The sequence below is a fragment of the Paenalcaligenes sp. Me131 genome, assembly GCF_050487225.1.
Classification (GTDB): Bacteria; Pseudomonadota; Gammaproteobacteria; order Burkholderiales; family Burkholderiaceae_B; genus Paenalcaligenes.
In genome coordinates, this window is the sequence record NZ_JBKQGY010000001.1 from 516,809 (window position 1) to 978,181 (window position 461,373).

At 49.1% G+C, this 461,373-nt stretch carries 440 protein-coding genes, 3 tRNA genes, 4 pseudogenes and 4 riboswitches (2 of these 451 only partly in view); of the genes and pseudogenes, 209 read left to right on the forward strand and 238 right to left on the reverse strand.

From position 1 onward, the window contains the following. The 6 genes from ACLPHM_RS02470 to ACLPHM_RS02495 all read left to right on the forward strand — a co-directional run. Positions 1-569, forward strand: partial view of an NAD(P)/FAD-dependent oxidoreductase gene (locus ACLPHM_RS02470; RefSeq protein WP_430219687.1) — the 3' end only. Its footprint begins 832 nt before the window's first position; the window shows 569 of its 1,401 coding nt (coding positions 833-1,401); its start codon lies off the left edge, out of view; the stop codon is at positions 567-569. Positions 570-578: 9 nt separating this feature from the next. Beyond that, positions 579-1,541: an NAD(P)-dependent oxidoreductase gene (locus ACLPHM_RS02475; protein ID WP_430219688.1), complete on the forward strand. Its 963-nt coding sequence runs from the start codon at positions 579-581 to the stop codon at positions 1,539-1,541. A gap of 1 nt (position 1,542) precedes the next feature. Continuing rightward, positions 1,543-2,934: an FAD-binding oxidoreductase gene (locus ACLPHM_RS02480; RefSeq protein ID WP_430219689.1), complete on the forward strand. Its 1,392-nt coding sequence runs from the start codon at positions 1,543-1,545 to the stop codon at positions 2,932-2,934. Positions 2,935-3,062: 128 nt separating this feature from the next. Further along, a complete protein-coding gene (locus ACLPHM_RS02485) occupies positions 3,063-4,394 on the forward strand; it encodes an NAD(P)/FAD-dependent oxidoreductase (RefSeq protein ID WP_430219690.1) in 1,332 nt (443 codons plus the stop codon). A gap of 147 nt (positions 4,395-4,541) precedes the next feature. Next, on the forward strand, positions 4,542-5,882 hold the full coding sequence (locus tag ACLPHM_RS02490) for an MFS transporter (protein ID WP_430219691.1): 1,341 nt from the start codon (positions 4,542-4,544) through the stop codon (positions 5,880-5,882). 38 nt (positions 5,883-5,920) lie between these two features. Then, the gene (locus ACLPHM_RS02495; RefSeq protein ID WP_430219692.1) at positions 5,921-6,271 is read left to right on the forward strand and encodes a cupin domain-containing protein; all 351 of its coding nucleotides are present in this window, start codon (positions 5,921-5,923) and stop codon (positions 6,269-6,271) included. A gap of 47 nt (positions 6,272-6,318) precedes the next feature. On the opposite strand, the gene ACLPHM_RS02500 is transcribed toward ACLPHM_RS02495, so the two are convergent. Together ACLPHM_RS02500 and ACLPHM_RS02505 are read right to left on the reverse strand one after the other, a co-directional pair. Continuing rightward, positions 6,319-7,353, reverse strand: coding sequence for a GlxA family transcriptional regulator (locus ACLPHM_RS02500; RefSeq protein ID WP_430219693.1), 1,035 nt, complete (start codon positions 7,351-7,353; stop codon positions 6,319-6,321). A 257-nt stretch (positions 7,354-7,610) separates the two neighbouring features. Further along, positions 7,611-9,881, reverse strand: coding sequence for a TonB-dependent siderophore receptor (locus tag ACLPHM_RS02505; protein ID WP_430219694.1), 2,271 nt, complete (start codon positions 9,879-9,881; stop codon positions 7,611-7,613). A gap of 117 nt (positions 9,882-9,998) precedes the next feature. Here ACLPHM_RS02505 and ACLPHM_RS02510 point away from each other — a divergent pair, with 117 nt between their 5' ends. The 3 genes from ACLPHM_RS02510 to ACLPHM_RS02520 all read left to right on the forward strand — a co-directional run bounded on the left by ACLPHM_RS02510 (position 9,999) and on the right by ACLPHM_RS02520 (position 13,187). Continuing rightward, complete coding sequence (locus tag ACLPHM_RS02510; RefSeq protein ID WP_430219696.1) at positions 9,999-10,760, forward strand: response regulator transcription factor; 762 nt, start codon at positions 9,999-10,001, stop codon at positions 10,758-10,760. An 8-nt stretch (positions 10,761-10,768) separates the two neighbouring features. Then, entirely contained in the window at positions 10,769-12,202 is a 1,434-nt protein-coding gene (locus ACLPHM_RS02515; protein ID WP_430219697.1) for a sensor histidine kinase, read from the forward strand. 64 nt (positions 12,203-12,266) lie between these two features. Then, positions 12,267-13,187 carry a bestrophin family protein gene (locus ACLPHM_RS02520; protein WP_430219698.1) on the forward strand — a complete coding sequence of 307 codons (921 nt, stop codon included), beginning with the start codon at positions 12,267-12,269 and terminating at the stop codon, positions 13,185-13,187. A gap of 74 nt (positions 13,188-13,261) precedes the next feature. Here ACLPHM_RS02520 and ACLPHM_RS02525 read toward each other — a convergent pair whose 3' ends face one another. Beyond that, complete coding sequence (locus ACLPHM_RS02525) at positions 13,262-14,269, reverse strand: helix-turn-helix transcriptional regulator (protein ID WP_430219699.1); 1,008 nt, start codon at positions 14,267-14,269, stop codon at positions 13,262-13,264. Between the two features lie 200 nt (positions 14,270-14,469). Between ACLPHM_RS02525 and ACLPHM_RS02530 the strand changes: the two genes are divergently transcribed. Genes ACLPHM_RS02530 through ACLPHM_RS02545 form a run of 4 tightly spaced genes read left to right on the forward strand, consistent with a single transcriptional unit; the run spans position 14,470 to position 21,429 of the window. Further along, positions 14,470-15,741: an MFS transporter gene (locus tag ACLPHM_RS02530; protein ID WP_430219700.1), complete on the forward strand. Its 1,272-nt coding sequence runs from the start codon at positions 14,470-14,472 to the stop codon at positions 15,739-15,741. Positions 15,742-15,750: 9 nt separating this feature from the next. Next, positions 15,751-17,520 (forward strand): ABC transporter ATP-binding protein, encoded by a 1,770-nt coding sequence (locus ACLPHM_RS02535; protein ID WP_430219701.1) that lies wholly within the window; start codon positions 15,751-15,753, stop codon positions 17,518-17,520. Beyond that, the gene (locus tag ACLPHM_RS02540) at positions 17,517-19,292 is read left to right on the forward strand and encodes an ABC transporter ATP-binding protein (RefSeq protein WP_430219702.1); all 1,776 of its coding nucleotides are present in this window, start codon (positions 17,517-17,519) and stop codon (positions 19,290-19,292) included. Before ACLPHM_RS02535 ends, ACLPHM_RS02540 begins: the two co-directional genes overlap by 4 nt. A gap of 40 nt (positions 19,293-19,332) precedes the next feature. After that, a complete protein-coding gene (locus tag ACLPHM_RS02545) occupies positions 19,333-21,429 on the forward strand; it encodes a TonB-dependent receptor (protein WP_430219703.1) in 2,097 nt (698 codons plus the stop codon). 115 nt (positions 21,430-21,544) lie between these two features. Here the strand turns inward: ACLPHM_RS02545 and ACLPHM_RS02550 are convergent, their stop codons facing one another. From ACLPHM_RS02550 to ACLPHM_RS02590, 9 genes are all read right to left on the reverse strand, one after another. Further along, entirely contained in the window at positions 21,545-22,276 is a 732-nt protein-coding gene (locus ACLPHM_RS02550) for a YncE family protein (RefSeq protein WP_430219704.1), read from the reverse strand. A 47-nt stretch (positions 22,277-22,323) separates the two neighbouring features. Continuing rightward, a complete protein-coding gene (locus ACLPHM_RS02555; protein WP_430219705.1) occupies positions 22,324-22,962 on the reverse strand; it encodes a glutathione S-transferase family protein in 639 nt (212 codons plus the stop codon). 257 nt (positions 22,963-23,219) lie between these two features. Continuing rightward, positions 23,220-24,725, reverse strand: coding sequence for a tripartite tricarboxylate transporter permease (locus ACLPHM_RS02560; protein WP_430219706.1), 1,506 nt, complete (start codon positions 24,723-24,725; stop codon positions 23,220-23,222). Next, positions 24,725-25,174, reverse strand: a complete 450-nt coding sequence (locus ACLPHM_RS02565) for a tripartite tricarboxylate transporter TctB family protein (protein ID WP_430219707.1) — start codon at positions 25,172-25,174, stop codon at positions 24,725-24,727. Before ACLPHM_RS02565 ends, ACLPHM_RS02560 begins: the two co-directional genes overlap by 1 nt. Before the next feature lie 85 nt (positions 25,175-25,259). Next, on the reverse strand, positions 25,260-26,237 hold the full coding sequence (locus tag ACLPHM_RS02570; RefSeq protein ID WP_430219708.1) for a Bug family tripartite tricarboxylate transporter substrate binding protein: 978 nt from the start codon (positions 26,235-26,237) through the stop codon (positions 25,260-25,262). A gap of 30 nt (positions 26,238-26,267) precedes the next feature. Continuing rightward, positions 26,268-26,981 (reverse strand): RraA family protein, encoded by a 714-nt coding sequence (locus tag ACLPHM_RS02575; RefSeq protein ID WP_430219709.1) that lies wholly within the window; start codon positions 26,979-26,981, stop codon positions 26,268-26,270. Next, positions 26,978-27,952, reverse strand: coding sequence for a hydroxyacid dehydrogenase (locus ACLPHM_RS02580; RefSeq protein ID WP_430219710.1), 975 nt, complete (start codon positions 27,950-27,952; stop codon positions 26,978-26,980). The genes ACLPHM_RS02575 and ACLPHM_RS02580 overlap by 4 nt, the downstream gene beginning before the upstream one ends. A 6-nt stretch (positions 27,953-27,958) precedes the next feature. Continuing rightward, positions 27,959-28,795, reverse strand: coding sequence for a citryl-CoA lyase (locus ACLPHM_RS02585; RefSeq protein WP_430219711.1), 837 nt, complete (start codon positions 28,793-28,795; stop codon positions 27,959-27,961). 11 nt (positions 28,796-28,806) lie between these two features. Beyond that, positions 28,807-30,003, reverse strand: coding sequence for a CaiB/BaiF CoA transferase family protein (locus ACLPHM_RS02590; protein WP_430219712.1), 1,197 nt, complete (start codon positions 30,001-30,003; stop codon positions 28,807-28,809). 165 nt (positions 30,004-30,168) lie between these two features. On the opposite strand from ACLPHM_RS02590, the gene ACLPHM_RS02595 reads away from it, so the two are divergent. Further along, positions 30,169-30,861, forward strand: coding sequence for an IclR family transcriptional regulator (locus ACLPHM_RS02595; RefSeq protein ID WP_430219713.1), 693 nt, complete (start codon positions 30,169-30,171; stop codon positions 30,859-30,861). A 49-nt stretch (positions 30,862-30,910) separates the two neighbouring features. Here the strand turns inward: ACLPHM_RS02595 and ACLPHM_RS02600 are convergent, their stop codons facing one another. The 4 genes from ACLPHM_RS02600 to ACLPHM_RS02615 all read right to left on the reverse strand — a co-directional run bounded on the left by ACLPHM_RS02600 (position 30,911) and on the right by ACLPHM_RS02615 (position 34,904). Then, on the reverse strand, positions 30,911-31,552 hold the full coding sequence (locus ACLPHM_RS02600; protein WP_430219714.1) for a hypothetical protein: 642 nt from the start codon (positions 31,550-31,552) through the stop codon (positions 30,911-30,913). Between the two features lie 164 nt (positions 31,553-31,716). Continuing rightward, positions 31,717-32,208 carry an acyl-CoA thioesterase gene (locus ACLPHM_RS02605; protein WP_430219716.1) on the reverse strand — a complete coding sequence of 164 codons (492 nt, stop codon included), beginning with the start codon at positions 32,206-32,208 and terminating at the stop codon, positions 31,717-31,719. Then, on the reverse strand, positions 32,184-32,321 hold the full coding sequence (locus tag ACLPHM_RS02610) for a hypothetical protein (RefSeq protein ID WP_430219717.1): 138 nt from the start codon (positions 32,319-32,321) through the stop codon (positions 32,184-32,186). Before ACLPHM_RS02610 ends, ACLPHM_RS02605 begins: the two co-directional genes overlap by 25 nt. A 132-nt stretch (positions 32,322-32,453) precedes the next feature. After that, positions 32,454-34,904: a penicillin acylase family protein gene (locus ACLPHM_RS02615; RefSeq protein ID WP_430219718.1), complete on the reverse strand. Its 2,451-nt coding sequence runs from the start codon at positions 34,902-34,904 to the stop codon at positions 32,454-32,456. A 207-nt stretch (positions 34,905-35,111) separates the two neighbouring features. Here ACLPHM_RS02615 and ACLPHM_RS02620 point away from each other — a divergent pair, with 207 nt between their 5' ends. Then, entirely contained in the window at positions 35,112-35,594 is a 483-nt protein-coding gene (locus ACLPHM_RS02620; RefSeq protein WP_430219719.1) for an OsmC family protein, read from the forward strand. A gap of 84 nt (positions 35,595-35,678) precedes the next feature. After that, complete coding sequence (locus ACLPHM_RS02625; protein ID WP_430219720.1) at positions 35,679-36,293, forward strand: tRNA-uridine aminocarboxypropyltransferase; 615 nt, start codon at positions 35,679-35,681, stop codon at positions 36,291-36,293. Between the two features lie 57 nt (positions 36,294-36,350). Here the strand turns inward: ACLPHM_RS02625 and ACLPHM_RS02630 are convergent, their stop codons facing one another. The 3 genes from ACLPHM_RS02630 to ACLPHM_RS02640 form a co-directional block, all read right to left on the reverse strand. Then, the gene (locus ACLPHM_RS02630) at positions 36,351-37,889 is read right to left on the reverse strand and encodes a TerC family protein (RefSeq protein WP_430219721.1); all 1,539 of its coding nucleotides are present in this window, start codon (positions 37,887-37,889) and stop codon (positions 36,351-36,353) included. A 97-nt stretch (positions 37,890-37,986) separates the two neighbouring features. After that, positions 37,987-38,319 (reverse strand): hypothetical protein, encoded by a 333-nt coding sequence (locus tag ACLPHM_RS02635; RefSeq protein WP_430219722.1) that lies wholly within the window; start codon positions 38,317-38,319, stop codon positions 37,987-37,989. 179 nt (positions 38,320-38,498) lie between these two features. Then, the gene (locus ACLPHM_RS02640; RefSeq protein ID WP_430219723.1) at positions 38,499-39,449 is read right to left on the reverse strand and encodes a LysR family transcriptional regulator; all 951 of its coding nucleotides are present in this window, start codon (positions 39,447-39,449) and stop codon (positions 38,499-38,501) included. 238 nt (positions 39,450-39,687) lie between these two features. Between ACLPHM_RS02640 and ACLPHM_RS02645 the strand changes: the two genes are divergently transcribed. The 8 genes from ACLPHM_RS02645 (at position 39,688) to ACLPHM_RS02680 (ending at position 47,273) form a co-directional block, all read left to right on the forward strand. Next, positions 39,688-40,410, forward strand: a complete 723-nt coding sequence (locus ACLPHM_RS02645; RefSeq protein ID WP_430219724.1) for a DsbA family protein — start codon at positions 39,688-39,690, stop codon at positions 40,408-40,410. Positions 40,411-40,444: 34 nt separating this feature from the next. After that, entirely contained in the window at positions 40,445-40,747 is a 303-nt protein-coding gene (locus ACLPHM_RS02650) for a monooxygenase (protein ID WP_430219725.1), read from the forward strand. Between the two features lie 43 nt (positions 40,748-40,790). After that, entirely contained in the window at positions 40,791-41,318 is a 528-nt protein-coding gene (locus ACLPHM_RS02655) for a cytochrome b (protein ID WP_430219726.1), read from the forward strand. A 132-nt stretch (positions 41,319-41,450) separates the two neighbouring features. Then, positions 41,451-42,050: a hypothetical protein gene (locus ACLPHM_RS02660; RefSeq protein ID WP_430219727.1), complete on the forward strand. Its 600-nt coding sequence runs from the start codon at positions 41,451-41,453 to the stop codon at positions 42,048-42,050. A gap of 177 nt (positions 42,051-42,227) precedes the next feature. Further along, positions 42,228-42,857, forward strand: a complete 630-nt coding sequence (locus ACLPHM_RS02665) for a LysE family translocator (protein ID WP_430219728.1) — start codon at positions 42,228-42,230, stop codon at positions 42,855-42,857. Positions 42,858-42,865: 8 nt separating this feature from the next. Beyond that, positions 42,866-43,288, forward strand: coding sequence for a DUF2946 family protein (locus ACLPHM_RS02670; RefSeq protein WP_430219729.1), 423 nt, complete (start codon positions 42,866-42,868; stop codon positions 43,286-43,288). Positions 43,289-43,513: 225 nt separating this feature from the next. Beyond that, the gene (locus ACLPHM_RS02675) at positions 43,514-45,727 is read left to right on the forward strand and encodes a TonB-dependent receptor (RefSeq protein WP_430219730.1); all 2,214 of its coding nucleotides are present in this window, start codon (positions 43,514-43,516) and stop codon (positions 45,725-45,727) included. A 13-nt stretch (positions 45,728-45,740) separates the two neighbouring features. Continuing rightward, positions 45,741-47,273: a PepSY domain-containing protein gene (locus tag ACLPHM_RS02680; protein WP_430219731.1), complete on the forward strand. Its 1,533-nt coding sequence runs from the start codon at positions 45,741-45,743 to the stop codon at positions 47,271-47,273. A 133-nt stretch (positions 47,274-47,406) separates the two neighbouring features. On the opposite strand, the gene ACLPHM_RS02685 is transcribed toward ACLPHM_RS02680, so the two are convergent. Then, positions 47,407-48,396 (reverse strand): glycosyltransferase, encoded by a 990-nt coding sequence (locus tag ACLPHM_RS02685; RefSeq protein WP_430219732.1) that lies wholly within the window; start codon positions 48,394-48,396, stop codon positions 47,407-47,409. A gap of 621 nt (positions 48,397-49,017) precedes the next feature. After that, complete coding sequence (locus tag ACLPHM_RS02690; RefSeq protein WP_430219733.1) at positions 49,018-50,487, reverse strand: hypothetical protein; 1,470 nt, start codon at positions 50,485-50,487, stop codon at positions 49,018-49,020. 131 nt (positions 50,488-50,618) lie between these two features. Here ACLPHM_RS02690 and ACLPHM_RS02695 point away from each other — a divergent pair, with 131 nt between their 5' ends. The 27 genes from ACLPHM_RS02695 (at position 50,619) to ACLPHM_RS02825 (ending at position 74,968) form a co-directional block, all read left to right on the forward strand. Beyond that, positions 50,619-51,773 carry a tyrosine-type recombinase/integrase gene (locus tag ACLPHM_RS02695; protein ID WP_430219734.1) on the forward strand — a complete coding sequence of 385 codons (1,155 nt, stop codon included), beginning with the start codon at positions 50,619-50,621 and terminating at the stop codon, positions 51,771-51,773. A 70-nt stretch (positions 51,774-51,843) separates the two neighbouring features. Next, positions 51,844-52,152, forward strand: a complete 309-nt coding sequence (locus ACLPHM_RS02700) for a plasmid mobilization protein (protein WP_430219735.1) — start codon at positions 51,844-51,846, stop codon at positions 52,150-52,152. Positions 52,153-52,188: 36 nt separating this feature from the next. Further along, entirely contained in the window at positions 52,189-52,512 is a 324-nt protein-coding gene (locus ACLPHM_RS02705; protein WP_430219736.1) for a hypothetical protein, read from the forward strand. Positions 52,513-52,554: 42 nt separating this feature from the next. Further along, the gene (locus tag ACLPHM_RS02710; protein WP_430219737.1) at positions 52,555-52,974 is read left to right on the forward strand and encodes a hypothetical protein; all 420 of its coding nucleotides are present in this window, start codon (positions 52,555-52,557) and stop codon (positions 52,972-52,974) included. Positions 52,975-53,100: 126 nt separating this feature from the next. Beyond that, entirely contained in the window at positions 53,101-53,325 is a 225-nt protein-coding gene (locus ACLPHM_RS02715) for a hypothetical protein (RefSeq protein ID WP_430219738.1), read from the forward strand. 507 nt (positions 53,326-53,832) lie between these two features. Beyond that, positions 53,833-54,489 (forward strand): TrbM/KikA/MpfK family conjugal transfer protein, encoded by a 657-nt coding sequence (locus ACLPHM_RS02720; RefSeq protein WP_430219739.1) that lies wholly within the window; start codon positions 53,833-53,835, stop codon positions 54,487-54,489. A 2-nt stretch (positions 54,490-54,491) separates the two neighbouring features. Further along, on the forward strand, positions 54,492-55,169 hold the full coding sequence (locus ACLPHM_RS02725) for a lytic transglycosylase domain-containing protein (protein WP_430219740.1): 678 nt from the start codon (positions 54,492-54,494) through the stop codon (positions 55,167-55,169). A gap of 56 nt (positions 55,170-55,225) precedes the next feature. Further along, positions 55,226-55,528, forward strand: coding sequence for a TrbC/VirB2 family protein (locus ACLPHM_RS02730; protein WP_430219741.1), 303 nt, complete (start codon positions 55,226-55,228; stop codon positions 55,526-55,528). A 2-nt stretch (positions 55,529-55,530) separates the two neighbouring features. After that, positions 55,531-55,881: a VirB3 family type IV secretion system protein gene (locus ACLPHM_RS02735; protein ID WP_430219743.1), complete on the forward strand. Its 351-nt coding sequence runs from the start codon at positions 55,531-55,533 to the stop codon at positions 55,879-55,881. 4 nt (positions 55,882-55,885) lie between these two features. Further along, positions 55,886-58,324 (forward strand): VirB4 family type IV secretion/conjugal transfer ATPase, encoded by a 2,439-nt coding sequence (locus ACLPHM_RS02740; protein WP_430219744.1) that lies wholly within the window; start codon positions 55,886-55,888, stop codon positions 58,322-58,324. Further along, positions 58,321-58,722, forward strand: a complete 402-nt coding sequence (locus ACLPHM_RS02745) for a hypothetical protein (protein ID WP_430219745.1) — start codon at positions 58,321-58,323, stop codon at positions 58,720-58,722. Before ACLPHM_RS02740 ends, ACLPHM_RS02745 begins: the two co-directional genes overlap by 4 nt. Positions 58,723-58,744: 22 nt before the next feature. Next, positions 58,745-59,098 (forward strand): hypothetical protein, encoded by a 354-nt coding sequence (locus tag ACLPHM_RS02750; RefSeq protein WP_430219746.1) that lies wholly within the window; start codon positions 58,745-58,747, stop codon positions 59,096-59,098. Positions 59,099-59,161: 63 nt separating this feature from the next. Further along, on the forward strand, positions 59,162-59,833 hold the full coding sequence (locus tag ACLPHM_RS02755; RefSeq protein ID WP_430219747.1) for a TrbJ/VirB5 family protein: 672 nt from the start codon (positions 59,162-59,164) through the stop codon (positions 59,831-59,833). A 70-nt stretch (positions 59,834-59,903) separates the two neighbouring features. After that, positions 59,904-60,770: a TrbL/VirB6 family protein gene (locus ACLPHM_RS02760; RefSeq protein WP_430219748.1), complete on the forward strand. Its 867-nt coding sequence runs from the start codon at positions 59,904-59,906 to the stop codon at positions 60,768-60,770. Between the two features lie 186 nt (positions 60,771-60,956). Then, positions 60,957-61,646 carry a VirB8 family type IV secretion system protein gene (locus ACLPHM_RS02765; protein WP_430219749.1) on the forward strand — a complete coding sequence of 230 codons (690 nt, stop codon included), beginning with the start codon at positions 60,957-60,959 and terminating at the stop codon, positions 61,644-61,646. Between the two features lie 20 nt (positions 61,647-61,666). Then, positions 61,667-62,524, forward strand: coding sequence for a TrbG/VirB9 family P-type conjugative transfer protein (locus ACLPHM_RS02770; protein ID WP_430219750.1), 858 nt, complete (start codon positions 61,667-61,669; stop codon positions 62,522-62,524). Then, entirely contained in the window at positions 62,521-63,618 is a 1,098-nt protein-coding gene (gene virB10 / locus ACLPHM_RS02775) for a type IV secretion system protein VirB10 (protein ID WP_430219751.1), read from the forward strand. The genes ACLPHM_RS02770 and virB10 overlap by 4 nt, the downstream gene beginning before the upstream one ends. A gap of 43 nt (positions 63,619-63,661) precedes the next feature. Continuing rightward, positions 63,662-64,669: a P-type DNA transfer ATPase VirB11 gene (gene virB11 / locus ACLPHM_RS02780; RefSeq protein ID WP_430219752.1), complete on the forward strand. Its 1,008-nt coding sequence runs from the start codon at positions 63,662-63,664 to the stop codon at positions 64,667-64,669. 11 nt (positions 64,670-64,680) lie between these two features. Continuing rightward, positions 64,681-64,953, forward strand: a complete 273-nt coding sequence (locus ACLPHM_RS02785; RefSeq protein WP_430219753.1) for a hypothetical protein — start codon at positions 64,681-64,683, stop codon at positions 64,951-64,953. A gap of 81 nt (positions 64,954-65,034) precedes the next feature. Beyond that, complete coding sequence (locus ACLPHM_RS02790) at positions 65,035-65,982, forward strand: hypothetical protein (RefSeq protein WP_430219754.1); 948 nt, start codon at positions 65,035-65,037, stop codon at positions 65,980-65,982. After that, positions 65,982-67,343 (forward strand): replicative DNA helicase, encoded by a 1,362-nt coding sequence (gene dnaB / locus ACLPHM_RS02795; RefSeq protein ID WP_430219755.1) that lies wholly within the window; start codon positions 65,982-65,984, stop codon positions 67,341-67,343. The genes ACLPHM_RS02790 and dnaB overlap by 1 nt, the downstream gene beginning before the upstream one ends. Positions 67,344-67,353: 10 nt before the next feature. Beyond that, positions 67,354-67,773, forward strand: a complete 420-nt coding sequence (locus ACLPHM_RS02800) for a hypothetical protein (protein WP_430219756.1) — start codon at positions 67,354-67,356, stop codon at positions 67,771-67,773. Positions 67,774-67,807: 34 nt separating this feature from the next. Further along, the gene (gene stbB / locus ACLPHM_RS02805; protein WP_430219757.1) at positions 67,808-68,536 is read left to right on the forward strand and encodes a StbB family protein; all 729 of its coding nucleotides are present in this window, start codon (positions 67,808-67,810) and stop codon (positions 68,534-68,536) included. Beyond that, the gene (locus ACLPHM_RS02810) at positions 68,536-68,973 is read left to right on the forward strand and encodes a hypothetical protein (protein ID WP_430219758.1); all 438 of its coding nucleotides are present in this window, start codon (positions 68,536-68,538) and stop codon (positions 68,971-68,973) included. The genes stbB and ACLPHM_RS02810 overlap by 1 nt, the downstream gene beginning before the upstream one ends. A gap of 35 nt (positions 68,974-69,008) precedes the next feature. Then, complete coding sequence (locus ACLPHM_RS02815; protein WP_430219759.1) at positions 69,009-70,589, forward strand: type IV secretion system DNA-binding domain-containing protein; 1,581 nt, start codon at positions 69,009-69,011, stop codon at positions 70,587-70,589. Between the two features lie 40 nt (positions 70,590-70,629). Then, positions 70,630-73,530, forward strand: coding sequence for a MobF family relaxase (gene mobF / locus ACLPHM_RS02820; protein ID WP_430219760.1), 2,901 nt, complete (start codon positions 70,630-70,632; stop codon positions 73,528-73,530). A gap of 436 nt (positions 73,531-73,966) precedes the next feature. Next, the gene (locus ACLPHM_RS02825; RefSeq protein ID WP_430219761.1) at positions 73,967-74,968 is read left to right on the forward strand and encodes an FRG domain-containing protein; all 1,002 of its coding nucleotides are present in this window, start codon (positions 73,967-73,969) and stop codon (positions 74,966-74,968) included. 55 nt (positions 74,969-75,023) lie between these two features. Here ACLPHM_RS02825 and ACLPHM_RS02830 read toward each other — a convergent pair whose 3' ends face one another. The 8 genes and pseudogenes from ACLPHM_RS02830 to ACLPHM_RS02865 all read right to left on the reverse strand — a co-directional run bounded on the left by ACLPHM_RS02830 (position 75,024) and on the right by ACLPHM_RS02865 (position 81,296). Further along, positions 75,024-76,883 carry a ParB/RepB/Spo0J family partition protein gene (locus tag ACLPHM_RS02830; protein WP_430219762.1) on the reverse strand — a complete coding sequence of 620 codons (1,860 nt, stop codon included), beginning with the start codon at positions 76,881-76,883 and terminating at the stop codon, positions 75,024-75,026. 11 nt (positions 76,884-76,894) lie between these two features. Then, the gene (locus tag ACLPHM_RS02835) at positions 76,895-77,035 is read right to left on the reverse strand and encodes a hypothetical protein (protein WP_430219763.1); all 141 of its coding nucleotides are present in this window, start codon (positions 77,033-77,035) and stop codon (positions 76,895-76,897) included. A 15-nt stretch (positions 77,036-77,050) separates the two neighbouring features. Continuing rightward, positions 77,051-77,473 carry a hypothetical protein gene (locus ACLPHM_RS02840; protein ID WP_430219764.1) on the reverse strand — a complete coding sequence of 141 codons (423 nt, stop codon included), beginning with the start codon at positions 77,471-77,473 and terminating at the stop codon, positions 77,051-77,053. 62 nt (positions 77,474-77,535) lie between these two features. Continuing rightward, positions 77,536-77,880 (reverse strand): annotated as a pseudogene (gene ssb, locus ACLPHM_RS02845) (single-stranded DNA-binding protein); the annotation flags it as partial. 466 nt (positions 77,881-78,346) lie between these two features. Then, a complete protein-coding gene (locus ACLPHM_RS02850) occupies positions 78,347-79,255 on the reverse strand; it encodes a Fic/DOC family protein (protein ID WP_430219765.1) in 909 nt (302 codons plus the stop codon). After that, positions 79,236-79,427, reverse strand: a complete 192-nt coding sequence (locus ACLPHM_RS02855; RefSeq protein WP_430219766.1) for an antitoxin VbhA family protein — start codon at positions 79,425-79,427, stop codon at positions 79,236-79,238. The genes ACLPHM_RS02850 and ACLPHM_RS02855 overlap by 20 nt, the downstream gene beginning before the upstream one ends. A gap of 140 nt (positions 79,428-79,567) precedes the next feature. Then, positions 79,568-80,389 carry an N-6 DNA methylase gene (locus ACLPHM_RS02860; protein WP_430219767.1) on the reverse strand — a complete coding sequence of 274 codons (822 nt, stop codon included), beginning with the start codon at positions 80,387-80,389 and terminating at the stop codon, positions 79,568-79,570. A 388-nt stretch (positions 80,390-80,777) separates the two neighbouring features. Then, positions 80,778-81,296: a JAB domain-containing protein gene (locus ACLPHM_RS02865; protein WP_430219768.1), complete on the reverse strand. Its 519-nt coding sequence runs from the start codon at positions 81,294-81,296 to the stop codon at positions 80,778-80,780. Positions 81,297-81,615: 319 nt separating this feature from the next. On the opposite strand from ACLPHM_RS02865, the gene ACLPHM_RS02870 reads away from it, so the two are divergent. Continuing rightward, positions 81,616-81,795, forward strand: a complete 180-nt coding sequence (locus ACLPHM_RS02870) for a hypothetical protein (protein ID WP_430219769.1) — start codon at positions 81,616-81,618, stop codon at positions 81,793-81,795. Positions 81,796-81,808: 13 nt separating this feature from the next. Here the strand turns inward: ACLPHM_RS02870 and ACLPHM_RS02875 are convergent, their stop codons facing one another. The 5 genes from ACLPHM_RS02875 to ACLPHM_RS02895 form a co-directional block, all read right to left on the reverse strand. After that, positions 81,809-82,036: a hypothetical protein gene (locus ACLPHM_RS02875; RefSeq protein WP_430219770.1), complete on the reverse strand. Its 228-nt coding sequence runs from the start codon at positions 82,034-82,036 to the stop codon at positions 81,809-81,811. Further along, the gene (locus tag ACLPHM_RS02880) at positions 82,020-82,616 is read right to left on the reverse strand and encodes a recombinase family protein (protein ID WP_430219771.1); all 597 of its coding nucleotides are present in this window, start codon (positions 82,614-82,616) and stop codon (positions 82,020-82,022) included. The genes ACLPHM_RS02875 and ACLPHM_RS02880 overlap by 17 nt, the downstream gene beginning before the upstream one ends. 880 nt (positions 82,617-83,496) lie before the next feature. Beyond that, positions 83,497-84,357, reverse strand: coding sequence for a class I SAM-dependent methyltransferase (locus tag ACLPHM_RS02885; protein WP_430219772.1), 861 nt, complete (start codon positions 84,355-84,357; stop codon positions 83,497-83,499). Positions 84,358-84,419: 62 nt separating this feature from the next. Next, positions 84,420-85,418 carry a MerR family transcriptional regulator gene (locus tag ACLPHM_RS02890; RefSeq protein ID WP_430219773.1) on the reverse strand — a complete coding sequence of 333 codons (999 nt, stop codon included), beginning with the start codon at positions 85,416-85,418 and terminating at the stop codon, positions 84,420-84,422. 114 nt (positions 85,419-85,532) lie between these two features. Continuing rightward, positions 85,533-85,937 (reverse strand): DUF4279 domain-containing protein, encoded by a 405-nt coding sequence (locus ACLPHM_RS02895; protein ID WP_430219774.1) that lies wholly within the window; start codon positions 85,935-85,937, stop codon positions 85,533-85,535. A gap of 318 nt (positions 85,938-86,255) precedes the next feature. Here ACLPHM_RS02895 and ACLPHM_RS02900 point away from each other — a divergent pair, with 318 nt between their 5' ends. Next, the gene (locus tag ACLPHM_RS02900; RefSeq protein WP_430219775.1) at positions 86,256-86,768 is read left to right on the forward strand and encodes an AAA family ATPase; all 513 of its coding nucleotides are present in this window, start codon (positions 86,256-86,258) and stop codon (positions 86,766-86,768) included. Between the two features lie 105 nt (positions 86,769-86,873). On the opposite strand, the gene ACLPHM_RS02905 is transcribed toward ACLPHM_RS02900, so the two are convergent. The 4 genes from ACLPHM_RS02905 to ACLPHM_RS02920 form a co-directional block, all read right to left on the reverse strand. Next, positions 86,874-87,695 carry a DUF2971 domain-containing protein gene (locus ACLPHM_RS02905; RefSeq protein ID WP_430219776.1) on the reverse strand — a complete coding sequence of 274 codons (822 nt, stop codon included), beginning with the start codon at positions 87,693-87,695 and terminating at the stop codon, positions 86,874-86,876. Positions 87,696-88,028: 333 nt separating this feature from the next. Beyond that, a complete protein-coding gene (locus ACLPHM_RS02910) occupies positions 88,029-88,265 on the reverse strand; it encodes a transcriptional regulator (protein WP_430219777.1) in 237 nt (78 codons plus the stop codon). Positions 88,266-88,901: 636 nt separating this feature from the next. Continuing rightward, positions 88,902-88,978, reverse strand: a tRNA-Pro gene (locus ACLPHM_RS02915). A 68-nt stretch (positions 88,979-89,046) separates the two neighbouring features. Next, the gene (locus ACLPHM_RS02920; RefSeq protein WP_430219778.1) at positions 89,047-89,289 is read right to left on the reverse strand and encodes a hypothetical protein; all 243 of its coding nucleotides are present in this window, start codon (positions 89,287-89,289) and stop codon (positions 89,047-89,049) included. Between the two features lie 211 nt (positions 89,290-89,500). Between ACLPHM_RS02920 and ACLPHM_RS02925 the strand changes: the two genes are divergently transcribed. Next, on the forward strand, positions 89,501-89,695 hold the full coding sequence (locus tag ACLPHM_RS02925; protein ID WP_430219779.1) for a YqaE/Pmp3 family membrane protein: 195 nt from the start codon (positions 89,501-89,503) through the stop codon (positions 89,693-89,695). Then, positions 89,692-89,892 carry a YodC family protein gene (locus ACLPHM_RS02930; RefSeq protein WP_430219780.1) on the forward strand — a complete coding sequence of 67 codons (201 nt, stop codon included), beginning with the start codon at positions 89,692-89,694 and terminating at the stop codon, positions 89,890-89,892. The genes ACLPHM_RS02925 and ACLPHM_RS02930 overlap by 4 nt, the downstream gene beginning before the upstream one ends. A gap of 39 nt (positions 89,893-89,931) precedes the next feature. On the opposite strand, the gene ACLPHM_RS02935 is transcribed toward ACLPHM_RS02930, so the two are convergent. The 3 genes from ACLPHM_RS02935 to ACLPHM_RS02945 form a co-directional block, all read right to left on the reverse strand. Further along, positions 89,932-90,597 carry a 3'-5' exonuclease gene (locus ACLPHM_RS02935; RefSeq protein WP_430219781.1) on the reverse strand — a complete coding sequence of 222 codons (666 nt, stop codon included), beginning with the start codon at positions 90,595-90,597 and terminating at the stop codon, positions 89,932-89,934. Between the two features lie 105 nt (positions 90,598-90,702). After that, positions 90,703-92,067, reverse strand: coding sequence for a TrkH family potassium uptake protein (locus tag ACLPHM_RS02940; protein WP_430219782.1), 1,365 nt, complete (start codon positions 92,065-92,067; stop codon positions 90,703-90,705). Continuing rightward, positions 92,067-92,717 (reverse strand): potassium channel family protein, encoded by a 651-nt coding sequence (locus ACLPHM_RS02945; protein ID WP_430219783.1) that lies wholly within the window; start codon positions 92,715-92,717, stop codon positions 92,067-92,069. Before ACLPHM_RS02945 ends, ACLPHM_RS02940 begins: the two co-directional genes overlap by 1 nt. Before the next feature lie 148 nt (positions 92,718-92,865). Between ACLPHM_RS02945 and ACLPHM_RS02950 the strand changes: the two genes are divergently transcribed. Further along, positions 92,866-93,921 (forward strand): alkene reductase, encoded by a 1,056-nt coding sequence (locus ACLPHM_RS02950; protein WP_430219784.1) that lies wholly within the window; start codon positions 92,866-92,868, stop codon positions 93,919-93,921. Between the two features lie 40 nt (positions 93,922-93,961). Here the strand turns inward: ACLPHM_RS02950 and ACLPHM_RS02955 are convergent, their stop codons facing one another. The 4 genes from ACLPHM_RS02955 to pbpG all read right to left on the reverse strand — a co-directional run bounded on the left by ACLPHM_RS02955 (position 93,962) and on the right by pbpG (position 96,377). Next, on the reverse strand, positions 93,962-94,393 hold the full coding sequence (locus tag ACLPHM_RS02955) for a PaaI family thioesterase (protein WP_430219785.1): 432 nt from the start codon (positions 94,391-94,393) through the stop codon (positions 93,962-93,964). Then, entirely contained in the window at positions 94,390-94,851 is a 462-nt protein-coding gene (locus ACLPHM_RS02960) for a GatB/YqeY domain-containing protein (RefSeq protein WP_430219786.1), read from the reverse strand. The genes ACLPHM_RS02955 and ACLPHM_RS02960 overlap by 4 nt, the downstream gene beginning before the upstream one ends. A gap of 37 nt (positions 94,852-94,888) precedes the next feature. Then, the gene (locus tag ACLPHM_RS02965; RefSeq protein WP_430219787.1) at positions 94,889-95,332 is read right to left on the reverse strand and encodes a carboxypeptidase-like regulatory domain-containing protein; all 444 of its coding nucleotides are present in this window, start codon (positions 95,330-95,332) and stop codon (positions 94,889-94,891) included. Positions 95,333-95,396: 64 nt separating this feature from the next. Further along, entirely contained in the window at positions 95,397-96,377 is a 981-nt protein-coding gene (pbpG, locus tag ACLPHM_RS02970; RefSeq protein ID WP_430219788.1) for a D-alanyl-D-alanine endopeptidase, read from the reverse strand. Positions 96,378-96,600: 223 nt separating this feature from the next. Here pbpG and ACLPHM_RS02975 point away from each other — a divergent pair, with 223 nt between their 5' ends. The 3 genes from ACLPHM_RS02975 to ACLPHM_RS02985 all read left to right on the forward strand — a co-directional run bounded on the left by ACLPHM_RS02975 (position 96,601) and on the right by ACLPHM_RS02985 (position 98,749). Beyond that, the gene (locus tag ACLPHM_RS02975; protein ID WP_430219789.1) at positions 96,601-96,942 is read left to right on the forward strand and encodes a hypothetical protein; all 342 of its coding nucleotides are present in this window, start codon (positions 96,601-96,603) and stop codon (positions 96,940-96,942) included. A 127-nt stretch (positions 96,943-97,069) separates the two neighbouring features. Then, complete coding sequence (locus ACLPHM_RS02980) at positions 97,070-97,867, forward strand: motility protein A (protein ID WP_430219790.1); 798 nt, start codon at positions 97,070-97,072, stop codon at positions 97,865-97,867. A 36-nt stretch (positions 97,868-97,903) separates the two neighbouring features. Then, positions 97,904-98,749 carry an OmpA/MotB family protein gene (locus tag ACLPHM_RS02985; protein ID WP_430219791.1) on the forward strand — a complete coding sequence of 282 codons (846 nt, stop codon included), beginning with the start codon at positions 97,904-97,906 and terminating at the stop codon, positions 98,747-98,749. 121 nt (positions 98,750-98,870) lie between these two features. Here ACLPHM_RS02985 and ACLPHM_RS02990 read toward each other — a convergent pair whose 3' ends face one another. Further along, positions 98,871-100,364, reverse strand: a complete 1,494-nt coding sequence (locus tag ACLPHM_RS02990) for a sodium:solute symporter family transporter (protein ID WP_430219792.1) — start codon at positions 100,362-100,364, stop codon at positions 98,871-98,873. 46 nt (positions 100,365-100,410) lie between these two features. Beyond that, positions 100,411-100,515: riboswitch (TPP riboswitch) on the reverse strand. An 80-nt stretch (positions 100,516-100,595) separates the two neighbouring features. Beyond that, a riboswitch (TPP riboswitch) is annotated at positions 100,596-100,694 on the forward strand. Between the two features lie 42 nt (positions 100,695-100,736). On the opposite strand from ACLPHM_RS02990, the gene ACLPHM_RS02995 reads away from it, so the two are divergent. The 3 genes from ACLPHM_RS02995 (at position 100,737) to ACLPHM_RS03005 (ending at position 104,479) form a co-directional block, all read left to right on the forward strand. Further along, positions 100,737-101,516 (forward strand): 3-oxoacyl-ACP reductase, encoded by a 780-nt coding sequence (locus ACLPHM_RS02995; protein ID WP_430219793.1) that lies wholly within the window; start codon positions 100,737-100,739, stop codon positions 101,514-101,516. Further along, positions 101,516-102,811 carry an LLM class flavin-dependent oxidoreductase gene (locus ACLPHM_RS03000; protein ID WP_430219794.1) on the forward strand — a complete coding sequence of 432 codons (1,296 nt, stop codon included), beginning with the start codon at positions 101,516-101,518 and terminating at the stop codon, positions 102,809-102,811. The genes ACLPHM_RS02995 and ACLPHM_RS03000 overlap by 1 nt, the downstream gene beginning before the upstream one ends. 420 nt (positions 102,812-103,231) lie before the next feature. Continuing rightward, entirely contained in the window at positions 103,232-104,479 is a 1,248-nt protein-coding gene (locus ACLPHM_RS03005) for an aromatic amino acid transport family protein (protein ID WP_430219795.1), read from the forward strand. Positions 104,480-104,545: 66 nt separating this feature from the next. Here ACLPHM_RS03005 and ACLPHM_RS03010 read toward each other — a convergent pair whose 3' ends face one another. Genes ACLPHM_RS03010 through speB form a run of 4 tightly spaced genes read right to left on the reverse strand, consistent with a single transcriptional unit; the run spans position 104,546 to position 110,028 of the window. Next, positions 104,546-105,991, reverse strand: a complete 1,446-nt coding sequence (locus tag ACLPHM_RS03010) for an aldehyde dehydrogenase family protein (protein ID WP_430219796.1) — start codon at positions 105,989-105,991, stop codon at positions 104,546-104,548. 9 nt (positions 105,992-106,000) lie between these two features. Beyond that, complete coding sequence (locus ACLPHM_RS03015) at positions 106,001-107,614, reverse strand: 5-guanidino-2-oxopentanoate decarboxylase (RefSeq protein WP_430219797.1); 1,614 nt, start codon at positions 107,612-107,614, stop codon at positions 106,001-106,003. Continuing rightward, the gene (locus ACLPHM_RS03020; RefSeq protein WP_430219798.1) at positions 107,614-109,032 is read right to left on the reverse strand and encodes a sodium:solute symporter family protein; all 1,419 of its coding nucleotides are present in this window, start codon (positions 109,030-109,032) and stop codon (positions 107,614-107,616) included. Before ACLPHM_RS03020 ends, ACLPHM_RS03015 begins: the two co-directional genes overlap by 1 nt. Before the next feature lie 42 nt (positions 109,033-109,074). Beyond that, positions 109,075-110,028 carry an agmatinase gene (speB, locus tag ACLPHM_RS03025; protein ID WP_430219799.1) on the reverse strand — a complete coding sequence of 318 codons (954 nt, stop codon included), beginning with the start codon at positions 110,026-110,028 and terminating at the stop codon, positions 109,075-109,077. A gap of 137 nt (positions 110,029-110,165) precedes the next feature. On the opposite strand from speB, the gene ACLPHM_RS03030 reads away from it, so the two are divergent. Beyond that, complete coding sequence (locus ACLPHM_RS03030) at positions 110,166-111,092, forward strand: LysR family transcriptional regulator (protein WP_430219800.1); 927 nt, start codon at positions 110,166-110,168, stop codon at positions 111,090-111,092. A gap of 46 nt (positions 111,093-111,138) precedes the next feature. Here the strand turns inward: ACLPHM_RS03030 and cynS are convergent, their stop codons facing one another. The 3 genes from cynS to ACLPHM_RS03045 all read right to left on the reverse strand — a co-directional run bounded on the left by cynS (position 111,139) and on the right by ACLPHM_RS03045 (position 116,640). After that, a complete protein-coding gene (gene cynS / locus ACLPHM_RS03035; RefSeq protein WP_430219801.1) occupies positions 111,139-111,582 on the reverse strand; it encodes a cyanase in 444 nt (147 codons plus the stop codon). 121 nt (positions 111,583-111,703) lie between these two features. Continuing rightward, positions 111,704-115,387, reverse strand: a complete 3,684-nt coding sequence (locus ACLPHM_RS03040; protein ID WP_430219802.1) for an AAA family ATPase — start codon at positions 115,385-115,387, stop codon at positions 111,704-111,706. An 8-nt stretch (positions 115,388-115,395) separates the two neighbouring features. Beyond that, positions 115,396-116,640: an exonuclease SbcCD subunit D C-terminal domain-containing protein gene (locus tag ACLPHM_RS03045; protein WP_430219803.1), complete on the reverse strand. Its 1,245-nt coding sequence runs from the start codon at positions 116,638-116,640 to the stop codon at positions 115,396-115,398. 139 nt (positions 116,641-116,779) lie between these two features. Here ACLPHM_RS03045 and ACLPHM_RS03050 point away from each other — a divergent pair, with 139 nt between their 5' ends. Together ACLPHM_RS03050 and ACLPHM_RS03055 are read left to right on the forward strand one after the other, a co-directional pair. Continuing rightward, on the forward strand, positions 116,780-117,472 hold the full coding sequence (locus ACLPHM_RS03050) for an aspartate/glutamate racemase family protein (RefSeq protein WP_430219804.1): 693 nt from the start codon (positions 116,780-116,782) through the stop codon (positions 117,470-117,472). 71 nt (positions 117,473-117,543) lie between these two features. Next, positions 117,544-117,780 (forward strand): putative signal transducing protein, encoded by a 237-nt coding sequence (locus ACLPHM_RS03055; protein WP_430219805.1) that lies wholly within the window; start codon positions 117,544-117,546, stop codon positions 117,778-117,780. A 439-nt stretch (positions 117,781-118,219) separates the two neighbouring features. Here the strand turns inward: ACLPHM_RS03055 and ACLPHM_RS03060 are convergent, their stop codons facing one another. The 4 genes from ACLPHM_RS03060 to ACLPHM_RS03075 form a co-directional block, all read right to left on the reverse strand. Beyond that, entirely contained in the window at positions 118,220-119,512 is a 1,293-nt protein-coding gene (locus ACLPHM_RS03060; RefSeq protein WP_430219806.1) for a cytochrome c, read from the reverse strand. Between the two features lie 9 nt (positions 119,513-119,521). Next, positions 119,522-120,067, reverse strand: coding sequence for a (2Fe-2S)-binding protein (locus ACLPHM_RS03065; protein ID WP_430219807.1), 546 nt, complete (start codon positions 120,065-120,067; stop codon positions 119,522-119,524). Next, entirely contained in the window at positions 120,064-122,985 is a 2,922-nt protein-coding gene (locus ACLPHM_RS03070; RefSeq protein WP_430219808.1) for a xanthine dehydrogenase family protein molybdopterin-binding subunit, read from the reverse strand. The genes ACLPHM_RS03065 and ACLPHM_RS03070 overlap by 4 nt, the downstream gene beginning before the upstream one ends. Before the next feature lie 76 nt (positions 122,986-123,061). After that, positions 123,062-124,144, reverse strand: coding sequence for a porin (locus tag ACLPHM_RS03075; RefSeq protein WP_430219809.1), 1,083 nt, complete (start codon positions 124,142-124,144; stop codon positions 123,062-123,064). Positions 124,145-124,648: 504 nt separating this feature from the next. Between ACLPHM_RS03075 and ACLPHM_RS03080 the strand changes: the two genes are divergently transcribed. Beyond that, positions 124,649-125,707 carry a DUF1176 domain-containing protein gene (locus tag ACLPHM_RS03080; protein WP_430219810.1) on the forward strand — a complete coding sequence of 353 codons (1,059 nt, stop codon included), beginning with the start codon at positions 124,649-124,651 and terminating at the stop codon, positions 125,705-125,707. An 85-nt stretch (positions 125,708-125,792) separates the two neighbouring features. Here the strand turns inward: ACLPHM_RS03080 and ACLPHM_RS03085 are convergent, their stop codons facing one another. The 4 genes from ACLPHM_RS03085 to ACLPHM_RS03100 all read right to left on the reverse strand — a co-directional run bounded on the left by ACLPHM_RS03085 (position 125,793) and on the right by ACLPHM_RS03100 (position 130,045). Continuing rightward, positions 125,793-126,746 carry an NAD(P)-dependent oxidoreductase gene (locus ACLPHM_RS03085; RefSeq protein WP_430219811.1) on the reverse strand — a complete coding sequence of 318 codons (954 nt, stop codon included), beginning with the start codon at positions 126,744-126,746 and terminating at the stop codon, positions 125,793-125,795. 308 nt (positions 126,747-127,054) lie between these two features. Continuing rightward, complete coding sequence (locus tag ACLPHM_RS03090; protein ID WP_430219812.1) at positions 127,055-127,477, reverse strand: hypothetical protein; 423 nt, start codon at positions 127,475-127,477, stop codon at positions 127,055-127,057. A 297-nt stretch (positions 127,478-127,774) separates the two neighbouring features. After that, positions 127,775-128,662: a YDG/SRA domain-containing protein gene (locus tag ACLPHM_RS03095; RefSeq protein WP_430219813.1), complete on the reverse strand. Its 888-nt coding sequence runs from the start codon at positions 128,660-128,662 to the stop codon at positions 127,775-127,777. Between the two features lie 339 nt (positions 128,663-129,001). After that, positions 129,002-130,045 (reverse strand): hypothetical protein, encoded by a 1,044-nt coding sequence (locus tag ACLPHM_RS03100; RefSeq protein WP_430219814.1) that lies wholly within the window; start codon positions 130,043-130,045, stop codon positions 129,002-129,004. A 367-nt stretch (positions 130,046-130,412) separates the two neighbouring features. Between ACLPHM_RS03100 and ACLPHM_RS03105 the strand changes: the two genes are divergently transcribed. Continuing rightward, positions 130,413-131,408 (forward strand): hypothetical protein, encoded by a 996-nt coding sequence (locus tag ACLPHM_RS03105; protein ID WP_430219815.1) that lies wholly within the window; start codon positions 130,413-130,415, stop codon positions 131,406-131,408. A 757-nt stretch (positions 131,409-132,165) separates the two neighbouring features. Here the strand turns inward: ACLPHM_RS03105 and ACLPHM_RS03110 are convergent. Both ACLPHM_RS03110 and ACLPHM_RS03115 read right to left on the reverse strand, forming a co-directional pair. Further along, positions 132,166-132,870, reverse strand: a complete 705-nt coding sequence (locus ACLPHM_RS03110) for a DUF6602 domain-containing protein (protein ID WP_430219816.1) — start codon at positions 132,868-132,870, stop codon at positions 132,166-132,168. A gap of 123 nt (positions 132,871-132,993) precedes the next feature. Continuing rightward, entirely contained in the window at positions 132,994-133,293 is a 300-nt protein-coding gene (locus ACLPHM_RS03115; protein WP_430219817.1) for a helix-turn-helix domain-containing protein, read from the reverse strand. 174 nt (positions 133,294-133,467) lie between these two features. Here ACLPHM_RS03115 and ACLPHM_RS03120 point away from each other — a divergent pair, with 174 nt between their 5' ends. Together ACLPHM_RS03120 and ACLPHM_RS03125 are read left to right on the forward strand one after the other, a co-directional pair. Further along, entirely contained in the window at positions 133,468-134,325 is an 858-nt protein-coding gene (locus ACLPHM_RS03120) for a factor H binding protein domain-containing protein (RefSeq protein ID WP_430219818.1), read from the forward strand. A 122-nt stretch (positions 134,326-134,447) separates the two neighbouring features. Continuing rightward, positions 134,448-135,872, forward strand: coding sequence for a surface lipoprotein assembly modifier (locus tag ACLPHM_RS03125; protein WP_430219819.1), 1,425 nt, complete (start codon positions 134,448-134,450; stop codon positions 135,870-135,872). A gap of 127 nt (positions 135,873-135,999) precedes the next feature. Here ACLPHM_RS03125 and ACLPHM_RS03130 read toward each other — a convergent pair whose 3' ends face one another. From ACLPHM_RS03130 to ACLPHM_RS03155, 6 genes and pseudogenes are all read right to left on the reverse strand, one after another. Then, entirely contained in the window at positions 136,000-136,770 is a 771-nt protein-coding gene (locus ACLPHM_RS03130; protein WP_430219820.1) for a winged helix-turn-helix domain-containing protein, read from the reverse strand. Between the two features lie 173 nt (positions 136,771-136,943). Beyond that, positions 136,944-137,336 carry a hypothetical protein gene (locus tag ACLPHM_RS03135; protein ID WP_430219821.1) on the reverse strand — a complete coding sequence of 131 codons (393 nt, stop codon included), beginning with the start codon at positions 137,334-137,336 and terminating at the stop codon, positions 136,944-136,946. Positions 137,337-137,533: 197 nt separating this feature from the next. Beyond that, entirely contained in the window at positions 137,534-138,310 is a 777-nt protein-coding gene (locus tag ACLPHM_RS03140) for an OmpA family protein (protein ID WP_430219822.1), read from the reverse strand. 72 nt (positions 138,311-138,382) lie between these two features. Next, complete coding sequence (locus tag ACLPHM_RS03145; protein WP_430220739.1) at positions 138,383-143,767, reverse strand: YadA-like family protein; 5,385 nt, start codon at positions 143,765-143,767, stop codon at positions 138,383-138,385. Between the two features lie 63 nt (positions 143,768-143,830). After that, positions 143,831-144,031: pseudogene (locus tag ACLPHM_RS03150) on the reverse strand (ESPR domain-containing protein); the annotation flags it as partial. Continuing rightward, positions 143,967-145,229 carry an EAL domain-containing protein gene (locus ACLPHM_RS03155; RefSeq protein ID WP_430219823.1) on the reverse strand — a complete coding sequence of 421 codons (1,263 nt, stop codon included), beginning with the start codon at positions 145,227-145,229 and terminating at the stop codon, positions 143,967-143,969. The pseudogene ACLPHM_RS03150 and the gene ACLPHM_RS03155, both read right to left, overlap by 65 nt. 568 nt (positions 145,230-145,797) lie before the next feature. On the opposite strand from ACLPHM_RS03155, the gene ACLPHM_RS03160 reads away from it, so the two are divergent. The 4 genes from ACLPHM_RS03160 (at position 145,798) to radC (ending at position 148,062) form a co-directional block, all read left to right on the forward strand. Then, a complete protein-coding gene (locus ACLPHM_RS03160; RefSeq protein ID WP_430219824.1) occupies positions 145,798-146,400 on the forward strand; it encodes a recombinase family protein in 603 nt (200 codons plus the stop codon). 238 nt (positions 146,401-146,638) lie between these two features. Next, positions 146,639-146,983 carry a hypothetical protein gene (locus ACLPHM_RS03165; protein ID WP_430219825.1) on the forward strand — a complete coding sequence of 115 codons (345 nt, stop codon included), beginning with the start codon at positions 146,639-146,641 and terminating at the stop codon, positions 146,981-146,983. A gap of 60 nt (positions 146,984-147,043) precedes the next feature. After that, the gene (locus ACLPHM_RS03170; protein ID WP_430219826.1) at positions 147,044-147,481 is read left to right on the forward strand and encodes a JAB domain-containing protein; all 438 of its coding nucleotides are present in this window, start codon (positions 147,044-147,046) and stop codon (positions 147,479-147,481) included. Positions 147,482-147,618: 137 nt separating this feature from the next. After that, the gene (radC, locus tag ACLPHM_RS03175) at positions 147,619-148,062 is read left to right on the forward strand and encodes a RadC family protein (protein ID WP_430220740.1); all 444 of its coding nucleotides are present in this window, start codon (positions 147,619-147,621) and stop codon (positions 148,060-148,062) included. Between the two features lie 22 nt (positions 148,063-148,084). On the opposite strand, the gene ACLPHM_RS03180 is transcribed toward radC, so the two are convergent. Both ACLPHM_RS03180 and ACLPHM_RS03185 read right to left on the reverse strand, forming a co-directional pair. After that, entirely contained in the window at positions 148,085-148,351 is a 267-nt protein-coding gene (locus tag ACLPHM_RS03180) for a helix-turn-helix transcriptional regulator (protein WP_430219827.1), read from the reverse strand. 93 nt (positions 148,352-148,444) lie between these two features. After that, positions 148,445-149,044, reverse strand: a complete 600-nt coding sequence (locus ACLPHM_RS03185) for an inovirus Gp2 family protein (protein ID WP_430219828.1) — start codon at positions 149,042-149,044, stop codon at positions 148,445-148,447. A gap of 512 nt (positions 149,045-149,556) precedes the next feature. Between ACLPHM_RS03185 and ACLPHM_RS03190 the strand changes: the two genes are divergently transcribed. From ACLPHM_RS03190 to ACLPHM_RS03215, 6 genes are all read left to right on the forward strand, one after another. After that, positions 149,557-150,579: a hypothetical protein gene (locus ACLPHM_RS03190; RefSeq protein WP_430219829.1), complete on the forward strand. Its 1,023-nt coding sequence runs from the start codon at positions 149,557-149,559 to the stop codon at positions 150,577-150,579. Positions 150,580-150,851: 272 nt separating this feature from the next. After that, on the forward strand, positions 150,852-152,399 hold the full coding sequence (locus ACLPHM_RS03195) for a transcriptional regulator (protein WP_430219830.1): 1,548 nt from the start codon (positions 150,852-150,854) through the stop codon (positions 152,397-152,399). After that, positions 152,399-154,084: a ThiF family adenylyltransferase gene (locus ACLPHM_RS03200; protein ID WP_430219831.1), complete on the forward strand. Its 1,686-nt coding sequence runs from the start codon at positions 152,399-152,401 to the stop codon at positions 154,082-154,084. The genes ACLPHM_RS03195 and ACLPHM_RS03200 overlap by 1 nt, the downstream gene beginning before the upstream one ends. A gap of 2 nt (positions 154,085-154,086) precedes the next feature. Continuing rightward, complete coding sequence (locus tag ACLPHM_RS03205) at positions 154,087-154,611, forward strand: M67 family metallopeptidase (RefSeq protein WP_430219832.1); 525 nt, start codon at positions 154,087-154,089, stop codon at positions 154,609-154,611. Positions 154,612-154,741: 130 nt separating this feature from the next. Then, positions 154,742-155,650, forward strand: coding sequence for a TIR domain-containing protein (locus ACLPHM_RS03210; RefSeq protein WP_430219833.1), 909 nt, complete (start codon positions 154,742-154,744; stop codon positions 155,648-155,650). 16 nt (positions 155,651-155,666) lie between these two features. Next, positions 155,667-156,365 (forward strand): adenylate/guanylate cyclase domain-containing protein, encoded by a 699-nt coding sequence (locus ACLPHM_RS03215; protein ID WP_430219834.1) that lies wholly within the window; start codon positions 155,667-155,669, stop codon positions 156,363-156,365. A gap of 310 nt (positions 156,366-156,675) precedes the next feature. On the opposite strand, the gene ACLPHM_RS03220 is transcribed toward ACLPHM_RS03215, so the two are convergent. From ACLPHM_RS03220 to ACLPHM_RS03230, 3 genes are all read right to left on the reverse strand, one after another. Further along, positions 156,676-158,106, reverse strand: a complete 1,431-nt coding sequence (locus ACLPHM_RS03220) for a hypothetical protein (RefSeq protein ID WP_430219835.1) — start codon at positions 158,104-158,106, stop codon at positions 156,676-156,678. A gap of 582 nt (positions 158,107-158,688) precedes the next feature. Further along, the gene (locus tag ACLPHM_RS03225; RefSeq protein WP_430219836.1) at positions 158,689-159,897 is read right to left on the reverse strand and encodes a tyrosine-type recombinase/integrase; all 1,209 of its coding nucleotides are present in this window, start codon (positions 159,895-159,897) and stop codon (positions 158,689-158,691) included. A 176-nt stretch (positions 159,898-160,073) separates the two neighbouring features. Continuing rightward, on the reverse strand, positions 160,074-160,997 hold the full coding sequence (locus tag ACLPHM_RS03230; protein WP_430219837.1) for a YicC/YloC family endoribonuclease: 924 nt from the start codon (positions 160,995-160,997) through the stop codon (positions 160,074-160,076). Between the two features lie 105 nt (positions 160,998-161,102). On the opposite strand from ACLPHM_RS03230, the gene rph reads away from it, so the two are divergent. The 5 genes from rph to ACLPHM_RS03255 all read left to right on the forward strand — a co-directional run bounded on the left by rph (position 161,103) and on the right by ACLPHM_RS03255 (position 166,177). Next, a complete protein-coding gene (rph, locus tag ACLPHM_RS03235; RefSeq protein WP_430219838.1) occupies positions 161,103-161,819 on the forward strand; it encodes a ribonuclease PH in 717 nt (238 codons plus the stop codon). Positions 161,820-161,834: 15 nt separating this feature from the next. Further along, on the forward strand, positions 161,835-162,449 hold the full coding sequence (gene rdgB, locus ACLPHM_RS03240) for an RdgB/HAM1 family non-canonical purine NTP pyrophosphatase (RefSeq protein WP_430219839.1): 615 nt from the start codon (positions 161,835-161,837) through the stop codon (positions 162,447-162,449). Next, positions 162,449-163,657: a radical SAM family heme chaperone HemW gene (hemW, locus tag ACLPHM_RS03245; protein ID WP_430219840.1), complete on the forward strand. Its 1,209-nt coding sequence runs from the start codon at positions 162,449-162,451 to the stop codon at positions 163,655-163,657. The genes rdgB and hemW overlap by 1 nt, the downstream gene beginning before the upstream one ends. Before the next feature lie 136 nt (positions 163,658-163,793). Next, the gene (gene glnA / locus ACLPHM_RS03250; RefSeq protein WP_430219841.1) at positions 163,794-165,206 is read left to right on the forward strand and encodes a type I glutamate--ammonia ligase; all 1,413 of its coding nucleotides are present in this window, start codon (positions 163,794-163,796) and stop codon (positions 165,204-165,206) included. A 71-nt stretch (positions 165,207-165,277) separates the two neighbouring features. Continuing rightward, the gene (locus ACLPHM_RS03255; RefSeq protein ID WP_430219842.1) at positions 165,278-166,177 is read left to right on the forward strand and encodes a dihydrodipicolinate synthase family protein; all 900 of its coding nucleotides are present in this window, start codon (positions 165,278-165,280) and stop codon (positions 166,175-166,177) included. Between the two features lie 13 nt (positions 166,178-166,190). Here the strand turns inward: ACLPHM_RS03255 and ACLPHM_RS03260 are convergent, their stop codons facing one another. The 3 genes from ACLPHM_RS03260 to ACLPHM_RS03270 form a co-directional block, all read right to left on the reverse strand. Further along, the gene (locus ACLPHM_RS03260) at positions 166,191-166,979 is read right to left on the reverse strand and encodes an ABC transporter ATP-binding protein (RefSeq protein ID WP_430219843.1); all 789 of its coding nucleotides are present in this window, start codon (positions 166,977-166,979) and stop codon (positions 166,191-166,193) included. 6 nt (positions 166,980-166,985) lie between these two features. After that, positions 166,986-168,626, reverse strand: a complete 1,641-nt coding sequence (locus ACLPHM_RS03265; protein ID WP_430219844.1) for an ABC transporter permease — start codon at positions 168,624-168,626, stop codon at positions 166,986-166,988. A 76-nt stretch (positions 168,627-168,702) separates the two neighbouring features. Continuing rightward, on the reverse strand, positions 168,703-169,740 hold the full coding sequence (locus ACLPHM_RS03270) for a Fe(3+) ABC transporter substrate-binding protein (RefSeq protein ID WP_430219845.1): 1,038 nt from the start codon (positions 169,738-169,740) through the stop codon (positions 168,703-168,705). A 344-nt stretch (positions 169,741-170,084) separates the two neighbouring features. Between ACLPHM_RS03270 and ACLPHM_RS03275 the strand changes: the two genes are divergently transcribed. From ACLPHM_RS03275 to ACLPHM_RS03340, 14 genes are all read left to right on the forward strand, one after another. Further along, entirely contained in the window at positions 170,085-170,861 is a 777-nt protein-coding gene (locus tag ACLPHM_RS03275) for a ferredoxin--NADP reductase (RefSeq protein WP_430219846.1), read from the forward strand. Between the two features lie 87 nt (positions 170,862-170,948). Continuing rightward, a complete protein-coding gene (locus tag ACLPHM_RS03280) occupies positions 170,949-171,335 on the forward strand; it encodes a Rid family detoxifying hydrolase (RefSeq protein WP_430219847.1) in 387 nt (128 codons plus the stop codon). A gap of 5 nt (positions 171,336-171,340) precedes the next feature. Then, on the forward strand, positions 171,341-173,419 hold the full coding sequence (recG, locus tag ACLPHM_RS03285) for an ATP-dependent DNA helicase RecG (RefSeq protein ID WP_430219848.1): 2,079 nt from the start codon (positions 171,341-171,343) through the stop codon (positions 173,417-173,419). A 35-nt stretch (positions 173,420-173,454) separates the two neighbouring features. Continuing rightward, on the forward strand, positions 173,455-174,420 hold the full coding sequence (locus ACLPHM_RS03290; RefSeq protein WP_430219849.1) for a LysR substrate-binding domain-containing protein: 966 nt from the start codon (positions 173,455-173,457) through the stop codon (positions 174,418-174,420). A gap of 62 nt (positions 174,421-174,482) precedes the next feature. Continuing rightward, positions 174,483-175,061 carry a Dps family protein gene (locus tag ACLPHM_RS03295; protein WP_430219850.1) on the forward strand — a complete coding sequence of 193 codons (579 nt, stop codon included), beginning with the start codon at positions 174,483-174,485 and terminating at the stop codon, positions 175,059-175,061. A 101-nt stretch (positions 175,062-175,162) separates the two neighbouring features. After that, entirely contained in the window at positions 175,163-176,287 is a 1,125-nt protein-coding gene (locus tag ACLPHM_RS03300; RefSeq protein ID WP_430219851.1) for a high-affinity branched-chain amino acid ABC transporter substrate-binding protein, read from the forward strand. A gap of 132 nt (positions 176,288-176,419) precedes the next feature. Continuing rightward, positions 176,420-177,256, forward strand: coding sequence for a pyrroline-5-carboxylate reductase (gene proC / locus ACLPHM_RS03305; protein WP_430219852.1), 837 nt, complete (start codon positions 176,420-176,422; stop codon positions 177,254-177,256). A 68-nt stretch (positions 177,257-177,324) separates the two neighbouring features. Next, entirely contained in the window at positions 177,325-177,813 is a 489-nt protein-coding gene (locus ACLPHM_RS03310; protein WP_430220741.1) for a VUT family protein, read from the forward strand. A gap of 161 nt (positions 177,814-177,974) precedes the next feature. Continuing rightward, positions 177,975-179,090 carry a high-affinity branched-chain amino acid ABC transporter substrate-binding protein gene (locus ACLPHM_RS03315; protein ID WP_430219853.1) on the forward strand — a complete coding sequence of 372 codons (1,116 nt, stop codon included), beginning with the start codon at positions 177,975-177,977 and terminating at the stop codon, positions 179,088-179,090. Between the two features lie 105 nt (positions 179,091-179,195). After that, on the forward strand, positions 179,196-180,122 hold the full coding sequence (livH, locus tag ACLPHM_RS03320; RefSeq protein WP_135861610.1) for a high-affinity branched-chain amino acid ABC transporter permease LivH: 927 nt from the start codon (positions 179,196-179,198) through the stop codon (positions 180,120-180,122). Beyond that, complete coding sequence (locus ACLPHM_RS03325) at positions 180,122-181,348, forward strand: high-affinity branched-chain amino acid ABC transporter permease LivM (RefSeq protein ID WP_430219854.1); 1,227 nt, start codon at positions 180,122-180,124, stop codon at positions 181,346-181,348. Before livH ends, ACLPHM_RS03325 begins: the two co-directional genes overlap by 1 nt. Continuing rightward, positions 181,345-182,118, forward strand: a complete 774-nt coding sequence (gene livG / locus ACLPHM_RS03330) for a high-affinity branched-chain amino acid ABC transporter ATP-binding protein LivG (protein ID WP_430219855.1) — start codon at positions 181,345-181,347, stop codon at positions 182,116-182,118. Before ACLPHM_RS03325 ends, livG begins: the two co-directional genes overlap by 4 nt. A 1-nt stretch (position 182,119) precedes the next feature. Continuing rightward, positions 182,120-182,821 (forward strand): ABC transporter ATP-binding protein, encoded by a 702-nt coding sequence (locus ACLPHM_RS03335; RefSeq protein WP_430219856.1) that lies wholly within the window; start codon positions 182,120-182,122, stop codon positions 182,819-182,821. Between the two features lie 117 nt (positions 182,822-182,938). After that, positions 182,939-183,997 (forward strand): tyrosine-type recombinase/integrase, encoded by a 1,059-nt coding sequence (locus tag ACLPHM_RS03340; RefSeq protein ID WP_430219857.1) that lies wholly within the window; start codon positions 182,939-182,941, stop codon positions 183,995-183,997. A 1-nt stretch (position 183,998) separates the two neighbouring features. Here ACLPHM_RS03340 and ACLPHM_RS03345 read toward each other — a convergent pair whose 3' ends face one another. Further along, positions 183,999-184,607 carry a glutathione S-transferase family protein gene (locus ACLPHM_RS03345; RefSeq protein ID WP_135861615.1) on the reverse strand — a complete coding sequence of 203 codons (609 nt, stop codon included), beginning with the start codon at positions 184,605-184,607 and terminating at the stop codon, positions 183,999-184,001. 171 nt (positions 184,608-184,778) lie between these two features. Here ACLPHM_RS03345 and ACLPHM_RS03350 point away from each other — a divergent pair, with 171 nt between their 5' ends. From ACLPHM_RS03350 to fumC, 4 genes are read left to right on the forward strand one after another with little or no spacing between them, the layout of a single operon-like run. Next, the gene (locus tag ACLPHM_RS03350) at positions 184,779-185,747 is read left to right on the forward strand and encodes a D-2-hydroxyacid dehydrogenase (protein WP_430219858.1); all 969 of its coding nucleotides are present in this window, start codon (positions 184,779-184,781) and stop codon (positions 185,745-185,747) included. Positions 185,748-185,757: 10 nt separating this feature from the next. Further along, on the forward strand, positions 185,758-186,531 hold the full coding sequence (locus ACLPHM_RS03355; protein WP_430219859.1) for an SDR family oxidoreductase: 774 nt from the start codon (positions 185,758-185,760) through the stop codon (positions 186,529-186,531). A gap of 24 nt (positions 186,532-186,555) precedes the next feature. Continuing rightward, a complete protein-coding gene (locus tag ACLPHM_RS03360; RefSeq protein ID WP_430219860.1) occupies positions 186,556-187,605 on the forward strand; it encodes a type I glyceraldehyde-3-phosphate dehydrogenase in 1,050 nt (349 codons plus the stop codon). Between the two features lie 22 nt (positions 187,606-187,627). After that, complete coding sequence (gene fumC, locus ACLPHM_RS03365; protein WP_430219861.1) at positions 187,628-189,028, forward strand: class II fumarate hydratase; 1,401 nt, start codon at positions 187,628-187,630, stop codon at positions 189,026-189,028. A 47-nt stretch (positions 189,029-189,075) separates the two neighbouring features. On the opposite strand, the gene ACLPHM_RS03370 is transcribed toward fumC, so the two are convergent. Continuing rightward, entirely contained in the window at positions 189,076-189,501 is a 426-nt protein-coding gene (locus ACLPHM_RS03370) for a universal stress protein (RefSeq protein WP_430219862.1), read from the reverse strand. 59 nt (positions 189,502-189,560) lie between these two features. Here ACLPHM_RS03370 and ACLPHM_RS03375 point away from each other — a divergent pair, with 59 nt between their 5' ends. Continuing rightward, positions 189,561-189,899 carry a c-type cytochrome gene (locus tag ACLPHM_RS03375; RefSeq protein ID WP_430219863.1) on the forward strand — a complete coding sequence of 113 codons (339 nt, stop codon included), beginning with the start codon at positions 189,561-189,563 and terminating at the stop codon, positions 189,897-189,899. A 2-nt stretch (positions 189,900-189,901) separates the two neighbouring features. Here ACLPHM_RS03375 and nadA read toward each other — a convergent pair whose 3' ends face one another. Further along, positions 189,902-191,005 (reverse strand): quinolinate synthase NadA, encoded by a 1,104-nt coding sequence (gene nadA, locus ACLPHM_RS03380; protein WP_430219864.1) that lies wholly within the window; start codon positions 191,003-191,005, stop codon positions 189,902-189,904. A 222-nt stretch (positions 191,006-191,227) separates the two neighbouring features. Between nadA and purT the strand changes: the two genes are divergently transcribed. Then, complete coding sequence (purT, locus tag ACLPHM_RS03385; protein ID WP_430219865.1) at positions 191,228-192,433, forward strand: formate-dependent phosphoribosylglycinamide formyltransferase; 1,206 nt, start codon at positions 191,228-191,230, stop codon at positions 192,431-192,433. A gap of 72 nt (positions 192,434-192,505) precedes the next feature. Here the strand turns inward: purT and ACLPHM_RS03390 are convergent, their stop codons facing one another. The 3 genes from ACLPHM_RS03390 to ACLPHM_RS03400 form a co-directional block, all read right to left on the reverse strand. Beyond that, positions 192,506-193,417 carry a c-type cytochrome gene (locus ACLPHM_RS03390; RefSeq protein WP_430219866.1) on the reverse strand — a complete coding sequence of 304 codons (912 nt, stop codon included), beginning with the start codon at positions 193,415-193,417 and terminating at the stop codon, positions 192,506-192,508. Beyond that, positions 193,410-194,768 carry a c-type cytochrome gene (locus ACLPHM_RS03395; RefSeq protein ID WP_430219867.1) on the reverse strand — a complete coding sequence of 453 codons (1,359 nt, stop codon included), beginning with the start codon at positions 194,766-194,768 and terminating at the stop codon, positions 193,410-193,412. The genes ACLPHM_RS03390 and ACLPHM_RS03395 overlap by 8 nt, the downstream gene beginning before the upstream one ends. 500 nt (positions 194,769-195,268) lie before the next feature. Next, a complete protein-coding gene (locus ACLPHM_RS03400) occupies positions 195,269-196,459 on the reverse strand; it encodes a tyrosine-type recombinase/integrase (protein ID WP_430219868.1) in 1,191 nt (396 codons plus the stop codon). Between the two features lie 117 nt (positions 196,460-196,576). Here ACLPHM_RS03400 and ACLPHM_RS03405 point away from each other — a divergent pair, with 117 nt between their 5' ends. The 4 genes from ACLPHM_RS03405 (at position 196,577) to ACLPHM_RS03420 (ending at position 205,736) form a co-directional block, all read left to right on the forward strand. After that, positions 196,577-197,620, forward strand: coding sequence for a DNA-binding protein (locus ACLPHM_RS03405; protein ID WP_430219869.1), 1,044 nt, complete (start codon positions 196,577-196,579; stop codon positions 197,618-197,620). A 74-nt stretch (positions 197,621-197,694) separates the two neighbouring features. Beyond that, positions 197,695-198,291, forward strand: coding sequence for a hypothetical protein (locus tag ACLPHM_RS03410; protein ID WP_430219870.1), 597 nt, complete (start codon positions 197,695-197,697; stop codon positions 198,289-198,291). A 498-nt stretch (positions 198,292-198,789) separates the two neighbouring features. Continuing rightward, on the forward strand, positions 198,790-202,113 hold the full coding sequence (locus ACLPHM_RS03415) for an autotransporter family protein (RefSeq protein ID WP_430219871.1): 3,324 nt from the start codon (positions 198,790-198,792) through the stop codon (positions 202,111-202,113). A 356-nt stretch (positions 202,114-202,469) separates the two neighbouring features. Beyond that, entirely contained in the window at positions 202,470-205,736 is a 3,267-nt protein-coding gene (locus tag ACLPHM_RS03420) for an autotransporter family protein (RefSeq protein ID WP_430219872.1), read from the forward strand. 64 nt (positions 205,737-205,800) lie between these two features. On the opposite strand, the gene ACLPHM_RS03425 is transcribed toward ACLPHM_RS03420, so the two are convergent. From ACLPHM_RS03425 to ACLPHM_RS03435, 3 genes are all read right to left on the reverse strand, one after another. Next, positions 205,801-206,241 (reverse strand): YtoQ family protein, encoded by a 441-nt coding sequence (locus tag ACLPHM_RS03425; RefSeq protein ID WP_430219873.1) that lies wholly within the window; start codon positions 206,239-206,241, stop codon positions 205,801-205,803. Positions 206,242-206,378: 137 nt separating this feature from the next. Next, complete coding sequence (locus tag ACLPHM_RS03430) at positions 206,379-206,885, reverse strand: nucleoside deaminase (RefSeq protein WP_430219874.1); 507 nt, start codon at positions 206,883-206,885, stop codon at positions 206,379-206,381. Further along, positions 206,878-208,245, reverse strand: coding sequence for a nucleobase:cation symporter-2 family protein (locus ACLPHM_RS03435; protein WP_430219875.1), 1,368 nt, complete (start codon positions 208,243-208,245; stop codon positions 206,878-206,880). Before ACLPHM_RS03435 ends, ACLPHM_RS03430 begins: the two co-directional genes overlap by 8 nt. A 124-nt stretch (positions 208,246-208,369) precedes the next feature. Between ACLPHM_RS03435 and ACLPHM_RS03440 the strand changes: the two genes are divergently transcribed. Then, on the forward strand, positions 208,370-209,284 hold the full coding sequence (locus ACLPHM_RS03440) for a LysR family transcriptional regulator (protein WP_430219876.1): 915 nt from the start codon (positions 208,370-208,372) through the stop codon (positions 209,282-209,284). Positions 209,285-209,404: 120 nt separating this feature from the next. Here ACLPHM_RS03440 and dbpA read toward each other — a convergent pair whose 3' ends face one another. The 3 genes from dbpA to ACLPHM_RS03455 all read right to left on the reverse strand — a co-directional run bounded on the left by dbpA (position 209,405) and on the right by ACLPHM_RS03455 (position 213,326). Further along, complete coding sequence (gene dbpA / locus ACLPHM_RS03445; RefSeq protein WP_430219877.1) at positions 209,405-210,793, reverse strand: ATP-dependent RNA helicase DbpA; 1,389 nt, start codon at positions 210,791-210,793, stop codon at positions 209,405-209,407. 85 nt (positions 210,794-210,878) lie between these two features. Then, positions 210,879-212,228: a purine-cytosine permease family protein gene (locus ACLPHM_RS03450; RefSeq protein ID WP_430219878.1), complete on the reverse strand. Its 1,350-nt coding sequence runs from the start codon at positions 212,226-212,228 to the stop codon at positions 210,879-210,881. A 321-nt stretch (positions 212,229-212,549) separates the two neighbouring features. Then, positions 212,550-213,326: an AraC family transcriptional regulator gene (locus ACLPHM_RS03455; protein ID WP_430219879.1), complete on the reverse strand. Its 777-nt coding sequence runs from the start codon at positions 213,324-213,326 to the stop codon at positions 212,550-212,552. Between the two features lie 113 nt (positions 213,327-213,439). Between ACLPHM_RS03455 and ACLPHM_RS03460 the strand changes: the two genes are divergently transcribed. Together ACLPHM_RS03460 and ACLPHM_RS03465 are read left to right on the forward strand one after the other, a co-directional pair. Further along, positions 213,440-214,327, forward strand: coding sequence for an EamA family transporter (locus ACLPHM_RS03460; protein ID WP_430219880.1), 888 nt, complete (start codon positions 213,440-213,442; stop codon positions 214,325-214,327). 204 nt (positions 214,328-214,531) lie between these two features. Then, the gene (locus ACLPHM_RS03465) at positions 214,532-214,888 is read left to right on the forward strand and encodes a tetratricopeptide repeat protein (protein ID WP_430219881.1); all 357 of its coding nucleotides are present in this window, start codon (positions 214,532-214,534) and stop codon (positions 214,886-214,888) included. A gap of 119 nt (positions 214,889-215,007) precedes the next feature. Here ACLPHM_RS03465 and ACLPHM_RS03470 read toward each other — a convergent pair whose 3' ends face one another. From ACLPHM_RS03470 to ACLPHM_RS03490, 5 genes are all read right to left on the reverse strand, one after another. Continuing rightward, positions 215,008-218,160 carry a hybrid sensor histidine kinase/response regulator gene (locus tag ACLPHM_RS03470; RefSeq protein ID WP_430219882.1) on the reverse strand — a complete coding sequence of 1,051 codons (3,153 nt, stop codon included), beginning with the start codon at positions 218,158-218,160 and terminating at the stop codon, positions 215,008-215,010. Between the two features lie 96 nt (positions 218,161-218,256). Beyond that, entirely contained in the window at positions 218,257-221,049 is a 2,793-nt protein-coding gene (locus tag ACLPHM_RS03475; protein WP_430219883.1) for an ATP-binding protein, read from the reverse strand. Continuing rightward, positions 221,046-223,724, reverse strand: a complete 2,679-nt coding sequence (locus ACLPHM_RS03480) for a fimbria/pilus outer membrane usher protein (RefSeq protein ID WP_430219884.1) — start codon at positions 223,722-223,724, stop codon at positions 221,046-221,048. Before ACLPHM_RS03480 ends, ACLPHM_RS03475 begins: the two co-directional genes overlap by 4 nt. A gap of 127 nt (positions 223,725-223,851) precedes the next feature. After that, complete coding sequence (locus ACLPHM_RS03485) at positions 223,852-224,607, reverse strand: fimbrial biogenesis chaperone (RefSeq protein ID WP_430219885.1); 756 nt, start codon at positions 224,605-224,607, stop codon at positions 223,852-223,854. Between the two features lie 66 nt (positions 224,608-224,673). After that, a complete protein-coding gene (locus tag ACLPHM_RS03490; RefSeq protein ID WP_430219886.1) occupies positions 224,674-225,231 on the reverse strand; it encodes a fimbrial protein in 558 nt (185 codons plus the stop codon). A gap of 386 nt (positions 225,232-225,617) precedes the next feature. Here ACLPHM_RS03490 and ACLPHM_RS03495 point away from each other — a divergent pair, with 386 nt between their 5' ends. From ACLPHM_RS03495 to ACLPHM_RS03505, 3 genes are all read left to right on the forward strand, one after another. Continuing rightward, on the forward strand, positions 225,618-226,775 hold the full coding sequence (locus ACLPHM_RS03495) for a fimbrial protein (RefSeq protein ID WP_430219887.1): 1,158 nt from the start codon (positions 225,618-225,620) through the stop codon (positions 226,773-226,775). Positions 226,776-227,462: 687 nt separating this feature from the next. Then, positions 227,463-228,245, forward strand: a complete 783-nt coding sequence (locus tag ACLPHM_RS03500; protein ID WP_430219888.1) for a hypothetical protein — start codon at positions 227,463-227,465, stop codon at positions 228,243-228,245. Between the two features lie 179 nt (positions 228,246-228,424). Then, positions 228,425-228,745 carry a hypothetical protein gene (locus ACLPHM_RS03505; protein ID WP_430219889.1) on the forward strand — a complete coding sequence of 107 codons (321 nt, stop codon included), beginning with the start codon at positions 228,425-228,427 and terminating at the stop codon, positions 228,743-228,745. Positions 228,746-228,773: 28 nt separating this feature from the next. Here the strand turns inward: ACLPHM_RS03505 and ACLPHM_RS03510 are convergent, their stop codons facing one another. Continuing rightward, the gene (locus ACLPHM_RS03510; protein WP_430219890.1) at positions 228,774-229,664 is read right to left on the reverse strand and encodes a LysR family transcriptional regulator; all 891 of its coding nucleotides are present in this window, start codon (positions 229,662-229,664) and stop codon (positions 228,774-228,776) included. A 106-nt stretch (positions 229,665-229,770) separates the two neighbouring features. On the opposite strand from ACLPHM_RS03510, the gene ACLPHM_RS03515 reads away from it, so the two are divergent. From ACLPHM_RS03515 to ACLPHM_RS03525, 3 genes are read left to right on the forward strand one after another with little or no spacing between them, the layout of a single operon-like run. Then, positions 229,771-230,313: a cytochrome b gene (locus ACLPHM_RS03515; protein WP_430219891.1), complete on the forward strand. Its 543-nt coding sequence runs from the start codon at positions 229,771-229,773 to the stop codon at positions 230,311-230,313. A 4-nt stretch (positions 230,314-230,317) separates the two neighbouring features. After that, positions 230,318-230,869 carry a YceI family protein gene (locus ACLPHM_RS03520; RefSeq protein ID WP_430219892.1) on the forward strand — a complete coding sequence of 184 codons (552 nt, stop codon included), beginning with the start codon at positions 230,318-230,320 and terminating at the stop codon, positions 230,867-230,869. A gap of 21 nt (positions 230,870-230,890) precedes the next feature. Beyond that, the gene (locus tag ACLPHM_RS03525; protein WP_430219893.1) at positions 230,891-231,472 is read left to right on the forward strand and encodes a YceI family protein; all 582 of its coding nucleotides are present in this window, start codon (positions 230,891-230,893) and stop codon (positions 231,470-231,472) included. 64 nt (positions 231,473-231,536) lie between these two features. On the opposite strand, the gene arsC is transcribed toward ACLPHM_RS03525, so the two are convergent. After that, positions 231,537-231,875: an arsenate reductase (glutaredoxin) gene (arsC, locus tag ACLPHM_RS03530; RefSeq protein WP_430219894.1), complete on the reverse strand. Its 339-nt coding sequence runs from the start codon at positions 231,873-231,875 to the stop codon at positions 231,537-231,539. 89 nt (positions 231,876-231,964) lie between these two features. On the opposite strand from arsC, the gene ACLPHM_RS03535 reads away from it, so the two are divergent. Together ACLPHM_RS03535 and ACLPHM_RS03540 are read left to right on the forward strand one after the other, a co-directional pair. Further along, positions 231,965-232,666 (forward strand): glutathione binding-like protein, encoded by a 702-nt coding sequence (locus tag ACLPHM_RS03535; protein ID WP_430219895.1) that lies wholly within the window; start codon positions 231,965-231,967, stop codon positions 232,664-232,666. 12 nt (positions 232,667-232,678) lie between these two features. Continuing rightward, positions 232,679-233,458 (forward strand): RsiV family protein, encoded by a 780-nt coding sequence (locus tag ACLPHM_RS03540; protein ID WP_430219896.1) that lies wholly within the window; start codon positions 232,679-232,681, stop codon positions 233,456-233,458. 75 nt (positions 233,459-233,533) lie between these two features. Here ACLPHM_RS03540 and ACLPHM_RS03545 read toward each other — a convergent pair whose 3' ends face one another. The 6 genes from ACLPHM_RS03545 to mltG all read right to left on the reverse strand — a co-directional run bounded on the left by ACLPHM_RS03545 (position 233,534) and on the right by mltG (position 239,239). Next, positions 233,534-234,838 carry a DUF4303 domain-containing protein gene (locus ACLPHM_RS03545; RefSeq protein WP_430219897.1) on the reverse strand — a complete coding sequence of 435 codons (1,305 nt, stop codon included), beginning with the start codon at positions 234,836-234,838 and terminating at the stop codon, positions 233,534-233,536. A gap of 168 nt (positions 234,839-235,006) precedes the next feature. Further along, entirely contained in the window at positions 235,007-235,771 is a 765-nt protein-coding gene (locus ACLPHM_RS03550; protein ID WP_430219898.1) for an ankyrin repeat domain-containing protein, read from the reverse strand. 17 nt (positions 235,772-235,788) lie between these two features. Further along, positions 235,789-236,568, reverse strand: coding sequence for a TatD family hydrolase (locus ACLPHM_RS03555; protein ID WP_430219899.1), 780 nt, complete (start codon positions 236,566-236,568; stop codon positions 235,789-235,791). 10 nt (positions 236,569-236,578) lie between these two features. Next, complete coding sequence (holB, locus tag ACLPHM_RS03560; protein ID WP_430219900.1) at positions 236,579-237,598, reverse strand: DNA polymerase III subunit delta'; 1,020 nt, start codon at positions 237,596-237,598, stop codon at positions 236,579-236,581. A 2-nt stretch (positions 237,599-237,600) separates the two neighbouring features. Then, a complete protein-coding gene (gene tmk, locus ACLPHM_RS03565) occupies positions 237,601-238,227 on the reverse strand; it encodes a dTMP kinase (RefSeq protein WP_430219901.1) in 627 nt (208 codons plus the stop codon). A gap of 1 nt (position 238,228) precedes the next feature. Beyond that, positions 238,229-239,239, reverse strand: coding sequence for an endolytic transglycosylase MltG (gene mltG, locus ACLPHM_RS03570; RefSeq protein ID WP_430220742.1), 1,011 nt, complete (start codon positions 239,237-239,239; stop codon positions 238,229-238,231). A 131-nt stretch (positions 239,240-239,370) separates the two neighbouring features. Here mltG and ygfZ point away from each other — a divergent pair, with 131 nt between their 5' ends. After that, positions 239,371-240,318, forward strand: coding sequence for a CAF17-like 4Fe-4S cluster assembly/insertion protein YgfZ (gene ygfZ, locus ACLPHM_RS03575; RefSeq protein ID WP_430219902.1), 948 nt, complete (start codon positions 239,371-239,373; stop codon positions 240,316-240,318). Positions 240,319-240,374: 56 nt separating this feature from the next. Here ygfZ and ACLPHM_RS03580 read toward each other — a convergent pair whose 3' ends face one another. From ACLPHM_RS03580 to ACLPHM_RS03590, 3 genes are read right to left on the reverse strand one after another with little or no spacing between them, the layout of a single operon-like run. After that, positions 240,375-241,481 carry an enoyl-CoA hydratase/isomerase family protein gene (locus tag ACLPHM_RS03580; RefSeq protein WP_430219903.1) on the reverse strand — a complete coding sequence of 369 codons (1,107 nt, stop codon included), beginning with the start codon at positions 241,479-241,481 and terminating at the stop codon, positions 240,375-240,377. Position 241,482: 1 nt separating this feature from the next. After that, on the reverse strand, positions 241,483-241,854 hold the full coding sequence (locus ACLPHM_RS03585; protein ID WP_430219904.1) for an RnfH family protein: 372 nt from the start codon (positions 241,852-241,854) through the stop codon (positions 241,483-241,485). Next, positions 241,847-242,278 carry a type II toxin-antitoxin system RatA family toxin gene (locus ACLPHM_RS03590; RefSeq protein WP_430219905.1) on the reverse strand — a complete coding sequence of 144 codons (432 nt, stop codon included), beginning with the start codon at positions 242,276-242,278 and terminating at the stop codon, positions 241,847-241,849. The genes ACLPHM_RS03585 and ACLPHM_RS03590 overlap by 8 nt, the downstream gene beginning before the upstream one ends. A 61-nt stretch (positions 242,279-242,339) precedes the next feature. Between ACLPHM_RS03590 and smpB the strand changes: the two genes are divergently transcribed. Further along, complete coding sequence (smpB, locus tag ACLPHM_RS03595) at positions 242,340-242,810, forward strand: SsrA-binding protein SmpB (RefSeq protein ID WP_135862944.1); 471 nt, start codon at positions 242,340-242,342, stop codon at positions 242,808-242,810. A 22-nt stretch (positions 242,811-242,832) separates the two neighbouring features. On the opposite strand, the gene ACLPHM_RS03600 is transcribed toward smpB, so the two are convergent. Next, positions 242,833-244,143 (reverse strand): NAD(P)/FAD-dependent oxidoreductase, encoded by a 1,311-nt coding sequence (locus ACLPHM_RS03600; RefSeq protein WP_430219906.1) that lies wholly within the window; start codon positions 244,141-244,143, stop codon positions 242,833-242,835. Between the two features lie 278 nt (positions 244,144-244,421). Continuing rightward, positions 244,422-246,785, reverse strand: a complete 2,364-nt coding sequence (ppsA, locus tag ACLPHM_RS03605) for a phosphoenolpyruvate synthase (protein WP_430219907.1) — start codon at positions 246,783-246,785, stop codon at positions 244,422-244,424. A gap of 148 nt (positions 246,786-246,933) precedes the next feature. Between ppsA and ppsR the strand changes: the two genes are divergently transcribed. Further along, a complete protein-coding gene (gene ppsR, locus ACLPHM_RS03610; protein WP_135862950.1) occupies positions 246,934-247,770 on the forward strand; it encodes a posphoenolpyruvate synthetase regulatory kinase/phosphorylase PpsR in 837 nt (278 codons plus the stop codon). Positions 247,771-247,776: 6 nt separating this feature from the next. On the opposite strand, the gene ACLPHM_RS03615 is transcribed toward ppsR, so the two are convergent. From ACLPHM_RS03615 to rpsB, 16 genes are all read right to left on the reverse strand, one after another. After that, positions 247,777-248,565 (reverse strand): TrmH family RNA methyltransferase, encoded by a 789-nt coding sequence (locus tag ACLPHM_RS03615; protein ID WP_430219908.1) that lies wholly within the window; start codon positions 248,563-248,565, stop codon positions 247,777-247,779. Further along, entirely contained in the window at positions 248,562-249,176 is a 615-nt protein-coding gene (rnhB, locus tag ACLPHM_RS03620; RefSeq protein ID WP_430219909.1) for a ribonuclease HII, read from the reverse strand. The genes ACLPHM_RS03615 and rnhB overlap by 4 nt, the downstream gene beginning before the upstream one ends. Continuing rightward, positions 249,166-250,368 (reverse strand): lipid-A-disaccharide synthase, encoded by a 1,203-nt coding sequence (lpxB, locus tag ACLPHM_RS03625; protein ID WP_430219910.1) that lies wholly within the window; start codon positions 250,366-250,368, stop codon positions 249,166-249,168. The genes rnhB and lpxB overlap by 11 nt, the downstream gene beginning before the upstream one ends. Then, positions 250,365-251,141: an acyl-ACP--UDP-N-acetylglucosamine O-acyltransferase gene (gene lpxA, locus ACLPHM_RS03630; protein ID WP_430219911.1), complete on the reverse strand. Its 777-nt coding sequence runs from the start codon at positions 251,139-251,141 to the stop codon at positions 250,365-250,367. Before lpxA ends, lpxB begins: the two co-directional genes overlap by 4 nt. Beyond that, on the reverse strand, positions 251,138-251,599 hold the full coding sequence (fabZ, locus tag ACLPHM_RS03635; protein WP_430219912.1) for a 3-hydroxyacyl-ACP dehydratase FabZ: 462 nt from the start codon (positions 251,597-251,599) through the stop codon (positions 251,138-251,140). The genes lpxA and fabZ overlap by 4 nt, the downstream gene beginning before the upstream one ends. Positions 251,600-251,616: 17 nt before the next feature. Continuing rightward, the gene (gene lpxD / locus ACLPHM_RS03640; RefSeq protein WP_430219913.1) at positions 251,617-252,708 is read right to left on the reverse strand and encodes a UDP-3-O-(3-hydroxymyristoyl)glucosamine N-acyltransferase; all 1,092 of its coding nucleotides are present in this window, start codon (positions 252,706-252,708) and stop codon (positions 251,617-251,619) included. A gap of 6 nt (positions 252,709-252,714) precedes the next feature. Beyond that, on the reverse strand, positions 252,715-253,269 hold the full coding sequence (locus tag ACLPHM_RS03645) for an OmpH/Skp family outer membrane protein (RefSeq protein WP_135865576.1): 555 nt from the start codon (positions 253,267-253,269) through the stop codon (positions 252,715-252,717). Between the two features lie 60 nt (positions 253,270-253,329). Next, complete coding sequence (bamA, locus tag ACLPHM_RS03650; RefSeq protein WP_430219914.1) at positions 253,330-255,675, reverse strand: outer membrane protein assembly factor BamA; 2,346 nt, start codon at positions 255,673-255,675, stop codon at positions 253,330-253,332. Between the two features lie 52 nt (positions 255,676-255,727). Beyond that, the gene (gene rseP / locus ACLPHM_RS03655; RefSeq protein ID WP_430219915.1) at positions 255,728-257,059 is read right to left on the reverse strand and encodes an RIP metalloprotease RseP; all 1,332 of its coding nucleotides are present in this window, start codon (positions 257,057-257,059) and stop codon (positions 255,728-255,730) included. A 25-nt stretch (positions 257,060-257,084) separates the two neighbouring features. Continuing rightward, positions 257,085-258,287, reverse strand: a complete 1,203-nt coding sequence (gene ispC / locus ACLPHM_RS03660) for a 1-deoxy-D-xylulose-5-phosphate reductoisomerase (RefSeq protein WP_430219916.1) — start codon at positions 258,285-258,287, stop codon at positions 257,085-257,087. Positions 258,288-258,289: 2 nt separating this feature from the next. Continuing rightward, complete coding sequence (locus ACLPHM_RS03665; RefSeq protein ID WP_430219917.1) at positions 258,290-259,171, reverse strand: phosphatidate cytidylyltransferase; 882 nt, start codon at positions 259,169-259,171, stop codon at positions 258,290-258,292. A gap of 23 nt (positions 259,172-259,194) precedes the next feature. Then, a complete protein-coding gene (gene uppS / locus ACLPHM_RS03670) occupies positions 259,195-259,950 on the reverse strand; it encodes a polyprenyl diphosphate synthase (RefSeq protein WP_430219918.1) in 756 nt (251 codons plus the stop codon). A 21-nt stretch (positions 259,951-259,971) separates the two neighbouring features. Then, entirely contained in the window at positions 259,972-260,532 is a 561-nt protein-coding gene (gene frr / locus ACLPHM_RS03675; protein WP_430219919.1) for a ribosome recycling factor, read from the reverse strand. Positions 260,533-260,547: 15 nt separating this feature from the next. Next, positions 260,548-261,264, reverse strand: coding sequence for a UMP kinase (gene pyrH / locus ACLPHM_RS03680; protein ID WP_430219920.1), 717 nt, complete (start codon positions 261,262-261,264; stop codon positions 260,548-260,550). A gap of 121 nt (positions 261,265-261,385) precedes the next feature. Further along, on the reverse strand, positions 261,386-262,261 hold the full coding sequence (gene tsf, locus ACLPHM_RS03685) for a translation elongation factor Ts (protein WP_430219921.1): 876 nt from the start codon (positions 262,259-262,261) through the stop codon (positions 261,386-261,388). 126 nt (positions 262,262-262,387) lie between these two features. Further along, entirely contained in the window at positions 262,388-263,158 is a 771-nt protein-coding gene (gene rpsB / locus ACLPHM_RS03690) for a 30S ribosomal protein S2 (protein ID WP_430219922.1), read from the reverse strand. Between the two features lie 239 nt (positions 263,159-263,397). Here rpsB and map point away from each other — a divergent pair, with 239 nt between their 5' ends. The 7 genes from map (at position 263,398) to ACLPHM_RS03725 (ending at position 269,902) form a co-directional block, all read left to right on the forward strand. Then, complete coding sequence (gene map, locus ACLPHM_RS03695) at positions 263,398-264,210, forward strand: type I methionyl aminopeptidase (protein WP_430219923.1); 813 nt, start codon at positions 263,398-263,400, stop codon at positions 264,208-264,210. Positions 264,211-264,217: 7 nt separating this feature from the next. After that, positions 264,218-266,776, forward strand: coding sequence for a [protein-PII] uridylyltransferase (locus ACLPHM_RS03700; RefSeq protein ID WP_430219924.1), 2,559 nt, complete (start codon positions 264,218-264,220; stop codon positions 266,774-266,776). A gap of 19 nt (positions 266,777-266,795) precedes the next feature. Then, positions 266,796-267,497, forward strand: a complete 702-nt coding sequence (locus ACLPHM_RS03705) for a MarC family protein (protein ID WP_430219925.1) — start codon at positions 266,796-266,798, stop codon at positions 267,495-267,497. A gap of 26 nt (positions 267,498-267,523) precedes the next feature. Then, positions 267,524-268,021, forward strand: a complete 498-nt coding sequence (locus ACLPHM_RS03710; RefSeq protein WP_430219926.1) for a disulfide bond formation protein B — start codon at positions 267,524-267,526, stop codon at positions 268,019-268,021. 171 nt (positions 268,022-268,192) lie between these two features. Then, complete coding sequence (locus ACLPHM_RS03715; protein ID WP_168246865.1) at positions 268,193-268,330, forward strand: hypothetical protein; 138 nt, start codon at positions 268,193-268,195, stop codon at positions 268,328-268,330. 46 nt (positions 268,331-268,376) lie between these two features. Next, positions 268,377-269,066 (forward strand): MarC family NAAT transporter, encoded by a 690-nt coding sequence (locus ACLPHM_RS03720; protein WP_430219927.1) that lies wholly within the window; start codon positions 268,377-268,379, stop codon positions 269,064-269,066. 266 nt (positions 269,067-269,332) lie between these two features. After that, positions 269,333-269,902 (forward strand): GNAT family N-acetyltransferase, encoded by a 570-nt coding sequence (locus ACLPHM_RS03725; protein WP_430219928.1) that lies wholly within the window; start codon positions 269,333-269,335, stop codon positions 269,900-269,902. Between the two features lie 172 nt (positions 269,903-270,074). Here the strand turns inward: ACLPHM_RS03725 and ACLPHM_RS03730 are convergent, their stop codons facing one another. Then, positions 270,075-270,449: a hypothetical protein gene (locus ACLPHM_RS03730; protein ID WP_430219929.1), complete on the reverse strand. Its 375-nt coding sequence runs from the start codon at positions 270,447-270,449 to the stop codon at positions 270,075-270,077. Between the two features lie 227 nt (positions 270,450-270,676). Continuing rightward, a complete protein-coding gene (locus tag ACLPHM_RS03735; RefSeq protein ID WP_430219930.1) occupies positions 270,677-272,206 on the reverse strand; it encodes an MFS transporter in 1,530 nt (509 codons plus the stop codon). A 157-nt stretch (positions 272,207-272,363) separates the two neighbouring features. On the opposite strand from ACLPHM_RS03735, the gene ACLPHM_RS03740 reads away from it, so the two are divergent. Then, entirely contained in the window at positions 272,364-273,284 is a 921-nt protein-coding gene (locus ACLPHM_RS03740) for a LysR family transcriptional regulator (protein ID WP_430220743.1), read from the forward strand. Positions 273,285-273,292: 8 nt separating this feature from the next. Here the strand turns inward: ACLPHM_RS03740 and ACLPHM_RS03745 are convergent, their stop codons facing one another. Then, the gene (locus ACLPHM_RS03745) at positions 273,293-273,919 is read right to left on the reverse strand and encodes a LysE family translocator (protein WP_430219931.1); all 627 of its coding nucleotides are present in this window, start codon (positions 273,917-273,919) and stop codon (positions 273,293-273,295) included. A gap of 116 nt (positions 273,920-274,035) precedes the next feature. On the opposite strand from ACLPHM_RS03745, the gene ACLPHM_RS03750 reads away from it, so the two are divergent. Then, positions 274,036-274,488 (forward strand): Lrp/AsnC family transcriptional regulator, encoded by a 453-nt coding sequence (locus ACLPHM_RS03750; protein ID WP_135863419.1) that lies wholly within the window; start codon positions 274,036-274,038, stop codon positions 274,486-274,488. Between the two features lie 233 nt (positions 274,489-274,721). Beyond that, complete coding sequence (locus ACLPHM_RS03755) at positions 274,722-275,801, forward strand: acyltransferase family protein (RefSeq protein WP_430219932.1); 1,080 nt, start codon at positions 274,722-274,724, stop codon at positions 275,799-275,801. 52 nt (positions 275,802-275,853) lie between these two features. Here ACLPHM_RS03755 and ACLPHM_RS03760 read toward each other — a convergent pair whose 3' ends face one another. Next, entirely contained in the window at positions 275,854-276,738 is an 885-nt protein-coding gene (locus ACLPHM_RS03760; RefSeq protein ID WP_430219933.1) for a LysR substrate-binding domain-containing protein, read from the reverse strand. A gap of 114 nt (positions 276,739-276,852) precedes the next feature. Here ACLPHM_RS03760 and ACLPHM_RS03765 point away from each other — a divergent pair, with 114 nt between their 5' ends. Continuing rightward, complete coding sequence (locus tag ACLPHM_RS03765; protein WP_430219934.1) at positions 276,853-277,476, forward strand: glutathione S-transferase family protein; 624 nt, start codon at positions 276,853-276,855, stop codon at positions 277,474-277,476. 138 nt (positions 277,477-277,614) lie between these two features. After that, positions 277,615-279,171 (forward strand): phospholipase D family protein, encoded by a 1,557-nt coding sequence (locus tag ACLPHM_RS03770; RefSeq protein WP_430219935.1) that lies wholly within the window; start codon positions 277,615-277,617, stop codon positions 279,169-279,171. A 137-nt stretch (positions 279,172-279,308) separates the two neighbouring features. Here ACLPHM_RS03770 and ACLPHM_RS03775 read toward each other — a convergent pair whose 3' ends face one another. The 5 genes from ACLPHM_RS03775 to ACLPHM_RS03795 all read right to left on the reverse strand — a co-directional run bounded on the left by ACLPHM_RS03775 (position 279,309) and on the right by ACLPHM_RS03795 (position 284,599). Then, complete coding sequence (locus ACLPHM_RS03775; protein ID WP_430219936.1) at positions 279,309-280,832, reverse strand: tripartite tricarboxylate transporter permease; 1,524 nt, start codon at positions 280,830-280,832, stop codon at positions 279,309-279,311. Beyond that, positions 280,829-281,266, reverse strand: coding sequence for a tripartite tricarboxylate transporter TctB family protein (locus ACLPHM_RS03780; RefSeq protein WP_430220745.1), 438 nt, complete (start codon positions 281,264-281,266; stop codon positions 280,829-280,831). Before ACLPHM_RS03780 ends, ACLPHM_RS03775 begins: the two co-directional genes overlap by 4 nt. Positions 281,267-281,360: 94 nt before the next feature. Further along, a complete protein-coding gene (locus ACLPHM_RS03785; protein WP_430220746.1) occupies positions 281,361-282,314 on the reverse strand; it encodes a Bug family tripartite tricarboxylate transporter substrate binding protein in 954 nt (317 codons plus the stop codon). A 155-nt stretch (positions 282,315-282,469) separates the two neighbouring features. After that, entirely contained in the window at positions 282,470-283,882 is a 1,413-nt protein-coding gene (locus tag ACLPHM_RS03790; RefSeq protein ID WP_430219937.1) for a sensor histidine kinase, read from the reverse strand. A 33-nt stretch (positions 283,883-283,915) separates the two neighbouring features. Then, a complete protein-coding gene (locus tag ACLPHM_RS03795) occupies positions 283,916-284,599 on the reverse strand; it encodes a response regulator (protein ID WP_430219938.1) in 684 nt (227 codons plus the stop codon). A 286-nt stretch (positions 284,600-284,885) separates the two neighbouring features. Here ACLPHM_RS03795 and ACLPHM_RS03800 point away from each other — a divergent pair, with 286 nt between their 5' ends. The 7 genes from ACLPHM_RS03800 (at position 284,886) to ACLPHM_RS03830 (ending at position 295,965) form a co-directional block, all read left to right on the forward strand. Continuing rightward, a complete protein-coding gene (locus ACLPHM_RS03800; RefSeq protein ID WP_430219939.1) occupies positions 284,886-286,970 on the forward strand; it encodes a serine hydrolase domain-containing protein in 2,085 nt (694 codons plus the stop codon). Positions 286,971-287,224: 254 nt separating this feature from the next. After that, positions 287,225-288,943, forward strand: a complete 1,719-nt coding sequence (locus ACLPHM_RS03805; RefSeq protein WP_430219940.1) for a thiamine pyrophosphate-dependent enzyme — start codon at positions 287,225-287,227, stop codon at positions 288,941-288,943. Positions 288,944-289,091: 148 nt separating this feature from the next. Further along, the gene (locus tag ACLPHM_RS03810; RefSeq protein ID WP_430219941.1) at positions 289,092-289,520 is read left to right on the forward strand and encodes a hypothetical protein; all 429 of its coding nucleotides are present in this window, start codon (positions 289,092-289,094) and stop codon (positions 289,518-289,520) included. A gap of 42 nt (positions 289,521-289,562) precedes the next feature. After that, positions 289,563-291,599: a TonB-dependent copper receptor gene (locus ACLPHM_RS03815; RefSeq protein WP_430219942.1), complete on the forward strand. Its 2,037-nt coding sequence runs from the start codon at positions 289,563-289,565 to the stop codon at positions 291,597-291,599. 227 nt (positions 291,600-291,826) lie between these two features. Continuing rightward, a complete protein-coding gene (locus tag ACLPHM_RS03820; protein ID WP_430219943.1) occupies positions 291,827-294,322 on the forward strand; it encodes a heavy metal translocating P-type ATPase in 2,496 nt (831 codons plus the stop codon). A 162-nt stretch (positions 294,323-294,484) separates the two neighbouring features. After that, positions 294,485-295,516, forward strand: a complete 1,032-nt coding sequence (locus ACLPHM_RS03825) for a MerR family transcriptional regulator (RefSeq protein WP_430219944.1) — start codon at positions 294,485-294,487, stop codon at positions 295,514-295,516. Then, on the forward strand, positions 295,513-295,965 hold the full coding sequence (locus tag ACLPHM_RS03830; protein WP_430219945.1) for a GNAT family N-acetyltransferase: 453 nt from the start codon (positions 295,513-295,515) through the stop codon (positions 295,963-295,965). Before ACLPHM_RS03825 ends, ACLPHM_RS03830 begins: the two co-directional genes overlap by 4 nt. A gap of 56 nt (positions 295,966-296,021) precedes the next feature. Here ACLPHM_RS03830 and ACLPHM_RS03835 read toward each other — a convergent pair whose 3' ends face one another. The 5 genes from ACLPHM_RS03835 to ACLPHM_RS03855 form a co-directional block, all read right to left on the reverse strand. Continuing rightward, a complete protein-coding gene (locus tag ACLPHM_RS03835; protein ID WP_430219946.1) occupies positions 296,022-296,594 on the reverse strand; it encodes a MepB family protein in 573 nt (190 codons plus the stop codon). Positions 296,595-296,718: 124 nt separating this feature from the next. Continuing rightward, positions 296,719-296,913, reverse strand: a complete 195-nt coding sequence (locus ACLPHM_RS03840) for a heavy-metal-associated domain-containing protein (RefSeq protein WP_430219947.1) — start codon at positions 296,911-296,913, stop codon at positions 296,719-296,721. Positions 296,914-296,992: 79 nt separating this feature from the next. Then, positions 296,993-297,499, reverse strand: a complete 507-nt coding sequence (locus tag ACLPHM_RS03845; RefSeq protein ID WP_430219948.1) for a DUF934 domain-containing protein — start codon at positions 297,497-297,499, stop codon at positions 296,993-296,995. Next, complete coding sequence (locus tag ACLPHM_RS03850) at positions 297,489-299,501, reverse strand: DUF2849 domain-containing protein (protein WP_430219949.1); 2,013 nt, start codon at positions 299,499-299,501, stop codon at positions 297,489-297,491. The genes ACLPHM_RS03845 and ACLPHM_RS03850 overlap by 11 nt, the downstream gene beginning before the upstream one ends. A gap of 251 nt (positions 299,502-299,752) precedes the next feature. Next, on the reverse strand, positions 299,753-300,610 hold the full coding sequence (locus tag ACLPHM_RS03855) for a helix-turn-helix domain-containing protein (RefSeq protein WP_430219950.1): 858 nt from the start codon (positions 300,608-300,610) through the stop codon (positions 299,753-299,755). A gap of 126 nt (positions 300,611-300,736) precedes the next feature. Here ACLPHM_RS03855 and ACLPHM_RS03860 point away from each other — a divergent pair, with 126 nt between their 5' ends. Then, positions 300,737-301,282 (forward strand): GNAT family N-acetyltransferase, encoded by a 546-nt coding sequence (locus tag ACLPHM_RS03860; protein WP_430219951.1) that lies wholly within the window; start codon positions 300,737-300,739, stop codon positions 301,280-301,282. Here the strand turns inward: ACLPHM_RS03860 and ACLPHM_RS03865 are convergent. Then, complete coding sequence (locus ACLPHM_RS03865; protein ID WP_430219952.1) at positions 301,279-302,730, reverse strand: sensor domain-containing diguanylate cyclase; 1,452 nt, start codon at positions 302,728-302,730, stop codon at positions 301,279-301,281. The two genes, ACLPHM_RS03860 and ACLPHM_RS03865, sit on opposite strands and share 4 nt — an antisense overlap. Before the next feature lie 438 nt (positions 302,731-303,168). Here ACLPHM_RS03865 and ACLPHM_RS03870 point away from each other — a divergent pair, with 438 nt between their 5' ends. Together ACLPHM_RS03870 and ACLPHM_RS03875 are read left to right on the forward strand one after the other, a co-directional pair. Next, positions 303,169-304,374 carry an MFS transporter gene (locus ACLPHM_RS03870; RefSeq protein WP_430219953.1) on the forward strand — a complete coding sequence of 402 codons (1,206 nt, stop codon included), beginning with the start codon at positions 303,169-303,171 and terminating at the stop codon, positions 304,372-304,374. After that, the gene (locus ACLPHM_RS03875) at positions 304,371-304,493 is read left to right on the forward strand and encodes a hypothetical protein (protein WP_430219954.1); all 123 of its coding nucleotides are present in this window, start codon (positions 304,371-304,373) and stop codon (positions 304,491-304,493) included. The genes ACLPHM_RS03870 and ACLPHM_RS03875 overlap by 4 nt, the downstream gene beginning before the upstream one ends. A 12-nt stretch (positions 304,494-304,505) precedes the next feature. Here ACLPHM_RS03875 and ACLPHM_RS03880 read toward each other — a convergent pair whose 3' ends face one another. The 3 genes from ACLPHM_RS03880 to ACLPHM_RS03890 all read right to left on the reverse strand — a co-directional run bounded on the left by ACLPHM_RS03880 (position 304,506) and on the right by ACLPHM_RS03890 (position 306,297). Further along, positions 304,506-305,093, reverse strand: coding sequence for a TetR/AcrR family transcriptional regulator (locus ACLPHM_RS03880; RefSeq protein ID WP_430219955.1), 588 nt, complete (start codon positions 305,091-305,093; stop codon positions 304,506-304,508). Between the two features lie 41 nt (positions 305,094-305,134). Then, positions 305,135-305,488, reverse strand: coding sequence for a hypothetical protein (locus tag ACLPHM_RS03885; RefSeq protein WP_430219956.1), 354 nt, complete (start codon positions 305,486-305,488; stop codon positions 305,135-305,137). Between the two features lie 74 nt (positions 305,489-305,562). Further along, positions 305,563-306,297, reverse strand: coding sequence for a siderophore-interacting protein (locus ACLPHM_RS03890; protein ID WP_430219957.1), 735 nt, complete (start codon positions 306,295-306,297; stop codon positions 305,563-305,565). 96 nt (positions 306,298-306,393) lie between these two features. Between ACLPHM_RS03890 and ACLPHM_RS03895 the strand changes: the two genes are divergently transcribed. Continuing rightward, a complete protein-coding gene (locus tag ACLPHM_RS03895; RefSeq protein ID WP_430219958.1) occupies positions 306,394-307,011 on the forward strand; it encodes a TetR/AcrR family transcriptional regulator in 618 nt (205 codons plus the stop codon). 27 nt (positions 307,012-307,038) lie between these two features. On the opposite strand, the gene ACLPHM_RS03900 is transcribed toward ACLPHM_RS03895, so the two are convergent. The 3 genes from ACLPHM_RS03900 to ACLPHM_RS03910 are packed head-to-tail and all read right to left on the reverse strand — an operon-like array spanning position 307,039 to position 310,967. Further along, positions 307,039-307,935: a CobW family GTP-binding protein gene (locus ACLPHM_RS03900; RefSeq protein WP_430219959.1), complete on the reverse strand. Its 897-nt coding sequence runs from the start codon at positions 307,933-307,935 to the stop codon at positions 307,039-307,041. Next, positions 307,916-309,547, reverse strand: a complete 1,632-nt coding sequence (locus tag ACLPHM_RS03905) for an amidohydrolase (RefSeq protein WP_430219960.1) — start codon at positions 309,545-309,547, stop codon at positions 307,916-307,918. Before ACLPHM_RS03905 ends, ACLPHM_RS03900 begins: the two co-directional genes overlap by 20 nt. 7 nt (positions 309,548-309,554) lie before the next feature. After that, complete coding sequence (locus ACLPHM_RS03910; protein ID WP_430219961.1) at positions 309,555-310,967, reverse strand: sodium/glutamate symporter; 1,413 nt, start codon at positions 310,965-310,967, stop codon at positions 309,555-309,557. Positions 310,968-311,390: 423 nt separating this feature from the next. Here ACLPHM_RS03910 and ACLPHM_RS03915 point away from each other — a divergent pair, with 423 nt between their 5' ends. Next, positions 311,391-312,077, forward strand: coding sequence for an O-methyltransferase (locus ACLPHM_RS03915; protein WP_430219962.1), 687 nt, complete (start codon positions 311,391-311,393; stop codon positions 312,075-312,077). A gap of 20 nt (positions 312,078-312,097) precedes the next feature. Here ACLPHM_RS03915 and ACLPHM_RS03920 read toward each other — a convergent pair whose 3' ends face one another. Next, positions 312,098-313,273 carry a benzoate/H(+) symporter BenE family transporter gene (locus ACLPHM_RS03920; RefSeq protein ID WP_430219963.1) on the reverse strand — a complete coding sequence of 392 codons (1,176 nt, stop codon included), beginning with the start codon at positions 313,271-313,273 and terminating at the stop codon, positions 312,098-312,100. 102 nt (positions 313,274-313,375) lie between these two features. On the opposite strand from ACLPHM_RS03920, the gene ACLPHM_RS03925 reads away from it, so the two are divergent. After that, positions 313,376-313,948 carry a helix-turn-helix domain-containing protein gene (locus ACLPHM_RS03925; RefSeq protein ID WP_430219964.1) on the forward strand — a complete coding sequence of 191 codons (573 nt, stop codon included), beginning with the start codon at positions 313,376-313,378 and terminating at the stop codon, positions 313,946-313,948. A gap of 7 nt (positions 313,949-313,955) precedes the next feature. Here the strand turns inward: ACLPHM_RS03925 and ACLPHM_RS03930 are convergent, their stop codons facing one another. Next, complete coding sequence (locus ACLPHM_RS03930) at positions 313,956-314,768, reverse strand: class I SAM-dependent methyltransferase (protein ID WP_430219965.1); 813 nt, start codon at positions 314,766-314,768, stop codon at positions 313,956-313,958. A 206-nt stretch (positions 314,769-314,974) separates the two neighbouring features. Between ACLPHM_RS03930 and ACLPHM_RS03935 the strand changes: the two genes are divergently transcribed. The 3 genes from ACLPHM_RS03935 to ACLPHM_RS03945 all read left to right on the forward strand — a co-directional run bounded on the left by ACLPHM_RS03935 (position 314,975) and on the right by ACLPHM_RS03945 (position 316,789). Then, positions 314,975-315,505: a dihydrofolate reductase family protein gene (locus ACLPHM_RS03935; RefSeq protein WP_430219966.1), complete on the forward strand. Its 531-nt coding sequence runs from the start codon at positions 314,975-314,977 to the stop codon at positions 315,503-315,505. 1 nt (position 315,506) lies between these two features. Further along, positions 315,507-316,067 (forward strand): TetR/AcrR family transcriptional regulator, encoded by a 561-nt coding sequence (locus ACLPHM_RS03940; RefSeq protein ID WP_430219967.1) that lies wholly within the window; start codon positions 315,507-315,509, stop codon positions 316,065-316,067. Between the two features lie 92 nt (positions 316,068-316,159). After that, positions 316,160-316,789 (forward strand): alpha-ketoglutarate-dependent dioxygenase AlkB family protein, encoded by a 630-nt coding sequence (locus tag ACLPHM_RS03945; protein ID WP_430219968.1) that lies wholly within the window; start codon positions 316,160-316,162, stop codon positions 316,787-316,789. Between the two features lie 8 nt (positions 316,790-316,797). On the opposite strand, the gene ACLPHM_RS03950 is transcribed toward ACLPHM_RS03945, so the two are convergent. From ACLPHM_RS03950 to ACLPHM_RS03960, 3 genes are all read right to left on the reverse strand, one after another. Beyond that, positions 316,798-317,982, reverse strand: coding sequence for a multidrug effflux MFS transporter (locus ACLPHM_RS03950; protein ID WP_430219969.1), 1,185 nt, complete (start codon positions 317,980-317,982; stop codon positions 316,798-316,800). A 17-nt stretch (positions 317,983-317,999) separates the two neighbouring features. Next, on the reverse strand, positions 318,000-318,440 hold the full coding sequence (locus ACLPHM_RS03955) for a MarR family winged helix-turn-helix transcriptional regulator (RefSeq protein WP_430219970.1): 441 nt from the start codon (positions 318,438-318,440) through the stop codon (positions 318,000-318,002). A gap of 181 nt (positions 318,441-318,621) precedes the next feature. Further along, positions 318,622-319,086 carry a DMT family transporter gene (locus ACLPHM_RS03960; RefSeq protein WP_430219971.1) on the reverse strand — a complete coding sequence of 155 codons (465 nt, stop codon included), beginning with the start codon at positions 319,084-319,086 and terminating at the stop codon, positions 318,622-318,624. 101 nt (positions 319,087-319,187) lie between these two features. On the opposite strand from ACLPHM_RS03960, the gene ACLPHM_RS03965 reads away from it, so the two are divergent. Beyond that, positions 319,188-320,099, forward strand: a complete 912-nt coding sequence (locus ACLPHM_RS03965; protein WP_430219972.1) for a LysR substrate-binding domain-containing protein — start codon at positions 319,188-319,190, stop codon at positions 320,097-320,099. A gap of 11 nt (positions 320,100-320,110) precedes the next feature. On the opposite strand, the gene ACLPHM_RS03970 is transcribed toward ACLPHM_RS03965, so the two are convergent. Together ACLPHM_RS03970 and ACLPHM_RS03975 are read right to left on the reverse strand one after the other, a co-directional pair. Then, the gene (locus ACLPHM_RS03970; protein ID WP_430219973.1) at positions 320,111-321,040 is read right to left on the reverse strand and encodes a bile acid:sodium symporter family protein; all 930 of its coding nucleotides are present in this window, start codon (positions 321,038-321,040) and stop codon (positions 320,111-320,113) included. 38 nt (positions 321,041-321,078) lie between these two features. Further along, positions 321,079-321,264: a hypothetical protein gene (locus ACLPHM_RS03975; protein ID WP_430219974.1), complete on the reverse strand. Its 186-nt coding sequence runs from the start codon at positions 321,262-321,264 to the stop codon at positions 321,079-321,081. 166 nt (positions 321,265-321,430) lie between these two features. Here ACLPHM_RS03975 and ACLPHM_RS03980 point away from each other — a divergent pair, with 166 nt between their 5' ends. Beyond that, positions 321,431-321,724 carry a hypothetical protein gene (locus ACLPHM_RS03980; protein WP_430219975.1) on the forward strand — a complete coding sequence of 98 codons (294 nt, stop codon included), beginning with the start codon at positions 321,431-321,433 and terminating at the stop codon, positions 321,722-321,724. A 16-nt stretch (positions 321,725-321,740) separates the two neighbouring features. Here the strand turns inward: ACLPHM_RS03980 and ACLPHM_RS03985 are convergent, their stop codons facing one another. Next, positions 321,741-322,307: a GNAT family N-acetyltransferase gene (locus ACLPHM_RS03985; protein WP_430219976.1), complete on the reverse strand. Its 567-nt coding sequence runs from the start codon at positions 322,305-322,307 to the stop codon at positions 321,741-321,743. A 177-nt stretch (positions 322,308-322,484) separates the two neighbouring features. Here ACLPHM_RS03985 and ACLPHM_RS03990 point away from each other — a divergent pair, with 177 nt between their 5' ends. The 3 genes from ACLPHM_RS03990 to ACLPHM_RS04000 all read left to right on the forward strand — a co-directional run bounded on the left by ACLPHM_RS03990 (position 322,485) and on the right by ACLPHM_RS04000 (position 326,112). Continuing rightward, complete coding sequence (locus ACLPHM_RS03990; protein ID WP_430219977.1) at positions 322,485-323,081, forward strand: GNAT family N-acetyltransferase; 597 nt, start codon at positions 322,485-322,487, stop codon at positions 323,079-323,081. A gap of 42 nt (positions 323,082-323,123) precedes the next feature. Beyond that, the gene (locus ACLPHM_RS03995) at positions 323,124-323,912 is read left to right on the forward strand and encodes a bestrophin-like domain (RefSeq protein ID WP_430219978.1); all 789 of its coding nucleotides are present in this window, start codon (positions 323,124-323,126) and stop codon (positions 323,910-323,912) included. A 214-nt stretch (positions 323,913-324,126) separates the two neighbouring features. Then, positions 324,127-326,112, forward strand: a complete 1,986-nt coding sequence (locus ACLPHM_RS04000) for an FUSC family protein (protein ID WP_430219979.1) — start codon at positions 324,127-324,129, stop codon at positions 326,110-326,112. An 18-nt stretch (positions 326,113-326,130) separates the two neighbouring features. On the opposite strand, the gene ACLPHM_RS04005 is transcribed toward ACLPHM_RS04000, so the two are convergent. From ACLPHM_RS04005 to ACLPHM_RS04040, 8 genes are all read right to left on the reverse strand, one after another. Further along, positions 326,131-326,658, reverse strand: coding sequence for a GNAT family N-acetyltransferase (locus ACLPHM_RS04005; RefSeq protein WP_430219980.1), 528 nt, complete (start codon positions 326,656-326,658; stop codon positions 326,131-326,133). A gap of 180 nt (positions 326,659-326,838) precedes the next feature. After that, on the reverse strand, positions 326,839-327,396 hold the full coding sequence (sufT, locus tag ACLPHM_RS04010; protein WP_430219981.1) for a putative Fe-S cluster assembly protein SufT: 558 nt from the start codon (positions 327,394-327,396) through the stop codon (positions 326,839-326,841). 9 nt (positions 327,397-327,405) lie between these two features. Further along, positions 327,406-327,861, reverse strand: a complete 456-nt coding sequence (sufU, locus tag ACLPHM_RS04015; RefSeq protein ID WP_430219982.1) for a Fe-S cluster assembly sulfur transfer protein SufU — start codon at positions 327,859-327,861, stop codon at positions 327,406-327,408. Further along, positions 327,854-329,104, reverse strand: a complete 1,251-nt coding sequence (locus ACLPHM_RS04020) for a cysteine desulfurase (protein WP_430219983.1) — start codon at positions 329,102-329,104, stop codon at positions 327,854-327,856. The genes sufU and ACLPHM_RS04020 overlap by 8 nt, the downstream gene beginning before the upstream one ends. Next, positions 329,105-330,394, reverse strand: coding sequence for a Fe-S cluster assembly protein SufD (sufD, locus tag ACLPHM_RS04025; protein WP_430219984.1), 1,290 nt, complete (start codon positions 330,392-330,394; stop codon positions 329,105-329,107). Continuing rightward, the gene (gene sufC / locus ACLPHM_RS04030) at positions 330,391-331,167 is read right to left on the reverse strand and encodes a Fe-S cluster assembly ATPase SufC (RefSeq protein WP_166408954.1); all 777 of its coding nucleotides are present in this window, start codon (positions 331,165-331,167) and stop codon (positions 330,391-330,393) included. Before sufC ends, sufD begins: the two co-directional genes overlap by 4 nt. A gap of 13 nt (positions 331,168-331,180) precedes the next feature. Then, positions 331,181-332,629, reverse strand: coding sequence for a Fe-S cluster assembly protein SufB (gene sufB, locus ACLPHM_RS04035; protein WP_430219985.1), 1,449 nt, complete (start codon positions 332,627-332,629; stop codon positions 331,181-331,183). Then, on the reverse strand, positions 332,630-333,118 hold the full coding sequence (locus ACLPHM_RS04040) for an SUF system Fe-S cluster assembly regulator (protein ID WP_430219986.1): 489 nt from the start codon (positions 333,116-333,118) through the stop codon (positions 332,630-332,632). It abuts the gene before it with no gap. Between the two features lie 180 nt (positions 333,119-333,298). Between ACLPHM_RS04040 and ACLPHM_RS04045 the strand changes: the two genes are divergently transcribed. After that, complete coding sequence (locus tag ACLPHM_RS04045; protein WP_430219987.1) at positions 333,299-334,900, forward strand: anti-sigma factor domain-containing protein; 1,602 nt, start codon at positions 333,299-333,301, stop codon at positions 334,898-334,900. Positions 334,901-334,912: 12 nt separating this feature from the next. Here the strand turns inward: ACLPHM_RS04045 and ACLPHM_RS04050 are convergent, their stop codons facing one another. The 16 genes from ACLPHM_RS04050 to thrS all read right to left on the reverse strand — a co-directional run bounded on the left by ACLPHM_RS04050 (position 334,913) and on the right by thrS (position 349,558). Continuing rightward, positions 334,913-335,731, reverse strand: coding sequence for a ferritin-like domain-containing protein (locus ACLPHM_RS04050; RefSeq protein WP_430219988.1), 819 nt, complete (start codon positions 335,729-335,731; stop codon positions 334,913-334,915). A 50-nt stretch (positions 335,732-335,781) separates the two neighbouring features. After that, positions 335,782-336,183, reverse strand: coding sequence for a MerR family transcriptional regulator (locus ACLPHM_RS04055; protein ID WP_430219989.1), 402 nt, complete (start codon positions 336,181-336,183; stop codon positions 335,782-335,784). A 47-nt stretch (positions 336,184-336,230) separates the two neighbouring features. Further along, on the reverse strand, positions 336,231-336,545 hold the full coding sequence (locus ACLPHM_RS04060; protein WP_135866268.1) for an integration host factor subunit alpha: 315 nt from the start codon (positions 336,543-336,545) through the stop codon (positions 336,231-336,233). Between the two features lie 18 nt (positions 336,546-336,563). After that, a complete protein-coding gene (gene pheT / locus ACLPHM_RS04065; RefSeq protein ID WP_430219990.1) occupies positions 336,564-338,969 on the reverse strand; it encodes a phenylalanine--tRNA ligase subunit beta in 2,406 nt (801 codons plus the stop codon). A gap of 63 nt (positions 338,970-339,032) precedes the next feature. Further along, positions 339,033-340,052, reverse strand: coding sequence for a phenylalanine--tRNA ligase subunit alpha (gene pheS / locus ACLPHM_RS04070; RefSeq protein ID WP_430219991.1), 1,020 nt, complete (start codon positions 340,050-340,052; stop codon positions 339,033-339,035). Between the two features lie 81 nt (positions 340,053-340,133). Further along, on the reverse strand, positions 340,134-340,493 hold the full coding sequence (gene rplT / locus ACLPHM_RS04075) for a 50S ribosomal protein L20 (RefSeq protein ID WP_135864434.1): 360 nt from the start codon (positions 340,491-340,493) through the stop codon (positions 340,134-340,136). Positions 340,494-340,511: 18 nt separating this feature from the next. Beyond that, complete coding sequence (gene rpmI / locus ACLPHM_RS04080; RefSeq protein ID WP_135864436.1) at positions 340,512-340,709, reverse strand: 50S ribosomal protein L35; 198 nt, start codon at positions 340,707-340,709, stop codon at positions 340,512-340,514. A gap of 177 nt (positions 340,710-340,886) precedes the next feature. Next, positions 340,887-342,398 (reverse strand): YifB family Mg chelatase-like AAA ATPase, encoded by a 1,512-nt coding sequence (locus ACLPHM_RS04085; protein ID WP_430219992.1) that lies wholly within the window; start codon positions 342,396-342,398, stop codon positions 340,887-340,889. A 105-nt stretch (positions 342,399-342,503) separates the two neighbouring features. Continuing rightward, on the reverse strand, positions 342,504-342,749 hold the full coding sequence (locus ACLPHM_RS04090; protein ID WP_135864440.1) for an accessory factor UbiK family protein: 246 nt from the start codon (positions 342,747-342,749) through the stop codon (positions 342,504-342,506). A gap of 92 nt (positions 342,750-342,841) precedes the next feature. Further along, positions 342,842-343,279: a hypothetical protein gene (locus tag ACLPHM_RS04095; RefSeq protein ID WP_430219993.1), complete on the reverse strand. Its 438-nt coding sequence runs from the start codon at positions 343,277-343,279 to the stop codon at positions 342,842-342,844. 234 nt (positions 343,280-343,513) lie between these two features. Continuing rightward, entirely contained in the window at positions 343,514-345,268 is a 1,755-nt protein-coding gene (gene ptsP, locus ACLPHM_RS04100; protein WP_430219994.1) for a phosphoenolpyruvate--protein phosphotransferase, read from the reverse strand. 20 nt (positions 345,269-345,288) lie between these two features. Beyond that, on the reverse strand, positions 345,289-345,558 hold the full coding sequence (locus ACLPHM_RS04105) for an HPr family phosphocarrier protein (RefSeq protein WP_430219995.1): 270 nt from the start codon (positions 345,556-345,558) through the stop codon (positions 345,289-345,291). 18 nt (positions 345,559-345,576) lie between these two features. Then, positions 345,577-345,972, reverse strand: a complete 396-nt coding sequence (locus tag ACLPHM_RS04110; protein WP_430219996.1) for a PTS sugar transporter subunit IIA — start codon at positions 345,970-345,972, stop codon at positions 345,577-345,579. A gap of 25 nt (positions 345,973-345,997) precedes the next feature. Beyond that, positions 345,998-346,957, reverse strand: coding sequence for a glutathione synthase (gene gshB / locus ACLPHM_RS04115; protein ID WP_430219997.1), 960 nt, complete (start codon positions 346,955-346,957; stop codon positions 345,998-346,000). A gap of 110 nt (positions 346,958-347,067) precedes the next feature. Beyond that, positions 347,068-347,607, reverse strand: coding sequence for a translation initiation factor IF-3 (gene infC, locus ACLPHM_RS04120; protein WP_430219998.1), 540 nt, complete (start codon positions 347,605-347,607; stop codon positions 347,068-347,070). 28 nt (positions 347,608-347,635) lie between these two features. Continuing rightward, entirely contained in the window at positions 347,636-349,558 is a 1,923-nt protein-coding gene (thrS, locus tag ACLPHM_RS04125; protein WP_430219999.1) for a threonine--tRNA ligase, read from the reverse strand. Between the two features lie 439 nt (positions 349,559-349,997). Between thrS and ACLPHM_RS04130 the strand changes: the two genes are divergently transcribed. The 6 genes from ACLPHM_RS04130 to ACLPHM_RS04155 all read left to right on the forward strand — a co-directional run bounded on the left by ACLPHM_RS04130 (position 349,998) and on the right by ACLPHM_RS04155 (position 356,561). Next, positions 349,998-352,931, forward strand: coding sequence for a xanthine dehydrogenase family protein molybdopterin-binding subunit (locus ACLPHM_RS04130; RefSeq protein WP_430220000.1), 2,934 nt, complete (start codon positions 349,998-350,000; stop codon positions 352,929-352,931). After that, on the forward strand, positions 352,928-353,473 hold the full coding sequence (locus tag ACLPHM_RS04135; RefSeq protein WP_430220001.1) for a (2Fe-2S)-binding protein: 546 nt from the start codon (positions 352,928-352,930) through the stop codon (positions 353,471-353,473). The genes ACLPHM_RS04130 and ACLPHM_RS04135 overlap by 4 nt, the downstream gene beginning before the upstream one ends. A 9-nt stretch (positions 353,474-353,482) precedes the next feature. Continuing rightward, entirely contained in the window at positions 353,483-354,775 is a 1,293-nt protein-coding gene (locus ACLPHM_RS04140) for a cytochrome c (protein WP_430220002.1), read from the forward strand. A gap of 51 nt (positions 354,776-354,826) precedes the next feature. Further along, entirely contained in the window at positions 354,827-355,450 is a 624-nt protein-coding gene (locus tag ACLPHM_RS04145; RefSeq protein ID WP_430220003.1) for a nucleotidyltransferase family protein, read from the forward strand. Then, positions 355,447-356,412: an XdhC family protein gene (locus ACLPHM_RS04150; RefSeq protein WP_430220004.1), complete on the forward strand. Its 966-nt coding sequence runs from the start codon at positions 355,447-355,449 to the stop codon at positions 356,410-356,412. Before ACLPHM_RS04145 ends, ACLPHM_RS04150 begins: the two co-directional genes overlap by 4 nt. Before the next feature lie 72 nt (positions 356,413-356,484). After that, positions 356,485-356,561, forward strand: a tRNA-Val gene (locus ACLPHM_RS04155). A gap of 296 nt (positions 356,562-356,857) precedes the next feature. Here ACLPHM_RS04155 and ACLPHM_RS04160 read toward each other — a convergent pair. The 4 genes from ACLPHM_RS04160 to ACLPHM_RS04175 all read right to left on the reverse strand — a co-directional run bounded on the left by ACLPHM_RS04160 (position 356,858) and on the right by ACLPHM_RS04175 (position 358,662). Then, entirely contained in the window at positions 356,858-357,400 is a 543-nt protein-coding gene (locus tag ACLPHM_RS04160; protein ID WP_430220005.1) for an HGGxSTG domain-containing protein, read from the reverse strand. A 111-nt stretch (positions 357,401-357,511) separates the two neighbouring features. After that, positions 357,512-357,742, reverse strand: a complete 231-nt coding sequence (locus tag ACLPHM_RS04165) for a hypothetical protein (protein ID WP_430220006.1) — start codon at positions 357,740-357,742, stop codon at positions 357,512-357,514. 115 nt (positions 357,743-357,857) lie between these two features. Further along, positions 357,858-358,559 carry a hypothetical protein gene (locus tag ACLPHM_RS04170; protein ID WP_430220774.1) on the reverse strand — a complete coding sequence of 234 codons (702 nt, stop codon included), beginning with the start codon at positions 358,557-358,559 and terminating at the stop codon, positions 357,858-357,860. Further along, positions 358,507-358,662 (reverse strand): terminase small subunit, encoded by a 156-nt coding sequence (locus ACLPHM_RS04175; protein WP_430220007.1) that lies wholly within the window; start codon positions 358,660-358,662, stop codon positions 358,507-358,509. Before ACLPHM_RS04175 ends, ACLPHM_RS04170 begins: the two co-directional genes overlap by 53 nt. On the opposite strand from ACLPHM_RS04175, the gene ACLPHM_RS04180 reads away from it, so the two are divergent. The 5 genes and pseudogenes from ACLPHM_RS04180 to rdgC all read left to right on the forward strand — a co-directional run bounded on the left by ACLPHM_RS04180 (position 358,661) and on the right by rdgC (position 362,214). Continuing rightward, entirely contained in the window at positions 358,661-359,398 is a 738-nt protein-coding gene (locus ACLPHM_RS04180) for a hypothetical protein (protein ID WP_430220008.1), read from the forward strand. The genes ACLPHM_RS04175 and ACLPHM_RS04180 overlap by 2 nt on opposite strands. Positions 359,399-359,904: 506 nt before the next feature. Next, complete coding sequence (locus tag ACLPHM_RS04185; RefSeq protein ID WP_430220009.1) at positions 359,905-360,456, forward strand: hypothetical protein; 552 nt, start codon at positions 359,905-359,907, stop codon at positions 360,454-360,456. Between the two features lie 266 nt (positions 360,457-360,722). Continuing rightward, positions 360,723-361,061 (forward strand): annotated as a pseudogene (gene ssb / locus ACLPHM_RS04190) (single-stranded DNA-binding protein); the annotation flags it as partial. Then, positions 361,024-361,113: a hypothetical protein gene (locus ACLPHM_RS04195; protein ID WP_430220010.1), complete on the forward strand. Its 90-nt coding sequence runs from the start codon at positions 361,024-361,026 to the stop codon at positions 361,111-361,113. The pseudogene ssb (ACLPHM_RS04190) and the gene ACLPHM_RS04195, both read left to right, overlap by 38 nt. A 651-nt stretch (positions 361,114-361,764) precedes the next feature. Then, a pseudogene (rdgC, locus tag ACLPHM_RS04200) lies at positions 361,765-362,214 on the forward strand (recombination-associated protein RdgC). A 59-nt stretch (positions 362,215-362,273) separates the two neighbouring features. Here rdgC and ACLPHM_RS04205 read toward each other — a convergent pair. Continuing rightward, entirely contained in the window at positions 362,274-362,930 is a 657-nt protein-coding gene (locus ACLPHM_RS04205; protein ID WP_430220011.1) for a hypothetical protein, read from the reverse strand. Positions 362,931-362,982: 52 nt separating this feature from the next. Next, positions 362,983-363,276 (reverse strand): hypothetical protein, encoded by a 294-nt coding sequence (locus ACLPHM_RS04210; RefSeq protein ID WP_430220012.1) that lies wholly within the window; start codon positions 363,274-363,276, stop codon positions 362,983-362,985. A 221-nt stretch (positions 363,277-363,497) separates the two neighbouring features. On the opposite strand from ACLPHM_RS04210, the gene ACLPHM_RS04215 reads away from it, so the two are divergent. Next, the gene (locus ACLPHM_RS04215) at positions 363,498-363,788 is read left to right on the forward strand and encodes a helix-turn-helix transcriptional regulator (RefSeq protein ID WP_430220013.1); all 291 of its coding nucleotides are present in this window, start codon (positions 363,498-363,500) and stop codon (positions 363,786-363,788) included. 219 nt (positions 363,789-364,007) lie between these two features. After that, a complete protein-coding gene (locus ACLPHM_RS04220) occupies positions 364,008-364,220 on the forward strand; it encodes an HNH endonuclease signature motif containing protein (protein ID WP_430220747.1) in 213 nt (70 codons plus the stop codon). Between the two features lie 628 nt (positions 364,221-364,848). Here the strand turns inward: ACLPHM_RS04220 and ACLPHM_RS04225 are convergent. Further along, positions 364,849-365,004 (reverse strand): hypothetical protein, encoded by a 156-nt coding sequence (locus ACLPHM_RS04225; protein WP_430220014.1) that lies wholly within the window; start codon positions 365,002-365,004, stop codon positions 364,849-364,851. Positions 365,005-365,161: 157 nt separating this feature from the next. Then, positions 365,162-365,641, reverse strand: a complete 480-nt coding sequence (locus tag ACLPHM_RS04230; RefSeq protein WP_430220015.1) for a hypothetical protein — start codon at positions 365,639-365,641, stop codon at positions 365,162-365,164. Between the two features lie 504 nt (positions 365,642-366,145). Here ACLPHM_RS04230 and ACLPHM_RS04235 point away from each other — a divergent pair. The 7 genes from ACLPHM_RS04235 to ACLPHM_RS04265 all read left to right on the forward strand — a co-directional run bounded on the left by ACLPHM_RS04235 (position 366,146) and on the right by ACLPHM_RS04265 (position 373,106). Beyond that, complete coding sequence (locus tag ACLPHM_RS04235; protein WP_430220016.1) at positions 366,146-366,664, forward strand: DUF1440 domain-containing protein; 519 nt, start codon at positions 366,146-366,148, stop codon at positions 366,662-366,664. Between the two features lie 312 nt (positions 366,665-366,976). Continuing rightward, positions 366,977-367,474, forward strand: a complete 498-nt coding sequence (locus ACLPHM_RS04240) for a tetratricopeptide repeat protein (protein WP_430220017.1) — start codon at positions 366,977-366,979, stop codon at positions 367,472-367,474. A 218-nt stretch (positions 367,475-367,692) separates the two neighbouring features. Then, positions 367,693-368,502, forward strand: coding sequence for an SEL1-like repeat protein (locus ACLPHM_RS04245; RefSeq protein ID WP_430220018.1), 810 nt, complete (start codon positions 367,693-367,695; stop codon positions 368,500-368,502). Between the two features lie 235 nt (positions 368,503-368,737). Beyond that, complete coding sequence (locus ACLPHM_RS04250) at positions 368,738-369,064, forward strand: hypothetical protein (protein ID WP_430220019.1); 327 nt, start codon at positions 368,738-368,740, stop codon at positions 369,062-369,064. 216 nt (positions 369,065-369,280) lie between these two features. After that, positions 369,281-369,823: an SH3 domain-containing protein gene (locus ACLPHM_RS04255; RefSeq protein ID WP_430220020.1), complete on the forward strand. Its 543-nt coding sequence runs from the start codon at positions 369,281-369,283 to the stop codon at positions 369,821-369,823. A 1,063-nt stretch (positions 369,824-370,886) separates the two neighbouring features. After that, entirely contained in the window at positions 370,887-371,957 is a 1,071-nt protein-coding gene (locus ACLPHM_RS04260; RefSeq protein ID WP_430220021.1) for a YkvI family membrane protein, read from the forward strand. Positions 371,958-371,975: 18 nt separating this feature from the next. Next, positions 371,976-373,106 (forward strand): HPP family protein, encoded by a 1,131-nt coding sequence (locus tag ACLPHM_RS04265; protein WP_430220022.1) that lies wholly within the window; start codon positions 371,976-371,978, stop codon positions 373,104-373,106. A gap of 83 nt (positions 373,107-373,189) precedes the next feature. Here ACLPHM_RS04265 and ACLPHM_RS04270 read toward each other — a convergent pair whose 3' ends face one another. Next, a complete protein-coding gene (locus ACLPHM_RS04270) occupies positions 373,190-373,495 on the reverse strand; it encodes a hypothetical protein (RefSeq protein ID WP_430220023.1) in 306 nt (101 codons plus the stop codon). 37 nt (positions 373,496-373,532) lie between these two features. Beyond that, the gene (locus ACLPHM_RS04275) at positions 373,533-373,931 is read right to left on the reverse strand and encodes a GFA family protein (RefSeq protein ID WP_430220024.1); all 399 of its coding nucleotides are present in this window, start codon (positions 373,929-373,931) and stop codon (positions 373,533-373,535) included. Positions 373,932-374,112: 181 nt separating this feature from the next. Between ACLPHM_RS04275 and ACLPHM_RS04280 the strand changes: the two genes are divergently transcribed. Continuing rightward, the gene (locus ACLPHM_RS04280) at positions 374,113-374,583 is read left to right on the forward strand and encodes a GNAT family N-acetyltransferase (protein ID WP_430220025.1); all 471 of its coding nucleotides are present in this window, start codon (positions 374,113-374,115) and stop codon (positions 374,581-374,583) included. A gap of 201 nt (positions 374,584-374,784) precedes the next feature. Here the strand turns inward: ACLPHM_RS04280 and ACLPHM_RS04285 are convergent, their stop codons facing one another. Next, positions 374,785-374,994 (reverse strand): cold-shock protein, encoded by a 210-nt coding sequence (locus ACLPHM_RS04285; RefSeq protein ID WP_430220026.1) that lies wholly within the window; start codon positions 374,992-374,994, stop codon positions 374,785-374,787. A 406-nt stretch (positions 374,995-375,400) separates the two neighbouring features. Here ACLPHM_RS04285 and ACLPHM_RS04290 point away from each other — a divergent pair, with 406 nt between their 5' ends. After that, positions 375,401-375,565: a hypothetical protein gene (locus ACLPHM_RS04290; protein WP_430220027.1), complete on the forward strand. Its 165-nt coding sequence runs from the start codon at positions 375,401-375,403 to the stop codon at positions 375,563-375,565. An 83-nt stretch (positions 375,566-375,648) separates the two neighbouring features. Next, positions 375,649-375,921, forward strand: a complete 273-nt coding sequence (locus tag ACLPHM_RS04295; RefSeq protein ID WP_430220028.1) for a hypothetical protein — start codon at positions 375,649-375,651, stop codon at positions 375,919-375,921. A gap of 524 nt (positions 375,922-376,445) precedes the next feature. Here the strand turns inward: ACLPHM_RS04295 and ACLPHM_RS04300 are convergent. The 5 genes from ACLPHM_RS04300 to ACLPHM_RS04320 form a co-directional block, all read right to left on the reverse strand. After that, positions 376,446-377,171 (reverse strand): LrgB family protein, encoded by a 726-nt coding sequence (locus ACLPHM_RS04300; RefSeq protein ID WP_430220029.1) that lies wholly within the window; start codon positions 377,169-377,171, stop codon positions 376,446-376,448. Next, a complete protein-coding gene (locus ACLPHM_RS04305) occupies positions 377,164-377,541 on the reverse strand; it encodes a CidA/LrgA family protein (RefSeq protein ID WP_430220030.1) in 378 nt (125 codons plus the stop codon). Before ACLPHM_RS04305 ends, ACLPHM_RS04300 begins: the two co-directional genes overlap by 8 nt. Positions 377,542-377,691: 150 nt before the next feature. Further along, the gene (ycaC, locus tag ACLPHM_RS04310; RefSeq protein ID WP_430220031.1) at positions 377,692-378,312 is read right to left on the reverse strand and encodes an isochorismate family cysteine hydrolase YcaC; all 621 of its coding nucleotides are present in this window, start codon (positions 378,310-378,312) and stop codon (positions 377,692-377,694) included. Between the two features lie 224 nt (positions 378,313-378,536). Further along, positions 378,537-379,094 (reverse strand): cysteine hydrolase family protein, encoded by a 558-nt coding sequence (locus tag ACLPHM_RS04315; protein ID WP_430220032.1) that lies wholly within the window; start codon positions 379,092-379,094, stop codon positions 378,537-378,539. A gap of 140 nt (positions 379,095-379,234) precedes the next feature. Next, entirely contained in the window at positions 379,235-380,218 is a 984-nt protein-coding gene (locus tag ACLPHM_RS04320; protein ID WP_430220033.1) for a GlxA family transcriptional regulator, read from the reverse strand. Between the two features lie 205 nt (positions 380,219-380,423). Here ACLPHM_RS04320 and ACLPHM_RS04325 point away from each other — a divergent pair, with 205 nt between their 5' ends. Next, positions 380,424-380,813, forward strand: coding sequence for a tetratricopeptide repeat protein (locus ACLPHM_RS04325; RefSeq protein ID WP_430220034.1), 390 nt, complete (start codon positions 380,424-380,426; stop codon positions 380,811-380,813). A gap of 97 nt (positions 380,814-380,910) precedes the next feature. On the opposite strand, the gene ACLPHM_RS04330 is transcribed toward ACLPHM_RS04325, so the two are convergent. The 4 genes from ACLPHM_RS04330 to ACLPHM_RS04345 all read right to left on the reverse strand — a co-directional run bounded on the left by ACLPHM_RS04330 (position 380,911) and on the right by ACLPHM_RS04345 (position 383,042). Next, entirely contained in the window at positions 380,911-381,387 is a 477-nt protein-coding gene (locus ACLPHM_RS04330) for a DUF2501 domain-containing protein (RefSeq protein ID WP_430220035.1), read from the reverse strand. Positions 381,388-381,538: 151 nt separating this feature from the next. After that, positions 381,539-381,913 (reverse strand): DUF488 domain-containing protein, encoded by a 375-nt coding sequence (locus ACLPHM_RS04335; RefSeq protein WP_430220036.1) that lies wholly within the window; start codon positions 381,911-381,913, stop codon positions 381,539-381,541. 62 nt (positions 381,914-381,975) lie between these two features. Then, entirely contained in the window at positions 381,976-382,602 is a 627-nt protein-coding gene (locus tag ACLPHM_RS04340) for a CatB-related O-acetyltransferase (RefSeq protein ID WP_430220037.1), read from the reverse strand. An 89-nt stretch (positions 382,603-382,691) separates the two neighbouring features. Then, a complete protein-coding gene (locus ACLPHM_RS04345; RefSeq protein ID WP_430220038.1) occupies positions 382,692-383,042 on the reverse strand; it encodes a hypothetical protein in 351 nt (116 codons plus the stop codon). Positions 383,043-383,445: 403 nt separating this feature from the next. Between ACLPHM_RS04345 and ACLPHM_RS04350 the strand changes: the two genes are divergently transcribed. Next, positions 383,446-383,607, forward strand: a complete 162-nt coding sequence (locus tag ACLPHM_RS04350) for a hypothetical protein (RefSeq protein ID WP_430220039.1) — start codon at positions 383,446-383,448, stop codon at positions 383,605-383,607. 58 nt (positions 383,608-383,665) lie between these two features. On the opposite strand, the gene ACLPHM_RS04355 is transcribed toward ACLPHM_RS04350, so the two are convergent. Next, complete coding sequence (locus tag ACLPHM_RS04355) at positions 383,666-384,316, reverse strand: hypothetical protein (RefSeq protein ID WP_430220040.1); 651 nt, start codon at positions 384,314-384,316, stop codon at positions 383,666-383,668. A gap of 547 nt (positions 384,317-384,863) precedes the next feature. On the opposite strand from ACLPHM_RS04355, the gene ACLPHM_RS04360 reads away from it, so the two are divergent. From ACLPHM_RS04360 to ACLPHM_RS04375, 4 genes are all read left to right on the forward strand, one after another. Then, entirely contained in the window at positions 384,864-386,009 is a 1,146-nt protein-coding gene (locus tag ACLPHM_RS04360) for an MFS transporter (protein WP_430220041.1), read from the forward strand. A gap of 137 nt (positions 386,010-386,146) precedes the next feature. Then, a complete protein-coding gene (locus ACLPHM_RS04365; protein ID WP_430220042.1) occupies positions 386,147-386,404 on the forward strand; it encodes a DUF2164 domain-containing protein in 258 nt (85 codons plus the stop codon). A 296-nt stretch (positions 386,405-386,700) separates the two neighbouring features. Continuing rightward, positions 386,701-387,150, forward strand: a complete 450-nt coding sequence (locus tag ACLPHM_RS04370; protein ID WP_430220043.1) for a YkgJ family cysteine cluster protein — start codon at positions 386,701-386,703, stop codon at positions 387,148-387,150. Between the two features lie 72 nt (positions 387,151-387,222). Further along, positions 387,223-387,308: riboswitch (glycine riboswitch) on the forward strand. 143 nt (positions 387,309-387,451) lie between these two features. Further along, entirely contained in the window at positions 387,452-388,690 is a 1,239-nt protein-coding gene (locus ACLPHM_RS04375; RefSeq protein WP_430220044.1) for a D-amino acid dehydrogenase, read from the forward strand. 138 nt (positions 388,691-388,828) lie between these two features. On the opposite strand, the gene ACLPHM_RS04380 is transcribed toward ACLPHM_RS04375, so the two are convergent. The 5 genes from ACLPHM_RS04380 to ACLPHM_RS04400 all read right to left on the reverse strand — a co-directional run bounded on the left by ACLPHM_RS04380 (position 388,829) and on the right by ACLPHM_RS04400 (position 394,731). Beyond that, on the reverse strand, positions 388,829-389,602 hold the full coding sequence (locus tag ACLPHM_RS04380) for a cache domain-containing protein (RefSeq protein ID WP_430220045.1): 774 nt from the start codon (positions 389,600-389,602) through the stop codon (positions 388,829-388,831). 32 nt (positions 389,603-389,634) lie between these two features. Then, the gene (locus ACLPHM_RS04385) at positions 389,635-390,387 is read right to left on the reverse strand and encodes a FadR/GntR family transcriptional regulator (RefSeq protein ID WP_430220046.1); all 753 of its coding nucleotides are present in this window, start codon (positions 390,385-390,387) and stop codon (positions 389,635-389,637) included. Between the two features lie 50 nt (positions 390,388-390,437). Continuing rightward, positions 390,438-391,208, reverse strand: coding sequence for a nuclear transport factor 2 family protein (locus tag ACLPHM_RS04390; protein WP_430220047.1), 771 nt, complete (start codon positions 391,206-391,208; stop codon positions 390,438-390,440). 10 nt (positions 391,209-391,218) lie between these two features. Continuing rightward, a complete protein-coding gene (locus ACLPHM_RS04395) occupies positions 391,219-392,649 on the reverse strand; it encodes a gamma-aminobutyraldehyde dehydrogenase (RefSeq protein WP_430220048.1) in 1,431 nt (476 codons plus the stop codon). A 147-nt stretch (positions 392,650-392,796) separates the two neighbouring features. Beyond that, entirely contained in the window at positions 392,797-394,731 is a 1,935-nt protein-coding gene (locus tag ACLPHM_RS04400) for a methyl-accepting chemotaxis protein (protein WP_430220049.1), read from the reverse strand. Between the two features lie 142 nt (positions 394,732-394,873). Next, positions 394,874-394,964: riboswitch (glycine riboswitch) on the forward strand. A 386-nt stretch (positions 394,965-395,350) separates the two neighbouring features. Here ACLPHM_RS04400 and ACLPHM_RS04405 point away from each other — a divergent pair. The 6 genes from ACLPHM_RS04405 to ACLPHM_RS04430 all read left to right on the forward strand — a co-directional run bounded on the left by ACLPHM_RS04405 (position 395,351) and on the right by ACLPHM_RS04430 (position 402,894). Then, positions 395,351-396,760 carry an amino acid permease gene (locus ACLPHM_RS04405; protein ID WP_430220050.1) on the forward strand — a complete coding sequence of 470 codons (1,410 nt, stop codon included), beginning with the start codon at positions 395,351-395,353 and terminating at the stop codon, positions 396,758-396,760. Between the two features lie 370 nt (positions 396,761-397,130). Continuing rightward, on the forward strand, positions 397,131-398,552 hold the full coding sequence (locus ACLPHM_RS04410) for a cytochrome ubiquinol oxidase subunit I (protein ID WP_430220051.1): 1,422 nt from the start codon (positions 397,131-397,133) through the stop codon (positions 398,550-398,552). 2 nt (positions 398,553-398,554) lie between these two features. Further along, complete coding sequence (gene cydB, locus ACLPHM_RS04415) at positions 398,555-399,553, forward strand: cytochrome d ubiquinol oxidase subunit II (protein ID WP_430220052.1); 999 nt, start codon at positions 398,555-398,557, stop codon at positions 399,551-399,553. Further along, complete coding sequence (locus ACLPHM_RS04420) at positions 399,550-399,705, forward strand: DUF2474 domain-containing protein (RefSeq protein WP_430220053.1); 156 nt, start codon at positions 399,550-399,552, stop codon at positions 399,703-399,705. Before cydB (ACLPHM_RS04415) ends, ACLPHM_RS04420 begins: the two co-directional genes overlap by 4 nt. A 103-nt stretch (positions 399,706-399,808) precedes the next feature. Then, on the forward strand, positions 399,809-401,227 hold the full coding sequence (locus ACLPHM_RS04425; protein ID WP_430220054.1) for a hypothetical protein: 1,419 nt from the start codon (positions 399,809-399,811) through the stop codon (positions 401,225-401,227). A gap of 275 nt (positions 401,228-401,502) precedes the next feature. Continuing rightward, entirely contained in the window at positions 401,503-402,894 is a 1,392-nt protein-coding gene (locus ACLPHM_RS04430) for a hypothetical protein (RefSeq protein WP_430220055.1), read from the forward strand. Between the two features lie 111 nt (positions 402,895-403,005). On the opposite strand, the gene ACLPHM_RS04435 is transcribed toward ACLPHM_RS04430, so the two are convergent. From ACLPHM_RS04435 to ACLPHM_RS04450, 4 genes are all read right to left on the reverse strand, one after another. Then, positions 403,006-404,214 (reverse strand): cyanate transporter, encoded by a 1,209-nt coding sequence (locus tag ACLPHM_RS04435; protein ID WP_430220056.1) that lies wholly within the window; start codon positions 404,212-404,214, stop codon positions 403,006-403,008. A gap of 9 nt (positions 404,215-404,223) precedes the next feature. After that, positions 404,224-404,697 (reverse strand): nucleoside deaminase, encoded by a 474-nt coding sequence (locus tag ACLPHM_RS04440; RefSeq protein WP_430220057.1) that lies wholly within the window; start codon positions 404,695-404,697, stop codon positions 404,224-404,226. A gap of 12 nt (positions 404,698-404,709) precedes the next feature. Then, positions 404,710-405,378 (reverse strand): ankyrin repeat domain-containing protein, encoded by a 669-nt coding sequence (locus tag ACLPHM_RS04445; RefSeq protein ID WP_430220058.1) that lies wholly within the window; start codon positions 405,376-405,378, stop codon positions 404,710-404,712. A gap of 143 nt (positions 405,379-405,521) precedes the next feature. Next, a complete protein-coding gene (locus ACLPHM_RS04450; protein WP_430220059.1) occupies positions 405,522-406,223 on the reverse strand; it encodes a DUF421 domain-containing protein in 702 nt (233 codons plus the stop codon). A gap of 159 nt (positions 406,224-406,382) precedes the next feature. On the opposite strand from ACLPHM_RS04450, the gene ACLPHM_RS04455 reads away from it, so the two are divergent. After that, complete coding sequence (locus tag ACLPHM_RS04455; RefSeq protein WP_430220060.1) at positions 406,383-406,685, forward strand: antibiotic biosynthesis monooxygenase family protein; 303 nt, start codon at positions 406,383-406,385, stop codon at positions 406,683-406,685. A 5-nt stretch (positions 406,686-406,690) separates the two neighbouring features. On the opposite strand, the gene ACLPHM_RS04460 is transcribed toward ACLPHM_RS04455, so the two are convergent. The 6 genes from ACLPHM_RS04460 to ACLPHM_RS04485 all read right to left on the reverse strand — a co-directional run bounded on the left by ACLPHM_RS04460 (position 406,691) and on the right by ACLPHM_RS04485 (position 413,426). Beyond that, positions 406,691-406,912: a hypothetical protein gene (locus ACLPHM_RS04460; protein WP_430220061.1), complete on the reverse strand. Its 222-nt coding sequence runs from the start codon at positions 406,910-406,912 to the stop codon at positions 406,691-406,693. A gap of 13 nt (positions 406,913-406,925) precedes the next feature. Next, positions 406,926-408,059, reverse strand: coding sequence for a cytochrome d ubiquinol oxidase subunit II (cydB, locus tag ACLPHM_RS04465; protein ID WP_430220062.1), 1,134 nt, complete (start codon positions 408,057-408,059; stop codon positions 406,926-406,928). Between the two features lie 15 nt (positions 408,060-408,074). Next, the gene (locus tag ACLPHM_RS04470; RefSeq protein WP_430220063.1) at positions 408,075-409,649 is read right to left on the reverse strand and encodes a cytochrome ubiquinol oxidase subunit I; all 1,575 of its coding nucleotides are present in this window, start codon (positions 409,647-409,649) and stop codon (positions 408,075-408,077) included. Positions 409,650-409,767: 118 nt separating this feature from the next. After that, entirely contained in the window at positions 409,768-411,501 is a 1,734-nt protein-coding gene (gene poxB / locus ACLPHM_RS04475) for a ubiquinone-dependent pyruvate dehydrogenase (protein WP_430220064.1), read from the reverse strand. Positions 411,502-411,513: 12 nt separating this feature from the next. Beyond that, positions 411,514-413,016 (reverse strand): malate dehydrogenase (quinone), encoded by a 1,503-nt coding sequence (gene mqo / locus ACLPHM_RS04480; RefSeq protein ID WP_430220065.1) that lies wholly within the window; start codon positions 413,014-413,016, stop codon positions 411,514-411,516. A 23-nt stretch (positions 413,017-413,039) separates the two neighbouring features. After that, positions 413,040-413,426 carry a cupin domain-containing protein gene (locus ACLPHM_RS04485; protein ID WP_135866221.1) on the reverse strand — a complete coding sequence of 129 codons (387 nt, stop codon included), beginning with the start codon at positions 413,424-413,426 and terminating at the stop codon, positions 413,040-413,042. Positions 413,427-413,729: 303 nt separating this feature from the next. On the opposite strand from ACLPHM_RS04485, the gene ACLPHM_RS04490 reads away from it, so the two are divergent. Beyond that, positions 413,730-414,656 carry an AEC family transporter gene (locus ACLPHM_RS04490; protein ID WP_430220066.1) on the forward strand — a complete coding sequence of 309 codons (927 nt, stop codon included), beginning with the start codon at positions 413,730-413,732 and terminating at the stop codon, positions 414,654-414,656. An 88-nt stretch (positions 414,657-414,744) separates the two neighbouring features. Here ACLPHM_RS04490 and ACLPHM_RS04495 read toward each other — a convergent pair whose 3' ends face one another. From ACLPHM_RS04495 to ACLPHM_RS04520, 6 genes are all read right to left on the reverse strand, one after another. Beyond that, positions 414,745-415,950: a benzoate/H(+) symporter BenE family transporter gene (locus tag ACLPHM_RS04495; protein ID WP_430220067.1), complete on the reverse strand. Its 1,206-nt coding sequence runs from the start codon at positions 415,948-415,950 to the stop codon at positions 414,745-414,747. Between the two features lie 341 nt (positions 415,951-416,291). Beyond that, positions 416,292-417,107: an N-formylglutamate deformylase gene (gene hutG / locus ACLPHM_RS04500; RefSeq protein WP_430220068.1), complete on the reverse strand. Its 816-nt coding sequence runs from the start codon at positions 417,105-417,107 to the stop codon at positions 416,292-416,294. Between the two features lie 20 nt (positions 417,108-417,127). Beyond that, the gene (locus ACLPHM_RS04505) at positions 417,128-417,952 is read right to left on the reverse strand and encodes a carbon-nitrogen hydrolase family protein (RefSeq protein ID WP_430220069.1); all 825 of its coding nucleotides are present in this window, start codon (positions 417,950-417,952) and stop codon (positions 417,128-417,130) included. Between the two features lie 68 nt (positions 417,953-418,020). After that, positions 418,021-418,866 carry a serine hydrolase gene (locus ACLPHM_RS04510; protein ID WP_430220070.1) on the reverse strand — a complete coding sequence of 282 codons (846 nt, stop codon included), beginning with the start codon at positions 418,864-418,866 and terminating at the stop codon, positions 418,021-418,023. A 16-nt stretch (positions 418,867-418,882) separates the two neighbouring features. Continuing rightward, on the reverse strand, positions 418,883-420,289 hold the full coding sequence (locus ACLPHM_RS04515; protein WP_430220071.1) for a gluconate:proton symporter: 1,407 nt from the start codon (positions 420,287-420,289) through the stop codon (positions 418,883-418,885). Positions 420,290-420,406: 117 nt separating this feature from the next. Continuing rightward, positions 420,407-421,897 carry an N-acyl-D-amino-acid deacylase family protein gene (locus ACLPHM_RS04520; RefSeq protein ID WP_430220072.1) on the reverse strand — a complete coding sequence of 497 codons (1,491 nt, stop codon included), beginning with the start codon at positions 421,895-421,897 and terminating at the stop codon, positions 420,407-420,409. A gap of 105 nt (positions 421,898-422,002) precedes the next feature. Between ACLPHM_RS04520 and ACLPHM_RS04525 the strand changes: the two genes are divergently transcribed. Continuing rightward, the gene (locus ACLPHM_RS04525) at positions 422,003-422,947 is read left to right on the forward strand and encodes a LysR family transcriptional regulator (protein WP_430220073.1); all 945 of its coding nucleotides are present in this window, start codon (positions 422,003-422,005) and stop codon (positions 422,945-422,947) included. 251 nt (positions 422,948-423,198) lie between these two features. Next, a complete protein-coding gene (locus ACLPHM_RS04530; protein ID WP_430220074.1) occupies positions 423,199-424,005 on the forward strand; it encodes an META domain-containing protein in 807 nt (268 codons plus the stop codon). A 160-nt stretch (positions 424,006-424,165) separates the two neighbouring features. On the opposite strand, the gene ACLPHM_RS04535 is transcribed toward ACLPHM_RS04530, so the two are convergent. Together ACLPHM_RS04535 and ACLPHM_RS04540 are read right to left on the reverse strand one after the other, a co-directional pair. Further along, the gene (locus ACLPHM_RS04535; protein ID WP_430220075.1) at positions 424,166-424,495 is read right to left on the reverse strand and encodes a hypothetical protein; all 330 of its coding nucleotides are present in this window, start codon (positions 424,493-424,495) and stop codon (positions 424,166-424,168) included. A gap of 39 nt (positions 424,496-424,534) precedes the next feature. Further along, positions 424,535-425,608, reverse strand: coding sequence for an MFS transporter (locus tag ACLPHM_RS04540; protein ID WP_430220076.1), 1,074 nt, complete (start codon positions 425,606-425,608; stop codon positions 424,535-424,537). A gap of 88 nt (positions 425,609-425,696) precedes the next feature. On the opposite strand from ACLPHM_RS04540, the gene ACLPHM_RS04545 reads away from it, so the two are divergent. Further along, complete coding sequence (locus tag ACLPHM_RS04545; protein WP_430220077.1) at positions 425,697-426,290, forward strand: TetR/AcrR family transcriptional regulator; 594 nt, start codon at positions 425,697-425,699, stop codon at positions 426,288-426,290. Positions 426,291-426,392: 102 nt separating this feature from the next. Beyond that, positions 426,393-426,731: a tRNA-binding protein gene (locus ACLPHM_RS04550; protein ID WP_430220078.1), complete on the forward strand. Its 339-nt coding sequence runs from the start codon at positions 426,393-426,395 to the stop codon at positions 426,729-426,731. 37 nt (positions 426,732-426,768) lie between these two features. Here ACLPHM_RS04550 and lpdA read toward each other — a convergent pair whose 3' ends face one another. The 4 genes from lpdA to ACLPHM_RS04570 are packed head-to-tail and all read right to left on the reverse strand — an operon-like array spanning position 426,769 to position 431,871. Beyond that, positions 426,769-428,169, reverse strand: coding sequence for a dihydrolipoyl dehydrogenase (gene lpdA / locus ACLPHM_RS04555; protein WP_430220079.1), 1,401 nt, complete (start codon positions 428,167-428,169; stop codon positions 426,769-426,771). Then, entirely contained in the window at positions 428,166-429,560 is a 1,395-nt protein-coding gene (locus tag ACLPHM_RS04560) for a dihydrolipoamide acetyltransferase family protein (protein ID WP_430220080.1), read from the reverse strand. The genes lpdA and ACLPHM_RS04560 overlap by 4 nt, the downstream gene beginning before the upstream one ends. Further along, positions 429,560-430,600, reverse strand: coding sequence for an alpha-ketoacid dehydrogenase subunit beta (locus ACLPHM_RS04565; protein WP_430220748.1), 1,041 nt, complete (start codon positions 430,598-430,600; stop codon positions 429,560-429,562). The genes ACLPHM_RS04560 and ACLPHM_RS04565 overlap by 1 nt, the downstream gene beginning before the upstream one ends. 38 nt (positions 430,601-430,638) lie before the next feature. Next, positions 430,639-431,871: a 3-methyl-2-oxobutanoate dehydrogenase (2-methylpropanoyl-transferring) subunit alpha gene (locus tag ACLPHM_RS04570; RefSeq protein WP_430220081.1), complete on the reverse strand. Its 1,233-nt coding sequence runs from the start codon at positions 431,869-431,871 to the stop codon at positions 430,639-430,641. 279 nt (positions 431,872-432,150) lie between these two features. On the opposite strand from ACLPHM_RS04570, the gene ACLPHM_RS04575 reads away from it, so the two are divergent. Next, positions 432,151-433,014: a GNAT family N-acetyltransferase gene (locus ACLPHM_RS04575; protein ID WP_430220082.1), complete on the forward strand. Its 864-nt coding sequence runs from the start codon at positions 432,151-432,153 to the stop codon at positions 433,012-433,014. A 66-nt stretch (positions 433,015-433,080) separates the two neighbouring features. Here ACLPHM_RS04575 and ACLPHM_RS04580 read toward each other — a convergent pair whose 3' ends face one another. The 3 genes from ACLPHM_RS04580 to ACLPHM_RS04590 form a co-directional block, all read right to left on the reverse strand. Next, the gene (locus tag ACLPHM_RS04580) at positions 433,081-433,590 is read right to left on the reverse strand and encodes a GbsR/MarR family transcriptional regulator (RefSeq protein ID WP_430220083.1); all 510 of its coding nucleotides are present in this window, start codon (positions 433,588-433,590) and stop codon (positions 433,081-433,083) included. 228 nt (positions 433,591-433,818) lie between these two features. Next, positions 433,819-434,424: a hypothetical protein gene (locus ACLPHM_RS04585; protein WP_430220084.1), complete on the reverse strand. Its 606-nt coding sequence runs from the start codon at positions 434,422-434,424 to the stop codon at positions 433,819-433,821. Between the two features lie 101 nt (positions 434,425-434,525). After that, a complete protein-coding gene (locus tag ACLPHM_RS04590; protein ID WP_430220085.1) occupies positions 434,526-434,942 on the reverse strand; it encodes an acyl-CoA thioesterase in 417 nt (138 codons plus the stop codon). A 196-nt stretch (positions 434,943-435,138) separates the two neighbouring features. Here ACLPHM_RS04590 and ACLPHM_RS04595 point away from each other — a divergent pair, with 196 nt between their 5' ends. Both ACLPHM_RS04595 and ACLPHM_RS04600 read left to right on the forward strand, forming a co-directional pair. Beyond that, entirely contained in the window at positions 435,139-435,531 is a 393-nt protein-coding gene (locus ACLPHM_RS04595) for a nuclear transport factor 2 family protein (protein WP_430220086.1), read from the forward strand. A gap of 1 nt (position 435,532) precedes the next feature. Continuing rightward, positions 435,533-436,363, forward strand: coding sequence for an ankyrin repeat domain-containing protein (locus tag ACLPHM_RS04600; RefSeq protein WP_430220087.1), 831 nt, complete (start codon positions 435,533-435,535; stop codon positions 436,361-436,363). 11 nt (positions 436,364-436,374) lie between these two features. Here ACLPHM_RS04600 and ACLPHM_RS04605 read toward each other — a convergent pair whose 3' ends face one another. Continuing rightward, positions 436,375-437,610 carry an MFS transporter gene (locus tag ACLPHM_RS04605; protein WP_430220088.1) on the reverse strand — a complete coding sequence of 412 codons (1,236 nt, stop codon included), beginning with the start codon at positions 437,608-437,610 and terminating at the stop codon, positions 436,375-436,377. Between the two features lie 11 nt (positions 437,611-437,621). Then, positions 437,622-438,680, reverse strand: a complete 1,059-nt coding sequence (locus ACLPHM_RS04610) for a methyltransferase domain-containing protein (protein ID WP_430220089.1) — start codon at positions 438,678-438,680, stop codon at positions 437,622-437,624. A gap of 139 nt (positions 438,681-438,819) precedes the next feature. Between ACLPHM_RS04610 and ACLPHM_RS04615 the strand changes: the two genes are divergently transcribed. Further along, the gene (locus ACLPHM_RS04615) at positions 438,820-439,797 is read left to right on the forward strand and encodes a helix-turn-helix domain-containing protein (RefSeq protein ID WP_430220090.1); all 978 of its coding nucleotides are present in this window, start codon (positions 438,820-438,822) and stop codon (positions 439,795-439,797) included. A 293-nt stretch (positions 439,798-440,090) separates the two neighbouring features. After that, a complete protein-coding gene (locus tag ACLPHM_RS04620; RefSeq protein WP_430220091.1) occupies positions 440,091-443,246 on the forward strand; it encodes a TonB-dependent receptor domain-containing protein in 3,156 nt (1,051 codons plus the stop codon). A 54-nt stretch (positions 443,247-443,300) separates the two neighbouring features. On the opposite strand, the gene pdxR is transcribed toward ACLPHM_RS04620, so the two are convergent. Then, positions 443,301-444,791 carry a MocR-like pyridoxine biosynthesis transcription factor PdxR gene (gene pdxR / locus ACLPHM_RS04625; protein WP_430220092.1) on the reverse strand — a complete coding sequence of 497 codons (1,491 nt, stop codon included), beginning with the start codon at positions 444,789-444,791 and terminating at the stop codon, positions 443,301-443,303. A 175-nt stretch (positions 444,792-444,966) separates the two neighbouring features. Here pdxR and ACLPHM_RS04630 point away from each other — a divergent pair, with 175 nt between their 5' ends. From ACLPHM_RS04630 to glyA, 5 genes are all read left to right on the forward strand, one after another. Next, the gene (locus ACLPHM_RS04630; protein ID WP_430220093.1) at positions 444,967-445,800 is read left to right on the forward strand and encodes a YggS family pyridoxal phosphate-dependent enzyme; all 834 of its coding nucleotides are present in this window, start codon (positions 444,967-444,969) and stop codon (positions 445,798-445,800) included. Continuing rightward, a complete protein-coding gene (pdxK, locus tag ACLPHM_RS04635) occupies positions 445,797-446,645 on the forward strand; it encodes a pyridoxine/pyridoxal/pyridoxamine kinase (protein WP_430220094.1) in 849 nt (282 codons plus the stop codon). The genes ACLPHM_RS04630 and pdxK overlap by 4 nt, the downstream gene beginning before the upstream one ends. A gap of 71 nt (positions 446,646-446,716) precedes the next feature. Continuing rightward, positions 446,717-447,955 carry a tryptophan synthase subunit beta gene (gene trpB, locus ACLPHM_RS04640; RefSeq protein WP_430220095.1) on the forward strand — a complete coding sequence of 413 codons (1,239 nt, stop codon included), beginning with the start codon at positions 446,717-446,719 and terminating at the stop codon, positions 447,953-447,955. Next, entirely contained in the window at positions 447,948-448,805 is an 858-nt protein-coding gene (trpA, locus tag ACLPHM_RS04645) for a tryptophan synthase subunit alpha (RefSeq protein ID WP_430220096.1), read from the forward strand. The genes trpB and trpA overlap by 8 nt, the downstream gene beginning before the upstream one ends. Positions 448,806-448,814: 9 nt before the next feature. Further along, positions 448,815-450,080: a serine hydroxymethyltransferase gene (gene glyA, locus ACLPHM_RS04650; RefSeq protein ID WP_430220097.1), complete on the forward strand. Its 1,266-nt coding sequence runs from the start codon at positions 448,815-448,817 to the stop codon at positions 450,078-450,080. Between the two features lie 51 nt (positions 450,081-450,131). Here glyA and ptsJ read toward each other — a convergent pair whose 3' ends face one another. From ptsJ to ACLPHM_RS04670, 4 genes are all read right to left on the reverse strand, one after another. Next, positions 450,132-451,427 (reverse strand): MocR-like B6 salvage transcription factor PtsJ, encoded by a 1,296-nt coding sequence (gene ptsJ / locus ACLPHM_RS04655; protein WP_430220098.1) that lies wholly within the window; start codon positions 451,425-451,427, stop codon positions 450,132-450,134. Positions 451,428-451,630: 203 nt separating this feature from the next. Continuing rightward, positions 451,631-452,419, reverse strand: a complete 789-nt coding sequence (locus ACLPHM_RS04660) for an aldolase (RefSeq protein WP_430220749.1) — start codon at positions 452,417-452,419, stop codon at positions 451,631-451,633. A gap of 67 nt (positions 452,420-452,486) precedes the next feature. Then, positions 452,487-453,971, reverse strand: coding sequence for an L-lactate permease (locus ACLPHM_RS04665; protein WP_430220099.1), 1,485 nt, complete (start codon positions 453,969-453,971; stop codon positions 452,487-452,489). Positions 453,972-454,087: 116 nt separating this feature from the next. Continuing rightward, positions 454,088-454,161: transfer RNA gene (locus tag ACLPHM_RS04670), tRNA-Cys, on the reverse strand. A gap of 126 nt (positions 454,162-454,287) precedes the next feature. On the opposite strand from ACLPHM_RS04670, the gene ACLPHM_RS04675 reads away from it, so the two are divergent. After that, positions 454,288-456,552, forward strand: coding sequence for an Orn/Lys/Arg family decarboxylase (locus tag ACLPHM_RS04675; RefSeq protein WP_430220100.1), 2,265 nt, complete (start codon positions 454,288-454,290; stop codon positions 456,550-456,552). Positions 456,553-456,610: 58 nt separating this feature from the next. Here ACLPHM_RS04675 and ACLPHM_RS04680 read toward each other — a convergent pair whose 3' ends face one another. After that, positions 456,611-457,156 (reverse strand): carboxymuconolactone decarboxylase family protein, encoded by a 546-nt coding sequence (locus tag ACLPHM_RS04680; protein ID WP_430220101.1) that lies wholly within the window; start codon positions 457,154-457,156, stop codon positions 456,611-456,613. Between the two features lie 83 nt (positions 457,157-457,239). Further along, positions 457,240-458,343, reverse strand: a complete 1,104-nt coding sequence (hisC, locus tag ACLPHM_RS04685) for a histidinol-phosphate transaminase (protein WP_430220102.1) — start codon at positions 458,341-458,343, stop codon at positions 457,240-457,242. An 85-nt stretch (positions 458,344-458,428) separates the two neighbouring features. Here hisC and asd point away from each other — a divergent pair, with 85 nt between their 5' ends. Beyond that, entirely contained in the window at positions 458,429-459,343 is a 915-nt protein-coding gene (gene asd, locus ACLPHM_RS04690) for an archaetidylserine decarboxylase (RefSeq protein ID WP_430220103.1), read from the forward strand. On the opposite strand, the gene ACLPHM_RS04695 is transcribed toward asd, so the two are convergent. Together ACLPHM_RS04695 and ACLPHM_RS04700 are read right to left on the reverse strand one after the other, a co-directional pair. Continuing rightward, the gene (locus ACLPHM_RS04695; RefSeq protein WP_430220104.1) at positions 459,240-460,688 is read right to left on the reverse strand and encodes an efflux transporter outer membrane subunit; all 1,449 of its coding nucleotides are present in this window, start codon (positions 460,686-460,688) and stop codon (positions 459,240-459,242) included. The two genes, asd and ACLPHM_RS04695, sit on opposite strands and share 104 nt — an antisense overlap. A gap of 10 nt (positions 460,689-460,698) precedes the next feature. Beyond that, on the reverse strand, positions 460,699-461,373 hold the 3' portion of the coding sequence (locus ACLPHM_RS04700; RefSeq protein ID WP_430220105.1) for an efflux RND transporter periplasmic adaptor subunit. It continues 255 nt past the right edge of the window; the window shows 675 of its 930 coding nt (coding positions 256-930); the start codon falls outside the window, past its right edge — the gene reads right to left on this strand; it ends in the stop codon at positions 460,699-460,701.

Here is a 461,373-nt window from a genome sequence, read left to right on the forward strand (position 1 = left end):
CAGACTCCCGTACGTTGTTGAACTATTGGCGTAACACCACCAAAGGACGCATCGTATTTGGTAAGCCTTTAGGGCAGTTTGGTTTTGCCGGTGATATAGAAACCATTTACGACAAGCCTAGCCCTGCTGCTGACAAAGTAGAGCAGGAGATGCGTAGCTTCTACCCGCAGTTAAATGATGTGCCTGTAGTCAGTAACTGGACTGGCCCCATAGATAGAACGATAAAAGGGCTACCTAATTTTGGCCGTTTGGGTGGTCACCAGAATATCTTTTTTGGGATTGGTTTTTCAGGTAATGGGGTGGGAACGACAGTCTTTGCCAGCCGCATTATTAAGTCGTTGGTAGAGGGTGTTAACGATGAGTGGGCAAATTGCGGCTTAGTTGATCAAGAGATCAAACTGTTTCCCCCCGAGCCTTTTAGCTATCTAGGTGCACATGTGGTGCGTAATGCGCTGGTGAAAAAAGAGCGCTATGAGGACATGAATAAACAAGCAGGTTGGTTGACACAAAAGCTGGCAGCGTTGGCTCCGGCTGGTTATGTGCCGCAACTCAACGACGTTAAAGAATAGAGAGTTGCCATGACACACCATATTGTTTTCTTAGATTACGAAGGTATAGGGCCTGCGGTCAGTATTAATAGACCTGAGTTTCCTCATACATGGACCAACTATGCGTATACCGCCCCAGATCAGGTGGTTGAGCGCTTAAAGGATGCCACGATTGCAGTGACCTGCAGTTTGCCGTTACGCCAAGAACAGTTAGAGCAGCTGCCTAATCTGCAAATGATTTCTATGGCGTTAACCGGGGTGGATATTGTCGATGTGGCGTATTGCCAAGAACGCGGTTTACGCGTAGCAAACGTGCCTGGCTATGCCGAGAACACAGTGGCAGAACATACCTTGTCGCTGATTTTTGCACTATTGCGTCGCACGGGGAATTACCACCAGTTGATGCGCGACATACACGAGGGCAAGGCTGCGCTACAAAACTTATACCTGAATTACAGGGTGAGGGATCTGCGTGGGCTACAGCTGGGCATCATTGGTAATGGGCCTATTGCTCATCGACTGAAGCAGATCGCTGAAGGTGTAGGCATGCAGGTGAAACTGCATGACAGAAACGGTAAGTACCAAGGCAACGAGTATGTTCCGTTAACTCAGTTACTCAAAACCAGCGATGTGCTGGCGATTTGCTGTCCGTTAACGTCGGAAACCTATCATCTGATTGGTGCAACTGAGCTTACCCTGATGAAAAAAGACGCATTGCTGATTAATACAGGGCGTGGTGGGGTGATTAATGAGCCTGCCATGATTAGCGCCTTACAAGAAAACCGTTTGGGGGGAGTCGCTTTGGATGTGGTGGAGCACGAGCCTATACAACTGGATAACCCTATTTTTCAGCTTATTCACCATCCTAATTTTATGCTCACCCCGCATGTGGCATGGAGCAGCGAGAACGCCATGCAAACATTAATGGATAAAGCGATTGCCAACATCGTCGAGTTTGTGGGCAGCGAAAATAACGTTCACATGGAAAACTAGTATGCAAAGCGTAATAGAGCAGTTAGTCGCTATCGTGGGCGAGCATAGGGTAAAGATAGATGTAGATAGTCAGCAGGTGTTTGGTAAAGACCAAACCCGAGTATTTACGCCTAACCCTATGGCTGTTGTGTTCCCGGATAACACCGAAGAGGTGCAAAAAATAGTGCAACTGGCCAATCAGCAGCGCATCGCTATTGTGCCTTCTGGCGGGCGTACAGGGCTTTCGGGTGGGGCGGTAGCCATGAAGGGCGAAATAGTCCTGAGCCTAGAAAAAATGAATCGAGTTTTGGATTATTTGCCTGAGGACAGAGTGATACAGGTACAGGCTGGCATGGTCACAGAACAGTTGCAAACGATTGCCGAAGAAAAGGGGGGGTTTTACCCCGTTGATTTTGGTTCATCCGGCTCTAGCCAGATAGGGGGGAATATTGCAACCAATGCTGGTGGTATCAAGGTCATACGCTATGGCATGACCCGTAATTGGGTGTTGGGGCTAACAGTGGTTACGGGCAGTGGTGAGGTGCTACATATTAATAACGGCATGATGAAAAATGCCACCGGCTATGCGTTGCAGCATTTGTTTATAGGCTCAGAGGGGACATTGGGGGTGATTACCGAAGCACATATGAAGCTAGAGCGTCAGCCGCAGAATTTACAAGTGCTCGTCCTGGGCGTGCCCAACTTTGAGGCGGTGATGCCGGTCATGCGTGAATTCAGAGCACAAATAGATTTAACAGCTTTTGAGTTTTTTGATGCGAATGCGATGCAAAAAGTGGTGGATTGCGGTCATGTGAGCGCACCCTTTACGACGCAAGCGCCTTTCTATGTGTTGATCGAGTTTGAAAGCCCGCATGAGGAAACCCTGAATCAAGCCATGCAGGTATTTGAAGCCTGCATGGAGAAAGGCTGGGTGCTGGATGGCGTATTAAGCCAGTCGCTAGAGCAGTTGAAAAATCTCTGGCGCTTGCGCGAAGACATCACGGAGTCTTTATCGGGGTATACCACCAACAAAAATGATATCTCGGTGCTGATTGGTCATGTCCCAGCATTCATCAACGATATAGAGCAGTTTTTTGCTCAACATTATGCCGCCTTTGAAACCTGCTGGTTTGGACATATTGGTGACGGCAACCTGCATTTGAATGTGGTGAAGCCACAAGACATGCCCATCCCTGAGTTCTATGAGTTATGTAAAAGCATCAACCCTAAGATTTTCGAGCTAGTGGCGAAATATGGAGGATCAATCTCGGCAGAACATGGGGTAGGGCTCACTAAAAAACCATATTTAGCATACAGTCGTAGCCCAGTTGAGGTGGACTATATGAGGGGTATAAAACAGCTTTTTGACCCGCATGGGATTATGAATCCTGGCAAGATTTTCGACATAGCATAACAACCTGAAACCCGCTTGTACCAAGCCGTGGAACACGGGCGACATTTTCTTCTGAAAATAGTCCGTTTTCTTATATGGGCAATCTTGGATGAGGGTAAGAATGGCTATAACAATAGTGGGGAGACAACATGATAAGAATTACATCTACACCCGCAGATGATAATGGTTGTGCGTGGTATCACTTAAGCCAGAAACGCGCTGTAAAACCAATGCTTACCGGTAAAGTGGAAGCGGATTGGGTGGTTGTGGGGGCAGGCTTTGCTGGGTTATCGGCAGCGCGACAGTTAGCGAACAACTTCCCCGATGACAGCATTGTGCTGGTAGAAGCGCAAGAGGTGGGTTTTGGAGCGTCGGGCCGAAACTCTGGTTTCCTAATTGACCTACCACATGACATCGGTGCTCCGGATTATATTGGTGACTTGAACACAGCTGGTATGTACCTGAAGCTAAACCGAGCGGCCCAAGAAATCCTAAAAGGCTTGGTGGCAGAGTTTTCCATTGATTGCAAAATGGATCCTATAGGCAAGTACCAGTCTGCGGTGGAGCAACGCGGTCTTGACGTGTTGGCGGCCTATCAAAAAGGTTTGGATCGCTTAGGCACTGAGTATCACGTGATAGAAGAAAAAGACCTGCCAGAGCGCATTGGTACTTCATTTTATAAACGTGCGCTCTTTACACCAGGGACTATCTTGGTGCAGCCCTCAGCCTTAGTAAAAGGGCTGGCCGAAAATCTACCCAAAAACGTGACGTTGTATGAGCATACGGTCATCACGGAGTTTGATAATGAAACACACCCTCATAAAGTCGTACTGCATACCGCTAATGGGGGCGTTATTGAGGCTAAAAAACTGGTCTTAACCAACAATGCTTTTGCTGCTAAGTTTGGTTTTTATACTGGTAGATTACTGCCTATTTTTACATACTCCAGCATGACGCGAGTGCTGACAGAAGAAGAGGGCGAACGTTTGGGTGGCCAACGCACATGGGGCATTATTCCAGCTGATACCTTTGGGACTACGCTAAGACGCACACCGGATAATCGCCTGTTAGTACGCAATAGTTTTAGCTACAACAGTGATGGCCGCAGCAAACCAGATCTACTTCCGAAAATCCGTCAGCGACACCGTCGATCCTTCGAGAACCGTTTTCCCATGTTGAGTAACACCGAGTTTGAGTACACATGGGGCGGGGCACTATGTATGTCCCGCAATGGCGAAGGCGTGTTTGGTCAGCTAGGCAAGAACGTATATGGTGCACTGTGCTGCAACGGATTAGGCACGACAAAAGGCACGATTACGGGGGCGTTGTTAGCCGATTGGTTGGCCGGCGAGCGCAATGACATGATCGACTTTTTGTTAGCATCGCCAGGGCCTAGCAGCACACCACCGGATCCCTTCTTAACGCTGGGTGTGAACATCAATTTGATGTATTCACAGCGTAGGGCAGGCATAGAGGCATAGCTCATTTTTACTGATTACATTCCCCTTTCATAAAGGGGATAGGAGTCGTATTGCCAAAAATAAAGCATTCAGATGTGTAGCGAAGACTTCTTTTAAAAATAACTCCCATTGATAAATACATAAATTAAATGTGGATGGAGGCAATTCATGAGACAAAAAACACCGATAGAGGATATCCCTTTAAACAGTTTTCACAAGAAATTAACGTTTTACTCATCTGGTGGACCATTTTTAGATGGTTACGTTCTGAGCGTAATAGGCGTCGTGATGATGCAGATTACTCAGGACCTGAGCTTAACCACGTTTTGGCAAGGGTTGATTGCAGCGTCTGCGCTGATAGGTATTTTTATCGGCGGTTTTCTAGGGGGCATCATTACTGACAGATTGGGTAGGAAAGTGCTGTACCTGATTGATTTAATTGCCATTATTGGATTCTCAGTAGCACAGTTCTGGGTGGACTCCGCATGGATGTTATTTGTATGGCGTCTATTGCTGGGTATTGCCGTAGGGGCGGATTACCCCATCGCTACTGCCTTTCTCACAGAGTTTTTACCTAGAAAATATCGAGGCACCATGATTTCTGTAATGGTGGTGCTGTGGTTTATGGGGGCTGCATCGGCATATATCGTAGGTGAAATAGCGTTACGTTATGGCGGTGCAGAGGCATGGCGTTGGGTGTTAGCTAGTGCCTTAGTGCCAGGGGTGATCTTCCTTATGGCTAGATATGGTACCCCCGAGTCACCGCGCTGGTTGCTTAGCAAGGGGCGTGTAGAAGAAGCGGATGCCGTGATCAAAAAAGTTTATGGCCAACAGTATTCGGTAGAAGATCTTAAAGAGGAGGTGGTGAGTAACGCCAAGAAAATTACGGTGTATGACTTATTCCACTCAGGTTATGGCAAACGAATGCTTTTCGTGTGTATGTATTGGACGTGCTCGATTATCCCTATTTTTGCCATTTATGCTTTCGCTCCTCAAGTTCTTAAGGCACTGCGTATAAGTGAAGATATGGCCACTATAGGTTCGGTTTTGATTACGGTGCTGTTTACCGTGGGGTGTATCTTCGCCACGATGCTGATCAATGTTATGGGACGCAAGAAAATGTTGTTCCACAGTTTCTTGTGGTCTGGGCTGATGTTGTTCTTGCTAGGGTTGTACCCGAACTCACCATCATCGATTATTTTGCTGTTGTTCTCTGGCTATGCGATTTTTGTAGGTGGTACGCAAGTCTTGCTCTATGTATACCCGAACGAACTTTTTCCAACCGAGGTCAGAGCGACGGCTGTGGGCATGGTGACGTCTATTTCCAGAATTGGTGCAGCAACAGGAACTTATTTAGTGCCCATGTCGTTAGTGGACTTTGGGATTGAGTTCACGATGTTAGTTGCTGCAGGGTTGTCCCTGATTGGGGTGTGGTCAGCGTGGAAGTTGGCCCCCGATGTGGATGCATTGTCGCTCTCTGATGCTGCAAGCCTGAGTCTTTCCAGATAAGTATCACTGGTTAGTTACGTTTAATAATGAGGAAAAAAATGAGTAATCAAGTCGTAGTGATTCGAGCAGTAGAAGCAACGAAAATGGGCGCGGCAGCCCCTGCTAAATTCCCGCTAGGGGACATCATTGCCATGCAAAGCACGGCGCAAGCGCATGACGTGATAGAAAGTGATGCAATGATAGGCGTATGGGAAAGTACACCAGGGCGATTTGAGCGTTTTTTACCCAATCGAGAGTTCAGCTATATCGTGCAAGGCTGGTGCGTGTTTGAACCCGAAGGTTTGGATCCTGTGGAGCTGCATGCGGGTGACGCCGTGCTGTTTCCAGCTGATTGCAAAGGCATTTGGGATATCAAAGAAAACTTCAAAAAGACCTATTGCTTGTTCTAAGGAGTGAAACATAAAAGAGCGCATGCGCGCTCTTTTATAGGGTTAGCTTACTTGTCTATTTCGTGACGGCGCTTTCTATATGAATAGGGGGTTTCGCCGTACAGTTTTTTGAACCAAGAAATAAAGTGTGACGCATCGGAGAAACCGCACTCCATCGCAATGTTGGTCACGTAGTCGCTGGTGTTAGTCAGTAAAAAACGCGCATGCTCTAACCGTAAACGTCGCCAGTAACTGGCTGGGGATTCATTCGTGTTCACAGCAAATGCACGATGTAGTTGGCGGGTGTTGGTATCAGCATGATTGGCAACATCCGTCATGGTGATTTGACTGCTTAAGTTATCACGCATGTAGGTGATGGCTTTTTTAACTATCTCGTTCTCATAAATATTGGGGTTTTTAAACAAGATAGAGTCAGTGGGGCCACTTACGCTGGGTTTGTGAGGCAGCAGTAAATAATCCAAGCTTTTCTGCGCACGAACATTGCTGCAGTTCTTGCGTATCAGTGCTGTAGCAAGCCCTATGGCAGTACCGCCAGGACACGTGTAAATTCCACCGTCTTCAATAAAGTTGTCATCGATAAGTGCTTTGGCATTCGGGAATTTTTGTTTGAACTCATCAATGATGGCGTAGTGTATAGCGCATTTACGTTGATCCAGAATACCTGCTCTACCCAATACAAACGAAGCCGAGCACAGAGCAATAATTGAAATCTTTGCTTCATTGATTTGTTGTAACGTCAGTAGCAGCTCCTCTGAGGGGGAGCGCGTTTCAGACAACAAACCACCCGCTAGCACTACATAGTCATAGTTATTAAAAGGGTCAAAAGTGGTGGTGGGGTGTATGAGCAACCCGCAACTGGCGGTGACCGGTTGGTTATCAAAGGTCATCCAGTCCCATTGGCAGTAAATCTGCTGGCTTCGGTATTCTTTGTCGGCCGCAAAACGTAAGGATTCCACAAGTCCCGCGACGGGAGCTAAGGTGAACTTATTCATCAAAATAAAGCCGACGCGCATATCGGGCTGGATGTTTTCCAGATCCTCAATGGCGATGAAATCCCCTAGGGAGGAAGCAAGGTCGTGCATCGTTCATACTGTCTCGGTTAATTATGCAGCCACCTAAATCTAGATGGCAGTGTTTTTTTATGGCTGCTGACACAAGAGGTGAGTGATGGCCTGTGTCATTACACACCAGTATACTGCGCGCTTTTCGCTAGTGTGTCAGTGTACGTATCAGCCGTGTAACGACTACCGTAATAAGGCTGCTTACGGTGGGCAATACACAAAAAAACGGCACTTACTTTCAAGTGCCGTTTTAGGGTGCATGAGAACCTAACTACGGTTTAGAACTTCGCCCGTAGGTTCAGCATAAAGCTGCGTGGTTCGCCGTAAATCAACCCGTTGTAAAAACCAAATTGTCGGTAATAGGTTTTATCAAAGAGGTTGTTGATGTGCGCGCTTAGACTGAAGTTTTTATTCAGGTCGTAGCGAGCCATCACGTTGGTAAGCATGTAGCCTGATTGACGTATGGGGCTATTGTCAAACTTGCCATTACCTAGAGGGCGACCGGGCATAGGCGTACTGGTAGTAGAGCTGTTGTAGCTGATGCTAGTACCCAGAGTCAGTTTGTCGGACAGTATGTCAGGTCTGTAGGTGGTGCTTAGCCTTACGCTGTGTCGAGGGTCTTCACGTGGGCTGCCGTTAGCGTTAGGGTCTACAACGTTCATGTAGGTATAGCCAGCGTAGATGTTCCAGCGGCTGCTAATAGCACCGGCTACTTGCAAATCTATACCAGTGGATTTCACGCCAGTGGCATTTGCTACATAGGCTTGATCGCCGGTATCCTGCACGGTGTTGTCGTCATCTGCTTTAGCAACGTTTTTTTGTTGGGCATGGAAGATGGCTACGGTAGTAGACAGCGTGTCATCTAACCAACTGCTTTTGATACCTGCTTCATAGCTAGCACCGCGTATGGGTTTGATGACGTTGCCGCCAACATCGCGCTGGCTTTGCGGTTTAAAGACATCAGTGTAACTGCTGTAAAGCGTGTGGTTAGGGGTGATGTCAAAGGTCAGACCCAGATAGGGTGTCCAGACTTTTTTGTCCAATTCTGCACGACGGTCACTACGTACATCGTCTTTGTCGTAGTCGTGAGCGTAGGTTTTGTAGTGGCTGTAACGTGAGCCCAGAATAACCTTCAGTTGATCAGTCAGCTCTAGTCTAGTTGCCAGATAGGCACCGTAGTTAGTCGTGGTGGTGACACCGCGAGCATTGGTTCTGAAGGTTTGTGGTGCACCGAACTCATCACCATTCCAGGTTTGCCAGTTCGTGGGCAAGTCTAAACGGTATTGGCAGCCTCGGGCGGGGACGATGCCATCAATATGGCAGTTGCCCAAAGCACCGCTAAATTGGTAGGAGGTTTCTTCGGTGCGTTGGCCATTTAACCCGATAATCAGCTCATGCTCTCTGCCTAATAGCTGGAATGGGCCGTTAATGTTCATTGAGAACGCATGTTGGCGGGTCTCGCTCTCGGAGTGCAAGCTATTTAGGTACGCAAGGCCAGAGTCTTTATCAAAGAAGCCCCATGTGGAACCGGCGCTGTTTGCTTTCAGTACCCCAAAACTGTTGACGCTATCCAGATGACTGTAGCTGTAGTTCGCGCCCAGATTCCAACCACCTCCCAAGTTTTGGTCTAGGTTTGCAAACCAGGTAGAGTTTTTACGTTGGGTGTGGCTCCAGTCTGTGACGGGGTGAAAGCGTCTATCAAAGTCGGTCTCACTGCCATCGGCAAACCAAATAGGAACGTTAGTCCCCCATGAGGTGCCTTTGTGTTTTTTGTAATCGTATTCATAGCCCGCCGTGATGCTGGTGTTGGGCGATAGGTCATAGGTCAGCGTGGCCAACACACCTAGCGTTCTAGGGTGCTCATTGTTGCGGAAGGTATTGCTGTTATCACCACTGACAATTAAGCGCGCACGCAAGTCGCCGTCTGTAGACAGCGGGGTGTTGATGTCACCCATCACGCGCTGCTTGCGCCAGCTACCTACCTCTACTTCGCCGATGACTTGGAAGTCTCGTAGCGCTTTTTTACGCGATAAGCTGACGGTGGCTGATGGGTCACCTGTGCCGCCTAACAAGCCATTGGCGCCACGTAGAATGGTGACGTTCTCGTAGAGATCCATGTTGATGGTGCCACCAATGCCAGAGAAGCCTGACTCACCATTGAATTCCAGCCCATCGATTCGGTAATTGGTGATGTTAAAACCACGCGCTCTATAGGTGGTACGCGAGCCAATATCCACTTCGTTAACCGTAATACCAGACACAGAAAGCAGGGCGTCATCCAACGTTTGGATGTTTTCGTCTTCTAGCTGCTGCCTAGTAATGTTGGTAATAGCTTGAGGGGTTTCTTTTTCTTCTAGGTTCAAACCAGTAGCGCTGCGGCTATAGGTTTGCTGATAGCTGTCTTCGGGATCAAGGTTCTCATGCCCTTTAATCGTAATGCTTTTAAGGGTGTGCGGGGACTCTTGAGCCAGAACACTGTGGCCAGACATGGCCAGCATCACCAAGGCGACCAGTGGTTTTAGCGTAACGCTAGATAAGGGTGACGGCAAAGCTTAACTCCTAATATAATAATGAGAATAATTCTTGTTTGCCGTAAGGTTAGCGTGTATGGTTTTAGGCTGTGTTGTGACGTGTATTGAAACGCAGCTGAATTGTATTGGTATGTAATGGACGAACAAAAAAATAAACAACGGCACGTATTAATTATTGAAGATGATCTGGAGTTGGCCGAGTTAGTCGCGCAGGAACTTAGGTTTGGCGGCTTCAAAACGCATATAGCACAAAGTGGCAGAGAAGCCGCTAAGCTATTGAAAGAACAAACGATTGCATTGGTTTTGTTAGATTTGATGCTGCCAGGTGAGGATGGGCTAGAAATATGCAAACAGATTCGTCGCGGCGAGCATTCACCTGCCATCATCATGGTGACGGCGCGTGGTGAGCTTGTAGATAAAGTGACTGGCTTAGAGTTGGGCGCAGACGACTATGTGGTTAAGCCCTTTGAAGCCCGTGAACTGCTTGCACGCTGTAAAGCGGTGATGCGTAGGCAGGGAGGGGGGCGTGCTACGACGCATACGGCGGAGGAGCAGCCAGTGACCGAACCTGTGCGCTATGGCTTTTTAGGGTGGTCTCTGGACATAAAAGCCAGACAGCTTTACTCCCCTGAGGGGGTAATGATCTCGCTGCCTAATTCAGACTTTCATGTGTTAGCGGCATTGGTAGAGTCTCCCGGCAAGGTGTTAAGCAGAGCGCTACTGCTGGAAAGAGCATTTAGTCGCAGCATGAGCTATGAGGATCGTGCGGTCGACGTTTGCATTAGCCGCTTGCGCCAGCATTTGGAAAAAGACCGCTCTAAACCTGAGCTGATCAGAACGGTGCGTAATGAAGGCTATGTGCTGTATGTAGACCCCGCACACATTACAGTGCAGTAATGGTGGGTATGTTGCGTGCTAAAGCGAGGAATCTAGCAGCTACGCTATATAGATGCGCGTATTTCTTTTATCCCGAACGGTTGCGCAGCAAGATTACGCTTGTTGCGGTAGTGGGTTTGTTTCTGGCTCAGGCGCTCACCAGCACGATGTGGTCGCAGATGCGACAGCAAGCGCTGGTAGAAACGCCTGCGCGTATTGCGGCAGTGCGTTTCTCGGATTGGTATTTGCATGCAGAGTCGCAGATAAAGTTAGGGCAACCCATTAGCCACGAGTGGTTAAATGGCATTTATGCCGTACAGCGTAGTCAGTCTTTGCCACCCGATTATGAGTCGAATATACACGACGATCTGGTGTCTTTCTTTGGCAATATCATTCAGGAAAGAACAGGTGCTTGCGATGGTTTTAGGCTGATTTCCGCCAACAAAGTACAGAGCACCAAAGCGGATAGTAATGGTTTTTTTGCCATGTTCTCTGAAGGGTTGGACTTGGTGGATGTGTCTTTCGTAGCAGTGTTTAGGCTATCAAATGGGCAACTGTGGCAACTGCAAGTCACGGAAAACCAAGGGTGGAGCTCTATAGGAACGGTAGAGCTGATTTATGACTATTTCCTACGTATCTACTTTTTTAGATTAGTGCTGGTGGTGCTGGCACTAACGCTATGCCTGAACTTCATCTTTAGGCCGTTAAAAAAGCTAGAAAAAAGCGTGCAAGAAATGGATGTGAATAGGCATCAAGAGACCATTCAATTAGGCGGCTCCAAAGAGTTTAAACACTTGGGCGATGCCTTTAATAGCATGGTAGAACGCTTACACAAGCACATAGAAGAACGTTCTTATTTCTTTAGTGCGGTATCACATGATTTGCGTACCCCTATAACGCGTTTGGGTTTGCGGGTGCAGCAGGTGGATGACGTGGTGCTAAGAAAGAACCTTAGCCGCGATATAGAGCAGTTAAATGAATTGGTGAATTCCACGTTAGAGCTGATGCGTTTTCAAACCTCTACCGAGGACTGTGTGGCGGTGGATGTAGGGGCTTTAGTGACAGCAGTGAGTGTGAACAGACAAGACCTAGGTGAGTCTATTGTGCTGGAGGACGTGGAGCCCGCCACGCTCACAGTACAAATTCAACGGTTGCGGCGGTGTGTTGAAAACCTGATTTCTAATGGTTTACGTTATGGCTCCAATGTGCGCGTGCGTGCCTATAAAAGCGCAGAGGAATACATTATTGCTGTGTCGGATGAGGGGGCAGGTATTCCGCTAGACGAACAAGCTAAGGTGCTGCGTCCTTACTATCGCATAGAAACCTCACGCAATCGTCAGACTGGTGGCTATGGGTTGGGCTTGAGCATTTGTGATGAAGTGATGCGTGCGCATGGTGGAAGCATTCAATTCATTTCCGATAGAGGGCGCTTCTGCGTGTGCTTGCATTTACCCTTGCCCTAGAGCGAGCTGGCCTCGTACACTGAATTGTCACTTGTTTTTCTGCTACCTACCTAACTCCTACATTATGATCGTCCGTCCAGCCTCTCGTTCCCCTTGGTTGATGCTATTCACCTTAAAAGGCTCCATTGTTTCTATTGTGTGGCGACGCGTAGTGGCGATGATGCTGTTGGCGACGGTGGTGGTGTTTTTTGAGTATAAGTACGCCATGGATACGGCCGGACTGGGGGCTGTACCACTGATGCTAGTGGGTTTGACACTGGCGATTTTCTTGGGCTTCAGAAACAGCGTGGCGTACGAGCGTTGGTGGGAAGCGCGCACCTTGTGGGGTGAACTGTTGATCGTGACACGTAATCTCACACGCCAAACCTTAAGTTTTACCGACAACGTGCCAGAGGAACAAAAGCGAGCATTAGCCCATAGGTTGGTGGCGTTTTCCCATGCGTTGCGCCATAAATTGCGCGCTAGTAATCCTACTGCTGATTTGAGTCGTTGGTTGGGCGAAGAAAACGCACAGCGTTGCTTGGCAGCTTCTAATCCTCCCAATGTGGTGTTAGGCGAGCTAGGCCATGCCTACGCACAACTACGACGTGAAGGTCAGATGGATAACATCTTGTTTGCGGATGTAGATAAACAGCTAAATAGGCTGTCCTATATAGCAGGGGGCTGCGAGCGCATCACAAGTACGCCTATGCCTTTTGCCTATATTTTGTTGCTGCACCGTACGGTCTATATCTATTGTTTTTTATTGCCATTTTGCTTGGTGGGCAGCTTAGGGTGGATGACGCCTATTATGGTGGGCGTGTTGTCGTATACCTTTTTTGGGCTGGACGCCTTGGGCGAGCAAATTGAAGAGCCTTTTGGCATGCTGCCAAATAATCTTCCTTTGGATTCGTTATGCCGCACTATAGAAATTAGCGTGGCCGAGCTCTTGGGCGATGATGAGATACCAGCACCTATACGTCCATTTGACGGCGTGCTGATGTGATTGCTTAATTCGTTCGCTGATAGCCTCTACGGCACATCGTTAGACTAGAAGTCTGATTGCATGCAATGAGAGAGCTAGGCAGATGGTGTAGTAGTTTTGTTTAGCAGCCATTCTTTAGCCCAACGTTTGGGTGATACACCTATTTGCTGACTGAAGGTCTTGCTGAAGTGGCTGATGTTAGAAAACCCTACACTTTGGGCAGTGTGGGTGACAGAGAACCCATGGGCCAACATGGCTAAGGCTACATCAATGCGTATACGAGTGAGGCTTTCGTGCACAGAGTAGCCAAATAGTGTCTGAAAACCGGCTTGTAAACGTTTTTCGTTTAGCCCTACGGCCTGTGCCAGTGCTGAGACAGTCCACGCTTCGTTATAGGAGTTTTCGAGCAAGGCTTTGGCGCGTACCAATTTAGGTCTATCTGTAGGCAAGGCGCGTAGGGTGCTGATGTTGCCGTTACTGGTGATCTGGCTATGAATGATGGTGGCTAAGGCTTCGGTCGCTTTGGCACACAAAAACATTTTTTTGAGTGGCGCGTTGTCTGTGTAACGGTGTTGGCAATGGACAATTTCAGCGGCTAGTCGGCGCAAGCTGCTGCTAAGGGGCAGGGTGCTCATGCATGCATCTACATGTGGCATGTCACATTTAGTGGAGCGCATTTGTTGCAGCAGATCAGGCATCGCCATGCCAGTTAAGCCTTCCAATGCTTTGGCTGTGATATGCACATTAACCAGTTTGAAGTCTTTTTCAGCTGAAAATACGTCCCAACCGCCGATGGGCTGATTCGATGCCATCAACAATACTTGCTCATCTTTTAGGCGTAAATCGACGCCGTCTTCAATGGCAGCCTCTATGCGGCCTTCCAGCAAAAAACTCATGGACAGCGCTGGTTCGGTTTCAGATTGGAAAACCCAAGTGTCGCTAGGACGGCCATACATACTGCAAATATTGATCCCATCGTTGGGACGTTCTAACAGCATGGTCTGACGCCAGGAGTCTGGCACGCCATCCAGTTTACTTTCCACCATTTTGGCCGGATTGTGCGAGAGCACGCTTGATGGCCTTTCTAAAGATAGCCCATTCATACAAAAAATTCCGTATTTGACAAATTTTGTCCGTAAAACGTGAGCCTTAAAACCCGTGATGGCGCATGCTTACACTCTTATTGTATCGCTAAATGATAGTGATAATGATTGTCAATTATCGATGATACTGATGTGGTGAGACTGCTCAGATCATACGGCGATAACACAGATGGTTTTTCTCTTACAAGGGTTTAGGTCTGATGGCTACCACCACGGCTGATACAACAGCTCGGCTTAGTTTGCGCCAGTTATTGCCTGCGGTGGCAGGTATATACGTCACACAAGCCATCATTACGGTATTGATTACCCAAGGGTTGCCTACGCTGTTGCGCGAACAAGGGGCATCGCTGGAAATTGCCGGTTTGACTGCATTGTTATGGCTACCCTGGGGGGTACGTTTCTTGTGGGCTCCTTACATAGAACGATGGCGTTTACCGTTGGACACGACGGTAAGACATTCTCGGAAAATTGTGCTGTTAGGTCAGTGGATGATGGCATTCATTTTGTTCGCCATCGGTGTGGTGTGTTGGTTTGAGCAATTATCACTAGTCACCCATATAGGGTGGATATTAGGCACGCTACTACTGGCTGCGTTGGTAGCCTCAACGGCCGATATTGCCTGTGATGGTTTTGTGGTGGATCAGTTATCAGAGGGGCGTCGCGGTTGGGGTAACAGCATACAAGTGGGCGGCGCTTATGTGGGTGCGATGTTAGGTTCTGGCGGTTTTTTGCTGTTGGTGCGTTGGTGGGGCTGGGAGCAGGCATTGATGGTCGCAGGTTTGGTGGTGTTGCTGTTGACCGTTCCTATGCTGATGGTGAAAGAGCCAGCGAGACAGCAAAACATGGCTAAAGATCATCATCCCAGCTTGTGGTATGCCTTTCGCCGACCCGAGGTGCGCTTAGGTTTACTGATGCTTTTGCTATCCAGTGTTGGCATACGTTTGACCTTAGGGATGTTCGGGCCATTTTTGCTGGATAAAGGCATGGACCTAGATCAGGTAGGTTTGTTATTTGGTTCGTTGTACATAGGAGCAGGCTTGGGCGGCGCTATTTTGGGTGGGTTTTTTGTACGCTTTGCGCCTGGCTGGCGTGCCGTATGGATTGCCGTAGCACTGAAAGCCTGCATCTTGGCGTTGTTGGCTGCGGCGGCATCTGTTGCGTCCTTGTTTGTGGTGACTTCGTTGATTGTAATGATGTTCGCTGTGATGGGTGTGCTGTGGGTGGCTTTGTATTCCAAACTAATGAGTTTGGCGTCCCCTCTACAAGCTGGGGTGGACTTCACCTTATTCCAAAGTGGTGATGCGTTATTAGCGGGTGTGGCTGGTGTGTTGGGGGGCTGGTTATCACAGCATTTTGGCTATGCCACATGCTTTGGTTTGGCGGCTGTGTTGACGCTGATCGCAACCGTGTTGGTACGTCATCAAGATCAAACCCACCGTAGCACAACCGCGACGGCATCCAGTCAGGGGTAAAGGGGCAACATGTCTACAAAAACAAACAAGAAGCCTGATAGTGCGTGGGCCATCATGGACCCTGTCCGTGGGCAGATACGTGTATCCATGTTCTTGGCCGGCGTCAGCGCAGCAGCAGCGTTAGGCGTAGCCGTGGCGCTGGCATGGGCCGCGCAGTTCTTGTTGCAGGATACGACGCAGTATCCGTGGTGGCCCTTACTGTTGGCGCTGGTCTTGACGGTGGTCGCGCTAGTGTTGCGGCTAGCCGCTTTCAATCAGTCGCACTTCGCGGCGTTTAGGTTGGAAACGGTATTGCGCACGCAGTTGGCTACTCACTTGGCCAGTGTGTCGTTAGGCTATGTACAAAAAATGGGGGCGGGAGCGTTGTCCAAAGTGATGATGGAAGACGTCAAAGCTTTGCATGTGTTTGTGGCGGACTCGTCGCCGTTGTATGCGCGCGCCTATCTTTCCCCTGTGCTCACGTTTGTACTGTTGTGTGTGTTGGATTGGCAATTAGCGCTGGCGGCCACTGCTGTATTAGTCATAGGAGTTGCAACGGTTGCTTTAGCGTGGCGTGGTGGTGACGAGATGATGCGCCAGTATAACGAGGCTACTGAGAATGTCGGGGCTGCGGTGGTGGAGTATGTACAGGCCATGCCTGTAGTACGTACCTTTGACAGCGGTACAGCCACGTTTGGGCGCTATCAGCGTGCCTTGGAAGCGTATAGGGAGGTAGTCACGCGTTGGTATCAACGTGCAGGAACATCTTCAAGGCTTTCACAAATTATTTTAAGCCCGCTCCCTACCTTAGCTACCTTATTGTGGCTGGGAGCGTGGATGTTTAGTCAGTCGTGGCTAGATGCGGCAACGTGGATTGCTGTGCTGCTGGTGGGTACGGGTATGGCGGAGTCTTTATTGCCATTGATGTCGCTAAAACATTTGGTGGGCAAGACGCAGATTAGTATTCAGCGTATCCAGGAAGTCTTGGCCGAACCTGTATTACCGGTGCTGGACGATGCAGACAGAGCTCCCCCTAACGATGCGAGCATAGCTTTTCATAAGGTGAGCTTTGCTTATGCTAAAGATGACGCGTTGGTATTAAGCAATGTGAGTTTTACCGCTCCGCAAGGCAGTGTGACGGCTTTGGTCGGTGCTAGTGGCGCCGGTAAAACCACAGTGGCACGATTAATCTTACGTTTTTGGGATGTGAGCGAAGGCAGTATTCAAATAGGTGGTGTAGATATACGCGCTATGTCGCCGCATACCTTGATGCAGCAAGTGGCGTTTGTGTTCCAAGACACCTTTTTGTTCTCGGGCAGTATCGCTGACAACATCCGCTTAGGGATGCCCGAAGCCAGTATGGATCAGATCATCGCGGCGGCTAAAGCCGCCCAAGCGCACGATTTCATTCTGGGCTTGGCGCAAGGCTATGACACACCTACTGGTGAGCGAGGTGCATTCTTATCAGGAGGGCAACGCCAACGTATTACCATTGCCCGCGCTATTTTGCAGAACAGACCTATTTTGGTGTTGGACGAAGCCACAGCGTTTGCCGACCCGGAAAACGAAGCCGCCTTGATTGCCGCTTTGTCTAATCTGATGCGCGGCAAGACAGTAGTGATGGTGGCGCATCGCTTAAATACGATCCGGCATGCCGATCAAATATTGGTGTTTGAGCAAGGGCAAATTGTGGAGCACGGTCAGCACGATAGCTTGGTAGCGCAGGGCGGCGTGTATGCGCAGTTATGGCAGCATTACGAACAGGCGCAGCACTGGGCATTTACAGGAGTAGCGTCATGAGTACTCACTCTTCTCGCCCCCAAACTGTGACATCGTTACGCGACACGTGGCGGCAGTTAATGAGCAGTGCGCGCAGTCGGGCACCACGTTTACGTGCCAGCCTTATTGGGCTAGCGTTATCCGCCACGGTACAAGGGCTAGCGCTGGCTTGCGTACTGCCTATATTTCAAGGGTTGATTCCCCATAAGCAATGGGCAATGACGTGGCCGTGGTTAGTAGCACTGTCATTGTTGATGCTGTTGAGTATGCTCATACGTTGGTGGGCGATGGGCTTTGATTACCGTGGCGACATGGTGCAAAACACGCATGAATTACGTTCGGCATTAGGGGAGCAATTACGACGTATCCCTTTAGAAAAGCTGCAAGACAAACGTGCAGGTGAAATTAATGCGACCTTATTGGGCGGTGTAGACGAAAACCTCAGCTATTTACTGACTGTCGCCAACATCATGGCGAATGCTTTGATTACACCGCTAGTTGTTGCATTGGTTGTGCTGTGGGTGCAGTGGCAAATAGGTGTGGTATTGCTGTGCGTATTCCCCTTATTGATCCCTTTATACCGCTGGCGACGTCCGGCGTATGGGCGTGGAATGCGCATGTTGGCCGAGGCTAACGAACGCGTCAGTGCCGATATTTTGGAATATACCCAAGGTTTAGCTGTGTTGCGTGCAGCATGTTGCACTGGTGAAAAAGCGCAGCACTTATGTGACAGCTTTGCCTATATAGAGGCGGTGCAAACCATAGGGCAGAAAAAAGGGGCTAAACCCAATTTGATGTTGTCTGCCGTCATGGAAGTTGCCATTGTTGTAGTGGTGTTCATTGGAGCAGGGTTAGTGACACAGGGCAGCCTAGAGAGCGCCATATTTGCTGCATTAATGGTGTTGGTGGTGCGGTTTGGTGAACCCTTAGGTGTGTTTATTCTAAGTACCAAAATGCTGGATATGGTAGAGGCATCACTACACAAAATTACAGCGTTAATGCAGATACAGCCCTTAGCGCAGCAGCCTTCCGCCCAGCCTACGCACTACGACGTACAGTTTGACAATGTGCACTTTAGCTATTCAGGTAGTCATAAGCCGGTGGTAGAGGGTGTATCGGTACAGTTTCCAGCACGTAGTTTAACGGCATTAGTTGGGCCTTCAGGTAGCGGGAAAAGCACGTTAACGCGCTTGTTGATGCGACATGCCGATCCACAAGTAGGCAGTATTGCTATTGGTGGTGTAGATGTGCGTGCAATTGAGCCTGTAAGGCTTAATGCCTTGGTTTCTATTGTGTTCCAAGACGTGTACTTATTTGACGATACGGTGTTAGCCAATATACGTATGGCCAAACCAGAGGCTACGGATGCCGAGGTAGAGGCTGCTGCGCGTGCCGCTCATTGTCACGATTTTATTAGTCGTTTACCACAAGGCTATCTGACCCGTGTGGGTGACATAGGCAGCCGATTATCAGGCGGCGAACGTCAACGCATCAGCATTGCGCGCGCCATATTAAAAGACGCCCCTATTGTGATTTTGGATGAGCCAACTGCAGCCTTAGATACCCAAAGTGAGGTGGCTGTGCAAGCGGCCATTGATGCCTTGGTCAAAGAACGTACCGTGATTGTGATTGCGCATAGGCTATCTACGATCGTTGGGGCTGATCAAATTGTGGTGATCAACGAGGGAAGGGTGGCAGAGCAGGGCACACATGCCTCGCTGCTTGAGCAGAAAGGAGTATATGCCTGTATGTGGCAGGCCAGCGAAAGCATTAAAGAGTGGCATGGCGCATGAGAGCAGACCATCACAGCTTTTATTAAACAGGGTAGTAATCATGAATCCTACGATTCCAGCATTCAAGTTGTGCTGCTTAAGCGTGGCGTTGATGTCCGTGCAAGCAGTTTACGCCGCAGAAAACGAAAAGAACGACAATGATGTACAGTCACTTTCTGCTATTGTGATTTCGGCCTCTAAACAAGGCGAAAAACTAGAGAAATTCAATGGTGCGGCAAGTGTGGTTGAGCGTTATGAGTTAGATGATGCTCAAGTGAACGATACGGTAGATTTAGGCCGTGTGTTTCCAGATTTGCAGATGTCTTACAGTGGCTCGCCTTTATTTCCACAAGTCACTATTCGTGGTGTCACGTCCGCCCAAGATTTTTATAACCCTGCATTAACAGTGTATGTGGATGGCGTGCCCCAGTTGCCGGTGGCTGCATTGCAGTCGTTGGTGGACATAGAGCGCGTAGAGCTACTTAAAGGCCCGCAAGGTACGTTGTACGGTAAAAGTGCTCAAGGTGGGGTCTTAAATATTGTGACCCGCCAGCCTGACAATGATTTTCAAGCGCAGATTAAAACAGGTATTTCTAACCGTCATGGTTACCAAGTACAAGCCAATGTCTCTGGCCCGTTAGTGGAAGACCTGTTGTATGGCTCAGTGTCGCTCTTGAAAAACCAAACACCGTACTGGTTAGAAAGTGAGGTGTTAGGTAACAAGCTTGCGCGTACGCAAGCCGAGGCAGGTGCTTTTAAACTCAGGTTGGCGCCTACGGGGAGCCCTTGGGAGATGGGTATTACAGGTGGCCGAGATTGTGCTAAAGGGGCGCATGATGTGTACACGCCTTACGATGATATTGATGATAGAACCGCTTTTGCATGGTCGGATTTACCCGAGGCCTATCGTGAGGTATACCAGCGTCGCTGCGTTAACTCCTTAACTGGATCAGGGCAATACCTGTGGGATGACTGGCAATTAAATGTCATTTTGAACACACAGCACTTGCGCTTAGAACGCGAATACCCGTTTGCCATGCAGTATTCTTGGCAGCCCGAGCAGTGGCGCCAGGACGTACAGGAATTGCGCCTTTCATCTCGCCCACAAGAGGCGGGTACGTTACACAGTCGTAATTGGGACGGGGTATTTGGCTTATACAGACAAAAAGTGAAGCAAGCACGCCAGTACAAAATTGACATGGTAGTGCCTACCTACATGCCGTATCTGGAAAGCAACTCCAGAAATGAGAGTGAGTCTATAGCGGCCTACGGTAACGTGACATGGCATGTGACCCCCAAACTGGATGTGACAGGCGGCTTACGGTTGTCACGAGACTCAGCGAAAACAGACTTTGGTGGCCACATGGGCGGGGTGCCGGTGCGTGGCGATAAATCCACCCACGAAAATACGTGGCTGACACAGGTGGGGGCAGGCTATCAATTTACTGATGCGTGGCGTGCGTATGTGAATGTGGCGCAAGGCTATAAACCTGCAGGCTATAACTTAGCACCTACTAGCATGGCGGATGCGGAAGGTTTTGGTAGAGAGCGTTCTACTAGCTACGAAATAGGTGCTCGTTATGCCACTGACGATGTACGTTTTAGTGTGGCAGCCTATAGAGTGAACAGCAAAGATACTCAGTTGTATGGCGATAGCCAGATGGGTTACCAAACACTGAAAAACGTTGGTAAAACGCGTTCTACCGGTTTGGAGTTTAATGCCGAGTGGGATGTGTTGCAGTCGTTAACCTTGGCTGCATCTGGCTTTATTAATGATGCAAAATTTGTGAAGTATGTGGCGAATAGTTGCACAGGATGTGAAAATAACCGTGTGCCGTTTACACCTAGCCATGGGCTGACTATTGCGGCGAAAGGCAATGTGCGTCTGGGTAATACCAGCTTGCGCCCACAGATTGCAGTGCGCCGTACAGGCTCACTGTATTTCGATAGTGCTAATACACTCAAGCAAGAAGGCTATACCTTGATTGATACCTCGGTAGCGTGGAATGTGAGCGATAACGTAGAGTTGGCCGCATACATTCATAACCTAACGGATAGAAAATATCGTACGTACGGATTTTCTTATGGGGCACTCGGCAACTTTGCTCAAGTTGCACCAGGCCGAGTTTTCGGTTTGACCGCGACATGGATGTACTAATCGTTGTGTGAAGCATTGTCTGATTTGTCAGCGACTGTCTTTACGTCAAGCATGAACGCGGTAATGCAAAGGCCATACTATTCTCCTAGTATGGCCTTTTCGCTAGTGGTAGTACTTAGAAGGTTATACGTACAACGCTTTCTTTTGTGCTGTCCGGTGTGTCGCCATCGTTTTTGATGGTGACATACACATCGCCCGTAGTGGGGTTAAGTGCCAAGCTATTGGGGTGTGCAGGCAGTGCGATGGTGTGCAACAGCGTGTTGTCAGCGCTGTTATAAACGGTCAGTGTTCCGGCACCACGATTGGTGACATATAAGCGCTGACGCTGTTCATCTACCAACAGGTCCAAGGGTTCTTGGCCCGTAGTAATGCTTTGTTCTACTTGGCCGTTTTCAGGGTTAATGACTACAAGGCGGTTGCCTGCGCCTCGGGGTGTGTAGTCCACTAATTTTCCAGCATTTTTACGCATGGCATCGGTACGCTCATCACCTACGTCTGTGGCGAGTAGTCGGTGGGTGTGCGCATTAAAAGCTAAGGCTGCGCCCCTTGCTACAAAGCCAAAACCGGGGATGGTTTTTTCTACGGCCAATGTGTTGAGGTTAACCACGTACAGCACACTGTCTTGGAACCATAGGCCGGGTGCAAAAATACGCTGGTTCTTTTTGTCTAGTACTAGCTCTCTAGGGTAATGCGTATAGAACTCGCGCTCTGTACCGTCTGGGGCTTTGCGCGTGATCTTCTCCGCTAACTGAACCGTGGTGAGCACTTTATTGTTGGCTGTATCAACCACAGTGATAGAGCTGTCTACGGCATTACCCACATAGAGGCGATTTGCTTCATCGTCCAAGGTGAGAGCAAAGCCTTTGCGTTCTAGTAGGATTTCCCCTTTAACAGCTAGCGTGCAGGCTCAATCTCTCTACGTGCTGCGTCAATCCACTTTTGTAGTGCTGGTAAGGCGAGGATACGTGCTATCCAAGCTTGACAGGGGGTGCTGACGGGTAGTTGGTAGTGATGAATACGGATAGCCACTGGTGCGAAAAACGCATCCACGGTAGTGAAGCGATTACCAGCCAAAAAAGGCCCAGCAAAGCTTTGTAAACCGTTTTCCCATAGTTCTACAATGCGTGCCAGATCTTTGGACAGTTCAGCATCAATAACTGCTAACGGGGCTTGAGGGCTACAGTTCATGGGGCATTGCGTACGTAGCGCTTGAAATCCGGAGTGCATTTCTGCGGTAGCACTACGTGCCCAGACACGTGCGGATTTGTTTTGTGGCCAAGCAGCGGGGTAAGCCTCAGCAATGTGCTCACAAATAGCGAGAGAATCCCATATGAGTAATTCACCATCTTTCAGGCAAGGGACTAAGCCTGTGGGCGAAAACCGTCTGAACTTTTCGTAGCTATGCCCATTACCGCCATAGCTGCTAAAGGTTTCTACCACTTCGTGGAATGGCACACCTAATATTTTTAGTAATAACCATGGTCGTAGTGACCAGGATGATAAGTTTTTATTCGCAATGTGTAGAGTGAGCATTGTGGACGTTAGTGAAAAAATATAGGAAGTTTCGAGAAATAGTGAAGCGTAAAAAATATAGAGTTCGCTCTAATATGGAAACTAGTTATTGTCTCGATTTTTTGATGCTTAACGAATGAGTAGTTTGTGTCAGAGAGTAATTTAGGCTTCACTGAATAAAAAATGGCTCACTAAAATGAGCCATTTTTATAGAGAAATTACAGTAGGGCCAGTGATTTTTGTTGGGTGGTAATAAGACAGTGAGCCAAGGGTTGACGCTATGCAGTAGATGCGGCTTTTCTATGTTCTTTAATACTGGACCAGAAGCCTAGGAGTGCTATTACAGCGGTGATAAGCAAAATTGTTAGGCTAATAGGGCGGTCAATAAAGGTAGAGAAATGACCATCTGATAGCAGCATGGAACGACGGAAATGCTGTTCAATTAGTGGTCCAAGTACAAAGCCTAAGATTAGCGGTGCCATAGGGTATTGAAAACAACGTAACACATAGCCGATGATGCCAAAGCCCGCGACAAATAGAATGTCTACCACGCTGTAGTTAACACTGTATGTACCTATAGCGATAAACATAAGCACTGCGGGGAACAAGAAATGGTAAGGGATAGTGAGTACACGTACCCATACGCCAATCAGTGGCACGTTAAGTATCACTAACAGAATATTCCCTATCCAGAAACTCATGATTAAGCCCCAGAATAAATCGGGTTGTTCAGTCATAAGCTGTGGGCCCGGTGCTATGCCGTGTATCATCAGTGCGCCTAGCATCAGCGCCATAGTAGGGCTACCCGGAATACCTAAGGAAAGGGTTGGGATAAATGAGGTTTGATCCGCTGCACTATTTGCTGTTTCGGGTGCCATGATGCCTTCAATTGCACCGTTACCAAAACGTTCGGGTGTCTTGGAGCAGCGTTTCTCGATGGCGTAGGACACAAAGGCTGCGAGAGATGGGCCTGTCCCGGGTAACGTACCGAAAAAAGAACCAATGGTGGAGCCACGGAACATTGCACCCCACGAGCGTTTCATATCATCCTTAGTGGGTTTCATTGCACCGAAGCTAAGAGTTTTCTTGTCTACATCTTTGGCATTGACCTTCCCGACGCTAGCCACTACTTCGGCGATACCAAATACACCCATAGCCAAAGCAATTAAGCTGATACCATCACCTAGATCCAACAGGCCAAACACAAAGCGGGGCGTACCCGTATAGATATCTGTACCTACCATGCCAACGGTAATACCAAGTACTACCATTAGTAGCCCTTTAACAAATGACCCGTTAGATACACTGCTGGCGGCTACTAAACCAAGTAACATCAAAGAAAAGTACTCTGGTGCAGAAAATGAAATGGCGTAGGAAGCAATGATGGGGGAAAACATCATTAGCAATAAAATACCCACCGAACCACCCACAAGTGAGGCCACCGTGGTCATGAGCAAGGCTACGCCACCTCGACCTTGTTTGGTCATCGGGTAGCCGTCAAGGCATGTAATAGCATTGGTGGGTGAGCCAGGTACGTTCAGTAAGACCGATGCTGTACTGCCGCCATAGGTGGTTCCATACCAGATACCTGCGAGCATAATCAGTGCTGCAGTGGGTTCCATATGAAAGGTGATAGGAAATAGCATGGAAATGGCTGCTAGCACCCCAACACCCGGAATTACACCTAGGAATGTGCCAATAAGCACGCCAAGAAAGCAATACAACAAGTTATCGAAGGTCAGGGCGACGCTTAAGCCTAGAATGGCATTGGAAAATAAATCCATTAGAACACCCCGTTTATGAGGCTAAAGTTCATGCTTAGCATGAGCTTGAAAACAATATAAGCAATACCGAATAAAGCCAAAGCAAGTACTAGCTTGCTCAGCCAGGTGCCACGGTTTTCAGACATAGAGGATAAAAAGACCAGCGCAACAATGGCTGGTAAGGCTCCAAGACTCTCAATCAATACGGCAAATGCAATAATAGAAAGCGTCACAAAAAAAGCGGGTCGTAGACTGAACTCACGTTTTTGAGCTTTAACGCCTAAGCTGGCAAGCATGACTAACAGGCCTAGGATGGACATGGTGGCCCCTAAGATGGCTGGAAAAAAACCAGGCCCCATGTTGGTTAGTTCTCCCATGTCATAATGGCTGCGTGCATAGAAGAAGGTCGCTAACCCTAGTAAAACAAACAGGCCTCCTAAGGTCATGTCCGCATAGTCATTTTTCTTCATTATGTAGTGTCTCCAGTGCCTGATGATGTCAACGAATCAGGTAGGTAGACAGCGAAGCTGGTTAAGGACTTCGCTGTGCATGTGGTTATTTTTTAGTGATATTTGCCTCTTGCAGAACACGTTGCCAACGAGGATATTCTTCATTCAGCATTTCAGCGAAGGCCTCAGGGCTATTGCCTACTACAGTACTGCCCTCGCGCTCAAAGGCTTCGATAAGTTCAGGGTCTTGTAAGGCGCTTCGTACGGCCTCGTTGAGCATGGCAATAGTGTCGGTGTCCATGTTGGAGGGGCCAATGACAGCTTTCCATTCATTTACGTCAAAGTTTTCGTAGCCGAGTTCTGCAATGGTGGGTACATCGGGTAACGCATGGCTACGCTCTTTCGATGTCACAGCTAGGGGGCGAACTGAGCCTGCGCGTATATGTGAAAGAGCGCTAGGCAAGCTGGTGGCCACAAAACCCAGGTGACCACCCATAGCTTCAGTAATGGCTTGTGTCGCACCAGGGTAAGGAATATGGCGGATTTTGGCCCCACTTAACTGGCCTAAGTACTCCATAGCCAAGTGACTAACCGTACCAATTCCGGGGGTGCCCATCGTGACGCTCTTGCCAGACTGTGCGTCTTGAATCAAATCAGTAAACTGCGTGTAGGGTGAGTTTTCTGCCACCACAATCACTACGGGTTGAGAAGCGACTACCGAAATTAAACTGAAGTCTTTTAGCGTGTCATAGCTAATGTCTTTGTTCATGTTGGGGTTGATGGTCATGTTAGACGTTTGACCCATTGCTAGCGCATGCCCATCAGATTTTTGACGCAGCAGGTAAGCCAAGCCAATACTACCGGCAGCTCCTGGTTTGTTTTCTACAATGAAATTCCAACCGCTGGATTTGGCAAGTTTATCTGTGAGTAAACGGGCAGAGATGTCTGTGCCACCACCAGGTGGGTAAGGCACAATGAAACTAATGGCTCGGCTTGGGTATGTATCTGCTAATACAAGGCTAGGGGTAGCCATAGACAATAAACTAGTACCCGCCAATAGTGCTGCAGCAAATTTATTTTTCATGATTTCCTCCGATTCTCTATTTTTGTGGCATTACAAAGGGCAGTTTTTCTTGCGTAGTAGGGTGAGAAAACGATCTACGTCTGGCGTGCCGGCCATGTTTTGAGTTCGTACTTTTTCTTCATGACGCCCTAACTCTTGGCAGCGTGTAAGCAGAGCTTGGGCATCACTAGCTGGGACGCAAACTACGCCATCAGCATCGGCGACAATCAAATCACCAGGGTTTACAACCATGCCCGCGCAGGCAATAGGTGTGTTGAGCTCACCTGGGCCTTCTTTTTTAGGGCCCTTATGTGTATGTCCTTTGGCATAGATAGGCATGTCTCCTTCTGCCCATTCCTCTATGTCGCGAATTGCTCCATCAATAACAAAGCCGCCAATTTTTTTGGCAATCGCCGTGGTACGCATCAAGCCACCAATCACGGCAGTAGACAAATCTTCGCTAGCATCAACAACAATAATGTCACCGGGTTGGGCGCTAAGAATAGCAGCATGGATCATCAGGTTATCGCCGGGGCGTGTTTTAACCGTAACAGCGTTACCGCATAAGCCTCCGCGCTGGATGGCGCCGTGATAATCGTGTAGGCCATTGCTACCGTGAAAGCGTCCCAAACTATCACTAATATGTGCTGTAGGTACGCTTTGGTACGCTTCTAGCAGCTCAGCTGACAGTGTTTGCACACGAGGCTTCATTACAAAACCTGCTGGCCATTCGGCATTTTGTGCTTGTATTAAGTAGTTGTTCATGTTGTTGTGGCTCCTTGTCTGTATTGGGGGTTTACTAGTGTGGCCTCATCGATGGTTTTGTTTTTGAGGTAATCCAGTAAGTTCTGCGCGGCCATCATGGCGGTACGTTCTAATGACTGATCTGTGCTGCCGCCTAAGTGTGGGCTGAGCACAATACGATCCAGTGCAAAGAAAGGGTGATTGCTGGCAGGCGGTTCTGTGGCTAAGGTGTCTAAACCAGCAGCGTAAAGCTGACCACTGGTTATGGCTTTTGCAAGCGCGGCTTCATCAATTAATTGGCCTCTAGCAGTATTAATTAAGATGCTGCCAGGCTTCATGCGCGCGAAAGTGCTGCTTGTGAACAGGGGGTGGCCGTTCTCTTGAGCAGGACAATGCAGGGACACCACATCAGACTGAGCAAGCAGTTCGTCTAATGTGGCAGTTAACGTGTAAGGAGAGTCTGTAATAAAGGGGTCGTATGCCAGCACGCGCATTCCTAGTGCGTTGGCTAGTAGGGCTACGTGTTGAGCAATACGTCCTAAGCCGACTAGCCCTAGAGTTTTACCGTACAGTTCTTTACCTTGGCCTGCACGAGGCCATAAGCCTTGTCGAACAGCTGCATGGCTTTGCGGGATCTGACGTGCGCAGGCTAACAACAAGCCAAGGCATAGCTCAGCAACACCTTGAGCATTTGTACCTGGGGTGACTAATACGGGAATACCACGCTCACTGGCGGCAGAAATGTCTACGTTGTCGTAGCCTATTCCGTGCCTAGCAATCACTTTTAAACTCGGGCAATGCGTAATGAGGTCGTGGGTGATTTTGTATGTTCTAGACAAAATGGCGTCTATGGATTGTGTACGGGCAAGCTGCTCTACCTCAGCTTGTTTATCCTCAGAATGCAAAAATAACAGTTTGCAGCCGGCTTGTTGAAGATAATCAATAGCGGCTTGGCTGATGGTTGCAGCAGTAATCAGTACTGTAGGTGTCATTGCTTTTTATACTTCGTGCGTATTCAGGTTTCGTTCCGGCGTGCCGGTGTATGACCATAGCCATCCTTTGGGCATAGGACCTTTATTACGTGTGTTGGATTGGTTTTGCTCCCATGCGTGCGTCAATATCCCAACGGATCGTGACAATACGAACAGGCCTCTACACAAGGCAGCAGGAAAACCCAATGCACCGTAAATAGCGGCAGTCGCTCCATCTATATTCATAGGCACTGGACGAGACTTTAGCTTGGCGATGTGCTGTTCTACTCCTAGGGCAATTTCTCTATAGTTGCCTGTGGTAGCTTGTGCTTGCTCCGCTTTTTCTAGTAGTTGCATCAATGGACGGCTTCTAGGGTCAACAGGGTGGAAGCGGTGTCCAAAACCCGGCACGTACTTTTTGCCTGAGGCGAAGAAGGCTTGCAATTCGTTCTGTATGGCGCTGTCTAGGTCTAGCCCGCTTTCTATGGCTTGTTGTATGCGTTGGAAAAATTCTAAGCATTGTTCTCCTGCACCACCATGCACATCACCCAGCACATTGGCGGCGGATGCCATGGCGTTGTTAATGCCTACACCGCAACTCATCGCCATACGAGCAATAGCGATACTAGGGGCTTGAGGGCCGTGATCTACGCCTGCCATCAGTGCTGCATTAAACAAAGCCTCTTGTTCAGGGTTGGGAACATCGCCTTTCAGCATGAGCCAAATCATGGACGTGAAACTTAGTTGGCCAATCAAGTCTTGAATGGGGTAACCGTGAAACTGAATTACGCCAGGGCTCATCTTGATGATGTCGGTGGCCCACCATTGGGCAGCTTGTGCTTTAGGGTCAATTGTGGAGGTCATGTGCTGATTCCTTAAATGATGGAGTCCTGTGCGAGTTGTTCAATCGCGTCCGAGCTATAGCCCAGCTCACCCAGTAGGGCGTGAGTATGTTCACCTAGCAGTGGAGGGTAGCAATCGGGGGCTGGATCGCCTGAATGCAAACGGAATCCAGCACGCACAACCTTGATTTTTTTACCTTCTTGATTTTTCAAGGTTTTGATGAATTCACGTTCTTGCATTTGCGGATGCGCCAATGCGGTAGGGATGTCTTGCACGACTCCTGCTGGTACATCGTGTTGGTTTAGCAGTTCAGCCCAGTATTCTGCTGTTTGTGTACTTAAAGCGGCCTCCAGCTCTTCATTCAACAACAAGCGATTTTGTTTACGGGTTTCACGTGCTTTAAAGCGGGGGTCAGTAAGCCAGTCTTCGCGACCTACCAGTTGTGCTAAACGTTCAAATTGCGCTTGTTGGTTGGCGGCGATATTGAGCAAGCTGGTTTGTGTACGGAAGGCACCAGAGGGTACGGCTGTCATGTTTTGGTTACCAAGCCGTGTGGGCTGTACACCAGAAATCAGCCAATTAGATACCACCCAACCCATAGTACCTAGCGTAGATTCCAGCATAGACACATCGATGAAATCGCCACGTCCAGTACTACTGCGTTTCACTAAAGCCGAGCTAATGGCAAAAGCTGCATTCAGCCCGCCTATGGTGTCACACACAGGGTAACCCACGCGGAGTGGACCAGTTTCTTGATCACCTGTAACGCTCATGACTCCCGACAGACCTTGCACAATCTGGTCATAGGCTTGTAGCGGAGCCATAGGGCCATCCTGGCCAAAACCAGAGATGGAGCAGTACACAAGTTTTGGGTTGACCTCACTTAAGGCTGCATACGATAGTCCAAGCCGATCCATCACGCCTGCACGGAAGTTTTCTACTAATACATCTGCGCTAGCCACAAGCTTTAAAAAGATTTCTTTGCCCTGCGGGTGTTTAAGATCAAGCGTTAGCGATTGCTTACCTGCATTTTGAGCCAGAAAGGATGTGCCCATTTGTTGTTGATTCAATGTGGCATCTGCACCGAGCTGACGTGCAAGGTCCCCCACTTTTGGGCGTTCTACTTTGATTACTTCGGCACCAAGCTGCGCAAGCAAATAACAAGCGTATGGTCCAGCTAGTACATTGGTTAAGTCTAAAACGCGTATCCCTGATAAAACTTCTGACACCTCAAGGGCTCCCTATAAATATTTCGTTCCGCAGAATAGAACATACGTTCTGTTTGACGTAATGAGAAAGTAGTTTACAATTCGCTTCATCGTCAACATAATTTGGTAGAGAAAAACCCTTAGTTCATTTTTCTCCCCAGTCTTTTATGAGTGTGTAAGCAGTCCATGACGCAAAAAAACAATCGGGTTGAATCGGTGGAAAGGGCGTTGTCTATCTTGAATGCTTTTAAGGAAGGCAATGCGGAACTAAGCTTGGCCGAGCTAGCAACTAAAACAGACCTGTACAAAAGTACGATCCTGCGTTTAATAGGATCGTTAGAACTCTTTGGCTATATACAGAAGACTGCAGGCGGTACTTATAGACTGGGGCCCGCTTTGTTTCAGCTAGGTGTGTTGTACAAGCAGGCCTTTGATATCGAGGCTTTCGTCAGGCCGATCTTGGCTGAGTTGGTAGAACACACTGGTGAGACAGCGGCCTACTACATACGGCAAGGCGAACGTAGACAGTGTTTGTATAGGCAGAACTCGCCACGCTCTGCGAGGCACCATCTGGAAGAGGGGATTTTGCTGCCCTTAGACGTGGGGGCGACAGGGCGAATATTATTGGCGTATGAGCCAGGTGCCGAACACGATGCTGAGATTAAAAAACAAGGTTTTTATGTCTCTTTAGGCGAGCGTGATCCTGATGTGGCGGCGGTGGCTGTGCCTGTGTTAAGCCAGACTGGTAAGATTTATGGCTCATTAATGGTGTCAGGTTTACGCTCGCGGTATAACGAGGCAGAACGTCAGCAAGCTTTAGAAGCTCTTTTGGTTCAGGCTAAAAAAATAAGTGCGAAATTTGATAGTCTAGGTATTTAAAAAGCCGCTACGTTAAGCGGCTCTCTAATGTTAGAACTGTGTAAATGGCTTAGGGGAGGCGTTTCCCTTGATGCACTTCTAGCTGTTGTGCGCGTTCGCGTTCCGCTAATACTTGGTTGTCTGGGTTGCTAGCGTACTCTAACCATTCAATGATGATGGGATCGTCATCAATAGCCCGTGCTTCGCGGGCGAGTTGCAAGGCTTTAGTAACATTGATAGGCATGCAAATACCACTGAAATAGTGCTGCGATAGCAGGACTTTAGGATGGGGTAATTGCATGTCACTGCCGAGTTTGAGCCAGTTCTGCCCAGTTTTCACCACGCTACAGGTGGTGTAGTGATGGCCTATCTCATAGTACAACCTGCCCAAGGCCATAATAGAGCCCTCATCCCCCTGTTCTGCGGCTTTGGCGACGGCTACCAATTGTTCGACGCTGATAGGGGCATCAGGGTAAAAGCTTTGCATAGCGGTTAAGTAGCGTATGTCAGGGTTGCCGCCGGTGGTGTCTTGGCTCAATACCAATTCGCCTGTAGGGCCGTTATAGTTCACGCCGCATGACGCTGGATAGGGGCCTTGGGGTTTTAAGCATTCGGCTTGTTCGGCATAGTAGTCCGACATAGAGCAGCCGGTTAAACCAGAGAAGGCTAAGGCAATGCACAGTGTGGCTTTTGAGAATAGAGAACGGGACACGTAGAAGCTGCAATAAAAAGAAGGTCAGAGACAGTACAAGTGTAAATATACGGGAGTTTTGTGTTTTGTTTTTTGGAAACTAGACGCAACAAGCGGATTGTATAGAGTTAAGGCAAAAAAATGCCCACCTACATTTTTGGTAGGTGGGCATCTGCGTTGTCTACTTATAGAGCGGGGGAGGTTTTGGCCTGCACCTCACGCTGACGCTGTTCGAACTCACGGCGTAACTCGCGTCGTACTTGCGCTGCTAAGAAGCGGCGTTTTTCGTCATCTGTTTGAGGCTGTAGAGAAGGTACGGCAATAGGTTTGCCATTTTCAACCGCAACCATTGTGAAGAAACAGCTATTCACGTGACGTACAATGCCGCTGCGTATGTCTTCGGCAATCACCTTGATGCCTATCTCCATAGAGGACGTACCGGTGTGGTTAACACTGGCCAAGAAGGTCACCAATTCGCCCACATGAATGGGCTGTTTAAAGGTCACTTGATCCACGCTAAGTGTGACCACATAGCTCTTGGCGTAACGGCTAGCACAGGCGTAGGCCACTTGGTCCAGCAGTTTGAGAATGGTGCCACCATGCACGTTTCCGGAAAAGTTCGCTGTATCGGGTGTCATTAATACAGTCATGCTTAATTGGTGGGCGGGCAAATCCATTGTTCAGGTCCTTGTTTGGATACAAATAACGATGCCAATACATGCGTAAAGGCATCGTCTAAAGAAATCAGTAATAGGGTAAAACACGGCAAACTGGCTATTGCGTAGGCCATCGCTCGCTGCCCATTATATGCCACGGCCTGCGTGGACTGGCTTGAAATGGTCTTTATAGTCGATGAGTGATGTGAAAAATCCTCAGCTGAGCTGAGGGTTTTCATATACCGATGTTAAGTCGTGCTGAGGTGTTAGTGCTTGATGGTCAATACCGTGCTTTCTACCGTGGTGGCTTTGATGTCATCCACGGTTGAACTCACCGGTTTGCAACCAAAGTTCTGATATAAGGCGAGTTGATCCTCATAATGTGGGCTTTTTTTGCCATGCCTATCGATGAAACCGCTTTGGCCCGGAGGCATCGCATCACAAAACTCGACTTTGTCATCATAGAACACAATGCGGTTGTTCTCTGTGCCTCGGTTTTGGTAACCCGTGAAGCTGAACGTATTACCCGCTGTGGTTTGTGGGGTGCCGGTAAAGTTGCGATCGCTAAACTTATGAACTGAACTGCTCATTTTCCAGTTAGCCATATCGTCACCTTGCTCCGCTTTTAAGCGTTGATAGGTATTCTCTAGGGCTTGCTGCATGACCTCGATGGAAGGTTTTTGTTCAAAGAAGTTATGGCGTTGTGGATCGGGGTGCTGCTCTAGTTCCAGTGCGCGCAACAGTACCTTGGTCCCCATGCTGAGGTTAATAGAACCAGGGTTGGGGCCATTGGTGGTAGCAAACCCTGTATTGGTGTAGCTGGCTTGATGCGCCTCAGGCAAGACAGGTACGAGTACCAGCTTGTACATTTCCTCTAGCCAGGTTTTAAAAATCAACCGTTCAGGGCCGGCGTTAACACCGTGACCATCGTCGGTTTCCATGCCATCCCACTGCAGCAATAGCGTTGTCATGTCACGAGTGGGTGAGCTGGCTGTTTGCTTGGCAGCAACCGCCTGTAAGTGCGGCTGAAAGTAACGCCAGTTCACGTCGTGGTACGACGCTTGACGGTTAAAGTCCCAAATCTCTTGCAGTGTGAATGTGTCTTTTTGTGCGAATTGCACGTTTAACTCATTCACCCTATCACCGTAAGTCCAGTAGTACGCATCGGTGTTGGTTTTGTCGGGTGCAGGGCGGTTATTCCAGTTGCTTAGGTAGCCTTGCTGAGGGTTGTAAGCCTTAGGCGTGGCGCTAAAGTCATGTATGCCTTCCCATTCCATGCTGCCATCGCCCAAGGCTGGGATGCGCATATCTTGGTTTGCGGGGCGTTTAGGCAGAAAGCCGGGCGATACGTAGCCTATGTTGCCGTTCTTATCGGCGTAATACCAGTTGATAGAAATGGCCATCTTTTCAGCTTGGGCTAAGAAATCTTCCCAGTTTTGGGCTTTGGCAATATTGAGCCATGCCAATAAAGACTGCACCTCGTAGCCGTCCCAACTGCGTTTTTTACTGTAGGCCACATTATTTTGATTATCGACGGCCATCACAGGGCCGTGTACCGTGCGCTGCAAGGTAACGACGGTATCAGGCTGGCCCTTAACCTTAATGGTTTCTTGGCGCTCCTCTATGTCTAGGTATTCGTTGTTGTAGCGATATTGCGCTGGATTATCGGGGTTTAGTTGCTCTTGATAAATATCGACCACATCTTGTGGGCCAGCGGTTGCGCCCCAGGCGATTTGGTTGTTGGTACCAAATAGCACAATCGGGTATGCAAATGGTGTGTTACCCGAGACGTTGAAGCCCGCGCCGTGCAAGCCTATGCCATAGGTGTAGCTGGGGTTATACCAGCCGAATTGTGGGCCGTTAATCAAAACAGTGGCGTTTTCTGATACGCGGTGTGGTTGGGTAGACCAGAGGTTACTGGCTTTGGGCACAAAGTCTGGGCCGTTACCACCCCAACGTGTTGCTGTGTCTTGCAAAATGGATTGTGCTGTATCCGTGGATAGGGCTACCAATTGCTGTGGTGCGGGCTGTTGGTAGGACACGGATTTTTCAGTGTCTGATGCAGGTACGGTGGTGGGGGAGTTGGGGTCATTCACCCATAACAGCTCATTAAAAATGCGCTCAGCCTCTGTTTTACCGTGTTTGGCTTTTAGATCGTTGAGTAGACTTAACGACCCCATTTCCAGATTCACATCAGAAAAACGATTCGCCATTGAGCCTACCCAAATCATGGCTACATCAAAGGCAGAGATAGACGTGGGTGAAAAATCGAAATCCACATACTCTTTAGGCAGTAACTCGGGGTTGTTGAGCACTAAGGCTAGATACGCGTTATAACCGTCAGCATAGCCTTTGAAAATGTTGGCATCCTCTTCTGGTAAGGCGGCGAGCTGTTTATTGATAGATGCGGGGTTGAAGTTGCGGCGTACATTGATGTCGTAGTTCAGGTAGACATTGTTGTCACCAGGCCCTAATACTTCTGCCGTCGTCCCTACAAAGGATCGGCGTGCCATGTCCAATTGAAAGAGGCGATCTTGTGCGACCGCATAGCCATAGCCGTAAAACAGGCCGTAGTTACTGTCGGCAAAAACGTGAGGTACGCCGTAAGCATCCCGGTTGATTTCTACTGTTATGGGGGCCGCATGGGCGACTGAAAGTAGGGCGCTGGCCAATAAACTCAAACTAAAAGCTGTTTTTTTCAAAGCAGAGGATCGCACTGGTTGTCTCCAAGCGCTATACGGGGATAGCGGTTAATACATTACTCATTTTTGATTTATTAGAGTAGTTCTGTAATGTTTAAACTTGAAATAAGGGCTTCTCCTAGTTGTTCAACGATTGTGTGTCGCGTGGTGCTTTGTGTTTGCTGCCTTTTGGAAGCTGGATTAAGCTAGTGAATCAATCCATTACCGTGTTACGAGCACTCTATGAGCCATGCCTATTTCGCCCGCGTCCACTGGCAACGCCAGCCTGATGAAGCCTTTTCTGATAACAAGTACAGCAGATTGCATCACTGGAGCTTTGATGAGGGGGTAAGTATTCCTGCCTCGTCGTCTGTACATTCAGTACCGTTGCCGTATTCAACCCTAGCGGCAGTAGACCCCGAAGAGGCTCTGGTGGCAGCAGTCTCCAGTTGCCATATGTTGTGGTTCTTGGGCTTGGCGGCAAAGAAAAGGTGGGTAGTAGAGAGTTACGATGACAATCCGCAGGGCACGATGGGAAAGAACAGCCACGGTAAAATGGCTATCACCGAGATCGTTTTAAAACCTAAGATTGTGTTTTCGGGCAATTATCAACCTAGCGAAGATGAAATTGCTAAAAACCATGAGCAGGCCCACGAGAACTGCTATATTGCGCACTCTATTTTAGCGACCGTCACCGTGGACGGAGAGAATCATTACGCAGGCTGATAGCACCACATGCGATGTTGAGTAGGGCGTCCTAGTAGGGGCTGCGTTTCTACATTGGCTAGTAGGTCTAGTAGTAGCAAGATTATGTCTGAATCAAAAAAAGCGGCTCGCCCCATGTGTGAGCGTTGCACGCGACCCGTAACCCATTGTTTGTGTGCACATATTAGCGTGGTGCCTAATCGCATTCGCGTGCTGGTGTTGCAGCACCCTGATGAGCAAAAGCACCCATTAAATACCGCGCGTCTGGCGGTGTTGGGCTTAGAGCAGGCCGAGTTGCTAGTAGGAGAGCATTTTCCTCAGTTGGAAGAAAAACTTGCCGCCGTTGGCAGCGCATTTCTATTGTTCCCCGCCAAGGAGCACAGTAGAGAGCAGCCATTAGCCGCTATAGATAAAGGGCAGTCTGCATTGTTAGTTGTGCCGGATGGTACGTGGCGTAATGCACGGAAAATTATTCAGTCCAACCCGTTGCTCAGTCGTTTGCCGCATCTTAGCTTGCCTGTTGGCGAGCCGTCTTCGTATAGAGTACGTAAGGCCACAGAGACGGCTGCGGTAGCGACCATAGAGGCCATCGTTCGCACCTTGACGGTGTTAGAGCCAGAACATGATTTTCAGCCCTTACTAACCCCCTTCAACGTTTTGGTAGAGCAGCAGATTGAGGCGATGGGGGCTGAGGTGTATGCGCGCAACTATGGGCGTTAAGACCAGGCCTCGGCATTGTGATGCAGAAGCCTGATTGGTCTGTATAGCGCTAGCTGATTAGCTTGAGCGTGTCACGACTAACGTTGCAATACGTCGGTTGACGATGCTTGTAATCTCAACGTGCAAATCATCTAGCTTGGTCGTCGCGCCAACCTCGGGTAACGTGCCAAATACATCTAACAAGAGTCCGGCTATGGAGCTAAAGCCATTGGCACTAGAGAGTAACGTGTCACTTTCTAGCGTTTGAGCGAGGTAATGTAAGTCGGTGGTACCGTCTACACGCCATGTGTTTGGTGCTATACGTTCAATAGTGGGGTGTTCGTCCTCATCAGGGAACTCACCGGCAATGGCTTCCAATATATCGATAGGGGTCAGTAGGCCTTGAATGGTGCCGTACTCGTCGGTGACCAGAACTAGCTGACCACGTGACTTTTTGAGTACATCCATGGCTTGCAAGACGCCTGTAGAGTCGTGAACAACAATAGGTTCACGCAAAGAAGGCAACTTCTGCAAGTCGGCTCCATCAAGCATGTCGGCCATGAGGTCTTTGGCTCGCGCCACGCCCAAGGTGTTATCCAATTGCTCTCTACATACCGGGAAGAAGCTATGCGGCGTTTCACGTAAGTGTTGCTGTATCACGGAGGGCGGGTCATCCAAGTTGACCCACGATATCTCGGCACGTGGGGTCATGATGGAGCGAATAGAACGAGCACCTAAGGTGAGAACGCCGCTCACCATGTTGCGTTCTTCTGGGCCAAAAGCTGCTTGCTCAGTGCTTTGCTCGTCGTGGGCCTCATTGTCTGTGTTTTCAGCCTGTTTGCGGTCACCCAACAAGCGTAAAACGGCGTCAGCAGTACGATCGCGCAACGGCAAACGCGCATCGTTTTTAAGGGAACTACGACGGGCCCATTGGTTGAAGAACTCAATCACAATAGAGAAGCCGATGGCGGCGTATAAATAGCCTTTAGGGATTTTGAAGCCTAAGCCTTCCGCTGTTAGCGTTAAGCCTATCATCAAGAGGAAGCTTAAACACAGCACCACAACAGTAGGGTGCGCGCTAACAAAACGCGTTAGAGGTTTAGACGCCCACATCATCATGGCCATAGAGATCACCACGGCAGCCATCATGACAGGCAGTTCATCCACCATACCAATGGCAGTGATAACCGCGTCTAACGAGAATACGGCATCCAACACAATGATTTGTGCCACAACCACGGCAAAGCTGGCGTAGGTTTTAGAGCGACTTTCTTGATGTGGTGTGCCTTCTAAGCGTTCGTGCAGCTCAGACGTGGCTTTAAGTAATAGGAAAAGACCACCTAAGAGCAGAATTAAGTCGCGTCCTGAGAATGAATAGGATGCAATAGAGAAGAGGGGTGTTGTGAGTGTTACTAACCATGAGACGATGGTGAGTAAGCCCAAGCGCATCACCAAGGCGAGCGATAAGCCTATTAAGCGTGCTCTATCACGTTGGTGCGGGGGGAGTTTATCAGCCAAGATGGCGATAAAAATAAGGTTATCAATACCAAGTACGATTTCCAGTACAACCAGAGTCAGCAGACCCACCCATATATTGGGGTCTAAAAGCCATTCCATATGACGCCTACAGAATTAAGTAAAACGTGATGCAGTACCATCGCCTGAAAAGGGATGGGCAAAACCTACAACGCATGTGGTGTGCGTGTTGATCAGGTTAAATGCGGGGCGGTTTTCGTCGTGGTGGGTACGCTAACGGAGAGGTTTGAGCACTATAGCTAGGCCATTGCTCAAACAATAATGGAGAGTGTACGTACAGCTCTGCACTGTTCACTGAGTCACTAAGGTCGGCATGCACAGCTTGTTGTCCCTGAGGTTTGTCTGGGAAAAACGAGGTGCTTTTGAAGATGCTTTTGTCAGTGCTGGTTGCCGTTTCAGCGACCTCCGTGGTCGCGGCGGTATGGGGTACCGTAGGTAAGTCTGCTAAAGACTCAGCTAATACTTGAATGGGCAGGACGAACAGTAAAAAGAGGACGATAAATCGTCGCATATGGGCAGAGAAAAGTTTTTAGACGCTCAGTATAACGTACGAAATAACGGTTTTTATTTTTTATGCTGTAGGGAAGATTCTGTGTAGAAGGGGGCATATCATAAAACCCCAACTGTAGACCGAGAGTTAGTAAGGACGTAGGCCTATAGCTAAAGGTGGCGTAGGGTAGCAGAAACTGCTTACGTTGAAGCGTGCTTGGATAGCGCCTTGGTTAATTCGGATGGCGACATGGGAATGGTAGGGTTGCCTTGAATAAGCTCCCGTGCCCACTCCACAAAGCAGCGCACACGTTTGGAAAGGTGCTTGTTGGTGGGGTACAGGATATGTATAGGGCGGGCTTTGAAACTCCAGAGTGGCAATACCGGTATTAGAGCCCCTGTTTGTATAAAAGTTCTGACGGCAAAGGGCGACCCCGGACAGATGCCCGCACCGGAGATACACGATGTCATCGCAATGTCGGGATCATCAAACTGTAGCCCCTCATTGTGGGGGACATTACACACGTCTGTGTTCGAATAGAGCTCCCAGGCCAAAGGGTGGCGTTGGCCCGCAAACCAAGATAGTCGCTGATGTGCGTACAGTTCTCGTGGGTGTTTGGGTATGCCTGCTTTGTTAAGGTATTCAGGCGCGGCGTACAGCCCAAACTGTACATCGGCAAGGTGTAGAGCGATTTGGCTGGAGTCCTCTAACGGGCCACCTCTGAAAGCGCAATCTATACCGTCTTCTAGTAAATGGCTGACACGGTCGCTGGCACCTAGCTGTATGGCAATGTCTGGGTAGCGTGTTTGAAACTCGTGCAAGTGCGGGGCGATAATCCAGCGAGCAACAGACACTAAAGCCTCTACACGCAGTTTCCCTTTAGGCTCGGTGTTGGCGCCGGTAAGTGTGCTTTCTAACGCCTCAATATCGTGCAGTATTTCTTGGCATTTGGTGTAGTAGGCTTTACCATCCTCGGTGAGTTTTAAGGATCGTGTGGTGCGATGCAGTAGCCGTACATGCAAATGGCGCTCTAAGTCAGATACCCGCTGTGATACGCGTGCTTTAGGCAGGGCGAGTAGTTCGGCTGCTCTAGTGAAGCTGCCCGTTTCTACAACCAGAGCAAAGGCCTCCATGGCGGCAAGTTTATCCATATATCATTGGTAATGAATAGTGAACAATATATGTATTTAAGCACATTCTCGTGCTTGTTTAGTGAACGACTATGCGCAAGATATTGTTCTGTAAGTCATGGTTTATATAAGTAATAAGAGGATGCCGAGTATTTTCATTGTTCAGCATTATTGAACAATGAAATCATAATAAACCCCTTACTGAGTGTGTGCTGGCTGCGTAAACTGTACAGAGCTAACCCAGAAGGAGTCTGTACAAATGATGAATTGTGATCCCGTTACCGGTGCGTGTATATTGCCTGAGTCAGATACGGCCACTCGCACAACGCCTGCATTACGTCAGGGGCCATCTGTGCATTATGTGGGCGATCCTATGTGTTCCTGGTGCTGGGGTATTTCACCCACCGTTAATGCATTAGCCGACTTTTGTGCAGGGGAAGGCATAGCGTTTACGCTCACTATGGGTGGCTTGCGGGCAGGCGGTGGAGATCCCTGGAGCCCACAATTTAAAGATTTCCTGCGTAATGAGTGGCAGCACATTGCTCAAGTCACTGGCCAGCCTTTTGGTTTTACGCTCTTAGAGACACCACACTTTAACTACGATACCGAGCCCGCATGCCGCGCCGTATCGACCGTAAAGTTACTTCAAGCTAAACATAGCTTGCCTGAGGTGGTAGTACAACAGTTCTTCTCCGCTGTGCAGCAGAAATTTTATGTAGAAGGGCAAGACACCACAAAGGTGGATTTCTACGCTGAACTTTGCACGCGTTTAGGGTTGGATGTGACCGAGTTCAATGCGTTATTTGACTCACCCGAAGCCAAGCAGGCCGTACATCAGGAGTTTGTACGTTGCCGACAATGGGGGGTACGTTCTTTTCCTACGATTTTGTTGGAGCGTAATGGTGAGGTGTCAGCGCTAGCAGTAGGCATGGTAACAACAGAGCAGCTTCTTACGGCTCTTAAAGAAGCCATCGCTGCCTAAGTATAGCGATCGTTACTACCACAAGGAGCACACAATGCATTATGTACTTCAAGTTGATTTTCCTTACGCCGGTCCATGGGGAGCAGAGATGGTTCCTGCGATGGAAAGCTTAGCGCAATCTATCGCCAAAGAGTCTGGCCTGATTTGGAAAATATGGACAGAGAACGCCGCTGAGAATGAAGCCGGGGGGATCTACCTGTTTGCCGATAAAGCCAATGCAGAGCGTTACCTAGCATTGCATTCGGATCGCTTAAAGCAAGCTGGTATCCCTTATGTGAATGCCAAGATTTTTGCGGTGAACGAAGCGCTTTCTCATATAGATGGTTGGAGCGCCTAAGCGTAGCAAACTACGTCACAACACAATCACGATGGAGTATAAGATGCAGGACAATCACGAGCGTTATGGTTTGGTTTCTAGGGTATTGCATTGGGGGATGGGTGCCATCTTCCTATGGCAGTTCGTAGGGATGGGGCTATTAATTATCCTAGGAGAAACGCCGCTCACGTATTTTTTTCTGGGTACACACGGGCCGTTAGGCGCGGTGCTGTTTGTCTTGATAATGCTGCGTTTGGGATGGTTGGGGCGTAATGCGCGTAGTCGCCCCCAACCCGCTGACACCTGTAATGGCAAGTTGGCCAGTCTAGGGCACAAGTTGTTGTATGCGTTGATGCTCATTGTGCCGCTACTGGCATTATTACGTAGCTATGGTTCTGGTCGTGCATTCGCACCATTTGGGATTTCACTCTGGGAAGCCAGTGAGCCGAAAATTAGCTGGATGATTTCAGTGGGTAATGCCGCACATGGTGTCTTGGCTTGGTTGTTGCTGGCCTTGATTGTCGGTCATGTAGGCGCTGCCATCTCGCATAAAGCCATCAAGCGTGATCAGGTATGGAGCCGTATGGTGTAAGCACCTACGCAGTGGGGGAGTATAGAACGCTAGTCATCATTTGATTGCAGAGGTGTTTGCTGAAGATTTACACTTGCATGCGTTACGAAACTAAATAGTTTGACGATGATTGGTCAACAGAGTGGGAATGGCATGAAAGTAAAAGCAGTAAACAGTTCTGTAATCGCATTATCCGCCGCCGTATGTTTGTCGATGGCGGGGGCTACGGCTCATGCCAATGGGCATTCGCTTCTGCTAGACGGTGGAGAAGAGGCATTAATCAGTACTATAGATAGCTTCCACGTTAAAGTGTCGGAGCAAGTTGCAGATGGGTGTTTGTCTAATACTGCTGCCTTGAAAGACACCATGGAAGCCGAGCTTAAACAAAATGGTTTCCAAATTGCTGACAGAGTAGGCTCAAGAGCAAAAGGGCTGCTTGTTAGCGCAATTGGGTATCAACTGACACCAGCTTCTCTGTGTGCAGTAAGTGTGACGGTAGCCATTGAGCTTCCACTGGTAGTGCCTGTACCGTATGCTGACAGCACTCCTTCTGGGGATACTACTCTGATTGTATATAAATACGATGTGCGACAAGAGCTGTTAACAGGCCCTAAGAGCGATATGCAAAAACGCGTTGAAGGTGCGATGCAAGCAGCAGCAAACACGGTAGTCGCCGATATATCACACGCTAGAAGCAGTATTTTCACGAAATTCCCCGAGATTAAGCAGGAATTTGAGAACCAATCCCGATAACACGGTTTGTTCTCAGCTCGTTAGTAAACCGCCTTAGGGCGGTTTTTTGTTGAACGCGGTAAGCCTCAACCGCTTCAACGCATGAGCAGTCGGTGAAAGGTGCATCGTTACAGTGCTATTTTGGTGATATGCTCGGAATCCAACGACTCTGCCTAGCGATAACCAAAGGTTCATATTATGGAACACCTACAGCAGCTTTTGATGGTTTACATGGCCTATGTGATTGCAACAGCAAGTCCAGGGCCCAGTAATATGGCCATCATGGGAATGGCGATGAGCCAAGGCCGAGGCTCTGCCTTGCTGTTGGCGTTCGGTGTAATCACTGGTAGTTTGTTTTGGGCTGTGATGGCGGCTACAGGGATTTCAGCAATACTTGCTACCTATGCTAATGCACTATTCGTCATCAAAATAGCGGGTGGTCTGTACCTGCTGTATTTGGCTTACAAAGCAGCCAAGTCTGCACTCAGCGCCAAAATACCTTCCTCAGTAGTGGCCCGCTTACCTGCCCATAAGTGGCAAATTTATAGGCGTGGTCTTTTGCTGCATCTGACCAATCCCAAAGCGGTCTTGGCATGGATAGCAATTATGTCTCTAGGACTTAGACCGGACTCTTCCACTACTACGTTGCTGGCAATAGTCTTTGGTTGCGTGATGTTAAGTGTTGTGGTGTTTGGAGGGTATGCCATTGTGTTTTCTACAGCACCTATGATCCGTTCGTATTTAAAAGCACGCCGCTGGATTGAGGGTGTGCTGGCGATAGCATTTGGTTATGCTGGTATACGGCTGTTGTTATCTAAAGCTATATAATTGCCAGCATGTTTTTCCTTCCACGTATCTCGCAAAACCTAAGTTGGGCCATACAACGCTCGTTGCTGTGGCTGCTTTTGCTTGCGATAGTGATACGGGGGTTGGTGCCTGCAGGCTATATGCCCGATGCGGCGGCTGCCCAGAATGGGCAGTTGGCGCTGACGTTTTGTACGGCTGATGGCGCAGTAAGTACACTGCGTTTTGCCCCAGAGTCGGGTCATGATGACTCGTCTTCGGCTAGTGGCGATATGGACTGTGTCTTTGGTGTGTTGTCGCTGCAAGCGACGATGACGCCACCAGAAGGCATAGAACAGCCTAGGCCAGTACTACGACAATCACCGTTATTGATACGTACCGATCAGGTACATGTCCCCAGTTTTGTTACTCAGGGCCCACCGCTAGGCCCTAGAGCCCCGCCTGTTGTGAGCTAACGCTGCGCATTTCGCCCAGCCTACGTTTTCATGCATGCAGGCGCTGTTGATCAGCGTTGATGCACTACTAATACGAATGAAAGCGTAGCGTTTAGTCGTGATGTATCCATGTTTATGCTTGGGTTGCTGCATCTTGTAGGGCAGGCAGCCTGCGTAGACGTGGTTATGTCTTGTGTTTCACATTGGAGAACACCCGCAGCGGTGTATCCAGTCGTTGGCTACAACATGCAAAAATATATTCATCAGATTGGCACGGCAGCGGTGCTGGCTTCGTGCCCTGTAGCAGTTGCTTATGCGACTACTTCAGACCCTATCCCTCGCGTTGATGAACGCGTACAAACATCCACATTAACCCCCATTCAGGTGCGTGGCTTACAGACAAGTGTCGTCAATGGGCCGGTGAACTTTGAAGCGGTAACGTCTACGGCTAGCCGTTTAGGGCTCAAAATTAGCGAAACGCCTGCCACGGTAACGGTCATTGATCGAGCAACCATTGAACAGCGTGCCGCAGACAATACACAGGAAATGCTAAGGGGCGTGCCAGGCATGAGTGCCTCGTCTCCTCCCGGTGCGATCAATGTTAGCTATAGAGGCTTTACCTCGGGCCAAGTGGCCGTTTTGTATAACGGCATTAATCTTCAAGACACGGGCCAAGCAACGCGCCCCGTAGACAGTTGGATCTATGACAGAGTAGAGGTCATAGGTGGGCCATCAGGCTTTCTATCTGGGGCAGGTGCGGTAGGCGGCACGATTAATTACATCAGTAAGTTGGCGCAGCGGGACGAGTTTTACGATGCTCAAGTACGTATAGGGTCTAACGATTTACGTAGTGTAGGCATAGGGCTTAATAGACAACTTAGTGGGCAGGATGGTGGCCCCGCGCATTATGTGCGTATTGATGCATTGCATAGAGATGGTGATGGTTGGGTGGAGCGTAACTCGTCACGTACCAATCAAATGGCACTATCGCTACTGTCTGACTTCACACCTAGCTTGTCGCATACCTTGGCTTACGAGTATCAGACAGAAGTAGAGCGCAGCCCCTATTTTGGTACCCCGGTGTTGAACCCCAAAGAAGGCGAGCTCAAAATTGACTCAAAGACGCTTAAGAAAAACTACAACAGTAGAGATGCTCGTTATGAGCAGCGCGTGCAGTGGCTGCGATCTATTGTGGACTACAAGATTGCTGACAGTTGGCAATTTAAAAATACGGCGTACTGGTATGACACACGGCGTGATTTCCGTAACGTAGAAAACTATAACTACACGGCTGATAACAGCGCAGTGATGCGTAGTGGCCCCTATCTACAGCGCCACGATCATAGACTGTACGGCAATAGAATGGAACTGACTCATCAGGGGAATATTGCAGGTCTGAGCAGTGATTGGGCATTTGCACTAGATACCAACGTGAGTTATCGCACTAACTCGCCTTATGGTGGAACGTATCTGAGTGTGGTGGACCCGTACGATTTCGAGGTAGAGGATTTTTTCGACATCCCCGGGATGGTTGATAACCTCCAAAAAGACAGGCGTACCCGATTGCGTACCTTGGCCGTGTCTGCAGAAAACCGCACCGAACTCTCTAGCACGTTGCAGCTCATCACAGCCTTACGTTATGAACGTTTAAAGCTGGATTTGACGAATTACCGTACCCCTAGTGCCACAAACCCAGCCCACTTTGGGCGCAATTACTCGGCTACGACGGGAAGGCTAGGTCTGGTGTGGGATCCTGCTCCAGGGGTGAATCTGTACGCGCAGTATGCAACATCGGCCGATGCACCGGCAGGCAGCTTAGTTAGCAGCAGCTATGCCAACCTGAACAATAACGACAAACTCAGTACGGGTAGGCAGTTTGAAGTAGGTGGACGATTTAACTTTTGGGACGATAAATTAACGGTTGGTGTAGCGGCGTATGACATACAACGCAAAAACGTGGCAACGCCTGATCCCCAAGATCCTCGTACTACCGTACAAGCGGGTAAACAGTCGGCGCGAGGTGTAGAGCTATCTGTGGGCCTACAGCCCATCCATACCGTGAGACTGCATGCGAATCTGGCTTATGTGGATGCCGAGTACAAAAGCTTTTCTCAAAAGATAGGCAATGACACAGTTTCTATGGCGGGCAAGAGACCTGTCAACGTGCCTAATCTAGTGGCCAATCTATGGGTGGATTATGATTTCCTCCCGCAATGGACAGCCAGTGCAGCGGTGCGACATGTTAGTAGGATGTACGGCGATGTCGCAAACACTTATTACGTACCTGCTTACACCTTATTAGACCTAGGCGTGTCGTATAAGTTGAGCTCTAACCTGACATTATCAGGGCGCGTGCGTAATGTAACTAATGAGACTTATGCGGTAGGCACCAACAGTATTTCCTACTATTACGCTGGTGCTCCTCGTACGTACGAGTTGACACTACGTGCGGCATTCTAGGTAGGGGGCGAGAATGCTACTGCTACGTAATCCCAAAAGTTTTGTGTATTGGTTACATCGGTGGAGCGGGGTGGCAGTGGCCATCCTCATGGTGCTTTGGTTTTTTAGCGGCATTGTGATGCTGTTTGTGGGGTATCCCAAGCTCTACCCGTGGGAGCATATAGCGCGGGTAGGGCCTTTGCAGCAAGCATCCTGTTGTGTGCCCTTGCAAACAGCGTTAGAGGCCGTGCCGTCTGCCGATGGCGTGGTGAACAGTGTACGTGTGGTGGCGGTAGGAGGAAAGCCGCAATACCACATCGTACAAGGGCGCAACGTTCACGCCGTAGATGCTCAAACAGGTGTGCTCTTAGCCCCTATCACTGCGCAAAACGCTGTAGATTCAGTCACGCATTATTTACAGGGTAGTGCAACCTACGAGGGCTTGGTTGAGGCTGATATGTGGACACGCTCAGGTGTGCTGCAACCACACAGGCCGTTACATAAAGTGCGAGCAAACGACGAGGCGGATACGATTGTCTACGTCTCATCACGCACAGGGGAAGTGGTGTTGCTTGCAGACGCACACACGCGTAACTGGAACTACGTAGGGGCATGGCTACATTGGTTATATATGTTTAGAGGGCCCACACCAGACCCCATATGGCATTGGTTAATCGTAGTGCTGTCAGCGGTGGCTGTAGTTAGCACTATAGCGGGTACAGTAGTAGGGATATGGCGCTGGCGTTTTCGTAAACCTTACCGTTCAGGGGCGAGAACGCCGTACCCATCCAGAGCCATGCGGTGGCACCATATTTCGGGTTTGTTGTTTTGCGCTATAACGTTAGCGTGGATACTTAGTGGGTTGCTCTCTATGAACCCGTTTGGTGTGTTTTCACCTAACCAAATAGCCAATAAAGCCGCCTATCAAGGTAAAGCCTTGAGTGCAACCTGGTTTGATAAATCCGCCAATGATTTCATAGCTGCCATGCCGGCAGGTAGTCTGCGAGAAATACAGTGGACACTGATAGATGGCTATCCGTATCTGGTTGGGCGCAACGCAGATAACCAAACCGCAGTGATGCCTGCCGTAGGAGATGGGCCAACTACTATCCTGCAGCACATGGACGAGCATCAATTGGTGGCGGCGGCTAAACATTTATTTGATTTCCCCATCGAGTCTGTTCAGCGCCTAGAGCAGTACGACACCTACTACTACACCAGAGCGCCACAAGCCATGCGTGGCGCACGAGAAAAACCACTCCCCATTTTGCGTATTCAGTTTGCGGATCCAGATAACAACTGGGTGCACATAGACCCTCGCACAGGCGAGATAGAAAGCATTATGGACAACCACCAGCGATCAGAAAGGTGGTGGTTTGAGCTGTTGCATAGCTGGGATCTACCGGCAATGCTGCGGGCGGAAACACTGCGTAATGTGGTGCTGATTCTGCTGAGTGTGGGTGGGCTATTAGGTAGTGCAACGGGTGTGGTGATTGGGTACAGGCGTATACGTACTACGGTGATAGCGAAAAGGACTGCGAGGGCTAGGAGGAGGAAGCAGCTGTAAAGTGCGTGCAGATCTTGGTTACTGTGCTATCAGACATAGAAAAGGACGTAATGCAGCAAAAGCTATAAGTCCTTTGCTATGATGCGCAGTGACACAGGTAGGCAGTAGTGAGCAGTTCTACAAATAGGGGCTATCAATACCGACGTAGCGCGTAAAAATAGCAGACCAAGAAGCAGCGAAAAGTTAACCAAAAGGCACTGATTTCTGAACGTTCTTTCAAGATTATCGAGGGTAGGCCTAAAGCTATAAATTTTTTTGCCAGTTCTTTTCTTATCTTGTGAGCTGTTAATTTTTTTCTTATCAGAGCAAAGAAATGGCCACACTCACGGTTGGCCTGCAAAAGTAGTGATTTACGAAGTTTTATATCATCGGTCTCTAGAGATTTTTTGGCCAATGCCCGAATTATTTCTATATAACTATTTGCTCTTCTATAGATTGATTGTACTGATGTGGAACCAGTAATAGAGCTTTGGTTTTGTCTATATCCGTAAAAAGGCTCTTGAACAAAACCTATTTTTGAGACTTGTAATGCCAAGTTTGTAGTCCATAGAATGTCTTCATGAACCATTCCTTCAATAAATTGAAGATTTTTGCTTAGAATAACATCTCGTTTAATGAGCTGTAGCCAGGCAAAGTGAGGCCATTCTTTTAGCTCTACTGAGCGGATAATCCATTGCTTCCCGTCAAGGGTATCTCCCCAAGGTTGTTTTGTGAGCAGTGGGTTTCTTACACTCTCTTCTGGATTGTTGGTGAATCTAAACCCGTTGCCGATAATTACATCCACCTCCTGTTCTTTTGCTTGGGCTAGCAGTCTCTGTAGTGAGTCTGGTGTTATCCAGTCGTCAGAGTCTATAAAGCAAATCCATGTGCCTACTGCATGTTTGATGCCTGTGTTGCGGGCGCTAGATAGGCCACCATTTTCTTTATTAATTATTCTGAATCTAGAATCAGCATGGCAGGCTTCTACTACTATGGCCTCGCTTGAGTCCGTAGAGCCATCATTCACAAAAATAAACTCAAAATTTGGATTGGTTTGCTTAGTTAATGAGTTGATTAAGTCCGGAAGGTATTTTTCTACATTGTAGACGGGTATAACTACACTAATTTCAACGTTTTTGATCATGGCTTTTCCTAGAGTGCAGGGATAGTAACACATGCAATCCAGATGCTTCCTAGGGGGGCTTTTTCTGAAAAAACTCTTGCTCAAAATGAGGGAGTTTGAGGCAACTATCCATTGTCTCCATGCAAAGAGACTTGCTGCGCATAGTAGTAACGTGGTCGTATGTGCAGCATCAGAAATCAACAACAAGTGTTGGAGTTGGTTCCTCGTGAGTATAGAACTCAGGCGGTCTATTCACGTGATCGATAACGGCACAGCAATGCGTAGGAGGAGGAAGGATTCTGCGTGTCGCAAGGCTAGGGCAGCAGATGTGCCAGAGGAAGATCGTAGGGTTTTGCTTGGTCATACTAATGGCAGCGTGACATCGCATTACTCAGGTGCCGAGCTTGGAAAACTCGTTGAGTATGCAAATAGGATCATTGCTAACTATCAACAGACCCCCGTGTGGACCCTTTTGAAAAGAAGAGCATGATGTTAGTTGTCACGCAAAAGTCACGCACGGTAAATATAAAAGGAAAAGGGTTTATAGTCCGGTGAACTGTAAACCCTTGATTTTCCTAGAGTATTCTTGGTCGGAACGGAAGGATTTGAACCTTCGACCCCTTGCACCCCATCAAAGTGATGCTATTTATTGTCTTTCTTTGCCTCTAAAAACTCCCATAACTCTTTAATACTAAAATTCTTAGGTAAGTTAATCGTAGGGGGGCTTTCCGTGTGATTAGCGTCAAGTGTTGTTGATGCGTTATACGCTATAGCATCTATGGCTTTTTCGATGAGTGCTTTCTGTAAATCCTCAGCACCATCCTGAAGACCACGGAGTTGTTGTTTATAGCTTTCGTACGATGAGGATAGTGCTTCCTTATGTGCATACTCTTGCTGGAGCCTTTCATATTGGCTACGTCTGGTCGCCGAGAAAATGGCTAACCAAATGGCAGGTAGGATGAAAGGGGCACGAGTTAAAAGTGAGCGAAGCATTTCTTCCCACGATCGCGGCTGTATGAACTCAATGCTGGGAGGCCAAGCACTGGCGCTATCTGTTACTAGGGCAAGGCCAGTAAGAAGTACAAAACCTAAGGAGTAATAGAAGGCTCTGGTGTATTTTCTAATTGGTTCGTTAAATGTCTCTTTAAGTGTTTTGTATGCCGAGGCAAGTCCAGCACTTGTTGCACCAGGCAGAAGAGCTTCAATAGTGTCGAACATTGTCTCATGACGTGCCTTCTGATCTTTTTCGTACTCTTCAAGTTGCACAAGTCGAGTGTCTAATTCATGTTTGAGACCTTCCTGGCCAGCTGTACTGTCTGGTGAACCATAGATGCTTAGATAAAACTCTCGAAGCTTGTCGTGAACAGTAGCAGATGTTGCTGACATTGCGCTCATAGACTCATGTAGGCTTTTGATTTTCTCTTGGAAGTCTGATATTTCCTTAGCAGTGGAATCAGGAGCAGTCAATAAAGATTTATGTAGTTCTAGTACTTGAGTATGCGATTCTTTTACTTCAGAAATCATATCCTCAAAGTATTTCTTAGCGGGGTCATTGCCACCTATCCCAGAAAATACGTAAGCATCAAACTCTTTAACGCGAACTTCGATTTGCTCAATGTTCTGCTGTTGTTCCTGTGCTTTTGTGGCAGCTAACTGAAGACTTTCTTGCGTTTCTAGAGCTTTTTTCTGGAAAGATTCTATGTTGCTGGAAACTTGTGTAGAGAAAGCTTGTATAGCTTTTCCATAGGCATCGAGTGCTTGCTCAGGAACAACCATATAGGGGCGAACATAGGTTAATAAATTATCAGCATGAGTATTGGCCTGCGTTAAGTGCGAGATTTTTTTATTCGTAATATATGCCTTAGCTTGAGCCAAACAGTTGGCTGCTTGCTCTTTACTTTGATCTAGGACGGATGGAGGAGTGAGCTCTGGATCACAATTTCTCAATACTTCATCGATAAAAGCTAGCACTTTTTTTAGCCTTGCTAGCTCTTCTACCGTAGTCGTGACGGTTTTATCATCAGCTTCTAACACTACTAGTTGTTCCATAAGCTCTTTCCATACCGGCTGGAATGGGTGCTCATTGAATTTATTAATCCATCTGCTGCTCATTTACCTCCCCCTTTTTTTCCTGATTAAAGATGGCCTAATCTTAGCAGAGAGAGCTTATATCATCATAGTCAAGGATAGGTCTGGTTTTAGGAGCTACCGAAGCATAGGGTGTCTTATTAATATGGTGTTTAATGAGTAATCAGAATTTTGATATGGGATTTTTTCGAGAAACCACTGATTCAATAAAAATAGATAATTCAAAGAAAATTTACTTTTCAGATTTTTTTTATGCCTGGATAGAAAATGGTGTTTTTCGAGCAGACAATAATAATGAACTAGAGCGATTGTTCAGTAAGGATGTGTTGCCTCTTATTGGACAAGTGCGATTGCGCGAGGTTGCTTCTGAGCATTTGTTAGGTTTATTGCGAGTACAAAGAGAGCGTGGTGTAACAAGGATGTCCATAGTCACACTGAATAGTCTTCGTCAGTTGTTCAGATGGGGGATGCAACGAGAGCCTTGGTGTGCAGAGATAGGAGCAATCAATCCTGCATCACAAATAGTTCTTAAACAGTTCGTTCCTAGAAGTTATGAAAGTGTTCGTGACAGAGTTCTGTCTAACGCTGAAATTTGGGAGTTGGGTAGGATTTTCTCTAGCATTTCGGGAGACTATCACAACAGTATCTTGGATAAGAAATCACAAATTGCAGTGTGGCTTTGCTTAAGTTCTCTATGCAGAATAGGTGAGTTATTACAGGCGAGATGGGAGAATGTGAACCTCGAATCGGGTATCTGGTATTTGCCAAAGGTGACTACTAAAGGTCGTATTCAAGACCATGTGATATTCATGTCGGAATTCATTCACAGTAAATTCGTTGAACTCTTCAAACTGACGGGGAATAGCCAGTGGTGTTTTCCGTCAAGAAACAATCAAGGCCATGTGGATTTGAAAAGTATTACAAAACAAATATCAGATCGTCAGATACGTTTCAAAAATCGTACAGTACCTCGCAAGGGCAGAGTCAATAGTAATGCCCTGGTGTTAGCGGACGGGTTGCGCGGCGATTGGACTCCCCATGATTTGAGAAGGACGGGAGCGACAATGATGCAGGCTCTAGGGGTTCCACTGGAGGTTATTGACCGGTGCCAGAATCATGTCCTAGCCGGCTCTAAAGTTCGGCGGCATTATATGCATCATGATTATGCTAAAGAAAGAGCTGAGGCCTGGCAAAAGTTAGGACAGAAGATTGAGGAAATTTTGTCCATGCATGAACATCAGTTTCATGATGAGTTTTTAGGAATTAAGCATCCTCTACATAAACCGCACTGGCTACAGTGGAGGGTTTAGTATGCTTTCTTGATTTTCGAACTTAACTTACAGGAATCGAACCTGTATCGAGAGCGCCAAAGGAGGCTTCTTGTCAGAACCTTTATCAGAGCTTTTACGCCTTAGAATCACAGCATCCCAGTACCAAAACATTAACGAAGCGGCGGCATTGGCAGGACTTTCTATTTCAGAGTATGCCCGCAGAACATTGACTGCTAATAACGACATGTTAAATGAGTTACGCGCTTTGCGAATATGCGTTTCAGACTTAACTCGGACTATGCAAAGTGAAGTGGCTATCATTGAAATTCTACATTTAATGCGAGCTTCAGCATCACCAAGCAACATAAACGCAGCACATTCAAAAATGCTAGAGGAGGGGATAAAGCCTTTGGGTTGAGGCTAGAATAGAGAAAATCTATAAATCGGGGCGAATATGAAAAAAACCATACTCATTGTTTTTTTAGCAGGCATGTTTTTCATGTGGTTAGTGTTAGGAGGGTTGGAGCACGCTGCATACCATGATAATTTCATCCTGAAAATGGTTGGTCTGCTGAGCTATGTCATATTCGGCCTGTTGTTTGTTTGGCTTATCTACTTAATAGGTAAATTTGTTTTTGGTGGGCATTCAAAAAACTCTTTTGAGGAAATGCTCATGAAAAACATAATGGAAGGGAAAATAGACCCCGAGCAAGCTGAGCGCCTAAGAGATGAGAGAAAGAAAAAACGATTAAAAGATTTAGCTCTCTGGGACGATTAAATACGTTAGCCGTTCTGGCACGTTAATTTCACGGAGTAATACATGAACAAGCTCACCGCTATCGGTGCGCTGGCATTCGCCTGCGCGTCGTTTCCGGCACACGCCGATAACGCTAAAGATTTCTTGAGAGGGATTGATGTACAGGAGCTATGGTTTACAGCAGCTACAGTACTAGTTGTCTCGATGCTCATTTTTCACATAACCAGACAATTAAAGGAGAGCAACAAGCAAGAGGCACTAACTGTAAAGGCTACAGAAAAGGATATTCGTCGAAGCATTGAGAAATATCCTGAACTGAGACTCAAAATCCAAAAGCATCTAGAGGAGCGAGGTGCATTAACCAAAAATGATCTAACAGTTATGGTCGAGGAAATAGAAAATCGGAAGGCCAGTCTTGCTCAAAACCAAGAGGATGAGGATGAGAGACAAAAACAGTTGGATTTCCTCAATAAAGACCTTTAGGTCTGGCATCACCGTAGTTTTCTAGCCGTTCTGGCACGTTAATTTCACAGGGCAACACATGAACAAGTTCACCTCTATTGGTGCGCTGGCGCTTGCCTGCTCGTTGCTTTAAACAAGGAGGTGTTTATGCCTATTGCTATCATTATTGGCCTAACTTGTATGGCCGTGGTAACAGCAATCCGAGTGATCATATTCCAAACAAGTCTAGAGAGAGCCTTGTTTGCCTGTTTGCTTACAGTGTTCTTTGGGTTCTTTGCTTATCTGCTATTCACCATGTATGGCACCGCCACCGAGAATTTAATGCTGAAAGGGGCGTTAGTAGGTGACGTTGCAAACAGCCCGAAAGAATAAACTCCAACTTCATCTAGCCGTTCTGGCACGTTAATTTCACGGAATAATGGATGAACATTCTCATCACTAGCAGGACTGAAAGAGCTAAAGAGATAATCTCACTACAGGAAATTTGGAACTACGTCGAGTATTGGGTTTCAGTGCTCGCAATCCCTGCAATTATCATCTTCATTGTTTGTATAAGTTATGCAGTACTTAGCGTGTACCTTAGTGAGCACTTCAGCCGAAACTCGCGAGCACAAAAATATCTCATCCGCCGAAGCATCAGAAAATACCCTGAGCTGAGAGTCAAAATTAAGAAACATCTAGAAGAGAAAGGTGTGCTAACCAGAGGCAATATATTGAATATGGTTGACGAAATCGTAGATCGGAAGAGCCACCTCGCTCTTCAAAGGGCGAATGAGGAAAATAGGCAGAAGCAGTTAAATCTTCTCGATAAAGACCTGTAGTTCTAGCATCACCGTAGTTTTCTAGCCGTTCTGGCGCATTAATTTCACGGAGTAATACATGAACAAGCTCACCGCTATCGGTGCGCTGGCGTTCGCCTGCGCGTCGTTACCGTCGTACGCTCAATCATCAGATGTAATGACAGGCATTGATGCTCTGTCATGCAAAGCGCTTTTATGCCTCTCTAGTTCACTACGACCAGGGGAGTGTAATGAGGCTTTGAGCCACTATTTCGATATCAAGAAATACACGAAGGGTATTTTTGATCTTGAAAAGACCATTAATGCTCGGTTCAACTTCCTAGCCATTTGTCCTATGGCTGTGACACCTGAAATCACAGAGCGCAGACGTGCTATCGCTCGTGGAGCAGGCCGTTGCGATCCGGAGTTTTTGAACGCGACTTATGGCAAGACGATATATCGCTATAAAAGTAGGAACTGGGGCTTTGGCTCTAGCTACTACGACATATCGGCAATTAAAACAGTCACTATGAGTGCTTTGCCATCGTATTGCGTGGCGTATAACGATCATGCATGGACATATGACTTGTCTACCAAATATGTTGGTAATCCTCAGACAGGAGGGTACTGGGTCAAAGCAAGTGAATATGACGCTGCGCAAGCTAAGTGGAATGCAGAGCATTCCGGCATCGTAGGGTCTAGCTGGCTGTACTCGGAGGAGTACCCTCGTAGCTCATCCTCTGGCCACGAGTATTAATCATGCTGGCAGAACTTACTTTACTAGCCGCATCATGCGCACCAAACATAGCGCCCACAACGTTGGAGGCATTGGTTAAACATGAATCGACGGGCAATACGTATGCCATCGGCATCAACAAAGGCAAACGTTTAGCAGAACAACCCACTGACCTTGAGAGCGCTGTAGCGATCGTCGATCAGCTCATTAAAGATGGTACTGACTTTGATGCAGGACTAGGTCAGATCAACGTTCGGAACTGGGCGTGGTTAGGGCTGACCTCGGAAACTGTTTTTGAACCGTGTACGAACTTGCAGGCGGCACAAACAGTGCTAGCTGAATGTTATGAGCGTGCTAGTCGTAAGTTCGGAGACGAACAACAGGCGCTACGCGCTGCTTTGTCTTGCTACAACACCGGCAATTTCGATCGTGGCTTTGAAAATGGTTATGTCAATAAAGTGCTAGCACAGGCAGGTATCAAAGTGCCAGCCTTAAAACCATCTGCAACGCAAACACGTCAAACCGCGACTGAAACTACTGCCCCCAAAGGAAATGATGGTTTCACTCGTAATCGCGCAATAGATGGTTTTACCAGAAACCGCACAGACGGTTCCTTGCCACAACCTGAGTTACCAGAAGCCACAACTGAAAACTCAGATTCTTCCGCTTACGTTGTGTCGGCTGTAACGCCTACACGCTGAGCAATTTTCCTTTTCTTTCTATATTTTGCCTGTCTACGGATGGGCAGGGAGTTCTTATGTCTATCGCAATCACATCTTTCAAAACACACGCCATTAAGTTGTTCAACGCATTAGTGTTGATGCTGTTCTCTGCTGCTGTATCTGCTCAAACAGGAGGGCTTGCAAAAGGTAAGACTGCTTTAGAGTCTCTACGCGACAACTTATACATTATCTTGCCCATTGCAGCGGTGATCATCGGGATCATTATCGCCGTGCTGTATTCCGCTGAGATCATGCGTAAAGATGATGCTGTTCGTTGGGGCACTGGAGTTCTGTTAGCAGGTTCGATTGCTGAAATCGTTGTGTTGCTTTGGAAGTAAATATGGCGGAAACACACCAAGAGGAGGTGAAACAAACACCTCATCATTACCCAGTCTTCAAAGGGTTAGGCCGTAAGCCTACTTACTTTGGGATACCTACAGTCTGGTTCTTGGGCACGTTCATGGTCGTTGCTGTTTCGGCCATGCTCTTTGGTTTGATCCTGTGGGGCAGTCTTATCGTAATACTGCCCATCTTAGCGATCATTACCAAGACAGATGACCGCGCTCTTGAAGTCTGGCTGCTAGAAATCAAAACTCGCTGGCGCAACCGAAATAAGAAATTTTGGGGAGGTTCCAGCTACACACCACTCAATCATCCCAAGCGCCGGCCTTGGCGCAAATTCTTGGAGTAAGCACATGAGCACTCTGGCTTTGAAGGAAAGGTCAGTCTCTCGTTACGTGCCATATAAATATCATGTCACTGATCAGATCATTGCTTGCAATGACAATGAGTACATGGCCGTAATAAAAGTTGGTGGCCGTTCAGCCGACGCCGCTGATTTAGCAGAGCAGGACAAATGGATTAAAGCGGTACATAACATTTTGCGCGGCTTGCCTTTGGGCAAGCTCGGGCTGTATTCCCATACCGTGCATCGAGAGGTTAGCGAGTATCCAGAAAGCGAATTTCCTCAGAAGTTTGCTACGAAGTTTGATCAACAGTATCGAGCGACGTTTCAACGTGACTCGCTCATGATTAACGAACTCTATCTAACCTTATTAATACACCCAGTCGAAGATCCAATATTGGGCGCGGTTGCCTCACTTGAGAAAGCGGATGCAAAGCGCATAGAGGCATGGCAGAAAGAGTCGATCGAAGATTTAGAGTCTGCCTTGCGAGCAATTACAGCGGGCCTTACGCGTTATGACGTAGAAGTGCTCGGTATAGCAGACAGGAAAGGCTACGCTTTTAGTGAACCTGCCGAATTTTTGGCCTTCTTGTTGACGGGGCAGCGAATGCAGATACCGGTTACACGTGGTTATCTGAATGAGTCTATTGCTTTGGCTCGCCCTGTGTTTGCTAAATATGGGCCATTGGGTGAGTTACGCAGCATGGAGGGTAATAGGCTCTTTGGGATGCTTGAGTTTACGGATTTGCCTAAAGAGGTGAAACCTGGGCATTTAGATGCGCTTATGTCTGTAAAGGCCGAGTTTGTGTTATCCCAATCATGGGGTTCATTTACTAGTGGCAATGCAAAAGTTTTGACGAAGCGGCATGGTCGGCTTTTGCGTGACTCAAACGACGACTCACCAGGGCAGCTCAAGCAACTGGCGCAATTAGTCGAAGAGCTAAATGCCGGTGAAATTGGCCTTGGTGATCACCACGCAACACTGTTGGTTTATGGTGAGGATCAAGAAAAACTGGTGCGTTCGATGTCCAATATTCGCGCTCTTTTGGCAGAGCAGGGGATTATTGCCAAAGACTTGGAGAAAGGGCTGGAGGCTGGTTTTTGGGCGCAGTTACCGGCGAACTGGAGCTGGCGTACAAGGCCAATTCCAATCACCAGTTATAACTTTTTGTGCCTCAGTAGCTTTCACAACCAGCTAACCGGCAAAGCGACTGGGAACCCTTGGGGGCCTGCTGTCAGCATGTTTAAAACAAAAACAGGCAGTCCATATTTCTTCAACTATCACGTTTCCTTGGATGAGGTCGATGAAACGGGTAAGCGGCGAGCAGGGAACACAATGATTATCGGGCAAACCGGTACGGGTAAAACGGTTTTGCAAGGTGTACTGCTTACGCAGGCTCAGAAGTTCGGAGCAACCGCAATCGTCTACGATAAAGATGAGGGGATGCATGTTCTGATTCTCGCGTTAGGTGGTCGTTACTTCACGCTACGTTACGGCGAATCAACGGGGTGGCAGCCTCTCCAAATGGAGCCGACTGAGCGAAATGTAGCGTTCATGAAGCGATGGGTTGCTTCTCTCGCAGAACACCGAGGGGAGAAGCTAAACACAACACAAAGCAGAGAGATCTCAACGGCAATTGATCAGCTTACACAGCATATTGATCTACATAATCGCAATTTATCTACGTTGAATACCTTGCTGCCTAATCCTATGGGCGCTTCAACCATTTCAGTACACGAGCGCTTGATTCCGTGGTGCCGTGGGGGGGAATATGGTTGGGTTTTCGATAATGACGAAGATCGTCTAAATCTAAATGCATCCCAAGACCATAACCCCATTTTTGGTTTTGACCTGACTGAGCTACTAGACGATGACACAGTGCGATCGGCTGCAACGCTATACCTGAAACACCGCATTGATGAGTTACATGATGGTAGGCGAATCATTAACTTAACTGATGAGTGTCAACATCCCTTGAAAGATGAGCATTTCCAAAAGTCTATGCAGGATGATGCTCGGACTATTCGTAAAAAGAATGGAGTGATGGCGTTGTCTACGCAGGAACCGGAAGCGATTGCCGATAACCCTGTAGGTCCATCTCTAATTCAGCAGTCTGCAACGTTGATATTTTTACCGAATCCGAAAGCGGTAAAGGAAACGTATATCAATAAATTTCACCTAACCGAAGCTGAGTTTAAGTTAGTAGAAGAACTAGGTGAGTTCTCTCGTCAGTTCGTCATAAAACAAGGTGCAAACGTCGCTGTAGCCGAAATGAATCTGAGCGATTGCCAAGATGCATTGCTAGTGTTTTCTGGAAGTTCAGACATGGCCCAGCTAGCTAAGCAAGCGATTGCCGAGGTGGGGGATAATCCCGACGACTGGCTGCCCATCTATTTAAGTAAAGCCCGTTCAGCAATACAACCTGAGTTACAAGAGGAGTTGCTATGAGTGATTCAACGCAAGCAATCGAGCGCGCCAAGAAAGCAGTTTTAGAGCTGCAAGCAACATCACGCGAGCGCGATCAACAAACTCTGGAACACTTAAATGGAGACGATGTTTCGGAAATTAGGGAGGCTGCTCGTCAGGCTAAAGACCTGCCTAAAAATTATGAGTCAAATCGCGAAGCCCTTACGCTCTATCGCGATGCTTTGCGGGATGCACAAAAAGACGCAGCACATCAGCGTTTGGCAGGCAACCACGAAGCAGCAGGGCCGACAGTGCAAGCCTTTGACTCACAGATCGCAAAGGCATCTGTGGCAATTCAAGCAGCGAACCTATCCCTACATCACCAGAAAGCCGCATTGCAGAAATCTGCAGGACGTACTGAAATAGGGGTGGGCAAGTAAAACACTTTTCATAGGAAATCTAATGATTAAAAAGCTGTTTCTTTCGCTGGCCATGCTAGCAAGTCTGGTTCTTGCTGGATGCTCAGACAAGAATGAGCCATTTCTAGGGTATTGGCATCAAGACACTGATAAACGACCCATAACGCTGCATATCAAACCCGACGGGGATAACGTCATGGTGCGTATTAACCAACTGATTTTTGGTAATTACGTCAAACATAATGAATTGGGTAGGGTTGCAGATAAAGACGTTTTGTCGATTGCAGATCGTATTCAAGTCCGTTTTGAAGATGGGCAGCTTGTCGATGTTGATAATAGCTCTACCCGTTTCAAACGAATTACAGAGGCACAGTACGAAGAAATTACAAACCAGTAGTACTCATTTTTACTTGCCCAAGCAATGGCGCTTTATGCGCCATTTCTTTTGCCCGGAGAAAACATGAAAAAACTCTTTATGGTGTTATTGCTCTCATTGGGAGTGTCCTCTGCTTCAGTCGCATCAGGCATTCCCACTTTAGATATCAATTCGGTCAGTCAACTAAATGCATTACTAGACCAATTGGAAACTGCCAAGATGCAGCTACGCAATGCCGAAACACAACTCAAAGCTCTTACTGAGTCATCGGGGTTTGGCTACGTCGTAAACAATCCCAATGTGCGCGACGCTATGCGTAGAACATTGCCTAGCGAGGCTCGCAACTTGCTAGATCGCTTAGGCACTCAGAACGCAGCAGTAGCAGAGTCTGTGCAATCCAGTACTAATGAAGTGAATGCCCCAGTTCTCAATTTCCAAGAGGAAACCAAGAAACTGAGAGAGCGTTCACTTCAGATTGCAGCGACTAAGAAAGCATTTGCCGAGGAGTCGTATCAAGCGATTTCTGATCAGCTCGATGTGTTGGATGACCTACAAGGGAAAATCAATGCGACAAACAACCCAAAGGAAATAGCGGAGCTACAAGCACAGATTGCAGTGGAGCAAGCCAACCTTACTGCCACTCAAACACGTATGGAGCTAGCTGCAAAACAGTTTGAGGCTGAGGAACAGCTCCTAGAGGCCCGAAGCGAGCGCGTCTATAGCGGGTGGTTTGGTGGTAGCCGCTTAACTGAGTGAGACTGTTATGGCTTTTAATCAAAGTAGAGTCACATCTCCTACCGATACTAATCGAATAGGGGAGTGGTTGATGACTCAAGTTGACACTGTGCTTGAGTCAGCCATTGCAGCACCAATCCAACAGCTAGCCACAGCTTTGGCTCCAATTATCGTCGTGGCGCTTTCACTTCAGTTCCTTGCGTATGCCTTTGCACTTATGCGTGGGCAAGGAAATATGAGTTTGACAGAGTTTTTCTGGAAAGCGGGACGCGTAGCAATCATTGCATCAATCGCTACTGCTGGAGGTATGTATCAAACGGATATCTCAAGCGTGATGCTTTCTTTACCCGACGATCTAGCTGGAGTTATAGCCGGTGGCCAAACGCTTACAGCACAAATAGACACGCTTAGGATTGACACAGAAGTCGCGACAATGGTGCTAGAGAAAACAGAGGGCAACTGGTATCCAAGTAGTAAAAATATTTTAGTTTCTATCTACGCAGGTTATCTGAGCCTAATGACTGCTTTAGTCGGTGCTGGCGTTGCGGTTCTGATGGTTGTGGTCAAAGTGGGTATGGCTTTAATCGTAGCTGTTGGGCCAATTTTTATTGCGGCACTGGTGTTTGATCGCACTGAGCGGATGTTTGATGCGTGGGTTTCTCAGGCATTGAATTTTGTCTTTTTAGCACTCCTGGTTGGCTTGGTGTTTGCCGTATTCGTGCAGCTCAATATCGCCTATATGCGGATGTTAATTGATCTTCTAACAGAGGGATCAGTGCAGCTTTTGACCTTGCTTGGCGGCTACTTCTTAGTGGCAGTAGCAACGCTAGTCATCATGGTCTTTATTCCTGGCATAGCACATGGTCTATCAGGCGGTTTTGGTGCTCAGCTTGGAGTCGGAGCAACTGGCCGTGGTGCTTTCAACGCTATACGTTTTCAACGTTTCTTGAAAATGTAATTCCTTTTTTTTCTTTTTGCCCGCTAAGCATTAGCGTCAGCGGGTAGGAGGTCTTATGCGAAAAATTCTGTCTTTAATCATGTTGGTGGCTGTAACAGGTTGCGCTTTTACTCCACCAGCTCCACCACAACCCGCTGAGTCACCGCGTGTGCCTGTGAATGCCTCAGCCCCTCTAGGGAGTCCCGTATGAGCACAGAAAAATTAGAAACTGTTGATGTAGCCGCCGAGCTAGAGAAAAATCGCGGCTTAGAGCGTGATTACACTGCTGAACTGATTGCAAGCCGCAAAACTGCATGGCGAGTGACAGGTACGATGGCTGTGATTGCTGTGGCGGCTGTTGCTGCCGTTATGGGGCTTACTCCCCTTAAACAACCCCCTGAAATGTATGCTGTACGTGTTGATAACACCACTGGTGCAATTGAACACGTAAGTACCTTGGGTGAACCGCTAGATAGCTATGGCGAAAGAGTAGATAAGTATTTTCTCAATAGCTATATCCGAAATTGTGAAAGCTATAACTGGTACACCATTCAAGAGCAGTTTGATACATGCGCTCTGCTTTCATCACCACCAATCCAGACGCGATATGGTAAGCGCTATGAGGGAGCAAATGCTCCCACTCAGCGACTAGGTACGTTGGGTAATATTGAGGTCAAGGTGCACTCAATTTCGTTAGGTGAAAATAACACTGCTGCCATCCGGTTCACTACTACCGAAACTGAAGCTACAACAGGGCGCGTTGATCAAGAACGCCACCGCATCGCTACGCTCGCTTACCAATACGCCAACGTGCCTTTAACTGAAGAAGTCTTACGGCGCAATCCTCTAGGGTTTCAGGTCATTCATTACGAGCTGGCCGAAGATCTCTCCCGCTAATCAAATCTGAAGGAATTTCCATGAATCGCATTGTCCGTGGGGCAGTGGCGATGGCATTCGCGTGCGCGTTTGCCTCACCAGCCCTCGCATTAGACCTCCCGAAAGCGTCGCGAGCAGACCACCGCGTACGTTACGTGAATTACGAACCATCCAACGTTATTCAGCTTGATGCTGTTATTGGCGTGGCAACTTTGATTGTGTTGGAGCCAGACGAAATATACGAATTTCATGTGTTTGGGGATAGCGAAGCCTACGACTTCACGCACTATGAAAACAATTTGTTTTTCAAACCAATGGTTGAATTAGCAGACACGAACCTGATCGTTATTACAAACAAGCGCAACTACACGTTCCGCTTGACCTATCACAGCGATCGAAGTGCTAAAGCACTCTACAAACTGCAAATGCGTTATCCAGATAGCGAAATTCTGCAAGCTAGGGAGCAGCAGCGAGAAGTAGCACTTCAAACGGCGTTCAACAGCGTTGGCCTGCCTGTGAATTGGCAGAGCTATAGCATGTCAGGAAACATGGAGTTAGCGCCTGTACACGCTTGGGATGACGGCTCACAAACGTGGTTTCAATTCCCTAGAGGCGCTGAAATTCCAGTGATCTACCGTGTTTCACCAGATGGGCAAGAGGTTCTGACCAATTACCACATGGCAGATAGTCGCACTATGGTGCTTCACCGCACAGCAGCACGCTGGCATATCCGTTTGGGTGGGCTGGTATTAGCCATCTATAACGATGGTTTTGGTAGTACACCTGTAGCCCCAAGTACAGGTACGGCATCGCCATCAGTCCAGCGAGTAGTAACGGGAGCAGAGCAGCAGCGCCTGCCGGTCGTCCCATCAACGGTCGTGCGTGAGGTAATCCAATGAGTGAGCAACAAACACTAAATAACGAATTAAATGGGCCGGCTAATTTCGGAAACACAAAACGTCCAATGCCTAGAGGCGCTAGAGGTTTTTTGCTTTTGTCGGCGTTAATTGCCGTAGTTGTAATCTTCGTGGTGCTTTGGCGATCCTTTGGCGCGAGTGAAGCTCCAATAATTGACGATGAAGAACCCACCAAAAGCGGCATTTTCCATACACTGAAATTGCCTGAAATTAACCGAGCGATGCCGCAGCAGCAGCCAGCGCCAGAGCCTGTTAGTTTCCGCGAGCCTGAAGAAGTAATGTTGCCTGTCGTGCTCGGGTTAGATCAGCAAGGAGCATTGCCTTTGAACGATGTGGCCCAGCGTCGTTTACGAAGCCCATTAAACCCGACAGAGAGCAATAATGCGGCAAGCGGCTCCAATCAAACGCCTGCACAGCAACCCCAGTACGGCGATGCTGGCCCACTGGCAGATAAGCTCAGACCCCTAGAGCTGCAACCATCCGTAGCAGGTCAGCTCGGTGATCGGAATTTCTTGATCACGCAGGGAACGATGATTGATTGTGTGATGCAAACCAAACTGGTTACAGCTCAAGCGGGCATGTTGACGTGCTCAGCAACACAAGACGTTATGAGTGCTAATGGCAAGGTGGTATTAATTGATGCTGGCACGAAGTTCACAGGCTACCAAAGTGGCGGGATTACGCAAGGACAAGTTCGTGCGTTCATCACATGGAATCGACTGGAAACGCCACAGGGTGTCATCTTAAATCTTGGTTCACCAGGCACAGGTGCGCTCGGCGAGGCAGGGGTAGATGGCGCGATTGATCATCACTTTTGGGATCGTTTTGGCAATGCCATTTTGCTGAGTCTCGTTGGCGATTTGGGCGACTGGGCGGCAAACCAAGGCAATCGTGGTGATAACAATATTCGGTTCTCCAATACGAGTGATGGTGCTCAAGAGATCATCGCTAAAGTGCTGGAGCACTCACTGGATATTCCTCCAACACTCTATAAAAACCAAGGCGAGCGAGTAGGTATTATGGTTGCTCGCGATTTGGATTTTAGTAAGGTGTACTCCCTAAAAACTGCTTACTAAGCGAAGCGGCCTACGTGAGTGGGCCGCTGCCGTTGAGGTTTTTATGACTAAAGTCGCTACACCAGTACCCTTTGATCGAGGGGTTGCTGTTCGCACTTTCTCAAGGCCGTTAGAGCCTTTTCTCGCGAACCCTGATGTGACAGAGATCGCGATTGTTAGACCCTACTACTTGTATACAAAAGAGTTGGGAAACTGGATCGAGCATGAATGCCCAGCGCTTTCTTTGCACTTCCTAAACTCCCTAGCCAATGCTCTAACCGTTTTCAATGGCTTAGGCACAAGTCCTATTTCATCAGTGATTTTCCCTGATGGTGAGCGCGGACAGATCGTTCAGGCACCAGCGATTTTAGATGGCAGCATTGCTATGAATATTCGCAAACACGCACAGGTCGTGAAAACACTAGAAGAGCTGACACAAGAAAATGCGTTCTGCGAAGTCGTGGACAGTCATTCACTGGTCAATGCAGAGGGTTTGACTGAGATTGATTCCAAACTGCTCAAATTGAAAAACGAAAAACGCTATGCCGAATTTCTTCACGAGGCAGTGTTAGCGCGGCGCAATATTGTCGTCAGTGGCCCGACCGGATCAGGAAAAACGACCTTTGCACGTGCGCTTATAGAACGTGTACCAACGCATGAGCGCTTAATCACTATTGAAGACGTGCACGAGTTAAAGCTGCCTCAGCATCGCAATGTGGTGCATATGCTCTATGGCAGGTCAGAGGGGAGGGTAAAGCCCGCTGATTGTATTGAGGCGTGTATGCGCCTATCGCCTGATCGAATATTTCTAGCTGAACTGCGCGATAGCGCTGCTTGGGATTACCTAGTCGCGCTAAATACTGGGCATCCTGGCTCAATTACGACTGCACACTCAAATGGTGGTTTTGAAACCTATGACCGCCTTGCTGTGCTGGTGAAACAGTCGGAGAGCGGGGGACAGCTAGACCTCGATACGATCAACCGTTTTCTACGTCAAACGGTTGATATTGTTTTGTATTTTGAACGCTACAAGCTGCGGGAAGTTTTCTTTGATCCCATTCGCAAGCGGTAAAGGAAAAGGGTATGGCAGAACTACACAACGGCATCGGGTATGCGATTCAATCGTATCTAGTGATGCAAAAAATCTATGACAACGAACTCGCCAAAGGAGCCGCACCAGCAGAAATTGTCGCTGCTATTGATGCAGGCTACCCGTGGGAACGCCGTGGCACGAGTCACCGCTATAGGCGTTGGCTAGATGCTCGTCGGGAGTTTTTCGAGGATTACCACTTGCCTGGTTTACGGCCTATAGAGCGCCTATCAGAAACGATAAAAAGATTGAATCTCAGCAGCTAAACACAAGATTCTTTCTCCATAGATACAGCAAGCCGTCTGCACCCCAACGAGGTGTAGGCGGCTTTTTTTGAGGTTTTCAACATGACGTCCATTGCCAGAAACACAAACACGTTGCTCATTGATGAGCACCCATTACAAGTTCAACCATCTTTAGCGGTTGCAGTAGGACTCAATGAGGCTATTTTTTTGCAGCAGTTGCATTTCTGGTTGGGTATTGCCCTGAAAAGTAAAACAGGTCGTGAGCGTGGCGGCAGACTCTGGTGCTACAAAAAGTTTGAAGAATGGCAAGCAGAAAACTTTCCTTTTTGGAGTGTTTCAACCATCAAGAGACTGGTTAACAAGTTAGAGAAAGACGGGTTGATATTGGTAGAGAAGTTCGATAGCGGTCGGCACATCCAAACTAATTTCTACACGATCAGTTATGAGAAATTGGAAGAAATAACAGCCGGAAACCCGCATGAATCCTCAGAGGGTCAAGATGATACTATCGAGGATGGCAATTTGAACCCATCGAAAGAGTCAGATTGCGACGATGGAAAGGATCAGAATGAGCCACTGTATGAAGGTGTCAAATTGACACCCTCCAGTGGGCCAGAATGCGACGATGTACTAAGAGAACATAGACTACTTACAGAGACTACTACAGAGACTACTACAGAGACTACAGGGGCAAGTGTTAGCAGCAGTAGTTGTCCTGTTCAAGAAATCGTCAATCTCTATCACAAACATATGCCTGAGAATCCCGTAGTCCAAATTTTGGATGAAGAACGGATTGATGCGATCACGAGACGTTGGCAGGAAGCATCGCAGCTGAGCATGCAACCGTTTGCAAACTATTCAACGGTAGATTCAGGACTAGATGCTTGGGCAGAGTTTTTCAAAATTTGTGCAGCGTCCGATTTTCTTACTGGCAAAGTAACTCCTCCATTTGGGCGCACAGCTCCATTCTTAGCCGATTTTGATTTCCTCATGTCACAGAAAGGATTCAAAGGCTGCATTGAAAATAAATATCACAGGAGGGCTGCGTAATGTTGTCTCCGCAAGGTATGGATGCCGAGCAAGCAGTGCTAGGCGCTGTACTTCTCGACAGTCGAGTGTGGCCAGAAGTAGAAACCAGTGTGCAAGCAACGGATTTTCATTTACCGCTGCACCGAGAAATATTCACGGCGATAAGCGGTTTGTTTCTGGATGACCAGGCGGTTGATGTGGTCACACTATGGGATGTTCTACGTAGAAAAGGTCACTCTCAAAAAACGTTGCAGTATCTGAACAGCATATGCCAAAACACACCAAGCGCTGCCAACGTGTTGAGTTATGCAAAAACGGTAGGCAATAACCGTCTTCGTAGGGATGTTGAGCAACTGGGGCAAGCATTCATCACACAAGCAGGGCAAAGCAAAGACACCACAGAATTGCTTGAGTACGTGACAAAAGAGGCGATGGCCCTAGCTGCCAGTAGTCCTGATCAGCATGAAGTCAGAAGCATTGGTGCTTTACTCCCCAGTTTGATGGATATGTTGGATCAGCGTTTAGATGCTGGTGGCATTCTTGGTGTGGCTACTGGTTACTCAGAGCTTGATGAATTGCTGTCTGGTTTACATGACGGTGATCTAGTAATTATTGCTGGTCGCCCCAGTATGGGAAAAACCACTCTGGCAGTGAATATTGCTGAAAACGTCACAAGCGACTTAGAGAAAGTCGCGCTTGTCGTCAATTTGGAAATGACGGCAATACAGCTAACAGAACGATCGCTATCACGTTATGCAGAGGTCAATACCAATGCTTTGCGTACAGGCCAGCTCAGTTCAAGTGACTTCACAAAAATGGCGCAAGCCTTAAAAACACTGCAAGACCAAAAACTCATCATTGCTGACGACCCCGCTTTGGCTTCACCTAACCGTCTCCGGTTAGAAGCCAGAAAGGTTAAGCAAACGCATGGCCGTTTGGATTTGATCGTCATTGACTATCTTCAGCTCATGTCTGGAGTAGGTAATACGCGCAATGATGAATTAGGGGGGATCACCCGCCTCTTAAAACTCTTAGCAAAAGAGTTGGGTTGCCCAATAGTCTTGCTGTCGCAGCTTTCTAGAGAGGTGGAAAAGCGCAACGACAAGCGGCCTGTCTTAAGCGATTTGAGAGAGTCCGGTGCGATTGAGCAAGATGCAGATGTGGTCATGATGGTTTACAGGGATGAGTATTACAACCCTGATTCGCTATGGCGTGGCTATGCAGAGGTTCTGGTACGCAAACAGCGTATGGGGGCTTTGGGCGTAGCGTATTTAGGCTTCGAGGGGCATTACTCCAGATTTGTACCTGTAAGCGCGGCAGAGGTGGCGAGAGTTAAAGCAGACATGGGGTCTACCAATCGTTCACATGGGTTTGTTCGCTAGAGGAACGTGTATGAGTAATAACGCTATTAATCCATTTCAAGACTTTTTATCCACTGCTGAACCATCAGCATCAACAGCAGCAAAGCTGCGCATGCTACTTCCGATTATTGAAAACCGTCTTTTAGCAGGCGCTACCTACGCCGCTGTGGTGACTGATTTAAATAGCGCAGGGCTAGAGATTTCTATTGGTGTGTTCCGTTCGACATTGAGTCGTATACGAATAAAAAATGGTGCTCGTCATCAGACTGCGGCACCAGCACCAGCAAGCACAAATTCAACACAGGCTGCTTCACATAGGCAGCCAGCGGCTTTGCCACCGCCTAAGCGCATTGAGACTCCCGCAGATTTACGTCAATTACGTGATGAGGAAATTGATCTCGATGCCTTGAGGCAACAGCGACGTGAGTCGCAACGTTCTCAACGTAAGTAGTAATCACCACTTTTTTATCTGAAGGAATTTCACTATGAAAATCGCAGTTCTTAACTACACCGGTTCAGTTGGCAAAACAGTTATCGCCTCCCACTTGCTTGCTCCTCGCATGAATAATGCTCAGATTTTTGCTATTGAATCGACTAATGAAACGGCAGGGGATTTGGGCCTTGATATTGACTTGATGCGCGGTGAGCAGTTTGGTTCGCTGTTTCGTGACTTGCTTATTCTTGATGACGCCATCATTGATGTTGGGGCATCAAACATTGAGGACTTCTTAGGCCATATGTCTAAGTACGAAGACTCTCATGAAGAAATTGACTTGTTTGTTTTGCCAGTCATCGAGTCAGGCAAAGCACAACGCGAAACCATCAAAACAATTCAAGCCTTGGCTGGCCTTGGTGTTGAGCCAAAGCGTATTCAGGTGGTGTTTAACCGAGTAGAGAGTTCGGTTGAAGATGAGTTTGCTGCCATTCTGGGCTATGCCGATCAGTCAGGTCTTTTCGTTGCAAATCAAGATGTGGCTGTATATGAAAATGAGGTTTTTGAAATGCTGGCAGAGCAGCGTACAACCATCGGTGCAGTGCTTTCTGACACAACAGATTACCGTCAGCAGCTACGAGAAGCTGACCGCAAAAACAAAAAACTCATCCAGCGGCTGAGCAGTATGCACACACTGCAAAGTTTGGCTCGTCCGGTGAATCGACAATTGGATCGTGCTTTCGCCGCACTGGTGGGAGTGGCCGCGACCGAGGAGGCGTAATGTCTGACACACAAAGCACACCGCGCTCCAAGCTGGATTTGATTTATCAGGAAGTCTTGGGTGAAACGGCAACATTAATTCAAAAACTGGAAACGGTGAATAGCGCACAAGGTGATGCAGCAGTCGCTCTTGTGAAAGGAATAGATGCTTTAGCGGAAACGGCGAAGCAGCTAGATCAACTACCGTCTGATACTGCAACGGTCTTATCCCTAGCGATGGTGGACACAGGGAGAAAGCTCAATGCTGATCTGGTAGATGCTTTCAAGGTGATTCTTTCTGAACATCGGGTGGTACTCGATCAGATAGGGCGAAACATGGCTATGCAATCCGCAGCATCAGCTCGTGCGAGCAAGATCAATGCACTCACAGCACTGTTAGCTGGTTTTGCCAGTTCGTCGGTGTCTTGGGGCATTTTTTACTACCTCACTCTACGTTAATAGAAAGCCCCTAGAGGGCTTTTTGGAGATTACCTATGTCACCAATTACGATGCGCCGAATTGCGGCGCTTTTGGTACTGGTGTTGCCTGTTACGTTCTGGTTGCTGGTTGCCAGTTACGCCAGCGGTATCTGGTTCACCAATTGGGATTGGCGCATTTTTGTACAGTTGGCGTATGCCACGGCAAGTTTCCCGCCACTGTACCTTTCCTTGCTCGTCGGGCTGGTGCTTGCGTTAGTAGCCGCTGTTTGGATTGGTAAACGAGCTAAGACAGAGGGCTTTGAGGGCGCTGCATATAAACAATTTATTCGCGGTACCAAGGTAGCGCCTGCCGCCCAATTGAGAAAACTATGCAAAGAATCCGAGCCTCAGATTGAAGTGGCCACCATTCCGATGCCGGTAAAGGTTGAAAACCTGCACTTAATGATTGGCGGTGCTACGGGTTCTGGTAAGTCTGTACTGCTGCGAAAAATGGTGCATTCAATCACGAAACGTAGAGAGCGGATGTTTGTGATTGATCCGAACGGCGATCTGATGAGCAAGTTCTACAAACCAGGCGATATTGTTCTGAACCCATACGATATTAGGAGCGTAGGATGGGTGTTCTACAACGAGGTGTTTGCTGATTATGACTGGAAACGGTTGGCCAATTCGCTTGTACCAATGAGCCAAGATAAAGCATCAGAGGAGTGGAATGACTTTGGGCGCTTGATCTTACGAGAAACGGCAAAAAAACTTCATTCACAGGGAAATACCGACATTATGGAGTTGTTCAGGCTATGTACGATTGAGACACCTGAAACACTTAAAGAATTTTTAACGGGGACTCTAGCTGAGTCCCTTTTTAGTGGTTCTTCAGAAGCAAGCAAAGCGCTTTCTAGCGCACGGTTTGTACTTTCCAACAAATTATCTGAACACACCAGCATGAAAAAAGGGACGTTTTCTATACGTAAATGGATAGACAATCCTAACGGTGGAAATCTGTTTATCAATTGGCGTGAGGATATGGCGAGTGCGATGAAACCGTTGGTTTCTGCATGGGCTGATGTGTTTATTACAGCGATCTTATCGCTTCCCGAGGACAAGCATAGACGCTGGTGGATGTCTATTGACGAGCTGGCCAGTCTTGATGCGTTGCCGTCGTTAGAGGCAGGGTTAACCAAAGGTCGCAAGAATGGTTTGCGCATTATTGCGGGTCTACAGAGTACATCGCAGCTTGAACATATATACGGGGTCAAGGTCGCTACAACTATTCGTGCATCGTTTAGAAATCTGGCTGTTTTAGGTGGTTCTAAAACAGACCCCCAGACTGCAGAAGATATGAGCAAAAGTCTTGGTGAGCATGAGGTGATGCGGTACGACTACAGCGTTTCAAGGTCAGTAGATACACGTAATACCTCAGATCAGGCTAAGCGTGAAACGGAGCGGGTGGTAACTGCTAGTCAAATTCAATCATTTCCAGAAATGGCTGGATACGTTGCCTTTGCTGGCGATTATCCCATCGCCAAAGTTCAAATGAAGTATGAGAGTTTCCGTACCGTGGTCGAACCATTTATGGAGTCAGAGCAACTTAAACGACTTCCAGCGACCGATACATCAACACACATTGCAGCATAAGAAAAGGAGCTAAGGCTCCTTTTTTTTGAGGTCAAAAACCATGATTACTAAAAAAGTGCTTTTCCGTGGAGAGGCTGCAAAAGACACCCATTATTACGAAGACCAGGCAGACGATTATTACAGTAAAGATGGTGGTGCTGCTGTATGGCAAGGTGAGGGCGCTAGGCGGCTTGGCCTGTCTGGTGAGGTGGATACTAAGCGCTTTCAAGCGATGTTAGCGGGTAACTTTGGGAGAGGCATTACAGCAAGCAGCAGAATACGAAAAGACTCCAATGCTCGTTCTGGCATAGACCTTACTATTTCAGCACCTAAAAGCGTAACGATTCAAGCATTGGTGGGCGGCGATGAGCGTGTTATCGCCGCCCACGATGCGGCTGTTACGGAAACACTCGCCTTTATTGAGAAACATCTAGCTGAGTCTAGGCAAACCATCAAAGGGCAGAACCAAGTAGAGAAAACAGGCAATCTCATTATTGCCAAGTTTCGTCATGAAACGGCGCGTTTTGTAGAGGGGGCTACGCCTGATCCTCAACTGCATACGCACGCCATTGTTATGAACCTGACACAACGAGAAGATGGTTCATGGGCTTCTGTTCACAATGATAATTTGGTGCAACTACGACCGCTGCAGGATGCGGTGTATATGGCTGCTCTTTCTAGGGAGCTAAAAGAGTTGGGTTATGAGGTGCGCCATGAGTCGAACCACATAGAGCTTGCACACATCACGCGGGATGAGATTAACGCGTTTAGCAAGCGCACTGCTCAAATAGAGAAACGCTTAGCAGAACAAGGGTTAAGCAAAGGCAAGGCTACGCATGGCGCACGACAAGTAGCGACACTCGCTACGCGTAGCGCTAAAGATCAATCCATCACGCGAGAGGAGTTGTACCGCGACTGGACAGCACAAGCAGCGGCTATTGGGATGACGCTAAATACAGAGATGGCCGTTTCTAAAGAGAAAGCGACAAAGCAAAAAGGGGAGGTGGGAATTGATGTGGAAAGCACGCAGCGTATAGCGGACGCTGCGGTACTATGGGCCGTTAAGCACATGACAGAAAGAGAAACTGTGATGGAGCATAGCAAACTGCTTTCGACCGCGCTTTTACATGCAGAGGGGGTTGTTTCAGTAGAGCAGGTAGAAACTTCTGTGGTTCGGATGTTAAACCGACAAGAGCTTGTTTCAAGAGCTGATTACTACAAAAGCAATACAGCCCTAGATGAACCTGCTAAAACACGTGAGGCATGGGCGAGGGAGCTGTCAGTGGCGCAAGCACTGTCGTTGGCAGATGCTTATGAAGCGGTTGATCAGGCTATTCGTAATGGGAGGTTCAGTAAAGACGACCACCGGTATGCAACGCAGACAGCATTTCAACGAGAGCAGCGTATTCTTGCTATGGAAAAAGCAGGACGTGGAGCGCTAAACACTGTTATCAGTGCAGATGCCTTGCATGAAAAACTAGCAGATACAACGCTAACGCCTGGTCAAAAGAGTGCAGTAGAGTTGATGCTCTCGGACAAAGATCAGATTGTGGGTATTCAAGGTTTAGCAGGTACGGGTAAGTCTTTTGCTTTACAAAGCACTCAGAAGCTACTTAACGAGCAAGGCTACACCATGTTGGCACTAGCTCCTTATGGTACGCAGGTGGCCAGTCTACGTAGTGACGGGATAGAGGCCAAAACGGTTGCATCACAATTAACAGCCACAGATACTGACCGCTTAACTTCAAAGCTAGGTGAGAAAACAGTTGTTGTTGTGGATGAGGCCGGTGTTATTCCAGTACGCCAAATGGAGCAGCTTCTAGCGCAGTTGCAGAGCAGCGGTGCGCGTATCGTGCTTTTGGGAGATACAGGCCAAACACAAGCGATTGAGGCAGGCCGTGCTTTTTCTATGCTGCAAGAGCGTGGAATGAAGACCGCAGTAATGGGTGACATTCAACGCCAGAAAAGCGAGCGTCTAAAACGTGCGGTGGAGCTTGCAGCAACGGGCAAAGCTAAAGAGTCACTAAGCCTTATTGATAGGGTTGCTGTTGTTCCTGATAGGTTCTCAGAGGGGGTAGAGGGACGTGTTAGGGATAGCTCAGAGCGTTATGAAACGATTGCCAGAGAGTACACCAGTCTTTCGCTGGCTGACCAGGCTGAGACATTGATTGTGACAGGTACGAATGCCTCACGCACTGCAATAAATGCACTGGTGCATGAGTACCGCGGCCTAAGCGGTAAAGGCCATGTACACACAATGCTGACGCGTCACGACACTACTCGTATGCAACGTAGACATGCCAAGTATTACGGTGTGGGAGACATAGTCCAGCCTGAGCGTGACTATAAGAATGGCATGGTGCGCGGTGAATTGTATGAGGTAGTTAGGTGCGATCAAACACGGGATCGCATTTATGTACGTTCGCTTAGTAATACAGAGCAAGAGATCGAAATAGTGCCTAAAACCATGAGTGCTCTTTCTGTGTATCACCAGCATAAAGCTGAGTTATCAGCAGGCGACGTAGTTCGTGTCACAAGACACGATGCAGCCCGAGACTTAGCGAACGGGCAGCGCTACGAGGTGCTAAACGTGACAGATAGGAGCGTAACGCTTAGTGGCAACGGTCGGGTGGTGACCCTGCCAACTGATAAGCCTTTACACCTAGATCATGCCTATGCAACGACAGCACATAGTGCGCAAGGCTTAACCTGCGACACTGTTTTCTATAACGCTGAGAGCTTTTCTAGGACTACTGGCCAAGACACTTATTACGTCAGTATTTCACGAGAACGTCATAACGTAGTGGTGTTTACGGATGATGAAAAAACGCTCCCTAAAGCCATTAGTCGGGTTCCATACAAAGGCTTGGCTCATGACTTAGTAAGTCAAAAGCATAGCGCTAGTCATGGTTTTACAAGACCTGAGCACCATAAACAGGCAACAGGCATGGAAATCGCTTGATTTGTTGACTAAATGTTGACTAAGTGTTGATCAGATGCTGATTAAGTGTTGATCAGGTGTTGACCGTTTGTTGATTAGATGTTGATAAAGCGTTGACGATCGGTTTTTAGTTGAGTGTCTACGCAGGACTAGGCTACATCTGTTCCACATGAAAATGACTATTTTCAATGCTTTGAGGCTAGGCTGTGGCACTTTATGTTCCACAGCCTATTTTTTTGGGTTTTTACGAAAGCCGCGCCAGCATTGGCTTTCGGCACATTTTATATGTGCGTCCTGTGTGAGCCTTTAAGGGCCACAAAAAGCGACTAGCGGCTTGTGGTAATTAAGGGCTCTGGTAGGCATTTTTTGCCTACCAATGTCTCAGGGATGGGGCCCCATCAACGATGGGGTTATTATGAGCGCACAGCTAAAACAGATTTGAGTTCACGGAGTAGCCATGGCCTTTCTTGAAGTAATAAACCTAACAACAGCCGAGAGCTTAATGGAGGAGTTAAAGCCTTGGGGGAAGTCTTTCGCAGTCAATGAATATATTTTTAGAGGCCATTCTGATGCCTCATATCCACTAGTACCGAGCGCTCTTAGAGTAGGGACTCAGTTATGGCATGACTTTACGGAGAATAAGGCGGAATTAAATAAGCGCGAAAATAGTGAGGTTTTTCAGGTTTTAGGAGAGTTCTCTATATTGGCTGAGTTTTATAAACTAGCAGATCGTAGGGGGTTGCCTGTTCCTGTGGCTGATAGTATCAGGAGGTGGATGGTCTCTGACAGTATGCTTCATGCTGCGCTCTGGCTAAAAATACGGCAGTGGATTCCTGACGATTTATTAGAGGTCGCTGCATTGGCTCAGCACTACGGGGTACCAACTAGTTTGCTGGACTGGTCATATGACCCGTTTACGGCAGCTTATTTTGCAGCACAAATATCAAAAAGAGATAAAAAAAAACCGGAGAATTTTTGTGTTTGGGCGCTGAACCGTAGTGTTCTATCAACAATGAGCATGCTGGACTTACCCTTACGGTTTGTGACACCGCATATGGCAGGAAACCAAAATATTTGTGCACAGTCAGGACTTTTCACATTATGGCGAAGAAAAGATTTACTTAAAGAAACAGAGAGTATTTCTGAGCTTTTCACTCAGGAGTTGGCTGGTAGATCACCATTTAAACAGGTAGATAGACGTGGACTAGATGAGCACTTGAAAGAGGCCATGGAGGCGTTAATGAAACAACAGGGCGACGACACAGGCTTTGATGGAATGTTTAATGTTTTTAAGAAGTTTGTCGTTCCATCATCAGAGAAAAATAACCTCATTCAACTGCTCAATAGTGCAGGTTTAGGTGCTTCAAAAATTTTCCCTGGATACGGTGGGTGTGCAACAGAGGTTAATGACAATAGAATACCGAAGATTAGATTAAAGCCCATTGACGATCAGACCTAACGTTTATGTCAGCAGGTTATACAAAAATCCCATCGTTGCGATGGGATTTTTTGCGTTATGGCTCGGTGATCATAAGAGGTCTAGGTAGCCATTTAGTACCTGCAAGCAAGGTTTCAGCTTGTTTTGCTGCATCCTTCTTTTTCATAGGCAGAAGTGGTGCAGCTTGTTCCGCACCTAAGACTTCGGTTACTACCTCAACAATACGCGCTTTAGATACCCGTGACAGATAGCTTGCTTCGGTTGGCTGCCACCATTCAGATGGGTCACATCCTAGAGGTTGAGCTATAGCATTTAATACAGATACGTCTTCATGAAACTGTACGCCATCCAAACTGCTTGCGGTGCAAAATGCTAGAAACTCTAACAATGTTGCTGTGTCTTGGTTGAGTGTCCACGGCAGGAGCGATGTGACGTTTCCGTTATCATCTTTCGGTAGTTGCTCAAACCAATGGGCTTTGTGGCGCTCTATCTCTGTAGCAGCTTTGCTTTCCGCAAAGTCTGGTGCTGCGCTGTGCAAGATTTCTGTCTGATTGCTTAGGGAAATTTTTACGCTGTATGTGTCCCTGCTAAAGCCGTGACCAAACAGATCGTCCCCTAGTTTAGCTGCCAACACAGCTAAAGCGCTGCGTGGTGACTGCATAAGTTCGGCAGAAATAATGCCAGTCATGTTGGCGCTAAGCTGCCGTGTCAGCGCTTCCGAATGAATGCGTTGCACTTTATTAGAGGCTGATTGGTCTCGTCCTCTCATTTGGTTTAGTTGTTTTTTAGCTTGCGGGGTAGCAAGGCCACGAGTTACCTCTACATGCCCATCACGATTAACACTAATAGCAACGCCTGTTAACTCTTTAACTTGTTCAGTCCAAGTGTCGAGTTGCTTGTATATAGTGTCTATCTCATTCTTTACCTGCGAGAGCTGTTGAAATATTTCTGGTCGTAAAGGGGAGTTCATGGGAAGCTCGTCGACTTGGTGAGCTAGTTCATTTTGCTCGGTACGTAATTTTTCCAGCGCGAGTTCTTGCTCATCGGTTAATTCTTTACGGGTTGGGCAGACCTGTTCAAAATCTCCGGCTTCATCAGAATTGTCTAAGATCACTTTTGCCCATGACCAATTTTCATCAGCTTGTATTCGCTCGCTAATCTCCGTGAGGTGGTCTAGGGTCAGAGTCCTAACTAATGCGGTGTTCTCCAAATATAGGCCATCACTATTTTCACCAGCGAACAAGTCCTGACGTATCGTTCCACCAGCATTCTTGTATGCATCCAAGCCGATTAGCTTTACGAAACGATGGTCTGTTTCAAAAGTTTCTTTGGTCAATAAACTTCTTATATGGTGTGGGTGGTGTTGCCAAGAACTGAGCGACTTCCATACAGCCTCTTGTCTTTCATGGTTATCATCAATCGTGAATGCCATTAGGCATTCAAGAGACATATCACCTTGGCGATATGTTTCGAGCAGCGATGGTGCAACCCTAGCGAGTTTAAGCCTGCGCGAGACGACCACCGGAGCTACACCAAAGTGCGCGGCAATGTCTTCTACGGATTTCCCTTGCTCTGCTAGATGCTGAAAAGCAAGAAATTCATCAGCAGGGTGCATGTTGGTTCTGACAGCGTTTTCAGTTAGAGAGGCAAGGAAAGCCACTGCATCATCAACCAGGCGCACAGACAAGGTTTGCAGGTGCTCAGGTAATCTTCCTGTTTCCAAAAGCATATTAAGAGCGCGCAAGCGTCCACCGCCAGCAACCACCTCATAAAAACCTTTTTTCTTCGATTTTGTGACTACTAGGTTTTGCAAGATTCCAAGAGAGTAGATTGACTCTGCGAGTTCAGCGATGAATGCCTCAGTATGTTTTTTCTTTCGTGCTTGGTTCGTTTCCGACAGAGTTAGTTTTGAGAGTTGGACGTCAATAATTGTCATGATCGTATTCCTTAGTTCACTAGATGCAAGTCAGTAAGCAGTGCAGAAAGTTGGCCTAATTGCTTGAAAGTCAAAGCTGGCAAACGAATAGCTTTGGCTGCTTGGTGAGCTACACGAATCTCGTGAGCTAGTTTTTTCAGATCGTGGTTCATGTTTTTCCTTTGCTTTTACTCTGACTGGTGGCTGCCAGCATCGAGAGCAAGAGTGATTAAACGGGCGGTGTCTTTTAACGTCATTGCGACTTCGCCCACTTCTTCCGACATTGCTGTCAGATCCATTTCCGCATAGCGTTTGGCGTAGAACTGCACACCGCGCCATGCTAAAGCTGCGACCTCTGCGTCATTAGCGATGAGAGCGTGTAACCAAGCCTCGGAGTACTCCACGTGCTGTACTCGGCGTAAAGCATCCTCAGCGGCTACAGGTGAAATAATTGGGCGCAGTCCGTATTTAGCTAGTTTCGCTGGTGACGAGTGCATGACACGTTTGAAATACACGCTAATTGCATTGCCAATGAACATTGTCATTTCATCGTTCATGGCCATGTTTGCCAGAGCAACTGCTGTTAACTGAGGGTTCTGGTTGTGGTTCATGGAAAGCTCCATAGCGGGGAGTTATCCCCGCATAGGTGGAATTACAGCGGCATATCATCGGATTCGTGGTTAGATGCATTACCTAGCATTTGCATTTGGTCAGCGATGATTTCAGTGGTGTAGTTGTCTTTACCGTCTTGGCCTTGCCATTTGCGTGTGCGCAGGCGGCCTTCTACGTAAACCGAACGACCTTTTTTCAGGTACTCGCCAGCGATTTCAGCCAGACGGTTGTAGAACACCACACGATGCCATTCGGTTTCCTCACGACGTTCGCCGCTGTTGCGATCTTTCCAGTTGGAAGTGGTAGCAATAGAGATGTTGCAAATAGCATTGCCTTCTGCGCAGTAGCGTATTTCGGGGTCTTGTCCTAAATTACCTACGAGGATTACTTTGTTTACTGATGCCATGACTGTTACTCCTTAGTGTTATGTGAGATTTTCCTGCTGACCTGGACTGAAGATTCTGAGCCTGTCCTAAAAAATCTGTGTTCTGTGTAGGTTTGAGCTGTTCGGTTCTTGCCGCCTGTCCTGTTAGTTCGTCGCCTTACCGCGCTGTACTACGCAGGGAGTAAACGGAAAGGGGAGCGTGGAATAAATAGGGAGCACAGCGACTGGTTTATGCCGCGAAAGCCCCTTGCAGAGAGCGAGTGAAGTGGTACAGTCGGTGCTTTAGGGGGCGGGCTAACCGGATAGGCTACAGAGGCAGAGCCACAAACCTGCACGGTACACAGGCCGCGCGGCGAGCGCCTATTGGCCACTCGTGGCCACAAAAAGACTCGAACGCAGTGAGCAGAGCGCAGCGTATTAGTTAAAAGGCCGCATTGCGCGGCCTTTATTTATGACGGGTGTGAGTGAAGCGATTTCTCTAGGCTATTTAGCGCTCGCGATCACCGAAGTCACGACTCTGCTCAAGTGTATGGTTGTGAGTATGTTCAGTGTTTGGCAGGTTCCGTATGAAACCTGTGTCGCGTGTTAGATAGGTAATTTCGACGGTGCTATTTTCCTGAACGTGAGGAAGTGCCTGCCGTTGATGTAAAACGAGTTCGTGAGTTTTGTCGTTTATTTGTGCGGCGTACCGCTTGGTAACGGCCAACACTTTGCCTGCGTAAATTTTGCCTTGTTGTGGTTCGATAATAGAGGTTGGGGGCTTACCAAGTTTATCGTCGGCTAATTGCAAGGCTAATTCGCGGTCGCTATCTACTAGGTTTTCGCGGATGAGTTTAGCCATCAAATCTGATGATCCTTGGTAAGCATCAATAGATGCTTGGGTCATCGATTGGCGGTCAATTCCTTCCCACGTTATTTCATAACCCGCTTGCTTAGCTAGTTGTCCGACATACTCTCTCAATGTTCGGCCATTGCCCTCACGGAATGGGTGAACAACATTTAGCTCACCTAGATAGTGGCCAGCTCGTTGACTGAAATTTTCAGCAGATAATCCACGCAAGCACTGTTCATGTTTGAGTTGGTCTGTGATTTTTTTAGTTTCTGACTCAATAAAGGCATGATGGGCAAAACGAGTAGCGCCTTTCATGATATCTACTCTGCGGATTTCTCCTGCCCATTCATAAACATCGCTAAAGAGTTTTTTATGTATTTCTTGTAGATGAGATAGGTCGAAATTGCCAGCGATTGGTTTGAGGCCTATCTCATGTGAGCGCATTGCTACGCTATGCGCTTCGGCGTGTTCTAAACTTTCTTGTGTTGTATAGCCTAGTTTGTTTTTTAGAACACCTGTTTGCGGGTCTGTGTAGAGATCGCTGTTATTGCTGTATTTCCTCACGTTTGATCCTTGCTAGACCGTTCTTAATGGCTTGTTCTGTTGTTAGCTCACCTTGATTGACGCGGTGCATATCAGCAATGGTTTGTTCGGTGATCTCCAGTCCTTCGAGACGGAAGGAGCCAACAATATTGTTGATGATTTTTTGCTGTTCTTTTTCTGAAACGATAGGCAATTTAGTCTCTCCTAGTAGCGTTTTTTGAGCGTGAAAAGCACTCAGTCAGTATGTCATTTTACTTGATATGATGAATTTTAGGTGTGTTTTTAAGCACTTACGAAAGTGCTTTGGCCGCATTGCGCGGCCTGACATATAGTTCAAAATAGCTGAATCTGACCCAATTCCCTTGCTTGATTTAGTAGTGGTAGGGTAGGAGTTCGGGCATTGCTCGCCGGCATTACCATTGTTTGTTGGGTGTGCTTGCTCTGACGCAACTTGCGACTCCAGCCGCCAATGATGTGCGCTGGTGTGAACCAATGCCCCCATTCTTCAAGGGAAAGTGCATTTCCATGAATCACGATGCCAGGAATGTGTAAGAGCGCCATTTGTACAAATGTCATGTGAACGCAGCGGCTATCTATGTCTGTAGCTGTTACGTGCAATGTTTGCTGGTAGTTATGACCATCGTCTTTCATGGTACGTGCATAGGCAATAATCATGCCACCTGCGCCAGAGGTTGGTTCAGCAAGGGTGACATAACCGTTTGCCTCGATGAGATTTTTGATATGGTTTTCTGGTGCAGTGATCTTGGCCATCAGATAAGAAACCTCGAACGGCGTGAAGAATTGACCTGAGCGAGAGTTACCCATGTTAAGTGCCATGAAGATGCTGCCAAGTACATCTGTTATTTCGCCATTCTTTACTCGGTAATCGAAAGCCATCACTAGATGACTAAATGCTTGTACAAGCTGCTCTAGTTCTGCTTTGCTATAGGACTTTACGATTTGCAGGTAACGTTCTTCTCGGCGGTCAAATTGCGCTTTGTCGAGTCGAGCTAGTGCGATGGCGCTTATTTCTACCCAGTCAGACCAAACGCGATCTAAACCATGTGTACGAGACAGTCCTTCGATGGTTTTAACAACGGCTTGCTGATGTTCATCAGCAGAGCGAAAGAAATTGTTTTTCTGAGCTTTACTCATAGCGTTCTCCAAAGATGGTTAGGGAGGTATTGCCCGTTCTTTGGGGACACGTCGCAGCGCAGCTATCAAGGGTCAAAGATGACCATTGGACACAAGCACAACGTGCGCAGCCTTTGAAAGCGAGAACGATGTGACACAATGACGGAAAGCAAGACAGCCCACGGTGGTGGGCTTGAGGTGGAATTGGTTGACGAGGAAACGCTACTCTAGCGGTGCTGCATTAGAACGCCCTTACAACCTTACACTCGCAGGAAACGATGGTTTTTGGTAAGATTTTAAGCGTCATCCTCATTCCTTCAGATCGTGGGTGATTAGTGGTGTACGTTCCTAGTGAGTGGCTGCTCACTAGGAACAATTAAATAATGGCTCTTAGCGAGCCATTTATTATTTAGATTTCACCAATCTCGGCAAGCGAAATTGCTTGTGAACCGGCTACGATCAGGTGATCGATTAGTCGCATATCTATCATTTCCAAACACTCCCTGACAGTTTTAGTGATCCGTATGTCGGCATCGCTTGGACTCGCTGCCCCGCTTGGGTGGTTATGAGCCATGATGACCGCGGATGCATTCAGCCTCAGTGCTGCTTTAACTATCTCGCGAGGGTAAATAGCCGACTGGTTTACAGTGCCATTAAATATTTCCTGGTACTGGATGAGTCGGAGCTGGTTGTTTAGGAAAATGCAGCTCACAATTTCATGCTCCATACCTGCCAATTTAGCTACTAGAAATTGCTTAACTATGTTCGGGCGTTGTAGCAACGGGCCGCGATCTAACAACTGGTCGGCTTTGTGTCGGGCTGCGGCTAATACTTGAGCTGGTGTGGCCAACACGTATTGACCGTGTTCATCACGAACATACAAGGTTTCCGCTTCATTCATATTGTCATGTGAAAGGCCGTGATACATAGCTATCTCCAAAGGGTACAGGCTGGATTGCCTGTCCATTGAAGTTACGTCGCAGCGCAGCTATCAAGGGTCGTAGATGGCCCAATTGGGCCACTGCACGAAGTGCTAGCCCTTGAAAGCGAGAACGATGTGACACAATGACAGATAGCAAGACAGCCCACGGTGGTGGGCTTGAGGGGTGGCTAATTAGTGAGGCGCTGTCACTCTAGCGGTGCAGCAGAAGAATGGCTTTAACCCTTGAAATGGTTAGCGGTCTAAGCGTTGTGAGACACTGCGAGGTCATATCTATATTAAAATATAAGCCTATCAAGGAGATACTATGAAAATTAGCTACCAAACAATTTTAGCTAGTAAGCTGCACCCACAAAGAAAACTCAGAGAACACGTAGTAGCAATGCTAAATGATGGCAACATAGTGCAGGTTGAAGTTGGTCACGGCTACCGAGCATTTCAAAATGCTGATGAGTTCGCGCAGTGGTATGACTCTATGCCAGGGTAAGTATTTCGCTTGTCTACGAGTGTTCTGTTTTACTGGCTAAATCGGCTGTGATCTTGGTACGTACTAAAGCAGCGTCATCGTAGGCCAGTTCGTACAGACGTAGTAAGTTTTGTGCTTCGTGTTGAAGCCTACCCTGTAATTCCACCTTTGACTCAATATCACCAGCGTTGATGAACTCAACTAATTGGTCGAGGTTTGCGCTTTTTCTACTGTAAAAGTCAGGTTCAATTTTGATGCTCATGGTTAAGTTCCTGCAAAATAAGTGGTGGACGTGGAGCAACTTTATAAATTGTTGCGCGTGAAACTCCGTATCTTTCAGCAATCTGGTTTACTGGTATAGATGGGTCTGCCATTAGCCGTTGAATTTCGCGAATCTTCTTATCGTCTAGCTTTGGTGGCCTGCCTCCCTTACGGCCTCTGGCTCGGGCAGCGATGAGGCCAGACTGTGTGCGTTCACGGATCAAGTTGCGCTCAAACTCAGCTAAAGCAGCGAACAGATGAAAAACCAACTTGCCAGTACTACTGCCGGTTTCAATCTTCTCTGTAATGCTTTCAAAGAGAACGCCGCGTTGTTCAAGTTCGGTAACTATCGAGATGAGGTCTGGTAGGCTTCGCCCTAAACGATCTAATCGCCAAACAACCAATGTGTCCCCAGGGCGCAAGGCTTTTAAGCATTGTTGAAGTTCTGGACGATCAGTGTTTTTCCCGCTGAGAGCTTCTTCGTATATCAGTGAGCATTGAGCTGCTTGTAGCGCATCGCATTGCAGATCAAGATTTTGGTCATCTGTAGAAACTCTTGCGTATCCTATTTTTTGATTCATAGACTGTTTGTGGACGTTGATTGTTAGACGAGTTTACGACACAAAAAGGTAAAAAAACAGCCCCTTTTTCGGGGCTGAAAAGAGTGTCTTAAAAACTAACGTTTGTTAGACACAGTTATCGGCTGCAATCGACCCAAACCGGAAATTCGTCTTGCACCAAAGCAGTCATTCAGCCCGTACCCGGCTCCCACAAAAAAGCACCAAAGACATGACTCCCTAGTGCTCTAAAAAGCTAGCGGCCATCAATTACCGCCAGCTATAGGCGCAGCTTTCGCTGCATTGCAATCGTCACGCCATCACTAGCGGCGCATGTACAGGCCGAGCGCAGCAAAGCCCAGCACCATCACCGACAACAGCAGCCGCTGTCACGTTAATGCTTTAAGTCTGTACCACTGTGGGCACTCATGTGAACTAAGCCGCCTCCGGCATGAAGACTGCCTACGTCCAAATTATTGTTCTGGCCTTGTTATGGACAAACGCATTGTCAATCGCCATGAACAGAAAGCTCCCAAATGTGGAGCTCATGATTCAAAACTTCGGCATTCAAAAATCCGACCAGGTTGTCCTGCGATGTCTCAGCGACCCAAACGGTTCTGTTGAGAATGAGCCGCTCATGTTAAGCCCGCGCGATGACTGGCCATCTGCCAGCCAATCCAAATGGGGGATAGCTCGATAGAACTCGCTGGCGGACTTTTCGATTCGCGGCAAATATGCCGCGTCCTCAAGAGTGGCAACACGAATGAACATGTGGGCGGAAATAACCGGTCAATTGGAAGGCTGCACCCGCGCCAGTGAACCAGGCACTTTAGTGAGGTGTGGTCCTCCACAACGATTGTGGGGTAGCATCTGCACGCAAACTGTACAGATGCTCTTGGTCAGTCTATCGCTTGACCGCACTCAGATAACGGAAGCCGCCGCCTGCAATCTGCAAGCCATCTCTGCGGCCCGCGAAATAGCGGGCGTTGAGTTCTGCCGGCCCCAAGTCTTCATCGACTTCAAAGCCCGCAAATGACAGCAGTTCACGCATGCGCTCCGGCGTGCAAGATGATTGCCACGGCTCGCCTCCCGCAGCCATCATGCTGGCCGTGAACTGCATCATGACCCGCTCTACAGGATGCAGTTGGGCCTCATCCAGACGGTAGTCCAGCGTAACGGTGGAGCCTGGAGCAAGTTGCTGTAACGCAGCAATCTCGCGCTCAACCACATCGTTGCAAAGGTAGACGAGCACCCCCAGCACAGACAGGCTGACAGGCTTGGCAAGGTCTGCTCCACCTGCGAGAAGACCATCAACACTGGTCATCTCCCGCAAATCGGTGGCTACATAGCGCAGGCTTGCGGGCTGAGCCCATCCGTTGTCTGCATATAGGTCTGTCTTCCATTTCTGCATTGAAGGCTGGTCCAGTTCAAACGTGGTGACGGCAGGAAGCGTGGACGCACTGCGCAGTGCCCATGTATCCAGACCTGCCCCGACTACGCCGTATTGCACAGTCCCGTTAGCAATGGCTTTCAGCAAATGGTCTTCCGCGAATCGTGAGCGAGCTACGATGCCCGCCCGCATGGAGCGTGACGGGACATCGTTTTGCATCATTGGTTCGCGCATCAGTGATGCTGCATTGGCACTTCCCAAAGACGCTATGGCGAAGGGGTCCTTGAATACCAGGTCGCCTTCGAGAATCTGGTGCGCTGCTCGTGAAGTGGCGACACGCATGGCCGAGGGGCTTGGACAGTCGGTGAATTTCATTGGAAGACTCCTGTTGTTGGTTCAACGAAAGGAGTACTTTCAGGCCTGACGTAACGTCAGGGTCAAGAGGCAGCAACTTCGAGGTATGCCCTCAGCTGTGGACCAACAAAGTGACCGAGCGCCAATATAGGCTCCGAGGAATAGGCCTGCTTCAGCTTGACCGCAAGCGACATATCCTGCGCTACGGTTCTAAGCGAGAGTTCGCGATATCGCGCCACCAACTCGCGCGCAGCCTTTGTCTTTGGAGAGACTCTATTGGCGAGCAGCCTCTCTCCTTGAGCCGCAAATGTCTCCCACTCAGGCCCTGTAGAGCCATCCAGTCTGTTAAGCTCGTCTGGCGAGAGATGCCGGCGCAATGCTTCCAGGCGCAACTCGATGGCTTGTTCAAGGTATTGCATGAGCTCTGGCTCAAGTCCAGCATGCCGCGCCGTCTCAGGCGCTTCCCGATGCATTCGCGCCCAATCAAGAATGGCGCCCAGCCGTCCTCCGAAAACAGACATTGCGATGTTCATCCACCGCTGTGCAAGCAACTGCGTTTGCGCTGCATCGACCGGAACAGCGCCGCTTCGGCATGCAAGCAATTCCCTGGCAACTGGCTGCCATCGGGCCTTGGCGCGACGCCAGCGCGCAAGCAGCCGCCGTACGTCCTCTGAAGGAAGGTACAACTGGTGAGTCTCAAGGAGGCGAATGCCGTCGAGCAAATCACCGGCCGATGCATTTTGGCTAGAGACAGCGTGCTCCAGAAACAGCAGCTTTTCTTTGAGCTCCTGTATTTCCACCAGCTTGCGCGTAGCATCTTCTACCTGGCGACGCAGTAACACTTGAGGCGTGACTTCACCTCCAGTCAATGTTGCCGCAATCGCTTCGAGGCTGAGTCCTAGTTGTTTGAGGGACTGAACGGCATGCAATCGCTCGATGTCGTTGGCACTGTAGAGGCGATACCCCGACTCGCTTCGGGCACTGGGGCATACCAATCCGATATAGTCGTAATGATGCAGAGTACGTACGGTGATACCCGCACGCTTGGCGACTGCTCCTATGGTGAGATGAATGGTATCCATGGTTTACACGGTTTGTCAGATTAACCACAATTGTCTGGTAAAGGTCGAGCCTGTAGGGGTAACCGCCCTAAAGCGGGCTTAGCATTCTTTCAATTGCCGGCATGGCTGGTTAACCTAAGTCTGCGACACAAGCTCAAGGCCATCCGAAGCTTCCGGCTCGTAGGTATCAAGCAACAACTTGATGCCGCGCTGCGCTGGCGCAAGCATGGTTTCGGGTGAAAGCTCCACGCCCTTGCTATTACTGTCCATGAACCATCCGCAGAACAGGTCAACACGAAACCGAGTCACGATGTCACCCCAAACCGCTAGGTCCGACGTGACTTGACCAAGCAACTCCGAGACCTGACCATCCAAGTATTCTGGCTCGGTCTCCTTCGCCCTTAAACGCCACATGCTAGATTTCTTCGTGCCAATGCGGCCCGATGGGCTCGAAGGAAGCTGCGGCCCTTTCACATGAGCTGACGTCGGCATTGCACTGAGTAGCCTCAAAATTCCCTCAGGCACTAGTTCGTCACCCATGATACACAACATTGCCACAGACCGTTCGAGATGAACCATTAGTGAAGCCTATTCAGATTGACGAAGGACCTCTGTTGGCTCCATTGTGCCCATGGAGCGAATGTCGGGTCATGGCTGATTACAGACATTATAAGGTCTACCCAGAAATAGATCAGCCTACAAAAAAACGTGTATAGAGGCCGCCTTTGTTTGTGTGGCGGAACTGTTTAGTTAGTCTGATTAACGTTTAGCTTGTTGTTCGTCTCTGCCGTTAATCCAATGTGGTTTATCACTTTTCTTCGTGGTAACGTTCTACCCCACACATATCAAGGTTCCACCATGTTGATTATCTTCAGCGGGCTACCGGGCTCCGGAAAAAGTACTATTGCACAGCTTTTAGTGCAAAAGCGACTCGCAGCATATTTGCGTATTGATGCAATTGAGCACTCTATTCTCCAGTCAGGAGAGCATACAAATATTGGCCCAACAGGGTATATGGTGGCCTATGAACTCGCCGCATCAAATTTGGCGCTAGGCATACCAGTAGTGGCTGATAGCGTGAATCCATTGGAAATTACTCGACGCGCTTGGCGTGAAGTGGCAACCAAAATGACTTCACCGTTTATCGAAGTAGAAGTTGTGTGCTCGGACAGGACAGAGCATGAGCGGCGGGTAACAAGCAGGAAATCCGACATCTCAGGATTCAAGCTACCGACATGGGATAACGTCGTCTTGCATTATTACGAGCCATGGCACTCGACGCGTCTGGAAATAGATACTGCGTTAATCACCGCTAATGAAGCTGCGGAGCTAATTTTAGAGCGATGGAAAGCATTATCCGCTCCTGATTGATCGCAGGTCTTATAAGTTTACCTATCGACTGTCACGCTGATCAGCCTTTAGTTCGTTGGGTATGTCAGCTTGCAACACAAAGCCGTCCTGCTATTTAATGTTGACTTAGTCGTCTGAATCTACGAAACCAAACTCAAATGTTCCAGGCACCTGCCTAACGCTTCGGACTTTTACATGCGCGTAGTCTGGATGGCGTAAGATGTTGGCTAGTGTCTCGCGATCTGATTCATGCGTCCTAGTACCGAATATCACTTCACGTAAAGCTTTCGGAGAGAACGCATGGTGCCCTGGCCGCGAAGTAATCATTCGATACTCTTCCTCGTACTTCCATTTATCCGACTTGACCAACAAGTTTGCTCGCATAAGGCGGGATAGCTGGGATGTGTAGAACTGCTCACCCCGCTCATCTGGGGACTTGTGCTGTTCCCATGGTCGGACGAACTCACCAAGCTCTTCCGTCATTTTCAAAAAAAGGTCTACGTAAGGAGGCCTAGCTGAGTATTCAACGTCGCCTTTGATTAAAGTATCGAACTCAAGAAGCTCAGGGTCGAATCCTAGGCACATTCCACAATGCCCTTCAGCGTAGTGCGACCACAGTAGCGCGTCGGTTGGGGTACGTGAAAGAGACAAAATGCCCAGCGATTGAATGAAGAGCTGGAGAACCTTGTTTAAACCTATCGACTCACCTGATGTAGGGTCCTTGAATCGGTGGCTTTGATTCAGCAAGAAGATTAAGAAAGATTTTCGACGCTCAGGATGATCGTCAGATTCGTGCACTAATTCTTTTGCTCGCTCGTACTCGGCATGAATGTCTATGGAGGAATCTAAAGGATCGTTTAGCTGCGCTGGGGGGGCAAAGAAGAGCTTTCGATTGAGGAGAAGCTCCCAGGTACGTTGTGCACAGTTTCGGTATTTGTAGACGAGCATGTTTTTCCGGGCGCTACCTAATTTAAGTTAACTAGTGTTTGTGTATCTAACATGGCACTAAATGTCTGCTGTTCGTTGTAATTCGCATGGGGAGTATCGCGAAATACCGTCTCTGTTATGGCCTCAATGAGCGCAAAGTCTTCCAGGGCTTCGGAGCGGATGATTTGTGTCGTTTTAGGGTCGGTATAGAGGCAATGGCCTGTATTGGTTGGGAGAGGGCTTTGACGCATTGCTAGTCAATTTTTGTCGGGGCCATCATCCAAAGGGAGCTACGACTGCAGCGATCAAGGTTTAGAAAAGGGCGTTTCAAACCAATATTTCTATAAATAAAAATCATATAGAGACTTTAAGTTCAGGCCACATCTCATGAAAATCATCAGGCCTGAGCATTTGGCGTGTAACTTCACCTTTGGTAATTTGTTCTATTTGCACGCATCGCAAATGTGGAACTAGGCGTTCTTTAGTGGCCCACTTGTGAACGATTGGGGGCGCAACGCCCACTAGTTTCGCTAGTGCAGATAGGCCTCCCACAATTTCACAGGCTCTTCGTACGGGAAGAAAATCGCTCATATGATTCGACTATAGTTGTTAGTTATAAAGGTAGGGGTTGCTGATTTTTATCATATAGATAATAATAGCATCGAACACTGACTACCAGTGGATGCTCATTAACAACCTGGTCGATAAATACCGGCTCATGCATAGAGTTATTGATTTGTGCAGAGTAGGCCGGCTGCCCGATTACATAGGGGCAGAAGTAAATCCTATGAAAAACCGGTCAATCTTCAGGCATGTAGAGTATGCGCAAAGAGAAGATGTGGCTGGCGACCCTACGAAGGGCTGTCTCATTTCGATGTGACACCTAGAGGGCGCCCATTGTCGTGAGACAACCATCGCGGGGATGGCGGGTAATTCCCGACAAACAGTAGTAACTTGATCAGTGTTTTATGAGCCTCATTGTTGACGCAATGAATCTCTTACTAAATCAAGGTTGATACAGCAATCTTAAGCAGTACGCTGTATCTCAAAGCGGGATGTTTTTGCATCCTGCTTTGGTTAGTCATCTCTAGGGTAGAGTAGGCTAACCAAAGCATTTCATTTTCTTTCGTCCAAAACGGAAAAAGCCATAGTATTGCTACCATAGCTTTTTGCCTTAAAGGCGTGTTCTGAATCGTTAAAGAACCAGTACTACCTTGGGGAATTCTTTGGTCGGAACGGAAGGATTTGAACCTTCGACCCCTTGCACCCCATGCAAGTGCGCTACCAGGCTGCGCTACGCCCCGAGAGAATTAAACTATAGCCTATGTAACAGACTTTTGTCAACTAATCAGGGAGTGATATACGCTGTTTGCTAGAGGCGATTTTCGTGTGATGCCTCAATGGTGAGATCTTTAATTAGGACCGCAAAACGGTCAGACGCGGGCAGGTTACAACTGCCTATACGCACATTAACGGTCTCACCGTAAAGTTCAGATAGCGCTTGGGCGATAACTTGTTCGGTTTCAGCGATGGATTTGGATTTAAATAGTTTGCCTACGGCGGGCAATTCAACCAACTGATCCAGGATGTTCTGATTGGGTCTGCTTTCATACATAGTTTGTCTCCTGATAGCACAATAGGTTATGTAGCCTCATGGTAGGGGCTTATATAACGCGGTGATTTGTGTCACATCAACAAATGCGTATATTTCACGGACAACCTGTAGGGTTTTATAAAAATTCTGTACACGTTGTTAGCGTAGAGCTACTGCGATAGCGATTCGCACAGTAGAATAGCGGCTGAGCTATTACAGGAGGTGGATTGCTATGAGGTTGGTGATTGCGCTGTTGTTGCCTTGGTTGGTGTTCTTTACAATCAAGCGCCCTGTTTCTGGCATTATTTGCCTGATTTTACAGATCACGATTATTGGTTGGGTTCCGGCTGCAATTTGGGCGGTATACGCGTTAAGCCAATATGATACGGATAAGAAAATTGCTGAGGCGTTCGGACGTAAGTTATGAGTACAAAGGTTATGACAGAAGTGAAGTGGAATATTGGTGATGTGGTGCAGCTTAGAAGTGGCGGCCCACGCATGACGGTGACTCAACTAGGGCTAACGCACGGTAGAGTAGAGTGCTCGTGGTTTGTGGCGGATACAGAATTGCGTTCTGCATTTATCCATTCGCAAGCAGTCGTACGAGTGAGCGACGCTCAGTAGTAATAAAAATAGCCAGCAAATTGCTGGCTATTTTTTTGTCTAGAAGTTGGCTTGCACAGCCATTTTGACATAAGGGTCTAGGCCGTCTTGGCGCAGCAACCAGGCTTTGTAGTCTGGTGGTAGATCAGCGATGGGCATACCTCGGTGTTTACCAAAAGGCATGATGCTGGGTACGCGTGCTTGGTCTGAGTAATGCCAGAGTTCTTCCCAACTGTTGACGGGGTTAGGCATTGCTTTTAGCAAGGCGCGCAGCAGGTCTAAACAGTTGCGTACATCAGCCAATGCGGAGTGTGCATTTTTTAAGCGTTCACGAGCGTTGGCTCTGTCTATGTAATAGATCAATGCGGATTGGCTATGGCTGTCTAGCTGTGGGAACAACTGTTTGCTCAATGCTAGCGTGCATATGCGTTTAACGTCAGGTTTGCCAGCGACCTCCCAGTCGTAGTCCACGTTGTGCCCAATGATGTACTGGGTATCAGCAGGTAATTGGAACGTGGTGTGTGGCGGGCAAGAGGCCAGTTCTTCATCGTAGATGTGGTGCACAGCGAGTGCGCCCAATGTGATGGCTTCGCTGGGTTTGTAGCGCTGTTCAAACTCTTCCAAGATGGTGAGGTTTGCAGGCGTATCCAGCTTGAGCCAGGCGGCTTCAATGACTTGCGGGGCGCGTGTGCCCGTGGTTTCTGTATCAAATAATAGCGCGCTCATCAGCCTTTTCCTGTGTGGTAATTCATTCAAAAGCACCGCCCCCGTGAGAGGGCGGTCTGATCAGGAATTGTAGACTGCTTATAGGTGCTTTTGCTAGGGTAGCCCTTAACCAACTTGGAAGGGGGTTTCTGGGTAGCGGATACGGCTACGTGTACGTCTGGCAATGGTATAGACCAGTGTGAGCGGGCCTAACCTACCAACGAACATCAGCACGGCCAGCATGGCTTGGCTAGGTCTGGTGAGTTCAGGGGTAATGCCGTGGCCCATCCCCGTGGTGGTAATGGCGGACATGACCTCAAATAACACGCTGCGGAAAGGTTGATGGCCATCAAAAATGGTGACAAACATCACCCCAAACACAAACCAAACGCTGGTAATGAAGGCTAGTGCCAAGGCTTTTTGTGTGATGGCGGGTGAAATAGTGCGTCCACCAATGACTACTTCTTCGCGGTGGCGTATGTACGAGAATACGGCTGCCACTAAGACGATAAAGGTCCCTAGCTTAATACCGCTTGCGGTGCTTAACGAGCCGCCGCCAATAAACATGTACATCATCATCAGCATGGTAGAGCTGTCATGCATGTCTACGACGCTCATGGTACTAAAGCCGGCTGTACGAGTGGCAATGGCTTGGAACCAGGCGGCAGTAGCTTGCTCGCCCAAAGGCAGGGGTTCGAGGGTGGCGGGGTTATTAGCCTCAAACGCCCAGATAGCTAAGAAGCCAACGATATTCAGCGCTAATGTGCCCAGCAGAATCAAGCGAGTGTAGAGCTGCAGTTTGGACCAGCGGCGTTTTTGTAGGATATTCATCAGCACTGGGAAGCCTAAACCGCCCAGAATGATCATGAGCGATAGCGTCAAAATGCTAAAGGTGTCGGGCACCATGCTGCGCAAGCTTTGATCGTATAGAGAAATCCCCGCATTATTAAATGCCATACTGACGTGGAAGTAGGCTTGGTAAAAAGCGTCCTTCCAGGGATCATGGCGTGTCCACCAAAGACCTAAAATCAAAATGGTGATGATCTGTATGGTGGCCGATATTTTGATTACGGCCAGCGCGGTTTGGTGAATTTTCCCCACGTTGGTTTGGTTGAAGGCCTCTAAGGCCAGAGCTTGCTGATTTAGGCTTATGCGTTTTTGTATGCTTTGTGCGGCAAGCACCGCAAAGGTGATAATCCCCAAGCCGCCCAACTGCACCAATATGGTTAGGATCACCTGGCCAGTAGTGGTGAAGGTGGTGGCAGGCTCTACCACGGCTAGGCCACTCACCGTCACGGCTGATGTTGCCATAAATAGGGCATCAAACCAGCCTATAGGGCGTTGAGTGGAAACTGGCAGAGAAAGTAGTACTGAGCCCAGTACGATCAACAAGAAAAAACCTAATGCTAGTACCGCTGGAGGGCTAGCATTCAGGGTGGTGCGACGATCTACCGGGAAGGGAAATCGTTCGCGGGTTTGGCGTATTTTCATCAGATCAGTTTAGGCGCAATAGTACGTAAGGCCGTGAGCGGGCCAAACAATACAATGACATCTTTAGCTTGAAGCAGAAAATCATGGGCGGGTCGTATGGTGACTTGGCCGCGCCGTTTAATCAATAATACTTCTACATTTGGCTTGTTTTGTAGAATAGAGCGAATGGCTAAATCTTCCAGATTATCGCTGGCAATAATTTCAACGATAAATTCTCCATTTCCTAGAGAGATATAATCGTTTACCATTGGGTAGCTGAGCATTTGTGCTACACGTATACCCATCTCTTCTTCTGGGTGAACAATACGCTGTACACCAAGCTTGCCCAAGATAAGGTGCTGGGCGTGAGATACAGCTTTCACCCAGATGTTTTGCAGCCCCATGGACTTTAAGTGCACAACGCATACCAGACAGGCTTGCACATCATCGCCAATGGCAATGAGTACGGCATCGTAGTTTTCTAAGCCTAACTCTTCTAACGCTGCTTTGTCGGTAACGTCTACGATAACAGCGCGTGAAATGTCGTCGGCATAGCGCTCTACAAGTTTGGGATCATTATCTACGCCAAGGACGGCGTGCCCCATTTTTGTCAGCTCCAGCGATGCAGCGGAGCCGAAACGTCCCAGGCCGATGACGGCGAACTGTGCCATTTTTAGTCCTGAATGTTGCGGTTCTATAAAAGTTTTGGAATAAGAGATTGGTAGTCTACTCCAATTTCTGGTAAAAAAACCTTATACGGGAAACTACGGATATCATGTCTGCAGCTGATATTTTTACTCTGTGAGTGGCAGTGTTGTAATGGTAAGTTTGTTTGATGCTTGTAAAGCAGGGGATCTAACGATGTCAAATCGCATCGTTATGGCCCCCATGACGCGTACGCGTGCTACCGATGCTCGCGTACCTAGCGATCTAATGCGCAATTATTATTGCCAACGATCCAGCGCGGGTTTGATTATTTCAGAAGCGACTTCTGTGTCACCTCAAGGTGTGGGCTATTTGCGCACGCCAGGTATCTGGAGCTCCGCTCAAGTAGAGGCGTGGAAGAACATTGTGCAGGCTGTGCATGCACGCGAGGGGAAAATCTTCTTGCAGTTGTGGCATGTAGGGCGCGTGTCTGACCCAGAGCTACTTAACGGACAAATGCCTGTGGCACCTAGTGCTATAGCGTGCCAAGGTAATGTCAGCTTGCTACGCCCACCTCGTGAATACGTGGTACCGCGTGCACTGAGCGTAGAAGAGATTGCTGGTATCGTTAAGGATTTCAAAAATGCAGCGCAAAACGCCATGGTGGCAGGTTTTGATGGTGTAGAAATCCATGCTGCAAATGGTTATCTGATTGACCAATTCCTTAACGATAGCAGTAATCACAGACAAGACGACTACGGCGGCAGTATCGCAAACCGTAGTCGTTTTCTTTTTGAGGTTGTAGACGCGTGTGCCGAAGTATGGGGGCACGGTAGAGTAGGTGTACACTTATCGCCGCGCGGTACCGTGCATTCCATGCACGACTCTGCACCGGCAAGTTTGTACACGCACGTGGCCGCAGAACTAGAGCGTCGTAAAGTAGCGTTTGTGTTTTGCCGTGAAGCGAACGGTAGCCAAGACATTACGGCTGTGGTGCGACAAGCATACAGTGGCTTGTTGATCGTGAACGAAAGCTACGATCTAGAGCGAGCCGAACGTACGGTGAGTTCAGGACGGGCTGATGCGGTTTCTTTTGGTCGCTTGTTTATCGCTAACCCAGATTTGGTCGAGCGTTTTAAACAACGTGCTACCTTGTCCGAGGCAGACAGCAGCTCGTTTTATTCAGATGGCCCCAGAGGCTATACCGATTATTCTAGTTTAGAGCAGTAGTAAGTACACCGCAGCCCTGATATCTCAGGGCTGCAGCGTTTTAGACGCGGGTGTTACGGTCTCGCTTGCGTACTACTTTAAAGCTAGCAGAGGCAGTGGCTACCAAGCGCTGCTTGGGATCACGGGCTTCTGCGGTGCAATACGCAATCTCATCAATGATCTGCAAACAGGTAGCTGTGAACTCTATGTCGCCCCTGGCGGGGTTCAGAAACTGCGTAGACATTTCAATGGTCGCCATGCCTGACTCAGGAATATGGGCACGAGCGGCAGCGCTTAAGGTGTAGTCCAACGCACTCATTAAGGCACCGCCATGCACGTCGCCACGACTATTGGTATTGTCTTCACGCCAAGGCAGTCGAGTGACAGCACTTTGGTGATCAGAGGTCAGCGAGAGCAAGCCAATGGCTTCCATAAAAGGAATATGCAAGCCAAAATGCTCACCCGTTAGTGGGGCTGTTACTGCTTGGCTCATACTTGCAAAGACTGTTTTACCTGTGCGGCAACGGCAGCCATATCAGCACGACCAGCCAGTTTAGTGCGTACACCTGTCATGACAGCACCCATCAGTGCGGGGCCTTGAATGCCTTTGGCGGTGGCTTCGTCCAGTACCGCTTTGATAACGGCTTGAATTTCTTGCTCGTCTGCTTGAGCAGGCAGGTATTCTTGCAGAATCAGCAGTTCAGCGTGCTCTTTCTCGGCATGCTCCGTGCGGCCCGCTTGTTCAAACGCAACGATGGATTCGCGGCGTTGTTTTACTTGCTTTTCGATAATGCTTTGCACTTCGCTGTCATTCAATTCGCTTTGACTATCAATTTCACGACTTTTGATCGCGGCCTGCAAAAAGCGCAGGGTGCTTAGGCGCACTTGTTCGCGGGCGCGCATAGCGGATTTGATGTCATCGTTGATTCGTGTTTTAAGCGTTTGGCTCATGATAGTTTTGCTATAGAGGTGTGAAATCGGGATGGCGTTAGGGTTTGGCCGGCCAGTTCAGATCCAGTGCCGTGTTTTTGTTTTCTTGAATCGTGATCTTGCGGGTTTGGGTAACGCCTTCGTAAGTGCTGTGCAGTGTGTAGCTGCCAGCAGGAAGTTGGATCAGGCAGAAAGGGCCTTCACTGGTGATATTCAGCACGGTGTTGCTGTCATGTTGATCACGCACGACGACTTGCACATCGCTGACAAAAGCTGCGCGGCCATCACTGGTATGGGCAGAAAAATTCAAACTTAATGAGTACTTAGAGCGTACGCGTCGAAATGCCGCTGTTTCATCACTACCAATACCGCCAGTCACATACACGATAGAGCCGTGATATTGAGGTGGGGGTAGGGCTGTAGGTGTTTCTTGAGCCTGAATAGCTGTGCTGGACAGTGCTGCAGAAAAGAACCAAGCAAATAACAGGGAGAATTTTTTCATGGTCGCAATAACACAGGAATACAGGCAGGGGATCTGCCTGTCATGCGACTATTGTAGCGTCATCTTAGAGCATCGCTAGTTGTGAACTGCCTTCGACCAAATTGCGTAGCCGTACAGCATCACCAATACGCGAGTAGCGGCCTTGGGCATTCAGCAAGACGATGGCGACATCGCGGCCATCAATTTTGGTGAGCATGACCAAGCATTCACCTGCTTCATTGATAAAACCGGTTTTAGAGATTTGGATGTCCCATTTCTCGTTTTGCACCAATCTATTGGTGTTATTGAACTGCAGTTCACGACCACGGCTAGGTTGCACAGAATAGTGCTCGCTGGTGGTGTAACGATGAATAATAGGGTGTTGGGATGTAGCTTGTAGCAGCTTGACCAAGTCTTGCGGGCTGGATACGTTTTGGCTATTTAAGCCAGTAGGCTCAACAAAATGCGTTTGACGCATACCCAGTGCGCGAGCTTTGTCGTTCATGGCGCGCGTGAACGCAGGCAAACCACCGGGGTAGTGACGGCCTAATGAGTTAGCAGCACGGTTCTCGGATGACATAAGAGCCAAGTGCAGCATATCAGTGCGGCTAAGTTTGCTACCAATAGCCAAACGAGAGCTAGAGTTCTTGAGGGTATCTACGTCTTCGCGAGCAATTTCCAGCATTTCATCCATATCTTGACCAGACTCAGCCACGATCAATGCTGTCATCAGTTTTGTAATGGAAGCGATGGGGCGAATTTCCTCACTATTTTTCTCGTACAGAATCGTAGAGCTTTCTAGATCTTGTACTAAGGCAATCTCAGAATGCAATGCTGCTGATTTGCTTTGGCTCAAGGGTAAAATAGTAGGGCGCTCAGCAGGAGCCATGCCTACTGGGCGTAAATTTTTCTGAAAGCTCAGGTAGGGCTGGTTATAAACCAAGCTGTTCGCTGGGTTCATTGCTGTTTCCGCCAAGACCGCAACAGAGCTTAGGCTTAAACCAATGCATGTAACCAGAGAAGCTGGAAATTTGGTGAGGAAGCGGGCAGATGTTTTTAGTGTCATGGCCAGTCTGTGCGTAGAGCGTATGGTGCAGCAATAATAGCAGAGTTTTTTGATTTAAATTAGGGGCTTACGAGCTAAACTTGAAAAAAACTTCAAGTGACGTAACAAGGTGTTTTATATAATGAAAAAAGCTGATTTTTCATACAGTGGTTTTGCGATAAAAAAGGCTGTGATAAGAAAAATCCTAACGATTAGTGTTGCAGCGCTGTTGGTTCAGCCTGCAATGAGCTGGGCAAAAAATACACGCGCATACTCAGCCGTCAGCCCTGGCATCGAACGATTGGATTCCGTAATGGCATACCCCGTTGCGAATGACAACGAGGCAGGCCACATTGCTAAGGTATATATAGACGTGTCGTATGCGGGTAATGCGACGGTGTACAGCGAGCTATGCCACGCCAGTGGTAGCCCATGTATACAGGTAGGCAGCGTAGGCAGGCAAAGTACTGCATTTGCAGGGTTAGATGCCGCTGTGGGTTTTGTCTTAAAGCACAACGTACAAAGCTGGGGCAGCAGCCCACGCCCGTTATTCATCCAAAGTAACCTTGGCGTGTGGACGCAGTAAGGTGTTGTTTTTTTAGGGTTCATTGATACAAGTCAGACGGCACACCTAAACTAAACGCCGCAAATGCCGATACCAGAGGGTTGTCTTGTTGCCTGAATATTCTGTTTGGGCTGCTTTGGTGAGTATTATGAATCCCTCCACACTGATAGGAATTGTGGCCAGCGTGTTGCTGCTGGCCGTTGTGTTGTTCTTTTCGGCAGAAGATGCATCACTGTTTCTGGATTGGCCCAGCTTGGGCATTGTGCTGATAGGTACGCTGGCAGCAACCTTTATTAGCTATCCGTTGAGTGAAGTGGTACGAATATTTGGGTTGATTGGCACCGTTTTGCGTAACGAAAAGCTCTACACCCAACACGATATTGATGAGTTGGTGAATATTTCCCGCCTTTGGATAGCGGGCGATATACGTGCGGTAGAAAATGCGTTGGATAACGTCTCTAACCCATTTCTAAAAACTGGCGTGCAATTGGTCATCGACATGACCCCTGAGGAAGAAATCATCGAGTTATTGCAGTGGCGCATTTCTCGTATGCGGGCGCGTGAGCATGCTGAGGCGCAGTTGTTTAGAGTGATGTCTAGCTATGCACCGGCCTTCGGTATGGTGGGTACGTTAATCGGCTTAGTGAATTTGATGTTTTTGTTGGGCGATGGCGATATGACGGCCATTGGCCAGCAGATGGCATTGGCATTAATGACAACGTTCTATGGTGTGTTGTTTGCCAACCTGTTGTTTAAGCCTGTGGCAGTGAAACTAGAGCGACGCACCGAGCAACGTGTGGTGCTGATGAATATGGTGCTGCAAGGTATTTCGTTGATGAGCCAGAAGCGTGGCCCTGCTGTGATGCGTGAAACGTTGAATTCCTTTATGGCGCAATACCAAGATGAAATTAATGATTCCGATATACGTCATGAGTACGCAGAGTAACGATGAACCGCATAACGAATACTCAGGAGCACACACATGAGTCAAGTTGATTCGCTGGGCGTTAATCAGTTGGCGGCAAGAGCTAAGGCGCTGGAAGCTGAACTGCAACAAGCTAGACGCTTGCAAGGCCGTCATAAAGGGCCGCGTAGTACTAAAGACTGGTTGAATGAAACCGCTAACCCCATCAAAGAGGATGAAGATGCGTGGTTTGTGACGTATCTGGACATGATGACCCTGCTGTTAGTGCTGATGCTAGTCATGTTGGCGTTTGCAGGCAATTACAGCGGTTCTGATGGCAAAGGATCCGGTGCGGGAGGCAATGCCTCGGCACAGACTACAGGCTCGGCTACTGGCGGCGGTGCAGCAGGTGATGGGGGGAGTGGCACAGGCGCTGCAGGAAGTGGTGGTTTACTGGCAGCGGATGGCTCGCATTCTGGTAAGTCTGGCCGCAGCTTGGCCGATTTGGGTTTGGATGGATTGGGCGACGACATCGATGTGTTGCTGAATGATCAGTCTGTAAGCTTTAGGATCAACAGCGAAATACTCTTTCCATCAGGGCAGGCGGATTTGAGCTTGGCGGGTATGGGGGTGTTACGCAAGCTGAGTCACGTGCTTAATCAGACTATCTACCCCATTGCTGTTGAAGGGCATACAGATTCTATTCCGATGCGTAGTCCGCGCTACCCCTCTAACTGGGAGCTATCAGGGGCTCGAGCGGGTAGTGTTGTGCGTTATTTTGAGGCCAATGGCGTGGCGAAGGACCGCTTGCGTGCGGTGGGCTATGCCGATACCAGACCCATCGCTGATAACGCGACGGCAACAGGCCGTGCAAACAATAGAAGGGTGGAGTTAGTGATGGATATACCAGCGGCTAACCCCTAGGGCGCAGAGTGAAAAAAAGACGTAGGGCGGAGAAGCCCTACGTCTAAAAAGGTGGTGTACTAAAATTCGCATTCGCGCTCTTGAGCAACCACCTTGCCACAACTGGTCAGGTGCAGATCGGTTATGGTAGATCCGCACTGCGATCAATACCTCTGATTTTAAACTTTAAACTGTCTAGATCAAATTGATGGTTGCTACTTATAGACTTTAGTATAAGCCACGTTACTCCAACGGGGACCATAGCAGCAAGCAAAAATGATTCCAAAAGATAGTCCATGGCAGCGCCTGGAGCCGGAAAAACAGCTAGGCCAGCAACCAGTCCACATAGGGTACTGATGGTCGCTGTCTTGCCTGATATTTTTCGGCTATAAAGCCCGTAAAACACTGGGAAAGCAGCCGCAGAGCATAACAGATCAGCCAAAAGGAAAAGGTATAAAACGCTATATCCTTGCGCTGACGCAATAAAAACGGGAACCATCAACACGATGACCAACCAACGTGATAGTTGTCTCAAAGTTTGAGCTTGCGTGTTGGGACGTAACCGTTGCAAATCTACAGCAATGATGCTCGCGATGGCACTAATTGCGGTGTCCGCACTGCTCATTACCAACGATAAACCTAAGGGTATAAGCACAATAACGAACCACGTAGGCAACACGGGCGTAATCACATTGAACAGAGCAACTGAACTGTCGCCTGTAGGAGTGAAGGCCATGAAAGCCAAGCCAAATAAGCCCATGACGAAAATAAAAGGGGCTACAAGCAAGCCACCCAGTAGAAAACCACGGCGCATGGAGGGGGTATCTTTGGCGGAATAAACGCGTTGCCAGTTGCCTTGGTGGAAGAGCCCGGTCAGCAAAATAGCCACAAAAAAGGTTAAACCAGCTTTAATCCCCATGGGGTCAGTGAATGACAGTAATTGTGGGGCACTTTGTTGCAATGCATTGACGGTAGGCGTGATGCCGCCAATAGCTTGCCAACCAAAGGCCACCAAAATGACTAACGCTGGAACAATGATCAGCATTTGCACCTTGTCGGTGAAGATGCTGGCGCGTAAGCCGCCGTATGAGGTGTAGATCAGCGTAGAGATCAGCACGATCCCTGCAGTGGCCCATAACGGTATAGGGGCGATGAGTTGTACTAGCTTTGCCATCGCGGTGAGTTCCGCTGTTAGGGCAATGAAAATGTAGAACAACATAATAAGTAAGGTCAGTGCATACATGGGCTTGCCATAGCGGCTCAGTACGAACTCGCTGAGTGTATGACCTTCGGGAATCAGCTCACGCATACGTTGACCCAGCGGGATCATCGCTAAACGTGGTGACATAGAGCCAATGGCATAGCCAGTGACGGCTGCTAAACCGCCCCAGGTGGCGGCTTGGGCGGGTGAGAATAGAATCCACGCACCTAAGGACGATGCCAGCAAAGTAAGAATGGTGGCCGTTGAGCTTTGGCTATTTCGTGCGACCACGAAATCTTCCAAGCTTTCACGGGCATGGCGTGCGTAGAGCACACCAGCTAATGCAAAGACGGCAGCAAAAGCGATAAGCCACAAGAGGGTGGCAGTAGAGGGCAACAACACGAAAACAGCTTCCTGTAACAGTGACTCCAGCATCTGGAGGGACCGGCAGGCAAGCGAATAGGAGAGGGCACAGAGAGAGTGCGAGATGATTATCCTTCCCTTCGCCGGCATTACCCGGATCAGGTTCAAAGGGTTACGGCATAACCGAATCTCAGCCTACAAAAAGGCCCCCCTAGGAACAGCAGCTAGCTTAGTAGATGGTGCTTTATTCGTCAAATAATGCGGGTGTGTATTGTGTAAATACTAGAGTGTGCTAATCTTTCTAGTCTTGACGCGGGGTGCTTCGCCAACAGCGATGCTGAGATCATACCCGTATAACCTGAACCAGATAATGCTGGCGTAGGGATGTCTCTAGCTTTAGTCATAAAGCCTATAGCCTCCTCGCGCCGTTGTGGAGGCTTTTTCATGTCTGCAGTTGTTTCTTTTCCCTTGAATCAACAAGTGGTGCTGGTCACTGGCGGTGCTCGAGGTTTGGGCGCTGAGTTATCTAGAGCCTTCTTGGAGCAAGGGGCCAAAGTGGTGGTGAACTACTTCCAAAGCGCAGAGGCAGCGCGTGCATTGGTGCAGGAGTACCCCGATAGCGCGTTGGCATGGCAAGCAGACGTGTGTGATCCTAAACAAGTGAAAGCCATGGTGGCGGCTGCCGCGCTGCATTTTGGCCAGCCTGTTACCACCATTGTGAATAACGCGTTGCCGCAGTTCTCGTTTAATGGGGATGCTCGCCCCCATGCAGACACCATTAGCTGGGCGCATATGCAGCAACAGTTGGAAGGCATCGTAGCTGGTGCGTTACATACGGTACAAGCCTGCTTGCCTGGCATGGAAAAACTGCGTTTTGGTCGTGTGGTGAATATTGGCACTAACTTGTTCCAAAATCCTGTGGTGCCTTATCACGATTACACCGCAGCGAAAGCGGCATTGCTGTCGTTAACGCGTACGTTAGCAAATGATCTAGGCCCTAAAGGTGTCACGGTGAATATGATTTCTGGTGGTCTACTGCGCACGACCGATGCCTCAGCAGCAACGCCTGAAGCCGTCTTTGATTTGATTGCGGCCAACACACCATTGCGACGTGTCACCACACCGCGAGAATTTGCCGAAACAGCGTTGTTCTTTGCATCACCGTGGTCTAGCGCAGTGAGCGGGCAGAATTTGATTGTGGATGGCGGGATGGTGAAAAACTAATGAAACGTCAATTGCATTTAAACCTGTTTATTTATGGTTGCGGTCATCACCGCGCCGCATGGCGTCATCCTAATTCTAGCGTCGACCAATTAGGCGACATACGCTATTACCAGTCGTTGGCGCAATTAGCAGAGCGCGGAAAGTTTGACGCAATCTTTTTTGCGGATGGCCAATATACCGATAGTGTGTCTGATGGCCCGCGTTGGTTTGTAGAGCCGTTGACCACCTTGTCGGCGTTGGCGGTAGCGACGGAGCGTGTAGGCTTGATTACGACTGTGTCCAGCACCTTTTACACGCCATTTCACGCTGCACGTATGCTGTCGTCGTTGGATCATATTTCCAATGGGCGCATAGGTTGGAACGTGGTGACCTCTATGTACGATGCCGAGGCACGTAATCATGGTCATGAATCCATGCCAGACCACGCATGGCGTTACGCACGAGCAGCAGAGTTCATCGAGGTTACCAAACGGTTATGGGACTCCTGGCCTGATGCGGCGTTGAAAATAGACAAAGCAGGCGTTTATGCCGATGAGAGCTTGGTGCACCAGATTAACCATCATGGTGATCACTTCTTAGTCGATGGCCCGTTAACGTTGCCGCGTTCCCCGCAAGGGCATCCCGTGCTATTTCAAGCGGGAGCATCCGAGCAAGGGCGTAATTTGGCGGCGTTAGAGGCAGAAGCTATCTATGCTGTGGCGTACGACTTAGCCGCTTCACAGGCCTACTATCGCGATATTAAAAAGCGTGTGAAAGCAGCAGGTAGAAGTGTGGATGTGCCTATCATGCCGGGTTTGGTGACGTACGTAGCTTCTACCCAAGCGGAAGTGTTGGCCAAGCAGCGAGAGTTGGATGTGCTGCTACCCGCTGATGCGTCACTGCGCCAATTAAGCATGTTCGTAGGGCAAGACTGCATGGACTGGGAGCTGGATGCCCCAGTGCCTGATTTACCTCCGCTAGAAAGCTTCACTGGCCCCAAAGGTCGGTATGGCACCATCCTGCGTATTATTGAGAAAGAGCAGCCTACCGTGCGTCAATTGCTAGGTCGTTTAGCCGCTGGAGGCGGACACTGCACGATGGTGGGTACACCGGATGTGATTGCTGACCAAATGGAGCAATGGTTCTTAAATGAAGGGGCGGATGGTTTTAACTTGATGCCGCCAGCTTTGCCTAGCAGCATTGAAGACTTCATTGAGCATGTGGTGCCAATCCTGCAGCAGCGCGGGTTATTTCGCAAAGAGTATTCTGGTTTCACATTACGGGATCATTTAGGCTTAAATAGGCCCTCAGCCTAGCCCGTTACCAAATCTAGGGAAAACCCCTAGCTATTGCTTATGAGATAAACCCGGACTTCTTGAATGCTATTTATTTTCAATGGGTTGGGTTGCTTTTTATATGCTGTACAAAGCCTAGAAATAGATGATGTATAGGCTGTTAATGCAAGCGTTGACGTTGATTTGAAGCCTAAACGCGGCAATAATTTGCCGTTGCAAAATGTTAGCACTGCTTTTGCGCAAGCGATCGCTTACTTTTTTGCTCATAGTGTGGGACACATTGCGCGTGCCTACCCACCTATTTTTTGTGTGTTTACCGTCACCAGATTGGCGTCTGGAACGCGTAAACCTTTCTCGTGATGAGTGATGCGTGTAAGTACAACTTCACGCTTAAATAACGACTGTGATTAATTGGGCTTAATCTGGTCGTGAGGATATGTTATGCAGTCTACAAATGTAGCAACTGCTGCCGAGTCGTCGGCGGTAGGGGCAGCTCCTACACGTAAATCCCTGACCTTCTTAGAAGGGGTGGCAATGATCGTGGGTACCAATATTGGTGCTGGCGTCTTGTCTATCGCGTATGCATCGCGAAAATCTGGTTTTATGCCTTTGTTGTTTTGGCTGATTTTGGCCGGGTGTTTAACCACTATTACGATGCTGTATGTGGCTGAAACCACCTTGCGCACTAAAGCGCATTTGCAGTTAAGTGGTTTGGCTAAACGTTACGTAGGTAACTTTGGCTCGTGGCTGATTTTTGCTTCCGTGTGTGTGAACTCGGTAGGTGCGTTGATTGCCTACATGGATGGTAGCGGTAAATTGCTGGCATCGTTGTTGGGCATTTCCCCTATGCTGGGTAGTGTGCTGTTTTTTGTACCTGCAGCAGGTGTACTGTATTTGGGCCTGAAAGCCATTGGTAGAGGCGAGAAGTACATCAGTATCGGTATGGTCACTATGCTAACAGTGCTGATTATTGCTACGGCTTTGCATGAGTACACCGACATTGCTCGTGCCATGCATGGTGAGTGGAAATACATGATTCCCGTGTTTAACGTGGCGGTATTCTGCTTCTCAGCGCAGTACATCGTGCCTGAAATGGCTCGTGGTTTCACGGATAAGCCCGAGAAACTGCCTAAAGCCGTCATGACAGGTATGTTGATTACCTTCATTTTGCTGTCCTTGGTGCCGTTTTCTGTAATCACCCTCAATGGCTTGGAGAACATTTCTGATGTAGCCACCATTAACTGGGGTCAAGCGTTGGGTGAATGGGCATTTTTCTCTGCCAATATTTTCGCATTGTGCGCCATGTTGACCTCGTACTGGGGGTTGGGCGGTAGCTTCTTTACGAACATTTTTGACAAGTTCAATCTGGGCGAAGAAGACAAAGCACCAGCGAAACGCCGCTTTGTGGTGTTGATGGTCGTGACATTGCCGCCGTTCATCATGGCGTACAGTGGCTTAGTATCTTTTGTGAATGCGCTGTATATCGCAGGTACGTTCAGTGGCGTGGTGCTGTCCATTATGCCTATTCTGATGTTGCGTGGTGCTCGTAAGAAAGGGGATATCACGCCCGCATGGCAATGTGGTTGGATCACTCACCCTGTTTTGCAAATCAGTATTGTCGTGCTGTACCTATGCAGTGCGGCCTACGCGATTGCATCGTTGTTTGGTTACTTGCCAGCAGGTTGGTAAGTAGATTGCTTGCGCAGAAGTAAAAGCCGCCCCAGTAAGGGGCGGTTTTTTATGGGACTAAGCCTATTATACCGGGCTGTAAATATGGCTAATGCTTTGGTAAGAAGCTAACCCCCATGGTCCTAGCTCTCTACCTATGCCGCTACGCTTATAGCCGCCCCAAGAGCCTGCTGCAGGTACAAACTGATGGCTATTAATCCATGTCACACCACTCACCAATTGTTGGGCAATGTTGTGTGCGTTTTCTTGATCAGCAGAAATTACCGTTGCAGCCAAACCGAAGTGCTGTTGGTTTGCCAGATCAATAGCTTGATCAATTTCATCAAACTCTTGTACGCATAGAACCGGCCCAAACACCTCTTTTTGCCATAGATCGTGTTCACTAGGCACGTTCAGGAAAATGCTAGGGCGTACATAGAAGCCTTCTTCAGGCACGGTAATAGGTACAGAAGCTAACAAGTCTACGAGGCCATCTTGTAAGCCTTGGGTCTGAAATGCTTGTACCTGTTTTTGCTGAGTAGCGCTGATGAGTGGGGCTAAGGTGCTAGTAGGCAATGTAGGATCACCCAGCACAATGTTATGAGCACGCTGTTTCAGTGCGGCATACAGAGCCGGTGCAATGCTGCTATGTACCAGCAGGCGCGAGGTGGCAGAACACATTTGCCCGCTATTGCTGAAAATACCGCTACATACCCAGTCGCAAGCGTGTTCAATATCGCTGTCTGCCATCACAATAATAGGGGACTTGCCGCCCAGTTCTAACGAGACGGGGCGCGTTCCTTGCGCCGCGGCACGCATGACATCTTCACCCACTTTGTTGCTGCCTGTGAACGAGATCTTATTGACCAGAGGGTGCGCGCAGAGTGGAGCACCTACGTGTAGGCCATCGCCATGCACAAGATTCAGGACACCAGCTGGCAAACCGCTAGCCAAGGCGCAGGAAGCAACATGTTGTTCAGGTAAGGGAATCAGCTCTGAAGGCTTCCAAACAACCGTACAACCGGCTGCTAGGGCAGGGGCAAGTTTCCAGGCTGCCGTCACCAGGGGGAAATTCCATGGCGTAATCAGGGCAACCACACCCAAGGGCTGGTGATAACAGTGAGCTTGAAAACCAGGCGTCTGAATGTCACGCAATTGGCCTTGTTGAGCATCCAATTGCGTAGCTAATTCGGCGTAGTACCTAAAGCAGGCTACAGCGTCTTCTACGTCCAACTGGGCTTCGGTCAGCAGCTTGCCAGAGAAACGTACGCTATCGGCCGCAAGAATGTCAGCTCGTTCTTCCAATTGGTTGGCGATTGCCAGTAAATGGTGAGCACGTTTGCTGCCGCTTAAGGCCTTCCACGAATTAAAGGCAGTAGCGGCAGCTTGCACGGCCTTATCTACATCGCTGGCATCACCTCGAGTGAGTACTGCGTGCAGTTGTCCTGTTGCCGGGTGGTAGAGGTTTAGCGTTTCCGAGGATGCGCTATCCACCCATTGGTTTTGAATAAAGTGCTTTTGTAGTGTCAGCATAGCTAAGGTTTACAACGTTGCGATCCACGCGTGAGCGTCGATTTCTATGATGAGCGGAGCAGTCTGCTGCCAGAGTTGTAGTTGCTCAGACAACTGGGCAGGGGTTTGTACATGTTCGTAGGCAGCGCCAATGCTTTGGCTAAGCACCTTGAAGTCCGGTGGTGGAATGTTCACGCCTATTCTGGCAACGGATGCTCTATCCATCGCACGACGGATCTCGTCGTACCCGGTGTTGTTCCAGATCAGCACCACAATGTTCAGTTGCTCATCCACCATGGTGGCCAGTTCAGCAACAGTGAACATAATGCCGCCATCGCCCATCAAAGCAACCACAGGGCTGTGAGGATGCCCAAGCTTAGCTCCTAGCGCTGCAGGCAACGCGTAGCCCAATGTGCCGTATCCGGTGGAGGCATTGAAGTAATGACGTGCTGCAGGCTGGTTGCAGATGTGGTTGCCCGCATAAACGGTAGCTGTTGAGTCACCTACTAGCGTAGCGTTAGGTAAGTGCTGTTCTAACGTTTTATACAGCGGGTAGAAAGGAGTGAAAGCAGGATCTGATTCTAGTGCTAGGGCCGCCCGTACTTCAGCCACGACACTAGCGCCTGTGTTGGGTAATGGCTGAGGGAAATGCGTGAGCAGAGCGCGAGCAAACTCCCCAGCGTCGGACACCAAAGCAATATGAGGACGTTGGTTACCCACTAATTGTGACGCATCTATATCAACGCGTATCAGCTTGCCTTGCAGGATAAAGCCGTCATCAAACACCACGTCATAGTCGGTTTCGCCCAACTCTGTGCCCAATGCCAGAATGACATCGGCTTGTGCTGCCAGTTTGCGCACGGCAGGGAAGGCAGCATTGGCACCTAAATCTAACGGATGAGGCTGATGCAGGTTACCTGGCAATACACCTTTAGCATTGATGGTCGTGACGGTAGGGACGTTTAGCGTTTCTGCCAAACGCTGAATAGTGTCAGCACTGTCCACGCAACCACCACCCACTAACAGTAAAGGCTGTTTGGCCGCTTGCAGCAGTTGCGCGCAGTGGGCTACAGCGTCGGGGTGCGGGCTAGCTTTATAGAAAGTAGGCAAGGCTTGTACCGGCGTGTTGAGTGGCGCGGTGAGCAAGTCTATGGGAATCTCTAGGTGCACTGGGCCAGGTTTGCCCGAGTTAAAGATGGCCATCGCGCGTTCTAACGCATGGGGCAGTTGCTGTGGGTCCAGAATGGTTTGGCTAAAGCGTGCTACTTGGCTGACTAAGGCCTGCTGCGAACTGAGTTCGTGCAGTCGGCCTTGTTGGCTGCCCAAGGTATCGCGTCGCCCCACGCTGGAAATTACTAGCATGGGGATGGAGTCTGCCAAGGCTTGCCCCATGGCTGTCAAAATATTGCTCATGCCGGGGCCAGTGATAATAAAACATACCCCCGGTTTGCCTGTGGCTCGGGCGTAGCCGTCTGCCATGAACCCAGCGCCTTGCTCATGACGCGGGGTGACGTGGCGAACACGACTATTTTCCAACCCTCTATACAACTCAATGGTATGCACGCCGGGGATGCCAAATACCTGTTCAACTCCCCAATGCTCCAATTGTCGAACCAGATATTCACTACAGCTTTGCATAATCATTATTCTCCAGAAACAGGGCTAGGGGTTGGCACGACGCTAGTGCGGCGTGGATTAGGGTCTGTAAGGCTGAACACAATAAAGGTAATTAGCCCAATGCTCAAACTGAAATAGATAGGGGTATTGGCAAGCAGACCATCTTTAAGCATAAACACCGAAGCTGTAATTGCTCCTGTTGCCATGCTTACAATGGCACCACGTGTTGTGGCACGCTTCCAGAATATCCCGCCAATTAGTGGAATCAACATACCGCCAACCAGTAGGTTGTAGGCCATGGTCAGAGCACTAATCACATCACCAATGGTAGGAGCGATTGCCAGCATCAGCAAACCGAAGAGTAGGGTGAATACACGGTTTAAGGTTACAGAGTCGCTGTCACGGTGATGTTTACCGCGTAGCAGTGGCCATAAGTCTTGGGCGACGGTAGTAGAGGCGGCAAGCAAACCGGCACTCGCGGTGGACATCAACGCAGCCAAGCTGGCAGCAATCACTAAACCACGCAAACCTACAGGCAACACTTCGTTGATCATGGCGGCAAAAGCGGTGTCTGGGGCATCTAGCTCAGGCAATACCAGTCTGGCTGCCATACCAATCACAGCCATGGCGATACCGTACAAAATGCAGTACAAGCCGCTTAGCATGCCAGCACGTTTGGCGACCTTTTCGCTGCGGGCAGTAAATACACGCTGCCAAATATCTTGACCAATGAACACACCTAAAAAGTAGATGAGGAAATAGGTCAGAATAGTGTCGTAGCCTATGTTGCTGAACGAAAAGAACGCGTCTGGCAATTGTTGTGTCATGGCAGACCAGCCACCAGCGTTGTACACCGAAGCCGGTAGCAAAATAAATACCAAGCCTACCGTCATGATGATGAACTGAATCATGTCAGTCAGCGTGAGTGACCACATACCGCCGATGGTGGCGTACAGCACGACCAAACCACCGCCCAGAATAATGCCGGTGATAAAAGGTAGATCAAAAATCACTGCCAAAATGGTGCCAGTCGCAATGGTGGAGGTCACACCAATCATCAAGGCATAGACCAGCATGATCACGGCGCTGGCATTGCGGGTAGCAGGGCTGTAGTAGCGTTCTAGCACTTGGGTCACGGTGTACACGCGCAAACGCAGCAACGGTTTGGCCAACAACCAGCTCAAGCCCATGATGCCTAGACCTAGTGTGGCACAGAGCCAAAGCCCTGAAATACCATACAGGTAGCCTAAGCGCACCGAGCCTATGGTGGCGGCTCCACCTAAGACGGTGGCCGCCATGGTGCCGGTATAGAAGCCTGAGCCCAAGTTTCTACCCGCCACTAAAAAGTCGTCTTTATTTTTTATGCGACGCATGCCTATCCAACCGAACGAGAGGATAAGCAGCGCATAAAGAATCACGACACCCAGATCTATACTAACTTCCATAGTTGTCTCCTTGTTATAGCTCTATTGATGCAGGAGTAAAGATTATTTGGTGGCGTAATGCACACCGGGGAATACGCACAGCATTTCGTAGGCCAAGTTGGCGCCTAGCAAGGCTGTAGTACCGCTTTGGTCGTAAGGTGGGCTAACTTCTACTACGTCAGCACCGATTAAGTTAACGCCACGCAGACCACGTACGATTTCCAATGCTTGAGGAACCGTCAAGCCACCAATTTCTGGTGTGCCGGTGCCTGGAGCATAAGCAGGGTCAATGCCGTCAATATCAAAGGAGAAGTACACGGGGCCATCACCTAAGCGGGCGCGTACTTCGGCCATGATGGGTTCCATGGTGCGATGCCAGCATTCGTGCGCTTGGTAAATGGTGAAGCCTTGTTTGGTACACCAGTCAAAGTCTTCTGCAGCGTAACCTGTACCGCGCAAACCGATTTGTACGACGCGATCGCAATCCAACAGGTCTTCTTCAGCAGCACGTCTAAATGGTGTGCCGTGAGCAATTTTTTCACCGTTCATTGTGTCGTTTACATCGGCGTGTGCATCGATGTGTACCAAGCCTACTTTGCCGTATTTCTTTTTAATGGCGCGCAAGATAGGCAATGTCATAGTGTGATCGCCACCCAAGGCGATCAGCTTACAGCCCGATTCAATAAGTTTGCTGTAGCCTTCCTCAATCAAACGTACTGAGTCTTTGAGGTCGTAAGGGTTGATCGCGATATCGCCTACGTCAGCCACTTGCAGGCTATCAAAGGGGGCAGCACGTGTCGCCATGTTATAGGGGCGCAGCAACGATGACTCAAAGCGAATAGCTTTGGCACCAAAGCGTGTGCCAGAACGGTTGGACGTACCAATATCCAGCGGAATGCCAGTGAAAGCTACATCTAGACCTTCAGTGCTCTGGGCGTAGGGCAGACGCATCATGGTGGCGATGCCGCCAGAACGTGGCATATCGTTACCGCTAAGAGGTTGATTGAAGGTAGTCATAATCGGGTACTCCTAGAAATTAAAACAAATGTGATGGCTACCAGAGTAAATCGTAGGGCAGGGGGCTACCATGAGAAGCTGTGAATTGATACATTGATGTTTATCAATGTAATGATTTCAATATTAGGGTTTCTACTATGTTGGTCAATGTAAGAGATTTGGATTTACGACTGATACGGGTGTTCTTGGCTATTGTGGATGCCAATGGTATTTCAGCGGCGCAGGAGCGTTTGGGTATTAGTCAGTCCACCATCAGTACGCAGTTAGCGACCTTAGAGGTGCGATTGGGCTTTAAGCTCTGTGAGCGGGGGCGTACCGGCTTTAGGCTTACCGCCAAAGGTGAGCGCTTTACCAATTTGGCGCGTCGGTTGCTGTCTAACCTGAGTGAATTTGCGGTAGAAACCCAGCACCTAGAGAAAAAGCTCATTGGCCAATTAAACGTAGGATTGATCGGCCATCTGTCTCGTAGTGATAGTTGGCGTTTAAGCCAAGTTGTGGCACGATTTAGAAAACGCGACGAAGCCGTACGTTTAAATTTCTACATACATTCGCCAGACCAACAAGAAGAAATGCTGCTGTATGGCAGACTGCATTTGGCGATTGGGTATTTTCTGCGCCGTACACAAAACTTGCGTTACAGCACCTTGCTAAGCGAAAAACAGGTGGCTTACTGCGGTCGTGGTCATGCCCTGTTTGAGCAAGCCGGAAAGGTGGATGTGAACGAAGCGATTAACTATTCCTGGGTGAGTCGAGGCTACACACCACCTAAGGCACACTTACAAGTGCCACAGCAAAACATCAGGGCGACTGCTAACAATATGGAAGCAGTTGCCATTTTGGTGATGTCTGGCGAGCATTTGGGCTATTTGCCGCAAGAGGTAGGGGAAGAATATGTGCAGCAGGGGCTAATGCGGGCGTTGAATCCGGCGCAAATGCATTACGACGTGACCTTACACACGGTAGTCAATAGAGTGACCGAGCATGATGATGAGGCGTTGCAGGCGTTTCAACAAGATCTCAAAGCGGTGTTTAGTCAGCCGCAGTCTGAACCCTACGTGCTCTAAAGCAGAAAGAAAAAGCGCCACGAGTGTGGCGCTTAGCATGGTGGTCTTAGTAGGTTTTATAGGGCAAAAACTTGCCGCTCATGGTGATTTTCACGCGGTCGCCATTCGGGTCGGGCTGACGAGATAAATCCATGTTGAAGTCGATGGCGCTCATGATGCCATCGCCAAACTCTTCGTGAATCAGTTCTTTGAAGGTGGTGCCGTACACGTTGATTAGCTCGTAAAAGCGGTAAATCAGCGGGTCTGTAGGGACAGAGGTAGGTAAGGAGCCTTTGTAAGGCACCACTTGCAGTAGTTCTACGGCTTCATCGGGAAGCTCCAGTGCTGCTACCACTGCCTGAGCTTGTTTCTCGGTTAAGGTCATTTGCCCTAGTAAAGCGGCTGTAGACCATTCTTTGCTGTGACCAATAATGTCAGCCAGCTGTTGCCAACTGAGCTTATGGCGACGTTTGGCGAGCAAGATTTCTTGGGTTAGCTCTTGGCGATTCATGGTGAAGCTCCTCCAGTAAAAGCAGTTCAGACAGTACTGTTGAGTATAGGCAAAAAGCCCTAGAGAAAGAAGCCGCCATCCTAACTAGACCAAAGGAACTAGGGCGGCAGCTTTTTTACTTTTATCGGCTAACCGCTTGGCAGCCTGGGCCTACCAAACGACTGCGGCCACCTGACTGTGGAACGACCTGAATTTGCGTACTGATGCGTTCTTTCAGCACAGACACGTGGGAAATAATACCGATAAGTTTGCCGTGTTGTTGCAGCTCAGACAGGGTTTCTAAGGCAACATCAAGCGCCTCTTCGTCCAAGGTACCAAAGCCTTCGTCTAAGAATAGCGAATCTACGCGTATACGGTGGCTAGCCATATTCGACAGGCCCAGTGCTAAGGCCAAGCTCACAATAAAACTTTCACCACCCGACAGGTTTTTGGTGGAACGCACTTCACCTGCTTGGTCGTTATCAATCACATTGAGTTCTAAAGGCTGCTGTAGATCACGTATCAATACATAGCGGCTACTCATCTTTTGTAGCTGTTCGTTGGCATGCGCCACCATGATTTCAAACGTCAGGCCTTGAGCAAAGTTGCGGTACTTTTTACCGTCAGCAGAGCCGATTAGGTCGTGCAGCATAGACCAATGCTCGCAACGCTGTTGTTGTGCGCGTATGTGCTGCAACTGTGTGGCTTGTTGTTGCACGTTTTGATGGTGTATATCCAATCTGCTGCGTAGTGCGCCCAGTGTTTGCTGTAGCTGTTGTAAGTGCTCTTGGTGATGCTCTTGCTGTGTCTGTAGCGCAGCGGTGCTCTCATTACTGAGTGCGCGTTGGCTTTCGTGTTCTAGAAGTTGCTGTTTATCGTGCAGCAGGCTGTGCAGGGATGTAGTGTCGCGGTCTAGGGTGTGAGCCTCTTGTTCCAGTTCTAGCCGTTGTGCTTCGGGTAGCAGGGCTTCTAAAAAATGGGCCTCATCGCGTAGCCCTTGGCTCTGGCAGCGCTGTGCAAACTCATTGCTTTGCTGCTGAATTAACGGGGCTAACGCTTGGCTGCGTTCGTTCAGTTCGGTGATGCGTTGTTGTTGGTTTTTTTCGTTTTGCGTGGCTTGTTGCCACTGTTGCTGGCGTGTTTCTTGCTCGGCCTGTGCGGCTAATAACTGTTGGGCTAGTGTGTTTTCTACGTCGTCAGGCTGTTGCTCACCAAATAACGTATGACGTTGCTCTGCCAGTGTTTGTAATGCCGTATGTTGAGTGTCTAGATTAGCTTTCAACTGCTGTAGGCTCAGCGTTTGTGCGTCGATGTGTTTGGCATTTTCAGCGTGCTGTACTGCTATGCTATGCAGTGATTGGGTTAGCTCTTGCAGTTGTTTGGCACGAGTTAGACGTTGGTCACGGCGCTGTCGTAGGTGCTCATAGCACTGCATCAAATTTTCTGCATCAGTGTGCAACGTCGTGATGCCATAAGGCGCGAGTTCGCTGAGTAAATGGTGATGTAGATGCTGTTGCTCTGTAGCAAGTGCCGCTACCTGCGTAGTGGCTTCTTCTACGCGCGTTGTGGCGTGTTGCAGCTCTTGTAGCGCGAGGGCATGTGCATGGCTGTGGCTGCGATGTTCGTTTGCGGCCTGCTCGTGCTGACTTTGTAGTTCAAGGATATGCGTCTGCATTTGTTCTAGTGTAGTCAGCTTTTCGGTTAGCGCTGCCAGTTCTTGAGTATGGATATGCTGCAGGGCTTGAAAGCTTTCTATATTTAGTTCTGGTGTGTTTTCTAAGCCCAAGCTCTCTACCAGAGTTTTCAGTTGCTCTATACCTTCTTGTTGCAGGCTTATCGTGTCGCGTAATTGTTGTGAGGTATAACGAACCTTTTCCTGTAGCTCGGTGGTGCGTATACGTTGTTCTGTGTGTTGCTGGCGCAATTCGCGTACGCGCTGCTCGGTGTTATGGGTGGCAGCGCTTAGCGCATCATCCGTTTCTGGTTGTTGTTCAGCATAGGGGTGAGTTAGAGCACCACATAAGGGGCAGGGCTCACCATCCTGTAAATGAGCTCTAGCTGCCTCAAGTGACAGTACTTGTTGCTGTAATTGCTGCTGTTTCAGTTGCAGCGCGTGGTGTTGCTCTTGTTCGCCTAGCTGTTGCTCTAGCTGTGTCTGGCGCGTAATGGACTGCTCTAGTGCCTGTTGGTGTTGAGCACTTTCTTGCTGCAACTGCGTGACGCGTTGTTCTACGCTTTGCTGCTTGGTTAAGCCTTGCAGGATACTGAGGTAGCTATGTTGATGCGTTTTGCTGGTGGCTAAGCTTTGCTGCCAGTGGGATAACGTGTGTCCTGCTAAGTGATTTTGCAGTGTTTCTTGTTGGGATTGCAGTTGTTTGTCGGTATGTTCAGCCCGCGCTTGTGAGCGTACACAGGCCTCTTGGTGTGTGTGTACCGTAGATTGGCGATATTCACGCTGTGTTAGTGCCGTTTCATGGTGTTTCTGAGCTTCTAAGTGGGCTGTTTGTTTAGCGGCTAAGGTCTCAAATCGACTTTTAAGCCCAGCTAACTCACTTATCAACTGTTCGTCGTGTAGGGTTTTTTCTTGTTCACTATGCAGGTGCTCAAGCTTTTGTTGGTGTTCGGCTTTGGCAGTAGAGAGCGCGCTCTGGGTGACGAGCAATGCCAGATGTTGACGTTCTTGCTCAGCCAGAGCCGCGCGGTCACGTTGTAGGGTTTGCTGGCGTTCACGTAACTGTGTATCGACTTCGCGTACACGTCGTAGCACAGGTAGCGATTCTTGTTGCGCTGAATGTGCTTGGGTGTACTGCTGCTTTGCTGTTTGCAAGGCTTTGGCGGCATGTTCTACATGGGCATGCAAGGTAGGCAATTGCGCTTGGCGTTGGTGCAGGTCTTGCGTTAGGTGGTGGTGTTGTTCGCGTTGTGTCGCTAAGGCCGTATAAGCAGCATGCAACGAGAGGGCGCGTTGTGCCAAGTGCAGGCGCTGCAGCTGTGGGGCAAAAGCGGTACGACGTTGCTCTAACTGCTGTTTGCGCTCGTTTAGGGTAACGATCTCGGCCTGTAGGCTTTCTACACGTAGACGCCATTGTAGGTGTTGCTGAATCGTAGACAGTTGGCGTTGTGCGGCGCTGGTTTGTTCCTGAATGAGTGTCTGCTGTTGCTTAAGCGCAGTTTCCTCTTCTTCGCTTAAGAGTTGTAAGCCAGATAGATTGCTTTGTAATTGCTCTAGCTCTCGCTGTGCTTGGCTACGTGCCTCATGTACGCGCATCGAAATCTGACTGTAGATTTCGGTGCCTGTGATCTGTTCCAGAATGGGGGCGCGTTCATCGGCGGGGGCTTGCAAAAAGGCGGCAAACTGGCCTTGGGCTAACATCATCGAGCGCGTGAAACGCTCAAAATCCATACCGGATAGTTTTTCTACCTGTTCAGCGACATCACGCAGTTTAGACGCCAGAATGGCACCCGTTTGTGCATTGGCTATTTCATGCTTGGGGGGTTGCAACTCGCCATCTGCCTGACGGCGTGAGCGGTGTTGGCTCCAGTGGCATCTAAACACACCCTGAGTGCATTCAAAGGTGACTTCAGCAAAACACTCACCTGTTTGGCGTGACAGTATTTCATTACTGCTTTTGCTGAGCCTGCCTAGGCGGGGAGTTTGGCCATAGAGTGCTAAACAAATAGCATCAAGTAGGGTGGTTTTGCCTGCGCCGGTAGGCCCAGTAATGGCAAAAATACCGCTGTTTTCAAAGGCTGGGTCGGTGAGGTCTACACGCCATTCCCCCACCAGTGAGTTCAAGTTCTGGAAATGTATAGTAAGAATTCGCATGACTGGCCTTAAACGCTGCGGTTATCGCTGTCTTCCAGCGACTGCACAATATGCTGATAGTGCTCGCGCAGCACAGGGCGTTGTTCTTCGGGGATGTCATGCGCGCTTAAACAGCGCTCAAACACCTCAGTGACACTCATTTCTTCTAGGGTTTCAGTTTGGTGAGTACGTTGCAGCAGACGCTCAATGACACGCTGATTTTGAACGCGCAGCACATCAATAGTGGTGTTATGAATGCAGTCATCAATACGTTCACGCAAATTACCAATCAGGTCTTCGCCGTCATAAATAATTTCTACCCATACTGCGTCTGTTGCAGTTGAAAGCTGCTGTAGCGTGGACTGTATATGTGGCCAGTCACCCCGTATGGACACGAGTTTTTGAAAGACAGGAATGGGCAGTAAAGTTAGTTCTACTTGTTGATCTTGTAAGCGCACGAGGCACAACGATTTTTGTTGAGTAGCCTCGCCAAAGCCCATGGGTAAGGGCGAGCCGCTATAACGAATTCGAGGATCTTGTGCCACCATCTGCGGCACATGTAAGTGCCCCAGCGCCACATACGAAAACACCGGTGAGAAGGCCGAGGCCGGAACGCGGTTTAATGAGCCTACATACAGCTCGCGCACACCATCACCGTCTATGGTTTGCCCGCCCGTCGCAAACAGGTGTCCAGTCGCGATAATGGGGGGGTGTGAGGCATGCTGGGCTTGTATTTGCTCGGCCTGTGCCGCAATAGCATGGTAATGCGCATGAATGTTTTGTAATAGCTGCTGATTTTTCTCGTCCGGGCTTTCCCCAGCCTGTGTGGTACGTATGTCTTTGTCTCGCAAATACGGTACGGCGCACACAATTAGTTCGGCCTGCTGATGCTCATCAAACAACACCAGCACGTCATCCTCTATCGCGCTGCTTGGGCTACCTACAACATGAATGCGCAACGCTTTTAGCAGCGACTTAGGCGCTTCTAGAAAAGAGGGTGAGTCGTGGTTGCCCGCAATAATCACCACATGTCGGCAAGGGGATTGGGCTACCTGTTGCAGAAAGTGGTAGTACAGTTCTTGCGCTTTATTACTGGGAGTGGTGGTATCAAAAATGTCCCCGGCAATCAGCAATACATCTACATGGTGCTCATGCAATTGCGTTAATAACCAGTGTAAAAAATCCTCAAATTCTTGATAACGCCTCTTGCCATACAGTGAGCGCCCCAAATGCCAATCTGAGGTATGCAGGATGTTAAGAGGGGTAGCGGACATAAACGAAGTACCAGCAAGGTGAGGCAAGGAAAGTAGCTATGGTAACAAGCGACAGGAAAAAGTGAAGTCCTGCTAAAAGTACTTTATTATTTCAACTCTACGGCATGGCGCGTTGCGCAAGAATTTCAAAGGGAATGTGATGAAAACTATAGGGTTGATTGGTGGAATGAGCTGGGAATCAACCATTCCCTACTATAGACAGATTAACGAAACCATCAAGCAGCGTTTGGGTGGTTTGCACTCTGCAAAAATTGTGCTCTACAGCGTGGACTTTCAGGAAATTGAAGCCTTGCAGCATACAGGACAGTGGGAGCAAGCGGGTTTGTTATTAGCGGATGTCGCCAAACGGCTAGAGGCGGCAGGGGCTGAAGGGGTGGTGCTTTGTACAAACACGATGCATAAGGTGGCGACGGCGATTGAGAGCGCCACCCGTATTCCGTTACTGCATATCGCGGACCCCACGGCAGAAGCAATTCAGCACGCAGGTATTTCAACTGTTGGCTTGCTAGGAACCCGCTTCACCATGGAGCAAGATTTTTATCGCGCTAGGTTAGAAGATAAATATGGTTTGACTGTGCTGACACCGAATGCCGAAGACAGAGACACCGTACACCGTATTATTTATGATGAGTTGTGCTTAGGGCATATCAACGATGGCTCACGAAACGCCTATAGTGAGGTCATCAATAGACTAGTTGAAAATGGGGCTGAAGCAGTGATTCTTGGATGCACGGAGATATCGTTATTGATTGAACCGCAACACGTGGACATTCCTTTGTTTGATACGACGCGACTACACGCAGAGCATGCAGCGGAGTGGATGCTGCGTTAGGAATAGGGCACTACTTAAACGTTGGTTTGGTATAGTCGTAGCCTAAGGCGTGCCTATTCTCAGGAGGTGTTATGTTAGTGACGATTAGCAGATACAGCTTTCCCCACGAAGCGTATGTGGCACGTGCGCTGTTGGAGTCTGAGGGGATTCCGGTTTTCTTGGCCGATGAACACACCATCACCATGCAATGGCTGTACTCCAACGCGTTAGGAGGCGTGCGTTTGCAAGTGCCTGAGACTTTTGCTGCTAGAGCGGTAGAGCTACTGGCTGAGTGCACCGATAATGCAGCGCAAGATGAAGAGCTTTAATGTCGTGATAGCACCGAGGCTTGGCCCAGTACTGCCAATTAACGGTGTTCAGAATAGGGAATGGGCCACGTTTTAGCTATATGCTAATTTTCAAACCAGTTATATAGCCATCAACTTTAAATGGTTTGGTTGTAGGTGCTCTTTACCTAGAATGCATTCAACGATGTTTGTTTTCTGGCTGTGAAGTACGTCATCTATTGACTGATATCGTAGTCATTGCGCGTGACGCGTAGCGGTCTGGTTGCCGTAGAAAACAACGCCAAGTAATCACAAGCGTGGTGTGTTGAATGCGACTATTTCTACAAAGCAAAGCGGTGTGGCGCCGTAAGTTGATTGCCTTTCTTAAATGGGCAAAAAGCGTGAACCTACCGCATTATTAAAAAGAAAGGCCACCCAAACTGGGCGGCCTTATCTCTAGTCTTGCTCGTTGCTGAGGACGTTAACGAACTGAACCGGCAATACTGTTCACTTGGCTGGGCGTGACAGCGGTAGCTTGACCTCCCCATTGTGCACGCATCCACGTAGACAAATCAGCGATTTCTTCATCGCTAAGTTCATGCGCAAAGGGTGGCATGGCATACATACGCTGATTTCCCGTAAAGGTCTGGGTAGGAATACCGTTTAGCACCACACGTACCAAGTTCTGAGCACTGTCCATCGCCAATGTGGCATTGCCGTACATGGCAGGCGCTACATTAGGGATACCTTCCCCTTTACTGCCGTGACAACCCGCACAAGCGGCTAAGTACGTACGTCTGCCGATAGCCATGTTGCTGTCAGCAGCGGGGTTCTTTGCTTCAGGTAAGGGCGTTGGCGCCGACGCTGCAGGAGGAATTGAACCGTTAGCATCCGTGAGCAAGTAGGTAGCAACCGCTTCTACGTCGTCTACTTTCATCGCGCTAGTAGAGAAGTGCGTGACGGTATGCATGTCCGCAAATGACGTGCCTTGTGGTGCAATGCCAGTGCTGAGGTATTGGGTTAACGTGGCTACATCAAAACCATGCTTGGCTAAAGAGTTTGCCGTGATGTTAGGAATAGCCCACCCATTGATCTCACCACCTTGGAAGTCACGAGAGAAATCCACGCCCATCATAAAGTTCTGTGGTGTGTGGCAGCTTGCACAATGGCCTACACCCTGCACCAAGTACGCACCACGCAACCATTGTGCTGAACGCTCTGGGTTCTCGGGAGCGACGCGATTAGGGAAATTCAGCAGATTCCAGAAGTTCATGAACGGCCGCACAGGTAACGAGAATGCACCGCTATTGCTCTTATTGGCTACCGCAATAGGAGGAATGCTCATTAGGTAGGCATACAGCGCATCTATATCTTCAGGTGTGGTGATGTGCGTGAAGATGTACGGCATGGCCGGGTACAAGTTACCTTTAGGGGCCACGCCATCTTTCAACGCACGGTGGAAATCCGCACGCGTGTACTTGCCTATCCCGTAGGTGGGGTCAGGCGTGATGTTGGTGGAGTAGAGCGTGCCAAAGGGCGTGCCAATGGCCACACCGCCTGCGGCCTTAGGGCCTTGGGGTTGAGAGTGACAGCCAAAACAGTCGCCCGCCATGGCTAATTCACGCCCACGGGGGATTAATTGCTGCATCTCGTCGGCGCTTAACGGCTTATCGACACCGGGGGCAACGCTGGTACTGCGAAACGCACCTAGCAAGATGGCAATACAGACCGCCACAGCCACCAGAATCACGGTAATGATTACTTTACGTAGCATGTCGCCTCCTTAGTCGATCACACAGCCGGGCGTTGCCAGAGCAACTTCCTTCACGGCTTCGTAATAACGTACATAGCCCGTGCAACGACAGATGTGGTCGTTTAAGGCTTCTTCGATAGCACTTTCTAGATTGGCACGTTGTACAGGTTGGCGTTTTAGACCATCCAGAAATACTGTGGCACCGGCCACAAAACCGGGCGTACAGTAGCCGCACTGGAACGAGAAGTGGTCGATAAAGGCTTGCTGTACCGGTGTTAAGGCTTCTACCTTGCCCAGCTTGTCGTACTTGGCTTGGCCTTCAATAGTCGTGATGGACTTGTTGTTGAAGTAGTGGGCGCTAAACACACAGGTACGGCTTTCAGTGGTAGAACCATCAGGGTGATTTTCTACGATGGTACAGGCATGGCAAATGCCTTGGCCGCAACCAAAACGAGTGCCAGTGAGGTTGAGGTGCTCATGCAGAAAGTCGATCATGGGCATGTCGACAGGAACGTCTACAGGACCAATGGTTTTGCCGTTGATCGTGAGCGTCAGGGGTTGTTTTTCTAAGCTCATGCCAGCGCCGCCTTGATTTTTTTAGGGGTAATAGGAAATTCGTAAAAGCGTTTGTCTACCGCATGGGTAATGGCATTACTGATGGCAGCGACCACGGGGATCATGCCTAATTCAGCCATACCTTTAGGCGGTGACGTTTCGGATAACGGAGGCAAGTAGTCTGCTGTTTGCGTCCACACGGCCACATCTTTAGCGCGCGGAAGTGTGTAGCGGTTGAAGTTCCAGGTACCGTTACCAGGGCCATCCTCATAAAGCGGTAGTTCTTCCATCAGGGCATGACCTATACCCATGGCAGCACCACCTTGCAGTTGACCTGAAACCAGTTCTGGAACAATCATCGTGCCGGGGTCCATCAGCGAGTGGTGATTCATGACTTCAACCTGTCCGGTGAAGGTATTCACATTCAGCTCTACGATGTAAGCGGCAGGTGTGTAGGTGGTTGGGCCAGCGCTACTGCGTTGGGTAGGAGGGTAGGTGGCACTGTTACGCTTAATGAAGTCGTAGCCAGCCGTTGTCATCCGCTGTTTCAATGCATCCGGGGCACCGTCACCATAACGAATTGCCAACGCATCTATAGGCAGGGTGCGTACACCGATGCCAGGAATGTCGAACTCTGCGCTTGCCCATTCCCAACGGCTGAAGGTATGCAGAGCTACGCCCGTGATCAACCCCATTTCGTGCGCTTTTTTAGCAAGCTGCTCGAAAGCAATAGGTTTCATCCCTGCACCGCCCAAGCCATCTGGCCCAATGCGTAAGTCAGAAAACTGCACATTGAAGCTGGAAATAGGGCCGCCGCCTGCACCTTGACTCCAGATGGCACGTGCCGCAGGCCAGAGGGTGAACTCCAGTAAAAAGCGTGCAGCTTGTCGAGTCGCAAAACCAATGTAGTAGACACTGGATGACGAGCTCATGTCAGGAATGATAGACGGTACCCAGTAAGGATCCTTCTTGGAGTATTCGTCTTGCAGTTTCTGGTCTGCCCATGCGCTGGTCAAGGGGAGTTCTGGGAACTCAGTGACACCAAAGTCCACGTGGTCGGGTGCTTTACCCAAAGCCTGCCACACCATAACTTGCTGTGCCGTGGTTGCGCCTGTACCAATTTCTTGGGCGCAATGACGCATGCTTAATTTGCCATCGCTGTCGAACTCTAGCACTAAAAGGCTAGGGTCTCCGCTAGAGCCATACACTTGCTGAACTTGAGCAAAGCCTACGCCATAACGTTTGCCGGGGTTGGCTGCATCGTAGTCGGCTTTGGCCTTGTCTCTATTGGCCCATAACGGGTGTTTAGCGGCTAGATCCAGCATTTCTTCAATGCGAGGGTCACCGGCTTGTACACCACCTTGCGTATTTTGTGCGCCTTCACGTAGGGCGTTACGACGTCGTAGCTCGATGGGATCTATGCCCAACTCGTTGGCAAGCTCATCAACCATAACCTCGGTGATAGACATGGACTGAAGCGAGCCAAAGCCTCGCATGGAACCAGCTTCTACTGCCTGTGTCGCCATGGCTACCGTTGCCAAGTCGGACTTAGGGAAATAGTAAACAGATTGTGCGCCACGAGCCGCCACGTGCGACACAGCAACTGACAAGTTTTCTCTACCACCGCCGTTGCAGTTATAAAAGCCTTTTAGAATCTCAAACTGCCCCGTTTTGCGATCCGCCGTAATGGTGACATCCATGGCAATAGAATGGCGTTTCATGCCTAACTGGAATTGCTCGTAGCGGTCATTGGCCACCCGAACCGGGACACCGCCGCTGTATAAACAGGCGGCAATGGCGTAGTAGGGGAATACCGAGTAATCCTTGGAGCCATAACCTACAGTAGAACCAGTCAGCAAAATGATGCGCTCTACTGGAGCTTGTGTATTGTCTTTCACCATGGCTGCCGCTGCGCTGGCCACACCCGCGGGTGACTGTGTAGCCGTCATAATATGCAGGCTACGGGTCTCGGCGTCGTACCAAGCCGTACAGTTATCAGGCTCCATCGCACAGGGGTCTATAGACTGTGAAAAGCCATGACGCTCTAGCACGATTTTGTCAGGGTTATGACGTGCTTGTTCTATATCCTCGGCAATGATCATGGCCGCATCCATTGCTTGCTCGGGCACCGTAGGATCTAGGCTGGACGCATGCAAGGAGTCTTCAAAGCCACTGCCACGTTTGCGTTTAATGACTTCGGGAATGAACAGCTCATTATCCGGCTTGAATGGCGGCCAGACTACCTCATTGCCATGGAAACCGCCCTTCAGGGAGCCATTCTGGAATGGGGCAAATTTTGGTGGATCATAGGGGGTTTCACCGCCTATACGCACAAAGCGGCCAGCACCGTAATTAGCGGGTGGTTTAGGGCCGGTAAATTCACCGTACTTAACAACGTTAGTATCAAAACGCAGCTTACGCTTGGCGGCTTGGAAACGGTCATAGTCTTTATAGAATAGGATCGCAACCGGGTGCCCTAGTAGCGGAGCTGTTTCGCCTTGAGGCAGCAAGATATGCTCGCCGTAAAAGCGTTTACCCATACTTTTAGGGGCTTCTAGGCCGTGCTCAGCCAAGTCTTTTTGTAGCAACAGCTTGTCTGGCTGCAAGTCATCACCCAGTATGGAGATGTCTACGCCCTCAAAGCGATGCTCGGCATCACTGGCTTTAAGCATGAAGGCATAACCTTGCTGTTGGGGCCAGCCGGGAAGATCGCTAGAGCGGAAGTCAAACGAAAAGTTCTTTTGACCGGTAACTTTACGTATGGCGTCCCAGCGAAATTTGGCTTTACCGTCGCGACCAATCCAGTCGGTTGAACTAGCGCCGGAGTTAACCTCTAGCGCATGTGCCGTCGGTAAACGGCCAAGCAGTAGGGTGATGCCGCCTACCGTGCCTAGTTTGATGAAATCCCTACGGGAAAATCCAGTTTGATGTGTACTCATTACAGCCAACTCCTGAACGTGAGGTGGGGGCTAATCGGTATGTGTGTCAGACCCGAAAGTCATGAAGCAATGACGGTCAGAAACTGTGATCCAACCCAACGATGGCTTGCTGGCCTCTAACGTTTTGGAAGGCAAAGCCTGTGGCATAGCCCGCTAGCGCATAAAGTGTCGTGCGCTTGGACAGGTTGTAGGAATAGCCTGCGCTATAAATATTTTGCTGTCGCTTGTCTAGGTTGTGCGTGTTGTTAAACGCGTTGCTGGCACGCGAAACACTCCAACCCACCATGGCGCTAGAAACAGGAGTAATAGGCACAGTGGCGTTGATGGTGAAGCTGGTGGTTTTGAAGTCTTTGGTGTAGCCAGAATTCCAATAGGTGAACGCGGACGAGGGGGCATACGAGCCAAAACCAGATTGTCGGCCATTAATATCCTGACCCACTGCGATGCCAAGCTGTAGCGCACTGAAATCGTAACCACCGATCAGTACCCATGAATGTACTTTTTTAGCCCAGTCTTTGGATTGCAAGCGGTCGTAACCTAAGGACAGACTTAATGGGCCATTGGAATAGGCGATAGCGGACGTAATGAGTTTTGTGTTGTCGCTGCTGTTCCAGCTTTGCTGGCCTTTAGTATTAAAGGAATAACCAATAGAGAAATCTAAACCGTTGAACGTTGGCGATTTATAAACAACGGTGTTGTCCGCTTTATTAGAACCGGCAGCACTAAAAGTATTGGTAATATCGGACAAGTTTTCTTCATCGTCTGGGCCGGCGATGTAGCTGGCGTAGTCTTGAATAGCATTGCCTACACGGCCGAAATTTATGCTACCCCAGTCATCGCTGCTTAGGCCCAGTGTGGTGGTTTTAAATAAGCGGTCACTAGAAGATTTACCTGTTAATACGTTAAAGCCGCTTTCCAATTTAAAGATGGCACGTAAGCCATCGCCTAGGTCTTCACTGCCTTTCAGGCCCCAGGCACTACTAGACCATACGCCGTTAAACAGGCCGGTCTGCGAGGCTTTGACACCGCTATCGCGGTTTTTGAAGGATTGAAACCCAATACCAGTATCTATGGTGCCGTATAGGGTTACGGAGGTTTCTGCGTGTGCAATAGAAGAACTACCTATGACCAAGGTCATGGCAAATAAGGATTTCTTCATGAGGCTGTCCCCTTGTGCTTGTGCTGAGTTTTATTTGTGGTTGTTTACTAAGTGCCGCGATATAAACATAGGTGCTCTGTAATCTATGTAAGCAGGGTCCTTAGTGACTAATAGTGCTATTGGTTTTATCGCTATGCTTCATTTGCTGGCGTATACAGTGACTTGTGCTGTCCTTAATCTTCTGGTGCATACGACAATAAGATGCTCATGAAAATCGCGAATAAGACATAAAAATTTTGTTTTACGTAATTCAGGCGTTATGGCAAAAATAAACATCTTTTGGGAAAAATGAGGAATTATATGAGTCTGCCATTAGTGAAATACTTTAGGATTTATTTTTACATATTTTAAGTATTGTGTTGATATTTGGCGACGAGTAATACAGACAGTGAGCGGGTGTGCTTCCAAAGAGTTCAACGATGCCACTAGGCAGCACTAATTTGCGAATCTGGATAAAATGTTGCGGCATAGTTTGAGTTATGAGTAACCGTAGGAGCAAGGGAAATGAACTCACGGAAACAACGTCACAAGGCGTTTAATGTCATCCCAGCAGCTTTGATGATGTTGGCGACTTATTGTGGCAGTGCGACAGCGGCTAGTGTCGCTGGGGGCTTTTCCCACAAAGACTGGGATCTCACTTGTGACAACACGTTGACCTGTAGAGCAGTAGGTTATGGTGCGATCGCTGAAGAAGAAGGGGCATCCGTATTACTCACTCGTAAGGCGGGTAGAAATGAACCTGTGATAAATAGGGTCATGCTGGCTCATTACGGTGATGATGAATGGCAAGAGGGTTCAGCACCTGAACTCATCATTGCTGGCCGTACAGCAGGGGCGTTAAGCTTTGCCGGAGACGAATCTTGGCAGATGAGTGAGGCCCAGCTAGCTCAGTTCCTTACCGCGTTAAAACAAGATAAGTCCATTTCTTTTAGAAAAAATGACGACGACTATTCGTTGTCGGGTGCAGGATCTAGCGCTGTGCTACTCAAGATGGACGATGTACAAGGGAGAGTAAATACCCCCGGAGCCATTCTTCGCAAAGGTAAGAATAGCGAGTCCTCTGTTAAAGCGCCCATAGCGATTCCTGTGATTCTCAAAGCACCGGTAATAGATAAATATCTACGCCGCATGACCGCACAGGAAGAGGCCGTTTTCAGACCAGTAATTTTGCAGGCACTTGGTGCCGATGCAGATACGTTTTGTAGTGAAGAGAGATTGGCAGAGCCTTTGGAAATAGCGAGGTTGAATGAGCAGCGTTCTTTAGTGAGTGCTCCATGTTGGCTCGCTGCTTACAACAGTGGGGATGCCTATTTTGAAATCAATAATGATATGCAGTCAGCCCCAGTCTTAGTAAGCGATAGTGCAAACGGTTACGACAACGGTGTCATCTCATCCGGTATGAGAGGACGTGGGGTGGGCGACTGCTGGAGTTATGATGCATGGGTGTGGAATGGGACAGAGTTTGTGCAGAGCCAGAGGGGTGACACAGGTCGCTGCATGATGATGCGTGTTGGAGGGGCTTGGGATCTCCCCTTGCTTGTTACTGAGGTGGTAGAGCAGTAACTTGAAAAAGCACAGGCCATCTACGATGGCCTGTATTCATCTGGGTGCCGTATGTCACGCTAGCACCACTTGGTTTTGGCGTTCTTTAAAGAACGATATTTTCTTGCTCGCCTAGTTCCCACTTACAAATATTATTAACCGTAATTTGGGCTCTTCTTGTCATAGCCTCTTCGGTTGCAAAGCCAATGTGGGGTACAAGAACCGTATTTGGGGCAGAGAGAATAGGGTAGTCGGCGGGAACAGGAGGTTCCATATCTACTCTATCTAAACCAGCTCCTGCAATGGTGCCGTTGTGCAGCGCTTCAGCCAATGCGGCATTATCAACAATAGGGCCTACAGCGGTGTTGATTAAAAAAGCGCTGCTCTTCATCAAGGCCAGCTTGCTTTTATCAATTAAGCCTTTGGTATCAGCAGTTAACGGCATGTGGATGGTAACAATATCGCTAGCCTGCAGAACCTCATCTAAGGATTGATACGCTACGCCTTTGCTGATCAGTGCTGGTTTTTCACTTCGGTTGTACGCAATGACTTTACAGCCAAAAGCTAAGGCTAACTCAGCTACGGCACTACCAATATCGCCAGTGCCTAGGATCCCTACTGTTTTGCCTTTTAAGTCGATTTGTCTGTAGCCCTGCTTTGTGCCGCCTTCTCTGAGTTTTTTCTCCAGAGGCACAACATTACGCAGTAGGGCGATGATTAAACCAAACGTTAGTTCGGCAACAGAGTTAGTGCTGTAACCGGCAGCATTAGAGACTTGAATGCCTTTTTCTTTACATTTATCTAGATCAATATGATCGTAGCCAGTAAAGGCGACAGAAATGTATTTTAATTTCTCTGCTGCATCAATGACATCAGCGCTAAGCGGCATATTAGCAAGCACTAGAATTTCTGCATCTTTCACTCTTGATTTCAGAGTTGCAATATCAGAATTTCCGTCTTTATAGACAGTTAAATCGTGACCGCTATCTTTTAAAGGCTGAGATATCGCACTAAATTCGCTGTCATTAATTCCTAGAGATTCTAAGATTACAATTTTCATTTTTCCTCCATGTTTATGACTGCATTCATTGGCCTCTTTAATTAGAGACACGAACCGTCAATAATTGGAGTGCCAAGATGAGCTAAGCTAAAGGTAGCTGCAAGCTGTAAGTTAGGATACTAGGGTAGGATTGTACACTACGGCTGAAAAGGCTCGGCTTGCAGGGTTGTGTACTAAAAGTACTTGCTGTGGGTATCGTCAGGACTGGAGTCTAGGGGTAAATATACTCTGGTCGATTGAGCTCAACAGGGTTTTTTAATGTTTAGCCTCATGCCGATCATAGGTTAAATTTTCCTATGAAAGACCGCTTAAATTATTTTTGCTGTTTGTATGTAGAGAAGAAATGCTGTCTCGATCAAATAAAAAAACAGAATACATACAAGGGATAAGCATGAAGCGTAGAGTGCGGTTTTTTTTCCAGAGTATTTGCCTTCCATACGTATGCTGAAAATTATTATGCCAACAATAAAAAAGCAAAAATAATAGGGTGGCACTACATTGATAGAGGTTGAGACTACGGATGAAACGGCTATTTGTGGTACAGCAAAAAATAGCTGAACAACAAACGCCAGCCCTGCGATTAGGTACACACTAAAGAATGGACGGCGTATCTTGATGCTAGAATAGTGCTTGCCCAGCCACGACAGGCCAAGGCCTGTAATAAAAGCAATAGCAATAAATGCGATAACAAAGATCACGCCAACTAAGAGGAATGCAGGGGCTGCTGTCATCAATACACCTCAAACATCATCTGCTCGACTGAGTGCTCAAAAAAACACCCACCAAAAATTATAGTGGTGGGTGTTCGTTGAGTTGATTGTTCTTTGGTCGATATTACTCAATATGCTGCGCCTGAATGACTGATGTGTTGGTTATGTTGTTATAAATCAAACGGTTATGTTTTAATTGGTGTGTGATTTATAACTGTACCCACCAATATACCCACCGTTTGGTTGTGTTGCTGCTTTTTGCCATCAGGCGCAGTTTTTGCAGTCGATAACTTCTCAGTATGCTTCTAGTGTGCTGCGTTAAGGCGCTTTGATACGATCTAGATAGTGATCTCGATGATATTTTAAATGCGTTATGGCTATCTCGTGCCCCTTTTTAACGAGGAGCTCCCCATCAATGCCAATCAGCTTTAAGTCATCCTGGATAGAGAAGGCACCAAGATCGAACATCACATGGTGATTTGGGCACAAGCACAGAATATTGTCCGAAGTGTCAGGGCCATTGTGTGGTGCTCCAAGCGGTCTAATATGCGCGGCTTCTGCATAAGGGCCCGATGCTGTCGTGATTCTAATATTGCAGACTTGGCATTGGTAGTCGTAGTGCTTCTTGAGCTCTTTTGAGCATTTTGTATCACGAACGATTCTTTGTGTTGTGATCGACTTGCGCTCTGGGTGTGGATTCCCCTCTGATGGAGATATGGTCGAGAAATTATTCTCTAGAAGCACAGAGCTATCTTCGATTTTCTCCAGACGATAACGCCATACCCTAAACCCACTTTTACCAATCTCGTGCCAGTGACTTTCGACGCGATACAAGCCGTCGTATCTGTAGCCCTGAGCCGGAGCAAACTTGTTTTTTGGATCTTTTCCCCGGATAACTCGAAGAGGCAGGCCTTCTTTTTGGCTAATTGCTAAAGCTAAGTTACCACGGGTTAACTCTTGGTCACGTACATGCTTGCCTGAGTCATTGCGTCCACCTTGACCTGTATAAATAATCACATTTCCCATGTCTTTATCGTCCTCGTAGCCACCGGAGATAACGATTGAGTCAGCCCCGGTCCTGCCGGAACCAGAGATTCCACCCATTGTTGAGCGATGAAGGCCAACCTCGTTCATTTCTTTGTAGAGATTAAAGGTGGTACCAATTGGAACACTTGAAATGTGGCCGAAAATCAATTTAGATGGCATGTTTTGTTTGTGGTGTTTATGAGTAGAACCTAAATATGTAACTTCAAAGACTTGGTTTGAGCTAACGAAAGAGAAACCGTTGGACTTTTTCTTAGCTGAATGTGATGCGGCTATTTTTGCTTGTGGTTGCTAATGAGCAAAGCAGGTCATAAGTTACCTCACGTCGTTTGTTTTGGAGAATGAGTTAGTGCCCTACTTGCAAACTGTCACAAATCGACCCATAGCAGCCATCTAGCGCACCGAATTAGAGGCTTGCAAGTTAGTTTGGGCCTGTTAGACAACCGAAAAATTCTTGCAAAAGTACCAACAGGTTAGCTTTTAGCCTTATCGCTCCGCGACTCACAGTGGCAAGATCGCCATTCCGTGACCCGGCAGCCACCATTCGGAGAACATCTCATCTAGCGCATCGCGCTCACGTTGATCATTAGTCCACGCCTTTGCGAGCTTGAACACTGTCTTCATTCTTGCAAGTTGCTCATCAAGAGAAGCCCTGGTTCGAGTCTGTAAGCTTAGGGCAACCTCACTGACGTGAGCATAAGTCTTTTGAGAGAGTTCATTGGGCGCCACACTAAAAGTGGTCGCTCCAGTGTGTGTCATGACTGGGGGAATCGCCCGGAAGATGAGCCGATGGAGGGCCTTGTCACCGGTAGCCAGCGCGGAATGGCTACCAATCGATAATCCCAGTTGGCGCAAAATTGGTAGTCCCAGCCATGTATTCAGATCCCCAGCGCGATTGCGTAGGTATGAGACGTTCATGTGGTCGCTCTCGTCTTTACCTGCTGGTTGGAAATCCAAGAAAGACGAGAGGTAAGAGTAGGCAGGTTTTGGGTCACTTACCAACTTGAATGCCTGCTCCTTCTTTAGCGAAACACCTAGTGCTGTCAGCGCAATCACCCCCGTGAAACGCGGAATGTCGGACTGTCCCATTTCTTTCAAGCGTGCCAGAGACTCATCGACTGGCATCTTTTGCGACAGCAGGCACTTCATTATTGCTACGAACGGAACTATCGAGCTGAACTGCCTGCGAAGCGCAATTTCGTTCTTAATCAATAACTCAACTTGATCGCTTGCGTATCCTGGGCGGAACTTGACGCCGTACTGCTCAAGATTTTTGATCCAGCCATTGATACGGTTTTCTGGCTCATTGCGAAAGCTGGGGTTAGAGAGCCACTGTTCTTGGATCGCCATCCAAGGATTTACCACACAATATCGACGCTGATCTTCAGATAGTTCGGACAGCCACTTAGACCTAGTAAGGGCATTGGTGTCCAAGAAGAGTTCAAGTTCTCCTCGGCTACGCTGAACATTTAGGAACGGCCAAATAACGGCAACTCCTGACTCGGTGCGTTGACAACGCTGGTCGTAGGGGATGGCTTTATTCATGTGTACTTGAAACTTGAAGATGGAGTATATGTCTTACTGATATTAGCCACACACGAATGACGACTCATGGCCGATAGCTGACATTATAAGGTCTATCCAGAAATAGGTCAGTCCACAAAAAAAGCCGCCTAGAAAGATGACTTTTATCTTATGTGGCAGGGGAGGTTAGTCCGGCTGATCAGCCTTTAGCTTGTTGTGTATGTCGGCTATCGACCCAAAGCTGCCGCTGGCGAACAACAGCAATTAGTCAAAAGCGGCTGATTGATCCGAAAAATAAATGCTTCCCCTTTTTTCGATGATCATTGCGACATAATGGGTTATGGATTGTTGGTTATGCTCGAGTACATTGTGGGAGCAAGGAGAAATTGTGAAAAATCTAACAAGGAATCAACATTTTATCTCTCAGGCCGAACAGCGCAGAAACTGCATAGACGAGAGCAGGCCAAAGGATATACAGCGAATTTACAAATTTGAAATTGCCGATCGAGAAAATGGCATTGTCCGCCTGATTAATCCTCAAGGTGTCAAGATCAAGAGGAATCTCTCTTTTGATGATCTATTTAGCTTTGATCTAACAAGCTTACCCCTAAGAAAAAACCTAGAGGGTTTCTTTCAGAAATTTGAAGCGGATCTGGCTCGAGCAGTAGACCGTCTTATTTCCGAGTCAAAGGTCGATTCTGGAGGCGATGTTTTGAAGGATGCCGCTGAACGAGTATTTAAAGCAAAGTTCATGGGGGGAATAAGAAACCCATATTCTATTGCTCGAACAATTGATATATTTAAGGGACTGGTGGGTTTTTATCCAACGGATCCTCTTCTGCAAGCCCATTTTTCCGACATTCGCGCGGGAAAAAAGCCTCACCTAGCTGATGTGTGCTCAGAGTTCGGGGTGACGAGTGATCAGTACTGTCAATGGCTGGAGATTCTTTTTCTGGCGTTAATGTGCCCTCCTGACGGCACAAAAAGTATTTTGGAATTGTCCGTTGAGAGGATGATTGAGTCAGAGGGCCACATGTGCCATGTGATAGTGGCAACCTTTGACGATGTTGCGGGCTGTCGAGTCTCTATACCTGATACAGGTTACCTTCAAGGAACTAAGGCTCCTAATCACAATATGTTTCTTTTTAATTTGAGCCGGAGTGCGTTTGCTTCATTCAATGTCTTGAACTTGTCAAAGCAGACCCTTGTAACGGTCCCATCGCGTATGAAAGAGCAAGTAAAGTCGTTCAATATTAAATTCTCGGCAAAGCATCATCACAACGATATGAGGCTACTTAAGAATTTTAACGTGCTTGCTGCGTATCAAGCCCATTCTCATGTTTTTTGTGCCGACCCCCAGGTTTTCGGAGTTACCACCACTTAATGAGTGCTATTGCTTTACGCTGAGAGTCACCCGCTCTGCCGCAATGGGCAAGGAAATGTCAGGTTGGGTTGAGCCGGTTAGAGGTTTATTCGGCCCAGTGCTGGGTAGCTACTCTTTACCTTTGCCGCTTGAGGGCAAGATCTCAACCAGACGGCCTCGGCAGCATAATGCTTGCTGACAGCTCCAAGAAAATGGGTCAGACTTATTGATTGGATTGACTGCCCCTTCTGGCCGATAGCAGACAATTATAAGGTTACCCGCAGAAATAAGGTAGCCCACAAAAAAAAGCCGCCTAGAGAGGAGGCTTTTCGAGTATTGAGTTAATTCCAATGGCTGATTCAATAGGAAAATTCATGAAGCCACATGTGGAGCCTCTTAGAAAGTATTGGAATAAAATTTTTCATCTTCGCGAAGATCTTGAGGATATAAGGTTGTTTTTTACGAGCGAGGTTGATTGAGTTCAATGGGTAAGAACGTTACATACAGAGATCGCTGGTTTTTTTCTCTCAATATCGTGTGCTGTGTGAACTCCATTATTGTTTAAATGGTCGTAAAATTGAGATAGCTTCATTTAGAAAACCAAAGTACTGAAGTTTACGTGCTGAATGAGGGGGTAATGAAGAGGATAGTCAGTCTCAAATCTTGCCGCAGGCAATCTGCCTTTGTTGTGGTGGAGGTGCTGGCTCAATGCCGACCAGTTGTGCTCCGTGTGGTTAGCTCCAGCTTAGCAGGCCCGTAGCATCAACCCAAAATTTGGCTATTCAATATACGCGTCCCACTTGATGGATCTCGTCACCATTCGCCCAGTTACTTTCGATAGTAATGCAAGAAAACGAGCTAGGCCTATGGCTGGGTCCTTATAGCAAAGATATTCTTCAGTTCCGTTTTTCAAAAAAAGAAAACCTTCATTTTTTATTAAAATTCCTTTGGTCAAATCTAAGTAAACATCTGGCTTGCTCACGTCGGGCAAAGAGTTAAGCTTTTCATTAATGACGCTCAACTCCGAGCCTTCGTAGGTCAGCACGACGTGAAGAACTCTGCTATATGGCCAGTCTAGATCACCCAGTTGTGCACCAGCAAGGTTCGACGGTACTAAGCTCTTTACACTTTCAATATTGTTTGCAATATCGTTTAGTACAGATGGTGTAATTTGGGTTTTGATCTCAAAAGTCGCGACGGCTCCCTCTTGAAAAATTAAATCGTGGCCGCTTGCGAAGGTCAGTCTTGGCATTGATTTCAGCATTAATACTATGTCTTGCTGTTTTGATCGTTGCCCAGTTGAATCAATGATTACACCACTGACTACGCTAGTCATTTCAGGAAGGTGACTAGTCAGAAAATTACGAATCAGGTGTTCCCTCGCTGTGCCAGCTGTTGCAGCGTGTCCCAGAACCTCTGTCATCTTGTATTGTGCGTTGAGAGCTTCAACAGCTCCTCGACAATATTTCACTAACGGTTTCATAGTTCGTTTTTCTGCCTTGAGGTTCTTTTTAAAGTTGGCATAGATGACAAGAGTTAGTCGCAGGGGGAAGCTTTATTGCCATTAGTGAGATTGCCACTAACTTATAAACTAGGTTATGGTTTTTTAAGATGTCGTATCTTGTTGTTTTCTTTGAACGACTGGCTTAGAAACCACCACATCAAGCACCATCATTAGTTCAGACGGCAAAACACCTAAAGCCTTACTGATGGCGATGATGTTCATCAGCGAGATATTCTTCTCGCCTCTTTCAACTGTCCCTAAATAGCCCGGATGCAGCTCTGCTGCAGCGGCGAGCTCTTCTTGTGTCATGCCTGCGGCAATGCGGTAGGCCTTAACTGCCTGGCCAAAAGAGGCGAGTGATCTGTCAGTGTGTTTAGGGCGCATGATTTCTTGTGTATGCAAAATCCCATCCCACCAAAACCACATCCATAGGTAAAGAACTTATAAGTTAGGTTATTATTGTTTTTGGGAATCGAATAACTAAGCTAAACCAAAGGGAAGCCAACGTTTTCGATGGCAGTGAAGAGAGAGCTTCACTGCTCTAAAAGCGATAAAACTACTTTATAGAGGTGGTAAGTGGGTTACTCAATTAACAAGATTGCGATTTATACAGGTCTGGCGCTATTGGCAGGGTGTAGTAGCAGCGGTGGGGGGGGTAAGGGGTCTGAGCCCATACCGCCCGTGACAGACTCTTCACTGAGCAGTGTTCCTGCTGAATACCGTGATGCTGTTAGAAAGGCCAAGACCTTTGATCCGTTGGCTATTCTTAGAGAGGATCTGGCTGATGAGGGGGCAACGGTAAAGAGCGTTACCCTGAACGGACAAACATTGAGCGGGACAGGCTATAACTTTTCAGAGCTCAAGAATGGTCTTCAAGATTTGTCTTTCACGCTTGAGGTGGAAGACAGTCAGCAGGCTAAGCATCAAGTGGAAGGTAAGGCCTTTCTCTATCAGCAGCCGTATTCGCTTGCTATGGGAAGTTTGATCAGCAAAATGCAAGGCGCACAGGCATCTGATCTCAATGTGTTTTACGTAGACAGCATTAAAGGTTTGCAGACAACAAGTGCCGCCATAGCAGGGCTAGATGGGCAGTTTACCTATCAAGGGGTTGCTTTTAGTGGTAGTGACGAGGGCAAGCTAAGCTATGTTGTAGACTTCGGTTCACGTGAGGGCTCGGGGCAGATTAGCGGCTTAACTGAAACAGGCAACATTGATCTCTTGAAAGCGAGCATTGCTAACCTCAATCAGGAAATGATCCAGGGGATGGGGATTGTTGGTAAGGCGACGTTTGAAAAAGATCCTACAGCGGACATTAGTTATGAGTTAGGTTTTTTTGGTCCAAATGCTGAAGAGATAGCAGGGCGTGTGAACTACGTACGAGATGGCGATAACGTTCACAACATCAGTGAAGTAGGTTTTGGCGGTAAACGCTAGTTTCATAGACCTTGTTACTGCCTAGTCTCACACACTAGGCAGTATTTTTTTGATCGTTACTTGCGCTTTCTCTAGTGAAATACTCTTTAGTCCACTGCTTTGCGATGGTCGGTTTTCTGTGTATGAGCACAGCGATACAGGCGCAGACGCTTGATGTGCACCGTTTTGAGCCAGCCACAGTACCAGCTGTGTTACCGCAGGTCTTGCAAAATGAATCCGACATTCAGTCTTCCTCTGAGCAGCAAAATCAGAGTATTCAGAATGAGGCCCTTACGCAGATTTCAGGCACTGAGTTGAGTCAGCATCCTGCTGTGATGGCTCAGCTTATTAGCCAGGCAATACAGCAACAACAATGGCCGTTAGTGGAGTTGCTTATACCGGCGTATGAGGAGCATGCAGATGCAGATCCTTATTTGGTGTTGTATGCGAAGGGGGCGTTGTACCGGCATAAGCAAAACTACTACATGGCTATAGGTGCGTTTAAAGCATTGTTGTATCTTGATCCAGCGTTGAGCTATGTACAGTTAGACCTGGCTGTAATGCAGATAGAAGATAAACGCTATGCAGAGGCTATGAGTACATTAGAGGCATTGTTGAAACAGCCAGAAACGCCTACTGCTGTTCGAGAAATAGCCTCACGCTACATCGATAGCCTGCAAAAACTCTATAGCCCTAATGTTGAGTTTTCTCTTAGTTATACGCGAAACGATAACGTTAATCAGGCTTCTGCTGAGCGTACATTAGAGCTATGGGGAGCCACTTTTGAAAAGAACCCAGATAGCCTCCCCAAATCTGGCCACGGTGTGAGCTATGGAGTCAATGTGACGAAGCTAACTGCTCTCCACGGTAACCATTCTTTGTGGTTGGGGTTGCAGTATAGGGGTATGTACTACTGGGACCAGAAAGACTATAACGAACGTGTTTTGCGTTTAGCGCCAGCGTATCTATATCAGAGTCATCATCAGTGGCTACGTATTGGCCCTGTGTATGAGAAAACTTGGTTAGGTAGTCAGCAATATGGTGATAGGTTCGGTGTGCAGGCAGAGTACGGCCTACAGGTCATTCCACAGCACTATGTGATTCCTACCCTAGAGTATGCCTATAAAAACTACGATGACAGTAGGTTACGTCCCTATGAGGGTAATGCGTATAGTGCTGGCTTGAGTTGGGTTTACCAGCCTAGAGCGGGCGTTTCATTGTCAGCAGGTGCGTACTATCAACAAGACCATCTACGCGATAAGGCCGAGTCATCACGAACTATCTCCGCTAGGTTGGGCGGTAGTTATCGCTGGGTCAATGGTTTGAATGTCCAGGCAAACCTACAAGTGGGCAGGCGGCATTTTGATGCGCCTCATTTTCTGTTTAATGACGTACGTAAAGATAGAGAGGCGGGTGTTAGCTTTGGCTTATGGCATAGCAAATTTAGCGTCATGGGGATTACTCCAAAATTGGTATATCGCTACAACCGGGTTAATAGCAATATGCCGGCCTTATACAGTAGAACCAGCAAAGGGTTTATGTTGGAGATTGTAGATATGGCGTTTTAATAGATAGCCATATGGACTGCATTCGATCAAAACCAGTATCTCCAGCTTGTAGGAGTCTCTGGTTTTTTTTTGTGCAAGAGGGAGGGGCGTTCACAAGCTGTAGATTCACAATCAGAAGACGTGGTGCTTAGTCAGCTGAAAAAACATAACCAACTCCCCATACGGAATGTATAGGAATATGTTCTCCCGATTCCGATATTTTCCGCTTAAGACGACTGATAACCACGTCTATGTATCGTTGTGGAGGGGGCTTGTCTGCATGCTCACTATATAGTTGCTCTCTAGGAACAGGGTCCGGGCTATGTTTAAATAGTGTTCGTAGCACATGTCTTTCGGCGCCAGTTAAAACAATAGACTGACGTTGCGGTGTTAATAGCCGCCATCCCCCCTCGCTTAGCGCCCAAGTTTGAGAGCTCTCTACCTCAACTGCTGCATCGTGCCTTTCATCAGTCGTGTTAATGCTTGTTTTGGTATCTTGTTCACTTACAAGCGAACAGTATTTGGATTTTAAAGCCAAGCCACGGCGGCGTAATGCTTGGATACTTGCTAGCACTTCGAAACCACGCACGTTTTCGTCAAAACAAATATCAGCACCAGCTAAAAGTAAAAGACTACTTTGCTCTGTTGTAACGATACGATCAACATATTGCACCACGATGCCTGCTGTCGGGTACTCAACTCGTAATCGACTGATGTCGGTTAATAGCGTATCGGTATGCAGTCGCATCATGATTATTTCGTCGTTGTTATTATGAGCAATAGCTTTTAGTGCTGATACAGTTTCAATTTGTGCAGCACGTATAGGTAGCCCCCACAAGGCAAAATCATCAACGAGATTTCTCATCATCTCATCGTCGTCAGATAACAGAAAAATTCTCTCTGTAGTGAGTGGTTCCAAACCGAGTCCTCCTTGAACCAAAGAAATATCTCAGGCTAATCGTTAAACCTGTCTTTAATGAGCTTCATAGCGATGATGGCTAATGCCGTATTTCGGGCATTAGCGAGACCTCGGAGTTTGAGGAGATCTATGTGAAACCCACGTAAGGAATGCATAAACGGTAGTCGAGTACTTTATTGTTTGCCTTGCATCAGCTTAATGATGGCTTGGGAGTGTTGAGCATTTTGTGTTCCCACTAGTAAACGACCGTCAGAGATGGTTTCTCCAATTTGGGTTATGTTTACCAACTGCCCTTGAACGCTTAATAGGAGATAGTGTCCTTGCGCTTGACTTGTAATACTGCGTAGCTTGGATGTTCCACTTTGGTTCATTTCTAATAGAAGAAACGTTAGCTGATCTGGGGTTGTAACAGGCGTAATGCGGAGCATGTCAGCTTGTGTTAAAACCGGCTGGTGCAGTGCGTAAAGAGCGGTGCCGCCTATGTCTACAGCAACTAAGGGGGGCTCTGGTTGTTCCTGTGCTAAGTGTAAGGTGATGATAATTTCTGCTTGGGGCTGAGATGCCATAGTGGCTGATGGGGGAGAGTGCCGAGTTGAAGGCTGTTTGTTGGCTAGCTCTGAGTCAAAGAGAGGGGGCGTATGTTGGCAAGCCGCTAAGCCCGTTACTAGCATTAATAAAAGTGATTTATGTAAAGCTGTCATTTTTGTTAGCCTTCAAAACCACCCAGATTGGTCTGGGTGGTTAATTTGTTACCACAACCAATTTAGCGTTGGCCTTGAACGTCAATATCTACACGGCGATTCGGAGCTAAGCAGGCAATCAAGTCGTTACGTAGCTGTTGGTCGCACTGCACGATAGGGCGTTGAGAACCAAATCCCTGAGATTGAATTACAGCGGAGGGAATCCCCTCAGCTGCTAGTGCACGTTGTACCGTTTCAGCGCGTTGTTGAGATAAACGCTGATTGGCAGAAGTATTGCCGATTCGGTCGGTATGGCCTGAAACGGTAATTTTCTGGATTGCAGACATCTGCTTGAGACTCTTTGCGATATCTCGAATTGTGTTTTGCCCAGCAGTAGTGAGAGCTGAGCTGCCGAAAGAGAATGCTACGTCTCCTGAAAGAGAAAATGGTTCTATAGCGGTTTTTTCTTCTACAGGGTGTAGAAGAGAGGCGCAATCACTAGGTTTCCAATAAAAGCTGCGGCCAAGCTTATCCTCATCAAACAACACCTTAAATTGACATGTTTTCAGTCCTTGCGGTGTATTGAAATGGAATAGGTAGTCCCATTCGCGTACTTTAAAACCCTCAGAGAAGTGTGGGCGACCTAAAAGCTCGTAGAGCTGGTCGCGTGTTACACCGTCTTGAACCTGACGAAGATTCTGAATGTTGGGATATGAGCCGGTATGAAATGTGACGTTGTCGACCTCAGGGAATACAGGGTTATCCGTCTGACCATGAGAGTCCACTTGGCTTAACGTTCCGCAGCCGACTAATGCCAGACTACTTAGCAAGGCAGTCACAAGCCATTTTTTTTTCATCATTTGGTTTCCTATCAAAAATAGATGCTGCGCACCGGTGGAACTCCACCGATGCATTGTGTGATTAGCTAAGCCTTACCATTGATAACCGATGCCTACTGCGCCACCGTAGTCACCACGAGATGTGGCATTCCCGGATAGCTTGTAAACCCATTTACCGTTGTCTGTGATGCCTGAGAAACCGATAGCCATACCAGTTTCGCCACGCCAGGTACCTCCAGCCATCGACATCATATGTTTGCCAGGTAAGTAGGCTTGGGGCAGGGAGGCGGTTGCCATTGCGGCAGCAACACCTGCGCTGAGCCTATTATCTAAACGATGCATGTCATTGCGAATGTGATTGACTTGACCTTGGAGGTTGCCAGCCACTTCTTGTAACTGTCCGACGTTCACGGCATCTGTTTCGTTTATACCTGCTGCGACGTTAGTGATACGTTTGCCTGACATATCAATGCCGTTCTCATTAATAATGGGGCCTCCATTATTAATTTGGATTTCATCTGCTTTGATGTTTACAGCCGTAATAGAGTTAACTTTCAAGTCTTGAGCTACTGCTACCTTGATGTCAGCGCCAACCACCTGTCCAGCATCATTTACCTTATCTGTCTTGGAAATCACAATGTTGTCGCCTTCGACAAAGCCCACAGTATTGCCGTTATGAATAGGTGTACTGTCTCCTGAGCTGTTATTGCCACCACCTGGCGAGCCTGGGCCAGTAGAACCGCCCGTATTACCATCTTCCTTGCCGGGTGCTGGAGCTTCGACATTCCAATGCAGACTGTCTAGTACATCTTTTAGCGAGGTATGTTGACCACCGTTGTAGGTAAAAGAACCTTTTCCATCTAGGTCTATGAAGGACTCAATGGGTTGGAGTTGCCCATAATTAACGGCATCTGTAGGGTTCACCCCTGCAGCAACATGGGTGATGCGCATGCCACCTGCATTGATCCCGTCTACAGTCATGCTAGGCCCATTGTTGATGACTAGGCCGGTACTGCCTAGGTGAACATCTTTGCCTACGTTAACCCCAGAGTTATCGATTAAGGTATCACCCGTTTGCAGACTGCCATCTGCTCCGAGGTCAATATCCTTGTTCAACTTGACTTCAACCTGTCCGGCATCATCAGTTCCGGTCTGTTCGACCGTCACGTTATTGTCACCAACAAATGCGACCTTTCCGTTCGGGCCAATATTGGCGCTATTACCATCCTCGTCAGTTACATTCCAACCTGCGCTGGCAACATCACTAACTCGTTTGAGCTGGTCTTCGGTAGCTGCTTGGCCGCTGGTGTAGTTGTCTGGATCCCAAGTGGTGTTGGTCAGGCCACTAATTCGGCCGGTATCGCCATTGATCGTGACTTGGTTCGCTCCACCCACCACCACTTGTGTGCTGCCGATAGCAGTGCTATTACCGTCTGCATCTGTCACTGTAATCGAACCCGCTGCCACTGTGGTTTTCTCACCGGCGGTATTACTAACAGTGGTGCCTGTCGCTGTCGTGGAGGTCTTGTTACCTGCTCCATCAGCCACAATCAGACCATCATTATTGACCACCGTGTTACCAGTCGTCAGGCTGCCATCCGCCCCCAGATCAATGTCCTTGTTTAGGTTGAAGGCCAGATCAGTACCGGTGCGAGTGACGGTAATGTTGCCATCGTCATTGCTGAAGTCCACTGAACCACCGGGTTTGACGTTCTCAGCAGGATCACCATTAGCACTGATGTTCCAGCCAGCATTGGCTACCTCTGAAACATCCTTCAACTGGGATACATTCACAGCATCGGTATCTTCTGTCCCAGCAGCCAGATTGGTGATCTTTTTGCTGTTCATATTGATGCCGTCGCCATTGATCACCGGACCACCATTATTGATGGTGATGCTCTTGCCAACCGTCAGGTCATCAGCCAGGTTGAAGGCTAGATCAGTATCTGTGCGAGTGACGGTAATGTTGCCATCGTCATTGCTGAAGTCCACTGAAGCGCCGGGCTTAACGTTTTCGGCTGCTTGACCATTGGCGCTGACGTTCCAGCCAGCGTTGGCCACATCTGAAACCTCTTTCAACTGCGATACATTCACGGCATCAGTGTCATCCGTGCCGGCATCCAGATTAGTGATCTTCTTGCCACCCATATTGATGCCGTCGACATTGATCACCGGACCACCATTATTGATGGTGATGCTGTTCAGATCCGTCAGGTTTTGAGCCATGACCAGACTCAACTTGTTGCCGTCGCTATCGACACGCAGGTTTGCACCGGTGGAGGCTTCACCACCGGCCAATTCACCAGAAATGGTTAGAGGTGTGTCATCACCCAGCGTCTTGGCAATGGTGTTGCCGGTATTGCCTGCGAAGCTCAAGCCATCGGCCTGGGTAGCAACCTCGTTACCCTTGTAAATAACGTCCCCTGTGTTGTTGACCACAAAGTTATCGCCCAAGCGAGTTTCACCCTGAACGGTTAAGCTATTGGTAGTGATGCTATCGCCCTTGACTACCGTATCGCCTACAGTGATACTTTTGCCAACAGTTAGATCATCCGCCAGGTTGAAGGCCAGATCGGTGCCAGTACGCGTAACGATGATGTTCTCATCGTCATTGCTGAAGTCCACTGAACCACCGGGTTTGACGTTCGCAGTAGCGGCGCCATTGGCACTCACATGCCAACCTTGAGCTGCGTATTTGATTGCATCGTGCACCGTGTTTTCTCCGGTATCACCGATATTGCTCATGCTTAGATTGCCGTTGGGGGCCAGAGAGGCATTACCACCCAAGATATTTTTCGTGGTGTTGGCCACATTGCCCAGCACCGAATTCGTGGCATACAACTGGCTGCCATTGATCGCATCTGTGCTGCTCGCGCTGATCCGGCCTGCGGCCACATTTGTCACAGTGCGTTTTTCCTGCTCCGTGCCCACGCTGACCGTCGCAATAGGACGATCACCGGCAAAGTTACCGTAGGTCAGTCCGTTCAAAGAGGCATTCGAAGTGCCAACCGCACCTGCTGTCTCCGCGCCATCTCCCAGAGCTACCGAGCGCGCATTGCCTGCACGTGCGCCCTGGCCAATAGCGACAGCACGATTAGCCGTGCTGCGGGAACCGTCACCCAGCGCGATCGCCTGCCGTTCAAGAGCCAAAGCGTCACGACCTTGTGCAATCGATGCCTCACCAAAGGCATGAGCACCCTTGCCCTGTGCCTGTGCATAGTCGGCTGTGGCCTGGGCTTCGCGACCTACCGCAATGCTGCTATTGAACTCGGCAACGGAGTCCGTACCCAGCGCAATGGAGTCACGGTTCTTGTCCTGATTTTCTACATCAGGATTAGCCTGGCCTGAGCGAGCATTAGTACCTATTGCAATACTGCGTGCCGCAAAGGCTTTGGCATCCGTACCGCTGGCTTGTGAATTACCGGCGGTTGCCTGCGACCGGGTACCAAAGGCCATGGCGTCATTGGCCGTTGCCTCCGCATGGCTACCCTGTGCGATACCGCGTGCCGCATTCACCACTGAGTTTTTACCAATCACAATCCCTTCCACTGCTGTGGAGCTGGATTCTGTACCAATCACAATCGAGTTCTCGACAGAAGGACCATTGGCCTGGCGATCAGTGTAGGAATCCCTACCAATCACGATGGAGTTCTTGTCACGGCTAACGACGTGCGTGCCGATAGCCACACCGCTTTCGTCGCGTGCTTCTGATTGGGAGTTACCGATAGTTGTGGAGTTTAGCCCCAAGCCCTTGATGTTGTGACCCATCACAACAGCGGAGGCTCCTTCTGCTCCAGCCATATGCCCAATGGCAACGGAGTCTTTCTCTTTGGCTGTCGCATCTGGGCCAATAGCAACAGAGTCGACGGCCGTGGCAGCAGCTCCGTTATTGTCCTTATTACCTTTATCTACACCGCCGTCGTTGACACTGAAGTAACGCGCCTTGCTGTCTTCAATTTGCTGCCCCCAGTCCTCACCAACCTTCTCGGCCAGCTTCTCATAGTCTACTGTTGCACCCAGCGTCACCTGATCCACTGCTGATTGCAGTTGGCGCACGTTCACAGCATCAGTATCATTGGCACCATCTTCTACGTTCACGATACGACGAGTGAATTCACTGCCAGCTTGGCTGCTGCCAACAGAAACAGCACTTCCGGTGAAGCCTTTATTGGTAAATCGGCCCAAGCCAGACACATCACTTTGTGTAGCATGAGAGTTCAAACCCAGGGCCACAAAATTACTGTCCGCATGGGCATTAGGACCAATGGCTGTCCCAGTTCCCAATGCTGTTGTCTGACGGCCCACCGCGACCCCGGTATTCCCGGCAATGGCCTTGTAGCCAATCGCCACGCCTTCTGTGTCAGCGCCTGAACTCTCACCAATACCGATGGCACGGTTTGATTCACGTCCTTGATTGGCATTCTTGCCTAGGCTGACGTTGGCATCCCCAACAAGATTCAGGCCGGCACTGTGGCCCAACGCTACGTTATCGCTACCATTTACACCATTGCCAGTGCCATCACCCAACGCCACATTAAACTGACCTTTGACGTTCTGACCACTGGCCTGACCGATGGCAATATTGTGTGAACGGTCACCTGGCAGATGATTGCCAGTCGCCCGGCCAGCACCATTACCGATAGAGATATTGTTTTCAGCATCGGCCTGGGCACCTAAACCTAAGGCGATACCATTAGCACCGCTGGCCTGTGCTTGTGTGCCCAGAGCGAGTGCATTATTTCCACCCGCCGCTGCTTCGCGACCTACCGCAACGCTGGCTAAGCCGCTGCTCTGGCTATCCTTACCAATGGCAATGGCCGCTTCCGGTTTAGGGCGGCTGTCTGCGCTGGCGACACGGGCACCATCACCCAATGCAATTGCGCTTTCGGCATCCGCCAAAGCACCTTGGCCTGCGGCAATACTGCGATCACCCTCTGCCTTGGAATCAGGGCCAATTGCAATGGATTCTTCGCCGTTCGCTTCGGCGTCAGGCAGCTCTGAATTGGCACGGAAATACTTCACTCCAGGATTCGTTTCATCCACTCCCAAAGCGGTCAGACGATTGTTGATCGTGTCCAACTCTTCTTCGGCCGTTTCAATGCGAGTGCCTTGCGCGGTAATGGCCGTTGCATTATTCGTGATCCGAGTGTCATGAGTGGTAATTTTTGTCTGGTTGTCAGCTATTTTGACTGCATGGTCGTCAAGATCGTCTTTATTACCCGCGACTAGGCCTTCCAGTACACCAATCTTGCCTGCATTGGTCTGCACATCCGCAGAGGTGGAATTTAACTGTGCCAGGGTCGCCACAGACTCACCACCCACCGTAATCTGATCAGCATTTAAGGCACCAGAAATTGTCAGGTTGCTCAACCCTACAATACTTCCACCGTCTACAAACTTAATAGTGCCGTCCGGGGCTGTGAAATTAATCACATTTTCCCCTTGAGGGATATCAACGGCAGCCCAAGCAGTGCTCATGCTTAAACTACCTACAGCTGCCAGTGTGGCGCATGCGATATGTATAGAAAGTGACGAGGTTTTTCTTCCATTCGTACAAGAAGAGCTTCGCTTTCCTTTAGCTTTTTGATTTTCTGAAACGGCAACAAATGTTCCTGTTTGCTCATTCCAAATGGCTTTATAAACATGATTCATCGGTTTCTTTTCCTCGGAGGAAATGTCAAAGAGATACGGGGTTGTGAGTAGGGGTAAAGCTGTCTCGCACGCACAAAGGGACAGCTCCATTCCATGGAGGCTGTACAGTGGGTGGCGTTATGAAGTGGCCTTGCACGGCATGTACGCCGGCATCGACGCTTAGCTGAAGGTCTAGGTCTGTTTCAATACCTTCTGCTACAACTTGTTGACTCATGCTTTTGGGGAGTTGCAACCACGAATGGAAACCAGGGCCGCTCCCTTGGTTACGAGCTTGATGCAGTAAGGTTTTATGAATTTTTATAACGTGGGGGCCAAGCTTTTTGGCTAGTCTGAAGGCATTAAGACCAGCTCCGGTAGTAGCAATGGCGAGTTTGCAGCCTAGAACTCGTAACGAGTTCAATTGCTTCGCTGCCGCGTGAAGATCAAAAACGGCAGTTGTCTCAGAAATCTCTAAAGTCAGACGGGCAGCAAGTTTTGGGGCTTTTCTTAACGTTGAAGCTATGAGTCGCCAACAAGTCCTATCATGTAGCGACAAGGGGGAAATATTGCATGCTAGGTGAAGGCTCGGGTCTTGTTTCAATAGCTGTAGAACTGTCCAGAGCACACTGGCATCTAGTCGCTCAGTGCTGTGTAGTCGTTCTAATGCTTGAATAACAGGAGCGCAGGAGGTTGCTGCGTTGGCCGCATCAGCAGACTCATTTCTGCGTAATAGGACTTCGTAATACAGTATTTGCTGGCGATTCTTGATAGATACAACCGGCTGGAAAGACAGCACGACCTTATCGCTCTGCATATCCGTATAAAAGCGGATCGCTAAAGCCATGTCATCTCGAGTCTGTTCGCGAGGTTGCGGGATGACCTCTGAGAACGCTATTGCGTTTGCTAACGATCGTAATTGAGAAGAGTTGGGTGCCTCATAAGGCGATAGCGTTAGCCAAGAGGAAAAGACATTTATTTGAATTCGAGCAGAACCACACTGAACAGGCTCATAGCAAAGCGCTGCTTTGATACGTTCTAGGTATAAGTCTTTATTAGGTTGTAGCGGTAAACCGGTGTTGCTCCATCCGACTAGCAACAACACTTGATTCACTACAGTAATATCTTGATCGGTAACGCCATACGGGCGTAAACGCTCTTGTACCGCTGATAAAAAGGCGTGCTGAAAAGGTTCTAAGCCATACGCGTCACATAGCGCTTTGCCATTGCTCAGGCCTAGAAGAAGGTATTCGTTGGAGGCAGTGATCTGCTGCAGTACATCAGACAAAGAGAGCATTGATGGGACATTCATTGCATGCCCCGTTGTTTCTTTTGGTTGCTGGTGTGCTGGTCTTCTGTCAATGACTGGCTTTTTGGCCAGGAAAGGACAAAATGCCTCCTTTATGTCAACATCAAACTTGTAATAAAAAGATAGATTGTTTGTATAGAATTTGCGCTGAAAAGGATAATTCTAATGTGCGACTCAATAGGGACTAAAAGGAGCCTTATTGTCAAAATCTGAACCCTGTACAGACCTCTATTCTTGACGTTTATTGACGTTCTTTGAACAAAACGCAACGAGCACTGATCCGTATTATGGTTTGTGCCTGCCTTGCATTTGTTGACACCCGGGTAGCATTAACTAACATTAAATTACTGTATGTAATTATTGGTGTAATGCTAATAACGTGTCTATGTAACGGTTTTTATAGCAGTACGAGCGAGCTTGGCCTTTCTTTAAGAGGCTTCAAGCTGGCGTGTGTTTAGTAAAACCTGAGATCGTATGGCAGCAAATCCGCTAGACCTTAAAATTTATTAGCGTCGATTTCGCAAAGAGAGGTCGGGGAGGGCGCGCGCCTTGCGCTAGGAAGATGGGGATTATGAGTAAAAGATATGGGTATGCGCGAGTCTCGACGCAAGATCAAAATCTAGATCTGCAGATAGCTGCCCTAAAGAGAGCAAATTGTGATTCTATTTATACGGATAAGGGGATATCCGGAGCAAAAGCAGCACGTCCAGGTTTAAGCGACCTTAAGGGAAAGTTGAAGTCGGGTGATACGCTAGTAGTTTGGCGTTTAGATCGATTGGGAAGATCCTTGCGTTATTTAGTGGAGACTATAGATAGGTTAGGCAAGGAAAATATTCACTTCATTTCACTGACTGAAAGCATTGATACAACAACATCAGGCGGCAGGTTGTTATTTCATATGATGGCTGCACTTGCGGAGTTCGAGCGATCGCTCATCAGTGAGCGCACGCGGGCAGGGATGGCAGCTGCCCGTGCAAACGGAAGGCAACTTGGTAGGCGGCCAGCATTATCACCGGCTCAACATAAGGAAGCAATTTTGGCATTAACCAATCAAGTGCCTTTGGAGAAAGTTGCTCAAAAATACTCTGTACATCCCAGAACTATACGCAGAATTAAAGCAATGATGCATGGCGATGATTATGAGCCACCAGTGCGAGATGTCGGCTTTACGTAGTTTTTGAGTGTTTGGCTCGATGATAAAGACTCTACGGCTATATGGACTGAGTTGCGCTATTTTAAAAAATTCTCTTAATAGAGATGCTCTCAATATTTACTAGAGCTAGGCCGTATACGTTTGTATAAGAACAGCTAAGTTTTAGGAATGTATCCTAGGCTTTTTCAGACCTATATCACCTTGATGAGGGCAAGCAACCGCTTGCTCATTTATGCCGTTTTTCCATCAAGGAGTTTTTATGTCTGAGCCATTAGGTTCGTCCCATCTACAAACTAAAAATCACGCTCAAAAACTTGCTGGCATCTTAGGTGCCAGCGTTGGCGTTTTGCGTGCACTCTCGGGAGGTGTTCAAGGCGTTGGAGGAGGAGCTCTCCAATTGGTTGTATCGACCTCATCCCTTACTCGTATTTCGACAGCAGTGCTGGGCGCCTTTGTGGAAGGTGCTTTGGGTTGTGCAGCCGGTGCAGCGTTTGGGAAAGCGCTAGATGAGGCTGTTTTGAGCAACTACCAATGTCTGCGTTGCCATCATTCGTTTCAAGTCAGTTCTCGCTTGCAGGAGGGAAATGATGCTGCATCACGCTGATATGGATTGGAGGGCTAACGAGGTGCCGTTGATAGGTTTTTTGATCAAGGCGCCTTACCCATGAGCTCTAAAGTAACAGAGGGCAAGCGACACAGAAGAGGCTGGCGTAATGCTCTTGGGCAGCAGCTCGAGGATCACACAACGATTCAAGCGTTTCTTTTTGAGCAGCTCCACAATGCTACGCAGGAGGTGTTAGCAGTTCTGTTGCTGGATAAGGCGTATCGAGTGCTTCATTTTTATCAAATACGCAAAGCAGATCTAAGAACTATAACGGCATATCCTCGAGAGGCTATTAAACGTGCCTTGGATTACAAGGCTTATGCTGTCGTGCTAGCACGTAGTTGTTCCTTTCAAAATCCTCGGTTTGACCAAATGGAGATCAAACTAACCCAGGCTCTTAAAAACCTCCTAGCGCTTGTTGATGTACATGTGATTGATCATGTCTTGGTTACCCAAGATGCTTGCGTGTCGTTAGCGGAAGGAGGGAGGCTTAAATAGTAGCCAACGATGTACAGCACCTAGTCATACAGCAAAACGCCACCCTAACCGGTGGCGTTTTTTTATGTGTTGAGGAAATTATGAAGTACCACAAAATGAAATCGTGCCCAGAGACTGGACTCTACCTGATGGAGTCTATGTGCTTGTCAGAAGCTGATATTTTAACCATGGCCAATCAGCTCTCACGTAAACGACTGAGTAAAGGCAAAGTCATTGATAGCCCTAGTACCGTCAAAACGTATATTCAAACGTTATTGCAAGGTTATGAGCATGAGGTTTTTGCAGTGTTGCTTTTGGATACCAAACACAAAATCATTGGTTTCGAGGAAGTGTTTAGGGGCACTTTATCTCAAGCGGCTGTGTACCCAAGAGAGATTGTGAAGCTTGCTTTAGCACATAATGCTGCTGCGATGATTTTTACTCATAACCACCCATCAGGTGATCCAATCCCTAGCAGTACGGATATCTCACTTACTAAGCAATTGCAGGACGCGTTAGCGCTAGTCGATGTAAGAGTGTTAGACCATATCGTCGTAGGAGCAAAGGGGTGCGTTTCTCTGGCTGATTTGGGCCATCTTTAAGAGGCTAAGGCTACTAAAGGATCTAGTAGCCATCCTCCGTTTTTCTTGAGTCATAAATTTTTTGTCTTATCCAGGACTCCACTTCACTTTTAAGCCATCTAGAACTTCGTCCAAACTTTATAGGTTGGGGGAATTTGCCATCTTGTATGAGTTTGTAGAACCATTTGTCTGTCAGTCCTGTGAGCTGAGTAATAAAGGCCATGCTAAGGAACTGATCTTCCAGCACAGGTACGAGTGTGCTGGGAGCAAGTGGGATTGAGTTTGAGTGGCTGGTTTGTGTTGCATCCATGTAGATCTCCTGTCTCGTTAAGGGCAGAAGAGGGCGTCAAGTTAACGATTTGAGCGTTTCTTCTACTGGATGGAGCAACACAATAAAAACGTATCAAGAACGGCTACAGCCAAAGGAGCGTTCACCGTCTCCATATTGTTTTGTGGCCTTCTTTGCCAAGTAGTTGGCCCTAGCTAACACCAGACGACGTTGTTGCTCAAAGGTAGGGTGATTGGCATCTACATACATAAGACCGCCAAAGGGGAAGTGTGTGAGTGTCTTGTGCTCAGGGTAGGGGACTGAAAGTGCACTACACCAAGCTTGAGCGATCATTGATGCCAAGGTATTCCTGTCCTGACGAAAATCTCCTAGAGCGTGATAAACGTCTTTGTTAAGTAACAGCAGAACGTGGAAGTGTTTTTTCTTGTTGATGGGGCCAACCTCACGTACCCATGCATATTTCAGCTGGCAGGCTAGTTGCCTGTTCCATTGAGTGCTTTTTCTTTCGAGATCAACAGCCAGTTTTGCTTTTAATGACTCGATAAACCGAGTCATTAGGGCAGAGGGGTATGGTTGGTTTGAGTGGTCACTGCTGGTTCTTAGATCAACGCGAACAGCAGTGATTCGCTTGTGCGCTTTTAGTGCTGACCAAAGAGTGCGAATGATTTGTTTTTGGTAGCTCTTATTGTAGGAATGGGCAGGGTGAGTGTTCATGTGTTACCTCGTATGGTTAAAGTCATACGAGGTACTACCTCTATATTTTTTGTCTCTTGAGTGTGTCTAGTTGCTGATGAGTCTGTGACTCATGACTAGTGTTTATAGTTGTCTACTTCAGTCTCTTAGCTAGTTAAGAGTACAGGCAATACAGATGGCTACTTACCTCTCTTATTTATATTACTAAACCGACAAGTTGGCCGCGCTGAGGCAGTTGTGCTCTTGGGGTTTAGCCTGTAGGAATTGCCTTAATAGGGATGTTTGGTGTGAGCACTGTGCTCTGATATTAAGAGTGCTTGGTTACAGACGATCTAGATTCTCTAGCTAATTGTTGGGTTGTTTTTTGTTAAGAATGTAAGCATTGCAGTCATTCTGACTAGCAAATACGTTTCTATATGATTCTTTTAGCCTATGATTAAGCATCAATTACCTTCAGGGTTGCTAGTGATTGTCTACGGAAGTGTAATGGTTTAGGCTCTGATTGACACGCAGTGTTTTGTATGGGGATGGCTATGTATGACCTTATTCATGGGAATAATCATTTAGTGAGGGATGAGCTGTTAAGAGCTGACTTGAGAGCGCTTAGGCTTTTTAGTCGTCATGTAAACAAATATAGGGACCCTCGGAATGGCCAAGAGTCTCGATTACAACATGTTAATTTTTATTCTGAGAGGCCACATGATGAGTTATCAGTAGATGGCACTGAAGCAGAAATAAGGCATGACCTGCTTAGTTATTCATTAGGCTGCCCGCAAGATGAAAAGTCACAGGTAAACGCTAGTAGATTTTTGATAGCTCTGAAGCAGGGGCTCGTGCCACTGAGTCTGGTTGAGTGGCTATTGGAAAATGAAAGAGCCTGTTTGTTCTTTTTTTTATGCATGGCGACAAGACTTCCGAAACCTAACCTACAAAAGAGCTTGTCTGTTGCTCGTGAGGAGTTTAAAGGTTCTATTCCTCAGGGGCATAAAGCGCGCTACAAGTTCTTCCTAGAAGCGCTTGAAGATTCCGATATGAGTCAAGATAAGACAGAGTTTGTTGCTTATTTGGAAAGAGGCTATGCTGCTGCGCAACAAAGGGTAAAACCTTTGCCATGGTTAAAGCCCGACAACGATGGCGCATGTCAGTGGGCTTGGGATTACTTGCTACACGCTCATGAAAGCAAGGTCGAGGCCTTTAATAAAGCGCAGCATGACGTTGTTGGGTTTAATTGTGATGTAGCACCTCTTCCATTATTGTTTTGGTTGGTACCGCATGGTGAGCAAGAACAGGAAATGGCTTTTTATGCAGCTTTACAAACTTGGAAATGTAGCGATGCAGAGCTAACGCTTTTTAGGACGAATATCTCTAAAGCATGGAGGCAGAGGCAGTTACGTAGGTCGGATAAGTTTAGGGCGATTAACACTCATATTAGAGCGGAGTCTAAAGAGCAGTTAGATGCTCTATCTAGAAGGGCTGGGCTTAGCCTGCAAAAGACACTTGAGTCAATAATTGAGACAGCATACCGAGAGATGAGTAGCGGGTCATCTCATCGTTAACAGCCACTAACTTGTTTAAAACAGTGCAAGTTGTAGGGTTTATGCTGTTCTCTTGTTGTCTGTCGAGAGGCTGTGTTTCGAATTCCATTAGTTGATTGATTCGATGTACAGATGACAAGCTATAGATCGAAAGAGCTTCGTGAATGAGGCCTCCTCAATGTAATAGGTATGTTTCTCTCTGAATAACTATATATGGTGTATTGACTTAAATAAAAGCACTATATATAGTGCTTTTATTATTTCCATAAGAGTGTCAAACTAGGGAGGGATGTATGTCTAAGCGCACGTGGAAAGAGGATAAGGCGAAGTCGCGGATCGCAACTCGTTTGGCTGAAGTCAGTAATGTAGAGATCAAGGACTATGTACGCGACACCGAGTTGATTAGTCTTGGGACAAACGTTGCTTATCGGGTTGATGGCGTACATCTTTATGTCGACATCAGCAACATCAAAGAGTTGCTGGAAACTACTGTGATCGATGGCGAGCGCTCACATAAGCGTGCTCTTCGATTTCTCAATAACCATTACCGAGCGGTCAGAAACATTCTACAGAGCGTTGAAGCCATTCAGGTTGACTTCCATAACCAGCGACTACACGCTGTATTCGCCAAGCCATACAGTGATGAGGCTGCGCGCGTACATAAAGCGGTTGCAACTGCCCAACTCATCAGAGATACCCTCGCCCGGATTGGCGAGAACGAGGATGACCCACTTCCGGCTGCTAAAACCCGGATAGGAATCGACACCGGAAAGGCCCTTGCTGTTAACAACGGTCGCCGGCGCGGCCGTGAACCCCTGTTTTTGGGTAATCCTGCAAACCAAGCTGCAAAACGGGCTGGTTACGACTTAAATGTTGAGGGTATATTTATTACCAATGCCGCTCGTGCTGCGGTCGGGTGGGGTAAGGCGATAAACGATTACACGAGTGCTCTCAACGAGACGCAAATCGCGGAATCACAGAGGGAGGCCGACCTCAGTATCACTGTGGATAGAGTCGTTAAGGATTGGGAAAAAGACCTGCAAGACAACCCAATAGGGAAGTTCGAATTCACACGGCACACACCTCCGTATAGCGACCTTGACCTAGAAGTGTTGACACCGAAGAACTCTCGTCGGCAGGAAGCAACTTCCATTTATGCCGACATCGATAACTTCACCAAGTATGTGGAGGAGCGGATTGATGATGACGATGATGCGATTGATGTCATCAAGACCCTCCATGTGCTGCGTAGCGAGCTCGATGCTGTGCTCTATGAGGATTTTGCAGGCAAGAAAATCCGATTTATTGGTGACTGTATTCATGGCATCTTAATCGAAGGTACCTCAGCAACAACTGATAATGCGGAGACTGCGAAAAACGCAATGCTGTGTGCGGCGGCAATGCGCAGCAGCTTTGAAGTTGCTCTGAGTGAGCTGAAAGCCGAAGGTGTCGATGTTGGGAGCTTGGGTTTGGCAATCGGCTTGGAACACGCATTCATTGCTGTGACCCGGCTGGGGGTTAAGTCCGAAATGATCCGATGTTGCATCAGTCGCTCAGTGCTTGATTCTGAAGCAGAACAAAAGCGTTGTAGTGGTCACCAAACGGCTATTGGGCCGGGGCTGTATGCCCATGCCCCCAAAGCTTTTCGAGATCTATTTGAGACCGACCGACGACGCTCCAACTTTGATTACGCTGCAGCTATCGAGGCTTTGGAGCCTAAGGAGGAGAGCAAAGGGTCAACTAATTCAAGCTCTCTCCTGAAACCGGCGACGGCTGCAGCCGCGGGATTCTCTTTCAAGGCCGCAGCCGAGCCGTCCAGGACCCTTGCAGGCTTTTCATAATGGTCTGGTTTGAGTTGCGCCCATGGCGTTTAGCACATGAGAAGAGAGCTCTTGCTGCACTGGAAGATGAGGGGTGGGTGACGAGAATTGACTGGACTCTCAATGCCGAAGCACAGACCGCGCACGTCAACATTGATTTCACTGCAGGCGGTCAGTTGCGGCAAGCGCGATTGGAGTATCCCTTCATCTATCCTGGCGCGCCTCCGCGGCTAGTTCCACGACAGTCAGAGCAGCGTTGGTCGACTCATCAATGGGGCTATGGAGAACTTTGCTTGCAGCTGCGCGCCGATACTTGGCGCAAGGTATATGATGGTGCAGATATCCTTAGAAGCGCACGGCACTTGTTGGATACAGAAGGTGCCGCGGACACCTCCGGTCAAATGGGAGTGGTTCCATCTGAGCATCGCTTCACCTATGGTCAAGCACTTAGCTGGAGTAATACACGACTTGTACTGAGTGATGAGCTCATTAACAGGGTCAAAAGTAGAGCAACTGCACCTTCCATATTGGACGTAAGGACTAATTTTGTTGGAGATACGTGCATCTTCATCGCTACCGGCATTGTAGGTTCAGCACAGCACGCATCGTGGGTAGACCAATCTATCTCACCATCTATCGGTCACACACAGCGGGAAGGCGGTCGGATTGCGGTCATTACGGAGGGCGACCCAAGGCATATAGCATTAACAGCTCAGGAGATGTCTTGTGCTGAGCGTTGGGCCGCGTTCTCATCTATTCCATTCCACGTTCCTAGCCTCATTGTCGGGTTGATAGATAATAGAGCTATTGCTCTGTTTCTCAGCCTGGAGGGCCATGTTTTTAACGTCACGAGTATCCATATGGATCAGCAACAACGCACTCCCGTACAAAACGAAATACTCAAAGACATGAAAGTAGCCATCCTCGGCTGCGGCTCGATGGGAAGCAAAGTCGCAACGTCCTTGGTCAGAATGGGCGTAGAAAAGTTTTTTCTCGTCGATTCTGATATTCTGCACGTAGGAAATCTGGTCCGTAATGAGCTCGACTGGCAAGGGGTTGGCGCTCATAAGGTTGATGGACTGATTGACCTCCTCCAACGAATCAACAGTCGCGTGGTTGTTGACAAGTGGATAAATCACTTGGGTGGTCAGACATCTGTGGACACCCTAATGTGTTGCCTTGCTCAATTGCAAACGTGTGATTTAATTGTCGAAACCACGGGCAGCGGGCAAGGGTTCATATATGCTGCCTCGGTGTCTGAAGACAAGCGCATACCAATGGTCTGGGGGCGTGTATTCGGTGGTGGTTTTGGCGGTTACATCGCCAGAAGCCGGCCAGGGATTGAGGCAGCCCCCAACCTTGTGCGAGATAGTATCTATTCTTGGTTCCGCAACCCAGAACATCCTGAGCCGCCACCGTCAGCAGGTATTGACTACGCCACCGCTGGGCCAGATGACCAAGCGCCGTTGATTGCTGACGACGCAGATGTCTCGGTGATCTCTGCGCACCTCACGCACTTTGCTGCTGACTTGCTGCGCAGTGGACAAGACAGTGAGTACCCTCACTCAGCTTATGCGATTGGTTTGCGTAGGGAGTGGGTCTTCGATCAGCCTTTTGATACACGTCCCATAGGCGTGGCCGATGCATCCATCGTGGATGACCCATGCCCTGAGTCAAACGACTCCTCATCCGAGGTTAAGGCATAGCCGTGATCGAGATAGTACTCAACAGCCGCTGTATCCGAAAGCTCCGTAGGGAGTTGGAAGCAGCGGGCCCGAATGAAATTGGCGGCGTACTTGCTGCTGAGCAGGTGGCTGATGGGAGGTTTCTCGTTCTCGATTTATCAGTCCAACGCAATGGTACTACTAGTCGTTTTAATCGGGATCCCGTCCAGCATACTGAGTTCATCCAGCGTTTTCATAAGCGAATGGGAAATCGCCCTGAGCAGTTCAACTACTTGGGTGAATGGCATTCGCACCCCTTGTATCCAGCAACCCCAAGTTTGGGAGATTTCAGACAGATGCAGCGACTGGTTGAGGATAAAGATCAGGCATCAACTTTTTTGGCGCTCTTAGTGGTCAAGCTCGATTCGAGAGGAAAACTCCGAGGCTCAACGCATGCTTTTCGGCCTGGGAAGATGCCTGTTCGTAGCACTTTGAAAAGTACTGACATTGATGGGATTGCTGAGGAGTGGTTATCGGTTTTTTTTTCTAAAACAAGTATTATAAATTAGGCGATCATTCGCATTATTTAGGGTCTTGTTTTTGGGGAATTGTTATATCTGTCTAGCATCTCAATATCCTTTAAAATGTTTTTCTTTCTGGTCGGAGTGGTTTAAAAAACCATGTTAACTTGGAGTGAGTATGATGAACCGTTTTTTGGGCGAACCGGGACGCCGATTACGCTTTGAGGCATTTAAAAATCAGCAGCTTGTAGCAGGGAATACTGATTTAGCAGAGAGGCTAGCCGAAATATCAGAGCTAATTGAGGTTGCTGCAGAAGAGTCAATTATTAATCAAGGGGACTACTCAAACGAAATTTATTTTATTCTTATCGGTTCATTTAAAATTATCGTAAATGGCCGAGAGATTGCGAGACGAGGAGCAGGAAGTCATATTGGAGAAATGGGAGTAATTGAGCCCACTCAGGAACGCTCAGCTACAGTGACAGCAATACAGCAGAGTCTCATCGCCAAAATAGATGAGGCACAGTTCGACGAATTGGGAAAACAGTATCCAGAATTGTATAAACTGATCGCAAAAGAACTTGCTCGCCGATTATTGGAGAGAAACCGACTGGTCAAACCTCTGCGTGAGCGTATTCGTTTGTTCATCATCTGCTCTGTTGAGGCGTTACCTGTTGCACGTCTAATTCACAGCGGGTTGCAGCATGATCCTTTCGAGGTAATCCTATGGAGCGAAGGCGTTTTTAAGGTGACTAACTATACCCTGGAGACTTTAGAGGATGAGGTGAATCAGGCAGATTTCGCTATTGCTATTGCTCATGGTGATGATATTGCTGAGATTCGTGAGCAGCAATGGCCTGTTCCGCGCGACAATGTCATATTTGAGCTGGGACTTTTTATGGGTCGCCTAGGTCGAAATCGAGCTATTTTAATGGAGCCGCGTGAGGATAAAGTCAAACTACCAAGTGATATAGCTGGTGTAACAAGCATCGGATATCGGTATGTACCCGGAAAGGATGCTGCCTCGCATATCGCACCTGCAGTAAATGATCTGCGCAGCCATATTCAAGCGCTCGGACCACAATAATTACAAGGAGGGTACGATGGCACTTAAGGATGATTTGACCAATGAGGTTGGATTGGTTTTTAGGAGTGGATGGACAGAGACGACCGGACGAGTCGTGCCAACACCAAGTGACGTTGGGCTTGGGAATAAGGCAACGTTGTTGGAGCAAGCTGTTGTGTTCTATGCAGACCTCGACGGATCAACTAATATGGTGGACAAAAAAAAATGGGAATTTAGCGCCGAAATATACAAAGCGTTTTTACACTGTGCTGCGAAGATCATAAAGGCTGAAAGCGGTGATATTACGGCTTACGATGGTGATCGCATTATGGCGATCTTCATTGGTAATAACAAGCATGATCGGGCGGTACGTGCTGCACTAAGGCTTCGGTGGGCGATAACAAATATTATAGAACCTTGCATGAAAGAAATTTACACAACAACCGATCTCTCCATAAAGCACACTGTAGGCATCGACAGCAGCGATTTACGTGCCGTTCGAACTGGTGTGCGAGGTGATAATGATCTTGTGTGGGTCGGCAGTGCAGCAAACTATGCAGCGAAACTTAATACACTAAGCAGTGATTTTCCAACCTGGATAACCAAAGCTGTATATGACGGCTTATCTTCAAATCTGAAAATCTCAAACACACAGTCGGTTTGGGAACCCAGGCTTTGGACTGCTATGAATAACATGCCCATATATTGTTCCACTTGGCATATGGGTATTTCATAATACGAAGCATGCAAATACTCCACTGAAGGCTCTGATGTCGAAAGCGGCCATCTACTAATGTGTAATAGTTTCTAGATGAGATGTATAAGTATGCAGCCAGGCGCAACTTCTGCCAAATACGAATGCCCAGTGTTTTAATATCAAATATTGTTGTGTATTACATACAGCCAATAATCATGTCGCTAAGGCTTATTAAAATGAGTGGTGCCACAATCACGGCCTGAATCGACAGTAGGTGCCAGCCGAAAAGCTTGCGCTTAACGAAAACGTACTATGCTGCGAGCCTAGGGTTATGTCAGATTGACACCAATTAATCTGCTAACTTAACCTCAACTCCAGTGGTATCACTACTCGTAGATACAGCCGGAAACGTCACCCGTCCATTAGAGAGCAAAATGGCTTTCCTGCAAGCAGTCGCGTATCTAGCATCTTGGGTAGATACTAGATACTGCACTGGCGGGAATAAATCAGGTGTAAAGACTAAAGCAGTAGAAGCAGTATCTGCGGCGTTATGGCACTTTTCGGTAAAAGGATCCCCTCGATCGACCAACTGTTGGAGTCTGAAGCCATTACCAAACAACACCGGCTTGGCAGGTGAGGTTACTTCTTCTCGCTGTAAGTCTTCGTGAATATTCATAGAAAGTTGTCGTAACTTATCAATATTCACAGCCTTACTGTCCTTACCTTCAGCTTCTCCAATCAACCGTCCCTCCTCACATTCAAACACGACATCAAATTCTGATTCAGAATTCTTAAAAGGTTCAGCTTCAAAGCCAAGGATTCGCAGTGCATCAATAATTGCTGCTTCCAAAGCCTTGCCTTTTTCATACAGTAGGGATCTCAACGCTCCTGCAGACTTAAGAGATTCAGCTATCACTTCCTTTCTTTTTTGTGCTTTTTCCACCTGTTTTTCTGCGGCAAGCAATTGAATTTTTAAATTTTCTTCAGAGGCAAGCATAAACTTTTTTTCGCTTGCCCATGCAGGCTCTGGTGTTATTTCAAGGGCACTCCGCAGTGCCTTATCTAACCTGACAATTGAAGTGATAAAGCTTTTAGAAAACTGTTGGCCGGATTTAGACCAAGCCAACTCATCTCCTTCATCGTCCCAGAAGTCATCCTCAAAGAAGTCTATATCAGGTAGGCATAAAAGAGTTCCCCCCGATGTCTTATTTCGATAAAGAGCACCGACACACTTTCCGCCAGATCGGGTTACAAGACAACCTGGGACTTTGTCATGAGTAAGAAGGACCTGATATGTTGAGAGCTCTTCAAAATCATGCCAATAACTAGCCAAAACTTCGGAGCCACGATCTACCAGCTTCATAGCGTTTCCTGATGTATGTACAGGGGTCAAAGAAGCAGGTATAGCCTCGTAGTTACTATAAAGCTCAACGTGTGTAGTCGTCTTTTGATTACGACCTGTTCCAGAGTAGCTCCGCTTACCAGTATCAACATATACTTCCGTCACAGGAGGAAGATAAATAATTACTGTCTTACCAGTGTCGTAAGCTTGTTTTAATTCTCGTCGCCAATGTTCACAGCACTCCTTAAGGCGGAAAGAACGGCTATCATTCAGGCTGGGCTTTCCTTGAAAAAAATCATTATGAGAAATTAGTTCAAAAATATCTGGTCTAAATAATATAATATCCCAATCCAATAAAGACACTTTTGATTGAAAATTCGCAGACTCTACTTCTGACGAAGCAAGTTCAAATCCAATAGTAAGAATTTTCTTTCCCATTTTTTTCCTCTTTCTGATTGCTGCAATACGTTGGTCAGTAGCAAGTTCGTCCTTTCCTTCATTGAGCGCTGTAGTTCATGGGTTGGAGGGGGGGCTGCTCTTAAGGCATCAATCACAAACTGGTGTCCAGACGTGTTTTATTCTTGGCTTTTATCGCAAGCGCTTCTTTTTTAAAGTCAGTCAGCATGATTTTAAAGTCTTTTTCGCCTTGTGTTGAATCTTTCCCATTAGTTTAAAAATAGTCCGTGTCTTACTGGCCTGTAGCGCTGTAAGTTGTTTCTCAGTCGCTTCACACAAAAAAGCAGCCCCCAGTTTTTTGCTAACGGATGTGCAGTGCTCAACCCAAGGGGGGCTAAGGTCGCTCAAGTAAGTGTCCATATGGAAGGGATAGCCCTTTTCTTTTTGTTCACTCATAGCCTTACATAACCCTCAAAATGATCTAAATTTCCTGGTTTCACAAACTATACGTATAGTTTACCGGCGGTTAGCCTATCCTGCAGTAGTCCTTAACCATTGATGCGCCATGGGTGACTTACGACTTTTGAGTGGTGCCTGGGACTGGCATTGGTTGAAAAAAAGCTATCATGTTAGGTGTTTAAGCGCCCCTGCAAGTTGTTCCAAAGCTTCGCATCGCTCATCAAAATAATCATGCCGGTTATAAATGCCCTCCACACCTTTAAGCTTATGGTTCAGACATCGCTCTGCTACATGACTGGGTACACCTATAGCAGCTAATAAGCTTCTGCACGTACGGCGTAAGTCGTGCACGGTAAAGTACTCAAGATCTCCCATCTTGTTCTCAGGCTGTACCGCTTTACCTGACTCTTTGCCAAACAATTTGGCTATTGCTCGGTTTAGAGTGTCTTTACCCATATGGGGTGCTTTGCTGAGCCTTCTGTTAGGAAAGACATAAGGAGAGCCAAAGGCACGAATTTTGAGTTCATGTAGCCACTCAAGAGCCAGATCGGGTAAGGGGATATCAATGGCTACACCTGATTTGCTACGTTCGCTAGGCAAGTACCAAACTTTTGCAGCTAGATCGAATTCACTCCATGGTGCTTCGGTTAACTCGCCTTTGCGTACACCCAGCAGCACCAAAAGAGCACAAGCTAAGTAGTTGTCACGAGTGAAGCTATCTATCTCTTCTCTGAACTTTTTAAATACAAAAGAGAGCTCTTCAAGTGTTAAGGCTCTGTCTCTGCTGTTTTCTACGCCACCGGCATCCGCTATATCAAAAGCACTGGCAGGGTTGTGGGTGAGGATATCCAACTTAATAGCATGGTTAAACAGTTGCTTGCAATAGAGTAGGGCATCGTTAGCAATAGTGGGTCTATTGCTTTCTGCTATGTTCCGCAGAATTTGTCTAATGTCTCGTCCTGTGACGGCTGTCGGTTGCATTTGACCTATCACGGGGGCGATGTCTTTGGTGTAAACCCGAAAGGGGATCTGATGGTGTTTAAGGCGTTTTATGTTGCCTTCATGCCAGTCAGTAAATAGATCATCTACGGTATCCATAGGGCCGTATATGGCTCTTTTTTTCTCTATAAGTGGATCAAGGCCTTCACGGTGCTGCTTCATTTTTAGTGCAGCTTCTGTTCTGGCATCGGCAAGGGATAGGTCATCCACTTTGCCTAGCGTCATTTCTTTACGCTTTCCGTTGGATGTGAAGCGCAGCATCCAGTATGAGCGTCCTGCTTTAGGGACTACGAGATAAAGGCCTCCACCATCGGCATAGCGGCCAGGCGCCCCCTTGATTTTTGCACTAACAGTTTTGCTGGTAAGGCTGGCCATAAAACACTCCAAAAGTACCCACCACTACTACATGGAAAAACCCTAGTATACCCACCAATGTACCCACCAGTGTAGTGTTGATAGTGGTGGGTAACTGTTGAGTTCTGTGGAGTGGGTGGAATCTTGAAGTGCTTGTATTTATTGGGTTTGTTGAACTTTATGGATGCCGATTGAGGTCATTCAATATTCTGCGCCTGTTCACGCATCTGCTCAATCAGCAGCTTCAAATCAATCGCTGCTTCAGTCACATTCAACGAACCAGCCTTAGAACCCAGCGTATTAGCTTCGCGATTCATTTCTTGGAACAGAAAATCCAAACGTTTACCGCTGCTACCTTTACGCTGGCGTTTGTTGCCTGTGTCTTTGCCCTGCAGAATATGTTGCAGTTCTTTCAGGTGCGAGCGTAGACGAGTCAATTCCTCAGCAACGTCTGAGCGCAAGGAAAACAACGAGGCTTCTTGTGCAATCCGAGCCGATAACTCTTCACCAGAGATATGGCTAAAGCCATCTGGATTAGCAAGGCTTAAGCTTTCACGTAGGCGATCGCTGATCTTGTTTTGCTGGTCTTGCAGCATTTGTGGAATGTGCTGTTCAACGTCGTCGACAATGCGCTGTATGTCTGCAGCAATGCTCAGCATCTCTTTGGCTAAGCGTTCACCTTCACGCAAACGCGCTGCTTGGAAGTCTTGCAGGGCTTGCCCTAAAGCTTCTAAACACGTTGCTTGCCATTGTTCGGCTTTTTCTTGAGTTTGTTCTTGCTGCTGCGACTGCATCAACTCTTGCAGTTTTGGGGCAGGGGTGTCGGGAATAAAACGGCGCGCCAACTCCAGTTCAGCGGCTAGTTTTTCTAGGTAAGCTGGGTCTAGGCGGCTTTTCTGAACTAGCAGGTTTTTATGGAAAGACAGGCGTAGTTCAATTTTTCCGCGCTGTAGGGATTCGTTAAGGCGCTCACGTACCTGTGACTCCACAAAGCGTAACTCTTCGGGAATACGTAGATTCAGGTCTAGGTAGCGGTTGTTGACGCTGCGCAGATCAATGGTGATACTGCCTAGTTCTGACTCGGCGCGTGCGCTGCCAAAAGCGGTCATACTGCTGATCATAGGATAAGGTACCGTGTGTGAGCTTGAATTAGAGTATTGTAGCCTGTTCTAATAGCGACTTCGGGCGAAGTCGTCCAAATCAGTAGGAGAATCAAGTTGCCAGGTTTGCAGAATTATGAACGTCATGCCGCGCGCGCGCATGATGCATTGCGCAGCATAGAGTTTGAAGTGAATTTCAGCAAACACGCTGAGGGTTCAGTACTGATTAAAGCGGGCGATACCCATGTGTTGTGTACAGCCAGCGTCGCGGACAAAGTGCCTGGTTTTCTGAAAGGGAAAGAACAGGGTTGGGTGACGGCTGAATACGGCATGTTGCCACGTTCTACGCACACACGTATGGACAGGGAGGCCGCTCGAGGTAAACAAAGCGGTCGTACACAGGAAATTCAACGTTTGATTGGCCGCAGCTTGCGTGCCGTGGTGGATCTTAAGGCGTTGGGCGAGCGTTCCGTGAATTTGGATTGCGACGTACTGCAAGCGGATGGCGGCACACGTTGTGCGAGCATCACTGGCGCTTGGGTGGCGTTGGCGATTGCATTAAAGCGTGTGGGCCTAGAGCAAGCGTTAACAGGCCAAGTGGCTGCTGTCTCGGTAGGCAAGTTGGGCGATAGCTTACTGCTGGATTTAGATTATGTGGAAGACTCTGGTTGTGATGCCGACGTGAACGTCGTGATGACCGATGCTGACCAACTGGTAGAGATTCAAGGTACAGCCGAAGGCAATACTTTTAGCCGTCAAGAATTAAATGCGTTGTTAGACAGCGCACAAGCAGGTATTCAACAATTACACCGTGCACAACGTGCAGCGGTAGAGCGTGCATAAGCGGGTAGGGTAAACATGGCACTACAGAAAGTCGTACTAGCATCCAACAATGCGGGTAAGTTGCGTGAATTTTCTGCGATGCTGGAGCCTGTTGGGCTGCAGATGATTGCGCAGGGCGAGTTAGGTGTTCCCGAAGCCGCTGAGCCGTTTCATACCTTTGTAGAAAATGCCTTGGCTAAAGCTAGGCACGCCAGTGCCATCACAGGCTTGCCTGCGCTGGCGGATGATTCAGGCTTGTCCGTACGTGCTTTGGATGGCGCGCCGGGCGTGTATTCGGCGCGTTTTGCCAGTATGGCTGGTGGTGAAAAATCCGATGCGGCTAACAATGCGCATTTGGTTTCGAAACTGCAGGGTGTGAGTCAACGCGATGCACGCTATGTGGCCTTGCTAGTGTTTGTACGCCATGCGGAAGACCCCTGTCCCATTATTTGTGAAGGGTTTTGGGAAGGCAAAATCGTGGATCAGCCTCAAGGCGAAAACGGCTTTGGTTACGACCCGCATTTTTTCCTGCCTGACCTGGGCAAAACTGCGGCGCAATTAAGCTCAGCAGAAAAGAATAGTGTGAGCCACCGTGCTATTGCTTTGAAGCAGTTGCTACAGCGCTTACAGCATGAAGGATGGACCTGTTAATGATCTCCATTCAGCCTTTGCAGCGCGTACAACCACGCAAAGCGGATGAGTTCAGATTTAGCACACTGCCACCACTTGCCTTGTATATACATGTGCCATGGTGCGTACGTAAGTGCCCGTACTGTGATTTCAACTCTCACAAAGCGCCGCAAACGTTGCCAGAAGAGCAGTATTTGTCGGCGCTGCGTGCGGATCTTGAGCAGTCGTTGCCCTTAATCTGGGGGCGTCAGCTGATTTCTGTATTTATTGGTGGTGGTACACCTAGTTTGCTGTCAGAGCAGACGGTAGACGCTATGTTGTCGATGATCCGGGCCTATTTACCTCTGTTGCCGGATGCGGAAATTACGCTTGAAGCTAACCCTGGTACGGCTGAGGCCTCACGTTTTAAGTCGTATGCGCAAAGCGGTGTAAACCGTATCTCGTTAGGCATTCAAAGTTTTGATGACAATGCATTGAAAGCCTTGGGCCGTATTCACGATGGCCATCAGGCTAGGCTCGCTATTGAGATGGCACAGCAAGCGGTAGAGCGCGTGAACTTAGATGTGATGTTTGCTTTACCGGGCCAGACACCAGAGCTTGCTATTCACGATGTACAGCAAGCGTTGAGTTTTGGTACGGAGCATTTGTCGCTCTATCACCTAACGCTAGAGCCTAATACGGTGTTTGCTAAGTATCCGCCTGCGCTGCCTGATGAAGACCAAAGTGCTGTGATGCAGGATGCGATGATTCAAACGGTGCAAGAGCACGGTTTTGAACAATACGAGATCTCCGCCTACAGCAAACCGGGTCGACGCAGTAGACACAACATGAACTATTGGGAGTTCGGTGACTATTTGGGTATAGGTCCAGGTGCACACAGTAAATTATCGTTTCCCGATAGAATCGTACGCCGCGCGGTATTGCGAAACCCGCAATCGTGGATGGAGGCTGCTGAAAAACGCGATGGTAGTCACTTGGCCGAGGATGTGAGCGTAGCCTTTCATGATGTGCCGTTTGAGTTCATGTTAAACGCGTTACGGTTGAAGCAGGGCGTGCCTGTGGGGCTCTACGAAGAGCATACCGGGCAGCCTTTAAGCTATGTGCTGTCAACGTTGCGCCGTTGCCGTGATAAGGGCTTATTGGCTGACGATCCACTGCGTATTCGTGCATCAGAAATGGGCTGGCGTTTCCTAAATGATCTGCAAGCGGAATTTTTACACGATCAGTAGTTGTTTTCCTGTTGTTGTTGCAGGTTTTTTTAGCGGCTGTCTAGCCCTTGAATTACAATAAACCAGGCCCTTTGCAGCACGGGCGTGCTGTAAGGTGGCCTTTATCTCTGCTTTTTAGCCTTATTCTGGAGTCATAATGTCTACCCCCGAAGAGCTGGTCAAACTCATTGCGGAACGTAATGTTGCCTTCGTCGACTGCCGTTTCACGGATACGCTGGGCCGTGAACACCACCTGACTGTGCCAGCGCACAGCTTTGATGAAGAGCGCATAGAAGGGGGGGTAGCGTTCGATGCATCGTCTTTGCCTGGATGGAAAGGAGTGGAATGCTCCGACATGCTGTTGCTGCCAGACGCAAGTTCTGCCCGCCTAGATCCATTCCGCGAAGAAAGCACGCTTATTGTGACGTGCGATGTAGCAGAACCTACCGATTTGAATGGTTACGATCGTGACCCTCGTTCGTTGGCCAAACGTGCCGAAATTTACTTGAAAGCCAGTGGCTTGGGCGATACCGCTTACTTTGGTCCTGAGCCAGAGTTTTTCGTTTTCGACAATATTCGTTGGGACGACCGCATGTACGGCTGTATGGTTGAAATTGGCGCGGAACACGCACCATGGTCAACCTCGGCGGCTCTGAATGGCCATAACTTAGGTCATCGTCTGCGTGTTAAAGGCGGCTACGCACCCGTACCACCCGTTGATAGCTTCCAAGATCTGCGTTCAGAGATGTGCGTACTGATGGAGCAGCAAGGCGTTCCTGTTGAAGTGCACCACCACGAAGTGGGTGGCGGCGGTCAGTTGGAAATTGGTACACGTTTCTCCACGCTGGTGCAGCGCGCCGACTGGAACCAGATCATGAAGTACACCATCATGAACGTGGCTCACGTGTACGGTAAAACTGCTACCTTTATGCCTAAGCCTATTTTGGGCGATAACGGTTCGGGTATGCACGTACACCAATCTATCTGGAAAGATGGCCAGAACTTGTTTGCAGGGAATGGTTACGGGGGTTTGTCCGATATGGCCTTGTTCTACATTGGCGGTATTATCAAACACGCTCGTGCACTGAATGCGATTACTAACCCTACTACCAACTCCTACAAACGCTTGGTACCTCATTACGAAGCGCCTGTGAAGTTGGCCTACTCGGCACGTAACCGTTCAGCGTCTATCCGTATTCCTTACGTGAGCAGCCCTAAAGCACGCCGTGTAGAGGTACGTTTCCCTGATCCTATGGCCAACCCATACTTGGCATTCTCTGCCATGTTGATGGCTGGTCTAGACGGTATTCAGAACCGCATTCATCCTGGTGATGCAGCGGATAAAAACTTGTACGATTTGCCACCGGAAGAGGATGCAAAAATCCCAACCGTGTGCAGCTCGTTGGAACAAGCGTTGGAAGCACTGGATAACGATAGAGAGTTCTTGACGCGTGGCGGTGTATTCAGCAACGACATGCTGGATGCCTACATTGAGTTGAAACAAGCCGAAGTGAATAGGCTGCGTATGACGCCACACCCGGTTGAGTTCGACATGTACTACAGCCTATAAAGCGTAGTTAAGACTGCACAGCCCCTGTCTGTATGGCAGGGGCTTTTTTCTTTACAGCAGGAGTGAGGCCGATGTTTACTGGGCTAATTTCATTTCCCTTAACCCCGTTGATGAATGACAGTGCTATTGATGTGCCTAGCTTTGAGCGCCTAATGCAGCGCCAAGTGCAGGCTCAAGTCAGCATGATTACGGTATTAGGCTCTACGGGCAGTTATGCCTATCTGAACCGGGACGAGCGAGCAATGGTGATCAAGCACGCTGTGGCTCATGCTTCCTCTATACCTGTTATGGCTGGTATTGGTTCGGTACGCACTCGTGATGTGTTAACGCTTGCGGAAGATGCCCAGCGCGCTGGGGCAAAAGCTGTATTGATGGCACCAGTGTCGTATCAGAAACTGCAGCCTGATGAGGTGTATGGTTTGTTTGAAATGGTCACGCGTGAGTTGTCGGTGCCATTGTGTGTGTACGATAACCCGGCCACCACGCAGTTTCATTTTAGTGATGAGCTGTTGGTGGCGTTAGCAGCGTTGCCGCAGGTAGCCTCTATCAAAATTCCTGCGCTGACTGGCAGCTTGGATGAGGCTCGCGCACGTGTGCGTGCGCTGAAGGCGCATTTGCCTGCAACGTGTAGTTTGGGTGTGAGTGGTGACCATGCGGCAAGCTTAGGGCTGCAAGCAGGCTGTGATGGCTGGTATTCAGTATTAGGTGGTTTGCTACCGCAATTGTGCATGCGTTTGCTAGCAGAAGCTAAGCAGCCTAGCGCTGATGGCGAGGCATTATCCGCTGCGATGCAACCATTGTGGGCGTTATTTAAGCAGCACGGTAGTGTGCGTGTGGTGGCGGCTGTTGCAGAGTTACTCGGACTCGTGCAAACACCGTGCTTACCATTACCGTTGCATAGCTTGCAAGGCGAGGAGCGTGCCAAAGTGGCAGCATGGTTAGCGTCGCTACCAGAAGGCTTTACCCACTGATAGCGATGCAGGTTTACTCGTCTGACGGGCTACCACGTAAAAAGGCTTGAGCGCGTTGGTGTAGCAGTGCTTCGCGACGAATGAATTCCGACACAAAGCTATTGGCAGGGTTGTGATGCAGGTTATAGGCCGTATCCCATTGGGCAATGCGGCCTTCGTGCATAACGCCTATGCGATCAGCAATGGCAAACGCTTCGGCTTGGTTGTGAGTGACCAATAGTGCAGTTAAGCCTGCTGTTTTTAGAATGTCACGCACCTCAAAGGCCAAGCGTTCACGCGTATCTATATCCAGATTAGAGAAGGGTTCATCCAGTAGGAGTAGGGCTGGTTCAGGCGCTAGTGCGCGTGCTAGCGCGATGCGTTGTTGTTGCCCACCAGAGAGTTCGTGTGGATACCGCTTGGCATGACTGGCTAAATCCACTAATTCCAACATTTCCTCTACACGTTGACGTCGGTACGTTTTCTCAGATTTGCGCAGCCCAAATGCAATATTCTGAGCGACTGTTAGGTGAGGAAATAGGGCGTAGTCCTGAAACATCATGCCTACATTGCGGTGCTCAGGTAGCACCACCTGTTCGGGTGTGGACAGTGTGATTGCCCCCAAGTGTATGCTGCCCTGTTGCAAAGGTTCAAAGCCAGCGATGCTACGTAACACGGTGGTCTTACCGCAGCCTGAAGAACCTAGCAAACAGCCTATATGACCCTGGTTTAGCGACAAACCTAAATCATCAACTACTGTTTTTCTACCCTCGGGTGCAGGGTAACTAATAGACAAATGTTCTAAACGCAGAAAAGCAGTCATAGTGATTTAGTGATTTTTGAATTGTGTACGAGCAAGCAAAATAACAGGCAGCAACCCTGCTACTACAATGGCCAGTGCGGCAATTGCACCTTCTTCATAGGTGCCGCGAGCCGCTTCGGCATAGAGCCATGTGGCCAGCGTGTCAAAATTCATGGGGCGTAGCAAGAGGGTTGCGGGTAGCTCTTTCATGGCATCCACGAACACAAGCAACGCGGCAGCGCCTACGGCTGGTCGCAATAATGGTAAATGCACGCGTCGTAAGGTGCCGCTTGCGCTTTCGCCTAATAGTCTAGAGGCTTGTTCTAAGGATGGTGGGATGCGAGATAAACCGGCCTGTAAACTACCCGCTGAAATCGCTAAAAAACGTATGCTGTATGCAATGATGAGAGCCCCCATGGAGCCCATCAAAATCAGTTGTTGGGGTGCATCCCATAACTGACCAATACGATTCAGCACACCATCTACAAAGACCAACGGGCCAAGTAAGCCAATGGCTAATACTGTACCTGGAATGGCATACCCTATAGATGCTATACCCGCCAGCATAGTAGGCAATGCGCGTCCCCCTTGTTGGTGATGGTTTCCTCGTGCAGACCATGCCAAGACTAGCCCAGCCACTAAAGTGACGATGGTGGCAATCAGCGCCAAGCTCAAGGTATTCCATGCGCTGCTGAGTAATTGGGCGGATACTGTGCCATTCAAATTCAAATATTTAACGCTGGCATTGATAAGGTATAACGCTGGCGCTACAAAGCCAATCACAATAGGTGTCCAGGTTAAGGAGCATGCAATGAGTGCAGATACACCTTTAAGGGCTTGGGGGCGTACTGGATGTGAGCGTTGATTGCTGCTATAGCGCTGATGGCGACGACCTAAGCGTTCAATCCAAATCAGGCTTACCACCATGACCAACATCGTCAGGGCAATTTGTGCGGCACCAGCCAAGTTAGAGCGTGTGACCCATGTAGAGTAAATGGAAACCGTCAGCGTTTGTATGCCTAGGAACTCAGATGCGCCTATGTCGTTTAAGGTTTCCAACAACGTTAGGCTTAGGCCTACGGCAATGGCTGGTCTCGCCATAGGCAGTGCGACACGGAAAAATACAGATCTACGGCTTTCACCCAAAATGCGGGCGGCTTCAATCAAACTAGCGGCCTGGGTGGCAAACATGGCACGAGTGCTCAAATACACATACGGGTAGAGCACAAAGCCTAGCAAGAAGATGGCACCGGGCAGTGAACGCAAATCGGGTAAACGGAATTGCCTAGGGCTGGTGTAGCCGAGGATGTCGCGAATAAAGCCTTGAACAGGGCCTATAGGGTGCAGTAAGTCTAAGTAAGCAAAGGCGACTATATAGGTAGGAACGGCCAGTGGCAGTAAGAGCGCCCACGACACAATGCGTCGGCCAGGAAACTCGTAGGCGGTAATCAGCCATGCGGCTCCTACACCTAAGCAACCTGCTAGCACGGCAACGCCCGCTAACAGCAATACAGTATTAAGAAAGGCGCCGGGTAGCACGTAGTCAATCAAGTGTACCCAGTGATCAACGGCACCAAAGGATTCCCAGAACAGCATGCCCACGGGAGCAATCACAATCAGGGCAATTAGAAGGGAAACCAGCAGCCAACTGTTCTTTTGGAAAAACATAGGTAGTGAGGAGCGAGCCTCAACAGGCCGCTGGCCAGCAGCGATAGCCTGTTGAGTGTACTTAAGCTTTGTTGTTTTAGTTGTTGAAGCCAACTTTATCTACCAGTTCACTAGCCTCTTTGCGGTGTTTCGCAATTTCGGTCAGTGGCAGTGGGTCTATCACTAGTTCACCAAAACTCGCCACCACGGGGTCAAGCTCTACGCCAGCTTTCACAGGGTATTCGTAGTTTGCTTTGGCATACAAGCTTTGGGCAGAGTCAGAAACCAGATATTCCAATAACTTTACTGCATTGTCTTTGTTGGGAGAGTGCTTGGCAACGGCAGCGCCAGAGATATTAACGTGTGTACCGCTACTGTCAGAGTTGGCGAAGGTAGGACGAATGACCTTAATGGCTTCACCCCAAGCGTAGTCATCAGTGCCAGGTGCGGCATTTTTCATGCGGCCTACGTAGTACGCGTTCGCAATCCCTACGTCGCAAATACCACCCAAAATGTCGCGCGCGACATCGCGGTCACCACCAGCAGCTTTACGTGCGAGGTTCTGTTTTACGCCTTGTAGCCATGTTTCAGTAGCTTCTACACCGTCGTGTGCGATTTTGGCCGCGATTAATGCGGTGTTGTAGGGGTGTTGACCAGAGCGAATGCAGACTTTGCCTTTGAACTCTGGGTTGGCGAAATCCTCGTAAGTCAACGAGGTGATGTCTTCCATGTCTTTAGCAACGTAAGCGACACGATCACGTAAAGACAAGGTGAACCATTGGTTGTCTGTACCACGTAGGTTCTCAGGAATAGCGGTTTGCAATGTAGAGGACTCTACGGGTTGAGTCACGCCAGCCTCTACCAGATCAAGTAGGTTGCCAATATCGACGGTCATGAGCAGGTCAGCAGGGGATTTGTCGCCCTCAGTGCGTACGCGTTCAATTAGGCCATCTTTCACAAACACGGTGTTGACCTTGATATTGCTTTCGTTAGTGAAAGCTTCAAGTATAGGCAGTATTAATTGTGGTTCACGTGTGGTGTAAAGATTCACTTCTTCAGCGGCATACGCGTTGACAGCCATGCTGCTAAAAACTAGACCAGCCAAAATGGAGAGACGATTACGTGCAAAACGCATAGTGGGGCTCCTACCTGAGTGAGGAATTTTCATCGAAATAACAATCATTATTGATTGCTGCGATTGCACCTTAACAGACTGCGCTAAGACTCACAACAAATGACGTATATATATGAATTAATTGATGAAAACTTCACGAACCATACAGTAGGTAGAGCAGGGAAGTGTGTGGCTTTTGATGCAGATCAGTAGGCCGTACGCACATATCTGCGATCATGGGTAAACCCAGTTTTGCATAAGGATATCAGGATTTACACTATAAAACGCGCTAAACTGATGCGGTAAATCACTTTATCCTGTCCTGCTGAGGCTGGCAGATTCCTTACATACTCTGAAACTGATACATGGCTGCTTTTAATACTGAAAAAGTCCTGAGCGTGCATCACTGGAATGACACGCTTTTTTCATTCACTACAACGCGCGATCAGGCCCTACGTTTTACCAACGGACACTTTGTCATGATTGGTTTGGAAGTAGAAGGTAAGCCACTGATGCGTGCTTACAGTATCGCTAGTGCGAACTATGAAGAAAACCTCGAGTTTCTGAGCATTAAAGTACAAAATGGTCCGTTGACCTCTAGGTTGCAGCACTTGCAAGTGGGTGACTCCATTCTGGTTAGCCGCAAACCCGTTGGTACCTTGGTTGTAGATGACCTGCGAGATGGCCGCAATTTGTATTTGTTGGGCACAGGCACCGGTTTGGCTCCGTTCATGAGCATCATCAAAGATCCCGATACATACGAACGTTTCGAGAAAGTGATCTTGGTGCATGGTGTACGTTTTGTCAGTGAGTTGGCGTATGCTGATTTCATTGAAAAAGAATTGCCAAACAATGAGTTCTTCGGTGAGTTGATTCGCGAAAAACTGTTGTACTACCCAACAGTTACGCGTGAACCGTACCGCAACGAAGGCCGTATTACCTCGGTCATTGAATCTGGCAAAATCTTCACTGATTTAGGTATAGACGCCTTGGATCCTGAGAAAGATCGCGTCATGTTGTGCGGTAGCCCAGCCATGCTGGAAGACCTAAGCAATATGCTGGATGCACGTGGGTTCAAAGTTTCTCCAGGGGTAGGTCAGCCTGGCGATTACGTAATTGAACGTGCGTTTGTAGAGAAATAACAGACTACGTTTGTGCGCAAAGGGCTTGTGTAGCCTTTTGCGGCACGATTAGAATGGTGCGGTTTTCAGCATTTATATAACGTACCCATGATTAAAGATATTATCCAGACAAGTGCTGCACCTGCAGCAGTAGGCCCTTATTCTCAAGCCGTAGCGGTACAAGGCAGCAAAACAGTTTATCTGTCAGGCCAGATTGGTCTGAGCCCAACGACTGGCGAATTGGTTTCTGACAACTTTGAAGCGCAAGCACGTCAGTGTTTTGACAACATGGAAGCTGTCATTAAAGAGGCGGGCGGTACGCTGGAAAATATTGCCAAATTAACGCTATATCTAACAGACCTGAGCAAGTTCGCTACTGTGAACGCCATCATGGCTGATGTGATTCCTCAGCCTTTTCCAGCACGTTCTACGCTGGGTGTGGCAAGCCTGCCTAAAGGTGCTCAGGTTGAAGTAGAGGCCATTCTGGTTCTCTAATCGCTATGGCATCTGCATCATCCTCACGGCCCAGCAAGGGCCGCGCAGATGCCGCGGCAACCACACTGGCACGAAAATTCAGCCAACTGGGCTTGGAAACCGATGCCGATTTCGTCGTGCATCTACCGTTGCGCTACGAAGATGAAACCGCTGTTCACGCCATTGCAGACGCCAGATCTGGCCTAGCTCAGCAATTCGAAGGCGAGGTGGTTGAACAAATTATTACCCAGCGCCCACGTAAACAGCTGCAAGTGATTTTGCAAGACGAGAGCGGCAGAATTACATTACGCTGGCTGCATTTTTATCCCTCACAACTTAAACAATTGGCAGAAGGCCAACGTGTACGTGTGCGTGGCGAAGTGCGCCGTGGCTTTCATGGGTTAGAGCTAGTACACCCTAAGGTGACGCGTCCTGATCAGGGTTTGTCTGATACCTTGACGCCGGTGTATCCCGCCAGTGACGGATTACGTCAACAGCAAATACTGAATCGTATTAACCAAGCCTTAGAGCGCTTACCGTTAAAAGACACGTTGCCAGAGGTGCTGCGCGAGCAATTTGAGCTGCCTGATTTCGCCCAGTCTTTGCGTTTGCTGCATCACCCTCCGCGTGATGTGGATGCTTATGCGTTGATGCAGAAAACGCACCCAGCCTGGCAACGTATTAAGTTTGATGAGCTGTTGGCTCAGCAATTGAGCTTGGCTGCGGCCAGGGCAGCGCGACGTAAACAGAAATCGTGGCCGTTAAAAAAGAAAAAGGGTCAATTGGAGAAACGCTTACGTGAGCGATTGGGGTTTCATTTAACCAATGCGCAAGAGCGTGTGGTGGCTGAAATAGCCGAGGACTTAAGCTTCTCACACCCTATGCATCGTCTCTTACAAGGGGATGTGGGGAGTGGCAAAACCGTGGTGGCCGCCATGGCGGCGGCGCAAGCCATTGAAAGTGGTTACCAAGTGGCGTTGATGGCGCCTACCGAATTATTAGCTGAACAGCACTACCAGAAAATGCAGCAGTGGTTTGAACCACTAGGTATAGAGGTAGGCTGGTTAAGTGGCAGCCAAACGGCTAAGCAACGTGCGCCTGTATTAGCGGGCGTATTGAGTGGTAGTTGTGCCTTGGTGGTGGGTACACAGGCGTTAATCCAAGAAGGCGTAGAATTTCATAAGCTAGGGCTGGTGATCTTGGATGAACAGCATAGGTTTGGCGTGGGTCAACGGTTGAGCTTAAGTCGCAAAGGTGAGCAAGGTGAACAACAGGCTCGTACCATTCCTCATCAACTGAATATGAGTGCCACCCCCATACCACGCACCTTGGCCATGAGTTTTCTTGCTGATCTAGATGTCTCAGTGATTGATGAACTACCGGCAGGGCGTACACCCGTAATCACTAAGCTCTTATCTGAGCATAGACGCGAAGAGGTGATCGCGCATATTTATGCGCAAATCCAAGAGGGTAGGCAGGTGTACTGGGTATGCCCTTTGGTAGAAGAAAGTGAAGCTCTGCAACTGCAAACTGCTGTAGACACCTACCAGCATCTGGCTGAACAGTTACCTGGCGTAAAAGTAGGGTTGTTGCACGGCAAGTTGCCCACCCAAGAGAAAGCCCACATTATGGAAGCGTTCCGTGCGGGTGAGGTGCAGGTGTTGGTGGCTACCACGGTTATTGAAGTAGGCGTGGATGTGCCTAACGCTAATTTGATGGTGATAGAGCATGCCGAACGATTTGGGTTGGCGCAGCTACACCAGTTGCGTGGGCGAGTAGGGCGAGGCTCACACCAAGCGGTATGCGTGTTGCTGTATCAACAGCCGCTGTCGGCCATTGCTCGTGAGCGTTTGAAGGCAATGTACGAGAGCACCGACGGTTTTGAAATTGCGCGTCGTGATTTGTCATTGCGAGGCCCTGGCGAGTTTCTAGGGGTGCGCCAGTCTGGGCAGGCATTATTGCGTTTTGCCAGTTTAGATAGTGATGAGTATATGATTGAGCAAGCGCAGGAATGTGCTGTTTTGTTGCGAGAACACTATCCTGAGCATGCTCATGCGCATGTACAGCGCTGGCTCAAAGGACGTGAAGAATTTTTGCGTACCTGATATAACTGTTGGGATACGCTATCTAAGGGCTGAACATGACACTGACTGAGTTGAAATACATTGTGGCGGTTGCGCGAGAACGCCACTTTGGCCGGGCGGCAGAAGCTTGTTTTGTAAGCCAGCCTACCTTATCGGTAGCCATTAAAAAGCTAGAGGAAGAGCTGGGCATCGTGATCTTCGAGCGAGGTGGGCCTGAAATAGGTATCACTCCCATAGGGTTGCGTATTATTGAGCAGGCTCAGCGCGTATTGGAAGAGGGCGCCAAGGTGCAAGAAATTGCACGTCAAGGTAATGATCCGTTAGCAGGGCCATTGCGCGTGGGTATTATTTATACGGTAGCGCCGTATCTATTACCCAAACTTGTGCCGGAACAAATACGCCAAACACCACAAATGCCGTTGTTGCTGCAAGAAAATTTCACCGTGAAATTAATTGAGCTGCTTAAGCAGGGCGAAGTGGACTGCGCTATTGTGGCTTTGCCTATTCCTGACACAGGCTTCATGGTGCGTGATCTGTACGACGAGCCCTTTGTGGTGGCTGTACCCAGCACCCATGCTTGGGCGGATAAAGAAGCGATTGACCCTGAGGCGTTAAAAAGCGAAACCATGCTGCTTTTGGGGGCGGGGCATTGTTTTAGAGATCAGGTCTTGGGCGTATGCCCCGAGCTATCACGCTTTTCAGCAAGTAGCGAAGGCATACAGCGCACCTTTGAAGGCTCATCGTTAGAGACTATCCGCCATATGGTGGCTACAGGTATAGGCGTAACGGTAATGCCATCTAGTGCGCTAGCAGCGCCTGGCCAAGAAGGTGCTTTGCTGCGCTACATTCCTTTCACCAACCCCGCTCCAGATAGACGTATTGCCTTAATCTGGCGTAAAAGCTTTCCCCGTACCGAAGCGATTAACGCATTAACTAAAGCCATCATGAATTGCGGCTTGGAAAATGTTAATTTTTTGTTAGATAAAAGCGTTATTTACAGTAATCTTGACGGATTACAGTAAACTGTTTGACTTGAAATACAAGGTTCGTAGGTTCTATTTAGTCCAACCTCAAGGAGCGATGTATGGCTAAAGCGGTAAAAGCTGTGAAAAAAGTGGCAAGTAAAAAAGTTGCAACTAAAAAGGCTGCACCTAAAACGGTAGCCCCAAAAACAGTCAAGGCGGCGCCAGGTATTCTGGCTGTTAACATCGGCATTAGTGATGCTGACCGTGCCCGTATCGCCGAGGAGCTATCTAAGGTATTGGCTGATTCCTACACGGTGTACCTGATGACGCACAATTTTCATTGGAACGTCACAGGCCCTATGTTCAACACATTGCATGAAATGTTCATGGGTCAATACACCGAAACATGGCAGGCGCTGGATGCGATTGCTGAACGTATGCGCGCATTGGGGCACTATGCTCCAGGTACGTACGCTCAGTTTGCAGCACTCAGTTCTATTGCAGAACCTAAAGGCGTGCCAGATGCACAGCAAATGATTGCTATGCTATTGTCTGCTAACGAGGCGTTATCACGTACAGCCAGACAAGCATTTGATTGTGCCGATGCCGCAGACGATCAGCCTACCGCTGATTTGTTAACGCAGCGTTTGGATGTGCACGAGAAAAATGCGTGGATGCTGCGCAGCCTCTTACAATAAGTACTATGAGGTAAGGGCTTGAGTCATCAGGCTCTTATAGTGGGTGACTGCCTGCGCCGGTTAGGGCAGGCAGTCATGTCATTTATCAGGAGATCACATTTATGAAAATCCGTTTTACCCCTGTTGCCAGTGCTCTGGCATTGGCTACCGGCATGATGCTGGCTACAACCGCTCATGCAGATAGCATCAAAATTGCCGTAGCAGGTCCAACCACAGGCCCCGTAACTCAGTATGGCGATATGGTTCGTGAAGGGGTGAATACCGCTATCGAACAAATCAATGCTGGCGGTGGCGTATTGGGTAAGCAACTGGAACTGGTCGTCATCGATGATGGCTGTGAACCTAAACAAGGTCCAGTGGTAGCGAACCGTGTGATCAATGATGGTATTAACTACGTTGTTGGCCACGTATGTTCCGGTGCAACGATTGCTGCTACCGACATCTACAACAGCGAAGGCATCGTGATGGTTAGCCCATCTGCTACAGCGCCTGCTGTGACTGATGGCAAAGGCTACGACAGTATTTTCCGTACTATCGGTCGCGATGACCAGCAAGGCCCTGCCGCTGCTGCCTTTATCGCTGCGAACATCAAGCCAACTAAAGTGGCTGTGCTGCACGACAAACAATCCTACGGCCAAGGTATTGCGACAGCCGTACGTGATGGTTTGAAAGATGCTGGCTACGAAATCGTGATGTTCGAAGGTATTAACGCCGGTGACACCGACTACTCCGCTGTAATCACTAAGCTGAAATCTACAGGTGCTGACTTCATTTACTACGGTGGCTACCACCCAGAAATGGGCTTGTTGCTGCGTCAAGGTGCAGAGCAAGGTCTGAAAGTGACTGTGATGGGCCCTGAGGGTTCTGGTAACCCAGACATCAACGCCATTGCTGGTGAAGCCGTTGAAGGCATGCTGCTGACATTGCCGGCTGACTTTACTCAAGATGCCGAAAACGCCGAAATCGTTAAAGCCTTTGAAGCCAAAGGTCGCGATGCAGCCGGTGCGTTCCAAATGACATCGTATGCAGCGACTAAAGCCATTGCTGACGGTATTGCTGGTGCAGGTGTAGACGATCCAGTCAAAGTAGCCGAGTTCTTGCATGCTAACGAAATCAAAACGCCAATTGGCATGATTTCCTGGAACGAGCAAGGCGATTTGAACGAGTTCAAATTTGATGTGTACGTATGGCACAAAGACGGTTCCAAAACACTGTACGGTAAATAATTAACGTATAGGTAGTTCCTAAAAGAGGGCGGCGATAAGCCGCCTTCTTTTATGTGGGCAAGGCCTCTGCTACAGTGTTGAGTGCGCGTCTTGGAGCGCAGTAATAAGAAAGATATTCTAGGAGTTACATAGATGGTGAATGAGGCTTACCAAATGACGTTGGCATTTATTGGCGGGGGCAACATGGCTTCTGCATTGTCAGCAGGATTAATCGGTAAACGATGTGCCGCATCGGATGTGTTGGTGGTAGAACCCCATGCAGAATTACGCGATAAATGGGCTGAGCAAGGCGTCTTGACGCAACCACATGCTCAAGAGCAACTGCGCCATCATCGTGTGTGGGTGTTTGCCGTGAAGCCTCAAGTGATGAAAGAGGTCGTACTGCAGTGCAAGCCTTTCTTGCAGCCTGACACCTTGATCATTAGTGTGGCAGCCGGCATTGCGGCCACAGATATTGCGCGTTGGTTAGGGGATGACACGCCTTACGACCGCGTAATTCGCTGTATGCCCAATACGCCTGCCTTCATTGGTTGTGGTGCAACTGGCTTGTTAGCATTACCAGCTGTCCCTGAGCGTGATAAAAACATCGCTAATCAGTTGTTGGGCACAGTAGGTGAAGTGGTGTGGGTAGATAATGATGATCAGATAGATGCGGTCACCGCATTGTCTGGTAGTGGCCCTGCTTACGTGTTCTTGTTCTTAGAGGCATTAATTGCTGGTGGCACAGAGCTGGGGTTATCGCCTGAGCAAGCCAGAAAACTCGCTCTGGCTACATTGAACGGTGCGACACAGTTAGCGAGTTTGTCTCCAGAAACGCCCGAAACCCTGCGTAAACGTGTGACGTCGCAAGGGGGTACAACCGCTGCAGCGTTAGATGTGTTGTTTGCTGAGAATTTTGAGACTACCGTTAAAACGGCGATGGCAGCCGCCAAACGTCGAGCGGCAGAGTTGTCTGTGGAATTTGCATGAAAGCAGTAGGTGAAACGGGTCGTCTTGAGGCGGTCCGACCTATACATTATGGGGTGGCCATTATTGCGATGATCATCATCGTGGTGGCCTCTAATGTATTGGTGCAGTACCCCATCAACCCCTGGCTGACATGGGGAGCGTTAACCTATCCAGTGTCTTTTCTGGTCTCGGACCTACTAAATAGACGTTTTGGCCCTATCACAGCACGTAAAGTGGCGCTGTGGGGCTTTATTGCAGCCTTATTGGTGTCAGCGTGGTTGGCAACACCTCGCATTGCAATAGCTTCGGGTTTGGCGTTTCTGATTGCACAGTTGGCCGATATACATGTGTTTGATAGGTTGCGTGATGGCAAGTGGTGGCAAGCGCCTTTTGTTGGTGGGATTGCCGGTGCAGCAGTCGATACTTTTGTTTTCTTTGGTATCGCTTTTGCTGGGACCGATATGCCTTGGCACACATTAATGCTAGGTGATTTCGCAATAAAAATTCTATTAAACACCTTCATGCTTGCTCCATTTAGAGCATTAATGTGGAACCTTGCTAGACCAAAGGATAAGTAAAAAAGCGTTAAATCTGCTCTGTCGCTAGGGCTTTTACGTAGTGACACTCCCTAGTGGGATGTAGAAAATACATGAACTTTGTTCACTTTGTTTCTACAAATCATGTCCGTGGCAATTAAGCGTATTTTCTGAAAGCAGCGGCTCACTCGGGAGTGGTAGCAATGAAATTAACAGCTTTAGGTTTTAGTCTGGCAGTGGCGATGGGGGCAGGATGGAGTGTGGCGTACGCCGCCGACGACACCATCAAAATTGGTATTGTGCAGCCCATGACAGGGCCCTCTACTCAATACGGAGATCAAATTCAGGCAGGGGCGTTAACCGCTATTGATGCTATTAATGCCAAGGGCGGTGTAAATAACCGCCAATTAGAAGCTGTACTGATTGATGATGCTTGCGAACCCAAGCAGGCCGTTGCCTCTGCAAACCGAGTGATGACGGCTGGTGCAAACTTCGCTGTTGCGCATGCTTGCTCTGGTACGGCTGTCCCCGCAGTGAATATTTATGAGCAAGAAGGGATTGTCGCCATCACGCCAGGGGCAACTTCACCTGCTGTGACCGATACCATCAAACCGCATTATTTCTTCCGTACTATTGGTAGAGACGATCAGCAAGGCCCATTTGCTGCGGCCTATATCCTGGAACAACTCAAGCCAGCCAGCATCGCTATTTTGCACGATAAACAGACCTACGGTTCTGGTGTGGCCAATCAAGTGCGAGATGCGCTAACCAAGGGCGGTGCAAACATTGTTTTTTACGAAGGTATTAACGTAGGGGATACAGACTACTCAGCGGTCATCACCAAATTGCGTAGCATGAACCCCGATTTAATCTATTTTGGTGGGTATCACGCTGAGTTAGGGTTATTACTACGTCAAGCACGTGAACAGGGCGTAACCACTCAGTTTATGGGCCCAGAGGGTGTGGCAAACCAAGATTTGGTAGCCATTGCGGGTGACGCGGTGGATGGTTTACTGGTAACCTTGCCGGCTGACTTCGCCAAAATGGACAGTAACAAGCAGGTCATGGAAGAGTTTAAGACCTATGGACGCAGTCCAGATGGTGCATTTACCTTCCCAGCTTATGCCGCTGTACAGATCATTGCAGATACCTTAACAGCAGTAGGAGACGATGCTGCTAAAGGTGCTGATCACATGCACGAGAACAACTTCGAAACCGCCATTGGCAACGTAGCTTATGACGATAAGGGGGATCTCAAACATTTTGAGTTTTCAGTTTACAAATGGGACAAAGAGAGCGGTTTCTCTGAGGTCAATTAAAGGTTAATTAGGTCTGGCGTCGCAAATTTACTGACGCCAGACAGAATAAGCATCTAGCTACGGGTTACAATCCCTGCCAAAGCTTTATTCGGAATCCCAAATTCAATGTCTGATTTATTACCACAATTAATTCAGCAGCTGTTTAACGGGCTGTCGCTGGGTGCTATTTACGCGTTGATTGCCATCGGCTATACCATGGTTTACGGCATCATCGGAATGATCAACTTTGCTCATGGTGAGATCTATATGATCGGTGCCTATGCAGGGTTGGTGACGTTATCTATTATCGGTATGAACTCTGGCTTACCTGTGCTCCTGATCGTGCTGATCATGATCTTGGTAGCGGTAGCCATTACGGCCGCTTATGGTTTTGCGGTAGAGAAAGTCGCTTACGCGCCATTACGGGGCAGTCCACGTTTAGTGCCTTTGATTTCTGCAATTGGTATGTCTATTTTCTTGCAGAACTGGGTGGCTTTGGGCCAAGGCGCGCGTGATATGGCTGTGCCTGCACTGGTAACCGGTGCCGTACAGATTCCCATGGGGGACGACTTCACGGTGACGGCGGCGTACTCACGTATCTTGATCATTGTAGTGACGGTGGTTTTGATGGTTGCGCTGAGTTTTTACATCAAATATTCCCGTATGGGCCGTGCATCGCGAGCTTGTTCTCAAGATTTACGCATGGCCAATCTGCTGGGTATTGATACCAACAAGGTGATCTCTTTCACGTTTGTGATTGGGGCCATGCTTGCCGCCGTAGGTGGGGTATTGATTGCATTGGCCATTGGTAAGTTGAATCCCTATATTGGGTTTATCGCCGGTATCAAGGCGTTTACCGCTGCTGTGTTGGGTGGTATTGGTAGCATTCCTGGCGCTATGCTGGGTGGCGTTCTGCTAGGGCTAGCAGAGACATTTGCCGCTGCTTATATCTCATCGCAGTACAAGGACATTGTGGCGTTCAGCTTGCTTGTGCTGATTCTGCTGTTCCGTCCTACAGGCCTGCTTGGTAAACCAGAAGTGGAAAAAGTTTAATGGCAAGTCGAATTAAACACGCATTGTTCGCCGCATTTATTGCAGGCGTGATTGTCGCCCCAATCTTTGGTTTTCAAATTCTACGCTCAGGAATGAACACAACGGTTCAGCCTGAGTGGCCATTGATTTTCTATGGCATGGCGGCTGTGTTCATCGTGCAATTGTTGCGTCCCATGCTGGCAGGCAAACTGTCCAAAAGCGGGGCGTCGTTCAAGATCCCCGCTATGGGAGACCGGACACGACAAGTATTGATTGGTGCCTTAATTATTCTGGCTGTAGTATGGCCTTTCTTTTCAGGGCGATCGCAGATTGATATTGCTACTTTGGTGCTGATCTATGTGATGTTGGCATTGGGGTTGAATATCGTGGTGGGCTACGCTGGCCTGCTGGATCTGGGCTTTGTGGGTTTTTATGCTGTGGGGGCTTATACCTACGCATTGATGTACCACTGGCTGGGTCTAGGCTTCTGGTGGGCGCTACCATTTTCAGGTGTGATGGCAGGTATCTTTGGTTATTTACTAGGTTTCCCTGTCTTGCGTTTGCGCGGCGATTACCTGGCGATTGTGACCTTAGGGTTTGGTGAGATCATCCGCCTGCTATTGATCAACCTATATGATTTCACTGGCGGGCCTGACGGTATTTCTGGTATTCCTAAGCCTACTGTGTTTGGTTACCCTATGGTGCGTCGTGCGCCTGAAGGTGAAACCAGCTTCCACGAACTGGTGGGCTGGGCCTTCAATAACCAAGACATGACTACCTACTTGTATATTCTGGCTTTGGTGTTGGCGTTGATTACTTTCTTCGTCTCTAACCGCCTGTTGCGTATGCCTATAGGTAGGGCATGGGAAGCATTACGCGAAGATGAAATCGCCTGCCGTTCCTTGGGCTTAAACCCTACAGGCATCAAGTTGTCCGCTTTTACTATTGGTGCGACGTTTGCTGGCTTTGGCGGGGCATTCTTTGCGGCACGCCAAGGGATTGTGAATCCAGAGTCCTTTACCTTTATTGAGTCAGCGCTGATTCTAGCTATTGTGGTATTGGGTGGTATGGGTTCGCAAATAGGGGTAATTTTGGCAGCCATACTGTTAACGGTATTGCCTGAGTTTGCTCGCCAGTTTGCAGAGTATCGAATGCTGGTATTTGGTTTGGTGATGGTGTTGATGATGATTTGGCGTCCACAAGGATTGTTGCCAGCTAAACGTCCACATGTGGAGCTAAAACCATGACACAAACTAAAAAGATTTTAGAAGTAGACGGTTTGCGCATGCGTTTTGGTGGCTTGTTGGCCGTAGACGGTGTGAAGTTCGACCTAGAACCTCAAGAAGTATTTGCGATTATTGGGCCTAATGGTGCAGGTAAAACGACGGTTTTTAACTGCATTAGTGGTTTCTATAAGCCTAGCGAAGGCAATATTCGTCTCGATGGTGAGTCCATTCAAGGTTTGCCTAGTCATATGGTGGCGCGCAAAGGTATTGTGCGCACGTTCCAAAACGTACGTCTGTTTAAGAACCTGACCGTATTGGAAAACTTGATGGTGGCGCAGCATACTCGTATTTACACGGGTTTACTGGGCGGTTTGCTGAAGCTACCTAAGCATAGACACTCCGAGGAACAAGCCCTAGAGCGTGCGGCGCACTGGTTGGATTACTTAGATCTGCGTGAGTTCGCGAACCGTGAGGCGGGAAATTTGGCGTATGGTTTGCAACGACGCTTAGAAATTGCGCGTTGCATGATCACGGATCCACGTATTTTGTTGTTGGATGAGCCCGCAGCCGGCCTTAACCCGCAAGAAAAACGTGATCTACAAGTGTTGATCAATGATTTGCGCAGTAAGTACAACGTGGCTGTACTGCTTATTGAGCACGATATGAGTCTAGTAATGGGTATTTCAGATCGTGTGATGGTGATGGAGTACGGTAGACCTATTGCTTCAGGCCTGCCTGCAGAAGTACAGAATGATCCGCGAGTGATTAAAGCGTATCTAGGAGAAGAGTAGCGTGCTTAAGCTTGAGAATGTCAGTACATATTACGGTGCTATTCAGGCCCTAGATGGCGTAACACTGGACGTAAATAAAGGTGAAATTGTCACCTTAATTGGTGCAAACGGCGCGGGTAAAACCACCATGCTAATGACCGTGTGTGGTTCACCACGGGCGAAGAGCGGCCGTGTTACCTTTGAGGGCGACGACATCACAAATCTGCCTACGCATGAAATTATGCAGCGTGGTATAGCGATTTCGCCTGAAGGACGTCGAGTATTCCCCGATTTGACGGTATCTGAAAACCTGAAAATGGGTGGTTTCTTTTTGAGTAAGGGCCAAATCGCAGAAGGGGAGGAGCACGTGTACGAGTTGTTCCCTAGATTGCGTGAGCGGGCATCACAACGCGCAGGAACGATGTCAGGTGGCGAGCAGCAGATGTTAGCCATCGGTAGGGCATTAATGAGTAAGCCTAGGCTATTACTATTAGATGAGCCTACCTTAGGCTTGGCACCGCTGATCATTGCGCAGATATTTGATATCATCCGCACAATCCGAGACGAGGGTGTGACCGTGTTTCTGGTTGAGCAGAATGCAAACAAAGCACTACAAGTCGCTGATCGAGGCTATGTAATCGAGACTGGTAAAGTAGTTATGCAGGATACTGGCGCTAATCTATTGGCTAACCCGGACGTGCGTAAAGCCTATCTAGGTGCGTAAAAGAAAACAAAATAAAGATGGCCGGTGCAATACCGGCTTCTTTAGGTATAATTAATGCAACTAACGGAAGATTAAAGTTTTACTTAAAGAAAAAGTTAACAATAAAGCAGGTGGGAAGTGGATAAATCTAAGGCTTTACGTCGCAAAGAAGCTATCAACCTGTTTGAGCGTTGGATGGATACTCAGCATCCGCCTTTTAGGTTATCCAGCAAGCGTATCTACCTAGTATTGTGGCGACGCTTTCTAGATTGGCTGCCTACACAACGACTACATATCAATACGGTTAATGAAACCCATATCAGCAACTTCTTAAGCAGTTTAGAAGATACTAATAGACAACAGCGCGAGCGCTATCAATTGGTGATTTTGCGTGCCTATGAAGCCTTGCAAACCCAAATTCCAGAACTCATTAATCCTACTGCATCGCAAAATCTGCAGGATATGCACGCAACATCCTGGCGTGACTCTAGTAGTAATCAAAGCAAGCAGTTCTTAACGCCAGAGCAATGTGTAGAAATTGTAGAGAGCTTAGAGGCCGAACAACAGCGATTAGCGTTAGAGCATCATAGTCTAACGGCTGCTGCACTTTGGAAAGCGCATAGAAATTCGGCGGTTGTCGCATTGCTGCTAGGTTGCGGACTTAAAGCGTTAGAAGTTCTATCACTACGAATAGAGGCTATACATCCTAATGAGGATGGTGAGTATTGCCTAGATACTGGCTGCTATATTAGTTTTTCACTGCAAGAACAGTTAGCTTTAAATCGCAGCAATCCTGAAGATTCTACTATCCATGCCTATATACAAGATCATGGTGGCAAACACAGGGTATTGGCAATGCCCGAGTGGGCGGTAAAAATTGTACTGAACTGGAAGCAACGGTTAGAACACACTACAGGGCATCAGTTGCTCTTTCCATCCAACCGAGTGCCATCTGAATTTAGATCCAAAGAAACCATGAACCCGGCTACATTAGCCAGAATTGTGTCAGGATGGGGAAATGAGCACGGTTTTGCAGGTTTAACCGCGCAGAAACTACGTAATAGTTATGGCGGACTGCTGCTAGAAGAGGGGGCAAGTTTGTCGGACTTAGATAGCTCTATGGGCTTTGTGGCGGCGGCCGCCGGAAGCTCCAGACTGGCCGCCGAATGGCGTCATTTCAAAAGCTATAACTGCTGAATTACGCCAAACCTTCTGCTTTCAGTGCGGCTTGAACACCGGCATCAGCTTCCATATTTTTGAAGAAACGCTGCAGATTAGGCAAGTCGCTCAAATCAATTTTCTGAATAGGTGCCCAACGCATGACCACGTACAAGTATGGATCAGCGATAGAGCGTGTGCCTGTCAGCCAGTCTTTACCTTCTAGCTGTTTGTCTAACAGCTCAAAGTAGCCACGCAAACGCTTCGCCGTGTTTTCTTTAACTTCTTTCTGGGCTTCTTCGTTTTGTGTGTAGCCCTGAATACCAAACATCACACCAAAATTTTTGTGTACGTCGGAATTCAAGAAAGCCAAAGAACGACGTGTCTCTGCTCGTTGCTGTGGTGTAGTGCCTAGCAAGTTTTGTTCTGGGGCGCTTTCCGCCAAGTATTCCAAAATAGCCATGCTTTGTGTCAGCAACATATCGCCATCTACAAAGGCTGGCACAGAACCCAATGGGTTTAGGGCCAGAAAAGCAGGTTCTTTAAGTTCTTTGCGACTAACGGCTTGAGCTTGGTACGGCTTACCAATCCACTCCAGCACAATATGTGATACCAAAGCACAAGAACCAGCCATGTAATACAGTTTCATAAGAGCCCCTTCACGGAAAAAAACAAAAAACCTAGATGTTTATAGCATGCAATAACCCCGTTTTTCACACAGGGAGCTGCAGTCTCATACATTACTACGGTAGACTAGATGGCTATGATACGCGTACTCATACGCGTCATGTGTCATGTTTGATCCTACTATGAGTGTCATATGTTAAATCAGCCTCTACGCATTGTTTTTCTCGATAGCGAGACACTAGGCCCGCATACGCAATTGCAGGCATTTTCTTTCCCGCATGAATTGGTTTGCTACGAAAAAAGCACCGAAGCACAAGCCATAGAGCGCTGTAAAACAGCCCACATCATTATTAGCAATAAAGCGCCTGTCAGCCCAGCGGTGATAGAGGCCGCTACATCGCTAAAATTAGTGGCCGTAGCCGCGACGGGCTATAACAATGTGGCCTTGGATGCCTGTAAAAGCCGCAACATTGTCGTGTGTAATGTGCGTAATTATGCAGAGCACACCGTGCCAGAACACACATTGGCTCTAATTTTCGCACTACGCCGCAGCTTGTTCGCTTATCACCAGTCTGTTGCTCGTGGGCGTTGGCAAGAATCACAGCAATTTTGCTATTTTGACTACCCAATACGTGACTTAGCAGGTAGCACACTGGGCATTATTGGCTCAGGAGCGTTGGGGCAGTCAGTCGCAAAGTTAGCCCAAGGTCTAGGCATGACCGTGCAGTTTGCTGCTCGCAAAGGCAGTAATGATGTCAGCGATGGCAAAGTATCGTTTGAACACATGCTGCGTACCTCGGACATCATCAGTTTGCATTGCCCGTTAACGCCCGAAACCGCCAATTTGCTTACTGCCAAAGAATTTGCCATGATGGATAAGCGTCCTTTGGTGATTAATACCGCCAGAGGCGGGCTTATTTGTGAAGAAGATTTGGCTGTTGCCTTACGTAGCGGGCAAATCAGCGGTGCTGGCATAGATGTGACCACGCCTGAACCGCCGCGCGATGATAATGTGCTCTTTAGTTTGATGGATTTACCTAATTTTATCTTCACGCCACATGTCGCCTGGGCAAGCCAGGAAGCTGTTCAAGCACTAGCTGATCAGTTGGTGGGCAATATCGAAGCTTTTATAGCAGGTGCTCCGCGTAACGTGGTGATGTGAGCTAGGTGGTATGCAAACTATAGAGTCGTTTATTCCTTCGTTTGACCTGCACGGTCAGACAGCGTTAATTACAGGTTCGGCGCAAGGTCTAGGCTGGGCAATAGCTGCCGCATACGCTGGCTTAGGCGCACATGTGATCGTAAATGGTAGGAGCCCAGCGCCATTGCAGGCGGCTCAGCAGCGCCTACAAGACGCTGGCTATAAGGCATCTGTCTGGTGTCAGGATATTTCCGACCTCTCGACGTTAGAAGCATCCTATGCAACGTTACCTGTACAGCCTGATATTTTGGTGAATACCGTAGGTAGTCGTTTGCGCCGCCCATTTAGTGAGTTGAGCGCGCTCGAAATTGCGCAACATATACAAGATAATCTGACGGCTACTGTTGTGTTATCCAAGCTTGCGGCAATGGGAATGGCGGCTAAAGGTTATGGCCGTATTATCACCTTTAGCTCTATTGCTGGCCGCATAGCCAGAGCAGGGGATGCGGTGTATCCTGTTGCTAAACAAGGCTTGGAAGCACTGGTGCGCTCCTTGGCGGTTGAGTTTGGCTCACAGGGTATTACTAGCAATGGGATTGCCCCTGGTACGTTTGCTACCGAGTCTAATCACGCTTTGGCAAGTGACCCTATTAAAGGTGCACATGTGATTGGCAGAAATCCGCTGGCGAGATGGGCTCAGCCAGCTGAAATCACACCTGCAGCCGTATTTCTGGCCTCAAAATCAGCCAGTTACGTCAACGGCCATATCGTGGTGGTAGACGGTGGTTTTTCTATTACTTTTTAAACAAGGATGGGCATGGGAACGCCTGTGACACGCATAGCAATCAATGGATATGGTCGCATAGGGCGATGTGTTTTACGTGCTATCTATGAACGCAAATTGCAGGATACGCTGCAAGTGGTTGCCATTAATGAGCCTGCGGACATGGAAAGCATGGCTTACTTAACACGTTTTGACTCTACGCACGGACCGTTCCCGGCTGCCCAAATCAATCACAATGCGCAGTCGTTGGTGATTGATGGTCATACTATTGCGATCACTCATGCCCAAAATCCAGAAGATGTAGACTGGAGAAGTCTTAATCTGGACTTGGTGATTGAATGTTCAGGTGTCTATGGCAAACGCGAACAGTTACAGCGCTTTATAGACAGCGGCTGCCCGCGTGTGCTGGTGTCTCATCCAGCTGATGGTGCTGCCGATGTAGATTACACAGCCGTGTTGGATATTAATGATGCTGGTTTAGCGGCACATCACCGTATTGTGTCTAATGCATCCTGCACCACAAACGCCATTATTCCCGTGCTGGCGGTGTTAGATAAAGCCTTTGGTATAGAGCATTGCTTTCTGACCACCTTGCACTCGGTGATGAATGACCAGCCTATGATTGACGGTTATCACCATAAAGATTTACGCCGTACTCGCTCAGCTATGCAATCTATAGTGCCAGTGGCTACTGGATTAGCCCAAGGGGTAGAGCGCTTATTGCCTCAACTGCAGGGGAAGGTTCAAGCCAAAGCGATTCGTGTGCCAATCTTAAACGTCTCGGCTATAGATTTGATGGTGAATTTGCGTACTGAGACCACCCCTGACGCCATTAACCAGCTCTTTAAAGACGCTGCAGAAAAGTCCTGTACTACCATCGCGTTTACGAATCAGCCTCATGCATCCGTAGACTTTAATCATGATCCGCATTCTGTGATTGTGGATGGCAGTCAAACACGTACCAATCACGATGGTTTTGCCAACCTTTTTGTCTGGTTTGACAACGAGTGGGGCTTTGCCAATAGGTTAGTAGATATCGCACAAGTATGGGTGCAACGCTTGGCAGAAGCCAATGCACTAGCCTGTACTAAATAATTTTTCTCTGTAGGAGCAAAGCATGTCTGATACACGTATAGAACAAGATTCGATGGGTGACATTGCTGTCCCAGCAAATCATTACTGGGGTGCGCAAACACAGCGCTCTATCATTAACTTCCCCATTGGAAGAGAGCGCTTTGTATGGCAAGCCCCCATGATTCAGGCATTGGGTTATCTGAAAAAAGCAGCCGCCATGGCCAACAAAGAGTTGGGCGAATTACCAGCGGAGATCGCAGACCCTATCGTGGCAGCCGCACAGTTAGTGGTTGAAAACAAGCTGGATGCAGAATTCCCGCTGGTGGTGTTCCAGACTGGTTCTGGCACACAAAGCAACATGAACACCAATGAGGTCATCTCCAACAAAGCCATTGAGTTGGTGGGTGGCGTAATCGGTAGCAAAAGCCCCATTCACCCCAATGATCATGTGAACCGTGGCCAGTCCTCAAACGACACCTTCCCAACAGCCATGCACATTGCCGTGGCATTGCAAGTGAAAGAGCGCTTGTTGCCTAGCGTGGCACAACTGCGTGACACCTTTAAAACACTGGCAGCTCGTTACGAAACACTGGTGAAAACAGGTCGTACTCACTTGCAAGATGCAACGCCTATCACCTTAGGCCAAGAGATTGGTAGCTGGGCTGCCCAGCTAGACTTCGCTCTGGAACACGTAGAAGCACAATTGCCAGGTATTTATGATTTGGCCATTGGCGGTACAGCCGTTGGTACAGGTTTGAATGCTCACCCTAAATTTGGTGATACTGTTGCACGTCATTTGAAAGAATTGACTGGCTTGCCATTCCGCAGTGCTGAGAACAAATTCTTTGCCTTGTCTGCCCACGACGCCTTGGTCAATATGTCGGCATCATTGCGTACGCTAGCCGGTGCATTGATGAAAATCGCAAACGACGTGCGTTGGTTGGCCAGCGGCCCTCGTTGCGGTATTGGCGAGATCCAAATCCCAGAAAACGAGCCAGGTTCTTCCATCATGCCAGGCAAAGTAAACCCTACACAATGCGAAGCCATGACAATGGTATGCGTGCAGGTGTTTGGTAACGATGCAGCGGTAGCGTTTGCCGGCTCACAAGGTAACTTCCAGTTGAACGTTTACAAGCCAGTGATGGTGCACAACGTGATGGAAAGTATCGCGTTGATCAGCGACGCATGTTTGTCTTTTGACGAACACTGCGCAGTCGGTATCTTGCCTCACGAAGAGCGTATTCGTGAGAATCTAGAGAAAAACCTGATGTTGGTGACAGCCCTGAACAAGCATATTGGCTACGACAAAGCAGCCAAAATTGCTAAAACAGCTCACCTGAAAGGGCAAAGCCTGAAAGAAGCAGCGCTTGAGTCAGGCTTTTTAACCGAAGCAGAATACGATAGCTGGATCAACCCATTGGCAATGACACAGCCATCGGTATAAGGCAATAAAAAACGGTAGGTGCGCATATATAGACACCTACCGTTTTTTTATTTGATCAGCGTTACCGGTACGCTCACCAAACTCAGAACTTTGGTCGTCACAGAGCCCAATACCAAACCAGGGATAGCACCCAAGCCTCGGCTACCCATAATGATATGGTCGCAGTGGTGTAGTTGTACGTACTCTTCAATGGTTTCAGCAACTGAACCCGTCAGCACGCTTTTCTGAAACTTCATTCCCGCTTGCGTAGCAAGTTCTACTGCTGGTGCTAGTGCAGCATTACCTTCGTCCTGATAATATTCATTCAGTACTTCAGGAGCAAAAAAGCGTGATACGTTGCGCGACACGATAGGGGCCTGCACAGTCACGATGTGCAATTCACCGTCTGGAATGGATTTCAGCATCGTAATTGCCATTTGTACCGCACGGGTAGAAGCGTCGGAACCATCAACGGGTACTAAAATTTTGCGCATGATATATCCTCAGAGTAGGGGGAACATAATGACTATTGTAATGTGAGAGCATCTACATAATGATAAGACGATACAGCTTTATTGCTCTTTGTTTGATACTTGCCCCGCAGCATGCTGTAATAGCACAAACCTCAGCACATGATGTACTAGAACTACTCAAAAAAAATACCTGCTTAGCCTGCCACCGCGTCGACAAAAAACTACTTGGACCTTCTTTTCAAAGTATTTTTGAGGCTGCACCTGCGAGCGTAGAACGCGCCGAATTACTGAAAACACACATACGACGCGGTAGCCAAGGGGTATGGGGGCCTGTTGCCATGCCACCCAATACCAAAATCAGTGATGCCGATCTAGAGATTATTGTTGAATGGATAGTGTCTGGCGCTTCAGAACACTAATATCAAGCCACTTGCAGTACCTGCTGTAATTGTTGACGTAATGCCGTATCAGCAGAGAAATCCAGCATGCGTTTTAAACTTTTCTCTGCAGCGACACGAATCGTTTCATCGACATGAATCTCGGTTTGATTCCTTGTCAGACTGCCTAGCAAGGCGGGTAAATTATTTAAGCTCATCCACGGACAAAACGCGCAGCTTTTACAGGTTGCTCCTACACCGCCAGTAGGTGCAGGCATAAACTTCTTGTTTGGCAATAACTGCTTTAACTTATGTTGTAGCCGCTGATCCGTGGCCACAATAAATAAAGTATGTGGAAACCGTGCTGCAGCGGCCAAAATCTGTGATGTAGAACCAATAAAATCTGCATGCTCCAGCACATTCGCAGGGGCTTCTGGGTGTGCCAACACACAGGCATCTGGGTAACGCTTTTTCATTACCAAAAGCTCATCAGCTTGGAATTCATCGTGTACCAAGCACGAACCTTGCCATAGCACCATATCAGCGCCGGTTGTGTGCTGTATGTAGGAACCTAAGTGTCTGTCAGGCGCCCACAGTATCTTTTTACCTTGTTGGTGCAAGTGTAGGACTATCTCTTGGCCGACGGCTGACGTAACCACCCAATCTGCACGTGCTTTGACGGCTGCACTGGTATTGGCATAGACCACCACTTCACGGTCTGGGTGCTGATCGCAAAAGGCTTCAAAAGCGGAGATCTCACACCCTAAATCTAGTGAGCACGTGGCCTGCATATCTGCCATCAATACGCGTTTTTGCGGGCTGAGTATTTTGGCGCTTTCCCCCATAAATCGCACGCCAGCCACCAGAAGGGTAGAGCTTTCGCAATCACGGCCAAATCTAGCCATCTCTAATGAGTCAGCCACGCAGCCGCCTGTTTCTTCTGCCAGATCTTGAATAACAGGGTCTACATAGTAATGGGCTACTAACGTAGCGTCTTGCGCCTTTAACTGTTCACGTATTTTGTTTTTGTAGGTTTCTACGTCGGTATCTGCAATAGGCTCTGGTACATTGGCCCACGCCGTGGCTAAACGCACTGCACCTGACGTAGCGTCGGGTAGGTCAAAATAGATTTCTTTTAGGCTCTCCACCTGCTGTTCTCCTTATATGCTCAAATTGAGCTTAATTAATGTAGAACATAGCAGCAGAAAAAACAAGCCATAGCGTTGCCATCGTTGTATTCCCTGTTTCTGCAGGCGGTAATGCGACGAAAACCATCGTGAAACTGAATATTGCCTACAGCGAACGAGGTTACGTTTACAATGCTGCTTTATGAATTTATCGTATTTGAGCCAGTTATACCGGAGTCACTCATGAAGCCATTAGGTACACCGCTAAGTCCTGCTGCAACTCGTGTCATGCTTTTGGGCGCAGGAGAGTTGGGTAAGGAAGTCATTATTGCCTTGCAACGTTTAGGCGTAGAAACCATTGCGGTTGATCGCTATGAGAATGCTCCTGGTCACCAGGTCGCACACCACGCTTTTGTGACTGATATGCGTGATGCCAACGCGCTAACAGCACTCATTGAGCAAGTTAAGCCACACATTATCGTGCCTGAAATCGAAGCGATTGCTACCGATGCGTTAGCAGCTGTAGAGGCTGCTGGTAAAGCGCGTGTCGTGCCTATGGCTCGCGCCACGCAACTGACAATGGATCGCGAGGGTATTCGTCGCTTAGCAGCTGAAACACTAGGCTTGCCAACCAGCCCCTACAAGTTCTGCAATACCTTGGATGAGCTCAAAGCAGCGATTCAAGACCACATTGGCTACCCGTGTGTGATCAAGCCGTTAATGAGTAGCTCAGGTAAAGGCCAAAGCAAGATCAGTGGCCCTGAAGACATAGAAAAAGCGTGGAATTACGCCATGGAAGGCGGCCGCGTTAGCCAACAGCGCGTGATCGTAGAAGGCTTTATTGATTTCGATTATGAAATCACTCTATTGACTGTACGTAGCCTAGACGCTCAAGGCGCTGTGCAAACCAGTTTCTGCGCACCAATCGGCCACAAACAAGTGGATGGTGACTATGTAGAAAGCTGGCAACCACACCCTATGAGCAAGACAGCGCTTGAGTCTGCACAACATATTGCAGCGTCTATTACGCAAGATTTGGGTGGCCAAGGTATTTTTGGCGTTGAGTTGTTTGTCAAAGGTGACCAAGTGTGGTTTAGCGAAGTAAGCCCACGACCACACGATACTGGCATGGTCACTATGGTGACACAGCGTCAAAACGAATTTGAACTGCATGCACGTGCAATTTTGGGGCTTCCTGTTTCTACAGGCTTGTTGGCCCCTGGCGCTAGCGCTGTGATTTATGGTGGCGTAGACAGTAAGAACGTAACGTTTGATGGCGTAGCCGAAGCCTTGAGTATTCCTCAATCCGATCTACGCTTGTTTGGTAAACCTGAAAGCTTCACTAAGCGTCGTATGGGCGTTGCCTTGGCGTATGACGAAACGGTAGAAGCAGCACGTGAACGTGCGAAGAAAATTGCAGCAACAGTACGCGTAAGCGCTGCTGAATAAGCCAGACGAAAAAAAAGGCTGCCAAGGGAGGGCAGCCTTAAATCTGGCTTGAAGGGAGATTAATTTCTTATATTAGTAACGTGCATCCTTTGGTTTTTTACCATTAGGCCAATCGTTCACTTTAGCGGCAAAGTCAGGTCTAGGCATGTGAGTGAAGTACTCGGCGATATCTACTGCATCTTGATCGTCCAACACACCACCTTGGCCCCACGCACCATGATCTTCAACACTCATAGGCATGTTGTACTTAATGAAAGCAGCGGCTTTGTAAGTACGCGCCATACCTGCCCCAATATTGAACGACTCATCGCCCCATAGCGGTGGGAAGACAATATTGCCGCGCTCATCTTTTAGACCTTCACCGTCAGCACCGTGACAGGTTGCACATTGCGCAGCGTACAACGTACGACCGCGTTCAGTGTTAGGTACTAAGCTTTCATCCAAAGAGCCAGCGATAGGAATCTGTACTTTTTGACCTGGTTCAACGCCTTGTGCCAACCATTTCATGTAGTCCAGCATACCTACCATTTCAGCAGAGTCTACTGGCAAGGGTTTACCGTTCATGGAGCGCATGAAACACCCGTTGATACGGCCTGCTAAGTCCACCATTTTGCCGGAACGCGGCATAACTTTAGGGTAGCTCACAAAACTGTTGATGTAGTGCGCACCCAGTGGAGCTTTACCTTCGGCAATGTGACAACTATTACAGTTCATCATTGCACCCACGTTGTCAGGCAATAAGCGGCGTGTTTCATTCAACAAGCGTTTGCCGTATAAAATGGATTCTGCGTTAGGCTCGTTTTCAATAAGCAGATCGGACGGTACTTGATACTGACCAATAACCTGCTTAGTTTCTACGTCAATAATAGGGTAGCTAACTTCTGTTGGGCCAGTCAGGGTAGGGCTGGCAAGGCTATACCAAGAAGCACCTGCAATACCAGCGATCGCCAAGGCTACTACGGAAAGGGTTTTGGCTTTACTCATGGCTGGCTCCTTCAGGAAGGATGTTAGGCGATTTTTTAGCAACGAACTGGCGGATATGCGCAACGTCTTCGGCTTGAACCTCAGGCGCTTGGTTAGTCCAGCTAGTTCGAATGAAATTCACTACATCAGCCACTTCCTGATCGCCCAAGTGACGGAAAGCAGGCATGGTGAATGTCATTGCATCTACTTCGTTTTCTGGCATGCGGCCACCTTCCAAGGTCACTTGGATGACAGACTGCGCATTGTTGGCAAATACTGCAGAGTTACCGGCCAGCGCAGGGAATATACGCGGCACACCTTTACCATCAGCACGGTGGCAGGTTACGCAGTGTTCAGCGTACAACCAAGCGCCTGGAGTCGTGTATTGACCATCCAATTGTGCTTGGGTGGTGGTATCAGTCTGATGTGGGATCTCTGGGTTACGGCCTTTTACTGGAGGCAACGCTTTCAAGTATTGCGCCATAGCACGTTGATCTTCGGGGGTCATGTACTGAGTACTGTGCTCCACTACATCAGCCATCGCGCCAAACGCGGCTACTTTGTCTGTTCTACCAGTTGCGAAGAAGTCCACCAACTCATCTTCTGTCCAACTTGCTAAACCACGACCTTCACCACGCAAGCTTTTTGCACGCCAACCGTCAATTACTGCACCAGACAAGAAGTCATCACCATCATTCAGGCTTAATGCCAACTCTTGGTAAGCCAAGCCACGTGGGGTATGACAGGCGCCACAGTGGCCAGGACCTTGTACCAAGTATGCACCACGGTTTCTGATGCTATCTACGGCATCATCCGCGATAAACTTTTGATCTGTAGGCGCAAACATCCATTGCCACCAAGCAACAGTCCAGCGCATTTGGAACATCTTAGGCAATGTAGGCTCTGCATTTTCTTGTTTGACTGCAGGTACACCACGCATGAAGTACGCATACAGCGCGTTCATGTCGTCATCACTCATGATGGCGTAAGAGGGGTAGGGCATAGCTGGGTACAAAGCTGCGCCATCTTTACGCACACCGTGTTGTACAGCAGTTTTGAATTCGTCTAGGGTGTAGCTACCAATACCGGTTTCTACATCGGGAGTGATGTTAGTTGAGTAAATCGCCCCCAGCGGTGTTTGCATTGCCAGACCACCGGCATACTCTTTACCACCAGGAACGGTATGACAGGCCACACAGTCGCCGGTACGGGATACATAGGCTCCTTGCTTGATGAGTTTTTCATCATCCAAGTTCAAGTTGCTCGCAGATGAGGACGTTATGCTACGTTGCGAAAGAATAAGCTGTGATCCGCCATAACCGACCCCCAGCGCAACCAGTGCAACAATCAGGGTTTTAGACAAGGCTTTCATAAACACTACCCATAATTAATAAAGAAATGTGTCAATTAACTTCAATGTCACACTCAATACTCATGGTATAGAGAGGCCATATGGGTAGAAACCCTTATCGAATTCATGTTTGATCTAGCGCAAGACCTATATAGATAAGGCTATAACGACTCAAAAATCGTACGCTCAGGGCAACAAATACACTAAATAATCTATTGCTTTAGCACTTTGCTAGACTAAATCGTGTAATGACAATTTCGTGCTGAAAATCACTATAGGCTATTGATAATAAACTAATTTATTTGATTTAAGCTTATAATATTTCTTAAGAATACAGTTAAAACTCAAGCGAAGAAGCACCCAGAAATAGCCATTTTCCTGAACCAAAAGCACACGTAGAAATAGCACTAGATAACAACCGGTAAAAATAGCCTGAGCTGAAACAAAAAATGCTGATGTCTATCACGTCACTATGCGTCTGTGCGTTACCTCAAAGCACTCTGATCACGCGCTAACACCCACTACCACTGAATTTTATGGTGTTGCTCTGTCTCTTGGTGTCTAGCGTCATCGGCTGAGTGCAAATAAATATTTGTAGTGCTCAATGACTCATGCCCCAAGTTATCGCGTACATAGCGTAAATCGACCTGCTTATTCGCCATATGCGAACCTGCCGTGTGACGTAGCCAGTGGGCCGATGCTTGTTCTAGCTGTTGAGCTTGCCATTCATTATTTGGATTAGCAGCGCGGATTCTTTCCGCTGTTGCCTTAAATACCGATTTCACAATCCCATGTACGCCTGCCCGCGTTAACGGCCGCTGCTGATGACCTATAGGCAATAACAAGGGCGTAGTTTCCGTAGCAGTGGGGTGGGGCGGTAAGGATTTTTCACGCCTATAGCGCAATAGCTCTGCCATGAGTTCGGATGTGGCCGGCACAATACGTGTTTTATTGCCCTTACCAGTCACCTCTAGCCACCAACTGTCTACGCCATCATTGCCACGCCTACAAAAAAAGCCCGACATTTGGTTCTCAATCACTTCAGAAATCCGTAATCCGCACACATAGAGCAACGAGAACAACCAACGCAAACGGGCATAGTGTTCACGTTCCCTATCGCTTTCTTGGGGCAATGCGGTAATCGTACGTTTTACCTCTAGCCAAATATCATCGTCTAAATAACGGCTAACACGAGGAGCGGCGTTACGAGCCCGCTGTTTGGTTAACGACAACGGGTTTCCGGCCAAGTAACCCGCAGCAACCAGCCAAGAAAACATGGAATTTAAGATGATGACCGCTTGCCGTTGGCTGGCTTGAGAGAGCGGTCCAGCAAACGGGCACCAGTCGGGATGTGATCTAGCGACTTTACGGCCGGCCGGCATTACCCAGTGTGCCGCAGGCTGCGGGTCAGTTAAAAAATACTGATAGAGCACAAGATCTTCGTGCGTGAGCGACGAAATAGGCTTGCGCAGGGTAATGGTGGCCCATAACAGCAAACGCTCAGCTTCTTTACGGTAATTACTGAAGGTGTGCGGGGAGTTAACGAAACGTGCCAGCCATGCCTTGATGGCATCGATGTCTGTGGTTGCACTAATCTGCGAACGGCCACCTACAGCTCTATTTGTACCGTTGCTGCCATCCATTTGCGCAGATCGCGGGAAATGCTCAAGGGGAGGGAAGCGCATAAGCGCTGTTGAGTGGCTGTCAGACATGATTTTCCGTATACCTATCTAGTAATTTGACATTATAAGAGTAATGTCAAATTTCAATCAACAATAATTGTGTTCTTAACGTATTACGTTGTATTATCAATTATCGAATAAGGAATAATGATGAATACAGCAAATACCAGCGAAATAAGCCTAAATACCGAGGTTGAGGCACTTAAAGAGCGTTTTTCAAACACGCAAGAGCTATATAGGGAAGTCTGTGCGTTGTTATTCTTCCGATACGGCACTACACCCACGGCTAACAAGCTGTATCAGCTAGTGCGTAGGGGCAGCATGAGCGCACCATCACAGGCATTGGTCACGTTCTGGGAAGAGTTACGCGAAAAAAGCCGTACACGCATCGAACATCCTGATCTCCCCGAAACACTCACCTCTGCTGCCGGTGAGCTTATTGCCACCTTGTGGCGTCACGCTCAGGAAGCTGCGCAAGCGTCTTTAGAAACATTTAAGGCTGAGGCACAGGTCATGGTTGATAACGCCAGAATGGATGTGGCGGCGTTTGAGCTAGAGCGCGATAGAGCCTTACAAAGAGAGCAAACTACGCAACAATCCCTTGCCGCCGCAGAACAAGAAATCATTAGCTATAGAGAAGAATTAGCTGCTGCTAATGAAGCCAGACTGGCGCTAACCAAGGCTATAGAGCAAGCTCAGCACGATAACCAGACCTTGCAGCAGCAGTTGCACGACGTCAGAAAAGAGTTCAGTACAGAATTGGAAAAACTGCATCACGCAGCACAGCTGTCCGAAACACGTTCCAGGGAGACAGAAAAACGCCTTATGCTGGATTTGGACAGAGAAAGACTCGCTGCCGTTAAAGCTCAACGTGAAACCGATGCTGTACGTGCAGCAGCCAAAGCTTCTGAAGCGCAACAACAAACAGCGTTAAAAGAAGTAGAACAACAACTACAAAGCAGCCAACATGAGTGCGGCAAGCTTGAAGGCGCCTTACAAGCCCTACACCTTAGCCTTGAGCGCTCTGATACTGAGCTCAAATCCTTATATCAACAAGCCGCACAGGCAAAAGCCGAAATAGCCACACTGAGAGAGCAACAGAAGCCAAGCCATCAGCAGAAACCAGCCAAACGCAAAGGCATGAAAGTGCTAGAGGGCAGGGGACGACGCTCGCCTACCGCTAAGCCTTAAACCATCCATGCCATCTCAAAAGCATTTACCTACTAAGTAGTCCATACCCTTACAACGCTTTATAGAGCGGACTTATGTTTACTGTTGATACGCTACGTAGCCTATTAGAACCTTTCGGACAATTACGATCACAATCACCATCAGAATGGACTGGTCAAAGCGATTTACCTGCGCCCATAGCTGATTTTTATCAGCAAGTAGGGCCTTTGGGGCATACCTACTACGAGAATGTAGGCCCAGTAGGTTGCACACTAACCGTAGGAGGCAACCCAGTATGCATCCCTCCACTCAGCAAACTTGCCGCTTTACAAGCAGGCTACGCTTGGTCAGAAACCCCCGCTCAGCCATTGGATGATTGGAATCCCAATTGGCTAGTGATTGCTGAACAAGGTGGTGATCCATTCATTTATGACAAGACAACAGGGCATGTATTATTTGCTTTTCATGGCGCAGGCTCATGGAAGCCAACCTTCTTTACTAAAAACCTCACTACTGCAATAGGAGCATTGGCGACGGTTGCTACAAGTTATTGCTGCTTGGATGAAGATCAGTTTTTCGACGAGGCACTCTTAGATAGCGGTTTGCAATGCATTACGGATGACTTGGCTAACGTCGTGGGAGGGTTAGCTGAGGCACAACGAATGTTGGATGCATGGGAGTACGAACAATAAAAACTAGCTCTACTATTTTCTGCACAAAGCTGTCTATAGCCGCATGAAATTTCGTTGTTTCACTACTAAATTTGTTATGAAAATAACATTTTGAAAACAATTATTGTCGTGTTTATTTTTAGTGTTATGAGTGGTAATTAGGGTCGATCTTTAACAGTTTTTTTCAATAAACTCATGTAGTTCTATCGCTTTTGAAGAAATCACCTCATCGTTGGAGAGAGCACTAAAGAGCATATCTTTATTGAACAATGTTAGCCATCGCACCACTATAGAATCATGAGTTGTATTCATTCCTGTGCAAACCTAAGTTGGCACATGGTGGTGTAAACAAAGGCCCCATATATCTCACAGGCAGACAGATAGCTAAATAGATATGAGATTACGCATGCGCGCTAGCTCGCCATGCTGTAGCCAAGAAGGCGGCCAGACAAATGTCGCATCACATGTGGTTGTATCTGTCTCTGGGATAAAAATACATGCATAGTAGATGGAGAAGTCATGCAGCAACCCAGGTTTCAGAAGACGCTGATCTATTCAGTACTCATTCAAGCTTTGTCCGTAGGATTAGTCGCCAGTAGCCTTACGTCAGCAGCACAGGCCACCGCTTTAACTGCCTCAGGCGACTGGTCTGGACAGCCAGCCGTTGACCTCACAGGCTCGGGGCATACCAAAATAGACTTGGCCACCGACACCGTAGGCGTACGGATCTATACCAGTAAAGCCTATACGCTCAAACAAGCCGCAAACGATAGCTCTCCCATTGTCTTGGTGCGTGCAGGCAGTAACCTCGAACTCAACACCAGTGCTATACCTGAAAAAAACAACTCGACAGTCTTAAAAATCACAGGCTCAGGATCAGACACCGCAGCAATCTGGGTAGGCCGTGAACCCCCACCCAATGATGGGGATATAGAAACTTCGCAGACTACCGTTTTCCGGGGACAGTATTTAGACATTACCCAGAAAAAAGGCGTAGCGATTGATGGTAATGGTAGTGCTGATGCGGCAGGCAATAGTGCCCTCACTACGTTAGACCTGAGCAACAGCAAACTTTCAGCTCAAGAGGGCATACTCTGGGAGGACTACGACACCAATAGTCAGCTTAACCTTAGTGATGTCACCATTACTGCTGATAACACGGGCGCCTATATCACCTCGTCTCGCGGCTCATCAACAAAGCTCAACACAAATAATCTGAAGATCACGACCAAAGGTACAGCAATAGGTGCTGACCTTGGTACAGGGCTCTACCTTTCCGGTGCTGGCATAGATGCCACACTGCATGACACTACGGTTTCTAGCCAAGCCTCAGCAATAAGAGTGAACAGCAATGCAGCGGCTCATTTCACCGGCACAACCAAAATTTCAGTATCAGACAGCAGTAAGAGTGGCGGTCAAAATGGGGTGCATGCCGGTCGTGGAGCTGTAGTCACGATTGATCATTTAGACATGGCCTTCCAATCACAAAAAAATAGTGATTATAGTGGTGCACTAACAGCCTCCGATGATGCACAGCTTGTTGTAGGCCAATTAGGTCAATCGGCAAGAAGTAAAATAGAGCTTTTTAACCTGCGCAACTCTAACCGCCCCGGTGATGTGGAAGGGGTGAATGCCTTCTTGGGCGGGGAGGTCACGTTAAATAGCCTAGATATAGTGAACTTCCGCAAGAAAACTTTGGGGGAGGATATCAGCGACAAAGTTATTGGCTTGTCGGCACGCTATAACAGCCATCTCACGCTGAATGACAGCACAGTCACCTTCAAAGACTTTAAAGATGAGCCTTTAATGCGTATAGGCTCAAGCATAGAGAACTCATCGTCCTTAACCCTAACGCAAGGCTCGCGTATACAAGCAGGCCAGTTTGCGGTGCGTATTTCAGATAAATCCACTCTGAATATGACTGACTCTAGTCTAGAGGCGGGTAGAGCAGCTATTTATGTCATGCCTGGTGCAGGTGGAAAAAGTAATGAGGTTCAAGCCACATTAAATAACAGCAAGATTACTGCTTTACAAGAAAAAAGTAAGGATCCCTTAGCTACTGCCATGCGTATAGGGCCTGTAGGGACAACGCCTGGCGATGCTTACCTCGATATGCGTGTCAATAACGGCTCTGTCATTAATGCAGATTATCTCTACCAAGTGCATCGTGGTGGACTAACGCTGGTAGCGGATCAGTCCACACTTTCCGGTGCAGCACAATTATCAGCAAACTCCCCTGATAATTATGCCAATGTTACGCTAGCCAATGGTTCCGTCTGGCATCTGAAGCATGACCCGAATAAGCCTACTGCAGCGGACTATGTACATGTGAATACACTGACCTTGGATCGTAGTGAGCTGCAGTTTGAGCGTCCAAAAAATAGGCAAGGATTCCAGCAACTGGCCGTCGATACCTTAGATGGTAAGGGCGGGGTAGTGCAGTTATGGACGGAGTTGCAAGATGACAGCTCTGCAACAGATCAGTTAGTGATTAGAGAAAAGGCTACGGGTACCACGTATTTGCGTATCAAGCGTTTCGACGATGAACTAGACGATGGTGCGCAAACCAACGTGGGCATTAAGGTGGTTTCCGCAGATAGCGGCACGGCAATCAATACCGCAACGACGTCAGCAACAGCTTTTGTTTTAGATAGTGGCTCAACAGGCTACAGGTCTAGCGCTACCCCTTCACTGGTAGCTGGTTTGTACGATTACTACCTAGTAAAGGGCGGTAAAGGCGGGGAGGCTGAAGGTTGGTACTTAAACTCTAAAGCGGTTCCGATTATTGACCCCGTGGATCCTGTAGATCCTGTAGACCCTGTGGACCCGGTTGATCCCGTTGACCCCGTTGACCCCGTAGATCCTGTGGACCCAGATCCAGGCAAACCGGAGCCATTGGATCCCGATCCAATAAAACCCACCACCTATAGGCCTGAAATTGATGCCTATTTTGCCAACCGTCAAATGGCTGTAGCTACACAACGCCATCGCTGGCAAGAGCGCATTAGCTCTCAAGCGCCTGGCAGTAGAGCATGGGGCAGAGTCGTGCACCAAGAAGACCGCTTTACTAACCAATTTGGCTATAAGCGGAAAATGGAAAGCACAACGCTGCATTTTGGTGCAGATGTATGGCAAACCACCTTCTCTGATTTGAGCAAACTCAGCGTTGGTGCCATGATGCTCTTTTCTGACGGTAAGTCTAAAACACGCAACGAGGACTTAAAAGCCGAAGGCAAAGTAAAGGGGTATAACCTAGGCGTCTATGCCACATGGCAGCAGAATCCTGATAGCGATGCCGGTGTTTATGTAGATAGCTGGTTGATGCAAGGTTGGTTCAGAAACAAAGTGAAAGGCGACGGCCTGGACACAGAGAAATATAACTCTCGAAGCTTCTCTGCTTCATTAGAGGGTGGCTATGGTTTTGTCTTATCCGAGACAGAAAGCACTCGCTACTACTTACAGCCTCAAGCTCAAGTCATTTGGAGTCGTTTCAGCGCCAATGATGTCTATGAACAAACACATACGCGTGTACATGATCAAGACAAAAACTTTACCTCGTATCGTTTAGGTCTACGCTTCAAAGCGGATATAGCACAAGAGAACGGCACACAACTCGCGCCTTTTGCTGAGATCAACTACTGGCGTCATCCTAGCAGCTCGCGCATGTCCTTTAACGAACGCTCCGCAAAGGACATTACACCTAAAAATGTGTTTGCAACAACAGTAGGTATGCAAGCCCAACTTTCTAAAAGCACCTCTATTTCTGGGCGTTTCTCATACATGATGGGGAATGAAAAGTACCGAGATAGCAATGTGCAACTGGGTGTTAATTATGCTTGGTAACTTGCCCAGCTAAATTGTTTATCCTCACGAAAAAGCCGCCAAATACTGGCGGCTTTTTTACTTCTTAGGCCTTTAAGCTAGAACGCAGGCCTTCTCTAAGATGACAAAAAAACAATGTCCAAAGTGCCATTCAGTTGCTTGTATAGGCCAAATTTTTTCTGACCAAGAGGCTACACCTCTCATGTTACAAGTTGGTAATTAATTATATCTTTATCGCTCTTTTGTCTTTAACTCCTTTCATTTGTTAGCATTATTAGGAAAATAAGCCATTGAACTTTTCCTAAAAATAACGATGGCACAGCGTAGTAAACCTACTCTGCAACATAGAAAACCAGAGCCACAGAAACGGAGAAGATATGCATAAAGCCACATTCAAAAAAAAGATCTACGTATTATCACTACAAACACTAGCGATCACCGTTCTCGCCAGCACCAATATGACTCTAGCCTATGCAACACTACTACATGCGAATGGCGACTGGACGAGCAACATTCCCATTGATCTCTCTAACGAGGGGATCACAAGAATAGAAACGGATAAAGAAACTACTGGCCTACAGGTCTATACCAACACAGCCTACACACTCGCCAAACCCAATGGAGCTACTGAGCCCAGTATATTTGTACGAGCAGGCAGTACATTCAAACTGAATACCTCTGACATCTCTGGAAAAACGGGTTCTGACATTTTGACAGTGGTAGGCCATACCCCCGAAACTGCTGCTATCTGGATAGGGAGTGAGTTGCCACCCTATGAAAAAGATATAGAAACATCCAAAGAAACAGTATTTCAAGGCCAATACTTAAACATTATTCAGAAAGAGGGCACTGCTATACATGGCAACGGCAGCCCAGATAGTAACGGCGGTAGTGCTCTCACTACCTTTGAACTCAAGAACAGTAGTATCTCTGCACTAGAGGGCATAGTCTGGATAGATTATGGAACAACCAGCAAACTCAACCTAGATGATGTCAGCCTCAATACAGGTAACTCAGGCATTTATATTGCCTCCTCAGCAGAGGGTAATACAACGCTTACGGCCCGTAACCTCGACATTACTACTGGCGAGGAAGTATCTGGCGGCAATATCGCTGTAGGCCTAACACTGAACGGTGAAGGTCTAACTGCCACACTGGACAATACAACGATTTCAGGAAAAACCTCCGCACTCAGCATTCGTGGTGCTCAGGCTCATTTCACAGGTGATACGAAAATTTCCTCTCAAGACAGTACCCGAGGAGGACAATTTGGTATCCGTACATCGGATGCTAGTACCGTCCTTACCATCGACCACTTAGAGCTGGACTACCTCTCCAAATACAATGGAGCTTATGGTGGAGGGATTGTTGCGTCGAATAACAGTAAAGTGTTCATCGGAACCTTAGGTCAAAATCGACGTAGCAAAATTAAAGTCTTTACGATTGAGAACGCCAACCCCTACTATGAAACCTTAGGTATAAATGCGATCTCAGGAGAAATTACACTCAACAGTGTAGATTTGGTTAATTTTCGCCCAGGAGTTAACGGGGAAGAGATTAGCAAGAGTGTTATCGGAATTCAGACTAGCTACCGTGGAAACGTCACGCTTAACGACAGCACTGTAATTATCAAAGACACTGATGACGATCCTTTCTTTAGCAATACCGTAGGTGCAAATCTTAATGCCAACACACAGCTTACGTTGACACAGGGCTCGCATATAGAAGCAGGGCGATTTGCCGTTAAGATGGCCAAAAAATCCGCCTTGACAATGCGGGACTCAAGTCTTGCTGCGACAATCTCAGCCATCTATGCGTCCCCAAGCGTAGGGACTCAACAAGAAATCGGTGTACACGCCTCTATAGATAACAGTCGCATTACTGCTTTACAGAAAAACCTTACAGATCCATTCGGTACCGCTCTAACGGTAGGTTCAGAGCGCCTTACCGATGCAGCCCATTTAGATATAGAAGCCAAAAATGGATCTGTCATTAATGCTAACTACCTCTATAAAGTTCAACGAGGTACTCTGACCTTAAACGCCGATAACTCAACGCTCTATGGTGCTGCCCGTATTGCGGCCCCCTACACGGTAGGTGGCTTGAAAAACTCTGCTGACGTGACCCTTACTAACGGTTCGGTTTGGCACCTTAATAAAGATCCTGATACTTTTCAGCCTACTGAGCCTGACTATGTTCATGTAAATAATTTGGTGCTAGATCATAGCGAAATACGTTTTTCTAAACCCAAGAGCTTACAAGACTTCCAACAGTTTGCCGTAGGGACCTTACATGGCACGAATGGAGTCATTGAGCTATGGACAGAATTAAACAATGATCAATCTGGATCTGACCAACTACTCATACGAGATCAAGCCACCGGAACTACTTTTCTGCGTATTAAGCGTTTTGATGATAAATCAAACGATGGTGCACAAACCAATGTAGGTATCAAGGTGGTTTCGGCCGATAGTGGTACAGCAACCAATACCGCAACAACGGCTGATAATGCCTTTATTTTGGACAGCGGCTCTACTGGTTATAGAGCAGGTACTACTCCTTCACTGGCCGCGGGCTTATATGACTATTACTTAGTGAAAGGCGGTAAAGGTGGGGAATCCGAAAGCTGGTATTTAAACTCTAAAGCGACTCCAATAATTGACCCTGATCCTATTGATCCAGACCCGGTGGATCCCGATCCTGTAGACCCCATAAAACCTACCACCTATAGGCCTGAAATTGATGCCTATTTTGCCAACCGTCAAATGGCCGTCGCTACGCAACGCCATCGCTGGCAAGAGCGCATTAGTTCTCAAGCATCTGGTAGTAGAGCATGGGGAAGGACCGCGCACCAAGAAGACCGCTTTACCAACCAATTTGGCTATAAGCGCAAAATGGAAAGCACAACGCTGCATTTTGGTGCAGATGTGTGGCAAACCACTTTTTCTGATTTGAGCAAACTAAGCGTTGGTGCCATGGTGCTCTTTTCTGATGGCAAGTCTAAAACACGCAATGAACATTTAACAGCCGAAGGCAAAGTAAAGGGGTACAACCTAGGCGTCTATGCCACATGGCAGCAGAATCCTGATAGCGATGTCGGCGTTTATGTAGATAGTTGGTTGATGCAGGGCTGGTTCAGAAACAAAGTAAAAGGCGAGGGTCTTAATGCTGAAAAGTACAACTCTCGAAACATCTCTGCTTCGTTAGAGGGAGGCTATGGTTTTGTCTTATCTGAAACAGAGAGCACTCGTTACTACTTACAGCCCCAGGCTCAAGTGATTTGGAGTCACTTCAACGCAAATGATGTCTATGAACAAACACGCACTCGTATACACGAGCAAGGTAAAAGTTTTACTTCGTATCGTTTAGGTCTGCGCTTCAAAGCGGATATAGCACAAGAGAACGGCACACAACTTGCTCCTTTTGCTGAACTCAACTACTGGCGCCATCCTAGCAGCTCGCGCATGTCCTTTAACGAACGTTCCGCAAAGGACATTACGCCTAAAAATGTGTTCGCAACAACGGTAGGTATGCAAGCTCAACTTTCTAAAAGCACCTCAATTTCTGGGCGTTTTTCATACATGATGGGGAATGAAAAGTACCGAGATAGCAATGTGCAGTTGGGGGTTAATTATGCTTGGTAACTTGCCCAGCTAAATTGTTTATCTTCACGAAAAAGCCGCCAAACACTGACGGCTTTTTTACTTCTTAGGCCTTCAACGTATAACGCAGAATTTCTACTACCTGTTCAGGCGTAGTCGCCCATGCTTGGGCGTTGGCATCCACCTCTTTAAGAGGGTGAATAATATCTTCTGCATGTAGGGTAATGTATGGCTTACCCAAGGCCGCACAGAAACCCGCATCAAAAGCGGCGTTCCACTGCTTATACTTGTCACCAAAACGCACTACCACCAGATCTGCTTTCTCAATCAGTGTACGTGTGCGAATCGCGTTCACTTTAGATGATTTGTGATCACGCCAAAATGATTCGCTTTCAGGCCCCAAATGGTCGCCTGCTGCATCACTGGCATCATGATCAGTTACGGGTGCAGTGAAATGAATGTCCAATCCGGCCGCGCGGGCACCGTTGGCGATCTGTTCACGCCAATCCGTGTGAATCTCGCCAGACAAATAGACGGTAAAGCTCATGTAAGTCTCCATAATAAAAAGTCGGGTTAGCTCCAAGGGAAGCACCCGACTCATTCAAGCAGACTACACCATAGCATGTTGCGCTAGATAGAGAACCTACACAGCATGATGCGCAGTATTCAAGACAGCAATATCATTTAGGTCCAGAAACCGTGATGAGGCACAGCAGCTTCATCCTCAATTAAAGGGCCTATGACAGTAACTGGTCTTTGGCCACGAGCAAAAACCTCTCTACATGGCAACGAAAATGTAGGATTTTCAGGATGATCGCCTGTTAACTCCAATAGTTTTTCTTCTGCTAATGCATAGACCACACGTCCTATACCGCACCAATAAATTGCTCCAGAACACATGCAGCAAGGCTCTGCACTGGTATATAAGGTGCATTTAGCGAGCTCCTCAGGAGACAGCAACTTAGCTGCTTCTGCGGCAGCGCGTAATTCTGCGTGTTGCGTTGGATCACCCTCAGGAGGCATGGAGTTATTTCCAGCCATGCAGACTATTGTTCCATTACCATCTGCCACCAATGCTGCAAAAGGGTGTCTACCGCTGTTCTTAGACTGCTCAGATAGCACAATGGTTTGACGTAGCAGTTTCATATCTCTGGGACTGAGTTCTGTATTGTCAACGTAAGTATTAGTCATGATTCACTCCTTTCTGGTGTGCAAGAATTGGGGCAGCAGAGTCCTCTTTGCCGGCCGCCAGCGTTTCTTTGGTATTAAGTAAGAGATTCAACAAAATGGCAGTTATCGCTGCTAAAAAGATGCCGCTTTCTACAAACAGTTTCAGTGGGCCATCTACGCGTTGAAATAGGGCGGGGAATGACATGGGCAATACCCCCACACTGATGGAAACAGCCACAATCAAGCCGTTTCGTGTGCCTTCGAACTTCACTCTGCTCAACTCTTGAATACCAGCAACCGTTGTCATGCCAAACATCACAATGGCGCAGCCACCTAACACCGGACGAGGGATGGTCGCAATTAAGGCGCCGAGTTTCGGGAAAAGCCCCATCAAAATCATAATGACACCAGCTGCTGCCACGACAAAACGACTACGTACATTAGACATGGCGATTAAGCCAGTATTCTGAGTGAAAGCGTTATAGGGAAAACTGTTAAATACACCGCCAAGCATGGTAGATAAGCCATCAGCGCGGAAGGCATCGCCTAGTGTTGTTTGATTGGCTGGTTTGCCGGTTATTTTCCCTATAGCCAGTACATTGCCAGTAGTTTCAGCCATAATGACTAGCATCGCCATCATCATGACCAACGTGGGAGCTAATGCGAATTGCGGCATACCAAAAGCAAAAGGTGGGCTTAGTTCAAACCATGCCGCCTCACCAACACGCGTGAAATCGGTGTATCCCATTGCCATGGCGAGCGCAGTACCAAACAACAAGCCAATTAACACAGAGAGGTTGCCTACAAAGCCTGAGAACTTCGCATGGATGAACAAAATAATGGCGATGGTGGCCAAGCCCAACAGTAAGTTCTCTGGCGCGCCAAAATCCGCAGCATCAGGGTTGCCTCCTCCTAGCCATATCGCTGCAGCCGGCATTAGCGAGATACCAATAACACTAATCAGGCTTCCTATGACTACTGGCGGGAAGAACTTCAGTAAACGACTAAATAAGGGGGCAATCACTATAGTTAATGCGCCAGCTGCAATCACAGCTCCGAACACTGTCGTTAGACCATATTGCTGGCCAATCATGATCATAGGAGCAATAGCAATAAACGAGCAGCCTTGGATTAATGGCAGACGAGCACCAAAGCGCCAAAACCCTAAGGTTTGAATTAGCGTGGCAACGCCAGAGGTCAGTAAGTTGGCATTGATCAACGTAATCATTTGCTCGGTAGTAAGCCCTAAGGCGCTACCCAAAATAAGCGGTACGGCTACGGCGCCGGCGTACATAACAAGCACGTGTTGCAAGCCAAAGCTAGCCAACTGCCGTAAGGGTAGAACCTCATCTACTGGATGAACTGAAACGCTGTTTTTCATACTTGTCTCCTTTGTGGTGGATGCCACGTAGTACTCTTTTTGTTAGAGCTTGCTGCTATCATCAATCAGCTTTGTAATTGAACATAATTAATATTCATCGAAAAATTCGATAGATGAGAGAGACATGCGTTTTTCAATCGAGCAGCTAGAAATGTTTAGTGCCGTCGCTAGACATGGATCTTTTTCAGCAGCCGCACGCGCTATTAGTAAAAGCCAATCAACAGTTAGCACCGCTGTCGCCAATTTAGAGGTAGATCTAGGTGTAGAGCTTTTTGATAGACAAGCAAAATTGCCTGTTTTAACCCCAGCTGGGGTGCAGTTGTTGCGTCAAGCAGAACTGGTTTTAGATAGATGCAGCAATCTGGAAATGCATGCGCATCAGCTATTGGATATTCCGCAATCTGAGCTTTTGTTAGCGATAGAGATTCCGTACCCAGTACTTGCTCAACCTTTACAAGCTCTGTCTACGCAGTTTCCTTATTTAGATGTGACGATTCGCCATCCTATGGACGGCGATGTAGCCGTGCTAGTACAAAAAGGTGAGGTTGACCTTGGGATCACTTTTTCTCAACCCGCCTATGCGCGTGGTATAGCATTCAGACAAATGGGGAAGTTGATATTGACCCACGTCGTGCATAAAGATCACCCATTAGCGCACTATGCGTCCATTAGCTTTGCTGAGCTACGAGCCCATCGCCGATTAGCGTTTTCTGCCTACGGGCATAGGTTGCCTTCTACTGAGTATTTGACCGCAGGGAACAGTTGGCAGGCTGAAAGCTACTCCGCACTACTAGAAATGACTAGAGCGGGCTTAGGCTGGACTACGCTGCCACGACAATCGATTCTGCGAGAAATTGGGTCTGGAGAATTAGTGGAGTTACCGCTAGAGGCCTACCCACATACAGACTGGGTAGTAGGTGTAGATTTACTCTGGTCACAACAAGCGCAACTAGGTCAAGCCTCTACGTGGTTAAAGCATTACCTACAGGAATTTAAGGTGTTTGAGCTGGATAGAAATGGAAATAAAACCATTTTGTAGCGCCTAAGACGCTGAACTATTCAACGAGTGTTTGAGCTTGTTTATGGTATTTTGATCTGCCATAACGAAACTTGCCCCAACAGGGGCAAGTAGTCATGTGGCAATAGCGTGATTAACCGCTTACCTATCTTCCAAAAAGCGCATACGGAAGCGGCGCCCTTTGATGTTGCTGTTGGCAATGCGATCAAAGTACTTTCTAGCAATTTTTCTATCTAGAGCTACGTAGCTGCTGTATTCAGTAATGGCTATTTTGCCTACTTGATCACCACTCAAACCTACGTCGCGGGTGAGCGCACCCAATAAGTCGCCAGGGCGTAGTTTGTCTTTCTTGCCGCCTTGTATTTGCAAGGTCATCATCGGTGCTAACAAAGGCTCTTGAGACTTAGCCCGCAAGCCTTTGGCCTGACCCCATCTCACAGGGCTGCCTTGATACTCTTCAATCTGTTTTACCCAGCGCATTTCGCTACCAGATACCAAGCTCAATGCTAGGCCTTTTTGATCGCCTCGGCCGCTACGGCCCACACGGTGTACGTGTACTTCCGCATCTTTGGTTACGTCTACGTTGATCACTGCCTCAAGGTTCTGAATGTCCAAACCTCGTGATGCCACATCCGTAGCCACCAACACGGCACAACTTTTGTTCGCAAACTGAATGAGGATTTCGTCTCTATCACGCTGATCTAAATCACCCGTTAGTGTTTCAGCGCTAATGCCTTCGGACCGTAGTTCCTCTACCACTTCTTGGCAACGCATTTTGGTATTACAGAACACCAAGGTAGAAGCAGGGCGGAAGTGCTTCAGTAGGGTCACAACTGTGCTGAGTCGGTTGTCAAAACTGACTTCGTAGAAAATCTGTTCGATCTGGCTAGCGCTGTGTAGAGCTTCAACTTTGATCTCTACCGGGTTCTTCAAGAACCTAGCACTGATTTTGCGAATGTTGTCAGGATACGTAGCCGAAAACAGCAGCGTTTGACGGCGAGTAGGGCAGTGTGACGCAATAGCGATCATGTCGTCTTTAAAGCCCATGTCTACCATGCGATCAGCCTCATCCAGCACCAGCGTTTTTAAGGCGGTTAGGTCTAAGTTGCCTCTGTCCAAATGGTCTTGAATACGGCCTGGTGTACCCACAACGACGTGAGCACCATTACGTAGGGCTTCAGTTTGCGGTCTAGAAGGTACGCCACCACATAACGTCAGCATACGAACGTTAGGAATTTGGCGGGCTAGCCGACGCAGCTCGGTCGTAACTTGATCAGCCAATTCGCGAGTAGGGCAGACCACAAGAGCTTGAGGCTCTAGTTTGCTAGGATCCAGCGTTTGCAGCAGTCCTAAGCCAAATGCAGCCGTTTTCCCGCTACCGGTTTTGGCTTGAGCTATCAGGTCTTTACCGTCCAGAATCAAAGGCAAACTTTGCTCCTGAATAGCAGTCATGTTTTCAAAACCCAAACCTTGCAGGGTTTCAAGCAAAACAGGCAACAGGGGGAGCGTATTAAAAGATGTAGTGGACATAAAAGCCAGATAAAAAGAACTGCAAAATAAAAATATACCTACAGTTTACCTTTAGCTGGCCCATCGCTGTGAAATATGAGGATAGCTAGCGCACTAATAGCTTCACTCTGCTGCCACGGTTGGCACTGTGACAGGCGCGCGCGAAAGCCGCATACACCACTGAAGCGATCACAATCGTTACGGGTGCAGAAAAGCTGCTGTACGCACCGCCTACATGCATAATCGTGATTCCTGTTAAGGCTGCCAACAACCACGCCATTACAGCCCCAACTCGTAGAAAGGTCACGTGCTCAAGTTGCTGTTGTATGTAGGTTGCCGAGGTCTGTTTATGCGTTAGCGCAATGTGCGTTAAGGCCATAGCTACCCAAGCCACAACGAAAATACCTTGATAGGCTAAGGCTTGCAGCAAGTAGCTAAAGACGTCGGCCAACATCAAGACATACACAAGGCCAGCTACCACGAGCGCCCACAACAGATAGTGTCCTCTGACGCCGATGAGCTGGGTCATACAGGCTTGCATATTTGTAGCGGCCAAATAAAAGTTCGCGGTATTGATACGGGTTTGTGTGGCCCAGATAAACAGCAATCCCAACACACCCATCATTTTTAACAGCGCCAACAAGACCGAAACTTCGCTTAGCCCGCCATCCAAAGGCACGCTCGCCACTAAGAAAATACCAGCTAGGCCACTGAGGAAAAACGCCACAAAATAAAAAGGCATCCCAAAGTTAACGCGTGCATGAAAGCGGCTATCTTCTTTTTTGCCATAACGTGCATAGTCAAAGGTGTACATCATCAGTACCCAAATGCCCATGTAATACACAAAAGTATGCCACCACCCGTATGGGCTGGGTTCTGCAGGGCCTAAGGCCAGCCACTGATCGTTATAGCCATATAAACTGATGGCTAAGACAATGGCAGTCACTAAACCAATAATGTAGACGGGCAACAAGATAGCGTTGAGTCGGTCTAACCAGCGCATTGCATTACCAAACATTAATGGCACACTCAGCAGTACAACAACTAATGCCGCTAACGGGTAGCTCACACTCGGGAAGACGGTAGTAATGCCTACTGCGATGACTGAGCCTTCAAAAATAGCGTAGTACATAGCCGTAGCAAAGAAGATTAAGGTAGCGATGACAGACCCTGTTCTGCCCAAGAGAATTTGTGAAAATAAAGCTACTGATAGCCCCGTTTTAATGGCATAGCGTGCAATGACCGCATTAATCAAGCCGTATACCACTACAGACATGGCCATACCGATAAAGGCGTTGATAGCGCCAAAATTTAAAGCCAGACTTGCCGCGACCACTAAATAAAACATAGCACTACAGACTCCCCACCATGCCATCATCAAGTTGTTTTTTGATAAGCGGGCGCTAGGGGGAACAAGCATTTCAGCGATGGTTGTTGATCCAGTTTGTTGCGTCATAATTGTCTCCTTGGTCTTTTTGTAAACACGTTACGCCACTGAATTACGGATGCGTAAAGTAAGCCTTTTCACGAGATTGTCGACTGAGTGAATCCTCCTGTGTATGCAGTGCCATTTACTGCTAGCACTAGCATTGAGATAAATTTTCCTCATTCTAGTGAGCAGAAAGAATGGCCTACAAGCGAGCGCTTTTTGCTGAGCGCACAAAAGCTTCCCTGTATGCGCAATACTAGGGAAATCAAGTAGTTAAATACTGGTTTGGGGCGTAAACCTAGGCGTTATTTCTAGTCGTTTTACGGCCTGAATAGCGGCACGTTATGATCAACGCCTCTGAAAATAGCGGCTTGGTACTTCGCCTAGCACGGACTTAAAAGCAGAGGTAAAAGCGCTAGAGCTGCTATAGCCAAGCTCAATGGCAACACTAGTAATGGATTGCCCATTCCCCAACCGAACCACGGCCGCTAATAAACACGCTTGTTGTCGCCACTCTATAAAGCTAACGCCTGTATGCATACGGAATAGTCGCGTGAAAGTTCGTCTGCTCATGGCAGCGAGTTTCGCCATATCATCAATACTCATTTCTAATGATGGCGCAGCAAGAAATGCATTACACGCGTAGGCCAACCTAGGCTCAGAAGGCAAGGGAGCGTTAAGCGATAAGGCGGGCATCACAGCAATTTCATGCAATAACAGCCCCATTAAAAAGCTCTCACGCCCATCCTGCTCATAGCGTAAGGGAACGTCTACGGCTTTTTCTAGTAGCTGTTGCAACAGTGCAGAAACACCAAACACCTGACAATGGGTGGGTAATCCTACGCGCTGTGCGGCAGTAGGGCTGATATAGCTATTAAGCATCGTGACAGGCCCACGCATTTGCATCGCATGCCCCATATCAGCAGGTACCCAGATAGCTCGCAAAGGGGGAACTGCCCAGTTCCCCGCTTCTGTTTCTACCGTAATAACACCGCACGCCGCATACGCAAATTGGCCACGACCATGCGTATGCCAAGGAAATAGCTCCCCATCCACATAGTCTCGCCGTGTCACCGTGACATCGTGCGGCGTGTGCTCATAAGGTAGGTCGTGTATGTCTTTCATGGCCCAATTTTATTTCTATTTGACCTTAAATTGAAAGCGGGCCAAAGAACCTACGCGCATAGTGGCAGGGTCATCAAGGCATTCTGCCGCGATTCAGCACAGAGATGAAGATCATGCTCACAAAACACCTAGTTTTAGCCATTCTTGTAACCGCTGTATGGGGGTTTAATTTTCCCATTACGAAGCTGGGTTTAGCGCATATAGACCCCATACTACTTACTGCCATACGCTTTACCTTCGCGGCATTACCGTGGGTGTTCTTTATTAAACGTCCCGCTGTGGCAACTCGCTGGTTAGTGGCCTACGGTTTGATCTTTGGTGTAGCGATGTGGGCACTGATTAATATGGGGATCGCGCTAGGTGTGCCACCGGGTAACGCTGCATTATTAATTCAATTCAGTGCATTTTTTACAGTAGGGTGGGGCGTTTTACTGTTTCGTGAACGCCTTACGTGGCCACAAGTGATAGGGGTAGTGCTTGCAGCAATCGGGCTGCTGGGCATTTTGCTTAGTAGCCCGAGCAAGACAACAACGATAGGTTTAGTTCTGGTATTGATTAGTGCCGTTGCATGGAGCATAGGCAACATCATCATCAAGCTATCCAAAGTAAAAGAAATTTTCGCTTTCGTTGTATGGTCTAGTCTTTTCCCGCCATTACCCTTATTGCTGATCACATGGTGGTTACACGGCACAACACCATTTACTACCTTAGCCTTGCACATCGATGCCGTAGCAATTTTTTCCCTTGCCTTTCAAACCTATGCGGCTACCCATTTCTGCTATTGGGGATGGAATCTGCTGTTGCGTGAATACCCTGCATCCAAAGTAGCCCCTTTATCGCTATTAATCCCGGTCTTTGCCACGATTAGCTCTGTTTTTATTGTTAATCAAACTCCTAGCCTTACAGATTGGCTATGTCTTGCTATGATTTTGTCAGCATTAGGGGTTGGCATGAAAAAAGGCTCATCTGTGATGAAAACCACACATTCTCCAGCCTCATAAACCAACACTATTTTTGTAATCGATACACTACGGCGACAAATATTTGCGTAGTTTCGCATCCATCACACATTAGAGATTGATATGAAAGTTGCTTCGTTTCTACTCCTACTGGTTTTACCAGCGAGCGTACTTGCCAATAATGAGTGTACGAGTCCCCGTGCACCATTAGCAATCTGTAAAGCAGAAGCGGAAGCAGGGCACGCCATGGCCCAAGTGGCCTTGGGCACAAAATATATGTATGGCGAGGAACTACCGCGAGATGAAGAGCAAGCCTTTAGTTGGTATTTAAAAGCAGCCGAACAAGGTGTGGCGCCTGGCTCTGTAGCGTATATGTATGCCACAGGCACAGGCGTCGCACAAAACGATCAAGAAGCCGCCGTATGGTATGCAAAAGGTGCGGAACAAGGCGATGCCGTATCTCAAGTCAACCTAGGCAGATATTACGAACATGGCACGGGCGTTGAAGAAAATATGGATAAAGCTAAGGCCTTATATCAAGCATCATGTGATGGCGGTAATTACTCAGGCTGTGACGAGCTCAAACGACTACAAACACCCTAAAGAAAGTGGCTGTCTTTGTCAGCATATCAACAATATATGCACCCAAAAACAGCCATGCACTTGATTCGCTCGTCACCCTCAACACCATACAAGAATTGCCTGGTAGGCTACATCCAGTGTCACGCTGTAGCGTCCATCAGGCTACGCAACGCATCACAAATTTCTAACGCTGCTCGGCACTGTGCTTCGGTTTGTTGAGTCTGGTTCTTGAAACTTTGCTCTAGCTCTTTAGCTTTATCAGCGACCTCATGTAAACCCATGACCACCAGCGCACCCGACATGCGATGCAAAACAGCCTGACACTGTGCAGCATCTTGTTCTGCTAGGGCTTGTTCTAACGTATGCAAATCACTATCCATAGTGCTGCGGAAAATCGCTCTATAACGTTGGGGAATAGGCGAGCTAACCAATGATTCGAACAGGTTTTTCAACGTGGCCAAATCCATGGGTTTTACCAAGCAAGCACTCATACCGCTTTGGGTACAACGCTGTGCCTCGTCGCGCATCGCATTAGCAGTAATACCAATAATAGGGGCACTCACGCCCTGTGCTCGCAACTGTTGGGCCAACTTATCACCCGTAATTTTGGGCATATTGACATCCGTCAGCAGCAAATCGTGGTTATTGCTATCCCACAAACTCAGCGCTTCTTCACCGTCTTGAGCCACGGTAACCAAACAGCCTAAGCTCTCTAGCTGTTCGCGTAAGGTCGCCTGATTCAGGGGGTTATCTTCTGCTACAAGCACATGCAGACCGGGACGACTTGGTGGCTTGATTGCTGTTTTAGCCGGTGGTGCTGGCACTACTGCCTGAGCAGAACTTGTATGCTGTTTCGTCTGCCAGACTTCAAGGGCACGTGCAATGCTTTCTGGGCTAGTGCTATCGGCCTCAAGCAACGTCGAGCTACCATCTCGTGCAGATACACTGAGATAAGGACCTGGCCAGTGCTGGATCGGACTGCTGCTGGGCATCATGACATCCAGCAAAACTTCCTCTTCGGAATAACCAATCATAGGTGAGCTGGGCAACATGGCGTGCGCCTTAGCATTCCAACTGTTGAGCCAAGAACAAAGAGACTCAGACAGTTCAGCGTGGGGTGTTCGCACATATAGCTTCATACCCTGTAAATTAGGGGCTGACGCCGTGCTGCCTGTTGCAGGCTCTATGCTCAGATCCAATGCAAAAGAAAAACTGCTACCTAAACCAGGCTCGCTGGTAAGTTGAATCTGGCTACCCATCAGTTCTGCGAGTCGAGCACAGATAGACAAGCCTAAACCTGCGCCTCGTATAGTGTGTTCACCCGAATGAGCCACGTAAAAGGGCGTAAACAGGTTTTCTTGTCGCTCTTGTTCAATGCCCACGCCACTGTCTGCGACTTGAAACAACAACTGTGTACGTTCCTTATCGACATGTTCTTGACGCAGTCGAACAATTACATGGCCCGCTTGCGTAAATTTGACTGCATTACTGATTAAATTGTTTAAAACCTGACGTATATGCAGCGGATCACCTAAAACACTGCGTGGTACGTCAGGATCTACATGACAAAATAACAGCAGGTTTTTCTGCTGTGCCATCGCCGTGTAGGTAGCAGTGCAATCTTGTACTAAGACAACAGGGTCTAGCCAGACAGACTGCACATTTGTTTGACCCGCTTCAATGCGACTGATATCCAGAATGTCACTGATAATTTGCAGTAATTGGTGAGAAGCCCCCTGAATTCGACCCACTTGTTGCTGTTGCTGCACATTTAGCTCAGTCATAGACAGCAACTCTAGTGACCCCAAAACACCATACAACGGTGTACGGATTTCATGGCTCATCGTTGCCAAAAAGGCTGATTTCGCTGTGCTCGCTTCATCAGCAGCTGTTCGAGCACGCTCTAGTTCGCGCTGGATTTCTTCTTGTGCGGTGAGATCCATCAACACACACAACAAGACGTCTTGTTCGTGATAGCGGCTAGGTGCACAGGCCAAATGCAGGCTACGACCATCGGCTAAATCCACCTTACCCTCTGTACTACTCAGCTCTTGCGATTGTTGCAATGCATTCAACGACAGAGACAGGGGTGAGCCTTCTGGCAGTACATCGCCGGCATCTACTTCTAGCCATGCTAACGCTTGCGCATTGCCAAAGATCACCTTCCTTTGATCATTACTGATAACGCACAACGCCACTGGGGATGTATCAATAATGCTTTGATTAAAGTCCTGACTTTCCAGTAACGCGCGCTGTGCTTGGCGAGCCGGTTCTAGCACGCGGCGTCCATACCAACGGACGTAAGCCACACCACCAAACAGGCTGAGTATGAGGAAAAGCACTCCGCCCAAAGGTAACCACGTGTTATTCAGCAATTGGCTGGGACTGATGAGATAGCGTCCTACCCATGTTCCCGATGGGTCACTCATTTGAAAGGCCAGACCATCTAGACTGACGGTAAAACCGTCATGCGTTAAATCGGGAGAGTCATTTTTGCCTATCAATAAACCTTGTTCGGCGTGATGCAGCCAAAACCTATAACCAACCGGCGCTTCTGATTGATTAAAAAACTCACGCAATCTCCCTTTATCAAACAAGCTCATCGCCTGAAAGAGGGTAGGGTCTACACCAGACACCGGAAAACCAGGCAAAGTAATGGGCATAATGCCTAGCATATGCAATGGATGCTTAGGCAAAGAAACCCATTTCACAGGTTGTGCACCAGGCTTGGGTTTTTGAGCAAGGAGAATATGTTGCCTAGCCTCTTTGTGTGAGGCTATAGGTTGTACCGTATCGGTACGAGAGGACTCTAGCTCAGGAATACTAAGGCTGTCCTCTATATCAGGATGAAAGAGGAACAGGTAGCCGGAAGGAAAGTAGGATAGGGCCCAAAAAGAGGCAAAGCTATCGGCCAGTTCAGCCCCCAATGTACCGAAATCATCTTGGGGGACACGGCAGTTAAGCCCGCACAGCATAGAAAAAGATACACTGGCTGTTGGTCGCCAGATGCTGACAGAACGGCCACTTTCTACAGGTGGAGGCTCTGGCTCAGAGCCCGCCTCAAGCTTGGCAGCATCGTCCCTTAATTGGGCCAAGAACCGTTCCTGCTCATTAATATAAGCTAGGGTCAAGGTGAAATCTGCTCCCAGTCGATGGCGCTCTTTACTGAGAAACTGTTTACCGCCAACCACTAACGCACCGAGCAGAATTAACAAGACAGGAATCACGCTTAACAACAGCCACGTGTGCCTACGTGAGTGTTGCGTCATGCGATTAAAAGGTGAGGTGGCCATGGTTCTCCGTCAAGTCGCCGTGCAGGACAAGTCCTGTCGCATCATACCATCCTGCGCCGTTATACCGGCGCAAGAATTGTCAATAGCGGGGCGAACTTAGTGTATCGGAGTCTGCAAACTATCGCGTAATGCCGACATGTGCAAAGGCTTAATCAATAGGGCATCCATGCCTGCCGTAGACCAGGTTTTATCTTTATCCAAAATAGCATTAGCTGTGATACCTATAATACGATGTTGGTAACCTTCGGCACGTAATGCACGGGCCAGAGAATACCCATCCATACCTGGCATGAACAAGTCCGTAAAGACAATATCAAAGCTATTTTTATTCGCTAGAGCAAGCGCAGCCTCTCCGTTTTCTTCCAGATGAATACTGCAACCTAACAAGCTCAACTGCTCCTGCAAAATCTGCCGATTGACAGGATTATCATCCACTACCAAGACCTTTTGTGCTCTGCCAGTAGGACTCAGACTTTCTGCGGCCAGAAGAGTGGGACCATCTAGTGTTTGTGCCTGCTGTACCGTTTCCATCACATCATTCATCGCAATGGAATCGGTATAAAAGCAGTTAGGCTGTTGTGCAGCGGTATCCGTACTTGGTCTATTAGGCTGAACAATAACCTGACTACCAGACCACTCAGGCGTACTCGTCGCCACAGAAGGCCAACTGTGAACCAGCACAGCCCCCGGTTTAGCTGCCTGTCCTGTATAAGGCAAGACATAGGCTCCCCAATGGCGCAACCATTTACTGACGTTAGAAACAATTTCTGGAATATCCCCTGTGACATAAATTGGCCGGAATGCTAGCGGTGATTTAGGGGCAGGAGGCGTGCCTGGGGGGGTAGCTACAGGCAAACTCACTTCAAAGGTGATGCTTGTGCCTAAGCCTGGCTCACTGACCACAGACAGACCTCCACCCATCAAACTCGCCAGACGCTGACAAATGGGTAAGCCTAGACCCGTACCTACTTGTTTAGTCGTCCCGCCTTCATTCGAACTGAAATAGGGCAAGAATAGTTTAGGAAGGACGTCAGCACTAATACCTTGACCTGAATCGGTGATTTGAAAGCGCAGCGCGAGCCTATTGCCTGACTGAGGCTCTATATACAGACGCAACACAACATGACCAGAGATCGTAAATTTGATGGCATTACTCACCAAATTGCTCAGAATCTGCCGGATTTTCAAGGGATCACCTATCAGGGGAACCAACGCCTTGATAGGGGTGACGGAGTACAACAACAAGCCTTTATTCTGTGCTGTTGCAGAAAAAGCGGCAATCACATCATCCACTTGTTCTTGCACAGAAAACTCACGAGGCTCCAGTGTCACATGACCGGCTTCAATTCGTGACAGGTCCAACGAGTCACCCACCACTCGAAACAGAGTTTCCGCCGAGCGACGCAAGGTGTCCAGATAAGGGGAGGGCGACAGCTGTTTTTCAGATACAGACAGCAATTCCAGCGTCCCTAGAATGCCATACAGGGGAGTACGAATTTCATGACTCATCGTGGTCAAGAACTGTGTCTTAGCAATATTGGCATTCTCGGCAATTTCACGTGAATGTCGCAGAGCGGCTTCTTCTGCTTTTTCAGTAGTAATGTCGATAATAGAACAAAGCGCTGCTTGATTTCCTCGGTAATTCAAACTGATCGCATGCACACGCACACTACAGCCATCACTTAACGTAACATCGGTGCGGGCGCTTTGTTCGTGCTCGCTAGGTAAGCGCGAGCGCCATTGCTCATCGCCTTGCATCCACGCACGTGCCTGTTGATTCTCTTGGAAAATCACCTCGCCTTTGGCATCAACCAACGCTAGGCCTACGGGAGCCATCGCAACTAGTTTGCGGTTCAAGGTCACACTATCAACTAGGCTTTGCTGTTGCTGACGAGCTGGTATCAGTAAACGTCGGCGTATCAAAGACGCACCCACCAAAACAACCGTGCTAAACACGATCAATATTAAAAAAGCCGTAATCAGTGCGTTGCGTCCATCATGTAGCAACTGCGTGGTTGGTAATGCATAGAGCACTCGCAGGCCACCAGTACCAATGGACTTGCTCAAGAGAATATTCTGTGGCCAACCTTTTTTATCAAAACCAAAATAATCCTGCTGTATCCAACGTAATTCCGACGGATCTGGCGGGGCACTACTGAACAGCACAGCTTGGCCACGTATATCAAACAAGATGTATTCTGTACCCGGCGGCGGTGACGTTAAAGTTAGCGCACGATCTATATCTCTTAGCTCTAGGCCCAACCAAGCACCTTGACGGTTTTCTCTATCTATAGGAGTGTAGGCCACCAGACGTGACGGAGAATCATCATCTTGGTGTAACCAAACCACGGGGATTTGGCGAGCATGAGGCTCACTATTAATGCTACTTAGACGTGATGCCAACTCGTTTACTTGTGGTTCCCAAGTCAGAGTCTGGCCGTTTTGTTCTAGGCGAAAGTCTTGTGCAGGGTTGAGTTCGCTGTAACGCAGATTACCGGTGCGATGAATGGCATTCCAGTGGCGTGTTGTCAGCAATAACGTATAGTGTTCTGCAGATTTGTATTCTGGTGTATTGATGGCTTCCAGATTATGGTTGTTGGGTGACACAACTAACGAGTCTGGCGATACAGCACTGGCCGCAACAGCGCGTAACAACACTTCGCGCTGGTCAAAAAACAATTGAGCATGATCGGCCGCACCATTAAGCTGGCGACGGTACTCAGAAATGAGGTGAATAGCTGAAGCATACAGATATGCACCAGTGCCCAGCGCTGCGCACAGAATCAAGATCAGAGATAAAGCGCCTAACAAAACGCTGGGAAAGCGTGGAATCTGCATGGAAGGTAAGTTCTCACGCATAGGACCGTCCACTAACTGAGATATTTTCATACGGTACCGTCTTGAGCTTTGCCCAGCTTTGCCAGATTGCCTGGCAGTATTGGATCAGGGTTGCGTTTAATGCAGTTAACGCGAATTAATTGGTAATTCTGGCCTGCAGTTTCTTCGGCCAGCTCATAGCGAGCTCGGCACAGTTGACCATCTCGGTCTATATCCAGATAACCGCTGGTGTTCGCTGGAGAGATCATGGTCAAAATACGGCCTCGTGGGTCAGTCATGCCCAGTTGTCTACCTGCAGAATCACGCACCATAGCACCAAAGGGCAAAGCCATGCCTTGTTCATCACGCAACTCAAACTGCACACGGTGACCCACTTCGGCCTTGAATGTAGTCACCACTATCGCGCCGCGAGTAGGAACAACATCCTGCACGGCGTTCTCAAACTCCGCATTACGGGGAGCATTCCGCGTATCTAGACTAACGTTATTACTACGGTACGGCGTGGCACTTGGAATAATGGCGTAACCATTCGAGCCTGTTGTAACACCTGCATGACTAGAAATTCCCACACCTGCTACAGGGGGCTCTACTTTTGCCAGCATAATCGTCTCACCCATGGGCTGGCCCATATTCACACCACCACCATGCACCACCACCGAGCCATTAGCAGAGAAATTGGCTGATCTGTGCTGACTACCATAGGAATAACCTGCACCCATGTTTGCAAAAGAGGTGTTCATACCCACGTTAACCGAAGCACTGCGTTCGCCGTTGGCAGTACGGCCGCCAGAAACTGCATAGCTAATTTCGTGTTCAGTAGGTAAAAACCCACTCACACCCGCTTGTACAGCACTACCGCTCTTATCATGGTTAATAGTGGTGAAACTTTGTGGCGCATAGGAATCGCTGCCCAGAGGAATACTCAAGGTCAACATGATAGCGTTATCGTACGAGCGGGAAGACCCCACTGAAGACTGCAGATTACGAGTTCGGGTGTAAGAGATGTTGTAACTCACTCTACCAATACTGTTACTGTAGCCCACCGACAGGCTATTAGAAGAGTTGTTTTCCCAATTTTTATTGTAGGATGCGCTCAGATACAAACTGCCGCTACCGACTGGTTGGCTAATGTTCGCATCAATACGTTGACGTGAGTCACGCTGATTAAATACACGAAAGTGTGCAGGGACATCGGCTGCCTGAACATGATCAGACAAAGTACGATAACCTTGGCTTAAATCACGACGCAAGTTGACCGACACATTTGAACCAGTCGCCTCAATGAACTTGTTGTAACGCAAGTTCATGCTAGTCCCCTTGGATTCTTGATCTTGAATACGGCTAGTAGAACGTGTTGCATCCAGTGACACGGCGCCCAGCGTTGTGTTCATACCTACGCCTAAAGAATAGGCGCTAAAATCTTTGGACACTTGCACACCAGCGGCCACAGTAGTGTTAGTGCCAACACCATACAACATGGAACCGCCAATAAAATTAGGACGCTCGTCTATCTCATCATTTAAGCGTACCTGACCAACAGCAATGTCATAGGTGAAGCGTCCTTCACGCACCATCAACGGCGGTGCAGAAAAGGCTTGGCGTAACGTACGACGTGAACCATCGGCTTCAATAATAGTGATCTCTAGATCGCCATTTGACCCTGAAGGCGATAAGTCGCGAATCGCAAAGGGGCCTGGTGCGACGTTGGTGGTGTAAATCACGTAGCCATTCTGACGCACTTCAACCGTGGCGTTACTCTCGGCTGTACCACGAATCACTGGCGCATAACCTTGCTCGCTATCTGGGCGCATCGCTTCATCAGAAAGCATTTGCACACCCATAAAGCGCACACTGTCAAAAAGAGGAGAGCGAGTGTAGGTTTCACCAGCCAGCAACTGGCTTTTTGCGCTGATAATATCGCGCTGCACATAGGTATTCTGGCTAGTCAACTTACTAGGGCGGTTAGTAGCCGAAGTGAAGTAGGAGTTATTACGTACACGCCAGGGACCAATGTTCATCCCCAAGCGAAGGTCTGCACCCACATAATTGCTCGCCGATATCCCCTTACTTTGATCTCGGCGTACATTGACGCTGTAATTCAAAAAGGCGGCAGTTTGGCCTTCGTCCCACAGGGAAGGGTCTACGTAACCACGCACACTGGGGCTTAGATAAATTTGAGGAATACTCAACAACAGGCGCAACTGTGAGCTTTCATAAACCACAGTGGCCTCTGGCACCACCTCAGATAAGCGCAAGCAATTCGACTCAGCGGATACAGGAGCCGGCAATTTACTCAGATCAACACCCAGTTGAGTGAGCATTTCTGCATTAAAACAAGGCTCGTTTTCATCCGTGCGAGGGTTACGCTTAAAGGTAATATCACGTCGCCCAGTACGCTGCTGGTTCACATACAAATCCACACGTTGCACGCCCTCTGGCACGTTGCTATTAGAAAGTAGGCTACGCAAGTCTGCTGTAGAGGCATTACCGTGCAGAAATGCTGTGTTAAAGCCTAGTGAGTCGGTATCGCTTAATGCTGCAACTTGAACAGGCTCAGTCGGGCTATTTTTGTCGGTATCATCAGGAGCTGTAGCAGATGCTGTCTGGGCCTGTGCTGCACAAGCCGCCATTACCATACAGGGTAACAACGCAAGTTTCAACGCGACCAGAGGCTGGCGGCTGATGATGCGTATACGATCGCAGAACAGATAGTTTTTTGTGAACATGATTCTGCACCCTGTGGGCGAAATTGGCGAATTAAAGACGTACAAGGGCTCCTGCTACTGGCCTAGTACCAGTAGCCGAAAAATTCAGACGTGTGCTAGTTAGGGAAGGGCGGCTGAAGGTGCCGCCTTACGGCGCGTCGGAGTCTATGGCGCGAGCCTGAACTTTGGTTTGCCCGTTCAGGCGGACTTCATAGGAGTCTGCGCTACCGTAATCGCTGATAGCGAGAAATTTCAATGTCTCTTGTGAACTACTGCGACCTAGCGGAAAGAAACGAGTCTGACCAGGAGCAATCATGCTGACACCTTCCATTTCCTGACCATTAGCGTTATACAGGGCGGACATAGATACATGGTAAGCACTGGGGTTATAGACTTCTAGCATAGAAGCCCCCTGATTATTGACGACAGACCACTGCAGGTCAGTAGGGGCCTCGGCAGCGGAGCCAGGCAGTCCCTCTGGACGGAAAAACAATTTAATACGTTGGCGAATGGCAATCTGCAACTGATTATCACCAGGACTCTGTTGAGGTATTTCCTGAACATTTAACCAGAGCACGGTTTCCTTGTCGCGAGGCAACCCTTGATCACCACCGGCATACAGCACACGCATCACCTGTTGACCGTTGGGTGCAACTTTGACGAGTGCTGGAGTAATAGCAAAGGGTAATTCAGCTTGATCGTGATCGGTATTTGTTTCTAGCCAAGACTGAACCAGAATAGGCGAATTCTCGTTGCGAACCACGATAGAAGCTTCTTGATGTTGCTCAAGCAAGATTAAACGAGTACCACTCAAGGAGATCGATGCTTGTACCTGGCTGCCCAACAGCGCAGTACCAAGGGCTAAACACCCTAAAGCCAGTTTCTTGAAAGTTAAGATAGACATGCTTCATTCTCCTTGAGGGGTGGGGCAGGCGAAGGGCAAAACCCTTCGCCCCTAGCGTAGATCGTCTTATTCGTAAGACAACTCGTAAGCAACAGTAGCGTTAGCTTGGCCGCCAACTACGTCTGCATTAGTCTTACCTGCTTTGGTCGTGTAGTAAGCAACCAGAGGAATGTTGATACCACCTTCCACATAAGGTGCTTCCAGAACTACGTCACCAGTTGAAAAGTCCAGAACAGTGTCGTTGTTCACCAGCATGATTTGTACGTTTTGTGCACCGCCAGTTACAGCAATACCTTTACCGGATTTAGCTGTAGGGGCCAGTTTCAGTTCAACTTTGGTACCTTCTGCACATTCGACTTGCAGGTCAATGTTTTTAGCAAAAGTAGCCAAGCCACCTGCGGATGTAGCTGGTGTAGCTTCAGTACCCAGCGTTTTGGCCGCTACAGGACCCATATCAACCAGCATGTTGGCGCCAGAGCTAGATGCACCAGGAGAACGCACTGTGCAACTGTCTGCATTGATGCTGCCGACAAAGTTAATGTTACCGGTAGCACCGATTTCGGCTTGAGCACCAGTAGCAGCGAAAGCGGAAAGAATAGTGAGGCCTAAAAGGATTTTTTTCATGATTGATTTAACTTCCGATTGTTTGACAAACGAAGCAACCTTGTTTTACGCCTTGGGGCGCTCTAAGGTTCCCATATGTGTGCACTGTTTGAGCACAATTAAAGTTTATTAAATCAATTAAAAAAATATGTAGGACTATTCTTAAAACATAACCCCTACAATTCAAATCTATTTGTTTTTTTATTTAAAATAATGTCAATAGATTTTAATCTTGAATTCACAATTGTTAACGTTTTGGCGCGTTACATCTCTATTGTTTATTAAATAGTGTTACGGCATTCTCGGAATAGTCTTAAATAATTAAAGGTCTCGTACTTTTACACTTTCATCATCAATCACCCTATCTATAGGGATGACAGTTAAGCCTGATGAACGAGGAGTGTTAAATGCGCAGTATTCTACTCAATAAACCGAAGCTGTACAGCGTGAAAGCCCTGTGCCTTCAAGCTCTGATGCTGCTCTTTATATTTTTCATCGGAGCGGAGCAAGTACAGGCACAGGCTGTCACGTGCTTTCGATCCAGAGACTTAACCCCCAACGGCAACTGGAGCATGGTTCCTGGTGGTAGATTTTTTAAAAATGGGGAAATAATAGGGACCACATCAGCTTACGCTCAGTACACCATGCCTATTGCACATGGTGACGTTATCCGAGTAGAGGCCATGGGCCAACCAGTGAGTAACTCATATCGTGCTGTTCCCTTACCCGGTATGCCTGGTCTGGGCTTGATTGTACGTTGGATGGGCTACGACACAAATGGCGTCGCTTTAACACCAGTAGCACCTACAGTCCCATCAACCACCATTATTTCTGATAGTAGCTGGGTCCAAGTAGTCAGAGCGCGAACTACAAGAGATTACATCATGACCCAGAAATACAGGTTTGAACTGATAATTATTGATGAGAACCAATACAAAGGCGGACTGTTAACCTTTGTTGAGGAGTACAAAGTTACAGTACATACCAGTACACAACAGGGTACTAACGTATATCAACAGTGCCGTGATGGCGTTATCGACCCCATGGCAGCACTAATAGGTACCGTACAAGTACCTGAGTTACCCAGGCCAGTCGTGACCACCTGCAGATTTTCTGCAGACACCTTAAATCAAAAGGTGACATTAGGCGCTGTTGACCCTAGCCAGATTACAGACACAACAACGCTACGTCCTGAAGGAACGGCAGGGCAGAATAGCTTTCTTATTACGGGGACCAACTGTAACAAAGGGGCCAAAATAGATTTTTATTTAACGGATGCTCGCGATCAGTCAACCAACAAAGACTATTTACGTACTACGAATCCCGCTGTAGGCATACGTCTATTTTACCGTGGTGAGTATGAACCTATGCCTTTTGGTCCACCTCCTTCAGGCTCTTGGGTACCATCGCGTTATGCCGGTTCGTTAGGGCCTGCACCAACAGAGGGCGCAACGTTAACGTCAGGTTTTACAGCTCAATATGTACGCCTTCCCAATTACAGCCAAGGTGATATTAAGCCTGGACCTCTAACCGCAGAGGCAATAGTTGTCATTGTGTATCCCTAAAGAAGATAAATAAAAAGGAGCCTCTTAGGCTCCTTTTTATTTCGTAGCTACACACTATAGGTGAAAATAAATAGTGTTAATCGGGGAGGGCAGACAGAGTGTTAAGTGCGTTACTTTATTAACGTTGTAGTAGCGCATAAACATACAGTGTAGATATGTCGCATTAATCACTACGCACATCCTTTATCGATACAGTCCCACAACGCATAATCGATATCATTAGCATTGCCATGCAGTAGTTGCCTTTAAGCCATAAGGCTACATGCGTGGTGTAATCCACATACTGGTTTACTTTCTGTCTACACGTTTGATCTTTATCAAAAGTATCCGGATGATCATTGATGACTTATAGCGATCACCATCTCATACTAAGCGCTTTTCAAGCCGTGTTTCATTACGCTCTTTACGCCATGTTTAATAAGCGAGCATTCATAACGGACACTGCAATCCTGTAGATTCAGCTTGCACAGCCAGTGGGGAATAATGTGGCCGTGCTAACTACGTGCTCTAAGGGCACAGAAAACGCTAAAAAACCACATGCTAAACTTGCCTAGCCAATAACAACAATAATCGCATAATGTATATTATGTAAAGTCAATAAAATACGAACCTGTACAGGCAGATCCCTCTTCATATATATCAGACCGTACACTACCACCTACAAGCTGCATCCTTGGGTTTATAGCAATGATTTCATACGTAGCAACCGGCAGTATCTATTCCATCCAACAGCTAGGTCTCAGCGCCGCTGCAGGCGGTATGTTTGCCGTTGTCTACCTAATGGCCTTGTTAGCCATTCTGCTTGCCGTCGTATTATCACTCTGGGGCTTATGGCGCTACATCAAAGCCAAACAAGGTAAACCACGTCCTCCATTATCGCTGCCTGTGCGGCTGTTGGTCATTGTCGTGGCTATCTATCCTATATGGTTTGGATTGATGTATGCCCAAGTTTGGTATTCAGGTTATCAAACGGATCAAGCACGAAAGGCCGAAAACATACGCCGTTTTGGCCCTCTGGAAAAGAACACGAGATTTGGTGAAATGGAGCTTGTGGCCGGCACGCTTATCAACCGTGGTGACCCCTGGCGTTTTAAAGACCTGCCGCAACAGGATCCGTTGCTAGATTTGAAGGCAGTACGCTTCAAGGAGCCCACGCTTGTCGCTGGTGTATTAGCCTATGCAATGTCGGTAGAGGGATCCAGCCTAACCGTTGAATTAGCTCAAGAATATCAATTAGATACGCCTGAACTATCTAGGCATTGCCCAGTAGGTTTTGTGCTGCTGTATAACTTCCCGAATCGCCGAATTACGGAAAAACAACGCCTAGAGCCACCCTATACCTGGTTCACACCTAGTCAATGGCAGCCTAACAGCTGTTTTCAGACCACAGGAAGCGTGATGGTGATGGACATGAACCAGCACGGCATTTATTTCCCTAAAGCTGGTGCACCTTATACACCTAAAAAATAATGATCACAGGGATTAGAAAGGGCTACCCCGCCCTGTCTGATCTGTAAACTATCTGTATTGATGAAACTCTATCTTCCGTTAGTTGCATTATTTAGACTGGTCATGTGTGGTTAACGGCTTGTACTCTTGTTGTCCTATTATTATTGATGCTACCTACGGTCACTCTGTGACAAAATACCATGTCACAATCGCCTAAGACTCCATCTGTCGCTGTATGGGTACATTGGATTCCGTATGCGCAAGGCGGTAAGAAAACGCTGCCTCAAGATCATTTGTACTACGTCGTCACTGAAGCTCTGCCTTGCACACTACCTGATCCATGTGCATGGTCATTAGTACTAGCAATTACTGAGAATGACGACGCTGCTGACGAGCATAGATATGGCGTAGGCTACGCGCATTTTCTGATGGATAACGCACCCAGTGCATTGCTCATATCAGGCTTCACCGTAGCTATTTACGAAGGACCTCACAAGGTGGGTTTGGTAGAGGTTATCTAAATCCAGACGCCTCTACCCTACTTCGCTGCTACAACATGCTTTTACGTTGAAAGGCTGCAGGTAGGTTTTCCAGTAAATACTCAAGCAAAATGCGTACACGCTGAGGTATATAGTGGTTACTAGGCAATACCGCATAAATACCTAGTTTGTTATGACAGTATTCATCCAGCACAGACACTAACGATCCGTTCTCTAGGTATTCCCACGCTATAAAATCAGGTAGCAGCGTTAGCCCAAGACCATGCACTGCCGCTTGTGCTAAGGCATCACCATTATTCGCCTGCACACGCCCTGAAGTGTTGATGCCAATGGTTTTACCCTCCACCTCAAACATCCACCGGTTGTCCTGCCGGTACTGCAAACAGATATGTTCCGTTAAATCGCTAGGGTGTTTGGGTGTGCCATGGCGTTTTAAGTAGTCTCTCGAAGCCACCATCATTAATCTGCACTCGCCCAGTCTACGCACGATATCGTTTGGGGCTGGTTCTTTGGTGACGCGTATGGCCACATCTAAACCTTGTTCACTGGTATTCACCAGATTATCGTCATATTCCAACTGCAGATTGACTTCAGGGTACTCAGCAACAAAACGAGCCAATACCGGCGCTAAGTGACGCACACCAAAGCTTAATGGCAAGCTAATGCGAATCATCCCTTTGGGTAATAAACGCTCTTCTTGTATTTCACTTTCTGCACTTTCTACCAAATCCACAATGGCTTTGGCACGCTCTAGATACAGCCTACCTGCTGATGTGAGTGCCTGTTTGCGGGTACTACGAATGATGAGCTGTACACCGAGCTGCTTTTCCAAGGCCGCAATTTGACGCGTCACTACTGATCTATCTACCCCCATTTGCTCAGCAACTGCAGCAAAACTACCCTGCTCAGCAACCTGGATGAAGAGAGTTATGAAGTCCAATCTGCTCATTGTTGTAATAAATGCAATTGATAATTGTGGAACTAAACTGTTTTACATCAATCAAACAGGCTAAAGTAGATATCTCACCAAATTTTACGAGGTTTACATGGTTCACCGCTATGCGTGGTCATTGCGACTATTGCATTGGCTCATGGCTGCTCTGCTCATAGGCATGCTGGCATTGGGCTTATACATGAAGGCACTACCGTTTTCCCCAGCTAAATTACAGCTTTATTCGTGGCATAAGTGGATTGGTATCACACTCATGGCATTGGTAGTGCTTCGTCTTATAGTCCGTTTCTTGACTGCAAAACCTCGTTACCCTTCTCACATGGGGCCTACTACTAAAATGTTGGCTCACCTGGGACACTGGCTATTGTACGTGCTTATGCTTTGTATCCCATTATCTGGCTGGTTGATGAGTTCGGCTAAAGGCTTTCAAACTGTCTGGTTTGGTGTGTTACCGTTGCCTGACCTCATCCAAAAAGATCTTCCTTTGGGTGAGCAATTAGTCGTCGTTCACGGCTGGCTTAACTGGTTGTTTATTGCGGTACTCGCTGGGCATATTGTGGCCGCACTGAAACACCAGTTCATGGATCGCGACGCGATCTTTCACAGAATCTCTCTGTCCCCTACTAAAAAGGACTAAGACCATGAACAAAAAAATACTTGGTGCCTGCTTACTAGCAGTTAGCCCACTATGGGCTCATGCTGCCACCTTTGATAAATTCGTTCCGGCAGATAGCAAAATTGGCTTCACCTACTCACAAATGGGCGTAAGCCTTGATGGTGAATTTAAAAAATTTGACGGTACGTTATCCTTTGATCCAGCCAATGCTGAGGCAGCTAAAGTCACGCTGTCTGTGCCACTGTCTGATATAGACACCGGCAGCGCTGAAGGCAACGATGAGGTTGCTAATAAAGACTGGTTCAATACCGCAGCACACCCAGCTGCTAGCTTTGAGAGCACAGCCATCACCGTGGATGGCGATGGCTACAAAGTCGAGGGCAACCTCACCATTAAAGGCGTGAGCAAAACCATTAGCTTCCCCGCCACCTTCGTTGAAAACGGTGACACTGGTACGTTTGAAGGTAAGTTTGTTGTACAACGAGGCGACTTCAATGTAGGTGAAGGCGCTTGGTCTACTTTTGATATCGTCGCAAACGATGTCAACGTTAACTTTTCTATTGTGGCAGCACAGTAATTTCTCTTAGGAGCTCATTTCATGTTGAAAAAAACACTGCGTACTACCGCCCTGACAACATTGGCTGCCCTGCTGAGCAGCGCTGCAATCGCTGCCCCAGTAACTTTTGGCATTGATGATTCCCATACTTTCTCTCGTATTTCTTACGATCACATGGGCTTCAGCACACAGCTAAACCGTTTTGACAAAACCAGCGGTACCGTTGTGCTGGATCAAGAAGCTAAAGATGGCCAAGTGGATATCGAAATCGATACACGCAGTATCAGCACTGGCCACGACGGGTTTAACCAGCACATCCAAGGCGCAGACTTCTTGGATACAGCGAATTTCCCTACTGCTACATTCAAATCCAGCAAAATCAACTTTGATGGCGACAAACCCGTCTCTGTTGAAGGTGATTTGACCATCAAAGGCGTGACCAAACCTGTCACACTGGAAATTACTCGCTTCGTTCGTAAAGAGCACCCAATGATGAAAAAAGATACCATTGGCGCTGATGCTCAAGTTGTAATCAAGCGTTCTGATTTCAACGCTGGCAAATTTGCACCAGGCGTTGGTGACGAAGTCACTATCGGTATTGCGCTGGAAGCCATGGCTAAGTAAGCCTACGTTTCTCGCATAAAAATGGGCCCTTAGGGGCCCATTTTCGTACTAGCTAAAGCAGTAACTAGAGAATTTCTTCTACGACTTCTTTAGGTCGGCATAACCGTGTGCCTTTTTCGGTGACCACAAACGGCCTATTCATCAAGATAGGATGTGCTGCCATTGCTTCCAACAACTGTTCATCGGTTGCCGACTCAAGCCCTAACTCGGTGTACAAGCTTTCTTTAGTGCGAACTGCGTCTTTTACCGACAAATTAGCATCAGCAATCAGTTTTCGCAGGCCCTCTTTATCCAGAGGAGTTTTCAGGTATTCGATAACGGTTACCTTGTGTCCTGCTTCCTCTAAACGCGCCAAGGTGTTGCGCGACGTACCGCAACGCGGGTTATGGTAAATTGTGCTCATATTCCGGTTATGTGTAGTGATCTATAGGTTAGCCATTGTAGCCAAATCACCCGCCTCTGACCTCAGCATCTTATTTTGAAGGTATATCCATGATTGATTTGTATTACTGGACAACACCCAACGGCCACAAAATCACGCTTTTTCTCGAAGAATGTGGTTTGGAATATAAGATCAACCCCATTAATATAGGCAAGGGTGACCAATTCGAACCGGCCTTCCTACGCATTGCCCCCAACAACCGCATCCCTGCTATTGTGGATCACACCCCTACGGATGGCGGCGAGGCCATTTCAGTCTTTGAGTCTGGGGCGATCTTACAGTATTTGGCTGAGAAAACCGGTAAGTTCTTGCCTACTGATCTACGTACACGCACTCAAGTCATGGAATGGCTATTCTGGCAGATGGCAGGTTTAGGCCCTATGGCTGGTCAAAACCATCATTTCAACGTCTACGCCCCCGTTAAACTTGAGTACGCTATAGACCGATACGTGCGTGAAACCGCTAGACTGTATAAAGTGCTTAATACACGTTTAGAAGGCCGTGACTACATCGTAGACGAGTACTCAATTGCTGACATGGCGTGCTACCCGTGGGTTAAACCGCACGTTCAACAGCAGCAAGATTTGAATGACTTCCCGCATCTCAAAGCGTGGTTTGAGCGTATAAGCCAACGCCCTGCTACACAGCGTGCTTATGCACTGGTAGACAGCATCAACCCTGCTGCAGGTACTCATGATGATGCCGCTAAAAAAATCCTCTTTGGCCAAGACGGCAAATCCACACAACCCTAACGGATCTCTTGCATGACACGTTCTTCCAAATCCCTGTTTTGTGTTCTCGCATTAAGCGCTGCGTTGGCAGGGTGTGCCAGCACTGACCAACAAAGCCGCATTCCCCCCTTGACCGATGATGTCACAAGTGCCGATGGTGTATTTAGTCAGCCCGTAAAATGGTCTAAAAAACAACCAGACTGTAAAGGCCAATGCGCGACCTTAAGCGTAGACAGCTTAGTGTTCCCTGGTAACAGAGAACTCACTGAGCTGGTGGACACCGCTCTGGCCACAATGACAGGGATGGGGGAAACCACGCTACAAACCTCTATTGAGGACTTCGAGCAGCATTATTGGAAAACAGCTGGCCCACGTGACGAAGTCTTATTGGCAGCCAAAACTCGCTACCGTAACAAAGACATCACCACGTTAGAGCTGGGGTCCTGGCAATATTTCACCGGTGCCGCACACGGTATGTCGGCCACGCAGTTCATCAATTGGGATAACCAACGAAAAACCCCTATTGCGTTAGACCAAATGCTGCAACGAGGTGAGAAAGATGCGTTTATCAGCGCACTACGCCAGGCCCATACACAATGGCTAGCCACTCAAGAAGACGCCATTGAAAACCTCGAGCGTTACCGCCGTTTATGGCCGTTTCAGCCTAGCGATAACGCAGGCATTACCGACAAAGGCATTGTGGTGAAATACGACGCTTATGCTATTGCCCCCTACTCGTCGGGCCAGCCTGAGTTACTCATCCCTTATTCAGCATTACGCGGTATCTTAAAACCTGCCTATTTACCTGAATAAACAAAAAACCGCTTGGGGATTCTCAAGCGGTTTTTTTATAGCGGACGCAGTACACCCACGTAGTCACACCCCACGTTACTGCTTTCTGAAGCGCCACTTTTTCATGGATGTCACGGTTAACCCCGCCAAATACCGTACCGACTCATCCGTATCCATCTGAGCTAATGTTGCCAGCAGTGCCTGTATAGGCTCTACGCCTTGCGCCCCTAGCGACTCGCCTACGGTTCTTTCATCCAAAACGCAGGCTGCATGACGCCTAACCACAGCAAAAGGCGATGAGAGGCCTCTACACGCCTCTGGCACATCGCTTACGCCAATGGTGCAGTAACTAGAGCCCGGCTCTAACACCTCTTCTGCTTTTCCTTGCATCTCTGGACATGCGGTAAGCAGCTTTTCCAGCGGTTTATAATCCAATCGCACAGGTTTAGCTCCTCTATTTCTAAAGGCGCGTAGCGGTGCACAGTACGCCGTGACAACAGCGTCACTATGCTTAGCTGACTGTACCAACGACATCATCCAGTCAAAATCCCCAAGATAGCCTAAAGCCGAGGCGCTCCAGTTCACTGTGCTAGGCTCTTTCGCTGTTATCACCAACTGACGCAGTGCCTCTATCGCCTTGGCATCCGCCTCACCAATCAGCCCCAAGATCATCGCCACTTTCCAAACATGATTACGCTGCGCTAAGGCATCGAGTAATGCCGGTATGGCTGCCGCACCACACGCAATTACCCACTTCTCTGCCTCTTCTCCGTCTATGCCCTCATAACTGCCCAAACGCTGTGTGTAGCAAGCCGCCTGCTCGGCCACGGGTAAGGTTGCAATACGCTGACGCTCTTGCTCTGTTGCATCTAACTCTGGAAAGTGATGAAAAAACAGCTGTTTAGGTATACTTTGCTGTGCTAAATCTGCACCGCCATATTCATCTTGAAAATACACCACAAAGTCTTTTGCAACCCGTTGGTCTTTGGCAAAGTGTTTACGTAACGCAGAGGCTACTTGCGCAACTGCGGTCATAAAGCGTTTCTCGGCCGCATCCCACATAGCAACACTACCGCGATTCGCATAGGCTTCAAGTTCAGCCTCGTAGGCGGCTAGCGGCTCGCCCCCATATTCATCAGCATCCCAGTTCCAGTGCCAATCTACAGGGCTCCATTTCACCCCATCAAAGCACTCATCGCTCGCACGTCGATTAGGATGTTCTGCATCTAACATAGCCCTATTATTAGCCGCCAACGACGGCATGCCTATCACGCTTTCTTGCTCTCTATAACTAGCAAAGAAAGCAGCCGCATACAGTGGCTCTACACCCTCAGATAACAGCGCTTCTAATTTGCACTTTGCCGCCTCAAACAAGCATGCCTTAAATGCTTTCCAATCCATCACATCCCTTAATCCTAAAACACAGCCACTGCGTACGGTACGCCGTTTTATGTCTTTGCTACTGGCCTAAAACACAAAGCCGCTTAACGCGAGGGTAAGCGGCTTTGTGATCAGCGTGTAAGCAAGCAGCACCTTAGAGGGCTGCCTCACAGTCATCATGACACAGTATTAATCGTCAAAACGCCCTAAGTCAAAATACTGGCTGCCACCACTGCCACCTGAACTTTGCGTCGTAGACGGCGCAGAAGGTGTGCTAGGCGCTTGGCTGTCAACGGCGGCTGCCGGTGTTGCTGCGGGGTTACCCACTTGTTCTAAATAACTAGCTAGGCTGGTATGGCCGTTTTCACGCGCCCAATCTGCTGCTGTTAAATGCTGCAAGTTCACCGCTTTAGGGTCAGCACCGGCGGCAATCAGTAGATCCACCACATCACGTCTACCCGACCTTGCGGCCATCATTAATGGGCTTGTACCATCGGCTGAGGGTGAGTTAGGCAACGCCCCTTCGGCCAGCAGCATTCTAGCCATGTCAGTTTGCCCTGTAGACGCAGCATAATGCAGTGGTGTCCAGCCCAATCTACGTACCTTAGCACCACGTTTTATTAGCTCTTCGGCACGCTTGGTTTCACCCAACAACGCCAAATACATTAGGGGTGTTTCATCGTGAGCATTAGTGATATTCACATCAATGGCACGGTGTGCACTAAGCACGTCGTACACATCCCACGACTTATTCTGTATGGACAGCATAATCGTAGGCTGGCCTTGCTCTGTTTTTTGATTAGGATCTGCCCCCGTGGCCAGCTCTTGCAGCACATCGCTCTTACGGTTGTTGATCACATCATTCCACCACCCTTCACCTGCCCACACAGGTGATACCAGAGCAGAGCTCAATGCTATTCCAGCCAGTAAAGCAGACCACAACGGTTTTTTCATCCTGATTTCCTTTTTATTTACGCCAGCACCTTGGGCGCTTTTTTAAACAAAGCATAAAAGTTTTCACGTGTTGCTTGCGCTATTTCTGCACTGCTACAATCTCGCAACTCAGCAATTTTCTCAGCAACATGCACCACAAGTGAAGGGTCATTCTGTTTCCCTCTGTAAGGCACAGGTGCCAAATACGGGGAATCGGTTTCTATCAGCAGTCGGTCCAGTGGCACTTTAGCGGCCACCTCTTGTATGTCTTTAGCGCTTTTGAAGGTCACAATACCGGAAATGGAAATATAGAATCCCATCTCCATAGCGGCTTCGGCCATTTCCCAAGACTCTGTAAAACAGTGCATCACCCCGCCTACTTCGGCAGCACCCTCTTCCTGCATAATACGAATGGTGTCGGCCGACGCATTACGAGTATGAATAATCAAGGGCAAACCACTTTCTTTGGCAGCTCGTATATGAATGCGAAAACGCTCACGTTGCCAGTCTAATGGCTCGGACTGATAGTAGTAATCTAGGCCCGTTTCACCAATCGCTATCACTTTAGGATGCGCGGCACGCTCACACAAATCAGCTACCGTAGGTTGCACGATATTGTCGTAACCTGGGTGCACTCCTACTGACGCCTGCAAATGCGGATGCTGCTCGACTAACGCCATCAGTCTAGGCCAGTCGTCTAGTGTGACGCTAACCACCAACGCTTGCCCCACCTGGTTCTGCTTCATGCGCGCTAAGATGCTCTCGATATTGACGGAGAGATCAGGGAAATCAAGGTGACAATGGGAATCTATAAACATGATAGCGATATCAACTAAAACACTGCATTAAACGATCCAGCAAATGCTGCACAAACAACTTGGCATTCAAAGGGTGCTGAGCCCATCTAGACTGCTCATTCAACCATTTTAACAACTGCGCCAACATCACAGGTTGAGCACGTGGCACCAGTTGTTCGTACACCCCCTGCAACCCCGGATAATAACAAACTGGCTGCCCATGCTGCACTAACTGCATATCCAAGCCGCTACGTTGCAAAATGGGGATCCACTGGGCTGCACCCAGTTTTTCTAGCTCATCCATCACCACCATGGCATCTTCAGCATTGCGTGCCGCAAGCGCCTTCCATAATGTTCCCAGCCATTCAGGATACGGCGTACGTTGTTGCTGTGATAATGCTAACGCCGCAACGGGCCCTCCCCCTGCCGCTGACAACCAGTCTTGCGCATCGCCATCGACTTGCCCTTTTAACCAATCTAATGCAACCGCCGTATCAGGCCTAGGCAGCACCAGGCGCCTACAACGCGACACAATCGTCGGCAACAAACGGTCTGGGGCATCGGCAACCAGTAGGAAAATCGTGGAAGCAGGAGGTTCTTCTAGCACTTTCAGCAACGCATTTGCTGAAATCTGATTCAGACTTTCGGCAGGATACAGTACAGCTACTCTATAACCACCACGGTGTGTGGCCGTATTGAACCACGTATGCAACTGACGTAGTTGCTCTACCCGAATTTCTTTGGATGGCGCCTGTTTGCTTTCAGATGCAGTACCGTCTTCCTCTTGAGCAACACTCTCAGGGCGTATCACGCGCAAATCAGGGTGATTACCATGCTGGCACCACAAACAGGCATCACAGTGGCCACATGCACGCGACTGTACGGGTTGGGTACATAACAACGACGCGGCAGCAGCCCGGGCAAATTGTGTTTTCCCTATACCCGGCACACCATGCAACAACCATGCATGCGCAAAACGCTCACGCTGACTTAACCACTCGCTGGCGCGCTCTTCTTGCCAAGGGTAGAAAGTCGTTATGGGTAAGCTCATGACTATTTCCTAGATGCCTGATGCAAATGCTGTAGATCTGCCTCTAGTTCCAAACGGATCTGCTCAATGGTTTGGCTGCTATCGATCACACAAAATCGCTGACTATCGTGCTCGGCTCTGTGCAAGTACGCTGCTCGTGTGCGCTCAAAGAAATCACTTTGCTCTTGCTCGAACCTGTCTAAGTCGCGTGTGCGCTCTAAGCGCTCGCGGGCGATCTCTAAAGGCAGGTCAAACAACCACGTTCTGTCAGGTTGCACATCAGGATGCACCCACTGCTCTAGCTGCTCTATCGCCACACCGCCCAACTGACGACCACCGCCTTGATACGCGTAGGAAGCATCACTGAACCTGTCGCATAACACCCATTTACCCGCTGACAATGCTGGCAAAATAACTTGCTGTAAATGCTCATTACGTGCCGCAAACATCAACAGAGCTTCGGTTTTCAAATGCATAGGTTCATGTAGCAAAAGCTCACGCAGTTTTTCGCCCAGCACCGTACCACCTGGCTCACGCGTCACAACCACGTCGTAACCTAATTGCTGTATAGCTTGTTGTAACCACGCGATGTGACTACTTTTGCCTGCGCCATCTACACCCTCTACCGTTAAAAACAGTCCTTTTTGCATGTTAATTCCTGCGCAAAATATACGTTGATACGGCTCTATTATGTTCAGCCAAATTGCGGGAGAACTCACTGGTTCCATCACCGCGCGATACAAAATAGTAGAAATTATGTTGTTCTGGATGCAATACGGCTTCTAATGCCGCTTTGCCGGCATTAGCAATAGGTGTAGGTGGCAACCCCTTGCGGGTATACGTATTCCACGGTGTGTCGGTTTGCAGATCACGTTTGCGAATTCTGCCATCGTACTTATCGCCCATACCGTAAATCACCGTTGGATCGGTTTGTAGCGGCATACCCACTTTGAGTCTATTGATAAACACACCCGCCACTCTGAATCTATCTGGCCCGTGCCCTGTTTCTTTTTCTACGATGGAAGCCAGAATCAACGCTTCATACGGGGTGTTAAGCGGCAAGTTAGGATCACGGCTATCCCACATCTCTTGCAACAGCGTTTGCTGTGCTTGATAAGCACGACGCAAAATATCCATATCGCTGGTACCTCGCGTGAACACGTAGGTATCAGGGTAGAACAAACCTTCCGGATGACTCAGATCGCTGCCCAATTGTGTGAGTAATTCGGCATCGGTCATATCACCTAAGGTTTGTTTAACGTTGGGATCCGTTTTTAAGGTATCGCGCAAACGCTTATAAGCCCACCCCTCTACAAAGGTCAGCCTAGTTTGTGTCATATCGCCATTGGCCATACGCTGGATCATGCGCCATAAGGTGTCACCCTCATGGGCCTCATATGCACCAGCTTGCAGCAGCTTATCTTGTTTGCTCAGTCGGCTCACCGCCACAAACACGTCTGGCTGCACATCTATCCCCGCCTCTCGCATGGCTAACGCGATCTGTCTAGGGCCACTACCCTGTTCGATGATGTAATCCACCGTTGGAGCGCTAAGCTCTACTGGGCGCTTCATCACCCACCACCATGCTCCGCCTGCCGCTGCTCCCCCTACGAGGATAAGCAACAACAGCAGCCAAAGAAGAAGAGAAAAGATTTTTTTCATAGACTCAGAGTGTAAACCGGAAGCAGTACCCACTGCTACGACAAGGTTGAGCAGTGCGAGATTCATCAAGGCTCGTTATCATAGTGTCATTCACTCTTATTTTGCAGAAATTCGTTGTTTTGTTTAGCGCTATGAGTCTTCCCACGTTTAACTCCCTAGTTACGCTTCCTCACTATGTAGTGCTGGATGCCACCGGCCCCGATGCACTGTCGTTTCTACAAGGGCAGTTCAGCAATGATCTGCAAACTTTAGGGAACACACAAGCCAGTTTCGGCGTGTACTGCGCGGCGAATGGCCGTATGCTGGCCTCAGCACTGTTGTGGCAAAACGATGCACAAACTATCAGCCTATTAGTGCACCAAAGCCTGGCAGAGCCCCTGCTGAAGCGTCTGCGCATGTTTGTACTACGCGCCAAGGTGACGTTGAGCCAACGCGATGCAACCGTATACGGCGCTTATGCGGATACCCCTACCGCCGTTACCGATACATTAGCGGTTCTGCATCCCGATGAAGCTAGTGTCTTGGTTCAAGCACCATCCAGCGCTGATACACCACGCTGGTGGATGATCACAAGCGCCTCCCCCTCTGTCGCACCTGACACGAGTATAGAAGCTCAACAACGCTGGGATGCCCAAACACTACAGCAAGGTGTTGCTCACATTGAGCTTGCCACCCAAGACCTGTTTATCCCTCAAACCCTCAATATGGAGCTGATTAACGCGATCAGCTTTAGTAAAGGCTGCTTTCCCGGGCAAGAGGTAGTGGCTCGTAGCCATTACCGTGGCACTATTCGCCGCCGTAGTGCATTGTTTAGTATTGCTGCGACAGAGGTTGATGCTGAGGCGCTACTACCTGCTCAAGATATTTTTGGTACAGATGTCGATAACCAACCTATAGGCCGTATCGTTAACAGCGCGCTGATGAGTGATCGTTACTATCTGCTCGCTGAAGTATTGTTAGATGAGTGGGGCAGCGAACAGAGCTACCACCTACAACGCAGTAATGGACCACAACTGCAGCGAGAGTCATTACCTTATGACATTACCCAACAGCGGGATAACAAACGCCCTAAGCTATAAGGTGATTCACTGGTAAAAATAGGCCACCTCGTAAAGGTGGCCTGTTTTTTGGCTTGTTAGTCTGGCAAGCTAAGCGCCAATGCTGGAGACTCCCAGGCAGGTTGCCAGTACTGACGTACGTCGTGTTCCAACGGTTGCCATTGCGGGTTTTTATCTTTATCAATCAACAAAGCACGCACACCTTCTTTGAAGTCGCCATGCGCACAACACTGTATGGCCACCCACAAGTCACGACCCAAGGTTTGCGCAATATTCTTGCTGCGATTTTGTTGTACCAACGCCAAGCTAATGGTTCGTGACAGCATTGAACCTTTACTACCCAAAACCAGCCCTTGTTCAAACCACGGCGTTTTTTGCTGTGCGATAAGGTCTTCTGCTTGTTGGAAGAAGCTTTCTACCGACACAGGGTTCGCCAACTTACGCAGTACATCGTAGTTTTGCCATACCGCAGATTCCTCAAACTGGTAAGGCGTGCTTAAACTACGCAAGGCCGCATTCAAGGCCAAGGTAGGATTACCCAAATCATTAGGTAACAAGCTTGGCAACATCTCGACGATTTTTTTGGCATCCAAATCTTGGATATACCAATCTGCCAAACCCAAGAAACCGCAATCCTGCGCCGTAATACTGCTGCCAGTCAGTGTGAGGAACTCACCCACGCCACCCGCCAAGCGGCCAAGCAAATAGGTACCCGCCACATCCGGGAACAGGCCAATCCCCACCTCAGGCATAGCGTAACGTGTAGAGGGGAACACCACACGGTGGCTGGCCCCCATAAAAAGCCCCACACCACCGCCCATCACCACGCCCTGTCCCAACGCCACGACCGGCTTGGTGTAGTAATGCAGTAAGTGATTCACACTGTATTCAGCGCGGAAAAACTGGTAAGCATAGTGATCCCCATTTTGCACCACATCGGGGTGCTCAGTTAATGAGCGATAGATGGACACAATATCGCCACCTGCACAAAATGCTCGCTCACCTTCGCCTCGCATGACGACAAAAGCAATTCGGTCATCGTGTTGCCAAGCCAATAACTGCTTGCTTAACAACTCTGCCATTTCTAGGTTGGTACTGTTTAAGGCCTGCGGTCTGTTTAAAACCAGCTCACCAAAAGCATGCTTGCCATCACCCAAGTCATGCGTAAATGTTAATAACGGCATATCAATTCTTTTTTGAACTGTGCAGCAACATGCTTGCTGCCGCACTCAATGATTTTTTACCTTGTTTCTCGGCAAGACTACGCGCTTTGTGTTCAGCACGTCGTCGTCTGGAGTCTGTAGGGTCGAAGCTAAGCTCTCTGTAGAACTCTAGCCTATCGCCATCGTGTAGCACGTATGTGCCGCTGACTAGCTCACCAAAAATGCCATATGGCAGGCCCTGCAGCTCAGGGCATTCGTCTTGCCATGGAACACTGCCCAGTACATCAGCCACCGTAGCGCCCTCTGCTACCTGTACTTGTTTTTTCCATTGACGCTCAGGCGCCAAATACAACAGTTCTACCGTAATCATCGTTGCAGCATGTGTTTCAGTCATACAGGTCGTGCGCTCTACGCGTAAACGAATCAATAAAACTATTCGCCACCCGATTAAAAATGGGGCCCACCACCATTTCTAGCGTACGGCTTGAAAACGCGTAGTCCATGACGTAGTTCACCTTACAGCCCTCGTCACCCAACGCAATAAACTCCCATACGCCGGTCAGCTCTGAAAATGGGCCATCCACTAAACTGAGCTGAATACGATTAGGATAATCGTGCTCGTTACGCGTGCTGAAAGTATGCTTAAGGCCAGCAATGCTGATGGTTACCGAGGCTTCCATCCCATGCTCATCTTGCTGTTTAACCTCTGTACCACCACACCAGGGCATGAACTCTGGATAGCGCGCAACATCGGCAACCAGATCAAACATTTGAGAGCAAGTGAAGGGAACCAAGACAGAACGTTTTACTGTATGCATCGAACAAGGGATAATAAGAGAATAATACTGATTAAATCATTCAAGGTTGGACCATAACTACATGAGCATCGTCGACAATCGTAAAGCAAGACACGATTACTTCATCGAAGAAACCTATGAAGCCGGACTGGTACTGCAGGGCTGGGAGGTTAAAGCCATTCGCGCCGGCCATATTCAGCTTGCAGAAAGCTACATTATCATCCGCAATGCAGAACTTTGGGTAATCGGCATGCATATCAGCCCCTTACCTACAGTGTCGACCCATATTGTCCCCGACGCTACCCGTACACGCAAACTTTTATTAAAAGAGGAAGAAATCAGCAAGCTAATTGGTCGCGTAGAGCAGCGAGGCTACGCCCTGATTCCGCTGAATTTACACTTCACGCGTGGACGCATCAAGATGGATGTGGGCTTGGGTAAAGGTAAAAAGCATCACGATAAACGTGATGCTTCGCGTGATCGTGACTGGGCGCGTGAACAAGAGCGTTTAATGAAGCACGACACCCGTCGTCGCCGTACAGAGCAGGACTGATTCACGCAGTCCTGCCTCTGGTTTAATGCAGTTTGACGCGCGGCGCAGAGCGTTTTAACAACAATCTACCTAACGCCATCGATGCCGTGCGTAACACGCCCAAAATGGCCATGTGATGCATTAAGTGCAAGCTCATGTACATGGTTCTTGCCACCAAACCCTCTACAAACCAACTGCGGCCCTGTAGCACCCCCATGAGGCTACCCACGCCTTTGCTGTGCCCCACCGAGACCAACGACCCGTAGTCCTTGTACTCAAACGCTGCCGTGTGCACTGGGAGCCCTTTCAAGTGCTTGGCTAACACCTTAATCAAGTAGGCGGCTTGCTGGTGAGCAACCTGTGCCCTAGCAGGCAAATACTGACCTGCTTCGTCCCCCCAGGGGGCTTGAGCGCAATCACCCAATGCATAAATATGCGGATCTGCCGTTTGCAGATGATCGTTCACCACCAACTGATTAATGCGGTTTACTTCCAAGCCTAGCTCTGTCAGGAAGGCGGGGGCTTTAATCCCTGCGGCCCACACACATAGATCAGCCGGATACTCTGTACCATTGGTGTCCTGCAAAAAGCCTTTACGCACCTCGCTTACACGTACGCCTGCGTGCACGGTGACACCACGCTTTTGCAGTAATTGTGTGGCGCGTAATGACACTTTGGGCGGCAATGCCGCTAAAACTCGATCAGCTCCTTCAATCAGCGTGATATGCAATGATCTAGCTTGGTCTAAGGTATGCGTACCATAGGCCTGCAAACTGGCATTGGCCTCCATCAACTCTGCCGCCAGCTCTACCCCTGTAGCGCCACCACCAACAATGGCAATTTCGAGCGGCCCTACTTCCCCATCAGCACTTTGTACACGTGAGGATTTGGTCAACTCATACAGCAATCGCATGCGAAAACGCTCGGCTTGATGCGTAGAGTCCAGTGCAATCGCAAATTCTTCCGCACCTGGTGTATTAAAGAAATTCGACTTGCTGCCCACGGCCATCACTAAAACACCGTACTCAACCGTACGCGCTGGCAACAGCTCTTCACCTTCCGCATTACGTACCGCTTGCAGCGAAATGGTTTTGTTCTCTTTATCTAGCGCATGCATGCGCCCTGGTACAAACGTAAACCCGTTATCACGCGCCAGCATGAAATACGACAAGCCTTCACGGTGAATATCCAGCGTACCAGCAGCCACTTCGTGCAAGGAGGGCTTCCAAATATGCTCATCCATCTTGTCTATTAAATACACCTTTTCTGGACCAAAGCGACGCCCTAACTTGGCCGCTAACTCAAGCCCACCTGCCCCACCACCTACTACAACCACTGGCGCGATCTTGTTCATCGTTCACCCTTTAAAAGTACACCATCACTCACTCATCTAGCTGTGTCACCACTAGCATAATCTATCTTTTCTACGCAACGGTGACATCGTATCTGCATAATGCTCATATGCTTTTTACCGTTGCACAGACAAACATTCTTGTCACTGATCCCACTACTCTACACCATACTGCATCCTGATTATGATCGTCGCCGCCATATGCAGGAGGCATAAAAAAAGAGCCTCATAAAGAGGCTCTTTTTAACGGGATAGATACACCCTAGAAACGCTGTCGCTAATTACTTAGCCAGACGCTGCCATGTATCAACCACGGTATCAGGGTTCAGCGACAAGGATTGGATACCTTCGTCACGCAACCACTCAGCCAAATCTGGGTGATCGCTAGGACCTTGACCACAAATACCTACGTATTTGCCTGCTTTGTTACACGCTTGAATCGCACGGCTCAGCATGAATTTCACGGCAGCATCGCGCTCGTCGAAGTCAGCCGCCAACAGTTCCATACCGGAGTCACGGTCCAGACCCAGTGTTAGCTGAGTCATGTCGTTAGAACCGATGGAGAAACCATCAAAATACTGCAGGAACTCGTCAGCCAAGATTGCGTTGGACGGTACTTCGCACATCATGATGACGCGCAAACCGTTCTTACCACGCTCAAGGCCATTAGCGGCCAACATGCTTACTACACGCTCAGCTTGAGAGAGCGTACGCACGAATGGCACCATGATTTCCACGTTGGTCAGGCCCATTTCATCACGTACTTTCTTCAGTGCTTCACATTCCATACGGAAACACTCTTCGAAGTCGTCAGAGATGTAACGTGCAGCACCACGGAAGCCCAGCATTGGGTTCTCTTCCTCTGGCTCGTAACGGGAACCACCAACCAATTTGCGGTATTCGTTGGATTTGAAATCGGACAAACGTACGATCACTGGTTTTGGATAGAAAGCAGCGCCCAACGTCGCTACGCCTTCAGCCAATTTTTCAACGAAGAAAGCACGTGGGCTAGCGTAACCGCGCGCAGCAGATTCAACGGCTTTTTTCAGTTCGCTATCTACATTGGGGTAATCCAACACAGCTTTAGGGTGAATCGCAATGTTGTTATTGATGATGAACTCTAGACGAGCCAGACCAATACCAGCATTAGGGATCTGAGCAAAGTCAAAAGCCAATTGTGGGTTACCCACGTTCATCATGACTTTCAAGCCCACTTCAGGCATTTCGCCCCAGCGTACTTCTTCGATGTGTGTTTCCAGCAAACCATCGTAAATACGGCCTTCGTCGCCTTCCGCACACGATACAGTCACTTCTTGACCAGCTTTCAGTACGTCAGTCGCGTTACCACAACCTACCACCGCAGGAATACCTAACTCACGCGCGATAATCGCAGCGTGACAAGTACGGCCACCACGGTTAGTCACGATAGCAGAGGCCAATTTCATCACAGGTTCCCAGTTAGGGTCTGTCATGTCAGTCACCAAGATATCGCCGGCTTTAACTTGATCCATTTCGCTGGCATCGCCAACCAAACGCACAGTACCTGAACCAATTTTCTGACCAATCGCACGGCCAGTTACCAGTACATCGCCAGTGGCTTTCAAGCTGTAGCGCTCTTGTACATCGTTTGCGCTTTGCTGAGACTTAACGGTTTCTGGACGAGCTTGCAGAATGTAGATTTTGCCATCGATACCATCACGGCCCCACTCAACGTCCATTGGGCGTTGGTAGTGTTTTTCGATGATGGTGGCGTATTTTGCCAACTCGATTACTTCGTCGTCGCTCAGGGAGTAACGGTTACGTTCGTTCACTGGCACATCAACGGTACGTACGGACTCGCCGCTTTCACGCAGTGGATCGAATTCCATTTTCAACAGTTTGGAACCGATACGACGGCTAATGATTGGGTAATGACCCGCAGCCAAGGATGGCTTGAACACGTAGAACTCGTCGGGGTTCACAGCACCCTGCACAACGGTTTCGCCCAAGCCGTAAGAAGAAGTGATAAACACCACATCTTGGAAACCAGACTCGGTGTCGATAGTGAACATCACACCAGCACTGCCCTTGTCAGAGCGAACCATGCGTTGAATACCTGCAGACAAAGCCACTTCAGCGTGAGCAAAGCCTTTGTGTACACGGTAGGAAATCGCGCGGTCGTTGTACAAGGAAGCAAATACCAAGTGGATTTTTTCCAGTACGTCGTCCATGCCTACCACGTTCAGGTAGCTTTCTTGCTGCCCCGCGAAAGACGCGTCTGGCAAGTCTTCAGCGGTAGCAGAAGAACGCACAGCAAAAGAACCTTTACCGTCTGCATCCAGCTTTGCGAATGCATCGCGGATTTGCTGTTCCAACTCTGCTGGGAAAGGTGTTTCGATGATCCATTTACGGATTTCCGCACCAGCGACTGCCAGTTCACGTACATCGTCAGCATCCAATTTGCTCAGACGGTCAGCAATACGCTGATCCAAGCCATCGGCTTTCAAGAACACACGGAAGGCTTCCGCTGTGGTCGCGAAACCGCCAGGTACGCGCACGCCCGCACCTGCCAACTGGCTAATCATTTCCCCTAGGGAAGCGTTTTTGCCCCCTACGGTGTCCACGTCCGTCATACGGAGCGTTTCAAATGGCAAAACATAAGACATAAAAGTCACCTTAATAGTAAAAAAGCGTGTTTGCTTAATGTGCTGCACTGCAGCGGCGCACTAAGCAAACTTGCCTTGCTCGGATTTGAGGTCACTGTTAATCTCTGGAATTGTACCTTTTAATAGGCTTTTGTGTGCCCTTTTAGTTATGACATCGTCACTGATCAAACGTACCGTTTTTATAGTTTCGGATAGCACTGGTATCACTGCAGAAACCTTCGGGCATTCCGTCCTCTCCCAGTTCGACCAGTTCAATTTCGAGGCAGTACGTATGCCTTTCATTGACACCATCGAAAAGGCTCAGGACGTCGCTGAACGCATTAATCGCTGTGCCGAAGAGAAGAATGTGAAACCCTTGGTGTTCAGCACCTTGGTAGACCCCAAAATGGCCAAAATTGTGGGGGCATCCAACTGCACTTTCTTAGATTTATTCGGCTCATTTTTGCGCCATATCGAACGCGCTCTAGGTGTAAAATCCAGCCGTTCCGTAGGCCGTTCTCATAGCAATGGACTGTCTAAACAATACAACAACCGTATCGAAGCCATTAACTTCACATTGGCCCACGATGACGGTCAATATGTACAAGGTTTAGAACAAGCTGATGTGATCTTGGTTGGTGTATCCCGTTGCGGTAAAACACCCACCAGTTTGTACTTGGCCATGCAGTACGCCGTTAAGGCCGCCAACTACCCTCTGATCCCCGAGGACTTCGAGCGCGATACATTGCCTGCCACGCTGGCACCTTACCGAAACAAGCTATTTGGGCTGTCTATTCAACCTGAACGCTTGGCCGAAGTACGTAACGAACGCCGTCCCAACAGCAAATACGCGTCCATACAACAATGTATTGATGAAGTGGCTGATGCTGAACGCATGATGCGCATGGAAGCCATTCCTTGGCTATCCACCACCAGCCGTTCTATTGAAGAAATTTCCAGCAAGATTCTGGAAGAAATCGGCCTAAACCGCCGTATGCTGTACTAAGGCTGTTTAGCCTTGCAGATGCTGGCGGCGTTGTTCAAACAAACAAATAGCCGCCGCAACTGCCACATTCAATGACTCTACCGCCGCTTCTTGCGGTATGAACACCTGATGGCGTGATTGCGCTACTAAATCAGGATGCACGCCCCGCCCCTCATTGCCAAACAGCCACGCACCTTCTTTGGCGATGTCCAAGGCAAACAACGACTGCGCCTTATCACTCAGCATGGTTGTGTAAACCGGCACTTGGGCATTCTGCAACAACGCCTGCAAATTCTGGTTCTCATGGATGGCTAACGCAAAATGTGCACCTTGCCCACTACGTAAGCTTTTTTGTGACCATGCATCGGCACACCCCACCGACAAAAACACATCACGTATCCCTGCCGCTGCCGCCGTGCGTAACAATGTACCCAAATTACCTGGGTCTTGAACCCTATCCAACAACAACGCCGCTTTCTTCAGCACGGGCTGCGCTGGCACAACAGGACGTTGCACCACAAAAGCTACACCCTGCCCTTGCTCTACGCTAGAGAGGCCCTTCATGAGGCTAGAACTCAGCATCAGTTGCTGACGTACAGGCACCGCATCCACCAAATTTTGTACCGCGTCTGACAACGGTTCGCGTCCAGCATCCACCACCACCATTTCTGGTGTGCCGTAATGCTGTAACCAACTCTGGCACAGATTGGGGCCTTCCAACCACAAGACGGCTAGATCACCGTCTGCAAGGCGCTTACCTTCCACCACACGTTGTAGGCGTTTATAGGTGGGGTTCTGGCGCGACTCAATAATCATGATGAAGCTTTATCGTTTAATGCCCGTTGTACAGGCGCAAAACTACGGCGGTGCTCTGGGCACGGTCCATGCTCACGCAGCAGTTCACTATGCAGTGCTGTACCGTAGCCTTTGTGTTGATCAAAAGCATACTGAGGATAGCGCTCATGCATCTGCAAACACGCTGCGTCACGTGCCGTTTTGGCCAAAATAGACGCTGCCGAAATCGCTTGCACTTGGCTATCGCCCTTGATCACCGCACGCGCCGGGGCATTTAGGCCTTCAGGTACACGATTACCATCAATCAAGATCAGCTCAGGTTGTGCCGGCAGCGCTTCGCATGCACGACGCATAGCCAGCATAGTGGCCTGCAAGATATTGATCTCGTCAATTTCTTCACGGCTAGCGCTACTAATGCTCCATGCCAAGGCTTGCTCTCGAATCAGCTCAGCCAAGCGATCGCGTTTTTTAGGAGTGAGTTTTTTAGAATCTGTTAGCCCATCTATAGGGCGATTCGGATCGAGGATAACAGCGGCAGCAAAAACTGGGCCAGCCAATGGTCCACGCCCTGCTTCATCTACCCCTGCTACCCATGACCCTGACTGCAATAGCTGCGATAAATCAGCGTTCACGTGCCACCTGCATAATGACTTCTGCCGCCAATTTTGGCGTATCTAAGCGCAACACTTCATGTAAGTGCTGGAATTTTTGCTCTACCCCTTGGCGCCACGAGCTGTCATTTAAGGCCTTCTCGCATGCTTTCGCCAATTTCTCGGGTTCAGCATCGTCTTGCAACAATTCGGGCACTACGAAATCTTGGCTTAAGATATTGGGTAAACCAATCCAATCTAGCAACGGTTTTTCTTGGCCTGACTGCCACGCCATCAGTTTTTTCATCATGGGCGTCAACACATAAGAAATCACCATAGGCTTCTTGTAGAGCGCAGCTTCTAGTGTTGCTGTACCACTGGCTACCAATAACGCATCACTGGCTTCCATAACGTCCCATGCCACCGGCTTGCTACCACCGTCTTCCAATAACGTAGGTGCCTGTGTTTCTGCTGTGACGATGCGTAAATTCTCTACTGGGTTATCACGCAGAATCTCTAGAAACTGCTGATGTCTGGCCCCATTTACCACGGGCACAACCACATGCAAGTTAGGATCATCTTTTTGCAGCCGTTGCACCGTTCGCAAAAAGCGGGGAGCTAATTGCATGATTTCTGACTTTCTACTGCCAGGCAACACCCCAAGAATTTTCACGTCCTCCGGAAGATTCAAGCGTTGGCGTGCAGCCTTTTGATCAGGAACCAAAGGAATATTTTGCGCCAGTGGGTGCCCTACATAGGTTACCGGTATCCCCTCTTTCTGGTAGATTTCAACCTCAAAGGGAAACAGTACCAGCATATGGGATACGGCTTTACGTATAGTATGAATACGTTCGTAGCGCCATGCCCAAATAGACGGACTCACGAACTGTACGGTTGCAATACCTGCTTTACGTAGGTCAGATTCCATACGTAAGTTGAAATCAGGCGCATCAATACCCACGAACACGTCCGGCTGTTGTTTTAGCCAGCGGCGTCGCACACCGTAATAGGTATTGAGTAATCTAGGCAGGCTTTTTAAGGCATCCACATAACCGAATACCGACAAGGCATCCATAGGATACCAGGCATTAAAGCCAGCCGAGGTCATTTCAGGACCACCAATACCGTTAAATACGGCATTGGGATCCTCATGTTGCAAGCCTCGCTGAATACGCGAAGCCAGCAGGTCACCCGAAGGCTCCCCTGCCACCATCCCTATATTCAGGCCGCTCATGGGCGCACGATACCTCGTTGTGACTGCTCCAGGAAATCAACCATAATGGTGGTTTCTGGTGTCTGCTCTAAGGCTTTCATTTGCTCTAACGCTTCTTCTACTTTGAGCTCACGGCGGTACAGCAATTTGTAGAGGTTTTTAACATTGGACACGGCCGCTGCATCAAACCCTCGACGATTCAAGCCTTCGGAATTCACACCCACAGGGCGGAATGGATCACCCGCACCAATCACGTAAGGCGGCACGTCCTGACGGATGGAGCTAGTGCCACCAATCATGCAGTGTGCACCAATACGTACGAATTGGTGTATAGCGGTCAAGCCACCAATAATGGCCCAGTCGCCCACATGAATATGACCTGCAAACTGAACGCTGTTGGCAATCACGGTATGACTGGCGATCTGGCAGTCATGTGCAATGTGCACATACGCCATGATCCAGTTATCGTCACCTACACGCGTTACACCTACGTCTTGGGTAGTGCCGGTGTTGATAGTCACATACTCACGTATGGTATTGCCATCACCGATTTCCAAGCGCGTAGGTTCACCCGCATATTTTTTGTCTTGAGGCATCCCACCAATAGAGCAAAAACGGTAAAAATTATTGTTTTTACCTATAGTGGTATGACCGTCGATGACACAGTGTGATCCCACCACTGTGCCGGCGCCGATTTCTACGTTTTCACCAATAATGCTGTATGCACCTACTTGAACGTCATCAGCAAGACGCGCTCCCGGTGCAATGATTGCGGTAGGATGTATTAGACTCATTGATCGTCTGCTTCCAAAATACGGATGGCACACATCAACTTGGCTTCGGCCACAACTTGACCGTCAACCAGCGTTTTTGCAGTGTATTTACACATAGTACGGCTGATGCGGTCTGCGGTCACTTCCAAGCGCAGTTGGTCGCCTGGAACAACCGGTTTACGGAAACGCGCCCCATCCACACCTACCAAGTAGTAAGCAATTTTTTGGCTGGCCGGGTTAATTTCGGGGTGGCCCTCAAACGAGAACAAGGCCGCTGCTTGTGCCATTGCTTCGATAATCAACACGCCAGGCATCACTGGATGATGTGGGAAATGGCCGGTAAAGAAAGGCTCGTTCAGTGTGACGTTTTTGATGGCCACAATGCTCTTGCCTGGCACCATTTCCAAGACACGGTCTACCAGCAGCATCGGGTAGCGATGCGGTAGACGTTCCATAATTTGTTTAATATCCAGTTCCATGACTTATCCTATATTTGCTATTCGTTATTGTTTTCACGTTCCAACGCACGTAGACGACGTCGTAAAGTCGCGAGTTGCGTCAATACGGCTGCGTTGCGTTGCCAGTGTTGGTGGTCCGCAAACGGGAACACACCTGTGTAATGACCACTTTCTTTGATATCAGCCGTGATAGCTGTACCGCCTGAGACTTGTACTTCGTCAGTGATGTGCAGGTGACCTGAGAACATTGCCGCACCACCAATAATGCAACGCTCACCAATATGTGTAGAGCCCGCAATACCCGTACATGCTGCGATAGCCGTATGCTCACCAATGTGAACGTTATGGCCCACCATAATCTGGTTATCCAGCTTCACGCCGTTAGCAATCACGGTGTTATCTAGCGCACCACGATCAACGGTGGTATTGGCGCCTATTTCCACATCATTGCCCAGTTCCACTGCACCAATCTGCGAGATCTTTGCCCAAGCACCGGCTTGTCGTGGGTCTGGCGCAAAGCCAAAACCATCAGCACCAAGCACCGCACCAGAGTGCAGAATGCAGCGATCGCCCATGCGCACTTGATGATATAAGACTACGCGTGCATGCAATAAACAATGCTCACCGATGACGCTATCCGCACCAATGCTGCAACCTGCGCCAATTCGTGTTCCTTTGCCTATTTGCACACCAGCTTCAATCACGGTGTAAGCACCAATAGTGACGTTTTCACCCACGACTGCTGACGGATCAACCACTGCAGTAGGATGAATGCCTTTGGGCAGATTATTCAGTCTATGCTCGTCAAACCACTGCGCCAGCAAGGCGTACATCGCGTACGGCAATTCACACAACACCACTGCAAAGCTTGGCTCACCATCTAAGGATTGGTAGTCAGCAGTAGTCAGAATGACCGCAGCGGCCTCTGTAGTGGCTAGTTGCCCTTTTAGCTTCTGGTTCGACAAGAAGCTTAACTCGCTAGGCCCGGCATGAAGCAAAGAGCCCAGTCCCTGTATACGTGGAACGGGCTCTTTGCGGGGAGCCAGACTACAAGGTAGTCCGGCTTTTTGTACGATGCCGAGTAGCTGTTCTAATGAAGGCGCCCTATCGGACGCTAACAATACTGGCATTATGTATTAATTACCCAATGCGGTCAGCACTTCTTCCGTGATGTCTACACGTGGGTTTACTGTCACTGCATCTTGGATGATCAGATCGTAACCTTGGGTCTCAGCAATACGCTGGATAGCGGCATCCGCTTTTTCCACGATCGCAGAAAACTCTTCGTTACGGCGACGGTTGAAATCCTCTTGGAATTCACGACGTTTGCGCTGCAGATCTGCATCCATGTCTGTAAGCTGACGTTCACGACGAATACGGTCTGTTTCGGACATTACTGGCGCATCTTTGTCGAATTTCACTGCATCATCACGCAGTTGGTTCGCCAAACGCTGCAACTCTTCGTCACGACGCTTGAATTCAGATTCGATTTTTTGCTGTGCAGCCAATGCTGGTTTGGAGTCACGCAGAATGCGCTCTGTACTCACAAAACCAATTTTGGTTTGCGCTTGCACTACAGGTGTAGCCACGATGGCCGACACACCCAAGACAGCAGCCATAAGCGCAGTACGATTGCGGCGAACCAATTGGCTGCCAACTGCTGAAAGTTTAAACGCGAATTTAGACGACATGTAAATCTACCTTGCTAATAACGCTGCTAAAAAGTTAATTGTGCCATTAATTACAGGAATTTAAAACGCGGTACCAATCTGGAACTGGAACGCTTGTTTATCATCACCTGGTTTGGAATTCAGTGCTCTACCGTATGACAGTTGCAATGGCCCCATTGGAGACTGCCACGACAGACCTATACCTGCTGAGTATTTCCAACCGCATGGATCCTCTGCCGTATGGCCCTTAGAACCTTTCATGCATGAACCATCGGAGTTATCTACTCTACCCACATCACCGAAGATGAACCAACGCAGCGTACGGTCACGTGATGCGCCTGGGAATGGCAAGTACAACTGTACGTTACCGACAATACGACGTGAACCACCCAGATAGTCGTTAGTCAGGCTATCACGCGGCCCCAAGGATGCCCCCTCGTAACCACGTACCGAACCAATACCACCACCATACATGGTTTTAATGATTGGGAACGCTTTGCTACCGTAGGATCTACCGTAGTCCACAAAACCATTAAAGGCCAGTGTAGTAGATCGGCTAAGCGGCAGGTAGTACTGCTGCTGTGCACTTAACAAATAATAACGCAAGTCCATTGTAGAGAAATCAGCGGACAAGCGCGTGAAACTGCCTCGAGTAGGTGCCAACGCGCTATCACGCGTATCTTTGGACCAACCCAAGTTAAAGATCAATGCATTCGTACCTTTGCCATACTCTTTTACAAAGTCTTGGTAGGCCTGTGGCATGTATTTCTCGTCATACCTACCAATCTTGTTGTGCTCAAAGTTAGCACCCACAAAAATGCGGTCGTATTCGGAAATAGGTACACCAAAGTTCATACCCAAACCGTAAGCGGTCACTTGGTAGTCACCATCACTATAACCACGTGTATCGTACGGTGTAGTACGACGGTAGTACAACGATGTGGTTTTACTAATACCGTCTTGTGTCCAGTATGGATCAGTGTGCGAAATAATGGCAGAGCGGTTGGTCTTGCTGGTGTTCATCTGCAATGACAAGCTATTACCGCTACCAAAAATATTGTCTTGGCTAATACCCGCAGACAGCATCACTTTGTCAGTAGAGCCGTAACCCACACCCAGGTTAATCATACCGGTGGGTTTTTCTTTCACGTTAACGTTTACGTCTACCTGGTCAGGCGAACCTGGCACTGGCGATGTAGTCACGTCCACTTCATTGAAGTAGCCCAAGCGGTCAATACGGTCACGCGATGCACTAATGCTATCGGAATCGTACCAAGCGGCTTCGTTTTGACGCATTTCACGACGCACCACTTCATCACGAGTGCGGACGTTACCACCCACCTGAATACGGCGCACATATACACGGCGGCCTGGATCCACGTAGAAGGTCAAATCGGTAGTGTTATTTTCGCGATCCAATACTGGATGCGGGTTCACGTTAGCAAACGCATAACCCAGTGTTCCCAAGTAGTCGCTAATTGCTTTAGCGGTTTCGTTGGTTTTCTCTGCCGAGAAACGCTCATCGGCTTTTACTTTCACCAATTGCTGGATTTCGTCTTCCATGCCCAGCAAATCACCAGCCAATTTCACATCCGTCACGGTGTAGGGCTTACCTTCGTTCACGGTCAACGTAACGAAAATGCCTTCACGGTCTGGGGAAATGGATACCTGCGGTGGCTCGGACGAGAACTCCAAATAGCCTTCATCCAGGTAATAGGAACGGATACGCTCCATATCGCCTTCCAGTTTCTCTCTGGAGTATTTATCGCTACCGGTATACCAGGTCATCATGCCTGGGGTGGTCAAATCCATCAAGTCCAGCAATGTGCCGGTACTGACTTCCTTGTTACCGACAATGTTGATCTCTTGAATCTTCGCCAGATCGCCTTCGAACACGTCAAAGCTAATCCCTACACGGTTACGCGGCAAAGGAGTAATGATTGGCGTAATTTCAACGCTGTACTTACCTTTACTCAGGTACTGCTGCTTCAACTCAAACTCGGCGCGCTCAAGCATAGAGCGGTCAAAAATACGACCTTCACCAAAACCAACCTGTGACAGCGACTGTGTGATGCCTTTAGCATCAAACTCACGCATACCGTTGAAGGTCACTGACGCAATGGTAGGACGCTCGGCAACGGTAATCACCAGCACGTCGCCGGCAGTATCCACTTTCACATCGCTAAAGAAACCAGAAGCATACAAACGCTGAATCGCTTCGCTTGCTTTAGTCTCATCAAACTCTTCACCCACCTTCACTGGCAAGTAGCTAAACACCGCACCGGGATCTACCCGTTGAATACCTTCCACCTGAATGTCGCGCACAACAAAAGGGGTAAAAGCATTTGCCAAAGCGGGAGCCAGCAGCGAGGCCACCAAAAAAGGCAAAGTACGCAAAGTAAATGTAGGTTTACGGCGTAACGACATCCTGTGAATCCTTGGTTGATCTTAATGGGGTTGAATTTTAAGCTATGGAGGGCTAACTGAAAAGGCGCGTAAAGTCATTTGTAAACGCCAGCACCATAAAGAATGCAAGTATACCCAATCCTATGGCTCTTCCGCGAGCTTGCCATGCCTCTGATAGAGGACGGCCTCGCACAGCTTCGATCGCATAATACAGCAAATGCCCCCCATCCAGCATGGGTATGGGCAAAAGATTTAACAATCCTATACTAATACTGATCAATGCTAGGAAGTTTAAGTAGGCAATTGCGCCGATACTTGCACTCTGACCAGCATAATCTGCAATAGAAACGGGACCACTGAGGTTTTTCACTGAAACCTCACCCACCAGCATACGGCCTATCATCTTGATAGACATCCACAACGTATCCACGGTACGGCTAAAACCACGCTGTATGCTGTCTAACACACCATAACGCACCGTTACCATTGGCAATGCATTACCTACCCGTAAACCAACACGGCCTATTGTCGTACCATTAGTCTCGTAAGCATCTACAACGACGGGAATATGGATGGTGTCATCAGCACGTTGAATCGTGAATATTACGGTTTGGCCGGGTGCTTTCTGTATCGCAGCAACGAACTCATCAGCCGTTTGATAACGCTGATCATCGACGGCCAAGATCAAATCCTCAGCGCGTACACCCGCATCACCTGCGCTACTGCCCTCTTTCACCACCGTTTTGACAATGGGGGTTCCGGGCATTAAGACAAAGCCTGCCTCACCCAACACATCCGGTTTGTCGGGATCAATGTGTACTTTAGGTAAATCAATATCGTAGGTAGCAGCTGTGCCTAATGGATCGGTAGCCTCTAGGCTTATACGTCGCCCAGAAGATAAGGCATCCATCATTTGCCAGCGAAATTGCGTCCAAGAAGCGACCTCGTGGCCATCTACCGCAGTAATCACACTACCTTCTGGAATATGCGCTGACGCGGCTATGCTATGCTCTGGCGCTTTGCCCATAATGGGCGCAGGCTCTTCACTACCTACTGCACCAATAATCGCATAAAGCATGATTGCCAGCAGCAAGTTAGCGACTGGCCCTGCTACGGTAATCGCTGAACGTTGCCACAAGCTTTTATTGTTATAGGCAGACGCCTCTTCTGCTGGCGTCGCATGCTCAAGTGGCTCATTGCGCATCATCACATAGCCGCCTAACGGCAAGGCTGAAAATGCCCATTCGCAGCCGTGCTTATCTGTGCGCTTAAACAGTACCTTGCCAAAGCCAAATGAAAAACGCTCTACATGTACGCCACACCAGCGTGCTACCCAATAATGGCCCAGCTCATGAATAGTAACCAATAAGCCAATGGCGACAATAAAAGCAATAACAGTGACCACTCAGCGCAATCCTAGTTCGAACCTACTAGACTGTTACAGCGCACAAACTGCGTGCCTGTTCACGTGCTCGTTGGTCTATATGCAAAATAGCTTCCAACGAGTCCAATACCACATTTGGCAATGCGGTAATTTTTTCTATACTTTCAGCAATCACTTTCACAATATCGGTGTAAGCGATTTTGCGATTCAAGAAATGCTCAACGGCCACTTCATTGGCCGCATTCAATGTAATACAGGCCACCTGCGAGCTACGCAGCGCATCAAAGGCCAATTTCAAACAAGGAAAGCGTTGAAAGTCTGGCTCTTCGAAATCTAAACGCCCAAGCGTAGACAGCTCTAGCAAGCCTACACCGCTCTGTATACGCTCTGCACACCCCAACCCATAGGCAATGGGTGTACGCATATCAGGCAGGCCTAATTGAGCCAATACAGAGCCATCCACATACTCCACCATAGAGTGAATCATGCTTTGCGGATGCACCAACACTTGAATTTGATCAGCAGGCATACCAAATAGCCAATGTGCCTCGATGACTTCCAAGCCCTTATTAACCATTGTCGCGGAGTCTACCGAGATCTTTCTGCCCATACTCCAGTTAGGATGGGCACACGCTTGCTCTGGCGTAACAGAAGAAAGCAACTCAGGCGCCCATGTTCTGAAGGGGCCACCCGACGCCGTCACTAATAACCTACGAATGGTTTGATCGGCAGGAGCCGGCACATCTTTACGTATGCGCTCCGGTAAGCACTGGTAAATAGCGCTGTGTTCGCTATCAATAGGGATCAGCTCGGCTTTCCCTGCTTTCACAGCATCAATAAATAACTGCCCCGCCGTGATCAGCGCCTCTTTGTTCGCGAGCAGTATGCGTTTACCCGCATAGGCTGCGGCCAACACTGGCTCCAAACACGCTGCCCCAACAATCGCTGCCATTACGGTTGTCACATCAGTATCAGAAGCCGTTTGCACCAATGCGTGACTACCTACGCGCACCTCTGGCTTGTTTACACCTTGTCCTAAGTGCTGCAAAAACTCTGCGGCCGCATCATCTGTAGGCACGACCACCACCGCAGGCTGATACTGGCTAGCCTGCTCGGCCAGTTGCCGCATACTGCGATGCGCTGTTAATGCGTAAACCGCCATTTTTTCTGGGTGACGGGCAATGACGTCCAAAGTGCTACAACCTATGGAGCCTGTAGAGCCCAACACACAAACACGTTGAAATTCCATAATCAATGCACCAGCTTCGCAACTTCCAAGAATGGGCCACCTAGCAGCAAGGCTACAGGCGCCACCGGAATCAACGCGTCAATACGATCAAATACACCGCCATGGCCTGGCAACAGATTGCTAGAATCCTTCACGCCGGCACGACGTTTTAACAATGACTCGAACAAATCGCCCATTACAGACAATGCAGCCAAACCAGCCGCAATCAGAATAACCAGCGGCCATGACCACCGTACAGTCAGCGCATGCGCGTAGCTACCATCGAATTGCGCTGTCAGCACAATGTAGAGCACCACACCAATCACGCCACCCACAAAACCAGCCCAGGTTTTCCCGGGGCTAATACGTGCTGCCAATTTCGCTTTACCAAAAGCGCGTCCACAAAAGTACGCAGCAATATCAGCCACCCACACAATGGCCATCATGGACAACAAGTACCAGGCATTACGGTATTGCAACATTTCGTTCAGTGACGCCCACGCCACCAATACAGCCACCACGCCAAACACGCTCAGCGCAGGTTTAGCGGATGGATGACCCACTTGAGCAAAGCCCAGCATTAGGCTTACGCCCAACACCCAGTAAAGCACCACCAAAGGCAGCAAGATCATAAAGAACTGCGCTCGTATGGCATCCGCCCACGGCTGTAGCTCAGCAGGTTGCCAGCCCACCAAGAGGGCCAACATAGCAAGAAAAGATAAAAAGCCTACGCCAGGTGCTAACCAACCCGCGCTTTCAGGCCAAGATAGGCGCAGCCATTCCCACACTGCCGCTGCAGCAATAATGGTCAACAGCAAGGCTAGTGGCCACTTGGACGGTAAGATCATGGCCACCAACAGTACAGCAATCAGCACGACAGCTGTTATTACCCGCTGCTTCAACATAATCTCTACACCTTTAAAAGATTTTAGCGCCCTGCCAACTGGGCACTTGTGCGGCCAAAGCGACGCTCTCTACCAGCGTACCATTCAAAGGCACGGGCTAGCGCATCGGCATCAAAATCTGGCCAATAACTATCTGTGAAGTACAGCTCGGTATAAGCTAACTGCCAGATTAGAAAATTAGAAATACGTTGCTCACCACCTGTACGGACGAACAAGTCCGGTTCGGGAGCAAAAGACATGGAAAGATAAGGGGATAGCATATTCTCATCCAGAGCGTCAGGCGATTGCGCCAGCTCGGGATGCTCAGCCAGTAAACGGCGAGTCGCTTGAAGAATATCCCAACGGCCACCGTAATTGGCCGCGATAGTCAGTTGTAACGCTGTATTGTGCTGTGTGCTTGCTTCGGCTTGGCGAATCAACTCTTGTAAACGCGGCTCAAAGGCAGACAAATCACCAATGACGCGTAAGCGCACGCCCTGCTTACTGAGCTTGCCTACTTCTTTTTCCAGGGTTTGTACAAAAAGACGCATCAGCAATGACACTTCTTCTTGTGGTCGACGCCAGTTTTCAGAGCTGAAAGCAAACAGCGTTAGATATTCCACACCAGCTTTACCACAAGCTTCTACCGCACGGCGTACAGCCTGCATGCCACGTATGTGACCTGCTGTGCGGGGAAGCATGCGGCGGGTGGCCCACCTACCATTGCCGTCCATAATAACCGCCAAATGGCGTGGGACAGCACTGTAGTCCGGTATGGATTGCGTAGAGCTTTTAGACATGGGCCACACCTGTATAACGGTTTAAACCGTCATGACTTCTTGTTCTTTTGCTGCAATCAGTTTATCGATTTCAGCAATGAACTTATCCGTCAACTTCTGGATTTCATCTTGGAAACGACGATCATCATCCTCAGAAATTTCTTTGTCTTTCAGAAGACGTTTAGCCGCATCGTTAGCTTCACGACGCAGGTTGCGTACTGCAACTTTAGAGTCCTCGCCATCGCCTCGCACCACTTTGGTCAAGTCACGACGACGCTCTTCGGTCAATGCTGGTAGGGGTACACGAATAGTTTCACCCAACAGAATTGGGTTCAGGCCTAAATCAGATTCACGTATGGCCTTATCCACTGCGGCAGCCATATGTTTTTCCCACACCTGCAGGTTCAATGTGCGGGCATCTGCAACGCTAACGTTAGCAACTTGCCCGACTGGTACATCCGAACCATAGTATTCAACCATCACGTGATCCAACAAACCGGCGTGAGCACGGCCTGTACGAATCTTACCCAAACTAACTTGCAGCGCCTCCAAAGAGCGCTTCATGCGGCTCTCGGCTGAACTACGAATTTCAGACAAACTCATTGTTGAATTCCTGTATCAAACGTGTACCAAAGTACCCTCGTCTTCACCACACACTGCGCGGCTCAACGCGCCAAGCTTGTTGATGGAGAACACTTTGATAGGAAGTTTTCGATCACGGCACAACGCAAAAGCTGTAGCATCCATGACTTCAAGACGACGCACAATAGCTTCATCAAAGCTAATACGCGCATAACGCGTAGCACCGGGGTCTTTGTTCGGGTCTGCGCTGTAAATACCGTCTACTTTGGTTGCTTTCAGCACAATTTCCGCACCCACTTCTGCGCCACGCAACGCTGCAGCAGTATCCGTTGTAAAAAACGGGTTACCGGTACCAGCAGCAAATACCACCACCTTGCCTTCTTCTAGATAGCGCAAGGCTTTGGGACGGATGTAAGGCTCTACAACCTGCTCGATATTCAGAGCGGACTGTACGCGCGCATCCAGACCACGATTTTTCAACGCATCTTGCAACGCTAGTGCGTTCATCACGGTGGCCATCATTCCCATGTAATCAGCAGTGGCACGGTCCATACCTTGCGCACCCGCAGCAATACCTCGGAAGATATTACCGCCACCGATTACGATACCAACCTGAACACCCATCGCAACAACTTCGGAGATTTCCTCTGTCATGCGCATGATGGTGGCGCGGTTAATGCCAAAGGCATCTTCCCCCATTAGCGCTTCACCAGATAATTTAAGCAGAATACGTTTATAGAGAGGGGTATTCATGGCAGGGCTTCCAGACATAGGTACTGATGAAATTTAATGCAGTAAAACACAATGGCAGGCGCCAGTCTATGGCGCCTGCCGAAAAAAACGAAACAGAATTAAAATCTGTCACTGTTTCGTATTAGTTGCCAGCTTGAGCAGCAGCTACTTCAGCAGCGAAGTCTTCGTTACGACGTTCGATACCTTCACCTACTACAAACAAAGCGTAGCCACTGATTTGAGCGCCCTGCTCTTTCAGCATTTGCTCTACAGTCAGTTTGTCGTTTTTCACGAAAGGCTGAGACAACAGAGTCACTTCCTTCAAGAATTTGGCAACGGAACCTTCTACCATTTTCTTAACGATTTCTTCTGGCTTGCCGGATTCAGCAGCTTTCTGAGAAGCTACGGAACGCTCTGTTTCGATGTCAGCAGCGTCAACACCGGATGCATCCAGTGCTTTAGGACGTGTTGCAGCGATGTGCATAGCCAAGTCTTTACCAACTTCGTCGTCACCGGCGAATTCAACCAATGTAGCGATACGGCCACCGTGCACGTATTGAGCCAGCTTGTTAGCTGTTTCAAAACGTTTGAAGCGACGGATAGTCATGTTTTCGCCAATACGGCCGATCAATTCTGCACGTACGCTTTCTACTGTGCTGCCATTCAAAGGCAATGCAGCCAAAGCATCTACGTCTGCTGGGTTGTTTTCTGCAACCAGTTTAGCCACTTCGTTCACGAAGTTGATGAAATCATCGTTTTTGGCAACAAAGTCGGTTTCGCAGTTAACTTCAACTACGGCACCTGTTTTGGCGTCTTCAGCAATGAATACAGTCACCAAGCCTTCGGCTGTTACGCGCGATGCGGCTTTGCTTGCTTTGCTGCCCAGTTTTACACGTAGCAGCTCTTCAGCTTTGGCCATATCGCCATCAGTTTCAACCAGCGCTTTTTTGCACTCCATCATTGGCGCGTCAGTTTTTTCGCGCAGTTCTTTAACCATCGATGCTGAGATTTGAGCCACGATATTCTCCAATTCGGTAAACACGGGCCCTGGCGAACCAGGGCCGAGAAATTCTACGCGGCGACTGTTCAGGGATCATGAAACGAACAGTCGCCACCTGCACGAGGCAGGGTTTAGGTGAAGAGATTACTCTTCGCTGCCGCTTTCTTCGACAACTTCAACTTCTTCCACTTCAACGAATTCTTCGTTTTCGCGGATGCCTTCAACCAAACCGCTCAGTGCTTGGTTACGGCCTTCCAGAACGGCATCAGCCATGCCACGTGCGTACAACGCAATAGCTTTGGCGGAGTCATCGTTACCTGGAATAACTTTAGTCAAACCATCTGGGGAGTGGTTGGTATCAACAACTGCCACAACTGGGATACCCAGTGTGCGAGCTTCTGCCACAGCAATTTTGTGGTAGCCAACGTCGATCACGAACAGTGCGTCTGGCAACTTGTTCATGTCTTTGATACCGCCGATGGATTTGTGCAGTTTTTCCAACTCACGTTCAAACAGCAGGCCTTCTTTCTTAGTCATGCGCTCTAGTGCACCTTCGGCCACTTGAGCTTCCATGTCTTTCAGACGTTTGATAGAAGTTTTAACTGTTTTGAAGTTGGTCATCATACCGCCCAGCCAACGGCTGTCTACGTATGGCATACCGCAACGTTCAGCTTCAGCAGCTACCAATTCACGCGCAGCGCGTTTAGTACCTACGAACAGAACGTTACCACCACGAGCCACTAGCTGAGTGATGAACTTCTGGGAGTCGATGAAGTTGACAACCGTTTTTTCCAGGTTGATGATGTGGATACGGTTACGTTGACCAAAAATGTACTGAGCCATTTTTGGGTTCCAGAAACGGGTTTGGTGGCCGAAGTGTACGCCGGCTTCCAACATTTCACGCATTAAAGACATGCTGTTCTCACAAGGGTTAGGTCTTGTACCCATTCAGTATCCGGTAGGGATCTTGCACTAAAGCTTAGGCAATCTTCCAGACACCCCGAGACAAATGGGCACGCGATTTACATAAATAAAAGTCTTACCTGTTGCCGCCGCAAGACTCTCTCAAAAGCTATACAATAAGTAAAGACTAGTGGCGAAATACGGGTAAGTCCGTAATTTTACTATTTTTAAACGCTTTAATTCAAGTCATCATGAGTATTATTGTTTCCGATCCCGCTGATTTAGATAAAATGCGCGCTGCCTGCCAGGCCGCAGCAGCCACCTTGGACTTCCTAGGTACACACGTACGTGCTGGCATTACTACGGCTGAATTGGACGCGCTCTGCAAGGACTTCATCACCAATACCCTGCATGTAGAGTCAGCTACCGTGGGTTACGCCCCTCCGGGCTATCCGCCCTTCCCTGGCGCGATTTGCACCTCTGTTAACCACGTTATTTGTCACGGCATCCCCGGCGATAAAGCGTTGAAAAACGGCGACATACTGAATATTGACGTCACGGTTATCAAAGACGGTTGGTTTGGTGACACAAGCCGTATGTATTACATTGGCGAGCCTTCCATTTTGGCAAAACGCCTCGTAGAAACCACGTATGAGTGTATGTGGTTAGGGATTGACATGGTCAAACCCGGCATCCGTTTGGGCGATATTGGCCATGTGATTCAACAGCACGCTGAGTCTAAAAACTACTCTGTAGTGCGTGAATATTGTGGTCACGGTATTGGTCAAAAATTCCACCAAGACCCACAAGTGTTGCATTACGGCAAACCTGGTACGGGTGTAGAACTGAAACCCGGCATGATTTTCACCATTGAGCCCATGATTAACGCTGGTCGTCGCGATATTCGCACACTGCCTGACCAATGGACAGTCGTGACGCGTGACCGCAGCCTATCAGCACAATGGGAACACAGCATTCTGGTGACTGACACCGGTTACGAAGTGTTGACCATTTCACCTGACATGCCGGCTCCACCAGCCTTTGTAAAAGGCCACCAAGCCTAAGTAGATTATGGCTATTGCTGCCATACGCTTGCGTCATCAACAACGACGACGTAAAGCCATAGAACGGTTTCAGCGCAATCATCGCGCTGAGCCGTTGCTGCGCCGATTAAGCCAAATCGCCGATCAAACTCTTAAAAAACTTTTTGCACGAGCAGCTCTTCCTGAAGAGTGCGCGGTCTGTGCAGTGGGCGGTTACGGCCGTAAAGAGCTGTACCCCGAATCCGATCTCGATATTCTTATACTACTGCCCAGCACGCCCACCCCCAGCATGGCCGCTGGCGTTGAGCAATTGATTGCCTCGCTATGGGACACCGGCCTTAAAGCGGCCCATGCCGTGCGCACAATCGCACAATGCGTCAGCGAAGCACGCACAGATATCACCACCCAAACATCACTCTTAGATGCACGCTGGGTTTGTGGCTCGACACCTCTGGTCAACGAACTACGGCAACAACTGCATGATGCACTCAACCCCCAAGCCTTCTTTTTGGCTAAACGGGCTGAAATGCGTCAACGTCACCTACGCTATCAGGGCACGGCTTACGCGTTAGAGCCCAACTGCAAAGAATCGCCTGGCGCCTTACGTGACTTACAAGTGCTGTTTTGGGTAGCTAAAGCAGCAGGCTTAGGTGACACCTGGTCAGACATTGCGCACTCCGGTTTGCTTGATGACTCCGAACTGCGTGCTATTAAACGAGTCAGTACGGCCTTTATGCGGCTGCGTGTAGAGCTGCATCTGCTTTGCGAGCGCCGCGAAGACAGACTGCTCTTTGATTTACAACCCCGCTTAGCCACGCTGTATGGTTTTCAAGATACGGATGGGCGTTTAGCCAGCGAAGTGCTGATGCAGCGCTATTACTGGGCTGCTCGCGTGGTTTCGCAGTTGAACCTTATCTTCATGCAAGAGCTGGAAGAACATCTACTTCCCGCTCCCAACGCACTGCCTCAGTTTTTGGATAATGATTTCGAGATACTGAACCACCGTTTGCACTTACGTGAACCAGAGTTGCTACCACAGCAGCCTGCTTTGCTGTTTCGCAGCTTCTTGCATCTACAACAGCAACCTCAGTTGCAGGGCATGACGGCCTCTACGCTGCGAGCAATTTGGCACCACCGTCGGCTAATAGACGAGCGCTTCCGCAGCCAGCCCAAACACCGCCAGCTATTTATACAGATTTTGCAGCAACCTCGTGGGGTGCTACATGCCCTGCGATTGATGACGATGCTGAATATTCTGCCACGCTATCTGCCACCTTTTAGGCGTATCGTCGGGCAAATGCAGCATGACCTGTTCCACACCTATACGGTGGATCAGCATACGCTGATGGTGGTACGCAATCTGCGTCGCTTTACTATGGCTGACCATGCCAACGAACACCCCTTGGCTGCCGAACTCGCTACCGATTTTCAAGACTATTGGGTGCTCTACATTGCAGCGCTTTTTCATGACATTGCCAAAGGGCGTGGCGGCAATCACTCTGAACTAGGTGCTGAAGACGCACTGCTGTTTTGTCATGAGCATGGGCTAACCGAAGAGCAAACCACCTTGGTCGTATTTTTGGTGCGAGAGCACCTACAAATGTCGCTGGTGGCACAAAAACGCGATATTTACGATCCCGCTGTAGTCCAAGAATTTGCTAGCCACTTACCCAACATGCACACGCTGGATGCGCTGTATATGTTGACCATTGCAGATATTAAAGGCACTAACCCTAATATCTGGAATACGTGGAAGGCCAAGCTGTTAGATGATCTGTATCACCTCACGCATAAAGCCTTACGCCACCAAAATACGTTACCTGCTGGCAGTTTCCTTGCCCAACGCAAACAAGCCGCGCAGAATCAATTACTGGAACGCGGTATAGCGCTAGAAGCCGTGCAACGTTTTTGGAGTGTCTTGGATACGGATTATTTTCTACGGCACGACAGCGAAGATATTATTTGGCACAGTCATGAACTATGCCCCATTTGGGAACAAGCCAATTTTGCTTACGCATCGGTACACGCATTGGGCAATGACCACCTACATCAAGTCATGGTCTACGCTCCCGACCGCTCAGATTTATTCATGCAGTTGTGTCAGTTTTTCGACCAAAACGGCTTAGGTATTCAAGACGCTCGTATCTACACCACACAGCATCACTGGGCCTTAGATACCTTTGTGATTGAAGTGCCTGCCGAAACCGCGCAGCAAGCGAGTTTTGCGCAACGCCTCAAACACAGCTTAGAGCATTGGTTGCAGCAAACCCCTACTACTGAAGAACCAGAGCCTACCGATTACATTGCGCCCTACGAAGCGCAGGCCAGAGCCTTCCCCATTACCCCAACTTTCGAGCTGAGCTTGCACGGTAATCACCTCTGGAAACTAACAATAGTCACAAGCGATCGCAAAGGGCTGTTGTATAGTCTCGCTAAAGTTTTTGTCAGCAATGGTATCAATTTAAAATCTGCCAAAATCATGACGCTAGGCTTACGGGTAGAAGACAGCTTTTTGCTCTACAGCGAACACTTGCAACACCAAACACACTTCAAGAATTTCGAGCGACAACTCGCCGAAACGCTTTAATCATCAGGGTTTTACGTAAATGACCGATTCAGTCTTATGGTTGGATTTTGGCAGAAGCTTTCTGTTTACCATTGCTACCCTGCTACCCATGCTTAACCCACCGGCGGCGGCTCCTATCTTCTTAACATTGACTGAAGGGGCCTCAACACCTGCACGTAACGAATTAGCCAAACGCGTATGCGTCAACATCTTTATTATGCTTGCCATCGCTCTGGTCGCTGGTAACTTGGTGCTGGACTTGTTTGGTATTTCATTGCCCATCATCCGTATAGGCGGCGGGCTGCTGGTTATTGTCACCGCCTGGAATCTAGTGGTTGCGACTGACCCAGATACTAGCCACGCACAAGATATGGTAGAGCAATACTCTTTTGAGAAAGTGCGCTCCAAAGCCTTTTACCCCCTGACCTTCCCCATGCTGTGTGGACCAGGCTCAATTTCTGCCGCCTTGACCGTGGGGGTGACACTGCACGACTCCACCACCGTACTAACCGCCAGTAAGTTAACCGGCTCAATCACAGCCATCGCTGCTGCGGCCATAATCGTATACATGTGCTTACGTTTTGCTTCGCAGTTTCTTTATAAGCTAGGCACCACCGGCACTGCGGTACTCATGCGTCTATCTGCATTCATCCTACTTTGCTTGGGTGTGCAAATTGTGTGGGACGGCGTGCATGATCTGGTGTTAAATCTGCTTATTGAAGCTGCCAAAGCTACCCAGTAACCCTTCCGCCTTTTCTTGATTCAATCATGAACAATACCTCTACTAAACTCCTGTTCCTACTTTCTGGGCTGTGTTTCTTGGCACTGGCTGTAGCGCTGGTTTCTCAACATATGTTTGGCATGCGCCCTTGCGCGTGGTGCGTGCTACAACGACTCATGCTCATTGCCGTAGGCGTAGGCTGCTTAGTTGCTGGCATCGCCGCAAAACTCCGTATTAACGTTATCGCTAAACTGCTGACGCTGCTGAGTGCCTTGCTGGCAGCAAGCGGCATTTGGGCAGCCTGGCACCAGTACAGCGTGGCGTCGTTGAGTTTTTCTTGTGATCAAACCTTGGCAGACCGCATCATGACGCAATCTGGTTTGGAAAGCCAATTCCCATCACTGTTCGGTATTTACGCCACCTGCATGGATGCTCGTGTAGAACTGCTGGGCATAGAGTACGCACTCTGGGGAATGGGGCTATTTGCCGTTTGCGTGCTTGCTTTGCTCTATGTCTTGTTCAAAAAACCAGCACGCACTTTCTAAGCTGCACGTCTAGCTACACTGCTCACACTCAGCCCTCACTCCGCAGAATGAGGGCTTTTTCATACCCAACCGATCCCGCACACAGGTTACCTGCAGTCACGCACATGCATGACCCATCACCTACAAATCACCTATACTGGAGCCAGAACTCAACTCTGCTTAGGTGAAAAAATGGATATTGATAACTTTGACTTTGAACTAGACGAAGAGACCGAAAAAAAGCTCAATCAGAAACACCAAGAGTTCATTGAAAACCAGGAAGAAATAGAGCCTAGCAATGATTGTGAGGGTGGTGCTTGCATCATCTAAGCACGCTGCGACACCTTTTCTTTGACTATTTTCTACCTGCTTACTTATGGATCAACTGATAGAGCTATTCACCGTCGTCGGGCTTGGCCTCACCCTCATGCTTCCCCTGGCCAACCCGTTAACCTCCATGACATTGCTGCTATCGCTAGGCCGTCATATACCCCTTCAAGAACGTAACAAGCAAATCAATCAAGCTGCTATTTATGTAGTTATGATTATGCTGGTGACGTATTTTGCAGGGCAATGGGTGATGCATTCATTTGGGATTTCCATCCCCGGCTTGCGTATTGCGGGTGGCTTGATTGTGGCCTTTATTGGCTTCACCATGCTGTTCCCCACGCAAGGTACCAATGACATGCCTGAAGCCGAGGCGAATGCCGATGCCTTAGCGCAACGTAAAACCGTCAATATTGCCTTTGTACCCTTAGCACTACCCGGTACGGCAGGCCCTGGCACTATTGCATTTATTATCAGTGCCACCGCTACAGTGCAGTCTGATGCTGTGCACTACAGCACGCTGACATTAACGCTAGCCCCTATCATCGTGTCTATACTCTTAGGGGTATTGTTCTGGGTATGTTTACGCAGCGCCAACAGCATCAATAAGTTCTTGGGTGAAGGCGGTGTGCAAGCGGTTGCCCGTGTGATGGGCTTTTTACTAGTCTGCATGGGCGTCCAGTTTGTGATCAACGGCATACTGGAAATTATTACGCAACATGGTGCACCAGTAATCTAAGCGTTTAATACGCTAGCTACTAGCTGTTATCAACTAAAAACGGGGTCAGATAATATCATCTGACCCCGTTTTGTATGATGTCATCAGGATCAAAACCCCTTGGTAACCAATGCCTATATCGTCCGTTTGAATTCTTCTAAATGTATAGTGAGATACCCTGAGCTCGGGAACTGGCACAGCTATTTCGACATACAGTTTCTAAAAAGATCTGCCGTACGATGACGGTATAGTTGACCAAATTTCACCAAACTTCTTTCTATTGCTACATGGACACTTTCCAAGACGTGCCTCAACACCCACCACTCTCTTTTCTTTCTGTTTTACCCTGCTCTGATGGCTCTATTTGCATTCGTACTATGCAAGACAGCGATGCTGAGGCTTATGCTGCGGGCACTGAAGATATATCAGTCAAACGTTTTGCCCACTTACCCTTAGACCACTACACACCAGAGATTGTGCGCGACATGATTCAAGGCGTGATTACAGAAGGTTTACAAGCTGGTTTTTTGGCCGTGCTGAGTATTGCTGACGCCAACAATGATGAGTTTCTGGGCAGCATGGTGTTCTTTGATATCACCGCCACAGATGCCGAAATAGGTTACTGGGTGTCCCCCAATCATCGTGGTCGTAAAGTATCTAAACATGCCCTACTATTGGCGATGGAAATTTCCCGGCAGTTGGGCTTAACGCATTTACGTGCACGCACCGTCGTAGATAACCCTGCATCAGCCTATGCGCTAACAACAGTAGGCTTCGCTCAGCAAGGTGAGCCTATTGCTGAAACCGCGCCCTCCGGTAAGACAGAAATGAGCGTCAAATACCAAATAGCGCTATAGCTTTTGTTGGCCATTTGTAGGGAAGTACTGCGTGCCAAGGTGGAATACACCGAACACATACTCCATCAAGCACGGCGCTGTGCAATAACAGGCTTTTTTATTCTTAATTAAAACAAATAAAAAAGCGCATAAATTGAAAATAATTTATGCGCTTCTAATTATTTTCAATTATTTATTTTTTCAAACCTTTCACACCGTTCAGCAGCAAGCCCAAACCCAGTGCCAACGACAAACCCATCAAGAACATGTAGATCAAGTGGCTGCCTGTATCACTTTGGTTCGCAGCGCTAATAGCTTGAGCCATTTCGCCTGCCGAGCTAGCACCGCCAGAACGTGCATTCATCATGGCGATAAAACCCACACTGGTTTTGCACTGACCTATCAAAGCATCTGCGCTGTTACCGTAGTTAGCTAATACTTGTTTTTCACAATTTGCTTGTTCAGCAGCACTGATACCGGAATCTTGGCTTTTCCAGTAAATCAATGCGCTCAACACCAACAGAATAACCCCTAGTATCAGCGAGGTTTTTGGACTTAGTTTTTTCATTCTAGCTTCCCACTCTATATTCTATTTTTAATTAATTGCTATTAACTAAAACTTTGTTTGATAAATTTTGAGCAGGGATTATAAACCAGCCATATTGGAAAAATTACCGATAAAAGGTTCAAATTTGAAACACCTATTTCAAATTGAAACAAAACATAAACAAGCTCATCATACAGAGCCAAAGTAGGCTGTCACGAGCCTTCGCACTTCTTCACAGCAACTTACGACTACACTCGCTCTGCTGCTACCGTTGACTCACTACCTTGACCTCGTAATAACAAAAACACGGTGATGGCAACACACACAGCCAGCCCAGCCAACGCATACAATACATGCACAAAGGACTCTGCATAGCTATGCGCCAAAGCGGCCTCAGCACCGGGCAATAACTCAGCTGCCGCGCGTAGCTCTCCCAGTGCGGCAAGGCCTGCCCCTTTAATCACTGCCTCTGCTGGCAACGCACCTACGTCCAAGACCAAACTCTGCTGTATCAACGTGGCCAACAACACGCTGACCACTGCAATGGCTACGCCATCCGCCGACACACGCACGGTATTAAAGATACCTGTCGCCATACCGACCCTATCGGCGTTCACTACACTGACGGCCATCGCATCCATTAAGCCCCACGGCAAACCAATGCCTATGCCGATTAGCAATAAAGGCAGTTGCACCTGATGCGCCCCCTCTGCAGCAAACGCTTGTGCTAACCACAACAAGCCCATCGCCACGATAATCAACCCGGCTCCGGATAGGGCCCCCGGCGTAAACCAACGGGTCAACATTGCTGCAATGACGGGAACCACCAGCAAAGGGGCCGCCAACCACACCATCATCTGACCAGCTTGCAAGGCACTGTAGCCATCAATACCAATGAACCTGCCTGGTAACACCACAATCAAGGCTATAAACAAAAATGCAGGGGATGCTGCCAAAGCTTGCACGCCCACAAAAGACGGCTGTTTGAAAAAGCTCAGATCCAACATGGGCTTGGTGACTTTTTTCTCTATGACAACAAAGACAGAGAACACGACCACCGAGGCCACCAAGGCGCTGATGACCGTCGTATCCCACCAGCCTTTTTCGGGAATCAACAGCATGCCGTACGTGAACAAACCCAACGCCAAGGTAAAGCTGATCGCCCCCGGCCAGTCTAATGCACCACTGGTGTTTTCATGCGTGGTAGAGGTGCTCACCATCACCATCACCATCGCTATACTCACCAGCCCTACTGCGCCGGTCACATAAAACACGCCCTGCCAATTGCTGATCTCTACAATCCAGCCTGCTACCCACGGGCCGAATGCCAACCCCAAGCCAAAGGTGGTGCCTAATAAGCTAAAAGCTCTGGCACGTGCCTGCCCTTCAAACAGCGGTGCTAAAGACGTCATGGCCGCAGCAAAAGCAGCCGCACCACCTAACCCCTGCAACAAACGCAGAATATCAATCCAAAACACTGATGGCATGAAAGGGATGGCAAAGGTTACGGCGCAAAACCAGCCTAAGCCCAACAACCAAATACGTCGACGCCCATAAATATCCGTCAAACTACCTGAGACCATCACCGCGCCACCATAACTCAGGATGTACGCGTTCATAATCCAACTAAGCTGGGTCGCAGTTCCGCCTAGGTCTGCACTAATTGACGGCAGTACAACTGCTGGCCCGGTGAAACATAAAGGAATAAGCAGCCCAGTCAAACAGGCTGCTGCCAATTGAAGCCAACGCATGGACGATGGCTGTGAAAAATGAGACATGGTTTCTCTACTGTAAAAATCACGTAGCACGGAACACAACTGCCGTTACACGCACTACTAAAGCAAGATCAGTAGCTTACGATCAAAAATAGCCAAGAAAAATATGCTAGAGTAATCAACACTTCGGACCAATTTATCTTAAATAGAATCGCATATGATCGATAACTTGGGCGGTATGGGGGTATTTGTACGTGTCGCAGAACGACTAGGGTTTTCTGCGGTTGCCCGTGAACTGGGGTTATCGCCCTCGGCCGTAGGCAAAGCGATTGCCCGACTAGAAGAACGATTAGGCGTACGTTTATTTCACCGCAGCACGCGTACCTTAGCCTTAACCGCCGATGGCGAGCGGTTTCTTGAACGCTGCTTGCGAATTTTGGCTGAAGTAGAAGCTGCTGAGTTAGAAATGTCCAATGCCAGCGAAACCCCGCATGGCAAATTACGTGTCAGCCTGCCCAAATACAGCGGCTTATTCCAACCCGCTATTGCCAGTTTTATGCAGCGCTACCCAGCCGTAGAACTGGACTTGGATTTTTCGGACCACATCGTTGATGTGATTGGTGATGGGTTTGATGCGGCGGTACGCACAGGCAAACTCACCGACTCTAGTTTAAAACGCCGCAAAATTGGCGCACTACAGCGTGTGTTAGTGGGGGCACCGGCCTACTTTGAAACACATGGCCACCCACAACAACCGGCAGATTTACTGACTCATACCTGCTTGCATTACCGCTTTCCTACCAATGGCAGGCTAGAACCTTGGCCCTTACCAACGAATGACGAAGAGGAAGCCATAGAACTGCCGCGCTCATTCGTGTGCAATAGCATAGAAATGCGCATCCATTTGACCTTAAATGGCCAAGGCATAGCTTGCTTGCCAGACTTTAGTGTGGCGGAGTATGTGCAGCAAGGGCTGCTACAAACCATCTTAGAAGACTGCACCCAAAACGCTATTCCTATCTGGATAGTATGGCCATCTAGCCGAGATTTATCCCCTAAGTTACGCGCTTTTATTGATTGTTTAGGGGAAACCAGTCTAGGTATCAACAAGGGTGCAATGGGGCACAGCAGTGCCCGTTAACTCGCTGATTAGCTGTGCTGCACCACCAACTCAACCAACAACGCCCCCGCAATCGCCATCATACAAAAGCCCGACAATTGGCTAACCCGTTGGGCCATTTCAGGTCGCGTTTGCAATACCGCTTGTGAGCTATAGCCCACCAGTAAATACACAGCACCACAACTCACTAGGTGAATCCCACCTAAGGTCAGCATTTGTACCGATAACGGCCACGAGCTGGCTGGGTCTGCAAACTGCGGAAACAACGCTAAAAACAGTAGGAACACCTTGGGATTCAAACCGCTTACCCCTATGCCTTTGACAATCCACTGCATGCTGCGGTCTGGCGCATTACTGAACTCCGCCAGTGGTGACACCGGGTGGCGAATCATCCCTACCCCCAACCACAGCAAATACCCTGCTCCCACCAGCGTAACCGCATCTAGCGCATAAGGGATATCGGCCACAACCGCCCCCACCCCTGCCGCCACCAAACCCGTCACCGCCAAGTGGCCTAACAACATCCCACTCACTGCAGGAGCGACCACCGTCTTACCCCGTATACCCGCCGAAATAGCATAAGCCCAGTCCATACCAGGCACAATCACCAACAAAAACGACACCAGCCAAAACGACGCCAAAATGCTGAACGACACGCTAACCTCTATTGATTAAACATACTCAAAAATCAATAGGAAGAATATCCCCAATCCATTAGAATATGCTTTCAAATAAAGACCATATGAGGTCTATTTTTGGAAGAAAATTGCAAATGGATGACTTTGACAAGAAGATTCTTGCTGAACTTCAATCTGATGGTCGTTTAACCATCACCGAACTGGCTGAACGGGTAGGTTTAAGCCTGTCTCCCTGCCACCGTCGCTTGAAGGCATTAGAGCAATCTGGCGCTATACGAGACTACCGCGCACAGTTGAATCCTCTTGCCTTAGGGTTAGGATTTTCAGCTGTCGTATTTGTGACCATGCGCGATGGTAACCAAGAAAACATCAACCGTTTTGAAGCCGCCGTTATCGACATTCCGCAGATCATTGAAGCCAAGCGCTTGTTTGGTGACCCCGACTATATGCTGCAGATTGTCGTGAAAGATCTAGAGGCCTACCAAGTACTGTATGACCGCCAACTTTCTGCCATGCCGGGAGTGCAACGGTTAACGTCTACGTTGGTGATGAAGAATCTAGTGCAGAATCGGGAATTGCCGCTGTAAGCGGCATAAGAAATGGCCCACAGATGTGGGCCATTTTTCCTATAGTAAATACGATTTACTGCTCTCTGAGACTCTAGCGCGATGCTGCGTTCCATCGCCTGCTCTCATCGCAACTACCCACTACGCAGTGTGTGTGCCAAGAAATTGTCACAAGACCTTAGATAATTTTACTTAGTAGCCTCATACCTTTCTTGTTACCGTGTAATGAAGAACGCAGCAAAAAGGTGTACCCGTTGTCCTCCCCTACGATCAGCAACACAGACTCGCTAGTACTGGATTATGTGAAGGCATTAGGCATTATTGCGGTGGTAATAGGTCACTACCCCGGTGACCCATTTACCTTTCTAAAGCCCTATGTCTACCATATGCCGCTGTTTTTCTTCTTAGGCGGCTTGTTACTTAATACCCGCCGAAGCGTAGCGTCGCACGCGCTGGGCATTGTAAGAAAGCACTTGTTTTACATTGCCGCCGTCTATGTATTGATCGCGCTAGTCTTTGCCATCCTGCACCAGCTTTACCCCATCGCCTATACCAGCATGTGGCGTGGGAATTTGCTGGATTCGGTGCTGTACCCTATAGAGCAAAGCTTTCACGGCGGCAGCTATTTTTTCGTGGGGTGGTTTTTATTTACCTACGCGATTGTGTCACTACTGTGTTTTATCGTCGTAAGTGCCGTAGCGAAAGTGATCACCGCCCCCATCCCCTTATACGCAACCATCTTACTTATCGCGTTGTTCAGCGGCTATGCAGGGATGGATTATGTGGCCGATGTTTATCAAAGCTCGAAGGTGTTTTACTTCAATTTGCTTGCGCAAATCTTGGTAGGTTCTTCATTTTTCTTACTGGGCTATGTAGGCAAAAACCTGATAATGAAACACAGCGGTGTATACGCATTTGTAGCCGCTTTTGTGCTGCTTTACCTGATGTCTCAATACGATGTACTAGAGCCTTTAGTGATTGCCTGGAGTAAGTACAACGTGGGCTTTGTGTACCAAACGCTAACGGCTTTAGCGGGTATTGTGGCCGTGTTTTCTGTGGCAAAAGTCATTGCACACTACGAACACATTCCCCTACTAAAACGCATAGGGCAGCACTCTAAACCCATCATGTCGTATCACATACTGGCCTTTGTGTTACTCGACATTGTGTTTTCATGGTTTGGTCTATGGGATCTGCACAAAACCAAAGCCCTGAACCATTACTACAGCGAATTTACTTGGCCACTCTACATAGGCTTGGGCATCGCTATCCCTATGGTATTGCATACCCTGTTTGCGCATGCCAAACGCAAGGTGCCGACTCTGGCTATGTAGCCGGTAAACGTATTATCGGCCGTATAGCAGCCTGTTGCCCGGCAAGCAGGGATCATATCGTTGCCGCTTCGGCAGAAACCCACTCAATAAAGGCTTGTACCTCTGCGCGTTTTGCTGCACCTGGACGCGTCACAATGTAATAAGCAAATCGTGCAGGCCACGGTTTATCTAGCACCTGCAGCAATCTACCCACTTTGATTTCTTCGCGGGCGTAAGCTTCTGGAATCAAGGCTATACCTTGCCCTGCTTCGGCTGCTCGTATGAGCAAATAGTCATCCTCAAACACACCGCCAGATCGCGTATGCTCATCAACATCCACGCCATGTGCACGCAGCCACAATGACCAATCGGCACGATCCACATCGTGCAGCAGCGGATAATCCAAACAGTCTGCAGGCTCTTGTATGCTTCGCCCTTGTAGCAAGCTAGCTGCTGCCACAGGCACTAACACCGGAGCCATTAAAGGCAGCACATCCAACTCTGGATAGTCGCCCAACCCATGTCGCAGCGCGATGTCTACGCGATCTTTGCGCATATCAACGAGATCTGAGCCAGTTTCTACCCGCACTTCAATATGCGGATACTGTTGCGTAAAGCGCCCCAGTCGCGGCACTAGCCACGATGCCGCAAACGCAGCCACCGTACTAATGGTGAGTGTTTTGGTGCTGGCGTGCGCCGCTACCATATCCATTGCCCTATCAACTTGTGAGAACGCGTCATTCAGCATGGGGTACAGCTTTTCACCCATATAGGTAAGCCGCATGCCTAAACGCTCACGTTGCAATAGCTCGGTATTCAAGCGCTCTTCCAGTAAGCGCATTTGCTGGCTCACCGCACCCGGTGTCACATGTAGTGCCTCGGCTGCACCTTTGATGCTGCCCTGTTTGGCGACTTCCACAAACGTACGTAGCGCCTGCAAAGGTGGCATCACACTCATTTTAGTTTTCCTAAACTCTAAAGTTAGTATAAATCGCTTTATTTACGAGCTAATAACGGCCGAAAATTGCCTAACTTAAGCCCTATTCTACCTTTAGAAAATTCAAAGACTGTTATGTTACATCTTTACACCGATAGCTCGCCTAATGGCTTCAAAATCACCATTGTTTTAGAAGAGTTAGGCATGCCCTACAGCTTGCACCACATTCGTATCGAAGAAGGCGAGCACCGTCAGCCCGCGTTTTTAGCGCTGAACCCACATGGCCGTATTCCTGTGCTCAAAGACGACGACACCGGCGTGGTGCTGTTTGAGTCTGCTGCGATTTTGCTCTATCTTGCGGAGCGAACAGGCAAACTGTTGCCCAGCGATCTACAACAACGCTGGGAAGCCATTAAATGGCTGCAATTTCATGCCTCCAGTGTAGGGCCCATTATTGGCCAACGTGTGTATTTCGAGTTATTTGATAGCACACCCAACCCCGCCGCCATTGAGCGCTATCAACGCCTGACAAACCAGCTTTTTGGAGTACTGGATCAACAACTGGCACAACACCCTTATTTAGCCGGTGAGCACTACTCTATTGCCGATATTGCTCATTTTGGCTGGTCGCATATCGCACGCATTATTAATATGGATTTCAGCCACCACACACACCTCACTGCATGGCATGAACGTATTGCCGCGCGGCCTGCCGTACAAAAAGGGGTGACTGTGCCAGAGCCAGCCACCGGCGCGTAACTATTTTTCTCTATCTTCGCGACTTGAGCCATTTTTTAGTAGACTGAGACGGCGCCACCGTTCGGTAGGCGTCGTCTACGGCTTGTACGCTGATGCGCGAGCTCACACGTCACGCTACTCTCATATTGCTGAATCATTATGGCCAGACCGGGATACTTCTCACCGCGCAATGCGTTGTTGCTGCTTTCTGCGGGGATTTTGTCTGCCTGCCATTTACCCGCCACACCAGATAAAACGGTATCAGAAGCCTGCCTACAACACGATACCCACGACACGCTGCTGGGAAAAAGTGTGCAGCCACAAGTAGCACAACATCCGCTACTGTCCGGTGTGGTGCCGCTGCCTGATGCGCTAGACGCTTTTGCAGCACGCATATTAATGATCTCGACGGCGCAACGTAGCGTGGATGTGCAGTATTACATTTGGCGGGATGACATTACGGGCAACTTGCTTTTGCATGCGTTGCATGAAGCGGCCAAACGCAATGTGCGCGTACGCCTGCTCATTGATGACAACGGCACCAGTGGTTTAGACGAAAAGCTGGCGTTGCTAAATGCTGAAGCCAATGTGGAAGTCCGGCTGTTTAATCCCTTCCCATTCCGTACCTTTAAACAGTTAGGTTTCTTAACCGATTTCAGTCGTCTCAATAGACGCATGCATAACAAGTCGCTCACCGTGGATGGTCAAGCTACCATCGTAGGTGGGCGCAATATTGGGGATGAATATTTTGGCGCGACGCAAGACGTAGCCTTTGCCGATTTAGATGTCATGGTGGTAGGCCCCGTTGTCGATGAGGTCGCTACGGATTTTGACCGTTACTGGAACCATCAAGCAGCCTACCCGATTGAGTTATTGGTAGACACACCCGACCAGAAAACGGCTGAGGCGCTGCTTTCAGAAGAGCGCAATGCTTCACGCATACCCCAAGCCCAAGCATATGTAGAAAACATTGCTACCTCTACCTTTGTCGAAAACCTCTTGGCCGGCCAGTTAGCGTTTCAGTGGGTGCCTGTCACCATGGTTAGCGATGACCCAGACAAGGTACTGGGCAAAGCACAACCTACCTCTTTGTTGATGCCCAGACTATTAGAAATTCTGGGGGAACCCACGCAATCCATCGATTTAGTATCGCCCTACTTTGTTCCGACTCAACAAGGGGTTGAGGCATTTTCCGCCCTCACCAAACAAGGTGTGCGCTTACGTATTCTCACCAATGCAATGGAGGCCACCGACGTACTAGCGGTACACGCAGGCTATGCCAAATATCGGCTGCCCTTGCTGCAGCAAGGCGTAGAGCTGTTTGAAATGCGTAGAGAGGGTGACCCGGAACGGGCCAAAGAAAAGGCGGGGCCCTTTGGTAGTTCGGGTTCTAGCCTGCACGCCAAAACCTTTGCCGTAGATGGTAAGCGTGCATTTGTGGGGTCTTTTAATTTCGACCCTCGTTCTGCTGTGCTAAATACCGAGCTAGGTTTTGTGATTGAAAGCGAGGACATCGCTCAATCCATCACCAGTGCCTTCGACCATGTTGTTCCTTACTACGCGTATAAGTTAGCGCTGGCAGAAAACAATGATGTGGTGTGGATTAGCCAAAGCTCTCAAGGTACACATACCCAAACCACGGAACCGTCTTCGTCGTTTTGGAAGCGTTTATACGTGGGCTTTCTGTCTTGGCTACCCATAGAATCTCTGCTCTAAGTAGCTGCACAGCACATCACTGCTATTGCCTCATGCACAACGGCCTAGACAATCACGCTGTCTAGGCCGTTTACGCTTGTAGCAAGATGATTAACGTTCGTGCGTTTATCGTGTCTGTACTACCTTAGGCACGTTTATTACGCCTCACTTTTTTTAGCTTTACGATGCGCAAAGTATCGCAACACCATAGGCCCTACACTCACCAAGATAGCAGCTACCCACAAACCTATAGAAACAGGGCTACTAAACAAGATACCCACATCACCATCTGTGATGGACAAGGCGCGACGTAAGTTTTGTTCCATCATGTTGCCTAACACTACTCCTAGCACCATAGGTGCCATAGGTACGTCCAGCTTACGTAGGAAGTAACCAATCACGCCTATACCAACCACCATGCCCAAGTCAAAGACTGTGCCATTTAGCGCATACACACCTATGTAGCTAATGGCTAAGACACCTGGTACTAACAAACGAGGAGGAATGGAAAGCATTGCTGCAAACACACGCACCATGGGTACGTTCATCATAAATAACATGACGTTAGCCACCATCAAAGAAGCAATCAGCCCCCAAACAATTTGAGGTTGTGCTTCAAACAGAATGGGACCTGGGGTAATGTTGTAGAGGGTAAGCGCCCCCATCATCACCGCAGTCGTTCCTGAGCCTGGCACGCCTAACGTCAACATAGGAATAAAGGAGCCTGTCGCCGCACTGTTGTTAGCAGACTCTGGCGCAGCCAAGCCTCGCATATCCCCTTTGCCAAAACACGCATTCGGGTCTTTGCCTTCGATGTACTTTTTCTCGTTAGCATACGCGACGGCAGATGCCACACTCGCCCCTGCACCGGGTAAAATCCCAATAAAGAACCCCATCAAGCCACCACGTATGGTGCTCCACCATGTAAAGGCCAACTCTTTCAAGTTAAAGAGTTTACGTTTGCTCTTAGGCACTTCTATAGACAACCCACCAAGCAGGTTTTCCAGCATTTGCATCATCTCAGCGACGGCAAACAAACCAATCACGACCACCACAAAGTCGATGCCATCCGCAAGGTTAGGAATATCAAAGCTATAGCGGTACACACCCGAGTTAGCATCCACCCCTACCGTAGAAATGAACAACCCTAACATGGCTGCCAAAATCCCTTTCACCGGCTCATCACCCAACAAACTGGTCAACGCGCAAAAGGCAAACACCATCAGTACAAAGTACTCGGCAGGCCCAAACGCCACCGCCCAATTCGCCAACAACGGCGCCAATAATACAATGCCAAAAATCGCAATTGCCGACCCAATAAAAGATGCAAACGCCGACAACGATAACGCTACGCTCGCCATCCCTTTACGTGCCAACGGGTAACCATCTAACGTAGTCATCACCGCAGCGGCTTCACCTGGTACGTTAATCAGAATAGAGGTAATACGGCCACCATACTCAGCCCCTACGTACACCGCAGCCAGCAAAATCAACGCGGACTCTGGCGGTAGTTTCATGGCGAAAGCAATGGGCACCAACATGGCTACACCATTAATAGGCCCTAAACCGGGCAACACGCCAACAATCGTGCCAATGAACGAACCTATGGCTGCCACCAGCAGATTCAGGCCTGAAAATGCCACCCCAAACCCTATGCCCAGATAGGTCAAAGTATCACTCATAGCCACTCTCCTAAGATGCCATGCGGCAGGACCACATCCAAGGCCAAGTCAAACAATAAAAACAGCCCTATACCCATGCCCACGCCACCCATAACAGCTTGCTTCCATGAGGCACCAAACAATCGCCCCACACAGATCGCCATCAGTGCGGTTGCAACGATAAAACCCAACCATTGAAACAACCAGGCATAACCAGCCAGCACACCTACCATCACCACAATACGGGCAGTCGCGCCAGATGGGTTAGGAGCAACCTCACCGCCGCCTTTGAGTATGAGCCTCAACCCGCACAGCGCAATAATGAACGCCAGCAACAAGGGAAAAGCTTTGGGGCCTACCGGCTCATAGGAAAACGGTGGTTCCAAGTCATAGCCAAAAGCCGTAATCAGGGCGGCAAAAACCAGCGCGCTCACACCTAGCACGCGATTATTCAGCGTCATCATGAAGTCTCCTGAATCTCCTGCATCAAAACAGGCAGGAAAAAGATACCCGGTAACCAATTACCGGGCTAAAGAGGGGATCAAAGCCTTATTTTTTGATCAGGCCAAAGGAGTCAGCGAGTTCTCGATACTCTACGACTCTGTCTTTCACATACGAATCCAACTCAGCACCGGTCATGTTGAACGGAAACAACCCTTGCTGTTGCTGCAACTGAGCGAATTCCGGTGTTTGCATTAATTTATCAAATGCCGCCACCCACCATTGATACTGCTCGTCTGACACTTTAGGCCCTACGTAGAAGCCACGAATAATAGGCCATTCAATATCAAAACCTTGCTCTTGAGCCGTAGGAACTTCGGCCAACGCACCATCTAAGCGTTTGTCGTTGAAGACAGCTAACACGCGTATAGGCGCACCACCCTCCAACATGGTGTAGGCCTCTGCCGCATCACCCATATAGGCTTGAATATGACCGCCGCGCAAAGCAGTCATGGCTTCGCCACCCCCTTCAAACGCCACAAAACGCATTCTGCGGAAGTCCACATCAGCTGCTCGCGCCGTTAAGGCTGCTTTCATCCAATCTTGACCACCTACAGAACCACCTGCCCCTAATACTATTTTGGTGGGATCGGCTTTAAACGCCGCCATCAGCGAGCCCAAATCCTGGAAAGGAGAGTCGTCACGCACGATGGCCACACCATAATCACTACCGATGGACGCTACCCAGCGCACATCGTTTTCGGAATACTTACCAAACTTGCCTTGGGCTAGGTTCAACAATGAGCCACCCGAAAACGCAGTGATGGCATTCGCATCACTGGCACGCTGCGCCACTATATGGTTATATGCCACCGCCCCTACGCCACCAGGCATGTAGATGGTGCGCATAGGCTGATCCAAACCGCCTGTTTCTAGAAAACCATTTACCGCTACTCGGCAGGTCAGATCAAAACCACCCCCGGGTTGTGCGGGAGCAATACATTCAGGCTTAGTAGGTTGTTGAGCCTGTACAGTCATTGCCACACTGCTCAAGCCAATCATGCTGCTCACCAACAGCGTACGAAGCGTAGTGCGTGTCATCATGTCACCTCTCTAAAAAGTCTATCCTTGTTGTAGTACACGCACCTTAACGTAGCGAAGCTTTCACTCACCTTTCAGTTTATGCAGTTTTTGCACACATCAAGGGTATTCCCCAGTTATTTCAGTAATAACGCTGCACCACCAAACCGCAACTCCACCACCAACCCTCTGTTGTTCTCGCCTGTTGTTAAATGCATGGTGGCACGATGAATTTGTGCCGTTGCTTGCACAATCGCCAAACCCAGCCCTGAACCTTGCTGCGCCTTCCCTGCTTCACCACGTCTAAATCTATGCCCTGCTTTGGCCCTATCCGCATCACTCATACCCGGCCCATCGTCTTCTACACGTAAGACGCAATCTTGACCTGTCGTCACCACTGAAACCGTGATCGTTGCCCCCTTGGGGCAATACTTGATGGCATTACTGACCACATTGCTCACCGCTTGTAGCAATAACCACTGCACACCAGCTATGTGTACTGGTGTCTCGGGAAGCTCTAAGCCTAAGTCTTGTTTTTTGGCACGCGCTAGATGCCAAAGCTCATCTACAACCTCTGCTGCGACCTGACATATATCTACCGATTCAAACTGAGCTTTGCTACGTAACTGATCAGCAGCATCATGCACTCTGGACAAGGCCACCAACTGATGCGTCATTTGTACCGTGTTATTTAAACGCGTTTGAATCGCCGCTAGCACCTCTTTCATTTCATCCGTTTTAGCAATAGAGCGAGCAAAGTCCACCTGCGTTAGCAATACCGCCAACGGGGTTTTTAACTGGTGTGAGGCATCATCCAAAAACTGTTGTTGCTCTCTGGATTTCAGGGCGTAACGTTCCATATGCAGATTAATGGTCTGCACCAGTGGACGTACCTCACGAGGCAAACGGGTTTCATCTATAGGCTGCAAGTTATCGGATGATCGCAGCCGTACCGCCTCACTGGTTTTGCGCAACGGCCGCAGCGCCAACAACGTACCACCCAAAATGAGCAGGATAAACAAGATAAGGGTGATGACGTCTTGCACCAGATTTTGCAGCACCACTTTGCTGATAAAGGCATTACGATCACTCACGTTTTCGCCTGCCTGAATAATGATGCGACTGTCTTGAAAAGTATTTAACCGTCCACCTGATTGGGTCACCACGGCCGCGATACGTAAGGGCTCACCCAAATACTCTGCGTTGTAAAACACCGGCTTATTGTTTGCTAATTTTTCAGTGGGCAATGGCATGCCAGCAAAACCAATTTCTGACAAACCATCTTCAGTGACTGCACGAAAATACACCTGGCTACTAATGGTGTATTCCATGAACTCCATCATGTAATAGGACTGCTCCATCGCGAGCCCACCACTGATGGTACGCACATTCGCCTCCATGGATTTCAGCGCGCCCGCTAAAGCCCTATCAAACGCGGCATTCACTTGCTCGGTCAGTTCCACACTGGAAATTACCAAAGAGATGCCCGATATCACCACCGCCGTGGGAATCAAAATAGATAGCAGCGTAGAACGTAAGCTGTTTAACATGCGTCACACTCCCTATGCCTCGCTACCTCACGACTACACCGCCTCATCATCCACCGGCTCCAAGCAATAGCCCACGCCCCGTAAGGTGCTGATCTGCACATCAGAGTGCTGTAGCTTCTTGCGTAGTCTATGAATAAGCACCTCGATGGCTTCGATGTTGATTTCCTCTACATCCTGAGTATTCAAGCGCTCCAGAATGTATTTTTTATTTACGGGCTCACCGCTACGACTGACCAACAACCGCAGCACCTCTGCCTCTCTGGGGGACACAGAAAGCACCACCCCATCCACACTGAATCGCTGCAATGACAAGTCGTACACCAAACTGGCACAGGCCATGCGCGGTTTATCTTTGCCACGGCTGCGCCTAATCAGCGCATTAATACGCGCCACCAGTTCCTCTATTTGAAAAGGCTTAGGTAAAAAGTCGTCAGCCCCACACTCCAAAGTCTCCACACGATCTTGTAAGGAATCTCGGGCAGTGAGAATCAGCACGGGGGTACGATTATCGTTAGCGCGTAAGCGTTGCAACAAGGCTCTGCCATCCAGACTAGGTAAGCCCAAATCCAGCACTAGCGCATCGAACTCTTCTACTTGTAAGCGATGATGGGCCACCAAACCATCATTTGCCCACTCCACCGCGAACCCTTTTTTTTCTAAGCTACGCGTCAGCCATAGCGCCAGATCTGGCTCATCCTCAATCAGTAAAATACGCATGATGCAGATTCAAAAGTCTCTCTTAGGATTTCATTATTAGTTAGCGCTATCATAGCCAACTCACCAAAAACGATATGCACCTTATTGCTTCATTTCTTGACAGAGCCTTGAGCACGATACGGTTTTCACACCGCCTGAAGGCTGCTGTTCTGTGCCCGTTATCTAGTCTTTTCTCGCCTACACACAACGGCAACAATTAGCCCACAGAAGGCCAACAATAGGCACGCATAATGCAGGCTACCTTGGCATTATCCTGCCATGATCTGATCTACACCGAGGATGTTCCATGCTGCAGACCCAGCAACTCAAAACAAAAAAAACCATTCTTCTTGTGGCTCTTTGTGCGGCCTTATCCGGCGCTGCACACGCTCAACCTGTGGCTCACACTGCCACCTTGCAAGACAGTCGCACTACGTTGGCATTCGATCGCTTTGCCAAAACCTTGGCCGAAAACTTGGTACAAAGCTCGGATTACATCAGTGTGCAGTATGCACTCATTGATCTGGATACCATCGTGGTTTCTGGGCAGGTAGGTGAGAACGTAAAACCACTGAATCATGAAACTGTCTATGGCATAGGGTCAGTCAGCAAAATGTTCGCCGCAGCCAGTGTGATGAAACTGGCTGAAACAAATGCGTTGAATCTAGACACACCTATTTATCGTTATTTGCCCGACTTCACCATGGCAGACCCACGGTATAAGCGCATCACAGCCCGTATGTTATTGAACCATTCGGCAGGCTTACGTGGTGACGATTACGTCAACGACGCCTTGATTAGTGGTGATAACTCTACTGACGGCTACGACAACTTTTTAGCCATTCTGTCTACGCAAGAACTGAATGCCGACCCTGGTGCGTACTCGGTGTACTGCAACAGCTGTTTCACCCTGTCCGAAAAGTTGGTGGAACGTGTGAGTGGCAAAAGCTTCACGCAGTACATCACCGACACTTTCCTACGCCCCTTAGGGATGACACACAGTAGCACGCCCGAAAATGCATCGGCCACGGCTGACTATGCCTACTTCAAACCTGAAGACCAGTCCACCTACTGGCCTTGGATACACTACAACGTCATCGCTTCTGGTGGTATCAACTCTACCGCGGAAGACATGGCTTCGTTTGCTCGTGTATTCATGCAAAATGGCGCAGGCATATTGTCTGAAAATTCCTTAGCCCAAATGCAAGCCGCTGAGTATCGTCGCGGCTTATGGCCTGCTGAAGCAGATGATAGCGGCAACTACGGTTTGGGATGGGATAGCGTCAAGCTGTACCCTTTTAACGACCTACGCATGCAAGCACTGGCCAAAGGCGGTGACATCACCTCGCACCATGCCTCACTCGTCGTACTACCACAGCACAACATGGCTGCCGTGGTACTCAGCACAGGTGGCAGCAGCAGCCTCAATCAACAACTGGCCACCAAACTGCTATTGCAAGCGCTGGCGACCAAAGGCATCGCCACGACTACGTTAGTAGAGAAAAACTTTCCCGTATTAGCTGGCGTCATCATGCCTCAACAACTGGCCTCTTACGCGGGGGAATACGCCCATAGCGATGGTCGCTTAACCATCACCATTAGCCAATCTGGCGAACTGAATGTTTATGTGCCTGACACTGATGTACAAAGCTTTCAATACGCCGGCAACCAAGGATTTGTTAGCCCTGACCGCCGCACACGCATAGAGTTTGTAGACGTCGCCAATGGCCGCACCTATTTATGGGTACGCCGCTACAGTACACACCCATTTTTAGGGCAAACAGCCACCTCTGAGTTTCAAGCCCAGAAGCTACAACCCAGCCCATTAAACGCTACCACTAAGGAAGCATGGGCGGCCCGCAATGGTGTGCGCTACTACCCCGTAAAATTGGTTTATAACTCAGAACGTTTTTTGACTGGCTTACCACCTGAAGAAGTACACGTCACTAAAGACTTCGAGGGCTATTGGGGAGCCAAACGCATACGTAATGCCAATAGTGCCATCAGCGAAGTACAAATTCCCGGCCAAGCAGGACGAGAAACACAGCTAGCCACATTTGAAACACGCGACAGTAAAGAGTATCTGCACCTAAACGATGATGTGTTGATCAGCCAGCAATCCATCACCGCCTTAACGCCTGATATACAGCACGTAGAAATTGCCTCCGATGGCTTAGCAACATGGTTTGGCTTGACACCCGCAACCGCTGGCTATGCGCTTCAGATCACTGTGCCAGATAAGGGCGCATACGCTATTTACGATGGTGAGGCCAACAACCTGCACTACAGCGTGGTAGATGGCTCTGCCCCTATCACTCTGCCAGCACAAGGCGCCTTGGTATTGGCTGGGCTACCCGGCACCACATTCCAAATTCGTATGGTCAAAAACTAAGCAAAATCATGCTCTTGCTATACAACGAGGTAAACACATCACTACTTCGTTAGCTTATTAACCACTCCCTGTTTACAGCGCCTGCTGTGTCAGCTCTCTGATCTTCCCTGATGGATTAGAGAGCTGTTTTTTTATTACGTCTAAAGGATAGTAAAGGCCAAGATTGTTTTGCAAATAATCTGACTACAATACAAAGAGTAACTCTGCAGGAAAATTACTTTAGCCGTTTTTAACTGATCAAACAGGAGTCACGCATGTCCCAATCCGTAGCACAAGTTATTGTCGACACTCTGGAACAGGCTGGCGTAAAACGCTGGTACGGCGTTCCAGGTGACACCTTAAATTACATTACTGACGCAATTCGTACCAACAAGAATATGCGTTGGATTCATGTACGGCACGAAGAAGTTGGCGGCTTTGCTGCTGGTGCAGATTCTATGCTCACCGGCGAACTCACTGCCTGCGCTGGCTCATGTGGCCCCGGCAGTTTGCACTTCATCAATGGTTTGATGGAAAGCCATCGTAACCGCGCCCCCGTAGTCTTAATTGCCAGCCAGATTGTTCGCGACGAGCTGGGTTTTGATTTCCCCCAAGAAGTAGATTTCAAATCGGTATACGAAAGCTGCTCGGTATTTTGTGAAGAAATCCGTACACCCGAGCAGGCCCAGCGCTTGACTGTTATGGCAGCTCAGGCCGCCTTGGCGAAACGCGGTGTGGCAGTATTGATTGTGCCAGCCGATGTATCGATGGCTCCGGCTCCTAAAACCCCCTATCACTACACCGTTCATCACGCACAACCCCGTGTATTGCCTTCAGAATCTGAAGTGCAACGTATTGCTGATCTGTTGAATGCCGGTAAGAAAATTGCTATTTACGGCGGTTCTGGCTGCGAACTAGCCCACGATCACGTCATTGCACTGGCTGAAAAACTGCGCGCGCCCGTAGTGCACACCTCGCGCGCTACCGACTTCTTGGCTCACGACAACCCCTTTGATGTAGGGATGGCCGGTATGTTGGGCTACTACGCAGGGGTACATACGCTAGCCAGTTGCGACACGTTGCTACTACTGGGTTGTGACTTTGCATGGCGCCAGTTCTACCCCGAAAACGCCAAAATCATCCAAGTGGATATTGATAACACCCACATTGGTAGACGCCACCCAGTAGACGTGGGTGTAGTGGGAAATATTCCAGATACCCTGCAAGCGTTGCTACCACTGGTCAATGCACGCCAAGACGACACTTTCCTTAAAGCGGCTTTGGATCTCTACACCAAAGACAAAGCTAAAGAAGAAAAACACAACATCGACCAACCCGGCCACCCTATTCACCCACAGTACCTGGTAGAAACCATTGCCAAACATGCGGCCGACGATGCCATCTATACGGCTGATGGTGGTACAGCTATGTTGTGGTGCTTGCGTCATGTACCTTCTACCGGTAAAAACCGCCGCGTGATTTCCTTAACGCATGGCACGATGGCTGGGGCCATGCCGCAAGCATTGGGCGCTAAAGCCGCGTTCCCCGATAGACAGGTCATCTCGCTATCCGGTGACGGTGGCTTGGCCATGCTCATGGGTGATTTGCTCACGGCTATACAAGAGCGCTTGCCCATTAAGGTTTGCATCATTAACAACGGCGCACTGGGCTTTGTTGATCTGGAGCAGAAAGTAGAAGGTCTAATCAGTGCCTTTACTGATCTGCATAACCCCGATTTTGCTAAAGTCGCCGAAGCGATTGGTTTCTGGTCACGCCGCGTAGAAAAAAGTGCTGATGTGGATCAGGCAGTTCGTGACTGGATCAATGAACCCGGCCCCGCGCTGCTGGATGTGGTCACCGATAGATTTGAACTGATCATGCCGCCTCAAGTCGGTGCAGAACAAGTTTTTGGTACCGCTCTGTACTCAGCTAAAGCCATTTTGGCCGGTGAAGGTAAAGACGTCTTAGCGATGGCACGTAATCTGCTGACGTAATTCCTCAGTAGCGCTGTAGCCACAAACGCCGCCTTAAAAAGCGGCGTTTGTGTTTAGTGGTTCAGCCGTCACAGAGATAGCCGTATAAAGTTGTAACGTTCTATACTTGGCACTATATCGTCTCGTCATAAACAAAAACAATAGTGCTTTGACGCTCCCACGCTTCACCCATCTGCTACGTAGCCGCTACTTGTGGCTGCCATTTTTGTTCTGCGCTCTGCTGTTGCGTAGCGCTCTTCCTATGGGTTATATGCCCAGTGCAGAAGCATGGCGAGACGGCACCTTTGAGCTTACCTTCTGTACCGCAGACGGCAGCTACAGTTCGCAACGTTTAGAACAACTATTTGCGGATGAGTTTCCCAGCGACGACACACACCAAGCCCCCGGACATGCTACCTGTCCGGCTTTTCTCGTTCACATAGAATTACTACCCGATGCACTAGACAGTGTTCTAGAGGTCGTCGCAAAAAGTTGGTACAGCTATCCGTGGTTAGCGCGTGCTACCCAAACCGAATACTGTGCGCAGGGCATCTGTGGCCCACCCTTAGGAGCACGAGCCCCACCTGAGTGGACTTGACCGCACTTTTTTGTACGTTCAACGTTTATTTCAGGATTTTTCATGTCATACATTCACTATCTGCGGCCTTGTTCCGCAGCGATGGCGCTATGCTGCGTCTACCCTTACGCCTACGCGGCTGACACTCACACAGCACCTACCAAACTCTTTGATCCTTTGGTGGTCACCAGTGTGAAACCAGACCAAACGCCACTGCGTTTCGTGACTGACCCTAAACAGCCTAGACAGCCCTTGCCAGCCAGCGACGGCTCTGATTATTTGTCTACCATTGCCGGCTTTAGCGCCATCCGCAATGGCGGCAGTAATGGTGACCCTATATTCCGTGGCATGTTTGGCTCACGTTTAGCGATTTTGGCAAACAATAGCTATATGCCAGGTGCTTGCCCTAGCCGTATGGATAACCCCACATCCTATATCTCACCGCAAAACTTTGATGAGCTAGAGGTGATCAAAGGGCCGCAAACGGTATTGTGGGGTCCAGGCGCCTCTGCTGGCACGATTCGATTTGATAGGAAAGCCCCCGTATTTGCAGAAGGCCAACCGGTGCAATTTGATGGCAGTTTTACGGGAGGCTCATGGGGGCGAAACGATCAATCCGCCGACTTGGCCGTTGGTAACTCGCAGTACTATGCCCGCATTACGGCCAACAACTCCCACTCCCAAGACTACGAGGATGGCAATGGCGACAAAGTGCCATCCAAATGGAAAAAGTGGAATACCGACGTTGCCGTAGGGGTAACGCCAAACGAGGACACGCGCATCGAATTATCGGCTGGTGCTGGCGATGGTGAAGCCCGTTACGCCGGGCGCGGTATGGATGGTGTGAAGTTCAAACGCCAAAGCGTTGCCTTACGCTTCGAGCAAGAGAACATCAACGACAACTGGCACAAGATTGAAGCCCAACTGTACTACAACTACGCCGATCACGACATGGACAACTTCAGTTTGCGTGAGTTCAACCCTTCGGGTGGCATGATGATGCCGATGACCTCTAACGTAGACAGAGCCACATGGGGCGGCAGATTGGCCACCCAATTCAGTTTGTCTAGCGAAGTAAAACTGGATGTGGGCTTAGACACCCAGCACAGCCGACATCGTGCACGGCGTGGCATGCTGAACACCCACCGCGACAAACCTCGCGTCAAAGATGCACAGTTTGAAAACACCGGCGTATTCTCGGAGTTGCGTTGGCAAGCTACGGACACCCAAGAGATCATTGCTGGCATGCGTGTTGATTTCGCAAGCGTCAAAGACTACCGCGATACCAGCCCTACCCATAACCAACGTCGTACAGATACCTTGTATAGTGGCTTCTTACGCTTAGAACAAAAACTCAGTGACGCCACTAGCTTCTACGCTGGCTTGGGCCATGTACAGCGTATGCCGGATTACTGGGAACTGTTCTCACCAAACATGGGTACACCTGGCAGCAAAAATGCCTTTGATAGCATTAAGCCTGAGAAAACCACACAGGTAGATATTGGACTGCAGCACAAAGCGGATGCTGTCGATATATGGGCATCTGCTTACGTAGGGCACGTGCAAGACTTTATCCTGTTTAATTATCGCCCCGGCGGCATGATGGGCAGTATGAGCCAAGTATCCAATGTCAACGCGCGCATTTTCGGTGGCGAGTTAGGCGTGGAATATGCCTTGTCCTCAGCATGGAAACTGGGTACAACGGTGGCATATTCATGGGGCAAAAACACTACTGACCACCAAGCACTGCCACAAATCCCGCCGTTGGAAACTCGTTTAAGTTTAGGCTACGAGTCGGGTAAATGGTCTGCCGGTGCGTTGTGGCGCATTGTGTCTAAACAAAGTCGTTATGCCTTAAACCAAGGTAACGTAGTCGGTAAAGACTTTGGCCCTAGTGGCGGATTTAGCACCTTAGCTCTACATACTGCTTACCAAGCCAACAAAAACCTAAGCTTCAGCGTAGGGGTAGACAACGTGTTTAACCGCACCTACAGCGAACACCTGAACTTAGCAGGTAATGCAGGCTTCGGTTATGCCTCTAACACGTCCATCAATAACCCTGGCCGCACGCTTTGGGCCACGATGCGAGTCACCTTCTAAACACACCGCCCTTTAGGCTATCAGCACTGGATAGCCTAAAGGGCCGCTACAGCACTGGGCTACGCGCACCGCACACAACACAACCACAATCTATAAATCTGCGTAAAATTCACCTCTATCACTGGCTACCAGACTGATGTATTTTCGCTGCGGCCCTTGCTTGACCTTCACCTTATGGCAATGTTTATGCTTCAGGGTATGCCATATTCAATCATTGGGAGCCACGTATGAGTGAGTCCAAAAACAATTCAGGTTCTACCCCTGCCACAACCATCAGTCTACCTATTGAAGGTATGAGCTGCGCCAGTTGTGTGGGGCGTGTAGAGGCTGCCTTATCCAAAGTAGAAGGTGTGAGCCGCGTATCCGTTAATCTGGCCACTGAACGTGCAGACATACAGGCTGACCCACATACTGATAGGCAAGCGCTCATACAAGCCGTTGAAAAATCGGGCTACAACGTACCAGCGGGCAAGGTAGAACTGTCCGTAGAAGGGATGACCTGCGCTTCCTGCGTAGGCCGCGTAGAGCGCGCGCTGAAAGCTGTACCCGGCGTCAATGAAGCCGCAGTGAACCTCGCCACAGAGCGTGCCACGATTAGCGGTGTAGCCAGTACTGAGCAGCTTATCGCCGCCGTCGCCAAAGCGGGTTACGATGCCAAGCTTATCGACAATGCACTGCAAAATGACGATGAAGCTGCTGAAAAGAAAGATGCAGAACGCGTCGCACTAAAGCGTGACCTAATTTTGGCTGCTGTGCTGGCCTTGCCAGTGTTTGCTCTGGAAATGGGGTCTCACTTAATCCCTGGCGTACACGAACTCATAGCCCATACCATCGGTATACAAGAAAGCTGGTACCTGCAATTTGTACTTACTGCCTTAGTGCTGCTGATCCCTGGTCGCCGTTTTTACACCAAAGGTTTTCCGGCACTGTTCCGCTTGGCTCCAGACATGAACTCACTGGTTGCCGTCGGTACAGTTGCCGCTTTTGCTTACTCCGTCGTTGCCACCTTTATGCCGTCGGTATTGCCCGCCGGTACTGTTAATGTGTATTACGAAGCTGCTGCGGTCATCGTCGCTCTGATTTTATTAGGTCGTTACCTAGAAGCCCGCGCTAAAGGCCGAACCTCTGAAGCTATCAAGCGCTTAGTAGGCTTACAAGCCAAAGTCGCTCACGTCTTACGTGACGGCAACATGGTGGATATTCCTATCGCCGAAGTGGTTACTGGAGACCTAGTAGAAGTACGCCCTGGTGAACGTATTCCTGTAGATGGTGAAGTCACACAAGGCAACAGTTATGTAGACGAGTCCATGATTACGGGCGAGCCTATTCCCGTAGAAAAAACAGCGGGGAGCACAGTAGTAGGCGGTACGGTCAACCAAACAGGTGCCTTCTCTCTGCGTGCGACTGCCGTAGGTGGTCAAACCATGCTGGCGCAAATCATTAGGCTAGTGGAACAAGCGCAGGGCTCTAAGCTGCCTATACAAGCCGTGGTAGACAAAGTCACGCTGTGGTTTGTACCCGCTGTGATGGTGGCTGCGCTGTTAACCTTCTTAATCTGGCTGATTTTTGGTCCATCACCAGCCCTCACCTTTGCATTGGTGAATGCCGTAGCCGTGCTGATCATTGCTTGCCCTTGCGCTATGGGCTTGGCCACACCAACCTCTATTATGGTGGGTACAGGTCGTGGTGCTGAAATGGGCGTATTGTTCCGTAAAGGCGAAGCTCTACAACTGCTTAAAGATGCTAGCGTTGTAGCAGTAGATAAAACCGGTACTTTAACGGAAGGCCACCCATCCCTCACCGATCTAGAAGTTGCTGAAGGCTTTGATCGCCAACACGTACTGGCTCAAGTTGCTGCCGTAGAAGCGCGTTCTGAGCACCCTATTGCCCGCGCCATTGTTGACGCCGCTAATGCAGAAGGGCTGACACTTCCTGCCTTGGATGACTTCAACTCGGTCACTGGCATGGGAGTGCGCGCCATGGTGGGTGAAAACACCCGTGTGGAAATCGGTGCCGACCGCTATATGCGTGAATTAGGTTTAGACGTAAGCAACTTTAGCCAGACAGCACAACGTCTAGGTAGTGAGGGTAAATCACCTCTGTATACAGCGATTAACGGTCGCTTGGCAGCCATTATCGCCGTCGCCGATCCCATTAAGGCCTCCACGCCTGCTGCTATAGAGGCCTTGCACCAGTTAGGCTTAAAAGTAGCGATGATTACGGGCGATAACGAACATACTGCCCGCGCTATTGCTAAACAACTAGGTATAGACGAAGTCGTGGCAGAGGTGTTGCCTGAAGGCAAAGTAGATGCAGTACGTAAACTCAAAGCCAATTACGGCAAGGTGGCCTTCGTGGGTGACGGCATTAACGACGCCCCAGCCTTAGCAGAAGCCGATGTAGGTTTGGCCATTGGTACCGGTACAGACGTAGCGGTAGAGTCTGCAGACGTAGTGCTGATGTCAGGTAGTCTGCAAGGTGTGCCTAACGCTATTGCCCTGTCTAAAGCCACCATTGGCAATATTCGTCAGAACTTGTTCTGGGCATTTGCCTACAACACAGCGCTGATTCCAATCGCCGCAGGCGCACTGTATCCTGCCTGGGGGGTGCTACTGTCGCCGATTTTTGCGGCCGGTGCCATGGCATTATCTAGCGTGTTTGTCTTGGGTAATGCACTGCGCTTGCGTAGCTTCCAACCCCCACTGCGAGACAGCAACCACTAAACCAAATAATGTGAGCACAGCAATGGCTCACCAATTCCCATAAAAACATCACGCCCTGCACGCTAAAACGTGTGGGGCGTGATGTTTTTTGCAACACAATTCGCACTACCTATTGACCCTAACGTAACGTAAGGCTTTAGAGTAAGCCCCATGTAGTCGTGAATGAGCGGAGCGAAGATGTACTGGAAAGTCGGCGAACTGGCAAAAATGGCTGACGTCAGTGTACGCACACTGCATCACTATGAACACATAGGGTTATTGACGCCATCCGGCCGTAGTGAGGGTGGTTATAGACTGTACGATCAGCAAGACGTATATAGGCTGATGCAGATTTTGTGCTTAAGCCAAGTCGGTATGCCGCTAGCTGATGTGCAGCAAGTACTGGCACAGTATCCAGATGGCATTTTGGGACACTTGAAACAGCACCTCAAGACATTGTCTGAACGCATTGAGCAGATGCAAGTAATAAGAGACAGGTTGCAAGTAGTTATGCACAAAATTGCGGATAACCAGCAGCCCACATGGTTAGATTGGGCTGTTAATCCCGAATTGATTACCTTGTATCAAAAATGGTGTGAAACGGATGATTTCGACACACTGGCTTTATACGAATCGTATTTACGACAATCTGCTGTGTGGCAAAAGCAAACAGCCTCGTTTGCACAGTTACAGAGCGCAGGCGCCTCTGATGAGCTCTTGCAAGCACAGGCGTGGGATATACGAGCAAATTTTGAAGAGCTAACTGATTTCAATCTCTATTGCTATGCGCAAGTATGGGGTGAGGGAGTACAGACTTCATTTGCTACGGTGAGTACTAAGACCCTGAATGACATTGCTTGGTGCTGGGAGCAACTGCATTTGCAGCAATGGTGCTCAATGTTGCCCGATGAGGCTGGTACTGTCCTTCAACACACTCATCATCAGGCCATCGTGGCGTGGCCCTCTATAGTTGCCCTCTTGGATGCCCTAGATAAGCAGAGCGTCGAACCATTACAGGCATATACAAACATGGAGCAGTGGTTGTCTGCACTGAGCCTGGCAAACGTACAACATGAAAAACAACTCATGATTTGTTTTTTAACAGAGCCCGCCTTAAACAAAGGCTTGTGCCTGAATGACGCAAGGCGAAAACAATGGCAGGCATGGCTGTGCCATGTGTTGACCCGTAGTGAAGTAGCAAAAGGAAGAAAATGACTATACGCATAGATACTGCATCTACAACAGATTACCCATGTTTGTTAGAAATATGGTCCACCTCAGTGTTGGCGACTCATGACTTCTTAAAATCAGAGGACTATGAAGAAATTAAACAGCAATTGATTCCGGCATATTTTCCGGCAGTCAGCTTATATAAGGCTACGCATAACCAGAGCCAGAAAACCCTAGGCTTTCTAGGCGTGTTAGAGAGCTGCGTAGAAATGCTATTTATTGATGCCTGTGCGCGGGGGCATGGTGTGGGTACTACGTTGCTGAACTACGCAGTGCATGAGTTAGGAGCGACTAAGCTGGATGTAAATGAGCAAAATACCCAAGCCGTAGGTTTTTATTTGCATTACGGTTTCGTACAAACGGGCCGCAGCGACTTGGATGCGGCAGGCAAACCGTATCCTACGCTGCACTTCAATTTACCTAAGCATATCTAGTGTAGAGGCTCAGGCAGACTACGTCTTTCACCACATAGCAGCGGTTCCACCCAGCCTTAGGTGTTAAACAGACGACGTAGCAATTCCACGTTCACCGTGCCATCCTGGTCTAGCGAAATAAAGTATCTACACTGCCATCGTTGCGTGACTATTGCGGCCTTCGCTGTTAGCTGTACCCACGGCGGGTAGACACGCATAGCACGCTTACCACCCTCGCCAGCACTAGAGAAAACACCTTTAGCGACCAATACAGCTTGATCGAACACAAACAGCCCTTTATGCATTGCATCGCTCACGCCTACCAGCACAAACGCTATACCATCGCGGCTATCTAACGGAGCAATATCGCCGTCAGGTGTAGGACGTTTCCATATTGTCACAAACTGCCCTAGCTTGGTAGGCGTTGTTTTGGCTGTACGAAAGACAACTTTATGACCATTCAATGCAAAGCGCGCAGCGCCGTACTCCGCGCTTTCAGGCTCGCATACAACCATCTCGGTCAAATGCAGACCTGCTGGCTCAAATACCTGCCCTATAGCCACCATCACATCGCCAGGAAGAGATTCAGCAGTATCTAGCTTCCTCGGTGCTATGCCAGCAGTATCTATCTTCGTGTTATCGCGTTTCAAAAAAACCTGCTTATATTTTTCATCAGGCTGTATTTGATCACGAAGACGCTTTCTACTGCCAAAAAACATCACGCCCCGCACGTTTTACCGTGCGGGGCGTGATGATGAGTGGGTTTAAAACAGCTTATAGCGCTTTAGGCGGATAACCTGCGGCTGTTAAGGCCGACACAATTTGCTCTTGCGATGCGGAGCTTTGAATCGCCACTACTTTAGCAGCCACGTCAGCCTCTACTGTGGCAGCAGGATCCAATGCCTGTACTGTTTTAGTCACTCGCGTTGCGCAGCCACCGCACGTCATATCTTGAATCTGGAATTTCATCGTTTTACTCCTTAGAAGAACCTATCACTATCCTAAGGATTCCCACTGTTGTAAGGTCAATCGTTTTCTCACTACTACGTTAGCTAGTTGATGAAACCGCCTCTTTAACCGGTGCTGAGCGCAACCTATGCAGCAACGTTAAAGGACTACTCTGTTGATGCGTATAAGTTTTTGCTGCCTCTTCCCATCTGGTTGCAGGAAACGTCGTGCTAGACGCCACACTACTAATCCCACACTGCAGAAGCATCACAAACTGATCGGGCAACAACGGCCCTACTGCACGAATATCACCCGTAAAACCATGGCGCTCACGCAGGAGCTTTGCCAAGGTAAAGCCACGCCCATCACGCGTTTGCGCAAAGCCTATGGCTACCAGCTGCACCTTATCCAACACCGGCAAAAGCTCTGTAATGTTGTGATAACTGTTCACCCATACACCAGCCGCATACTCCCCTGTTTCTGCGTGGTAAGCCTCCCAGTTTTCTAACGCAATGATGCGTTGTGATGCGGGCTGCTCTGCTGCCCCCTCTTGCTCTGGGTACCACCAGGTTTCGGCTTTCACACGGCCTTCAGCATCAAACAGCATGAGTAAGTGCCTCCTTAAATACAGTAATGCCTACACGGTTATAGGTATCAATAAAACGTTCGGACCCCTGACGTTCTTTTAAGTAAATGTCGACTAAGGCTTCGATCACTTCCGGCACCTCATCGTATGACACGGATGGGCCTAAAATTTTTCCTAATGCCGCGTCTTGGTCAGAGCGACCTCCTAAGGTGATCTGGTAGCTTTCCTGTCCACCTTTATCCAAGCCTAAAATCCCTATATGCGCGACGTGGTGGTGAGCACAGGCATTAATACAACCCGATACGTTAATGCTCAATGGCCCTACTTCTCGCTGTTTCTCCTCTGAAAAACGTAAAGCGATACGCTGCGCCACAGGGACTGATCTGGCGGTCGCCAAGCTGCAATAGTCCATGCCAGGGCACGCAATAGAATCTGAGACCAAACCAATGTTCGACGTTGCTAAACCTGCGTCACACAACGCTTGCCACACGGCATACACATCATCTTGCTTCACATGCGGAAGCACCAAGTTCTGACGGTGAGTCACGCGCACTTCATTTAATGAGTAGCGCTCTGCTAATGACGCAACCAGCTCCATTTGCTCGGCACTCGCGTCGCCTGGAATGCCCCCATTAGGTTTCAGCGAAATCACTACGCTAAGGTAACCAGACTGTTTATGTGGATGCGAGTTATGGTCTACCCAATGGGCGAATGCCGGATTTTGTGCACGAGCAACGGTAAACGATGCCGAATGCGGCGCTAGATTTTGCTCTAACGCAGGTGCCACAAAGCGAGCTTGTACGGCCTCTACAATAGTGCTATCCAACGCAGGTCGGTCTGCCAGCAACGCCGCAAACTCGGTATCAATCATCTGGATGAAGGTTTCTGGCTTAAGCTCGCGCACCAGAATTTTGATACGTGCTTTGTAGATATTGTCGCGTCGCCCTAAGGCATTGTAGACACGCAAAATGGCTTCTATGTAACGTAGCAAATCGCGCTCAGGCAACCATTCGCGGACCAATGTACCAACTACTGGCGTACGGCCTAATCCGCCCCCAGCATAGATATGGAAAGCAATCTCACCTGCTTCATTTTTGTCAGCAATAATGCCTATATCGTGAAAACGTATAGCGGCTCTATCGTCTGCACTACCGGTAATCGCAATTTTGAATTTACGCGGTAAGTAGGTGAACTCAGGATGTTCGGTAGACCACTGACGCATAATCTCGGCGTACACCCGAGGGTCTACACGCTCATCGGCGGCCGCACCGGCGAACTCGTCTGTTGTGACGTTACGAATACAGTTCCCGCTGGTTTGAATGCAATGCAAGTCGGCATCGGCCAGTACCGATAGAATCTCGGCCGCATCCGATAATTTGGGCCAGTTATATTGCAAGTTTTGGCGTGTCGTAAAGTGACCATAGCCCTTATCAAAACGTCTGGCCACATACGCTAGCTGAGAAAGCTGCACCGCACTTAAAGTGCCATAAGGAATCGCCACCCGCAGCATGTAACCGTGCAATTGCAGGTATAGACCATTCATGAGCCTATACACTTTGAACTGTTCTTCAGTCAGCTCACCCGACAACCGGCGTTGCACCTGCTGCGAGAATGCTTGCGCACGTTCTTTCAGAAAAGTCCGTTCGCTATCGTCGTATTGGTAAATACCAGCATGGGGGGCAAACTCGCCCGCGGCAGGGGCTAACGAATTACTGTACTGATCCTGTTCTGCGCCTGCCTGTTTCCCTAAATCAGCCCGCACCGAAGGGCCACGAGCACGCAGTTGTTCTCTGAACGTCACCGGCACAATGCCCTTAGGCGTACGCTCGGCTTCCTGCGGCACTGGGTCCACAATTTCGTTATTGGTCACGCCCTCTTGCGCGGCCTGCTGTGCAGCTACCAGCGCTTCCTCATCAAAGGCGTGGGCGTGCTCTAAAGCCTCCACCCATTGATAGCGGCTATCTAGCCATACCACTGCCCCATCATGCAGCCTATTGGCAGAAATCAAATGGTAGTCACTCATCGTATACCTGTAGGATTGGAGGCAACGTACACCTAACCGTAGCCGTATCCTTGCTACCGTTACCTAGTCAAAAAACAGACCCTGCGCATGGCAGGGCCATAGCCATCATGCTGTTTATTGTGACCAGACAACCCATAGCTGACAAAGTATAAAAAGGCATATGCAAATGCTTGATGCGTTACTGAGCTTGTCCTAGCAACTCTAACGGGTGTCCCGCAACGCACACGCATCTATGCCATCATGCAAGGACCTTACATGCGTATAGCTCTATACTCGGTAGGCCCCATCCCTGTGTGACGACTAAAGTATTTGCTTAAATAGGACGGGTCTACAAAGTTCAGCGCATCGGCAATCTGTTGAATGCTATGTTGCGACTGCCTAAGCTCTTTTTTAATTTCCAGCACCACTTGCCTATCGATTAAGGTTTTGGGCGAATCATTAAAGAAGCGTTTAGTCAGTTGCGACAAATAGTAGGGTGTGATGTGTAAAGCATCCGCATAAAACGCTACCTCCCGATGCTGCCTGCACTGCACAGCCAACATCTCCCAGAACTTCCAGCAAATCATTTCCTGTCGGCTGTAATCATTACGTAACTGCTGTTTATGGCTATCTGCTTGTTCGCTGAGAAACAAAAACAAGTTCTGAAACGCATTAATCAGCATTTGCCGTCTATACCCAGAGGGGCGTGCAAACACCTGCTTTATATGCTGCTCCCACACGGATACAAAAGCTTTGCTATCTGGCGTAGCGGCAAAATAAGGGTGCTTGTTCAAATAGGCAAACAAGTGATTGGGTAATAGGTACGCGACGTCTGCCGCACTGGAGCGTTTTAATAAATAATACGAGCACAGAAAGTCTTGGCTGCGCTGTTTTAGCAGTGCAATAGAATCCTCCGCCAAGACCAGAAAATCATGCTTTTTTAGGTGGTATGACTGAAAGTTCACCTCGAACTCGGCCTCACCTTGCTGACAAATCACTACCACCACGTACGCCAACGGTAAAGGATGCTCTGGCATGGCTTGCAAAGTGGCCAAGCCATGCGTGATGTCCTGATCCTCTATCCCTAACAAAATAGACTCAGTTTCTATTACCTCCTTAGCAATAGCCATAAAACCTTATTTTTATCCTATTTTGTTTTCAAAATTACCTTTTTCACCCAAGTCTGTACCTTAGCACAGTCTGCTATTCTTTCTACACTTCTCTCTGTTCAGTCATTACCTACACAGGAGAAAAACATGTTGAATACAGAACGCCTGATTCTCAGACCGTGGCGAGACAGCGATGCCGCCAGCCTTTATCACTACGCTAAAGACGAACGCGTAGGCCCTATCGCTGGTTGGCCTACCCACCGCAGCGAGGCAGAAAGTTTGGAAATCATTCAAACCATTTTTTCGGGCGAAGAAATATACGCCGTTGCCTTAAATACCGACGACGTCGCTATTGGCATGATTGGTTTACTAAAAGGGAAAAACAGCAACTTCCCGCTGCCAGAGACTGAGGCTGAAGTTGCTTATTGGATAGGCGTGCCATTCTGGGGACAAGGCTTAATCCCTGAAGCGCTGCGCACAATCATGCAGCACTCGTTTCAGACACTACAACTAGACGCGTTGTGGTGCGGCTACTTTGCCGACAATGAGCAGTCGTTCAAAGCACAGGCCAAATGCGGCTTTCTTCATCACCATACCGAAGAAAACCAGTTTAACCCGTTCATGAACGACTACCGTACAGAGCACATCAGTCGTATCACCAAGGAAGAATGGCTGCAGCAGCAACAGGCTTAAGCTTCTACCCTATTTCTGCCGTTGCGTTTGGCTTGGTACAGTTTTTCATCCGCCTGCTTCAACACAGTGGCAGAGTCGCTACCGTCGGTAGCCGATACGGCCACACCCAATGAGATCGTGATGTGCCCAACCTCTGGCATCTCTGTCGTTTCCACTTGAACGCGCAGTCGCTCTGCAATCTCTATGGCGGCATCCACACCTGTGCCTGGCAGCAAAATCAAAAACTCCTCACCACCAATACGGCACGCCACATCACCAGAACGTATGCTATTACGCATCTGCACTGCTAATTCTTGCAGCACTATATCGCCCGTATCATGGCCATAGGTGTCATTCACTTTCTTGAAGAAATCAATATCCACGGAAATCACCGAGAACATGCGCTGCATATGGCCGTATACACGTAGTTCTTGATCTAAACCACGGCGATTCAACAAGCCTGTTAAAGGATCGGTGCGGTTGTCTTTGTCGAGTTTTTCAATATTGCGCTTTAAAAAGCCCATGCCCATCAAGAGTGCTTTTTTCAACTCATGCGCTTCAAAGTACCAAGAACGCACATGGCTGATTTCACTTTCTGTGCCCGATGAATGCATCATACGAGCATTTTCGGCCAGCAATCGCAACGGTTTGGCAATCTTACGCGCGCCCCACCACACTAGCAGCAATGAAATCACCGCCACTGGCAAGGTTTTATTAATGACTTGTCGCATCAGCCCTTCTAACGGTTCTAAGGTGGCTGACTCTGGACGCTGCGCCACAATACCCCAACCACTGAGGGGCACGGGAGCATAACCTGCCAACATCGTAATGCCTTGGCTATTGACTAACACCATACTGCCAGCCTGCCCTTGCACAACGCTATTTACCACATCATTATCTTCTACTACATCGCCTACTCGCGACGTATCGGGGTGATAAATCACTTGTTTTTCGGCAGACACCACATACAAATAAGAGCCATCCTTATAAGGGTGATGACCTAACAACCTATTTAAAATGCTTTCTTTTTTTAGGTACAAACTGCCACCCACTAACCCACGGTATTTACCGCTTTTATCAAAGATGGGGTGGGAAATAAACACAATGAAATTACCTACCGTAGATAAGTACGGCGCACTGATCACCGGTGCTTGTCGTTCTAAGGCCTCTTGTATGCCAGGGCTGTCTAAACTGAGCCCCGTCAACTGTAAGCTCTCTGGTGACGTGGCTTGCACCGCACCGTTCTGATCGATAATCAGCACAGAGTTAAAACTATCGGTTTGTAAGCGCAGCCGCTCAGCCTCGACGTGTAAACGCTGTTCATCGCCCAGCATGTCTTCCAACAACTGGGCACTAATTTTCAGTTGTTGTAGCGCGGAATGTAAGAAATCATCCGTACTATTAGCAAGCTTTTGCGCGTAGTTCGAGTTGCTTTCCAGCGTATTTTGCACAAGCTGCTGACGTTGCACCTTGTAGCCTGCGTAAAAAGTATTTACAAGCGTGACCAAGCAACTGAGAATAGTCACCAGCAGGATTAGCCGCAACAAATCTATTTTTTTAAACAATTTTGCAAACCATCAATCAGAAATACTGCACCAGTCTGGCGTCATTGTATTCTGCCATTGATGACGCAAATATCATAGAAAACAGCTAAAACACCGCTTAATTTCTCATAACAGCGTTGCTTTCTGTGCTGATCGTTTGCCGACCTGCTGCGAGCCTCTAGATAGGTAGTAGGACAAAACCTACGCTTTATACCTGCTTCTTTTATTGCCGTTGACCCCAAAATAGAGTTCACTTATCATCTATTTTTCTGTAACAGTTGCCCTGCCCACAAGTCATGGCCAACACTGTATCGTTCACCTTATACGCCTATAGCAACGACAACGGCGACAAAAGGATAGGTCATGACATCTGTATGGCGTAAAAGCACCTGGATCATGCTGGGCGCATCCCTAGTTTTATTTTTATCCCTAGGGATACGACATGGTTTTGGCCTGTTCTTAACCCCGATGAGTAGCGAGTTTGACTGGGGGCGAGAAGTCTTTGCTTTTGCTATGGCATTACAAAACTTGATCTGGGGGCTAACGCAACCGTTTACAGGGGCATTAGCCGACAAGTTTGGTGCCAGAATCACGGTGGTCGTAGGCGGCCTGCTCTATACCGTGGGCTTAATACTCATGGGTTTCGCTGACTCCTCACTATCGCTCTCACTTAGCGCTGGGATTTTGGTTGGCATAGGGTTATCAGGCACCTCGTTTTCTGTGATCTTAGGCGTGGTGGGCCGAGCTGTACCGCCTGAAAAACGCAGTATGGCGATGGGTATAGCCGCCGCCGCAGGGTCGTTTGGCCAGTTTGCGATGCTTCCTGGCTCATTGGGCTTGATTCAATGGCTGGGCTGGTCATCAGCCTTGATTACACTGGGCCTCATGGTAGCGTTGATTATGCCTTTGGCTGCCATGATTAAAGACACGCCTCCTGTCGATCTGGGGCCGCAGCAAACCATGATGGAAGCCTTGCGCGAGGCCTGTAGCCATTCCGACTTCAGGCTCTTAGCCCTAGGTTTTTTTGTATGCGGCTTCCAAGTGCTGTTTATTGGCGTGCACTTACCCAGCTACTTAGTCGATAAAGGCTTGCCTGTTGTTGTCGGTACAACCGTACTGGCCTTGGTGGGATTATTTAATGTGTTCGGTACGTACGTTGCAGGCTGGTTAGGTACGACACGCTCTAAACCACACTTACTGTGCATTCTGTATCTGGTACGGGCAGTGATTATTGCCTTATTTATTTGGCTGCCCCTTTCTACATGGACGGCATACGCCTTTGGTATTTTGATGGGCTTGTTGTGGCTGTCAACCGTGCCACTCACCAACGGCACTATCGCCACCATGTTCGGCGTACGTAATCTGTCTATGCTAGGCGGTGTAGTCTTTTTGTTGCACCAATTGGGGTCCTTCCTTGGTGGCTGGTTGGGTGGCTACATGTTTGATAAAACCGGTAGCTACGATATGGTCTGGTATATTTCTATCGTGCTTAGTCTAGTTGCCGCCGCACTGAATTTACCTATCAAAGAAAAACCCGTAGTACGACTCTCTAAGGTTGCACACGCATGAAACGTAGACTTTGGCTGATGTTGGCAATAGTTGCTGCTGCAGCCATTGCCCTTCTCCTGCTATACAGTTGGCGTCAGGCCGCATTTGCCCTGATGCCTATTCAACTGCCTATGTGCTAAATACAGCGATAGTTATTTAGACTGCAACAATTGCGTGCGCGCCGCTGCTAACAACTCATCAGACAGCGCAGTGCCTTCTGTGGCTCGCGCCAACAACATCGCCCCCACCAACGTCGATAACTGCTCTAGCGCCTGCTGGCGTGCCACATCAGACGTACCAGCCTCAGGCTGTAAGGTACTCAGCACATCCACTAGCTGCTCCAAACCTTGATGAAAGGCATCGCGTACAGGTTTGCTGCTGTCCTCGCGGGACACATCCACGACCAACGATGCTAAGGGGCACCCGGTGCTAGGCTCAGTGCGGTGTTTATCATCCAAATAGCCGTTTATCAGCGCATTGCGGGCAGCCACCGCATTCTCCATGGCAGCGACACGCTGTTTCCATTTCGCGGCAGAACCCTCAAACGCTTTAGCGCAAGCAATGGCGGCTAACTCGTCTTTAGATTTGAAATGCCCATAAAAACCGCCGTGCGTTAGCCCCGCTGCTCGCATAACATCGGCAACGCTCACACTTAACCCTCGCTCTCTGAAAAGCTTAGAAGAGGCTTCTTCGATAGCAAGACGGTTTTTCTCGGTTTCGGCTCTGGAGACTCGTGGCATAGCGCAAATCTATAAAAGACAATAACGGGTAGCGATGATGCTTACTGAGGCAACACACGCAAAAGTATAAACACCAACACAATAAGGATGCCTAACCCTATATGTGCAAACCATACGGCGCACCCTAGGCATCTTAACTGCTTATAGTTAGGAAAGGCTTGCGCGACCTCAAGAGGTGGCTGTGTGGTTTTATACAGTGCGCGGGCTGGCGCATAACGGCAGCGCGATAAGGCAAATACGAAGTACCAATCTGGCACGGCAGACGTTAAGCCAAACTGTTGTCGATGCTGATTCATGGCATCCAATAAATCACCAACTTTTGTCTGCACAAACACAGAAAATAGCAACAGCAACACGGCGTAGCCAAGTACAAAATAGCCCAGATACTCTCTCATTTTTTACCCAGAGTCAGTTAGCACCGCCAGTGTGAGCCATGCTTGCCTGTAGTGTAGCAGGCTCACACTGTTGCTTAACCTTCTCTGTGGTCGGCTTTGCCTACTTTCCAATAGCCTTCAGTACGTACACGATGACGTTCTAAATAACGTTCGCGCAAATAGTGAGCACGCAGCTCTTTAGCAATGCGAGACTCACCGGCTACCCATACATATCCAGCCCCCAAAGGAAAGGGCCTGTACAACACTCGTTGCTCTAGCGCTAAGCCTGGGCGTTGACGTGGCTCTAGCCACACCACACTCAAGGCCGCAGGGCTTTGAATTACCTGCTGGTCTTCGGGTGTGGGCACTTCTACATATACTCTTGCTCGCACATTAGCTGGCAAGTTAACCGCAATATTTTGTATGGCCGGTAATGCGGTGACATCTCCTGCCAAAATCACCCACGCTGCATCGTCTGGCAGCGCAAAGCCACCCGCACGCGGGCCTGCTAACGTAACACGTTCGCCCTTTTGCGCGTGAAATGCCCAGCTGGATGCCGGGCTGTAGGAGTCTTCTTTGTGGTGCAACACAAAGTCCAGATCCAATGTTTGGCTTTCTCGGTTAATTTGCCTAATCGTGTAGGCTCGTCCTTCCCCGCCAGGCAAAAACACTTTCACCCATGCAGCGGGAGTTTCCACGCCCTCGGTACGTAAGAAGCTCTCCAATGCCGCACCACCTACCGTAATGCGCTGCATATGGGGCGTCAGGTGGTTGACCGCTACCACCTCAGCTTCAACGCGAGGAATGATGGGTCTAACCATGTCATCCATCGCTCACTCCTTCATAAAAACAAATATGAGTAATTGCTCAGTCCCTCTATAATATAAGCCTTTACTCGCATTTGATACTCGCATTCTCCCAAGCGTATGAAACCCCTATTACAGCCTAGAAAATCCCCGCTACAAGCACGCTCCAAAGCGCTAGTTACCGCTATTTTGGACGCTACCGCTCAGGTTTTAGTAGAGCGCGGCTACGCTGGCACAAGTACCAATGTCATTGCCGCACGCGCAGGCGTAAGCATTGGTTCTATCTACCAATACTTTCCAAACAAAGATTCGTTGATTGCCGCCTTACGAGAAAGGCATGCGACAGACTTATATGAGACGCTAGAGTCAGTACTTTCTAGTCGTAACCCACAAACGCTAGACGAAAAACTGGCCGCTATTGTGCACGGCTGGATGATCGCCCACCAGCTAGAGCCTGATCTACACCGCGTCGTAGAACAAGAGTTTCCTTTTTTCGAACGCGCTAACCACGATGAGCTCCCCATCTATCGCAGTATTGTTGAGCGTGTTCGGCAACTACTTGAAGAGCATCGCGAGCACTTGCTACCCGATGATCTAGACCTTGCCACATGGATGGTGCTGCAAACTATAGAGTCTTTGATTCATGCTGCTACCACCACCACGCCCTTGCCACCCCATGCACCCACTGCCATCGAACAACAGATTGTCACCTTACTGGTTCGCTACTTACAGGCCTAACCGCATACCACGAGCAGGTCTCTAGCACTACTGCATCGTGGACGCCTTTTTCATTTGCTGCTGGATAATCTGCAACGCGCGCTCTGAGGATGCAATCAGCACCAGTTGCGTCATGGCTGGCGGCGGATCACAAGGTGTTAGCCTACATTGCCCACCGGTATAGTGCAACACATAGGCTTTACCATCTTGCTCGTCAATCAATCGCCCTTTTACCCTATACAGCACCGTCGCCCACTCTTCTAAGCACTCCAACAAGGCTGACAACACAATGGGGTGGCGACTTTCTAAGGTGCAACTATGCCACCCACCGGCTTGCAGTGGCGTCGGTGTGATAGGCGCGGAAAACGCTATCTCGTCAGCGGCTGTATGCGTGTCGTAATGCAGTACGGCCTCACTGGTTTTTAAGACCGTTTCCAATGCCGTTGGCAAACATTCGCGATCCGCATACCTATTCAACACCAACTGCGTGGCGCTTTGTATTTGCTGACGCCACACTGTATTGACCTGTGAATCTTCGCTGTAACGCTGCGCTTGTGACACATCCACAAAACACCAGATATCTTGCAAACGCAAACGCGCTGACACGCGCACCATATCAGCCACACGCCCCGCATTCGCCACGCCACTGACTTCCATATAGAGTGCGCCAGGCGCTGGCTGCATCCGACTAATTTCTGCGAGCTTTTCTGCCATGCTGCCGCCTAGAGTGCAGCACACACAGCCATTATTGAGGCGCACGATCTTATCGTCTTGATAAGCAATCAGCGAGGCGTCAATATTGATTTTCCCAAAATCATTGACCACCACCAAACTGTTATCCGGCACACCCTCTTGCAGCAGACGATTTAACCACGTGGTTTTACCGGCTCCTAAAAAGCCGGTCAGGATGATGGTAGGTATAGTGTCACGCAACGGTGCTTTCATGAACTCGCCCTCCTACTAGCGTCGCTCGCACCTGCATATCTGGTAAGGCATCGGCATCACACGCAAACAGGTCATGATCCAAGACCACCATATCGGCATATTTACCCACCTCTAAACTGCCCACTTTGTCGTCCATACGTAAGGTGTAAGCGGCGCCTAACGTGGCCGCATACAAGGCTTGCTCCATGGTTAAGCCTTCATGCTCCCCCAACTGGTGACCGCATGCTGTCTGCCGGCGCATCGCACACCACATGGAAAACAATGGCCCTAAAGGTGTAACGGGTGCATCTGAATGCATAGCAACGGGAATACCCATATCCAAGGCCGAGCGCAATGGCTGCATACGGCGGCTACGGCTATAACCCAAAGTCTTATTACGGTGAACGTCACCCCAGTAATAAATGTGATTCACAAACATGTTTAAACACACACCCAGTTTGGCGGCTCTACGCATTTGCGCTTGGCTAATAAACTGGCAATGTTGCAAGGTATGGCGATGATCGGCTCGGTACCACAGCGTTTGAGCCTCTTCAATCGCATCCAAAATCAGTTCTACTGCTTCGTCACCATTGGTGTGTATATGCAGTTGCAAACCAGATTGATGGTAATCCAGCACCATCTGCTTCAAACTTTCTGGTGGTGCATTCCAAATGCCATTTTCATGGCCATTGTGATAGCCAGGCCATAGCATACGGGCTGAGAAGCCTTGTATGGAACCATCCGTCATGATTTTGACTAAACCAAAATGCAGCTTGTCGTTATTGTCACGCTGACACGCTTGCACTCGGGCAATCCCGTCTTGGTTTTCCCATTCCAACGCTGCCATGGCGGGTACTAAACGCACCGCGTAATCCGCTTGCGCGGAGGCATCGCGCAGCACTTGTACGCCAGCATCACTTAACGGGTTATATAAATCGGTGATGGTGGTTATCCCTGTACGTTGCGCTGCACGCGCATAACGCTCTAGGGTTTGAGGGCTATCCACCTCTGAAAACAAACTGCTACCCAGCGCCTCGAACACCGCAAACATGGCTGCCATTTCGCGCAACTCACCATTAGGTTTGCCATCTTTACCCAGCATCACCCCTTCAATCGTCGCGTTTTGCGCGAGCGTAGTTTGGGCCAGCATCGCGCTATTGACCGTCATTAAATGTAGATTGGCATGCATGATGACTACAGGCCTATCACCCACTACGGCATCGATCACCTGTTTATCTAAGCGGTCACCGTCAAAGTACACGGGGTCAAAGCCCCATGCCACCAGCGGCTCACCAGCAGGTAATTGCTTGGCATACTCTGCCAAGGTCTGCTGTATTTGCGTCAAACTTTGGCATCCCGGCCAACGCTTGCCCTCAGGGTCGTGGCGCGGGAAATACCCCAAATACAGGTATTTCCACATCGCCCCCTCTAGTGCATGGCTATGACCCTCTACAAAACCGGGGTAAATGTACTGATTCGCGAACCGCGTATCTACTGTTGCCTCACCCAGATCTTTCAATTCGTCCAACGGCCCTACACCTAGTACTTTGCCGTCTTTCACCGCGATATGCGTCGCTGTAGGTAAAGAAGGATCCATCGTGATAATACGTTTTGCGGCAAAAATAGTTAGCATGGTTTTCTTACTCTCCTACAACAACATTGGATTTAGCAAAGCCTACTGAAGACGATTTCTTTTTCAGCATTAATAATGGCATCAGCGCCAGCGGAATAAAGGTAGTGGCAGCAAACACCAACAAATAGGTATTTGGGCTCAGGCTTGGTGCAATAGGCGTCACGATATACAGCACGGGTAAATTGATGAGCACAATGGCCAAGTTGAAAAAAGCCAGCTCTTTCCCCACTGAGGTGCTGAAATCCGCATCCACTAAACGCAGCAGCAATAACCCTGTACCCGTAGAACCTGTGCAGCAACCGAATGAAGTAATCGCGCGCTCTGGCCCCAGCTTGCCGCTGAGTTTTCCGCAATACCAACACAAAATAAATGTGGCAATGGTCACTGCTACTGACACCAACAAAATCGGTACTAACAGGGAGTACAACACCGCAAACGCGATACTCATGATGGTGCCAACCACCATGAAATCCACCGACGCCCCCGTAATGCGTTTCATAGTTTCATCGTCTACAAAGTGCGACCAACCCATTTTGTCTATCACCATGCGCATCACCACGCATACGATCATGCCGTGCACAAAAAACATGTTGTGACTGAACAGAACTTCTAGACTTAGCCCCCACGGCGCTTTGCCCGCTACTACCCCTTGCATGAAATGCAGCCATACATAGGTAATGCCATAGGCAACACCCAACAACCCTAAGTGCCAAGCAAAGCTATCCATATTGGCGCTATGACTGACTTCACGCGTAGTAGTGTGGCCATTTTCTTTTTGATAAAAACCCTGCAAGAAAGTCTGATCTATAGAGGATTTCTTGTTTAAATTCATTCCCTTGCGGATGATGCGCTGAGCAGCTGGCACGCCCACCACAAACGCCGCTAAAAAGCCCAAAGAAGCATAAATCAGCCCCACTTGCGCGGCATTGGTGATCCCGTATTCTTGCTCCCAAATGGTGCCGTATGTCAGCGCTTGACCTGGGCCTTGAGTAAAGCCATGGGTAATCAGTGCGCCCAACATAGGGCCTACTTGGCTACCTGTGAACTGGTCATAGAGCACAATCATGCCGTAGCCTATCAAGACTTGCAGACCTAAACTGGAGGTCCAAATCAAGCTCAACCACATCCCGCCTTTGGCAATACTGCCACCCGATAGCGATTTGTCTTTGCTGCTTCCTGTCAAACATAAGGACATGAAGCTTAAAGTGAAAAAGTGAAAGGTCAGACTATTGAAATCTGCAGGTTTATAGCCGGGTATCCAGTCTGCAGAAAGCAAGATAAAGCCTATCAAACCACCCAGAATACTGGCCGGAATCAAGGTTTTTTGCAGGATGGGAATATGTCTGCGCAATATTCCCCCTAAGGCCAGCATTCCCGCTATCAGCGCAAATGCAATAATGCCGTGAAATGAGTTTCCCATCACTGCCTCCTATTACTTATCGAGATATTTTGTTTTGTTATTTTGTTTACAGCACCATTATGGGTACTAAACATCTCGAGTTACACACGTAATAACCCCAATATTTCTCATAAAACAAAACAGAACGTTTCTATATATAAGAATATCATCAGAAAACAGGAGGTTATTCGGCCACCAACTTTTCGTTACCCATTGAAATTATTATTCTTTTTAGATTCTCCCCAAAATGGCTCTATTTTTATCACTGACGTTTTCTACAAAAAAATCACGTCATTTCTGAACGCACAATAGTTTGTGGGGCGCTATATCTAATTCTTACTGGTGTTGTGGGACTTCATTGAAAGCCTGACTCATACGCTTGTATAGTGAATAAACCACCCTGTTTTTTTGGCGACCGCCATCCCTTAACTAAAGGCCTCTGTTATGCGTGCACACGACTACCCCACTCCTAGCATTGACGAATGTATCGCCGTAGATCATTACTTTGCCAACCGGTTAGCGCCGTCAGACCCAGTACTGCAACAGGTATTGGCCGCCAATGCCGCAGCAGGCATGCCACCCCATGATGTAGCAGCCGTACAAGGCCAATTTCTTGCTGTGATGGTGCAGATTTGCCAAGCCAAACGCGTGTTAGAGATAGGTACGTTGGGCGGCTACAGCACCATCTGTATGGCGCGAGCCTTACCCGCAGGTGGGCGTATCACTACCATTGATAACAATGCTGCCTTTGCTGCTGTCGCCAAAAACAACTTCGCCCTTGCCGAAATGAGCGAACGCATCGATCAGAAGGTAGGCACAGCACTGGATGTGCTTGCCACCTTAGAAGGCCCCTTTGATCTCATCTTTATTGATGCCGATAAACCTAATAACCCCGCCTATCTCGATGCCGTTCTGAAACTAAGCCGTGTAGGTACGACGATTATTGGTGACAACGTGGTGCGTGGCGGCGCAGTATCTAACCCCAACAGTGCGGACCCTAACGTGCTGGGCGTACAGCATTTTTTGCAGAAACTCGCCAGCAATCCCAACCTCAACAGCACTGCTCTACAAACAGTAGGTGAAAAAGGCTGGGACGGCTTTTCACTGACCGTAGTAAACGCCTTACCCTAATCACCGCACATACACCCTATTTAGGCGGATCGCCTACGCATAATGAAGTAGGTCAATCCGCCCCCCACCATACCCCAAAAGGCAGAGCTAATTCCCCATAAACTCAACCCTGATGCGGTCACTAAAAACGTTATAGCGGCTGCATCACGGCGCTCTTCATCTTTCATGGCCAACGTCACACTACTGGTGAATGTGCCCAACAATGCCAAACCTGCAATGCTTTTAATGAAGGCTTCGGGCAAGTTACTAAATAGCACGCCAATAGACGCGCCAAATATCCCCGCTAACAAGTAGAAAATACCTGCACACGCTGCTGCCATATAACGACGCGATTGGTCTGCATGCGCTTCAGGGCCTAAACAAAATGCGGCTGAAATTGCAGCAATACACACACTGAATCCACCCAATGGCGACAGCACCAAGGACAGCAATGCGGTAATGGAAATTAAGGGTGAAATACGGGGTGTATAGCCAAAGGCTTGTAGCGTTGCAATGCCGGGGGCATTTTGCGACCCCATGCTCACAATAAAAAACGGAATGCCCACACCGACTAACGATGCCCATTCAAACTTTGGTGTCACCCAACTAGGCCAGCTGATGACGTCTTGATGACTGAAATCCATGCCCTGCATTTTGCCAGCCGCTAACGCCACCCCTACCAATAATGTCAGCACAATGGCGTATCGTGGTGCATAGCGTCTGGACACCAAAAACACCAAACACATCAAGCCACTCATGAGCAAATCTAGCTCGAATGCCAAAAAGGCTTCCAAGCAGAAGCGCAACAAAATACCCGCCAACATGGCGGCAGCTAGCGATTGCGGAATACGCTGCATGATGCGTGCAAATATCCCTGTCACACCACACAGCAACATCAAGCCTGCTGCAAAAATAAAGATCCCCACCACCTCATTCAGTGGCACACCTACCGCACTAGTCGCTAACACCGCCATACCGGGCGTAGACCAAGCCGTCAAAATGGGAATACGGTAGTACAACGATAAACCCAATGAACTTACGCCCATCGCCAGCCCCAACATAGTCAGCCAGCCACCTATTTCAGACGCCGGAACGCTAGAAGCCTGTAAAGCCTGCACCACAATGGCAATAGAGCCGGTATAGCCCACCAGTACGGATACAAAGCCTGCCACGATGGCAGAGAATGACAAATGACGCAAAGAAAGATGTGGCTGCATGGTTAACCTTGATTGGACGTTATAACGCACGAACAAAGTATATAACACTGTACGTTATAACGTACAATGCTTTTTACTTTCTACCGAACAGGAGCTTAAGTCATGCAAAACATGGCGCTGTATTTAGCTCAAACCTTAAAAGACTTACGACACGAAAAGCAGTGGAGCCTTAGTCAAGCTGCCGAACACACTGGTGTCAGCAAAGCGATGCTAGGCCAAATAGAACGTGGTGAATCCAGCCCCACGGTAGCGACGCTTTGGAAAATCGCTACAGGCTTTAATGTGCCTTTTTCTACTTTTTTGGAAGAGGAACAGTCTAGATCGCCTTTGCTATTGCATAGACAAGGTGCCTTGCCCGTTTACGATCAAGCCAATAACCACATGCGCGTCACACCGCTGTTTCCCTTTGATCCGCAGTTAGGCTTTGATATTTTCCGAATAGAACTGGCCGCTGGCGCCTACAGTGAGTCCACCGCACACGAAGCTGGTGTGATTGAACACGTCATTGTGTTGGAGGGAGAGTTAGAGCTGCTTGCTGAAGGCATATGGCACAACCTAAAAACCGGGGAAGCTGTGCGCTTTCAAGCCGATCAACCTCATGCCTATCGCAATAGCAGCGCACAAACAGTGGTGCTACATGACCTGATTCACTATCCATCACGCGGCACCACCTGATAAGGTATTACGCCAGTTTCTGCGAGCAGGTCGCCATGAAGGTAGGCAAGAAGTGATCCACGACAAAGCGCGGATTGGGCTGTTTGTCTTCGTAAAAACCCGTGAGCACCAAGCCTGCTTGTAGCTGACCACCAATTTGGTCCGTCAAGCTATGACCAAATACCAGCGCCTGCCCTTGATCCATTTTCTGCTGCAAGCTGGCTGCATCTAAGTCTTTGACGTCAGCATACGGCACGCTATAACGAGGACGAATTAAGCCCTCTTCCATCAGTTTCGGGTCTCGGTCACCAATAAATACAACCGGGTTATAAAAACTGGACAACAACTTGCCGCCCGTTTTTAGCACGCGATAGCACTCTTTCCATACCGGCAACACGCTAGGCACATACAGGTTAGAAATGGGGTGCACGATGAGGTCAAAACTGTTGTCAGCGAAAACCGATAAATCCGCCATATCGCTACGTACCAACTCTAGTGTTAAACCGTCACGCTCGGCCACCATACGATCTTGATCCAGTTGGCCTTCAGAAATATCGACAACCGTCACGTTGGCCCCAGCAGCGGCTAGCACCGGAGCCTGCTGCCCACCACCAGACGCCAAGCACAAAATTTTGAGCCCTGCTACAGAAGCTGGTAACCAGCCCTCAGGCATAGGCTGCGGTGTGATGTATACGGTCCACTGCCCTTTTTTGGCCTGCTCAATCACCTCTGACGATACGGGTTGTGACCAGGGGCACTGTTGTTGTACCAGCTTGTTCCATGCACCACGATTATGTTGCCCCAACTCGTGTTGATCCATGGGTGTATTAGCTTCTGACATATGTTTAGTTCCTACTTAATAAACGGTTACGGATCTACGCCGTGCAGTTTGTGCTGTGCAGAGCAAGCACGACTGTGATTTTTCCGTTGACCATCATACGCTTGTCAGCGCGTCGCATGAAAACCACCTTAGTCAAAATATGGGTTTAACCTTAGCTATTTTCCAATTAACATACACCGTATGATAAATAATGAAAGATGACGATTATGGGTTTTGGAAAAGTCTTTATTGCCACCTCTGTAGATGGCTTTATTGCGCGTGACAACGGCTCGTTAGACTGGCTACCTGCACCACTAGACGGCGAAGATTACGGCTACGCAGCACTCATGGATTCGGTAGATGGCATCATCATGGGGCGCTCCACTTACGAAACTGTACTAGGATTTGGTGAATGGCCCTTTAGTAAACCGGTAGTGGTGCTCAGCCGTACCCTGACGGCAGCAGATGTACCCGAAGCCTTACGCAAATCGGTGCAAGTATCCAACGTAGCACCATCTACCTTGGTTGCCACACTACGCGAACAGGGCTGGAAACACGCCTACATCGATGGCGGTCAAACCATACGCAGCTTTATAGAAGCGGGCGAAGTATCTGAGCTTACCCTTACCCGTATTCCAATCTTGCTAGGTAGCGGCATACCTTTATTTGGCCCTTTACCTGAAAGCATCGTGTTGCGCTGTGAGTATTCCAAACACTACCCCAACGGGGTCATCAGCACGCGTTATCATGCCCTCTAACATGACAACTTCCATCACTAAACGCGGCCGCCCCTCAAGCGCGCAAAGCTTATCTCGTGAACACGTAATAAACAGCGCATTAACATTGCTGCAAACCGGCGGGATGCACGCGTTTAGCATTCGCGCACTGGCTAGGCATTTGGGGATCACCCCCATGTCGGTTCTCTATCACGTCACCGACCTCACCACATTACAACAGTTGCTGGTAGAGCGCGTGCATGGCGCACCCCTTGAGATCACCGACACTGCCACCCCGCAACAACGCGTCATTGCCTTGCTACACGCTTATATGCAACGTGTACGCACGCACCCAGCGCTGACCTTATGCATTTTTAGCTCCCCCGATTTATTTACGCACTCATTGGCTAGCTTTACCCAACAGCTAGAACATGAAATACGTCAGTTCGATGCAGAACCAATCTTGTTGCGCGATATGCTGGTGGACTACACCAATGGCTATGCTCTATCGGTAGCACTATCACCTGCCGATACACACATCAGCGAACATCACTTTCATGCCGCACTAAAACGCTTGTTGGCCACTGCCCATACGCCCACCTAGCAAGAAACCGAGTGTGGACGTACACGTTTATGCGCTATAAGCTCTACACACTAACGCACTGATTGTGCTTCCACCCTGCCCCAACTCTGTCTATGTCCAATCTGGATCTTTTTGCGACCCCACTGCAGCACACTAACTTACTGCCCTATGACGGTGAGGTGTATTACTACGGCCCAATACTGGATACCGTACGTGCTCAGGCGTATTTCCAGACGTTGCTAGATGCCTTGGACTGGAAACCAGATGAAGCCCTCATCATGGGCCAGACCGTAGTTACCAAACGCAAAGTGGCTTGGTACGCTGACCACCCTTTTCAGTACACCTATTCTAAAAAAACCAAAACAGCATTGCCGTGGCTACCGGTTCTAGAAGAGCTTAAAGCGCTGGTAGAAACACAGAGCGGTGAGCGCTACAACGCCTGCTTAGCCAACTTGTACCACTCAGGTGAGGAAGACATGGCGTGGCACAGTGATGCTGAACGTGATTTAAAGAAAAATGGCGCTATTGCTTCGCTGAGTTTGGGCGCGCAGCGTAAGTTCAGTTTTAAGCACAAAGTAACCGGCCAAACACAGTCTATTGTGTTGGAGCATGGCAGTTTATTGATCATGACGGGTATCACCCAAACGTATTGGCTGCACCGCCTTCCACCTACACGCACGGTGCATCAGCCACGCATCAACCTCACCTTTAGAACCATAGAAACCGCCTCGCAACCACGCTAATCAGCGTGTTATGCCAAGGCACGTCTAAACGCGAACTGCCCAACCACACTGGAAATCAATAATGTTAGTGCGGCCAACAGTGCATGGTCTGCACCTAAACCCGTCACCACAGTACAAACGGCCCCTATCATCATTTGCCCAAAACCATACAAGCCTGAGGCTGCTCCAGATAACTCTGGCTGCACACTAATTACTTGTGTCGCAGCGGCTGGGCTGGTTAAGCCTGCCGCAATGGAAAACACGATAGCAGGCCCAATGAACAAGCCCACATTCAGTTCTACAGTCACGCACACCACGAACAAAAATACGGCACTCACAATGCTCAGCGCATTCGCCCCTAATAACACCTTCCGCAAGGGTAAACGACGCAATAAAAACCGAGCCAATAAGTTACCCAAGGCCATTGCCCCTATCACTAATGACAAATAGCCCCCTACTTCCGAGGCAGGCCTATGCAATTGCTCCATAAACACAAATGGGGCCGCAGCGACTACCGCGTAAATAGAGGTGGTCGCTAAACCGCCCCCTACGGCATAACCCAAAAACACAGGCGAACGCAGCAAACTCCAGTATTCACGTACTACAGAGCGTTTGCGCACGGAAGGCTGACGTGTTTCAGGCAGTAGGAAAATGGTGTAGGCCATATTGGCAATGCCCAGCAAACACAAGAATATGAATACCGAACGCCAACCCAAATGGTGCACCAGCACCCCACCCAGTAGCGGTGCTAAACCAGGGCCTATCACCACCATCACATTCATCAGGGCCAACCGACTGGCTACGTCTTGCGCTACACGAGTGGTGTCACGCACGATGACACGCCCCAACACCATACCTGCACAACCACCCAATGCCGCCAGCAATCGCAACGCAATCAAGCTGTGTACGCCCTCTACAAACAACGCCACAAAGCTCGCCAAGATATACAGCGCTAACCCCACTAATAACGGCTTGCGTCGCCCATATCTGTCTGACAGCGGACCATAGATAAGTTGGCCTACCGCCAAACCCACGATGTAAAAACTGATGGTCATTTGCATTTGTGCTGGTGTAGCCGCAAGGCTTACGCCCGCATCAGGCAACGCCGGAACAAAGATATGCATGGCCAACGTACCACTGAACGTCAACATAGCCAGCCCCCACAAGGGTGGCATGTGCGCATCAGGGATGAACCACTGTTTTAGTGAGCGCATGGCAAGTCTCCGCAAGCTTAACGAGGTTGACTAAGTAGCTGCAAAATCTGCTGCAACCCCGACTGCGTGCTGGAGAGCAGATCATCAGGAATGGCATCAAAGACTTGCTGTAACACCTGCTGCGAAGCCTGTTTGACTTGTAATGCCACGTCAGTGCCCGCCTGCGTCAACTGCACACGCTTGATACGCCTGTCTTGGGTATCTTCCTGTCGCGTGACATACCCCGCACGCTGTAATACATCGAGCAAGCGCACTACGGATGATCGATCTAAGCCCATGAGTTCAGCCAAGTCGTTTTGGGATAACGGCTCAACGGCTCTGAACAAATAAATCAGTGGGCGCCATGTACCTTCCGTTAACCCAAACTCAGCCAAGCTTTCATTCATGGCTTTGCGCCATACACGGGTCACCTGCCCTAATAGTGAACCAAAAGCCTCGTATTCCTGAATCATACTCATGATGCATACCAACAGTTGTTATACAAACAGTTTATATTACAACAAATAGAATGCCGAAATGCAATGTGCTCTATCGCTGTTATGACATCCCCGCCACAACATAAGCAGCACGAAAGTACAGGCTTAGAAATACAAAAAGCGGGCTATAAAGCCCGCCCATCACACTCAAAACCCATACCCACTATGGTGTAAAGCGTTGCACCACCATGACCCCAGCAAAAATCATCACTACACCTAACACCCTGCCCAGGTTCACTTCTTTAATGGGCAACCCCATCAGCCCAAAGTGATCAATCAGCATCGCAACCAGTATTTGCCCCGCAATGGCACTGATCATAAAGCCGGTAGCCCCTAGTCTAGGTGTGATCAACAATGCCGCTGTAATGAACACCACCCCAGATAAGCCACCCGTCCATACCCAGATCGGCGCTTGAAACGCCTGCTCTATCTTGGGTAATGGCGCGCGAAACAACAGCAGTAACGGTATCACTGCCAATAAGCTCACACACAAAGACGTCACGGTCGCCCACAATGGGTGCCCTAACATGCGCCCCAACATAGCATTACTGCCGGACTGAAACGGCACCACCGCACCGGCGATTAATGCAGCACCTAACAACAACGCATGATAGAGAGAAGCATTCATTTTGCTCTAGACCCTTACAAAATGTTCATGGATTGAATACAGTCTAAGGTATATATAATATGAATTGAAATTCTAATTATCTAGTAACCATTATTCTTATAATGAATAACTTACGCCGCATAGACCTAAACCTCCTGCTATGCCTGCACGCCTTACTGGAAGAAAAGCACGTATCCCGTGCGGCCAGTAGGTTGCATAAAAGCCAACCTGCCATGAGCCATGCGTTGGCCCACCTACGTCGTATTTTTAATGATCCATTATTGGTACGCCGTGAGGGTAAGCTCACATTGACCAGCAAAGCAACGGATCTGCTGCCGTTACTACACCAGTCTCTGAATCAGTTGGAGACTCTGTTTCAAGCACCCACCTTTGACCCCACACACGAAGCACGCAGTTTCAGGCTCGCCATGTCAGACTATGGCGCACGTCTTATCCTACCCAAACTGGTACGTACCCTACGGCAGCAAGCCCCCCATATTGAGTTGCTGATTAGCCAAGGTAGCCGTGAAGCCATGTTGGCGCAGGTGATGGATGCTGAAGTCGATATAGCCTTAGGCGTGTTCCCCACCGGGGTTACGCCAGCCTTAAAACAGCAGATATTGTTTAATGAGGCATTTACCTGCGTCGCTGATGCTAGCACCCTCAACCATACAGGCACACTAGCACTGGATGAGTGGCTTGCCCGCCCCCATGTGAGCGTTGCCATGCAGCCGCATTTAAACAATGAAATTGATGTAGCCTTACAAGCCATGGGCGCCAAACGCCACGTGATGGTGTCTTTGCCTCACTGGGGCGTTGCCAACACCTTAATTGCAGGCACCGACTTAATCTTAACGATTGCTACAAGAAACTTAAGCCCCGAAGGGCTACACGCACCACTGTGTAGTTTTGCGCCACCCTTGGACATTGCCTTGTTTGAGTTTGTGCAGGTGTGGCACACACGTAGAGATGCCGATCCCGCTCATCATTGGTTACGCCAACAAATAGCGCAGATTGCGCAGCAACAATCGTGACACGGTATACATCATCTCTGTACACGACGCGTCAACAGTCGCGCTACCAGTGGGGACGTCACCATCTGCACAATGGCAAAAAACACAGCAGGAATAGCGATTTCAGACGGTAAGCCCGACGCTGCCACAAAGGCCGCCGCAATACTGAATTCTTTTTTACTCACGGTAAACAAATAGGCAATCAGCTCTTGCCTATCACTAATCCAGATTTTGGCGCACATTCCTACCGCATACCCGGTCAGATTCAAGCACAGCGCAGCTGCCGCAATCACCCATGCATACCAACCATAGTCCAAAATCGTTTGTGCATTAGGCCCGATCACCGCCAACAAAATCAGCAAATACAGCAGCGAACCCGCTCCGGCATACACCGAATCGTAGCGTGCTACGGCCGTCGTGAATCGTGTCCGTAACCCTACTCCCACTAATGTAGGCACTAAGACGATTAAAACGAGTTCAGCGACAATATTCCCTAGCGGAACATCCAGCTCTACGCCGGTGAGTCCTAAGAATAAAAATGGAATAATAAAGGGCGCTAAGGCTGTATTCACAGCATTCAAGACTGCCGCTAAGGCAACGTTTCCCTGTGCCATCAACACCAGTAACGGCGCAGAAACATCGGTAGGCAACATACCCAATAAGGTTTGGCCGTCGGCTAATGGCCCTTGCCCAAAAAACCAGCGACCAGTCAGCCAACCCAATAACGACATGGGCACATAGACCAAGAACAACGCTAGAAACTGCTTAGCGGGGTGGCGCAATACGACGCTAACGGCTCGCGCATCAAAAGTTAAGCTGATGACCAGCATCAGCAACGCCAGCAACGCACTAACACCTGGCGCTAACCACTGCCCCGGCGTAGGCCACAGTAAACCCACTACGGCCACCAACAGCACCCACACTACCAAGTGTGACTCTATGCTTTGAAAGAGCTTACGCATACTGCAAGTGACCAGCGACTGCTACGACCTGATTGACATCAAGCGCCAGTATTAGACAGCGGTATGCTATCTGGGCGGCAATCGTCTAAGCCGTCTGTCGCGTTTACATCGCACGTAACGCCAGGCATGTCTTCTAATTCTTTGATGATTTTCTTTTCTTGTGCCGTGCAGCCAGCCAACACGATGCCACACACTAACGACATACCCAAAAACAGGTTTTTCATGATGCAGTTCAGGAAAGGATTGTGATGGCGCATTATACATGCATTGCCAGTACTCTCTGTCCGCCCTAAGCGTGGCTACACATCAAAAACACCGCATGCTTCACAAAAATTGCTTGATTATCTTTGTAAATATACTGTATAAATACACAGCATTAAGGAGATTGCCATGCTATATATTATCCGCTTAGAAGATGCCCCAAAAGACTTAGCTGAACGCAATAAGCGCGATGCTGAATCACGCTTTCAACGCACTCTGGAACGCAAACTAGGCGGGCCAGATGCGGTAATCCAAGCCTATCAAGCCTGGCGCAATGCCGAAGAAACCTCAGAGTACGAGCTAAACGACTCACAAATCAGCTTAGTGAAGCAATGGTTATCTGCCGCATCACAAGCGCAAACAGATGGCTTCCGAGAACTAGGCGAAAGCGAAGCCTATTTCGATATACGCTTGCAATGCTAACACAGCACGCCACCAACTACTGTTGTTTTAACCAGTCTCTATGTCGTAGTCGGTATAACACATGATGACGCAGCGGGTGATCAGCTGGCAATGCCGGATGCGTGAACTCTTCGCCTTCGGCATAGCGCATCCCTATACGCTGCATCACCGCTTGTGATCGCTGATTGGTCAATGTCGTGAATGCCACTACTTCTGATAGTTTTAGCGTGGTGAATGCATGCGCTAGCACCACGCGCGCGGCTTCACTCGCATACCCTTTTCCCCATGCTTGCTGGCATAAGCGCCAACCTATCTCTACAGCAGGCATAAAAGGTAGCGCTGCCGTGCCAGGTACTGATAAACCCACAAATCCCGCAAACGGCAACACGTCAGGTATTTCTAGCGCCCAAAAACCAAAGCCGTTGTTCTCAAAACCTGCTTGTATACGCTTCGCTAAATCATCGCTCTGCTCGGTATCCAATACCGATGGAAAGTATTCCATCACGGCAGGATCGGCATTTAACTGAGCAAATGCCGCCACATCATCGGCACGCCACGGGCGTAGTAACACGCGCGTCCCACGCAGGGTCATAGCGCTTTCCATACTGCTTTCCTTAAAACTGTGGCTTTCTAGTATAGAACGAGGCGACCCTCCGCTACTGTCTGGCGAGTAGTTTTATACTACGACACATTAACCTAAACGCTGTCATGCATCGCCAATTGTTGCGCACTAGGCGTGTAAAACAGTGCACTCTACCTGCCCATTTACACGGAGACATTTATGGCTGCAACACCCCCTTGGCTAACCCCGGTCACGCTGCAAGGAACCACCGTTACTCTGCGCCCCCTTCAGCCCGCCGACCGTGACGCACTGCTATTGGCTGCCAGCGATGGGGAGCTCTGGAAGTTATGGTTCACTAGCGTACCCAGCGCAGACACTATTGATGCCTATTTATCCAAAGCATTTGCCGACCGCGATGCTGGTGTGTCGCTGCCGTTTACTGTCGTTGATAACGCCACTGGTGAGGTAGTAGGTAGCACCCGCCTCTGCAATGCCGATGTGGTGAATCACCGCGTAGAAATCGGCTATACCTGGTATGCCAAGCGCTGCCAACGCACAGCCACCAATACCGAATGCAAACTCTTACTGCTAACACACGCCTTTGAAAACCGTGATGCCATTGCCGTAGAGTTCAGAACCAACTGGCATAACCATGCGTCAAGACAAGCCATTGCTCGCCTAGGTGCCAAACAAGATGGCGTGCTGCGCAATCATCAAAAAATGCCTAATGGTGGCTATCGCGATACGGTGGTGTTCTCCATCTTGAATCACGAATGGCCTTCAGTGAAGCAAGCATTGTCCAGCCGTTTGTTGTAATTATTTTTTCTCAACCCTCTTACCACACTCACACCTACATACATGGAATTTCTATTGGCTGGCAACTATGCCCACTACGTGCTGATGCTGTCTACCCTTGTTTTACTGATGGGTGCAGCTTTTTTGGGCAAGCGCATTGGTAAACGACGTCAAGCACAAGATCTACCAGTAGACGACGAGTTAAAAATCGTACTGGGCGCGATTTTGTCGCTGTTTGGCTTACTGGTAGGTTTTACCTTTTCGTTTGCCATCAACGGCTATCAAGCCCGTATACAAGCAGAGGAAAACGAAGCCATTGCTATTGGCAATGCTTTTCAACGCATTTCTGTCTTGGAAGAAAAATACCAGCCTCGTGCCGAAACCATGCTGCAAGAGTACTTGTCACTGCGCATACAGTTCTTTGAAACCACCAACGAGGACAACCGCGCCGACATCCGCCTAGAAGCTATTCAATTGCAAACCCATATGTGGAAATTGATTAGCCAGTTGGCACAACAAAACCCTAACGCCGTGATGGTAACCGCGTTAAATGCCAGCAATGAGCTGTATACCGCCCAACAAAAAACCATGTCCAGTTGGCAACGACAAGTGCCAGGTGCGGCGTGGATATTGTTACTTTTCTTCGCGGTGTGCTCCAACTACTTGCTCGGCCACAACATACGCGGTATTCATGGCAACAACACCATTATCATGTTGCTACCAGCTCTGATTTCACTGGCGTTGCTGATGATTTCTGAAATAGATTCTCCGGGTGCTGGCATTATTTATGTCACCCCAGAAAACCTCAATGCATTGCGCCATACGCTGGAGCTAGGCGGCCTTGCCCCCTAGCGGCACACCATAGATGGCTACGGTTTTACACAGTTATGCTTAGTTGTTACTAAAACCTACAAACCGTGCATAGCCAAAAAACTGGATTACCCTGTTGCTATAGCAAACGACTGTGATCGCCGCAGCGTTTGCCATGACATGGTTACTACCTTCGCCGCATTCTAACTATGACAGAGGCTGCTGCCTCTGTTTTCATCCTTCTGGTTTTGTGTAGATGGCAAAAACCTTACAGTCCAACCAGCCTCGCCCTGCTTCCTTTGCCCACCCCGTCGCCTGGATGCGGCAGCTAACACGCCTACAACCGGCTAAGTGGAATTGGTCACGCTCAACCCGAGCCGCCTTAGGTATGGGTTTACCGTTGGCTATAGGCACGCTTTCAGGCAACCTAGGCGTTTACCTTTGGGTAGCCATGGGCTTCCTGCTACAAATGGGTGGTGAACGCGACAACCCCTACCATATTCAGTTTCAGCGCATGCTGATCACCACGCCACTCAGTTTACTCGGCCTCTTGCTAGGCTATTTAAGCTACCTACCGTGGGAACTGGTCATACTGTGCTTTACTGTCTTGGCGTTTATTTCTGCCATCTTGAGTAGCTATAACTCGGCACTGTCTATTGGCACCATGCAGATGCTCATGATGGGGACGGTCGCCGTCGGCAACCCTGCCATCAATCATTACTGGCATGTAGCCTTGCTCGCCTTTATTGGCATTGTGTTTTATGCGGCCTTATTAGGTATAGAGGCCTTACTACTCAGGCATAGGCCTGAAGACCAAGCCTCAGAAAACCTATTACGCGCACTGGCATCGTTAGCGCTACATCGTGCCCAAAAGCAGCCCATCGAACAAGACGAACAGCAAATTACCAATAACTTAAATACGCTGTACACGCTGATGTTTCATACCCGTTCGTTGTCACAAGGTCGAAACTTAGGTTCTGAACACACTGCCGCAGTACTGCAACGCTTTGACAGTGTATTTGCTTCTATTGTGGGCTGCGCGGATAGCGCCCAGTTAACGGCGATAGCCGCCACCTTACAGCAAGCGGCCACGGCCTACGCCTCAAAATCTAAGCACATCCCCACTGTTGATGACACACCGGGTTGTAGCACTAGCCTCAACAAAGACGCCAACGAGCTATTTCAAACTTTATGGAAACGCTCAAGCACCCTGCCCGATAACAGCATTACCGCACCGCAACCCGCCGCCAAACGCAAACAACTGGCCGCCATTTTGGGTGAGCTTAGCCCCGGTAGAGAAGTACTGCTGGCTGCTGCTGCACTGGCCGTCTGTACCTTTATTGCTTACGCGTTGCGCTGGAAAGACGACTACAGTCATTGGTATTGGATTCCCATGACGGTGATTCTCGTTATGAAACCGGATATGGGCTCCGTATTTTCGCGCAGCATGCTACGTAGTATAGGCACGAGTTTTGGCGTTATTATCGGCGGGTTCATTCTGTATTTTGTGAGCCCAGGCCCGTTGTTTGTGCTCATTATGGCGGCGCTGGCCTTTGTCTTACCGTGGGCATCACAACGCTCGTACGCCATGATGTCACTGATCATCACCCCATTGGTGCTTGTGCTCATAGACTACGTAAGCCCCGAAAGAAATGGTGTGAATTACGCACTGCTGCGCTTTGAGGATACCCTGCTAGGTGGCGCTATTGCCTTGGTATTTGGGTATTTATTGTGGCCCAAAACCAATCATCGTCAGTTATACCAAAACTTCCAGCAGATACGCTTGGCCTTGGCCAACTACTTACACGCCACCTTACCGCAGGCCGATACCCCTGCACCGCAAAGCCAGTTGCATAGCGCACGCCATGCTGCTTATGGGCAAATAGCGAACATACGTACTAACCTGCAAAAACAATTATCAGACCCGCCACCGGCTAGCCAAGAAGCCCTATCGTGGTTTCCGCTCATTTCCAGTGCCGCACGCATGGCAAATAGCATCACCACCTACTCCATCAACAGCACCGGCAAGCTTAGCGCGCACGATTTGCAGTATCTACAGAAACTGGGGGAACTCATCGCACATGGCACGCCTGCCGACTTTCCAAAAGAAGCCTGGCAAAGCGATACGCCAGGCTCTGCCGAGGATCAGTTGCTACGTGCCGCCATGAATGAGCTACAGCACGTGAACGGTATGGTGGATGTACGCCCTGCTCCCACCCCTAACGACACAGTTAGTGCCTAAGCCCCTAGTCACCACGTATTAATAAAACCAATGTGCTAAATGAATATCGTCGGGCTCTTTTTCATAGAGCTCGCGATCGGGAGGCAGGCTTAGCTCTGCACCACGACTCAGGTAAAACTCAACGGTACGCTGCGTAGAGGTTGCCGAAATATAAAAGCCAGCAATGCCCATTGCTTGCGCTTCCGCTCTAGTACGCGCATACAACTCCGACGCTAAACCTTGACCACGCCAACCATGGCTCACATGCAAAAAAGCCAACTGATGCAGCTTAGGGTAATCGGTGACGGGACGACTATCCATCACACTCACTGCGGCCAACTCGTCACCCTCAAAAGCCCCAAGAAAAAGACCACCACGCTCAAAGCAGGCGCGCAATACTGGGCCATATTCTTGTTCTTCGCCTTCTGGCCAGCCACGTGTATCGTAAAACTGCTCACGTAGCTGCAAACGGTCATTCACCATCACGTAGACATGCTGAACGATTTCGCGCCGTTCTATTTCCCATACCTTATCTACTTCTTGCTCTGTTAACCGTCTGTACTGCATTCAAACCCCTTCATCACCTACGTAATTAATCCCACAAACACGGTCTGTCGCTGCTATCTGCTCTGATTTGCGCAACGCTACTGATCTACAGCGCGCGCCATCCCTATGCGTCTTGTAGGGATGAGCAATAGTGTTTGCCTCTGACAATAAAAAACCGAGTCTAGGACTCGGTTTTTAGTATTACAACATACCTAGCTGTAATCGGGCGGATTCGCTCATCATGTCGCGACTCCATGGTGGATCCCACACCAGATCCACATCTACCTGCTCAACGCCTTGTATGGATTGCAACTTGAAGCGTGCTTCGTCGGCAATCATAGTGCCCATGCCGCAGCCAGGAGCCGTCAAGGTCATTTCCATACGAATGGCATAATTGCCTGACTCTAATTTGCTCACTGCGCAGGTATACACCAACCCCAAATTCACGATATCAACGGGAATTTCTGGGTCAAACACCTGTGTTAATACAATCCACGCAGCGTCTTCTACAGTTTTTTCGCTTAACGGCTGCTCGGGCACAAACACTTCACGCTCTACGACATCTTGACCCAATGCATCAGCATCCGAGCCTTCAACACGGTACAGGTTGCCCTCTACCAAGACGGTAAAACTACCGCCCAAGCGCTGCGTGATGGTTGCCATGCAACCCGCTTCAATCGTGACCGGTGAGCCATAAGGAATGGTTACAGCCGGACAATCACGACTAACTACTACATCTTCACGGTCGAAGTAACTCAACGTCTGCCCCTATTCTGTCTTTGCGGTTTCTTGGGCTTGGGAAATGGCATTATGCAAAGTGTGCCAAGCCAAAGACGCACACTTCACACGTGCAGGGAACTCTTTCACGCCAGACAATACTTCCAGTTTGCCCAAGTCACGATCAGGGTGCTCTTGGGTCAACATAGCGTGCACATCTTCAAACAACTGCTCTACGTCTGCCTTGCTTTTGCCTTTGCAGGCTTCCGTCATCAACGAGGCCGAGGCCTTAGAGATCGCACAGCCGTGGCCAATGAAGCTCACTTCTTCTACAACACCGTCATCGCTCAGACGTGCATAGACCGTCAATTGATCACCACACAACGGGTTATGCCCATCAGCCTGATGTGTGGCAGGATCCAACGCCTTAAAATTTCGTGGATTGCGGTTATGGTCAAAAATTACTTCTTGATAGAGTTCGCGCAGACCATCAAATGCATTACTCATCACTTACCCCAAAGAGTTTCTGTGCTTTTTTCAAACTAGCTACCAATGCATCTACATCGGCAAATGTGTTGTACACGCCAAAAGACGCACGAGCAGTACCGGGAATGCCCAGTTCAGTCATCAATGGCATCGCGCAATGATGCCCAGCACGAATGGCTACACCATCCATATCCAAGATCGTGCCCAAGTCATGGGGGTGTATGCCATCAACCATGAATGACACCACACCGGCTTTATGCGGTGCTGTGCCAATGATCTTGATGCCTGACAACGCTTGCAATTGCTCAGTCGCATAGGCCAACAGCGCTTGCTCGTGCTCGGTAATGGCATCAAAACCAATACGTTGTACGTACTTTAGGGCTTCCGCCAATACCACCACACCCGCGATATTGGGCGTACCTGCTTCAAATCGTTGTGGTGCAGGCGCAAAGGTGCTGCCAGAAAAGCTCACGGTATGAATCATGTCGCCGCCGCCTTTCCAAGGTGGCATGGCATCCAAAATCGCGTATTTACCGTACAGCACGCCTACGCCTGTAGGACCGTAGATTTTGTGGCCTGAGAAGGCATAAAAATCACAATCCAAATCTTGTACATCTACCACTTGGTGCGCCACAGCCTGAGCACCATCTAACAGCACTACCGCACCCACGGCATGCGCTTGTGCAATCATCTCTTTTACGGGGTTCACGGTACCCAACGCATTAGACACATGCACAAGGCCCACAAATTTTGTACGTGGGTTGAGCAAACGACTGTACTCAGCCTGATCCAAGGTGCCGTCTTCTAGCATAGGCACGACTTTGATCACGGCACCTTTCTCATCCGCCAACAACTGCCACGGCACGATATTGGAGTGGTGCTCTAACATAGTGAGCAAAATCTCATCGCCCGCCTTAATGTTGGCACGCCCCCACGTCGCCGCTACCAAGTTGATGCTATCGGTAGTACCACTGGTGAAAACGATTTCTTCTGTACGTGCCGCATTCAAAAATGCACGTGTGCACTCACGACTGCGATCGTACAAATCGGTCGCATGCTGCGAGAGCCAATGCACACCGCGGTGTATATTGGCGTTCTCGCGTTCGTAGAATTCGCGCTCAGCCTGAATGACACACTGAGGTTTCTGCGTGGTGGCTCCGTTATCCAGATACACCAGTCGCTTGTCACGGATGGGGTGCTGCAAAATGGGGAAATCCCCTTGCACATCCAGTTTGATTTCAGTAACGGCAGAAGCGCTCATCATTTATTCCTCAACCAACGCCAAGCCGCCGGGCAGCAAGGCAGAAATACTAGCGGTTGCTCGAGCTCGCAGAGCATCATTGCGAATACGCTCCAGACTGGAGGCAGCAAACGCATAAATCAACAGGTTGCGAGCTTCTTCTTCACTCAGACCACGAGAGCGCAGGTAGAACAGGCTTTCTTCATCTAGCTGCCCCACCGTCGCACCGTGCGCACATTTCACGTCATCAGCGTAGATTTCCAACTCTGGACGAGCATCGCTACGTGCCAGTTTGGATAACAACAAGCTGTCTGAACGTTGGATAGCATCAGTGCCATCAGCGCCCTTGCCCACCACAATACGGCCACTAAACACACCTCGTGCCATATCAGCCAAAATACCGCGGTAGTACTCGTGGCTAATACAATTAGGCACGGCGTGGTCGATAACGGTGTTGTGGTCAACGTGGCGTTTGCCATCCACGTAGTACAAACCGTTAAACAGTGTCTCGCAGCGTTCGCCCAAGAAGGTGGTACGAATATTGTGACGCGCCAACTTAGCACCAAAGGACAACGAGTGCGACTCAAAGCGCGAGGCTTTTTCCTGCGTCACACTGATATCAGCCAAGTGCAAGGCTTGCGTGTTTTCATGCTGGAACTTCAGGTGTGTCAGGTTCGCATCTGCTGCTACAAACGCTTGTGTGACTACGTTATTCAGTGAAGCGACAGCGTCGTTCACGCTGACGTGATGCTCAACTACCGTCGCTACGGCACCTGCGTCCACACGCACTACGTTACGAGGGAAACTAGCGCCCTGTGCCGCCGTATTCATGAATACCAGGTGCACAGGTTGCTCTAGCATGACGCCTTTAGCGACGTGCACATAAGCACCGTCTTCTGCCAATGCCAAGTTCAATGCGCTAACGCTGGTACCAGCATCGGCAGCACCATAGTACTGTTCCAGATCGGCATTATTTAGCTGAGCGGCCAATGCGCCCAGTGTTACGCCTGCCGGTACGTTATCCAGTTGCGACAACTGGCTTGCGTACTTGCCATCTACAAACACCAACCAGTAGCCAGCTTCAGCGTGTTGCAACGCCTTAACTTGTGCCGTCGCATCAGCACTCACAGGACGCTGGTACTCAGCTTGTTCCAGGAATACCAATGAGGTGTGATGCCAGTTTTCTTGTTTGGTAGTGGGCCAACCTTCTGCTGCAAAACGCTCCAAGGCCTGCTGTCGCTGGCTACTTAGCCATGCGGGTGCTTCTGCCAGTGTCTGCGCATACTCCGTGACCCATGCAGGGAGCTTGCTCATACAGCGGCTCCTTTAGCAGCCTGTTCCGCAGCCAATTCTTTTACCCAGCCGTAACCGCGTTTTTCCAGTTCCAGCGCCAAGCTAGCATCGCCAGACTTGATGATCTGACCATTAGCCAAAACGTGTACGTGATCAGGAACGATGTAATCCAACAGACGTTGATAGTGCGTAATCACGATCATGGCGCGATCAGGGGCACGCAGACGGTTCACACCATCAGCCACCACACGCAAGGCATCGATATCCAAACCGGAGTCAGTTTCGTCCAGAATGGCCAACTTAGGTTCTAACAGACTCATCTGCAGAACTTCATTACGTTTTTTCTCGCCGCCAGAGAAACCTTCGTTCACAGAGCGGTACAAGAATTCTTCACGCATACCCACGGTTTTCATTTCAGCTTTAACCAGCTTCAAGAAATCCATGGCATCCAGCTCGGGCTCACCGCGTTGACGGCGAATAGCGTTCAAGGATGCTCGCAGGAAGTAAGCGTTAGACACGCCAGGAATTTCGATGGGGTATTGGAACGCCAAGAACACGCCATTACGGGCACGCTCTTCAATAGCCATGTCCAACAAATCTTGACCATCAAACTCTACTGAACCACCGTTAATGGTGTAGTCATCACGACCCGCCAACACTTGCGACAAGGTACTTTTACCAGAGCCGTTAGGGCCCATGATGGCGTGTACTTCACCCGCTTTAACTTCCAGATTCAGACCGCGCAAAATTTGTTTGTCTTCAATAGAAGCACGTAAATCTTTAATACTCAACATGATGAAGCTCTCCTTAACCTACACTGCCTTCCAAACTTACGCCGAGCAGGTTTTGGGCCTCGACTGCAAATTCCATTGGCAACTCTTTAATAACATCCTTGCAAAAACCGTTCACGATCATGGAAACGGCATCTTCAGCTGAAATCCCACGCTGCATGGCATAGAACAACTGATCCTCGCCAATGCGGGATGCGGTTGCTTCGTGCTCGACGTTAGCCGTAGGATTTTGCACTTCCATGGTTGGGAAGGTATGAGCTGAACAGCGCTTGCCAATCAGCAAGGAGTCACACTGGGTAAAATTCCGGGCATTTTCTGCTTTAGGGGTAATACGCACCAAACCACGGTACGTGTTCATGCCCTCACCAGCCGAAATACCTTTAGAAATGATAGTGCTACGGGTATTTTTACCCATATGTATCATTTTGGTGCCGGTATCTGCCTGCTGACGGTGATTACTCAACGCTACCGAGTAGAACTCGCCTACGGAGTCATCGCCACGCAAGATCACACTTGGGTATTTCCAAGTGATTGCAGAACCCGTTTCTACCTGAGTCCAAGAGATACGTGAACGAGCGCCACGGCATTCGCCACGCTTTGTCACGAAGTTATAAATACCGCCCACCCCGTCTTTATCGCCGGGATACCAGTTTTGCACGGTGGAATATTTAATGTTTGCATCATCCAACGCGACCAGTTCAACCACTGCCGCATGCAACTGGTTTTCATCTCGCATGGGCGCCGTACAGCCTTCTAGGTAGCTTACCGAAGCACCTTCTTCTGCAATGATCAACGTACGCTCAAACTGCCCTGTATTGGCCGCATTAATACGGAAGTAGGTAGAGAGTTCCATGGGGCAACGTACGCCTTTAGGAACAAACACAAACGAACCGTCGGAGAACACAGCGGAGTTCAGCGCTGCATAGAAGTTATCCGTAGTAGGAACTACCGTACCCAAGTACTTGCGAATAAGCTCTGGGTATTTATGCACGGCTTCAGAGAAGGCACAGAAAATCACGCCTACGTCTTCTAGCTGCTTTTTAAAGGTAGTCGCCACCGACACGGAGTCAAATACCGCATCTACTGCCACACCAGCCAAACGTGCGCGCTCATGCAGAGGTACGCCTAGTTTTTCGTAAGTACGCAGCAATTCTGGATCGACTTCGTCCAGACTTTTAGGGCCATCATCCTTACTTTTGGGGGCCGCGTAATAACTGATGTCTTGGAAATCTATAGGAGGATAATTCACCACCGACCACGTCGGCGACTTCATTTTCAACCATTGGCGATAAGCAGCCAAACGCCATTCGAGCATAAACTCGGGCTCCTGCTTTTTAGCAGAAATCAGGCGGATGGTATCTTCATTTAGCCCCTTAGGGATGATGACAGATTCAATATCCGTCACAAAACCTGCTTCGTATTCTCTATCGAGAAACGTATCGAGGTGTTCGTTGACAGTACTCATTCAAGAAAGCTCCACTTTGGAAGTGCGTGCTGTGAAGGGTGTTTGGTCTTGCAAGACCGTACGTTTAAGAGGAAATTCTGAGGGCGAAGGCCGAATCATGTCTGCAACACTGACATCTTCCAGCGTTCGACGTACAATATCGTTGATTCGTTGCCAGTTGCTACGAATGTGGCAATCTGATTCCACAGTACAGGCGCCTGGAGTCGCTACACATTCGGTAATACCGAAAGGCTGATCGTCCAGAGCATCAATAATCTGCGCAACGCTAATTTCATTAGCTGGCCGCGCGAGCGTATAACCACCACGCGCACCACGAGTACTGATGACCAGCTCATCCTGACTTAGCAGCTTCAACACTTTGCTGACTGTGGGTTGCCCCAACCCCAGTAGTGTAGCGAGCTCCGATGCACTGAACACACGGCTGGGGTCTCCCGCCATATGGGTCAGAACAAGGGTTCCATAGTCTATAATTTTGCTGATTCGCAGCATATCGCGATCTCTTGCAAGCCTCAAATAAGGATATGGTACTGCTTTGGTACTATATGCGTCAAATCACCTAGGTAAGCAGATCACTGTTACCCCCACCCTGCGCAAGATTTAGCACTTTTAAACAACAGTTTCCCCTACAATAGATGTTTCGTTTACATTTTCTGGCACGCAGCATCTCTCATGGTTTCCCGTCACGTCGATCTCAACACCGCCTTGCAGCTTTGTGCCAAAGGCGACCAACGCGCTTTTGCTGACCTTTACACCCAAGAAATGCCCCGCATTATGGCGTATTCCTTGTCTATGCTAGGCAGCCCCTCTGCAGCAGAAAACCTGGCTTGCGAAACATTTGTACTGGCGTGGAAAAACTCGTTGGGCTTTGACGCATCACTAGGAAGTGCCCAAGCGTGGGTATACAGCATCTTGCGTTACCGCGCGCGTGCACATCAACAGCGAGGAGCTAGCGCGGGAGACCTGCCTAGCAGCACCCCTAGCCACCGTTACAGCAGTGGGTTACTGGCTTACTTCCCGCGCTTGGACCAAACCTCCAAACAAGTATTGCTGATGGCCTACCTGCAGGGCAAAAACTATGCAGATATCGCTCAGCGAGAAAACACCCCAGTCAGTCAATTACGTAGACGCACCCGTTTGGGTATAGCCTTGCTACGCAAGCTACTGCACGGTCAAAGCACCTCATTAGATGAGCAGCAGCTACAAATTGCCGAGTACACCTTAGGTTTGCTGTCTGATACTGAGCAACACGCGATACAGTCATTGTTACAACATGATGACCAAGCGGCGCACGACGCACTGAGCTGGGAGCAAGATCTGATTGCGTTGTGTGACTTGTTGCCGCAGCAGCAACCTCCCTCTGAAGCACTATTTGTGCGCATACAGGAAATGCTGGGGCTAAACCCCATTGCCTTGACCGCTGCCCAAACATCCGACCACCAGAACTTTCAGCCCAAGCTGTACCGTGCCGACGCCGCCTCTACGTTTGCGATCCCTGCCAAAGAACAAGACTCTATCGCCGTTGCGGAGCCTGAACCAGAGCCCGAAGATGTAGAGGACCTACATCACATCAGCTTCTCTGCCCGTGACGACCAACCCGTCCACGACGAGCAGCGTTATGCCGCAGCGGCTGCGCCTGCTGCCACCACCAGCGCACACAACGACTTCTCCCCTGCCCCCACCGAAAGCTTCACCGCTCAACGTGACGAGCCACGTTCTCAAGCTCGTGCCAAACAGCAAAAACCAGCCAAACCCAAAAAGCCGTTAACGTTGAAGCTCTCAAAGCCATGGCGTATTGCTGCCATCGCCTTGGCGGTAGTTGCTGTAGCGCTGATTGTGATCAGCCTATTGCCCACTAAACCACCCATTACGGTGATTGAAATGGCACCACGCTATGGCGCTATTTTGATGGCCCCTGGCCAATCCTCCACACCCGGCTGGGTCATGACCTCTGACCCCGAAGGCAACCTGCTACTAGAACCTAAAGTACACACACAGTTGGACGCCAACCAAAGCGCTCAACTGTGGACGCAACGCCCTTTTGACCCTAAGCCAACTTCACTAGGGCTCATTGACCCCAACCAGCCTGTAGCCCTGCCGGTCTCCCTTATAGGTACTATTGAGAACGATCAAGTTTTTGAGATCACACTAGAAAGCGCCCAAGGGGCCGCCGCCGGACAACCTCAAGGGCCAGTGCTGTTTATTGGGCGTATTGTGCGCTTTGGTGAAGTTCCCGCTATGCAAGCCCCTGGCGCTGCCAGTGAAGCCTCCTAAACGGAATAGACATTAGCGATTGCGCTTACGGGCGGCGTCCTGCTGCTCTAACCACTCTAACTCTGCCTGCTCAAAACCCGCCTCAAGGCGCGCCGGAATATTAAACGGCCCTTTTAAGGTGGGCGCACGAAACTTCTCTGCCATGATGGGATACATCGCTATAGGGTCTACCCCTTGCTGCGAACACTGCCAGCGATACCAGTAATTGCCTAACGCTACGTGCCCCACCTCATCACGCAAGATGATATCCAAAACAGCAGCGCCTTTTTCATCCCCCACTTGAGCCAGCCTATTACGCACAATAGGGCAGGCATCCAAGCCCCTGGCTTCTAAGGTTCTAGGTACTAGGGCTAACCGCGCTAACAAATCATCTTCAGTGCGCTCAGCCATATCCCATAGGCCATCATGCGCAGGGAAATAACCATAATCAAAACCCAGCTCACGCAGGTAATCGCGTAGCAAGTTAAAGTGATACACCTCTTCGGCAGCAACGTTAAGCCATCCACCATAAAAGGCTTCGGGCATGCCGGCGAACCGCCACATGATATCCAGCGCCAGATTGATGGCGTTGAATTCAATATGCGCTAAGGCATGCAATAACCCTGCCCTGCCCTCTACCGCCCCCAACCCACGATGCGGCACGTTCTGTGGCGCTACAATAGGTGGCGCATCAGGTCGGCCAGGCACACCCATAGGGGCGACATAAGATGCCGCCGTATCCACCAAAGGCGTTTGAATACCTTGTATGTGGCGCACCAGTTCCGATTTTTTTTGTGGATCAGGCTCTAACAGTGCGGCTAGCGCTAGCTGTCGTATACACGTTTTTTGCATAGAAAAAGTCCGGCTAGAAGCCGGACCCTTTTGTATTCAGAAAAACCATCTTAGTGCGCGGCGGCTGTTTTAGTCAGCACATGATCCAACGCATTCGCGACGTTTTCCAACTCTTGGCGCAGACCTTGTAGCTCTACACCGCTTAAACGAACTGCCGCTTCGCTATCGTAAGGAACTTCCACACCATCACCCAGACGATTACGCGCACCGCTGATGGTGAAACCCTCTTCGTACAGCAGCTTACGAATACGACGAATCAGCAATACCTCGTGGTGCTGGTAGTAACGTCGATTACCTCTACGTTTTACCGGCTTTAATTGCATGAACTCCTGTTCCCAGTACCGCAGCACGTGCGGCTTCACACAACACAGCTCGCTTACCTCACCAATAGTGAAATAGCGTTTGGCAGGAATAGGAGGCAGATTTGCCGTAGTATTTTCTACATTCGTCATGATGAGTTCTTAATCAATGCGAGAGACAAAAAAGCATGGACCTGCGATCAGGCTTCAACCACCTGTTCTACATCTTCCACTACCGCTTTCAATTTCTGACTGGCATGGAATGTCACTACACGACGAGCTGAAATAGGTATCACCTCGCCGGTTTTTGGGTTACGACCAGGGCGCGGCGGTTTATTGCGCACCTGGAAATTACCAAACCCAGACAGTTTCACTTCATCACCTTGTTCCAGCGTATTGCGGATCTCGGCAAAAAACGTATCAACAATGTCTTTTGCTTCCCGCTTATTCAACCCCACGTGGTCGAACAACAATTCGGTCAGTTCTGCTTTAGTAAGCGTGCTGCTGACATTCATGAATACCTCTCCCCTTCCTTATGCGCGCTGACGTACTTGGTGATTATCAACCAGCGCTTTTAACAACTGTTGCATTGCTTGTTCTACTGTGGCGTCGTCCAGAGTGCTGTCAGGCGATTGCAGCCAGAAACGCATTGCCAAACTCTGCTCAGCAGGGTCTGCTGGATCGCGCCAAATATCAAACAAGCGAATATCCTTAACGATAGCAAGATTTTCATGCTGGCGCACGGTTTCTTGCAAGGTATCCACCAAGCTTTGGTAAGTCACTTGACTGTTTACCCAGAATGCCAAGTCACGCTGCACCACCGGCTGTCTGGACAAGGCTTTAGCTTCTGGCAAATCTTTGTGCGACAAGGCTTCTACATCCACCTCAAAAACCACTGGTGCTGTAGAGATATCCATGTTTTGCAACCATGCTGGATGCAGTTCGCCAATGAAACCTACCGCTTTACCGTCTAGCTCAATGCGTGCGCTGCGACCTGGGTGCAGTGCAGGATGCTCTGCTGCCACGAAGCGCAAATCTTGTGCTTTGCCAGCAAACAGTGTTTCTACATCTTTTTTGACGTCAAAGAAATCAACGTTACGCTTCGCCATGCCCCACTGCTCTGGGAACGCTTGCCCCCATGCTGCACCAGCCAAGTGTGTGGGTTGAGCGATACCAGCCACTTCCAAATCACTGCTTTGCACGCTGGCATCACGACGGAACACACGCCCCAACTCAAACACACGCACACGCGGCTGACGATGTTTAGCGTTGTACTCAATGTTGGCCAGCAAACCGCCCAACAGCGAAGAACGCATTACGGCCAAATGGCTAGCAATAGGGTTCAACAACCGCACAGGATCTTGATTGCCGTGGTAATTCTTCTCCCACTCTTCTTCTACGAAAGAGTAGTTAATGACTTCCTGGAAATCCAACGCTGCCATGCTGGCACGCAATGCGTGTGGGCCGCGCAAGGATTCAGGTTCCTCGTACATGGCGGCTCGCGCTACAGGCGGCACATCAGGTAAGTTTTCAAAACCGTAGATACGTGCCACTTCTTCGATAAGATCTTCTTCGATCTGCATATCGAAACGGTAGCTAGGCGGCACAACCGTAAACACCTGATCCTTACATTGGAACTCAAAGCCCAAGCGTTGGAAAATGCGTGTCACCTGTTCTTCGGATACCGGCACACCCAACACTTTATGGCAGCGCGCCAAACGCATAGAGACAGGCTCACGTGCTGGCAGCTTACGCTGGATGTCATCAACCGGGCCTGCTTGGCCACCGCAAATATCCAGAATCAACGCCGTAATGCGTTCAACGTGTTCAGTAATGTGATCGAAATCCACACCACGCTCAAAACGGTGGCTGGCATCAGACGAGAATTTGTACTCACGAGCGCGGCCCATGATGGCCTCTGGCCACCAGAAAGCAGACTCCAAGAACACATCGGTAGTGTCTAGTGTCACAGCGGTGTCTTCACCACCCATGATACCTGCCAAGCTTTCAATCTTGCCGTTGCAAGCGATCACGCCTACTTTGTCGTTCAGATCAATTACTTTGCCGCTCAGCAGTTCTAATTTCTCGCCTTCTTTGGCCCAACGCACTTCCAAACCGCCTTGCAGCTTGGACAAATCAAATACGTGGGAAGGACGGCCCATTTCTAGCATGACGTAGTTGGAGATATCTACCAACGCCGACACTGGACGCTGGCCTGAGCGCTCCAAACGGCGCTTCATCCAATCTGGTGTTTCAGCGCGTGCGTTCACACCTTTAATCACACGACCTACAAAACGGCCACACAAGTCAGGCGCTTGTACATCTACCGCAACCTGATCGTTAATGCTAACCGCTACAGGCGCGCAGCTAGGTACGTTTAGGGGCAGCTCATTCAGTGCTGCTACTTCACGTGCCACACCCAACACAGACAAACAATCTGCACGATTAGGCGTCATTTTTAGTTCGAACACGGTGTCGTCTAGATCTAGATATTCACGAATATCTGTGCCTACTGGTGCGCTAGCGGGTAGCTCCATTAGGCCTTCGTGATCTGTAGACAACCCCAACTCACGAGCAGAGCACAACATACCTGCAGAAGGCACGCCACGCATTTTTACTGCACCAATTGTCATGCCACCAGGCAGTTCTGCACCAATACGAGCGACTGGTACGCGCAAACCTTCTGCCGCATTCGGTGCGCCGCACACAATTTGCAGCAACTCACCTGAGCCGTCGTCCACTTTGCACACGCGCAAACGGTCTGCATCGGGGTGAGGAGCCACATTAACAATGTGGCCTACCACTACGCCAGTAAAAGCGGGTGCAGCGGTAAAGACATCCTCTACCTCTAGCCCTGCCATGGTCAACTGGTGAGCCAGTGCATCGGCATCCAAAGTGGTATTAACAAAAGAACGAAGCCAGGATTCTGAAATTAACATGATGAATACGTAAGCGTAAAAAGTTGCCGTAGCGTTTGGAGGTGAAGGGCCTTCAGAGTCTTATCAGGCGAATTGGCGCAAGAAACGCAAATCGCCTTCGTAAAACAGACGCAAGTCGTTAACACCATAACGCAACATCGTCAGGCGTTCCAAGCCAGAGCCAAAAGCAAAACCAATGTATTGCTCAGGGTCTAATCCAAAATTACGCACTACGTTGGGGTGTACCTGTCCGCAACCAGAAATCTCCAGCCATTTACCTTGGTTAGGACCACTGGTAAACATCATATCAATTTCAGCAGAGGGCTCCGTGAAGGGAAAGAAAGATGGGCGGAAACGCACCACCAAATCGTCGCTTTCAAAGAAGGTACGCAAGAAATCGGTATACACGCCTTTGAGGTCTGCAAAAGAAATATCTTCAGCAATCCACAAACCTTCCACTTGGTGGAACATAGGCGAGTGTGTTGCATCGCTGTCTACACGGTAGGTGCGGCCAGGAGCAATCACTTTAATAGGGGGTTTATGCATACGTGCGTAGCGCACTTGCATAGGACTGGTGTGTGTGCGCAGCAGCAATGGCAAGCCGCTCTCATCGTTCATGTCGATGTAGAACGTATCGTGCATAGAGCGCGCGGGGTGATTTTCCGGGCTGTTCAGCGCGGTAAAGTTAGTCCAGTCATTTTCGATTTCGGGGCCATTTGCCACACCAAAACCAATAGAGCCAAAAATCTGCTCTACACGTTGCCAAGTCTGAATCACCGGGTGAATACCACCCATGGCACGACCTCGGCCTGGCAGCGTGACATCAATCGCTTCTGCAGTCAGCTTTTTGTTCAGCTCAGCTTGTGCCATTTCAGCACGGCGAGCATTTAATAAATCTTCAACCTGACGTTTTAACTGATTAATTCTTGCCCCTTCTTCTTTTTTTTCTTCGGGAGACAAGGTTGCTAGCCCTTTCAGCAATGCTGTAATTTCGCCCTGCTTGCCCAGAAAACGGGCTTTGGCATTTTCCAGCGATGCAGCATCCTGAGCCTCAGCAAATTGAGACTGAGCACGCGCAATAAAATCTTCTACAGAGAACGTCATGGTGTGTTTTGCCTTTACCAAAAACAAACGGAGCCCATGCAGAGCCCCGTTTGCCATCTATACTAAACGACGATAAGCCGATTAAGCTGCCAGAGCGGTTTTAGCCTGAGCTACCACAGCGGCGAAGCCTGCTTTGTCATTTACAGCCATATCAGCCAGAACTTTACGATCCAACTCGATATTAGCTTTATTCATGCCTGCGATAAACTGGCTGTATGTTACACCCAACTCACGGCATGCAGCGTTGATACGAGCAATCCACAGTGCGCGGAATACACGTTTGCGATTACGACGGTCGCGGTATGCATATTGACCGGCCTTCATCACAGCCTGTTTGGCTACGCGATAAGACGTACCGCGGCGACCACGGAAACCCTTGGCTTCAGCCAAAACTTTTTTATGACGAGCGTGGGCTGTTACACCACCTTTAACACGTGACATAGTAGTAGTTCTCCGTTATCAGGCGAAAGGAAGCATCGCTTTTACAGCGGACACATCAGATTTATGAACTTCAACTGCACCACGCAATTGACGTTTGTTTTTAGTAGTTTTCTTGGTAAGGATGTGACGCTTGAACGCCTGACCCCGTTTAATGGAGCCACTACCACGAACAATAAAGCGCTTGGAAGCACTTTTCTTCGTTTTCATTTTAGGCATGATGACACTCTAGTAAAGTTGTGACTGGCGGTGACAGGCCAAACTGATAGCGCTGCACTTGATAACCGACATGACACTTATTGTTTTTTCTAGGGGAACCACATTGGCCAAAGCCAAACCCTTGAAAAGCTAATAATTATAGAAAGATACCGAAAAAATGTCTAGCCAATTCAAACTTTAGCCACGATATTGTATGGCCATCGCCAGATGCTCGGTCTGTATGTGCTCAGACTCAGCTAGATCAGCAAGGGTACGAGCAACTTTTTTAGCCCGCTGCACGCTGCGCCCAGACCACCCCCACCGCCTAATGCACTGGCGCAACAAATGCTCTGCCTCATCACCCAAGCCTGCATAAAGCGCCACGCCCTCTTCGTCTAGCCTACTATTTAAACAGCCTTGCCGCTGCTGTTGTATGGCCTGCGCACTCGCTACCCGTTTGCGTATTTGCACAGAGCTTTCCATTACGGCAGAGGAATCTAGCACCTCAATTTCTACCTTTAGGTTGATGCATAAATCCAACCTATCCATGAAAGGCCCTGATAATTTAGCCCTATAACGCTCTATACGTTCAGGCGTACACAGACACTGCTGCACCGCGTGCCCCAACCATCCACATGGACACGGATTCATCGCCGCTACCAGTTGAAAGTCCGCCGGGAACCACACACTACGCCCAGCTCGGGCTATTGTGATCCCACCCGTTTCTAGCGGTTCACGCAAAGCCTCTAATGCGCGCCCACCGAACTCTGCCACCTCATCCAAAAACAACACGCCGTGGTGCGCCAGCGATATCTCGCCTGGCTTAGGCTGTGAGCCGCCACCCACTAAGGCCACCGTCGATGCAGAATGATGAGGCGATCGAAACGGTGGCAACGCATTCACAGGCTCAGACCTGCCAGCCCCCCCTGCCAGCACAGCCACATCCAAACGCTGCGTTTCTGATAATTCTGGCAGCACTGTGATCAAGCGCTGTGCCAGCATGCTTTTACCTACACCAGGCGTTCCACGTAGCAACACATTGTGCCTACCCGCTGCCGCCACCTCTATCGCATGCCTGGCTTGTTGCTGCCCTTTCACCTCTGACATACATAACCCCGCAGACAGCGAATCTGCTATAACCGCCGGCTCGGGTAAGGCACAGGTTAGCTCATGCGTAAGCAAAGCCTCCACAAGCTGACGCACGCTACTTGCCCCATAGACCTGCACTTCACTAACTTGTGCAGCCATAGCCGCACACACTTGCGGCACAATCAGTTGCCTAAAGCCTAGTTTTGCGGCACTCCATGCGACTGCTACCGGCGCAGCCAAACGCAACAACGCCCCAGTGAGCGATAACTCGCCTGCAAGCATATAGTGATCTATGCATAACGGCACCGAAGGCGAGTGCTCACTTTCCACTGCCAATTGGCCTGATGCCAACAAAATTCCTATCGCAATAGGCAAATCAAAATGCGCAGCGTCTTTAGGTAAATCGGCAGGCGCCAAATTCACTGTAATACGTGCTACAGGAAAATTGAATCCACTACTTTGCAGGGCTGAACGCACCCGCTCACGACTCTCTCGAACACCAGTATCAGGTAAGCCCACCACACTAAAAGCAGGTAACCCTGCCCCTATATGTACTTCTACCTGTACTGCGTGAGGTTGCATGCCCATGAGGACACAACTATTCACTACTGCTAACGACATAGCGCACACTCAAAAACCAAAGTTAGAGTGTGCCGCTATATCGCCCCATCACATGCCGATACGCCTACCTTTAGCCATCCGCCATGTTACCTACTGACGACTGACTTATTTACCCGCTGCAGCGTCTTCCAACGCCTGCACACGAGCTTCCAGTGCAGCAATACGTTGTAGCGCACGATCCAACAGCGCGCTTTGTGTATCGAACTCTTCACGAGTCAGTAAATCCATGCGTGAAAAAGCCTGAGTCATCATCGCACGCACATTTTTTTCTATATCGGCAGCCGGACTTTTGGCAATAAGGTCGGAGACGTTTTTCTGTAGATCATTCAACCAATCGGTACGAGGATTCATGCTTATTCCTTTGATTCATAGTGCAATGGCATCAGTGTATAAAAAAATGGCTGCCTAGGGCAGCCATTTTCTACTCCTGTGAGAATACAGGATTATTTTTTGTCGCCGTTACCTACAGCATTTTGAATAGCTTCGTCAGCTTTAGCGGTGCCACTTTCAATGGCTTCACCTACGTCTTTAGCTGCTTCAGCTGTAGCATCTTTCAGCTCGTCGGCTTTTTTACCAACTGCGTCCATTGCTTCGTCTACTTTGCTTTTAGTAGCATCAGCTTCGCTTTCGGCTGCTTGAGTAGTTTCGTCAGCCTTTTCTTCGGCTTTATCAGCCTCTTGTTTCACTGTTTCTGCTGCGTTATCAGCAGACTCTTTTACCACTTCAACGGATTCTTCAACTACGACCTCTGCCTGTTGCGCAGTAGGAGCAGCTGCAGGCGTTGGAGCAGCTTTTTTATCCTCACCTTCCGAGCACGCGGCCAGCAGGCTCAGTGAAGCAACAGCGGCAAATACGGCAAGATGCGAACGAGTCTTTTTCATAACTATCCTTACATGATCCACGTAGTGTAACAACATACTTCAAACCAGACGCGACAAACAGGCTTGAAGCGAAAACAATTCTCATTCTACTGGTGAGCTACGTTATAAACCAGTCTTATGTTCGAAACAAAATTTAAAAATGGTAAAAAGTTACGTGAAATTTTTTACCATTCATATAAAGCCTAAGGGATAGAGAAAGTTGCGCCATAACAGCCAACCTCTGCCTACGTTTTCCTAGTGCAGAATTGCCAAATCCAAACGCTCAGCCCTATTCAATGCCCCCGCCACTTTCGTACGCAAAGCATTGGAATGCGCCGTAACAATTTCACGCTTCACATCCAACAACTGCGCAGCATGCATAGAGAAACGTGTTAGCCCTAAGCCCAATAGCAAACGCGTTAACATAGGGTCGCCTGCCATTTCGCCACACACCGACACTGGCGTATTAAAGCGTTCACCCGCGTTAATAGTCTGTGCAATCACACGCAAAACAGCTGGGTGCTGCGGGTCGTACAAATCAGCCACCTCAGAGTCACCCCTATCAACGGCCATAATGTACTGGATTAGGTCATTCGTACCTATAGACAAAAAATCTAAGGTTTCAGCAAATGGCTCTATCGCAATAGCAATAGCCGGGACTTCTACCATCGCGCCCAACTGAATAGTATCGGCAACAGTAATACCCTGCGCAAATAAAGACTGTTTCGCTTCATTGATAGCCTGGCGCACCGCAATCACTTCTTTAATGCTAGAAATCATGGGCACCAAAATGCGCAACGTACCATGCACGGACGCACGCAACAACGCACGCAGCTGTGTTTGGAATAAATCAGGATTCGCCAAACAATACCGCACTGCACGCAAACCCAAAGCGGGATTAGTCGCTACAGTTTGCTCGCCATCGAGCACCTTATCCGCGCCAATATCCAAGGTACGGATGGTCACAGGCTTACCCTGCATAGCTTCTAGCACAGCCTTATAAGCTTGGTACTGTTCTTCTTCATCAGGCAAGGTGCTACGCCCCATGAACAAGAACTCACTGCGAAACAAACCTATGCCTTGCGCCCCTGCCGCTAACGCCTGCTCAGCCTCTTCAGGCATTTCAATATTGGCTTCCAAATGCACAGCAATACCATCCAAGGTAACAGATGGCGCATCACGCAATGAGGCCAGACTGGCTCTGGCCAGCGCAAACTCGGCTTGTTTCTGACGGTACTCTTCCAACACGAGTTCTGATGGGTTTACCATCACCGCACCCGTAAAGCCATCAGCGATCAGCATATCGCCATCGCGTACCAAAGAGCGGAAATTACCCAATCCCACCACGGCCGGCACCGCCATACTTCGCGCCACAATCGCGGTATGCGAGGTAGGGCCACCTAAGTCTGTCAAAAAGGCCGCAAACTTCGCTTCACGCAAGCCCATCATGTCAGCAGGAGCGATGTCGCGCGCCACAACAATCAACGGCTCATCATCGGCTTGCGTTAAGGCATGTAGCGTCAACGGCTTAGCGCCAGACAACAGCAGCAATACTCGCTCTATGACTTGGCGTATATCCGCACCACGCTCACGCAAGTACTCGTCTTCCATCGCGGAAAACTGCTCTTGCAATAACTGCCCTTGTGTGGTCAACGCCCACTCAGCGTTATAAAAACGCTCACGTATCAGCGCCATTGTCTGCAAGCGCAACTGCGGATCGTCTAGTAGCAGTACATGCACCCCCAATAGCGATGCCATTTCCTTGGGTGCATCAGCAGGCAAACCCGATGCTAAGGCGTTGACTTCGTCCCGCGCCTTATCCATGGCCGCACACAGTCGCACACACTCCTGCTCTACTTCCTCTGCCGCCACTCGGTAATGCGGCACTTCCAGCGCCGCCGCTCCCATTACTACTGCTCTACCTATGGCATAGCCACGTACCACGCCCTGCCCTTGCGCACAGAACATGGCCGATGGTGTAGTACAGATGCTCTGTGTTGCCTCTTGCATCCCCTTTGCTCCTCTTTTGGCTACTGCTCTTCGCCAAACTTCTGTTCAAACAACTGCTTGATTTCAGCCAGCGCTTGCTCGGCATCGTCGCCTTCAGCATCAATAGTGACTGCCACACCCAAACCGGCTGCTAGCATCATGACACCCATGATACTTTTGGCATTCACACGATGGGTTTGACGAGAAATAAAGATTTCGCTTTTAAAGCGTGACGCCATTTGCGTCAATTTTGCTGCTGCTCGGGCATGCAACCCTAGTTTGTTGCTAATCACTATTTCTATAGATGGCATGACTATCTACCTTTCTCTTTATATTTTGTCTTTATCTAGGTCTGCGTTAAACACAGCAATGGCTTTGCCAGCGCTTTGCTTTACGGCATCAACAAACTGCTCTGGAGCCGTCTGACGGTCACAAACCGACTTCAACACCATCCCCAAATTGGCACCTACGATCACATCCGCCTGCCCACCCTCTTGCGCCATGGCAGCCTGTGCCAATCTGGCAATATTGAACGGTGTAGCACCTACTACATCGCACAATATTAATACTGGGGCATCGGGCTTTTCTCGATAAAACGCCACAAGTTTCTGCACCCAAGCGGATACATCATCGTCAGCGTGTATATCAAAAACCCTAAAGGAAGCACCCGCTGATAGCACGTGCTCCACACAAGCCTGAAATGCCTGGCCCAATGGCGCATGCATAACCAGCGCCAAACGGGGGTACTGCTTAGCCACTGACAGCCTCTTCTAAGGCCTCAGCAAAACGCTCAGCAACGTTATAGCCCGTTTGCTCGGTGATTTCCACAAAGCAAGTGGGGCTAGTGACGTTAATTTCTGTTAGGTAGCTCCCTATCACATCTAAGCCTACCAACATCAGCCCACGCTTTACTAACTCAGGCCCAATTGCTTCGGCAATACGTCTATCGTTTTCGGTTAACGGCTGAGCCACACCACGGCCACCCGCTGCCAAATTACCGCGCGTTTCGCCGGCCAACGGGATACGGGCCAAGCAATACGGCACAGGCTCACCATTAATCAGCAAAATGCGTTTATCGCCATCCACAATTTCAGGAATATAACGCTGCGCCATGATGGTTTGCGTGCCCATCTGCGTTAGCGCTTCCAGAATAGAGCCTACGTTTGGATCGTCTGCTTTAATACGGAAAATGCCGCTTCCGCCCATACCATCTAAGGGCTTCACAATCACATCACTGTATTGCGCATGAAAAGCGCGTAACTGCACCATATTACGGCTCACCAATGTGGGTACCGTAAATTGCGAAAACTCGGTGATAGCCAGTTTTTCAGGGTGATTACGCAGCGCACTACCGCTATTAAATACCTTAGCCCCTTGTTGCTCGGCGTAGCTAAGCAGGTGCGTGGTGTAGTTGAACTCCATATCAAAAGGAGGATCTTTACGCATAACAACCGCATCAAAGTGGTTGAGCTCTACGTCAAAAGACTCCCCTTCTTGTTGCCACCAATTGGCCGCACGCAAATTAGCATCTTGTGCAATAACGATAGATTGCGCCTTACAGCGAACGCGGCCCTCGATGATGTACAAGTCGGGTTGCAAGGCCACACTCACCTTGTGACCACGCGCCATTAGGGCACGCATCATGGCAACAGAAGTGTCCTTGTACGCCGACAAGGCAGGCAATGGATCAATGATAAATAAGCTATGCATAATCAACTCTGAAACAAAGCCCCTCATGAAGCAACGTCATGAAGGGCTTATTGCCGCGACTCAGGCCGCAAAAATCAGCATTAGGCTGATAGACAGTTAAGCGTAAAAGCTTACACTGCCTTCTTTTTAGGTGCCAAGACCATAATCATCTGACGACCTTCCAGCTTAGGCATGGCTTCGACTTGGCAGATTTCCTCTACTTCGTCACGCACGCGTTCCAACACGCGCATACCCAGCTCTTGGTGAGCCATCTCACGACCACGGAATCGCAAAGAAACCTTGACCTTGTCCCCATCTTCGATAAAGCGTCGAACGTTACGCAGCTTGACGTTAAAGTCGCCATCATCCGTACCGGGACGGAATTTTACTTCCTTGATCTGGATTATCTTTTGTTTAGAACGCGCCTCTTGTTGGCGCTTCTGTTCCTGATAACGGAACTTACCATAATCCATCAACCGGCATACGGGCGGCTCAGCCTGCGGAGCGATCTCGACCAAATCAACATCGTGTTCCTCGGCCATATCCAGCGCGTCGGCTACTTTAACAACCCCTAATTGTTCACCCTCAATTCCAATGAGTCGCACCTCAGGGATACGGATTTCTCCGTTGATGCGATGTTTTCTTTCGGTTGCGATATCTAGAACTCCCAAAAAATTAAATATAAATAGCCGCAGTCACTTACTGACGGCTTTCGATTTCGTTTTGTAAGCGTTGGGCAAAATCATCCAAGGACATTACGCCCAGATCCACACCACCACGACCACGCACGGCGACGGAACCTGCTTCCGCTTCTTTGTCCCCAACTACAAGTATATAAGGGACTTTCTGCATACTGTGTTCTCGGATTTTACGAGTGATTTTTTCACCACGCAAATCGGCCGTTACACGCATGCCCAGTTTAACCAGCTTTTGCGCAACAGCTTGCGCATAATCAGCTGACGATTCGGCAATACAACACACCACGGCTTGCTGTGGCGACAACCATGCTGGCAATGCCCCTGCATAGTTTTCGATCAACATTCCGATAAAACGTTCAAAAGAACCCAAAATTGCTCGGTGCAACATGACAGGTGTACGACGTTGATCTTGCGCATCCACGTATTCAGCACCCAAGCGCTGAGGCATGGAGAAGTCCACCTGAATGGTACCGCACTGCCAATGACGACCAATAGCGTCTTTCAGTGTGTATTCAATTTTAGGGCCATAAAATGCACCATCGCCTTCAGCAACGATGAACTCACACCCTGTGCGACGCAGACTTTCCATCAGCGCTGCTTCAGATTTATCCCACACTTCATCGCTACCGATACGTTTCTCGGGGCGAGTCGCTACTTTGTACAAAATCTCAGTAAAACCGAATTCTTTGTATACCTGCTGCAGCAACGCAGTGAAGTTCGCACATTCTTCTTGCAACTGATCTTCAGTACAGAAAATGTGACCATCATCTTGCGTAAAGCCACGCACACGCATCATGCCATGCAACGCGCCAGACGGCTCGTTACGGTGACACTGACCGAACTCACCGTAACGAATAGGCAATTCACGATACGAGTGCAAGTTAGCGTTGAAAATCTGTACGTGACCAGGACAGTTCATAGGCTTCAAACCGTACATGCGGTTCTCAGACTCTGTGGTGAACATGTTGTCGCTGTAGTTATCCCAGTGGCCTGTTTTCTTCCACATGGACAAGTCTAGAATTTGTGGCGCTTTAACTTCTTGGTAACCGTTATCTAGGTATACCTTGCGCATAAACTGTTCAACTTGCTGCCAAACCACCCAACCTTTAGGGTGCCAGAAAATCAAACCTGGGGCTTCGTCTTGGAAGTGGAACAGATCAAGTTCACGACCCAAGCGACGGTGATCACGTTTCTCGGCCTCTTCCAGCATATGCAGGTAAGCCGCTTGTTCGTCTTTAGTCGCCCACGCGGTACCGTAAATACGCTGCAGCATTTCGTTTTTGCTGTCGCCACGCCAGTACGCACCTGCCACCTTCATTAGCTTGAATACTTTCAGCTTGCCTGTAGACGGCACGTGAGGACCACGACACAGGTCTACAAACTTGCCTTCGCGGTACAGCGAAATTTTTTGCTCCGCAGGAATAGAAGCGATGATCTCAGCTTTGTATTCTTCACCAATACCACGGAAGAATTTCACCGCCTCATCACGATCCCATTCTTCGCGTACAACCTGCTCATCCTGTTTTGCTAACTCGGCCATTTTCTTTTCAATGGCTTGCAAGTCTTCTGGCGTGAAGGGGCGCTTGTACGAAAAGTCGTAGTAAAAGCCGTTATCAATGACTGGCCCAATCGTTACCTGTGCATCCGGGAACAATTCTTTTACCGCATACGCCAACAAGTGGGCGGTAGAGTGACGCAGCACATCTAGGCCATCGGCATCTTTAGCGGTCACAATCGCCAATTTGGCATCGCGATCAATCACGAAACTGGTATCAACCAGCTCTGGTTCTGTACCTTCAAACGTCACCTTGCCGGCCAGTGCCGCGCGCCCCAGTCCAGTGCCAATAGAGTAGGCAATATCGTTAATAGAAACCGGATTTTCGAACTCGCGTTGCGAACCATCGGGTAAGGTGATTTGAATCATAAATGCTTCCTAAAACAAAAAACGCGGCATACAAGCCGCGTTTCGGTATTTGGTCTGATGTTATCAGCGTTTGAACACAATGCGGCTACGGCTAGTTGGGCCAGGTAGTAGTTCGCGTTGTGGTCATAATGTCTTTCCAATAACTAATCATCAATAAGAATACGGTTTGATTTTAGCATCAAGTTTAACAAGCATGAAAACTATTGCTCTCCCTGCCGTGATTTAGGGGTCGCAATTCACAAAGCTTGGATTCTATGCTGCATAAACACAACAGGCTCTGACACCATTAAAAATTTTTAGTAAAGCTTTGCAAGCAAACGGGGAATTGACATGGCTTTTGCATACTATAGAAACAGATGAAAGGGCACTGAGCCCGCCCTTTCCTAACTACAAAAACGCAAGCAGCAAATCAAAACTCTACACTCACAGGGAGATACCTATGGCATCAGGATTTACCCGCCGTGACTTCATCAAACTAGGTACGTTTGCTGGCATCACGGTTACGTTGGCACGCCTGCCCTTTGCCCATGCAATAGAAGTTCATTCCGGCCTGGGCGCATCTGGCTGGATGAGCAACGATGGACAAGCCCGCTATCGCTGGGATGCTATACGCAAAGTCACGGGGCAGAAAGTCTTTGCACGCGACTTCCGCGCCATGAACCTACCCGGCTGGCCTAAGCAACAAGCACATGCATTTTTTGTGAAGGCCACCCAAGCCGATAAAACCTTTGAAGGGTTAGCACTAGACAGATTAGGTGATGACTTACAACCCGATAGGTTGCTTTTCCATGAGGACCTAGAGCGCGATGGCATACAAGTGCCTAAGCCTGCCGACCTGGGCCCAGACTTTTATGGTCAAAGCTTTCTAACACCCAAAGGTACCACCCCCACCATGCTGGGCCACCCCGTAGCCCTCTTGGTGTATCACGATTTTGACAAGTTCGAGGCCGCCAAACGCCAACTGCGTTTTGATACCGAATTTGTGCTGTATGGCAAAACCACTGGCCCCAACCCGCCGCCTAACTTTGGTGCGGCACGCTACGTGCGTATTGGTGGTGAATCGCCCACTGGCGAGCCAGAGTTCTCCCCCATTCAAGACGCCGTAATTTGGGGCAGCTTTGATGGTGCTACCGCTGTTTGGCCACCTGCTGACCAAGATGGGATTTTTGTACCTCAATCGGTCATGCATAAACATCGTGGCGGTGGTGCAGGCAATCGCGACCCTCAACAAGTCGCACAAGAAACCTACAAACCCATGCAGCGCGGCATGGAAGCCGCAGCCATCATTGCTGCTGATATAGAGGCCGCACGCCAAGACCCCGACAAAATTGTGATTGAGCGCCATGGTTACTCACAATCCATAGACCCCTGTGCGATGGAGCCCGACAACGGCAATGCGTGGTACGACGCTGATACCCGCACTCTGCATATTCTGGCGGCAGCACAATCCCCCTATGAAGTCGCGCGTGTTGCTGCCTTCATGGTGAAAGACAACAAACGCTTCCCCGTAGAGCATATTGAAATTCTAACGGGTACCACCGTTGGTTATGGCTCTAAAGACCACTCTATCTTCCCCTTCTACGTAATTGCTGCCTGTTTTTACGGCGATGGCCTGCCTGTACGCTTGGCAAACGACCGTTACGAACAGTTCCAGATGGGTATTAAACGCCATGCGTTTGATATGAACGTGAGCATCACTGCTGACAGAAAAACAGGGCAATTCGAGATACTAAAAGGCGACTATGCCTGTGACGGCGGCGGACGCGCCAACTTCTCGTTCTCAGTAGCCCAAGTAGGCGCTACTGCTGCCCAGTCTATTTATTACTTCCCTAAATCAGACTTAGCCAGCACAGCCTTGTCCAGCCGCGCGGTAGAAGCTGGCTCCATGCGTGGGTATGGCACCATCCAAACCATGACCATGACTGAGATGCTGGTAGACGAGCTGGCATCTGAGTTAAAGATGGATGCCATTGAGTTACGCCGTCGTAATGCTCTGCTGCCCAACTACCCCAACACACAAGGCGCCGTTCAGCTAGGTGAGCCCCGTTTGGTAGAAATGCTGGATATCGCCAGCAAACACCCTCTCTGGCTGAATAAAGACAACGCCAAAGCCGAGTTCGACGCAGCCAACCCAGGCAAAAGCTACGGCGTAGGTTTTGCACAAGTCCAAAAGGACTACGGTACTGGTGCGGATACTAGCGCCTTGGTGCTGGAATTTGATGCGGATGGCAACATCACCATGCGTCACTGTTTGCAAGAGATTGGCACGGGTGCTACCACAGCCCAGCAAGTCATGATTCAACAAATGCTGGGACAAGCCCCTGAAACGGTAGAATTTGGTGTAACTGAATTCGCACAACTGCCCTTAGTCAGCAACTGGTCGCCCTACACCACCACACAGGAAGAACAAGATAAGCTCGCAGCCAACCCATTTTGGGTACCTTTCATGCTGCCTGCCATGAGTGCTTCTAATAGTGTGTACTTCATTGGTTTCGGTACACGCCAAGCGGCTAACTTCTTGTTAGAACACAGCCTCTGGCCTGCTGCCAAAGCCATTTGGAGTGATGGCCCTGCCGGCGGTGAAATCGCTCCAGGCGATGTGGCATTGTCTGATCTGCGCGCCTACCCCGGCGGTATTGGTGGCGCAGGCATGACGCCTATTCCTTTTGCGCAACTCGCTAAAAAAGCTCACGAAATGGGGCTCATTACTGGTGTTGCTTTGCACTGTTTCAGCCGCTGGGAATGGGCCAGAGGCAGCTTTGACATCCCCGGTTCTGGTGAACGCACCCTACCGGTAGATGCACTAGCGGTACGCTACGGTGATGGTGCCTCTGAAGCCTTGAAAAAACGCATGACCACTGGCGGCTACGACTACCTCAAACGCAGCAAAATCGACTACCCACCCGTACAACGTAACAATGCAGGCGTCACCACCTACACACCTGCCGCCTGTTTGGTGGAGCTTAACGTCAACACCTTTACTGGTGATGTAGAAATCATGCGCCTGCATAATCTACTAGACCCCGGCAAAGTTGTTGTGCAAGCGCTGGTTTCAGGCCAACAGCAAGGCGGTCTTGCTATGGGTATAGGCCACGCATTGATGGAAGAATTGCCGCTCTATGAAGATGGCCCCGGTAACGGTACGTGGAACTTCAACCGCTACACCTTGCCGCGCGCTAAAAACGTCGCTGTCTGGAACCAGACCGTGGATTATCTCCCCCCACTTTCAGAAACCTCGCCCCCTAAAGGCATGGCAGAAGTGGTCATGATCCCTGTGGTTTCGGCCATTAGTAATGCCGTAGCACATGCTACCGGCAAACGTTTTTACGAACTCCCCATCACCGCAGAGAAAATCAAGGAAGCCTTAGCATGAGCTTAGAAAAACAACCCCTGACGCTCACGATCAACGGCAAAACCATTGGTCCTGTAGACGTTCCTGTCGACATGCCCATGATCGACTTTCTGCATGAGCACCTCAACCTCACGGGCACGCGCTTTGGTTGCGGCCAAGGCATTTGTCACGCCTGTACCATCGTAGAGAACCATCCTGATGGTACGACCACCGAAAGCCGTACCTGTGTGTTTAGCGCCCACTACTTCAACAACAAGTCCATCACGACTATTGAAGGCCAAGCCAAGTACGACAAACTGGGCAAGGTTGAAGCCTTAACACCGGTACAGCAAGCCTTTATCGACCACTTCTCGTTCCAGTGCGGCTACTGCACACCCGGTTTTGTGGCCGGGGCCACAGTGTTTCTGGATGGCCTCAAGCGCAAGCCTGTACAACGTGCCAATCTAGAAAGTGCTATCGAAGAAGCCTTAAACGACCATATCTGTCGTTGCACGGGCTATGTACGTTATTACGAAGCCGTGAAGGAAGTTGCTCTGGCAACGCCCGGCTGTGTGATCGACTAAGGAGGCAACATGCTACGTAAAGTAATCATTACCGTGATTCTGGTGGCTGTGGTGGTCTGTATTGCCATCTTGCTGGGTGCATTTCGCAGCACCAGCGTTGCCCCCGGTGTCGATAAGCCGCTAAGCGCTGATGAAATGCAGCAGTTGATCCCCCGTGGGCGTGAGTTAGCCATGGCGGGTGACTGTTTTGGCTGTCACTCTCAACCCCAAGGCCCTAAAGCGGCGGGCGGTGTGGCCATTGGCACACCCTTTGGCACGCTGTACTCCACCAACATCACGCCAGATCCTACCTACGGTATAGGCAAGTACACCCGTGCGGATTTCCACCGTGCGTTGAAAGATGGTGTGGCCCCTAAAGGCAACTTGTACCCGGCCATGCCGTACATCTTCACGCACATCACCACACCTGAAGATATAGATGCGCTGTATGCCTACCTGATGAGTATCCCCCCTATTGCGGTAGCTAATAAGAGCAATAGTGGTGCATTCTCGTTACCCGTGCGTCCGTTCATGAACTTCTGGAATTTGCTGAACTTCCCTAATCGCGGCGTTCCCGAGAACCCAGAGCGTTCAGCACAATGGTTACGTGGTGCGTACTTGGTGCAGGGTGTAGGCCATTGTGCAAGCTGCCACACACCACAGAACTTTATGATGGGCGTGGATTTCTCTCGTGACTTCCAAGGTGGTGAGATCAATGGGTGGGCTATTCCTAACATCACATCCAGCGCTCTCATCAAACATGGGTTTGACGTAGAGACACTCACACAGTACTTGAGTACAGGTATGGCACCACAAGGCACCTCGTTTGCAGATATGCATACGGTCACACACTTCTCTACCAGTGCCATGGAAAAAGATGATGTTACGGCCGTTGCAACCTACCTGCTAACCGCTCCAGATGGTAGCCTGCCACCTGCCGCCGCACCTCCAATGCCACTACCTGAGGCAGAAGACCCTGCCCCAGACAGTGACATGGCCATAGGTCGACGTACCTACTTAGCCGCTTGCGCGGGTTGCCATGGCAGCAAAGGGGAAGGTATCCCTAACGTGGCCCCTGCGATGTATGGCAACGCCACATTGGCGATGGACAGTGCCCAAGACCTCATTCGCGTCGTGTTAAACGGCATCCCCACACAAACATTCACAGGCAACCAGCGCATGTATGCCATGCCACCCTTTGCGCATGATCTCAGCGACGAAGAAATCGCCGATTTGTCTACGTGGATGCGTGCAGAATGGGGAGGCCAAGCCACTGCTGTAACCTCTGATCAAGTACAGCAAATCTCTCGCGCTTTTCATTAACCCTTCACTCCTGCTGCACTGGTATACAAAGCCAGTGCAGCACTCTTTTCTATGCATCAGTTAGGTATATTGTTAGCTGCTGGATATGGTCGTCGCTTTCAAGCTCTGCAAGCTCAGGGTAATAAACTGCTCGCCCCTTTAGAAAACAACCGGAGCGTTGCTGCAACTAGCTTGCACAACTTACGACAGGCCGTAGACCACGTCATCGTCGTCATCCGCCCAGACAGCCCCGAGTTGTATGAACAGCTAGCACAACCCAACTGCACCATCGTAGAAAGCGAGCTAGCTCATACCGGTATGGGAGCCAGCCTCGCTGATGCTGCACGCGCTGCCTTACAGCACTACACCCCCTCCCCTAAGGCAACCGTATTAGTCGCCTTGGCGGATATGCCCTGTATTCCTACTCAGTGTTTTCAGCAAGTGCAACACGCATTACAAACCCGCCCCATCGCCGCCCCGCTTTACCAAGGCGAACGTGGCCACCCAGTAGGCTTTCAATGGCATTTACTTCCGGAACTGGCCACCCTATCCGGGGACGAAGGTGCACGCAGCCTACTACAACGCCACGGCATTCAATTACTGCCTTGTGATGATGCTGGCGTATGTTTTGACATTGATGAACCCGACGACTTGCAACACCCCACTCTTCACTCTTTTTTGCGGAGCCACACATGAACGCCATGGACCTAGACGTACTACAACACGCCCACGATTGGGTCATGGCCGGCCATACCGTGCACCTAGTCACCGTCGTACAAACCTGGGGGTCTGCACCACGCCAAGCCGGGGCCATGCTAGTCGTACGTGAAGATGGCAGGCTGATGGGGTCTGTTTCGGGGGGCTGCATAGAAGACGACCTAATCCGCAAAGCCAAAAACAACGAGCTGGGCACCAAGCCCGCCCCCTTGCTATACGGCGTATCCCAAGCCGAAGCCGCACGCTTTGGCCTACCCTGCGGCGGCACATTAAAACTCATGGTAGAGCCCATCGCTGACACACAATGGTTAGATAAGGTCTTAGAGGCGATACGACAACACCGTTTATTGCTGCGCACCGTAAGCTTAAGTGATGGCTCCTACCAGCTAGCACCCGCCACCCCAGACATGCAGACCGCATTGAGCGACACCCACTTTCAAAGCGTCTACGGACCGCATTGGCATTTGCTGATCATTGGCGCCAACCAGACCGCTCGCACCCTTTGCGCCATCGCCAACGCCCTAGACTTTCATGTCACCGTGTGCGATCCCCGCAAAGAATTCTTCGAAGATTGGGACGTGCCTTACGCTACGCTAGTGACCACCATGCCTGACGACACCATCGTAGAAATGGGCGTCAACCATCGCACCGCCATCGTTGCCCTCACCCACGACCCTAAACTGGACGACATGGCCTTGTTAGAAGCCCTAATCTCGCCCGCCTTTTACGTAGGTGCACTGGGCTCTAAAGCCAACCAAGTCAAACGCCGAGAGAGGCTAAAACTCTTTGATCTAACCGATACCGATATAGACCGCTTACACGGCCCGGTGGGACTACCTATCTCGAGTCGCACACCCGCAGAAATAGCCGTGGCAATCGCGGCAGAACTTATACAAGTACGAAATAGATTGCCGGTAGAGTCACAGAAATCCGCTGCTTAGCATCAAGGATAAATGATTAACCCCACCACCACTTGACGCCGTTACAAAAACCATCGTATTATTACGTTCTTTAGGCGGTTAGCTCAGTTGGTTAGAGCGCTACGTTGACATCGTAGAGGTCGCTGGTTCGACTCCAGTACCGCCTACCAAAGCACTTCCAAACGGTGCCTAGGACTGCCAAGCAAAGCCGCATATCACAACGATCTGCGGCTTTTTTGTTGCTCAGAGTTACTAGCCTTGCCAAGCCCGGCCCAGAACTTTTGGGGGCATCGTATTTTGACGTTTTTCCGAAAACGATCAAAAATAGCCCCCCCCCCCTTGTAGGCATATTCAGTAATAGCAAAGTCGATTTGAGCCATACAGAGCACAGTTAGCCAGAGTCTCTGTCTTTCCAGACCCGAAACCGCCAATAAACGCAGGGTACTTCGCATCGCACTGGAAAAACCTAGCCTGTGGCTCCGTCATCTGTAGGCGAAGCGTTCGACTTTACATTTACTATCTCGATTTGAATCTTGCCGACAGGCGGTTCTTCAGGAGGCGAACTCTTAGCCAGTTCTGCCCGTGTGCGCTCAAGGCTTTCAATCCGAGCAGTTAGCTTATCGATCAGTGCTGAGTAATCTCGCACCTTGCTATTGGTCGTCACCTGCTCAATGCCTGCGATTGCCGCACCATCCACAATGACTGGTTCACTCTTCTCGCTATCTAGCTCTAAGGTGCTTCCGAACTCAGCCTCTCCAGCAAGCGCACGCATCAAGCGTATACGCGTTAGGCGCAGCTCTTCATCAACCTTGCCCAGTTCCACCTGGGAGGCCAGCTCGGTTTCTTCTTCTGTGTAGTATCGGGAGTAAATGCTCCCTGGTGTCGCTGCGTGCTTGTTGCCCTTATGGGTTACCGCAGCTTTGCCGCCATGCATCCTACAGCGGCCATTCTCCATCACCCTGTTTTTGCATGGCTGGCCACTGCAGGTTTTGGCTCCGCAATGCTCCATAAATAATCTCCTTACAGGGTTTGCATGGGGTGTTTTGGATATTTGGGGAGGAAGGCAATAAAAAAGCCACTCAATGGTGGCCGCAAACTCAAACTAACTTTAGGATCTAACCTACCTCAGCTCATCAAAAAAAGAGGTATGGTCATCCTCATCTACCCATCTCCCAGACTCGAGATAAGCTAATCTACCGTCTGAAAGTTCAAGAGTATCTACAGCAAGATAATCTTTACCGTTATCATCTGATGCATCGACCAGTTTACGATACACATTGCCTGAGATAATTTTTCCTGCTGAATCCCGAACATCCACAGTTCGAAGAAGTGATTTGCTGATCAAATTCATCCCCTTAACATTAGAAAGACCTACTTCACTATTTATTGCTTATCTGGAGTTCTCCCAGCCGCACACTAAAAACACCAAAAAGAAAGGCTGCGATGCTAGCAGTTATCAGAATAGCTTAACAAACATCTAGAACCTCCCTATAGTCGTTAGCCAGTTCATTCAAAAGTTGCTCCCCATCTTTGCTAACCTCATTCCACACGGCTTGCCATGCTGCTATTTTTGGGATATCAGCAGAAGTATCCACTGTCACTCTGAACTTCCCCGCATTCCTATTCATCAATGATAAGAACGATTTCGTGTTTTCAGCGCTCTTTTCTGGCAAGTAGATAAGCCTCGGCAAAAGATAATCCTCAGCAGCCTCCAGAGCTTGTAAAACAGCAATTCTTAAATGCTCTCTTGCATTGCCTTCAATTTCACCCGCTGGTGATGTATATGATCGTGTTGCATCGTATAAATGGCGGAGCACCATATATCCTTGCGCAACCACCTCGGCTCGTTGAGTATGTAAGTGGGAAAATTTGACTTGATGCTCTACTGCAAACCTAGCCAGCTTAGACTTTGATTCCTCAAGCTGACTTTGCAAATCAGCTTCCAGCCTCATGTGCCGTTCCCGTACCCCTGCTTCTATTCTAGTTTTTATATACCAACCGACCGCGGTTGTCCCCATGCCCGCACCAACAAATGAACTAATGGCCTGCTGCAACCACTCTGGCATAAAGCTAGCTCCCTTAATGATTAAGGGGACATAGTATGCCGCAACACCGTCAGACAAACCAACTATGCTTTGGTTTATAGACCTCTCCAGCTTGCGTGGCATTGAGGTCTACTAGATACTCTTCCACGAAGCGGCGCTGTTTTGCGGTAAGCGCCATAGTTTCCTTCTCCATATCAAACACGCCACCGCAGAATGAGGGCAACATGGCCGACAACAAATTAATGTCTTTTTTGAGGACCGCCGTTCAATCCTTAAACCAACACGCGTCTCACCATCAATTCCAAGATCTAATGGAGATAGCCTCTCAAAATATAGACATCGCTGATATCTACACCTCCTCGCATGCTAAAGAGCTCCACACCCCTGTAATTCTTTTGGCTCTATCGAGTCATTCAATATGTATGGCCGCATACATCACCGCATTAACTGGGCACCCAAGTGCCACCACACCAATAAGCAGAACAGCACTGGAAGCTGCGCTCTATGCCTACGGGATATCTAAAGACCCCGAACTATTGGAGAAATGGAGAAATCCACCAGAAAACCGAAGGAATAAAATCAATGCCGCAGTATGTTTGCGCTTACTAAAAGCCAATCATCCTGGGAGGTTTGATCAAGCAGCTCTTTTATACGAAGACTGCATATCAGCCGGCGCACACCCAACACTGTCATCCCTCTTCCGTACATCCAATGTGCGCGATCATCTGCATGACGATAATCATATTTACACGTCAGGAGCAAAGTTCGAGGTTGATGTGATCTCAGAGCCATCCGGCCGATCAATAACGCAGCTTGTTTTTGCAACCTCTATTCATGCATACTGCCTTGTCATTATCGCTTTAGCTGATAGTCACCACCCAAGATCCTTGGAAATAGCCACTAAAGCCGAAGGCGTTCTTTCCACTCTTATGGGCTATTTGAGATCTAACAGCCAACAATAAGAAAACCCGCCGATCTCACGATGGGCGGGCATAATTTACCTTTGTTGAGTGATAGAATCGCATGCTTTCCCCATTGGAAAAGCCAACTCATGCCAATTACTATCCTTATCCCGATCATTACATTGCTTTCGCTTGTACTAGCTTGGCGAACTCGCGGAGTTGATCGGGCACTCAGCCTTGCGATTACAGTATTAAGCGCCGGCTTCTCTGCGGTGTATTTCTATATATTCTCTGCGCTCTGATACAGCCATCCGAAAGAGCAAAACGGCCCTTCACACAAATAAAAACCCGCGCAATCTTTCGACTGGCGGGCTGCTTACTCAATACCTGAAATGACTCTGTTCGCTAGTGTTCAAAACCTCTAGTTTCACTAATACGATCTAAGCCGTTCATTTATACTCAACACTAACACTAACCAATAGGCTCTCATCCATAGCCAAAAGCATATGAAACCCTACGTAATTGAGCTCAAGCCTCTAATCCACCATGCAATTAATGTATTGGGTATGGATGCTCTTATTGGAAAATCTACGGCTGGTAGAAAATACGGGAAAAAAGTCAAAGAAATAACAGCATCACTCCCCTCAGATGCTGGCTTTTATCTATGGGGCTTCTATACTTCAGTTGGCCTTTGGAGAAGTGTTTATCTAGGTAAAGCGGGATACGGAGTAAGCACAAGCCTTCGCTCAAGGATTGATGAAGAGCTACGCGACGAACGCCCATTCGCTTGGTGTGAGCATCAAATGAATACTGATCATATTTGGCAGAAATGGAAGAATCCAGACAACATACCTGGTCACGAACCAAGCCCAAAGGCTAGACAACACTTTGACAGATCTATTCGTAAAGCGGGGAGTACTCACGTCATAGCAGTTAGCCTACCTGTTTCAGAGATAGACAATAAGTCCATCTCCTCCATTGAGGCAGACCTTATTGAAACGCTCAACCCTATAGCAAACGTACAGCGACCGCGACCACACTCCTCACTTCAAGATAAAACAATTGAGGTAATTCGTGTTTTTAAGGACTCTATACACTCACATCGACCAGCAAGGTAGAATCAATCTTCCCAACGACAAGCTCAGCCAGAAAATCAGCTGACAACTCGACAGGAAATACATCATGAGCATGCTTGCTAGCCTGTTCCTGTGGAGGCTCGCCTTTGCTGTTGGCGGTACCGGCACATGGTTTGGCAACACCACATTCGCCCCCCCATCGCCCCCAGCGAAGTAATACCTACCCAAGCCTACTTTTGGAGCTGGCTGGTCTGCATCACTATTTATGTAATCTTGGCCTTCACTGGCCCTACCCCGGACACTAATCCATGACTTCAGTTAACAAAGTAATTCTGGTGGACAACTTAGGCCGCGATCCTGAAGTACGCTACGGCGCAGAAGGCAACGCCATCTGCAATATCTCAATCGCCACTATGTCTACACACAAAGACAGAAACTCCGGTGAGCGAGTCTAAACAACCGAATGGCACCGCGTGGTGTTCTACAACCGTCTAGCAGAAATCGCTGGCGAATACCTGAAAAAAGGTAGCTCAGTCTACGTTGAAGGCCGACTACGCACACGCAAATGGCAGGGCCAAGACGGTAAGGACTACTACACCACCGAGATCATTGCTGACCAAATGCAAATACTTCCAGCGAAGAGGTCAAACTAATGGGGAGCTGACAAATACGCTTGAATCTCATCCAGCAATGAATTAACCAGTTGTTCAGTCTGAGCGTGATGGCTCTCAACCATCCTATAGTTATTTTGAATACCTTGTTGTGCATGAGGGCTACGCCATAAATTTTGCTGAGCCACTTTATTTAGTTCGTCTTTCATCGTCCTAATTGAATAGAGCAGCCCCTCCATTTCAGCATAAGTCTTAATAACTAAAGCCCGCAGCCCATCATCCTTTACCAACCCCAAATCTTTGCACATAGCGGTATAGACATGGAAAGGATTTTCCGGTGCTGCCCACTCGAACGGGCCTACCTCTCTTATAGAGCCATCAGCAATAGCATTCCCAATCTTTTCCATGTACTGGCCTTGGCGAATAACAATTTCTGTCCTTAGAGCCATTAACAAACGCAACTCAGCCGTCTTGATCGTATTGCTCTCCATTTCGACCATGTCCTTCCTTTGTTTATGCAAGACATAGATCGCCGCGACCACAGCTCCAATTGAACCAAACGCCTGGACCCAGACCGCTGCTCCGTCTTCTAGCGCTACAGTGACTGGTGAACCCCAAAAGACCCAGGCCATTATTGCCAAAGGAATGGCTATAACTAAAGCCATACGCCACCAGCACTCCTTTACGCACCTAATAATCTGACCGGCTTGTTTCTCGGTCATTTTTCTTAATACCTATCATGCAAATTAAAAACCTACGGATCTACCGTTTAGATCCCGCGTGGGCGCTCGATGCTGCCCAACTCTCTGAACTGCTTGAACACCACCACTTTCAACCAGGCACTAGCCAAGACCCTATATCACTTGGTTGGATCTAACCACGCGCCGGGCACGGCCTAGTCTACCAAAATGACGGGCAATTGTTACTGTGCATGCGTAGTGAAAGAAAGCTGCTGCCTAACTCCGTCATCAACCAAGTAGTACGCGCTGAGACACTGCGATTAGCCGCTGAAGCCCAAGGCTACAAGCCCGGGCGTAAGCAAATGCAGGAAATCAAAGAGCAAGAAACGTCCATTTCTGGCGATGATGAAGAAATTTTCAACTCGGAAATGGCACTCATCACGCGAGAGCTTAGCCGTCTGCTTGATGACCTACTCGATGCGCTCGGAGGTGAACAAAGTCGGAGTTAGTTAGAGCCGAAAATGCCAACTTCAATAATCTATCAATACAATAAATACAAAATGCTCTACTATTTCTCAGATGCTAGGGCTTCAAAGTAATTTATTTCCCGTTCGTGCTCTCCTGGTCCTGGATGAGAATTACCCAGCCAGTAATACCCCATATCTTTCCAGCACTGTTTCGCTATCTTATTTGCGTCCCTAAGATAGGTTACGGCACAGTCAAGCCTCTCGCCCCCTACTTCTATACCATCATCATAGTCTTGCAAGCAATAACCTAGCTTATCAGCGCAAGCTATAAGTTTCCGATTGAACTCTTTATTCACCAAGTCATTAGTTGGCCTCAATAAATTTGCTATACGCCTTTGTGATGTCCTGAGAAATCTCTGCATGTCATTTTCGTCACGTTGCTGACGTATAAGGTCTCCGATAAGCTTAGCAACCTCCGCTTGTCGGCCAGCCAAAGACCTCCTTGCTGATTTAACTTGCTCTTCTCTTTCTTTCCTAGCCTGTATGCCCGCAAGTCGGAGAGACATAACCACGGCACCGACAGTACCCAAAGCCGTGAGCACTTCAACCCACGTAGCGCCAAAGATGAGCGGCCAATCCAACATGTAGCTCGTAATACCACCTGCAACTGCGGCGCTTGCAATCGCTACCGCGATATGAAACCAAAACTCAGACTTCCAGTCTGACCATACCTCTTTCCACCACTTTTCTTTTCGCATACTCCCTCCCATCCCATAGACCCACCAAGTGCGTCTGGGTTGAGTAAGAACCTCATCGATACTTATTCAAATAGCCTAGAACACGAGCAACTGTTTCTGAGTCTTCGGGATCATCAACCTCTATCATCAATACAGCACCCCAGCTCCTCGCCTCAACAACCCCTCCTCTGCGGCGAACCAGACTTGTCCGCCATAGCGGAGGTGTTTTTATATCAGGAACTTGGTCTTGTTTAACCAGATACACACCTTGCATAAAAATACGTGGATTCAAGCTCCCTTTTATGAGATCTCCTTCAGTCACGCGTTGAGACTTTGGATTGGGCTCATCAGTATTAAAAAAAACCATAAAACCCTCTAAATATTAATTACCTATCAAACACCAAGACTCTTCCCCAAAGAATTATCCCATCAGGAGGGGGGGTTAGAGAATTTTCTTAAACCGGAAGATAGCATGACACAGATACAAACACTCGAGAACATGGGACAGCACAGCCACATACCAGTCGCTAGGCCAGTACCGGACAGCTCTACTCAAAATGCTCAGCGGTAACATAACGGAGGTATAACGTGAATAGCATTCCCAACACCCAGAGCAAAGTGTTTTCCCGCATGAGTGCAGATCTCACTGAAGCCTCTCCTGTACAGGAAAAGCTTACTCTTGATGACATCGAACCTAAGGCTCTGTACAGATGGGGACAGATTAAAGACGTACTGCCAATCTCTGAATCTACCTGGCATAGACGTATAGCAGAACGAAAAGCCCCCTCGCCTATTACGCTCAGTAGACGTTGCACTTTATGGCGTGGGGCTGATGTATTAGAATGGTTAAAACACCCAGACAAGTACAGCGCCAAATAATGGGGGCATACTTGGGGGCATGGAATAGCGCAGTAAAAGTGAAACATACACGCATCAATGCTTATAGACTGAATTGCCGTTTCAGTACCGCCTACCAAAACACTTCCAAACAGTGCCTAGGACTGCCAAGCAAAGCCGCACATCACAACGATCTGCGGCTTTTTGTTGCCCAGAGTTACTAGTCTTGCCAAGCTCTGCCCAGAACAGTGCCTATTAAAATTGCTCTATGACAACAAATGGACATGTTGCATTTGCCGCTCACGAACGGACTCCGTCATAGTCCATCACATTGACCCATGGGTAGCCAGCCGCTCACACAATGCAAACAACTTAGCCGTACTTTGCCCTAATGACCACAGCAAAGGTGATCTTACTCAGAATTTAACGCCAGAAAGACTTCGAAAAATAAAAAAACTCTGGAGAGCGAAGTAAAAGCAGACGGTTCAATCGTAATAAGACAGGCAGCTCAACCTGTAGATGAGTATTGGTATTTCTTCAATCTTCTGCGCTTATATGAGCTAACTGTGCATCAGAAGTTAACTTAAAACAAACCACCTCACTACTCACAGGCAATAAGAGCGAGTATCCTTGATGCCGATGGGCACTTAGTGCCAGAGGGTCGCTCTAGCCTATATGCGTATTCAGGTATTCATTCATCGTTAAGGACGGTATGCCCGAATCCTCTGGTGAGTTTGTGTTATGTATTAACCAATTCGGCCATCTACGTCTAGGCAGTCGAGTCCTGAATTCCGATACGTTGCGCTACCAGTGGCAGGTCGACTGCGAGATTTGCAAAACAGTGACGCATTATCTTCCTATACCGTCAATCAACTAGGAGCCTAGCAATGAACAATAAGACTGTTTTGAGTGACGAGCAGATAGCCGAAATAGCTATACAAAACTGTACTCTTCTAAATGGCTGGTGGTCTCACGCAAACGGCGCCCGAATACTAATTCCCGGCCCGTCCAGCCAAACCATAGGCCACCAGCGCCCCTTCCTCGACATGCGCTGGCTTATCAGCAAGCAAGTCGGCAGAAAGATACTGGTGGCGAACTGCTCCTATCGGTGACGCTTTCCAGGATTTTTCTTGTGGTGGGTATGCGGGCCACGCTCCCTGCTCACATTTGCACCTTTTCTGGAAATGGACATGCCCTTGGGTAGGGCGGGACGCGGAGTGCGCTTGCGGTCAGCTTCAGTAACGATTTTAGTACTCATGGAAATCTCCCTAGTTTGTAGGTTGCTTAAGCCTTCCATTGTTACACATCCGCTTGAGCGCTGGTAGCCCATCAAGAAAGAGCGCGGTCCCTTCAAAACCACATCAACCCTACTGGCGAGCAAACGAGAGGCCCTTCGTAAGAGGGGCATCACACAATTACTCAAACCTGAACATTAATGGCTCGTACTGTACGGTAAGCGTATCAGTAAAAAACTCAGTCTTGTAACGATCGAACTTTGACCGAGCCCAATAAAAGGCAGCATCATAAAATGCGTCGTAAGTATCTATAGACTCTGGCTGCAACGCCCGCATCGTTGCTACCAGCAGGCACGACAAATCATCTAGCGCGTCGTAACCCTGGTCTGCGCTCACTGCCTCTAACGATGTAATGAAATCCCCACTGCGCTGCATCTGCACTTCTAGCGTTGTTTCATTCTTGATAGAAAAACGCCATCCGTCATCACCCATTGGCTCATCAACTTCAAAGGTCAACAAATCACACTGGTGCACTTCCTTTAGATGCATGATTAGGCGCTCTTTCAAGCCCTCTAACTTCAATTGCATAGCTGATGCCGGAGATGCCGCCGAGATGCTTATCAGCAGTACCGCCATAGCAATTGATCTGGAAATCAACACAAGCTCACCTCATCAATGGGCGATGATGAAAAGCAGAGTAAACACTGCCGTTATTAAAGAGGTGTAATTCTACTTGAGCGCTATTGGCTACTGAGCCAACTGCAGATCAACACCTTGCTACATGCCCCCTTCATCCATGATGGGTACCAAGATTAGCATAAGTCTACCTACACTCTCTCATGGGCACACCGACCAATATATGATTGCGGCTATCTAATACATGGATTTATATTTTTTTCATTATTTATTTTATCCAGTACAGAAAGACCATATAGAGTCTGTAAGCATTCTTTTATAAGTAGCTCGTCGAAGTATTAGACAATAACCCTCACATCATTTCACCGCATGACTATTAGCAATCCTCCTACTCACGTCAATCAAAACGTTGCGAAAAACATATTGAAACAAAACATGTCGCTCCTCTATCGCGCCATACGGATACATTAGTCACGACCATCCTACATATACCTTCAACTTAAACTTCAGTTTAATAAGGACTCAGTGATGAACTTACTTGAAACCACACAAAAACAGTACCGGCATGTTTGTTTAGCTATTTATATAGGTGTAGTTGCAGGTATTTTTTCAGCCCTAGTTAAATCTGGCTTTGAAACACTAATCCCACCTAGAACACCAGAAACCACGCCACCGCCAATTGTCTTGCTCGAAAAGCTTGGCTTCCATGTTGACTCTATGACATACGAATGGCTTGGCTCCTCAATTAATTGGGGTGGGAACGGGGTCCATATACTATTTTCAATCGCCATGGCTATTGTCTACTGCGTTCTTGCCGAATACTTGCCAAAAGTAAAACTACTTCACGGTATTGTTTTTGGGTTCTTCGTCTCTGTATTTGCACACGGCTTAGTAGTCCCTTTGCTGGGCTTATCCGGCTGGTTATGGATTGCAGGCACTGAAGCTTTAATCTCTGAATTCATCGGAACAGCGTTTTGGATATGGTCCATCGAGGCTGTGCGCAGCAACCTCAGATACAACTTCACAAAAGAGCTAGAGATTCAATAATTAAACTGGCTCTATGGATACGATACTGCCCAAAAATTAGGTGCAGTATCGTAGGATGCTCTCGCATACTCACCGCATACACACTCAGTAATTTTTGCTCTCTTAGAAGGCTCTAAAATCCTGTTTTTTAATCAGCACTTAGAGCCAGGCTACGCCCCCTAGCATCCAGTAAGCTGCCCCCACTGATCCATACCAATCTGAACGCGGCAACACTACTCTATCGTCCTGACACTAAGCCTCACTTTACTCCGTCATGTAAATTGCTATGATCGAGCTTTGTCGAATATCCGTTCAGTTCCTCTGGCATCAATAATGAAAAAAACATGGACGCAACTTCTCTCTTGTTTGCTACTCTCTCTTAGTATCAGCTCTTTTTCTAAAGCGGAGTCTAGAGCTGTAGATCAAGACCTTTTTAAAACCATTCAACGAGAAGCAGAACAAAGTAATCCTCATGCACAATACTATCTAGGCCTGCTTTATTACTGGATGAACTACTACGGCAAGGCTCATGAGTGGTTCGAGAAAGCCGCCGAACAAGGACTTGCTCAAGCACAATTTAGTCTAGGGGTTATGTACGACCAAGGTAGAGGAGTTCCTCAGAACGATGTAAAAGCGTTTGAGTGGTACGAAAAATCTGCTCAACAAGGCGATGTTGATGCTCAGTTGAGTCTAGGCGTTATGTACATGATCGGTCAGGGAACTCCTCAGAACCAAGCCACAGCAAAAGAACTTTTCAAACAAGCTTGTGATAACGGTGACAAAACCGGTTGTAATAACTATCGTCTCCTGATGAGTGAACTTGCTGAGTAAACCTTTGAGACAATACGCTTTTAAAATAGCTTGTCGTCTTAGTAGCACATCAAAGCCCCTTATCGGGGCTTTTCCTTTACCACTCTCCAGTAACTTCGCTAAGCCTGCCGAACATGTAGCCAGACATTGAGTTTAAAAACGGCCAGATGCTAACCGTTTAAGCCTCTCTGAGTAGTGCTTATAATTTAAGATAAGCAAAAGCCCTCCTGAAACACACCATGAAAAGCCTCTTAGTATCCATCACATTAATTTTTAGTATTCACTCACTCTCTTTCGCTGAACCTGAACGTAGCCAAGAGGAAATGTTCATGGAGCTTAAGGTAAGTGCAGAACAAGGAAACTCAGATAGCCAAACACATTTAGGCAGTTTTTATTTGTTTGGCCTAGGAACAGAGCAAAACCCTATAAAAGCATTGGAGTGGTACGAAAGAGCAGCTGCACAGGGCAATCCTTATGCTCAACTCAATCTAGCTCTTATGTATGACAACGGACAAGGCATCCAGCAAGACTACGAGAAAGCTCGTCAGTGGTATGAAAAAGCGGCTGAACAAGGAGACGCTACAGCCCAGTTCAATCTAGGATTCATGTACGCAAAAGGACAAGGTGGTCTACAAGATTATGCAAAGTCTCGTGACTGGTACGAAAAAGCAGGTGACCTAGGACATACTCAGGCTCTATTCAATCTAGCACTCGTGTATGCAAACGGCGAAGGCGTCCAGCAAGACTACAGAAAAGCTCGTGAATTGTATGAAAAAGCCGCCATTCTAGGAGAGGTTAGAGCTCAACTAAATCTAGCTCTCCTGTACCACAGCGGGCAAGGCATTCCGCAAGACTATGCGAAAGCTCGTGAGTGGTACGAAAAAGCCGCAGCACAAGGAGTTGCTATAGCACAATTCAATCTAGGGTCCATGTACGTAAAGGGGCAAGGTGTTCAACAGGATACTGCTACTGCGAAAGAGATGTTTGGAAGTGCCTGCAAAAATGGGCTTCAAGAAGGATGCAATGCATACCGTATCTTAAACGACTGATACTTTAACAATAGAATCAAATCAAATCAGATCAGTGCTTTGCCGCTAATTTATTAGCTTAAGACCCCGCCTTGCTATGCCATCATGCACTGCCTCGCAGGTTAATTAATAATTCTGGCAGCATCGCCACAAACATCTTAATCACACTTGTACACCCCTGCAACCTATTTACCATGTCTGCCCACTTTGCAGTGTCTGCATAGTCCAAACCAAATCAACAATCGCTGGAGTAAAAATGGAAAACCTAAATAAAATGACGTCTCCACCACCATCCAACTCAAGAGACATAAAAGCTTATTGGCATGCCATTTTAGAGATATCTGGTTTGTTGGTCGGTGAAGATTTTGATGTAACACTTTTCATGGGAAATTACCGCACACATATTGAATCAGGAAGGCTTCTTAAAACTGAAAACGGTTTCAAGCTATCTGAAAATGGGCATCGTTATTTCTGCCAAAGACTCCATGATAAAAAAGTGTCACGGCAAGAGGTAATAGCCATGATGCGAAAGATTCTCTCACCAACTCCACCTCTTGGTTGGGAGCAGATCACAATACCTTAAGTTTACTTTGGGAGTGGTAGGTATGAAAAAGCGGCAATAATCTTCTATTTAACACCACCTTTCTCATTCTCATACCTCTCCGAAAGACACTGGAACGATAGCAATATATTTCCTACTTTTCTTCTTGCTACTTTAGTCTGGCTGTTTTTTCATCCAGTTTAATAACCATGAGCTAAATGCTAGATTACGACATCACTCTATAATGATAAGAATTCAATGAAGTTTTCTGGCCGTGGCTTAATTGCCGTTATTTTCCTAGTTGTTATTGCAAAAGCTTGCGGCTCCGACAGTCCATCCAGCAAGGTTCGGTCAACAGTTCCAGTTGCAGTGGCTCCATCCCAGAGCTCTTTTGTAGCTCCCTCAACTACTACTCTACCAACGATCGTACAAAGGCCCACACGCTACATTGGACCGAAATCACTTAACGTCCGCTCCTCTGCAAATGGCAGGGTGCTAAGCAGCCTTCCTCACGGTCAAGCTGTGACTATTTATGAGGAGCTCAACGGGTGGAGCAGAATCAGCACTGACACCGAGACTGCAAAATGGATTTCTAGTGAGCATCTTTGTGTAGAAAAAGACTGTAGTGATATAAAAAAGTGGATGACACCGCCTGCTTCACCGCCTAGACCTGTCGTTTCTCGAAGCTACAGCCCTTCATCAACCCGATCAAGCTGCCCATGCTCTTCAAACAGTAACTGCTACGGCCCCAGAGGGGGCAGGTACTGCATTACATCAGGTGGGAACAAAAGGTATAGATAACTACAATACAGCACAAACAACCACCCCGAAGGGTGTGTAGGACCTAGGGATATATATCAGCTTCGTATTGATACATAGCTTTAGGCATTGGCGATCCAAACAGATCATAAGCCAAAATGCATAGACGCAAAAAAGCCCACCGAAGTGGACTCTATATAGGTACTTTTGAAAACCAATCTTTCGATCCATCAAAAATGCCATGACCGTATACGAATAGCTTTTCTGACATTTTCCGCTGCTTGTTTTCCCTCATCAACCACTTTCTCATCGTCGCCCTGATTTGTGGCAGAGTAGGATATAAACGAACCAGCCAAAACTAAAATAATACCCGTCGCAATTATCAACCTACGGCCAAATACTGTCTTCTTAGTGCTAGCGAACACCAGGGGCCATAGCAGCACCGCCCCCACTATTGCGATCACCTCACCAACCACAGGCCGTCTCCTGATAATCTCAAAAATTTCCGACATAGAAAAGATACTTATGTCGTACAGCACTCTTCTAAAAAGAACACAACGATAATAACAGCACAATCAGGTAGCGAGTGACAGATCTTTATTGCCATTTTCCCTCAATTTCTTCCATGCAATGAGTTCAGCAATAACAGCTTTTGCAGCCTTCACACTCTTCATGAGCAAAAAAAAAACGCCACCAAGCTCAGGCAAGCTATGGTGGCGTAAAGCTTTTCCATTACCTTAACGTATGAAAAAACATGCACCCTAAAGATAGCCTGCCAAGCGTCCTCATAAAATAAGAAACTTCTGATTATTCCTACCCCCAGCGCACTTCCCCCCAATCTGTAGTGTCACCCCCTCCCTCCATACCACCCTAATCTGTGAATTTTTGGTTTCAGGTCCAGCATCTGATCGTCAATCCCCTATAGATGGCAGTGGCATTCAGACCATAGCGTTGGTATGCTTACCAGCTACGTATTTTTGACAAAACCATCCCTATTTCGGAACGCTGAAGCACTGAAATACTAAGAACTCTAGCGTCACAGTGCTATCTACCCGCTATTTCCGTATACACAAACAATAATTTTTAGCTCCTCGGAGAAAAATGCATGTCGAATATTAAAAACATCCTGGGCATAGCAATGGCTTTTGTAGGAGTCGTTGTGGGTGCTGGTTTTGCTTCAGGACAAGAGGTATTGCAATTTTTTAGTAGTTTTGGCTACTGGGGGCTTCTGGGGGGAGTAATCAGTGGCTTGTGTTTTGCTGTGCTGGGGATGGCGGTTGGTGAGTTAAGCCAAGTATCGGTATCGCATTCGTTTAAAGAAGGGTTGTATTTGATTTGTGGGCCACGACTAGGGATTGTGGCTGACATCATGATCACCTTCTTTATGTATGCCATTGCTGTGGTGATGTTTGCGGGTGGTGGCTCGTTGATGGAGCAACAATGGGGCATACCTGCAGAGTACGGCAGTATTGCTGTGATGTTGGTCACGGTGTTAATCGTATTTTTGCGCGTCAACCGAGTTTTGGCCTTTATTGCTAGCATCACGCCTTTATTGGTGTTGATGGTGATTGTTCTGTGTATTTACAGCTTGGATACACGCAGTCTGCCTTTAGATGAACTGGATATTATCGCCAACACAAAACCCCAAGGAGCAGGTAATTGGCTAGTAGCCGCCCTACTCTATGTGTCTTACAACATGGTGGTAGGTGCGCCGTTTCTGATGATTGCGTGTTCGCAAGCCACATCTAAACGTAATGCGCTGTTAGGCGGTCTGGTGGGTGGTTTGCTGCTAGGTGGGTTGATTGTTTTGATTAGCGTCAGCGTGTTTGGCCGTATCGATACTATTGGCTCAGCAGCTTTGCCTATGTTGATGTTGGCTACCGAGCAGTCTAGACTTTTTGGGACGCTGATCTCAGTCGTTATTTTCGCAATGATTCTGACCACATCAGTGGGCGTTTTGTATTCTTTCTCGGCGCGTATTTTTACCCCTAATACGCTGAAGTTCAATATTGGTACGGCTGTTGCTGCTGGCCTAGGGCTAATAGGCACAAAGGTCGGTTTCATTAACTTGGTGGGCACGGTCTATCCATTTTTCGGCTACTTTGGCTTTGTGCTAATGGCCTGGATTCTGATTGCCTGGATACGTTTACGTTACGTGGGCAATCGTCCTGCTTGATCGCCCACAGTCAACTCTATGCTCTTCATTCAAACACTGTGGCAGCGGTTGGGGCCTGTGGCCTCGCGTCCTTCTTGGAAGGAGCTGGCACGCTCCAGTATTGGCGTTGGATTAGGCGTTGCGCTCGCCTGCTTGCTGGTAGTGCTGGCCGATTATGTGCACCCCCACCTTCTGTTCTTATTTGCTCCACTAGGCGCCAGCGCAGTGCTGGTGTTTGCCGTGCCCAGCAGTCCGCTGGCACAGCCGTGGAACTGCATCATTGGCAACAGCGTATCCGCGTTTTATACCCTACTGCTACTCTGGGCGCTTCCCTTTCTGCCTCATACCGTTCTGGCGACTCTGGCTGTAGCAGGTGCGGTGGCGTTGATGCTTCTGCTGCGCGCCCTGCATCCGCCCGGTGGTGCTGTGGCCTTGATGATGGTGTTAGCGGCAGAACGGCTTTTGCCCGTAGATTGGCTGCTGCTACTCCCCGTGACAATGCTTTCAGCTACTGTCGTTGCCGTAGGTGTACTCTATCATCGCGCTTGCGGTCGTAGCTATCTGCAGCACTCCCCCGCTGCCACCAAGACCCAACGCCCCAGCACTCGTCTAGCGCTCAGTGAGGATGATCTTCAACAACTGCTACAACGCTTTGAACAGAGCTATAACCTAACACCTGAGGATTTGGGTGATCTGCTTGCTGCCGCCGAAGAAGACGCGATCAAACGCCGCATGTCCAGTGTGAACTGTGGCACGGTGATGTCCTCTACCCTACTTACCATTGGCGTAGAGACCCCTCTTGAAGAAGTAGCGGAGCTCTTTCATCGTCATCTGATTAAAAGCTTGCCTGTGGTGGATGATAGAGGAGAATTGATTGGGCGTGTACTGCGTGCCGACCTGTTCGACTGGCTCTGGGAAGACCACCACGCGCGTCAACAACAAACACTATGGAAACGTCTGCGCAATAAATCACCTAAAGAGCAATCAACCGCCAAGGAACTAATGCGCATGCCTGAGATGAGTGTGCAAGAAGATACACCTATGGGTGATCTTTTGCAGGAGCTGGCATCGCATGATGTGCAGTTCATTGCTGTATTACGCGAGAAAGTTCTGGTTGGTGTGATCACACGCTCTGATGTGATTCGTACGCTGCTGGCTCTTAACCAATAGATTGATCGCATGGCGAGTAAGCTACAACGACGACCTAGACGCCGTTAGAAATCAGCAGTCCAATGCGAGCAACCTACTAGCGTTCACTTGGCAGGCGTAAACACCACCTTCCTAAACAGAGCCCAAAAAACTCCAATAGCGACTACGGCCGCACCAACTACGGCTATGGCCATCACATAAGCATCAGACGTGGCCAGCATCAACGCTGTAATCGTACTCACCCAATACGTAAGCACTGCGGCAGCTACGATAAATGCCATCTGCATCGCCACTCGTGCCTTGCCGACTTTCCAAAGGACTATTGCTAGCAGCGCTACCGCTACAGAAAGCAAAATAGGCGCGACGAGTGCAGCACCACATACCACAACTAGAAAAATAGCTATCTGCACCCTAAAGCCTCACTGGTTTTATTGCTGTTCATCATGATTATCTGCCCGCTTGCCACTCTGGGTAGGACTGAACCGCAGCATCGTCTTGCAGCCAAGCCACGTCGTGTGAGCGCCAAATGTGCGCTGACGGCCTACCACCTTGATCCTCATCTAAGGTCGCGACACGAAGAATAACGTGCGGTTGATGAGTACGCTCTGCCACCAGATGCGAGCCACACACAGAACAGAAACGCCTGAGCTTGCCGGGCGACGACTCAAAACTGGTTAGCAGATCTTCCCCGCGTATCCAACGAAAATGCTCTCGCATTACACCCGCTGTTGAAGCATAAGCCGCTGCATGCGCTTTACGACAAGTATGGCAATGACAGTGCCCTATAGGCATATCGAGCTGATCTATTTCATACGCGACGGCACCGCATAAACAGCTTCCCTGCATGTAATCCCCTTGAGAGTTATTTCTACTTATTCATTCCCTAAAACACGCTCAGTGTAGCGCTTCGGTTGCTTTTATGGCTCGTTGTTTTGCATCCGCGAACCTTGCCAAAGCTAACACTACCAGTACACTGATAGAGCACCTCCAAGATATCCTATTCTCTAGCACAGTGACACGCCCAACCATGACTGACATCACTCTCCGAACAGCACGTTTCCCTAGCGATCAACCCGCAGTACTTGAGATTTTTAGAGAGTATGTCAAAAGCCCTCAGCAAGACCTGTCCTACCAAAATTTTGAAGCTGAATTTGCCTTACTGCCAGGCGACTATGCAGAACCTACTGGCTGTATTCTATTAGCGTGGCACAAGGATAATGTCGTTGGGTGTGCGGCTATCCGCAAAGTTGATCATTCAACATGCGAGCTAAAACGGGTGTATGTTCGCCCTGTTGCGAGGGGCTTAAATATCGGCAAATTATTGGTTGAGCAGTTAATCGCGAAAGCTACGCTGATTGGCTATTCGCGTATGTGCTTAGATGTGTTGCCTGAGTTTCTTACCGCGCAAAAACTCTACGAATCCTTAGGTTTTCTGCCTGCTAATCCCGTTAGTTACAACCCCGTTCCTGGTACTAAGTTTTTGGCTTTAGCACTGTAAGCACAACACCTATACTCTATTAAGAACAGGCCATTTACTGAACTAGCAGAACCTAATGTTCACGCTACAGCACTGCGATTTTCTGTTTTTCAAACGGCAAGTACTAGCATCACATTTAGCAGACACAAAAAAACCGGCAGTGTTTATACATGCCGGTTTTTTAGAGCTATCTTTTCTTACATGGCGATGTAAGAAATGAGCTTACACAACTTGGATGTTCGTCGCGCAAGGGCCTTTTTGACCCATGCCAGCAACAAAAGATACACGTTGGTTCTCTTCAAGAGACTTAAAACCTGTCCCTTGGATTTCGCTATGGTGCACGAAAAGGTCTTGGCCTCCATTCTCCGGAGCAATAAAACCGAAGCCTTTTTCGTTATTAAACCATTTAACAATGCCGATTTCTGTATTCAATGTAAATCCTAAATTATCAAGGGAAACATATCCCTCAGCGCACTATCGCAGTTATCGTGAGTAATAGATAGCTCTGTTACAAAGTAAACGTCTGCCACACGCTCGCACCACCCCTCTTTTTGCGTGCAACCCCGCTTGTTTGGCGGATACGCGCTAAATACATTGCTATAACTTGTACAGCTATTCTCAAAACCACTGTTACAAGTATAGGTGTACTTTGATGTCTTAAAGCCCCATAGTAAATAAGCGCGTCAACACACAACTACAACAATCATAAAAAAGGCCAGCACCCTCGCTCGCCTCTAACTTTTTACTACGCGTTCACTTTTTTCTACGCTACGCTTTTGGCAGCACCTGCTCCCAACCGCTCTCACTGATCAAGATGAAGAAGCGTTGGAGATCTTAAATGATTTACCACAAACTGAATCAGGGCGGCCTGAGCCCCCTGCACGTCTCCCCGTTGCTTGAACCTCAAAAAACAGCTAAACAGCAAGAAGAACAGGCGCAGGAAAGACGACTTTCTGAAATACGTCGCAATTTTTCTAGAACCTTGAAAAGCAGGTTTGCTTGACTGTTCTACAAACAAGTAAAAACATAGGAGTCCTAGGCTATTTCACAGAGACGACTACAATGTAGATTCATTTAAGGAGTCTTATGTTGAAATTTGAGCCCAATGAACGGGCGTATCTATCAGAAATCCGTGCCCTGTCTACCGATCAGGACGACAATGAAGTCTTTGTAGGCATGACGGTCAGTGAGTCCGTCTGGTATGCCAACTACGTACAAGAGTCATTCAACGGCACGGTTACTCGAGATGATGCAGCGCAAGATCGCTATATCTCACTACACACTCAACATGAAGAAATGCGTAGAACTATCTTGGCAGCAGAGTCTTTGGCATGGCCATCAAACACTGCTTCGTCATAAGTTCTGTGACGTGTAGGCATTTATGCCTAACCTACAAAAACGCCACCATACATAATTATGGTGGCGTTTTTTTTACCCTATCTTTACTATTTATACGCACTACTTCGATGTTTGCATGCACTTATCGTTCCAGTAACTCTGAAAGCTTGCACTCAGCGCGTAACGACTGAAACTCTTGCCCTCTTGGTCTACGTACTCGTAGGCTTGTCTCGCTATGTTGGTATGCAACGCTTTCTGGGATTCATCAGCCGCTTGTTCTGCCACCCTTTTCATATAGTCATTGAAGGGGACGTTATCCAAACTAGCTAGGATAGACTCCCTAGCAAACACGGTAATGTAAGCACAGTTAGCTTCAACTTCCAGTTGCTGTAATGATTGATCCCCATCATTCGTGGCTGAAACAGTAAAAGCAGTACAGCACGCAGCTACAAGCACAGCGCAAACACATTTATTCACGTTATCTTCCCTGTTTTACACCGCGTAGATTTCAAACCAATCTTGCTAGATACATCGCCAACATCCCACTAGAACCACCGCGCAACCAATGGCATCAACAATGCCGCCAGCAACACTTGCAGGCTTAATGCCAGCCCAGCAAACGCCCCAGCATCCGCATTGACCTGCAAAGCACGAGCAGCACCAATACCATGTGACGCGGTACCTAGACTAAAGCCACGCGCCACCCAGTCTGCATCCCTAGTACCTATACCCAAGAGTCGGAACAAGAAACTACCCGACAATGCGCCCACCAAGCCTGTTAACACCGCAAAAACAGCCGCCAATGCTGGCACACCACCTATTTTTTCAGCAATACCCATAGCCACAGGTGCTGTCACTGATTTCGGCGCTAAGGAACGCAACACATCATCCGGTAAACCCAATGCCCAGCCCAACACTACGGCGACTATCGCTGCGGTTGCCCCACCGGCTAAAGCGGCTATGACATAGCGCCCCCAGCCTCGGCGTAACTCTTCACGACGTTCCCATAAAGGGAATCCCATCGCGACAACAGCTGGCCCTAACAGAAAGTGTATAAATTGCGCGCCAGCAAAATAGGTGGGATATGGCACTTGTGTAATCATCAGACCAGAACCCAGCACAATCACAGACCACAGAACCGGATTTGCTAAGGGCGCCTGACCTAAATAGACATACACACTATGGGCCAGCACATACACTGTGATCGTGGCACTTAAACCAAACAGCGGTTCCGATGAGAGATAAACCCAAAGCTCAACAAAATTAGGCATCGCGGTTCATCTCCTCTGTAGTGGGTTCGTATTGGTTTTTAATCAGACCTCGCACCAAAAGTACGGTAACAATCATTCCTGCCCATGTTGACACCAGAATCACAACACCTAGTTTGATGCCATGATCTCGAATCAAGCCTAAATGCGTGATGACCCCTACCCCTACCGGTACGAATAACAGCGACAGGTGAGACAACAAAAAACTTGCCGCCACTTTGACCGGTTCACGTATACGTGGGAAGTACAGTGCGAACACCAACAACAACATCCCCACCACTGGCCCTGGAAATGGCAACTGCAACACATGCGCCAAAGCTTCGCCCGCCAGTTGCAGCAACATCAACCACATGATTCCTTTTAACGCTTGCATAAAATCAGGCCTTTACTTGTTTTAAGAAATTGGGAATGCAGTGCTAAGGCATTGAGCATCTGATATCCACCACAGTACACCCACTACGCCAGATAGGGCGACACCGCCAAGACAATGCCGCCCTACTCTTCGCCACTTATGCTTTTACCATTATTTCGCAAAAGTACTGTAGCTAGTCATCAAATTACGGTAATCAGGAATATGGTTGGAGAATAGCTGCCCCAAACCTTCTACGTCATTACGCCAGTCGCGGTGCAGTTCACACGCCACACCAAACCATGTCATCAACTGAGCCCCTGCTTGAGACATACGGTCCAAAGCGGAATCACGTGTTAGCGCATTAAAAGTACCGGAAGCGTCGGTCACCACAAACACATCAAAACCTGCCTCCAGTGCGGACAACGCCGGGAAAGCCACGCACACTTCCGTCACCACACCCGCGATGATCAATTGCTTTTTACCTGTGGCTTTTACGGCATCCACAAACTCTTGGTTGTCCCATGCATTGATTTGACCTGGACGTGCAATGTACGGCGCATCAGGAAACTGAGCTTTGAGTTCTGGCACCAGTGGGCCATTAGGGCCTTGTTCAAAACTGGTGGTCAAAATGGTCGGTAAATTAAAGTACTTCGCCAAATCACCCAACGCCAATACGTTGTTTTTGAACTTGTCTGGGTCTATATCGCGTACCAAGGACAATAAACCAGCTTGGTGGTCTACCAACAATACAGCAGCGTTGTCTTTATCTAAACGTACATAAGGTTTGCTCATGAGAAACTCCTCAAATTAACGGGGAAGTAGAACCTTTACGCAATGTCTTGCACATTCATGTTGATGTGCGGGTTTTGAATAAAAGTGCCATGTACTCATAGTAAAAGCCGCTACACTGCTGCACTAGTCGTTCATTTTGAGCATCATTGTCCTATTTCTGGAACGATAAACACCGACGCATCGCCCACCAAGCTGTTTTTACATCTATGTATAGGTCTGAAGAACTAGCCTTCGGCAGCAGCCAAATACGCTTGTGTGGATGTCACCTTACCGTATCCGAACACAAATGCTGCCATCAGCGCGGCATGCACATGTTCTGCTGGCACAGTAACCTCACCAAAACTCAGCTCTAGCGTAGCGCATGCATCATGCAACACGGTGACAGGGTATCCCATATCGACAGCAGCACGTACCACGGCATCCACACACATGTGGCTCATCGCCCCCACCACAATCAACTCGTCCACGCCCTGCGCATCCAGCTGCTGCTTAAGATCGGTTTCTCTAAACGCATTAATGTAGTGCTTCACAATCACTGGCTCGCCAGCCATAGGCGCTACAGCCGTTTGAATATCAGCACCATCAGAGCCAGGCACAAAAATAGGGGCAGATGCACTCGTTGCTTCATGACGTATATGAAAAATAGGCATCGCTTTTTGCCTCGCATCAGCGATCACACGAGCGGCATTCGCTGCAGCCGCCTCAATACCTGATAAAGGGAGTTTGCCAGTTGGTAGATATTCGTTTTGCAGGTCAACGACAATTAGGCCGCGTTTTGTCATGGTTTCACTCTCCGTAAGAAATAACGTCTGAAACACTATGATCGTCAAAAACGCCCTATGTGCGAAGCGGCGGAACTGACAACATCAAGGCCAATAACGACATACCTATCTTGGGGCGATGGCCATGAGCACCACATCAGCTACGCATCAGTTGCTGATGTGGTAGTGGCGCTAAAACGGCGTCTATAGTCACTGGGGGCTAGGCCCACAATACGAGAAAAGACTTTTCGAAAAGCACTAGGATCGCTATAGCCTACCTCCCACGCAATGCTATCTATGGATGCATTACTAAACTGCAATCGCTCTCGCGCCCTACCTACCCGTAATCGCTGACAATATTCGGTAGTGGTCATCCCCGTTGCTTTCTGAAAGCGGCGTAAAAAGGTGCGTTCTTCTAAGCCAGCTTCACGCGCTAACGTGGCCAGAGCCGTATCATGGGCTTGGGTCGCTTGCAGCCAATGCTGCACCTTTAACACGGCGGCATCACCATGCGTCAGCCTAGGTGAAAACACACTATAAAAACGCTGCTCACGCCCTGCTGGGTCTACCAATAAAATACGAGCAGTAGCAATCATCACAGACGGCCCCAGCAACCTATCGACTAATCGCAGCCCCAGATCCGTCCATGCCATTAAGCCGCCTGCGGTGATGATGTCCCCATCATCAATGATGAGTTGATCGGCATCCACCACCACATTGCTAAATCGTTGGCGCAGCAATTCAGCATGAGACCAATGTGTGGTCATACGCCTATTAGCCATTAAGCCAGTCGCGGCCAACGGGAACGCCCCCGCACACACCGATGCCAACACGACACCTTCTGCATGCCGTTCACGTAACCATGTCAGCAATGCAGGCATGTCTTGAGATGACAAGGGATCGCCCAAGGCGGGCGGCAAGATCAATGTAGCTAACGTATCAGAGGCAATGGCAGCATAACTATCAAACGCCTTCTGGGGTGCTGCCGCTGCTGCCTCGTAATGCCAGTGCGTGACCTTAATGGCGGGAACGTCTGTTTCAGCATGTGCAGCAGCGACTCGGTTTGCTACTGCAAACAAGTCAGTAAGCCCCAAGATGGCTGCTTGTTGTGAGCCTGGATACACCACAATCCCAATTTCTTGCACGCTGTAGCTCCTACTGCTCCGCACGTTATAGAACCTACAGTATAAATTAGGCTACCTCTCAACCTATGGCATCACACTTGCTGCCCCAGTTAGAAAGGCCAGCGACTGCCTCAATATAGACAATATACGCTTGATCATGCCTTGTATAACCAGCCACTACGCTAGTTATAATCCTGACTACAGCGAATTAAAAAGGGAATCATCCATGCGTAAAACACTGGCTCAGTTGGGGCTGCTACTTGCCCTCTTTATAGGTGGATTTGCGACGTCACACGCACAAACTCATCGTTATTCCCCAGAACAACTAGAAGAAATGAAGCAACTAGCCAAAGACGGTGTAGCCGTAGCGCAAGCCTCATTAGGCATGGTTTATTCAGACGGCAAAGACCTACCCCAAAATTATGAACAAGCCCGTTATTGGTTAACCTTGGCTTCGGATCAAGACTACGCCTTAGCGCATGTGCAATTGGGCTTTATCTACTTACAAGGCTTAGGCGTCGACGCCGATCAAGCCAAAGCGCTAGAGTGGTTCAACAAAGCCTGCACAGCGGGTCTTGATGGTGGTTGCAAGCTGTATGAGCGCTACTCCAACTAACGCTAACGAGCGCTTCACCCTCTGTAATACATCAGCAAACCCAATTAAAAAAGCCGCAACCAGTAGGTATGCGGCTTTTCTATTAACTATATAGAAATTACAGCAAGGACGATGCGTTATCCAACACGTAATCGCATGCTTTTTCTTTAAGATCGTCTTTGACTTTGCTGATATCGAAAGAAGAACCATCGCTGCCCGACAACATACCGGTCAAACCTTGCTGGTAACCGGCGTCTTGCTGTTGCTTGGCAGGGCTATCCATACCCAACTTACCCATTAACTGATCTTTAATATTGTCAGCGTTAGCTGCTTTCAAGTACTTGTTTTTCAGGCAGTATTCCAAAATACCTGCCACGTTGCTGGCTGCACCACTACCAATGCTGGGCAGTCCTAATGAGGACCCCAAATTACCTAATCCAGCTGCACCGCCAACACTACCGCCACCCAGACTAGCGCCTAAGCTTTCTGTAGCCTGGCTTTTCAAACCGCCCATAATGTCTGCAGATGCTGGTGCCGACAATGCCATGCCTAGTGCAGCGGCTGCCAACAGTTTTGCCCCTAAAAACTGACGCATTATTTTCTCCTGAGTTTATGGTTTTCTACCGGCCTACCCGGTATGTAAAATCGTACCCCAAGCTTTATGGCTACAGGAAAAAGTATGCGACTATTTGTTAATTCTTAGCATTCTGCTGAGTTGCAGCCTTCTTTACTCTAGCGCACCCACCTTATTTAGGATGGGCTATACGTTCTACTAAAACCGTTTTTAATACCTGCAAATACGAGGTGTTAGCGTCTTTAGTCGCCGTTAACAGTGTCACGTCGCCACGCTTTAACAACGCCAACAGAGGATCTAAACAGGCAAGGTTCTCTAACAACTGCTTTTTATATGCCACTTGGAATGTAGACACATTCAATTCACCAGAATGAAAGGCTTTGCGCAACTCTGTGCTGGGGCTAGCCTCTTTGTACCACTGTATGTCGCCCAGAGCGTCTTTACGTAAGCCTCTAGGCCAGAGCCTATCCGTCAACACACGAGGATGCTCTGCGGTAGGATGATGTACAGCATTTTGAATGCGATCTAAAAAGATTTCCCCAGTCATATGGTCTCCTTCTCCTGATAGCAACTTAACGTGATGCTCCCTCTAGCAACCCATAAGCCGCTTCATTTCGTTAGCTCCGACTCTAGAGCATCTATATCTGCATCGCATAATAAGTGTTTAATGCGCTCAAAGGTTTCTACAGGTAAGGCATAGACGTTTAAGGCCAATAACCTACTAATGGTTTCATCACTAAAACGTTTTTTCACGACTTTAGCGGGGTTACCAGCAACAACGGTATAGGCTTCTACATCTTTGGTCACAATAGCACCTGACGCAATAATGGCTCCTTCACCTATGCGAATTCCGGGCATAATCATGGCGCGCATGCCTATCCATGCACCATCACCAATGATCGTGTCACCTTTTGCTTGATAAGAACGCTCAATATTTTCTACAAATGGGTATAACGAGAACCAATCTGTACGATGCGTATGATTGCCGCCCAGTAAGATGACGGCCTCTGCCCCTATACACACATAATCGCCCACATAGAGCTGATCAATCTCCCACGCTGGTTCCCACGCTTGCAAACTATAGGCATCGCCATACAAATACCGCACCACACTGTGCTCAAAGCCTTCTGACCACGCATTGCTGTAATAGCTATGCGTGCCCTTGTGATGAATATTGGGATTACTATGAGTTTGGTGCAAAAGCTCTACTTTTGACCAGTGTTTGATATCTGACATTATGATTTCTTATGCCTTTGGCACTGCTTCATCAAAATGCCAGTGTACTGGGCTAGTGAATTACTACGCAATCAACGCCGCTTTGCGGCCTAGCCCCTAATTCCCGTAATGCGTGCGGTCTGGTTAATCTGAAATACTGGTTTTTGATTTTTCCACGGAGTTTCTGACACCATCAAATCACTCACAGCACCATACTGATGTCTTGTTCCTGCAGGGAAAACAGCTGGATTAAGCAAATCGCTAGCATATCTGGTATAATTATCTTCTTTTTTATGCACAAACAGCATATAAAGATCTGGGCCACTACTCACACCCAGTAGCAAAACTACTAAAACAATGTGATTCGAAGATATCGTGCACTTCCTACGCCGGAAGCTCTTGCTCACGATATGCCACAGTTGACGTTTTGTATAAACCAAAACGCTGTGCAAATTATTCATGGATAATTTTCAGACCCACAGAAAGAACAGGGATATTACGTACATCACTATGATACGTAAGCAAATACCCTCTTGCTATCACTGAAAACTGGTAGTGCCCTATAAGCTTGATCGCTGATTAGTAATTCTTTTTGCTTTATCTCAATGATTTATCGCGTTTAATACGATAAAGTATATTGCGTTCATCTTCTACTAAATAGTTACAAACTTACTGTATACAATAAAGCTAGTAAGCCTCATAGTAGTCGAGTCAGATCATATCCTTACAACAATCATAAAACAGGCTAGTTATTTACTTGCCTATAACTTTAAAAACGCATTCATTTTTTCTATGCCATATAGTAGGTAATCCATACTGCCCATTACGCTAGATGATCAAATGGTAAAAGCGTTGGAGATCATCATGATTTATCAAAAACCTCATCAAGGTATTAATCCTTCCTTATCTGCAGTTGCATTTTTAAATACTGAAAAACGTTCACCAGAACAAAAACAGATACAAGAGCAACAACTGTCAGAAATACGCAGAAATTTTGTACGTAATATAAAAAGAACGTCAAGATAAAACAAAACCGCCTTTATGGCGGTTTTTTTATTTTCATGCGTGCTTAAAACACCGCTACTTAAAATCTGTATGTCAGCCCCAGCACAGGCCCTTTCATACGTACGTCATACTCATGACCATGGTGTTTGTAATTCACATCCAGTACTTTGTACCCCGCAGAAACTGATAAGTTATCTGAAAACACATAATTCACTGTCCCCAACGCCGACCAAGTGTGTTTAGCCCCCATACCAAAGCCGCCTATATCCGCTTGCATTTGCAGCGACCATTGATCAGCAATGGGCACAAATGCCCGTACTCCTAGCAACGGATCTACCCAATTGAAGTTTTCTTTTTGTCTGGCCGCTCTCGTACCTATAGCGGGATGACCAGCGGTTACCCTCACGTCGGTAGAAATATGCCAAAAACGCACGCCACCTAATGCATCCAAGGTAAACGCTGGCGTATCCACTACCCTATAGCCTGCTTGTAGAGTGGCCATAAACTGTTTACTTTTTACTTTGGCCTTCGTGTCAGCGCCAGCAGGAATGGTCACACCAAAACCCGGTAACTGAAAGGCCGATAACGGGCCACTAGCTTCTGCACTTCTGGTGCTGATGTACATCATGTCACCCGAGAACACAAAACGATCTCGTCGCCCCCATGCGTTAATAAAGCCCCCCATGCTGAAATCACTCATCACGTCAGAGAACGACTTTTCGACGCTCATCGTAGGCCCATGCTTAAACGGCGACATATGCCCTTTCAGACCTGCGGCCCAGACATAAGGGGTAATTTGCCATGTCCATGCACTATTATTGTCACTTAGCCATGTTGATGGCTCAGCACTATTCGCAGCCAGACTCGGCGCAGAAACACCCGCACTGCATAACGCTATAAGCAAAGAATTGAGGTATCTATTCACCGTGCGGCATCCCTGAAAGATATGGAGTTCTTTTATACCTTGATAGACTTTATCAGATCAAACATCAGCCTCTGAATTCATACCACTACCAGCCTTTAGCTGTAGTGCCTGATCCACAGACACACATCACAACTCTTGTGAACCCCACTACCCTCAATGGCATTCTTGTTTAGCAACGTAAACGAATGCTATTATCACTTCATAGTTCTATGGAAGACACCTGTTTGTGTCTTACTACATTACATGCCGTAGAACCGTAAGCGTTTACGTTAACCAACGCGCACTGCTTTTTAGTTAGCAGGGCGTCCGTATACGTAATCGATTCGGTGCCCTGCACTTATTTGGGTACCACATGCAATCTTCTCGCTCCACCTTACTAGACCTCATTCGCATACAAGGCGCTATTGTTTGCTGCTTTTTTGTGGTGGGTTTATCGTTGGGCGCTCTACCGCTCTACATCTCTAAAGACCTTGCAGCCAGCGATACCATCGTGGGTATTGTCATAGGCTCTCAATTTGTCGCCTCATTAATCAGCCGTGTTTTTGTAGGGCAGCTATTAAGCACTGCAGGTGTACGACGCTGCGTGATTACCAGTTTGATTGGACTAGGCCTGTATGGCTTAATCCTCGGCACCACTAGTTTTACGTCCAGTGGCACCATCGCCATTCTTTTGGTCGCTCGATTAATGCAAGGCTTGGCCGTAGGTGTACTGACAACGGGCGCCATTATGTGGGCCATACATAAACTGGGTGAATCCAGCACTGCACGCGTGCTGTCCATGACCGGTATATCCATCTATGGTGCAGTAGCGTGCGGAGCGCCTATTGGCATCTTACTCTTCACCTACGTAGGCTTGGGAGGGGTAGCGCTGTGTATTGTCATACTGGCTATCGCATCAGCCTTATCCCTATTGAGCGTAGAAAACAGTCACGCCTCTACCACTAAAAAAGCGGCAGGAAAAACCGTATTTGCGAAGGTCGCGCTACCAGGCAGCATCTTGTTTTTGCATGGTGTAGGTTTTGTGTCTATTGAGGCGTTTATCTCTCTGTATTTTTCGGTATCGGGATGGTCTGCCGTCACGCTCGCCTTATCGCTATTCGGTATTTCCTTTGTGGTGGTGCGATTAGCCGTAGGTCACTTACTACAAGGTCAACGCTTAGCCAGACTAGTGGCGGTGTCGTTAAGTGTGCAAGCCATCGGTCTACTCGCTCTGGCCTTTGCACCCACCCAATATTTGGCATTGTTATGTGTCGCGGTGATTGGTGGTAGTTGCTCACTCACCTTCCCCGCTTTGGGTGCTATTGCCGCTGGGCGCTGTGCTGTACACGAACGCGGTACGGCGATGGGCTTTTACTCGGGCTTCCAAGATGCCTCGTATGCGGTGACGGCACCTGTGATCGGAATGGCTATTCATCAGTTTGGTTACAGTACTGGGTTCATACTTTCTGGCGTATGCGCAGTGATTGGTCTGCTACTGTTAAGCAAAATGAATCGTTAAACGATGCTATAGCCTGCTGCTCAACACCACACGCGTGTTAGATGCAGCCATCGCACAGTAGTGCTGTCTACTTACAGCACTACTGTCTTGTATGGTGTAGTGCCATGCCCCTTCTGTATTTTCTTTACACTGTTGTTATGACTATTGAACTTGATCGCGACACAAAAACCAGAGCCATCGAATCCATTCAGCGATATTTCGATGAAAACATGGAAGAGTCCATCGGCAACATTACCGCGAATGCGTTGCTTAACTTTTTCCTGCAAGATATAGCGCCCAGCGTTTACAACCAAGCCGTACAAGACGTGCAAGCCAAAATGCAGCAACACGTGGCAGACGTAGACATTGAAGTGCATACAGAAGAGTTCCAATATTGGCCTAGCCAAAAACGCTAATCAGTGCACCGCCGTTTTGGTTAACGTTTGCCTTACCGTCTTAGCTATTCGTTGCTGATCAGCGCTCAACACAACAGCCCCGCCGTTATATAGCCGTGTGTTCAGCCGCCCTACGCTGTTGCAAATTTCACAGCAGTCGCCCCTATTTCTCTCTACTTCATACAAAAAAATATTTTCGTGAATTTCGCTTTTCTATAAAATTAATTGTGCTATTTTTTGACACTCACAGACCTGTCCCTGACTTTCAAAAAGTAGAGTAATTACTCTTTTTTATTTATAAAGTGCGGACCTCATTCATGAGTACTCTCTCTACCTCCTTACTTGATTTTCAAGAAGAGCGTCAGAAACTACAGAGCGACACATCGCAGTCCAAACCCGAACGCCAAAACCCCTGTTACGCCTGTGGTGTGTGTTGTCAGCACTTCCGCATTTCGTTTTACAGCGGCGAGTTGATGGGCGAAACCGGCGGTTGGGTTCCAGTTGAACTGACCACCCAAATTGGGCCACTGCGCGCCTGTATGAAAGGAACCGAAAAAGGTTCAGGCCGCTGCATTGGTTTACGAGGGGAAATCGGTGATCCCTCTATACGGTGTGGTGTATACGAGCAACGCCCTTCTGTATGCCGAGAGTTTCATGCCTACGATGCTCACGGTACCCCAAACCCTGATTGCCAACGCTTACGTTTGGCGGCTGGCTTGCCTCCGCTGGACGATATTCCCCCTAACGATAACGATTTAGCCGCGTAATAATTAATCGTTATTCGGGTTTGCTAGAGTTGTAATTTTTTTTAAAGCCCGTAAACTTAGGGCGGTCATTCTAAATGGTTCAGGAAAGAGACTTCTTACGAAGCGCCGACGGAGCAACCGCCCCGGAATCTCTCAGGCAAAAGGATCTTGAAACCATGACAATCTGGAGAGAGGCAAACAACGCTTTGCCCACCGAAGGGGACCACGATCTCAGTGGAACAAGCTCTCAGGTAACCGGACAGATGGGGTGTAGCCGCTATGTAGCGGGCTACCCCTATTTCTATATCTGGAGCATTACCCCATGACTACCATTGCTGTTATTGGTGCCGGTATTACTGGCGTGACCACAGCCTACGCCCTGAGAGAACAAGGCTATGACGTTATTGTCATGGACCGCCAACGTTACCCTGCCATGGAAACCTCGTTTGCTAACGGTGGCCAATTATCCGCATGTAACGCTGAAGTTTGGAACAACACTGGCACTGTACTGAAAGGCCTTAAGTGGATGTTCAAGCGTGATGCTCCTCTGCTGCTGAACCCAGCACCTACCTGGCACAAATACTCGTGGATGGGTGAGTTTCTCTACAACATCCGCAACTACGAGAAAAACACCGTAGACACCGTCAAACTGGCTATTGCTGCGCGTGAGCCTTTCCACCGTTGGGCTAAACAAGAAAACATCGAATACGATTTGGAAGAGCGTGGCATCTTGCACGTGTACCAAAGTAAAAAAGGCTTTGAGGCAGGCATTCAAGTGAGCGAGCTGCTGGCCAAAGGCGGCCTAGAGCGCAGTACCGTCACACCTGAAGAAATCCGCACCATTGAGCCTACATTGCAAGGTAAGTACTACGGTGGTTTCTTTACACCTAGCGACTCTACTGGCGATATTCATAAGTACACCCGTGGCTTAGCTGAAGCATGCGAACGCAAAGGCGTGACGTTCATGATGGACGTAGAGGTAAGCAGCATTGCTCAAGCTGGCTCCAAACACCGCATTCAGTACATCTCTAAATTGACAGGCGCGCCACAACACCCTGAGTCTGTTGAGGTCGATGCATTGGTGATTTGCGCTGGCGTAGGTAGCCGCAAACTGGCCGCCATGGTAGGCGACCGCATCAACATTTACCCTGTTAAAGGCTACTCCATCACTATTCCTTTGGAAGATGAGATCAGCCAAACATCTGCCCCTTGGGTCAGTTTGCTGGATGAAGAAGCCAAGATTGTGACCAGCCGTTTGGGTAACTCCCGTTTCCGTATTGCGGGTACTGCCGAATACAACGGTGAGAACCGTAATATCCGTGCTGACCGCGTCAACCCGCTGACCGAATGGGTACGCTACAACTTCTCGGGTGTTAGCACAGAAAACGCTATTCCTTGGGCTGGTTTGCGCCCCATGATGCCAGACATGATGCCTCGCATCCAAACAGGTAAACAGCCTGGCGTGTTCTACAACACTGGCCACGGCCACTTGGGTTGGACCTTGTCTGCCGCTACCGCCGAAGCCGTAACAGCGTTGGTACACAGCAGCATCAAACCCTAAGCCTGCCGCTCAATACAACAAAGCCCTGCTTCAATCACGATGCAGGGCTTTTTTGATGCCGCTACTACTTTCACCACTCAGCACTTCGTAGAAAACCACCTACCAAAATGCTAAGCGGAAAATACGATGCGATAGATTTTACGAGGCGGATAACGCTGAATAGCGATCAAAGCGCAGCGTATGTGACGAGGCTTGCGTCGCCACGGCTGCGGACGCTGGCTGCACCTCTAGCAATTGCAAGATACGCCCGCGCTCTAAGGGCTGACCATCACGCTGCAGTGTGCCTACACGCACGCCTGGCGCTGTTGATAGCACTACCCTACGATCGGCATTCACGACGACTACTGGATTGTTAATCGCTGCCAATAGCGGCGCTAACAAGCGATCCAAGGTGGACACCAACATATCAACCGCCGCTACACCCACAAAAACACCGTCTACCAGTACTGGATGTGCCGTGGTAATGGTGTAGTCGCCATTACATACGTAGTCCACATAGGGGCCGTCTACGTAGGCTTGATGATCATTGGCTGGCTGGCCAAACCAATCAAACACACGAAAATCTAAACGTTTACGTATTTCTTGGTTGCGATCGAGTTGCGCGTGCTCAATAGCACCCGCTTCTTGGTACCACCACTCTAACGACCAAACTTCTTCGCCAGCCTGAGCATTACTGTAACTGGCAAACCCTGCCCCATTGCACCACGGGTTATTCTGCAATATCGCTTGTATGGGCGCTTGCAACTGCTGTCGTTGCTCGGCCCCCAACTGTATGCCTTCTTTGTGTGCAGAAACGGTATGCGCCAAAATGCGCTGCGTTTGTTCTGCCAAACTAGCCGCTGCACTACACGCTGAAAGTGTGATGTCGTGCAACATGGCCTTTGCTTTTTCTACTGGAGTATCGCTATACATGGTTATCTCCTGCAGGCTGCGCCCACCTTGGATCAAGCCAGATGGGACTGTTGTAATGATGTGTCTGCATCTAGCTTTACTTTACAGGCCAGCAGTTGATCTGTCAGCTGATAAATCATGTGTTGGGCCTGCGTACAGGCTTGATCTGCATCGTTTTGGCGCAATGCCTGTACCAATTGCCTATACACCGCCACCACGTGCTCGTGCGCATTCGTGTATTGATATAGGGCAGCCACCAACGGTGCCCACTCCGCTTGTATCATCAACACTTGATTCGCCAACCTAGCCGATTGTGCATTGGCAGCCAATGCCAACAAACAGCGCATATCGGCGTGCGCACGCTCTTCGGCTTGCTCGGTCGCCGCAAACGCATCGACAGCTTTTTCGAAACGCAGTATTTCCTGATTGGTAGAGCGCTGTGCAGCCAATCTTGCGCTGTGGCTAATCACCGCACAATGCCACTCGCCTAAGTCGGCCAAATACGCCGAACTGGCCAGCTTTAAGGGGTGCTGCGCCAGCAGCACACCCGTAGACATTTTGCAGACAAAACTACCACCATTACGGCCTCGACGCGTATCAATCAAGTTACGCATGCGCAAGGTGTTTAATGCCTCGCGCACCGTCACCGGAGAGACTCCCAACATGCGCGATAAATCGGCCTCGTTAGGCAATTGCTCATCGGCCTCAAGCAAACCAGCCAGAATGGCGTTACTTAACCGTTCCACTACCAGCTCAGACCGGCTTGCCTGACCTATGGGCGCGTAAACAATGGCATGCGCCGTCATGCTGCTACTCCCCAATTCTGTAGATAAATCGGGAATCGTAGCACTTCTGATCAGAAAATCCCATGCTTATGCAAAGCTTGATCATCTTCTGGCACTGGGGCGATGGCATCCCACAGTTCGGCTACTTTGCCGTTTTCTACACGCCATAGCTCAAAATACGCATGGCGCTCACCAGCAATAGTGCCTTCGGAATGCGTTAATACAAACTCGCCTTCGGCCACACTACGGTGAATACGTGAATACTCTAAGCCATGCCCGTCTTTGCGCAATTGCTCTAGGAAGGCAATCACGGCTTTTACGCCATCGGCAATATCAGGACTATGCTGATGGAAGTTTTCACCATTAGCGTAGCGTTCGAACCCAGTGTAATCCCCCTTAATTAAGGTTTCAGTAAAGAAACGCCACACTAACTCGCGGTTCTTTTCCTTATCTCCGTTACCGGGTTCTACAGGACCATCCAACTGCGTGCGACCGCTGGCATTGGGTGCCGCCTCTGGCACTAAGCCATCCCAGTGTTCAACGATTTTCCCGTCGCGTACGCGGTATAAATCAAATCCCACCAAGGGCTGTTCATCCAAGCCCACGAAACGCCCATGAATGGCCACTAAATCACCATCTTGCAGCACACGACGGGCTTCATGCTTTAGATCCGGGCACGATTGCACAAGCTCTCGTAAGCCACTTAGCCCATCAGCCACTAATGGTGAGTGTTCAATAAAGTCTGCCGCAAAGTACTTTTCTAATGCGCTGGTGTCGCGCAGCGTAAAGAGCTCATAGTGTGCCTTCGCCACCAGCTCTCGGTTTGACAGTGTTTGGCTCATAACTCCTCCCTTATTCGTGTGCGCTCATCACATGTTTAACGCGGGTGTACTCTTCAAAACCGTAGGCCGACAAATCTTTACCGTAGCCCGATTTTTTGAAGCCACCGTGCGGCATTTCTGCGGTCAATGGGATATGAGTGTTAATCCATACGGTACCGAAATCCAGCTCACGAGACAGACGTTGTGTGCGGGCATGATTAGTGGTCCACACGCTAGAAGCCAAACCATACTCCACGCCATTCGCTTTAGCGATGGCATCAGCCTCGTCGCTAAAGGTTTGTACGGTAATCACTGGCCCGAAGATTTCGGTTTGGATCGCTTCGTCGTCTTGTTTCAAACCAGTAATCACAGTAGGTTCAAAGTAGAAACCATCACGATTAGCCGCTTTACCACCGGTTTGGATTTTGGCGTGTGCGGGCAAACGCGTCATAAACCCACTTACGCGCTCTAATTGACTGGCATTATTCAAAGCGCCGTACAGGGCCTCGGTATCGTCAGGATCACCAAATTTGATGGCTTTCACTTGCTCTACCAATTTTTGTACAAACTTATCGTGTACAGACTCTGCCACCAACACGCGTGTCGCGGCTGTGCAATCTTGCCCTGCGTTGAACAGGCCAGCGATAGAAATGGTGCTAGCTGCTTTATCGAGGTCAGCGTCGTCAAACACCACTACTGGAGCCTTACCGCCCAACTCTAAGTGAGCGCGCGCCAAGTTAGCCGCTGCTGATGCCGCAACCTGTAAACCAGCACGTACGGAGCCCGTAATGGAAACCAGTGCAGGTGTGGGGTGCGATACCACCATAGAACCCGCATTAGCCTGACCCAGCACCACGTTAAATACACCTTCAGGAAATAGCGGCGCGACCAACTCAGCCAGCAACAAGGTACTTTCTGGTGTGGTGTCACTAGGTTTTAGAACAATGGTGTTACCGGCGGCGAGTGCTGGAGCAATCTTCCATACTGCCATCATCAAGGGGTAATTCCACGGTGTTACTTGCCCTACTACGCCCAGTGGCTCACGACGAATACTGGAGGTCAAACCTTCCATGTATTCTGCAGTAGCCTTGCCTTCCAAGAAGCGCGCAGCACCGGCAAAGAAACGAATCTGGTCAGCACAAACCGCTACTTCTTCAGAGGCGATCAAATGCTTCAGTTGGCCAGTGTTACGGCTTTGTGCTTCTACTAATCTGTCACTGTTTTTCTCAATTTGATCCGCCAACGCCAACAAGGCTTTTTGACGTGCTGACGGGGTGCTACGCCCCCACACCTTGAACGCTGCACGTGCTGCGGCATAAGCAGCATCCACATCTTGCTGTGTTGCATTAGGCGAACGTGCATAGACTTTGCCAGTCACTGGGCTGATCAGGTCAAAACTGTCTGTGCCAGTGGATGCCACAAACTTGCCATTAATGAAGTGTTTGAGTGTTGGGTGAGTCATCACAATCTCCTTGGTGAACGGAATATAAATATATCCTATGAAGTTATATGTATTAGCAGTATCCGTAATTACCCTAGCCCCATACAGAAACAGCCGTTTCCACGATAGTGAAAACGGCTGCTAACTACGTTACAACGGACGTAAAGATTAGGTTCTGAACACCGAAACAGCGTCAGATAATTGACGTGCCTGATCTTGCAATGACGAGGCTGCCGCCGAGGCTTCCTCTACCATGGCTGCGTTTTGCTGTGTAACGGCATCCATCTGCACGATGGCTGTATTGATCTGCGCAAGGCCATCACTTTGTTGGCTAGAGGCAGAAGCGATTTCGTCCATCAGTCTGGCCACATCGGTAATTGCACCGGCTGCCTGACGAATAATACCGCTCGCTCTATCGACTTTTTGGGTACTGCCTTGTGCCAACTGCACCGAGCTTTCGATCAACTCTTTAATCTCGTGCGCCGACACAGCACTACGCTGCGCCAGCGTACGCACCTCCGCCGCCACTACCGCAAAGCCTCTACCATTTTCACCCGCTCTGGCTGCTTCTACCGCCGCATTCAACGCCAAAATATTGGTCTGGAACGCAATGCTTTCAATCGTGGTAATGATGTCATTCATCTTTTGCGAGCTTTGGCTTAGTGCTGTCATAGACTGCACAATCTCGCCCACTGCACCGTCGCTGGCTACTGCCAAAGATGAGGCATCTGCTGCCAAATCATTGGCTTGATGCGCATGGTCTGCATTCTGTTTCACGGTGACCGAGAGCTCTTCTAAGCTTGCCGCTGTTTCTTGCAATGCCGCCGCTTGCTCTTCTGTGCGCTGAGACAGGTCGATGTTACCTTGTGCTATCTGATAGGCCGCCTGCGACACAGATTCACTGTTTTCACGGATGCCGCTGATAATACCCACCAACTGCGTTTGCATACTATCCATCGCATGCAACACGCTATATTCATCGCCCTCTTGCACATGAATATCAGAGCGCAAATCGCCTTGGGCAATACTTTCCGCCACCTGCAAGGCTTGCGCGGGCTCACCGCCCAAGGGGCGAATCACCATACGATTTAGCGCCACACCCAATACTAAGGACACCACCACAATGCTAATGGCACCCAAAATTAGGGATGTATTACGCAACTCGTAGACTTCGGCTAGTACTTTGGCCTGCGGCACCGTCACCGATAACGCCCACTTACCTTCTGTAGTCGGTAAGGTAATAGGCACTACTACCGTATAGCTATCCTCACCAAGCAGTGGGTCTATATCTTCAAAACTTTGCGTTTTACCGGCTCTTGCCGCCTCTACACTTTGCTTCTGATCGGCATCCATTTTGGTACCCACACGTTCAGCATCCCGATGCCCAATGTAGATACCACCCTCTGAAAACAAGCTCGCATAACCAATCTCGTAGGGGCGAATCTGGCTGATCTGGTTCTGGAAGGCCGACAACGCAATATCTACCCCTACTACAGCAATCACCTGGTCGTTATGCAGTATAGGTACCGAAATACTCGTCAATAACGTCGAAATACCGCCTATGTAATCACGGTAAGGCTCAGACAAAATAGTTCGTTTGGTATTGCGGGCATTCAGGTAGTAATCCCCCTCACCTGCCTGCTGGTAGTTACGGATCACGTCCACCGTCAGGGCCCCATCGGTGCGGCTCCAGTACGGTGTGAACCTACCTGTGCCATCATGCGCATCCGCATGGGCAAAATCTTCATCCCTACCATCAAAGGCGTTGGGTTCCCATACCGCCCACACCGTTAAAAAATTGGAATTATTCGCGAGAATTTCGCGCATCATAGCCATGGCGGCATAGCGATCTGTGATCCCGCTTTGGCGTACACCATACAGCATTTGAGCTAAGGTTCGTGCGGCATTTAAGGCTTTTTCAGTTTCCTTCATCACCTCTTGCGCTTCGCCTTTTACCGCTTCCTCTACATACATATGAGCAGCTTTTGTCTGCATCGCAGAACCTTGCTGCACCACTACCGCGATGATGGCCGTAAACCCAACTACGATCATACCCACCACAACCATCAACATACGAGCACGTAAGCTCAAGTTTGAAAACATCAAGTTCTCCAATCATATAAATACAGCGCAAAAGGGTTTACGGCCTGATCTCGGAGAAATTTATTGAGGCTTCAAAAGTCTAGGTACTGGTTAACGCTTATAGAAGGGCTTTTTCACTTACTTATAAAATGCCAAAGTCATCAAATGGTTCAGGAGAGAGTCTTCATTCTCCATGAAGCGCCGACGGAGCAACCACCCCGGAAACTCTCAGGCAAAAGAATCCTGAAACCGTGACAATCTGGAGAGAGGCATTACAATATGCCCACCGAAGGGGATCATGACACAATCATGGATAAGCTCTCAGGTAAACGGACAGATGGGGTACAGATGCCACATGGTAACTGTTCACCTACTACGTCCGGAGAGTCAGCCATGACCATTTCCCTACTGTACGCGTAATAGCTGGGCGGCTATTACGCCTACCAAAGCATACTTTCTGGCACACACACCCACTGTTGATACGCGCAATCAACAAGGGAATTTATGTCGTGCGCTTGTGAGCTTACTCTGGTTTGCAACTGTTACTACCGTTTCTACGAAACGGTGGTATGCCCGTGTTTTTTTCTTGTAGCACAGTAACACCCACGTCATAGTGATATAACAAATTACGGAGAAACGCGTGAGTCAACAACACTCATCAGGATTGCAACGCTCGTTAAAAAACCGACACCTGCAACTTATTGCGATTGGAGGCGCGATTGGTACAGGTCTATTCATGGGTTCTGGCCGCACGATCAGCCTGGCAGGCCCTTCGGTTTTGTTTACCTACGTCATCATCGGTTTTTTCCTCTTTTTCGTGATGCGAGCAATGGGAGAATTGCTGCTGCACAATCTGGAATACAAATCCTTTGTGGATTTTGCTACCGATATTCTTGGCCCTACGATGGGGTATTTCACTGGCTGGAGCTATTGGTTCTGCTGGGTAGTTATTGGTGTGGCCGATATCGTTGCCATCACCGGATACACCCAGTTTTGGTGGCCTGATGTACCGCTTTGGCTACCCGGCATCTTATGTATTGGCTTCTTATTGGCGTTTAACCTGCTCTCCGCCAAGCTTTTTGGTGAGCTGGAATTTTGGTTTGCTTTGATCAAAATCGTAGCTATTTTGGCCTTGATCGCCGTAGGTGCCTATTTGCTGTTTACGGGTTTTGTTGGCCCCACTGGCGATAAAGCTAGCCTGTCTCATCTGTGGGATAGAGGTGGCGTATTTCCTAACGGCATCATGGGCTTTTTTGCTGCATTCCAGATTGCAATCTTTGCGTTCGTCGGGATTGAGCTGGTAGGTACAGCCTCTGCTGAAACGGCAGATCCAACCAAAAATCTGCCTAAAGCCATCAACAAGATCCCTGTACGCGTAATTATTTTCTATGTTCTGGCGCTAACCGTCATCATGACCGTTACACCATGGGATGTAGTTGCACCCAACAAGAGCCCATTTGTGAACATGTTCTTGTTGATTGGTGTAGGTGCTGCCGCAGCGATTATTAACTTTGTGGTACTGACGTCTGCCCTGTCATCAGCAAACAGCGGCATGTTCTCGACAGGCCGCATGCTGTACGGCTTGTCCAAAAACGATCTGGCACCAGAATCATTTGGCAAACTGTCCCGTAGCGGCACACCACGCAATGGTTTGCTGTACTCGTGCGCACTGCTGTTGAGCAGCGTATTCCTGCTGTACGCAGAAGGTGATGTGATGCGCGTGTTCACTATTGTGACCACCGTATCCAGCATTTGCTTTATTTTTGTCTGGGCTGTGATTTTGGTGTCGTACTTAAAATACCGTCGCATTCGCCCTGAGGCCCATGCGAAATCCAGCTACAAAATGCCTTTTGCGATTCCTATGTGCTACGCCACATTGGTGTTCTTTGCCTTCGCGCTGTACTTGTTTAGCCAAGAAGAAGAAACCTTGATTGGTTTAGTGGCCACGCCTTTCTGGTTCTTGGCATTGTTCTTGTGCTTGCCACTGTACAAAAAACGCCTGAAACGGCTTCAACAACAACCTGCTGCAGTGCCTCACGCTGCAGAATAAGCACTTTAGGCACTACCCTTTCTAGGGGTAGTGCCTCTCTTGATGGTTTGATGTAAAAATCCATACAAAAAACCATACAAGAACGCCATCTACTATTCCCCAAAAAATCCCCACTCCCTTTCAATCTTAAGCGAGACTCTCGCTAAGATCGCTATCGCATGGCCGAAAATAGCCGCAATAACCATACAACACCCATACAAAACAAGATTGATAATCCATACAAAATAACCTATATTACGCATACAAATTAAGGTTATTTATCCATACGATATAAATCTTGTATGGTTTATGGCTTTCATGGGTTGTTGCTGAACTCACTCTGTTATGCGGCAGCCCCTTCTTCTCATTGGCTGTACTCGGAGGTCTGCGCATGTTCGGCCTAGATGCACTAGAACTGGCCCGCATTCAGTTCGGCTTTACCATAAGCTTTCATATTATTTTCCCCGCGATCACCATAGGATTGGCTTCGTACCTCGCTGTACTGGAAGGCATGTGGCTATGGAAAAAAAATCCGGTTTATCAGACGCTGTATCACTTCTGGTCCAAAGTATTTGCCGTTAACTTCGGTATGGGCGTGGTGTCTGGCTTAGTCATGGCCTATCAATTTGGTACTAACTGGAGCTTTTATTCAGAATTTGCGGGTAGTGTCACCGGCCCGTTACTGACCTATGAAGTACTGACTGCCTTTTTCCTAGAGGCTGGTTTTTTAGGTGTCATGCTCTTTGGCTGGAACAAGGTAGGCCCTAGATTGCACTGGTTTGCCACCATTATGGTTGCCATAGGAACGTTGATTTCCGCCACGTGGATTCTGGCTTCTAACAGCTGGATGCAAACGCCACAAGGCTATGAGATCGTGAATAACGTGGTTATTCCTACGGATTGGATTGCGATCATTTTCAACCCTTCCTTCCCGTACCGTTTGGCCCACATGGTATTGGCCGCCTTTATCTGTACAGCCTTGTTGGTAGGGGCTTCTGCCGCGTGGCATCTGCTTAAAGGCAAACAAGAAGCTGCTATACGCACCATGTTCTCCATGGCAATGTGGATGCTATTGGCGACGATCCCACTGCAGATCTTCGTCGGTGACTTACATGGTCTCAATACGCTAAAACATCAACCCGCAAAAATCGCGGCAATTGAGGGACATTGGGAGAACAAACCTGGGGAAGGTGTGCCGCTGATCCTGTTTGGTTTACCGGATATGGAAACCGAAACCACGCGTTACGCCCTATCCATTCCTAATTTGGGCGGTTTGATCCTGACTCATGAATGGGATGGCCAATACCCTGGGCTTAAAGAATTCCCGGCCGCTGATAGGCCGCCGGCTGCCGTCGTCTTCTGGACCTTCCGCATCATGGTGGGGTTGGGCTTATTGATGCTGCTCTTGGCTCTCTGGAGCGCCACTGCATTATGGCGTCGCAAAGCCTTTCATTCAAAAGCATTACAGCGCTTTGCACTATGGATGGGGCCGTCTGGGTTAGTCGCCTTACTTGCCGGTTGGTACACCACTGAAATAGGCCGACAGCCTTGGATAGTCTATGGCCTGATGCGCACCAAAGATGCGGTGTCTACCCACTCTACTGCCACTATGTCGGCCACCTTAGTTGTCTTAGTCCTGATGTATATGGCGGTATTTGGACTAGGCATTCTCTATATGCTGCGCCTAATTGGCCGTGGCCCAGATGACCCACACACAAAAAAAGAAACACCCATAAAACCGCTGCGCGCGAGCCACCTTGCCACGACTGGCTTAACGTCCGCACACGCTTCCTCTACACATAACAAGGAGTAGTCATGGGCATAGATTTACCCTTGATCTGGTTATTGATCATTGGCTTTGGCATCATGATGTATGTGATTACCGATGGCTTTGACTTGGGCATAGGCATCTTGTTTGCCTTTATTCCCAATCGCCAACATCGCGACACCATGGTAAATAGTGTCGCCCCCGTTTGGGATGGTAATGAAACCTGGTTGGTGCTGGGTGGTGCCGGTTTAATGGCTGCCTTTCCTAAAGCATATGCCGTGGTGCTAAGCGCACTGTATATACCGCTCCTACTGATGCTGGCTGGTTTAATCTGGCGCGGTGTTTCGTTTGAGTTTAGATTCAAAGCCGATGAGGCACACAAAGCCTTTTGGGACAAAGCCTTCATGCTGGGCTCCATTGTGGCCACCTTTTTCCAAGGTGTAACGCTAGGCGCCTTTATTGATGGCATCCCTCTGGATGACAGCAGTTATGCCGTTGCGGGATGGATCACCCCCTTCTCTTTCTTTACTGGCATTGGAACGCTCATTGCCTATGCCTTGTTGGGCGTGACATGGTTGATCCTAAAAACCAGCGGCCCGCTGCAACAAAGCATGGTGCGCATCACCCGCCCTATTACGCTGGCACTACTTGCTTCTATCGCTATAGTCAGCTTCTGGACACCTTTGCGCCATCCTGACATTGCCGAACGCTGGTTTAGCTTTCCTAATCTCTGGTTTTTCTTGCCAGTACCGTTTTTAGTACTGCTAGCCTGTTTCGCTATTTTTCGCTGCCTACGTGGTGTTCCGCATGCTGGCCCATTTGTCTGGTCATTGCTACTCATATTTTTGGGTTACACCGGCTTTGTGATCAGCGTATGGCCCCATATTATTCCGCCAGATCTCACCATCTATGAAGCAGCCGCACCGGTACAAAGTTTGGGCTTTACCTTAGTAGGTGCCTTGCTGATTATCCCTATTATTTTGTGCTATTCAGCATGGTCTTACTACGTATTTCGCGGCAAAACACAAGATGGGTACCACGAATGAAAGACTCGACTATTACCAACACCTCAAGCTCATTCATGCGTCGCTTAGGCTGGCTCATCCTTATTTGGGTATGCAGCATTGCCAGCTTAGGTGCGGTTGCTGGGCTAATGCGATTACTCATGGGCTTTGCTGGGATGACACCCAGTGCCTAGGCACTTAAAAAAATTTCTATCTCTCTAACAATTCATTATATTTTTTTGCCAATGCCTGAGTACAATATGCGCACTTTCTTACTACTCAGAGAACCTTGACATAATGAAGCTCTCGACTATTTTTGCAGCCATTCTTGGCGCAGCCATCGCTGGTGGTGGTACTGCTTACTACTACCAGCAAAACCAAGGCACAACCCAGCAAGCAAGCTTTACTGCTTTGCCGTTGGATACAGCTAAAGCCGGTGAAGTCAACAGCACCAGCCTGGTCAACTTAAGCAACGGTGTACGTAGCGTACCGTTCACATTGACCGCTGAAGCCGGCCAGTTCTACAAAATTGCTGTAGCCGGTGCGTTGCGTGCCCAAATCAGCGTGCTGCAAAATGGTCTGTTGATTGCTAGCTCTGCAACAAACAGCAGTAGCTGCAATGAATGCAGCAGTAGCTCTAACGCTGCTGCCCCCGCTGTGTTGGCGTTCAAGGCCGAAACTGCTGGTAAATACGACGTCGTAGTAAGCGGCCTAGACTCTAATGCCTACGGCCCATTCAGTGTTACTGCAACACCATTGAAAAGCTATGTAGGTGGCATAGTAAAAGCCGGTATGGACATTACCGAAATTGCTATGGGCCGCCAGCAAAGTTTCACTCTGGAAGTAGAAGAAAAAGCCATTTACACCATCGACATGAAGGCCGACCAAGGTAGGTTGGATCCTTACTTGTCCGTGTTGGATCAAAACGGTCGTGAATTAGTGTCTGACGATGATGGCGGCGATAACTACGACGCCAAAATTCAAACCTACTTGGAACCCGGCACGTACACCATTCAGGCTAGCTCTGCCGTGGGCGCTGATACCTTCCAAGGTACATACCGTTTGATTATCGCTAAAGAAGCACTCACCAGCGAAATCACCTTGGAGTCCGGTGCTACATTGCATGCTGACGGCGCTAAACAAACCGGTTTGTACAACGGTCAAGCACAAGAGTTCAACTTCGAACTACCAGAAACCATGCTGGTTAATGTCGATGTGAATGCCCTAGGTTTTGATCCAGACGTTATGGTAGACGGTGCTAACATCAACTACCAACGCCGTGGTCAATACTCTCTGCGCGCTGTGCTAGAAGCTGGTACACACACCATCACTATTGATGGCTCACAAGGTGGTATCTATGACTTAACCTTGTCTGCTAGCGCTGTTCCAGCCAATGCTGGTGGTGGCGTTATTCGCGTAGGCGATACACGTCAAGCTGTAATGCTGTCTGGTGTGACCCGCATCAACTACACCTTGAACATTACTCAAGCCGGTAACTACGTCATCGATATGGGTTCTCCTGTGTTCGATACGTCATTGTCTTTGCACCAGAATGGTTACACCTTGGCTGAAAACGATGATATCGATTACAGCAATGGCAACACCGATTCTCGTATCGAGATCGCGTTGGAACCTGGTCAGTACCAAATCCAAGCCATGGCACTGAGCGAAGCTTCTCGCAACCGTGACTACAGCTTGAGCGTAAAACGTAAATAAACGTTTTATACGTCCAGATGAAAAAGCTGCTCTACGGAGCAGCTTTTTTTATGCCTGCTGAATGTACGCTCCATGTAGCCCGACACGGCTGTTCACAAACCCGTCATGTATTGACTACCCCAGCCCTTTCGCTGCAAAAAATGGCCTAAACCACCATAAATTACATTTAATTACACAGTAATGCAGTAGATTCACCCTTCTTAACAATAGACCGCCTTGTTTAGGGAATGCCCTAGTACAATGAAGCCACTTATACTACTTAGAGATCCCTATACATGAAGCTCTCGACTATCTTTGCCGCTATTATTGGGGCGGTTATCGCTGGTGGTGGTACCGCTTACTATTATCAACAAGACCAAAACCCAGCAGTCTCTCAGTCTGCTTTCCCAGTACTGGCCTTAGATAAAGCCCACCCAGGTGAAATCAACAGTTCAAGTTTAGTGAACTTGAGCAACGGCGTACGCAGCGTTCCTTACACATTGGATGCTGAAGCCGGTTTGTTCTACAAAATAGCCGTGACTGGCGCATTGCGTGCGCAAATCAGCGTACTGCAAAATGGCATGCTGGTCGCTAACTCCAATCAAAGTGACTCCAAAGCATCAGCCTCTGTATTGGCTTTCAAGGCCGAAACAGGTGGTAAGTACGACGTGATCGTCAGCGGTATAGACGCTAATGCTTATGGTCCTTTCAGCGTCACTGCTACCCCACTAAAGAGTTACGTAGGTGGCGTGGTTGAAGCTGGCATGGATATCACTGAAATTGCGATGGGTCGCAAGCAAAGCTTCACCCTAGAAGTGAAAGAGCCTGCTGTCTACACCATCGACATGAAAGCCGACCAAGGTCAGGTTGACCCTTACCTGGATCTGCTGGATCGCTCTGGTCGTGAAATCGCCTCGGATGATGATGGCGGCGACAACTATGACGCCAAAATCCAAACGTACCTAGATGCTGGTACTTACACCATCCAAACTAGCTCTGCGTTGGGCGCTGATACCTTTAACGGTACCTACCGCTTGATCATCAATAAAGCAGACATCCCTGAAGTCAGCCTGAAATCCGGTGATGTTCTGACCGTAAATGGTGAAAAACAAGCTGGCTTGTACATGGGCGATCAGCAAAACTTCAGCTTTGAACTGGCACAACCTACCTTCGTGAACCTGAAAGTAGATGCGCTAGGCTTTGATGCTGACGTAGAACTGGACGGCTTGCCTATTAGCTTCCCTCGTCGTCAAAACGATGGCAGCACACGTGCAATCCTACCTGCTGGCACACACACTGTGTCTATTGATGGCTCACAGCAAGGTGTATACGAGCTGACTTTAGGTGGCAACAACCTGCCTCCTAACGTTGATGACCCACGTATCACCCCCGGTCAATCTATACACGCCATCATGCAATCCGGCGCTGATCGTGTTACCCATACCTTGACGATTGCTCAGGCTGGTAACTACGTGATTGACCTAGGCTCCCCTTCTTTTGACACATACCTGTCACTACAAAAAGATGGTTTCGTGATTGCCGAGAATGATGACATTGACTACAACAATGACAATCTGGATTCTCGCGTAGAAGTAGCGTTGCAACCTGGTGAATACCAAATTCAAGTCACCATGTGGAACCAACCTACTCGCAGCCGTGATTACACCTTGGCTGTAGAACGCAAGTAATGCGATAGCTGTGGTACACGAAAAAGGCTGCTCTGTTGAGCAGCCTTTTTTTATGCCGTAGACATGAAACACATGTACCTACCGGCTAACCACTGCACCTGCTGTGCTCGCTTATTCTGCTGAGACCGAAACACCCATTGCCTGCGCATAACCTTTGGGCGCAAACTGCCAGACCAATACACTCACTACTGCCACACAGCCTACATGCCACACCCACCCGGCCATATAACTTTCTGTAGCGTCGTACAAGGTAGCAACAATCCAAGGGGCCATTGCCGCTAATAAGAAACCACCGCCTTGCATCAGAGCGGCCAAGGCGCCTGCTTGCGCTGGCTCTTTGAGATGCTCTAACGCCACCACCATGGTGAGTGAAAAGCAGCCACCCAAACCTGCCCCTACCACAATGGCCCATAGCAATGGCGCTGCAGCAGGCCAAAATGCTAAGCCAGCAAAACCCACTAGTTGCAAAGCTAAGGTAAACCACAACCACGGTCTGAAATCAGGTTTTCTGCAAGCAATCGCAGGTAGCACCAACGCTGCTACCGCTTGAGCAATGGCCATCACAGCCAATAAGCTACCACTGTACGCAGCGCTCCACCCCAAACTTTGATAGGCCGGCGCAAGCCATGCCACAGCAGACGAATAACCCCCATTCACCAAACCAAAGCACAACATCAACAACCACGTCCGGCGACGGCGTAGCAATGGCGTTATGGAGACTCGCTTACCTTCACTACGCGGAGGGTCCATAGGTAGCAGCTTCACGGCTAGGAACAAGGCCAGCAACGCAGGCATCACTAACCACGCTAAACCTATTTGCCAACTACCCGTGGCCTGTGCCACCCAGGGTGATAACTGCGCGCCCAGTGCTCCGCCCCCCATCATCATGGCTGAATACAAGCCCATCACAACGCTGCTGCGCTGCATGAATTGACGTTTGATAATGCCAGGAAATACGGCCTGAATAATGGCTACCCCAAAACCCATGATGGCTGCTGTCAGTAGTAGCACCCCGCCCGAGGTAGTCACCCAGCGCAGTATTGCCCCTATAGCAATCACCAACAAGGCCAGTATCACCAGTAGTCGCGCGCCCAACTTGCCTTGTAGCGCGGGCCCAGCAAAAGCAACCACACCCATTAGCGCCATAGGAATTAAGGTCAGCATGGACAACCCTTGCTGACTTAGCCCTGTAGCATCACGCAAGGATTCAGCTAATGGCCCAATCCCTGTCATAAACGGACGTAAATTCAGTCCTATGATGGCAACCACCACCAGCAACCACACGGTAGATGCGTGTTTATGCGTTACGTTTACATCCATACTGCCCTACTACTTTTGTTTTAACTTCCACTCCGTATACAAGCCTGCATAAGGCTCAGGACGCAATGGCTCATACTGTATATGCATACTTTGTTGCGAGAACGGTAAGGCTAACTCAGCATAAATGGCTGCCGTCGACAGCCCATATTGTTCCGCTTCTTCGTTTGAGTAGGCATATACCACTTCTTCCACGCCAGCCATACGCATTGCCGCCATACACATGGGGCAAGGATGCCCACTCGCAAAGACACTGCAGCCCGATAAATTAGGGGATTGCAGCACCTGACTGGCGGCTCGTAATGCTGTTAACTCAGCATGCGCCGTTGGATCGTGCGTAACGTGAATGTCATTCACACCGGTTGCCACTATACGCCCATCTTTTACAACTACCGCACCAAAAGGCCTACCACCTTGCTGTTGGTTGGCATAGGCCAACGCAATGGCTTCACGCAAAAATTCGGCTTTCTCTGTACTTATGGTCATAGTCTAGGCTCCTTATCGCGCACCCGCTGCACGCAACAATGCAGCAATTTTGTTATACCCACGCTGTTCTGCGTGCTGTAAGGGGGTCATACCCTTGTCATCAGCAAGGTTCACATCAGCACCGCCCTCAATAAGACGTTGCACGATGTCTTGATGCACAGGGCCTCCATTACTCAGCACAATCGCTTCCAATAAGGCGGTCCACCCCAAACGATTCACATGATCTACCGCCACACCCGCATCCAACAGAATACTGACTGTATCGGCATGACCTTTTTCTGCTGCGGGGATAAGTGCAGTGCCGCCATACCTATTGGTGCTTTGCAGATCGGCACCATGAGCAAGGGTTAGCAAGAGAATATCATTTAAGCCTTGGGCTCCCGCATATAAATACGGACTATCCTCTATATTATCTTTTGCATTGACATCAGCACCCGCTTCTATCAGCACAGTAGCGGCTTGCAATTGGTTAGCACGCGTTGCGCGCATTAACGCCGTCCTGCCTTGTGCGTCGCGGGCCTCTATATCTGCCCCTTCGGCTATTAACTGCCGAAGTTCAGCCATGCCACCTTGTGCTGCCGCACTTTGCAACGCTGCTGCCGATGACGCCGCTAGTGCTGGCTTTTGCATCATTACCACCGCCAACGACAACAGTACTCCTACCGTCAAAAATCTACGCATTTCTACACCTTATTCATCCGATTGGCACGTTCACTGCACAACAAGGCAGTTGCACAGGCGTATATAGGGTAGCGCGCTCAGCCCCTGATTCGCAAAGGTAAGACTGACTAGAAATTCCGTAGTTCTACGTAGTATGCCAAGCGTCAATGCGCGGCGTTAATGGTTGTGACCTCGCCATTATCACACACCACCGTCAAGGTATCTTGCCACCACTCCACCATGAAAATGGTGTGTAGATCCTCAAACCCAGCGTGATGTAATTGTGACTCTAGCCATGCGGCGTCTTTGTCTAAGCTCTCAAGCAGGCTAGCAAATACCGTGCCATTCATTAACACAATAAACGCAGGTCTAGGCCCGCCCTCTTTTTTCTCTATAACCGTTAACTGCCCGCCAGGTTCTATTTGCAAAAACTCCAACCCCGAAAACGAAAAGTGCCCCATGCTGCGCAATAGACTCGCGACGATACTGAGATCAATTTTGTTCTTTTTGTTATTAATCGCGGCCACACAAAATTTACCGTCTGCTATCAACGTAATGGGGCATCCCACCGCAAACGATCTAAAAAAGTTGGTACGGTTCACTAGGTAGTTCAGACCATCAATCACCCCTATGCCAATGACTAAGCAAATGATGTAGGTCAGAAAACTGATGTCTCGGTTATAGATAATCCCGCCCACGACACCACCCAGCACAAAGTTACCTACTAGGTCGATGGCATTCATCTGCGACAGTTTGGTTTTGCCGGTCCAATTCATGTTGGCAATAATAATGACCAACCCTACCAACAGCTTCACCGCTAGTGACAAATAAACCCATAGCGATTCAGCGTAAAAATTCCATTCCATCAACAACTCCTACTGTGGGCTGTACGGTGAGATAGCCGCAGCCGCTGCTGCTACGCTAGAATCAACAATGTTTTGAGCGCTATCCCATCTCTGCAATGGGCGTATGACTTTAGCAATTATGCCCTCTTCTATTTTCTATTATTGTTAACAAGGACTGCCATGATTCACGAACTCACCAGCATTCAGATTCAACCCGGTAAGCAAAAAGAATTTGAAGCTGCTGTAGCACAAGGCGTTGAGAGCGTTATTCGCCATTCCAAAGGCTACATTCGCTACAACCTTAACCACAGCTTGGCTAAGCCTGAACACTACCTGCTACATATAGAATGGGAGACTCTGGAAAACCACATGGTGGATTTCCGTGAGTCTCCCGCTTTTCCTAAGTGGAGAGGCTTTATCAGCGAGTTCTTCGCTGAAGCCCCCTCCACAGAGCACTTTGAGACGGTTAACACCTCAGCCTAAGCTGATTAGTAACCCGAGGACGACCTGTTTTTTACTTCAGCAGGTCTGTCCAATGCGTCTTCTTGCTCTTCATACAAGACGCCGCCCATTGCCGCTACCAGTACCATAAACCCTGTACCTAGCAACCACGACAAATACCAAGGGCCGTAATCTCCGAGGATGACCGTTAGCAGAATCGCAATAACAGCCAAAATCAGGAGCACAATAAAACGCATAAGCACCGACATAGTGTGACTCCTCTTATAAAGCGTGTTCTGAACTATCGACTTGCTCAGTCGTCACTTTGCCTCGCATCACCCAGAATGCCCAGCTTGTGTAAGCAATAATCAGCGGCATAAAGATGATGGTGAAACCAAGCATCCAGCTCATGGTCAATGAGCTAGCACCCGAGTTCCATACGGTCAGACTATGTGAGGGATGTGTGCTGGACGGCATAATGAATGGGAACATGGCAGCGCCAGCAGTACCCAATACACCAACCCAAGCCAATGCGCCCATCCACCAGCCCACTACCGAGCGGCCAGCTTTCAGCGCCAGCATACCGACGATCAAGCCTATGTAGCCCAAGGCAGGAACCAGCCACAAAATAGGATAGTTGCGGAAGTTTCTCAACAAGCCGCCCTCTACTACCTCTACCGTTTGATGCAGTGGGATCTGTGCCAAGCCTGGCTCAGGTGACGACGTAATTTGGTAGAAATCCATGTTGGCTACCCAAATACCGCACAAGGTAAACAACACAATCGCTACCGTGCCGCCAAACAAAGAGGCTTTGCGAGCACGTTTGGCGATATCGCCCACACTACCATTCATAAGAATGGCACCACCCATGTAAATGGACAGGGATACCGACACCAGACCACACAGCACAGCAAATGGATTTATCAACTCCAAGAAACTGCCGGTGTAGTAAGACGTCATGCGCCAGTCAAAGTTAAAAGGCACACCTTGTAGTACGTTACCTACTGCAGCACCGTAAATCACCATCGGCACCAAACCGGACACAAACAGGCTCCAGTCCCAGGCGTTACGCCATGCTGCATGTGGCAATTTACTGCGGTACTCAAAGCCCAGTGGGCGAATGATCATGCTCCACAACAGCACCAGCATCACAATGTAGAAGCCGGAGAAAGCCGTGGCATATACCAGTGGCCAAGCAGCGAAAATAGCACCGCCGCCCAGAATGAACCACACCTGATTACCATCCCAGTGTGGGCCAATAATGTTCAGGGCTACACGGCGCTCAGCGTCAGTACGGCCCACGTAGCGCAGTAATGTACCGACGCCCATGTCCATACCAACCATCACCCCTAGCCCCATCAGCAGCACCCCTAAGAGTAGCCACCAGACTATTTGAAGTACGTAATAAAGTTCCATGGTTGACTCCCTAGATTATGACGCTGTCGCGGCAGATGTTTGGGTAGCCGGAGCGTTGCCTGCTGGGGCATCTTCCGGTCCTTTACGAATGCTGCGGATCATCAAGTACATCTCGATCAGCGCGAAAATCGTATAGAACAACAAGAAACCTACCAACGACACAATCATGTAAGTCACGCTGTGTGTGGATGCCGACAACCACGTTGGCAACATTTCGTACACTGTCCATGGCTGTCTACCCATTTCCGCTACGATCCAACCCATTTCGCACGCGATAAACGGTATAGGAATCATCCAGATAGAACAGCGCAAGAACCAACGATTGTTTTGCACTTTGTTGGACAGCGTCAGAACCAGCGCCGCTACGAAGTATGCCAACATCAGTAGACCCAATGCCACCATGATACGGAATGACCAGAAAATCACCCATACTTCAGGAATGGTGTCATTGGCTGCTTTAGCAATATCCGCTTCGGTCAACAAAGAGAAGTCGCCATCGGGTGCGTAGCGTTGTACCAGTAAGCCATAACCCACGTCAGCTTTGTGCGCTTCAAACTTAGCAAGCGCCTCTACATCAAGCGGATTCGCACTCAAGGTTTTCATCGCCTCTACGGCAGGAATACCATTGCGAATACGTACCTTAGCCTGTTCTTCCAACTGGTCTACAGCGGGTACTGTTCCATCCAACGAATGGGTGACCAGAATAGAGAGCAACGCTGGGATTTGTATTTCGCCTAGGTTTCGCTGCTCGGATTGCGAAGGAAAAGCAATGGCGTTAAACGGCATTGGAGCTTTTTCTTCTTTCCAGAGCGCTTCCATCGCAGCCAGTTTTGTAGGCTGTGCATGACCACCGATCAAACCCAAGGCATCGCCTAAGGTCAGAACACCAGCGGTACCCAGCACACCGAACAACGCGGCAATACGGAAAGAACGACGCGCGAGATCCATATGTCGATTACGCAACATATAGAACGCGCTCACCCCACAGACGAATACCGCTGCTGTGACGTAGCCCGCTAATACGGTGTGCACGAACTTGGCTTGCGCATCGGGGTTGAAGAACATGGACGAGAAGCTGGATAACTCCATACGCATGGTAATGGGGTTAAATTCAGCACCCATTGGGCTTTGCATAAAGCTGTTAGCCACCAGAATCCACAATGCCGACAAGTTAGAACCCAGAGCAACCAAGTAGGTCACCACCAAGTGCTTACCTTTGGACATGCGATCCCAGCCCAAGACCATCAGACCGATAAAGGTAGACTCCATGAAGAAAGCCATTAAGCCTTCTACCGCCAGTAAGGTACCGAATGCATCCCCTACGAAGCTGGAGTAAAAAGACCAGTTCGTCCCAAACTGAACTTCCATGGTCAACCCTGTTGCTACACCGAGCGCAAAGTTGATCATGAAAAGCTTGGCCCAGAACTGTGTCATGCGTCTGTAAATCTCACGCCCGGTGGTGACGTATACCGTCTCCATCACAGCGATCAAAATGGACAGACCCAGAGTTAACGGGACAAATAAGAAGTGATAAAGTGCTGTAGCCGCAAACTGCAAGCGGGACAGATCAACGACGGTTTCATTTACCATAATAATTATCTAGGTGAAAACCAACTGTTTTATCCTGCACCACGCCTTTTGCTGCAACAACCAAGACGTGGCACAGAACAGAAAAACCAGCAAACTACACTAGCCTGGCACCAGATTATTAGCGGTCCAGAAGATTGGTTTTGGCCAAGTCCAGCACAGTGTGCATTTGACCATCCATCACCGCCCTTAACCCCCACAGCCCAAAACCTTTAACTTGTTCTAGACCAATGGTCGGAGGTAGCACCAACTCCTGCTTCGCCGTTACTACATCGAGCAAAGCAGGCCCCTCGTGCTGTAGAACTTCTTCTATCGCTGCAGGAAGATCATCTGGGTGCTCTACGCGCACCCCATGAATGCCTATCGCACGAGCCACAGCAGCAAAATCTGGATTATCCAGATCAACCCCTGTATTCACAAAGCCAGCCGCTTTCATTTCCAGTGCCACAAAACCCAGCACACCGTTATTGAAAACTACTACTTTCACAGGAATGTTGTGTTGTTTCAGGCTGATTAAATCCCCCATCAGCATGGACAACCCACCGTCTCCCGAAAAGGTAATTACTTGACGCTCAGGCAATGCGTGCTTGATACCCAACGCTTGGGGCATCGCATTGGCCATAGAGCCGTGTGTTAAGGAGCCCACCAAACGGCGTTTGCCATTCATTTTCAGGTAGCGAGCTGCCCACACGGTTGCCGTACCCACGTCTGCTGTGAAAATCGCATCTTCAGAGGCTTTTTCACTCAACATACGTGCCAAATACTGCGGGTGTATGACGCCATGTTTACCTGGCTGCGCTAACTCATCTAGACCTTTGCGGGCTTCTTGATAATGTTTGCGAGCGGAGTCCAGGAAACTATTGTCTGTACGTGCTTTGAGTTTTGGTAGCAGACGCTGAATCGTCAGCTTAATGTCGCCCACCACACCCAATTTCAACTTCGCGCGTCTGCCCAGGTTTTCAGGGCGTATATCGACTTGCACCACGTTAACGTGGCTGGGCAAGAATTGTTTATAGGGAAAATCGGTGCCTAGCATCAACAACGTATCGCACGCATGCATGGCTGCATAGCCAGACGAGAACCCAATGAAACCGGTCATCCCTACGTCGTAAGGGTTGTCGTATTCCACGTGCTCTTTACCACCCAAGGCATGCACCATAGGGCTTTTTAGAGCATCAGCCAGTTTGAGCAACTCATCGTGCGCACCGGCACAACCACGGCCAGTAAACAAGGCAACACGGCCAGAGTTATTCAACAGCTCAGCCAAGGCATCAATTTGGGTTGCGGCAGGCTGCACTTCTGGCTCTGGCGGGATCAAGCCCAAATGCGGCGTCACCGCGCTCACTGGCGAGTCTGCCAATGCGACGTCACCCGGCAAGACAATAACAGCGACCCCTTTTTGGCCTACAGCCGCACGAATGGCGTTATCCAATACGTAAGGTAGCTGTTTGGGATCTGACACCATTTCGCAGTAATGGCTGCATTCTTGGAACAGATTTTGCGGATGCGTTTCTTGAAAGTAGCCACTGCCAATTTCTGCAGAAGGAATGTGTGCAGCAATGGCCAATACGGGCGTACGGCTACGGTGTGCATCAAACAAACCGTTGATCAAGTGCAAGTTACCTGGCCCACACGACCCTGCACACACAGCCAACTCACCGGTAACTTGTGATTCGCCACTGGCCGCAAATGCCGCCACTTCTTCGTGGCGTACACCTACCCATTCCAGTTCAGGGCGTTGACGGATGGACTCAGTCACTCCGTTCAAGCTATCCCCCACCACGCCATAAATGCGCTTTACCCCAGCTTCAATCAGGGTTTCAGTCAACAAATCGGCAACATTCTTAATCTTCATGGAGGAACGTCCTTAAATATTTTCCAGTTTCAATACAGCAGCCGTTTCGGCACGAATGGCATTACATGCCGCAGCATCCACTTTCAGGTCTATACCGTAGGTAGGAATAATGCTCTTCAGTTTGTTCAACCAACCATCTGGCGTCAGTTTGTCGGCAAAACATTTCTGCAGAATTTCCAGCGCAATAAACGCGGCTGTAGACGCACCAGGAGACGCCCCTAACAACGCAGCGATAGAACTATCCGATGCTGTAATCAGTTCAGTACCGAACTCCAGCATACCGCCATCGTGATGGTGTGTAGGTTTAATAATCTGAACGCGCTGACCCGCTACCGCTTTAGTCCACTGATGTGGGCGTACTTCAGGGTAGAACTCACGCAGCATTTCAAACTGATGAGATTCGCTTTGCAACACTTGGGACACCAAGTATTCGCACAGTTGCCAGTTATCTTTGGCCACATCCAACATAGGCACAACGTTGCCTGGACGTACCGATTTTGCTAAATCTAGCAAGGAACCGTGCTTCAGGAAGCGTGAAGAAAAGCCAGCATAGGGCCCGAACAAAATGGATTTTTTGCCACCGATAATACGTGTATCCAAGTGCGGTACTGACATTGGTGGCGAACCGTGTGGTGCTTTACCGTAGACTTTGGCGTGATGGCGTTCGCTCACGTCATCAACATCGCAACGCAACCAAATACCGCTAACAGGGAAACCACCATAACCGTGGCCTTCAGGAATACCGGATTTTTGCAGCAGCTCTAATGCGCCACCACCTGCACCAATAAACACAAACTTGGCTGTCACCGATTGTTTTTCGCCGCTGTGCGCATTGCGTACGTCAACTTGCCATTTACCGTCAGCGGCACGTTTCAAGTCGTGCACACGGCTGAGGTAGTTCACTGACACACCCGACTCTTGGGACAGGCTTTTAAACAAGATGTGCGTCAACGCACCGTAGTCCACATCGGAACCCGTAATAATACGTGTCGCTGCAATAGGCTCGCTAGGATCACGCCCTTCCATCACTAGCGGCACCCATTCAGCAATCTGTTTAGGGTCTTCGCTGTACTCCATACCGTGATAGCAATGGTGCGCCGACATTTGTTTAAAACGTTCGCGCAAGTACTTCACGTTATCGTCGCCCCAGACAAAGCTCATGTGTGGGCAAGGGTGAATAAAGGCGCGTGGGTCAGGGATAGATCCTTTGCGGATCAGGTATGTCCACAACTGGCGGGACAAATCGAATTCTGTGTTGACTTCCAAGGCTTTGGAAATATCCACGCTGCCGTCAGGGCGCTGTGGGGTGTAATTCATTTCGCAGTTGGCCGCATGACCCGTACCTGCGTTATTCCAACCGTCTGAACTTTCTTGTGCACAGTCTTCTAAGGCTTCCAGCACAACAATATTCAGTGAGGGCTCCAGCTCTTTTAACAAGGTTCCCAGCGTGGCACTCATGATACCCGCGCCAATCATCACTATGTCGGCATTAGCGGGCAGGCTTTGATTCGTCATAACTACTCCTATTCAGCAACTTCTTATTTCGCAGGTACAAACGGTACGGTCTCACCCAAGGGAAGAATCACGTACGCACGACGCCATGGGTCGTTATTGAGTAAGCGCCACTTATGACCACCACCAACGGTGTCTTCGGCCAACAGTACGTCACCGGGGCTTAATTGAAAGCACTCACCTGTGCGCGTTTCAAACTCTAATACGCCGCTAAGGGTCAGCACATATTGGCGTGCTGGTGCGGTGTGCCAATCAAAGCTGCCACCTTCACTGGTTTCCCTGAACGAAATGCTGACCGCATTCGTTGGTACACCCACCAAATCCCCGCGTTCGCCGCCGGGTAAATCTATGAAGCCTTCTTCGATTTTTGATTGACCATGCTCATCTGTTGAGAGCCTTACACAACGAATCATCTTTTCCCCTTGAGCTTAAATTTCCCATCAGACTTTGGTGCAATTTAAATCATAATCCACTTATGAAAAATAAAACCAAAACTATTGAAATGGGATCCAGAAAAACCACTACTTAACCCTGTATTAAATACTTCTTTACAATTGTTTTACCCAGTAACAGAGGAATATGATCAAGTATTTATTTTTACCTAAATCATAAAGTTATAATTAATCTTTACCCGCCAAAAAGAAACCCAACTTTTTATTGCATAAATATTTCTTTTCTTTATTTAACAAACTCGTTTGGAATAGGATCATAAAAATATGTTAGTGCACACCATTCTGGAAGCGTTAGGCCCAATCACGCTGGGCATAGCGGTAGGTTGGGGATGCGGAAAAACAGGTTTTGTAAAACAGGACTACTCGCAGGCTTTTGCAGACTACGTAGTAAAAATCGCCCTGCCCTTGGCTTTATTTTTGGCCGCACTAAGCTCATCACCCAAAAACATTCTGAATATTGATTACGCCTTAGCGTTAGCTGTGGGGTTAATTGTTACCTACGTATTAGGCTATATCGCTGGTAGGGTGATGTTCAAACACAACAAGGCTGACGCCACCATGCAGGCACTGGCCGTGTCCTTCCCTGATATGGCGTACTGCGGGCCACCAGTATTGATTGCCGCAGTAGGTTCTGCTGGGTTAATCGCCATGGTGATTGGTAACTTGATCTACACCGTTTTGATTCTGCCGCTGGCTTTGGCACTCTTAGGCGGTGGTGCGGGTTCTAGCCCACTCAAAGCATTAGGGAAAGCGGTATCCCAGCCCTTGGTGATCTTGCCCATCCTAGGTGCTGTGTTGGCCGTATGTGGCGTGCGCTTACCTGAAATCCTCAGTGCTTCTATTAATGAACTGGGCAAAACGGCAGGCGGTGTAGCGCTGTTCTTTCTGGGTTTGTTTATTTCCAAATCCAAATTCTCTCTGAACAAAGAAATTATCTTTAACGTCTTTGTAAAGAACATCGTTCAAGCGCTTTTAATTCTAGGCGTAGGGATTGCCCTAGGTTTACGTGGTGAACTATTAGCTTCAGCGTTTTTGATTGGGGTTATTCCTACCGCAACCGCTGTTCCTGCTTTAGCGGTTGGCAATAAAGCCTATATGGACCAATCAGCCTCTACCGTCGTAATTAGTACTCTTTGTGCCCTAATTTCTATTCCAGCCGGTTTAGCCGTAGTTTCTACTTTCTACCCGTAATTTCTATTTAATCTCTTTTATCATCTCCCATCATGCAAACACGGCATGATGGGATTTTTTATGCGCGATTAGCAACTACACCCTAGCACTAGGAAGATGCACGGGTAGACGTAAACGACACATGCAGCGCCACATGTGCGCAAAGTCCTATGACCAGCCCCCAAAAAGCACCTCCAATACCCAAGAACTGAATGTTCGCGGCGGCGGCCAAAAAGGTAATTAACGATGCCTCACGGGTTTTAGCTTCCGCTAAGGCACTCGCCAAACTTCCGCCTATAGTGCCCAACAATGCCAACCCTGCCAGCGTTGTAATGAACGTAGCGGGCAAGGCCATAAACACGGCCGCGAGCGTCACCCCAAACACCCCCACCAGAATATAAAAAATACCGGCAGCAACCCCAGCCACCCAACGCTTAGCAGGATTCTCGTGTGCTTCTGGCCCCGTACAGATTGCCGCCGTAATAGCAGCCAGATTAAACGCATGCGACCCAAAAGGAGCCATCAACAACGACCCCAAGCCCGTCATGCTGACTATGGGGCTAGCCTTGGTGTGATAACCATCATTACGCAGTACCAACATACCCGGCATGTATTGCCCTGTGAGTGTGATCAAAAACAGCGGCAAGGCCACACTGAGCAATGCATTAACCGAGAAAGCAGGCATCGTAAATACGGGTGTCGCAAACTGCAGGCTTACCCCTTGTAGCTCTACCCTATCCAGCACAAACAACAGCGCCAACCCTAACACCAGTAAACCCACTACTGCATACCGTGCTGTAAACCGCTTTAGAAGCACGTAGGCGGCGATTAGCGTCCCTACCAACCATGGGTCTACACTCATGCCTCCAAAAGCTTGTATGCCGAACTGCAGCAAGATACCAGCCAACAAACCAGCAGCGATACCAGGCGGAATCCAGCGTATCAATCGCTCGAACCAACCCGACAACCCCAACAGTACAAATAAAGCGGCAGAGATCACATACGCCCCTACGGCTTGCTCATAGGGCGTAGTGGCGAGAGCCGTCACTAAGAACGCCGCAGCGGGCGTAGACCAGGCGGTGATGACAGGGACTTTGGTGCGCCAACTCAATACCAAGCCAGTCACCCCCACCCCTATAGACACCGACCATACCCACGACGCTGTGAGCTCAGGGCTTAAACCGGCCACCTTGGCGGCCTGAAACACCAAAATAAAGGTGCCTCCATAGTTCACCAGCACAGAAATCAAACCAGCTACAACGGGATGCACCCAGTCGCGCCAAGAAAAAGAAGAAGAATATGTCGCGGTAGACATGGGTAGCTCCAACAGCTAAAAAAATAAAACAGCAGAGCTTCTTTTATAGCGACAAAATGGTCTAGCTTGATCTACCACTTTTTGCTGTATATCTAGACCATTTATCCGTTAGACAAAGCAGGTTTGGTCATTCCCACACGCCAAAGCGAACGACTACACGCATACCTGCTCCTCAACACGGCCTCACAAGGTGTCAAACCACGTCAGTAACCGCTATTGCCGCATCGTCACTTACTCAACCACTTCCTTGGCAGCCTTCTTAGCGCACCCTTCTCTGTATGTTGAACGAGCAAAAAAAAGCACCCCATCAGGGGTGCAAACTTGTTGTGGCAAGGGATTGCTTAATCGCGCTTGTCCTGAGCAAAGGCTAGTGCTTCGTTTAACAGTGACTTGATTAAGGGTTGCACATTTTTGGCAACTTCTTCTTGATACTCAAATGGCCACTTTTCTTCCATATAGCAACACTGCGCCATTTCCAGCTGTACCGCGTGGATATTGTTGGCGGGGTTGCCATAGTTTCTAGTGATATAACCACCTTTAAAGCGGCCATTCAGAACACTGCTATAGCGTTCATCTTGCTGCGCTACGCTCAGCAAGCGTTGTGCTAATTCTGGATCACAACTAGCACCGTCAGCCGTACCAAAGTTCAGGTCAGGCAATTTGCCATCAAAGAACCTAGGCACAATAGAGCGTATAGAATGCGCATCCCACAGCACTACACGACCAAACTGGGTATGCAAACGCTCAAGCTCTTGCTGCAATTGCTGGTGATAAGGACGCCAGATTGCTTCGCGTCGTGCAGCAACTTCTGCATCGTTTGGCTCGGCACCTGGCTGATACAACGGCTCATCACCAAAGGTATCCAACGGGCATAGGCTCGTAACGCTTTGTCCGGGATACAAACTGGCGTTATCGGGTGGACGGTTCTGGTCCACCACATAACGTGAGTACTTAGCAATTAGGATGGAAGCGCCTAGTTCACGGGCACATGCGTACAAGCGTGGCAAATGCCAGTCGGTGTCTTGCAACTGACGGGCCTCCGGACTCATGCGCGCCAACACATCATCGGGCACATACGTACCCACGTGTGGCATGGAAATCAGCAAAGGGCTAGTCCCTGCATGAAACTCAAAAACGGCATTGGTTGCTTCAGTCATCCTTTACTCCACTCTTCTGTTTACTGCTGAATTGGGTACAAATCACCACGGCGATGATCCCAAGCAGGCAACGATTCACGCATCCGAGCCACACGTGCAGGATCAATGTCTGCACAGATATAACCGGACTGATCTGGCATACATGCGAGAACGGTGCCCCAAGGATCAATAATCATGCTGCGGCCTAAACACGGCATGGCTGGGCCGGGCCCACCTATTTGCGCTGCTGCCAATACGTAACACTGATTCTCGATCGCTCGGGCACGCAACAACACTTCCCAATGATCTCTACCAGTATGTACATTGAAGGCAGCAGGAACCACCAACACGTTTGCACCGCGCGCACGAAGCGTACGGAAAAGCTCTGCAAAACGCATGTCGTAGCAAATACTCAACCCTAAATTCAGATCCCCGATTTGTACGTTTTGCAGATGCTCACCGTGACAGAACTCGTCCGACTCGCGATACGTCACGCCATTCACCACAGCGTCATACAAGTGCATTTTTCGGTAGGTAGCAGCAATGCTGCCATCTGGCGAAAACACCACACTGGTGTTGCCTAGACGTTGGCCATCTGCACCTTTTTCGTGCATAGAACCCAACTGTATCCACGCACCCGTTTGGCGTGCCAATGCGGCGAAACGTTCTGTGACCATGCCAGGAATAGGTGTTGCCTGTGCACTCACCCACTCTTTGTCACCGCGCACATCGCTGTACTCCGGTGTAATGATCAACTTGGCACCATCGTTGGCTGCCGCTAGCACCCAACGCTCTAGCTCAACCAGATTGGCCTCACGATCTCGTCCACTATCGACCTGAACCAGTGCGACGCGTGTTGTTGTCATGGCTATTCCTTATCTGTAGACCCGGCTCAACCCACAAGCCGGGTAATTCATCATTACTACTTATCTGCTCAGGCTCTGAGCACGTCAGCCACGGTTGCGGCTAATGTAGACAGCACTGCTGCGCCTTCACCACCATACAAAGTGGAGCTAGTGCGCGCATCCGTAAAACCATCAGCCAACACAGCCAATACCACGCTACGTTTGCCTACGGTCATGATGCCAGCGTCGTGACGCAAGCCAGGCAAAGAGCCTGTTTTATGGGCCAGCTCTACGTCGGCAGGCAATATAGCCGCAAAGTGACCGCGCTCGCGCTGATCGGCCAACATTTGCAACCCTTCCTGACGCAGGGCCTCTGGCAACACAGGCGACTGCAGCAAGTACAACAAGGTCGTACATGCATCTGCCGCACTGGTCCAGTTGTCTTTGCCTTGCGCACGAGCTTGCGCATCCATCATGTGACGTTGCAGCTCGGTGTACGCCAAGCCAGCTTGTCGGCACCATTGATTAATGCGATCCATACCCAAAACATCGATCAGGGCGTTGGTAGCGACGTTATCGCTCAGCACAATCATCAAGTGCGCCAGTTCGCGCAGGCTTAACGCCTGCACGCCAGGCAATTGGCTCAAAATGCCTGTACCACCTGCACGATTGCTGTCAGGCAATGCCCGTACATCGTCCAAGCTCACACGCCCTTTGGCCACTTCTTCCAGCAAACAAAGCAACATGGGTACCTTGATTAAGCTGGCAGACGGCATCGCGCGCTGTACATGCCAATCAAACAGGCTAACGCCATCCAGAGTCCGCACCGCCATAGAAATGCGTGCAGGCTCTTTTTCCAACAATGGTGTCAGGCTACTCTCTAGTTGCAGACGTACTTCCTGCACATCCAGTGTTTCGCTACCCAAAGTAAACATCGTTACGCCTCGCTTCTTACTCTAGAATCATGAACAAGCCAGCGAACATCAACAAGTTGATCGCCATGACTGCCCAACCGTTATAGAGCATGTATTTAAGTTGTGTGGATCGTGCCAAGCCCATCTGACCAAACATGTCAGACGATGGGAAAGGACCAAACCAGTCAATCTGAGAACTACCCAAAATCACCGCAGTAGTAGCTGCTGGGCCTACGCCGGCTGCTGCCAACACTGGGCCAAAGATTTTGGCAGTGAATGTCATCTGGGCTACTGCAGCACCAGGAATGTGACCAATCACGTTAAAGCCCACAATAATCATACATAGTGCAGCACCACTCACACCGATCAGGTACGGTTGCACCGCATCCAACAACGCGTGGTACGCATTCAACTGATCTACCAGCACCAACACAGGGTTGAACAGCCAGAATAGGAAGAAAATCCAGATCAGCTTGCCTGCACCTTTGTACATGGCTTCCAAAATTTCACGTGGGTTCAAGCCGCCGGCCAAACCGGTTACTGCCCCCAACGACACCATCACGATAATCGCAAACGCAAAACCTGCTTTAGCCAACACACCCACTACAGCCAATGTGATGATGGTCAAGCAGAAACCCCATGCTGCGCGAACCGCTTTAGGAGAGGCTTTTGCATTGATATCAAAAGCGGCTGCACCTTGTGCTGCTTCTTCGTATTGGAAGTCGTCTGCTGTCATTTTCTGGATACGACCAGACATGAACCAACCGGTCAGCAAGGTAGCCGCTGCCATAGGCAAACCAGCAACCATTAGGTAGTCACCGTAGCTCAAGCCTGTCAAACCCGTTACGGTCACAACGTTAGGCGTAAATGGTCCCAACACCAGACCAGCAGAACCTGCGCTCTGGAACAATGCGGCTACAGCAGGTGGGGACAAACGCACCGCCGCAGCGATAGGGATCACCACCGCAGCAATAATCGCGTTACCACCCGCCAACGTACCCAAGGCACCACAGATCAGCGTAGACGCGACCATGATCCCCAAACGTACACGTACAGGGTTAGACAAACCGATGCGCTTCACAATAGCGCGCACCAACTGTTCTGCTGCACCTGTTCTGGCTGCCACTTCACCTACACCGGCACCCAAAACAATGATCAAACCCACTACGGCAATAAAAGAGCCCAGTGAGTCAGCCAGCAATTTACCCATCGCGATAGGCGTGGTACTGGTCATGATAGCGCCCAGCACAATCGCACCGATGGTCGCCAATACGATATCAACGCCCAGCAAAGCGATGACAGCAAACACGACTACTGGTGTCAAACCCCACAAGGAAGTCTCACCAGGCATGTAGAAGTGTGTGTACAGAGCTATTGCTAGCCCCAGTATGTACACCAGCATCGCGGCATTGCGCTTGCCAGTGGGTTGTTGCGTGAAGGTCATGGGGTCTCCTTAACTGTCCTTCGGGAGCGGCTTGTTAATCTGTACCGTTCCTATTGTGATGCTGACAGTCATGATCACGCGTGTAAAAACATCACAGATCATGACTAGATAATGAAATTAGAACGATGGCGATGAACTGCCTTGTTCCACACTTTTTGCTTTGGCGGCAAAGGCCCGGTTCAACACCTGACCAGGTCGCTGTGCTGGCGCCTGAGGAAATACCTGTACGCCATTCACAAATACAGCTTCCACACCCTCTGAAGGCAGTGTTGGCTGCTCCCAGGTTGCGCAGTCTGTGACGGTTTCCGGATCGAAAATCACCACATCGGCCCACGCACCCTTTTGAAGTACGCCACGGTCTTTCAGGCCAAATACCGATGCGGGTAAGGCTGTCATTTTGGCGACAGCTTGCTCCAACGGCATCAATCCAGCTTCACGCACATACGGTCCTAAAATGCGTGTAAAGCTCCCCCACAATCGTGGGTGCGGCTGCGCATCTGCTGGTAAACCGTCAGAACCCACCATGCAGCATGGGTGACTGAAAATGCGGTGTACTTCGGCCTCATCCATTGCAAAATAGATGGCACCGGCGGGCAGCAATTTACGGGCAGCCGTTTCGCGGTCACATCCCCACTGTTCTGCAACGTCGGACAAGTCCATGCCATTGCATTCAGGGTGAGGTTCAGACCAGGTGATACGAATACGATCAATAGTGTGGGCGCGCTCAGGAATCAAAATGGTGGAACTGCCCGAGTACGGGTAGATATCCAACGTGGCTTCCATGCCTTCGGCACGTGCGCGGTCAATGTTCGCCAGCGTGTGGCGACTACGCCCCCAGTTAGCAGGCAACATGCATTTATGGTGGGACACCAGCGTGGCACACTGGCTGTCTCGGCCTACCGACAATACCTCTTCAACCGACTCTTCTACGGTATCGCCTTCATTACGAATATGGCTGGTATGCAACGAACCATGTTTAGCCGCCACTGCCGCCAAGCCTTCCAACTCACTAGGCTGAGCCATACAACCAGGCTCATACGCCAAACCGGTACTGAAACCTACTGCACCATTGCTCAAGGCGTTATCCAGCAAACGCTCCATGGCTTGTTGTTCTTCTTCTGTGGGCGTAGCCATAGGATCAGCCATCACCGCCATACGCAAATTGGCATGACCTACCAATGCGGCTACGTTGATCATAGGGCTGAGTTTTTGTACGGCTTGTGTGTAGTCCGTCATGCTGTCAAACAGCGGGGAATCCCCCAACAGGGCCAACGCCGCAGCATGGTTACCTGGCAGCGGCGCAGGAAACGCACTCACGCCGCAATTACCTACCACTACCGAGGTAATACCTTGGCTGGTTTTCCAATCTAGCGCGGGCTTCTCGATAAACATCAAATCATCGTGGCCATGTGTATCAATAAACCCAGGTGCTACGACTTTTGCAGTAGCATCAATTGTGGTGTCAGCTGTCCAGTCACTCAAATCACCTAGAGCCACTACACGCCCGGCACGAATACCTACATCGCCTTGTTGGCGTGGGGTAGCGGTTCCATCAATAATCCAGCCATTTGCGATTTTGACGTCTAACCGGCGGTCGTCCTGTTGCATTCTTTACTCCTGAGACCTCCCCAAATAACGGGAGTTTGGCGTATTATCCAAAAGGATTATTGATATGAAAAATTGTTTAAGTTAATCGATCAATCACAAATTGAGATGAATAGACTTCCTAAACACATCACGCTAAAGCACTTGAATGCCTTTGTGGCCGTTGCCCAAGAGGCGAGTTTCACACGGGCGGCGCGCCGTTTATACCAGACTCAGTCGTCGGTTACGGGGCTGATTCAACAGCTAGAAGCCGCCCTAGAAACCCCCCTTTTTATACGCACAAGCCGCAGGGTAGTACTTTCCCCTATTGGCAAAGAATTTTTACCTAGAATTACACGTCTTTTGGCGGATTTCGATGGTGCTATCGATGACGTGATGCGCTACGGAGCCTTGAAAAGCGGGCGTGTCAGCGTATCGGCTGCTCCTTCTGCCATCACCGATTTGATTGCACCAGCTGCTGCTGTGTTTTCAGAACACTACCCTGGCGTGCGTTTGTACTTACGCGATGCCAACTCGGGGCCTATCCAGCGTCAAGTTGTAGCAGGTGAAGTCGATTTTGGCTTAACCAGTCGATGGGCGGATATGCATGGTTTAGAAAGCGAGCCTCTATTGGAAGATCAATTCGGCGTGCTCTACCGTACCGATGACAGCCATATACACCCCGATGCACGTAACAGCGTCAGTTGGAAAACGCTGCAAAATCGTAAACTCGTGGGCGTGATTGATGAAACCGGTATTATGGCCGTGCTGCAATCGAGACCCGACCTACCTATAGAGGTCTCGGCTCCTTTCTACGAGGCCTCTAGTACTACCTCGCAGGCGGCCATCGTACAAAGCGGTTTAGCCATTGCCCTGATGCCCTCGCTAGCGGCACAACGCGTGCTGGTTCCCGGCCTGTCATTTTCATTATTGCGATCGCCCAAGCTGGTGCGTACCTTGTGTTTGATGTTCCCCCAAGATCATGCCCCGACTCCAGCCGCTACGGCATTGGCGGACGAGATACGGCGCTATGTGAAACATGCAGAACTGCCTGCTGGCTGCAAAGTGCTCTAAATACCGTGCATCACCGTCTGCCTAAGGCCTAGGCCAAAAAACAAAGGGGAGCGATTTTTACGCTCCCCTCTATATAGAGTAGCCATATTGTTTTCACTTCTCTGCTTTCTATCACCACTAGCAGAGCCAATCTCTCTAGTTGGTAATGTAAGAGATCGTTAAGCAAACTTGCCATCAGCGGCCTATGGACTGACAATGCAAGTCTACGTTTCGCGAAAATCTCGCTTTGCCTCGCTGAATAAGGAAAGACTATGAAGAAAAAATTTGCGCTAACAGCTGGTTTTGTTGCCTTGATGGGTTTGGCAGCATGCTCTAGCTCCCCTTCTGCTAACACTAGCTCTGCACAGCAATCCTCGATGAACACCGAAACGACACTTCAAGCATATAACTGGGCTTTGGAATCCGTAGCGGCCAAAGGCCAGAAACCGCAAGCGGCCCCTGCTGGCATTAACGGCACACCCATTGTGCTGCACTTTGCGGACAACCAAGTTTCGGTAGAAGGTCTATGTAATTTAATGAATGGCGGCTACAACGTTAACGGCTCACATATTTCCGTTAGCAACCCTGCTTCCACCATGAAAATGTGCTCGGACCAAAAACTCATGAGTTTTGAGCATGAAGTTGGTCAACGTTTACCTACGGTTAGCCAATGGGCAATCAATGCTAACGATGCCAACCCTACACTGACACTAACCTTTGCTGATGGCACCAAATGGCTGATGCAAGGCGAACCTACTCCTGAAACGCTTTACGGCGGTGAGCCTGAGCGTATTTTCTTGGAAGTAGCGCCGCAGCGCGAAGCATGCTCGCACGCCATGATCCCGAACTACCAGTGTTTGAAAGTGCGTGAAATCACGTATGACAACAATGGCCTAAAAACCAAAACGGGTGACTGGGGCTATTACTACGGTGATATTCAAGGCTACGACCACCAACCCGGTATTCGTAATGTCTTGCGCATCAACCGTTACACACGCCAAAACGTGCCCGCTGATGCGTCCAAATACGTAGATATTCTGGACATGGTGGTTGAAAGCGAACAAACCAAACAGCTCTAAGTCATACACGCTGCAACGTCAGCACCCACAAAAAAGTCCGTATGGGTATTCATACGGACTTTTTTTATAGGTGGTCGTAACCACTGCCGCTTAGGGGGCTATCCCCTTCATCGTGCTATAGCGTCTAGCCTTACAGTAAGTAGCTGCCCCATTGACGCTGTCACCACCCACGCCATGCCCACAGCATTAGCAACAGCGGTGTCCCCACTACCGCACCAACTATCGCGAACAGCGGCCCATACAACACGGCACTCATTGGGATCCACGACACGCATTCTGTAATGCCCTCACTCAAACACGTAAACTCTGCTCCCTGTAACACGCTCGCCACGGGTAAAAACAATCCGGCCACCACGACACTGAGGGCTACAGCACTAATCAAGGCCAGTAAGGTACGTACAAGGGTTTGCATAAGAATGGTAGCAATCGCAGTATGAAAGAAAGACAGCAGCATAGCGGTAACGCGCTCTACTCCTGACTGTGCAGCCATTGTAAAGCACTGACTTCCTTACTTAGTAGCAGATTGTGATCAGCGTTTTATCATACTGATTGCGAGTAGCACCGCTACCAGCGCAACCCCTGCGGCTACGTAGGTAATATGTTGTACCCCAAAAGTAGGGATCACGAGCCCACCTAGCATTGCCCCTAACCCCGTACCAGCATTTGCAGCAGAAACATTAAAGGTGCCCGCCAAGGCTTGCGCATGGGATGCCGCCTTCATCACCCTCACCTGACAAATAGGAAATAATGCGGTGTAGGCAATGCCCCATATGGCCAGTGCTCCCGCTAACCCTGTGTAGGAAGACACCATAGACACGCTGCTTAACATCCCTAGCCCTAGCACGACCACACACACGATGGTGGCGCCCAGCGGGTTGCGATCTACATAACGCCCACCTAACCAGTTCCCTCCCAACCCTACTGCCCCAAAGCCCATTAACCACCACCCTACATGGGTAGCCTTAACCCCCGCTACGGTTTCCAAAAAGTCGGCCAAATAGGTATAGGCCGTAAACATCGCCGTAAACACGAGCACCGACAACAGAATCTGCAACAGAAATCGTTTGTCATGCAGGATACGTAATTGCTCTGCCATTCGCACTCTAGTGGGTTGTGCCACCCTAGGCATGAAAGCCGCTAAGGCAATTGCCATGATCAGCGATAATCCAGACAACAACCCAAAGGTGCTACGCCACCCAAACTGTATCGCCGCTACAGTACCTAGCGGGATACCGAACAACAACGCCGCCGAAATACCTAGGTACACACGCGATACGGCCAGTCCGGCTTTTTGAGGCCCTACAATTTGGGCTGCAGTTTCACTTGCTGTGCCCCAAAACACAGGTAACACCAATGCGGGGATAAACCTGGCAATGGCTAACACCCATATTGATGTCGCCATGGCCGCCAACGCATTCGCTGCAGCAAACACCAACAAAATCACCACAAATAATCGTTTGCGCTCTACGTGTGATAACCATGCCGTTAGCAATGGCCCACACAGCATTACCGTGAAAGCAAATAAGGTCACCAACTGCCCCGCCATCGCAACAGACACCTGCAAATCACGCGCCAAGGCAGGCAATTGCAACCCAAAGTACATACCCTACTCGGCCTTCTGACGGCTGAACTCAGCATAGCGTGACACGAACAAAATAGGTATACTGGTCTACCTACTTTTTATGTTTGTGATGATGAGTACACCTACTAGGGCCAAAAAAGAAAGCGCACGCGACAAACTGCTACATGCTGCTGCCACCTTGTTTTATAACAATGGGATTGCTGCTACCGGCATTGATAGCATCGTCAAAAAAGCCGATGTCGCCAAGAAAAGTCTCTACAACAATTTTGCGTCAAAGTCTGATCTCATCGCGGCGTACATAGAAAGCCGCCATGCCGAATGGTTGTCGCTCTATGCCCAACGCCTACAGCAAGCCACCACCCCAACTGAACGCGTCTTGGCGGTTTTTGATGCGTACACCGATCATGCTGACGATGCGTATGAACGAGGCTTTAGAGGCTGCGGCCTGTTAAATGCTGCCGCAGAATTTCCGGCTGGAGACACTGCCAGACTGGCTGTACGAGCCCACAAAGAAGACGTAGAGGCCTTATTGCAGCAGCATGTGGCTGAGCTATTACCAGAACAGCCTGAACGTAGCGCTGCGTTGGCACAGCACCTCGCCTTCCTACTGGAAGGTGCCATGGTACGTGCAGGCTTAGAAGGCCATAGTGCCTGCTCAGCACAAGCCAGAGCCATCGCTGCTGCCCTGTTAGAGAACGCGTAATCACGTACTGATACCTAACTGCTGTATCTCTTACAGCAACCCCTCTTTATTCTTTTACTGCTGACAGCCTTAGCGCTGTTTTTACCCTTGGAGCCCACCGGCATGAACACCATTACTTGGGATGATTTTGAGAAAGTAGAACTGCGCGTAGGCCGCATTATTCAAGCCGACCCTTTTCCCGAAGCACGTCGACCTGCTTATAAACTGGTGGTGGATTTTGGCCCTGAAATTGGACAACGTAAGTCTAGTGCGCAAATCACAGACCTCTACACGCTAGACGAGTTGGTAGGTAAACAGGTAGTGGCAGTGGTGAATTTCCCACCCAAACAAATAGGCCCCATTATGTCTGAATGCTTGGTCACGGGTTTTCCGGATGAGCAAGGCCGTGTGGTGCTGTGCACGCCAGACAAAGCAGTACCACTGGGTGGCAAACTGTACTAATTGCTGATGCTAGGCAGAGGGGCAAGCCCCTCTGTTGTTACCGGTGCAAGCCACGACCCAACGCGTGAAACGCTGCCTCTTGTAAGGCTTCGCCCAACGAAGGGTGCGCATGTATGGTGCCTGCTATATCTTCTAGGCGGCTTTGCATTTCTAGCGATAGGCCAAAGGTACTGACCAACTCAGCCACCCCCTCCCCCACAGCCTGCCAGCCTACAATGGCGTGATTGTCGCGCCGCGCCACCACGCGCACAAACCCTGCCGAGGCCTCCATGGTCATTGCCCTACCGTTCGCTGCAAGGTGGAAAATGCCGGTGATGCAATCCATGCCTGAAGCCGCTGCCTGCTCTGGCGTCACACCCGCCGTGACGATCTCTGGATCGGTAAAACATACCGCAGGAATACTGGCAGGCATAAAGTGGCGCTTCTTGCCTGCAATCACATCCACGGCCACTTCGGCCTGAGCCATTGCTCTATGTGCCAACATAGGCTCGCCCGTGACATCACCAATCGCCCACACCTGATGCATAGATGTTCGGCATTGATCGTCTACGCGTATGGCATTGCCATTCATCGCCAACTGCAGACTCTCTAGCCCAAAGCCCTTGGTAAATGGGTGCCTACCTACCGCCACTAACACCTTATCAAACTGCCCACTGCCTGCTACACCGTCTGCCCCTTCCCAACTTAAGGTAGTGGTTTTTGCCTCAAACCCTTTTACCGAGCACGACAACTGCAACTGCACACCCAACGCCTTGAGGCTAGCCTCTACGGGTTTCACCAGTTCTGCATCGTAGCCGGGCAACACTCTATCGCTGGCTTCAACGATAGTGACCGCGCTACCCAAGCGCGCGTAGGCCATTCCCAACTCCAAGCCTATATACCCTGCGCCAATCACTGCAAAACGTTTAGGAACCTGCGTCAAAGACAATGCTTGAGTGGACGACAGCACGTCACCACCAAACGGCAAATGCGGTAGTGCCACAGCTTGTGAGCCCGTTGCCAACATCAAGTGCTCGCATTGCATGCGCATAATGCCTTCGGTGTGCTCGATTTCTACGGTTTTGCCATCCAGAATACGAGCCCACCCCTGAATCAGCTGTACACCCGCTTTGCGCAGCAGCCCATTTACACCCGACGTAAGCTTACTCACCATGGCATCTTTCCAAGCCACCGTTTTGGCCAGATCAATGTTGGGCGTTGCTACACTAATACCCAATGGCGACGCCGTTTGAGCATAACGGGTGGCTAGATGAAACTCGGACGATGCATGAATCAATGCCTTAGAAGGGATACACCCTACATTCAAGCACGTCCCCCCTACACCACCGCCTTCCACCAGCACGGTAGCAATCCCCTGCTGTGCCGCACGTAAGGCTGCCACATAACCGCCTGGGCCACCGCCAACAATCAGTAATGTCGTGCTTTTTTGTAGCGTCATACTGCCTCCACAAACAACAGCGCCGGGCACTCTAACAAAGCACGTATGCGTTGAATGAACTGTGCCGCATCCATACCATCTACCACTCGGTGATCAAAGGATGACGACAAGTTCATCATTTTTCGTGCCACTACTGCACCATCTTTAATAACCGGACGCTCTACGATGCGGTTCACACCCACAATCGCCACCTCGGGGTGGTTAATAACAGGGGTAGCCATTATGCCGCCCAACGGCCCCAAGCTAGTCAGCGTAATGGTAGAACCCGATAGCTCGTCACGCGCTGCACGCCCTTCTCTGGCCACTCGTGCTAACCGGACGGTTTCCTGCGAAGCCTGCCACAAATCCAACTGATCCGCATGGCGCACCACTGGCACCATCAACCCCGTTTCAGTTTGCGTGGCGACCCCCATGTGTACGGCACCGTAACGATGGATGATTTCTGCCTCATCGTCATAACGCGCATTCATCTGCGGAAACTCTCGAAGGGCAATCACCATCGCCCGCATAATAAACGGCAACAATGTGAGCTTACCTTTGTCTTCCCCATACTCGTGATTCAGCTTGGCGCGTAGGTTTTCTAGCTCGGTCACATCCAGTTCTTCTACATAGGTGAAGTGTGGAATGCGTCGTTTAGCTTCCTGCATTTTTTGAGCGATTTTTCTACGCAACCCTATGACTGGAATGTCATCTATACGCTCGTCATCGTGCAATACAGGCTGACCATGCACACGTACACCACGACTAGCCGTAGACGACTGCTGCATGTAGGCATCTACATCTTGATGTGTAATCTGCCCAACAGGCCCGGTAGCAGGCACATATTGCAACTCAATGCCCAGCTCCCATGCGCGTTGGCGCACGGCTGGCGATGCCAAAGGCTTAGCGCCAGTAGGTCTCGCCGCACCACCGGGTGCAGATACTGTACGTGCTGTTTTGGGGGTACTGCTGCTCACAGGCAATGCTGTGTTAACCGCTGTAGCAACGGCAGTTGTTGAACTTGCCGGCTGTGCAGCAGTGGTTGCCGCAGACACCGTAGCCGACGACGTCACCGCTGCTGTCGCCGAAGTTGCTGCATCCGTCGCTGCCGATTGTGCGGCACTGGCAGGTGCTGGTGCTGCCGAAGCCGTCGCACTCACGTTGCCCGCACCTTCCACTTCTAAGCGTATGAGCTCAGACCCTACGGCCATCACTTCGCCTATCTCGCCACCCAACGCGACCACCACCCCACTCACCGGAGACGGTACTTCTACCGTGGCTTTATCAGTCATCACATCAGCAAGGATTTGGTCTTCGACCACGGTATCACCCGCTTTGACATGCCAACCCACCAACTCAACTTCTGCAATGCCCTCGCCTATGTCTGGCATTTTAATGACATGTATACCCATTATTGACCTCCTGTGTGACATTGTCTGGCGGTAGGTAAGCTACCTAATACGCGTTTGTAGGCGTCGTGTACACGTTGAGGGCTAGGGAAATAATGCCACTCGTGCAAATGCGGATACGGCACATCCCACCCCGCCACACGCTCTATAGGTGCTTCCAAATGGTAGAAACAATGCTCTTGCACCAAGGTTGCCAATTCGGCACCAAACCCGCTGGTTTGCGTGGCTTCATGCACAATCACACAACGGCCGGTTTTACGTACTGACTCAGTAATGGCGTCTAGGTCTACTGGCCACAACGTGCGTAAATCGAGGATTTCAGCATCTATACCCGCCGCATTCGCCGCCTCTAGTGCCACATGTACCATTGTGCCGTAGGTTAAAACGGTCAGCGCTTCGCCGGGTTGCACAATAGCGGCTTTATCCAAAGGAATACTGTAATAGCCCTCAGGCACTTTACCTTTTTCATGCTTGGACCACGGCACGATAGGCCTGTCGTGATGCCCATCAAAAGGGCCGTTATACAAGCGTTTGGGCTCTAGAAAAATAACAGGATCGTTATTTTCAATGGAGGCAATCAACAATCCTTTGGCATCATAAGGATTGCTAGGCATTACCGTACGTATACCGCTCACGTGGGTAAAGAAAGCCTCTGGGCTCTGACTGTGCGTTTGGCCACCAAAAATCCCGCCCCCGCACGGCATGCGTATGGTTAGGGGGGCTGTAAATTCGCCCGCCGACCTATAACGCAAACGGGCCGCTTCTGACACAATTTGGTCGGTGGCTGGATAAAAATAATCGGCAAATTGAATTTCTACTACAGGGCGCAAACCATAAGCCCCCATGCCTACTGCGGCCCCAACAATGCCGCTTTCAGATATGGGTGCATCAAACACACGGGTTTTGCCATACTTGGCCTGCAAGCCTTCTGTACATCGAAATACGCCACCGAAATAGCCTACATCCTGCCCAAAAACCACCACGTTATTGTCGCGCTCTAACATGACGTCCATGGCTGAGCGCAATGCTTGGATCATGGTCATATCCACCAGATCGTGCTCGTGTTTGTGCTGTTCCATGATTACACCCCCGCCTGTTGACGCTGATGCTGCAAATGCCACGGCGTATGTTCGTACACGTCCTCAAACATACTAGCTGCGCTAATGACCTGTTCATTTGCCATGGTCCCAAAAGCTTCTGCTTCTTTCTGAGCAGCCATGACTTCTTCCAAGGCTGCTTTTTCAGCCGCTTCGTGCTCTGCATCAGACCAGATACCTCGCTTAATCATGTACTGTTTTAAGCGTGCGATAGGATCCCCTAACGGGAAATGCGACCAGTCATCAGCAGGCCGGTATTTGCTCGGGTCGTCTGACGTAGAATGCGGGCCTGCACGATACGTCACCCATTCAATTAAGGTGGGGCCCAGATTGGCACGAGCACGCTCGGCCGCCCATTTGGCCACTTCGTATGCCGCGATAAAGTCGTTACCATCCGCCCGTATAGACACAATTCCACTGCCCACGCCACGCGCTGCAAAGGTGTTATTCTCACCGCCCGCAATGCCTTGAAACGAGGAAATCGCCCACTGATTATTCACGACATTAAGCAGCACTGGGGCCTGGTAAACGTGCGCAAACGTTAGTGCAGTCTGATAGTCAGAGGCCGCTGTCGCACCATCACCAATCCATGCAGACGCAATGCTGGTGTCGTTTTTGATGGCAGACGCCATCGCCCAACCTACTGCTTGAATCATCTGCGTCGCCAGGTTGCCTGACAGCGAGAAAAAACCTGCGTCACGCACCGAGTACAACACCGGTAACTGACGACCTTTCAAACGGTCTTTTTCGTTGGAGAACAGCTGACACATCATATCGACCAACGACACGCCTTGCGTGATCAACAAGTTTTGTTGTCGGTACGAGGGGAAACACATATCGCCTTTGGCCAGTACCATAGACTGGGCCACACCAATGGCTTCTTCACCCAAACTTTGGGTATAGAAAGACATTTTCTTCTGGCGCTGTGCATTGACCATACGCGCATCGAACACACGCGTTTTGATCATGGCTAGCATGCCTTTGAGCAGCAGCTCTGGCGCAAGTTCGGTGGCCCAAGGGCCTACCGCTACGCCCTCGTCATCCAGCACACGTACTAAGCCATACGCTAAATCGACAGTATCGCGTGCTGACACATCTAAAGGGGGTTTTGCTGCTGCACCAGCAGGTTGTAAATGCAGATAAGAGAAGTCAGTAGCATGACCTGGACGGCCAGAGGGCTCGGGTACATGCAACCGTAATGCGGGGGTTTGTCTCATATTTTTCTCGCCTTCGAAAAAACTTGTGGATTTTTCGTTGCTACTTTTATGCACCGCTTGATGAGCAGTAAATCAATCATCGCTCATCTTTGAGAATTTCTCAAATCGATCATCGTTGGCAAAAAATAACGCCCGCGCTCTACGCTTACACCCCTTGGGATGGAATACGGTAACCCCCTGCTACCACCGCTGTACTCACTGTATAAAAAACACTTGTCTAGTTAGTTCATTCAGTTTAGACTGAACAGTCTATTATTAAAATACAAAACTCTGTACGCTATGCTCTCCGCCATCACCTTGCCCACTACGACAGCACACAGCGCCTCTACCGCCACAGATTTGCAATCCGCCACGTCAGAATTATGGCGTGATCCCAATGCCCCCAGCGCGCACACTCAGGCACAATTTGCCGATGTCATTAATCAATACTGGCAAGAGCCTTTCGTTGGACGCACAATCTACAGTGATGAACACCTACGCATCGTCATTAATCCTCAGTTGGATGCCGACGAAGGCGTAACAATCCTACACACACTGAGCAATACACACACCGCTATTGCCCTACTGCCACATATTGCCGAAGCACTGCATAGCCACGGTGTATTGCATAGCAGCGAGGGGCTCACCGCAGACCGCATTCGTATGGCGCTTGCTGAGTTAGGTATTGTGATGCACGGTGCTGACTGCCTGTATTACGTCCCCAACGATGTCCGGCAGGCTTGGCTTAACGAAGCAGAAAACTCCGCTATCCGCCAACTGTCACCCGACGATGCCATGTTATTTGCCGAATTGGAATACCACACTAGCGATGACGATTTGGACATGGCACAAGTGGCTATAGACGACTGGGCTGCTTTTGGCGTGTGGGAAGAACAAAATGGCACACTGGTTGGTGCAGCCAGTATTTACCCATGGTGCAATGCGCCCATCCTAGATATAGGAATATTCACCCTGACTACCGCACGCGGCCAAGGACACGCCACCCAATTGCTACGCGCTGTGGGCCGTTATGCCATGGCACACCACTACGAGCTGCAATATCGCAGCCAAGCGGACAACCACGCTTCTATTGCGCTGGCTGAAGCGGCGGGATTAGCGTTATTTGGGTATTGGGAGATCCCTACACCCCACACCCCCACCTAACACAAGCCCTACCAGTCTCACGCACTACCGCTTGAAACGCCTGCAGACCGGTAAAGGTTCTGTCGTTTAGGACTCTGTTGAAGAAGGAGAGGAAGCCACTGGCAAAGCCCAGCCAGTTCCCGCCAATTTTGTTTTTAAGGCTTCTAGTGCTTTCACAGTTTCTATATGAAAGTCTTTGGCGGCTTGCACGCGCGCGGTGGCTTCTGCCGGTAAATCACCGTGCGTTAACAGCTCATCCACATAGCCATTAAAACGTAGCGATTCGCGTATGCTGTGCTCTATAGCCAAGGTAAACGGGTTGCTATGCAACTGGAAAAAATCTTGCCGCTTTCCGCGTACAGACACGCGCTCAATGATGCCCACACGCTCTAGCAATCGCGTGTTGGTGCTGATACTTGCCCTACTGGCCTGCAAGCGCTCGGCCAATTCCGCAAAGCTAATTGGGCCACCATCCAACAGAAAAATGCCTATTAAGCGGCCCGCAATACGCGGCATACCGCTGGCCTCAGCTTGTAGACCATTACGCTCTATAAACTGTTCCCTAGCGTGTTGGCTGGTGGAGATTTCGTCAGTCATGTCATCACTCATTATTCATTGGGACAAGTTTATCCCAAACCCGTTGCTTCAAGTGCGTGATGATCGATTACTGATTGTAGAGCTGAAATAAACGCTCACTCGCGGATAATCCCCACCCTAAATTTAACGGTTGGTCTGCAGGCTGAACTTCAGGAGCCATGCTCGACGACACCGTAATGCCGACTCGGAGCATAAAATAATTGCAAGACATCTGGATGACAACAGTTGTCATGTGCGAGCCGCTGTTAACTGCTGCAGATAGAGTTGGTATAGACGCTTGTTCGCCTTGATCGCCCACGCCACATCTACGTCAGTCAAGATATCAGGAAAAAAAGTGGAGCTAACTTCCACACTGAGATTATCAACCACCAGTTTGGGCGCGTGCACACCCAGTTCATCCTCCAGATCTGCTATGGGGTACGGAAACCATACCCATGCATTACCAAACACGTCTTCTATCACATCGTGAACAGCGCCTGTTGCCTTAGCTTCTTCTTTGCTTGGCAATGCTGGATCCCGCTTAATCTCGGCCGTGATTAACCCTATGCTGGCGGCATAATCTTTTGCGGTGATCAGTTCTTTGCCTGCCATATCCAACTTCCAGATACACAACCGGCCTTCGCCACGAGGTGTATTAAAGTATCCCTCTGTCGCCTCTGGATTCACAATTTCTATCATGCTAATGACAGGTGCACCAATGCTATAGGCCATTGCCGCGCAGTCAGGAAAATCCACTGCTGAAGCATGCACATTGCCCACCACACACAACATCCCCATCGTCAGTATTTTTGTAAATAGCTTCACTTCCACCACCTTTTTTACCAACTTGACCATAACGCCCACCGCCTCGACGCTGTAGCTGCTCCCTTATTGTTATGCCAATATCGCTCTTGATGAGAGCGGAGCCACATACGTCACCACGTTATTTATTGCTTTTAATACAGCGAAGCCAACGCTGTTTTGGCGTGGTCCGTTAAGGACTTTTTCTGACGTGTCTGCTTATCTGCCAACACAATCACTGTTTTCGCGACCGCCGCGCAAACGTCCCCTGAAAAAATCACCTGCTCGGTAGTAAAGGAGCTGTTGCCGATGTGGGTCACCTTGGTGCCTATCACTACAGAACCTGGCCAGTTGATTTCTGCTAGATAGTCCACGGAAATATGCGCCAACATGAACATGCTGTTTTCATGGTCCAACCCGTATTGAGGATCAAACAAAATGTCTACCCTACCCATTTCAATCAACGTGACATATACCGCGTTATTTACATGCCCTTGCGAATCCGTATCACGGAAACGCAGTTTTTCTACGGTATGAACAGGGTAATCTTTTAAATCGTAATTCTTTTTCATTGTCTCTTTATATCCGTGCAACAGTCACTATCTATAACAGATAGGCAGAACGTTAGGGTTACCTCTGCCCTAATTTTCTATGCATACTCATAGGGCGATATCCATACACGTAGCTTCTCACCTATCTGCAGATCCAGCATCGCCCTTTATACTACAAAGCAACCCCATTACGTTGCTGTACCCATAGGGAAACATCATGAGCGCTGTCAGCATACACACCGTGCTAGACCAATTATTGAACCAACAACATTTGCCTTTAGAAGACGTCATAAATCGCCACTTCAGCCCACATTACCGACAACGCACCAATGGTGTTTGGGATGACCATGCTGCTTTCAGTCAGCACATACGTAAACTGCGCGAAGTGGTAGAGTCAGTGCGTATTGAGGTACTGGACGAACTGCACGACGGTAATCGTTATGCCGATAGACACTGCGTCTATGTGACTAAGCGCGATGGTTCCACCGTGGTGCAAGAGGTATATTTGTTTGGCGAGTTAGATAGCGATGGCCGTTTTCTACGCATAGAAGAAACAACGCTAATGCTAGAAGGTGCTGAGGCTGACAGAAATATAGGCAGTGTGAAATAAGATGACAGACGACAACTCATTACTGTATGCCTGCGTCATCAACGACCTAGCCTTGATCAACGAGCGATTGATCAACGTAAAACCCGCGCAGCTAAAAAAGAGTACGCAAGAAACCGGCACGCCATTACATGCCGCTGCGCTGAATGAAAACAAAGAAGCCGTTCGCCTGTTACTGCAAGCTGGTGCAGACATTGAACTGGGTAATTTCCTACGCAATAACGCCATGCTGGCATGTATAGCGGCAGGCAAACTGAGCATGGCCAAATTCTTGATAGAACAAGGCTCTGACATCAATAAAAAAGGCTGCCAAAACCGCAATGCCTTAAGCCAGTTGCTGTGCTATGCGTGGGATAGAGACTTTGCCAACTACTTGGTAGAGCAAGGCTGTGATGCCACCCAAACCTCACGCGACAACTACAGTTTGTTGAACGATGCCGCGTGCCAAAACAATGGCGATGCCATTGAGTTCTTTCTGCAATTTCCGGTAGAACCTGCGCATCTGAGCTCTGCTTTGTGCTGGGGAATCATCAAAAACTCCCCTACCGCCGTCCAGATGCTCATTGAAAACGGGGCCAGTCTAGACGAGATGTACGCCACCCGAAAAGGCTTAGAAAAAGGGGCGTACCATTTAGCTGCGCTACACGAAAATGGCGTGGAGCTCATTCAACTGCTGCAACGGCACGGCCTAGATTTCTCTCAAGCCCCAGAACGCGCCACAGTAGTCAGGCTAGATAAAACCAAACTCAGCCCCTTGGAATACGCCAAAACGCATTTCGCCAAATGGCCTGAGGCTAGCTATTTGGCGAAAAATATTGCAGCGATGGAAGCATAACGGCTAGCGCATTACTGGTTACGTAATAAGGCCTCTGTACTGACACCCACGCTATGGCGCACTCGGCATGACAACACGAACGCAAACAGTACGCCTAGCGTTAAGGCACTCAGCATGGCTACGTGACCAAAGTGATCTAAGATCACACCGGCCATAATAGGGACCGCCATACGTGCGAGGGTAAAAATGGTTGATTGCAAGCCATAGTCAGAGGCATTGCGTTGACGACGCGTGAAAAACATCGTCAGCCCAAATAGCAGCGCTGACACCGCCCCCATACTGGCAGCAATACTCAATGCAATCACCACCAGCCATGTAGTCCCCCACTCTGCCCATACGGCTGCCGTCAACAGTGATAAGGACAACAGCGCGGCCAACAGATAAATAGGAATGGCGCGTGCAGCCCCCAAGAACGAGGCCAGACGCCCCCCTAGCAAACTAAATACGGCTCCGGTGATACCACCCGCTATCCCTACTGTCCACGCCACATCTTCTAACGGCATGTTTTGATCCAGCATCAAGGGCTTTAAGTAAAACCACACTGCGCCGATAAATGGAAAGCTAGTCAGAAGTAGGCTAGTCCATTGTTTAGCGCCCTCTTGCCCAAAAAAACTGGCCCAATCAGCCACGAAGCCTGTAGGTGCGTGTGTCGTTGGCTCGCTCTGCAATCCGGCTTTGGAGCGTAAAAATGCAAAGGGTATGCACCCTAGTAGCAGCGCCACACCCATCATGACAAACGGTGCTTGCCACCCCCACTTAGCCTGTACCAGCACCATCACACCCGCCCCGATGATAGCGCCCAAAAACAAGGCAGCCGACCGTATGCTGCCTGCTCGTAACTGTTCAGCGCGAGGTAAGTACTGAACCGCCAACGCATTCAATGGAATATCCATCCAAGTCGCCACAATACTGATGCCAAAGGTTAATGCGAACAGGGACACACGGTCATTAATCAGGTTGGCCTTGCCTATACCCACGTACAACACCAACAGCAAGACGGCCATCACCCATAGCCAATTCACAAAATGTGCAGTACCTAGTCGTACTCGTTGCACAGGCATAGCCAGCAACAACTTAAAAATAGCTGGCAATGCGGCCAACTGGAACAACCCTATTTCAGTGCCAGACCAACCATGCTGACGCATCACTAATGGCATGCCCAACAGTAAATAAATACTGGGTACAGCCAATACCAAATTCATCCAACCAAACAGTAGCTGTGCGCCCCACATTCTCCACGCTGTCATTGTTCCTACCCTCATTCCTTACGTGCAATCACAGCCGCTACCGGTGCGACAGGAAAGCGCACGGCGTCGTACTGCTGTATTTGTGTAAATCCCACCTGTTGCAACTTCTGAGCTAATTGCCCCTCTGGCCAAACCTGTCGGCCTTGCATACGCATATGCAAGTAGTAATGCAATACAGCGGTAGCCTTATGCGCTTCTGCAGGCACTTCGGCATGGCAACACACCAGCACACCACCAGAACGTAAAGCCTGATACAAGCGCTGTAGTACCGCCTCAATATCTGGCACAAAATGCAAAACCGACGAACACCAGATAATGTCATAATCCGCCCCAAACTCATCCGTGAGTAAATCACCCGCCATAGTGTGTACGCGGCGCTCTAGGCCTGCAGCCTCAATGCGTTGCTGCGCCACCTCTGCTGCTTCGGGATATTCAAATACCACGGCCTGCAACTCGGGTTGCTGCTGCGCTAAAGCAATGGCGACCAAACCAGGGCCACCGCCCAAATCCAATAAGCGTTGCGCTTTCTCATACTCCGGCAAGCCTGCCACTAACTCACACGCCACCTCTGTGGTCACGGCGAGTTGTTCTTGTGCAATTTGTAGGCGTGCGGCCTCTGCCCACCCTTTTTGTACTCGTTCTGGCTCGGGCACATCCACGACTCCTGTTGTGAGCAAGCCCTCTAGCTGTGTACCCACACGTCGCAAAATCGTGTGTCTAAATAACAAAGCATCCCCGCAATACAACGGTGATGCGGCATTGAGATAACGTCTACTGTCTGGCGTATTCCGGTATAACCTGACAGCGCCACCTTGACACTCCACCAGCCCTAAACCACTCAATAGCTCCAGGAAATAATCCGTATTGGTGGCATCGAACCCCAAGCGCAGGGCCAACTCTGCTGCTGACAGCCATTGATCTAGCTGTGTAAATACACCGTGCTGCAATGCCAGTTGCAAGGCATCAGCACTCAATCCTGCCAATTGCATATCCCAACAGGGCTGTAAGGCATGTGGTTTCACCAATGACTCTATAGAAACGGCTGGTTCTGTTGCGTGGTACGACATCATTTCTTACCTCTACTCGTTGCTTTTCAATCGCTATCGCTACATCAGAGAGAAATGATATACACTAAATGAGAATAATTCACATTAAGATCTATGCAAAACGTAGAGATTCATATGCGAGACGTTATGACTAGGGGAAATCATGAGTACGCGTAAACAGGGCTATCGTTTAACCACTGAGGAGCCCAGATCTAGGCATGTACTTCAGGATGGCAGAGTACGGCTGCAACTGCCTGATGAGTTAGGCCATTGTTACGCTGACTCAGTAGAGCTAGAACCCGGTTTTTCATTGGGACGACTGCACTACCACCCTAGCTTTTCTCTGGTAGAAGAAAGCCAAGGCCCGCATGCAGGCCGTGTCATGGTCATTACCGTAGGCTTACAAGGGGAGTCCGCTTATCAGGGAGAACGCACCCCCGACCTACTGTTCAAAGCCGGCCACACCACGGTGACAGCCTTTCACTCACTACGCGGTGAGCGCCACTATCAAGAAGATCAGTCTGTATCACAGCTACGTTTAATCATCAGTGAATCCGCGTTACATAAATATGTGGGTTCAGAACGAGCAACTCAACTCTTGGATTGTGCCGGCCTACATAGACTCTCTTTCCATAGCAGCAGCCAAGCCACCATGGCACATGCCGCTGCGTTGACTCGCTATATGCAGCCCAGCAATCACGACCAACCACTGCATACACAAAAACTGAATCTGCATATTCATGCTCTCAGCCTACTCGCTGAGCAATTCAATCGCCTTACCCCTCCTACTCCCCAACCCGCTGCACCGCTCTCGGTAGAAGACATACAACGAGTAGAACGCGCACGCGACCTGCTCAGTTCGCAGTTGGATCAAGCCATTACTGTCGAATACTTAGCCACAACCGTGGGGATCAACGAGCACAAACTCAAAGAGGGTTTTCGTTATTTGTATGACAACACGCCCATAGGCTTGCTACTCGAACTACGTATGCGCAAGGCTTATACCCTACTGGAATCGGGCCTACAGGTTGCTCAAACGGCTTGGCAAGTGGGCTACAAATACCCCAACAACTTCTCCGTTGCCTTCACTCGGTATTTTGGTCGATCTCCTAAATCTATTTTTGGCAATAAACGCCTATAGCAGCGCATTTATCTAGGCGACTACGCGTGACTAACCTCCCTCATCTACACCGCTCGCGCACCTAAAATCGTAGCGTGTCACACCGCATTGACAGCCTCGTTATGCGGCAGCATAGAAATTGCTCCGTCACGCATACAAATCTAAGTGATAACTATTCTTATTGATAAGCATAATATCCCGGTGCCAAGCAGCATCGATGGGTATAACCCTCACCTTGCCTGGTCACCACATCAAAAAGCGCCCTCTAGGCGCACGGGGATTTTTGTTTAACACACGGGGCTGGGGTTCGTTTTATGTACGCCGTTTCATCACCATTAGAAAAAAAACACACGCTTAAACCGCTGGTATACGCCATGATTTTGGCCTTTTGTGCAGGGCACTCGCAGGCACAACCAGTAGGGATTCCGGGTAGCGCATCTAGCAGTACAGACCGTACATCAAAACTGCAAACCATTACGGTTAAAGGCAATCAGGAAACGCCTGATGAGGTAGGAAAATCAGATGTGTACGCCAAAGACATCTCTAATGTGTATGCGGGTAAAGACGAAATAGAACTGTACAAAGGCAGCTCAGCGGGCGATTTATTCAAAGGTTTAAACGGTGTCTATGCGGGTGATTCGCGCAATAGCGGTGCATTAGACCCGAACATTCGCGGTATCCAAGGTGAAGGCCGTATCCCCTTAACCGTAGATGGGACAGAACAAGCCACCTCTGTTTGGTTAGGGCCAGCGGGCGTGGCCAACCGCAACTATGTTGATCCCAATATGATCAGCAGTATTTTGGTGGAAAAAGGCGTGTCCGGTAGCACGGGCCCCGTTGGTATGGGGGGTACGGTACAAATCCGCACACTGCAGGTGGACGATATCATCAAACATGGCGAGAGTTTTGGGATTGAGCTGAAAGCAGAGACAGCCACGAACTCCACCAAACCCAATGAGCGCTCTTTTGGGGTATTTGGTAAAGACTATAGGGATATACCGGGTGCTGTGTTTGATAAGGGCGGTACCAATGGCGTGATTTTGCCTAGTGATATTGCTCAGGCTCGATTACCTAAAGAGGGAGATGGTGGGAAAAAACTCAATCTGGAAGACCACTCTTACCGCCTTGCCATTGCTAATAAAAGTGAGCACCTAGACGTACTGGCCGCCTACAGTTACAGAACCCGCGGCAATTACTTTAGCGGTAAAAATAATAGTGCAAAATACGAACATGACACGTGGCAAGAACAAGCCAAGCAAGACAACCACCCGTCGTATACTTTCCCTAGGGTGAGTTACATTGCCAAATATTATCAGCCCGGTGATGAGGTATTAAACACATCTAGCGAACTGGAAACCACGCTACTCAAAGGTACGTTGCGGCTACCTCATGATCAAACCATCGACATGGGTTATATGCACAGTAACCACAAATTTGGGGAAAACGTACCGTGGAATGTGGTTTGGGCTGTGCATGCTTTAGATGGTTATGGCGAGAAAACCATCGCCCAAAATGAAAACCCTTATAGCAGAGTTAAACAAGACACGTGGAACCTGAATTACGCGTGGAACCCTGAGGGAAACCCCTACATTAACTTCAAAGCCGGCGTCTGGCTCACCCAAAGTGATAGTGCACGACATCAGAATGGTGATGTTATTTTTGGCACCCAGGGGGATGGCTGGAATGGCCGAGATCACAACTGGGATGACTATACCGACTGCCACATAAACGGTAGAGATGTGCCTATGTGCGCCAATGTACCTAACACGCCACCAGACAAAGCCCCTAACGAAGATGGCCGTTACAACATCACTGCGCGCGCCTTACAAATTACCGACCACCGCCGTACCGGCTTTAACCTCAGCAATGCCATGACCTTACATCCCACCTTGGATTTGAGTGTGTCGGCAGATTTCACCAAAGAGAAATTGAAACAGCGCGACGCTTCAGAAGATCTGAAGCATTTAACTGAGCTCACCTGGGGAATTAATCACATGGGTCCACGATCGGGGACACGCCAACAATGGAATTTTGGCTTTAACTTCGATTGGCGCCCTACTGACTGGCTACAAGTCAATGCAGGAGCCAGATATAGCGACTATTGGTCTTACGACGACAAACTGGCCGACATGCGTAGTCAACAGCATAAGGACTGGGCCGTCTCGACTGCACTCAAAGGATATCACTACAGAATCCAACGTCTAATGACAGATCAAGAGGTCGATGCCTATAACAATGAAATTATCGAAAATTTACCCACTAGATATGAGCGCTATAAAGAAGACTGGCAAATTATGTATGACTTCGACCCAAGCTTTGTGGATGGCCCACTTAAGTCACCAGAAGAGCTCCTAGCATATAGTCTTGAGGTTGGAAAAATCAACGGATACCGCTACACCGAAGAAAGCGTCTATGTGCCCTCTGGTGACAACCATAGAGGTTATGCCGCCAACAACCCTTTTACTAACGGTGAAATAGACTCCACCGAACAAGTCACTAACGCCCAAGGCCAAGAAGGCACTGTCAACAAATACATCCCCGTCACAAGCGGCGGCGATCGCAAACCAGTGTACCAAGACGAGTCCGAAATCAAGGACAAATGGGAAAAACCCAAAAAACAAAAAGACCACGCTTGGGTACCGCATATTGGGCTAACCGCTTTCATTACCGACGATATACGCGTTTACGCCCGCTATAACGAATTTGTGCGCTTCCCCAGCCTGTTTGAATCCTCACTAGCAATGGCGGGCAGCAATAAACGTTCTACGGGTGTGGCCGGCAACCCTGAACACGCTTACAACTGGGAAATAGGCTATGTGCATGATTTATCTAGCTACTTCCCTAGTTTGGAATATGCCGACCTGAAAGTTAACTACTTCCACAATCGCATCAAAAACTACATAGATAGGGATTGGGATTTCAATATTACGCAATTTGCCGAAAAAACCATGTCAGGGCTTGAGTTACAAGCGCGTATAGATACTGGCAAGTATTTTGCCAACTTTGGGGGCACCTATCGCATCAAACAACAACTGTGCGACCACGATTACGCCCAAACCTTCACTCCTATTCCTGGTTTTTCTACAGGAAGAGAGATGCCTGATTGCGTGGATGGCGGCTTCCCTCGTACTTTTGCTCGAACCAGCTTACAACCTAAATACTCGCTAAACCTCGATGTTGGGGCTCGTTTACTCAATGAAGACCTATTAATAGGGGCTAGGGCCGTGTACCACAGTGAAGCCAAAAACAGGGACGAAACTGCCATGAACTCGTGGGGCTTTAATAAAAGCAACTACTGGAACCCCATTTTGGTCTTTGATGCCTACGCCAGCTACCAAATTCACGAAAACCTGAATGTAGACGTTGCCGTGAGCAACATCACCAACCAGTACTACCTAGACCCTATGGCGCGCACCGCCCTGCCCGCCCCAGGTCGCACCATACGTATGGGGTTAACCGCTCGTTTCTAGATGCATAGAGTAAGTGTGTGACGTTAGGCCGCTCTTAACACAGCGGCCTTTTTTTTACGGCTTTAACGCCTGCAACACATGCGCCAATTTTTTAACCCCCACCTCCATCTCTCCCGGAGTATGCGCAGCAAAGCCCATTAAAAATCCGGCTTTATGCTTGGTTGAGGCGTGTAAAGCCGTTAATCCCAACAGATCTATACCCGCGCGTTTGGCGGTCTCAACGGCAACTGCTTCAGGAATATTTTGCGTCAGTATGCACGGCATCTGCATGCCTCCTTTAGGCACACGAGGCTCTAGGAAGTCAGTCAGATACGTACGCACTAACCGCTCTAGCACATCTCGCCGCTCAGCATAGACTGCACGCATGGTACGTATGTGCGCGCCGAAATGCCCACCCTCTATAAAACGCGCCAGCGTTAGCTGTGGCAAGGGTGCGCTATGCCCATCCAATAAGGTACGTGCGACAGTCATCGGGGCCACCAACTGCGACGGCAGCACCATATACCCTATGCGTAGCCCTGGGAATAACGACTTGCTGAATGTGCCTATGTAAATGGTGCGTTCATGTGGATCTAACCCTTGCACGCAAGCGGTAGGTTTGCTCGCGTAGTGAAACTCACTGTCGTAATCGTCTTCGATAATCCATGCCTGTTCACGCTGCGCCCACTCGATAATGGCCAAGCGCCTTTCTAGTGCCAAAGTCGCTCCCGTAGGAAACTGATGCGATGGCGTTAGAAACACGGCTTTGGCAGCAACTTCCGCTTGGGCTGCCTGCAGTTGCTCTACTTTCATCCCATCCGCATCCAAGGGCACAGGTACGCACTGCAACCCTGCCGCATCAAAGGCTTTACGCGCCCCGTGATACACGGGGTCTTCCACAAAAATTCGGTCTCCGGCATCCAACAATACAGTGGCACATAGTGTTAGAGCTTGCTGCGAGCTGGTCAGCACCAACACACGATCTGGCGTAGCGTGTGCGCCGCGCTCTAAATTGACGTAGTCCGCAATGGCACGGCGCAATGACTCTACACCCTGAGGCTCGCTGTGCAACAAGGCTTGGGTACCATATTCTTTAATTTCTAAACGCTGCAAACGCTCCCACGTATGCAAGGGGAAATTACGCGTTTCCGGCACGCCAGGCGCAAAGGCCCGAGGCGCCACAAAGTCTCGCAAACCACCGCTGCTAAACATCGCACTACCACGTTGGCTTAAGCGTAAGGCCGGTTTGGGTGCACTGGAGCGCCTGACTAAACCCCGCCCAGGTAAGCGCTGTACCTGCTCAGAGATAAAGGTACCACTGCCTACGCGCCGCTCTATAAACCCTTCGGTATGCAGTTGGCTGTAGGCCTCTTCTACGGTCCCTCGCGATACACCTAAGGATTTTGCTAAGGCGCGTGAGGCTGGCAACGGGTGCCCTGCTTTCAATGCGCCATCCAAAATGAGCTGCCTTACGGCCAAGCGTATGCGCACATGCAGCGGCAAGGCTTCATGCACCGGATCATTCATCCACACTTTGACTGACTCTAGTTGGGCATGCTTAAACAATGGTCTATATACCTTAAAAAAAGTGGCTATGAATACTGGGCCATTTACGATGTATAAAACAGTTAGGTCTTTGTCGCAATGCCATGTTTCTAGCCAGCCACACCTAGACCAATTCTTTGCTCTCTATCGTCTGCGCACGGTAGCTGTTTCATCCTTGATCAAAAAGGGGTAAGTAATGTCGGAAGCTATAGGCACTCAAACCCGCCACGACAAACACGGGCTATATCCTCAAGCTACTTCGGTAGATGATTTCAAACACAACATTGCCGCGGTACAAGCCCGCATTGCCGCCGCCTGCCATCGCGTAGGACGCGACCCCGCCAGCGTGCGCTTGTTGCCCGTTAGCAAAACCAAACCAGAGTCCAGCTTGCGCCTGGCCCATGCGGCTGGTTGTACGCTCTTAGGCGAAAACAAAGTGCAAGAGGCCTACCGTAAATGGGAGGCCATGCAAGACCTCACCGATTTGCACTGGTCTGTGATTGGGCACTTACAAACCAACAAAGCCAAGTTAGTGGCTAAATTTGCCAGTGAGTTTCAAGCCCTAGATAGCTTACGTGTGGCCGAAGCCTTAGACCGCCGCTTGCAAGCCGAAGGCCGATCTTTGGATGTGTTTGTACAGGTCAATACCTCGGGCGAAGCCAGTAAATACGGTTTAGAGCCTGAAAATGTGCAAGCTTTTGTAGAGCAACTTCCGGCTTTTTCAGCGCTACGGGTACGTGGTTTGATGACCTTGGCGTTGTTTTCTGCCGAGGCCGAACGGGTACGCCAATGCTTTATCTTGCTACGTAACTTGCGTGACCAGCTACGACAAACCGCCCCCGCTGGCATCAGCATGGACGAGCTTTCTATGGGGATGTCAGGCGACTTTGAAATTGCCATCGAAGAAGGCGCAACCGTGGTGCGTGTAGGCCAAGCTATTTTTGGTGCCAGACCCTTACCAGATAGTTACTACTGGCCTACTGCTGGTGCCAGCGATACCGATGATGCCCCGCCGCAGGAGTTGCCATGAAACCGCTACCCATTGATGTGGTCTCCATACAATCTCAAGTGGTGTATGGGCGCGTGGGCAATAATGTCGCCGTTCCCACACTGGAGGCGTTAGGGCTATCCGTTGCTGCTGTGCCCACCGTACTGTTTAGTAACACGCCACACTACCCGTCTATGCATGGCGGCCTTATACCCATAGAATGGTTTGAAGGCTACTTACAAGATCTCGCTGCCAGAGGTGCATTGCGTTCGTTACGGGCACTGTTAGTAGGCTACCTAGGCGACCCCTTACAAGCGCTGACTTTGCTGCGTTGGGCACATAATTTGTCCAGAGCGGGCATGAATCCCCGTATCGTCATTGACCCTGTGCTGGGTGATCACGACCACGGCATTTACGTGGATGACCGACTTATACAAACCTACAGCCGTGACTTACTCCCCATGGCTGATGGGCTCACTCCCAATGGCTTTGAGCTAGAGCAACTCAGTGGTTTACCCGTGCATGACGTAGAAAGCGTGATCAAAGCCGCTCGTAGTTTGCTCACGGCGAAGACCCAATGGATTGCTGTCACCAGCGCCGCCCCCGAAACGTGGGAGCCCGGTGAAATGAAAGTGGTGCTAGTCACCCACACCGACACAGAAGTCATCACGCACCCCCGTATTGATGCAGCCCCTAAGGGTACGGGCGATTTGTTTTGTGCCACCCTGACTGGCCATTGGCTAAATGGCACCAGTTTGGCGAAAGCTGCGTTCTTAGCCTGTCAGCAAGTGGTGCTCGCGTTAAGCCACACCCAGCAGGCTCAGTGCGCTGAGCTAGTGCTCTCGCCGGTGGTTCGCTACCCCACTATGGCTGACATGCACATGTAGCACGGGGCGATCTACCGCCCACGATTGATACCGCTATTGCACAGATCAGATACTGTGCAGAGGAGCCCCGCATGACCACACATTCGCACAGCGACCTGCTGGCTAAAGAAGGTTTTTTTGGCCCCTTTGGTGGCTGCTTTATCAGCGAAACCTTATCACAAGCCGTAGAAGAATTACGTCTGGCCTATGAGCACTATAGTCACGACCCTGCTTTTATCGCCGAGTTCACGGAAGAACTGGCTAGCTACGTAGGTAGGCCCTCGCCTGTTTATTACGCTAAACGACTAAGTGAAGAAACGGGTGGCGCACGCATTTTTCTAAAGCGTGAAGACCTAAATCACACTGGCGCGCACAAGATCAATAACGTAATAGGCCAAGCCATGCTGGCATTACGTATGGGTAAACGACGCATCATCGCCGAAACCGGTGCTGGACAACACGGCGTAGCAGTCGCCACCATTTGCGCGCGCTATGGTGTGGAGTGCGTTATCTATATGGGCAGCGAAGACATAAAACGTCAAAACCCCAACGTACAACGCATGAGATTACTAGGTGCTACGGTAGTGCCGGTTGCCACAGGTAGCTGCACCCTGAAAGACGCCATGAACGATGCCATACGCGACTGGGTGGCCAACGTAGACGACACCTTTTACCTCATCGGTTCAGTAGCAGGCATGCACCCCTATCCCACTATGGTGCGAGATTTTCAAACCGTCATCGGTAAAGAATGCCTGCAACAAATGCCTACGCTTTTTCAGCGGTTAGATATGGCCCAACAACAGCCAGACGTGGTGATTGCTTGCGTGGGCGGTGGCAGTAACGCCATAGGCATTTTCCACCCCTACCTGGACCATAAAACGGTGCGTTTGATTGGTGTAGAAGCGGCTGGTTTAGGACTGGACTCTGACCAACACGCTGCTTCCATTCAACGCGGTAGCATAGGCGTACTGCACGGTAGCCGCTCGTTGATTTTGCAAGATGATCTGGGCCAAGTGCAGCCCACGCACAGCATCAGTGCCGGCTTAGACTATCCCGGTGTTGGCCCTGAGCATGCTTGGCTACATGAAATAGGTAGGGCTGAATACGTAGGCATTACCGACGCTGAGGCCCTAAGCGCCTTTCATCAGCTTTGCCGAGTAGAAGGCATTATTCCCGCGCTGGAAGCCAGTCATGCCGTAGCCTATGCCATCAAGCTGGCTGCTACGCTCACGCCTGAACAAGCCATCTTGGTCAACTTATCGGGGCGCGGTGATAAGGATATGGAAACCGTCATGGCTAGCTCTGCCACTCAGGAGGGCCGCCATGAGTAGAATCGCTGCCACTTTTGAACGGCTACAAGCACAGTCCCGCAAAGCCTTAATCCCCTACGTAACCGCAGGCTACCCTTATGCGGATATCACTCCTGCCCTGATGCACGTATTGGTAGAGGCCGGTGCGGATGTTATAGAGTTGGGTGTACCGTTTTCAGACCCTTCTGCGGATGGACCCACCATACAAGCTGCTGGCGAACAGGCGTTACGCCAAGGCATAGGGCTACCCACCGTATTAAAACAAGTCAGCCAATTCAGACAGACCAATAACGACACCCCTGTAGTGTTAATGGGCTACGCCAACCCTATAGAGCGCTACGACATCTTACGTCATACCGGTGCCTTTGCTGAAGATGCCGCCAAGGCTGGTGTAGATGGTGTGTTAGTGGTGGATTACCCACCCGATGCATCCGAAACACTAGCTGCACAACTGTGCCAACACGACATAGATTTGATCTTCTTGTTGGCCCCAACCTCTACCGAGGCACGTATACAGCAAGTGGCTGAACGTGCGAGTGGCTATGTCTATGGCGTATCCATGAAAGGCGTCACGGGCGCCAAAACCTTAGACACCACGTTGGTACAGCAGATGCTGTCACGCCTACGTCGTCACGTACACACTCCCATCGGCATAGGCTTTGGCATACGCGATGCCAGTACGGCCCGAACCATCGCTCAAATGGCTGACGCCGTTGTCATTGGTTCGTGGCTCATAGAAAGCCTAGCCAACAAACCTGCTGCCGAAGCGCTAGCCGTTGCCAGTGACATGATTCGCGACATACGCCATCAGCTGGATCTGGATATGCCTGAGCCCGTGCGCAGCCCTAAATCACCTTCTTTACGAACCTAGGATCATCCCATGTACGATACCTCTCTCACCCTCGCAGAGTTTGACCCCACGCTTGCTACGGCCCTACAAAAAGAACAACGCCGTCAAGAAGATCACGTAGAGCTGATTGCCTCTGAAAACTACGCCAGCCCATTGGTGATGGCCATACAGAACTCTGTCTTCACCAACAAATACGCTGAAGGCTACCCCGGCAAACGCTACTACAGCGGCTGCGACAACGTAGACGTTGCGGAAGCGCTCGCTATCGAACGCCTCAAACAACTGTTTGATTGCGACTACGTCAACGTACAACCGCACGCTGGCGCACAAGCCAACGCCGCCGTATTTTTGGCCTTGGCTCAACCAGGCGATACTGTGATGGGCATGAACCTGGCACAAGGTGGTCACCTAACCCACGGTAACCCCTCTAACTTCTCGGGCCGTCACTACAAAATCGTGCCTTACGGCCTAGACCCAAAAACAGGCCTCATTGACTACGACGACATGGAGCGCATCGCCCTAGAAACCCGCCCCCGCATGTTGATTGGTGGTTTCTCGGCCTATTCCCGCCACAAAGACTGGGCTCGTATGCGCGAAATTGCTGACAAAGTAGGCGCGATTTTCTGGGTAGACATGGCTCACGTTGCGGGTTTGGTCGCGGCAGGCGAATACCCAAATCCCATTCCTCACGCGCATGTTGTCACCAGCACCACCCACAAGACCTTACGCGGCCCTCGTGGTGGGATTATCTTGGCTAAAGGGCAAAGTGAAGAGTTCTACAAAAAACTGGATTCAGCCGTCTTCCCTGGCATTCAAGGTGGCCCCTTGATGCACACCATCGCGGCTAAAGCCATTGCCTTCAAAGAAGCCTTACAGCCTGACTTTAAAGTCTACCAACGCCAAGTCGTCACTAACGCCCGCGCCATGGCCGCCGTGCTCATGAAACGTGGCTACCAAATCGTATCAGGGGGGACTGACAATCACCTGATGCTCATAGACTTGTCCAGCAAACCCTATACCGGTAAAGATGCTGATGCGGCGTTAAGCGATGCTTACATCACCACCAACAAAAACTCCGTCCCTAACGACCCACGTTCACCCTTTGTGACCTCTGGCGTGCGTATAGGTACACCAGCAGTCACCACACGCGGTTTTGGTGTGGCGGAATGTGAAGAGTTGGCAGGCTGGTTGTGTGATGTGCTGGATGCACTAGAGAACGGTAATCTGGAACAGGTAACCGCACGGGTACAAAAGCAAATTGTGGAACTGTGCCGTAGATTTCCGGTGTATGGCTAAGAGTTATAGCCCTATAGCCTGACAACAGTAAGGCGATTTTTCGCCTTACTCCTACCCCACACTACGCTTAATATCCTGCGCTAACTGTTCACATTGCTCGGGGCTGATATCAGAAATGGTAATGCGCAAACCATTGATCTCTCCCTCTACGGCTAAGCTACTGCCCTGTCTAACCAGCCAACCACGTCGAGCCAATGCCAAGGCTATAGCTTGATCATCCCCCTGCAACGGTAGCCACAAGTTCAAGCCATCACTGTTCGTTTGAAAGGCTATGCCGTGTTTTTGCAGGCCCTGCTCTAAGGTCTGTCGGCGTTGTTGGTAGTCTTGCTTGGCCTGCTCTATTAAGGCTGTGGTGCTGGGGTGGGTCACAATGGACTCCACCACATCTTGCAGCAGATGGCTAACCCAACTGGTGCCTGATGCCAAACGTAAACGTAATTCTTTAGAGGTGGCGCTGTCACTGGCTACAGCGGCTACACGTATGTCAGGCCCCAAGGCTTTAGAAAATGACCTTACCAACGCCCAACGCGTGGCAGTCTCAGGAATCACCGAGTAGTAGTGGGCAGTGGACAGCAACGCAAAATGATCATCAACGATGATCAATACATTGGGGTATTGGGCAAGTACCTGCGAGAGTTCTTTCGCACGCTTTTTGCTTAGGCTGCATCCAGTCGGATTATGCGCACGCGGGGTCAGCAACACTGCTCGGGCACCTTTACGCAGTGCTTCTTCCAATTCGTTAGCCAGCATGCCTTCGTCATCTACCGACACCCCTGTGGCCTGCAAACCTACTGCGCCCAAGCTATGTAAGCTACTTAAAAAGCACGGGTTTTCTACCGCGACTTTGTCACCCGCCACCAGATATGCATTTAACAGTCGCTCAATGGCATCTACGGCACCGTGCGTCAGGTCTATGTCGAACTTTGCGGGGCAATCTGGCTGCATCCATTGTTGGATGTAACGGTGTAAACCTGCATTCACCGTAGGCTCACCATACAGTCTGGGTGTATACGGTTTACGTTGCAACGCTGCCGCTATATCCGGCAGCCATGTTGCGTTGGGATTGCCACTGGCTAAGTCGGTTAAGGGCGAATCGGCCTGTGCCCCCTCTTGATCACTAGATTCATACTGGTTGCGGATGATAGTACCTAAACGGCCATGCGTAGTCGCAATGCCTGCCACCACTAACCGTCGGTATGCCGCTGCTACCGTATTTCTGCTTATACCCAATTGCACCGCCAAATCACGTACAGGGGGAAGCGAGTCACCCGACCGTAATTGCTGTGATTGCGCTAAGGCTCGCACACAATCAAAGATCTCTGCAGCGGTTTTACCGTGTATAGCCATAGTGTTCCGTGAAAATAATCAGGCCTAACGGGCCAAAAGTACTGTTGCCGTGGGTGCATGTTCTGTAGAACGTAGCGGTACGCCATGCAGAATTTTGCCATAGCCCACCCCGCTAAGCGACCTCTTCCCTCTTTCCTACCCCTTACTTAGCATGACCACAAAGCAGCCAAGCACCGTTATCACGGTGCTTTTATAACTACCACTTAGCGTATGCAGTCCGCATGGATGGGTTTTTTCAACATGCGTCGCACATAATACTGAAACGACACGCTATAGCGCTTGGGGCGCGATACCCAATCATGTGCCTCTTTGCCCAACGCGGGATCAATGGGCTTGATCTCCCCTGCGCTACTCGCCAATAACTGCATGCGTGCTGCGCGCTCAAAGGCTAAAGCCAACATACACGCTTCTTCCACACTAGACCCTGCAACCAGTAAACCATGGTGCGATAGCATTAAGGCGCGCTTGTCACCTAGGGCACTGGAAATCAATTCGCCCTCTTCGTTGCCTACCGGAACGCCCGGCCAATTCGCTACAAAGGCTACATCGTCATAGAGCAAACACGTGTCCATATGCGAAATAATCAGGGGTTGCTCTAACATGCCCAGTGCTGCAGTGTGCATCGCATGGGTGTGAATAATGCACTGCACGTCTGGCCGCGCCCTATACACCCAGGAATGAAAACGGTTAGCGGGGTTAGGGATGCCTTTGCCTTCCAGCACGTTTAGGTCTTCATCGACCAGCAACAAGTTGTCTTCGGTGATTTCATCAAAGCCCAAGCCTAATTGCTGCGTGTAATACTGCCCTGGCTCGTTTGCTCTACCCGTAATTTGCCCCGCCAAACCTGAGTCATGGCCGTTATCAAATAAGATCCTACAGGTCAGTGCTAACTTCTGGCGCAAGGTATAGCTGTTGTCTTGAAACTGCTGATCCAACTGCGAGGTAGATTGCGAGATCAGCGTAGCTTTATCTAACGTAAATGTAGTAGGTATGGTCATCTTTGCTCCTTAAACAGCACAACAAACACTTCAACAACATGCACAGCCATACCCTAGGCGTTTAGCGATATAACACCACACCTAGAGCAAGTACCATCAACACCATTAACGCCATCACTGCAAACGGTACAAGCTGCGTATAGACCTGTCTTTCTTGCCCTCGCCCACTAGACAGAGTCGCGGCAATAGACATGCGTACCGGTGAAAACAACCCTAGTGACATGCCCGAGACTTGCTGCAAGGCGGCTACCGCAGGCACGCTTAGCCCAGCCTGCACAGCTAACGCTACTTGTGAGGGTAGGAAAAGACTGTTACCGGGGTTACCGCTATTGGTCAGTACACCAAACGCCCCTGATAGCGGTGGTGTCAGCAAAATGGTTTTCTCGCCCAACACAGCAAAGATAGCCACTGCAAAAGCACCAGAGATCCCCGATGCGGTTAATACTTCGGCCATCATCGCAAACAAAAACACCGCCAGCACAGCATGCTTACCCGTCGCCCACGCGCTCTTGATCTCAGTACCCAACACTGACGGCTGACCTCGCACCCACGCGGTCACAATGCTGCCCACAATGAGCCAAGACCCTGCATGAAATAAGGGTGCCCACGAAGGAAGGTCTGTAAAAGGCGTGACCCGCCATAGGCTATCTAACGTACTGCGTAACTCTGGCACGAGGCGCGTCAGTGCCAAGCAAGCAATCAACACCACATACGGCAACACCTTGGTGGCTGCCGCTAACGCTTGGCTACGTGTGGGTTTATTGTCCAGTACATAGCGCAACACGATTAACGGCCCATAGGCCGCCAGCAAGGCCGTTTCTGGCCCTAATGCTGCCGTAGTCGCAGCCAAGCACACCATGCATGCACCTATCCAACCCGCTTCGCGCAAACACTCCATACGGCTCGCTGCCATCCCCGCTTTGCGGGCGGTTTGCCAAAACAGGCTTAGCCACACCAGCATCAATAGCGTCACTGGCAACACTGAGTACAACCCTAGTTGCACTGCTGGAATACGTGCGTACGCAGCGGCCAGTATGGTGCCACTGCTCATTGCTCCCCACGGAATCACCGTTTGACTTAGCAAAGCAAACACCATGAGATGGCGTGGTGCAAAACCCAAATGGCGTATTAACATCACCGTGCCCAACATGCCTACGCCAAAACCTGTGGCCGACTCGGCAAACGGCCCCACCAAGAAACACGCAAAAAACACCAAGCGGCGCTTTGAGATGCCGTCGTGGCTGCTGTTCGAGGTTGGTATCGCTAAAGGGGATTGGGAAGATGAAGTTGATGATGACCGAGCAGCCACCTGCCAGAACAGCAGCCCGCCTACGATATACGGTGCAATCACCGCTCCTATCCATAGTCCGCGCAGCAAAGCCACATATAGATACTGAGCATCAAACCACGCACTAGGCCCCGTTAACAGCGCCACTGGCACTGCACAGGCTAACCCCAAGGTGGCGGCAATCGTGGGGTTGACTCGCCCGCTGACTATAGCGGCTAACAGAGTCAGCGTGGGCAAGGACCACAAGAAATACGTCATTGAGTCTGCTGTTGCTGTACGAAGACGGTAGGCCAGTTACCCGGCCAAATGCCCATTCTGCCTGAATTCATGGCGTCGTTGTAGACGCATCACACGAATACATCGCCCATGCAGGATGGAGGCGCGGGCTGGAATTAAACCAACCTACATGGATTTGCAGTCCACCGCATCATCACTCTGCCACCGCGCCATCTTTTGTCATGGGACAAACTGTATTATTATCTATGTCAAAGTTTTTAGCAAGTACATGATGCGTCGTAAACACAACTCATGAATCACCCAGCCCTTGCCATTCCTCTTTATCACAGGACACGCCATGCAGTTTCACTTCCCTATCGTCATCATTGACGAAGACTTCCGTTCTGAAAACACCTCTGGATTGGGCATACGTGCGCTCGCGCAGGCCATACAATCCGAGGGCTTTGATGCGTTGGGCGTCACCAGCTATCACGACCTTAGCCAGTTCGCCCAACAACAAAGTCGTGCCAGCACTTTCATTTTGTCCATCGATGATGAGGAGTTCACCGCTGACACGGAAACTTCGCCAGCGTTACACAACATCCGCACGTTTATCAGTGAAGTCAGACGCCGCAATGTGGACGTGCCTATTTACGTGTACGGGGAAACCAAAACCGCACGCCACATGCCCAATGACATCTTGCGCGAACTACAAGGCGTCATCCATATGTTTGAAGACACGCCAGAGTTCGTCGCTCGTCATTTAATACGTGAGGCCAAAAACTACCTAAACGGTATCAAACCACCGTTTCTGAAAGCCTTGTTGGATTACGCCGAAGACGGTTCGTACTCGTGGCATTGTCCAGGGCACTCTGGTGGCGTGGCCTTTTTAAAAAGCCCAGTGGGCCAAGTGTTTCACCAATTTTTTGGTGAAAATATGCTGCGCGCTGACGTGTGTAACGCCGTGGAAGAATTGGGGCAGTTGCTGGACCACAATGGCGCTATTGGGGCCAGTGAGCGCAATGCCGCGCGAATCTTTAACGCCGATCACTGCTTCTTTGTCACCAACGGCACTAGCACCAGCAACAAAATAGTGTGGCAGCATGCCGTCGCCCCCGGCGATGTCGTTGTAGTCGACAGAAACTGCCACAAATCACTGTTGCACAGCATTGTGCTAACCGGTGCTATCCCGGTATTTTTGCGCCCTACGCGCAACCATTTGGGGCTGATAGGCCCCATCGCTAGAAGCGATTTCTCACCTGAGGCCATTAAAGCCAAAATAGCCGCCCACCCGCTACTAGCCGGTGTGGATACAACCCGCATTAAACCCCGTATTTTGGTGCTTACCCAGTCCACGTACGATGGCATTATGTACGATACAGAGGTCATTAAATCTGCATTGGATGGTTATGTAGAAGCCTTGCACTTTGATGAGGCGTGGATCCCTCACGCGGCCTTTCATCCTTTTTACAGCACCTACCACGCCATGGGTAAAAAGCGCCCACGCCCACAACATTCGCTGGTGTACTCCACCCAATCCACCCACAAACTCTTAGCAGGCCTTAGCCAAGCTAGCCACATCTTGGTACAAGACTCAGGCACACCTCAATTCGATAAACACTTGTTTAACGAAGCCTATTTGATGCACACCTCTACCTCGCCCCAGTACGCCATTATTGCGAGCTGCGATGTGGCTGCTGCCATGATGGAGCCGCCCGGTGGTCAAACGCTGGTGGAAGAAAGTATTGTGGAAGCGCTGGATTTTCGTCGAGCAATGCGCCAAGTGGGCGAACAGTTTGCCGACGATGATTGGTGGTTTACGGTCTGGGGACCTGAACACCTAGACGATGAAGGCCTAGGCCGCACCGAAGACTGGATGCTGTACGGTGATGATCACAACGCCAGTTGGCATGGTTTTGGCCAACTTGCCGACGGTTTCAATCTGCTAGACCCCATCAAAGCAACGATCGTTACCCCCGGCTTAAACCTAGACGGACGCTTTGATGCGACGGGCATCCCCGCCCCCATCGTGACCAAATTTCTGGCTGAGCACGGCGTCATCATTGAAAAAACGGGCTTATACAGTTTCTTCATCATGTTCACCATTGGCATCACCAAAGGCCGTTGGAACTCATTAGTTACCGCCTTACAGCAGTTCAAGGATGACTACGAACGCAACGTACCGGTGTGGCGCATTTTGCCCAGTTTTTGTAAGAAGTATCCGCGCTACGAAGAGATGGGGCTGCGCGACTTATGCGAGTACGTACACCACATCTACGCTACGCATGATATTGCCCGCCTCACCACTGAAATGTACGTAGAGGAAGCCGAACCCGCCATGAAGCCTAGTGATGCGTATGCCCATATCGCCACACATCGCACTGAGCGCGTAGAAATCGATCAGCTAGAAGGCCGCATCACGACCAGCTTAATTACTCCCTACCCACCCGGCATCCCATTACTGATTCCTGGCGAACGCTTTAACCGCACTATCGTGGACTACTTAAAATTCTCACGCGAACTGAACCGTGTCGCCCCCGGTTTTGGTACGGATATACACGGGTTTGTTGAGCTCAAGGACGCCGAAGGCAACCCTCGCTATTACGTGGATTGCGTGGCCTAACTCGCAAAAAAATACCGCAGTTTTTACACTGCGGTATTGCCCTGCCTGCCCAATCGTTTTATGCGTTTTTACGCAGCTTCACCGCCGGAAAATCCACCGGCACATCAAACGCCACGTTGATGTAGTTCGTGAATAAGTTCAATGCCACGTGTGCCAGTATTTCTACAATCTGTTCATCACTAAACCCCGCATCACGCACCGCTTGCACATCCGCATCGGTCACCTGCCCTCTGTCATCCACGACTTTCAGTACAAAACGCAGTGCTACGGCTGTTTTAGGCACAGCAGACTCACCCGCCTGAGCGGCAGCCAGTTCTGCATCTGACGCGCCTGCCTTACGCCCCAACATTGTATGGGCGGCCAAACAATACTCGCAGGCATTACGATCTGCGACAGCCACGGCAATCAACTCGCCCAACTTGGGATCAATAGTGCCATTGCTCAGTGCACCAAACGATCCCCACATGCTTTGCAAGGCGGCGGTAGAGTTAGCCACCGCTTTGAACATGGCGGGTGTAGCACCAAAAGCACCGTGAATTTGCTTCAGCATTAGTTGGCGATCACCAATTGCTGTGTTGGGATCTATTAGAGGAACTCTAGACATGATGGAACTCCTTAAGGGGATAAAACCTGCCGCACTCTGTGCGTACAGTACAAATCTATGCCGTTTGCGTTGGCGATAACTGCTTACGCCTCCAGCGCATTCAACACATGCTCTAGCACCTTCAGCAAATAGTTCACCTGCTGATCTGTGCCAATGGAAATACGTAGATACTGCGCCACCCGCTCTTGTTTAAAGTGGCGCACTAAAATTCTGGCCTCGCGCAAACGGGCTGCTAACATCACTGCACTGTGCTGTGGATGGCGCACAAACAAAAAGTTGGCGCTAGATGGTAGTACCTCAAACCCTAACTGCTTTAAGCCGTCAGCGAGCACCACACGCGTCACCATCACTGCCAGACACGTTTGTTCAAAATACGCACGGTCCTCAAACGCTGCGATAGCACCTTGTTGCGCCAAACAGCCCAACGGAAACGAGTTAAAACTGTTTTTCACCTGGTTTAAGGCACGAATCAATGCAGGTTGCCCAATCGCCAACCCCACGCGTAAACCAGCGAGTGCGCGTGATTTAGACAATGTTTGCACAATCAACAAATTGGGGTACTGCTGCACCAAAGACATAGCCGACTGCCCACCAAAATCCACATAGGCTTCATCTACCAACACCACCCTAGTGGGGTGTAGCGAGAGCAAATACTCAATGGCGTCTAAAGACAAGCTCTCCCCCGTAGGGGCATTGGGGTTAGAAACCACAATGCCCGCTATAGGCTCGTTCGTGTTGGCGGCTGCGGTAAACGCCGACAAATCGATGCGTAACGACTCGCTCACTGGCACCAGCTCAGGCTCAATGCCAAACAAGCGGCAATACACGCTGTAGAAGCTGTAGGTCACATCAGGGATAAGCAGTTTCGCGTTATCGTGCTGGAAAAAAGCACAGAAAGCATGAGCTAACACCTCGTCTGAACCATTGCCTACAAACACCTGCTCCCGCGTCACGCCGTAATAGGCCGCGATGGTGTCACACAACTGATCAGATTCAGGGTCTGGATACAGCTTCAAACTGGTAGCAGCCACCTCAGCAATGCGCTCTACCACACGCGCAGACGGTGGATACGGGTTTTCGTTCGTGTTGAGTTTCACCAACCCATCCACCTTAGGCTGCTCACCCGGTTGGTACGGTTGAAGGTTTTGCACACGCGGGCTAATAAAGTCTTCGGTCACTACTGTCATGCTGGCACACCCACTCAAATTGTCATGTGACAATATAAATTATTGTACTGGTACAATAAAACAATACCACAACTTAGGTGTGACTATGACCATCACGACTTTCCTACAACACCTGGCGCCGCTGCGCTTACTCACCAGAGGCGCTGGCGTCGTGGCACAAAGCCGCATCCCTGTTATTGCACAGCCGTTGATACGCCGCTTCATTCGTCAACACGGCATAGACCTAAGCGAAGCAGTACGCTGCCATCCTAGTGACTATGAAAGTTTTAATGATTTTTTTACTAGAGGTTTGCTACCTAGTGCTCGCCCTATTGCCGACACAGAATGGGTCAGCCCGGCAGACGGTGTCATTAGTCAGCGAGGAGAAATTGCGGCTGGGCAACTGATTCAAGCCAAACAACAGGCCTACAGTATCAACGGGTTGTTAGGCGACACCGCTTTGGCCCACTATTTGGAAGGTGGGTGCTTTACGACGGTGTACTTAAGCCCACGCGACTACCACCGTGTACACATGCCATGCGCAGGCCGTTTGCTGGGTATGCGTTACATACCGGGCACACTTTTTTCCGTCAGGCCAGCTATCGTGAACGCCATGGATGGGCTGCTTGCACGTAATGAGAGGTTGGTGTGTTGGTTTCATCATCCCCAGTGCGGAATCTTTGCCATGGTGCTAGTAGGCGCAGCCATTGTTGGCAGCATCCATACCGTGTGGCATGGTGCAGTTAACGCCACTAACCGTCGCACCATACACGAATGGCGCTATGCAGAACAGAACCACGCAGTACGTTTTGCTAAAGGCGAAGAGATGGGACACTTCCAATTAGGTTCTACTGTTATTGTGTTGCTACCCCAAACGGCGGTGAAGTGGCATCCAGAATGGCGTGTAGAAAGCGCCGTCAAACAGGGGCAGGCAATGATTGCCAACCCGCCCCCATTGCCTTATACAAGGCAATCGCTCCTTGAACTTCAGCAAGCTTACTCAACGCCAACGCGTCCTTAGCCTGATTGGAAGAACGCTGCGCCAGCAGTACAGGTACATAGCCCGTAATACCTGCACGATATAACTGCGTGACATGCTCCAGCGATAGATGACTATCTTCCACTGCTGCACTCAACGACTGCTGACGTTGACGTTCACTGTACAAGGTAGTTAAGGCGTCTTCTACATCCCGCAACGCCCACCGTATATCGCGCTCATAGTTCAATTTCGCTGCCTCGGCATTAGCTTGTGCGGCCGTCACCCCCGCAGCGGCGCTCCCCCCGTCGAACAGCACCTGATCAGCTTGCATACGCGCCAGCCACGCTAGGCTTTCACCACTAAACAAATTATGGATGACGCTCGCCGTAGAACCTATACCAAGAGGAATCGTAAAGTGCGGCAAACCTACTGCTTGCGCCACCCCAATTTGAGCTGTAGCTGCCGCTAAACGTCGCTCACCCGCACGCAAATCAGGGCGATTAATCAACACCTCGGATGGCAACGACATAGGCAAACGCGGTGCCACCAACAATGTAGGCGCTGGCTCTACCAACACCGTTTGCCAATCACTTGGGAAACCGCCAGCCAATACACCAATGGTGTGGCTTAATTTTGCAATGGTTGCTTCTAATGCGGGGGGCTGTGCCTGTGCTAGCTCACGTTCAGCCTTGGCTTGCCGCCATTCTGCTGACGACCCTAAACCACTATTCAACGACTGCAAGGCCAGTTTTTCACTTTCTTGCAGAGTCCTAATGTTGTCGTGTGCAATGCCTAGGCGTGCTTGGGTAGTCCTAAGCTCGGCATAACTGCTCACTAGCTCTGCAATTAAGCTCACCTGTAAGGCATACAGATCGTTAGTCAGCGCCTCAACCTCAGCATCCGCGGACTCCACCGCACGTTTTTTACCGCCAAAGATATCCAATTCCCAACTGGCATCAAAGCCAGCATGCCACGACCGTGCGCCACCACCGGACTGCATGTTGACGGACCTACTACCAAACTTGGCTTCGCCGATGCCCCCTACCGAGATCGTAGGTAACAGCCCCGCTGCTATCTGCATGCGCTCCGCGCGTGCCTGCTGCAGTCTTGCCAAGGCTATCTCCACATCTTGGTTATGAGAAATAGCCTGATCCACCAGTTGATTTAACGTAGCGTCATTAAAGCTTTGCCACCATGCTCGTAGACGATCTTGATCCGCCTGTAGGACTAGCTCGCTACGAGCCTCCATCCATTTCTCTGGAAGCTGAATCTCTGGTGCACGATAGTCTGGCCCTACGGTAGAGCATCCACTTAGCGCGACCAAACATGCCACCATTATTGCCGTGCGCCTCACCGCCACGCTCTGACCACCTAGATACTTACGCATCGCTTCGCTCTCACATCCAACCCTGCAATAAGGCACTTAATCGCCCTTGCTTACTGGTATCTACCCCCTCCTCTGCTACCGCTATGCTGCCCGTCATACCAGCAGCAAGCAGCACGCTTTCAGGGACATGATCAAACTCCACCCGAACAGGAATGCGCTGCGCCAACCGCACCCAGCTAAAACTAGGTTCTACACTGGGTAGACCTTGTGCATCACTGTGCTGATTACTATCGGCAATCCCACGCCCTATGCTGACCACATGCCCAAGTAGCTCGCCCTCAACGCCCATGAGCCGTATCTGTGCCGTCGCCCCTACCGCGATATTAGGCAATTTCGTTTCTTCAAAATACCCGGTCATCCAGAAACTATTGGCATCCACCACTGCCATGCTTGGCTGCCCTGCCACCACGTAGTCGCCTTGGTTTAAACGCAAGCGAGTCACATAACCGTCTACTGGCGCACGTAAGGTTGCTCGGTCTAGGTTTAACTTCGCTGTCTCTAACACTACCTGCAACCGTTGTTGTTCTGCTTGCGCTATCGCCACTGCTTGTTTGGAGCGCTGCACTTCCTCTCTGGACACCAAACCATCCATACCTTGACGGCGCTTGGCATCATCCATCTTCTGCTGCAATGCTAGGGTTGCGCCCGCCAGATGCGCTTCTGCCTCAGCGACGGCCAACTCAAA

Bases quoted from the DNA above. Each gene is read 5' to 3' on its own strand.
- ACLPHM_RS02475 (WP_430219688.1), top strand. From the start codon at position 579: ATGACACACCATATTGTTTTCTTAGATTACGAAGGTATAGGGCCTGCG.
- ACLPHM_RS02480 (WP_430219689.1), top strand. From the start codon at position 1,543: ATGCAAAGCGTAATAGAGCAGTTAGTCGCTATCGTGGGCGAGCATAGG.
- ACLPHM_RS02485 (WP_430219690.1), top strand. From the start codon at position 3,063: ATGATAAGAATTACATCTACACCCGCAGATGATAATGGTTGTGCGTGG.
- ACLPHM_RS02490 (WP_430219691.1), top strand. From the start codon at position 4,542: ATGAGACAAAAAACACCGATAGAGGATATCCCTTTAAACAGTTTTCAC.
- ACLPHM_RS02495 (WP_430219692.1), top strand. From the start codon at position 5,921: ATGAGTAATCAAGTCGTAGTGATTCGAGCAGTAGAAGCAACGAAAATG.
- ACLPHM_RS02500 (WP_430219693.1), bottom strand. From the start codon at position 7,353: ATGCACGACCTTGCTTCCTCCCTAGGGGATTTCATCGCCATTGAGGAT.
- ACLPHM_RS02510 (WP_430219696.1), top strand. From the start codon at position 9,999: ATGGACGAACAAAAAAATAAACAACGGCACGTATTAATTATTGAAGAT.
- ACLPHM_RS02515 (WP_430219697.1), top strand. From the start codon at position 10,769: ATGTTGCGTGCTAAAGCGAGGAATCTAGCAGCTACGCTATATAGATGC.
- ACLPHM_RS02520 (WP_430219698.1), top strand. From the start codon at position 12,267: ATGATCGTCCGTCCAGCCTCTCGTTCCCCTTGGTTGATGCTATTCACC.
- ACLPHM_RS02525 (WP_430219699.1), bottom strand. From the start codon at position 14,269: ATGAATGGGCTATCTTTAGAAAGGCCATCAAGCGTGCTCTCGCACAAT.
- ACLPHM_RS02530 (WP_430219700.1), top strand. From the start codon at position 14,470: ATGGCTACCACCACGGCTGATACAACAGCTCGGCTTAGTTTGCGCCAG.
- ACLPHM_RS02535 (WP_430219701.1), top strand. From the start codon at position 15,751: ATGTCTACAAAAACAAACAAGAAGCCTGATAGTGCGTGGGCCATCATG.
- ACLPHM_RS02540 (WP_430219702.1), top strand. From the start codon at position 17,517: ATGAGTACTCACTCTTCTCGCCCCCAAACTGTGACATCGTTACGCGAC.
- ACLPHM_RS02545 (WP_430219703.1), top strand. From the start codon at position 19,333: ATGAATCCTACGATTCCAGCATTCAAGTTGTGCTGCTTAAGCGTGGCG.
- ACLPHM_RS02555 (WP_430219705.1), bottom strand. From the start codon at position 22,962: ATGCTCACTCTACACATTGCGAATAAAAACTTATCATCCTGGTCACTA.
- ACLPHM_RS02560 (WP_430219706.1), bottom strand. From the start codon at position 24,725: ATGGATTTATTTTCCAATGCCATTCTAGGCTTAAGCGTCGCCCTGACC.
- ACLPHM_RS02565 (WP_430219707.1), bottom strand. From the start codon at position 25,174: ATGAAGAAAAATGACTATGCGGACATGACCTTAGGAGGCCTGTTTGTT.
- ACLPHM_RS02570 (WP_430219708.1), bottom strand. From the start codon at position 26,237: ATGAAAAATAAATTTGCTGCAGCACTATTGGCGGGTACTAGTTTATTG.
- ACLPHM_RS02575 (WP_430219709.1), bottom strand. From the start codon at position 26,981: ATGAACAACTACTTAATACAAGCACAAAATGCCGAATGGCCAGCAGGT.
- ACLPHM_RS02580 (WP_430219710.1), bottom strand. From the start codon at position 27,952: ATGACACCTACAGTACTGATTACTGCTGCAACCATCAGCCAAGCCGCT.
- ACLPHM_RS02585 (WP_430219711.1), bottom strand. From the start codon at position 28,795: ATGACCTCCACAATTGACCCTAAAGCACAAGCTGCCCAATGGTGGGCC.
- ACLPHM_RS02595 (WP_430219713.1), top strand. From the start codon at position 30,169: ATGACGCAAAAAAACAATCGGGTTGAATCGGTGGAAAGGGCGTTGTCT.
- ACLPHM_RS02605 (WP_430219716.1), bottom strand. From the start codon at position 32,208: ATGGATTTGCCCGCCCACCAATTAAGCATGACTGTATTAATGACACCC.
- ACLPHM_RS02610 (WP_430219717.1), bottom strand. From the start codon at position 32,321: ATGGCCTACGCAATAGCCAGTTTGCCGTGTTTTACCCTATTACTGATT.
- ACLPHM_RS02620 (WP_430219719.1), top strand. From the start codon at position 35,112: ATGAGCCATGCCTATTTCGCCCGCGTCCACTGGCAACGCCAGCCTGAT.
- ACLPHM_RS02625 (WP_430219720.1), top strand. From the start codon at position 35,679: ATGTCTGAATCAAAAAAAGCGGCTCGCCCCATGTGTGAGCGTTGCACG.
- ACLPHM_RS02630 (WP_430219721.1), bottom strand. From the start codon at position 37,889: ATGGAATGGCTTTTAGACCCCAATATATGGGTGGGTCTGCTGACTCTG.
- ACLPHM_RS02635 (WP_430219722.1), bottom strand. From the start codon at position 38,319: ATGCGACGATTTATCGTCCTCTTTTTACTGTTCGTCCTGCCCATTCAA.
- ACLPHM_RS02640 (WP_430219723.1), bottom strand. From the start codon at position 39,449: ATGGATAAACTTGCCGCCATGGAGGCCTTTGCTCTGGTTGTAGAAACG.
- ACLPHM_RS02645 (WP_430219724.1), top strand. From the start codon at position 39,688: ATGATGAATTGTGATCCCGTTACCGGTGCGTGTATATTGCCTGAGTCA.
- ACLPHM_RS02650 (WP_430219725.1), top strand. From the start codon at position 40,445: ATGCATTATGTACTTCAAGTTGATTTTCCTTACGCCGGTCCATGGGGA.
- ACLPHM_RS02655 (WP_430219726.1), top strand. From the start codon at position 40,791: ATGCAGGACAATCACGAGCGTTATGGTTTGGTTTCTAGGGTATTGCAT.
- ACLPHM_RS02660 (WP_430219727.1), top strand. From the start codon at position 41,451: ATGAAAGTAAAAGCAGTAAACAGTTCTGTAATCGCATTATCCGCCGCC.
- ACLPHM_RS02665 (WP_430219728.1), top strand. From the start codon at position 42,228: ATGGAACACCTACAGCAGCTTTTGATGGTTTACATGGCCTATGTGATT.
- ACLPHM_RS02670 (WP_430219729.1), top strand. From the start codon at position 42,866: ATGTTTTTCCTTCCACGTATCTCGCAAAACCTAAGTTGGGCCATACAA.
- ACLPHM_RS02675 (WP_430219730.1), top strand. From the start codon at position 43,514: ATGCAAAAATATATTCATCAGATTGGCACGGCAGCGGTGCTGGCTTCG.
- ACLPHM_RS02680 (WP_430219731.1), top strand. From the start codon at position 45,741: ATGCTACTGCTACGTAATCCCAAAAGTTTTGTGTATTGGTTACATCGG.
- ACLPHM_RS02685 (WP_430219732.1), bottom strand. From the start codon at position 48,396: ATGATCAAAAACGTTGAAATTAGTGTAGTTATACCCGTCTACAATGTA.
- ACLPHM_RS02690 (WP_430219733.1), bottom strand. From the start codon at position 50,487: ATGAGCAGCAGATGGATTAATAAATTCAATGAGCACCCATTCCAGCCG.
- ACLPHM_RS02695 (WP_430219734.1), top strand. From the start codon at position 50,619: ATGAGTAATCAGAATTTTGATATGGGATTTTTTCGAGAAACCACTGAT.
- ACLPHM_RS02705 (WP_430219736.1), top strand. From the start codon at position 52,189: ATGAAAAAAACCATACTCATTGTTTTTTTAGCAGGCATGTTTTTCATG.
- ACLPHM_RS02710 (WP_430219737.1), top strand. From the start codon at position 52,555: ATGAACAAGCTCACCGCTATCGGTGCGCTGGCATTCGCCTGCGCGTCG.
- ACLPHM_RS02715 (WP_430219738.1), top strand. From the start codon at position 53,101: ATGCCTATTGCTATCATTATTGGCCTAACTTGTATGGCCGTGGTAACA.
- ACLPHM_RS02720 (WP_430219739.1), top strand. From the start codon at position 53,833: ATGAACAAGCTCACCGCTATCGGTGCGCTGGCGTTCGCCTGCGCGTCG.
- ACLPHM_RS02725 (WP_430219740.1), top strand. From the start codon at position 54,492: ATGCTGGCAGAACTTACTTTACTAGCCGCATCATGCGCACCAAACATA.
- ACLPHM_RS02730 (WP_430219741.1), top strand. From the start codon at position 55,226: ATGTCTATCGCAATCACATCTTTCAAAACACACGCCATTAAGTTGTTC.
- ACLPHM_RS02735 (WP_430219743.1), top strand. From the start codon at position 55,531: ATGGCGGAAACACACCAAGAGGAGGTGAAACAAACACCTCATCATTAC.
- ACLPHM_RS02740 (WP_430219744.1), top strand. From the start codon at position 55,886: ATGAGCACTCTGGCTTTGAAGGAAAGGTCAGTCTCTCGTTACGTGCCA.
- ACLPHM_RS02745 (WP_430219745.1), top strand. From the start codon at position 58,321: ATGAGTGATTCAACGCAAGCAATCGAGCGCGCCAAGAAAGCAGTTTTA.
- ACLPHM_RS02750 (WP_430219746.1), top strand. From the start codon at position 58,745: ATGATTAAAAAGCTGTTTCTTTCGCTGGCCATGCTAGCAAGTCTGGTT.
- ACLPHM_RS02755 (WP_430219747.1), top strand. From the start codon at position 59,162: ATGAAAAAACTCTTTATGGTGTTATTGCTCTCATTGGGAGTGTCCTCT.
- ACLPHM_RS02760 (WP_430219748.1), top strand. From the start codon at position 59,904: ATGACTCAAGTTGACACTGTGCTTGAGTCAGCCATTGCAGCACCAATC.
- ACLPHM_RS02765 (WP_430219749.1), top strand. From the start codon at position 60,957: ATGAGCACAGAAAAATTAGAAACTGTTGATGTAGCCGCCGAGCTAGAG.
- ACLPHM_RS02770 (WP_430219750.1), top strand. From the start codon at position 61,667: ATGAATCGCATTGTCCGTGGGGCAGTGGCGATGGCATTCGCGTGCGCG.
- virB10 (WP_430219751.1), top strand. From the start codon at position 62,521: ATGAGTGAGCAACAAACACTAAATAACGAATTAAATGGGCCGGCTAAT.
- virB11 (WP_430219752.1), top strand. From the start codon at position 63,662: ATGACTAAAGTCGCTACACCAGTACCCTTTGATCGAGGGGTTGCTGTT.
- ACLPHM_RS02785 (WP_430219753.1), top strand. From the start codon at position 64,681: ATGGCAGAACTACACAACGGCATCGGGTATGCGATTCAATCGTATCTA.
- ACLPHM_RS02790 (WP_430219754.1), top strand. From the start codon at position 65,035: ATGACGTCCATTGCCAGAAACACAAACACGTTGCTCATTGATGAGCAC.
- dnaB (WP_430219755.1), top strand. From the start codon at position 65,982: ATGTTGTCTCCGCAAGGTATGGATGCCGAGCAAGCAGTGCTAGGCGCT.
- ACLPHM_RS02800 (WP_430219756.1), top strand. From the start codon at position 67,354: ATGAGTAATAACGCTATTAATCCATTTCAAGACTTTTTATCCACTGCT.
- stbB (WP_430219757.1), top strand. From the start codon at position 67,808: ATGAAAATCGCAGTTCTTAACTACACCGGTTCAGTTGGCAAAACAGTT.
- ACLPHM_RS02810 (WP_430219758.1), top strand. From the start codon at position 68,536: ATGTCTGACACACAAAGCACACCGCGCTCCAAGCTGGATTTGATTTAT.
- ACLPHM_RS02815 (WP_430219759.1), top strand. From the start codon at position 69,009: ATGTCACCAATTACGATGCGCCGAATTGCGGCGCTTTTGGTACTGGTG.
- mobF (WP_430219760.1), top strand. From the start codon at position 70,630: ATGATTACTAAAAAAGTGCTTTTCCGTGGAGAGGCTGCAAAAGACACC.
- ACLPHM_RS02825 (WP_430219761.1), top strand. From the start codon at position 73,967: ATGGCCTTTCTTGAAGTAATAAACCTAACAACAGCCGAGAGCTTAATG.
- ACLPHM_RS02830 (WP_430219762.1), bottom strand. From the start codon at position 76,883: ATGACAATTATTGACGTCCAACTCTCAAAACTAACTCTGTCGGAAACG.
- ACLPHM_RS02835 (WP_430219763.1), bottom strand. From the start codon at position 77,035: ATGAACCACGATCTGAAAAAACTAGCTCACGAGATTCGTGTAGCTCAC.
- ACLPHM_RS02840 (WP_430219764.1), bottom strand. From the start codon at position 77,473: ATGAACCACAACCAGAACCCTCAGTTAACAGCAGTTGCTCTGGCAAAC.
- ACLPHM_RS02860 (WP_430219767.1), bottom strand. From the start codon at position 80,389: ATGAGTAAAGCTCAGAAAAACAATTTCTTTCGCTCTGCTGATGAACAT.
- ACLPHM_RS02865 (WP_430219768.1), bottom strand. From the start codon at position 81,296: ATGTATCACGGCCTTTCACATGACAATATGAATGAAGCGGAAACCTTG.
- ACLPHM_RS02870 (WP_430219769.1), top strand. From the start codon at position 81,616: ATGAAAATTAGCTACCAAACAATTTTAGCTAGTAAGCTGCACCCACAA.
- ACLPHM_RS02875 (WP_430219770.1), bottom strand. From the start codon at position 82,036: ATGAGCATCAAAATTGAACCTGACTTTTACAGTAGAAAAAGCGCAAAC.
- ACLPHM_RS02880 (WP_430219771.1), bottom strand. From the start codon at position 82,616: ATGAATCAAAAAATAGGATACGCAAGAGTTTCTACAGATGACCAAAAT.
- ACLPHM_RS02885 (WP_430219772.1), bottom strand. From the start codon at position 84,357: ATGAAATTCACCGACTGTCCAAGCCCCTCGGCCATGCGTGTCGCCACT.
- ACLPHM_RS02890 (WP_430219773.1), bottom strand. From the start codon at position 85,418: ATGGATACCATTCATCTCACCATAGGAGCAGTCGCCAAGCGTGCGGGT.
- ACLPHM_RS02895 (WP_430219774.1), bottom strand. From the start codon at position 85,937: ATGGGTGACGAACTAGTGCCTGAGGGAATTTTGAGGCTACTCAGTGCA.
- ACLPHM_RS02900 (WP_430219775.1), top strand. From the start codon at position 86,256: ATGTTGATTATCTTCAGCGGGCTACCGGGCTCCGGAAAAAGTACTATT.
- ACLPHM_RS02905 (WP_430219776.1), bottom strand. From the start codon at position 87,695: ATGCTCGTCTACAAATACCGAAACTGTGCACAACGTACCTGGGAGCTT.
- ACLPHM_RS02910 (WP_430219777.1), bottom strand. From the start codon at position 88,265: ATGAGCGATTTTCTTCCCGTACGAAGAGCCTGTGAAATTGTGGGAGGC.
- ACLPHM_RS02920 (WP_430219778.1), bottom strand. From the start codon at position 89,289: ATGTATGAAAGCAGACCCAATCAGAACATCCTGGATCAGTTGGTTGAA.
- ACLPHM_RS02925 (WP_430219779.1), top strand. From the start codon at position 89,501: ATGAGGTTGGTGATTGCGCTGTTGTTGCCTTGGTTGGTGTTCTTTACA.
- ACLPHM_RS02930 (WP_430219780.1), top strand. From the start codon at position 89,692: ATGAGTACAAAGGTTATGACAGAAGTGAAGTGGAATATTGGTGATGTG.
- ACLPHM_RS02935 (WP_430219781.1), bottom strand. From the start codon at position 90,597: ATGAGCGCGCTATTATTTGATACAGAAACCACGGGCACACGCGCCCCG.
- ACLPHM_RS02940 (WP_430219782.1), bottom strand. From the start codon at position 92,067: ATGAAAATACGCCAAACCCGCGAACGATTTCCCTTCCCGGTAGATCGT.
- ACLPHM_RS02945 (WP_430219783.1), bottom strand. From the start codon at position 92,717: ATGGCACAGTTCGCCGTCATCGGCCTGGGACGTTTCGGCTCCGCTGCA.
- ACLPHM_RS02950 (WP_430219784.1), top strand. From the start codon at position 92,866: ATGGTAAGTTTGTTTGATGCTTGTAAAGCAGGGGATCTAACGATGTCA.
- ACLPHM_RS02955 (WP_430219785.1), bottom strand. From the start codon at position 94,393: ATGAGCCAAGCAGTAACAGCCCCACTAACGGGTGAGCATTTTGGCTTG.
- ACLPHM_RS02960 (WP_430219786.1), bottom strand. From the start codon at position 94,851: ATGAGCCAAACGCTTAAAACACGAATCAACGATGACATCAAATCCGCT.
- ACLPHM_RS02965 (WP_430219787.1), bottom strand. From the start codon at position 95,332: ATGAAAAAATTCTCCCTGTTATTTGCTTGGTTCTTTTCTGCAGCACTG.
- pbpG (WP_430219788.1), bottom strand. From the start codon at position 96,377: ATGACACTAAAAACATCTGCCCGCTTCCTCACCAAATTTCCAGCTTCT.
- ACLPHM_RS02975 (WP_430219789.1), top strand. From the start codon at position 96,601: ATGAGCTGGGCAAAAAATACACGCGCATACTCAGCCGTCAGCCCTGGC.
- ACLPHM_RS02980 (WP_430219790.1), top strand. From the start codon at position 97,070: ATGAATCCCTCCACACTGATAGGAATTGTGGCCAGCGTGTTGCTGCTG.
- ACLPHM_RS02985 (WP_430219791.1), top strand. From the start codon at position 97,904: ATGAGTCAAGTTGATTCGCTGGGCGTTAATCAGTTGGCGGCAAGAGCT.
- ACLPHM_RS02990 (WP_430219792.1), bottom strand. From the start codon at position 100,364: ATGCTGGAGTCACTGTTACAGGAAGCTGTTTTCGTGTTGTTGCCCTCT.
- ACLPHM_RS02995 (WP_430219793.1), top strand. From the start codon at position 100,737: ATGTCTGCAGTTGTTTCTTTTCCCTTGAATCAACAAGTGGTGCTGGTC.
- ACLPHM_RS03000 (WP_430219794.1), top strand. From the start codon at position 101,516: ATGAAACGTCAATTGCATTTAAACCTGTTTATTTATGGTTGCGGTCAT.
- ACLPHM_RS03005 (WP_430219795.1), top strand. From the start codon at position 103,232: ATGCAGTCTACAAATGTAGCAACTGCTGCCGAGTCGTCGGCGGTAGGG.
- ACLPHM_RS03010 (WP_430219796.1), bottom strand. From the start codon at position 105,991: ATGCTGACACTACAAAAGCACTTTATTCAAAACCAATGGGTGGATAGC.
- ACLPHM_RS03015 (WP_430219797.1), bottom strand. From the start codon at position 107,614: ATGATTATGCAAAGCTGTAGTGAATATCTGGTTCGACAATTGGAGCAT.
- ACLPHM_RS03020 (WP_430219798.1), bottom strand. From the start codon at position 109,032: ATGGAAGTTAGTATAGATCTGGGTGTCGTGATTCTTTATGCGCTGCTT.
- speB (WP_430219799.1), bottom strand. From the start codon at position 110,028: ATGACTACCTTCAATCAACCTCTTAGCGGTAACGATATGCCACGTTCT.
- ACLPHM_RS03030 (WP_430219800.1), top strand. From the start codon at position 110,166: ATGTTGGTCAATGTAAGAGATTTGGATTTACGACTGATACGGGTGTTC.
- cynS (WP_430219801.1), bottom strand. From the start codon at position 111,582: ATGAATCGCCAAGAGCTAACCCAAGAAATCTTGCTCGCCAAACGTCGC.
- ACLPHM_RS03040 (WP_430219802.1), bottom strand. From the start codon at position 115,387: ATGCGAATTCTTACTATACATTTCCAGAACTTGAACTCACTGGTGGGG.
- ACLPHM_RS03045 (WP_430219803.1), bottom strand. From the start codon at position 116,640: ATGTCCGCTACCCCTCTTAACATCCTGCATACCTCAGATTGGCATTTG.
- ACLPHM_RS03050 (WP_430219804.1), top strand. From the start codon at position 116,780: ATGAAAACTATAGGGTTGATTGGTGGAATGAGCTGGGAATCAACCATT.
- ACLPHM_RS03055 (WP_430219805.1), top strand. From the start codon at position 117,544: ATGTTAGTGACGATTAGCAGATACAGCTTTCCCCACGAAGCGTATGTG.
- ACLPHM_RS03060 (WP_430219806.1), bottom strand. From the start codon at position 119,512: ATGCTACGTAAAGTAATCATTACCGTGATTCTGGTGGCTGTGGCGGTC.
- ACLPHM_RS03065 (WP_430219807.1), bottom strand. From the start codon at position 120,067: ATGAGCTTAGAAAAACAACCCCTGACGCTCACGATCAACGGCAAAACC.
- ACLPHM_RS03070 (WP_430219808.1), bottom strand. From the start codon at position 122,985: ATGAGTACACATCAAACTGGATTTTCCCGTAGGGATTTCATCAAACTA.
- ACLPHM_RS03075 (WP_430219809.1), bottom strand. From the start codon at position 124,144: ATGAAGAAATCCTTATTTGCCATGACCTTGGTCATAGGTAGTTCTTCT.
- ACLPHM_RS03080 (WP_430219810.1), top strand. From the start codon at position 124,649: ATGAACTCACGGAAACAACGTCACAAGGCGTTTAATGTCATCCCAGCA.
- ACLPHM_RS03085 (WP_430219811.1), bottom strand. From the start codon at position 126,746: ATGAAAATTGTAATCTTAGAATCTCTAGGAATTAATGACAGCGAATTT.
- ACLPHM_RS03090 (WP_430219812.1), bottom strand. From the start codon at position 127,477: ATGACAGCAGCCCCTGCATTCCTCTTAGTTGGCGTGATCTTTGTTATC.
- ACLPHM_RS03095 (WP_430219813.1), bottom strand. From the start codon at position 128,662: ATGCCATCTAAATTGATTTTCGGCCACATTTCAAGTGTTCCAATTGGT.
- ACLPHM_RS03100 (WP_430219814.1), bottom strand. From the start codon at position 130,045: ATGAATAAAGCCATCCCCTACGACCAGCGTTGTCAACGCACCGAGTCA.
- ACLPHM_RS03110 (WP_430219816.1), bottom strand. From the start codon at position 132,870: ATGAAACCGTTAGTGAAATATTGTCGAGGAGCTGTTGAAGCTCTCAAC.
- ACLPHM_RS03125 (WP_430219819.1), top strand. From the start codon at position 134,448: ATGAGCACAGCGATACAGGCGCAGACGCTTGATGTGCACCGTTTTGAG.
- ACLPHM_RS03135 (WP_430219821.1), bottom strand. From the start codon at position 137,336: ATGGCATCTCAGCCCCAAGCAGAAATTATCATCACCTTACACTTAGCA.
- ACLPHM_RS03140 (WP_430219822.1), bottom strand. From the start codon at position 138,310: ATGATGAAAAAAAAATGGCTTGTGACTGCCTTGCTAAGTAGTCTGGCA.
- ACLPHM_RS03145 (WP_430220739.1), bottom strand. From the start codon at position 143,767: ATGAGCACTGCTTGGGCTGCCGTTGATATCCCTCAAGGGGAAAATGTG.
- ACLPHM_RS03155 (WP_430219823.1), bottom strand. From the start codon at position 145,229: ATGAATGTCCCATCAATGCTCTCTTTGTCTGATGTACTGCAGCAGATC.
- ACLPHM_RS03160 (WP_430219824.1), top strand. From the start codon at position 145,798: ATGAGTAAAAGATATGGGTATGCGCGAGTCTCGACGCAAGATCAAAAT.
- ACLPHM_RS03165 (WP_430219825.1), top strand. From the start codon at position 146,639: ATGTCTGAGCCATTAGGTTCGTCCCATCTACAAACTAAAAATCACGCT.
- ACLPHM_RS03170 (WP_430219826.1), top strand. From the start codon at position 147,044: ATGAGCTCTAAAGTAACAGAGGGCAAGCGACACAGAAGAGGCTGGCGT.
- radC (WP_430220740.1), top strand. From the start codon at position 147,619: ATGTGCTTGTCAGAAGCTGATATTTTAACCATGGCCAATCAGCTCTCA.
- ACLPHM_RS03180 (WP_430219827.1), bottom strand. From the start codon at position 148,351: ATGGATGCAACACAAACCAGCCACTCAAACTCAATCCCACTTGCTCCC.
- ACLPHM_RS03185 (WP_430219828.1), bottom strand. From the start codon at position 149,044: ATGAACACTCACCCTGCCCATTCCTACAATAAGAGCTACCAAAAACAA.
- ACLPHM_RS03190 (WP_430219829.1), top strand. From the start codon at position 149,557: ATGTATGACCTTATTCATGGGAATAATCATTTAGTGAGGGATGAGCTG.
- ACLPHM_RS03195 (WP_430219830.1), top strand. From the start codon at position 150,852: ATGTCTAAGCGCACGTGGAAAGAGGATAAGGCGAAGTCGCGGATCGCA.
- ACLPHM_RS03200 (WP_430219831.1), top strand. From the start codon at position 152,399: ATGGTCTGGTTTGAGTTGCGCCCATGGCGTTTAGCACATGAGAAGAGA.
- ACLPHM_RS03210 (WP_430219833.1), top strand. From the start codon at position 154,742: ATGATGAACCGTTTTTTGGGCGAACCGGGACGCCGATTACGCTTTGAG.
- ACLPHM_RS03215 (WP_430219834.1), top strand. From the start codon at position 155,667: ATGGCACTTAAGGATGATTTGACCAATGAGGTTGGATTGGTTTTTAGG.
- ACLPHM_RS03220 (WP_430219835.1), bottom strand. From the start codon at position 158,106: ATGGGAAAGAAAATTCTTACTATTGGATTTGAACTTGCTTCGTCAGAA.
- ACLPHM_RS03225 (WP_430219836.1), bottom strand. From the start codon at position 159,897: ATGGCCAGCCTTACCAGCAAAACTGTTAGTGCAAAAATCAAGGGGGCG.
- ACLPHM_RS03230 (WP_430219837.1), bottom strand. From the start codon at position 160,997: ATGATCAGCAGTATGACCGCTTTTGGCAGCGCACGCGCCGAGTCAGAA.
- rdgB (WP_430219839.1), top strand. From the start codon at position 161,835: ATGGCACTACAGAAAGTCGTACTAGCATCCAACAATGCGGGTAAGTTG.
- hemW (WP_430219840.1), top strand. From the start codon at position 162,449: ATGATCTCCATTCAGCCTTTGCAGCGCGTACAACCACGCAAAGCGGAT.
- glnA (WP_430219841.1), top strand. From the start codon at position 163,794: ATGTCTACCCCCGAAGAGCTGGTCAAACTCATTGCGGAACGTAATGTT.
- ACLPHM_RS03255 (WP_430219842.1), top strand. From the start codon at position 165,278: ATGTTTACTGGGCTAATTTCATTTCCCTTAACCCCGTTGATGAATGAC.
- ACLPHM_RS03260 (WP_430219843.1), bottom strand. From the start codon at position 166,979: ATGACTGCTTTTCTGCGTTTAGAACATTTGTCTATTAGTTACCCTGCA.
- ACLPHM_RS03265 (WP_430219844.1), bottom strand. From the start codon at position 168,626: ATGTTTTTCCAAAAGAACAGTTGGCTGCTGGTTTCCCTTCTAATTGCC.
- ACLPHM_RS03270 (WP_430219845.1), bottom strand. From the start codon at position 169,740: ATGCGTTTTGCACGTAATCGTCTCTCCATTTTGGCTGGTCTAGTTTTT.
- ACLPHM_RS03275 (WP_430219846.1), top strand. From the start codon at position 170,085: ATGGCTGCTTTTAATACTGAAAAAGTCCTGAGCGTGCATCACTGGAAT.
- ACLPHM_RS03280 (WP_430219847.1), top strand. From the start codon at position 170,949: ATGATTAAAGATATTATCCAGACAAGTGCTGCACCTGCAGCAGTAGGC.
- recG (WP_430219848.1), top strand. From the start codon at position 171,341: ATGGCATCTGCATCATCCTCACGGCCCAGCAAGGGCCGCGCAGATGCC.
- ACLPHM_RS03290 (WP_430219849.1), top strand. From the start codon at position 173,455: ATGACACTGACTGAGTTGAAATACATTGTGGCGGTTGCGCGAGAACGC.
- ACLPHM_RS03295 (WP_430219850.1), top strand. From the start codon at position 174,483: ATGGCTAAAGCGGTAAAAGCTGTGAAAAAAGTGGCAAGTAAAAAAGTT.
- ACLPHM_RS03300 (WP_430219851.1), top strand. From the start codon at position 175,163: ATGAAAATCCGTTTTACCCCTGTTGCCAGTGCTCTGGCATTGGCTACC.
- proC (WP_430219852.1), top strand. From the start codon at position 176,420: ATGGTGAATGAGGCTTACCAAATGACGTTGGCATTTATTGGCGGGGGC.
- ACLPHM_RS03310 (WP_430220741.1), top strand. From the start codon at position 177,325: ATGATCATCATCGTGGTGGCCTCTAATGTATTGGTGCAGTACCCCATC.
- ACLPHM_RS03315 (WP_430219853.1), top strand. From the start codon at position 177,975: ATGAAATTAACAGCTTTAGGTTTTAGTCTGGCAGTGGCGATGGGGGCA.
- livH (WP_135861610.1), top strand. From the start codon at position 179,196: ATGTCTGATTTATTACCACAATTAATTCAGCAGCTGTTTAACGGGCTG.
- ACLPHM_RS03325 (WP_430219854.1), top strand. From the start codon at position 180,122: ATGGCAAGTCGAATTAAACACGCATTGTTCGCCGCATTTATTGCAGGC.
- livG (WP_430219855.1), top strand. From the start codon at position 181,345: ATGACACAAACTAAAAAGATTTTAGAAGTAGACGGTTTGCGCATGCGT.
- ACLPHM_RS03345 (WP_135861615.1), bottom strand. From the start codon at position 184,607: ATGAAACTGTATTACATGGCTGGTTCTTGTGCTTTGGTATCACATATT.
- ACLPHM_RS03350 (WP_430219858.1), top strand. From the start codon at position 184,779: ATGTTAAATCAGCCTCTACGCATTGTTTTTCTCGATAGCGAGACACTA.
- ACLPHM_RS03355 (WP_430219859.1), top strand. From the start codon at position 185,758: ATGCAAACTATAGAGTCGTTTATTCCTTCGTTTGACCTGCACGGTCAG.
- fumC (WP_430219861.1), top strand. From the start codon at position 187,628: ATGTCTGATACACGTATAGAACAAGATTCGATGGGTGACATTGCTGTC.
- ACLPHM_RS03370 (WP_430219862.1), bottom strand. From the start codon at position 189,501: ATGCGCAAAATTTTAGTACCCGTTGATGGTTCCGACGCTTCTACCCGT.
- ACLPHM_RS03375 (WP_430219863.1), top strand. From the start codon at position 189,561: ATGATAAGACGATACAGCTTTATTGCTCTTTGTTTGATACTTGCCCCG.
- purT (WP_430219865.1), top strand. From the start codon at position 191,228: ATGAAGCCATTAGGTACACCGCTAAGTCCTGCTGCAACTCGTGTCATG.
- ACLPHM_RS03390 (WP_430219866.1), bottom strand. From the start codon at position 193,417: ATGAGTAAAGCCAAAACCCTTTCCGTAGTAGCCTTGGCGATCGCTGGT.
- ACLPHM_RS03395 (WP_430219867.1), bottom strand. From the start codon at position 194,768: ATGAAAGCCTTGTCTAAAACCCTGATTGTTGCACTGGTTGCGCTGGGG.
- ACLPHM_RS03400 (WP_430219868.1), bottom strand. From the start codon at position 196,459: ATGTCTGACAGCCACTCAACAGCGCTTATGCGCTTCCCTCCCCTTGAG.
- ACLPHM_RS03405 (WP_430219869.1), top strand. From the start codon at position 196,577: ATGATGAATACAGCAAATACCAGCGAAATAAGCCTAAATACCGAGGTT.
- ACLPHM_RS03410 (WP_430219870.1), top strand. From the start codon at position 197,695: ATGTTTACTGTTGATACGCTACGTAGCCTATTAGAACCTTTCGGACAA.
- ACLPHM_RS03415 (WP_430219871.1), top strand. From the start codon at position 198,790: ATGCAGCAACCCAGGTTTCAGAAGACGCTGATCTATTCAGTACTCATT.
- ACLPHM_RS03420 (WP_430219872.1), top strand. From the start codon at position 202,470: ATGCATAAAGCCACATTCAAAAAAAAGATCTACGTATTATCACTACAA.
- ACLPHM_RS03425 (WP_430219873.1), bottom strand. From the start codon at position 206,241: ATGAGCTTTACCGTCTATTTGTCTGGCGAGATTCACACGGATTGGCGT.
- ACLPHM_RS03430 (WP_430219874.1), bottom strand. From the start codon at position 206,885: ATGACTAATACTTACGTTGACAATACAGAACTCAGTCCCAGAGATATG.
- ACLPHM_RS03435 (WP_430219875.1), bottom strand. From the start codon at position 208,245: ATGAAAAACAGCGTTTCAGTTCATCCAGTAGATGAGGTTCTACCCTTA.
- ACLPHM_RS03440 (WP_430219876.1), top strand. From the start codon at position 208,370: ATGCGTTTTTCAATCGAGCAGCTAGAAATGTTTAGTGCCGTCGCTAGA.
- dbpA (WP_430219877.1), bottom strand. From the start codon at position 210,793: ATGTCCACTACATCTTTTAATACGCTCCCCCTGTTGCCTGTTTTGCTT.
- ACLPHM_RS03450 (WP_430219878.1), bottom strand. From the start codon at position 212,228: ATGACGCAACAAACTGGATCAACAACCATCGCTGAAATGCTTGTTCCC.
- ACLPHM_RS03455 (WP_430219879.1), bottom strand. From the start codon at position 213,326: ATGAAAGACATACACGACCTACCTTATGAGCACACGCCGCACGATGTC.
- ACLPHM_RS03460 (WP_430219880.1), top strand. From the start codon at position 213,440: ATGCTCACAAAACACCTAGTTTTAGCCATTCTTGTAACCGCTGTATGG.
- ACLPHM_RS03465 (WP_430219881.1), top strand. From the start codon at position 214,532: ATGGCCCAAGTGGCCTTGGGCACAAAATATATGTATGGCGAGGAACTA.
- ACLPHM_RS03470 (WP_430219882.1), bottom strand. From the start codon at position 218,160: ATGGCCACCTCACCTTTTAATCGCATGACGCAACACTCACGTAGGCAC.
- ACLPHM_RS03475 (WP_430219883.1), bottom strand. From the start codon at position 221,049: ATGAAAATATCTCAGTTAGTGGACGGTCCTATGCGTGAGAACTTACCT.
- ACLPHM_RS03480 (WP_430219884.1), bottom strand. From the start codon at position 223,724: ATGTTCACAAAAAACTATCTGTTCTGCGATCGTATACGCATCATCAGC.
- ACLPHM_RS03485 (WP_430219885.1), bottom strand. From the start codon at position 224,607: ATGTCTATCTTAACTTTCAAGAAACTGGCTTTAGGGTGTTTAGCCCTT.
- ACLPHM_RS03490 (WP_430219886.1), bottom strand. From the start codon at position 225,231: ATGAAAAAAATCCTTTTAGGCCTCACTATTCTTTCCGCTTTCGCTGCT.
- ACLPHM_RS03495 (WP_430219887.1), top strand. From the start codon at position 225,618: ATGCGCAGTATTCTACTCAATAAACCGAAGCTGTACAGCGTGAAAGCC.
- ACLPHM_RS03500 (WP_430219888.1), top strand. From the start codon at position 227,463: ATGATTTCATACGTAGCAACCGGCAGTATCTATTCCATCCAACAGCTA.
- ACLPHM_RS03505 (WP_430219889.1), top strand. From the start codon at position 228,425: ATGTCACAATCGCCTAAGACTCCATCTGTCGCTGTATGGGTACATTGG.
- ACLPHM_RS03515 (WP_430219891.1), top strand. From the start codon at position 229,771: ATGGTTCACCGCTATGCGTGGTCATTGCGACTATTGCATTGGCTCATG.
- ACLPHM_RS03520 (WP_430219892.1), top strand. From the start codon at position 230,318: ATGAACAAAAAAATACTTGGTGCCTGCTTACTAGCAGTTAGCCCACTA.
- ACLPHM_RS03525 (WP_430219893.1), top strand. From the start codon at position 230,891: ATGTTGAAAAAAACACTGCGTACTACCGCCCTGACAACATTGGCTGCC.
- arsC (WP_430219894.1), bottom strand. From the start codon at position 231,875: ATGAGCACAATTTACCATAACCCGCGTTGCGGTACGTCGCGCAACACC.
- ACLPHM_RS03535 (WP_430219895.1), top strand. From the start codon at position 231,965: ATGATTGATTTGTATTACTGGACAACACCCAACGGCCACAAAATCACG.
- ACLPHM_RS03540 (WP_430219896.1), top strand. From the start codon at position 232,679: ATGACACGTTCTTCCAAATCCCTGTTTTGTGTTCTCGCATTAAGCGCT.
- ACLPHM_RS03545 (WP_430219897.1), bottom strand. From the start codon at position 234,838: ATGGATTGGAAAGCATTTAAGGCATGCTTGTTTGAGGCGGCAAAGTGC.
- ACLPHM_RS03550 (WP_430219898.1), bottom strand. From the start codon at position 235,771: ATGAAAAAACCGTTGTGGTCTGCTTTACTGGCTGGAATAGCATTGAGC.
- ACLPHM_RS03555 (WP_430219899.1), bottom strand. From the start codon at position 236,568: ATGTTTATAGATTCCCATTGTCACCTTGATTTCCCTGATCTCTCCGTC.
- holB (WP_430219900.1), bottom strand. From the start codon at position 237,598: ATGAGCTTACCCATAACGACTTTCTACCCTTGGCAAGAAGAGCGCGCC.
- tmk (WP_430219901.1), bottom strand. From the start codon at position 238,227: ATGCAAAAAGGACTGTTTTTAACGGTAGAGGGTGTAGATGGCGCAGGC.
- mltG (WP_430220742.1), bottom strand. From the start codon at position 239,239: ATGAAAAAAATCTTTTCTCTTCTTCTTTGGCTGCTGTTGTTGCTTATC.
- ygfZ (WP_430219902.1), top strand. From the start codon at position 239,371: ATGAGTCTTCCCACGTTTAACTCCCTAGTTACGCTTCCTCACTATGTA.
- ACLPHM_RS03580 (WP_430219903.1), bottom strand. From the start codon at position 241,481: ATGCCGTTATTAACATTTACGCATGACTTGGGTGATGGCAAGCATGCT.
- ACLPHM_RS03585 (WP_430219904.1), bottom strand. From the start codon at position 241,854: ATGACTGAAACACATGCTGCAACGATGATTACGGTAGAACTGTTGTAT.
- ACLPHM_RS03590 (WP_430219905.1), bottom strand. From the start codon at position 242,278: ATGCATACAGTAAAACGTTCTGTCTTGGTTCCCTTCACTTGCTCTCAA.
- smpB (WP_135862944.1), top strand. From the start codon at position 242,340: ATGAGCATCGTCGACAATCGTAAAGCAAGACACGATTACTTCATCGAA.
- ACLPHM_RS03600 (WP_430219906.1), bottom strand. From the start codon at position 244,143: ATGAACAAGATCGCGCCAGTGGTTGTAGTAGGTGGTGGGGCAGGTGGG.
- ppsA (WP_430219907.1), bottom strand. From the start codon at position 246,785: ATGTCTTATGTTTTGCCATTTGAAACGCTCCGTATGACGGACGTGGAC.
- ppsR (WP_135862950.1), top strand. From the start codon at position 246,934: ATGACATCGTCACTGATCAAACGTACCGTTTTTATAGTTTCGGATAGC.
- ACLPHM_RS03615 (WP_430219908.1), bottom strand. From the start codon at position 248,565: ATGATTATTGAGTCGCGCCAGAACCCCACCTATAAACGCCTACAACGT.
- lpxB (WP_430219910.1), bottom strand. From the start codon at position 250,368: ATGAGCGGCCTGAATATAGGGATGGTGGCAGGGGAGCCTTCGGGTGAC.
- lpxA (WP_430219911.1), bottom strand. From the start codon at position 251,141: ATGAGTCTAATACATCCTACCGCAATCATTGCACCGGGAGCGCGTCTT.
- fabZ (WP_430219912.1), bottom strand. From the start codon at position 251,599: ATGGAACTGGATATTAAACAAATTATGGAACGTCTACCGCATCGCTAC.
- lpxD (WP_430219913.1), bottom strand. From the start codon at position 252,708: ATGCCAGTATTGTTAGCGTCCGATAGGGCGCCTTCATTAGAACAGCTA.
- ACLPHM_RS03645 (WP_135865576.1), bottom strand. From the start codon at position 253,269: ATGTCGTCTAAATTCGCGTTTAAACTTTCAGCAGTTGGCAGCCAATTG.
- bamA (WP_430219914.1), bottom strand. From the start codon at position 255,675: ATGTCGTTACGCCGTAAACCTACATTTACTTTGCGTACTTTGCCTTTT.
- ispC (WP_430219916.1), bottom strand. From the start codon at position 258,287: ATGGAATTTCAACGTGTTTGTGTGTTGGGCTCTACAGGCTCCATAGGT.
- ACLPHM_RS03665 (WP_430219917.1), bottom strand. From the start codon at position 259,171: ATGTTGAAGCAGCGGGTAATAACAGCTGTCGTGCTGATTGCTGTACTG.
- uppS (WP_430219918.1), bottom strand. From the start codon at position 259,950: ATGTCTAAAAGCTCTACGCAATCCATACCGGACTACAGTGCTGTCCCA.
- frr (WP_430219919.1), bottom strand. From the start codon at position 260,532: ATGAGTTTGTCTGAAATTCGTAGTTCAGCCGAGAGCCGCATGAAGCGC.
- pyrH (WP_430219920.1), bottom strand. From the start codon at position 261,264: ATGAATACCCCTCTCTATAAACGTATTCTGCTTAAATTATCTGGTGAA.
- rpsB (WP_430219922.1), bottom strand. From the start codon at position 263,158: ATGTCTTTAATGCGTGAAATGTTGGAAGCCGGCGTACACTTCGGCCAC.
- map (WP_430219923.1), top strand. From the start codon at position 263,398: ATGAGTATTATTGTTTCCGATCCCGCTGATTTAGATAAAATGCGCGCT.
- ACLPHM_RS03700 (WP_430219924.1), top strand. From the start codon at position 264,218: ATGGCTATTGCTGCCATACGCTTGCGTCATCAACAACGACGACGTAAA.
- ACLPHM_RS03705 (WP_430219925.1), top strand. From the start codon at position 266,796: ATGACCGATTCAGTCTTATGGTTGGATTTTGGCAGAAGCTTTCTGTTT.
- ACLPHM_RS03710 (WP_430219926.1), top strand. From the start codon at position 267,524: ATGAACAATACCTCTACTAAACTCCTGTTCCTACTTTCTGGGCTGTGT.
- ACLPHM_RS03715 (WP_168246865.1), top strand. From the start codon at position 268,193: ATGGATATTGATAACTTTGACTTTGAACTAGACGAAGAGACCGAAAAA.
- ACLPHM_RS03720 (WP_430219927.1), top strand. From the start codon at position 268,377: ATGGATCAACTGATAGAGCTATTCACCGTCGTCGGGCTTGGCCTCACC.
- ACLPHM_RS03725 (WP_430219928.1), top strand. From the start codon at position 269,333: ATGGACACTTTCCAAGACGTGCCTCAACACCCACCACTCTCTTTTCTT.
- ACLPHM_RS03730 (WP_430219929.1), bottom strand. From the start codon at position 270,449: ATGAAAAAACTAAGTCCAAAAACCTCGCTGATACTAGGGGTTATTCTG.
- ACLPHM_RS03735 (WP_430219930.1), bottom strand. From the start codon at position 272,206: ATGTCTCATTTTTCACAGCCATCGTCCATGCGTTGGCTTCAATTGGCA.
- ACLPHM_RS03750 (WP_135863419.1), top strand. From the start codon at position 274,036: ATGGATGACTTTGACAAGAAGATTCTTGCTGAACTTCAATCTGATGGT.
- ACLPHM_RS03760 (WP_430219933.1), bottom strand. From the start codon at position 276,738: ATGAGTGTGATGCCACCTTTGCAGGCGCTACGTACGTTTGTGGAAGTC.
- ACLPHM_RS03765 (WP_430219934.1), top strand. From the start codon at position 276,853: ATGTTACATCTTTACACCGATAGCTCGCCTAATGGCTTCAAAATCACC.
- ACLPHM_RS03770 (WP_430219935.1), top strand. From the start codon at position 277,615: ATGGCCAGACCGGGATACTTCTCACCGCGCAATGCGTTGTTGCTGCTT.
- ACLPHM_RS03775 (WP_430219936.1), bottom strand. From the start codon at position 280,832: ATGAGTGATACTTTGACCTATCTGGGCATAGGGTTTGGGGTGGCATTT.
- ACLPHM_RS03785 (WP_430220746.1), bottom strand. From the start codon at position 282,314: ATGATTGGCTTGAGCAGTGTGGCAATGACTGTACAGGCTCAACAACCT.
- ACLPHM_RS03790 (WP_430219937.1), bottom strand. From the start codon at position 283,882: ATGTTAAACAGCTTACGTTCTACGCTGCTATCTATTTTGATTCCCACG.
- ACLPHM_RS03795 (WP_430219938.1), bottom strand. From the start codon at position 284,599: ATGCGTATTTTACTGATTGAGGATGAGCCAGATCTGGCGCTATGGCTG.
- ACLPHM_RS03800 (WP_430219939.1), top strand. From the start codon at position 284,886: ATGCTGCAGACCCAGCAACTCAAAACAAAAAAAACCATTCTTCTTGTG.
- ACLPHM_RS03805 (WP_430219940.1), top strand. From the start codon at position 287,225: ATGTCCCAATCCGTAGCACAAGTTATTGTCGACACTCTGGAACAGGCT.
- ACLPHM_RS03815 (WP_430219942.1), top strand. From the start codon at position 289,563: ATGTCATACATTCACTATCTGCGGCCTTGTTCCGCAGCGATGGCGCTA.
- ACLPHM_RS03820 (WP_430219943.1), top strand. From the start codon at position 291,827: ATGAGTGAGTCCAAAAACAATTCAGGTTCTACCCCTGCCACAACCATC.
- ACLPHM_RS03825 (WP_430219944.1), top strand. From the start codon at position 294,485: ATGAGCGGAGCGAAGATGTACTGGAAAGTCGGCGAACTGGCAAAAATG.
- ACLPHM_RS03830 (WP_430219945.1), top strand. From the start codon at position 295,513: ATGACTATACGCATAGATACTGCATCTACAACAGATTACCCATGTTTG.
- ACLPHM_RS03840 (WP_430219947.1), bottom strand. From the start codon at position 296,913: ATGAAATTCCAGATTCAAGATATGACGTGCGGTGGCTGCGCAACGCGA.
- ACLPHM_RS03845 (WP_430219948.1), bottom strand. From the start codon at position 297,499: ATGCTGTTTGATGCTGAAGGCCGTGTGAAAGCCGAAACCTGGTGGTAC.
- ACLPHM_RS03850 (WP_430219949.1), bottom strand. From the start codon at position 299,501: ATGAGTGACTACCATTTGATTTCTGCCAATAGGCTGCATGATGGGGCA.
- ACLPHM_RS03855 (WP_430219950.1), bottom strand. From the start codon at position 300,610: ATGGCTATTGCTAAGGAGGTAATAGAAACTGAGTCTATTTTGTTAGGG.
- ACLPHM_RS03860 (WP_430219951.1), top strand. From the start codon at position 300,737: ATGTTGAATACAGAACGCCTGATTCTCAGACCGTGGCGAGACAGCGAT.
- ACLPHM_RS03870 (WP_430219953.1), top strand. From the start codon at position 303,169: ATGACATCTGTATGGCGTAAAAGCACCTGGATCATGCTGGGCGCATCC.
- ACLPHM_RS03875 (WP_430219954.1), top strand. From the start codon at position 304,371: ATGAAACGTAGACTTTGGCTGATGTTGGCAATAGTTGCTGCTGCAGCC.
- ACLPHM_RS03880 (WP_430219955.1), bottom strand. From the start codon at position 305,093: ATGCCACGAGTCTCCAGAGCCGAAACCGAGAAAAACCGTCTTGCTATC.
- ACLPHM_RS03885 (WP_430219956.1), bottom strand. From the start codon at position 305,488: ATGAGAGAGTATCTGGGCTATTTTGTACTTGGCTACGCCGTGTTGCTG.
- ACLPHM_RS03890 (WP_430219957.1), bottom strand. From the start codon at position 306,297: ATGGATGACATGGTTAGACCCATCATTCCTCGCGTTGAAGCTGAGGTG.
- ACLPHM_RS03895 (WP_430219958.1), top strand. From the start codon at position 306,394: ATGAAACCCCTATTACAGCCTAGAAAATCCCCGCTACAAGCACGCTCC.
- ACLPHM_RS03900 (WP_430219959.1), bottom strand. From the start codon at position 307,935: ATGAAAGCACCGTTGCGTGACACTATACCTACCATCATCCTGACCGGC.
- ACLPHM_RS03905 (WP_430219960.1), bottom strand. From the start codon at position 309,547: ATGCTAACTATTTTTGCCGCAAAACGTATTATCACGATGGATCCTTCT.
- ACLPHM_RS03910 (WP_430219961.1), bottom strand. From the start codon at position 310,967: ATGGGAAACTCATTTCACGGCATTATTGCATTTGCGCTGATAGCGGGA.
- ACLPHM_RS03915 (WP_430219962.1), top strand. From the start codon at position 311,391: ATGCGTGCACACGACTACCCCACTCCTAGCATTGACGAATGTATCGCC.
- ACLPHM_RS03920 (WP_430219963.1), bottom strand. From the start codon at position 313,273: ATGCAGCCACATCTTTCTTTGCGTCATTTGTCATTCTCTGCCATCGTG.
- ACLPHM_RS03925 (WP_430219964.1), top strand. From the start codon at position 313,376: ATGCAAAACATGGCGCTGTATTTAGCTCAAACCTTAAAAGACTTACGA.
- ACLPHM_RS03930 (WP_430219965.1), bottom strand. From the start codon at position 314,768: ATGTCAGAAGCTAATACACCCATGGATCAACACGAGTTGGGGCAACAT.
- ACLPHM_RS03935 (WP_430219966.1), top strand. From the start codon at position 314,975: ATGGGTTTTGGAAAAGTCTTTATTGCCACCTCTGTAGATGGCTTTATT.
- ACLPHM_RS03940 (WP_430219967.1), top strand. From the start codon at position 315,507: ATGACAACTTCCATCACTAAACGCGGCCGCCCCTCAAGCGCGCAAAGC.
- ACLPHM_RS03945 (WP_430219968.1), top strand. From the start codon at position 316,160: ATGTCCAATCTGGATCTTTTTGCGACCCCACTGCAGCACACTAACTTA.
- ACLPHM_RS03950 (WP_430219969.1), bottom strand. From the start codon at position 317,982: ATGCGCTCACTAAAACAGTGGTTCATCCCTGATGCGCACATGCCACCC.
- ACLPHM_RS03955 (WP_430219970.1), bottom strand. From the start codon at position 318,440: ATGAGTATGATTCAGGAATACGAGGCTTTTGGTTCACTATTAGGGCAG.
- ACLPHM_RS03960 (WP_430219971.1), bottom strand. From the start codon at position 319,086: ATGAATGCTTCTCTCTATCATGCGTTGTTGTTAGGTGCTGCATTAATC.
- ACLPHM_RS03965 (WP_430219972.1), top strand. From the start codon at position 319,188: ATGAATAACTTACGCCGCATAGACCTAAACCTCCTGCTATGCCTGCAC.
- ACLPHM_RS03970 (WP_430219973.1), bottom strand. From the start codon at position 321,040: ATGCGTAAGCTCTTTCAAAGCATAGAGTCACACTTGGTAGTGTGGGTG.
- ACLPHM_RS03975 (WP_430219974.1), bottom strand. From the start codon at position 321,264: ATGAAAAACCTGTTTTTGGGTATGTCGTTAGTGTGTGGCATCGTGTTG.
- ACLPHM_RS03980 (WP_430219975.1), top strand. From the start codon at position 321,431: ATGCTATATATTATCCGCTTAGAAGATGCCCCAAAAGACTTAGCTGAA.
- ACLPHM_RS03985 (WP_430219976.1), bottom strand. From the start codon at position 322,307: ATGGAAAGCGCTATGACCCTGCGTGGGACGCGCGTGTTACTACGCCCG.
- ACLPHM_RS03990 (WP_430219977.1), top strand. From the start codon at position 322,485: ATGGCTGCAACACCCCCTTGGCTAACCCCGGTCACGCTGCAAGGAACC.
- ACLPHM_RS03995 (WP_430219978.1), top strand. From the start codon at position 323,124: ATGGAATTTCTATTGGCTGGCAACTATGCCCACTACGTGCTGATGCTG.
- ACLPHM_RS04000 (WP_430219979.1), top strand. From the start codon at position 324,127: ATGGCAAAAACCTTACAGTCCAACCAGCCTCGCCCTGCTTCCTTTGCC.
- ACLPHM_RS04005 (WP_430219980.1), bottom strand. From the start codon at position 326,658: ATGCAGTACAGACGGTTAACAGAGCAAGAAGTAGATAAGGTATGGGAA.
- sufU (WP_430219982.1), bottom strand. From the start codon at position 327,861: ATGAGTAATGCATTTGATGGTCTGCGCGAACTCTATCAAGAAGTAATT.
- ACLPHM_RS04020 (WP_430219983.1), bottom strand. From the start codon at position 329,104: ATGATGAGCGCTTCTGCCGTTACTGAAATCAAACTGGATGTGCAAGGG.
- sufD (WP_430219984.1), bottom strand. From the start codon at position 330,394: ATGAGCAAGCTCCCTGCATGGGTCACGGAGTATGCGCAGACACTGGCA.
- sufC (WP_166408954.1), bottom strand. From the start codon at position 331,167: ATGTTGAGTATTAAAGATTTACGTGCTTCTATTGAAGACAAACAAATT.
- sufB (WP_430219985.1), bottom strand. From the start codon at position 332,629: ATGAGTACTGTCAACGAACACCTCGATACGTTTCTCGATAGAGAATAC.
- ACLPHM_RS04040 (WP_430219986.1), bottom strand. From the start codon at position 333,118: ATGCTGCGAATCAGCAAAATTATAGACTATGGAACCCTTGTTCTGACC.
- ACLPHM_RS04045 (WP_430219987.1), top strand. From the start codon at position 333,299: ATGGTTTCCCGTCACGTCGATCTCAACACCGCCTTGCAGCTTTGTGCC.
- ACLPHM_RS04050 (WP_430219988.1), bottom strand. From the start codon at position 335,731: ATGCAAAAAACGTGTATACGACAGCTAGCGCTAGCCGCACTGTTAGAG.
- ACLPHM_RS04055 (WP_430219989.1), bottom strand. From the start codon at position 336,183: ATGACGAATGTAGAAAATACTACGGCAAATCTGCCTCCTATTCCTGCC.
- ACLPHM_RS04060 (WP_135866268.1), bottom strand. From the start codon at position 336,545: ATGAATGTCAGCAGCACGCTTACTAAAGCAGAACTGACCGAATTGTTG.
- pheT (WP_430219990.1), bottom strand. From the start codon at position 338,969: ATGTTAATTTCAGAATCCTGGCTTCGTTCTTTTGTTAATACCACTTTG.
- pheS (WP_430219991.1), bottom strand. From the start codon at position 340,052: ATGACGTTCTCTGTAGAAGATTTTATTGCGCGTGCTCAGTCTCAATTT.
- rplT (WP_135864434.1), bottom strand. From the start codon at position 340,493: ATGTCACGTGTTAAAGGTGGTGTAACAGCCCACGCTCGTCATAAAAAA.
- rpmI (WP_135864436.1), bottom strand. From the start codon at position 340,709: ATGCCTAAAATGAAAACGAAGAAAAGTGCTTCCAAGCGCTTTATTGTT.
- ACLPHM_RS04085 (WP_430219992.1), bottom strand. From the start codon at position 342,398: ATGTCGTTAGCAGTAGTGAATAGTTGTGTCCTCATGGGCATGCAACCT.
- ACLPHM_RS04090 (WP_135864440.1), bottom strand. From the start codon at position 342,749: ATGAATCCTCGTACCGATTGGTTGAATGATCTACAGAAAAACGTCTCC.
- ACLPHM_RS04095 (WP_430219993.1), bottom strand. From the start codon at position 343,279: ATGAAAAAGACTCGTTCGCATCTTGCCGTATTTGCCGCTGTTGCTTCA.
- ptsP (WP_430219994.1), bottom strand. From the start codon at position 345,268: ATGCAAGAGGCAACACAGAGCATCTGTACTACACCATCGGCCATGTTC.
- ACLPHM_RS04105 (WP_430219995.1), bottom strand. From the start codon at position 345,558: ATGCCATCTATAGAAATAGTGATTAGCAACAAACTAGGGTTGCATGCC.
- ACLPHM_RS04110 (WP_430219996.1), bottom strand. From the start codon at position 345,972: ATGCATGCGCCATTGGGCCAGGCATTTCAGGCTTGTGTGGAGCACGTG.
- gshB (WP_430219997.1), bottom strand. From the start codon at position 346,957: ATGCATAGCTTATTTATCATTGATCCATTGCCTGCCTTGTCGGCGTAC.
- thrS (WP_430219999.1), bottom strand. From the start codon at position 349,558: ATGATTCAAATCACCTTACCCGATGGTTCGCAACGCGAGTTCGAAAAT.
- ACLPHM_RS04130 (WP_430220000.1), top strand. From the start codon at position 349,998: ATGGCATCAGGATTTACCCGCCGTGACTTCATCAAACTAGGTACGTTT.
- ACLPHM_RS04135 (WP_430220001.1), top strand. From the start codon at position 352,928: ATGAGCTTAGAAAAACAACCCCTGACGCTCACGATCAACGGCAAAACC.
- ACLPHM_RS04140 (WP_430220002.1), top strand. From the start codon at position 353,483: ATGCTACGTAAAGTAATCATTACCGTGATTCTGGTGGCTGTGGTGGTC.
- ACLPHM_RS04145 (WP_430220003.1), top strand. From the start codon at position 354,827: ATGCATCAGTTAGGTATATTGTTAGCTGCTGGATATGGTCGTCGCTTT.
- ACLPHM_RS04150 (WP_430220004.1), top strand. From the start codon at position 355,447: ATGAACGCCATGGACCTAGACGTACTACAACACGCCCACGATTGGGTC.
- ACLPHM_RS04160 (WP_430220005.1), bottom strand. From the start codon at position 357,400: ATGGAGCATTGCGGAGCCAAAACCTGCAGTGGCCAGCCATGCAAAAAC.
- ACLPHM_RS04165 (WP_430220006.1), bottom strand. From the start codon at position 357,742: ATGAATTTGATCAGCAAATCACTTCTTCGAACTGTGGATGTTCGGGAT.
- ACLPHM_RS04170 (WP_430220774.1), bottom strand. From the start codon at position 358,559: ATGCCACGCAAGCTGGAGAGGTCTATAAACCAAAGCATAGTTGGTTTG.
- ACLPHM_RS04180 (WP_430220008.1), top strand. From the start codon at position 358,661: ATGGCCGACAACAAATTAATGTCTTTTTTGAGGACCGCCGTTCAATCC.
- ACLPHM_RS04175 (WP_430220007.1), bottom strand. From the start codon at position 358,662: ATGTTGCCCTCATTCTGCGGTGGCGTGTTTGATATGGAGAAGGAAACT.
- ACLPHM_RS04185 (WP_430220009.1), top strand. From the start codon at position 359,905: ATGGATGCTCTTATTGGAAAATCTACGGCTGGTAGAAAATACGGGAAA.
- ACLPHM_RS04205 (WP_430220011.1), bottom strand. From the start codon at position 362,930: ATGCGAAAAGAAAAGTGGTGGAAAGAGGTATGGTCAGACTGGAAGTCT.
- ACLPHM_RS04210 (WP_430220012.1), bottom strand. From the start codon at position 363,276: ATGGTTTTTTTTAATACTGATGAGCCCAATCCAAAGTCTCAACGCGTG.
- ACLPHM_RS04225 (WP_430220014.1), bottom strand. From the start codon at position 365,004: ATGAGTACTAAAATCGTTACTGAAGCTGACCGCAAGCGCACTCCGCGT.
- ACLPHM_RS04235 (WP_430220016.1), top strand. From the start codon at position 366,146: ATGAACTTACTTGAAACCACACAAAAACAGTACCGGCATGTTTGTTTA.
- ACLPHM_RS04240 (WP_430220017.1), top strand. From the start codon at position 366,977: ATGAAAAAAACATGGACGCAACTTCTCTCTTGTTTGCTACTCTCTCTT.
- ACLPHM_RS04245 (WP_430220018.1), top strand. From the start codon at position 367,693: ATGAAAAGCCTCTTAGTATCCATCACATTAATTTTTAGTATTCACTCA.
- ACLPHM_RS04250 (WP_430220019.1), top strand. From the start codon at position 368,738: ATGGAAAACCTAAATAAAATGACGTCTCCACCACCATCCAACTCAAGA.
- ACLPHM_RS04255 (WP_430220020.1), top strand. From the start codon at position 369,281: ATGAAGTTTTCTGGCCGTGGCTTAATTGCCGTTATTTTCCTAGTTGTT.
- ACLPHM_RS04260 (WP_430220021.1), top strand. From the start codon at position 370,887: ATGTCGAATATTAAAAACATCCTGGGCATAGCAATGGCTTTTGTAGGA.
- ACLPHM_RS04265 (WP_430220022.1), top strand. From the start codon at position 371,976: ATGCTCTTCATTCAAACACTGTGGCAGCGGTTGGGGCCTGTGGCCTCG.
- ACLPHM_RS04275 (WP_430220024.1), bottom strand. From the start codon at position 373,931: ATGCAGGGAAGCTGTTTATGCGGTGCCGTCGCGTATGAAATAGATCAG.
- ACLPHM_RS04280 (WP_430220025.1), top strand. From the start codon at position 374,113: ATGACTGACATCACTCTCCGAACAGCACGTTTCCCTAGCGATCAACCC.
- ACLPHM_RS04290 (WP_430220027.1), top strand. From the start codon at position 375,401: ATGATTTACCACAAACTGAATCAGGGCGGCCTGAGCCCCCTGCACGTC.
- ACLPHM_RS04295 (WP_430220028.1), top strand. From the start codon at position 375,649: ATGTTGAAATTTGAGCCCAATGAACGGGCGTATCTATCAGAAATCCGT.
- ACLPHM_RS04300 (WP_430220029.1), bottom strand. From the start codon at position 377,171: ATGCCTAATTTTGTTGAGCTTTGGGTTTATCTCTCATCGGAACCGCTG.
- ACLPHM_RS04305 (WP_430220030.1), bottom strand. From the start codon at position 377,541: ATGCAAGCGTTAAAAGGAATCATGTGGTTGATGTTGCTGCAACTGGCG.
- ycaC (WP_430220031.1), bottom strand. From the start codon at position 378,312: ATGAGCAAACCTTATGTACGTTTAGATAAAGACAACGCTGCTGTATTG.
- ACLPHM_RS04315 (WP_430220032.1), bottom strand. From the start codon at position 379,094: ATGACAAAACGCGGCCTAATTGTCGTTGACCTGCAAAACGAATATCTA.
- ACLPHM_RS04325 (WP_430220034.1), top strand. From the start codon at position 380,424: ATGCGTAAAACACTGGCTCAGTTGGGGCTGCTACTTGCCCTCTTTATA.
- ACLPHM_RS04330 (WP_430220035.1), bottom strand. From the start codon at position 381,387: ATGCGTCAGTTTTTAGGGGCAAAACTGTTGGCAGCCGCTGCACTAGGC.
- ACLPHM_RS04335 (WP_430220036.1), bottom strand. From the start codon at position 381,913: ATGACTGGGGAAATCTTTTTAGATCGCATTCAAAATGCTGTACATCAT.
- ACLPHM_RS04340 (WP_430220037.1), bottom strand. From the start codon at position 382,602: ATGTCAGATATCAAACACTGGTCAAAAGTAGAGCTTTTGCACCAAACT.
- ACLPHM_RS04345 (WP_430220038.1), bottom strand. From the start codon at position 383,042: ATGAATAATTTGCACAGCGTTTTGGTTTATACAAAACGTCAACTGTGG.
- ACLPHM_RS04350 (WP_430220039.1), top strand. From the start codon at position 383,446: ATGATTTATCAAAAACCTCATCAAGGTATTAATCCTTCCTTATCTGCA.
- ACLPHM_RS04355 (WP_430220040.1), bottom strand. From the start codon at position 384,316: ATGAGCGTCGAAAAGTCGTTCTCTGACGTGATGAGTGATTTCAGCATG.
- ACLPHM_RS04360 (WP_430220041.1), top strand. From the start codon at position 384,864: ATGCAATCTTCTCGCTCCACCTTACTAGACCTCATTCGCATACAAGGC.
- ACLPHM_RS04365 (WP_430220042.1), top strand. From the start codon at position 386,147: ATGACTATTGAACTTGATCGCGACACAAAAACCAGAGCCATCGAATCC.
- ACLPHM_RS04370 (WP_430220043.1), top strand. From the start codon at position 386,701: ATGAGTACTCTCTCTACCTCCTTACTTGATTTTCAAGAAGAGCGTCAG.
- ACLPHM_RS04375 (WP_430220044.1), top strand. From the start codon at position 387,452: ATGACTACCATTGCTGTTATTGGTGCCGGTATTACTGGCGTGACCACA.
- ACLPHM_RS04380 (WP_430220045.1), bottom strand. From the start codon at position 389,602: ATGTATAGCGATACTCCAGTAGAAAAAGCAAAGGCCATGTTGCACGAC.
- ACLPHM_RS04385 (WP_430220046.1), bottom strand. From the start codon at position 390,387: ATGACGGCGCATGCCATTGTTTACGCGCCCATAGGTCAGGCAAGCCGG.
- ACLPHM_RS04390 (WP_430220047.1), bottom strand. From the start codon at position 391,208: ATGAGCCAAACACTGTCAAACCGAGAGCTGGTGGCGAAGGCACACTAT.
- ACLPHM_RS04395 (WP_430220048.1), bottom strand. From the start codon at position 392,649: ATGACTCACCCAACACTCAAACACTTCATTAATGGCAAGTTTGTGGCA.
- ACLPHM_RS04400 (WP_430220049.1), bottom strand. From the start codon at position 394,731: ATGTTTTCAAACTTGAGCTTACGTGCTCGTATGTTGATGGTTGTGGTG.
- ACLPHM_RS04410 (WP_430220051.1), top strand. From the start codon at position 397,131: ATGTTCGGCCTAGATGCACTAGAACTGGCCCGCATTCAGTTCGGCTTT.
- cydB (WP_430220052.1), top strand. From the start codon at position 398,555: ATGGGCATAGATTTACCCTTGATCTGGTTATTGATCATTGGCTTTGGC.
- ACLPHM_RS04420 (WP_430220053.1), top strand. From the start codon at position 399,550: ATGAAAGACTCGACTATTACCAACACCTCAAGCTCATTCATGCGTCGC.
- ACLPHM_RS04425 (WP_430220054.1), top strand. From the start codon at position 399,809: ATGAAGCTCTCGACTATTTTTGCAGCCATTCTTGGCGCAGCCATCGCT.
- ACLPHM_RS04430 (WP_430220055.1), top strand. From the start codon at position 401,503: ATGAAGCTCTCGACTATCTTTGCCGCTATTATTGGGGCGGTTATCGCT.
- ACLPHM_RS04435 (WP_430220056.1), bottom strand. From the start codon at position 404,214: ATGGATGTAAACGTAACGCATAAACACGCATCTACCGTGTGGTTGCTG.
- ACLPHM_RS04440 (WP_430220057.1), bottom strand. From the start codon at position 404,697: ATGACCATAAGTACAGAGAAAGCCGAATTTTTGCGTGAAGCCATTGCG.
- ACLPHM_RS04445 (WP_430220058.1), bottom strand. From the start codon at position 405,378: ATGCGTAGATTTTTGACGGTAGGAGTACTGTTGTCGTTGGCGGTGGTA.
- ACLPHM_RS04450 (WP_430220059.1), bottom strand. From the start codon at position 406,223: ATGGAATGGAATTTTTACGCTGAATCGCTATGGGTTTATTTGTCACTA.
- ACLPHM_RS04455 (WP_430220060.1), top strand. From the start codon at position 406,383: ATGATTCACGAACTCACCAGCATTCAGATTCAACCCGGTAAGCAAAAA.
- ACLPHM_RS04460 (WP_430220061.1), bottom strand. From the start codon at position 406,912: ATGTCGGTGCTTATGCGTTTTATTGTGCTCCTGATTTTGGCTGTTATT.
- cydB (WP_430220062.1), bottom strand. From the start codon at position 408,059: ATGGAACTTTATTACGTACTTCAAATAGTCTGGTGGCTACTCTTAGGG.
- ACLPHM_RS04470 (WP_430220063.1), bottom strand. From the start codon at position 409,649: ATGGTAAATGAAACCGTCGTTGATCTGTCCCGCTTGCAGTTTGCGGCT.
- poxB (WP_430220064.1), bottom strand. From the start codon at position 411,501: ATGAAGATTAAGAATGTTGCCGATTTGTTGACTGAAACCCTGATTGAA.
- mqo (WP_430220065.1), bottom strand. From the start codon at position 413,016: ATGACGAATCAAAGCCTGCCCGCTAATGCCGACATAGTGATGATTGGC.
- ACLPHM_RS04485 (WP_135866221.1), bottom strand. From the start codon at position 413,426: ATGATTCGTTGTGTAAGGCTCTCAACAGATGAGCATGGTCAATCAAAA.
- ACLPHM_RS04490 (WP_430220066.1), top strand. From the start codon at position 413,730: ATGTTAGTGCACACCATTCTGGAAGCGTTAGGCCCAATCACGCTGGGC.
- ACLPHM_RS04495 (WP_430220067.1), bottom strand. From the start codon at position 415,950: ATGTCTACCGCGACATATTCTTCTTCTTTTTCTTGGCGCGACTGGGTG.
- hutG (WP_430220068.1), bottom strand. From the start codon at position 417,107: ATGACTGAAGCAACCAATGCCGTTTTTGAGTTTCATGCAGGGACTAGC.
- ACLPHM_RS04505 (WP_430220069.1), bottom strand. From the start codon at position 417,952: ATGACAACAACACGCGTCGCACTGGTTCAGGTCGATAGTGGACGAGAT.
- ACLPHM_RS04510 (WP_430220070.1), bottom strand. From the start codon at position 418,866: ATGTTTACTTTGGGTAGCGAAACACTGGATGTGCAGGAAGTACGTCTG.
- ACLPHM_RS04515 (WP_430220071.1), bottom strand. From the start codon at position 420,289: ATGACCTTCACGCAACAACCCACTGGCAAGCGCAATGCCGCGATGCTG.
- ACLPHM_RS04520 (WP_430220072.1), bottom strand. From the start codon at position 421,897: ATGCAACAGGACGACCGCCGGTTAGACGTCAAAATCGCAAATGGCTGG.
- ACLPHM_RS04525 (WP_430220073.1), top strand. From the start codon at position 422,003: ATGAATAGACTTCCTAAACACATCACGCTAAAGCACTTGAATGCCTTT.
- ACLPHM_RS04530 (WP_430220074.1), top strand. From the start codon at position 423,199: ATGAAGAAAAAATTTGCGCTAACAGCTGGTTTTGTTGCCTTGATGGGT.
- ACLPHM_RS04535 (WP_430220075.1), bottom strand. From the start codon at position 424,495: ATGGCTGCACAGTCAGGAGTAGAGCGCGTTACCGCTATGCTGCTGTCT.
- ACLPHM_RS04540 (WP_430220076.1), bottom strand. From the start codon at position 425,608: ATGTACTTTGGGTTGCAATTGCCTGCCTTGGCGCGTGATTTGCAGGTG.
- ACLPHM_RS04545 (WP_430220077.1), top strand. From the start codon at position 425,697: ATGATGAGTACACCTACTAGGGCCAAAAAAGAAAGCGCACGCGACAAA.
- ACLPHM_RS04550 (WP_430220078.1), top strand. From the start codon at position 426,393: ATGAACACCATTACTTGGGATGATTTTGAGAAAGTAGAACTGCGCGTA.
- lpdA (WP_430220079.1), bottom strand. From the start codon at position 428,169: ATGACGCTACAAAAAAGCACGACATTACTGATTGTTGGCGGTGGCCCA.
- ACLPHM_RS04560 (WP_430220080.1), bottom strand. From the start codon at position 429,560: ATGGGTATACATGTCATTAAAATGCCAGACATAGGCGAGGGCATTGCA.
- ACLPHM_RS04565 (WP_430220748.1), bottom strand. From the start codon at position 430,600: ATGACCATGATCCAAGCATTGCGCTCAGCCATGGACGTCATGTTAGAG.
- ACLPHM_RS04570 (WP_430220081.1), bottom strand. From the start codon at position 431,871: ATGAGACAAACCCCCGCATTACGGTTGCATGTACCCGAGCCCTCTGGC.
- ACLPHM_RS04575 (WP_430220082.1), top strand. From the start codon at position 432,151: ATGCTCTCCGCCATCACCTTGCCCACTACGACAGCACACAGCGCCTCT.
- ACLPHM_RS04580 (WP_430220083.1), bottom strand. From the start codon at position 433,590: ATGACTGACGAAATCTCCACCAGCCAACACGCTAGGGAACAGTTTATA.
- ACLPHM_RS04585 (WP_430220084.1), bottom strand. From the start codon at position 434,424: ATGGTCAAGTTGGTAAAAAAGGTGGTGGAAGTGAAGCTATTTACAAAA.
- ACLPHM_RS04590 (WP_430220085.1), bottom strand. From the start codon at position 434,942: ATGAAAAAGAATTACGATTTAAAAGATTACCCTGTTCATACCGTAGAA.
- ACLPHM_RS04595 (WP_430220086.1), top strand. From the start codon at position 435,139: ATGAGCGCTGTCAGCATACACACCGTGCTAGACCAATTATTGAACCAA.
- ACLPHM_RS04600 (WP_430220087.1), top strand. From the start codon at position 435,533: ATGACAGACGACAACTCATTACTGTATGCCTGCGTCATCAACGACCTA.
- ACLPHM_RS04605 (WP_430220088.1), bottom strand. From the start codon at position 437,610: ATGACAGCGTGGAGAATGTGGGGCGCACAGCTACTGTTTGGTTGGATG.
- ACLPHM_RS04610 (WP_430220089.1), bottom strand. From the start codon at position 438,680: ATGATGTCGTACCACGCAACAGAACCAGCCGTTTCTATAGAGTCATTG.
- ACLPHM_RS04615 (WP_430220090.1), top strand. From the start codon at position 438,820: ATGAGTACGCGTAAACAGGGCTATCGTTTAACCACTGAGGAGCCCAGA.
- ACLPHM_RS04620 (WP_430220091.1), top strand. From the start codon at position 440,091: ATGTACGCCGTTTCATCACCATTAGAAAAAAAACACACGCTTAAACCG.
- ACLPHM_RS04630 (WP_430220093.1), top strand. From the start codon at position 444,967: ATGTCGGAAGCTATAGGCACTCAAACCCGCCACGACAAACACGGGCTA.
- pdxK (WP_430220094.1), top strand. From the start codon at position 445,797: ATGAAACCGCTACCCATTGATGTGGTCTCCATACAATCTCAAGTGGTG.
- trpB (WP_430220095.1), top strand. From the start codon at position 446,717: ATGACCACACATTCGCACAGCGACCTGCTGGCTAAAGAAGGTTTTTTT.
- trpA (WP_430220096.1), top strand. From the start codon at position 447,948: ATGAGTAGAATCGCTGCCACTTTTGAACGGCTACAAGCACAGTCCCGC.
- glyA (WP_430220097.1), top strand. From the start codon at position 448,815: ATGTACGATACCTCTCTCACCCTCGCAGAGTTTGACCCCACGCTTGCT.
- ptsJ (WP_430220098.1), bottom strand. From the start codon at position 451,427: ATGGCTATACACGGTAAAACCGCTGCAGAGATCTTTGATTGTGTGCGA.
- ACLPHM_RS04665 (WP_430220099.1), bottom strand. From the start codon at position 453,971: ATGACGTATTTCTTGTGGTCCTTGCCCACGCTGACTCTGTTAGCCGCT.
- ACLPHM_RS04675 (WP_430220100.1), top strand. From the start codon at position 454,288: ATGCAGTTTCACTTCCCTATCGTCATCATTGACGAAGACTTCCGTTCT.
- ACLPHM_RS04680 (WP_430220101.1), bottom strand. From the start codon at position 457,156: ATGTCTAGAGTTCCTCTAATAGATCCCAACACAGCAATTGGTGATCGC.
- hisC (WP_430220102.1), bottom strand. From the start codon at position 458,343: ATGACAGTAGTGACCGAAGACTTTATTAGCCCGCGTGTGCAAAACCTT.
- asd (WP_430220103.1), top strand. From the start codon at position 458,429: ATGACCATCACGACTTTCCTACAACACCTGGCGCCGCTGCGCTTACTC.
- ACLPHM_RS04695 (WP_430220104.1), bottom strand. From the start codon at position 460,688: ATGCGTAAGTATCTAGGTGGTCAGAGCGTGGCGGTGAGGCGCACGGCA.